The sequence below is a fragment of the Candidatus Krumholzibacteriota bacterium genome (assembly GCA_034520215.1).
Taxonomy (GTDB): Bacteria; Krumholzibacteriota; Krumholzibacteriia; order Krumholzibacteriales; family WJIX01; genus JAGHBT01.
In genome coordinates, this window is the sequence record JAXHNR010000001.1 from 173,015 (window position 1) to 634,387 (window position 461,373).

Annotated in this window: 372 protein-coding genes, 5 tRNA genes and 3 pseudogenes (2 of these 380 only partly in view); 234 read left to right on the forward strand and 146 right to left on the reverse strand. The window is 43.2% G+C overall.

The genetic code is table 11. The features are described 5' to 3' along the window. The 3 genes in view from U5O15_00770 to U5O15_00780 are tightly spaced (at most 12 nt apart) and all read right to left on the reverse strand, a layout consistent with a single transcriptional unit that may run on beyond the window. On the reverse strand, window positions 1-818 hold the 5' portion of the coding sequence (locus U5O15_00770; protein MDZ7859196.1) for an oligosaccharide flippase family protein. The gene continues 682 nt to the left of window position 1, outside the view; only the first 818 of its 1,500 coding nucleotides appear in the window; its start codon is at window positions 816-818; its stop codon lies off the left edge, out of view. Next, a complete protein-coding gene (locus tag U5O15_00775; GenBank protein ID MDZ7859197.1) occupies window positions 815-1,693 on the reverse strand; it encodes a glycosyltransferase in 879 nt (292 codons plus the stop codon). Before U5O15_00775 ends, U5O15_00770 begins: the two co-directional genes overlap by 4 nt. Window positions 1,694-1,705: 12 nt before the next feature. Continuing rightward, entirely contained in the window at window positions 1,706-2,692 is a 987-nt protein-coding gene (locus tag U5O15_00780; protein ID MDZ7859198.1) for a glycosyltransferase, read from the reverse strand. Window positions 2,693-2,954: 262 nt separating this feature from the next. Between U5O15_00780 and U5O15_00785 the strand changes: the two genes are divergently transcribed. Continuing rightward, window positions 2,955-3,668: a class I SAM-dependent methyltransferase gene (locus U5O15_00785; GenBank protein MDZ7859199.1), complete on the forward strand. Its 714-nt coding sequence runs from the start codon at window positions 2,955-2,957 to the stop codon at window positions 3,666-3,668. A 32-nt stretch (window positions 3,669-3,700) separates the two neighbouring features. On the opposite strand, the gene U5O15_00790 is transcribed toward U5O15_00785, so the two are convergent. Together U5O15_00790 and U5O15_00795 are read right to left on the reverse strand one after the other, a co-directional pair. Then, the gene (locus tag U5O15_00790) at window positions 3,701-4,687 is read right to left on the reverse strand and encodes a sulfotransferase domain-containing protein (protein ID MDZ7859200.1); all 987 of its coding nucleotides are present in this window, start codon (window positions 4,685-4,687) and stop codon (window positions 3,701-3,703) included. After that, entirely contained in the window at window positions 4,684-5,946 is a 1,263-nt protein-coding gene (locus U5O15_00795) for an oligosaccharide flippase family protein (protein ID MDZ7859201.1), read from the reverse strand. The genes U5O15_00790 and U5O15_00795 overlap by 4 nt, the downstream gene beginning before the upstream one ends. A 485-nt stretch (window positions 5,947-6,431) precedes the next feature. Between U5O15_00795 and U5O15_00800 the strand changes: the two genes are divergently transcribed. The 5 genes from U5O15_00800 to U5O15_00820 all read left to right on the forward strand — a co-directional run bounded on the left by U5O15_00800 (window position 6,432) and on the right by U5O15_00820 (window position 15,723). Further along, window positions 6,432-8,300: a GNAT family N-acetyltransferase gene (locus U5O15_00800; GenBank protein MDZ7859202.1), complete on the forward strand. Its 1,869-nt coding sequence runs from the start codon at window positions 6,432-6,434 to the stop codon at window positions 8,298-8,300. 114 nt (window positions 8,301-8,414) lie between these two features. Beyond that, window positions 8,415-9,557, forward strand: coding sequence for an acetoin utilization protein AcuC (locus U5O15_00805; GenBank protein MDZ7859203.1), 1,143 nt, complete (start codon window positions 8,415-8,417; stop codon window positions 9,555-9,557). An 18-nt stretch (window positions 9,558-9,575) separates the two neighbouring features. Continuing rightward, window positions 9,576-12,014 (forward strand): butyrate kinase, encoded by a 2,439-nt coding sequence (locus U5O15_00810; GenBank protein MDZ7859204.1) that lies wholly within the window; start codon window positions 9,576-9,578, stop codon window positions 12,012-12,014. Window positions 12,015-12,354: 340 nt separating this feature from the next. Next, window positions 12,355-14,442 carry a hypothetical protein gene (locus U5O15_00815; protein ID MDZ7859205.1) on the forward strand — a complete coding sequence of 696 codons (2,088 nt, stop codon included), beginning with the start codon at window positions 12,355-12,357 and terminating at the stop codon, window positions 14,440-14,442. A gap of 6 nt (window positions 14,443-14,448) precedes the next feature. Further along, window positions 14,449-15,723: a DUF5723 family protein gene (locus tag U5O15_00820; protein ID MDZ7859206.1), complete on the forward strand. Its 1,275-nt coding sequence runs from the start codon at window positions 14,449-14,451 to the stop codon at window positions 15,721-15,723. A gap of 141 nt (window positions 15,724-15,864) precedes the next feature. On the opposite strand, the gene U5O15_00825 is transcribed toward U5O15_00820, so the two are convergent. Together U5O15_00825 and U5O15_00830 are read right to left on the reverse strand one after the other, a co-directional pair. Beyond that, a complete protein-coding gene (locus tag U5O15_00825; protein MDZ7859207.1) occupies window positions 15,865-16,317 on the reverse strand; it encodes a ferritin family protein in 453 nt (150 codons plus the stop codon). 59 nt (window positions 16,318-16,376) lie between these two features. Continuing rightward, window positions 16,377-16,883 carry a ferritin family protein gene (locus tag U5O15_00830; protein ID MDZ7859208.1) on the reverse strand — a complete coding sequence of 169 codons (507 nt, stop codon included), beginning with the start codon at window positions 16,881-16,883 and terminating at the stop codon, window positions 16,377-16,379. 288 nt (window positions 16,884-17,171) lie between these two features. Here U5O15_00830 and tpx point away from each other — a divergent pair, with 288 nt between their 5' ends. The 3 genes from tpx to prxU all read left to right on the forward strand — a co-directional run bounded on the left by tpx (window position 17,172) and on the right by prxU (window position 19,528). Beyond that, window positions 17,172-17,684 (forward strand): thiol peroxidase, encoded by a 513-nt coding sequence (gene tpx, locus U5O15_00835; GenBank protein ID MDZ7859209.1) that lies wholly within the window; start codon window positions 17,172-17,174, stop codon window positions 17,682-17,684. Between the two features lie 101 nt (window positions 17,685-17,785). Further along, entirely contained in the window at window positions 17,786-18,625 is an 840-nt protein-coding gene (locus U5O15_00840) for a DUF3078 domain-containing protein (protein MDZ7859210.1), read from the forward strand. Window positions 18,626-18,802: 177 nt separating this feature from the next. Next, the gene (gene prxU / locus U5O15_00845) at window positions 18,803-19,528 is read left to right on the forward strand and encodes a thioredoxin-dependent peroxiredoxin (GenBank protein MDZ7859211.1); all 726 of its coding nucleotides are present in this window, start codon (window positions 18,803-18,805) and stop codon (window positions 19,526-19,528) included. Between the two features lie 606 nt (window positions 19,529-20,134). Here the strand turns inward: prxU and U5O15_00850 are convergent. Then, window positions 20,135-20,962: a mechanosensitive ion channel gene (locus U5O15_00850; protein MDZ7859212.1), complete on the reverse strand. Its 828-nt coding sequence runs from the start codon at window positions 20,960-20,962 to the stop codon at window positions 20,135-20,137. Window positions 20,963-21,444: 482 nt separating this feature from the next. Between U5O15_00850 and U5O15_00855 the strand changes: the two genes are divergently transcribed. The 9 genes from U5O15_00855 to U5O15_00895 all read left to right on the forward strand — a co-directional run bounded on the left by U5O15_00855 (window position 21,445) and on the right by U5O15_00895 (window position 28,375). After that, complete coding sequence (locus U5O15_00855; GenBank protein ID MDZ7859213.1) at window positions 21,445-21,858, forward strand: Rrf2 family transcriptional regulator; 414 nt, start codon at window positions 21,445-21,447, stop codon at window positions 21,856-21,858. A 105-nt stretch (window positions 21,859-21,963) separates the two neighbouring features. Beyond that, complete coding sequence (gene hcp / locus U5O15_00860; GenBank protein MDZ7859214.1) at window positions 21,964-23,583, forward strand: hydroxylamine reductase; 1,620 nt, start codon at window positions 21,964-21,966, stop codon at window positions 23,581-23,583. 337 nt (window positions 23,584-23,920) lie between these two features. Then, window positions 23,921-24,346: a transcriptional repressor gene (locus tag U5O15_00865; protein MDZ7859215.1), complete on the forward strand. Its 426-nt coding sequence runs from the start codon at window positions 23,921-23,923 to the stop codon at window positions 24,344-24,346. 21 nt (window positions 24,347-24,367) lie between these two features. Next, the gene (locus tag U5O15_00870) at window positions 24,368-25,558 is read left to right on the forward strand and encodes an FprA family A-type flavoprotein (protein ID MDZ7859216.1); all 1,191 of its coding nucleotides are present in this window, start codon (window positions 24,368-24,370) and stop codon (window positions 25,556-25,558) included. A 39-nt stretch (window positions 25,559-25,597) separates the two neighbouring features. Continuing rightward, entirely contained in the window at window positions 25,598-25,987 is a 390-nt protein-coding gene (locus U5O15_00875; protein ID MDZ7859217.1) for a desulfoferrodoxin, read from the forward strand. 63 nt (window positions 25,988-26,050) lie between these two features. After that, window positions 26,051-26,626 (forward strand): rubrerythrin family protein, encoded by a 576-nt coding sequence (locus U5O15_00880; GenBank protein MDZ7859218.1) that lies wholly within the window; start codon window positions 26,051-26,053, stop codon window positions 26,624-26,626. 333 nt (window positions 26,627-26,959) lie between these two features. Next, entirely contained in the window at window positions 26,960-27,574 is a 615-nt protein-coding gene (locus U5O15_00885) for a flavin reductase (GenBank protein MDZ7859219.1), read from the forward strand. A gap of 89 nt (window positions 27,575-27,663) precedes the next feature. Then, window positions 27,664-27,822 (forward strand): rubredoxin, encoded by a 159-nt coding sequence (locus U5O15_00890; protein MDZ7859220.1) that lies wholly within the window; start codon window positions 27,664-27,666, stop codon window positions 27,820-27,822. A gap of 61 nt (window positions 27,823-27,883) precedes the next feature. After that, window positions 27,884-28,375, forward strand: a complete 492-nt coding sequence (locus tag U5O15_00895; protein MDZ7859221.1) for a ferritin family protein — start codon at window positions 27,884-27,886, stop codon at window positions 28,373-28,375. A gap of 238 nt (window positions 28,376-28,613) precedes the next feature. Here the strand turns inward: U5O15_00895 and clpB are convergent, their stop codons facing one another. Further along, entirely contained in the window at window positions 28,614-31,244 is a 2,631-nt protein-coding gene (clpB, locus tag U5O15_00900) for an ATP-dependent chaperone ClpB (GenBank protein ID MDZ7859222.1), read from the reverse strand. A gap of 357 nt (window positions 31,245-31,601) precedes the next feature. Here clpB and U5O15_00905 point away from each other — a divergent pair, with 357 nt between their 5' ends. The 15 genes from U5O15_00905 to U5O15_00975 all read left to right on the forward strand — a co-directional run bounded on the left by U5O15_00905 (window position 31,602) and on the right by U5O15_00975 (window position 54,403). Then, window positions 31,602-32,246 (forward strand): SagB/ThcOx family dehydrogenase, encoded by a 645-nt coding sequence (locus U5O15_00905; GenBank protein ID MDZ7859223.1) that lies wholly within the window; start codon window positions 31,602-31,604, stop codon window positions 32,244-32,246. Between the two features lie 27 nt (window positions 32,247-32,273). Further along, window positions 32,274-33,686, forward strand: a complete 1,413-nt coding sequence (locus U5O15_00910; GenBank protein ID MDZ7859224.1) for an NAD(P)/FAD-dependent oxidoreductase — start codon at window positions 32,274-32,276, stop codon at window positions 33,684-33,686. Between the two features lie 153 nt (window positions 33,687-33,839). Next, complete coding sequence (locus tag U5O15_00915; protein ID MDZ7859225.1) at window positions 33,840-37,142, forward strand: S41 family peptidase; 3,303 nt, start codon at window positions 33,840-33,842, stop codon at window positions 37,140-37,142. A 259-nt stretch (window positions 37,143-37,401) separates the two neighbouring features. Beyond that, window positions 37,402-38,052 carry a TetR/AcrR family transcriptional regulator gene (locus U5O15_00920; GenBank protein MDZ7859226.1) on the forward strand — a complete coding sequence of 217 codons (651 nt, stop codon included), beginning with the start codon at window positions 37,402-37,404 and terminating at the stop codon, window positions 38,050-38,052. A 1-nt stretch (window position 38,053) separates the two neighbouring features. After that, window positions 38,054-39,574, forward strand: a complete 1,521-nt coding sequence (locus U5O15_00925; GenBank protein MDZ7859227.1) for a TolC family protein — start codon at window positions 38,054-38,056, stop codon at window positions 39,572-39,574. Then, window positions 39,571-40,674 carry an efflux RND transporter periplasmic adaptor subunit gene (locus U5O15_00930; GenBank protein MDZ7859228.1) on the forward strand — a complete coding sequence of 368 codons (1,104 nt, stop codon included), beginning with the start codon at window positions 39,571-39,573 and terminating at the stop codon, window positions 40,672-40,674. Before U5O15_00925 ends, U5O15_00930 begins: the two co-directional genes overlap by 4 nt. Before the next feature lie 2 nt (window positions 40,675-40,676). After that, entirely contained in the window at window positions 40,677-43,736 is a 3,060-nt protein-coding gene (locus U5O15_00935) for an efflux RND transporter permease subunit (protein ID MDZ7859229.1), read from the forward strand. A gap of 316 nt (window positions 43,737-44,052) precedes the next feature. Then, window positions 44,053-44,604, forward strand: a complete 552-nt coding sequence (locus U5O15_00940; GenBank protein MDZ7859230.1) for a hypothetical protein — start codon at window positions 44,053-44,055, stop codon at window positions 44,602-44,604. Window positions 44,605-44,678: 74 nt separating this feature from the next. Further along, window positions 44,679-45,221: a hypothetical protein gene (locus U5O15_00945; GenBank protein MDZ7859231.1), complete on the forward strand. Its 543-nt coding sequence runs from the start codon at window positions 44,679-44,681 to the stop codon at window positions 45,219-45,221. Between the two features lie 130 nt (window positions 45,222-45,351). After that, complete coding sequence (locus U5O15_00950) at window positions 45,352-45,906, forward strand: hypothetical protein (protein MDZ7859232.1); 555 nt, start codon at window positions 45,352-45,354, stop codon at window positions 45,904-45,906. 316 nt (window positions 45,907-46,222) lie between these two features. Next, window positions 46,223-50,344: a C25 family cysteine peptidase gene (locus tag U5O15_00955; GenBank protein ID MDZ7859233.1), complete on the forward strand. Its 4,122-nt coding sequence runs from the start codon at window positions 46,223-46,225 to the stop codon at window positions 50,342-50,344. Window positions 50,345-50,437: 93 nt separating this feature from the next. Next, complete coding sequence (locus tag U5O15_00960; GenBank protein ID MDZ7859234.1) at window positions 50,438-51,142, forward strand: hypothetical protein; 705 nt, start codon at window positions 50,438-50,440, stop codon at window positions 51,140-51,142. 56 nt (window positions 51,143-51,198) lie between these two features. Next, the gene (locus U5O15_00965) at window positions 51,199-52,479 is read left to right on the forward strand and encodes a SpoIID/LytB domain-containing protein (GenBank protein MDZ7859235.1); all 1,281 of its coding nucleotides are present in this window, start codon (window positions 51,199-51,201) and stop codon (window positions 52,477-52,479) included. 31 nt (window positions 52,480-52,510) lie between these two features. Further along, the gene (locus U5O15_00970; protein MDZ7859236.1) at window positions 52,511-54,211 is read left to right on the forward strand and encodes a glycoside hydrolase family 3 N-terminal domain-containing protein; all 1,701 of its coding nucleotides are present in this window, start codon (window positions 52,511-52,513) and stop codon (window positions 54,209-54,211) included. Between the two features lie 117 nt (window positions 54,212-54,328). Beyond that, window positions 54,329-54,403: transfer RNA gene (locus tag U5O15_00975), tRNA-Asp, on the forward strand. Window positions 54,404-54,553: 150 nt separating this feature from the next. Here U5O15_00975 and U5O15_00980 read toward each other — a convergent pair. Further along, window positions 54,554-54,817, reverse strand: a complete 264-nt coding sequence (locus tag U5O15_00980; GenBank protein ID MDZ7859237.1) for an RNA-binding protein — start codon at window positions 54,815-54,817, stop codon at window positions 54,554-54,556. A 431-nt stretch (window positions 54,818-55,248) separates the two neighbouring features. Between U5O15_00980 and U5O15_00985 the strand changes: the two genes are divergently transcribed. Continuing rightward, complete coding sequence (locus tag U5O15_00985) at window positions 55,249-55,644, forward strand: secondary thiamine-phosphate synthase enzyme YjbQ (protein ID MDZ7859238.1); 396 nt, start codon at window positions 55,249-55,251, stop codon at window positions 55,642-55,644. A gap of 20 nt (window positions 55,645-55,664) precedes the next feature. On the opposite strand, the gene U5O15_00990 is transcribed toward U5O15_00985, so the two are convergent. After that, the gene (locus U5O15_00990) at window positions 55,665-57,185 is read right to left on the reverse strand and encodes a hypothetical protein (protein ID MDZ7859239.1); all 1,521 of its coding nucleotides are present in this window, start codon (window positions 57,183-57,185) and stop codon (window positions 55,665-55,667) included. 100 nt (window positions 57,186-57,285) lie between these two features. Between U5O15_00990 and U5O15_00995 the strand changes: the two genes are divergently transcribed. Beyond that, complete coding sequence (locus tag U5O15_00995) at window positions 57,286-57,474, forward strand: hypothetical protein (GenBank protein ID MDZ7859240.1); 189 nt, start codon at window positions 57,286-57,288, stop codon at window positions 57,472-57,474. Between the two features lie 583 nt (window positions 57,475-58,057). Here U5O15_00995 and U5O15_01000 read toward each other — a convergent pair. Further along, window positions 58,058-58,726, reverse strand: a complete 669-nt coding sequence (locus tag U5O15_01000; GenBank protein MDZ7859241.1) for a response regulator transcription factor — start codon at window positions 58,724-58,726, stop codon at window positions 58,058-58,060. A 239-nt stretch (window positions 58,727-58,965) separates the two neighbouring features. On the opposite strand from U5O15_01000, the gene U5O15_01005 reads away from it, so the two are divergent. Next, the gene (locus U5O15_01005) at window positions 58,966-60,240 is read left to right on the forward strand and encodes an MFS transporter (GenBank protein MDZ7859242.1); all 1,275 of its coding nucleotides are present in this window, start codon (window positions 58,966-58,968) and stop codon (window positions 60,238-60,240) included. 39 nt (window positions 60,241-60,279) lie between these two features. On the opposite strand, the gene U5O15_01010 is transcribed toward U5O15_01005, so the two are convergent. The 3 genes from U5O15_01010 to U5O15_01020 all read right to left on the reverse strand — a co-directional run bounded on the left by U5O15_01010 (window position 60,280) and on the right by U5O15_01020 (window position 63,460). Then, the gene (locus tag U5O15_01010) at window positions 60,280-61,203 is read right to left on the reverse strand and encodes a prolyl oligopeptidase family serine peptidase (protein MDZ7859243.1); all 924 of its coding nucleotides are present in this window, start codon (window positions 61,201-61,203) and stop codon (window positions 60,280-60,282) included. A gap of 92 nt (window positions 61,204-61,295) precedes the next feature. Then, entirely contained in the window at window positions 61,296-61,457 is a 162-nt protein-coding gene (locus tag U5O15_01015; GenBank protein MDZ7859244.1) for a hypothetical protein, read from the reverse strand. A 353-nt stretch (window positions 61,458-61,810) separates the two neighbouring features. Next, window positions 61,811-63,460: a hypothetical protein gene (locus tag U5O15_01020; protein MDZ7859245.1), complete on the reverse strand. Its 1,650-nt coding sequence runs from the start codon at window positions 63,458-63,460 to the stop codon at window positions 61,811-61,813. A gap of 200 nt (window positions 63,461-63,660) precedes the next feature. Between U5O15_01020 and U5O15_01025 the strand changes: the two genes are divergently transcribed. Then, on the forward strand, window positions 63,661-64,161 hold the full coding sequence (locus tag U5O15_01025; GenBank protein MDZ7859246.1) for a DUF255 domain-containing protein: 501 nt from the start codon (window positions 63,661-63,663) through the stop codon (window positions 64,159-64,161). A gap of 223 nt (window positions 64,162-64,384) precedes the next feature. Then, the gene (locus tag U5O15_01030; GenBank protein MDZ7859247.1) at window positions 64,385-65,479 is read left to right on the forward strand and encodes an ATP-dependent 6-phosphofructokinase; all 1,095 of its coding nucleotides are present in this window, start codon (window positions 64,385-64,387) and stop codon (window positions 65,477-65,479) included. Here the strand turns inward: U5O15_01030 and U5O15_01035 are convergent. Further along, window positions 65,476-66,627 (reverse strand): methyltransferase domain-containing protein, encoded by a 1,152-nt coding sequence (locus tag U5O15_01035; GenBank protein ID MDZ7859248.1) that lies wholly within the window; start codon window positions 66,625-66,627, stop codon window positions 65,476-65,478. The two genes, U5O15_01030 and U5O15_01035, sit on opposite strands and share 4 nt — an antisense overlap. A 299-nt stretch (window positions 66,628-66,926) precedes the next feature. Between U5O15_01035 and U5O15_01040 the strand changes: the two genes are divergently transcribed. Next, window positions 66,927-68,054: a DegT/DnrJ/EryC1/StrS family aminotransferase gene (locus U5O15_01040; GenBank protein ID MDZ7859249.1), complete on the forward strand. Its 1,128-nt coding sequence runs from the start codon at window positions 66,927-66,929 to the stop codon at window positions 68,052-68,054. Window positions 68,055-68,283: 229 nt separating this feature from the next. Here U5O15_01040 and nfi read toward each other — a convergent pair. The 5 genes and pseudogenes from nfi to U5O15_01065 form a co-directional block, all read right to left on the reverse strand. Beyond that, a pseudogene (gene nfi, locus U5O15_01045) lies at window positions 68,284-69,063 on the reverse strand (deoxyribonuclease V). Window positions 69,064-69,122: 59 nt separating this feature from the next. Beyond that, complete coding sequence (locus U5O15_01050; GenBank protein MDZ7859250.1) at window positions 69,123-70,526, reverse strand: MBL fold metallo-hydrolase; 1,404 nt, start codon at window positions 70,524-70,526, stop codon at window positions 69,123-69,125. A gap of 40 nt (window positions 70,527-70,566) precedes the next feature. After that, window positions 70,567-72,426 (reverse strand): aspartyl protease family protein, encoded by a 1,860-nt coding sequence (locus tag U5O15_01055; GenBank protein ID MDZ7859251.1) that lies wholly within the window; start codon window positions 72,424-72,426, stop codon window positions 70,567-70,569. An 82-nt stretch (window positions 72,427-72,508) separates the two neighbouring features. Then, a complete protein-coding gene (locus tag U5O15_01060) occupies window positions 72,509-73,843 on the reverse strand; it encodes a TldD/PmbA family protein (GenBank protein MDZ7859252.1) in 1,335 nt (444 codons plus the stop codon). 16 nt (window positions 73,844-73,859) lie between these two features. Further along, window positions 73,860-75,278, reverse strand: a complete 1,419-nt coding sequence (locus tag U5O15_01065; protein ID MDZ7859253.1) for a TldD/PmbA family protein — start codon at window positions 75,276-75,278, stop codon at window positions 73,860-73,862. Window positions 75,279-75,397: 119 nt separating this feature from the next. Here U5O15_01065 and U5O15_01070 point away from each other — a divergent pair, with 119 nt between their 5' ends. After that, window positions 75,398-77,554 carry a M20/M25/M40 family metallo-hydrolase gene (locus U5O15_01070; GenBank protein MDZ7859254.1) on the forward strand — a complete coding sequence of 719 codons (2,157 nt, stop codon included), beginning with the start codon at window positions 75,398-75,400 and terminating at the stop codon, window positions 77,552-77,554. 346 nt (window positions 77,555-77,900) lie between these two features. On the opposite strand, the gene U5O15_01075 is transcribed toward U5O15_01070, so the two are convergent. Together U5O15_01075 and U5O15_01080 are read right to left on the reverse strand one after the other, a co-directional pair. Further along, on the reverse strand, window positions 77,901-78,488 hold the full coding sequence (locus U5O15_01075) for a LiaF-related protein (GenBank protein ID MDZ7859255.1): 588 nt from the start codon (window positions 78,486-78,488) through the stop codon (window positions 77,901-77,903). Window positions 78,489-78,530: 42 nt separating this feature from the next. After that, window positions 78,531-79,028 carry a hypothetical protein gene (locus U5O15_01080; protein MDZ7859256.1) on the reverse strand — a complete coding sequence of 166 codons (498 nt, stop codon included), beginning with the start codon at window positions 79,026-79,028 and terminating at the stop codon, window positions 78,531-78,533. A gap of 613 nt (window positions 79,029-79,641) precedes the next feature. Between U5O15_01080 and U5O15_01085 the strand changes: the two genes are divergently transcribed. The 3 genes from U5O15_01085 to hemW all read left to right on the forward strand — a co-directional run bounded on the left by U5O15_01085 (window position 79,642) and on the right by hemW (window position 85,317). After that, entirely contained in the window at window positions 79,642-82,269 is a 2,628-nt protein-coding gene (locus U5O15_01085; protein MDZ7859257.1) for a M14 metallopeptidase family protein, read from the forward strand. Window positions 82,270-82,403: 134 nt separating this feature from the next. Beyond that, window positions 82,404-84,200: a translation elongation factor 4 gene (gene lepA / locus U5O15_01090; GenBank protein ID MDZ7859258.1), complete on the forward strand. Its 1,797-nt coding sequence runs from the start codon at window positions 82,404-82,406 to the stop codon at window positions 84,198-84,200. Continuing rightward, window positions 84,190-85,317, forward strand: a complete 1,128-nt coding sequence (gene hemW / locus U5O15_01095) for a radical SAM family heme chaperone HemW (GenBank protein MDZ7859259.1) — start codon at window positions 84,190-84,192, stop codon at window positions 85,315-85,317. Before lepA ends, hemW begins: the two co-directional genes overlap by 11 nt. Here hemW and U5O15_01100 read toward each other — a convergent pair. Both U5O15_01100 and U5O15_01105 read right to left on the reverse strand, forming a co-directional pair. Continuing rightward, the gene (locus U5O15_01100; protein ID MDZ7859260.1) at window positions 85,314-87,323 is read right to left on the reverse strand and encodes a M1 family aminopeptidase; all 2,010 of its coding nucleotides are present in this window, start codon (window positions 87,321-87,323) and stop codon (window positions 85,314-85,316) included. The genes hemW and U5O15_01100 overlap by 4 nt on opposite strands. 209 nt (window positions 87,324-87,532) lie before the next feature. Then, complete coding sequence (locus U5O15_01105; GenBank protein ID MDZ7859261.1) at window positions 87,533-90,583, reverse strand: T9SS type A sorting domain-containing protein; 3,051 nt, start codon at window positions 90,581-90,583, stop codon at window positions 87,533-87,535. 862 nt (window positions 90,584-91,445) lie between these two features. On the opposite strand from U5O15_01105, the gene U5O15_01110 reads away from it, so the two are divergent. Next, window positions 91,446-93,335 carry a tetratricopeptide repeat protein gene (locus U5O15_01110; protein MDZ7859262.1) on the forward strand — a complete coding sequence of 630 codons (1,890 nt, stop codon included), beginning with the start codon at window positions 91,446-91,448 and terminating at the stop codon, window positions 93,333-93,335. 35 nt (window positions 93,336-93,370) lie between these two features. Here U5O15_01110 and U5O15_01115 read toward each other — a convergent pair whose 3' ends face one another. Then, window positions 93,371-94,312 (reverse strand): hypothetical protein, encoded by a 942-nt coding sequence (locus U5O15_01115; protein ID MDZ7859263.1) that lies wholly within the window; start codon window positions 94,310-94,312, stop codon window positions 93,371-93,373. Between the two features lie 2 nt (window positions 94,313-94,314). Next, window positions 94,315-95,880 (reverse strand): FlgD immunoglobulin-like domain containing protein, encoded by a 1,566-nt coding sequence (locus tag U5O15_01120; protein ID MDZ7859264.1) that lies wholly within the window; start codon window positions 95,878-95,880, stop codon window positions 94,315-94,317. Window positions 95,881-96,234: 354 nt separating this feature from the next. Between U5O15_01120 and U5O15_01125 the strand changes: the two genes are divergently transcribed. Continuing rightward, the gene (locus U5O15_01125) at window positions 96,235-97,884 is read left to right on the forward strand and encodes a Na/Pi cotransporter family protein (GenBank protein MDZ7859265.1); all 1,650 of its coding nucleotides are present in this window, start codon (window positions 96,235-96,237) and stop codon (window positions 97,882-97,884) included. Window positions 97,885-97,906: 22 nt separating this feature from the next. On the opposite strand, the gene U5O15_01130 is transcribed toward U5O15_01125, so the two are convergent. Both U5O15_01130 and U5O15_01135 read right to left on the reverse strand, forming a co-directional pair. Beyond that, a complete protein-coding gene (locus U5O15_01130) occupies window positions 97,907-100,015 on the reverse strand; it encodes a tetratricopeptide repeat protein (GenBank protein MDZ7859266.1) in 2,109 nt (702 codons plus the stop codon). Between the two features lie 3 nt (window positions 100,016-100,018). Further along, a complete protein-coding gene (locus U5O15_01135; GenBank protein MDZ7859267.1) occupies window positions 100,019-101,290 on the reverse strand; it encodes a dicarboxylate/amino acid:cation symporter in 1,272 nt (423 codons plus the stop codon). A 422-nt stretch (window positions 101,291-101,712) separates the two neighbouring features. Between U5O15_01135 and U5O15_01140 the strand changes: the two genes are divergently transcribed. From U5O15_01140 to U5O15_01150, 3 genes are read left to right on the forward strand one after another with little or no spacing between them, the layout of a single operon-like run. Next, window positions 101,713-103,257 (forward strand): AMP-binding protein, encoded by a 1,545-nt coding sequence (locus tag U5O15_01140; GenBank protein ID MDZ7859268.1) that lies wholly within the window; start codon window positions 101,713-101,715, stop codon window positions 103,255-103,257. Beyond that, window positions 103,250-103,957 (forward strand): protein-L-isoaspartate(D-aspartate) O-methyltransferase, encoded by a 708-nt coding sequence (locus tag U5O15_01145; protein ID MDZ7859269.1) that lies wholly within the window; start codon window positions 103,250-103,252, stop codon window positions 103,955-103,957. Before U5O15_01140 ends, U5O15_01145 begins: the two co-directional genes overlap by 8 nt. 7 nt (window positions 103,958-103,964) lie before the next feature. Beyond that, window positions 103,965-104,762, forward strand: a complete 798-nt coding sequence (locus U5O15_01150; protein MDZ7859270.1) for an HD domain-containing protein — start codon at window positions 103,965-103,967, stop codon at window positions 104,760-104,762. Between the two features lie 91 nt (window positions 104,763-104,853). On the opposite strand, the gene U5O15_01155 is transcribed toward U5O15_01150, so the two are convergent. The 13 genes from U5O15_01155 to U5O15_01215 form a co-directional block, all read right to left on the reverse strand. Beyond that, window positions 104,854-105,798, reverse strand: coding sequence for a UbiA family prenyltransferase (locus U5O15_01155; GenBank protein ID MDZ7859271.1), 945 nt, complete (start codon window positions 105,796-105,798; stop codon window positions 104,854-104,856). Window positions 105,799-105,803: 5 nt separating this feature from the next. Beyond that, window positions 105,804-107,549, reverse strand: coding sequence for an AMP-binding protein (locus U5O15_01160; GenBank protein MDZ7859272.1), 1,746 nt, complete (start codon window positions 107,547-107,549; stop codon window positions 105,804-105,806). Window positions 107,550-107,880: 331 nt separating this feature from the next. After that, window positions 107,881-108,381 (reverse strand): nitroreductase family protein, encoded by a 501-nt coding sequence (locus U5O15_01165; protein MDZ7859273.1) that lies wholly within the window; start codon window positions 108,379-108,381, stop codon window positions 107,881-107,883. Between the two features lie 20 nt (window positions 108,382-108,401). Further along, complete coding sequence (locus U5O15_01170; GenBank protein ID MDZ7859274.1) at window positions 108,402-109,220, reverse strand: RNA methyltransferase; 819 nt, start codon at window positions 109,218-109,220, stop codon at window positions 108,402-108,404. A gap of 102 nt (window positions 109,221-109,322) precedes the next feature. Then, window positions 109,323-110,816, reverse strand: coding sequence for a polysaccharide biosynthesis C-terminal domain-containing protein (locus U5O15_01175; GenBank protein ID MDZ7859275.1), 1,494 nt, complete (start codon window positions 110,814-110,816; stop codon window positions 109,323-109,325). Between the two features lie 42 nt (window positions 110,817-110,858). Continuing rightward, window positions 110,859-111,881, reverse strand: a complete 1,023-nt coding sequence (locus U5O15_01180; protein MDZ7859276.1) for a hypothetical protein — start codon at window positions 111,879-111,881, stop codon at window positions 110,859-110,861. 83 nt (window positions 111,882-111,964) lie between these two features. Next, window positions 111,965-112,870 (reverse strand): NAD(+) synthase, encoded by a 906-nt coding sequence (gene nadE, locus U5O15_01185; protein ID MDZ7859277.1) that lies wholly within the window; start codon window positions 112,868-112,870, stop codon window positions 111,965-111,967. Window positions 112,871-112,899: 29 nt separating this feature from the next. Beyond that, a complete protein-coding gene (locus U5O15_01190) occupies window positions 112,900-113,181 on the reverse strand; it encodes an acyl carrier protein (protein ID MDZ7859278.1) in 282 nt (93 codons plus the stop codon). Between the two features lie 175 nt (window positions 113,182-113,356). Next, window positions 113,357-113,734, reverse strand: coding sequence for an acyltransferase (locus tag U5O15_01195; GenBank protein MDZ7859279.1), 378 nt, complete (start codon window positions 113,732-113,734; stop codon window positions 113,357-113,359). A gap of 216 nt (window positions 113,735-113,950) precedes the next feature. Next, on the reverse strand, window positions 113,951-114,616 hold the full coding sequence (locus U5O15_01200) for an acyltransferase (GenBank protein MDZ7859280.1): 666 nt from the start codon (window positions 114,614-114,616) through the stop codon (window positions 113,951-113,953). A 78-nt stretch (window positions 114,617-114,694) separates the two neighbouring features. Beyond that, complete coding sequence (locus U5O15_01205) at window positions 114,695-115,783, reverse strand: glycosyltransferase (protein ID MDZ7859281.1); 1,089 nt, start codon at window positions 115,781-115,783, stop codon at window positions 114,695-114,697. Window positions 115,784-115,846: 63 nt separating this feature from the next. Continuing rightward, complete coding sequence (locus tag U5O15_01210) at window positions 115,847-116,857, reverse strand: glycosyltransferase (GenBank protein ID MDZ7859282.1); 1,011 nt, start codon at window positions 116,855-116,857, stop codon at window positions 115,847-115,849. Further along, window positions 116,826-117,899 carry a glycosyltransferase gene (locus U5O15_01215; protein MDZ7859283.1) on the reverse strand — a complete coding sequence of 358 codons (1,074 nt, stop codon included), beginning with the start codon at window positions 117,897-117,899 and terminating at the stop codon, window positions 116,826-116,828. Before U5O15_01215 ends, U5O15_01210 begins: the two co-directional genes overlap by 32 nt. A 282-nt stretch (window positions 117,900-118,181) precedes the next feature. Between U5O15_01215 and U5O15_01220 the strand changes: the two genes are divergently transcribed. Both U5O15_01220 and U5O15_01225 read left to right on the forward strand, forming a co-directional pair. Further along, complete coding sequence (locus tag U5O15_01220; protein MDZ7859284.1) at window positions 118,182-119,717, forward strand: right-handed parallel beta-helix repeat-containing protein; 1,536 nt, start codon at window positions 118,182-118,184, stop codon at window positions 119,715-119,717. Between the two features lie 43 nt (window positions 119,718-119,760). Beyond that, window positions 119,761-121,443, forward strand: a complete 1,683-nt coding sequence (locus U5O15_01225) for an asparagine synthase-related protein (GenBank protein MDZ7859285.1) — start codon at window positions 119,761-119,763, stop codon at window positions 121,441-121,443. 18 nt (window positions 121,444-121,461) lie between these two features. Here the strand turns inward: U5O15_01225 and U5O15_01230 are convergent, their stop codons facing one another. The 7 genes from U5O15_01230 to U5O15_01260 form a co-directional block, all read right to left on the reverse strand. Further along, window positions 121,462-122,118 (reverse strand): acyltransferase, encoded by a 657-nt coding sequence (locus U5O15_01230; GenBank protein MDZ7859286.1) that lies wholly within the window; start codon window positions 122,116-122,118, stop codon window positions 121,462-121,464. 83 nt (window positions 122,119-122,201) lie between these two features. Then, complete coding sequence (locus U5O15_01235) at window positions 122,202-122,975, reverse strand: acyltransferase (GenBank protein MDZ7859287.1); 774 nt, start codon at window positions 122,973-122,975, stop codon at window positions 122,202-122,204. Between the two features lie 252 nt (window positions 122,976-123,227). Continuing rightward, window positions 123,228-124,430, reverse strand: coding sequence for a glycosyltransferase family 4 protein (locus U5O15_01240; protein MDZ7859288.1), 1,203 nt, complete (start codon window positions 124,428-124,430; stop codon window positions 123,228-123,230). 249 nt (window positions 124,431-124,679) lie between these two features. Next, window positions 124,680-125,351 (reverse strand): O-antigen ligase family protein, encoded by a 672-nt coding sequence (locus U5O15_01245; protein MDZ7859289.1) that lies wholly within the window; start codon window positions 125,349-125,351, stop codon window positions 124,680-124,682. A 796-nt stretch (window positions 125,352-126,147) separates the two neighbouring features. Continuing rightward, the gene (locus U5O15_01250; protein ID MDZ7859290.1) at window positions 126,148-127,272 is read right to left on the reverse strand and encodes a glycosyltransferase family 2 protein; all 1,125 of its coding nucleotides are present in this window, start codon (window positions 127,270-127,272) and stop codon (window positions 126,148-126,150) included. 51 nt (window positions 127,273-127,323) lie between these two features. After that, window positions 127,324-128,259, reverse strand: coding sequence for a PorV/PorQ family protein (locus U5O15_01255; protein ID MDZ7859291.1), 936 nt, complete (start codon window positions 128,257-128,259; stop codon window positions 127,324-127,326). Between the two features lie 19 nt (window positions 128,260-128,278). Then, the gene (locus U5O15_01260; protein ID MDZ7859292.1) at window positions 128,279-129,184 is read right to left on the reverse strand and encodes a FlgD immunoglobulin-like domain containing protein; all 906 of its coding nucleotides are present in this window, start codon (window positions 129,182-129,184) and stop codon (window positions 128,279-128,281) included. Between the two features lie 619 nt (window positions 129,185-129,803). On the opposite strand from U5O15_01260, the gene U5O15_01265 reads away from it, so the two are divergent. Together U5O15_01265 and U5O15_01270 are read left to right on the forward strand one after the other, a co-directional pair. Further along, entirely contained in the window at window positions 129,804-131,171 is a 1,368-nt protein-coding gene (locus U5O15_01265) for a glycosyltransferase (protein MDZ7859293.1), read from the forward strand. 70 nt (window positions 131,172-131,241) lie between these two features. Further along, window positions 131,242-132,426 (forward strand): hypothetical protein, encoded by a 1,185-nt coding sequence (locus U5O15_01270; protein ID MDZ7859294.1) that lies wholly within the window; start codon window positions 131,242-131,244, stop codon window positions 132,424-132,426. 142 nt (window positions 132,427-132,568) lie between these two features. Here the strand turns inward: U5O15_01270 and U5O15_01275 are convergent, their stop codons facing one another. The 3 genes from U5O15_01275 to U5O15_01285 form a co-directional block, all read right to left on the reverse strand. Next, window positions 132,569-133,213, reverse strand: coding sequence for an MBL fold metallo-hydrolase (locus U5O15_01275; protein MDZ7859295.1), 645 nt, complete (start codon window positions 133,211-133,213; stop codon window positions 132,569-132,571). An 18-nt stretch (window positions 133,214-133,231) separates the two neighbouring features. Next, window positions 133,232-133,987, reverse strand: coding sequence for a hypothetical protein (locus tag U5O15_01280; protein ID MDZ7859296.1), 756 nt, complete (start codon window positions 133,985-133,987; stop codon window positions 133,232-133,234). A gap of 98 nt (window positions 133,988-134,085) precedes the next feature. Beyond that, window positions 134,086-134,433 carry a cupin domain-containing protein gene (locus U5O15_01285; protein ID MDZ7859297.1) on the reverse strand — a complete coding sequence of 116 codons (348 nt, stop codon included), beginning with the start codon at window positions 134,431-134,433 and terminating at the stop codon, window positions 134,086-134,088. A gap of 212 nt (window positions 134,434-134,645) precedes the next feature. On the opposite strand from U5O15_01285, the gene U5O15_01290 reads away from it, so the two are divergent. The 20 genes from U5O15_01290 to U5O15_01385 all read left to right on the forward strand — a co-directional run bounded on the left by U5O15_01290 (window position 134,646) and on the right by U5O15_01385 (window position 154,596). After that, a complete protein-coding gene (locus U5O15_01290) occupies window positions 134,646-135,125 on the forward strand; it encodes a low molecular weight protein arginine phosphatase (GenBank protein MDZ7859298.1) in 480 nt (159 codons plus the stop codon). Between the two features lie 220 nt (window positions 135,126-135,345). After that, window positions 135,346-136,275 carry a branched-chain amino acid transaminase gene (locus U5O15_01295; protein ID MDZ7859299.1) on the forward strand — a complete coding sequence of 310 codons (930 nt, stop codon included), beginning with the start codon at window positions 135,346-135,348 and terminating at the stop codon, window positions 136,273-136,275. A 27-nt stretch (window positions 136,276-136,302) separates the two neighbouring features. Continuing rightward, window positions 136,303-136,743 (forward strand): ribose 5-phosphate isomerase B, encoded by a 441-nt coding sequence (rpiB, locus tag U5O15_01300; GenBank protein ID MDZ7859300.1) that lies wholly within the window; start codon window positions 136,303-136,305, stop codon window positions 136,741-136,743. Between the two features lie 31 nt (window positions 136,744-136,774). After that, window positions 136,775-138,028, forward strand: a complete 1,254-nt coding sequence (gene glyA / locus U5O15_01305) for a serine hydroxymethyltransferase (GenBank protein ID MDZ7859301.1) — start codon at window positions 136,775-136,777, stop codon at window positions 138,026-138,028. Window positions 138,029-138,144: 116 nt separating this feature from the next. Beyond that, entirely contained in the window at window positions 138,145-138,615 is a 471-nt protein-coding gene (locus U5O15_01310) for a cytidine/deoxycytidylate deaminase family protein (protein ID MDZ7859302.1), read from the forward strand. A gap of 12 nt (window positions 138,616-138,627) precedes the next feature. Further along, on the forward strand, window positions 138,628-139,086 hold the full coding sequence (gene nrdR, locus U5O15_01315; protein ID MDZ7859303.1) for a transcriptional regulator NrdR: 459 nt from the start codon (window positions 138,628-138,630) through the stop codon (window positions 139,084-139,086). A gap of 50 nt (window positions 139,087-139,136) precedes the next feature. Continuing rightward, entirely contained in the window at window positions 139,137-139,991 is an 855-nt protein-coding gene (locus U5O15_01320; GenBank protein ID MDZ7859304.1) for a hypothetical protein, read from the forward strand. Window positions 139,992-140,000: 9 nt separating this feature from the next. Beyond that, window positions 140,001-140,741 carry a twin-arginine translocase subunit TatC gene (tatC, locus tag U5O15_01325; GenBank protein MDZ7859305.1) on the forward strand — a complete coding sequence of 247 codons (741 nt, stop codon included), beginning with the start codon at window positions 140,001-140,003 and terminating at the stop codon, window positions 140,739-140,741. 136 nt (window positions 140,742-140,877) lie between these two features. Further along, window positions 140,878-141,885 (forward strand): polyprenyl synthetase family protein, encoded by a 1,008-nt coding sequence (locus U5O15_01330; GenBank protein MDZ7859306.1) that lies wholly within the window; start codon window positions 140,878-140,880, stop codon window positions 141,883-141,885. Window positions 141,886-141,931: 46 nt separating this feature from the next. Beyond that, window positions 141,932-142,924 carry an AmmeMemoRadiSam system radical SAM enzyme gene (gene amrS / locus U5O15_01335; protein ID MDZ7859307.1) on the forward strand — a complete coding sequence of 331 codons (993 nt, stop codon included), beginning with the start codon at window positions 141,932-141,934 and terminating at the stop codon, window positions 142,922-142,924. After that, window positions 142,925-143,278, forward strand: a complete 354-nt coding sequence (gene rsfS / locus U5O15_01340; protein MDZ7859308.1) for a ribosome silencing factor — start codon at window positions 142,925-142,927, stop codon at window positions 143,276-143,278. It begins immediately after the preceding gene. Then, complete coding sequence (gene argS, locus U5O15_01345) at window positions 143,271-144,953, forward strand: arginine--tRNA ligase (protein MDZ7859309.1); 1,683 nt, start codon at window positions 143,271-143,273, stop codon at window positions 144,951-144,953. The genes rsfS and argS overlap by 8 nt, the downstream gene beginning before the upstream one ends. Before the next feature lie 223 nt (window positions 144,954-145,176). Then, on the forward strand, window positions 145,177-146,094 hold the full coding sequence (locus U5O15_01350; GenBank protein MDZ7859310.1) for a PfkB family carbohydrate kinase: 918 nt from the start codon (window positions 145,177-145,179) through the stop codon (window positions 146,092-146,094). A gap of 147 nt (window positions 146,095-146,241) precedes the next feature. Beyond that, a complete protein-coding gene (locus U5O15_01355) occupies window positions 146,242-147,090 on the forward strand; it encodes a hypothetical protein (protein MDZ7859311.1) in 849 nt (282 codons plus the stop codon). Between the two features lie 91 nt (window positions 147,091-147,181). Continuing rightward, window positions 147,182-148,561 (forward strand): HD-GYP domain-containing protein, encoded by a 1,380-nt coding sequence (locus U5O15_01360; GenBank protein ID MDZ7859312.1) that lies wholly within the window; start codon window positions 147,182-147,184, stop codon window positions 148,559-148,561. A 260-nt stretch (window positions 148,562-148,821) separates the two neighbouring features. Beyond that, window positions 148,822-149,844, forward strand: coding sequence for a phosphoribosylformylglycinamidine cyclo-ligase (gene purM, locus U5O15_01365; protein MDZ7859313.1), 1,023 nt, complete (start codon window positions 148,822-148,824; stop codon window positions 149,842-149,844). A gap of 237 nt (window positions 149,845-150,081) precedes the next feature. Next, on the forward strand, window positions 150,082-150,429 hold the full coding sequence (locus tag U5O15_01370; GenBank protein MDZ7859314.1) for an STAS domain-containing protein: 348 nt from the start codon (window positions 150,082-150,084) through the stop codon (window positions 150,427-150,429). Window positions 150,430-150,451: 22 nt separating this feature from the next. Beyond that, window positions 150,452-150,793 carry an STAS domain-containing protein gene (locus tag U5O15_01375; protein MDZ7859315.1) on the forward strand — a complete coding sequence of 114 codons (342 nt, stop codon included), beginning with the start codon at window positions 150,452-150,454 and terminating at the stop codon, window positions 150,791-150,793. A 212-nt stretch (window positions 150,794-151,005) separates the two neighbouring features. After that, on the forward strand, window positions 151,006-152,553 hold the full coding sequence (locus U5O15_01380) for an NCS2 family permease (GenBank protein ID MDZ7859316.1): 1,548 nt from the start codon (window positions 151,006-151,008) through the stop codon (window positions 152,551-152,553). A gap of 129 nt (window positions 152,554-152,682) precedes the next feature. Next, on the forward strand, window positions 152,683-154,596 hold the full coding sequence (locus U5O15_01385) for a sigma 54-interacting transcriptional regulator (protein ID MDZ7859317.1): 1,914 nt from the start codon (window positions 152,683-152,685) through the stop codon (window positions 154,594-154,596). Between the two features lie 9 nt (window positions 154,597-154,605). On the opposite strand, the gene U5O15_01390 is transcribed toward U5O15_01385, so the two are convergent. Together U5O15_01390 and U5O15_01395 are read right to left on the reverse strand one after the other, a co-directional pair. Further along, window positions 154,606-155,088 carry an adenosine-specific kinase gene (locus U5O15_01390; GenBank protein MDZ7859318.1) on the reverse strand — a complete coding sequence of 161 codons (483 nt, stop codon included), beginning with the start codon at window positions 155,086-155,088 and terminating at the stop codon, window positions 154,606-154,608. Between the two features lie 35 nt (window positions 155,089-155,123). Next, a complete protein-coding gene (locus U5O15_01395; GenBank protein ID MDZ7859319.1) occupies window positions 155,124-156,767 on the reverse strand; it encodes a sigma 54-interacting transcriptional regulator in 1,644 nt (547 codons plus the stop codon). Window positions 156,768-157,895: 1,128 nt separating this feature from the next. On the opposite strand from U5O15_01395, the gene U5O15_01400 reads away from it, so the two are divergent. The 3 genes from U5O15_01400 (at window position 157,896) to lnt (ending at window position 162,866) form a co-directional block, all read left to right on the forward strand. Then, on the forward strand, window positions 157,896-158,231 hold the full coding sequence (locus U5O15_01400; protein ID MDZ7859320.1) for a hypothetical protein: 336 nt from the start codon (window positions 157,896-157,898) through the stop codon (window positions 158,229-158,231). A 16-nt stretch (window positions 158,232-158,247) separates the two neighbouring features. Next, the gene (locus tag U5O15_01405; GenBank protein ID MDZ7859321.1) at window positions 158,248-160,701 is read left to right on the forward strand and encodes a sigma 54-interacting transcriptional regulator; all 2,454 of its coding nucleotides are present in this window, start codon (window positions 158,248-158,250) and stop codon (window positions 160,699-160,701) included. Between the two features lie 575 nt (window positions 160,702-161,276). Then, window positions 161,277-162,866: an apolipoprotein N-acyltransferase gene (gene lnt, locus U5O15_01410; protein ID MDZ7859322.1), complete on the forward strand. Its 1,590-nt coding sequence runs from the start codon at window positions 161,277-161,279 to the stop codon at window positions 162,864-162,866. A 134-nt stretch (window positions 162,867-163,000) separates the two neighbouring features. On the opposite strand, the gene U5O15_01415 is transcribed toward lnt, so the two are convergent. Together U5O15_01415 and U5O15_01420 are read right to left on the reverse strand one after the other, a co-directional pair. Beyond that, on the reverse strand, window positions 163,001-163,267 hold the full coding sequence (locus U5O15_01415) for a hypothetical protein (GenBank protein MDZ7859323.1): 267 nt from the start codon (window positions 163,265-163,267) through the stop codon (window positions 163,001-163,003). 83 nt (window positions 163,268-163,350) lie between these two features. Continuing rightward, a complete protein-coding gene (locus tag U5O15_01420) occupies window positions 163,351-164,751 on the reverse strand; it encodes a BamA/TamA family outer membrane protein (GenBank protein ID MDZ7859324.1) in 1,401 nt (466 codons plus the stop codon). A gap of 477 nt (window positions 164,752-165,228) precedes the next feature. On the opposite strand from U5O15_01420, the gene U5O15_01425 reads away from it, so the two are divergent. From U5O15_01425 to U5O15_01450, 6 genes are all read left to right on the forward strand, one after another. After that, the gene (locus U5O15_01425) at window positions 165,229-166,467 is read left to right on the forward strand and encodes a DHHA1 domain-containing protein (protein MDZ7859325.1); all 1,239 of its coding nucleotides are present in this window, start codon (window positions 165,229-165,231) and stop codon (window positions 166,465-166,467) included. Next, the gene (locus tag U5O15_01430) at window positions 166,464-167,117 is read left to right on the forward strand and encodes a protein-L-isoaspartate(D-aspartate) O-methyltransferase (GenBank protein ID MDZ7859326.1); all 654 of its coding nucleotides are present in this window, start codon (window positions 166,464-166,466) and stop codon (window positions 167,115-167,117) included. The genes U5O15_01425 and U5O15_01430 overlap by 4 nt, the downstream gene beginning before the upstream one ends. A 19-nt stretch (window positions 167,118-167,136) precedes the next feature. Next, window positions 167,137-168,318 carry a PP2C family protein-serine/threonine phosphatase gene (locus tag U5O15_01435; GenBank protein ID MDZ7859327.1) on the forward strand — a complete coding sequence of 394 codons (1,182 nt, stop codon included), beginning with the start codon at window positions 167,137-167,139 and terminating at the stop codon, window positions 168,316-168,318. A gap of 124 nt (window positions 168,319-168,442) precedes the next feature. Beyond that, a complete protein-coding gene (locus tag U5O15_01440) occupies window positions 168,443-169,753 on the forward strand; it encodes a hypothetical protein (GenBank protein MDZ7859328.1) in 1,311 nt (436 codons plus the stop codon). Window positions 169,754-169,776: 23 nt separating this feature from the next. Beyond that, window positions 169,777-170,271, forward strand: coding sequence for an NUDIX domain-containing protein (locus U5O15_01445; protein ID MDZ7859329.1), 495 nt, complete (start codon window positions 169,777-169,779; stop codon window positions 170,269-170,271). A 70-nt stretch (window positions 170,272-170,341) separates the two neighbouring features. Next, the gene (locus U5O15_01450) at window positions 170,342-171,982 is read left to right on the forward strand and encodes a C69 family dipeptidase (protein MDZ7859330.1); all 1,641 of its coding nucleotides are present in this window, start codon (window positions 170,342-170,344) and stop codon (window positions 171,980-171,982) included. 225 nt (window positions 171,983-172,207) lie between these two features. Here the strand turns inward: U5O15_01450 and U5O15_01455 are convergent, their stop codons facing one another. Next, window positions 172,208-173,821, reverse strand: coding sequence for a transglutaminase domain-containing protein (locus U5O15_01455; protein ID MDZ7859331.1), 1,614 nt, complete (start codon window positions 173,819-173,821; stop codon window positions 172,208-172,210). 120 nt (window positions 173,822-173,941) lie between these two features. Then, window positions 173,942-174,346: a tRNA (N6-threonylcarbamoyladenosine(37)-N6)-methyltransferase TrmO gene (tsaA, locus tag U5O15_01460; GenBank protein ID MDZ7859332.1), complete on the reverse strand. Its 405-nt coding sequence runs from the start codon at window positions 174,344-174,346 to the stop codon at window positions 173,942-173,944. 348 nt (window positions 174,347-174,694) lie between these two features. On the opposite strand from tsaA, the gene U5O15_01465 reads away from it, so the two are divergent. Continuing rightward, window positions 174,695-175,699 carry a hypothetical protein gene (locus tag U5O15_01465; protein ID MDZ7859333.1) on the forward strand — a complete coding sequence of 335 codons (1,005 nt, stop codon included), beginning with the start codon at window positions 174,695-174,697 and terminating at the stop codon, window positions 175,697-175,699. Between the two features lie 49 nt (window positions 175,700-175,748). Here U5O15_01465 and U5O15_01470 read toward each other — a convergent pair whose 3' ends face one another. From U5O15_01470 to U5O15_01485, 4 genes are all read right to left on the reverse strand, one after another. Beyond that, window positions 175,749-176,492: a TerB family tellurite resistance protein gene (locus tag U5O15_01470; GenBank protein ID MDZ7859334.1), complete on the reverse strand. Its 744-nt coding sequence runs from the start codon at window positions 176,490-176,492 to the stop codon at window positions 175,749-175,751. Between the two features lie 204 nt (window positions 176,493-176,696). Then, window positions 176,697-180,338 carry a protein kinase gene (locus U5O15_01475; protein MDZ7859335.1) on the reverse strand — a complete coding sequence of 1,214 codons (3,642 nt, stop codon included), beginning with the start codon at window positions 180,336-180,338 and terminating at the stop codon, window positions 176,697-176,699. Between the two features lie 91 nt (window positions 180,339-180,429). Continuing rightward, complete coding sequence (locus U5O15_01480) at window positions 180,430-180,969, reverse strand: hypothetical protein (GenBank protein ID MDZ7859336.1); 540 nt, start codon at window positions 180,967-180,969, stop codon at window positions 180,430-180,432. A 352-nt stretch (window positions 180,970-181,321) separates the two neighbouring features. Next, window positions 181,322-182,770: a sigma-54 dependent transcriptional regulator gene (locus U5O15_01485; GenBank protein ID MDZ7859337.1), complete on the reverse strand. Its 1,449-nt coding sequence runs from the start codon at window positions 182,768-182,770 to the stop codon at window positions 181,322-181,324. Window positions 182,771-183,071: 301 nt separating this feature from the next. On the opposite strand from U5O15_01485, the gene U5O15_01490 reads away from it, so the two are divergent. Next, the gene (locus U5O15_01490; protein MDZ7859338.1) at window positions 183,072-184,949 is read left to right on the forward strand and encodes a hypothetical protein; all 1,878 of its coding nucleotides are present in this window, start codon (window positions 183,072-183,074) and stop codon (window positions 184,947-184,949) included. 104 nt (window positions 184,950-185,053) lie between these two features. Here the strand turns inward: U5O15_01490 and U5O15_01495 are convergent, their stop codons facing one another. Beyond that, entirely contained in the window at window positions 185,054-185,419 is a 366-nt protein-coding gene (locus U5O15_01495; GenBank protein MDZ7859339.1) for a PqqD family protein, read from the reverse strand. A 332-nt stretch (window positions 185,420-185,751) separates the two neighbouring features. On the opposite strand from U5O15_01495, the gene U5O15_01500 reads away from it, so the two are divergent. The 5 genes from U5O15_01500 to udk all read left to right on the forward strand — a co-directional run bounded on the left by U5O15_01500 (window position 185,752) and on the right by udk (window position 190,175). Next, a complete protein-coding gene (locus tag U5O15_01500; GenBank protein ID MDZ7859340.1) occupies window positions 185,752-187,257 on the forward strand; it encodes a sigma-54 dependent transcriptional regulator in 1,506 nt (501 codons plus the stop codon). A gap of 472 nt (window positions 187,258-187,729) precedes the next feature. Next, window positions 187,730-188,326: a hypothetical protein gene (locus U5O15_01505; GenBank protein ID MDZ7859341.1), complete on the forward strand. Its 597-nt coding sequence runs from the start codon at window positions 187,730-187,732 to the stop codon at window positions 188,324-188,326. 234 nt (window positions 188,327-188,560) lie between these two features. Beyond that, window positions 188,561-188,830 carry a hypothetical protein gene (locus U5O15_01510; protein ID MDZ7859342.1) on the forward strand — a complete coding sequence of 90 codons (270 nt, stop codon included), beginning with the start codon at window positions 188,561-188,563 and terminating at the stop codon, window positions 188,828-188,830. 102 nt (window positions 188,831-188,932) lie between these two features. Next, a complete protein-coding gene (locus tag U5O15_01515; GenBank protein MDZ7859343.1) occupies window positions 188,933-189,145 on the forward strand; it encodes a dodecin family protein in 213 nt (70 codons plus the stop codon). 379 nt (window positions 189,146-189,524) lie between these two features. Beyond that, window positions 189,525-190,175, forward strand: coding sequence for a uridine kinase (gene udk / locus U5O15_01520; GenBank protein MDZ7859344.1), 651 nt, complete (start codon window positions 189,525-189,527; stop codon window positions 190,173-190,175). Between the two features lie 38 nt (window positions 190,176-190,213). On the opposite strand, the gene U5O15_01525 is transcribed toward udk, so the two are convergent. Further along, entirely contained in the window at window positions 190,214-191,155 is a 942-nt protein-coding gene (locus tag U5O15_01525; GenBank protein ID MDZ7859345.1) for a radical SAM protein, read from the reverse strand. Between the two features lie 231 nt (window positions 191,156-191,386). Further along, complete coding sequence (locus tag U5O15_01530) at window positions 191,387-193,657, reverse strand: DUF5916 domain-containing protein (protein ID MDZ7859346.1); 2,271 nt, start codon at window positions 193,655-193,657, stop codon at window positions 191,387-191,389. A gap of 337 nt (window positions 193,658-193,994) precedes the next feature. Here U5O15_01530 and U5O15_01535 point away from each other — a divergent pair, with 337 nt between their 5' ends. Next, window positions 193,995-194,384 carry a hypothetical protein gene (locus U5O15_01535; protein MDZ7859347.1) on the forward strand — a complete coding sequence of 130 codons (390 nt, stop codon included), beginning with the start codon at window positions 193,995-193,997 and terminating at the stop codon, window positions 194,382-194,384. Between the two features lie 119 nt (window positions 194,385-194,503). On the opposite strand, the gene U5O15_01540 is transcribed toward U5O15_01535, so the two are convergent. Continuing rightward, window positions 194,504-196,396 carry a phosphoenolpyruvate carboxykinase (GTP) gene (locus U5O15_01540; protein MDZ7859348.1) on the reverse strand — a complete coding sequence of 631 codons (1,893 nt, stop codon included), beginning with the start codon at window positions 196,394-196,396 and terminating at the stop codon, window positions 194,504-194,506. 277 nt (window positions 196,397-196,673) lie between these two features. Between U5O15_01540 and U5O15_01545 the strand changes: the two genes are divergently transcribed. Next, window positions 196,674-197,852, forward strand: coding sequence for an MFS transporter (locus U5O15_01545; GenBank protein MDZ7859349.1), 1,179 nt, complete (start codon window positions 196,674-196,676; stop codon window positions 197,850-197,852). A gap of 118 nt (window positions 197,853-197,970) precedes the next feature. On the opposite strand, the gene U5O15_01550 is transcribed toward U5O15_01545, so the two are convergent. Further along, window positions 197,971-200,067 carry a M3 family metallopeptidase gene (locus tag U5O15_01550; GenBank protein MDZ7859350.1) on the reverse strand — a complete coding sequence of 699 codons (2,097 nt, stop codon included), beginning with the start codon at window positions 200,065-200,067 and terminating at the stop codon, window positions 197,971-197,973. A 386-nt stretch (window positions 200,068-200,453) separates the two neighbouring features. Here U5O15_01550 and U5O15_01555 point away from each other — a divergent pair, with 386 nt between their 5' ends. The 3 genes from U5O15_01555 (at window position 200,454) to U5O15_01565 (ending at window position 203,774) form a co-directional block, all read left to right on the forward strand. After that, window positions 200,454-200,660: an OadG family protein gene (locus U5O15_01555; GenBank protein ID MDZ7859351.1), complete on the forward strand. Its 207-nt coding sequence runs from the start codon at window positions 200,454-200,456 to the stop codon at window positions 200,658-200,660. Between the two features lie 112 nt (window positions 200,661-200,772). Next, entirely contained in the window at window positions 200,773-202,566 is a 1,794-nt protein-coding gene (locus tag U5O15_01560; GenBank protein MDZ7859352.1) for a biotin/lipoyl-containing protein, read from the forward strand. A 68-nt stretch (window positions 202,567-202,634) separates the two neighbouring features. After that, on the forward strand, window positions 202,635-203,774 hold the full coding sequence (locus U5O15_01565; GenBank protein ID MDZ7859353.1) for a sodium ion-translocating decarboxylase subunit beta: 1,140 nt from the start codon (window positions 202,635-202,637) through the stop codon (window positions 203,772-203,774). Between the two features lie 402 nt (window positions 203,775-204,176). Here U5O15_01565 and U5O15_01570 read toward each other — a convergent pair whose 3' ends face one another. Continuing rightward, window positions 204,177-205,409 (reverse strand): glycosyltransferase, encoded by a 1,233-nt coding sequence (locus U5O15_01570; protein ID MDZ7859354.1) that lies wholly within the window; start codon window positions 205,407-205,409, stop codon window positions 204,177-204,179. Then, window positions 205,406-207,331 (reverse strand): protein-disulfide reductase DsbD, encoded by a 1,926-nt coding sequence (gene dsbD / locus U5O15_01575; GenBank protein ID MDZ7859355.1) that lies wholly within the window; start codon window positions 207,329-207,331, stop codon window positions 205,406-205,408. The genes U5O15_01570 and dsbD overlap by 4 nt, the downstream gene beginning before the upstream one ends. 163 nt (window positions 207,332-207,494) lie before the next feature. On the opposite strand from dsbD, the gene U5O15_01580 reads away from it, so the two are divergent. Continuing rightward, window positions 207,495-208,154 (forward strand): histidine phosphatase family protein, encoded by a 660-nt coding sequence (locus U5O15_01580; protein ID MDZ7859356.1) that lies wholly within the window; start codon window positions 207,495-207,497, stop codon window positions 208,152-208,154. Between the two features lie 15 nt (window positions 208,155-208,169). On the opposite strand, the gene U5O15_01585 is transcribed toward U5O15_01580, so the two are convergent. Next, window positions 208,170-209,219 carry a radical SAM protein gene (locus U5O15_01585; GenBank protein MDZ7859357.1) on the reverse strand — a complete coding sequence of 350 codons (1,050 nt, stop codon included), beginning with the start codon at window positions 209,217-209,219 and terminating at the stop codon, window positions 208,170-208,172. A 69-nt stretch (window positions 209,220-209,288) separates the two neighbouring features. Next, window positions 209,289-210,017, reverse strand: a complete 729-nt coding sequence (locus U5O15_01590; GenBank protein ID MDZ7859358.1) for a rhomboid family intramembrane serine protease — start codon at window positions 210,015-210,017, stop codon at window positions 209,289-209,291. Window positions 210,018-210,469: 452 nt separating this feature from the next. On the opposite strand from U5O15_01590, the gene U5O15_01595 reads away from it, so the two are divergent. Beyond that, window positions 210,470-211,138, forward strand: a complete 669-nt coding sequence (locus tag U5O15_01595) for a TIGR00730 family Rossman fold protein (protein ID MDZ7859359.1) — start codon at window positions 210,470-210,472, stop codon at window positions 211,136-211,138. A gap of 3 nt (window positions 211,139-211,141) precedes the next feature. On the opposite strand, the gene menA is transcribed toward U5O15_01595, so the two are convergent. From menA to U5O15_01625, 6 genes are all read right to left on the reverse strand, one after another. Next, window positions 211,142-212,047 (reverse strand): 1,4-dihydroxy-2-naphthoate octaprenyltransferase, encoded by a 906-nt coding sequence (gene menA / locus U5O15_01600; protein MDZ7859360.1) that lies wholly within the window; start codon window positions 212,045-212,047, stop codon window positions 211,142-211,144. Between the two features lie 211 nt (window positions 212,048-212,258). After that, entirely contained in the window at window positions 212,259-213,245 is a 987-nt protein-coding gene (locus U5O15_01605; GenBank protein ID MDZ7859361.1) for a threonine/serine dehydratase, read from the reverse strand. 1,020 nt (window positions 213,246-214,265) lie between these two features. Continuing rightward, the gene (gatD, locus tag U5O15_01610; protein MDZ7859362.1) at window positions 214,266-215,603 is read right to left on the reverse strand and encodes a Glu-tRNA(Gln) amidotransferase subunit GatD; all 1,338 of its coding nucleotides are present in this window, start codon (window positions 215,601-215,603) and stop codon (window positions 214,266-214,268) included. 234 nt (window positions 215,604-215,837) lie between these two features. After that, on the reverse strand, window positions 215,838-217,763 hold the full coding sequence (gene gatE / locus U5O15_01615; protein ID MDZ7859363.1) for a Glu-tRNA(Gln) amidotransferase subunit GatE: 1,926 nt from the start codon (window positions 217,761-217,763) through the stop codon (window positions 215,838-215,840). Between the two features lie 22 nt (window positions 217,764-217,785). Further along, the gene (glnA, locus tag U5O15_01620; GenBank protein MDZ7859364.1) at window positions 217,786-219,231 is read right to left on the reverse strand and encodes a type I glutamate--ammonia ligase; all 1,446 of its coding nucleotides are present in this window, start codon (window positions 219,229-219,231) and stop codon (window positions 217,786-217,788) included. A 137-nt stretch (window positions 219,232-219,368) separates the two neighbouring features. Continuing rightward, window positions 219,369-219,935 (reverse strand): acetate uptake transporter, encoded by a 567-nt coding sequence (locus tag U5O15_01625; GenBank protein ID MDZ7859365.1) that lies wholly within the window; start codon window positions 219,933-219,935, stop codon window positions 219,369-219,371. A 210-nt stretch (window positions 219,936-220,145) separates the two neighbouring features. Here U5O15_01625 and folE point away from each other — a divergent pair, with 210 nt between their 5' ends. After that, window positions 220,146-220,706 (forward strand): GTP cyclohydrolase I FolE, encoded by a 561-nt coding sequence (folE, locus tag U5O15_01630; protein MDZ7859366.1) that lies wholly within the window; start codon window positions 220,146-220,148, stop codon window positions 220,704-220,706. Between the two features lie 47 nt (window positions 220,707-220,753). Further along, complete coding sequence (locus tag U5O15_01635) at window positions 220,754-221,830, forward strand: polysaccharide deacetylase family protein (GenBank protein ID MDZ7859367.1); 1,077 nt, start codon at window positions 220,754-220,756, stop codon at window positions 221,828-221,830. Window positions 221,831-221,909: 79 nt separating this feature from the next. Here U5O15_01635 and U5O15_01640 read toward each other — a convergent pair whose 3' ends face one another. Beyond that, complete coding sequence (locus U5O15_01640) at window positions 221,910-223,814, reverse strand: amino acid permease (protein MDZ7859368.1); 1,905 nt, start codon at window positions 223,812-223,814, stop codon at window positions 221,910-221,912. A gap of 149 nt (window positions 223,815-223,963) precedes the next feature. Between U5O15_01640 and U5O15_01645 the strand changes: the two genes are divergently transcribed. Beyond that, entirely contained in the window at window positions 223,964-224,245 is a 282-nt protein-coding gene (locus U5O15_01645; GenBank protein MDZ7859369.1) for a hypothetical protein, read from the forward strand. 45 nt (window positions 224,246-224,290) lie between these two features. Here the strand turns inward: U5O15_01645 and U5O15_01650 are convergent, their stop codons facing one another. The 8 genes from U5O15_01650 to U5O15_01685 form a co-directional block, all read right to left on the reverse strand. Next, window positions 224,291-224,998 carry a hypothetical protein gene (locus U5O15_01650; protein ID MDZ7859370.1) on the reverse strand — a complete coding sequence of 236 codons (708 nt, stop codon included), beginning with the start codon at window positions 224,996-224,998 and terminating at the stop codon, window positions 224,291-224,293. 1 nt (window position 224,999) lies between these two features. Next, complete coding sequence (locus U5O15_01655; protein ID MDZ7859371.1) at window positions 225,000-226,286, reverse strand: glycosyltransferase family 2 protein; 1,287 nt, start codon at window positions 226,284-226,286, stop codon at window positions 225,000-225,002. Further along, entirely contained in the window at window positions 226,286-231,280 is a 4,995-nt protein-coding gene (locus U5O15_01660) for a DUF2334 domain-containing protein (GenBank protein MDZ7859372.1), read from the reverse strand. The genes U5O15_01655 and U5O15_01660 overlap by 1 nt, the downstream gene beginning before the upstream one ends. A gap of 2 nt (window positions 231,281-231,282) precedes the next feature. Further along, on the reverse strand, window positions 231,283-232,416 hold the full coding sequence (wecB, locus tag U5O15_01665; GenBank protein ID MDZ7859373.1) for a UDP-N-acetylglucosamine 2-epimerase (non-hydrolyzing): 1,134 nt from the start codon (window positions 232,414-232,416) through the stop codon (window positions 231,283-231,285). Window positions 232,417-232,716: 300 nt separating this feature from the next. Beyond that, window positions 232,717-233,907 (reverse strand): hypothetical protein, encoded by a 1,191-nt coding sequence (locus U5O15_01670; GenBank protein MDZ7859374.1) that lies wholly within the window; start codon window positions 233,905-233,907, stop codon window positions 232,717-232,719. Between the two features lie 23 nt (window positions 233,908-233,930). Further along, window positions 233,931-235,268 carry a multiheme c-type cytochrome gene (locus U5O15_01675; protein ID MDZ7859375.1) on the reverse strand — a complete coding sequence of 446 codons (1,338 nt, stop codon included), beginning with the start codon at window positions 235,266-235,268 and terminating at the stop codon, window positions 233,931-233,933. Between the two features lie 905 nt (window positions 235,269-236,173). Next, a complete protein-coding gene (locus U5O15_01680; protein ID MDZ7859376.1) occupies window positions 236,174-236,629 on the reverse strand; it encodes a universal stress protein in 456 nt (151 codons plus the stop codon). 64 nt (window positions 236,630-236,693) lie between these two features. After that, the gene (locus tag U5O15_01685; GenBank protein MDZ7859377.1) at window positions 236,694-237,980 is read right to left on the reverse strand and encodes an MFS transporter; all 1,287 of its coding nucleotides are present in this window, start codon (window positions 237,978-237,980) and stop codon (window positions 236,694-236,696) included. A gap of 548 nt (window positions 237,981-238,528) precedes the next feature. Here U5O15_01685 and U5O15_01690 point away from each other — a divergent pair. Further along, a complete protein-coding gene (locus tag U5O15_01690) occupies window positions 238,529-239,041 on the forward strand; it encodes a ferritin (GenBank protein ID MDZ7859378.1) in 513 nt (170 codons plus the stop codon). Between the two features lie 68 nt (window positions 239,042-239,109). Beyond that, on the forward strand, window positions 239,110-239,913 hold the full coding sequence (locus U5O15_01695; GenBank protein ID MDZ7859379.1) for a TIGR02757 family protein: 804 nt from the start codon (window positions 239,110-239,112) through the stop codon (window positions 239,911-239,913). 40 nt (window positions 239,914-239,953) lie between these two features. Here U5O15_01695 and U5O15_01700 read toward each other — a convergent pair whose 3' ends face one another. Then, window positions 239,954-241,633, reverse strand: coding sequence for a UDP binding domain-containing protein (locus tag U5O15_01700; protein ID MDZ7859380.1), 1,680 nt, complete (start codon window positions 241,631-241,633; stop codon window positions 239,954-239,956). 441 nt (window positions 241,634-242,074) lie between these two features. Between U5O15_01700 and U5O15_01705 the strand changes: the two genes are divergently transcribed. The 8 genes from U5O15_01705 to gltA all read left to right on the forward strand — a co-directional run bounded on the left by U5O15_01705 (window position 242,075) and on the right by gltA (window position 255,104). Continuing rightward, window positions 242,075-243,061: a response regulator gene (locus U5O15_01705; protein MDZ7859381.1), complete on the forward strand. Its 987-nt coding sequence runs from the start codon at window positions 242,075-242,077 to the stop codon at window positions 243,059-243,061. Between the two features lie 64 nt (window positions 243,062-243,125). Next, window positions 243,126-243,617 carry an NADH-quinone oxidoreductase subunit NuoE gene (nuoE, locus tag U5O15_01710; protein ID MDZ7859382.1) on the forward strand — a complete coding sequence of 164 codons (492 nt, stop codon included), beginning with the start codon at window positions 243,126-243,128 and terminating at the stop codon, window positions 243,615-243,617. Between the two features lie 70 nt (window positions 243,618-243,687). Next, window positions 243,688-245,466, forward strand: coding sequence for an NADH-quinone oxidoreductase subunit NuoF (locus U5O15_01715; protein ID MDZ7859383.1), 1,779 nt, complete (start codon window positions 243,688-243,690; stop codon window positions 245,464-245,466). A gap of 11 nt (window positions 245,467-245,477) precedes the next feature. Further along, complete coding sequence (locus tag U5O15_01720; protein MDZ7859384.1) at window positions 245,478-249,164, forward strand: FAD-dependent oxidoreductase; 3,687 nt, start codon at window positions 245,478-245,480, stop codon at window positions 249,162-249,164. A 56-nt stretch (window positions 249,165-249,220) separates the two neighbouring features. After that, window positions 249,221-251,203 (forward strand): ATP-binding protein, encoded by a 1,983-nt coding sequence (locus U5O15_01725; protein ID MDZ7859385.1) that lies wholly within the window; start codon window positions 249,221-249,223, stop codon window positions 251,201-251,203. Continuing rightward, on the forward strand, window positions 251,203-252,564 hold the full coding sequence (locus U5O15_01730) for a sigma-54 dependent transcriptional regulator (protein ID MDZ7859386.1): 1,362 nt from the start codon (window positions 251,203-251,205) through the stop codon (window positions 252,562-252,564). The genes U5O15_01725 and U5O15_01730 overlap by 1 nt, the downstream gene beginning before the upstream one ends. Window positions 252,565-252,807: 243 nt before the next feature. Further along, entirely contained in the window at window positions 252,808-253,632 is an 825-nt protein-coding gene (locus tag U5O15_01735) for a sulfide/dihydroorotate dehydrogenase-like FAD/NAD-binding protein (GenBank protein ID MDZ7859387.1), read from the forward strand. A gap of 35 nt (window positions 253,633-253,667) precedes the next feature. Beyond that, the gene (gene gltA, locus U5O15_01740) at window positions 253,668-255,104 is read left to right on the forward strand and encodes an NADPH-dependent glutamate synthase (protein ID MDZ7859388.1); all 1,437 of its coding nucleotides are present in this window, start codon (window positions 253,668-253,670) and stop codon (window positions 255,102-255,104) included. A gap of 70 nt (window positions 255,105-255,174) precedes the next feature. On the opposite strand, the gene U5O15_01745 is transcribed toward gltA, so the two are convergent. After that, window positions 255,175-255,756 (reverse strand): LuxR C-terminal-related transcriptional regulator, encoded by a 582-nt coding sequence (locus U5O15_01745; GenBank protein MDZ7859389.1) that lies wholly within the window; start codon window positions 255,754-255,756, stop codon window positions 255,175-255,177. A 694-nt stretch (window positions 255,757-256,450) separates the two neighbouring features. Between U5O15_01745 and guaB the strand changes: the two genes are divergently transcribed. Genes guaB through U5O15_01760 form a run of 3 tightly spaced genes read left to right on the forward strand, consistent with a single transcriptional unit; the run spans window position 256,451 to window position 259,552 of the window. Beyond that, the gene (gene guaB / locus U5O15_01750) at window positions 256,451-257,917 is read left to right on the forward strand and encodes an IMP dehydrogenase (GenBank protein MDZ7859390.1); all 1,467 of its coding nucleotides are present in this window, start codon (window positions 256,451-256,453) and stop codon (window positions 257,915-257,917) included. Window positions 257,918-257,924: 7 nt separating this feature from the next. Further along, window positions 257,925-258,632, forward strand: a complete 708-nt coding sequence (locus U5O15_01755; GenBank protein ID MDZ7859391.1) for a hypothetical protein — start codon at window positions 257,925-257,927, stop codon at window positions 258,630-258,632. Window positions 258,633-258,658: 26 nt separating this feature from the next. Continuing rightward, entirely contained in the window at window positions 258,659-259,552 is an 894-nt protein-coding gene (locus U5O15_01760) for a hypothetical protein (GenBank protein ID MDZ7859392.1), read from the forward strand. Window positions 259,553-259,556: 4 nt separating this feature from the next. Here U5O15_01760 and U5O15_01765 read toward each other — a convergent pair whose 3' ends face one another. Continuing rightward, window positions 259,557-260,330, reverse strand: a complete 774-nt coding sequence (locus tag U5O15_01765; protein ID MDZ7859393.1) for a hypothetical protein — start codon at window positions 260,328-260,330, stop codon at window positions 259,557-259,559. A 244-nt stretch (window positions 260,331-260,574) separates the two neighbouring features. Continuing rightward, entirely contained in the window at window positions 260,575-260,736 is a 162-nt protein-coding gene (locus U5O15_01770; GenBank protein ID MDZ7859394.1) for a hypothetical protein, read from the reverse strand. 219 nt (window positions 260,737-260,955) lie between these two features. Here U5O15_01770 and U5O15_01775 point away from each other — a divergent pair, with 219 nt between their 5' ends. The 6 genes from U5O15_01775 (at window position 260,956) to U5O15_01800 (ending at window position 269,233) form a co-directional block, all read left to right on the forward strand. Continuing rightward, window positions 260,956-261,753: a nitrilase-related carbon-nitrogen hydrolase gene (locus U5O15_01775; GenBank protein MDZ7859395.1), complete on the forward strand. Its 798-nt coding sequence runs from the start codon at window positions 260,956-260,958 to the stop codon at window positions 261,751-261,753. Between the two features lie 317 nt (window positions 261,754-262,070). Continuing rightward, complete coding sequence (locus U5O15_01780; protein ID MDZ7859396.1) at window positions 262,071-264,041, forward strand: hypothetical protein; 1,971 nt, start codon at window positions 262,071-262,073, stop codon at window positions 264,039-264,041. Window positions 264,042-264,049: 8 nt separating this feature from the next. Continuing rightward, the gene (locus tag U5O15_01785; protein ID MDZ7859397.1) at window positions 264,050-265,624 is read left to right on the forward strand and encodes a hypothetical protein; all 1,575 of its coding nucleotides are present in this window, start codon (window positions 264,050-264,052) and stop codon (window positions 265,622-265,624) included. Between the two features lie 68 nt (window positions 265,625-265,692). After that, entirely contained in the window at window positions 265,693-265,929 is a 237-nt protein-coding gene (locus U5O15_01790) for a helix-turn-helix domain-containing protein (GenBank protein ID MDZ7859398.1), read from the forward strand. Between the two features lie 28 nt (window positions 265,930-265,957). Continuing rightward, a complete protein-coding gene (locus U5O15_01795; protein MDZ7859399.1) occupies window positions 265,958-267,697 on the forward strand; it encodes an HD domain-containing phosphohydrolase in 1,740 nt (579 codons plus the stop codon). 3 nt (window positions 267,698-267,700) lie between these two features. Beyond that, window positions 267,701-269,233 (forward strand): response regulator, encoded by a 1,533-nt coding sequence (locus U5O15_01800; GenBank protein MDZ7859400.1) that lies wholly within the window; start codon window positions 267,701-267,703, stop codon window positions 269,231-269,233. A gap of 383 nt (window positions 269,234-269,616) precedes the next feature. On the opposite strand, the gene cdaA is transcribed toward U5O15_01800, so the two are convergent. The 6 genes from cdaA to U5O15_01830 all read right to left on the reverse strand — a co-directional run bounded on the left by cdaA (window position 269,617) and on the right by U5O15_01830 (window position 276,148). Next, window positions 269,617-270,399, reverse strand: a complete 783-nt coding sequence (gene cdaA, locus U5O15_01805) for a diadenylate cyclase CdaA (protein ID MDZ7859401.1) — start codon at window positions 270,397-270,399, stop codon at window positions 269,617-269,619. Beyond that, on the reverse strand, window positions 270,396-271,616 hold the full coding sequence (gene folP, locus U5O15_01810) for a dihydropteroate synthase (protein ID MDZ7859402.1): 1,221 nt from the start codon (window positions 271,614-271,616) through the stop codon (window positions 270,396-270,398). Before folP ends, cdaA begins: the two co-directional genes overlap by 4 nt. A gap of 40 nt (window positions 271,617-271,656) precedes the next feature. Next, complete coding sequence (gene ftsH / locus U5O15_01815; GenBank protein ID MDZ7859403.1) at window positions 271,657-273,792, reverse strand: ATP-dependent zinc metalloprotease FtsH; 2,136 nt, start codon at window positions 273,790-273,792, stop codon at window positions 271,657-271,659. 126 nt (window positions 273,793-273,918) lie between these two features. Next, a complete protein-coding gene (gene hpt / locus U5O15_01820) occupies window positions 273,919-274,497 on the reverse strand; it encodes a hypoxanthine phosphoribosyltransferase (GenBank protein ID MDZ7859404.1) in 579 nt (192 codons plus the stop codon). Window positions 274,498-274,651: 154 nt separating this feature from the next. Then, window positions 274,652-276,031 (reverse strand): tRNA lysidine(34) synthetase TilS, encoded by a 1,380-nt coding sequence (gene tilS, locus U5O15_01825; protein MDZ7859405.1) that lies wholly within the window; start codon window positions 276,029-276,031, stop codon window positions 274,652-274,654. Window positions 276,032-276,071: 40 nt separating this feature from the next. After that, window positions 276,072-276,148 (reverse strand) — tRNA-Met (locus tag U5O15_01830). 190 nt (window positions 276,149-276,338) lie between these two features. On the opposite strand from U5O15_01830, the gene ilvC reads away from it, so the two are divergent. The 5 genes from ilvC (at window position 276,339) to U5O15_01855 (ending at window position 280,096) form a co-directional block, all read left to right on the forward strand. After that, window positions 276,339-277,322 (forward strand): ketol-acid reductoisomerase, encoded by a 984-nt coding sequence (ilvC, locus tag U5O15_01835; protein ID MDZ7859406.1) that lies wholly within the window; start codon window positions 276,339-276,341, stop codon window positions 277,320-277,322. A 75-nt stretch (window positions 277,323-277,397) separates the two neighbouring features. Then, a complete protein-coding gene (locus tag U5O15_01840; GenBank protein ID MDZ7859407.1) occupies window positions 277,398-278,309 on the forward strand; it encodes a hypothetical protein in 912 nt (303 codons plus the stop codon). Between the two features lie 4 nt (window positions 278,310-278,313). Continuing rightward, complete coding sequence (gene gltX, locus U5O15_01845) at window positions 278,314-279,879, forward strand: glutamate--tRNA ligase (protein ID MDZ7859408.1); 1,566 nt, start codon at window positions 278,314-278,316, stop codon at window positions 279,877-279,879. Window positions 279,880-279,933: 54 nt separating this feature from the next. After that, a tRNA-Gln gene (locus U5O15_01850) sits at window positions 279,934-280,007 on the forward strand. Between the two features lie 14 nt (window positions 280,008-280,021). Further along, window positions 280,022-280,096: transfer RNA gene (locus tag U5O15_01855), tRNA-Glu, on the forward strand. Window positions 280,097-280,199: 103 nt separating this feature from the next. Here U5O15_01855 and U5O15_01860 read toward each other — a convergent pair. From U5O15_01860 to U5O15_01870, 3 genes are all read right to left on the reverse strand, one after another. Then, window positions 280,200-280,385 (reverse strand): zinc ribbon domain-containing protein, encoded by a 186-nt coding sequence (locus tag U5O15_01860; protein MDZ7859409.1) that lies wholly within the window; start codon window positions 280,383-280,385, stop codon window positions 280,200-280,202. Further along, complete coding sequence (locus U5O15_01865; protein MDZ7859410.1) at window positions 280,385-280,741, reverse strand: metalloregulator ArsR/SmtB family transcription factor; 357 nt, start codon at window positions 280,739-280,741, stop codon at window positions 280,385-280,387. The genes U5O15_01860 and U5O15_01865 overlap by 1 nt, the downstream gene beginning before the upstream one ends. A 97-nt stretch (window positions 280,742-280,838) precedes the next feature. Next, complete coding sequence (locus U5O15_01870) at window positions 280,839-282,713, reverse strand: Na+/H+ antiporter NhaC family protein (GenBank protein ID MDZ7859411.1); 1,875 nt, start codon at window positions 282,711-282,713, stop codon at window positions 280,839-280,841. Between the two features lie 637 nt (window positions 282,714-283,350). Here U5O15_01870 and U5O15_01875 point away from each other — a divergent pair. Continuing rightward, a complete protein-coding gene (locus U5O15_01875; GenBank protein ID MDZ7859412.1) occupies window positions 283,351-283,539 on the forward strand; it encodes a hypothetical protein in 189 nt (62 codons plus the stop codon). After that, window positions 283,500-284,876 (forward strand): YifB family Mg chelatase-like AAA ATPase, encoded by a 1,377-nt coding sequence (locus U5O15_01880; protein MDZ7859413.1) that lies wholly within the window; start codon window positions 283,500-283,502, stop codon window positions 284,874-284,876. Before U5O15_01875 ends, U5O15_01880 begins: the two co-directional genes overlap by 40 nt. Window positions 284,877-284,891: 15 nt before the next feature. On the opposite strand, the gene U5O15_01885 is transcribed toward U5O15_01880, so the two are convergent. Further along, window positions 284,892-286,043: an acyl-CoA dehydrogenase family protein gene (locus U5O15_01885; GenBank protein MDZ7859414.1), complete on the reverse strand. Its 1,152-nt coding sequence runs from the start codon at window positions 286,041-286,043 to the stop codon at window positions 284,892-284,894. A 238-nt stretch (window positions 286,044-286,281) separates the two neighbouring features. Between U5O15_01885 and nth the strand changes: the two genes are divergently transcribed. Next, window positions 286,282-286,977 carry an endonuclease III gene (gene nth / locus U5O15_01890; protein MDZ7859415.1) on the forward strand — a complete coding sequence of 232 codons (696 nt, stop codon included), beginning with the start codon at window positions 286,282-286,284 and terminating at the stop codon, window positions 286,975-286,977. Window positions 286,978-287,121: 144 nt separating this feature from the next. Beyond that, complete coding sequence (locus tag U5O15_01895; protein ID MDZ7859416.1) at window positions 287,122-288,420, forward strand: M64 family metallopeptidase; 1,299 nt, start codon at window positions 287,122-287,124, stop codon at window positions 288,418-288,420. A gap of 16 nt (window positions 288,421-288,436) precedes the next feature. Here the strand turns inward: U5O15_01895 and U5O15_01900 are convergent, their stop codons facing one another. Genes U5O15_01900 through U5O15_01910 form a run of 3 tightly spaced genes read right to left on the reverse strand, consistent with a single transcriptional unit; the run spans window position 288,437 to window position 291,027 of the window. Further along, window positions 288,437-289,186: an SDR family oxidoreductase gene (locus U5O15_01900; GenBank protein MDZ7859417.1), complete on the reverse strand. Its 750-nt coding sequence runs from the start codon at window positions 289,184-289,186 to the stop codon at window positions 288,437-288,439. A 17-nt stretch (window positions 289,187-289,203) separates the two neighbouring features. Then, on the reverse strand, window positions 289,204-290,124 hold the full coding sequence (gene trxB / locus U5O15_01905) for a thioredoxin-disulfide reductase (GenBank protein ID MDZ7859418.1): 921 nt from the start codon (window positions 290,122-290,124) through the stop codon (window positions 289,204-289,206). Between the two features lie 57 nt (window positions 290,125-290,181). Beyond that, entirely contained in the window at window positions 290,182-291,027 is an 846-nt protein-coding gene (locus tag U5O15_01910; protein ID MDZ7859419.1) for a deoxyribonuclease IV, read from the reverse strand. Window positions 291,028-291,138: 111 nt separating this feature from the next. Here U5O15_01910 and U5O15_01915 point away from each other — a divergent pair, with 111 nt between their 5' ends. Both U5O15_01915 and U5O15_01920 read left to right on the forward strand, forming a co-directional pair. Next, a complete protein-coding gene (locus U5O15_01915; GenBank protein ID MDZ7859420.1) occupies window positions 291,139-291,375 on the forward strand; it encodes a DUF2007 domain-containing protein in 237 nt (78 codons plus the stop codon). Between the two features lie 149 nt (window positions 291,376-291,524). Beyond that, a tRNA-Val gene (locus U5O15_01920) sits at window positions 291,525-291,600 on the forward strand. Between the two features lie 249 nt (window positions 291,601-291,849). Here the strand turns inward: U5O15_01920 and U5O15_01925 are convergent. The 4 genes from U5O15_01925 to U5O15_01940 form a co-directional block, all read right to left on the reverse strand. Then, on the reverse strand, window positions 291,850-292,605 hold the full coding sequence (locus U5O15_01925; protein MDZ7859421.1) for a Nif3-like dinuclear metal center hexameric protein: 756 nt from the start codon (window positions 292,603-292,605) through the stop codon (window positions 291,850-291,852). A gap of 34 nt (window positions 292,606-292,639) precedes the next feature. Continuing rightward, window positions 292,640-293,566: a hypothetical protein gene (locus U5O15_01930; GenBank protein ID MDZ7859422.1), complete on the reverse strand. Its 927-nt coding sequence runs from the start codon at window positions 293,564-293,566 to the stop codon at window positions 292,640-292,642. Beyond that, window positions 293,550-298,190, reverse strand: coding sequence for a sigma 54-interacting transcriptional regulator (locus U5O15_01935; protein ID MDZ7859423.1), 4,641 nt, complete (start codon window positions 298,188-298,190; stop codon window positions 293,550-293,552). The genes U5O15_01930 and U5O15_01935 overlap by 17 nt, the downstream gene beginning before the upstream one ends. Before the next feature lie 319 nt (window positions 298,191-298,509). Beyond that, window positions 298,510-299,622, reverse strand: coding sequence for a putative porin (locus U5O15_01940; GenBank protein ID MDZ7859424.1), 1,113 nt, complete (start codon window positions 299,620-299,622; stop codon window positions 298,510-298,512). A 550-nt stretch (window positions 299,623-300,172) separates the two neighbouring features. Here U5O15_01940 and U5O15_01945 point away from each other — a divergent pair. The 4 genes from U5O15_01945 (at window position 300,173) to U5O15_01960 (ending at window position 305,621) form a co-directional block, all read left to right on the forward strand. Beyond that, complete coding sequence (locus tag U5O15_01945; protein MDZ7859425.1) at window positions 300,173-301,969, forward strand: alpha-amylase family glycosyl hydrolase; 1,797 nt, start codon at window positions 300,173-300,175, stop codon at window positions 301,967-301,969. Window positions 301,970-302,001: 32 nt separating this feature from the next. Then, window positions 302,002-303,066, forward strand: a complete 1,065-nt coding sequence (corA, locus tag U5O15_01950) for a magnesium/cobalt transporter CorA (protein ID MDZ7859426.1) — start codon at window positions 302,002-302,004, stop codon at window positions 303,064-303,066. Between the two features lie 79 nt (window positions 303,067-303,145). After that, window positions 303,146-304,600: a catalase gene (locus tag U5O15_01955; protein ID MDZ7859427.1), complete on the forward strand. Its 1,455-nt coding sequence runs from the start codon at window positions 303,146-303,148 to the stop codon at window positions 304,598-304,600. A 163-nt stretch (window positions 304,601-304,763) separates the two neighbouring features. After that, entirely contained in the window at window positions 304,764-305,621 is an 858-nt protein-coding gene (locus tag U5O15_01960; protein MDZ7859428.1) for a hypothetical protein, read from the forward strand. Between the two features lie 253 nt (window positions 305,622-305,874). Here U5O15_01960 and U5O15_01965 read toward each other — a convergent pair whose 3' ends face one another. Together U5O15_01965 and U5O15_01970 are read right to left on the reverse strand one after the other, a co-directional pair. After that, window positions 305,875-308,079, reverse strand: coding sequence for a PEP/pyruvate-binding domain-containing protein (locus tag U5O15_01965; protein MDZ7859429.1), 2,205 nt, complete (start codon window positions 308,077-308,079; stop codon window positions 305,875-305,877). A 23-nt stretch (window positions 308,080-308,102) separates the two neighbouring features. Next, window positions 308,103-308,555, reverse strand: coding sequence for a pyridoxamine 5'-phosphate oxidase family protein (locus tag U5O15_01970; protein MDZ7859430.1), 453 nt, complete (start codon window positions 308,553-308,555; stop codon window positions 308,103-308,105). Window positions 308,556-308,915: 360 nt separating this feature from the next. Between U5O15_01970 and U5O15_01975 the strand changes: the two genes are divergently transcribed. Next, a complete protein-coding gene (locus U5O15_01975; protein MDZ7859431.1) occupies window positions 308,916-309,365 on the forward strand; it encodes a TspO/MBR family protein in 450 nt (149 codons plus the stop codon). A 207-nt stretch (window positions 309,366-309,572) separates the two neighbouring features. Here U5O15_01975 and U5O15_01980 read toward each other — a convergent pair whose 3' ends face one another. The 3 genes from U5O15_01980 to U5O15_01990 all read right to left on the reverse strand — a co-directional run bounded on the left by U5O15_01980 (window position 309,573) and on the right by U5O15_01990 (window position 311,125). Then, window positions 309,573-309,932, reverse strand: coding sequence for a hypothetical protein (locus U5O15_01980; GenBank protein ID MDZ7859432.1), 360 nt, complete (start codon window positions 309,930-309,932; stop codon window positions 309,573-309,575). A 360-nt stretch (window positions 309,933-310,292) separates the two neighbouring features. Next, complete coding sequence (locus U5O15_01985; protein ID MDZ7859433.1) at window positions 310,293-310,637, reverse strand: C4-type zinc ribbon domain-containing protein; 345 nt, start codon at window positions 310,635-310,637, stop codon at window positions 310,293-310,295. Next, window positions 310,634-311,125 carry a PTS sugar transporter subunit IIA gene (locus U5O15_01990; protein MDZ7859434.1) on the reverse strand — a complete coding sequence of 164 codons (492 nt, stop codon included), beginning with the start codon at window positions 311,123-311,125 and terminating at the stop codon, window positions 310,634-310,636. The genes U5O15_01985 and U5O15_01990 overlap by 4 nt, the downstream gene beginning before the upstream one ends. Window positions 311,126-311,250: 125 nt before the next feature. On the opposite strand from U5O15_01990, the gene rsgA reads away from it, so the two are divergent. Then, complete coding sequence (rsgA, locus tag U5O15_01995) at window positions 311,251-312,195, forward strand: ribosome small subunit-dependent GTPase A (GenBank protein ID MDZ7859435.1); 945 nt, start codon at window positions 311,251-311,253, stop codon at window positions 312,193-312,195. Here rsgA and U5O15_02000 read toward each other — a convergent pair. Both U5O15_02000 and U5O15_02005 read right to left on the reverse strand, forming a co-directional pair. Beyond that, window positions 312,169-313,881, reverse strand: a complete 1,713-nt coding sequence (locus U5O15_02000) for a serine/threonine-protein kinase (GenBank protein ID MDZ7859436.1) — start codon at window positions 313,879-313,881, stop codon at window positions 312,169-312,171. The genes rsgA and U5O15_02000 overlap by 27 nt on opposite strands. Window positions 313,882-313,886: 5 nt before the next feature. Then, the gene (locus tag U5O15_02005; protein ID MDZ7859437.1) at window positions 313,887-314,615 is read right to left on the reverse strand and encodes a metallophosphoesterase family protein; all 729 of its coding nucleotides are present in this window, start codon (window positions 314,613-314,615) and stop codon (window positions 313,887-313,889) included. Window positions 314,616-315,017: 402 nt separating this feature from the next. On the opposite strand from U5O15_02005, the gene U5O15_02010 reads away from it, so the two are divergent. Then, window positions 315,018-315,230: a cold shock domain-containing protein gene (locus U5O15_02010; GenBank protein MDZ7859438.1), complete on the forward strand. Its 213-nt coding sequence runs from the start codon at window positions 315,018-315,020 to the stop codon at window positions 315,228-315,230. 81 nt (window positions 315,231-315,311) lie between these two features. Here U5O15_02010 and U5O15_02015 read toward each other — a convergent pair whose 3' ends face one another. After that, window positions 315,312-316,622 (reverse strand): tetratricopeptide repeat protein, encoded by a 1,311-nt coding sequence (locus tag U5O15_02015; GenBank protein ID MDZ7859439.1) that lies wholly within the window; start codon window positions 316,620-316,622, stop codon window positions 315,312-315,314. Beyond that, a complete protein-coding gene (locus U5O15_02020) occupies window positions 316,622-320,485 on the reverse strand; it encodes a hypothetical protein (GenBank protein ID MDZ7859440.1) in 3,864 nt (1,287 codons plus the stop codon). The genes U5O15_02015 and U5O15_02020 overlap by 1 nt, the downstream gene beginning before the upstream one ends. Window positions 320,486-320,699: 214 nt before the next feature. Here U5O15_02020 and U5O15_02025 point away from each other — a divergent pair, with 214 nt between their 5' ends. From U5O15_02025 to U5O15_02080, 12 genes are all read left to right on the forward strand, one after another. Further along, window positions 320,700-321,095, forward strand: a complete 396-nt coding sequence (locus tag U5O15_02025; protein ID MDZ7859441.1) for a 6-carboxytetrahydropterin synthase — start codon at window positions 320,700-320,702, stop codon at window positions 321,093-321,095. Then, on the forward strand, window positions 321,085-321,792 hold the full coding sequence (locus tag U5O15_02030; GenBank protein ID MDZ7859442.1) for a 7-cyano-7-deazaguanine synthase: 708 nt from the start codon (window positions 321,085-321,087) through the stop codon (window positions 321,790-321,792). Before U5O15_02025 ends, U5O15_02030 begins: the two co-directional genes overlap by 11 nt. Continuing rightward, window positions 321,792-322,373: a DUF366 family protein gene (locus U5O15_02035; GenBank protein MDZ7859443.1), complete on the forward strand. Its 582-nt coding sequence runs from the start codon at window positions 321,792-321,794 to the stop codon at window positions 322,371-322,373. Before U5O15_02030 ends, U5O15_02035 begins: the two co-directional genes overlap by 1 nt. 51 nt (window positions 322,374-322,424) lie before the next feature. After that, complete coding sequence (locus U5O15_02040; GenBank protein MDZ7859444.1) at window positions 322,425-323,189, forward strand: 7-carboxy-7-deazaguanine synthase QueE; 765 nt, start codon at window positions 322,425-322,427, stop codon at window positions 323,187-323,189. 436 nt (window positions 323,190-323,625) lie between these two features. Continuing rightward, window positions 323,626-323,904, forward strand: coding sequence for an HU family DNA-binding protein (locus tag U5O15_02045; GenBank protein MDZ7859445.1), 279 nt, complete (start codon window positions 323,626-323,628; stop codon window positions 323,902-323,904). A gap of 183 nt (window positions 323,905-324,087) precedes the next feature. Then, window positions 324,088-325,116 carry a GntG family PLP-dependent aldolase gene (locus U5O15_02050; GenBank protein ID MDZ7859446.1) on the forward strand — a complete coding sequence of 343 codons (1,029 nt, stop codon included), beginning with the start codon at window positions 324,088-324,090 and terminating at the stop codon, window positions 325,114-325,116. Window positions 325,117-325,124: 8 nt separating this feature from the next. Further along, a complete protein-coding gene (gene rsmI / locus U5O15_02055) occupies window positions 325,125-325,811 on the forward strand; it encodes a 16S rRNA (cytidine(1402)-2'-O)-methyltransferase (GenBank protein MDZ7859447.1) in 687 nt (228 codons plus the stop codon). 71 nt (window positions 325,812-325,882) lie between these two features. After that, complete coding sequence (locus U5O15_02060; GenBank protein MDZ7859448.1) at window positions 325,883-326,485, forward strand: CDP-alcohol phosphatidyltransferase family protein; 603 nt, start codon at window positions 325,883-325,885, stop codon at window positions 326,483-326,485. A gap of 119 nt (window positions 326,486-326,604) precedes the next feature. Next, window positions 326,605-327,981, forward strand: a complete 1,377-nt coding sequence (locus tag U5O15_02065; GenBank protein MDZ7859449.1) for an MATE family efflux transporter — start codon at window positions 326,605-326,607, stop codon at window positions 327,979-327,981. 10 nt (window positions 327,982-327,991) lie between these two features. Next, the gene (gene tmk, locus U5O15_02070; protein MDZ7859450.1) at window positions 327,992-328,639 is read left to right on the forward strand and encodes a dTMP kinase; all 648 of its coding nucleotides are present in this window, start codon (window positions 327,992-327,994) and stop codon (window positions 328,637-328,639) included. Between the two features lie 182 nt (window positions 328,640-328,821). Beyond that, the gene (locus tag U5O15_02075; GenBank protein MDZ7859451.1) at window positions 328,822-330,414 is read left to right on the forward strand and encodes a S41 family peptidase; all 1,593 of its coding nucleotides are present in this window, start codon (window positions 328,822-328,824) and stop codon (window positions 330,412-330,414) included. After that, the gene (locus tag U5O15_02080; GenBank protein MDZ7859452.1) at window positions 330,411-331,076 is read left to right on the forward strand and encodes an MtnX-like HAD-IB family phosphatase; all 666 of its coding nucleotides are present in this window, start codon (window positions 330,411-330,413) and stop codon (window positions 331,074-331,076) included. The genes U5O15_02075 and U5O15_02080 overlap by 4 nt, the downstream gene beginning before the upstream one ends. Window positions 331,077-331,109: 33 nt before the next feature. Here U5O15_02080 and U5O15_02085 read toward each other — a convergent pair whose 3' ends face one another. After that, complete coding sequence (locus U5O15_02085) at window positions 331,110-331,514, reverse strand: hypothetical protein (protein MDZ7859453.1); 405 nt, start codon at window positions 331,512-331,514, stop codon at window positions 331,110-331,112. Beyond that, a complete protein-coding gene (locus U5O15_02090; GenBank protein MDZ7859454.1) occupies window positions 331,511-332,386 on the reverse strand; it encodes an alpha/beta hydrolase in 876 nt (291 codons plus the stop codon). The genes U5O15_02085 and U5O15_02090 overlap by 4 nt, the downstream gene beginning before the upstream one ends. A 130-nt stretch (window positions 332,387-332,516) precedes the next feature. Here U5O15_02090 and U5O15_02095 point away from each other — a divergent pair, with 130 nt between their 5' ends. The 12 genes from U5O15_02095 to U5O15_02150 all read left to right on the forward strand — a co-directional run bounded on the left by U5O15_02095 (window position 332,517) and on the right by U5O15_02150 (window position 347,078). Beyond that, window positions 332,517-333,338, forward strand: a complete 822-nt coding sequence (locus U5O15_02095; GenBank protein ID MDZ7859455.1) for a hypothetical protein — start codon at window positions 332,517-332,519, stop codon at window positions 333,336-333,338. A gap of 44 nt (window positions 333,339-333,382) precedes the next feature. Then, a complete protein-coding gene (locus U5O15_02100; GenBank protein MDZ7859456.1) occupies window positions 333,383-334,468 on the forward strand; it encodes a tRNA-dihydrouridine synthase in 1,086 nt (361 codons plus the stop codon). After that, complete coding sequence (larB, locus tag U5O15_02105) at window positions 334,455-335,219, forward strand: nickel pincer cofactor biosynthesis protein LarB (GenBank protein ID MDZ7859457.1); 765 nt, start codon at window positions 334,455-334,457, stop codon at window positions 335,217-335,219. Before U5O15_02100 ends, larB begins: the two co-directional genes overlap by 14 nt. A gap of 101 nt (window positions 335,220-335,320) precedes the next feature. Further along, the gene (gene larC / locus U5O15_02110) at window positions 335,321-336,547 is read left to right on the forward strand and encodes a nickel pincer cofactor biosynthesis protein LarC (GenBank protein ID MDZ7859458.1); all 1,227 of its coding nucleotides are present in this window, start codon (window positions 335,321-335,323) and stop codon (window positions 336,545-336,547) included. Window positions 336,548-336,566: 19 nt separating this feature from the next. Beyond that, window positions 336,567-337,334 (forward strand): tetratricopeptide repeat protein, encoded by a 768-nt coding sequence (locus U5O15_02115; GenBank protein MDZ7859459.1) that lies wholly within the window; start codon window positions 336,567-336,569, stop codon window positions 337,332-337,334. Then, window positions 337,331-338,710: an ABC transporter ATP-binding protein gene (locus U5O15_02120; GenBank protein ID MDZ7859460.1), complete on the forward strand. Its 1,380-nt coding sequence runs from the start codon at window positions 337,331-337,333 to the stop codon at window positions 338,708-338,710. Before U5O15_02115 ends, U5O15_02120 begins: the two co-directional genes overlap by 4 nt. Before the next feature lie 149 nt (window positions 338,711-338,859). Further along, window positions 338,860-340,206, forward strand: a complete 1,347-nt coding sequence (locus U5O15_02125; protein ID MDZ7859461.1) for an FAD-dependent oxidoreductase — start codon at window positions 338,860-338,862, stop codon at window positions 340,204-340,206. A gap of 186 nt (window positions 340,207-340,392) precedes the next feature. Next, on the forward strand, window positions 340,393-342,003 hold the full coding sequence (locus U5O15_02130) for a M2 family metallopeptidase (protein MDZ7859462.1): 1,611 nt from the start codon (window positions 340,393-340,395) through the stop codon (window positions 342,001-342,003). After that, window positions 342,000-342,842, forward strand: a complete 843-nt coding sequence (locus U5O15_02135) for an EamA family transporter (GenBank protein MDZ7859463.1) — start codon at window positions 342,000-342,002, stop codon at window positions 342,840-342,842. Before U5O15_02130 ends, U5O15_02135 begins: the two co-directional genes overlap by 4 nt. A 404-nt stretch (window positions 342,843-343,246) precedes the next feature. Beyond that, the gene (locus tag U5O15_02140) at window positions 343,247-344,944 is read left to right on the forward strand and encodes a T9SS type A sorting domain-containing protein (protein MDZ7859464.1); all 1,698 of its coding nucleotides are present in this window, start codon (window positions 343,247-343,249) and stop codon (window positions 344,942-344,944) included. 40 nt (window positions 344,945-344,984) lie between these two features. Continuing rightward, window positions 344,985-346,124 (forward strand): saccharopine dehydrogenase C-terminal domain-containing protein, encoded by a 1,140-nt coding sequence (locus tag U5O15_02145; GenBank protein ID MDZ7859465.1) that lies wholly within the window; start codon window positions 344,985-344,987, stop codon window positions 346,122-346,124. Window positions 346,125-346,223: 99 nt separating this feature from the next. Next, on the forward strand, window positions 346,224-347,078 hold the full coding sequence (locus U5O15_02150; protein MDZ7859466.1) for an SMP-30/gluconolactonase/LRE family protein: 855 nt from the start codon (window positions 346,224-346,226) through the stop codon (window positions 347,076-347,078). A 26-nt stretch (window positions 347,079-347,104) separates the two neighbouring features. Here U5O15_02150 and U5O15_02155 read toward each other — a convergent pair whose 3' ends face one another. Genes U5O15_02155 through U5O15_02170 form a run of 4 tightly spaced genes read right to left on the reverse strand, consistent with a single transcriptional unit; the run spans window position 347,105 to window position 351,957 of the window. Continuing rightward, window positions 347,105-348,052, reverse strand: a complete 948-nt coding sequence (locus U5O15_02155) for a DUF4340 domain-containing protein (GenBank protein MDZ7859467.1) — start codon at window positions 348,050-348,052, stop codon at window positions 347,105-347,107. A 20-nt stretch (window positions 348,053-348,072) separates the two neighbouring features. Further along, window positions 348,073-350,259, reverse strand: coding sequence for a Gldg family protein (locus U5O15_02160; protein ID MDZ7859468.1), 2,187 nt, complete (start codon window positions 350,257-350,259; stop codon window positions 348,073-348,075). Window positions 350,260-350,271: 12 nt separating this feature from the next. Beyond that, a complete protein-coding gene (locus U5O15_02165) occupies window positions 350,272-350,985 on the reverse strand; it encodes an ABC transporter permease subunit (GenBank protein ID MDZ7859469.1) in 714 nt (237 codons plus the stop codon). A gap of 36 nt (window positions 350,986-351,021) precedes the next feature. Continuing rightward, window positions 351,022-351,957 carry an ATP-binding cassette domain-containing protein gene (locus U5O15_02170; protein ID MDZ7859470.1) on the reverse strand — a complete coding sequence of 312 codons (936 nt, stop codon included), beginning with the start codon at window positions 351,955-351,957 and terminating at the stop codon, window positions 351,022-351,024. Between the two features lie 499 nt (window positions 351,958-352,456). Between U5O15_02170 and U5O15_02175 the strand changes: the two genes are divergently transcribed. The 41 genes and pseudogenes from U5O15_02175 to selD all read left to right on the forward strand — a co-directional run bounded on the left by U5O15_02175 (window position 352,457) and on the right by selD (window position 400,325). Continuing rightward, window positions 352,457-353,449, forward strand: a complete 993-nt coding sequence (locus tag U5O15_02175; GenBank protein ID MDZ7859471.1) for a DUF2891 domain-containing protein — start codon at window positions 352,457-352,459, stop codon at window positions 353,447-353,449. An 83-nt stretch (window positions 353,450-353,532) separates the two neighbouring features. Then, window positions 353,533-354,396: a DMT family transporter gene (locus U5O15_02180; GenBank protein MDZ7859472.1), complete on the forward strand. Its 864-nt coding sequence runs from the start codon at window positions 353,533-353,535 to the stop codon at window positions 354,394-354,396. Window positions 354,397-354,751: 355 nt separating this feature from the next. After that, window positions 354,752-355,261: pseudogene (gene pyrR, locus U5O15_02185) on the forward strand (bifunctional pyr operon transcriptional regulator/uracil phosphoribosyltransferase PyrR). 243 nt (window positions 355,262-355,504) lie between these two features. Beyond that, window positions 355,505-356,461 carry an aspartate carbamoyltransferase catalytic subunit gene (locus U5O15_02190; GenBank protein MDZ7859473.1) on the forward strand — a complete coding sequence of 319 codons (957 nt, stop codon included), beginning with the start codon at window positions 355,505-355,507 and terminating at the stop codon, window positions 356,459-356,461. A 28-nt stretch (window positions 356,462-356,489) separates the two neighbouring features. Then, window positions 356,490-357,791: a dihydroorotase gene (locus tag U5O15_02195; GenBank protein ID MDZ7859474.1), complete on the forward strand. Its 1,302-nt coding sequence runs from the start codon at window positions 356,490-356,492 to the stop codon at window positions 357,789-357,791. 56 nt (window positions 357,792-357,847) lie between these two features. Next, window positions 357,848-359,431, forward strand: a complete 1,584-nt coding sequence (locus tag U5O15_02200) for a tetratricopeptide repeat protein (GenBank protein MDZ7859475.1) — start codon at window positions 357,848-357,850, stop codon at window positions 359,429-359,431. A 34-nt stretch (window positions 359,432-359,465) separates the two neighbouring features. Beyond that, window positions 359,466-360,293: an FAD-binding oxidoreductase gene (locus tag U5O15_02205; GenBank protein ID MDZ7859476.1), complete on the forward strand. Its 828-nt coding sequence runs from the start codon at window positions 359,466-359,468 to the stop codon at window positions 360,291-360,293. Between the two features lie 4 nt (window positions 360,294-360,297). Further along, window positions 360,298-361,149 carry a dihydroorotate dehydrogenase gene (locus U5O15_02210; GenBank protein MDZ7859477.1) on the forward strand — a complete coding sequence of 284 codons (852 nt, stop codon included), beginning with the start codon at window positions 360,298-360,300 and terminating at the stop codon, window positions 361,147-361,149. Window positions 361,150-361,157: 8 nt separating this feature from the next. After that, window positions 361,158-361,904, forward strand: a complete 747-nt coding sequence (gene pyrF, locus U5O15_02215; protein ID MDZ7859478.1) for an orotidine-5'-phosphate decarboxylase — start codon at window positions 361,158-361,160, stop codon at window positions 361,902-361,904. Window positions 361,905-361,913: 9 nt separating this feature from the next. Continuing rightward, a complete protein-coding gene (locus U5O15_02220) occupies window positions 361,914-363,197 on the forward strand; it encodes an SLC13 family permease (protein MDZ7859479.1) in 1,284 nt (427 codons plus the stop codon). A 251-nt stretch (window positions 363,198-363,448) separates the two neighbouring features. Continuing rightward, the gene (locus tag U5O15_02225; GenBank protein MDZ7859480.1) at window positions 363,449-364,666 is read left to right on the forward strand and encodes a formylglycine-generating enzyme family protein; all 1,218 of its coding nucleotides are present in this window, start codon (window positions 363,449-363,451) and stop codon (window positions 364,664-364,666) included. 81 nt (window positions 364,667-364,747) lie between these two features. Further along, window positions 364,748-365,824 (forward strand): glycosyltransferase family 1 protein, encoded by a 1,077-nt coding sequence (locus U5O15_02230; protein MDZ7859481.1) that lies wholly within the window; start codon window positions 364,748-364,750, stop codon window positions 365,822-365,824. 322 nt (window positions 365,825-366,146) lie between these two features. Beyond that, window positions 366,147-367,109, forward strand: a complete 963-nt coding sequence (locus U5O15_02235) for a GDP-mannose 4,6-dehydratase (GenBank protein ID MDZ7859482.1) — start codon at window positions 366,147-366,149, stop codon at window positions 367,107-367,109. A gap of 15 nt (window positions 367,110-367,124) precedes the next feature. Beyond that, window positions 367,125-368,096 (forward strand): GDP-mannose 4,6-dehydratase, encoded by a 972-nt coding sequence (locus U5O15_02240; GenBank protein ID MDZ7859483.1) that lies wholly within the window; start codon window positions 367,125-367,127, stop codon window positions 368,094-368,096. A gap of 63 nt (window positions 368,097-368,159) precedes the next feature. Next, window positions 368,160-369,470 carry a UDP-glucose/GDP-mannose dehydrogenase family protein gene (locus U5O15_02245; protein ID MDZ7859484.1) on the forward strand — a complete coding sequence of 437 codons (1,311 nt, stop codon included), beginning with the start codon at window positions 368,160-368,162 and terminating at the stop codon, window positions 369,468-369,470. Between the two features lie 190 nt (window positions 369,471-369,660). Next, a complete protein-coding gene (rfbB, locus tag U5O15_02250) occupies window positions 369,661-370,695 on the forward strand; it encodes a dTDP-glucose 4,6-dehydratase (GenBank protein ID MDZ7859485.1) in 1,035 nt (344 codons plus the stop codon). Further along, the gene (gene wecB, locus U5O15_02255; GenBank protein ID MDZ7859486.1) at window positions 370,692-371,774 is read left to right on the forward strand and encodes a UDP-N-acetylglucosamine 2-epimerase (non-hydrolyzing); all 1,083 of its coding nucleotides are present in this window, start codon (window positions 370,692-370,694) and stop codon (window positions 371,772-371,774) included. Before rfbB ends, wecB (U5O15_02255) begins: the two co-directional genes overlap by 4 nt. A 52-nt stretch (window positions 371,775-371,826) precedes the next feature. Next, entirely contained in the window at window positions 371,827-372,909 is a 1,083-nt protein-coding gene (locus U5O15_02260) for an MraY family glycosyltransferase (protein MDZ7859487.1), read from the forward strand. Window positions 372,910-373,061: 152 nt separating this feature from the next. Next, complete coding sequence (serS, locus tag U5O15_02265; protein ID MDZ7859488.1) at window positions 373,062-374,333, forward strand: serine--tRNA ligase; 1,272 nt, start codon at window positions 373,062-373,064, stop codon at window positions 374,331-374,333. Between the two features lies 1 nt (window position 374,334). Then, the gene (locus U5O15_02270; GenBank protein ID MDZ7859489.1) at window positions 374,335-375,579 is read left to right on the forward strand and encodes a HAMP domain-containing sensor histidine kinase; all 1,245 of its coding nucleotides are present in this window, start codon (window positions 374,335-374,337) and stop codon (window positions 375,577-375,579) included. Window positions 375,580-375,594: 15 nt separating this feature from the next. After that, a complete protein-coding gene (locus U5O15_02275) occupies window positions 375,595-377,160 on the forward strand; it encodes a bifunctional response regulator/alkaline phosphatase family protein (protein MDZ7859490.1) in 1,566 nt (521 codons plus the stop codon). A 232-nt stretch (window positions 377,161-377,392) separates the two neighbouring features. Further along, complete coding sequence (tsaE, locus tag U5O15_02280) at window positions 377,393-377,908, forward strand: tRNA (adenosine(37)-N6)-threonylcarbamoyltransferase complex ATPase subunit type 1 TsaE (protein MDZ7859491.1); 516 nt, start codon at window positions 377,393-377,395, stop codon at window positions 377,906-377,908. Further along, the gene (tsaB, locus tag U5O15_02285; GenBank protein MDZ7859492.1) at window positions 377,877-378,620 is read left to right on the forward strand and encodes a tRNA (adenosine(37)-N6)-threonylcarbamoyltransferase complex dimerization subunit type 1 TsaB; all 744 of its coding nucleotides are present in this window, start codon (window positions 377,877-377,879) and stop codon (window positions 378,618-378,620) included. Before tsaE ends, tsaB begins: the two co-directional genes overlap by 32 nt. Then, entirely contained in the window at window positions 378,605-379,054 is a 450-nt protein-coding gene (gene rimI, locus U5O15_02290; protein MDZ7859493.1) for a ribosomal protein S18-alanine N-acetyltransferase, read from the forward strand. The genes tsaB and rimI overlap by 16 nt, the downstream gene beginning before the upstream one ends. Continuing rightward, the gene (locus U5O15_02295; protein ID MDZ7859494.1) at window positions 379,047-379,829 is read left to right on the forward strand and encodes a hypothetical protein; all 783 of its coding nucleotides are present in this window, start codon (window positions 379,047-379,049) and stop codon (window positions 379,827-379,829) included. Before rimI ends, U5O15_02295 begins: the two co-directional genes overlap by 8 nt. Window positions 379,830-380,083: 254 nt before the next feature. Beyond that, window positions 380,084-380,986: an acetyl-CoA carboxylase, carboxyltransferase subunit beta gene (accD, locus tag U5O15_02300; GenBank protein MDZ7859495.1), complete on the forward strand. Its 903-nt coding sequence runs from the start codon at window positions 380,084-380,086 to the stop codon at window positions 380,984-380,986. Beyond that, on the forward strand, window positions 380,958-382,274 hold the full coding sequence (locus U5O15_02305; GenBank protein ID MDZ7859496.1) for a Mur ligase family protein: 1,317 nt from the start codon (window positions 380,958-380,960) through the stop codon (window positions 382,272-382,274). Before accD ends, U5O15_02305 begins: the two co-directional genes overlap by 29 nt. A 92-nt stretch (window positions 382,275-382,366) precedes the next feature. Then, on the forward strand, window positions 382,367-383,314 hold the full coding sequence (locus U5O15_02310) for an ROK family protein (protein MDZ7859497.1): 948 nt from the start codon (window positions 382,367-382,369) through the stop codon (window positions 383,312-383,314). 178 nt (window positions 383,315-383,492) lie between these two features. Further along, window positions 383,493-387,008: a putative LPS assembly protein LptD gene (locus U5O15_02315; GenBank protein MDZ7859498.1), complete on the forward strand. Its 3,516-nt coding sequence runs from the start codon at window positions 383,493-383,495 to the stop codon at window positions 387,006-387,008. Window positions 387,009-387,100: 92 nt separating this feature from the next. Beyond that, a complete protein-coding gene (locus U5O15_02320; protein ID MDZ7859499.1) occupies window positions 387,101-387,397 on the forward strand; it encodes an HU family DNA-binding protein in 297 nt (98 codons plus the stop codon). A gap of 337 nt (window positions 387,398-387,734) precedes the next feature. Then, the gene (locus tag U5O15_02325) at window positions 387,735-388,859 is read left to right on the forward strand and encodes a multiheme c-type cytochrome (GenBank protein MDZ7859500.1); all 1,125 of its coding nucleotides are present in this window, start codon (window positions 387,735-387,737) and stop codon (window positions 388,857-388,859) included. Next, the gene (locus U5O15_02330; GenBank protein ID MDZ7859501.1) at window positions 388,856-389,686 is read left to right on the forward strand and encodes a hypothetical protein; all 831 of its coding nucleotides are present in this window, start codon (window positions 388,856-388,858) and stop codon (window positions 389,684-389,686) included. Before U5O15_02325 ends, U5O15_02330 begins: the two co-directional genes overlap by 4 nt. 247 nt (window positions 389,687-389,933) lie before the next feature. Then, window positions 389,934-390,119, forward strand: coding sequence for a hypothetical protein (locus U5O15_02335; protein MDZ7859502.1), 186 nt, complete (start codon window positions 389,934-389,936; stop codon window positions 390,117-390,119). Window positions 390,120-390,171: 52 nt separating this feature from the next. After that, window positions 390,172-390,585, forward strand: coding sequence for a hypothetical protein (locus U5O15_02340; protein ID MDZ7859503.1), 414 nt, complete (start codon window positions 390,172-390,174; stop codon window positions 390,583-390,585). Between the two features lie 11 nt (window positions 390,586-390,596). Then, the gene (locus tag U5O15_02345) at window positions 390,597-391,397 is read left to right on the forward strand and encodes a hypothetical protein (GenBank protein MDZ7859504.1); all 801 of its coding nucleotides are present in this window, start codon (window positions 390,597-390,599) and stop codon (window positions 391,395-391,397) included. A 247-nt stretch (window positions 391,398-391,644) separates the two neighbouring features. Continuing rightward, the gene (locus U5O15_02350) at window positions 391,645-393,072 is read left to right on the forward strand and encodes a histidine kinase dimerization/phospho-acceptor domain-containing protein (protein MDZ7859505.1); all 1,428 of its coding nucleotides are present in this window, start codon (window positions 391,645-391,647) and stop codon (window positions 393,070-393,072) included. 477 nt (window positions 393,073-393,549) lie between these two features. Next, the gene (locus tag U5O15_02355) at window positions 393,550-394,701 is read left to right on the forward strand and encodes an acyl-CoA dehydrogenase family protein (GenBank protein ID MDZ7859506.1); all 1,152 of its coding nucleotides are present in this window, start codon (window positions 393,550-393,552) and stop codon (window positions 394,699-394,701) included. Between the two features lie 151 nt (window positions 394,702-394,852). After that, entirely contained in the window at window positions 394,853-396,223 is a 1,371-nt protein-coding gene (gene lpdA, locus U5O15_02360) for a dihydrolipoyl dehydrogenase (GenBank protein ID MDZ7859507.1), read from the forward strand. Window positions 396,224-396,273: 50 nt separating this feature from the next. Then, the gene (locus U5O15_02365) at window positions 396,274-399,000 is read left to right on the forward strand and encodes an insulinase family protein (GenBank protein ID MDZ7859508.1); all 2,727 of its coding nucleotides are present in this window, start codon (window positions 396,274-396,276) and stop codon (window positions 398,998-399,000) included. An 88-nt stretch (window positions 399,001-399,088) separates the two neighbouring features. Continuing rightward, a complete protein-coding gene (locus U5O15_02370) occupies window positions 399,089-399,265 on the forward strand; it encodes a 4Fe-4S binding protein (protein MDZ7859509.1) in 177 nt (58 codons plus the stop codon). Between the two features lie 13 nt (window positions 399,266-399,278). Further along, window positions 399,279-400,325 (forward strand): selenide, water dikinase SelD, encoded by a 1,047-nt coding sequence (selD, locus tag U5O15_02375; GenBank protein MDZ7859510.1) that lies wholly within the window; start codon window positions 399,279-399,281, stop codon window positions 400,323-400,325. Window positions 400,326-400,331: 6 nt separating this feature from the next. Here selD and U5O15_02380 read toward each other — a convergent pair whose 3' ends face one another. The 4 genes from U5O15_02380 to U5O15_02395 form a co-directional block, all read right to left on the reverse strand. Beyond that, a complete protein-coding gene (locus U5O15_02380) occupies window positions 400,332-400,919 on the reverse strand; it encodes an epoxyqueuosine reductase QueH (GenBank protein ID MDZ7859511.1) in 588 nt (195 codons plus the stop codon). A gap of 3 nt (window positions 400,920-400,922) precedes the next feature. Further along, window positions 400,923-402,311, reverse strand: coding sequence for a M23 family metallopeptidase (locus U5O15_02385; protein ID MDZ7859512.1), 1,389 nt, complete (start codon window positions 402,309-402,311; stop codon window positions 400,923-400,925). A 165-nt stretch (window positions 402,312-402,476) separates the two neighbouring features. Then, window positions 402,477-404,147: an electron-transfer flavoprotein:ubiquinone oxidoreductase gene (locus U5O15_02390; protein MDZ7859513.1), complete on the reverse strand. Its 1,671-nt coding sequence runs from the start codon at window positions 404,145-404,147 to the stop codon at window positions 402,477-402,479. Then, window positions 404,137-406,245 carry an FAD-binding protein gene (locus U5O15_02395; protein ID MDZ7859514.1) on the reverse strand — a complete coding sequence of 703 codons (2,109 nt, stop codon included), beginning with the start codon at window positions 406,243-406,245 and terminating at the stop codon, window positions 404,137-404,139. Before U5O15_02395 ends, U5O15_02390 begins: the two co-directional genes overlap by 11 nt. 411 nt (window positions 406,246-406,656) lie before the next feature. Between U5O15_02395 and U5O15_02400 the strand changes: the two genes are divergently transcribed. After that, the gene (locus U5O15_02400) at window positions 406,657-407,346 is read left to right on the forward strand and encodes a hypothetical protein (protein MDZ7859515.1); all 690 of its coding nucleotides are present in this window, start codon (window positions 406,657-406,659) and stop codon (window positions 407,344-407,346) included. Here the strand turns inward: U5O15_02400 and U5O15_02405 are convergent. Both U5O15_02405 and U5O15_02410 read right to left on the reverse strand, forming a co-directional pair. Further along, entirely contained in the window at window positions 407,343-407,876 is a 534-nt protein-coding gene (locus tag U5O15_02405) for a permease (protein ID MDZ7859516.1), read from the reverse strand. The genes U5O15_02400 and U5O15_02405 overlap by 4 nt on opposite strands. Continuing rightward, complete coding sequence (locus U5O15_02410) at window positions 407,873-408,355, reverse strand: hypothetical protein (protein ID MDZ7859517.1); 483 nt, start codon at window positions 408,353-408,355, stop codon at window positions 407,873-407,875. Before U5O15_02410 ends, U5O15_02405 begins: the two co-directional genes overlap by 4 nt. 581 nt (window positions 408,356-408,936) lie before the next feature. Here U5O15_02410 and U5O15_02415 point away from each other — a divergent pair. The 6 genes from U5O15_02415 (at window position 408,937) to U5O15_02440 (ending at window position 415,988) form a co-directional block, all read left to right on the forward strand. After that, a complete protein-coding gene (locus U5O15_02415) occupies window positions 408,937-409,857 on the forward strand; it encodes a methyltransferase domain-containing protein (protein MDZ7859518.1) in 921 nt (306 codons plus the stop codon). Between the two features lie 181 nt (window positions 409,858-410,038). Beyond that, entirely contained in the window at window positions 410,039-410,359 is a 321-nt protein-coding gene (locus tag U5O15_02420; protein ID MDZ7859519.1) for a cupin domain-containing protein, read from the forward strand. Between the two features lie 312 nt (window positions 410,360-410,671). Further along, on the forward strand, window positions 410,672-410,872 hold the full coding sequence (locus U5O15_02425) for a cold-shock protein (GenBank protein ID MDZ7859520.1): 201 nt from the start codon (window positions 410,672-410,674) through the stop codon (window positions 410,870-410,872). A gap of 735 nt (window positions 410,873-411,607) precedes the next feature. Next, on the forward strand, window positions 411,608-412,651 hold the full coding sequence (locus U5O15_02430; GenBank protein MDZ7859521.1) for a ribonuclease H-like domain-containing protein: 1,044 nt from the start codon (window positions 411,608-411,610) through the stop codon (window positions 412,649-412,651). Then, window positions 412,648-415,083, forward strand: a complete 2,436-nt coding sequence (locus U5O15_02435; protein MDZ7859522.1) for a DEAD/DEAH box helicase — start codon at window positions 412,648-412,650, stop codon at window positions 415,081-415,083. Before U5O15_02430 ends, U5O15_02435 begins: the two co-directional genes overlap by 4 nt. Window positions 415,084-415,217: 134 nt before the next feature. Next, the gene (locus U5O15_02440) at window positions 415,218-415,988 is read left to right on the forward strand and encodes a hypothetical protein (protein ID MDZ7859523.1); all 771 of its coding nucleotides are present in this window, start codon (window positions 415,218-415,220) and stop codon (window positions 415,986-415,988) included. A 30-nt stretch (window positions 415,989-416,018) separates the two neighbouring features. Here the strand turns inward: U5O15_02440 and pyrE are convergent, their stop codons facing one another. The 4 genes from pyrE to U5O15_02460 all read right to left on the reverse strand — a co-directional run bounded on the left by pyrE (window position 416,019) and on the right by U5O15_02460 (window position 420,474). Next, complete coding sequence (pyrE, locus tag U5O15_02445) at window positions 416,019-416,555, reverse strand: orotate phosphoribosyltransferase (GenBank protein MDZ7859524.1); 537 nt, start codon at window positions 416,553-416,555, stop codon at window positions 416,019-416,021. A gap of 50 nt (window positions 416,556-416,605) precedes the next feature. Beyond that, window positions 416,606-417,244, reverse strand: a complete 639-nt coding sequence (locus U5O15_02450; GenBank protein MDZ7859525.1) for a hypothetical protein — start codon at window positions 417,242-417,244, stop codon at window positions 416,606-416,608. A gap of 67 nt (window positions 417,245-417,311) precedes the next feature. Beyond that, a complete protein-coding gene (locus U5O15_02455) occupies window positions 417,312-419,225 on the reverse strand; it encodes a FlgD immunoglobulin-like domain containing protein (protein ID MDZ7859526.1) in 1,914 nt (637 codons plus the stop codon). Between the two features lie 4 nt (window positions 419,226-419,229). Continuing rightward, window positions 419,230-420,474, reverse strand: coding sequence for a T9SS type A sorting domain-containing protein (locus U5O15_02460; protein MDZ7859527.1), 1,245 nt, complete (start codon window positions 420,472-420,474; stop codon window positions 419,230-419,232). Between the two features lie 73 nt (window positions 420,475-420,547). On the opposite strand from U5O15_02460, the gene U5O15_02465 reads away from it, so the two are divergent. Next, window positions 420,548-420,691, forward strand: a complete 144-nt coding sequence (locus tag U5O15_02465) for a hypothetical protein (GenBank protein MDZ7859528.1) — start codon at window positions 420,548-420,550, stop codon at window positions 420,689-420,691. Window positions 420,692-420,729: 38 nt separating this feature from the next. Here U5O15_02465 and U5O15_02470 read toward each other — a convergent pair whose 3' ends face one another. The 4 genes from U5O15_02470 to U5O15_02485 all read right to left on the reverse strand — a co-directional run bounded on the left by U5O15_02470 (window position 420,730) and on the right by U5O15_02485 (window position 424,941). Further along, complete coding sequence (locus tag U5O15_02470; GenBank protein ID MDZ7859529.1) at window positions 420,730-420,861, reverse strand: hypothetical protein; 132 nt, start codon at window positions 420,859-420,861, stop codon at window positions 420,730-420,732. 175 nt (window positions 420,862-421,036) lie between these two features. Continuing rightward, the gene (locus U5O15_02475; protein ID MDZ7859530.1) at window positions 421,037-422,194 is read right to left on the reverse strand and encodes a pyridoxal phosphate-dependent aminotransferase; all 1,158 of its coding nucleotides are present in this window, start codon (window positions 422,192-422,194) and stop codon (window positions 421,037-421,039) included. Window positions 422,195-422,342: 148 nt separating this feature from the next. Next, a complete protein-coding gene (gene pgeF / locus U5O15_02480) occupies window positions 422,343-423,101 on the reverse strand; it encodes a peptidoglycan editing factor PgeF (GenBank protein MDZ7859531.1) in 759 nt (252 codons plus the stop codon). 109 nt (window positions 423,102-423,210) lie between these two features. Further along, window positions 423,211-424,941 (reverse strand): DUF4384 domain-containing protein, encoded by a 1,731-nt coding sequence (locus U5O15_02485; protein MDZ7859532.1) that lies wholly within the window; start codon window positions 424,939-424,941, stop codon window positions 423,211-423,213. Window positions 424,942-425,487: 546 nt separating this feature from the next. Here U5O15_02485 and U5O15_02490 point away from each other — a divergent pair. The 8 genes from U5O15_02490 to U5O15_02525 all read left to right on the forward strand — a co-directional run bounded on the left by U5O15_02490 (window position 425,488) and on the right by U5O15_02525 (window position 432,573). Continuing rightward, on the forward strand, window positions 425,488-426,183 hold the full coding sequence (locus tag U5O15_02490) for a MotA/TolQ/ExbB proton channel family protein (protein MDZ7859533.1): 696 nt from the start codon (window positions 425,488-425,490) through the stop codon (window positions 426,181-426,183). A 41-nt stretch (window positions 426,184-426,224) separates the two neighbouring features. Beyond that, on the forward strand, window positions 426,225-426,623 hold the full coding sequence (locus tag U5O15_02495) for a biopolymer transporter ExbD (GenBank protein ID MDZ7859534.1): 399 nt from the start codon (window positions 426,225-426,227) through the stop codon (window positions 426,621-426,623). Between the two features lie 79 nt (window positions 426,624-426,702). Beyond that, entirely contained in the window at window positions 426,703-427,359 is a 657-nt protein-coding gene (locus tag U5O15_02500) for an energy transducer TonB (protein ID MDZ7859535.1), read from the forward strand. A gap of 2 nt (window positions 427,360-427,361) precedes the next feature. Continuing rightward, a complete protein-coding gene (locus U5O15_02505) occupies window positions 427,362-428,600 on the forward strand; it encodes a hypothetical protein (protein ID MDZ7859536.1) in 1,239 nt (412 codons plus the stop codon). Window positions 428,601-428,743: 143 nt separating this feature from the next. Continuing rightward, window positions 428,744-429,262 carry a peptidoglycan-associated lipoprotein Pal gene (gene pal, locus U5O15_02510; GenBank protein ID MDZ7859537.1) on the forward strand — a complete coding sequence of 173 codons (519 nt, stop codon included), beginning with the start codon at window positions 428,744-428,746 and terminating at the stop codon, window positions 429,260-429,262. 2 nt (window positions 429,263-429,264) lie between these two features. Then, window positions 429,265-430,140, forward strand: a complete 876-nt coding sequence (locus tag U5O15_02515) for a tetratricopeptide repeat protein (protein MDZ7859538.1) — start codon at window positions 429,265-429,267, stop codon at window positions 430,138-430,140. A 136-nt stretch (window positions 430,141-430,276) separates the two neighbouring features. Further along, complete coding sequence (locus tag U5O15_02520) at window positions 430,277-431,578, forward strand: hemolysin family protein (protein MDZ7859539.1); 1,302 nt, start codon at window positions 430,277-430,279, stop codon at window positions 431,576-431,578. Between the two features lie 8 nt (window positions 431,579-431,586). Further along, a complete protein-coding gene (locus U5O15_02525; protein MDZ7859540.1) occupies window positions 431,587-432,573 on the forward strand; it encodes a hemolysin family protein in 987 nt (328 codons plus the stop codon). 18 nt (window positions 432,574-432,591) lie between these two features. Here U5O15_02525 and U5O15_02530 read toward each other — a convergent pair whose 3' ends face one another. From U5O15_02530 to acpS, 3 genes are read right to left on the reverse strand one after another with little or no spacing between them, the layout of a single operon-like run. Next, window positions 432,592-433,638: a PD-(D/E)XK nuclease family protein gene (locus U5O15_02530; GenBank protein MDZ7859541.1), complete on the reverse strand. Its 1,047-nt coding sequence runs from the start codon at window positions 433,636-433,638 to the stop codon at window positions 432,592-432,594. Beyond that, the gene (locus tag U5O15_02535; GenBank protein MDZ7859542.1) at window positions 433,571-434,032 is read right to left on the reverse strand and encodes a hypothetical protein; all 462 of its coding nucleotides are present in this window, start codon (window positions 434,030-434,032) and stop codon (window positions 433,571-433,573) included. The genes U5O15_02530 and U5O15_02535 overlap by 68 nt, the downstream gene beginning before the upstream one ends. Continuing rightward, window positions 434,029-434,415, reverse strand: a complete 387-nt coding sequence (acpS, locus tag U5O15_02540) for a holo-ACP synthase (GenBank protein MDZ7859543.1) — start codon at window positions 434,413-434,415, stop codon at window positions 434,029-434,031. The genes U5O15_02535 and acpS overlap by 4 nt, the downstream gene beginning before the upstream one ends. Window positions 434,416-434,635: 220 nt before the next feature. On the opposite strand from acpS, the gene U5O15_02545 reads away from it, so the two are divergent. After that, window positions 434,636-435,511, forward strand: a complete 876-nt coding sequence (locus U5O15_02545) for a radical SAM protein (GenBank protein MDZ7859544.1) — start codon at window positions 434,636-434,638, stop codon at window positions 435,509-435,511. A 78-nt stretch (window positions 435,512-435,589) separates the two neighbouring features. Here the strand turns inward: U5O15_02545 and U5O15_02550 are convergent, their stop codons facing one another. Next, a complete protein-coding gene (locus tag U5O15_02550) occupies window positions 435,590-436,549 on the reverse strand; it encodes a GNAT family N-acetyltransferase (GenBank protein MDZ7859545.1) in 960 nt (319 codons plus the stop codon). Between the two features lie 284 nt (window positions 436,550-436,833). Here U5O15_02550 and U5O15_02555 point away from each other — a divergent pair. From U5O15_02555 to U5O15_02565, 3 genes and pseudogenes are all read left to right on the forward strand, one after another. After that, window positions 436,834-437,083: pseudogene (locus tag U5O15_02555) on the forward strand (cation transporter). Between the two features lie 72 nt (window positions 437,084-437,155). After that, a complete protein-coding gene (locus U5O15_02560) occupies window positions 437,156-437,551 on the forward strand; it encodes a DUF302 domain-containing protein (GenBank protein MDZ7859546.1) in 396 nt (131 codons plus the stop codon). Window positions 437,552-437,560: 9 nt separating this feature from the next. Then, a complete protein-coding gene (locus tag U5O15_02565) occupies window positions 437,561-438,466 on the forward strand; it encodes a cation diffusion facilitator family transporter (protein ID MDZ7859547.1) in 906 nt (301 codons plus the stop codon). A 154-nt stretch (window positions 438,467-438,620) separates the two neighbouring features. Here U5O15_02565 and U5O15_02570 read toward each other — a convergent pair whose 3' ends face one another. The 3 genes from U5O15_02570 to U5O15_02580 all read right to left on the reverse strand — a co-directional run bounded on the left by U5O15_02570 (window position 438,621) and on the right by U5O15_02580 (window position 441,977). Then, a complete protein-coding gene (locus U5O15_02570; GenBank protein MDZ7859548.1) occupies window positions 438,621-439,508 on the reverse strand; it encodes a methyltransferase domain-containing protein in 888 nt (295 codons plus the stop codon). A 295-nt stretch (window positions 439,509-439,803) separates the two neighbouring features. Continuing rightward, window positions 439,804-440,265, reverse strand: coding sequence for a C-GCAxxG-C-C family protein (locus tag U5O15_02575; protein ID MDZ7859549.1), 462 nt, complete (start codon window positions 440,263-440,265; stop codon window positions 439,804-439,806). 101 nt (window positions 440,266-440,366) lie between these two features. After that, on the reverse strand, window positions 440,367-441,977 hold the full coding sequence (locus tag U5O15_02580) for an NADP-dependent glyceraldehyde-3-phosphate dehydrogenase (GenBank protein ID MDZ7859550.1): 1,611 nt from the start codon (window positions 441,975-441,977) through the stop codon (window positions 440,367-440,369). 580 nt (window positions 441,978-442,557) lie between these two features. Here U5O15_02580 and U5O15_02585 point away from each other — a divergent pair. Together U5O15_02585 and U5O15_02590 are read left to right on the forward strand one after the other, a co-directional pair. Beyond that, entirely contained in the window at window positions 442,558-443,016 is a 459-nt protein-coding gene (locus U5O15_02585) for a GNAT family N-acetyltransferase (GenBank protein MDZ7859551.1), read from the forward strand. Window positions 443,017-443,297: 281 nt separating this feature from the next. Beyond that, on the forward strand, window positions 443,298-444,272 hold the full coding sequence (locus U5O15_02590) for a hypothetical protein (GenBank protein MDZ7859552.1): 975 nt from the start codon (window positions 443,298-443,300) through the stop codon (window positions 444,270-444,272). A gap of 100 nt (window positions 444,273-444,372) precedes the next feature. Here U5O15_02590 and U5O15_02595 read toward each other — a convergent pair whose 3' ends face one another. Beyond that, window positions 444,373-445,065 (reverse strand): HAD family phosphatase, encoded by a 693-nt coding sequence (locus U5O15_02595; GenBank protein MDZ7859553.1) that lies wholly within the window; start codon window positions 445,063-445,065, stop codon window positions 444,373-444,375. Between the two features lie 263 nt (window positions 445,066-445,328). Here U5O15_02595 and U5O15_02600 point away from each other — a divergent pair, with 263 nt between their 5' ends. From U5O15_02600 to U5O15_02625, 6 genes are all read left to right on the forward strand, one after another. Beyond that, entirely contained in the window at window positions 445,329-446,090 is a 762-nt protein-coding gene (locus U5O15_02600; GenBank protein MDZ7859554.1) for a protein phosphatase 2C domain-containing protein, read from the forward strand. Between the two features lie 233 nt (window positions 446,091-446,323). Beyond that, complete coding sequence (locus U5O15_02605; GenBank protein MDZ7859555.1) at window positions 446,324-448,612, forward strand: vitamin B12-dependent ribonucleotide reductase; 2,289 nt, start codon at window positions 446,324-446,326, stop codon at window positions 448,610-448,612. Window positions 448,613-448,649: 37 nt separating this feature from the next. Continuing rightward, window positions 448,650-449,177: a flavin reductase family protein gene (locus U5O15_02610; protein MDZ7859556.1), complete on the forward strand. Its 528-nt coding sequence runs from the start codon at window positions 448,650-448,652 to the stop codon at window positions 449,175-449,177. A gap of 184 nt (window positions 449,178-449,361) precedes the next feature. Continuing rightward, window positions 449,362-450,048 (forward strand): hypothetical protein, encoded by a 687-nt coding sequence (locus U5O15_02615; GenBank protein ID MDZ7859557.1) that lies wholly within the window; start codon window positions 449,362-449,364, stop codon window positions 450,046-450,048. Window positions 450,049-450,051: 3 nt separating this feature from the next. Next, entirely contained in the window at window positions 450,052-451,008 is a 957-nt protein-coding gene (locus tag U5O15_02620; GenBank protein ID MDZ7859558.1) for a pyridoxal-phosphate dependent enzyme, read from the forward strand. Window positions 451,009-451,242: 234 nt separating this feature from the next. Then, on the forward strand, window positions 451,243-452,187 hold the full coding sequence (locus U5O15_02625) for an aminopeptidase (GenBank protein ID MDZ7859559.1): 945 nt from the start codon (window positions 451,243-451,245) through the stop codon (window positions 452,185-452,187). Between the two features lie 25 nt (window positions 452,188-452,212). Here U5O15_02625 and U5O15_02630 read toward each other — a convergent pair whose 3' ends face one another. Together U5O15_02630 and U5O15_02635 are read right to left on the reverse strand one after the other, a co-directional pair. Further along, window positions 452,213-453,670: an O-antigen ligase family protein gene (locus U5O15_02630; GenBank protein MDZ7859560.1), complete on the reverse strand. Its 1,458-nt coding sequence runs from the start codon at window positions 453,668-453,670 to the stop codon at window positions 452,213-452,215. Window positions 453,671-453,724: 54 nt separating this feature from the next. Further along, window positions 453,725-454,897 carry a Xaa-Pro peptidase family protein gene (locus tag U5O15_02635; protein ID MDZ7859561.1) on the reverse strand — a complete coding sequence of 391 codons (1,173 nt, stop codon included), beginning with the start codon at window positions 454,895-454,897 and terminating at the stop codon, window positions 453,725-453,727. A 204-nt stretch (window positions 454,898-455,101) separates the two neighbouring features. On the opposite strand from U5O15_02635, the gene U5O15_02640 reads away from it, so the two are divergent. The 6 genes from U5O15_02640 to murA all read left to right on the forward strand — a co-directional run. Continuing rightward, window positions 455,102-455,959, forward strand: a complete 858-nt coding sequence (locus tag U5O15_02640; protein ID MDZ7859562.1) for a glycosyltransferase family 2 protein — start codon at window positions 455,102-455,104, stop codon at window positions 455,957-455,959. Next, window positions 455,960-456,979 (forward strand): lysylphosphatidylglycerol synthase transmembrane domain-containing protein, encoded by a 1,020-nt coding sequence (locus tag U5O15_02645; protein ID MDZ7859563.1) that lies wholly within the window; start codon window positions 455,960-455,962, stop codon window positions 456,977-456,979. A gap of 95 nt (window positions 456,980-457,074) precedes the next feature. Beyond that, window positions 457,075-457,800, forward strand: coding sequence for a methyltransferase domain-containing protein (locus tag U5O15_02650; protein MDZ7859564.1), 726 nt, complete (start codon window positions 457,075-457,077; stop codon window positions 457,798-457,800). Then, window positions 457,778-459,076, forward strand: coding sequence for a Coenzyme F420 hydrogenase/dehydrogenase, beta subunit C-terminal domain (locus U5O15_02655; protein ID MDZ7859565.1), 1,299 nt, complete (start codon window positions 457,778-457,780; stop codon window positions 459,074-459,076). Before U5O15_02650 ends, U5O15_02655 begins: the two co-directional genes overlap by 23 nt. Window positions 459,077-459,457: 381 nt before the next feature. Beyond that, on the forward strand, window positions 459,458-461,173 hold the full coding sequence (locus tag U5O15_02660; protein ID MDZ7859566.1) for a hypothetical protein: 1,716 nt from the start codon (window positions 459,458-459,460) through the stop codon (window positions 461,171-461,173). Between the two features lie 102 nt (window positions 461,174-461,275). Beyond that, window positions 461,276-461,373 carry the start of a UDP-N-acetylglucosamine 1-carboxyvinyltransferase gene (gene murA / locus U5O15_02665; GenBank protein MDZ7859567.1) on the forward strand. Its footprint extends 1,156 nt past the window's final position, so only the first 98 of its 1,254 coding nucleotides appear in the window; it begins with the start codon at window positions 461,276-461,278; its stop codon lies beyond the right edge, outside the window.

The following is a 461,373-nucleotide window of genomic DNA, read 5'->3' on the forward strand; positions in this document are numbered from 1 at the left end:
AGCGCCTGTAATAACCCCGCTGTTCTTACCGCCGGGTGGTATAATCCCACAGTGACTGAATCGGTGAAGTATCCGAGCATCAAGATATCCATCCAGTGCATGAGAGTCTGAAGTATTACAACAAACATAAGAGGGTAGGAGAATCTGAGTAATTCTTTATCTATCGGGGCGGATAAGATCTTGCCTATTTCTATGCCGGTAAGTCTCTTCAGCATAATCAGCATCAAGATACACCCCGCCCCTCCAGTAACGGCGAAGGGAAGAATGATAGTCATTCTTTTTGACAGGAGAAAGTAGCTCATTGCCATCATCGCGAAAAGGATTGTGGGCTTAACGAATTGGGTGGTGAGTATCTTGTATTTCAGGAATTTTAAACCCTGAGTCGCGAATGCGCTCACATTTGTTACCGCGTTAAGGGGAAGCGCGACAGAAAAAACAATTATCGCGTATTGCAGCAGAGGTCTTTCTTTAAAGACATTTTTTACCAGCCACCCCGAACTCAGAATCAATAGAATCATTATGATTGAAGAGAATACTGCTGTTGCTTTCAATGCTGAGCTTATCAATCTTTTTATTTGATCTCTGTCGAGCTCGGGATTCAAGCGGCTCACGAAACGCATTACACCGACTTCCAGTCCCATTTTAGCCAGCACTTCCGCGATCAGGATAATTGAATTCGCGATGGAATATATCCCGAGGTATTCCGTTCCTACCCAGCGGGCAAGCAGAGCTGTGTAAAGAAAACGGTTTATGTTTCCGTAAACAAGACCGGAAAAGGTAATAGTGGATTCTTTAGCTATCTTCTGAGCTGTATTCATAGGGCAAGTTCTGTCGTTAAGCCTTTAAGAAATCCCGACCACGTGTAATAGAAGGCTTTGAATCCGTGCCGGCGGTTTAGTAAATCCTTTAACGCGACTCCGTTTAAGTACAGAAATACAACCGGAAGGAGAAGAGATCTGTTGAATTTACGGAAAAAATAGACGGTATTATGCGCCCGGTAGTACATTCCTTCGGCCGGAGCGCTTCGGCGGGTTCCTCCGGATGAAGCCCTGAGATGTTCTATTTCAGGTTTCGGAGAATAGAGAACCCTTCCGCCCTGTTTTCTAACGCTGAAGCCGAAATCACCGTCTTCCATGATAGCGTTACCGATATAGTTTGTATCAAATCCGCCTGCTTCGAAGAATTTATCCCTTCTGACGCCGAAATTTCCGCCCGCCGCCCACTGGCATTCTGAATAGCTGTCGGAATAGAAGTTTTTGAGAGTTTTGCCGTAAAATGTGATATAACCTCCGGATATGTTCTTCCTTTCATTCAGGATCTTTGAACCGGCTTCGTATATCTTTCCTCCGACAACCCAGATCTCTTCTCCGTGCCGTTTGAACTCATTGATATAATCGGCAATTAATTCCGGAGAGGGTATTACGTCATCATCAACAAAGAGCAGTATCTCGCCGCCGGCAGCTTCGGCTCCGACATTCCTGGCATTTGGAAGCCCCTTTCTTTTGATAGCTATATACCTGTAGTGATATTTTCGGGTGGAAAAGTCACTTAGCGGAGTACTGCCCCCTGAAGTTTGATCTATGACAATCAATTCAAAATCGTCTGATGTCTGATTTTCAAAACTTCGAAGTGTCTCGAGAGTAATACTGCTTCTATCTACTGTTGGTATAATAACACTTATTTCAAATTCCATAACAACCAGACTTTAAATTCTCAATTTACATTTTCTTTTAATTACCTGCCATAGAGGGTCGATTTTATCAATAAGAGACGCCGGGAGAAAGCTGGCGATTATAAAACCGGCCGCGAAAAGCTTGTAAGGCTTAAACCGGAAGGACTTGATAAAATGCTTTCTTGCAAGTTTCAGTTTCCTTTCAAAGAATAGTATTCGGCCGAGGTGGAAATTATAATAAAAGGCCTTTTCTCTATCCAGGTTTCTTTCTGAAACGCCCGCGGCGTTCTTCCTCTGTTGTAGTAATTGGAGAGGTTCTTTTTCCCCTTGATTTCTTGCTATAGAGCACTTACGGGCAATTTCGGCATAATAGTTCTGTTCCTGCCTCAAAGCTATAGAAATGCTGTTAATATCAATCCTGCGGATATAGAGAATTTCCTGAATATTAGTTATTTCATAACGGCCGGCAATTCGGAGCCAGAGATCGTAATCCTGAGCTTTGACAAACTCGGGGCGGTACCACCCAACATCATCGATACTCTTTCTTCTGAACATCACGGAACCGTGGCAGAATTGGTTCTGGTATAGAAGCGATTTTTTTAATTGTACGGGATCCGCCGGCAATATTGTCTCTGTGATCTTCCTGCCCGTACTTGTTATTTCGCTGTAAGAGGTCCCCGCCAATCCTATCTTTGAATTATCTTCCATCAGCTCTGCCTGCAATTCTATTCTGCGCGGCAGAGAATAATCTCCGGCGTCTATTCTTGCGATATACTCACCGCTCGAGTTTTCTATCGCTTCGTTAAGTGATCTTGTAAGACCTTTACGTGAGCGTGAAATGAGGGATATTCTCCGGTCACAGGTGGAATTAACGACACTGTCTACAGCCGGGCCGCCCCCGTCATTTACGATTATGAATTCAAAATTCCTGTATGTTTGCGCCAGTATGCTCTTTATCGAATCTTCGAGAAACGGCTCGTTCTCTTTAACTGACATTATTATTGAAACTTTCGGCGTCATAATTATTCCTATTCAGAATCAGCGCGGGAAGGCAAGAGACTCTGCTTTCTCTTTTGAACCCGCAAAATCAGAATAAGAATAGAAGAGGTGACAGAAAAGGTCAAAAGAAAAAGGTGTCAAGCGGCCCCTTTCTTTTGAGGCTGGATTGCTTTAGTAAAGCTGGCCTCCCGAATTCATTGACAAAATCTTGCCGAAACGATATTACGGATGTTATTATTATCAATCCGGCGAGGCAAAAGAGAATAAGAGGGATTTGGCGATTATGGATTCATTTAGAGAAAAACTGCTGAACAGGTTATATTTCATTTATATAAAGGGACATTATTTCTTCTACAGGAATCGATTCTCCGAGAAGATAGAGCATATCATGCGGTTTGACAGAAGGTCTCGCGGAATTAAACCGGATACGTGTGAGGAGCAGGGTATGCCGGGGTTTCATAAGACTTGCGCAAACGGATGGCACAGATATATGTTAGGACGGTATTTCTTTTCTCTGCGGAGTATAAAGAACAAAACAGTGTTAGACTCGGGCTGTGGACTGGGCTGGGGGAGCTATCTGATATGCGAGCTGCCGCGAGAACTTATCTCTATTGACATAAACGAGAAAGCTCTTAGTTTCGCGCGCGGAACATGGGACGATTCAAAATTAAATTTCCGCAAATTATCAATTCTCGAAATCGATCTGCTGAGAAGAAAATTCGATGTGATACTGAGTTATGAAATAATCGAACATCTGGCCTGGAAGGAAGGACTAAGATACCTGAGTCAGATAAGCGGCAATCTGGTCTCCGGGGGGAAGCTGATTATGTCCTCATATTTTCCTTCCAGCGCCGGGGACGCCGAAAAGGAAGAAGCAAAAAATCCATATCACCTTCATATCTACACAAAAAGGGAGATGCGAGAGGAACTCGCTAAACGCGGGTTTACTAAAGTAAAATTTTTAGGAAGTTTGATGCTTTCGGCCGAGAAAGAATAGATGTTTCTTCAACGTGTAATTTATTGACTGGCTTATCTTTTGAAATATCCGTATTTTTCAAGGTTCAGCGCGTATTCTTCAGCGAGAAGCCGGTTGTTTTCATCGAAGAACTTCATTAATTTCTCAAAATCCTCATCTCTGTATTTTATTGAATTTAGTGTTTTGCCAGGAATTTCTATATTGTTTAAAATTCCCAGATTATCAGCGAAGGGGATATTAATATCACCGAAGAATCTTTTCTTTAATCTGCCCAGATGGAACAACAGACTGCGCGAATCTGTTCTGTACTTGCCCATGCAGCTTTTTTTGTTTTCATTCTTAGAATTAATATAATTATAGGCCGTTTCTCGGCTCAGCCCCATGATACTTTCAAGTTTCTGAAAAAAATGAGCCGGGCTGTTTTTAAGTTCTTCGTAAACGAGAATATAAACATTATTAACGCCGAAGATTTTTTCATATTCCTTAATTACGTCATAATAGGAAAGCGCCGACAAGGTGAAACTGCGAGCTCCGTCTCGTATCAGATTATCCGTGTAAATCCTAAAATTACGCGTCTGTTTATAATTCTTGAAACAATAATTGTACATTTGCGCGTAGATAGATTTTATTAAATCCAACTGGTTTCTTATGACTATTATAATTTTCGGCTCCGGAGTAAGTTCGGAAAACAGCATGTGCGCTTTCCTGGCCGTACTCGAGGGGTCCAGGTATCTGACTAGAGGCCGCGGTTTTTCAGCGAAGAAGAGGCTGTTACTGAGTATCGATTCATTCGAATATATAATAGTATCTCTGTCGGTGCTGTCTATTTTATCCTTCAAACCTCTTTTGTGATAATCTATCTTCTTTCTGAATGAAATTTCATTTAAGTATAATAGATCATATATCCATTTTTCTTCATTTTCATAATCCCTTATGTCAAACATTTCCGGGTGTTTGGGAAAGAGGAATTTTTGCAGAGTTGTGGTGGCGGTTTTCGGATAGCCGATATGAATAAAAATTTTCCGTATCTTTGCTTTCATTTTCCTTCACCCCTGATCTTTATCAATCTATTATAGTACAAATACATATTTAAAGAAAAACTTAATATTCCCACAATTATAGTTGAATAAAACACTCCGACAAAACCGAATATATCTATAAATAAATAGTCCAGGATTACATTCGCGACTCCGAAAATAAAAGTGTTTATGGTAACTATTTTCGCCTGTCCGGATGGAACGACCAGCCCCTTCACCATAAATCTTCCGGCGAATTTAATTGGCAGGAGTATCAGCAGTAAATAGAAAATAGTTATGATTTCGTCTGTAGCGTAGTCTTTCAGAAAAGCTCTTATAAAATAGGGAAAAGCGAAATAAACCAGAAAGGCAATGAAAAAACCGGCAAGAAGGCTGAATATGAGGTATTTCTTAAATTTATTCAGGAGTTTGCCTATTTTGTTCCTGGAAAATATTACAGTTATATTCGGCGCTACTACTTGTCCTAAAATCAATGAAGAAATCAGTATAAGTGTGAAAACCTTATTGATGATTTCATAATAACCTATTTCCGCGACAAAACCGAACTGCTTCAGGATTAGGATATCCACTTTTGTGTATAGAAAAAAGGCCACATTTGCCAATCCTATTACCAGGGCGTACCCTACAATATTTTTTGTAACTTCCTTATCGATCTTAAATTCGATGTCGTCTCTAAAAATAAACAGCCCCGCCGTAAGTATAAAGAACAGGAGGTTCTGGGAAACTATAGAACCAACTAGGCCGTAGTTTCTAATCAGAAAGAAGGAAACGGGAAGGGCCAGACCTGCCGCGGAGAGGCTGATAATTGATAGTTTTTTGAAATCTTTCAGTCCTCTGTAAGCACCGTCTGCTACGGAGGATAACGGCAGGAAAAAGAAATACGGAATAAAGTAGAGGAGCAGAGAATACTCCTCGAAGATATATTTTCCGGCGAATATGATAAATAAAGAAACAAATGTCGCTATTCCCGTTATAACAACAGTTATGGAGAATAAGATCCTGTTTAGTGATTTTGATCCTTTTGCCTTATGCTGGGCGACAAACTTCGAAGTAGAAGGAGTGAAGCCGAAATCACAGACTATAATTAACAAACTGGATATGGCTATCAGATAGGTAAATAACCCGAGATTTTCAGGGTCCAGATAACGCGCGGAGATAAAAAATATCAGAAAAGTCGATCCCTGCTTGGCTCCTATCTGAAGAGACCGCCAGATAAAGTTGTGAATTGTCTCCCGGTGCTTGTTATATTTCTTAACTAACATTCAATTATCTCAGTCGGGTTTGATTTACCTGAAATTATAATTTTCAGTCCGTATCCCCAAGCGGACAGAATTCTTTTTGATTATACAGGGTAACAAAAGAATCAACGTTGGAAAAGACCCATTCTACGCCCACAACCGCGCGATTATAATATATTAACTTAAGTGATTCTTTTTTTCAATTGAAGTATACTATATCATATTTGGAAATTATACACATGATAACCCTGCGCCGCGCTGGAATTTTTAATATAGTTCTATTTATTGAATAAACCGGATATTTGTTTCCTTCTTTTCTAAATCTAAAGAAAAGATTCTGCAAATCTGATACAAACGCTTGCGATTCGCGCGATTTTTAATCATCATATACGGTGTCGCGGTGTTTTTACTTTGCTCGCGAATTGACTGATCCAAAAGCAGTTTTAATGCCGGTGTTTTCAGTTTGTTCTTTAATCTGAATCGTCAGTATTCTAGATGGAGGTTGTATTATGAGCTCCCGGTTTACGAAGATGTACGAGAACAAAAAACGTTCTACCGATGATATCCTTAAGATAGTAAATCCCGGCAGCAGAATATTTATAGGTTCCGGAGCCGCTGAGCCTCAAAAGCTTATTGGTATGCTGATTGAGAAGGGCGAATATATTCAGGATCACGAGACGATAAACTTAATCGAACTCGGAACCTCCATATACGCCGAATCTGTTATGAGTAAACCATTTAAAAAGAACGCTTTTTTCATCGGCCAGAATGTCAGGGACGCGGTAAACGAAGGAAGAGCTGAATATACTCCAATATTTCTCTCAGAACTCCCCGAACTTATCTCCTCCGGACAGATGAAAATAGATGTAGCCTTTATTCAGGTCGCCACCCCTGATAGTTACGGTTTTTGTTCACTCGGAGTTTCGGTGGATGTCGAGAAGGCGGGAGCTGAGAGCGCGGATATAGTCGTAGCGGAAGTGAACGCGAAAATGCCGAGAACGCTCGGAGACTGTTTTATCCATCTAAACGATATAGATTATGTAGTGGAGAGCGACCTGCCCCTTCCCACATTAAGAGCTCCGGAACCGGATGAGGTTGCAGTGAAGATAGGCCGTAATGTAGCGAGATTAATTGAAAACGGGGCTACTATCCAGGCGGGTATAGGCATGATCCCGAACGCTGTTCTCGGGTTTTTAGATGACAAAGAAGATCTCGGAGTCCACACGGAAATGTTTTCCGACGGTATTATTGATCTCGTCGAGAAAGGAATCATCAACAATAAAAAGAAATCTCTTCACAACGGAAAGATAATAGCCACATTCTGCATGGGCAGCCAGCGCCTGTACGATTTTGTGGATGATAATCCGCTTATTGAATTTCATCCGTGTGATTATACGAACGACCCTTTCGTAGTAGCTAAAAATAACAGGATGGTTTCGTTAAATGCCGCTATACAGATCGATATTACCGGCCAGGTCTGCGCTGATTCGATTGGAGATTATTTTTATTCGGGGATCGGCGGGCAGGTTGATTTTGTTAGAGGAGCGGCAAGGTCATCCGGCGGTAAACCTGTAATTGTGATGCCTTCAACTGCTAAGGGCGGCACTGTTTCGAGAATTGTCTCTACTCTGGACGAAGGCGCGGGGGTCGTAACTTCCCGCGGAGATGTACATTACGTGGCTACTGAATTTGGAGTTGTTAATCTACACGGGAAAAACCTCAGGGAACGGGCTCTGGCGCTTACGAGTATAGCGCATCCCGATTTCCGCGATGATCTGATCAATTACGCTAAGAAAAGAAGTATTGTTCACATGGATCAGATGCCTCTTTCAATCGCAGGCAAATATTATCCGGATAAATATGAACATACCGCGGTGTTCGGTGATACTGAAGTCTTCTTCAGACCCGTAAAACCTACTGATGAATCCCTGCAGAGAGAATTCTTTTATTCACTGAGCGATACATCCATATATTACAGGTTTTTCAATGTCGTAAAAGCGATGCCTCACGAGAGGCTTCAGCCCATGGTGAATATTGATTACCGCGAAGAAATGTCACTGGTGGCTCTGGTGGGCGAGACTGAACTTGAAGAGATGATCGGGATAGGAAGGTTTAAGGTCGATCCTTCGGATAATATGGCGGAGGTTGCCTTTGTCGTACGGGACGATTGGCAGAGAAGGGGAATAGGTTCTCATTTAATGAGTAAGCTGATAGAGATAGCCAGAGAGAAGAGAATAAAGGGATTTAAAGCGGATGTTATGGCGGAGAACAGGAAGATGCTTTCCCTGTTTCATAATTGCGGCTTTCCGGCCAAGACTAAATTAGAAGACGGAAGCTATTTTGTAGTAATAGATTTCTCGGAAGAAAAAGGAAAATAACAGAGGAAAGAGTTTTTAACGAGTGCTTTTCTTTTATAGCTAAATAGTCCGGTTGAAACAGGGCTCTGTTTATTCCCGGCTAATCGGCGGATTTAAAGCGCGGGGGTTGAAAAAGTGAATAATAAGACAAAAGGGAAAGCGGCTTTTATTTACGCCCCCGGACTTTCTGAATTTAAATTCAGCCCCGAGCACCCCTTTAAGCCCGCCAGGGTTGAAAAGGTATATGAAATGTGTAAAGGAAGAGGACTTCTTTCTGACCCTTCTGTGGCTGTTATAAAAATAGATGAGGGAAAAAGAGAGGATTTGGAAAGTTTCCATACTTCAGAGTATATCGATATTCTAGAGAGAGCGGGAAGGGGCGGGGAAGTTGACATAGATATGATTTATCATGGGGTGGGGACTATGGAAAACCCGATTTTCACCGGGTTATTCCAATTTTGTCTTCTGTCAGTCGCGGCTACTATTGAAGCGGTAGAAAAGGTGGCAGGTGGATTTGAGAGCGCGTTTAATCCCTGCGGCGGTTTTCATCACGCTCATTCGGACCGCGCCGGAGGTTTTTGTTATGTTAATGACGCTGTGATCGCGATCAAAAAATTGAAGACTCTCGGCAGGAGGGTCGCTTACGTGGACATCGACGCGCATCACGGAGACGGTGTGCAGGAAGCTTTTTACGACGATCCCGAGGTTCTTACTGTTTCCGCTCATGAATCGGGAAAAACTCTTTTCCCCTGGGGAGGCTTTGAGAAAGAGATTGGCAGGGGCAGGGGCAGGGGGTTCAATATTAATATTCCGTTGGAACTTGACACGGATGATGAAGTGTTTACCCTTCTTTTTGATAACATAGTGATGGATTCCGTAAAGAGGTTTAATCCGGATGTTATAGTTGGACAGTTTGGAACAGATGCTTCGGCGACCGATCCGCTGACTCATCTGAAAATGACCAACAACGGTTATATTGAATCGATTAAGCTTTTACATAAAAAATTTCCTAATATAGTTGCTCTGGGAGGCGGAGGGTATAATATGAAGGATGTTGTAAACGGATGGACTCTGTTATGGAGTGAACTCTCGGGGCTCAAGCAGAACAGCGGATATGGAGGAGCGATTGGAGGAGTTCTGATGGGTGACAGCTCAATACAGGGTTCTGATTTAAGAGATATGCGGTCCTATGTTTCAGGGCCCGCGAAGGAAGATCTTATTGAAGGTGCTGAAAAACTGATTTCTAATTATAATAAAAATATACAACCGTTTCTTTAACCCGGGAGTTGAGAGCAGTTGTTTGAAAAGAATATAAAGATAGTTGAAGCAAAGATCAGCGCGCTGTTGGGCGCTTTAAGAGAAGCCGGAAGTGCTGAAGATATTGAAATAGAGCTTGTCAGGGGGATTGATGCTGTTCATTACAGCAAGTTCGACACAGAAGATGAATACCTTGAATTCTTAGAGAATATCGTCCGGATCTCCAGACCCGTTAAGCTTGAAAGCAATTGGGAAGAAGCCTGGGGAAATCTTTTTTCGCAGTTTATACATTCCGTGAAAGTCTCAAAGCGCGGCACTGAGATTATCATCTCCAGATTGTTCGGAAAGGGTTCTCTGCCTGAAGAAGCCCGAAGTGAGAAGGTTTTGTGTATCAATCCGGGGTCTACCTCAACGAAAGTGGCTATTTACGACGGACTGAAATTAACACTGGAAGAGGAAGTTCACCTGCCGCCCGAGTACGATGACAGTGTTGAAACCCGGGCTGAGATGATTGAAAAATGGCTGGAAAAATACGGCGTCGGAAAAGGTGATCTTCAGGGAATTGCCTGCCGCGGGGGCTTTGTAAATGGAGTATCCACTGGTACTTATCATGTTTGCTCTGAAATGGTTAGAGATGTACAGAATCCTATTATTGATCACGCGTCTAATATGGGTATTCAAATCGGAATGAAGCTGAGAGAGGATTTTGGTGATCCGGAAAATCTGATTGTAACTATGACTGATCCAGTGGCTTCAGACGAGATGGATGTCGCGTCAAGACTTACGGGCATTCAGAAATTGCTCAGGGACGGCAGGGGGGCTCATTACCTCAATCAAAGAGCCGTACACAGATTGGCAACATCAATTCTGGGTATACCTGAAGATGAAGTTTCCACTATCGGCGCTCATGTCGGCGGCGGCATATCTATAGTGAGGCACGAAGAGGGGAAAATAGTTGATTTGGTCAACGCCTTCTCGGGAATACCAAGCGCCAACCGGTGCGGTAATATACCCCTGGATGTAATGCTCCGTTCGATCGATGAGGGGAAAATGAGCCTTCAGGAACTCAGGAAGTATCTCTTCGGAGCCGGAGGAATGCTTGATTTAACCGGAACAAATGATTTTCGGGCCCTTCTGCATTTCAAGGAATCGGGAGCCATAAGCGCTCAGCGTGAAAAGATAGAGATGGTAATTGATTTTATGGCCGGGAATGTCGCGGGAGCGGTGATGAAACTGGCGGCGGTCAAAAAGAGAATTGCGATGGTGATATTAACCGGAGGACTTTCTAAAAGCCATGAATTCACCGGGAAGATTAAAGACAGACTTTTTCCCTATTTCCCGGTTGGAATAATCCGCGGGTCCATAGAACACGAATCCCTTGTAGCGGGTCATCTGAGGGCGAGATTTAACCCTTCGGCTGTAAAGGATTATGTTGGAGAAAGGAAACGGCTTAAGGAAAAAAGGAAAAGGGAGAATATTCTCCTGACCACAGAGATATTCTCCGATCCGCAACTGCGCAAGAAAGAAGATGAACCTGTGACCAGCTTGGATGAAGTGATATATATGGCGAGGTCGATTGTTGCCAAGAAGAGAGCGCCGGTAATTGCGATCGTTGGGGCGGAGAACGAAGATGCCGTCGCCGCGGCTAAACAGGCGAATGAGGACGGCCGTTATCCGATAGCGAAATTCCTTCTTGTCGGTGATTATTACGAGATCAACAAACTCGCCTGGCAGTATGACATCAAAGTAGACGGCGACAATTACACGATTATAGATTCAGATGAGCCGGTGGAAAAGGCCGTATTACTACTCGATTCAGGTGAAGTTGATTTCCTCATGAAAGGCGGAATTAAGACAGCGGATATCATGAAAGGAACCCTAAAGTATCTCAAAGAAAGCGGCAGAATGAGAAAGAACAGCATATACAGTCATGTAGGTGTTTTTCAGATCCCGAACTATCCGAAGCTTCTCTTCGTATCAGACGCGGCTCTCATTCCTAATCCCAACCGAAAGATCAAGAAGAAAATACTAGAGAACGCAGTTTATGTGGCAAAACAGCTCAATGTGATAAATCCGCGTGTTGCCATTATATCCGCCGTCGAGACGATGAACCCGAGTGTTGAATCATCTATGCTTGCCGGAGAACTCGCGAAGGAGTATTCCGGCAGAGAGGACTGTATTGTAGAGGGGCCTCTTTCATTGGATATTGCCATGGATCCCCATAGCGCCCGGGAAAAAAACTACCGCGGCAGGATCATGGGCAACGCTGACATCCTTATTATGCCGGATATTGAAGCGGGAAATGTTGTCTATAAATCTCTCACAGTTTCATCAGGCGCCTATCTTGCCGGTGTTATAATAGGCGGCGGTATCCCGATAGTATTAACCTCCAGAGGTGATTCCGCGCGTTCAAAACTTGCCTCAATATGCCTTGCCTCAATCTTGGCTATGAAACAGGGGGATATTGCAAAGAAGTAACCGGAGATTGGTTAAGATAGGTAACGTATACAAATTTCTGTCGAAAACTAATTAGCCGTTCCGCTCTCTCTATAAGCACGATTTATTGAGTTCAAATTGAGAAAATAGGCTGAATCCGCGGCATTCTATCTCCCATATTTCGGCAAACAGCAAATAAACAGGTTATTGTCTGTAAAGAAATAATAAGTGAATGTACCTAAAAGACATTAGGGCTGTTATAGTTGCACGATTCTTGCGTAAAAATGATTCTAAATTGTCATGCGACGCAGCAGGTCTGCCGATAAATTGCTTTTCAAATAAGCACGCCTGATTTATAATTTCATCGCTTGGAGATTACTGAATGTTTAAGGAAAAAATCAAACCACTCTTTTTATTCGTATTGATCTGCGGGTTGACGCTGGGCTGCAGTCTGGAAGAGCCTGTTCTTCCGAGCTGGGTAGTTCCCGTTACAGTACCTCTTTCCAAAGACACACTGCTTTTTCAGGATGAAATCGCAGACGGCAGCACTATAGTTAATATCGGAGATACTCTCTTTATCAATATTGACAAAGAATTTAAATCCGAAAGCGTAACAGAAGATGATCTAACGCTAACGGGAAGAGATACCTCTATTTCAGTTATGATTGAAGCGATATCGCTTGATTCTATAGGAACTCAATCTGCTGATTTAATCGAGATGGCGGATATACTGCCCACTTTTTCTTCATATGTCGGACAGACTGTCACGGTTCCGGAAACCACTGTCACTTCCGATCCGATAATGGCAGGGTCGGATGACTTCAGTTCAGCTGTTATCAATCATTGCAATATAAGAATATGTGTTTATAACGATATGCCTTTTACAATAGGCCCTAACAGTTATTCTCCGGATGGTATGGGGATACAGGTTTCAGATTCCACGGGCACGTTTGTTTCTGCGGTAAATTTAGAAGATGACATCGAGCCGGGAGGCGTAGCTTGTGTTGAAGAGTTGATAACTCCGGGTGATTCCTGGATTCGCGCCCCGTTATGGCTTGAATATTCTATTCCCGTCTCCAGGGACACAACATTTTATCTAACACAGGATATCCTGGATAGTTCAAGTTGCCGGCTGGAAGTAACTCTTCTGGATTTGGATGTTAAAGAGATAATTGGAAAAGTACCTTCACAGATTGTAACAAGAGAATATAGTCTGGCCATAGGTGAGGGGGACCGGATTATTGAAGGGAATATATCCTCCGGGGCAATGAGTTTCGATTTTATCAATCAAGTTCCCCTTGGCGCCGATCTGGATATGACCCTGCCCGATCTGGAAACGCCGGAGAATACATCTTACAGCAAAAGCTTTGTTCTTGGTCCTGATGGAACAGATTCGTCAGCTGAGAACCTCAGCGGGTACAGGATATTAAATTCTGAATCCCCGGGAATTCCTCTCGATTCGCTGAAAATTGAATTTGAAATTGTAACCGAAGAAAGCAGCGGCTTTGTGCATTTAAGAGATACTGACAATGTGTCTGTCTCGGTCCACACCGATCAGTTTAAATTCTCCAGTCTGGAAGGGGATCTTTCGGAGGATTTATTTGAAATCGGGCCGTTTGAAGAGAATGACGTAGCCGACTACCAGGATATTTCCGGAAGTTTTAATTTCCAGCAGGCTTTGCTGCGGATAAGATTTTACAACGATTTGAATATAGAGAACCTCGACCTTAATCTCAGGATAACGGGGTATCATAATGAAATTGATGAGGGTATAACCGATTCAGCCAGTGTGGTAATAAACAGGCCCTTAGAGATTGGTGATAATACATTTTCCATTTCCGATCAGTCGGTTGTTGATCTTCTGAATATTTATCCGACAGATATTATCTACTCGGGTGAACTTGTCTATTCAGGATATTCATCGGTGAGCGTTGGAGACCAGATCAGCGGTGATTATTCATTTTCCACCCCCTTTGAAATTGAGATAGTCGATCCGGATCCCGTTGAATTTGATTCCGACACTCTCTCTATAGATGATATCGGAGAAACCTTTAGAGATGCCGCGGGGGATGAAATTCAGTCCGCTGTGTTAAAAGCGTGTATTGAGAACCGCAGTTTCTTAGGCGGCACGGTACGTTTCTTCGTAAGCCGTGATATATCTGCAACCGAAGAGGAATTTTATGATACGACAAATTATTCCGTCGATAGTCTCGGGTTTACCAAGCCGATTGTTTTTGACGCCGCTACGGCTAATCCTGTAAATGGCTTTGTGGAGAACCCCGTTGTTTCAGATGTTGTTTTCTCCTTAAACAGTAACGAACTTTCAGTTTTTAAAGATCCCCCGGTAAGGACGGGATTTCAACTTAGTCTGGAAAATACTCAGGGACGAGTGATTGTTCGCGGAAGTGATTTTATTAGATTATCAGGAGAAGTAGAGTTTGAATTCCTGATTCACGATGACGAGGAATAAACTAATATGAAAAATACAAACAGGTTGGTTATCATTTTTCTGGTTCTTGTTATGCTGGTTCTTCCGGTGTTTCAAGTTGAAGCGCAGGATATGATAGATGCCCGGACTCTGGCTCTGGGAGGCAGTAATATCGCAACGGCAGAAGGTCTCGAGTATCTCGGAGGCAATCCGGCGACACTTGCCGCGCCTAAGGATTTCGGCTTTGAATTCCTGCTGTTCTCATCGAGATTAAAGATGAGCAATAACAGTTTCTCGCTAAAGGAGTATGATGATTACTTCACTTCCGGAGACACACTCACAAACAAAGACATAGATAATCTACTCGAAGATCTGCCGGAGAGCGGTCTGAGACTTGATGGATTGGTCGGAGTAAGGGCTCTTTCATTCTGCTTCCATTCATTCGGCTTTGGAGTAACAGGAACGGGAAACGGTCATGTGATCATACCGAAGGAAGCCGTTGAATTTCCTTTTTACGGCAATAGCGGGATTAAGAATTTACGTTTTGACGATCTTGACGGAGAGGGATGGGGAGGCGTGGCCTTTGACTTTGGTTACGGGAGAAAAATTATAGAAGAAAAAGAAGGTGAGTCACGATTCTTATCTGCGGGAGTTAATCTGAAATATATTTTAGGATTGGCTTACGGAGGTTTGATTGACGCGGACGGGGGTCTTCAGACAACTGATGAGTATATATACGCCGATGGAGAAATGAGTTATAGAACCAGCATGGGAGGCAGGGGTTTCGCGGCAGACATGGGGTTTCTCGCGAAAATCAGAAAGAACTGGACGGTTTCACTCCATTTCAACAACCTTATAGGCGGCATTGGATGGGATAAAGATAATGAAATAAGCGTTTATGAATTTCAATCCGACACTTTGAGAATAGGCGACAGCGGCGATACCGAAATCACAGATACCGACACTACTTACTCCACGGGTAATTTTTCAACATCTCTGCCGCGCACTTTGAATATGGCCGCTTCTTTCAACGCGCGTGATAATCTGGTTCTGACAGCCGCTTGGCGGCAGGGGTTGGATCATTCAATGGGCAATACAATTAAGCCGCGTGTTTCCGTGGGCGCTGAATATTCACGCCTTTCTTATCTTCCTCTAAGAGCGGCTTTCGCGTTCGGCGGAAGGGAAACATTTGCCGTTGGTATGGGGTTGGGGATTAATATTAAATACTGGCGGCTTGATATTGGATATCTGAATCACACTTTTAACTGGTTCAGGAGCGCTAAAAGTGTTGACCTTGCCGTGACCAGCAATTTGAGATTTTAATCGAATCAGAGCTCTTAAAGAACGTCTTCTTATCCATCTTTTCACACCGGGCAAAAAGATAGAATAATGAAACTTTGGTAATTGTAAAATGTAATCTCCCGCTTATTAAACTGTAAGCCGGCCCCGGGAATGGGGTCCTCGCTAATTCTCACTAAGGACGTGCTCGTCATATTCGATTTCGAACCTGAGCTTGTGTTTTGCCTCTTCCTGCGCCAGGCCCATCAGAAGTTTCTTCAATTCGGGGTTGTCAGCCGCCTCTGCCAGTTCCCGGTACATTCTGTAGGACGCCTTCTCCGATTTCATGGCGATTATAAGAGCCTGCGAGTAATCGAGGTCCTTGTTTGGTTCTATATCCTCTGTATATTCAGCTATCTTAAGGTCCATCACTTTTTTGCTGACAGGGGCAAGCATTTCGCCCTTTTTGATCTTCAGCAGTTTTTCTTTGTGTCCCTTTTCCTCTTCTGCGAATTCCAGGAACGCTCTTTTCATGCTTTCCCTTTTCACCTTGCCAGCCAGATGGGTATAGAAATCACTGGCTCTTTCCTCGGATTTTATCGCGAAATCAAGAATCTCCTCAACGCTTCCAAACCCCATAATCTATCCTTTCTGTTATTTTGAAAAAACGAATAAGATTTTTTTCTCTGTTTATAGATTCAGGGCCCCATATTCATCAGACGTTCTCCCCTGAGAAAATCGTCCGAATCGATATCCGCGCCCCTCTCCAGTTGTTCGTACTCCACCTCGAGAAGCGCGAGATGACTGTGCTCCATTTTTGCCATATATAAGAGAAGAGATTTGCTGTTGGGGTTATTCGTCCTCTTCGCGAGGTCGTTATAATAACCTCCAGCCATTTTTTCGGCATCCATAGCTACTTTGAGGAGGTCTTTCAGAGAGGGCGATTCGGACATAATATCATCGACAAGGGGTACGGGAGAATTAGACGGGCTTTTCAGTTCTACATCCGGAAACATTTTTTCGTAGGCCTCTTTGAGGATCTCCTCGTGCTTGTTCTCCTGAGACATCAGAAAATCGAATTTATCTTTGAGGGTCGAGTTTTTGGTAATTTTCTTCATTTCATTATACAGTTTCGCCGCTTCTATCTCCGATTTAATGGCAATACTGAAAATCTCCAGTGTCGTATAATCCCTTTTTTCGTTCATACCGCCTACCTTTCATTAAAAAAACTTCACCTCACTGCCGGGAGAGCTTGAGCATCTTTTTTTTAATTTCTCTGATTCCTTAAACCATGGCAATTTTAACACAAAATACATTTCGCGCAAGTCTAAAAATATCAATCAGCCGCAAACTTTACGAATTAATTAATCTCCTGATGGGTAATAAAAATCGGGAAACCCCAGAAATATTATTGCTTGAGTAAAATATTATTTAAGGTGTAATATACTTAATATTAAGCGCAGCTCGGTTACCCCAATAAAAAGGAGATTGTTATGGAAAGGCAAATCACTAAAATGGGCGGGAATCCCGTAACACTTATTGGTCCGGAGCTTAAAGTTGCCTCGAGCGCCCCTGACTTTACCGTTCTTGATAATAGCCTAAAGCAGAAATCGCTGAAGGATTATGAGGGAAAAATAAAGTTGATCAGTGTTGTTCCTTCTCTTGATACAAAGGTCTGCGATACACAGACCAGACGGTTTAATGAATTGGCATCGGATTTATCCGACGAAGTTGTGGTTTTGACAATAAGTATGGATCTTCCTTTCGCGCAGGGAAGGTGGTGCGGAGCGGCAGGAGTTGACAGGGTCATAACCCTCTCAGACCATAGAGAAGCTTCTTTCGGAACTAATTACGGACTTCTTATCAAGGAGTTTAGGCTCCTCAACAGGGCGGTTATAATAATAGACTCGCTGAATGTTATTCGATACATTGAGATAGTCAAAGAAAACCACGAACTGCCGGATTATGAAAAGGCCTTAGGGGCGCTGAAGAAGATTCAAAGTTAAGAAACCGGTTAATTTAACTGTCGGCAAATACATATATTTAATTAAGGAAATTATTCGAGGGGTCTGATTTTCTAACTTTGTTATTAAGGAAAGGAGAAAATATGCCGAAATGGTTTGTTTTATTTGCCTCTTTCCTGCTTATCGCTGCCGCCGGCCAGTCCGCTGAACCCTGGAATCTCTCCGCAGATGCTAACCTTACCTTCACCGAGAACTCATACAGCGACAACTGGGTCGGCGGCGAAGCGGGAGCGCTAAGCTGGCTTTTTTCTTCTAACTCGCTTGCAGAGAAGCAGCTTCACCCGAAGGTTAACACGAGAAACACCCTCAAGCTATTTTTCGGACAGACACACAGCCAGGAAGTTGAAAATAACCAGTGGAGAAAACCTGTTGTTTCGAACGATATTATAGATTTTGAAACTCTCTTGCGCTTTACGCTTGAAAGCTGGGTTGAACCTTTCGTCAGCGGCAGGATAGAGACTCAGTTTCTGGATGCCAGAGATCCTCGGGAGAACCTTTATGTAAACCCCGTGACATTTACCGAGAGCGCCGGTGTTTCCAAAGTTTTGGTAAAAGATGAAAAAACTGAATGGATGGCGAGGGTTGGCGCCGGCGCGCGTCAGTATCTCGACAAGGGAAATACGACGGAGAAGGATGGCGGTCTCACTTTTGATTCTGAATTCAAAACAAAGATAGCCGACGATCAGATTTCGGTTGAAAGCAAGCTGACTGTTTTTAAAGCCCTTGTTTACTCAAATGAGGATGAAGCGCCAAACGACTACTGGAAATGTTCCGATGTTAAGTGGGAGACTATACTCACTGCGGGTATAACGAAGTATCTTATGGTTAATTTATACTTCCAGCTTCTCTATGACAAGCAGATCGATCTCGGCGGCAGGTTTAAGCAGTCACTGTCTCTGGGGCTGACATACAAACTTATATAAAAGATAACAGGGCCGAAGAGATTAGATAAGGGGGATAACTGCTTGGAGATTGTGTCATTCTTTTTGGATAGTTCGCGAATAAGTGTTGATGAAATAATCCGAGGAGGATTATAATCAATTTAGCAGGTTTTGACAGGTTGAACGGGTAATTATTATATGATTTGAAAGGGGGAATGTATGCCTGAAGAGTTTAAAGCGGGTTGTGCCAGGCCCACTGGCGGCCCTGTTGACGAGGGGGATGCTCCTCGCGAAGAAGTGAAAGATGAATTTAAAGAGTATTCGAAGGAGGCTGATATGATAAAGGTAGGACAAAAAGCGCCCGATTTTACTGCTCCCGCATATTATAAGGGAAAGTTTGTAAATGTGAAATTGTCGGAATATTTGGGTAAGTGGGTTCTTCTGTGCTTTTATCCCGGCGATTTTACTTTCGTTTGAGCGACCGAAGTCTCGGCAGTTGCCGACAGGTTTAAAGAATTACAGAAGCTTGGTGTTGAAGTGCTGTCTATGAGTGTTGACAGCGTTTTTGTTCACAAGATGTGGAATGACAACGAACTTTCCAAAATGGTAGATGGGGGCATTCCGTATCCGATGCTCTCCGACGCCGGAGGTAAAGTGGGAAGTATTTACGGAATATATGATGAAGGAGGAGGGGTTGAGACGAGGGGAAGATTTATAATTGATCCCGACGGAATTATTCAGGGGTATGAAGTACTGACGCCTCCCGTGGGAAGGAATGTTAATGAAACTTTAAGACAGATCCAGGCGTTTCAGCTCGTAAGGGAAAGCAAAGGCGGAAAGGCGACCCCTTCAGGATGGATGCCCGGTAAGAAGATTCTTGAGCCGGGGCCCGATCTTGTGGGTAATGTGTGGAAGGTGTGGAAGACAGATATGGCCAGGGACTAATCAGTAAGATCCAATACTCCGGTGCCGCCTTTTAAGGCGGCACCGATTCCTTATATTAAAATTTTTAAATAGTGCTTACTAGAGGAGTATTGCTATGTCTGAGTTGTCAAGCGGTGAAGAGAACCGGAGTTTCCCCAATTTTTATAACCTATAAGGCAGTCGATGATTTGTAACAGTATGCGGCTGATTGATATTTTCAAAATCGTGGTCAATTCCCCCGGCGAGGGAATTGTACGCTCTGCGCCTCGGTCTCGCTCTTTCTGCCCCTTCGGGCCAGAAATCCTTGCCCGCTCGCCACTCGGCGAGGGTTTTGAAAATATCAATCAGCCGCACTCATCAGCAATGAAAGCCCTATTCCACTTACCAATCCTGATAACTGATTGTATCTCGCAATGTTATTACAATACTTGCCGAATTTTCAGAGGGAACTCCAAGTGAAGAGAACCGGATTCCGGAATATCTGCGAGAGGGTGTAATAATTTCCTTTATAATGAGCGCGTACGCTCCCCTCTGCCGCTAGAGGATTTCTCCGGTCGAGCAGAGTGGAGAAGAGCGGAAGTAAATTTTTGTCTATAAAACGATTCAGCTTATCTCGATGTTCAGGTTTCAGCCCTGCTGCTTTTCATTGTAAATATGAACGTCCTGCTGGGGATATGGTATGCTGATTCCAGATTCATCGAAAGCGAGTTTTACTTTTTCATGCATGTCGAAATAGATATTCCAGTAGTTCTCCGTATTACACCAGGGGCGCACAAAGAAGTTAACCGAGCTGTCTCCGTGTTCGGAAACAACGATCATCGGAGCGGGGTCGGTTAGAATTCTATCATCCTCGTCAACGATTTTCTTCAGAATATTCTTAGCTTTACCGATATCATCATCGTATCCTATTGAAAATGTCATGTCTATCCTGCGTGTAGGCTCTTTTGTATAATTGGTAATACTTGCGCTGGAGACCTCGCCGTTCGGAATAATGATGGTTTTGTTGTCGAAAGTTTTTAAAATCGTGTGGAAAATACTTATCTCTGCCGCCTTTCCGGTATATCCCTGAGTCTCGATTACATCTCCCACTTTGAAGGGTTTGAAGAGAAGAATCATGACACCGCCGGCGATGTTTGAAAGACTCCCCTGAAGGGCGAACCCTACCGCGAGTCCGGCTGCTCCCAGAATTGCGATAAATGACGTAGTCTTTACTCCCACCATCGATATTACGCTTATAAAGAGCATCGTTTTAAGCGCTATCGACACGAAGCGTACCAGAAATATCTGAAGGGACTTATCGTACTCGTGTTTTCCCATGACCTTGCCCATCAGCTTGGTCAATACTCTGATAATCCATAATCCGATTATCAACACAATGATGGCAAGGATAAGCTTAGGCCCGTAGGACATCAACAATTCAGCGCCCTTTTCCAGATATACGGACGAAGATTCCATTACCGCCTCCTTATTTTTTAAATTGCTTAAGCCCCACTTTTTTCTTATAACTGTAAAGCATTTTACCTAAATTGATCAATTATAGTCAAGGGTGGAGTTTCCCCAATTTTTATAACCTATAAGGTAGTCGATGATTTGTAACAGTATGCGGCTGATTGATATTTTCAAAATCGTGGTCGATTTCCCCGGCGAGGTAATCGCACGCTCTGCGCCTCGGGTTCGCTCTTTCTGCCCCTTCGGGCCAGAAATCCTTGCCCGCTCGCCACTCGGCGAGGGTTTTGAAAATATCAATCAGCCGCCTTAAATAACGTTGATGGACTTATTACAGTTGTTTTTCCCTGTAACTGATTCTCAATCCATAATTTAGTAGATTCATTGTTAAATTTTTGGGAAAAGTCCTATTATAATATTTTGGGCTTGACACCAAAGAGGTAAACAGGTATCATAATACCTAAATATAGTTTCTCCTTAGAAGGGATAAAATGAATAGTCTGATAGATATATCTGGAGGCGCTTTTCTGGCGTTACACAGTCTGGCTTTAATGGCGGCGCGAGAACCCGAAAAAATAAATTTAAAAACGATCTCGGACCGTCTTGATGTTTCAGAAGCTCATCTTGCCAAGGTAATGCAGAGATTAAGCAAAGCGGGATTTGTAAGTTCTTACAGGGGGCCTGCCGGGGGTTTCACACTTAATAAGCCAACAGACGAAATCAGTCTGCTTGATATTTATGAGTGTATAGAAGGAAAAGTAGAACTCGGTGATTGTCCTCTGGGGAGGGGAAAATGTATTTTTAAGAGGTGCATTTTCAGTGATTCCTTAAGCAGAATTTCAAAAGAAATCTATAATACTTTACGCAGGTTGAAACTTGCGAATTTCTCGGACAAATTGGAGTGATAAAAGGTGGAATTAAGATCGAATAAAAGGCCGGTCGAAAAGGATATAAATTATTTATAAAATTGTGCAGGGGAACTAATCAGAAAAAGGAGGCGGATTATGAGTATGTTTTGTTTTCAATGTCAGGAAACAGCTAAAATGGAGGGCTGCGCCGTCAGGGGGGTCTGCGGAAAGAAAGAGGATACCGCAAATCTTCAGGATCTGTTAATTTACGTTTTAAAAGGTATTTCCGTAGTGGCTGAATCTGCCGGTAATGTTGACAGGGAAACCGGGCGTTTTGTTTCCAGGAGTCTTTTTGCGACAATTACCAACGCTAATTTTAATAACGACGATTTCGTAAGGCTTATCACCGAAGGGTTGAAACTGAGGGATGAGCTTAAGAAAAAATATGAGATAAAGGGAGACCTTCATGATTCAGCTGTCTGGTATGCCGACGATATAGAAGGATTTGAGAAAAAAGCCAAGGAAGTAGGAGTCCTTTCTACAAGCGGCGAAGATGCAAGATCTCTGAGGGAATTGCTTGTGTATGGAGTAAAAGGGATAGCGGCATACGCGGATCACGCGGCGATTCTTAACATGGAAGATGATACTATATATGAGTTTATGATAGAAGCACTGGCATCTACGACAAAGAACCTTGATACGGGCGAAATGGTTGCCGAAGTATTGAAGGCCGGAGATGTCGCGGTCAAAACGATGGCTCTGCTAGATAGTGCCAATACCAGCGAATACGGCAATCCCGAAATTACAGAAGTAAATATCGGCGTCAGTGATAAGCCGGGTATTCTTATATCCGGACATGATCTTAAGGATATGGAAGAATTGTTGAAACAAACTGAAGGCACAGGAGTTGATGTATATACTCACGGTGAAATGCTGCCCGCGAACTACTATCCGAAGTTCAAGAAATACGATCATTTCATTGGAAATTACGGGGGATCCTGGTGGAAGCAGAAAGATGAATTTGAAAAATTCAACGGCCCCGTTTTAATGACCACAAATTGTCTGGTACCGCCCGGAGAATCTTATAAAGATAGGGTTTTTACTACGGGCCAGGCGGGATTTCCCGGGTTGAAACATATACTTGACAGAAAACCCGGAAGTGAAAAGGATTTTTCAGAAATCATCGAAATGGCTAAGGATTGTGAGGCGCCTGTTGAGATTGAGACAGGAACGATTACAGGCGGTTTTGCTCATAATCAGGTTCTAAAGCTTGCCGACAAGATCGTAGGCGCCGTCAAGTCGGGGGCTATTAAAAGATTTGTTGTAATGGGTGGATGTGACGGAAGACACGCGAGCCGCAATTATTTTACGGATGTAGCCAGAGAACTTCCCGGTGATACTGTTATTCTCACCGCGGGGTGCGCCAAATACAGATATAACAAGCTCGACCTCGGCGATATCGGCGGAATCCCCAGAGTCCTCGATGCCGGTCAGTGCAATGACAGTTACTCTCTGGCTGTCATAGCTTTGAAATTAAAGGAGGTATTTGGGCTCGACGACATAAATGAACTGCCGATATCATTTGATATCGCGTGGTATGAGCAGAAAGCTGTGACTGTACTTCTGGCTCTGCTGTCTCTGGGAGTAAAAGGTATACGCTTAGGTCCTACTCTCCCCGCCTTTTTATCACAAAATGTATTACAGGTACTGGTGGATAAATTTGATATTAAGCCCGTCGGGGAAGTAAAAGAGGATATTGAGGCTATGATGGCCGGCAAGTAGCAGTAATCTGATTTATGGTAATTCCTGCTCTGTACGGGAAAGTTGAGTTATCATCTTATATTTTTCTATTTATCAGGTGATGTTCCGCTAATAACACGAAGGGAAGATCTTACTCGGAAACCTGAAGGTGAACTGATTTTAGATGGATCCAATGTATCGGGAATTTGATCTTCCCTGAATTGCCGCCGGCTATGCTAAAGCGTAATTATTTACTATCAAAATAGTTTACGAGTTTAATAAATATTATTTTAAGTAATTCCGGAGAATAACCTTGACATTGAATTAATATATAATTATAATCATTACAAATTTAGAATGGTTTAAAAGCAGGTGTTCAATGGGTAAGATAAAGAGTTTTCTTGAAAAAGAGTGTGTCTCTCTCACACCGCAGAGACTGGCTATTATAGAATTTCTTGAGGGGAATGAATCCCACCCGACCGTGGATGAAATATACACTAACGTAAAATCACTGTACCCGACAATATCAAAAGCTACAGTATATTCCGTGCTTGAACTTCTAAGCGACCTGGGAGTCATAAAAGAACTGTCCATAAGAAAGCGGGGCGAGGCCTGTTTCGACCCATCAACTGTTTTGCATCATCATTTCCACTGCAGAAAATGCGACACTGTAATAGATATTGACGTTGACTCATACGATGAATCTACTATACTCGATACAGTGGACTCTCTAGGGCATAAAGTTGAAGATATCCAGCTGTATATTTACGGGATCTGCAGGGACTGCATTGACAAGAATACTTAACAGATATTTCGGAGGCGGAAATTGAAGAGAACAGAACTCAAAAAAGGTATTTACTGGGTAGGCGGGATAGACTGGAAATTGAAGAATTTTCACGGTTACCTGACTCAGCGGGGTTCCACATATAACGCCTATCTTATAGTCGACAGGAAAATAGTGCTCGTTGACACCGTGAAACATTATCTCTTTGATGAAATGCTAACGCGGGTAGGGGAGATAGTTGATCCGGCAGATATCGATTATATTGTTTCGAATCATGTTGAGATGGATCACAGCGGCTCTATCCCCGCTGTCCTTAATATCGCTCCCGAGGCAAAGGTGATAACTTCGACGAGGGGTGAGAAGGGTCTGCGTAAACATTACGGCAGCGATATTGACCTTACGGTTGTAGAGTCCGGTGAAAGCCTTGATATCGGAGAGAGAACCCTAAGCTTTACTCATACACCTATGGTTCACTGGCCCGATAACATGGTTACATATATACCTGAAGATAAGATTCTGTTATCAAACGACGCGTTCGGACAGCACATAGCTTCCTCTGAGAGATTCGATGATGAAATAGAGTTGGGTATAGCGATGGAGGAAGCGGCGAAGTACTACGCTAACATTGTGATGCCTTACTCGGCGCAGGTTAAAAAAGCTCTGGAAGCCCTTTCCGGCTTAGATATAGAGATGATAGCGCCGAGCCACGGGATTATCTGGCGTAAGGGAGTTGACCGTATTCTCGATGAATACAAAAAATGGTCGAACTCCGAATCATCATCTAAAAAGGGGTTGATCGTTTACGATACGATGTGGGGTTCGACTGAAAAAATCGCTTACGCTCTCTCGGAAGGTATGGAAGAGGAGGGTGTTGATGCGACTTTAAGGAGTTTGAAGCACCACAATATCTCTGATATTATGACGGAAGTTCTCCGGTCCCGTTTCATTATGATAGGTTCACCTACTCTGAATAACGGAATGCTCCCCTCTGTAGGTGAGTTTCTTACGTATCTCAAGGGACTGAGACCGGCGGAGAAGACCGGCCTCGCGTTTGGTTCTTACGGCTGGGGAGGTCAGGCTGCCGGAGAAATAGAAGAGGTCTTAAAGAAGCTCAAATGGGAATTACCCTTAGATAAAATAAATATAAATTATATTCCGGATGCTGAAAAGCTGGAGGAAGTTAAAAAAGCCGGAAGCGAATTTGTAACTCTCAGTAAGCAGGGGAGCCGATGATCTTCCCTATAAATTATACAGGAAAGAAGGAGGTATTAAATGGCGGCGAGAATGGAAGTATACGAATGCAACATATGCGGAAATATCGTTGAAGTTCTTCACGGAGGAAAAGGAGAGCTGGTTTGCTGCGGCGAGCCTATGGAGCTTCTTGAGGAGCAGACAGCTGACTGGAAAAACGAGAAGCATGTACCGGTGATTGAAAAAGACGGAGATAGTATAAAGGTGACAGTAGGAAGCACTCCTCACCCCATGACAGAAGAACATCACATAGAATGGATAGAAATTTCCAGTGACGCGGGCAGGGTATATCGTAAATATCTTAAACCCGGTTCAGAACCCGGAACACATTTTATAGTCTGTGAGGAATGCTCCGAAGGCCTTAAGGCTCGTGAATTCTGTAATATTCACAAACTGTGGGCTACTGAGTAGAAACAGAAAAATTATTATATGAAGTTAGAAAACAGGAAGAGAGTAAACTGGGGAGGTTAACCGATGGCATCCCTTAAGGGAACTGAAACTGAAAAGAATCTTTTAACGGCATTCGCAGGAGAATCACAGGCGAGGAACCGTTACGATTATTTTGCCTCAAAAGCCAAAAAGGAAGGGTACGTGCAAATTTCCAATATATTTATGGAAACGGCGCGCAATGAAAAAGAACATGCCAAAAGGCTTTTTAAATTTTTAGAAGGGGGCGAAGTTACTATAGAAGCCGGATATCCCGCCGGAATTATCGGATGCACCACTGAGAATCTTAAGGCGGCCGCTGAAGGCGAGAATTACGAACATACTGAGATGTACCCCGAATTCGCCAAGACTGCAGAAGAGGAAGGGTTCGGTAAAATAGCAGAAGTCTTCCGCAGGATAGCGGTAGCAGAGAAACAGCACGAAAAACGCTATCTGGATCTGCTTGAAAACATAGAAAAGAAAAGGGTGTTTAAGAGAGAAGAACCTCAAAGATGGAAATGTGATAACTGCGGATATATTCATGAGGGAACTGAAGCGCCGGATGTATGTCCCGCTTGCGATCATCCCAGGGCACATTTTGAGATACTCGGAGAAAATTACTGATTTCACTCTTAATACCTTTTAAGTGAAAGGCTCTTTTAAAGATATGTGAAACAGGAAAACAAAACAGAAGTGGAGCGATCGTATAAGGAGCAACAGAATGACATCAATCATCTATAGATATACACCCTTGGAGACTGCATGAATCCCTTTAACGATCGCTCCCTTAACACAAAACAAGCTGTAAGGATATTCTAATAGAGGAAGGAACGGGAAGTCAACAGTTTTAAGGACAAAAAGTACAGGCTGTGTTAAATGCTTTATTCAGAAGAGTAAAATCATTTATTTCTTGTTTTTGTTAGTGAAGGACCCGGAATCCCCTGATGGTGATAGACAATGATAGCACAAAAATGGTTATGTGAAAAATGCGGTTATTCTGAAGTCGGGGTTTTTCCGCCGAAGAACTGTCCTGAATGCGGGGCCGGCAGAAAGTCCTTCAAACGGGAGAATGAATACGGATTCCCCGGAGAAGAAATTGACAATGTTGTGGCGGCATGCTGGAAGGTCAGTTATGGATTGTATATGGTCAGTTCCATAGACGGTGAGAAAATAAACGGACAGATATGCAACGCTTTCATGCAGATAACATCTGATCCGCCCCGTTTCGCTATAGGTATAAACCATCAAAATCTCACACATGAATATATTGAAAAAAGCGGAGTGTTCGCCGCCTCGATACTCGGAAAAGAAGATCAGAGAATAGTAAGAAGATTCGGGTACAGATCCGGAAGAGAGTTTGATAAATTCAAGGGCATATCCGTTGTCAAGGGAAGAACGGGATGTCCGGTTTTAAAAGATTCTCTGGGGTATATAGAATGCGAGCTTATCAAAGATTCTCAGATCGACGCGGGCACTCACAGCATATTTGTAGGTGATGTGGTGGGAGGTAAGGTTTTAAAGGATGAAGCGCCCATGACATACGAGTACTATCATAAGAACAAACAGCGTTAAGAGCATTCGCCAGACGGAATAGGCCTTCAGGTATTTTATGGGTATGATCTTTAAAAAGGGAAGTTGTTCAAGTTAAGAAAGGAGAAAAAATGGATAAGTGGGAATGCACGGTTTGTGGTTACATATATGATCCCGAAAAGGGAGATCCTGATAACGGAGTAGACCCTGGAACTCCCTTCGGAAAATTGCCCGAGGACTGGGTATGTCCGGATTGCGGCGCGGGCAAGGATGAGTTTGAAAAGATCTAGCGTCCAGCCGGAACTTTTATCTTGAGATTGTCAATTTATTTGATCGGAAGGAAGAATAAAGATGGGCTCATTTTTTAATGCCGATGAAGTATTCGAAATGGCTATGGATATCGAAAAGAGCGGCGAATCGTACTATAGGAAAGCAGCCGGGAGAATGGAAAACCCGAAAGTAAAAGAGTTAATGGACTATCTCGCCGATGAAGAACAAAAACACCACCAGGTTTTTGCCGGACTCCGCGGATCTCTGCCGCAAAAATTAACTACCCGCTCAATGCCTGATCCTGAAGACCAGGAGAGACTGTATCTAGACGCTCTGGTTAAATCAAGGCTTTTTACAGGTGATCAGGAAGCCGAGAGGGTCGCTGCGAGTATGGATGGAGAGTTAGAAGCTCTGAAAACGGCGTTGAATTTTGAAAAAGACACAATACTCTTTTTTATAGCCATGAAGGATATGACCCCTGAAAAGCTTGGCAGGGAGAAGATCGACTTATTGATAAACGAAGAGCATACTCACGTAGTAAAAATATCAAAAGAGATAAAAAACCTGACGTGAAATAAGCGAAAATGCTTCCGTTTATCATTCGAAGGGAAAGAATTATTACGCTTTAGGGCTGACGGGTTTATTCATACCTGTCTTAAACTCTGTTTTTATCAGCACAACAGCTACTTAAAGATATGTAAGTAGAGAGGGTTTGAAGCGATTAAGCTGCAAAGGTTTGATAAATTTGGCTTATAATTTCTAATCCCGCGGAAAGCAGTCCGCGGGCGGCAGCGCTGTAAAAAGGATGCTGCTACCGCGCGGATACTTTCGCGTCATTCCCTTCGGACGGGGATAATTCTTCGAACGTTACCTCTCCGTTATTCCAGTCGGCCAGAACGGTAGCGCCTTCCTTTATGTCCCCTTCCAGAAGTTTCTTTGCCATTGGGTTAAGTATCGTTCGCTGTATGATTCTTTTAAGAGGTCTCGCTCCGAACTGAGGGTCATAACCCGATTCAGCCAGAGCTTCCATGAGTTTTTCTGAGACTTTAAGATCGAGGTTCTTTTCTTTGAGTCTTTCGTTCAACATCTCTATCTGTATTTTAACAATATCAGATATATTATCCTTGGACAGGAAATCAAAAGTGATTATTTCATCTATCCTGTTAAGGAATTCCGGTTTGAAAGAATCCCTGAGAGCTCCCTTCATCTTCTTTCTGATTTCTTCAGGGTCTGTCTTCCCCTTTTCGTCCAGATAGATGCTTCCCAGATTTGACGTCATAATCACGATAGTGTTTCTGAAGTCCACAGTGTGTCCTTTGGAATCTGTAAGCCGTCCATCGTCCAGGAGTTGCAGAAGGACATTGAACACATCGTTATGGGCTTTCTCGATCTCATCGAACAGGATCACGGAATACGGATTTATTCTTACGGCTTCAGTAAGATACCCGCCTTCTTCATATCCGATATAACCGGGCGGAGCTCCGAGAAGTCTGGAAACGGAGTGTTTTTCCATAAATTCCGACATATCTATTCTGATTATTGCCTTCTCGTCGTCAAACAGCTGTTCGGCAAGAGCTTTGGCGAGTTCCGTTTTTCCGACACCGGTCGGGCCGAGGAAAATAAAGGATCCGAGGGGTTGGTCGGGATTATGAAAACCGACCCGCGAGCGCCTTACCGTGTTGCTTACCGCCTCGATAGCCTTTTTTTGACCCACGACACGTTTTGAAAGTCTCTTCTCGAGATTTATTATTTTATCCCTTTCCTTTTCCACCATTTTACTAACAGGTATTCCGGTCCAATTGCTTACGACCCGGGCGATATCATCTTCTGTTACTTCCTCCCTGATAAGTTGATTGCCGGATTCCTCCAGTTTCTTGAATTCTTCCCTCGAGTCTTCAAGCTCTTTCTCAAGCTGTACGATCACGCTGTATCTCAGTTCTGCCACTCTTTCGAGGTCTCCGTCTCTCTGAGACAGCTTTTCTTCCGTTCTGGCGCGGTCGAGTTTCTCCTGGATTTCACGTATTGAACCGACAATCTTCTTCTCGTGTTCCCATCTTGTTCGTATTGCCGAGGCGCGTTCCTCAAGATCTGAAAGTCTCTTCTTGACTTCATCGAGACGCTGTTTAACCTCTTTCTTTTTCTTTTCTTTCTCAAGTGCTCTTCTCTCTATTTCAAGCTGGGTTATCTTATCCTGGATTTGTGCCAGTTGGGCGGGAACGCTGTCCATCTCCATCCTCAACGCGGAGGTAGCCTCATCGACAAGGTCTATCGCTTTATCCGGCAGGAAGCGGGAAGTGATGTATCTGTTTGATAGCTTCGCGGCGGCTATGAGCGCGGAATCAACTATTCTGACTCCGTGATGTACTTCGTATTTTTCCTTCAAACCCCTTAGAATACCGATTGTCTCTTCGACTGACGGCTCACCGATAAGGATAGTCTGAAATCTCCTCTCGAGAGCGGCGTCCTTTTCTATGTGCTTTCTGTACTCGTCCAGTGTTGTAGCGCCGACGCATTTGAGTTCCCCTCTGGCCAGAGCCGGTTTTATCATGTTGGACGCGTCTACGGCCCCCTCGGCCGCACCCGCTCCGACGAGTGTGTGCAGTTCGTCTATAAAAAGTATTATTTGGCCTTCAGCTCCCGTTACCTCCTTTAAAACGGCTTTGAATCTCTCTTCAAATTCACCCCGGAACTTAGCGCCCGCGATCAGAGATCCCATATCCAGCCCCAGCAACCTCTTGTCCTTTATATTTTCAGGCACTTCGCCCGCGGCGATTCTTTGGGCGAGCCCCTCTACTATGGCTGTTTTACCGACGCCCGGTTCTCCGATAAGCACGGGGTTGTTTTTAGTGCGCCTGGAGAGAACCTGGCTGACCCGTCTTATCTCTTCATCTCTCCCTATAACAGGATCGAGTTTTCCCTGGCGGGCGAGACGGACAAAATCGGTTGTAAAACGTTCCAGAGCTCTGTATGTGCTTTCAGCGTTCTGGCTCGTCACACTCTGTGAGCCCCTGACCATCTCAAGAGCTTTTATAAGTCCATTGCGGTCAATTCCGGCCGTGCGGAGTATTTTTCCAGTTGAAGTCTCATCGCCCGCCAGGGCAAGAAGAAGATGCTCACTGCTTATATAATCATCCTTCATCCTGTCGGTCTCAGTCATAGCTTCTCTCAATATCTCCTGCAGTTCAACAGAGGGACGGACATCTCCTATGCCTTTCTCTATTTTCGGGCAGGCGGACAGGGCGTTATTCAAAGATTGAGCGAGCGCCGCTGTGTTTACGCCCATCTTCTCTATTACTGGAAGAACTATTCCATCCTCTTGTTTAAGTAGCGCTTCGAGGAGGTGTACCGGCTCCATCTCCGTGTTCCGGCCCTTAAGGGCGGATTCTCTCGCCGATACTAGAGCTTCCTGTGCTTTTACTGTAAATCTATCCTGGTTTAACATAATCTCTCCTTTGACGTTTGATTAACGCAGTTAGCGTGCCATATTTTATAATATTCTGTATGTGTATAAATGGCAATGAGTTGGATTGGCCGCACCTAACGGAAGGGAGTAATTCTGCCTTGTAACTGACTAATATACTGCCGCGATGACAGCTGTCATTAATAAAAAATGTCATTGTGGCAGTATTATTTTAGGTTTTTCCCAAAGACATTCTTTCCGGTCTGTAGCAATTCTATATCCTGCAGATGAAGAATTGGGGTTACTCCATCATGAGTTTATATTGCGTCAGCGGATATTAAGATGGTAGTATGTGAAGAGTAGAGTTGGAAGTTATTATTAAACCAAAGGAGGATTATTATGCGTACGAAATTTATTTTAATACCGTTTCTGATTTTTGCTTGCCTGACAGAAGTTTCCGCGCGGGAAGGCAAAACTATTAAGCTCTTAAAACCTGAAATTGACGGCGGCAGGCCGCTCATGAGGGTGCTCCAGGAGAGAAGGTCAATGAGGGCGTTCAGCGATAAAGAGCTTCCCGTGCAGGAGCTTTCAAATCTGCTATGGGCCGCTTTCGGAGTAAATCGCCCTGAGTCGGGAAAGCGTACCGCTCCGTCTGCCGTGAACTGGCAGGAGATTGATGTTTATGTATCGAGGGCTGACGGTCTTTACCTCTACAACGCGAAGAAGCATACACTAGAGCTTGTTATGGATAAAGATATAAGGGCTGAGACCGGCGGGCAGGATTTTGTAAAAGATGCGCCCGTGAATCTTATATTTGTAGCTGACTATTCAAGGATGAGCGATATGAGCGAGGAGAGGAAAGATTTTTATTCAGCCGCGGACACCGGGTTTATCAGTCAGAATGTTTATCTTTACTGCGCTTCTGAAGGGTTGGCTACAGTTGTCCGGGGTATGGTTGACAGAAAGGCGCTGGGCGAGAAGATGCGGCTTGAGCGGGATCAGAGAGTTGTCTTCGCGCAATCCGTGGGTTACCCTGAAAAGTAGCTGTTCTTCAATCCGGGAGGAATATTGATGAAGTATGATTTTGATTTAATTTGTATTGGTCTGGGGCCGGCGGGGATGGCGGTTTCCGTGATGGCCGCGGAAATGGGACTGAAGGTATGCGCTGTGGAAAAAGAGAAGATAGGGGGGGAGTGCATGAATGTGGGATGTATTCCCAGCAAATCTCTGCTTATAATTTCGAAGATGAAACACGCGGCGGCTAAGCTCAAAGAGATGGGACTGACAGAAGATGGGGCAACCGAAATCAGCCAGCCCTTTACCAAGATCGATGAATATTTGAAATTTATTTCTGATAAAAAGACAATAAAGATGTTCAAGAAGGTAGAGCTTATATTAGGTGAAGGGAGCGCGAGTTTCGTTGACAGACATACTCTAAGGGTCGGAGATAGAACTGTCACGGCAAAAAAAATATTCATCGCCACAGGCACAGAGCCTATGGTGCCGCCTATTGAAGGTGTCGCCGACATAGAAATTCTGACAAACAGGAATATATTTCAACTGACCGAAATACCCGAGAGTATGACAATAATCGGCGGAGGAGCTATAGGTTGTGAGATGGCCCAGGCATTTTCGCGTCTCGGTACCAGGTGCAGTATTATTCATATGGACGATTTTCTTATTCCGCTTGGAGATCCGGAAGCGGGCGGGCTTCTCGAGGATCTCTTTAAAAGGGAAGATATCGAAGTCTATAATTCAAGAAAGATAAAAAAAGTTGAAAGGACCGGAGATAAAATTTCCCTGTATTCAGAAGACGGGCTTACTCTTACATCAGAAAAACTGCTGATTGCGGCTGGAAGAAGGGTCGTCATGGATAAACTGAACCTAGATGGGGCGGGGGTTAAATACAGTAAGCGCGCAATCGAGGTCGACTCCAGATACAGAACGTCAGCTAAAAATATATATGCTGTGGGAGATTGCAATGGCGGTATTATGTTTTCCCACGCGGCGATGCATCAGGGGATGTTCGCGATAATGAACGCTGTAAGCCCATTCTCCACTTTCAATTATAGAAAATATGTTATTCCGTGGACTGTTTTTACGGAGCCTCAGGTTTCATACGCGGGGATGAGAGAAGAAGAAATAAAGGAGAGGGGCATCAAGTACAGAACATATGTATCAAAGTATGAAGATTACGGTGCCGCAATCGCCGAAAATGTGGGAGTGGGGTTTGTTAAAATCTTCGCGAATTCGTCGGGCAGGGTTTTTGGAGCAAGTATCGTGGGTGACGGATCGGGCGAAATGATAAATGAATGGGCCCTTGTAATCCAGAAAAAAATCAGACTGCATGACGTTATGTTCCTGGCCCATTCATTCCCCACGATGGGCTTCTTGAGTAAAAGGGTTTCGGAAATGTGGATGATGGAAAAGATGGAAAGCTCTTTTATCAAGAAATTATGCCGTTTTTTCTTCAGGAAAATGTAAACTTCAGCGTTACTTCATATACCATAAAGGATTGCATGAGAGGCGGAAATGTTTGACCTTTATGTAAATTGTCTGATAGAATGTTTCGCCGAGGATAGTTCAAATTCATTTTAGCTGTTTTATTAACTTAAATTTGAAAAAGGAGCGGCAAATATGGATTCGCGAAGGTTCAAGCGTGGATTAATAAGGGGCAAAACAGCGGGAATTGCCTTCTTTGTAGTCTTCTCTGTTGTTCTGCTTGCGGGTATGAGCAGAGCGTCGGTTGACAGGCCGATAATGAGATTTCCCGATATTTACAAAGATACCGTTGTTTTTGTCTACGGTGAAGATATCTGGACGGTGCCGGCAGAGGGAGGCGTCGCGACAAGGATTACTATCAGCGACGGAATTGAACGGTTCCCGAAGTTCTCGCCCGACGGTTCGATGATAGCTTTTACAGGTCAGTATGACGGAAATACGGATGTATACGTGATGAACAGGCACGGGGGAGATATAACCCGCGTAACATATCATCCCGGTTATGACGAAGTTGTCGGCTGGCATTCCGTAAAGAACAAGATCATCTTTCGATCAGCAAGAAAAAGTTTCAGCAGGTTTTACCGCCTGTTTCTCATTTCCCCGGACGGGAGCAGCCTCGAAGAGATGATAATGCATGAAGCAGTTCAGGGGAGCTTTTCGCCGGACGGCGGCAAGATAGTCTATAACCGGGTTCCCAGGGAGTTCAGGACATGGAAACGGTATCAAGGCGGAACAGCTCAGGAGCTGTATATTTTTGATTTCGATAAGATGGAGGACAGGAAACTTACTGATTTTAAAGGGACCGACCGTATCCCGATGTGGATTGGAAACAGAATATATTTCAGTTCCGACCGTGACGGTGTGCTAAATATTTATTCGTGTGACCCGGCCGCGGGAGAGGAAAAGGTCAGGCAGATAACACACCATAAAGAGTACGACGTCCGCCGTCCCAGCAGCGGAAACGCGAATATCGTATATGAATTGGGCGGTACACTCAGAATACTCGATACCGCGACTGGTAAGTCGGAGGAAATCCCTGTTCAGATAAAAACGGATGTTCCCGAGGTCCGGCCTGCCGTGATTGAAGTTAAAGATAATATAACGAGTGTGGATTGTTCGCCCCGAGCCCGAAGAGCGCTTGTTACCGCCAGGGGCGAAGTCTTTACGGTACCCGCCAAGCACGGCCCCACGAGAAATCTGACATCAGATTCAGGCGCGCGGGACAGGGGAGCAGTCTGGTCTCCGGACGGAGAGAATATAGCTTATATTTCCGATAAGAGCGGAGAGTATGAAATTTATATTATCGACTCGCGGGGGAAAGAAGAGGCGGTTAAGCTCACTGAAAATAAGGATGGATACCGGCATTCACTGCTCTGGTCCCCCGACGGAGAGAAGATTGCCTTCGCCGATCAGACCCTCGCGTTCTACTATATTGACATCGAAAAGGGCGGAGTGACTTTAGTCGACAGAGCGGAATATGAAAACGTGGATGTGGCTCTGAACAATAAGCCGATTCATGACTTCTGCTGGTCGCCTGACAGCAAGTATATCGCGTACTCAAAGATGACCAAAGACCAGATCTACCAGGTTTATATCTATTCTCTGGAAAATGACAGGATTCACACCGCGAGCAGCGGGATATTCAACGATTTCGGTCCGGTATTCTCAGAAGACGGAGAGCGTCTCTTCTTTGTGTCCAACAGAAGGTTCGATCCAACGTTCTGTGATTTTGAATGGGAGATGGTATATAAAAAGGCGGCGGCCATCTGCTGTCTTACTCTGGAAAAGGGCGATGATCCGCTCTTAAATTTCAGAAGTGACGAAGTAGGGAAAGAGGAAGAAGAAGAGGACGAAGATGGCGAAGAATCTGAAGTTGAAATAGATTTTGAAGGCCTTCCCGAGAGGATCGAAATGCTTCCCCTCGAGCGCGGCAACTACCGCGAGCTTTCATGCGGTAAATCTTCGATTTTTTATCTTAACAAAGAAGAAGGGGATTTTAACCACTTCGAATTCAGAGCGATAGGTCCGCGCGATCTTGTCAGGTTCTCTTTCGAGGACCGTAAAGAGACAACGGTGATCGAGAATATTGACAGCTACAGGCTTTCCGCCGACGGCAGTAATATTGTTTATAAGAAGGGAAAAAGTGTAGGTATAATAAGTTCCGGCGCGGAAAATTCAAAGGGAGAGGAGCTTGATCTTTCCGGTCTCAAAATGCGGCTCGACCCTATCGCGGAATGGAAACAGATATTCTATGAAGCGTGGAGAATGGAACGCGATTTCTACTATGAACCGGGAATGCACGGTGTTGACTGGGACGCGATGAAGATAAAGTACGGGAAACTCCTGCCGCGTCTCTCCTGCAGACAGGATATCGGTTATCTTGTTGGTGAATTGATAGGTGAACTGAATACATCTCATACTTATGAGTTTGGAGGCGATCACAGAAGAAGTGCGGAGAAGATGAATGTCGGCATGCTCGGTGTTGACTGGGAAGTTGACAAAGGGGAAGGCCGCTACCGTTTTTCGAAGATTTACCGGGTTTCCGACTGGACGAGGAATATTCTGCCTCCGCTGGCGAGGCCCCGAGTCAATGTTAATGAAGGTGATTACCTTATCAGAGTAAACGGCATTAATGTCACCGCGGAAAATAATATATACAGTTATTTCCAGGGCCTCGCCTCAGAGCAGGTGACTATCGAGGTTTCTAAGCGTCCTGACGGTAGAGGTTCGCGCGAGTATACGGTTAAACCCGTCCGGGGAGAACAAACGCTGCGCTATCTCGACTGGGTGGAACACAATAGAATGATTGCCTGGGAAGAGTCCGGCGGAGAAATAGGGTATATCCATCTTCCAGACACATACCTCGGATCAGCCAGGGAATTTCCAAAGTATTTCTATTCTCAGACGAGGAAGAAAGGGCTGATCGTTGACGGCAGATTTAACGCGGGCGGTCTCAATCCCGCCATCTTCTTGAGGCGGCTAAGGAGAAGTCCTTTGACATACTGGACCAGAAGATATTCTCATGACCAGACCTCTCCCTCCGTGGCGACAAGAGCTCACATGGTCTGCCTTACGAACAAGCAGGCCGGCTCGGGCGGCGACGAGCTTCCTATGGAATTTCAAATGACCGGTATGGGGCCGGTTATAGGCACCCGCACGTGGGGCGGTCTTGTGGGAGTTTCAATGTGGATAAGTATGATCGACGGAGGCGGTATTTCCGCTCCTGATTACAGGATCTACGACAGAGACGGCAGATGGATTGTAGAAAATGAAGGGATAACCCCCGATATAACTGTTGACCTCGATCCGGTGGAAGTATCCGAGGGATATGACGCTCAGCTGATGAAGGCTATTGAGGTTCTTAAAGCGAAAATCGAGAACGAACCGAGGCCCTGGCCTAAACACGAGGCTTATCCTGTAGATAAGTTTATGAAGTAAAACGGCCACTTCTTTATCGGTTGATAAATAAAATTGTGATTAGCCCAACAGGCCCCGGGAAATTTAAATTCCGGGGCCTGTACTTAATTAATGCTTTTTATAAACAGAACCTTTCTTAAAATCCCGAAAATGGTTGCGGAGAGCCCCCGAGGATATTATATGAATATTAGTTCATAAAATGAATATATGTTCATTTCTAGAATGACCCTTGCTGATGATTTGTAAGATAAGCATGGGTTTTGCTTAAGAGGCAGCTTGGATGAAAAGAGATAATATTAAAGAAAAACGCTTGATACGGAAGAAAGAACGCCACCGTATGAACCGCGGAATGATTATAACAAGCGCGGTAAAGATGTTCGCGAAATACGGCTATGGCGGAACAACTATGAAGGTAATAGCGGACAACGCGGGCGTTTCTGTTGGAATGATCTACAATTACTACAGGAGCAAAAGGGATCTCTTTAAGAATATAATGAGGTATCAGCTGCAGCAGCTTGAACTTAAAAGTGAAAAATGCTCCAATAAGACCGATCCTCCACTTAAGCGTATCCGCTGCAAGATAAGAGCGACATTCGAGCATTTTGATGAAAACCGTGATTTCATGCTGATTTACCAGAATGAAAATCCCGTTAATATGGACGGGGAAATTAATGAAAAGATAAAAAAATACCGTGAAGAACTTTCAGCTCTTCTTTCTGAAGCTGTCCGGATTGGAGATATTGTTATTGATAAAAGTGATAATATCGGACTTGTAGCGGCCATGATAATTGGAGCTGTAGATCATATGATAGATGAATATGTTTCACGCGGCGAATCAATTTCAGTTGATGAAATGCTGGAGCTTCTCGACAGAATAATACTAAGACCGCTGGAGGGAAGAGAACCAGATCTTTTAAGAGGTGGTAGATAAGATGAAGATAAGATTCAGTCAATATACTATGAAGATTCTTCTTGTATTAATCGCCGGCCTGCAGTTTTCAGTATCGGAAGGAGTCTCAGCCCGTAAGCCGACTTCTTCGGCAGACACAATGTTAACAGAGGATCTTTTAACCGGAAAGAACGCTGAGGCTAATAAGAATTCTGATTACGGCCCTGTTGAGGGAGAAAACGATCTGAATGGAAAGTCAATTAATCTCACTCTCGAGGATGCCCTGCGCCTTGCTTTGACCAATGACGAAACCCTTAAAGAGGCCCGTCAGGAGATAAAAGCAGCGAGAGCGGATCTTCTTTCCGCCAAGGCGCAGCGGCTGCCCCATCTGGATATAGCGGGGCAATACGGCAGAAATATCCAAAAGCCCGCGTTTTTCCTTCCGGAGGCCTTTCAGACTGCTATGAACGCTCCTGCCAGGGTTGAAATGGGCAGCGACAACGATTTTACCTGCGCCGCCACTCTTACTCTGAATCTCTGGACAGCAGGGAGGGTTTCTTCGGCAATTGAGGCTTCGAGCCAGGCCGCGGAAGCGATGCGGTACCAGCAGGAGGCAGTCGAGAAGTTGACCTCCTATAGAGTGAAGGAGGCCTATTATAACGTTCTCCTTGCCGAAAAAAGGGTTCGTATTGCCGAAAAGGCTCTTTCGATGACTCTGGAAGCGGCGAGAATTGCGAGGGTCGGGTATGAGAGGGGTTCTGTCAGCAGATTCGACAAAATGAGGGCTGAAACAGAACTTGCCAACAGAAAGGCTCCACTGGCAATCCGGCAAAATAATCTCAGACAGAAAATGATAATATTAAAGAAACGATGCGGACTTGATTATTCAACAGGGATAACCCTGGCGGATACCCTGGCGGCAACGGGAAGTATTCCGGGGATTAATTATCTGCTCAGAGTTACGCTTGAAAGCAGTCCGGAGATAAAGGCTCTAAGACACAGGATGAACGCCGGTAAATATAACCTGAGTATGAGAAAGGCCCAGAGATGGCCGATGCTGCAGGTTTCAGCCAACTACGCCTTTCAGAGCCAGTGGTCGGAAGATTATTTTCCCGGGAAGGATCATATCGCGCGAAGCTCAGCGGTAACGCTTGGATTCAGTATTCCGATATTCGACGGGTTCAGAACAGAAGGGGAGATAAAGAAAGCTCGGGCGAAGCTTCGTGTATCGGAGCTTGAACTTGAAAAGACTGTGAGAGATAAGGAAACGGCCGTCCGTAATGCCCGGCTGGGACTCGAGAGCGCGCGAAGTTCTCTCGAGGGATGCAGAGAAGCGGTGAAACTCTCAGAGGAAGCCCACCGCATAGCTCTTCTGCGACTTGAGAATGGAATGGCAACTCTGCTGGAAAGACTGGATTCTGAATTGGCTATGACAAGAGCGAGGGCTCAGCTCGCCGAAGCGCTTTATTCTTGTAACATCGCGGAAGCATTACTGGAACTTTCTGTAGGCAGGAAAGTTACTCCAGAGTTCTTACAAAATAGACAAAAAGGAGATAGCAGATGACTGATTCAAAGGGAAAGAAGAAGATCTTTATTATCGTTCTCGCAGGTGTGGTGGTGATAGCGCTTTTTGCCTATAGATTCTGGACTCTGGATGCTGATGAAGAACCTTCCGGGATTGCTTATATACAGGAAAAAGAAGGGATGCCCGTAGAGGTTATAACCGCGGGGAGGGGGGCTGTTGAAGTTTGGAGCACGCTGACAGGAACGGTTGAAGGCAAGCTTCAATATCCGATTGTTTCTACAAACACACTTGAGGTTGTAGAAGTGTTAAAAAGGGAGAATGAAAGGGTAAAGGCGGGAGAGCTTGTAATTCGACTGGACAGGGACGCTCCCAACCCGATGCTGCACTCCTACAGGAGGTCAAAAGCCGTTTACGAAAATGCCTTGAATGAAGCTGAAAGGATGGAAGCACTATATAATGAAGGGGCTGTTTCGAAACGGGATCTGGAAAAAGTTCAAACGGCATTGGAAGTAGCAAGGTCCGACCTTGAGAACGCGGCCTCCAGTGTGGGACTCGTTGCCTCTTATTCAGGAATAATAACGAGTATTAACGTGAGAAAAGGCGAGATGGCTGTATCCGGGGAAGTTCTGGCCCGGGTCGCCAGAACCGACAGCGTCATAGTTACGCTGAAAGCGGGAAGCCGGCAGGCCGCTTCACTTGAAAGAGGACAGAAGGCGGTATGGAAATCAAGGTATAATAAAGATCGTATCGAAGGGGAATTGACAAAACTCGATCTCTCCGCTGATCCGCGAACCCATCTCGTCGGTGGGGAGGCCGTATTCGCCAATCCTGAGGGAAGGCTTATTCCCGGGTTGCTTGTCTCTATTGAAGTTCAGACAGTTGATAAGAGAGATATACTGAATATACCCGCTGATTGCCTCATAGAGGGTGATGATGGATATTCCGTTTTTGTAGTTGAAGAAAACCCGAATGATGCTGCAAGAGCGCGGCTAAGGAGAGTTAAAGTCGGTGTTATAACTCCCGAAGCGGCGGAGATCACTTCCGGTATAACAGAGGGAGAAACTGTAGTTATTTTCGGGCAAAGCGATCTGGATGACAAAGATAGCGTGAAAATAGTTGGCGGCTGGGAGGATAGATAAGGATGAATATTATAAGAGTTTTCGTACGCAGGCCTGTGCTTACAACTATGGTGCTTCTCCTTCTCACTGTACTGGGGTTCTATTCCTATCAGCGTCTCGCTGTTGAGCTTATGCCGAGAATTGATGTTCCGGTTGTAGTTGTTACCACCGTATATCCGGGAGCTTCTCCCGCTGATGTTGAAAGCGAAATAACAAAGAAGATCGAAGATGAGGTTTCCACAATAGCCAACGTTGATAACCTGACTTCAACTTCAATGGAAAATCTCTCGCAGGTCATAATTGAATTCGACCTTGAGACCGACGTTGATATGAACGCTATTGATGTTAAGGACAAGGTCGATGCGATACAGCCTCAGCTGCCCGAAGATGCCGAGGAATCGGTTATCAGTAAATTTGATATTGCTTCAACGCCCGTAATGGAACTTGCCGTCTCGGGTCCCCGTGATCTGGCCGAACTTTATCGTATCGCGGATAATGTCGTAAAAGAACGCCTGAGCCGTATCGGCGGAGTAGCGGATGTCGGGATAACGGGAAAGCGGCAGCGTGAAATCCGTGTGGTCGCAGATCCGGAAAGACTTAAGGCTTATGATCTCAGTCTGTTGGATATTCTGGGTGTCGTTGCCTCATATAATCTCAACGCTCCTCTGGGACGTATCACAAGGGGCGCCAGCGAAACAAGTATCAGATTGACGGGAGAGGTGGCAAGCCCGGCGGAGCTGGCTGAATTCAGAATCCCTCTTCCCTCGGGCGGGTCGCTACCGCTCTCGGAAGTAGCCGTTATCAAAGATACGACAGAGGAAGCGAGGGAATTTTCCTCATACAACGGTCAGCCCGTAATAGGAGTTTCGATAAATAAGAGGTCTGACGGTAATACAGTAAAGATCGGCGGTGAAGTGCGGGAAGCTGTTGAAGGTCTGAAAGCTGAATTACCGCCGGATGTCAAGGTGCATATAACAAACGATCTTTCTCTTTTTGTCTCCGACGCAGTACAGGATGTGCTTAAAAATATAATGCTCGGGATTCTTCTTACTTCCATCCTGCTTTTTATATTCCTTCATAACTGGAGACAGACACTTATCGCGGTGGTATCGATGCCCGTTTCCGTTATAGCGACATTTCTTTTAATTGAATCCTCGGGGTTCACGGTAAATGTAATGTCGCTTCTCGCTCTCGGGGTGTCAGTGGGTGTTCTCGTAACTAATTCGATTGTAGTTATAGAGAATATAACCCGCTTTGTTCATGACGGAATGGATCCTCATGAAGCGGCTGAGAGGGGGACGGCTGAGGTGGCTATAGCGGTTCTGGCCTCCACTCTGACAAATATAGTAGTGTTCACTCCGATAGCCTTTATGAGCGGGATTATAGGACGTGTTTTTCTTCAGTTCGGAATGACGGTTGTATATGCCACGGTATTTTCACTTGTGATCTGTTTTACGATGGTCCCCATGCTGGCTGCAAGGCTTCTCAGGCCCAAGAAAACGGTTATGAAAAAGGAGAATTTAACATTTGCCCTGCGTATCGGGCGGAAATGGGATCACTTCTACGAAAGGCTGTCCGCCGGATACCGCGGAATTCTTTCAGGTGTTCTGGCTCACCGGGGCTGGCTCTCGCTCGCGACCGCCGCGCTTCTGGCCTTTGCCATTTATCTTTTCACATTTATAGGAGGCGAATTTATGCCCCCGATAGATCAGAACATGGTAACGGTCAGAATGAAGCTTCCGGCTGGAACCAGCCTGGAAAGAACAACAGAACTGACCGGAAGAATTGAGAAGAGAATGCTTGAGTTTCCTGAAGTTCAAGGGGTTATGATCAAGGCGGGGGGCGGGCAGAGGGGTGTGGAAGACGCGTATATAGTAGTCCGGCTGGTAAAGGGAGAAGAGAGGGAAAGGTCGGCCCAAGAGCTTATGGGTGTTATGAGATCAAGGCTCGCCGATATCCCGGACGCCGACATCAGTCTCTCGTCGAGCGGTGAAGGCGGTGGTCCCGGTGGGGCGGACCTGGTTATGCAGGTGCTTTCCTCCGACAGTGAAAAGCTCAACAGGGCGGGATCTAAGGTTTTTGATATATTGAATTCCATCGAGGGTCTTGTTGAGGTACAGACCAGCAGGGAGGAGGGTAAACCGGAGATTGCCATTTCACCCATGAGAGCTCAGCTGGCGGAACGCGGCATAACATCCGCTGCTCTGGCGAGAACTCTAAGAACTGCCTACGAAGGTTCTGAGGCCGGAGTGTACAGAGAAAAGGGGGAGGAATTTGATATTGTTGTACGTATGGGAAAAGAAGAGAGAACGCTCCTGGCTAATCTCGAGAACTTTCCCGTTCTTTCCACCCGCGGCTCGGCAGTTCCTCTCTCCGAGCTGGGAAATTTTCAGAAAAAGAGCGGAGACGCGGCGATCCTTCACAGAGATAAAAGACGTATGATAGAGATAACGGCGAATATAGCTTCCGGCTCTCTCAGTGAAGCGCGCGGGAAGATAGATTCAAGGCTGGCCGATGCGGAATTACCCGGGGGTGTTACCGTTCAGTACGGAGGTAACGCTGAAATTCAGGATGAATCTTTCGAGGCTATTTTCGAAGCCCTGATTCTGGCGATTATTCTCGTCTATATTGTGATGGCGGCGATTCTCGAAAGTTTTGTTCATCCCTTCACGGTGATGATAACGCTGCCTCTAGGTCTAATCGGTGTCGCGTCGGCCCTTTTCTTTTCAGGGCAGACTATAAATATTATGTCTCTTATGGCTGTTGTGATGCTTGTGGGTATAGTTGTAAACAATGCCATCCTGATTCTGGACTACACATCCAGGTTGCGTAAGAAAGGGATTCAAAGAGATGAGGCGCTTCTGGCTGGAAGCACCACAAGACTGAGGCCGATTATTATAGCTAATCTTGCTATCGCCGTGGGGATGATTCCGCAGGCGGCGGGAGGCGCGGGAGCCGAATACCGGACGCCCATGGCCGTTGTTCTGATAGGGGGAGTCCTCGTTGCCGCTCTGTTTACACTTTTTGTTATACCGGCCGCGTATACTCTGATAGACAAACTGTCGATAGAGAGTGGGAATTGACCTTTGATGCCTACCCCCGTTTTCATGCTCGGCAAATATATTAATTTTACCGCTATATTTAGGGTTGACATAAAAGGCGGTTTTGTGCTATTATTCTAATTGTCGAGTAAGTAAATTCGAAGGAACTTCAACGAGCCGCGGAAACAAAGAAGATGGTGTAAGGAGGCGCCTTGTTCCGTGAAAGTAAAAGAGGTCCCAAACCTTTTTGGTTTAGGAGGTTAGAAAGATGATCAAAGGAAAAGTATTACTTTTCGCTTTGTTACTGGTATTCGCGACATCCTTATCTGCTGGCGTGGTTGATGACTGTGAGAGTGTAGTGTCGCTTAGCATTGGCACTACAGGTTATTATCGGATTTGTCCCGCTGGCGATTTTGAGGATATGGGTGATGATTCCGGTTTTCATATCAATGTGGTTGCTAATGATGCCAGTGGAAACGGTGTCCCTAACATCCCGGTGACAGATTACTGGCTTGACGCCTGTGACGGCGCTCAGGCTCTTTATCTCTGTGCTGGTGCTGTAACTGCCGATTCGATGACAAATGAAAATGGTGAAACCACAATTTCCGACGCTGTATCGGGAGGCGGTTGTATTACGTCAGGTGGAGTCTATGTCGCAATTCAGAATAACCAAGTTCTGGAAGCGCCCGGCTGCACAGATCCGATTTGTCTCGACATGGAAATCAAGAGTCCGGATTTGGATACAAATGGATCAGTTACCTTATCTGACTATGGAGTTTTCGGAGCGGCTTATGGTTCATCGGACGGAGACGCAAACTGGAACGAATGCTGTGACTTCAATTGGGATGGAAGCATAAGTTTAACTGATTTTGGATACTTTGGTGGTCATTACCAGCATGTATGCCAGTAGTAGGAGAATTAATTCAAAACCTTCAATTAAGAACATCTTATGAATTGCTGGAAACTTGAAGGAGTTAGATGAAAATGAAAAAACTATTATTTATGGTGTTAGCACTTTTCCTTGTAGTTGGTTCAGCTTCGGCCGACAGCTACATAGGGATGTTCAATAACACCACGAGTCATGACGGCCCTGAGGACAGTAGAGTAACTGTCGCCCAGAATGAGCCCTATACCGTCTATCTGATGGTAGATGCTGATTGGGAGGGATTTACATCCTGGGAACTGAAGATGGACAAACATTCAGGAGACTTTTTAGCAGGTGTAACCTATGAAGATCCTGACGCTCTTGTACTTGGCAGTCCTTTTGATTATGAGGGTTGGGCTGTAACTAACCCGAACTCCTGCTGGTACGGCTGGAATCTTGTATGCACCATAGATATGGTCTATGCTGGAGAAGGCGCTCACATAATAGAGATGCTGCCTTGGAACCTGCAGCCGTATCCAAAATATTTAAACTGCGCGGGCGAAGAGTTGCCTTTGAAGGTAATCGGTCCGTTTGGTGTAAACATGGATGTAGTCCCAGCCGGCGAATCCAGTTGGGGAGCTGTAAAGTCTATGTACAAGTAATGTAGACTGTTGAAGTTGGTTTGTGGCTGGATGTTAGAGAAAATCGTCCAGCCACCGAGCCGGCGCCCGGGGGATTAACCCCCGATAAATTGTTTGATTGTTTTTTGCGTTTTTTAAGGAGAAGCGAAAAATGAAGAAAGTATTAATGATTACCTTAGCGCTCATGCTTGTTGCCGGAACTGTTTCCGCAGCTTGTGATTTTGGATTGTTCGTTTCGGATAGTCCGCCCTATACCGAAGCAGATTGTTCAGTTACAGTAGGTGACTATCAACCTTACACTTTCTACGTAATGATAAATGCAACAGCGGATACACCCTTTGCCGGTTTTGAGTGTAAAGTGAACAACCACGGCTCAAGTGATTTTGTTGGTACGTCTACTCAACCTAATGGCGGACTTTTCATGAACACGATCTTTGATGCCACAGGTTGGGCTGCATCTGGTTTTGCCTGCCTGACAGGCTGGAATGCTGTTTATATTCAGGAAATGACTTATAATCCAGCTACCGGTCCTCATATGATTACTGTTGAGGCTTGGACTGGACAACCAACCCCGTTATACATCTATTGTGAGGGTCCAGATTTCATTGAGGATCCTTTGGGTATCGTCACAGAGTTTGGTGTCAACATGGATGGTGTTCCTGCTGATGAATCAAGCTGGGGCGCTGTAAAGTCGATGTATAAGTAAGCAAGTTTTACAAAAGCAGGTATATCGCTGACGGAAAGTGATATAATCTGATTTAAAGGGGATTCGCAGATAGCGGATCCCCTTTTTTTGTTCACCTTCACTCTTTAACTTATTCGGCGTGAAAAGATACCCTACTGTTTTAATAGTGATTTTATTAATTATTTTTCTAAAAAAATATAGAAAGAACCAAAAAGAGAGAACGGTTATTTATCTTGATTTGTAATAATATTTAAGTTACAATTATTATAACCGTTTATTTAGATTAACCGTCCCCCTGTTTATAATTTATTTAAACCGCTAAGTAGAGGAAGTTCTCTTGAAACCTGAAAAATCTATACGCAGACTTCTGAATTCCTCAGGTTTATTTGTTGCTTCGATTTTACTCTTTTTATCAGCCGCGAGCCGGCTTCAGGGCAATGTGGAGAATGTTAAAAGAGCTGAAAAAACAATTTCATTTGAAATTGTGATTGATAAACCGGATATAATACCTGACGGCGATGGAAGGGTAAGGATAAGACTGGATGGGTACGGAACATTTTCCCCGCCGGGGGCGGCTGAAGTTCCGGGGAGGATATTCAATATAGCTGTACCGGAAAGCGGCGATGTCTCTTTCAGCGCCGCTGTATTAGAAAGGGATGATCTCGGTGATATAAGACTGGCTAGGAAGATGGGCAGCCGTCTTGTAAAGGGGAAAGAGAACACGGATTTAACAGAGACCTATCTACCCAAACGCGATCCCTGGGAGAAGAAGGGGCTTCTTCCAGTAGTATCAGCCTGCCGAGAAGAGTTTTTCGGGCGTGTGAGAGTCCTGCCGGTGAGAGTAAGTCCCGTGGAGAAAAGAGCGGGTGGATACTCGATAGCGAGAAAAATTCTGATAAAAGTTAATTTCAGAAGCGAAAGCACATTATTAGGTTTTAACGGGCCTCAAAAGACAAGCTTGTCTAAGGCATGGCGAGATATATATGAAAGGGTATTGATAAATCCCGCTGACGCGGTACTCTTCGCAAAAGAGCCGGACAGGATAAAGATACAAAATCTGCCGAACGGCGACTCGAGAGCCGTTAAGCTTTCTATACCCGAAACGGGGTTGTACATTCTGGAAGCTGACAGGCTCGCCTCTTCAGCGGGCGGAGGGCCCTTTGCTTCCAATCAGTTCGCTCTGAAAAGATATTACTATGATGAGTCTGAGCCGGATCTGACACGCGAAGTTGATATACCGATGAGAATTATCAAGGGGGATGAGTCTTCTGAAAATTACTTCGAGGCGGACGATAAACTTATTTTTCACGCGGCGGGGATTCGGGATGATCCCGCCGCAGGAGACATTAATGCCGCGTTTACCGATACGCATATTGTATGGCTCAGAGAAGGTGAAGCCGGCGTGACTATGACAGGCGGAGGTGGCCTGTCGCCCGCTTCCGGCCCCCCGGAACCGTACTTTAATTCAGAAATAAATGTAAGGAAGGATACATATTATCATAAGCATATAAAAGCGGGAGCTGTGGATTTCTATTTTGTATCTTCTCCCGGACTAAACGATATTTCAGTTCCGTTTTACTGCAGTCATCCGCATGATAACGGAACTTTCAGTCTAACCGCGAGAATGCGGGGGTATGAAACTAACGGGATCAAATTATTGGATTTCAAAATAAGTAATTCATCTCATACCGCTCTGATTGGAAGCGGAGACCTCATTGATAACAACCAGGAGACCTTTATCTTTGAGTCTATACCTTCGAGTCTGCTGGTAGATGGAGATAATCAGCTGATTGTAGAATACAATAAGGAATACGGGTGTATGGTTAATGATTTCTCCGTTGAATATCCGGCCGGATTTATAGCCGGGGAAGATGTGCTTCAGTTTAATCTGTCGGGAACGGGCGGGACTAAATCTGTTGAAATAGAGGGGTTCGATTCTTCCAGCGGTTACCTGATCGATATAACTGATGAATCAAATATTAGTTTCGACACACTGGGAGCTGAGCTTTTCAGCGGTCCCGGCGGCGACGGTAAATACACGCTCTCTCTTGAACTTCCATCGGATATTGACAGAAGATATATCGCCCTCGGGGAAAACGGCGGCAACCTCATTCCGGAAGAGTCGATAGAACTTGACAGCCCCTCATCTCTCAGGGGTGAGGTGGGTCCTTTTAATACACTTGTAATATCTCACAGTGATTTTCTGCCTCCTTCTAGTTCGGCCCTTACCAGTCATGTCCGGTGGAGGGAAGATCAGGGATACAGGATACTGACTGCCGATGTTCAGGACATATATGATGAATTTAATGGAGGGCTCCCCTCGTGCGTAGCTGTTAAGAGATTCATAAAGTACGGATTTATCCATTGGGGAGTAGAGTTCGTTATGCTGGTCGGAGACGCGAGCGAGGATCATAAACGCCTCTATCTTGGAGATTCTCCTGATACCCAGGGAAGTCCCCCGGACTATGTTCCGTCTTATACATTCTCTATGCGTATGGATTCCCCCGGTTATCAGGATGAAGTTATTGCGACTGATAAGTATTATTCTTTTCTCGATGATGGAGCCTCGCCCGTTGGAGGCATGCAAGGAGAACAAGAGACGGTAATAGACGCTCTGTCAGGAGAGGTGAGTGACATAAGAATGCCCGCCGTAGCGTATCCCGATGTTTTTATAGGACGGCTCCCCGTGGGGAGTGACATAGAAGCGGCCGGGGTATTTTCAAAACTAAAGAGGTATGAAGATCCTACGCTGGAGAATTCATGGAGAAAGAATGTTATCTTATTCGCCGATGACGCCTGGTCCGGGCCCGCAAGTTCTTATGTGTACAGATCCAGCGAGGAGGCGTTTGCTTCGAGTATGGATTCTGTATCAGCCGGAATAGAAAGGACCTTTCCGGGAGGCGTAAATGTCGAAAAACTCTATCTTTCCAAATGGACGGAGGATATTACGAATTTCGATGAGGCAAGAGACTCGACAAGAAAATATTTTACTCCATATCTTATAGACCGCCTGAACGCAGGGAGTTTGTTTTTCGGTTTCCAGGGACACGCGGGAAGAGATAACTTAACTCATGAATTTGGTTTTTCGATGAGAGTGATGTACAGGGACGTGAATGATCTTTTCAGTTATAAGAACAGCATATTTTTAGGGATGGGCTGCCATATAAGTGAATTTGCTCGCCTCAAAGAGTATAGTCAATCGGGAGTAAGCGGTCCCGGAGGCGACTGCATAAGTGAACAGATGATCCTCAAAGTCACGTCGGGAGCGGCCGCGGCCTATGCCAGCACAGCCTATGAGGATCTGAGGAAGAATAACGAGTTGTGCGAGAATATTTTTGATGTTGTTTTTTCTGATCCGCCCACAGACACAGTCCCGCCTTTAAATGAAGAGACGCGCGCCAGATGGATACTCGGTGAGCTGGTGACCGCGGCGGAAATAGCCCATATAAACAGAACATCCTACGGCCTGGAACAGACAAACAGACACGTTCTATTCGGTGACCCAATGATGAACATTGATTCCGGCCCGCCTCTTATGAATCTGGAAATCGATTACGGGAAAGGGTGGAAAGAGGTGGGGGGGGATACGCTTAATCCGGTAAATCCCGGCAACAGGTGGGATTTTCGTTTTACCGCGAGGGACCTTACGGCTCTGGGGGGGGTCAAACTGACTGTTGAAGGCTCTGACTGGACAGACAGTCTTGTTGTTACTCCGCTTGAAGACATTTCTCTGACATACGCCAGATCCTACGATGCCAGACTTGACAGCTTTTCTGTCGGTCTGGAAGATGAATCGGTCGTTTTCAGAGTTCTCTCGCCCGGGGGGAATGAAGCCGGCCGCAGAGACTTTTTTATAGGGACAGTTTTAAAGCTTTACTATATTCGAAACGGGGTTGAAGTAGAAGTGCTTCCAGCCGCTGAAGCTCCGAGCGAGGGCGATTTCAGACTGAAAGCTGATTTCCCTGTTTCAGTGGTAACTTCTCCCGAAGTGCGCCTGGATGATTCTGAATATAATGATATTGTCTGGGACGAGACAGGTGAGGATTCAACTGTATGGACCGGGGATTTTAATGTGTCGTTTGCAGGAGGGAATCATTCTATTACGGTAGTATCCGGAGAATTTTCCAAAGATTATCTGTTTACTGTTTCCGGAGGCGAATTGGCGGTAGAGACATTCAATTTCCCCAACCCGTTTACTTCCGGCACCAATATCACTTTTCTTATAAACGGTTCCGCCGACAGCGGTAAGATAGAGATATATAATGTAAGCGGAATATTGATGGAAAGACTGGAGATTCCCTCTGATAGGCTTTCCAGCCCCTCTAATTCTTCTGTTTACTGGGATGGAACCGATAGGGCGGGCAGCAGGGTTGCCAACGGGACTTATGTATATGTTGTTACGATTAAAAAATCGGGTAAATCGGTATCCAGAAAAGGTAAAATTGTGAAGATGGAATAAATCTATCCGACCTCCAAAAATTCTTTCTTGAACAATATATAAAATAATTGGATAATGTAATTAGTAGTTACTATTTCTTTGGAGGTCCGGCTAATGGATAATATCAATAAAATAAGAGAATTTAGTTCCAAGCTCATTGTAGGGATTGAGACGGGAAGTATCCCGGAGCGTCTTGCCGCCGTCGCGGCTGAAGTAAAGGGTCACGGGGACAGCACAGTATTGAACCTTATATATTACACAAAGCGTTCTTTCCCCGAGGACCTTCAGAAAATGCTTTTGAATGTCGTAAATGGTCATGAAATTGGGGCTGAAGAGAAAGCCGGTATCAATTTTCTAGTTTTACATCATCTTGCCTCTTTATACAGGGAGCTTCTCGATGAAGCCGGCCTGGAAAGAAAAGACGTCAATCTTGTCGGTTTGAAATGTATGGAAATAGCCGATGATCTGTTCCCAAAAGATCCGGCAGCTTTCAGCGGTATAATAGATAGAATTGTTGCGAGCCATTTCACAATAGATATTGAAGGAAAGAGTGAATCCCTGACTGTTGGAGAGACGATTCTAAAAGAACTTGTTACTGAAATGATAGATAAACTGGAGTTGGATACAGACGCTCGTGAAGCGGTAGGAGTAGCTCTTCTGGCGAATGAGGCCCTCTACTATGAAAAAGTTGGAGCATCTGTGAGAAGCGGAGGTGATTCGGGAGAAGTTTCACCGGGGGTTAATATTTCCAGAGGAGTGGGAACGGACCGGGGAGAAGGGAAAACTGTCCTTAACGGTAAGTTCTTCTTTCCTTATTAATACAGAGATTTGTAATTTCTAAGTAATCCTTAATGAAATTCAAGAGGAAGTTATAGATGAACAGATTCTTAAAGGGTAGTTGCCTGTTTGTCATTATTTCGGCTTTACTTTTTGAGTCATGCGCCAGAGATCAGATCAGATACAGACCCCAAGAGGGAGTTGAACCGGTTGTTTCCGGCGCTCCGCTTGTGAGAGTTCTCATAATCAGTAACACGGATAAGGCCAGGATTAACTCGAAAGGATTGTTCTTCTCGGCGGTCAGTGGGGCTGGTGGAGTAATAAAAAAATTCGAAGGAGGAGGGGAATACGCCTTTAGAGGCGGCAGGGGGTATATCCGGTTGATAAGGAATGGCGCTGTTGTATTTTCCGCGGAAAAATTCATTGTCAGTTCCCGGGGAGGGAAAATCCTTGTTAACGGAAATCCTTACAGGGGAAGTTTGCGGATAGACAGCCGGGGAGACAAAGAATTTTCAGTAATAAATATTATAGGAGTTGATAATTATCTGAAAGGTGTCTTGCCGGCAGAAATAGGTTATCTCGGCGAAGAAGCTTATGAGGCCTATAGAGCGCAAGCTGTAGTATCGCGGTCTTACGCTCTAAGTAAGCTGAATAAAACGAAAGAGAAAGATCACGATCTGAAAGCAACTATTATGGATCAGGTTTACAGGGGTATGGCGGGTGAAACCTCCAGGGCAAATAGAGCCGTCGAGGAGACTACCGGTTTAGCGGCTGTATGGAATGGTAAACCGATCAAGGCCTATTATTCTTCCTGTTGCGGAGGACACACGGCGGATATCAGATTCGCGTGGCCGTGGAAAGAAGATTTTCCATACCTTTACGGAGTGAGAGACGGGCGTTCGAATGAAAGTGAAATATCTTTCTGCCGGCAATCTTCCCATTTCCGCTGGAGGGTAAGCTGGCGGGAAGATAAATTAGAGAGGATACTCAGCCGTACCCTTGAGAAAGAGGTGGACAGGAGAATAATTCCCTTCAGAAAAATAGTTGATCTTAAGGCTGGAGGTTTTGCTCCCGACGGCAGATTAAAATATCTTGATATTATAACTGACAAGGACAGATACCGTATTTACGGTGACCGTATCCGCTGGGTTCTAAGGCCTGCATCCCCAGAAGGCGCCATCTTAAAAAGCACGTTGTTTAAATTAAGTGTCAGGAAGGAAAGGGGAAGGGTTGTTCTGGTAGAGATACTCGGCGGTGGAAATGGGCACGGAGTAGGGATGTGTCAAACGGGCGCGATAAAAATGGCGAAACTCGGTTACAACGCCGGGGAGATCATTTCACATTATTATCCACGCGTTGAAGTAGAAAAGATTTATTAAATAATTATGATACAATTCCCGAAGGAAACAGATGTTTCGTTGTGAGGATGATTACAGGGATTTTTTCCAGCTATTATCAGTGGGAATTGAGGGGCCGCGGATTTCCGGCGCGGAAAAAAAGGCGCTCAGGCAATATCCCCCTTCGGGAATAATCCTTTTTGAGAGGAATGTGGAGAATGCCGGGCAACTCCGCGAGCTTGTTCTGGAATTGAGGGATATAATTATTGAATCTTCAGGTTTTGCTCCTTTGATAATGGCAGACCATGAAGGAGGACGGATATCGGTACTTGCCTCCGCCCTTGGAGTTCCACCCTCACAGATGGCTGTTGCAGAGGCAAAAAGCGTAAAAAAGAGAAGAGATGTTTACAGGGAAACATCCCGGTTGGTGAAATCATGCGGGGTTAACGTTATTCTTTCTCCGCTGGCTGATATCAATTCAAATCATCTAAACCCGGTTATAGGTACAAGAGCTTTCGGGAGCGATTGCGGGGAAGTCTCAGAACTTGTCTCTCTAGCCGTAGAAACCTACAGAAAAGAAGGTCTTCTGACATGTCTTAAACATTTCCCGGGACACGGCTCAACCTCTGAAGATTCTCATCTTACGCTTCCTGTTGCCCCTATTACGCTGGATGAATTTAAGGAGAGAGAAGTCCTGCCGTTTATATCCGGTATTAAAGCCGGCGCGGATATGATTATGACGGCTCATATTAAACCGCGGGACCGCGTTCTGCCCGCTTCGATGGATCCGGCAGCCGTAAGATATCTGCTCAGGGAGGAGCTTTCCTTCGAAGGGGTGATCATTACAGACGCTCTCGAGATGAGCGGGGCTTCGCTGTTGCCGGCCGGCGAGGATAACCGCGGAGATTTAAGGAGTTTGGCTGGGCGGGCTTTGACTGCCGGAAATGATATCCTCCTTTTTTCAAGGCCAGTTTGTGAAATTGTTGATGAGATGGAGAATGCGTTTGCCGGATATTCTCTTGAAGATACCTTTGCGGGCGGTTGTTTTAGAAAAATACATTCTGAGGCCGCGCCAAGGATCATAAAACTGAGAAAAAGATTTATTGATTTTGCTCCGAAGATGCGGCCGTCTCTCTCTGAAACAGATCCTTTAGATACTGCTGTTGAAATGGAAAAGAGCCACGCGCCGGATTACAGGTCTTCAGCGTACCTTGCTATTGCTGAAGATTCTGTGCGTGTAATGCGTGATCCGGACTCTCTTCTGCCCCTAAGACCGGATTATTTTAACGCCTGCACTTTCTTCGGCGGAAGAAGTGATTTTTCAGGGTCAGCCGTAAAATTATTTATTTTAAATCTTGTGGAAGGCGCCCTGGAGTCATCTTCCAAGAGTAATCCCCCGCGGGATAACGCGCTTCGCGGAGTTAGAAAAGCTGTTGAGCGGTTAAACAGGCTGCCTTTAGAAGATGACCTCTTACAAGTTGATATTCCACCTTTACCTGAGGGTGAAAAGGGGTCTTTCTTCGAGCTTAGCTATAACGCCGCGGGGAAGAGAAATAGTAAAGTTCTCTTCTTACTTTGCAGGAAACCAGTTTCTGAAGATACCATCAGGGCGATTAGTTCAGAATCAGATGTTGTGGTTGTTTCCGACTGGCCATACGCGGCTGACCTTTTATCCGGTGATAAAACCGTTATTGTCACACGCGGCATTTTCCCCGCCGCTTCAACAATTGTTAACAGAATCTTATACGAAGGCGGGGATTCTGAATCTCATTAGATAGCTTTTTTCAATTGACTTTAAAGATTTGCTGTATTATAAATAGGAAGAAGGATCGGCCTAAACCGGTTCTTCTTTGGAATATACTGAATATCTATCAAAGCGGATTATTTAAATGGGGTCGTAGTTCAGTTTGGTTAGAACGCCGGCCTGTCACGCCGGAGGTCGCGAGTTCGAGTCTCGTCGGCCCCGTTTTTATAAACCTGCAGGAGGTCTGAATTGTCATACCCCCCGCGATAGATAAAAAAATTGATAGAATATAGTAATAGAGAAGCGGGGAATATATTCCCCGCTTCTCTATTTATGTTCCGAAATGTAATTTGGTTTAATTTCTTTGTTTTATTATCTACCGCTGTTTCTGCGGGGTTTTGCTTCATCTACTTTTAGTGCTCTTCCATCAATTTCTTTGCCGTTCAATTCAGCTATTGCCTTCTCTGCTTCTTCATCATTTTCCATTTCTACGAATCCGAATCCCCTAGAACGGTCGGTAAACTTATCCCTGATAACTTTGGCCGAAGTTACTTCTCCAAATTCAGCGAAAAGTTCGTTAAGGTCTTCATTACCAGTTGAAAACGGAAGGTTGCCCACATAAATATTCTTTGACATTATTTTGTTTCCTTTCTTTATCGTCAATTAGCGGCTTAGTGAATTAATTAATATAGTATGATTAAATATACTACGGTCGAATGTTATCGATTCACCTCGCTTCGTTTTTACCAGTGCAGTGAAATACAAGGCAACATGATCTATGAAGCCGCTACGGGCAAAAGCTCGAGCTTGGGCCTATGTCGTTCTGAAATTCCCAGAAGAGAAAAGGCTAAAAACGAACTTTAACTACATTTCATCAGCAATGGTATTTATCCCTTAAGAAATTCTCCTTGAACCCTCTTTTTAAGAGAAACAATTAATCAAATTAAAGTATACATTAAATTTATTATGAATACCAGCCTTTTTTAGTGTTTTGATTGTTTGTATTATCACTTACAATGAGCGTCAAGGGGGTTAGTAAATGCCATTCTTAGAAAAGGACAGGCCGTATGATCAAAGAAATTAGAGTAAGAACTAACAGGCGGAACGAGCTGAGGGATATTACGGCTCAGATCAGCGCCGTAATAAATGAAAGTGAAATAGACGAGGGACTATGCCACATCTTCGTTCCTCACACAACTGCCGCTGTTACTATAAATGAAAAAGCGGATCCTGATGTGGCGGTGGATATTTCAGGCTCGCTCTCCAGGATTGTTCCAGCCGGATGGGATTACAAGCACGCGGAGGGAAATTCCGATTCACACATAAAATCTTCCTGCGTCGGGGCCTCTGAATTTATAATTATCAAGGATTCCAAGCCGTTATTGGGTACGTGGCAGGCAGTATTTTTCTGTGAATTTGACGGACCCAGGGCCAGAAGATGCGTAATACGTGTTTCAAAATAAATTGGCCCCGGCAGATTCAGCTACCATGGGAAGAGATCGAATGTAAAGCCGAGTGAGGCTTTTTCCTCCTGTATGAATAATGGAGATCTTTTACCTGTGTCAAAAACCAGTTCAAGGTCCGGATGATATGACTTTCGTTTTTGAGCTGGAAGGAGTTCCCGCAGAAGAAGCCTTATTCTAATCTTATGAAATTCTTCGAAGTTATCATTCATAAATGAAGGAAAAGAAGATTCCAGTGAATAAGAAAACTGTAAGGCGTAAAGCAATGTCCATGTAAAACGTGTTTTCAAAAAAGGTGTAATACTGCCGGAATTTGACTTACCCCCGATTTCACCGCCGGTTTCGTACCACGAATACCCGAAGCTCAGGTCCACGCCTTTGAAAACGCTGTAACAGAATTTATTATAATTATCAAAAAAATAATCAAGCCGGACTGTGCCCAAGGCCGAAAAACTCTGAGAAAATGATGGTATTTTGCCGCTTTCCTTCTCGGAGGTTATACGTTTGTGGTTATAGGATATTAGTAGAGAATACCTTAATTCCTTTACCCATACAGAACGCGATAATCTAATATCGAAGGTTCGCCGCCCCGACACATGAGGGTCACCGGCAGGGTGATATGTCACTTTGTCCCACTGTAGAGACGGGCATAGTTCCCATTTCTTTATTTTAAACCGCGGCTGTATATCTAGTTCCGAGGTTTCTCTGTTTTCAGAAAGTTCATATCCGTAACTAAAACGGTTAAGATTGTAGAGATTTCCGCTCTTCGAGAATGCGGGAGCTACATGGAGAGCGAAGAAAGATTTGCAAGGGCATTTTCCCTCTGCCGCATTAAAGTAGAACGGGTCGCATATAAGGTCAAAGACTATGTGATCACTTTTATTTATTCTGTAAGTTACTCTGTAGCATTTTTTCCCTTTGAGTTTTCCGGATGAAAGAATCACTGTATTCTTGTCATAATCGATCCTTACTTTTGATGGAGTAAAACCGGAGGATTTTTTGTCACTCAGATCCAGTATTGTAAAATCTGAAGGATCGGGATTTTCCGGAGTATTTATTTGTCCGTCGGAACCAGAAAATGTAAGCTCAATCCAGTAATGACCCCGGGCGAAAAAGAGTACTCCTCTAGCGGGTTTGACAGCCGCGGTTGAATTTGAAAAAGCGGCAGCTACAGATACCAGCGTATTCAGGAATGCTCTTCGCGTGGTTCTCCATAAATCAATCTTCCGCCCTTTATCATAAGCGCCGGACCGCAGAAGATGTTCACCGAATTGGACGAAGGTTTCCACCCTGTCATAATGAGAATTAATTTTTTTACTGTTAAGTCCCGTCCTGGCGGCAAGATCCTCGAATATTTCATCAAGCTGTTTTTCTCCCGCGAGGTATTGACTGTTGAAATCGCCTATTGAAAAGGGGGCAGTTATGTGGAAAAATAATTTCAGAAAATCATTTTTATCTATACCTGTTCTCTTTGTAAAACAATCGGTCAGGTCTGATCTTATTTGTATTCTTTTTTCCCGCCAGCTGAGGTCATCAATCAATCAGTTTTACCTCTCCTTAAGTAAAAAAAGATGAATGCTTATGTAATAAAAGAGAATCTCTTGCCTGAGATTACTTTAGGATAATGTAAAGAGGATGTCAATGACGATTGAGGGTTGGAGTTCCCCCAATTTTTACATGTTCTTTGTATATCCGGCTATTGGTATTGTCAAAAACGCCGTCTATTTCCCCTGCGAGGAAATAGCGTCTCCCGCTCTCAGATTCGCTCTTTCCCATTTCCTTAAAGGAAATGGGAAAACCATGCCCGCTCGTCTTCCGAGAGGGTTTTGAAATACCAATAGCCGGATAGAAACTAAATATCAATTCCACTTATCATTATGGGTAATTACGTGATAGTTATGTCATTAGTAAATATTGCCCTGATTTTTGGGGAATGTCCTGCGATTGAGTGAAGGATAAAAGTCAGCCAATTTTTTCGTTTTCAATAGAATAGAGGGTTATATAGATTTTAAATGCCGGAAAGCTTAAAATTATTTAATTTCAATATGAAGATAAAAAAATGCCGTTTGGATTTGACCTCAAACTCCTGTAAGAAATGAAAAGCGATCCTAAGGGACTCTCAACGGAGTGTAGAAGGTTACCTGAAATCAGGTGGAGGCCTTTTCCAAATAAGCGGCTCATCTCCTAGGGGAAGAGATGGGGTTTATGGTAGGAAGGAAAAGACCTCCCAATGAATCCAAACGGCAAACTCTGTTTCAAATTTATTCTAGAGGCTTTTTTTATTCAACCTCCGATATTTTTACCGATAATTTCTATTAATCCAATTTAACTTTACTAATTTTATAATGGTCCCGTCTGCTTATTCATTAAAATGATACATTATTTACACTGGAAGGTCTATAGGGGAAATACACTATTTTTTTTGAATATCGGATTCTATCAGACCTATTTTTATCGCGTATCTGACAAGTCCCGCAGTATCATGAATATCTATTCTGGTTTTTATATTTGCCCTGTGATTTTCGACTGTTTTGACACTTATATATAGATTTTCTGCGATTTCTTTGCTTGTATATCCTTCAGCTATCAATTGAAGTATTTCCATCTCCCTGTTTGTCAGCCTTCTGAATTCATCTATTTTCTTACCGGACTTGACCATTTTATTATAATTATCCAGCAGATCCCCGGGAAGCGACGGGGATAGAAATATATTGCCGTGCATAACCTTTTCTATCGCTTCAATCAGGACATCCGACGCGGTTTCTTTCAGAATATATCCTTTTGCTCCAGCCTCGAGGGCTTTATAGACATAACTTTCATCAGAATGGATAGTCAGCATCAAAACTTTAATGTCAGGATGATATTTTGTGATTTGCCGAGTAGCTTCTATTCCTCCGAGTTTGGGCAAACTTATATCCATTACAACCAGATCTGGATTTAATTCATCGGTTAGCTCAATTCCGGTTCTTCCATCCTCGGCTTCTCCGACTACATCAATTTCTTCGTCCTCGAGCAGTCTTTTTAAACCCTGCCTTAGAATCGTATGATTCTCAACCAGCAGAACCTTTAGGTTGTTGAGCATTTTTACCTCCGCGGGTATTATTACTCTAACTCTGATTGTTGTTCTATGAAGATAGTCCTGATCCCCTTAGTAATCCTATTTCACCCTTATATTAACATAATATCAAATAGAATTTCTATTCTTTTTTTTAATTATTTTGTATTTCCTCTCTTGTCCGCGGGTTTGGGTTACGCGTATAATCTTCTTTATATTCATGGTTGATTCAATGTCGTAATGTTGAAATAAAAGAGGTGCCCTGAATGATCGCTATGGAGATAGAAGAAAGAACTTGGCTGCGGTGGGTAATACTTGGCGTAATAAGTATTATTCTTTTTGGTTCATACTACGTTTATGATGTTTTCAGTCCCATAAACGACTTCATTCAGAATTCGATGGGAATAGATAATTCGACTTACGGGTTACTGGCGACATTTTATTCCCTTCCAAACCTGCTTTTTCTCGTTGTTCTGGCAGGTGTTATACTTGATAGAGCCGGAATCAGGAAAGCCGGAATTATCTTTGGACTCCTCTGTGTTATTGGTTCTTTAATTACAACCCTTGCTGCCGGAAGGTCTTTTACATGGATGCTGATAGGAAGAATGGTGTTCGGGTTTGGTTCCGAAGCTGTGATTCTGGTTGTAAACAAGGTAATAGCTAAATGGTTTAAGGGCAAGGAACTCGGATTTGCTTTCGGTATGAATATAGTCATCTGCCGTCTCGGTACGGTAGCCGCCCTGAACAGTTCGGCTCAAATCATGAACCGTTTCGGCTCTTGGCGATGGTCTGTCTGGGCCGGGACAATAGTGATGTTTCTCTCTTTTCTCGCCTTTCTTGTCTATATATATCTCGAGCGGATAAATGAAGAAAGATTGGCAAAAGTGGTTGAAGAGGAAGAGAAGTTCAAAGTCAGTGAAGTATTGAAGTTCGGGCCCTCTTTCTGGTATATATCCATTCTTTGCGTGACATTTTATTCGGCCATGTTTCCATTTCTTATTCACGCGCCAAGGCTGCTTCAGCTCCAATTTGGAATGAGCGCGGCAAAAAGCGGATTCTACACTTCACTGGCGACATGGGCTACCATTTTCTGTACGCCGCTTTTTGGACTGCTTGTGGATAAAAAGGGGTGGAGGGTCTTGATCATGATTATTGGTTCTCTGCTTCTTTTTCCCGCTCACCTGATGCTGGGGTTGACGCGTGTACATCCTGCTGTTCCGTTCCTTCTTATGGGTGTGTCTTTCTCTCTGGTTCCGGCGGCTTTATGGCCGGCAGTTCCGATTATTATACGTGAAAGGTATCTGGGTACGGCATACGGTCTTATAGGATGGGTGCAGAATATCGGACTTACTGTATTTCCATGGGTTGGGGGTTTATTAGTTGATAAAGCCGGTGGAAGTGATTATACGTATATGCAGATAATGTTTGCTTCTCTCGGGTTTGTGGGACTTTTGTTTTCGTTCCTTCTCAAGGCGTCGGACAGAAAGAATAATCTCGGGCTTGAACTACCGAGCAGAGAAGCTCAGACTGAGAAAAATTGAAATATTATTAAATTTATTGAGGGTTCGCGCCGCAATATTTCAATCCTTTAGAATACCTAACAAATCTCTTTCAATGGATTCTTGAACCGTTTCGACGATTCTGCCGATTTCTTTATCTTTTTCCATAAGGATTACGGTGGCTACAGCTTTGATGCTGTAGGATTTTCTCACCGAGTCTGACCAGCTCAGCATTTCTTCAGTAATGTTATTGGTTTTTTCAGCCCCGAAGCTTGTAACGGCCAGCATCTTGATCTTTGACAGGGGATAGCCGGCTAATTCCAGCACTTTCCAGAGTCTGGGAACCAATTGCCTTGAATCAGGGCACCAGGTACCCAGAATACATGTGATATTGATATCCTCCTTGAGGGCTTCCGCGAGTTCAGATACCAGATGCATGTCGGGTTCATATTCGTAATATTCAATATCCCATTCGGGAATATTCTTGCGAATATCCTCTATGGTAATTTCTCCAGTCAGAAATGTGCCCCACTCTCTGTCTTTCACTACTTTCAGTCCGAGTTTTGCGGGTTCTGTTTCACACTTTGCTGGCTTCTTGTCCTTTCCCCCGATAGGAGGGTACATATTGTTCCACCACTGAGGCTCCTCTTTAAGCCATTTGTCAAACCAGGCCAGGATCGCGTCCGACCACTTGATTCTCTTCTGATAATCCAGGATAAAGTGGTTTTGTCCCGCGAAGCGTATATATTCCACTTCTTTGCCTAAAAGTTTCAGGGCAGTGTACATCTGTTCACTTTCCCCGGTTGGGACATTCGTGTCGCTTTCTCCGTGAAGGAGCAACAGCGGAGTAGTTACCTTATCAGCGGAAAAGAGAGGACTCTGGTCGATATAGATCTCCGGATTGTTCCAGGGAAAACTCTCAGCGGCGGATACCGCGTTATAGGCGTATCCCCAGTATCCTTCACCCCAATAGCTGGATATCGAACTGATACCGGCGTGTGATATCGCCGCGGCGGAGGAGTGTTTTCTCCGTTCTTGTTATCGAAGCTCGGTCATAAAGCCGCCGTATCGAAGCCCCGATACATCCAAGCCTCTGGCTAGGGTCTTCCGAAACGAATGCAGCTTTTAAGGATCCGTTTCGTGCCTTCTATTATCTGACCGGATACCACCCTGCCCCAGTCATTGACGTGTGCGGTTGAGAATTCCTGTCCGAACCCGGTCGCTCCGGCGGGTTGAAGCACATAAACAATATATCCCATCGACGCCCACAGGTTCTTCGGGTATCTTCCGCCGAAGCCGCGGCTGACAGGCGATGTTCCTCCATAATAATAGACAATGCATGGATATGTTCTGTCAGAGTCAAAATCAGGAGGGTGAGTGCGACGCGGCCAGTGATCTTCTGTTCCGGTGGTTGATGTAAAATTCCATTCTTCAACACTTGTCTTTCCTGATTATGCTATACGCAGTATTGATTTTTCAGGCGGGATCGTATATCTCTTTCGACCTGTTTCTTTCAAGGTCTATCCTGTAGAGTGTCTGGTGTTTATCCGCTGACATGCCCGCGAATACCGCGACCGGTTTCTCGCTGGCTAGATCGCCCGATGAGACTACATCACCGCAGCGGGTATTGCAGCATTTGTAAACGTTCCGCTGACTGCGAGAGAATATCTGAACAGCCCGACAAGCGATTTGTCCTCGGCAACAATATATATCGATAGCGTTGTCCGATTCCGACCAGACGGTGGGCTCTCCTCACGGCGGGCTTGAATTGCTTCGTTACCGCTTTGATATCTCCTGTTTTATGGTTGAAGATATACAGCTGGCCGTCGTAATCATTCGGAATAGTATTTTCCGGAACATTCTTCCCTGTCTTTCCGAAAGACGAAGGACCTGCCGATATAAGTATTTTGTTTCCGTCAGGCGACCACATGGCGCTATTGAACCAGCGTCCTTCCCAGAGAAGATCCCTTTTTTCTTCCTTCAGGTTCACTAGAACAAGTTCTGTTTTATTATAAGGCCTTTCTGAGAGCTCTTCGTAATTACGCGTGATGAGTATTTTTTCGCCGCCGGGATGTATGCCGGCGAGACGAGAGGTGTGTTTCCCCGTTGTGATCTTCCTTCTTGTACCGTTATTGACAGACAGTAGATAGAGGAATGACCTGTGACGGCCAAAACTAGTCCGGTCATAGATGCCAAGGAGTCTCTTTACTCCGTCATCGTTCTTTTCAGCTTTCTCAGATGCTGAATAGATTATGAAATCACCTTTTGGACTCCATTTATAATTCTCGAATCTTATGATTTTTTCAGCGATTATTTTATCATCTCCGGATTCGATATCTATTAATCTTATTGATGTTTTCTTTTTGTCGGATACAGTGTAGGAAAGCGATTTTCCGTCCGGAGTCCATTGAAATCCGTTCGTACCTTCACCGCAGATTATTGTTCTTACAAGCTCTCCGTTTTCCGTCTTTCTGATTTCCAGGCTTGTTTCTCTGTCTCCATCCCGGGAAATAACCCTGCTGATCTTCAAAGCGGCAAGGTCTCCTTCAGGGGAAAGCCCGACATTGGTTATATGAGGCGAATCAAGAATGTCCGAGATAGTTATATTTCTAACGGGAGTAAGGGATAAAATCAGATTATCCGCTTGCGGCTGAGGCGTTTCTACGAAGGCGGAAAAATTCCACGGGGAAATTGTATCTCCCGGAGCGCGAACCGTTTTTACAATTATAGTGTGTTTCCCTCTCTTAAGATTTACCGTTCCTTTTTTGTAATCTTCTGTTTCACCATCCTTGCTTTCTATTATCTCTTTTCCGTCTATCATTACTTTATAGGGTGATGTCCCTTTTGTTTTGAATTGCAATTTTGTCCATCTCGGCAATTCAATGTATGAAGCCAGGTATGCGGTTTCAGGTTTGTCCGAACCGGTCAAGAGATCAATGCCCTCATTGCCGGCTTCCTCGGTCTTCCAGGAGAATTCCTCTCGGACAGGAAAAATGATCTTCTTCCCGGCTTCGGGTTTAAGCTGTCCTGCCGGGATGAAATCGTAAGACAGAAGAAATATTTCTTCTGTTTCCTCTTTACTTTCTTCATTAAATGTCGGGAAGGGGGTAGATACGGGGCCGAGAACCAGCCATTCTTTGATTTCAATACTGCTGTCTTCTTCGGCGGGAGATGACAACTCTTCAGCCCCGGCTTCGGGGATAATATATATAAAGGAAAGGACGCAGATAAACGTCAATAGGGCTATTTTAAAAGATCTCATGATTTCCTTTCGGCTGAATAATTTATTCAACAATTCAGACAATGTTATTATTTTTCCGGTAATTTTTCAAGAAGCACTTAACGTTATACTCAATAATATTTGAATAATGAATATAAAATGGCTATTTTAGAAAATATAATATATTTAGAGTGCGATAGGTTATCGAAGATAAGAGTTGTGTATAAAGATGGAGAGTTTCTATGAGAAAAATCAGTAGAGTCGTACTTACCGGTATTATTCTTTTTGCCTTCTCCGGATGCGGTGGAAGCGGGGATGACGGGCCCTCCGCCAAGTGGCATTCGGTTGAAGAAGGGTTAAGTCTCGCGGAAAATGAAGATAAGACTGTTGTAATAGATTTCTATACTTCCTGGTGCAAATGGTGTGATGTAATGGAAGAGCGCACATTTTCTGAGCAGAAAGTCGTGAAATACTTAGAAAAAAACTTTATCTGTGTCAGAGTTAACGCTGAGGACAAAGAAAATACATTTATTTACAGGGGAGATGAGTATTCCCCCCGCTCACTTGCTGGAAAATTCGGTGTCAAGGGCTACCCTTCTCTGGCATATTTAGAGAGTGACGGGGAACTGATTCAGGTTGTACCGGGGTTTATTCCTCCGGCGACTTATATTAAAGTATTAAAGTATTTCAGAGAAGGACATTATAAAAAGGACGTTTCGCTCAAGGACTTTTTAGAGGCCTGATACCCATTAAAAAATGCGGTTCTGCCCTTAGAGGAGGACATCCTGTATACAGCTGTTTAGAGCTTTCTTTTTCTTGGGCCGGTCAAAGAGTATTTTGTTTTAACTGGACAAATTAATCTTATAAAGTAAATTTGAATAGACGGCACGATTATGAAACGCTTTTCGATTCATCTTCGTAATGCTTTATTTAATATTGGTTTTTAAGTTGTAAGGGAGGTCATTGATGAGAATTGGAGTATTGACAGGTGGGGGAGATGCCCCCGGATTAAATCCAGCTATAGCCGGTGTTGTAGAGAGGGGATCAAAATATGGCTATGAAATAGTCGGGTTGAAGAGAGGTTGGGAAGCCCTTGTGGTTGAGGATACGAGCAAGTACGTGGTGAAACTGGGACCTGAAATCGTCCGTTCATACAGCCGGATTGGGGGAAGTAAACTTCAGTGCAGTAGAACAAATCCAGTGTCTGAAAAGAGAGACAGGACGCAGCAGGTAAAGAAAAACATAAAGAAACTGGGTCTCGATGTGATCATAGCAATGGGCGGAGATGACACTCTCGGAGCCGGCTCTGTTTTGAATGACAGAGGGGTTCCGGTAGTCGGAATCCCGAAGACAATAGACCGCGACCTTGCCGGAACCGAGTATTCTCTCGGTTATGACACAGCCCTTAATGTTATTTGTAATTCCGCTGAACAGATATCTCATTCCGCCAGATCTCACCAGACGATCTTCTTTCTTGAAGTTATGGGACGGCACGCGGGATGGCTGGCACTCAGAGGGGGAGAAGCGGCGTTTGCCGATGCTATTCTGATACCGGAATATTCTTTCGAAGTATCTAAGCTTATTTCAGTTATTGGAGAGAAACTTGAAAAAAGCAGAAAGATGGGCCCCGATCATATGTACAAACTGATAGTTGTGGCTGAGGGAACCCATATTGAGGGTGAAGAGGAGGTCAGGAAAGACGCCAAAGTGGATGAATTTGGTCATTACAGCCTCGGAGGAGTGGGGAATTATCTTAAAGGTCTTCTGGAACACAACTTTGATCATACGAGATATATGGCTCTCGCGTACTTGCAGCGCGGCGCTTCACCTTCCCAGAAAGACAGGCAGATTGGAAGGCGGTTCGGCAATAACGCGGTAGAGATGGTTAAAAACGGCGATATGGGGTACATGGTAGCTCTCCAGAAATCCCGTCTTGTAAAGGTTCCTATAGAAGAGATTAAAAAATCTCCCAGACTTATCGATGTCGATAAATATTATGATAAGGACAATCTTAATGTAAAGATCGAGTGGACTAGTCCGGGCAAGAAAGAAACTCTTTAACTACTCTTTCTGAAACAGGCGACTGTTTCGATGTGAGATGTTCCGGGGAACAGGTCAATGAGGTGTATTTCGGCGGCAGCATAGCCCGCTTGAATCAGCCGTGAGGTATCTCTGGCCAGAGTAGGGGGGTCGCAGGATACTATTATCAGTTCCTTCGGTTTCTGCCTTATTATTTCCTTGATGACTTTTGTTGTCATCCCTGACCTTGGAGGGTCCGAGAGGATCAGATCCGCGCCGGCGGTTTTTCTGAGTTTGTCTTCCACTCTTCCATTCTTGAAAGTAACATTCTGAATGCCGTTCAATTTTACCGCGGAAAGGGCGTTTTTATGGGCCTCTTTATCTCCCTCTATTCCAACTACTTTAGTTGATTTCTCCGCGAGAGGGAAAGTAAAAAAGCCCGCCCCGCAATACAGGTCGGTAACCCTGCGAGTTTCCTCTCCCGGCAGAGATAGAACTAACTCAATGAGTTTATCGTTCAGGAAGGTGTTTACCTGGAAAAAAGCTCCCGGTGAGACCGGGAATAAATAGCCTCCCGCTTCCATTACTATGTCAGGCGGGCTGAAAGCGCCCTCAAGGCCCCAGAAGTGTATTGCTCCGAATTTATCCATACGAACCCGCGCTTCACTCTCTGGTTTCAGTAAATCAGGACTGAGCCGGGCTATGGCTTCTCTCATTACTTCAGGTAAAAGGAGGCATCCCTTTTCCGGAAAAGGGATAACATTGTCCGTTTCCGCCATGGTGAAACCCGGTCTTCCTGATTCGTCAGTGCGGAAGATACAATGATTTCTGTATCCGAAACGTGACGGGGAAGGAGTTATGGTGCTGATATCCGCTTTGACCTTTCCTATTCTTTCGAACGTTTCGAGGACCATCTCTTTCTTGATTTCGATCTCATTCTCGTAATCGAGGTGCAGAAAATCGCATCCGCCGCATTCTCCAAAGTTAGGGCATTCGGAATCCCTTCTCAGCTTAGAAGGGGAGATTATTCTTTCAATATGTCCAAAAAGGACGCTCCCCTTTTTCTTAGACACTGAAAACTCTAGCTTGTCTCCGGGAGCCGTGTACGGGAGGAATACTGTTTTCCCTTTGTGGAAAGCTAGCCCTAGACCACCCTGTATTATTTTCTTAACTGTTGTAACGCCTTCCACAAAATCACTCCTTTTTAAGCTTTCTTCAGTTGTTTCTGAACAAATACAAGAAATATGCCGGCAGTAATGGCGGTTTTCCCTTAAATGATACATTCTGAAATTGTAAATGGAAAGATTAAAAATTATTTATTGACCCCCTTTTTAAAGAAATATTAATCAGCCGCGTACTATTACAATCAATCGAATACCTTATAGGTTATAAAAATTGGTAAAACTCCAGCTTTACCTCATCTTTTATCTTTACTATTATAATGTAATAATATTTGTTTTGAGCTTGAGGATTATTAATTGGAGAAAAAATGGAAGTAAAATTACTGGACCTTACTTTGCAGTATGAAAAGATCAGGGGCGAGATCCTCGAGGCAGTTGAGGCGGTTTTCAGCAGCCAGCAGTTTATACTCGGATCTACAGTGGAGAGGTTCGAAAAGAAGACGGCAGAGTATTGCGGCGCTGATTTCGCCGTGGGAACAGCTTCGGGGACTGATTCGATACTTCTCGCTCTTATGGCGCTTGGTATTGGCCCCGGCGATGAGGTTATTGCTACTCCATACAGTTTTTTTTCCACCGTAAGTTCCATAGTAAGAGTTGGGGCGACTCCCGTATTCGCTGATATCGATCCCCGGACATATAACATCGATCCGCAAGAAGTTGCCGGGGCTTTTACGGAAAGAACCAAAGCTGTTATCGCAGTTCACCTGTTCGGTCAGGCCGCGGAGATGAACAAGCTGAAGGAAATTGCTTCAGGGGGGAAAGCCTCCGTGATCGAGGACGCGTGTCAATCGATCGGAGCGCTTTATCACGGGAAGAGATGCGGCACGATTGGTGATATAGGTTGTTTTTCCTTCTTTCCCTCTAAGAATCTGGGTGGAGCAGGTGACGGCGGTATGGTTATAACAGATAACGGGGATATCGCCGAGAAAATAAGGGCGCTGAGGGTTCATGGAGAAGAAAAGAAGTACAGTCACAAATATGTCGGGATAAACAGCAGGCTGGACGCTATTCAAGCCGCGGTGCTGGAAGTTAAACTGAAATACCTTGAAGGGTGGAACGCGGCCAGAAGGAGTAACGCCTCTAAATACGACAAAGAGTTTTCCGGTTTAAGGGGGATAAGGCCCCCATTTGTCGAAGAGTATAACGAAAGCACATTTAATCAGTATGTCATCCGAACGCCAAAAAGGGATCAAATGCGCAGGTTCCTCAAGAAAAAGGGTATAGGTACTGCTGTTTACTATCCTATTCCCCTTAATCTGCAGGAATGTTTTCATTTTCCGGGGTGGGGTGAGGGAGTATTGCCTGAATCTGAAAGAGCTGCCGAGGAAACATTAGCCCTTCCAATTTATCCCGAGCTGAGTGATAAGAAGCAGGACTACGTTATCGAAGCGGTCAAAGAGTTTCTTGAAGAAAACTCTGTGGATGAATTCGTTTAAGCTGATTATGGGAATCGTCGCGTCCGGACAGGAAATTCAGCCGGAAGTTCATATAGATTCGAATTCAAGGCGCTTTATTTGCGCTTCTGTGTTTTAAGCAGTATTCGAATGTGATTGATCATTTTATCCAGGCCAAAACAATATAGAAATAAGAGAACAAACGATAAAAATAGTGCCGGCAGAAGGGTGCGGGATCAAGGATGGGAATAGCAGTCTCTGCCGGCTTTTATTATGTCGAATCCAGTCTTTTATTCTTAATAGAAATAACACTGACTTCGATTATTTGCTTTTTATTAGATGCAATAAGAGTACCATGTAAGTCGGGAATAAGTACATACCCCTATTAGTTTCCGCCCGCCATCCTGTGCGCGGCTCTTAGAGGTTCCGAGATTTTATATTTTGTAGTGCAGGAGAGGACAATATCTACTGAAGTTTCGATATCTATCAGGTGTCCCGGAGAAATATACAGTGGTTTTACATTGTCTCTTGTCCTTAATACATATCCGATCTTGTTCCCCCCGTTATCTAAGATCGGAGATTTATCCCCTTTTAGAGCTGGAGGGGGATTGTACTTTCCGAAGAGAGGAGATTTAGCGCAGCCGATTGTCGGAAGGTCAAGCTCAATTCCAAGATGGCTGGCGAGGCCCAGCCCGCGGGGGTGAGCTATCCCCTGTCCGTCGCATAAGATCAGATCGGGTTTCTTTCGAAGTTGGCTCCAGGCCTTTAGAATAGGCGGTATTTCCCTGAAGGAGAGAAGGCCGGGGATATATGGTATGGCGCAGTGACGGGCGCCGCCGCGGGAATCAACTAATTCTAATTCCGGATAGCTGAAAAGGGCGACCGCGGCGAACGCGGTGTTTTTCTCCGGGAAGTGAACGTCAATTCCGGCAACGAGATTGATTTTACGTCCATCCCATTTTAATATAACTCTGCTTCTTAATTTCTTCTGCAGCTTTATTCCCTCAGCGGGAACAAACTCGTCAGTGTATGAAATTATATTCTTTTTCATGTTGTCCCTCTAAGTTTTTCCCCGTAGGAGGGCAAGAGGTTTATTACTTTCCCTTTTTGCTAATTCCTGTTTAATACTATTTCATCGCCGGGAGAGGGAAAATGTACGGGAAATTTCTTCTCTTTAAGCAGATTATAGAGTTTTTCAGATTGTTCTTCCTCTCCGTGGACTATGAAAATACCCTTGATCGAGCTTTTCAGAGGTTTTACGTATTCAAGAATCTCGTCTCTATCGGCGTGGGCGCTGAATGAATTCATTATCTTTACTTCAGCTTTCAAATTATAGGGCTGGCCGAATATCTTTACCTTTTCCTCTTTTTCGGCTATGCGCCTTCCGAGAGTGTTTTTCGCCATATACCCTACGATCAGGATTGTATTCGCCGGGTTTTCAATATTGTTTTTCAGATGATGGAGTATCCTGCCTGCTTCACACATTCCCGCAGCCGATATTATGATCATGGGATTTGGATTCTCGTGGAGCGCCTTTGATTCCTGCACTTCCTTTATATATCTGATTCGGTTTGCTCCAAGAGGATCCCGTCCGGATTTGAAAGCCTCGTACATTTCTTCGTCATAACATTCGGGGTGTTTGAAGAAAACCTCTGTTAGATTAACAGCGAGAGGACTGTCCACAAAAACGGGTATCTCGGGAACGAGTTTTTCCTCGAACAGTTCGTTTAAGTAATATACTATTTCCTGTGTTCTCTCCAGAGCGAAGGAGGGGATAATTATTTTGCCTCCCCGTTTGACGGTATTCCTGATGATCTCCGCCAATATTTCTTTTGTTTTCAGGGGTGGAGAATGCAGTCTTCCCCCGTATGTGCTTTCAAGAAACATGTAGTCTATGTCCGGAGGAGTCACGGGATCATTCAGTATCGGGATATTCTTTCTTCCCAGATCCACGGCATAAGCAATACGGATGGGGCCGTTTTCATCAAAGATCTCCAGAAGCGGGGTCGATGAGCCGAGTACGTGTCCGGCGTCATAGAAAGTAACTGAGGTCTTATCCTTGATAATTATTTTCTGTTCGTAGGGATGTCCGTCGAAGTATTGAAGCGATTCTTCAGCGTCTTCCCGCGTGTAAAGCGGTTTTTTAATCGGAAGCCCTTTTCTTTTGTGAATCTTGTTCAAATATTTTATGTCTTCTTCCTGTATATGACCGCTGTCCGGGAGCATCGAGTAGCAAAGGTCGCGCGTCGCGCTTGTTGTAAGAATCCTTGACCTGAAACCGTTCTTAACGAGATTCGGAATATTTCCGCTGTGGTCTATATGAGCGTGAGAAAGTATGCAGGTATCGATTTCCGCGGGATCGAAGGGAAAATGAGAGTTTCTCTTATAATATTCCTCCCTGTGGCCCTGAAACAGCCCGCAGTCGATTAGTATTTTTGAATCCCCGCCTCTGACCATATGCATCGAACCGGTTACTGTTCTAACAGCACCCATAAATTTAATTTTGACGCTCATCTATCCTCCTTTCAGAACCTTTGTGTCGAAATAAGAAAGATTAAAAATATTCTCTCAGCCGGATTGTTACAGTAATTCTCTTTTTTTCCCTTCCTATAAGGAGTTTCAATCTCGTTCCTTCTTTCTGCCTAAACAGACGTGTAATCTCAGAGCGGTCCCCGAACAGCGATATCTTCTTTCCGTTTATACTAATAAGTCTGTCGCCTTTCTTGATCCCTTTCGCGCTCGCGGGTGAATCTGGAATAACATTGTGTATGTAAAGCGAGCCCGATGAATCCCACGCCGTTTGAAGCCCGCTTTTATCACTCGGAAAGGGTTTTGAAAAATCGGCATTTTTCTCGATGATTATTTGCTGAGATGAATAGTCCAGTGTCAATTTGAACCTTTCGAGTATATCGTTTCCAATAATACCGCTTATTTCACCGAAGGCGGCAAATCCGCTTTTCCCTCCGGCGATAAATAGCAGGGGGGAAAGGAGCTTGATCCCGGATATCTCGAGAGATTTAAACCTGGACAGATCTGCTTTTTTCTCTCCTCCCGCCCCCACTGCCGATACAGAAACAAGTTTTCTTCCTGAAAAGAGATCGTTTCTTTCAGCGAAACCGCGAAGCAGAAGGGATCTGTTAGCGCCGGTGTCGATTACAAAATTGCCTTTGAATTCTCCGTCTAGAACACCTTCCACGGAAAACACCTTGCGCGACAGCGGAGCGTCTATTATTTGTCCTTTCCCCGAGTGTTTGTACGAATCGGGTTCGAAAAAGGATATAGTCTGATCTTCGTAATTGATTTGAGTGACGAAACGGCTTAAGAAGTCGTAACCGAGAATACCGCCGGTTTCTACGTTAGAAAAACGGGTTGTAATATTCCCGAGAGGGAGGGCAATGAGGGTTTGCGCGTTGAAACTTATACCTTTGATTTTAAAGCCCGGGACGCGGGTCATATAACAGAAAGTGCTTCCGCCTATACCAGCTCCGGTTATTCTGTCTCCTATAGGAAATCCCGAGTCAGCAGCGAGAGTCGAATCGATTACTGTAATTCCCGCGCCTGAGTCCAGAAGAAAAATATGCTCTTCCTTTTTAGCGCCAAGCCGCACCGGAAGATAGATGTGCCTGCCTATGTAAGAGAAAGGAATGTTTTCGGAAGAATGCCCCTCTAAAAAACCATAGTCATTCGTTGTGCCGCTGGGAGGGATAAAAATGGATGGATTTACAGCTGGGTTGATATTGATCGAAGTTATAGTTGTTTCTATTGTCTGATTCATAACGGGGCTGTGTATGCTTGTCTTAAAGGGAAACATCATTTTGCCTGCTTGGCGATAATCATCGTATCTCTCTACGAAATATCCATTTACGGCCTCTATTATTATCTCGTCCGTAAGGTGTGTTTTTTTGTCGATATAGATCCTGCACGGATAACCTCCGTCCGGTTCAAGGGTGAGGACGTGGCATGGGCTACCGCCGGAGGATGTATCTGAGCCGCTGAATTCAATATTTTCTTCGGCGAAGAGGTATCTGTGCTGATCGATAAAACAGGAAGTAATCTGCTTTTTCATTGATGATTTATCCCTGTTATAAGTGACTTTGTCGTTTTGGTCGATCATCCAGGGTGTTTCTCCGTCGAATCCCTGAGTTATCGTAAAAAGCCCAAGGGACAACTCTGAACGGTAAAGGCAGGGTTTAACCGACCATTGTTTAATGGTCCCTTTCATGCCGGTCGGTATTATAGAAACATCTGAAGTGGAAATCGAGGATTTAACAGAACGCACAGCATCTGCACCGCCGAGCGCTTTTATGTGTTTTCTGAGTATTTTTTTAGCTGTGTCGTTATGGCGTAGCGCGGAGGAATGCGCGGTCATTGGAATAAATAGAAGAAATATTATTAACTGCAAACGGGTTATCATTTGTATCCTCGGCGGGGACTTTGCCGGAATAGAACAATTCCCTTTAAGGTTTAGCGATATTGAACCTGTGACCATTTTAATTTTAATCACCACTGATAACGATGTTGCTTATTTTAAAGGACGGAGCGGCAACGTGACTTTTCCATTCAATATTGTCCGCGACCATTTCAATATTTTTCAGCATATCGGCAAATGTGCCGGTTATAGTAAATCCGTTTACGGGATAGGTAATCTTTCCGTTCTCGATCCACAATCCTTCAGCCCCTTGAGAAAAATCGCCCGTTGACCAGTTTGCTCCCTGACCGGATAAAGAAGTTATGTAAATTCCGCTGTCTATACTGGATATTAATTCTTTTTCCGAATAATCGCCCGGAACCATATAGAAATTAGATATACCGCCGGAGTTTCCCGTTGTCGAAGAATTAAGTTTGTTTGCCTCGTAAGTATCCATAAGATAGGTCTTAAGGATACCTTTTTCCACCACGTTATTTTTTCGCGATATCACTCCTTCTCCATCGAAGGGGCGGCTTCCGATCTTTCCTCTGATAAGAGGATCGTCTATTAGAGTTATATAAGAAGGGGCTATTGTCTCGCCGACCAGGCCGGCGAGGAATGACGCTTTTTTATATATGTTATTGCCCCTGACCGCGTTTGCCAGGTACGCGATAAACCTCGATGAAGTAAAAGGGTCAAACACTATTGGAACTTTGCAGGTCTTTGGTTTTCTGCTTCCCAGCTTCCTTAAAGTACGTTTTACCGCCTCTGCCGCTGTAATCTCCACTGGATCAAGCCGCCTGAAGGAAGCAGCCGCGCTATACCAGAAAGAAGACTGTTTTCTCCCGGGAGTTTTGCCGTTTCCGTTATCTTCGGCCGCGCAGGAAAGAGATGTAACATTATAGCTCTGGTTGTAGGATTCGCAAAAGCCCAGAGAATTTGCCAAAACTCTTTTCCCGGTCACATTGGAATATGAAGATGTATCGGTTACTATCCTGGCATCCATCTTGTGGGCTGTTTCTTCCAGTTCTTTTGCTATCTTTATTTTTCTTTTAGGGGGTAATCTTAAGATTTCAGAGTCGAATATTTCCAGTTCAGATTTAGTGCTTCCCAGTTCTTTCCTGTCGGGAAGGCTGTAATACTTATCTTTTTCCGTGAATCTGCAGAGTTCAACTCCTTCTTTTATAAGTTTGCGTATACTTTCGCCGGATAAGTCATTTGAAGTCACTGAGGCCCTTTTCTTATCGACCGAAAGCAGGATCTGAATTTCACTCGAGACAGATTCTTTAAGTGTTTCAATCCGGTTGTTCCTGATGTCAACTTTGAACTCGCTTATTTCCGACAGTGCTACCTCGGCAGTTTCAGCTCCGTGTGAAAGAGCGGTCTCAACGGTAGATTCAGCGATATTTTCCATCCTTTTCATAACGATTCTCCAGCTGCTACGATATTTCGCTTCCGCCGACAGTAATTTCAGAGACCTTTATTGTTGGAAGGCCTACATTTACGGGGACGGTTTGCGCTTTTCCGCATGTCCAGCGGCCGTCGCTGAAAGCGAAATCATTCCCGGTCATGGTTACCCTTGATAATACGTCGGGACCGTTACCTATAAGAGTAAAGTTTTTTATAGGAGCCGTTATCTTCCCATCCTCAACAAGATAGGCTTCCACAGGGACGAAGACAAAATCACCGCTTGCCGTATCCACCTGTCCTCCGCGGAAAGATTTACAGTATATACCTTTCTTTGTGGATTCAAGGATTTCTTCAGGACTATGTTTACCTTCCGCGAGATAGGTCGTAGTCATTCTTGGAATAGGCTGATTTTTGTAAGATTGTCTTCTTCCATTTCCGGTTGTTTCAGCCCCTAGAAGTTTAGCGCTCAGACGGTCGTGCATATATCCTTTTAGTATCCCCTTTTCTATCAGAACTGTCTTCGACGATATAGTTCCTTCATCGTCGAAGTTGATGCTTCCGCGGTCATTTTTGATTGTTCCGCTGTCAATTACGGTTACAAGTTCGCTTGCTACTTTGTCCCCCGTTCTGCCCGTATAAGCTGATGTTCCTTTCTTTATGAAGTCAGCTTCGAGAGGATGTCCTATTGATTCGTGAAGTAATATCCCCGATTCAGCGGGGGCTAATATAAGTTCCATTCTGCCGGCGGGAGCCTGGGCGGCGTTAAGGAGAAGAACGGCCTGCCTGGCCGCTTCGCGCCCGTGTTCAGAGGGACTCATTACCGTTTTAAAGTAGCTGTCGCCAGTCCGACCGCCCCCGCTCGAAACGCCTATCTGGCGGTTGCCATCTTTCTCGGCCACCACTTGAACGGTAAATCTGAGCATTGGCCTTACGTCCCGCAGTAACCGCCCCTCGCTTGTCGCGATCTGTATTGTACTAATTCTGTCGACGAGGCTCACAGAGGTTTTTAAAATACGCGGATCGTACTTTCCAGCCGCTTCTTCGGCTTCTTTTATCAGAGTGATCTTATCTGTAAGGGGGACATCAGTTACGGTTTTTGATACAGGATAGTGATTTTCGCAGTTGACTTCCGAAACATCAAGAGGCTTGATATCTTTCCCTGAGTCAGCTATCGCGGCGGCTGTCAGTGCGGCGTGCTTTAATTTGTCGAAAGAGAGGTTTTCAGTATAGGCGTAGCCTGTCCCTTCCCCCTTTACAGTCCGGATACCGACGCCTAATGAAATCCATTTGTTGCTTTCGCTGATTATCCCCTCTTCCATTACGATTCTATTCTGGATTGTATGTTCGCAGTAAATATCGCTGTATTCGCCTCCTTTAGAGAGCGCGAGGGATAATATTTCCCCGAGTGTCGATTTATCTATACCGAAGCGGTCTTTATACGAGAGCAATTGCGGACCCCGATTATCTTGTTTTTTAAGCTCAAGTCTCTATTTCATCAAGCTCTGTTGTAAAAAAAAATAACTCCTGATATAATACGTTGAAATTAAATTTATTAAAAGGACTTATTGTGAATATTAAAGGGAAGAAGATTATTTTACTGGCGTCTGTTATAATGACATCCCTTTCTGCCGCGGCCGCTGAATCTGATATAACTCAGCCCGCCGGCTGTGACTGCTTTTTGTGTGAACTCGCGGGAAAAGTGAAAATATTTGAACTCGAAACAACAATAAATGAACTCAGCGGAGCTGAAACAATTAATCTGAGCGGAAGTTCAGCAAGGATTATGACCAGGTATACATATTCAGATCAGAAATATCTTGCTCTGGAATATTTAAAGGGTAAAGCGGCCGGTTATGGTTATGAGACCGAAGTACAGTCTTTTGTTGAGAAAATATTCAGTGAGGATCTTCTCGGGCTTGCCGCTTCCGACACAAAAGATACTATATGGGCTGGAACAGTTGACGGCCGTTTTTACAGGTCCGTGTATCAGGGGGGATGGACGGGATTTAGAAGGTGCGCTTTTATTGACAGTATCGAGATTTATTCCCTGGAAAAGGGTCCTGGCGGAGGGTTGTGGGCTGGATGCGGTTTTCAGCGGAAACCGCAGGGCGGACTGTATTATTCGGATGACGGCGGATTGAACTGGGAAAAAAGAAAGAGCGGTATTAATGTCTATTCTGTTAAATCAATTTCTTTCGCCGATGACAGATCTGGAATAGCCGTGGGGCAGACGGGGACATTACTCCTTACCGGTGACGGGGGCAGTAGTTGGTCTGTTGAAAATCCTTCCGTTTTTGTCTGGAAAGACCTCAATGATTCCGCCTGGGACGGAAGTGAATACTGGATAGCGGCAGAGGGGGGCAGGTTATACAGGAGCGGAGATTGGGGAACAAGCTGGGAGGAGTCGGTCTTTACGAATCCTTCTCTTAACAGCATAAGCTTTTCGGATTCACTTCATGGGGTTATAGCCGCCGACGGTTCCGTCTTTTACACCTCTAACGGCGGCGCTAACTGGGATGAAACAGTGCTTGGAGTCAACCTGACGGCTGTAGATATGGCAGATTCCTCGGTGGCGGCAGCCTGCGCTGAAGAAGGAGATATTTACTTAACCGGTGACGGCGGTGTAAGCTGGAGAAAAGTGCCCGTTGAGTATTCCGGGATAGAAGAAAAGAGCAATCTTCTTTTTCTGAGGGAAGATCTCTTTTTGTCCGTTGGTGAAGATACGGCGAGAAGTATATCAATAGAGGATGGCAGTTCATATAGCTCTAGTGCTGAAGTGGCCGCGGATTCAGCGATCGGTAAAAATCTCATCTTCAGAAAAGAAGGTTTTGATTTATCTGAAGAGAGAGTTGTTCTGTGCGCTCATTATGACTCGTACAACTGGAAAGATCCTTATAATATCGCTCCGGGAGCCGACGATAACGCTTCAGGCGTGGCGGGAGTACTCGAGTGCGCGCGCGTTCTCGCAAATGCTATGACAGACCGGACGATTGAATTTGTTCTATTTGACGGAGAAGAGGAAGGGCTTTTAGGAAGCGGTTATTTTGTTGAGAATATCGACCCTCAGGCTGTCTACCGGGCAGTTTTCAATCTGGATATGCTGGGGAAAGATTATAGCTCAGACGGACAGGCTGTGTGTGTCGCGGGAAGAGAGGAGAAACAGGATTCTCTTCTTTTCAGCAGATATTCTGATTTAGCGGGATTTCTCGGTTTGAATATTATACCGGAATATATTTCCCCTTCACCGGCAAGTGATCATCAGAGTTTCTGGAAGCTTGAAGATTTGCCGGCAGTGCTGCTGGTAGAGGGCGGATACAGGGATAATCCGTATATGCATCTTGAAGAGGACAGGGCGGAGCATATTGATTTTGAATATCTTAGAGAGTGCGTGCAGCTGTCTCTGACGGTTCTGGCCCTTGAGTCCGGCTATATAGGAGAAAGGCCGGAAGAAACGTTTCTATGCCAGAATTTCCCCAATCCGTTCTTCGGTAAAACGAAGATTATTTTTGAGCTTCCCCGCCTGCTGCCGGTAACGCTTACCGTCTATGATGTTTCCGGAAGAAGAGTGGTGGATTTGATCGATAAAGATCTGGGGCCGGGAAAGATAGACAGCTACTGGGATGGGAAAAACAACAGGGGTGTTGAGGTCGCGAGCGGAGTATATTTCTTGAGAATGCGCGCTGGAAGTTACAAACATACGAGAAAGATGATATATCTCAAATAATATAATTGGAGTTCCCCCGAAAATTCGGCAAGTATTGTAATAACATTGCGAGATACAATCAGTTATCAGGATTGGTAAGTGGAATAGGGCTTTCATTGCTGATGAGTGCGGCTGAATGATATTTTCAAAACCCTCCGGAGGGCGAGCGGGCAAGGATTTCTGGCCCGAAGGGGCAGAAAGAGCGAGCCCGAGGCGGGAGTGGCAATTCCCTCGCCGGGGGAATTGACCACGATTTTGAAAATATCAATCAGCCGCATACTGTTACAAATCATCGACTACCTTATAGGTTATAAAAATTGGGGAAAGTCCAAAATAATATAAACCTTGACAGTCAAAGCGCTCCGGATCAATGAATCAGTTCGATGTCGCCGAATATCTGTGATATTTTAATCACCAGTTTATCGCCGGCCTCTTCGCTGCCGGCGGATCGATACTCAACGCTGCGTGATTTTTCACCGCCGGGCACGTAAAGTGAACCGAAAACGGCGTTACCTTTCAGTTCGTATGGCATATCTTCACGAAGACGGATAACGATATCGCCGAAAACCGAATGAATATCCAGCTGGCCGTAACCTGTGACCTCGTATACTTCACGAAGGTCTATTGATATTTTGCCGAAGATGCTGCTCATGCCTCCCCCGGCGAAATCACGGTTTTCTACTTTGATCCTTATATTTCCAAAGGCACTCGATCTTCTGATATACGGAGAATGGGAAGAAATAGTCGCGTCGCCGAAGACCTGAAAATTTATGTCCTCTTCGGTTCTTTTCCCTCTGTTTCTTAATTTTGTAAAACCCCACCAGATAAGAAGCAGAGGCCATAGATTCCAGATGTTCCTTCCAATATCCGCGATTCCGAAGTTGTTAAGCAGAAAAAGTACTCCGATTATAATCAGAATGATTCCTGCTTTCGTATTTTTCGAAGATAGTTCCATAGTTTCCGCCTTTATTTAAATAAGTTATTCGGGAAAAGAGATTTATTCTTTTAATTCTTCCTCATTATCCTTTTGTTTCATAAGTAAGAGAATACCTATAAATATCACTACGACAGGCCATATCATTTTGATCCAGTGATAGCTTTGGAGGAGAAAAACAAGCCCTATGGCGGTCAGTATTCCGGCCGGAACAAGCAATCCGCGGTCGTGCTTATCGAAGATGTACATGGCGTACAAACCTGCCGCCGGCGCCAGAATAAAGAAAGGCCATAGATTATTCATTGCGTACCAGCCGTATCTGGAGCAGTAGATAAAAATCAGCCCTATAACTATCAGGATAGTACCGGGCATTATGAATCCGCTTTTTTTTCTGTCCGCGATAAAACCGATCCAGAAAATAATACCCATGATGGTTACCAGATACGCCCAGAAAGACTGCCAGTTGAGGTCAATGACCCTGAAGTTATGAAGAAGGAAGAGAATTCCAAGGGTGATAAATACGAGTCCCGACACTACCGAAGAATGCCTCTTTTTGCTCATATCAAAACCTCCGTTTCATCCCGTTAATTAACACGCGTTGTAAATCAGTATTTGCAGCCAGGCTGCCGTTTTTCTGTAACATCCGTGATAGCAAGGTATTCATTGTTTCCTTCGAGGTAATTACGAAATACAATCTTTAAAGTTTCTTTGATTCTCTATCCAGTATAGCAAAAAAATTATTTATGTCATCAATATTGTTATAAAAATGTATACCTGTTCTAATGACTTTATCCCGCACTCTTGTCGAGAGAGGACTTACCGCCGCGTTGTTAAAGTATATGTGTGTTTTAGTCACGAGGAATTCCAGGCGGTATCATCCTTTTTTATAAACATTTATTTTCTCCCTCAGATACTCGAACTTAATGGATTCTCTCAGAATTGCGTTTGAAAGTACAAGGAGAAAATTAGCGGCCCCTCTCTTCATTGAGCAAAAATCCAAATATATATTCCCGTTCTTTTTAAGATTATTCTTAAATTAATGTGGATAATTGACCGGCTTATGATAATATTTGTTTAATGAGTTTGTATAAGTGTGGAAAGTTCGGCTTGCGGCCGGTTGCTGTGAGCTATGTTGCTTTAAAGATATAGATTTTGAGGGAAAGGACAGGTTCTTATGAAACGTCTCTTACTTATTGCTTTTACTTTTATTGTGGTTTTTACGAGCGTGGGCCGTGCTGCCGAAATAACATCTCCGGAGGAGTATTTCGGGTTTTCTCCCGGCGCCGACAGAGAGTTAATAGATTATGAAGATCTTATAGGGTACCTGCAGAAACTCGGTTCTGAATCACCCGGGCTGAAGCTGATTAATATAGGCCTGTCTCCTGAAGGCAGAGATATTTACGTAGCTTTTATTTCATCTCCAGAGAATATCGATAATTTAAAAGAGCTCGAGGAGATAAACAGAAAACTCGCTCTCGATCCTGATATTCCGGAAGATAAGCTGGAGGGTATGATAGACAGGGGAAAGGTCTTTTTCGCGGCAACACTTTCGATGCATTCGAATGAAGTCGGACCTTCACAGTCGGCCCCCCTTATCGCGCACAAACTTCTCGGCAAAGAGGATGAACGGATTGATAAATGGTTGAAGGATGTTGTTTATATGATGGTTCCATGCCATAACCCCGACGGTATGGATATGGTGGTTAATCATTACAGAAAGTATAAGGGTACGAAGTACGAAGGTTCGTCAATGCCGGGGATCTATCATAAATACGCTGGGCACGATAATAATCGTGATTTTGTTAATCTCACTCAGAGTGATACCAGAGCAATCTCGCGTATTTTCAGCCGGAAGTGGTTTCCTCAGGTTATGGTGGAAAAACATCAGATGGGTTCCGGAGGCGTCAGATATTTCATACCTCCGAACCACGATCCTATCGCCGAAAATATCGACGCTGAAATATGGAACTGGTGCGGCCTGTTCGGGGCGAATATGATGAAGGATATGACAAACAGCGGACTCGCGGGAGTTTCACAGCATTATCTCTTTGATGATTATTGGCCGGGGTCCACAGAGACATGCCTGTGGAAGAATGTAATCGCTTTTCTAACCGAATGCGCGAGCGCCAGGCACGCCACACCTGTATATGTCGAACCTGATGAGCTTAAGGTGCATGGTAAGGGTCTCGCGGAGTATAAGAAGAGTATCAATATGCCCCTTCCCTGGAAGGGCGGGTGGTGGCGGTTGTCCGATATCATTCAGTATGAAATCGTCTCCACCATGTCTGTGATAAAAACCTGTTCTTACCACCGCGGTGATATTCTCCGGTTCAGAAATGACATTTGCAGGAAAGAGGTGGAGAGGGGGCTGTCGCAACCGCCTTATTATTATATTCTGCCTGAGAACCAGCACGACAGCAGTTCTTTTGTTGATCTTGTGAATTTGATGATGCGGCACGGAGTTGAAGTTCACCGTCTTGTTTCCGATGTTATAATTAATAAACGAATCTATGATTCGAGGAGCATAGTAATTAAACTTTCTCAGCCGTTCAGGCCGTTTATAAAAGAGGTTATGGAGCGTCAGCATTTTCCGGTACGTCACTACACTCCCGGAGGTAAAATGATAAAGCCTTACGATGTAACAAGCTGGTCTCTTCCGCTTCTTAAGGGAGTGGAGGTTTTTGAGATAGAAAAGCGGTCTGTAGAGTTGGAGGAACAGCTTGTAAGTGTCGAGGAACCCTTCACTCTGCTGAAGAAAAGACCATCCGAATTCGAAGCTGTAATCCTTCCCGCTTCCAATAATGAAAGTTACAGGGCGGCCTTCGAGGCGTGTCAATCCGGACTTGAGGTCTGGCGAACAGAAGAGAAATATGAGAATGATAAAGCGGAAGCTTGTAAGGGGAGTTACTTGATTTATCATAGTACTAAAGAGAACGAGAAACTTGACGGGCTTTTAAGTTCTTTAAAAGCTGAGCCTGTTTTCGCTGGTAATATTGCCGATCTTAAAAAGAGAAAATTGAAATTACCAAGAATCGCGCTTGTGGAAACCTGGTTTCATGATATGGATGCCGGGTGGACACGCTTTGTGTTTGATTCCTATAATATTCACTACAAGGTTATTCGTCCGGACGATTTTAAGAATATTGATCTTAAGGATGAATTTGATGTTGTTGTCTTTCCGGACAGGAGCAGCTCTATTCTTGTAGACGGCAGAAGAAAGGCCGGCGAGAGGGAATATCTTTCCGGTTATCCTCCTGAATACACAAAGGGTATGGGTAAAGAAGGCAAGGAGAATCTCATGTTGTTTCTCGAAGGAGGCGGAACTGTAATTTCCTGGGGAAGGTCGGCTTCTCTTTTCTCCGGTATTTTAAAAATCAATAAGGATGATGATAACATAGAGGAATTTCAGCTTCCAGTCACTGATATTTCCGATAGATTGAAGAAAGATGATCTCTACTGTCCGAGATCAACGGTGAGAATTATCTTAACTGACGATCACCCATTAACTTACGGAATGCAGAAAGAGATAGGTGTTATATTCAGCGGAGGGCCGGTTTTTTCCACTTCAATTCCCCGGTTTGATATGGATAGAGCCGTGATTGCCAGATTTGGAGAGAAAGATATACTTATGAGCGGGTTTTGCGAGAACGAAAAACTTCTCGCGGGTAAAACGGCAATGGTATGGGTTAGGAAGGGGAAAGGACAGATTGTTCTATTCGCTTTCAGACCGCAGTTTAGAGCTTCAACAGAAGTTTCGTTTAAGCTCTTGTTTAATTCCCTGCTTCTGCCGGATGTAGAATAGAGCTTCGGAAAAGCTGCCCCGGGAATTTAATCTTTTATCCTTTGAATGTAAGCAAAGGCTTTACACAGCTCGGAGTAATGCATAAATTTCATTATAAGGAGTGTTTTTTTTAATCAGTGGGATTACCTGTTATTATGCCGTATATCCGTAATTTTAGTATAGTCGCTCATATTGATCACGGAAAGTCAACCCTTGCTGACCGTCTGATTCAGCACGCGGGATTAGTATCAGACCGTGTGTTTAAGGATCAGATACTCGACAACATGGACCTCGAGCGTGAAAGAGGCATTACAATAAAAAGTCAAACTATCTGCCTTCCCTATAAAAGCAGGGAAGGGGAAGAATATATTCTGAATCTTATAGATACTCCCGGACACGTCGATTTCTCTTATGAAGTTTCCCGCGCTCTGGCCTCGTGTGAAGGTATACTTCTTCTTGTGGACGCGGCTCAGGGTGTGGAAGCCCAGACAATGGCGAATCTCTACGCCGCCATGGAACATGATCTTACGATTATTCCCGTGATTAACAAAATCGATCTTGAAGCGGCAAACATAGAACTCGCGCGTGAAGAGATCGAAGTGGAATTGGGCCTGGATTCAAGCGGCGCGGTTCTCTGTTCCGCCAAAGAGGGGACGGGAATTGAGGATATCCTGGAGGCAATTGTAGAGAGAATTCCAGCTCATAAGGGAGATGCCGGCAAGCCCCTTAAAGCTCTGATATTCGACGCTCATTATGATTCTTTCAGAGGAGCCGTCATCAGCTGCCGTGTTTTTGACGGGACTGTCAAAGCCGGTGACCAGATCAAGCTTTTATCTCTGGATTCTGTTCATACTGTCGAAGAGGTAGGTGTATTCCTCTTGGAAAGAGAGGAGAGAGACAGGTTGAGCGCCGGGGAAGTGGGATATATAATCGCGGGGGTGAAAACTGTAAGTGACACGAGAATCGGCGATACAATTGTGCATGCATCGGATCCTTCCCCGGAACCTCTTCCCGGTTTCAAAGAGGTAAAACCTATGGTGTTTTCTTCGATCTACCCCGTGGAGAGAAGTAATGTTGGAGCGCTCACCGAGGCTATTGAAAAGTACAAGCTGAATGACGCAGCTCTTATCTACCAGAAGGATTCCTCCGCCGCGCTTGGGCAGGGATTCAGGTGTGGTTTCCTCGGACTTCTTCACCTTGAGATATTTCAGCAGCGGCTCGACCGCGAATTTAATCTTCCCGTGATTATGACAGCCCCGAGTGTGAAGTATAAATTTGTACTTACTTCCGGTGAAACCGTCACTGTTGAAAACCCTCAATATTACCCTGATCCGTCCGTAATAGAAAAGTCACTGGAACCGATTGTAAGGGTTAGTCTCCTGCTTCCCGATGAATATATGGGGGTTGTTATGAAACTCTGTCTTAAGAGGAGGGGAGAAAATCCGCGGATTGGTTATCCCGTTACCGGTAGAATGGAGATTACAATCGATATGCCCCTTGCTGAGATCATATACGATTTCTATGACAAGCTGAAGAGTGTAACGCGCGGCTACGGGACATTTGATTATGATTTTCTTGAATACCGGCAGGAGGACCTTGTAAAGGTTGATTTTCTGGTTAACGGTGAAAAGGTTGACGCCTTATCGATAGTTGTGCACAAGGAGAGAGCCCGTTCGAGGGCTGTACAGATATGTGAAAGTTTGAAAGAAGAGATACCCAGACATATGTTTAAAATCGCGGTGCAGGGAGCTATTGGGGGAGAGGTGATTTCGCGGTCAACCGTTTCCGCTCTCAGAAAAGACGTAACGGCAAAGTGTTACGGCGGAGACATTACCAGAAAGAGAAAACTTCTGAGTAAACAGGCGGAAGGGAAGAAGAAGATGAAAATGGTTGGCAAGGTTATGATTCCTCAAAGCGCGTTTGTATCCGTGCTCAAAACCAATGAAGACTGAACCGGAAGCCGGACTTTATCTGCACGTTCCGTTTTGCGAAAAAAAATGCCCCTATTGTGATTTCTATTCCGTGGCATCTGTGGATGAAACCGCGTTTTCAAAATGGGTCAACGCTGTTTCCGCGGAAGCCCTTAGATACAAAGATTTCCCGGCTTTATTTAAAACACTGTATCTGGGAGGCGGCACTCCCTCTCTTCTGACGGATGCGGCGCTCGAAGAAGTAATGATCAATCTAAGAGGGACCTTCAATCTGGAGAATCTCGATGAAATAACTATAGAGTTGAATCCTGAGGATATAACAGAAGGGAAGTTAAGAACGTATAAGAGACTGGGATTCAACAGGGTAAGTCTGGGCGTTCAATCTTTCATCGATGAAGAGCTTGAGATGCTCGGGAGGCGCCATGACTCTGAAACCTCTATTCGGGCCATTGAGATGATCCGCGGGGCCGGCTTTAGAAACCTGAGTATCGATCTTATAAGTTCTCTTCCGGGGCAGAGTGTCTGCGCGTGCCGGGCCAGTCTCGAAAGAGCAGTCGCGCTTAAGCCCGAACATATTTCCTGTTATCAACTTACGATTAAGCCGGACACGGTGTTCGGCAAATTGCTTTCTTCAGGAAGACTGAAGGAGGCTCCCGAGGATATCGGAGAGGAGATATTTATCCGAACGACCGAGTTTCTCAGTGACAACGGATACAGTCAATATGAAGTTTCAAGTTTCTCCGGCGGCAACGGCAGGATATCAAGACATAATTCTATGTACTGGGAGCACCTGCCGTATCTGGGGCTGGGTCCCTCCGCTCACTCATTTGACGGAGAGAAAAGGTGGTCGAATGTAAATTCGGTTGAGAGTTACTGCAAAGAAGTCTTAAATAATAGAACTCCCGTCTCTGATTTAGAAGTGTTAAGCGAAAAAGATCTCTCTCTTGAAGCGCTGTTTTTAGGACTCAGAACGATAAAGGGAGTAAGCCTCGATGTTTTAAAGAGATACGATGGGTGGGAAGATGCCTCGTCAAGGCTTTCGTCTCTTTCGCTTGTTAAAGTCATTGGTGGGCGTATGATACCCACACTTAAGGGATTGCTTTTCGCCGACAGGCTGCCGTTATTCTTTATAGGTTAACGGAGAAGTATCATCTTTTTTGTAGTTTTCTTGCCTGCCGCGGTCATACTGTAGAAATAAAGGCCCGAGGAAACCTCTCTGCCTGATGAATTTGTCCCATCCCATGTAATTTCAGATTTCCCCGCTGAGTAATTACGGTCTGTGAGAGTTGATATGAGTCTTCCTCTGACATCGTATACAGAGATCGATACTCTCGACGCTTTTTCGAGTCCGAAGCGGATAGTCGTACTTGGATTGAAGGGATTTGGATAATTCTGCTTAAGAAAGGTGACTGCCGGAACTTCCGCGTCAGTTATAATGGTTGATTTGTCGCAGAGAATCCAGTGATCCGGGTCGAGCTCAACATCTATCGCTTTGTTTTCCATTGATAACAGGAATGATTCTTCATGTTCATCTATCCAGAGCACCGTGTCGATCCGGCTGCCCGCCGTTGTAATCCTGAAGTCAACCGGCATCGTATAGGGAATGTCTTGAGTTTGTGTTACGCCGATTGAAAGCAGTGTGTCCGCCCCGCGCGGATAAGAGTTCCAGGACCAGCTGTAGACCGGCCTGTCTTCCCGTGTCAGCCATGGATCGAAAAACCAGCCCAGAGAAGAACCGTAATAATCTTCGCATACTCCGATAAAATCATCCGTATCGGCGTGGGAATGGCTGAAGCGCGGGTCTGAAGTATACCCTTTAATCATATTGAAAAAGGTGCTGTCTCCCGAGATGTGCCGGAACATGTGAATGATCCAGGCAGCCTTGTCGTAAACGACCGAATCGAAGTAGTACCATGGATCGGTATTGTCTGGATCACGCAGAACCGGGCCGTTCCATGAAGCGGGGTTATCCTTTTCCTCCATACATGATTTCAGTTCATTTGATCCGCCGATATGTTCCATCCAGAGTGCTTCGGTATAGCTGGCCCATCCTTCATTGAGCCATATATGCGTCCAGTTCTCGCAGGTGATAAAGTCGCCGAACCACTGATGTCCCAGCTCATGTATGTAGACCCAATCGTAGAGGTGGTCACCGCGAACCAACCATAAACCATAACTCGTCAGTGTCTGGTGTTCCATCCCTCCGCCGATATTGCAAAGCGCCACGCCGTATTTTTCCTCCGCGAAGGGGTATAATCCGTATACGGATGAAAAGAATTCCAGGGCGGGTACGCCGATACTTAGATCTTCCTCGGCGGCTTCTACCATTGAAGGAGGAACGTAGTTTGTAACCGGCATTGTTTCCCCGGGAGCGTATACAAATGTATCTTCAAGACAGACATACTCTGTGGCTGAAATAGAAGCAAGGTATGTTGTCATAGGATAGTTTTCCCGCCAGTGGTACCGTTTGTACTCTTTCCCCCAGCGTGTTTCACTTGTAAATCCCATGTAATTTCCGTTTGAAGCCGCGAAGAGATCTGAATCAACCGAAAGATATATATCAAATACGGCTTTGTCGTCCGGATAATCTTTAGAAGGCCACCATGTCCTCGCTGACCAGGGTTCACTGAGGCTGTATATTACCGGCCTGTCGTTATAGGACCGGAAGAAGAGGCCGGGGTTATTGGCGGCGGTTGGGTTTCCGTTGTAGTCGATTTCTATAGCGGTTTCTTCTCCGGAAGTAAGATTTGAAAGAAGAGAAATACTAATTACATCGCCGTTTCTGGACCAGGAAAGCGGTCCATAACCTGTTTGTTCAATAGAAATAATTGAAAGCGCTATATCCGCGTTTATGTCAATTGAACTGAGATTGTCGGTGAGGCTTTCGAGCGTAATTATTACCGTTCCCTCAACAGATTCTGTTGAATCGTTAAAAGCGATATCAAGCATATAGTGCTTCACGTCAAACTGTTCTTGAACCGGCGTTGGTTCCGGAGCTTTCAGCGAATCCCCTTTAAACAGGGGAAGGGCGCGCTTAAGATCGATCTTTCTTATTATGTCGCTGTGGATTTTTTCATATTGTGTTTGTGCTGCGGATGTAGATGGAATAAGAAAAAGGAATAGTAAAAGAAGCGTTTTTTTCATTTTAATATCTTTCTTTGCTTATAACTTAAGAAATAATTTATTTCCTGCTTTATTATATCATATATTCTCTTTTTTTTCCATCTATGCGGGGTGCCCCCGCGCTTTTGCCGCCTGTCCGGGCCCTTCAGACTTTTTAATTAAACTAAAATAAAAGCGGCCGGGAGAAGCCCCGGCCGCTTAAGGCTAACCATAACATCCGGGCGACCGGCCTATCTAAGCAGGATCATCTTTCTTGTCCGGGAGTAGTCTTTGGTGTCCATACGGTAGAAATATACACCGCTCGCGACGCTCGCGCCTCTGTTGTTAATTCCGTTCCAGGTCTCTGTGTTAAGACCCTTGTCGCGCACCTCGTTTACAAGTGTGTTTACAAGTCTTCCTGCAACATCATATATCCGAATCGATACATGACCCTCAGCCTTCATATTAAACTCGATAGTAGTACTCGGGTTGAAGGGGTTGGGATAGTTACCATGAAGCTTTGTAAATGCAGGTGTATCCTCTACGTCTGTAATATCTCCGTTTACTCCATTGTCGAAGAAATCGAATACGGATTTCAGGAATTCGTTTCTTACCATGGGACCGTCATCATTATCGTCTCGGATGTGCATAAAGCTGAAGCCGGTTGTTAAAGCCTTTCTGGCATAGCCTCCGGAAGTTGTATCGTCCAGGCTGACGGCTGCATAGTAAGAACTTCCGCCGTAATCGGGGTAGCGCAGAGCGTAATCGGCGTTTGGATTATCAGTCTCTAAAACATCAAAACGGTTGATGAAAGGGCATCCTCCGAAGGCGTAGAAATCTTCCAGTCCGGTTAGAACCGAGCCTGAGGCGGTTGTGATAAGAGGATTAATAATCCCGCCTCCGGCGTTACCTCCGGTAAGAGCGTAATAATTGCCGTCTGTAGGTGTCGCGCCGAGTATTTCTGCCAGGAAGCTCGTGGAGCCTGAATAATTAATATCGCTTACAACATTGTTACCCATAACAAACAGGTTCGTTTTGTGATTATGAGGTGTTCCTGATTCATCCTTTGCCCAGGATTCGAGCAGGGTAGTGTCGTCGTTATCGATAGTTCCCATGCTTAGCCAGCCGGAATCCCATATAATGGTATGGTAAAAGTTACCAAGATTTGCGGCGTCAGTCCGGCTATTCAGTCCGTTTCCCACCGTCGACGAAGGACTCTTGACATCATAGCGGTCCGGATATCCGGTGGAGACAACATCATTTAGGGCCGGATCGAGGTAGTCCTGAACAGTTCCGTTCCAGCTCCCTCTGCCGTCAAAATCATCGACATAAAGGATATCTGTGTTGCCGGTAGGAAGACATGTGAATTCGAATCTCCCGCCGTCCAGAGCGTTTAGCGGCAGGTAGCCTGTCTCGCCATCCAGATCCAGGGCGGAGAAATAGTATTCAACCATGTAGCCCTTTGTAAGGAGTGAGTCATTTAGGTCGAACATATATTTGCCCTGCACCGGCGTCCCGTCATTTGTTCGCGCGGTGTCGCCCTTAAGTTTCGTCCACTCTCCGTCATCTGAGATATAGGTCATCCATGGGTCGGATATCATCTGCGGGCCGTAAAGATCTGGCTTCCCGCCGGTTCCGATATCACTTGCTTTGACATGGAGATAAACGGCTGCGCCTCCTGCTGGATCTTCGTCTAGTCCGCCCGCTATGGGTGAAGTAACAGAAACGACGATTGAATCGCCGGGGTCGATTACGGTGCTGGAAGTGTTAATATTCAGTGCCATATCGGTTCTTACGAAACCGTCCGTGTTATTTGTGGGCGGGAAGTTGTCCTGAAACAGATCCAGATTTCTGTATGACCACTGAGGACCGGAAATATCATAGCGCTGAACAGTGACATTGTCGAACCAGGGTGACGGTGTATGATTTTCACAAGATCCATAGGTTCCACCCCATACATCGCACATATCTACAACCGATAGTGAAATCTGAAGTGTGTCGTTGGGTGATAAAACCAGGCTGCTAATATCATAATATTCATTTCTATATCCTCTTCCCCAGTAATAATAAACGACACCATCGTCCTGCCATTGTATCGGGCAGCCGTTATTTATGTTACGAATACCCCAGGTATGGAAGACCAGGTTATCTAGAGGAAGGTCGAGGTAAGTGTCAAATTTTAAGAGTATACCGCCAAAATCATCCAGCTGATCGGCTGGGATTGTCATATTCTGAACTTCATCGTTGTTTGATGAGTATTTTGTCATTACAATCTCCGGCGAGTAGACCGATTCATTCTGGCACGGCGCTTCAGTGCCTCCGCCGTTAAGACAGAACGGGGTTACATAAAGACCGGGATATTTATTCTGGTCGGCAGGAACCGTTGAACCTTCAAAAAATACGATCTGTGTGTTTAAGTTTTCGTTACATGGATCTCCGTCTAATATCCGCATTCCTTTACGCAGGCCGCTGTACTTGCCGAACGCGGGTCTTGTCTCGGCCTGCCAGATGCCAATGCTGTGATCGCCTACGGAGGCGGATTCAAAATCTTCATAATTGAAGTATCCGGCGCCATCGTAGACTGTAATGCTGTCAATAACAGCCGCGCCGTCGGTTAACCAGAGACCGTCCTCGTCACTCCAGGCTCCGTCTGATGAGAAATGGAAACGAAATCTTGTGTTTCCTCCTACCGACGCTGAGTCTACCGAACATGAATCGATAACGTCACCTATGCCGCCGTACGTTGCAAGGTTTGTCCAGCTTCCGTCGTCATTTTCATATTCGATATATAAATTATCGTAGCCGCCTCCTTCGCAGTCATAGACAAGATGAAATCCCATTGAGAGCGTTCCTTCGAATACTACCTCTTCGGAAACAAGGTACTGCTCCCAGTTGTTTCCGTAACCCGGCGCCGCAGCCCAGGAGCACATATAATAGTCATCGGCGGGGCGGGCGCCGCACCAGATCGACTGGGAACCTTCTATTGCCTCAAGGCGGCCGAAATCTCCGCTTCCCAGGCCGGAGAAATCATCTACGTGGAAAAATGTGTCTGGATCTGCGGTATTATCAACTCTTTCCCAGCCCTGCCAGTCTAGAGTTTCAAAATCGTACCTTACTATATTGTACGTGTCAACAGAGGCGGCCTTATAGAAACCTGGAGCTGTGTCGTCTATTTTCAAGTCTGTTTTTCCGGGAATTTTTATAACAGGTCTGTCGTTTTTCTCTGTATCACGCGCTCTTGACGGGCAGGTAAAGGATGCGACCAAAAACGCGGCCAGAATTAATACTGTGGCTTTTTTCATCTCTCCCCCCTAAGTTTTGAAAAAATAAAATCTCTTTAGTGCCGGGCTGATGGGCGACCGCGTGATGGCAATTTATGCGGGCGTATTCAAGTTCAATGCTTTAATTTTTATAATTAAACATTAAACGGCCGCGCGGAATGCAAAATCTTTTGACCCTTTGATTTATCACCCCCTTCTCCGTGTTTAAATTAATCGTTCCGATCAATGACTGTTTAATGGTTCAGCCAGACTTATAATCGGACTTATTAATCAATTCGAAGCCAATCGCGGGTAATGATAATCTTATAAAAACCCCTTCATTGACCATTTTATCACGGTTTTTGGAATATGTAAAGGACATTTTATGGTGAAGTTTCCCCAATTTTTATAACCCATAAGGTAGTCGATGATTTGTAACAGTATGCGGCTGATTGATATTTTCAAAATCGTTGTCGGTTTCTCGCCGGCCGAGGAAACCGCTGGCTCTGCGCCTCGGGCTCGCTCTTTCTGCCCCTTTGGGCCAGAAATCCTTGCCCGCTCGCCCTCCGGAGGGTTTTGAAAATATCAATCAGCCGCACTCATCAGCAATGAAAGCCCTATTCCACTTACCAATCCTGATAACTGATTGTATCTCGCAATGTTATTACAATACTTGCCGAATTTTCAGAGGGAACTCCAACATTTTATGAAGTAAAGCGTGGCTGAAAGGAGGGTAAGTATATGATTTTATTCAGTTAAGCAGATCAGCGATTTTTCTCAAGATTGCGTATTGACCTTTGTAATTTATAAGCTTAAACTCGCCGGCAGACGGTCAATATGATATTTTTTAAGTAATTGAATATAAGTTTCGGAATAGAAGCAATAACTGTGGGAATTAAATAATATGTCTGAAAGAAACAGGTCCAATGGAGGCAGAGGTTATAAGTTTGCCCTCTGGGGTATTATATCCGCGGCTGTGCTCGTCAGGGCAGTTTATCTCATACAGCTCGGCAAATCCGATCTGCAATGGCTGCTTCCGCTTGATATGCGTTTCTATAGGGAACTGGCCGAAGGATTGTCCGCCGGCGCTTCAATGCCCGGGGGAGCCTTATCTTTCAATCCCCTTTACCCGCTTATCCTTTCTGCTATTTTCCGTGTAGCGGGAAATGGACTACTTGTTCCCAGAATTATTCAGGCTCTGCTGGGTGTTATTACGATCTATCTTCATTATGTTGCCGGGAAGGATATAATGAAGAATTCTAAAGGGACGGGGACTCGCGCCGGAGAACAAGCGGGTATCTTCGCAGCCGCGACCGCTCTTTTATATCCGCATTTCCTGCTGTACGAAGCAAGTCTGCTTGCCACATCTTTTGTAACACTTATTTTTATCTCTTCTTTTATTATAGCTTTAAGAATTGATCTTCATATATCCGGAATTACAGAATTCAAGATTAAAACGGGAAACGGAAGGAAATATTCCGCGGGGTTCTTACTTGGTGTTCTTATGGGGATCGGCGCGCTTGGAAGGCCGAACCTCTTTTTTATACTGATCCCAGCCGTCATAGTATGGCTGTTTTTCAGAAGAACAAGAACTGATAACGGCAGGAAAGCGGCGGTATTCTGCTTTGTGGGAACGGCTATTATCCTTAGTTTGCCGATAGCATTCAATGCTGTAAGGACCGGCCGGCTTATTCCGGTAACCTCTCACGGAGGTATTAATTTTTATATCGGAAACAGACCTGAAGCGGATGGTGTATATAAACCACCCGATGGCATGAGAGCTGATATGAGGGGGCTTTTGGAGGACGCGAAGAAAAGGGCCCGGGAGTTGTCAAATGAAGAACTTACCGGAGAGGAAGTATCTGAATACTGGTTCGGAAGAACGGTAGATGGAATCAGAGAGGATCCCTCCCGCTGGTTAAAACTGCTTGGAAGGAAACTGCTTCTCTTCTGGAATAAGGCGGAGATTCCCGATGTGATTGATATTTCGTTTTATAAAGAGTCCTGCCCGGTAATGAGGCTGTTGTTTATACCTTTCTCTTTCATATCCGTATTGGCGGTAATGGGGTTGGCAGTTATTTTTATAATCAGGAGAAATAGAGCGCTGTTTACAGTCTTTACAGGTTCGTCTGTCTTTTCAGTTATTATTTTCTATATTAATTCAAGATATAGAGTTGTTTCGGTTCCGGTACTTATTCTTTCGGCTTCCGTTTTTTTCTCATGGGCCACGCATCAGGTTAGAAGAAGAAGGTGGAAGAATCTGACTCTTGCAGCGTTTATCGCTCCCGCGCTGTTTTTCGCTGTTGTAAACAGAGATATGGTACAGATAAACAGGAGCGCTATGTACGGGTTTCTAGGAAATCAATATATCTTAAGAGGAAATGAAGAAAAGGCTGAAAAGGCGTATCATAGAGCGTATCAGCTTGATCCGGAGAGGGTTGAGGCCAGAATAAATTACGCCAGAATCTTAAGCAGGCGAGGCAAGTTTGGTAGAGCAATAACACTTTATGAATCAGCATTTAAAGAGTTTCCCGATTTCCCTCACCTGGCTCTTGAATATGCAGTTGTGCTCGAACGGCTGGGCAGGCAGGAAAAGGCGGTTAAATTATTCAGGTACGCCTACAGGGTTGAAAGGGGGAAGGATAGGGTTTTAGCGTGTAAATATCTTTCCAGAGCTGCTTTATCAGAGGGGAATACTGATATGGCTGTATACTGGATAAGAAAAGCACTTGAGATAACGCCCGGTGATCTAAAACTGGTCAAATTACTTAACAGGCTTGAGGGCGGAAGATAATTCTTCTTTTAGTAAGGTATTTAAAGAGAATTGTTTTAGATAGTATATCCTATCGACAGGTAGGTTTGTTTATCAAAGGCGTCTTCGGGATCGAGTTTGAAAGAGATTGAAATATCGGCGGATTTGTAATGTGTTAAAAATCCGAAATGGATGATTGTTCTTTTGCCGTTTGCTAGGCGTCTGTCTATTCCGCCGAGCACGCTCATAAGGTCCTTAAATAAAATAATCCTCGTGCCGGTAAGGACGCGGTTAATCTCCCCTTCCTTAAGGACAAGATCGAATTCAGCTGACACTCTTCCGTAAATATCATTCCTGCTGAGCGCTATATTCCAGCTTGGGCCGATATTCTCACTCCGGGCCGGATAAGAAATCTTACTGTAGATATTTCTTCCAACGATACCAAACCATAATTTTTCTCTCAATCTTGCGGTCCATCCGATATTCAGAGCCATCCCGGAGCAGTCCGCGTTGTCCAGATCGTTCCATCCTCTCAGAATACGGAATGTTACGCCAAGGCTGTTGTAATGATTTATGCTGTAAGCTCCGGAAAACCCCGCGGTACTTTCATTCCATGCTGAGCCTTCAGCGAGATCCAGATCGAGGTGGGAAACGCTCAGGGCGGCTCCCGCTCTGCTGATATTTGTTTTATCGCCGCGGAATATCCTGCTTCCCAGCATTGAAGTTCCGATAGAAAAGGTACTGTAGCTGGCCGGCATCCCGGGTACGGGCTTTGTCGTATTAACCATAGCTCGTCTGGCTGTCATGAAACAGAGATTCGCAGGATTCCAGTAGCTGCTCGCGTCGTTTCTGATAAGAAGTGTGGCAGCTCCCGCCATTCCTTCTCCCTCAGCGTCCCATCCGAGAGGAAGAAATGTCCCGCCCCTCGAACCCTCGCCCGCCCAGACTGAAGTAATAAGCCCGCAAGGGGCAAGCAGTGATAATACCAGAAATATGATTACAGCTTTTTTTTGCTTCATTATTACCTGACTACCGCTATAAAGTTTTTGTCAACGGTTTTACTGTTACTATAATACACTGTAATTACAGCAAGATATGCTCCGTTCCGAACTTCTTCACCATCGTTGTTTAGAAGATCCCATTCCAACTGAAAATAGTTTTGAGGACCAGTTTCTGAGATCGTTCTGACTTCCTCTCCGCTTAGGTCGAATATCTGTATCTTTACCTTTCCCGCCTCACTGGAAGTTGAAATAATAAAGTCGTCCGGTTCGCGGAATGCTTCCGGGAAAAGATTTTTAGAAGAAATCTCATAGGTTACTGATATATGGTTCGATTCATAACTTTCATTTCCCGCTTTGTCAGTGACTTTCGCCCAGATTTCATTTTCACCTTCGGAAAGATAGATATCAGGGCTCGAATTTGAAGAATTTACGGTAGTTGTAAATGTGTCCCCGTCGAACAGGCGGAAGATACTGACGCTGTCAGCGCCGGCATCCAGACCGTTATCGTAGGACAATTCGATTTCTCCTTTGAGAACTGGTGATTGGGGTTGCGCGAGAACAGGGGAGGCCGGCCTGGTTGTGTCTATTTCGAAAGAAATTGAGTTATTCGAACTCTGACCGAAGATGTCTCTTGCGTAAACCTCGAGCGAATAATCACCCTCGATGTAACTGCCCCCGGAATATACTAAATCATATATAACAATATGCCAGACAGTTGTATCGTTTAAGATATAAACCGAGTCGGGAGATATTACCAGACTGTCGTTCCATGTAAAGCCGAGACTGTCAATATCGCTTCTATCGTATATGGTTCCTGTTATCGAGTCCGGGGGATGCTTTGTGTACTTAGGAACCGTCGTTATAAATGATATTTCAGGACTGTCCGCGTCCACGATTATGTGTCCCTGGTCTGTCCCGGTGTTTCCTGCCAGATCTTCTATCGTCACGGATATACTGTAGGTTCCGCTTACCGGGTTTTCAGGTCTCCATTTAAAGCAGTATGAGCTGTCTGAATGGATATCGAGCGTTATCTCCTTGATATTATTTTCAGGGTCTGTTATCAGCGCGGAAGTTTTGCTCCCCTCATTAAATTCCGCTACTGTATAATATATAAGAGCTTTGTCGGTAGTGTCTGTGTCGTCCGGGCTGAAGACTCCCGGTTCAATCCGGTCTATGTGTATATAGGGAGGGGAGGTGTCGACTATTACGGTTCTTCTGATATTGATAACCGTATCCGGACGGGAGGCGTAAAGTTTGAGTAAATATTCAGAATCGGCAAGGATAGCTCCCGACGAGTCTCTTCCTTCCCATTTGTATATATAGTTGCCGGAGTCCGGGTTTGATTCTGAAAGCAGAGTGTCTAAGATTTCTGTTTCCGGTATATTCTCTATTGTTACTACAAGAGTGTCGAAACTACTTGAAAGCGCTATATGCAGGGGGGATTCATCCTTTATTCCATCGCCGTTCGGTGAAATGGAAGGGTAGTCTATTACCATGGCTATTTCGGATGTATGGCCCGCGGCATAGCTGAAGAAAGAAGTAATAAAAAGCGTTAGTACGAATAAGAGTGATCTTTTTATATTCAATGTCGGCTCCCGTTTTGCAATTCTCGTGAATTATAAGAAGATACCAGAGCTGTAGTCAAGATGAAAGAGGATGATCTCGAAATCTTAATTACGTTAAGTCTGGTATTATCTTATCTAACGTAAGTAAATAATGCTGTATTTGTATATGCCGCGCGGTAAATATGCCCAAATCTGAATATCAATCAGCCGCATACTGTTACAAATCATCGACTACCTTAATAGGTTGTAAAAATTGGGAAAACTCCACATAATTTGAGTCTTGAACTCTGGAGATATTTATATTATGGTTGAGTTCCTTTGACCGGTATTTCATGCTTCTTGTTAATTTATGAAAAAGGATTCCGGAGGTAAGATTTGGCAGCTGAGGTAATATTCCAACTCATAGGGGGATTGGGCTTTTTCCTTTTTGGAATTAGATTCATGTCTGAGGCTCTAGGCAGAGTTTCGAGCAACAAATTTAAGAATATTGTTTCATACCTTACCGCCAATAGATTTATCGCGTTTTCCGTCGGCGCGGGGCTGACCGCTCTTATTCAGAGCAGCAGCGCCATGACGGTTATGGTGATCGGTTTTATCAACGCGGGGCTTCTTACACTCAGACAGGCTATACCGGTTGTGATAGGGTCGAATATAGGAACTACATTCACAGCCTGGCTTGTCAGTTTCTTCGCTGTCTTCAAAATTACTCATTACGCCCTGCCCGCGGTAGGCGTTGGTTTCTTCCTCATGCTGACCTGCAAAACCGGAAGAAGCAGAAGATGGGGTGAAGTACTCTTTGGATTCGGTGTTCTTTTTGTAGGGATCGGGTTTATGAAAGAGGCTTTCGCGCCTCTGCAGTCCTCCGTACAGATCAAAAATATTATGGTAAAGTTCAGTGAATATCCAATCCTGGGCGTAGCTGTCGGAACTGCTATAACAATGCTGTTTCAGAGCAGCAGCGCGACTATTGCCCTTGTTCAGGTACTGGCGCTTAAAGGTCTTATCGGATTTCCCGCTACGTTACCGCTGATTCTCGGCGATAATATTGGGACTACCCTTACAGCCCAAATCGCGAGAATAGGCGGAAACACAGACAGCAAGCGGATAGCCTGGGTTCATACTCTTTTCAATGTTATAGGCACGGCTTATATGCTTGTGTTGATATATCTTGGGGTATACCAGAACTTTATCGAATGGATTATACCGGGACAGGTAACAACTGGTAATATCATGTTTCATATAGCGCTTTCTCATTCCGTATTTAACGTATTTAATTCAGTTATATTCCTGCCGATTGTAATATGGCTCGAGAGACTGGTTGTCGCAATTGTCAAGGAGCACCCGGATGAAATTCATATGGAGCCGCAATACCTCGAGAGGCATCTTATTGAAACCCCAGCGCTCGCCCTTGAACAGAGCAGAAAAGAGATTATGAGAATGCTCCATCTTGCCGCATCGGGATTCAATGATGCCGTTGATATGGTAATGGAAAACAATTACAAGTTGGCCGGGAAAGTGGCACAGAAAGAAGACGCCGTTGATAATCTGCAGGCGGAAATTACGAAATATCTAATAGAAATTTCTGTCAAGGATTTAGATAAGGACCAAGCGCGGATGATCCCGGTCTTTATACATTCGGTCAATGATATAGAAAGAATTGCCGATCAGGCTGAGAATATTGCGGAGCTTATTGAAAGGAGACCGAATAAAGGCCTGCTGTTTTCCGAGTTTGCCCGTGAAGAGCTTAGAAAGATGATTAAGGTTGTTAAGGGAATGATCGAAGATATTTCCGGCGGTCTTGAGGACAGCGAATTGTATCACGCGTATGACGCGCTGGAAAAAGAAGAAAAACTGAATGAAATGCAGATAGATTTCCGTGAGAAACACATAAAGAGATTAAAAAAGAAATCATGCGATATTCTAGCCGGACTTGTCTTTACAGATTTTGTTGATTCACTAGAGAAGATCGGCGATCATCTTTCTAATATTGCGAAGGGCCTCCAACGCGGCTTTAAGTGGAAGTAGACCGGAGGGGCTGGGGAAGAGTTTACAGGTTCGATTCTTTTTCTTTTTTTGCCTTGATTTTTTTTATGTGATAACTGGCCGGAGACATTGGGTTTATATTCTTACACTTTTCCAGATAGTAAACGGCTTCCTCATATTTTCCGAGTTTTTCCATTACAATACCCATTATGAAATAGGTTCTGGCGGTAATTGTTGGATTCCTGAGAGCCCTTGAAAGTAATTTTCTCGCTTCCCTGTAGTTTCCTTCATCCAATTCGATTGTTGCCAGGTTTGTGTATCCCTCACATCTGTAGGGCGAGAGTTTAATCGCTTCGCGGTAGTTCTCCATTGCCGCTTCAATATTGCCGTTTTTCTGAAGCTCGGATCCTCTGTTGAGTGTTGCCGAGGCAAGATTGTCCTTGTATATTCTATTGTCTGGATCAAGCGAGAGAGCCCGGTTGTACGCAGTTACCGCTCTTGAAAACTTCTTTGAGTGGTTGTAGGCGTAACCGAGCTTGGTCCAATAGGAAGCGCTGTCAGGGAAACGGGATGTCAATTTTTCGAGAATTGGAACGGCTTCATTATACCATCTTATTTCTATATATGTTTCCGCGAGTCTGAAGCGGTAGTGATGGTTCTGGGGGTTCAGCTCCGCCGCTTTAGTAAAAAAGCTTACAGCCTCATAATATTCTTCCTGATCGAATCTTATTTCAGCAAGTTTGTAATACGCTCTGTCGTTTTCCGGATCTTTTTCAGCCGCCCGGCTGTAGTATTCAGCCGCTTTTTCGATATTGTAATTATCCCGCGCTGATTCCGCTATGATATATTCACCTCTGCCTTCAGAAAGAGGGAGAGACAAAAGACGCTGCTCGGCAGTTTTCAAGGATGAGCCTGTAAGTACTATTGGCAGCAGGTGAATTAAACCGGATATCGTTATGAGCAGAGTCATCTTAAAGACAAGGGATATATCTCTTGTCTTTTTGATTTCTGCGGCAAAGTATAGAGTAAACACAGGTGCCGTGGCAAAAAGGGCAGACCACTTTAATCCGTTGTCCACAGAACCGCTTGCTATGATAATAACAAGGATGGCCGAAATAATGTTCGTTGTAACTAATTTGTGCTGCCTGTCAGTGTTTCTATTTCCTTTTTCTTTTATCAATGATCGGATGAGTAGAAAAAGAGCCGCGAGGAAGATCGGGCCCGCTAAAACCAAGCCATTAGTTATATTGAGGAGTGACTTTGTAAGTGTCCATGTTTGAAAGGGCGGGGTTAAGAATGCGGATATGTATTTAGCGGGGCCGGCGTATTCTGATATCACGGGAAGAATTATTTCACCCGCAATCCACAGAATTATAAATATCCCGGACGCTATCACCGCGTGCCCTTTTTTATCTTTTGAAATAAAGGCGGATATTAAAATGTATATAAACCCGGGCAAAAGGTAGATTGCTGAAGGATGGGAAAAGATGGAAAGCAACAAGAGTAGCGCAGGCGTTATTAGAGACACCTTTTTTTTAATATATTTAAGAGCGGCTATTACGTATAGAAATGAAAAGAGGACTGTCGGGGGAATATTGCCGCCGCCGAAGAAGACCGCGAAACAGCCGTTTGATACAAACAAAAGAGTTAATAAAATTCTTCCCCGATAAGATTTCTCAAATATTATGCCGGTAACTGAGTAGGCGCCCGCGATAAATATAAGTCCCGAGATTATACTTGTAAGATTAAGCGAAGCCGCGCTGCCGGCAAGGAAGATGGTATTTGTAACGCGGTAGAAGAGCTGATTTATCGCGGTGGGAACAAAAGAACCCGGAAGGTTGACCGCGCCCCGGGCAATTGCTTTTGCTGTTGAGTTTATATCTCCGTGCAGGGGTGCTTTAACTCTGAAGAGCCACATAAGAACCGCTGAAACCGACAAGATAAGTGTAAAATACAGAGATTTATTAAGAGTGCGGCCGGCAGATTTTTTTTTGATAAATTCTGAAGGTTTGGAAGTGATAAATATCACAGATATAAGTGATAATATCACGAGGCCGGCAAGGGAAACAGAAGACCACCAGCTTGCCGCCCACAGGGTGTCCGGACAAATAAACGACGCGAGCAGCATCAGTAAAATAAAGATAAAATGAGCAGAAGTTGTAGAAATAGACATCAGCTATTCTCTAATCTCCGGTCTTGTTTTTAATTCATTCTCGGATTTTCCTACAATTAGGGCGCACGAACTGTCGCCTGTAATATTTACCACTGTACGGCACATGTCAAGCAGCCGGTCGACTCCCAGGATAAGGGCAATTCCCTCAAGGGGAACTCCGATAGTTTCAAGAACCATCGCGAGAGTTATTATGCCAATTCCAGGCACGCCGGCCGCTCCTATTGACGCGAGTGTCGCCATAAGAACGATTGTGAGTTGATCTGTAAACCCCAGCCCGATTCCATATACCTGAGCGATGAATATCGCCGCCACACCCTGGTAGAGCGCTGTGCCGTCCATATTTATTGTAGCGCCCAGGGGGAGCACGAAGCTTGAAATATTTTCCGAGATACCGAGATTCTCTTCGCAGCATTCCATTGTAACCGGCAGAGTGGCGCTGCTGGAAGAGGTGGAAAAAGCTATCAGTTGAGCCGGTCTTATCCCCTTCATGAATTCGATTGGGCTTACGCGGGAAAAGATTCGGATTGCCGTAAAGTAGGTTATGACAACATGAAGTCCCAGGCCGACGATGACTATAATCGAATATTTGAGAAGGGAAAGCAGAATGTCAGCTCCGAATTTTCCCACTACGACCGCGATAAGGGCAAAAACTCCAATGGGAGCTATTTTCATAACTATATGCACGGTTTTCATCATGGTTTCACTCATCGAAGTAAAGAAATCGATGAGAGGTTTACCCTTGGTTGAGGGTATCATTGTAGAGGCGATCCCAAGAAGTATGGCGAAAAAGATTATCTGGAGCATATTGGCTTCAGCTAAGCTTTCAATGGGATTACCCGGAACAATTTGAACAATAGTGTCAAAGATATCCGGTTTTTTAGAAGCGATATCTATTTTTTCAGTCGCGGCTGATTTCTGTGAAACCATAAGTTTCTCTTTTGTAGTTTCATCGATGTTGCTCCCCGGGGTGAATATATTTCCGAGCAGTAGCCCGATGGTTATGGCGATTGCCGTGGTACAGAGGTAATAACCTATTGTCTTTGCTCCAATTCGGCTTAGTTTCCTTATATCTCCAAGACTGGCAGTGCCGACGAAGAGAGAAGAAAAAACCAGAGGAACCACGATCATTCGTATAAGACGGAGAAAGATATCTCCCGCGGGTTTGATCATTTCCGAGTTCGGGCCGAGAATCAGCCCCGCGGGAATACCTGCCAGTAATCCAATAAGTATCTTAGTGTGAAGAGGGGAATCTATTAATCTTTTCAATATTTTCATGGGGCAACCTCAATGCCAAATACCTGCAATATTGTATGCCTACTCATTTCAAGTAGCAAGTATAAAAAAATTGGAGTTTCCCCAATTTTTATAACCTATAAGGTAGTCGATGATATGTAATAGTATGCGTGAAAACGTAAAACCATTATATTTTCATCGATTCTGGCCCAAACTCTGCTTATGGATAATCTTCGGACAATTGATTCAAGGATTATTTTTACGCGGGATATGTTAATTAAGTTTTTTATAAAAGAAATCTTGAAATTCTCGCAGAAAGGTTTCAATCTTCTGGTATAAAGAAATTCAAGGGCTATAGCTTTTTTATAAAGCGGAAGTTTTTATTTACGTGATTGCGGCTCGGAATTCCATAAAGGGCCTTAGGGAGTAGAATAGAAAAATTATAAACAGGAATGTGAGGTAAAATGCTTGTTAACGATTTGCTTGAAAAAAGCGCCGAGCGTTTTCCCGATAAAAACGCCGTATGGTTTAAGGGTGAAACAAGAACTTATTCTGAAATTCTTAATATGTCCAGGAAAGTAAGTGGTTATCTGGCGGATCATAATATAGAGCGCGCAGACAGAGTCGCCGTACTTATTGAGAATTCCCATGACCATATCATAGCGTATTTCGGGGTTCTCTTCGCGGGATGCGTGTCGGTAAGTCTCAATACTCAGACTACCACGGAGGCTTTGATCTATCTCCTCAATAACAGTGACGCCAAGGCAATTATTACAACAGGCAAATATTCAAAGCAGTTACTGCCGGCTCTTAAGAAATGTCCGAAAATAAAAGAAATTATAATAGATCAAGAGGACCTTTCAGGGTATAAAAAAATAGGTCATTGTAACACAGTTTCACTGGCTGATGTTTATAAAGGTGAAGCCGCGAAAAATGATGTGCGTTCTATTGATATTGATCTCGCCGAGATAGTATACACGTCGGGAAGCACGGGAAATCCTAAGGGTGTAATGCTTACTCACTTAAACCTGGTGAGTAATATGAGATCGATTGTCAGTTACGCCCATCTGTCAGAAGATGACAGCATTCTTGTTGTTCTGCCTTTTTATTATATTTACGGGAAATCGCTCCTTCTGACTCATTTTCTCGTGGGAGGAACAGTTATTATCGATAATAACTTCCTTTATCCTAATCAGGTGCTCGCTACCATGAAAAAGCAGAAAGCGACGGGATTTGCGGGGGTTCCCTCAACTTTCATGATCCTTCTCGACCGCTCTTCAGTTAGGAAGTATTCATTCGATTCACTTCGTTATCTTATGCAGGCAGGGGGGGCGATGGCTCCTTCTGTCCAGAGGGAAGTGAAAGAGGTTTTTTCTCCCGCTAAGCTCTACATTATGTACGGAGCTACCGAGGCCGCCCCCAGACTCTCTTATCTTGAACCTGATCGGCTTGATGACAAGCTCGGCTCTATTGGAAAAGCGGTTGATAATGTTGATTTACTGCTGGTTGACGATAATGGAAATCCCGTTCCCCCGGGGGAGGTGGGAGAAATTGCCGCCAGGGGATCGAATATCATGCGGGGTTACTGGAAAGACCCGGAAGGAACGGCGGAAGTATTGCGCAATGGTTTGTACTATACCGGCGATCTCGCTAAGATTGACGATGAAGGTTTCTTTTTTGTAGTGGGAAGAAGCAAAGATATTATAAAGGTAAAGGGATTTAGAGTAAGCGCCAAGGAGATTGAAGAAAAGATCCTCGAACTGAATGAAGTTCACGAAACCGCTGTTATAGGCGTTGATGATGATATATTGGGGGAGGCGGTAAAAGCCTTTATTGTACCCCGTTCAGAAGGTGACTGTGATAGTGATATGATCGAAAAATACCTCAGAGAAAATTTACCGCAGTATAAACTGCCTAAATTTATAGAGTTTCGCAGGAAACTGCCGAAGAATAAATCAGGCAAAATCTTGAAACAGAAATTGAAGGAAGAAATAAGCGGCGATGAATAAGCAAAAAGCAGCTATTATATATTTTATGTTTATAACACTGGCCGCTTCCGGATGCTCTTCAGGCGAACCGGCCTATGAGAAATTAAGAGAGAGGATGGTAAGCAAACAGATAACAGCCAGGGGACTTACAGATTCTCTTGTAATTTCTTCCATGCTTGAAGTTCAAAGACATCTCTTCGTGCCTGCCAGATTTAAGATGAACGCCTATGTTGACAGCCCTCTTCCGATAGGACTGAATCAGACTATTTCTCAGCCGTATATTGTGGCGCTTATGACATCTTCACTTAATTTGAAGGGAAGTGAGAGGGTGCTGGAAATTGGAACGGGGTCCGGATACCAGGCAGCTGTTCTGGCTAATATTGCTGATTCTGTTTACAGTATTGAAATCATTCCCGAGCTCGCGGCAAGAGCTGAAGCGCTTCTTGATACTCTGGAATATGATAATGTACAAGTCAGAGCCGGTGACGGGTATGACGGGTGGCCCGGCAAAGCTCCATTTGACGCGATTATAGTAACCGCCGCCGCGCCCAGAATTCCAGAGAAGCTTGCTGGGCAGCTGCGCGAAGGAGGAAGATTAGTTATTCCGGTCGGAGATTTTATGCAGCACCTGAATGTGTATAATAAGGTGGACGGAGAACTGAAATTGATCCAGTCCTCTCCGGTAAGGTTTGTGCCCATGACAGGCAAGATAAGGGATTGATTATCGTATGAAAAAGAAAGAGCTTGAGGAGCTGAAAGATTGGTTCGCGATGTATGTTCAAACCTTCAAAGCCTCCGGGTATGGAGAACTGGAAAATATTGTTCTTAAAGAGAAGCACTCGAGGAGGGTAAGTAAAGAGGCGCTGGAAATGGGAGCTCAGATGGGAGCAGATGCTGAGAAGCTTCATCTTATTGAGGCTATCGGGCTTCTTCACGATGTTGGAAGATTTGAGCAGTTTGTAAGATATGGAACATTCGTTGACGCCGAGTCGGTTGACCACGCGGAGTTTGGCGTTGAGATTCTTAAAAGAAGAGCTATTCTTGATCGTCTTGACCGAAAGGAACAGGAGATTGTTTTTTGCGCGATATTACATCATAACAAGTTTTCTCTGCCGAAAGGTGAACCGGAAGAATGCCTGTTCTATCTTAAGTTACTGAGAGACGCGGACAAACTGGATATATGGAATGTTATGATCGATTATTATTCAAATGGGGACAGCTATTCTAACGAAGCTGTTGGCCTCGGCCTTCCTGATACCGAAGGTATCTCTCTGGAAATCCTGGATGATCTTCATGAAGGGAGGACGGTAAGGTCCTCGGAATTAAAGAACCAGAATGATTTTAAACTCCTTCAGATCAGCTGGATATACGGAATTAATTTTAGCTGCGCGCTCAAACGGGTATTAAAAAGAGGATATATCGAAAGTGTGCGTTCCTTCCTGCCCGAAAGCGACCAAATCGATGATGCTGTTTCAGAAGCAATAGCCAGGGCTGAAAAGAGAGTTCAGTCAATAGAGCATAAGTAGAAATTTCCCCTTAAAATCAGGGCAACATTCTAGAAACTCCAAGACATAAAAGTTTTTAGAACTAAATCCCTCAGGTCTGTTAATTTTTATTCTATTTCAGAGCCGGATATGATATCTGGAATCTGAGTTTATAGTAGACGCGGGTTATCAGGAGTACTGCAGCCAGATAAGGTATATATAGTTTGAATATAACGCCGGCCGCGATTGAGAATATCAATGTCGATATCTTGGCCGGCAGAAGAATTCTTTTTTCAGACAGGGCTTTTATTTTTGAAAAGAGGGGAAATAAAAAGAAAGGCAGGGAAAAGAGAGACGCGTACATGGCTGTTTTATTTTCAACTATAATGGCGGCGGCAACGGAAAGGGCCATAAGTATTAGAGATATGATCACTCCTGCCCGCTGTTCGAGAATTACCCCGCTTGTTTTAAGTTTACTTTTCCTGTCGCCTTCCGTGTCGGCGATTGTTGTTATAAGGTGGACAGAGGCTACGGCTAGAGGATACGGAAGGAGAATTTCCCATCCTTCAATTCGGCCGGAGACCACCATCCATCCGGCAAGTGTGTTAAGAATACCGCTGCCGAGGGCGTTTGAAGCTATATCGAGAACGGGCCTTCTTTTAAATCTGAGCGGTTCAATCGAATAAGCAAGCCCCAGCATTAAGCTGAGGATGAGAATAATTATAAATCTTCCGGGAAGAAGAAGGGCGGCTGTGATAAATGAAACGAGTATAAGGATAAAAGTTTCTGTCCAGGCGGCTTTTACTTTTATAATACCTCGCGGAATCAGGAAGAGTTTGTTGTTGGCAAGATCCGTTTCTTTGTCTGTTATCTGGTTAATTATATAAACGGCTCCAAGCAGAGCGGTGAATGACAAAATTCCGTAGAGAAGAAGATGATTTCCCGTTGATTTTCCGGCTATATCTGCTCCGTGATAAGCGCCCAGAAGAAAAAATGTCCACACGGGGATTAGAATTATCGGACGAAGAAGAAATATATAGTCGGGCGGTAAGCTTTTTTTCTCTGTTGTTAAGCTCAACTTTCCTATTCCCTGACCCATGATATCATGTGACGTTTGAGCTTGTTTGTGGTTGTTCTTGGAAGTTCCTCATCCCTTATCTGAAAATCGGATATCCTCTTATAATCGGGCAGATTATCAGATATTTTATTTATCTGATTCGAAATAACCGATTTTATCCCTTCTTCCGTGAGGGGTTTTTCTACATCCCCGGATGAACCGAAGGTGTCGTAATCCGGAACTATGATAGCGGCGATACGTACGTTCCCGCGTTTGTCCTCATTCTTTACTATAGCGCTTTCCAGGATAAACTTATCTCGGTTGAGCAGTAGCTCGAGTTCATCAGGGTAGATGTTCTTGCCGCCGGGGGTTATTATTACCGATTTTTGTCTGCCCATGATAGTTATGTAACCGTCCGGGTCCATCCTGCCTAGGTCTCCCGTGAAGAGACGCCCGTTCTTTAAAACGTTATTTGTGGCATCGGGGTTTTTGTAGTATTCCTTCATTACATTTTCTCCAGTTACCACAATTTCCCCCACACCTTCTTCATTCGGATTGTTTATTTCAACATCGATACCGTCAAGGGCTGTTCCCACCGTTCCGAAAACCGGATTCTCGGGAGGATTAAAGCTGACAACCGGCGACGCTTCAGTAAGACCGTATCCTTGAACAAGGGGTATTCCCGCTGAAATCAGATCCTTTTCTATATCCGGGCGGAGAGGAGCGGCGCCGCTTATACAAAGCTTAAGGTCCTTCAGGCCTGACATGTCTGCCGCACCGCGGGGTGTTTCAGTTTTGCCCAGCAGGCGGGAGAATCCAGATTTGATCTTCCCTAAAAAGCGGGAGAAAAAGCCGCTTTCCGAGGTGTCTTTTCTCTCTTCCGGCTGTAGGAATTCCATCAGGTGTTCCAGAAGAAGCGGAACGGCGACAATTACAGAAATATCCTCTTCTTTTACATCCTGCAGTATGATGTTTGGTTTTAGAGACCGGCTGAAAACTACAGTTGAACCGGAGGTGAATGCGGTGAGAAAAACGCATGTGGTCGCGAATGTGTGATAAAGCGGAAGGATACAGAGAAAGTTGTCATCGCTGAGCAGGAGCGCTCTTTTTCTGATGGAATCGAGATCTGAAATGATATTCCTGTGAAGTAAGACGGCGCCTTTTGGCTTTCCCGTAGTTCCCGACGTATAGCAGATTGCTGCAGTATCATCAGCTGATATTTCGCTTTTACGCTGGAAAAAACTCGATTCCCCGTCGTTTATTGACTTTTTCCCGTTTGCCATGATTTTACCCAGGCTGATTGGCAATTCACCTGAATCATCTTCGCCTATTAATATTACTTTTACCCCTTCGATATGCATATTCTCTATATGGGCTTTGTAAATTTTAAGGGATGTGACAAGAAATTTTGCTTCGGAATGCATAAGGAGATGACGTATTTCATTTTCTTTAAGCATCGGGTCCAGAGGTACGATTATACTGTTGCTGGAAGTTACAGAGGCGTAAACCAGAGCCCATTCGGGAGAGTTCTCACCGATAAGAATTACTTTGTCATTTTTCTCGAGTCCCTCGAGTATAAATCCCGTGCCGAGAAAAGAGATCAACCGGTTGAATTCTTTGTATGAGATTTCCTGGTAGCCCCATTCGTGACGTTTTCTCAGAGCGTTCCTTCCGACCCATCTTTTAGCGCTGTCTTCGAAAAGATCCGAAAGTGTTTTAATCCCTTGATCTTTGAGGGATTGTATTTTTTGTTCTTCCTGTAACTTTTTCATTTGATTACTCTCCTCGAATTATATCCTGACTGCGAATCATCTTTTATAGCTTTATCTTATTTAAGGCCTTTTTATTATAACGGTCTTTCGGTTTTGATATAGTCAGCATTTCTTGCGGTAGAGCTGATAATAATCCTTTACAAGGCATCCGCCGCGTCTTTCAGAATAGCACGATAGAAATAATACAGGCAAATGGTTTTTAGGGTTAGTTGTTTATTTCGTTTTGACAAATTTGGAGTAGAAAAATTCTCAATTACGGATACCGGTGCCTGATATACCCCTTTTTACAGGCTGCAGGAGCGAAAAACGCCATTTCAGATGTAAGAAGATATTACCAACTCTGCCTGTGATCTCTGGATTTGTCGTATTGGGTTCTAGCTTCTTTCTCTTCAGCCGGATATCCTATCGCTATCAGACTTAAGACGCCGATATTCTCGGGAATGGACAGGATCTTTTTTATCGCGGACACCCTCTCTTCACGAGGGTGGCATCCGAGCCAGCAAGAACCAAGGTCAAGGGATGCGGCGGCTATAAGTATGTTTTCGGTCACGGCGCTGCAGTCCTGCACCCAGTAGTCCGGAGAGATCCCGGTATCACCGCACACAGCTATAGCGGCTGTAGCTTCAAAGAGCATTTTCCCGTAAGGATGCCCTTCAGCCAGTCTGTTCAGTGTTTCTCTTTCTGTTACGGTTACAAGATGCCACGGCTTTCTATTTCTGCTGGACGGCGCCGCCATTCCGGCCTCAACTATTTTAGTTAGTTTTTCTTCTTCAATCTCCCGTTCTTTGAATTTCCTGATACTTCGTCTCGCTAAAATTATATCAATAGACATAGCTTTATCCTCCCTATTCTTTATGATTTGATCGATCTCTGTCTTAATATTTCATATAGAAGCACGGCCCCGGCCGTAGATACGTTGAGTGAATCCACATCTCCTTTCATAGGTATATTAACGATATTATCTGACGCGATAAACCATTTTTTTCTTAATCCTCTCTTTTCACTGCCCAGGATAATCGCGCAGGGAAGAGTAAGGTCGATGTCGGTATAATTCAGCTTCGAGTCAGGGGAAGAACTGATTATATTTATCTTTTTTTTCTTAAGCCACTCTATTATTTCGTCAGAGCCGGCATTTGCTGTGGGAACTGTAAATACGGCTCCAAGGCTGGAACGTATGATATTAGGATTAAAGAGATCTGTCTTTAAATCGCTGGCTATAAGCGCGGAAACTCCCGCGCCGTCTGCAGTTCTAAGAAGAGCGCCGATATTGCCGGGTTTTTCCACATTGTCAGCTACAAGATAGGATGGATTTTGATCTTCGGGAAGGTCTTCAAGTCCTGTTTCGCGCGCGGCCGCTACCGCGACAAAGCCGCCTGTTGTGCCTCGATAGGCTATTTTGCCGAAGACATGCCTTGAGACTGTGATTATACTGCAGTTCTTTTTCTTAAGAGTATTGAGAAGTGAAATTGCTTCATCGCTTTTTATGATTTCCATGCAGCAGTATACATCTTTAAGAGATGTTCCGGCGCGGATCGCGGCACTCAGCTCACGCACCCCTTCTATCGAGGTAAGCCCCGTTTTATCACGCTCATTTTTTTTCCTCAGTCTGATCAGTGATTTTATGCCGGGGTTCTTCGCGCTGGTTATATTTGTTGAGTTGTCGATGTTCATTCTGGATCAGCGTATTTCCCCCTGCCGGCTGGTTGGAATCAAGGGTTTTATCAAATTCGGCCTATATTTCTCTATTCGCAAATAAACAGGTTTAGAGTTTATCTAAAAGCCTATCTTAAAATATTTTCTTTCTTCCCTGCTGAGCACTATGAATGCATTTAAAATGAGAAATACTATTGATGTTGCTGTCGAGAGTATAAATAATCTGCTGTAACTGTTCAAGATAAAATCGTTTACAAGCAACCAGCTTCCGAAGTGAATTGCGCCGCCTAATAATACTATTGCGGCAACTATCTTAGTATACCTTGCCAATTTAATATTGATAACTCTGCTTGTATATGCGGGTATAATAAACAGATTATTAATCAGTGCCGGAATGGTTGTTCCCATCGCGACCCCCAGAATACCAAATTTCCGCACCAGGATAATACTTAGCAGTACGTTTGCAGCTCCTTCGATTATTATTGCTATTGAATATATTTTATGTTTTGAAATAGCAAACAGAATACTCTTTGATGATATTTGGATTGTGTTGAATAACAAACCGATTAGAAGAATCGCGAGCACCTTGAACGAATCGGTGTATTCCGGGCCCATCCAGCGTATAATAAAGGCTTTGCCGTAAATCAGCAGCGAACCCGCTATAAAAACAGACAGGATGGTGTTGAGTTTTGTCATAAAGATGTAGTATTTTCTTATTTGTGAATAATTGTTTTGGCCTTCAAGTTTGCTGAAGATAGGCACCATAAGGGCGATCATGCTTGTTATAATAAGGATATAGTACCCGGCGATACGTGTTCCGATATTATAATGAGTAACAAGGCTAAGCCCCGCGAAGGCTGTTATAACGAATGCGTCGAGATGAAATTGAAGGCGGTTGCCTATTGTGGATATAAAACTGTAAATACTGTATCCAAGCAAGGTTTTAATTTGATCCCGCTTGAAATAGGATATACCGATTTTAAGTTCGGGATGTTTCTTTATAACATAGGATACTTTTACAATGGATTGAGATGTTTCAACGAGAAAAGATATCAGCGCCAGGGTTATTATTCCCTTCCCATGGCTGAGAAAATATACGATCAGAGCTGTTCTTACAATTAACTTTACCAATTCTATGATATTTACTACGTCATATCGGATATGCGAATATAAAAATCCGTCGAATGCTCTCACTGGAAATGATATTGCCATCGAAAAGCCTATAATTATTGTAATTATTCTGAAAATATGGATATCATTTGCATTCTCTACAAAGTGAGGTGTAAAAACAATTACAATTAATGAGCCGAGTATTGCAAGCAACGCGCCAGCCGAGAGCAGGCCGAGGCTTGTGTTGAATACAATATTTACTTCTTTATTTTCTCCTCTTCCGATAGCCCTCGAAATAAATCTCTGGTTGGCCGTGGATAATCCGAGATCCAAAAGGCCGTAATATCCCACAAATGCCGCGGCGAGAACCCATAATCCATACCATCTGTCCCCAATCGAACCTATTACAAATGGGAGCATAAAGAAGGATACGATGATATTAGAGACAGGGTTGAGTACTCTTAGAAAAGACCCCTTTATTAGTTTCCCAGACAGACTAGCCATTGATTTTTTCTAAGTTGATTGAAGTTCAATTAAGAATAGAATTTAGTCTATTTCAAGGCGTTTTCGCGCTTCTTTGATGATTTGGGAGTTTCCCTTTTCTTCAAGCCGTTCAATGGCTTCACCGCGGTCCATGTATCCTTCACGGACCAGATTTGCCAATTCAAAGGCGTATGGGTGGAAATTGAATTTTTCCAGGTGAACTTTATTCCCAAGGGCGTTGAGGAGGCAGTTTGTGGAATTTGAATCGGTGTCATTGGGTTTTTCCCAGCCCAGCTCGCCTATTTTTTGCATCATTTTGGTTTCATCATATTCTAAGAAAGCGAGCGGGCTGATGTTGTAGGGAAAACGCTTTTTCATTGAAAAGTGCTTTTCCGTCAGAAAATAATTATCGATTTCCGGGCCCGCCGCTTCCAGCATCGGTTTGTACAGGGATTTCTGCATCATTCGGATCATTGCAGGGTTGTTTTTTAATATTGAAGCCTCTATCGGCGCCTGTCCCGGCGACCAGCCGAATGTGATAAAGGGAATATTACTTTCTATCGCCTTGCGGAGCACCATGTATTTAATAATGCCTATACAGCTTGTACATATCGTGCTGGCCCTCTCCAGTGTTTTCTTTGAATACATCGGGGATTTTGCAGCTTTGACGAATATCTTTTTCAGAAGATCGAACCGGGGTTTGTATATTATGCTGTCAACTTTGAGTTTCTCCGAGACCTTCCGAATATTGTCAATGGCGGCTGGAGAGATAAATCCATTGTCCATAGTTAGCGCCAGTATCGAAAGGTCATATTTTTCTTTAAGCACAAGCATGGTATAGGTTGAATCTTTACCCCCGCTGTAAGCCATAAGGCAGTCATGGGTTCCTTTCTTCCGGTACTTTTCAAGGAGCTGTTCAAATTTTTCTCTGTATTCACTAATGGAATCACGAAGATCATCCATACCTTTGAAAGATCTGCAGAAATTACAAACCCCTTCGTCATCGAAACTAATGCCGGGGAATGTCTCCGGGAGAACGCATCTGGAACATCGTTTCAATTTTATCTCTTTCCATATACTAAACACAAATTCGTCATTATCATCTCATTGTTACTCTTCGATGCTTGGCGGCATTATCCTTGAATGCCTGGCCGATTTTTGTTTGCGGGCTAGACTCTCGCTCGTTCAACCTGATCCGTTGTGAGGTTGAGCTCATCGGCTACTTCTTCGCTGGGGATATTGTGCTCGATGGCGTAGAGTATGGTATCCGCAACGTCATAAGAAAGACAGAAGAAAAAATCCTTATCGCTGACTTCGTAACTGTATGTGTCGGGGCTCGGTGTGCGCGACAGAATTTCTTCGGGGATCCCGAGATATTCTCCGAGCTTAAAGACTTGAACCTTATAGAGGTGAGCTAACGGTTCGATATCCACGCCGCCGTCGCCGTACTTGACAAAGAATCCCTGCAGTGTTTCAGATTTGTTGGTTGTACCGCATACAATGTAATGGCGTCTTTCGGCTTCATAGTAGAGTTGAACCATTCTTACTCTCTGTTTAATATCGTTAGCCGCCATAAATTCCAGATAGTCATCGTGAGAAAGACGTTCCTTTCTTGTAGTTCCATCGTCTAAAAGGACTTCCAGGGAATAAACATTTAAGCGCTTTTTCTCTAGAAGGTTCTGCGGAAGAATGAGACGGAATTTGTAGGGTTTTTGAATATCGGGGAATACTTTTTCCACTACGGCGTTTTGTTTTCTGTAAACACCGAATTTCTCTAATATTCCGGCAATATCAACTTCCAGACAATCAATATCAAGAGAGTCTGCCAGCTTCAGGCCGTATTCCCTGCTCTTGGGGCTGGAGTCATTTTCGGGCAGCAGTATTCCGGTTACCCTCTTTGGACCTATAGCCCTGACGGCGAGAGCTGCCGATACGGCTGAATCCAGACCTCCGCTCAGTCCAATAACTGCCCCTTTTTTCCCATAGAGATCCCTTAGGGTATCACGGATTAATTTTTCTATTTTTTCTGAAGCTTCCCGCGGATCTATCTCCAAAGCGTCTTTGATGAAACCCATATTGAATATCCTTCATTGTCAGAATTAAATTAATTGACAATTTTCTTTTCAATGTAACTTGCCAGGTTGTTTACAGAGTCGAAGTTATCAGGAACCAAATCTTCGTCATCTACTTTGAAATCGAATTTTCCCTCTATGAATGAGACAAGTTCTAAGATTCCGGTTGAATCTATAATCCCCTTTTCCATGAAGGAATCATCATCAGAGATGGAATTGTCGTCTGAATTAAAAAGCACATTCTCCTCTATGTAACTATGAATTTCTTTTTTTATTTCCATGCCGGCTCCTTGAACAGTTTTTTCCTTTCCCACAGGTGTTATAGTATAGTATCGAAAAGCAAAGATGGGTAGTGTTATTTATATTAGTAACGAATCAGCAAGATTCTTTCCAGAAACAAGTATGATATTATAATAACTGGAACACAAACAATTAACTTTAAACATGATTTTATCTGCCAATTAAGCTAATAATCAGAGGTATTTCAAGTTACTTCCTTTGTTTTATTACTTTAGCAGGAACCCCCACGGCAACACTATACGGAGGGATAGTTTTGGTAACCACACTGCCCGCGCCTACAACGCAGCCGGTGCCTATAGAAACCCCATCGAGCACTTTAACATTCGAGCCGATAAATACATCGTTTTCAATTGTAATTCCCTCGTGAGTTTCACCCTGCAATCTAATAAGTATGTCAGGGTCTTTATAAATGTGTTTATTGGGATAAAAAGCGCTTCCTGTTCCAATACGCGTGTCATCACCTATTGTCAAGTCTCCGCGGCCGCGAAGTTCACAAAATGGATTGATAGAACAATTTTTCCCTATAGTAATTTTACCTGTCTGCGGATTTAGTATGGTATTGGGCATTATAATGGTGTTTTCTCCTATCGATATTGTGATTTCAAGTTCTGAATTTTTTAGAAAATTAATTAGAGTGTTACTATAAATATATACTCCTTTTGAAAGTTTTATAGTTTTCGGGTGGAAAATACTTGCTCTGGGGGATATATAGCAATCGTACGTATACCGCAAAGTAAACATCTCAAGATTAATGACGATTCTTTTTCCCTGTATTTATTATAGTTAATTTGATGGTATATTCTCTTCAGAATCTTTATCATTGACACAAAATTTCTCCCGTACAAGCCTATGTCTCTTTTTTAAATCCCAAAAATTGACTTTTATCGCATTCTTACTATAACTGATCATTTTTTTATACAAACTGGATTTCATAATTACCTTTGCGGGGTTTCCTGTTACGACAGAGTCAGCTGGTATTTTCCCCCTTACCACGGAGCCTGCGCCAATAATACAGTTATCACCAATAACGGTACCAGGTAATATTATGCAATTGATTCCGATAAAACAATTTGATCCGATTGTAATCTTGCCGAAAATATTTATATCATTTGAATGATCATCCCAATTATAAAATATCCAGGCTCCGCCGTCATGTGTTATAAACTGTGTTCCGCTAGCGATAACAACGTCATTGCCAATTTTTATCAGATAGGGTTCATTAGAAAATTCAAGTGTGTACAACCGGCAGTTTTCCCCTATTTTTACTCCCATATCCCTTGCCATTTCAACTCTCCATTGGTATATGTCTGTGCTGGCTAATATTTTGAAGCGGATTTTCTTCTCGAAAATTTTCAATTTGTTGGATTTTGTTAAACGGTTTAGTCTTTTAACAATAGGAAAGAGTAATTTGGCAATTAGAAATTTTAAGTTACTAATTAATAATTTCATACTAATTCCTCCATATTTCTTAGAACTCAAATTTATCGTATCTGTTTTTATCAGTCAATCCATTCCTAATTGGTATCATTAAGTGTTTTTTAAGATTTTGCTATATACCGAACAATATTTCTTGATCATAATATCGGTAGAGAAATATTTCTTTATCCTGGATCTGGCGGCTTCTCCCATGCTGTCTCTGAGATGTTGGCTCTCCACGAGTTTGGTTATCCCGTCAGCAAGAGCAATCGAATTTCTTGGTTTAACCAGGATGCCGGTTTCGCCATTAATAATCAGTTCCGGGATTCCCCCTACTTCGGTTGCCACGACCGGTTTGGAAGCAGCCATCGATTCAAGGATTACCATGGGAAGTCCTTCAGAGTTTGATGACAACACTGAGATGTCCATTTGGGTGAGGATAGAGGGAATATCTTCTCGGGATCCTGTAAAAACCACACGCTCGGATAAGCCTTTGTCTCTCGCGTATTTTTTGAGTTTGGAGAAAAGCGGGCCGTCACCAATAATCAGGAATTGCACATTGGTGTATTTTGGGCTAATGATCGCGGCAGCATCAAGGAAGTTTTTGTGATTCTTTACCACAGAGAGTCTTCCGATGATTCCAACGAGAATTTGTTCTGAAGAGTCTCTCAGTCCGGGATATATTTTGTTAGTTGCTGATCCGGGAGAAGAAATATGAACTCCGTTGTAAATGAGATCGTTGCAACGGTAAAGGGATTTTAATTCTTTGGAAACGGCGACTTTGTAATTCTTTTTGAAAAGGCCGCAAAGTTTAATAATAGCTCTCTGTTTGAAACTGTATGGGAATACACCGTGTAATGTAGTAATCACCGAGGCCCTGGTTGCAACGGCAGCGACATGTCCGTAGAATTCACCCCCGACGTGGCAATGAACTATATCGATTGATTCTTTTCTTATAATATTATGAATATTGCGAAGGAGTTCTGGGTCAAATGCCTTTTTTCTGCCGGGGAAATGTATTGTGAACCCTTTATTTTCGAGCTTTTTTACGATAAAAGTGTCCCTAACATCTTCCATGCTGCATACCGAAACGCGATATTTCTCGCTGTCCATGTTTACGGTAAGGTTGTAGAGGATCTTTTCTGCGCCGCCTGTTTCTAGAGAATCTATTACATGGAGTACATTTATTCTATTGTCCATTAATGCTTTCTGTTTATTCCCGGTGGTGATAGTCCTATGTTAATTATTTGTAGGGAAGTGTTTTTAATTTTCTACTTCCAGATTGCCGATCATTTTCTGAATTAGTTCAAATTTTATGTGCCAATCCCCGGCGAGACGTGATTTTAGTTCAGGAAGTTCACTCTTGAGATTCTCCTTTTGCTTAATTGCCGTCCTGATACCTGTAACTATTGATTCCGGATCATGCTCTGTGTAGATAGCACCTGCTGAAAAATAATCGCGGAGTGCCATTGTGTTTGAAAGAATCAAAGGTTTTGAAAGGGAAACACCTTCATAACCACCGCACACAATACAGTTGCTCTGTTCTGTCAGTACCATCACAATATCGACTGAGTTCATCAGTTCAAGGTAGTCCTTGTCAGGAAGATATCCGGTTAAGTGAATATTATGTGGCATCCTGCTTTTGTCAATCCCCGCTTTTTTATAATTTCCCGTTATATATATGTTGATATTTTTATCGAGTAAACTCGAGGCTTTTATAATATTATTATAAGGTTCATCTTCCGCGAATGTGCATACATAAAGAATATTCGAACCATCACTGAGTTTTTTGCTGCCGGGTGTCTCAAATTCGGGAATTATATCGGGAAGTACCATTATCCCTTTTTCTTTCAGGTCGCGGCTGAATTCTTCATTGGTTACGATTGTTATATCGGAATGTTTAATGGCGAAATACTGAAGTTTCCAGAATATAAAATTCTTTACAGAGGGAAGTTTAATAAACGGGGTATGAAGATCATTTACAAGTATATATTTAAAAAAAGGTTTAATTATCACCGTCATAGTTGTTAATACAAGTGAGGGATTTTGCACAAAGAGTATCTTTGGTCGTTTTTTAATAAGTATTTTTAGTGTGTTGATGGTCCCGATTAAATAGCGAGTGATCCTGTTCCTCGCGGAAGTTCCGAAATGATAATAAGAGCAGCCGAATTCACGGGATAGGTAGTCGCTTCTCCTGTGGTAGTGCCAGCTTATCCATATCCTGCCGTGCTGTGGATCTTTTTCAGCTGACGAGGTTTGAATATAATTGTTCATAATCCTTGACTACTTTCGCTGCTGAATGATTCTTTTCTATCGTTTTTCTTGCTTTCCTCGCTATAGTTTCGGCATCATGCATATTGTTTAATATGTGATCTATCATGCCTGCTATAGCGTTTGGACTTTTTGTTTCAACAAGAAAACCATTTTCTCCATGCATGACAAGTTCGTTTATACCAGGTATATTTGTACTGATAACGATTTTCTTTAATGCCATTGCTTCCATAACAGACCGCGATATTCCTTCTGTGAGGGATGGCAGGATGAATATCCTCGACTTGTTTAGTAATTCCAAGCTGTTTTGCCTATGGCCGAGGAAATTAATTTTTCCGCCCAAGTTAAGTTTTTTTGTTATAAATTCAAGTTTTTCTCGCATTGGCCCGTCGCCGATGATCTGCAGATTCACCTTTTTGTTATTGACTATTTTGATAGCGTGAATTGCGTCTTGCACTCTTTTAAGTTCCACAAGCCTTCCCATGAATGTGATCAGATACGGGTCTCCTTCTTCCGGTTCGGGTATTCTATCAAGGTCGATAAAGTTGTTTATTATGGATACCCTTCTTTTTTGAATTATACGCAGGGATGATGCCATTTTGTTTGATAGTGGAATCACTTTGTCAAATAGATTGAGAAATGTTTTGTCCAGCAATTCATAGAATGCTAATTTTAAATCACCTTTACCGCACCAGCCATGCGGAGTGCTCACTTTTCTGATTTGTGTTCCAACTGACGCGAAATAGCCGAATATATCGGATTTATAGTCATGCGAATGTAATATTTCTGTCCTGTTGGAAATTAAATAGTTGCGAATCTTCTGGACATCAGATATATTAATTTTGCCCGATCCTGTAAGGGTTTTGTACTTAATTCCCAAGGTTTCAAAGCTCTTAGCTAACAAAGAATTCTCTGATTTGGAAAGTATCAGCACTTCCGTTTCATACTTTGTTCTGTCGAGATATTTAAGGAACGCAAGAAGCCATCTCTCTTTTCCATAGTTATCTATCGGTGCGATAATATGTGTAATTTTTATTTTATCCATTATATCCCCTGGAGTCCTTTTGATTTTCTGCTATTTATTATAGCATTCAAGGAAACCTATTGCATAGCAAAAAGCATGCACGCCTGGAAGTGCAATAAAAATATATTAGCAATTTGACAGGTTTTATGCTATCACTGTTGACACTGGTAGCGGAATGGGGAATTTTTATACTATTGATGTGAAACGGAGTTACAGGTTTCTTAAAAAGTCGGTATTGTGGGAATGAAAATTGCGTAAGATAATAAAGATTCAACAGCTTAGATTCTACTTGGAGGGTAAATAATGATTGTTTCAAAAACGAATAAATATTCAATCCTGTTTATGGTATTTGTGATATTGATAACACATTTCACAAGTTTGGGGGCTCGGATCGTCCATGTGACGACCTATGGAAGTGATGAAGGTGACGGTAGTATCTATGAACCTTATGCTTCAATACCAAAAGCTATTGATGAACTTTGCGCATATGATAATCCCAGCCCGGGGGATACGATATATGTTCATGAGGGAACTTATCCAAATGAACCGGTCTCTGGTAATTGGGATCCTTATGGGCAGTATGGGACTTATATTTGGATTATGGGTGTCCCCGGGGAGAATAAACCCAGGCTTACAAGAGGAGAGACGGCATATATTACCTCTTATAAAAGCGCGGAGACACCTCCGCATAATTTTGCTCTTAAACGATTGATTTTTGACAAAGATGATGTTGGGTATCATAATATTAATATGTGTTCTTGGAATCCCTTGAGCATTGCCCCCCCTATTGAACAGGGTTATATCCATAATGTTATCATTGATAGTTGTGAGTTTTACAATAGACGCAAATCTGCTGCAGGGATTAAAATGTCAGGAGTAGATAGTTTTGTTATAAAAAACTGCACATTCAATGGATTTGATGGTGGTGGTATTGGTCTTAATATGGATGGTTGTCACTATGGGGAAGTTTATAATAATACATTTTATCGTGAGAGAATGTCAGGCATATTAACTAAAGGGGGATCTCACCATATAGTGATAAGGAACAATTTTATTAAAGATTGTTCTCCCATAGGAATCGCTGTTGGAGGAGATACATGGTATGAATATTGTAGGCCTGACACAGCGCAAATGGAAGACCCATTATGTGAAGCAAGGGATATTGATGCCTATAGTAATGTGATTATTGATTGTTGGATTCCAATTGTGTTTAATTGTAGCAGAGATTCCAGAGTTTATAATAACCAGATAATTATTACTGATTCTTTAAAGAACATGAGTGATTCTGAAGGTCTGATTTTTTCCACAACTCCCGGTATGATACAGTTCAGGGAAACAAGCGGCTGGTGTAATGTTCCTCCACGGGATAATAAGATTTATAATAACATATTTTATTTTAATAAAATACGGGACTACTATTACAATATATATTTTTTCTTACCTAATGAAACACATTCTGATAGATATGCATCTACAATAAAAATTTGGAATAACTTGTGGTATGAATATGAAGATCCAAGTAGTTCGTGGAAATCCTGGAACAGTAATGGAGTATGGAATTGCGTTGATACTACTGGTGTGAACATATATGCACAAGATCCTAGATTTGTTAAAAATTCTGATGGAATTCCCATTCCTACAAATGGATATAGTTTGGGTTTGCGGGGAATTAGAATAACTCCTCCAAGCGGTTACGAGTTTAAGGATTTTTATGGAGAGACGTACATGGATCCCCCGCCAATTGGTGCTATTAATATCAGTTATGAACCTGAGGGTCCTCCGATCGCCCCTTTAATGAATAGATTGATACCGGCAAATCTTGGGGAGAAAAAGGATTGACAGGGTAAATTGTACATAATACTATTTTCTAGAAGGAGCAAAGTTGAACTACATAGTTGGAATATTCAACCGGAAAGAATTATCAAAGAAAGGTGTCTCGATCTCTCGGGAACATTTCGATGATGATACGCTTAATTTTTCTTGCAGTAGATCAAGTAACTTCAGTTTTGATTATCAACCTTTTTCATACAACCCTGAGACTGGGATTTTATGTGGTGCTCTTGGATATTTTACAAATCTTGATGAATTGAAAAAGCGTTATTTGCTGGATAAAGTGTCAGATACGGAAATAATAGGCGAATTATATAAATTGACGGATCTAAAATTTTTAGAAGAAATTGAGGGACATTTCTTAATTTTTATATATGATCAAAATCTTGGAAAAATGTACATTCTTCAACCTGAACATGGGTCGTTTCTTCCTGTTTATTATATTCAAAATTCGGGAGAACTCATTTTTAGTACCAGTCTTAAGATGTTGTTAAAACATTCAAATATTAAAAGGGAAATGGATATCTTAAGTGCCCGTAAATTCCTTTATCACGAACATATAATTCCGGATGATGCAACACTTATAAAAGGTGTAAAAAAGCTTGTGCCTCAGAAATATTTAGTCATGGATAAGCATAGTAATACACTAATGACACCTTCAGTTATAACGAGAAGATTAAAAATATCACGGATAGAGGCGGAAGAGAATTTTGTAAAATATATAAACAATAATATAGCTAAAATTAATTCCAAGCTGATTGATTCACCGCCTGCTATTACTCTTACCGCCGGGTATGATTCGAACCTTATTTTGTTTTTACTCAGAAGTATGACAGACGCGCAAATCAATGCCATAACGGTAAACGGGGGAGATGAGCACAATGAAGTGCCGGTGGTAGAAAATATTCTTAAAAATTACAAAGACATTAATCTTTTAACCAAAGATTTTAACAGGGAAGTAATATCCTCAATTCCCGATTTGGTGTGGAGGTATGAGGGCTATTTATTTGAAGGAGGAATGTTCCTACGTTACTATATTTGCAATTTGCTTAGGGAACACGGTATAAAAACAGCGGTTTTTGGAGCCGGATCAAACGAAATATTATCACGTGAGAAACAGTGTTTATTCCACTCAAAAATAGATAATTTAACCACCCTTACAAAAAATTTAATTAAAAGAACATTTATTGGCAGTCTATATTACAAGACCCTTGGAAGCAAATTGCCGGATCATATATTGAGAAGAGAATTTATGAGCGGCAGCCTTAGAGTTAAATACAATATTTCATTCGACTATATTCTTAAAATGCATGATATCTTACTCAACAGTTTTAATATTCAGGGACTTCACCCCTTTATAAGTAAAGAAATAATTAGCGCGGCTCTTTTGCTGAGAAGTGAGAATAAAGAAAAGAGGCTTTTTAAGGAAAAAGCCAGACATGTAATTGGAGAAGAGATTGGCAAACAGCTTGAGCAAAGCGATATTGTTTCAGATACTGAATATATTTTTAAATCTTCGGAAGACATATTATTGAAAGTGTTGCATAAGGAAACGACGCGTAGGTTGTTAACTTCTAAACAGATAAAATTACTTAAGAATAACTCATTGACATTCCACACCTTTATCATCCAATTGGTTTATCTGCATTTATTCAATACCCTTTTTATCAGCGGAGAATACGATACAAATTTTAAAAATGATGGGATTGATTTTAAGCTGGATGAATTAATTTAAAGTGTTGATCCGGCCGGTTTATTTTCTAAGATCCCTTAATTTATCGAACAATATTTTGGTATTTTCGATTTCCTGCTCTGTAAATTTTTTTACAATCCTTGCAGGATTGCCGGCTACAACGCAATTTGGAGGAACATCTTGCGTGACAACCGCTCCTCCGCCAACTACTGAATTTTTCCCCACAGTTACTCCTTTAAAGATGAGTGCTGATAGGCACACCCATACATTATCTTCTATTATTACAGGTTTAACTGCAACGGGAGTTTCAGGATCCCGCCTTGTGGGCTCAACAGAGTGAAAATCAGAATCGGAAACATGAGAGTAAGCAAAAATACAAAAGTCTCCGATCTCAACTCTTTCGCAGCAGCTTATTCTTACTCCATTAAGATAATTGTAAGAACCGATTGTTATCCGGGCGTTAGGGCTATAAGTGCACATGCTGTTAATCCCAAAAGTACCTCCCTCGAATAATAAATTATCGCCGATAGATACAACCCCAGGCCCTTTAACTTCAAGTTTTCCCCCGGTGCGGAGACTTTTACCGCAATTAAAATTTATCCCTGCCAATTTAAATTTTAATTTATGTAATTCTCCCATTAAACGTGAGAAAACATATTGTCTTCCCTGTGCTGGATTTTTTATTCCTTTGATAATTTTTGTTTTATAACTAATCATATTTTTCCTAATAAAACCACGGTTGCCATTTAAACTGTTCTACCGTTTTTATATTAATTTAGATCATTCTATATAAATAAATATCAGCCCTCAACATTGGCATTTAAATAATTTTCATATTGATCTTTGCCGATATCATTTATCAATTCTTCAGGGAAAGGCAGTTTCTTAACTATTCTCGCGGGATTTCCGGTAACCACACAAAATGGGGGAACATCTTTAGTGACTACGGCTCTAGCTCCGATAACAGCCCCGAACCCAATAGTTACATTGCCAATAATAATGGATTGAAGCGCAGCCCAGACATAATCACCTATTTCGACTCTTCCAATTTTTGCCTTATCCAATTTCTCGAATCTTTCCTGGTATTTAATATTGTGGCCTTGATTATCAGTGATTAATGTGCAGCCTATCAGGCAATGAGATCCTATTATGACTTCATTGCCCACAGTTATAGTAATAGGCTGGCTGATATCGGTATTATCGCCAATAGTCAATCTGGGATTTTCTCCAATAGTCAAACTGGCAATTGTTATCTGATCATAAATACTTACATTATTACCAATTGTTATTTCCAAGTCACCTTGAATGTATGGAAGTCCCTGCCCGGAATGATAAATGTGCAGGTTATCACCGCATTTAAAACAGCGGCTACGGAACAGGGGCTGGTGATATAATAATCTCCAGAATGTTCTCCAAGCGATGAGTCTGAACCTTCTCTCATGGTACAGTAAATCGTGTAAAAACTTTATATAGGGCAAATCCCGCCCGCGTAAATTTTTTGCTATTCTGTAAAGTTTTTCATAGAAAGGAGTTTCCCGTTTCCTGATCTTATTTTTGAATTCAGTAAATCCCATTATTTAATCCCTGTTCCATAAAGCAGAATGCAGATAAATGCTCTCTAAATTCTCCAGTCTCAACTTCGGCAAGCAAACAAAACGGGTAAGTCAAAAAGTAATTAAGTTCATTTAACCGTATATGAACTTTCTTGTTAGGTCAAGTCAAAAAGTAGTCGTAACAAGCGTATATAAGGCGTTATCAAACCTTGAATTGCGCTTTTTACATTTTTATCGGGGCAGGGTTACTTGAAAATCAATAAAGAAGATGCTTTAATATACGAATCTATTTTCCGTAAGGGAATTATATATTTTTATGTATTGATCGGATACATAATCTAATGAGAATTTTTCAACGATTCCTTTTCTGGCTTGCAGGGAATAATATTTTCTTGTCTTTTTATCCTGTAAAAGTTCGATGACAGCTTTTTGGAAGGCCAATTTATCTCCAATTTCAATTATACGTCCATTCTCCCCGTTTGTAATAATATCATCTGTTCCGCTGACATGGTAGGCTACGGCAGGTACTCCACAAGCCATCGTTTCCAGTATGGCATTCGGCATTCCCTCCATTGTTGAAGGAAAGACGAAAAGATCCGATATTTGAAGATATTTTGTTACATTGTTCACCCTTCCCGTAAAATGTATGATATTTCCCATTCCATGTTTATTGATATCCTTCTGTATTTCTTTATAACAGAAGTTTTCTCCAGCAACTCCTTCTTCCTCGGATCTGGGGCCGACAAGGATCAGGTAAGTCTCTGGGAATCTTTCGGCAATTGTGGCCCATATAGATATCAGTTGATCAACTCCCTTTCTGTAAATAATTCCTCCGACGTAAGTGATTACGGTTTTTTCCACTATGCCCATTTGGGTTTTTAGTACTTCTTTTTGATCCGGGGGCAGGGGGGTGAATTTTTGGATATCGACGCCATTAGGAATGAATATTATTTTTGATTTATCGAAACCGTCGTTAATAAGTCTTTCCTGGATCATACTACTTATTGTGACAATTTTATTTAATCTTATCGCGCTGTATTTGCTTATCATTCCGAATATTCTGCCGCAGTTTCTGAAGTTTGTTTCCTGCAACATAGTAACCTTGACGATTGTTTTTTTTCTTAATAGTTTTGCCAATAGACTTAATAACGTGAATGGGTAGGACATTCCCTGAATGTGGATTACTGAATACCTTTTTCTGAATCTTATAAATGTTGCGAAAATCTTAATGATAAGAGAAAATTTGTCAAACTTTGGAGTGTGTCCTTCAATGTACGTTGTTAGATTTTTGATGTATATATAGAAAACTTCAAACCCTTCGAAAATGCCGGTACCCTTTTTTGATGACTCGTTGGTCAGAGCCACAAAAAAGATGTCAATCCCTTTTTTCCTAAGTTCTTTGGCAAGTTTTATTGCTTGGATTGCTCCGCCGCCGTAGATTGGAGGAAAGATTGGAAGGAAAAAGCATATTCTCATTTCATAAATCCTTTAAAGAAAAGCAGTTTGCTTAAATTGCATTTTAAAAGCCATTTTACTATAAGGCAAGTGGTATTATTTTTTTAATATCATACTTTTTCAGTATAATATATAAAAGTCCCTTGAATTGATTCTTCCTTATATTTTCTTCACGTTAGCCGTTGTGATAATCAAGAAACATTTTCTGATGTCGGCTGGATAAATAGATATTAACGTATTTTCTTTTGTTACTGTTATTATGATTATAAGTTAAAAGAGCATCATGTAAATTTTATAAATAATTATTGTCACTACTTCAAGAAATAAAATGATAATAAGATCTCTATTTGTTATGAAGGGAAGTGTTATTTCATATTTCGTGTGTAATTGCAAGGAAAGCAACGCGGTTATTCCAAACAATATGTATAGGATTGGGCTGTAGGTCTGTGAAAGAAAGAAAGCAGATGTAAGAAACCCAATTAAAGATACTTGTGTGATCCTGGAATATAATATCAGATTTGTATCGGTTGATGTTTTCTCGATTCTGATAAGATCTTTGAAGCTTGTGTAGATCAATGCTATCCAGACAAAGAAACCAACAAGTCCAAGTTCTGCGAGGCATTTAATGAAAGCGCTGTGAGCTGCTCTGGAAGAGTATTGTGTGAATTTATTCATACCTATGCCAAGAACAGGATGAGATTTTAGGATTACAAGCCCCTCCATCCACGCGTAGATCCGTCCGCTCGCGGATTGTCCGTAGGGGGACATTTCAGCCATTCGGCTCGGTGCCAGAGCAAAAGCTATAATAATAAGAACAGCACCGGTAATTAATCCCTTCTTCATACCCCATCTCTTGAGAGCAAAGCTGCCCAATACTGCCAAAACTGCCAGGTATCCTCCCCGTGACTCCGTATAGAAAACAGCTATAAATAATATGCTCAACATAGCAATTAGCCCAATTTTGATTATTCCATTTAATTTTTTGTTAAAAAGGTTGAAAAGGAGAATTGGTATTGAAGAAATAAGCGCGAGAGCAAAATCATTTGGGTCACCGAAAACACTAATCCATTTAATGCGGCCATTTATTGGTGGGTTCCCAATAAGATCGACTCCATTGAAGTGCTGGAGCAGTCCGTTTATTGCCAATAAAAAGCAAGCAAAGGTAATGCTCCAATATAAGATTTTGTATCTTTTGCCCGTAATCAAGACGATGAGGAGAAAGGGAAGAAATAAAGTCAGAAATTCGTTTAAGGATTCCCAGGCACCGAGCAGATTGAAATTTGAAAGGTCGCTAAGTGGTACAATAAGTAAGAGGATAAACATCAGAATGTTTTGTCGTGTAGCGAATATTTCAATTTTATCTCTGTTGATGATCTTGTGAATAAGAAAAAAAATTATAATAATAATAGCCAGAACTAACATTATTCGAAGTGGTTCCAGAGATGGAATAAAATCCTGAGGCCTAATGTAAATCAACATCAGGTACAGAATTAATCCGAAGAAAGGACGAAAGAAGATAGTTATTAATAGAATTATACCACCCAAACTCGCCGTTGCAAGAGGGACTGATTTTAAGGCGAGCAGTGAGATAACTATTGTGACCAACAAGAGAAAAACAATTATCAGAATATTGCGTTTTTCCATAATATTATAATTCTGCCTTTTATTTATCTTCAGGGCGTCACTGGAGTTAAGAAGTTGAATGGTATTATACGATAATCATTGATTCCATATCAAATTATCTCTTCCACCTCACATCTATTCGCCCTGACGCGAATTTATACAACCCTACCACAGCCGCCCAGTTCAGAGAAGTGAATACGAATATAATATTAATAAATCTGTTTTGCCTCAGAGCGCTAAAATAACAGGCAGCTACTGCTGAAGTATAGAATATTAATTGGATAATAAACAGAGAGCTATAAAATATTCCGCCTGAAACCGCTGAGGTGATCAGAACGGCAAGCATAGCATAGGGGACAAGGAGGCGGAAGAACTTGTGCGAGATAGTCTGAATGAAGATCCTGTTTTTAAAGGGGTTAAACAACCATTTATTACGACTGAAAAGCTGGAAGTTGCCCGCGAGGGTGCGGACTTTTCTCCGCCATTCTTCTTTCATCTTTGAAGAAGAAATATCCTGGGCTACGGCTTCAGATTCGAAAATAACGCGGTAGCCCTTTTTGAAAATCTGAAGGGGTATTTCGATATCGTCGAGAATAGTATCTTCGCTGACCGGCTCGAAGAGATCCCGTCTTATAGCGTATATGGCGCCTGTAACGCCCAGGGTGGAGTCTATAACGGCTTCCGCTCTTCTGATCATCTTTTCATATTCCCAGTAGAGCCCGATGTTTTTACCTGTACTGATAGCGGTATCGCTTAAATGCAGCTCGCCGCTTACAGCGCCTATATCCTCTGAGGCGAAATTCCGGGCGAGTTTACGAAGTGCGTCAGTGCTGTATTTCTGCCGGACATCCGAGAAGACCACTAATTCCCCGTTTACAGCGCTTACAGCTTTGTTTAATTGTCTTGGTTTGCCTCTTTGATCCTTTTCCTCGATGAAGAGTATATCCTTTCGCCCGCGCAGTATTTCGTTCGTCCGGTCTGTAGAACCGTCCGATAAGACGCATATTTCAAGAAGTTCGGAAGGATAATCAAGCTCAAAACAGTTATTCAGTTTCCGGGTTATTTTTTCCTCTTCATTGTAGACAACTATGATCATACTAATAGAAGGCAAATCGGATGTGTTTGTATTTTCGAGGGCAGAAACCCGTCTGAATTTGCTGAAAAGGATTATCAGGGCCGGATATATAAGATAGGTATAAACAATAAAAACTGCCGCTGACCAGAAAAGAAACAGAGCCATAATTATTACATCTTTTTCTTATTTACGAGTTTACGAGGCCATAATATTTATTTACCTGCTGAAGTGCATTGAAATTCTGTGAAAAGAGCCCAGATTTCCGTAAGGACTGAAAGCATAATTAAGCGTAATATAATCTCTTACGTTAAATCCTCCCCCCATCGAAAAACCGTTTCCCGGCCTGGATTCCTGGCCGCAGTATCCGGCTCTGATTTTTAACATGCTGTAAAGATCGATTTCAGTTCCCGTGCTTATGTAAATGTCTTCGTATCTGGGAATTACTGCGTCGGCGGCGAATGTAATAATAACATTGTCTTTATCCATTTTGAATGACTGGCTCCCGCCCGCGCGAATCGTTAATGGTATAGGTTCATTAATTGAATCGAACTTTATATCCGGGCCAATATTCTGAACAGCAAAACCGGCGGAAAATCCGTGTTCTTCCATTCTGTATAATAATCCAATGTCAACAGCCATCCCCGCCGCGCTCCAGTCCCCAAGTTTTTCTCTGAAATATTTAAAATTTAATCCGGTGGATATCGATGGCGCCGGAGAATACTGGAACCCTGCTACCGCCTGGTAATTGTTGCTTGTAAATCCCTCTGTGGAGACGCCTGACCCATCAAATCCCTGTATTTCGGGGCGGTACAGGAATGTTAATCCAGCCCCCAGAACAAATTTGTCATTGACGCGCGTGTATCCGGACAGGTTTTCGTAGCGGTCGTCGAATATCCATTCGGAATGTGATATTGCTATTCCCTCCCCATCATAAGCGCTTAGAAGAGCGGGATTGTAAAATAAGGCGAATGGGTTGACTACTGCTACTCCCGCCTCTCCCATAGCTATCGATTTGGGGCTGACCGGCAAAGTGAGATATGACGCTCCGGTTGTTCCGGCACCGTCGGCGCTTAAGCTGGGAGCGGAAAGGAAACTTATCATAACGATTATTAATGCCGTAATATACATGATGTTTTTTCTTGCAAGTCTCATAGCTGTATTACCCTTGTCTTTAGTTTACGATCATTACCGGTCTTTTTTCCGTTACTTCTCCTCCGGAATCTTCGACTATTACGTAGTAGACTCCGCTCATTACCTTACTGCCATTATGATTTGTGCCATCCCAGTTAATTTCTCCTCCAGCGGGGATAGTTTCTTTGTGAATCTCCATGCCGTTGGAGTTGAATATCCGGACGGCTCCGTTTGACGGAAGGCCATTCATAGTCATGCTGACTCCTTTAAAAGGACTATAGGGAACCGGATAGATATTCAGCTGGGGGGATGATACTGGAGCGGGGACTTCTTCAGCCACGGTAAGGGTGTCCCGAGCTGAGATTGTGAGGTTGTCGTATTGATCATATGCCGCGGCTCTGGCGTAATAAGTTTTCCGGACTACAAGATTTTCCAGCTGATTAGAGTGGGAAGTGGTCCAATCGGTTTCATCGAAGCTGCTCATAGAGTCAAGGACGGCATCCGAATCATACTGAATGAACCCGGTTGTAGCTACCGGCGTTTCCCAGTTGATTCTAAAACTACTCAAGCTTGTTTGTGATTTGCCGGTTATTTTGCAGCTGTCGCTGAGTGACGGGGCCGCGTCTGCCGGAATAGTCATTCCAGAGACAGGATTAGAAAAACCGCTTCTTTCTCCGCTCGTGTTCTTGGCGATTAACCTGTAATAGTACCTCGTTCCTTTCTCAAGCCCTTCATCTAAATATTCGAAGGTATTGTTGTCCACACTGTCTATAGCAGTAAAACCGGCTCCCCGGTCCAGAGATCGGTATATTACATAACCTGTGATATCCGGCTCGGGATTTGGCTCCCAGTTAACCAGATAATCAGCTGTTTCCTGCGATGAAACATTAATCGATAGAACTATGAGAAGTAGAAAGGTGCATATACCAGCTGTTGTTTTTTCCATTTTTCTGCTCCTAAAAATTTTCTTTAAATGCTCTGCCTTACAATTTGGATATTAGACTAAGGGATATGATTATGAATTTCGAGAGAAAAAACGGGAAAAAGCCAATTTTTCGCATTTTAGTAAATTCCACGTTGTTCCTAATGATTGCTTCTCGTTTCAAACTGTTCCTAATCCCTCTTAAGTCTTTCTTCTCTTTTAGATAATTTAGCTGCGGTCAGGGGAAATCGCAATTAATATGCCATCTATCCGCAGTTGAATATTAATGGGATTAAATCGGCATGTCTTCTAAAAAAAGAATTACAAGACAATTATGAGTGAAACTATTTACGGAAAGCAAAGATCTGGAAAGAATTTGATTTGGGATTCATTTGAGGTCGGAGTCTGTAGCCGGGGAAATCGACCGCGGTTTTGACAATGTCAATCTACTGGAATCTGCCTGAAACGTCCTGACGGTAGAATCGATTTAAAAAATGGGGAAAGCCCAAAAAGTATAATTGCTTGACATCTAACGGGGCAATGTACTATGGATTTTTTAAAACCCATTGTTTTGTGTTGGATTGGTTGCATTGCAATTGGATGGTGTTTTTGAAAGGGGAAAAAGTGATAGGAGTTTTATACAATGGAATCCTTCTCCGAGAACCAAAAAAGCATCCTTTTTATAACATATCATTTTCCTCCTGATTCTGAGATAGGGGGAAAGAGAACCGCGCGCCTTGCAAAATTCTTTAGGGAAAAGGGATGGAATGTTGGGGTTTTAACTGTCAAAGAACGTTATTACGAAATAAGGGATGATTCCTTTACTGTCGATGATATTGTTGTATACAGAACTTATATGTTCAAAAATGTCAGGTTTCTGTATCTTAATATTAAGAAATGGTTTAAAAAAAAGTTAAAGAATCAAAGCTACACTAATCGTGATATTCATTACAGGGAGGTAGACGGAAAAAATGACATTGGTGCTGAAAAAACCTTTTCCCTGAGATTGTTTTCCAGACTGAAGCGATATATTTTATCGCTGGTTTGGTTGCCCGATGATCATCAGGGATGGGTGCCATTTGCGCTGTTCAAATGCCTGAGTATTATTGACAGGTACGATATTGTGTATTCCAGTAGTCCTCCCAAATCGGTTCCATTAATTCCTCTCTTTGCAACCTATTTTCCGATGAAGTTTATTTGGGTCAGTGAATTCAGAGATCCATGGGATGTAAGTCAAAAGCCAAAGCAGTTTCGAAGCAAATTTACTAATTACCTTGAGAATAAATGGGAATATGAGTTTTTCAAAAGAAGTTCAATGGTTATCGCAGTTACAGAGGCTATGGAAAAGAACTTTTCAGAAAAATTTCCTTATTATTCTGAAAAGATCAAGACCTTTTATAATGGGTTTGATGAAGATGAGTTTAAGCATATTGACAGCGGGGATAAGCGGGAAGATGACGGCAAACTGGTTTTAACTTATGCTGGACATTTTTCCTATGGCAGGAATCCGAGATCTTTGATGGAAGCACTATCTGAATTGATCCGTGAAAATGCTCTACAGCGCAATAAAGTTGAGATTAGATTAATAGGTGATTTGTATGTAGAAGGAGAATCGATCAAAAATATGGCGGATGAGTTTCATCTCAGTGATGTCGTAAAGTGCATGGGTTATGTAGCTTTCAATGAATGTTTGAAACAGATGAGTAAGTCGGATATATTTCTTTTATTTAATATCGAACAGCCGCTACAGGTACCAGCTAAATTCTTCGAATATATTGCATTGGGGAAGAGCATACTGTCAATTTCGACCGGTGGAATAACCGATCGGCTGATTGAAAGAACTGGAACGGGTATTAGTGTCAAGCCGGAGGATATTCCGGGAATAAAGGATGCGATTATGAAATTGGCTTCAATGACTACTAAAGTTGTTAAAGAAGAAGTAAGGAAATTTGATATTAAAGTGATATTTGAAGAACTAGAAAATGAATTGAGTTCTATTATCGAAATGTAATGATGAAGTTAATGAGATCATAAAGAATTAAATATCTTTACAAATACAGCAATCAGTATGGAGAAATACAATGAAAATATATAAAATCTTTAATAGTGGAATGAGATTTCTTAAGGCAAAATCTGATTTAGAAATAAAAAAATATAGGTTTAGAAATTTTTATTGTAAAGATAATAGTAATACTAATCATTTGATTCATTTAGATGAAGCTGCTGCCTGGTTGTGCCGGGCGCAGGATTTCGGCGATGATGATGGTGTGTCCTACGGTGTGCCTTTCGGGGGAAATTTTATGCCTAGTTACCCCGAAACAACAGGCTATATTATACCAACCTTCTTAAAGTTGTCAGAACACTATAATGATGAAGAATACCTTGCTCGTGCTGTTAGAATGGGTGATTGGGAGATAACTATTCAAATGGATTCAGGGGCTGTTGTGGGAGGTATGGTCAATTCAGATCCTACTCCGGCGGTGTTTAATACTGGTCAAGTTCTTCTAGGTTGGAACGCTCTTTATATGAAGACATCAGAAAAAAGGTTTTATAATGCAGCCCGAAAAGCGGCTGAATGGTTATTGAAGACACAGGAAGATAATGGAAATTGGGTTAAGGATAACTCTGTTTACTCCAATGCTGATAACACAATCTATAATGTTAGAGTAGCTTGGGCATTATGTCAATTTGCCATTTTGTCGGGAGAAGACAAGTATATGAAAGCAGGGATTAATAATGCTAATTATACATTGAATCACCAAACAATGAACGGATGGTTTCACAATTGCTGTTTAACGGATCCTGATCATCCTTTGTTACATACAATGGCGTACACTGTGAGAGGATTATTGGAAATAGGTATTTTGTGCAAAATGGATAATTTTATTGATAGTGCAACAACAACGGCAAAATCATTGATATCGTTGATGGGAGAAGATGGATTTATTCCAGGCAGGATAAACAGTAAATTTCAACCGGCCGCAAATTATGCCTGTTTGACGGGGATGGCTCAAACTTCTATTGTCTGGTCAAAATTATTCAGAATAACGGGAGCAAAGGAATTTAAACAATCTGCTTTAACAGTGAACGAATATTTAGTGCGTCACCATGATATATTGTCTTTTAAGGATACAGTACGCGGAGGGGTGGTTGGGTCTTGGCCTGTACATGGTGAATATGGGAGATTTATGATTCTAAATTGGGCAACAAAATTTTTTATTGATGCGTTATTAGAGGAGATAGAACTCGAAAACGGCGCAAGTTAAATTGGTTTTGTTACCTGGAGTGAGGTGACGTGATTACGAGGCATAAGAAAGTGATAAATGAGTAATACTATTTGTGGAAGCACAGATATATGCAAATTCCGGCTCGCGGATCACGCAGGTGTAAAATCCGCCTCAGAATGTATTAAAGCATACCGTTAATAAACGGGTTGCGTCTTTTTTCATCACCTATAGTTGTCGAAGGGCCGTGTCCGCAATACACGACGGTATCATCTGGCAGTTCCAGAAGTTTTAATCGGATGGAGTTTAGCAGGGTTTCCCTGTCTCCGCCGAAAAAATCAGTTCTTCCGATAGAGCCCGCGAAGAGTGTGTCTCCTGCCAGTACAAATCCGTCGAACTTAAGGGAGATACCTCCTTTTGTGTGCCCGGGTGTACTGAGAACGCTTCCAGTTATGCTGCCTACCTTTATTTTGTCCCCTTCTTTGAGCAGGCGTTCAACAGCCGGTTCTTCGATTTCTCCCAATCCCCAAAGAGGGGCTTCCTCTATCGATTTCTTCATTGTATCTATATCATCGGAGTGGATAGCGAGGCCGATATTGTAATTTTTCAAAATATCCGCGGCCGAAGCCATGTGATCACTATGGCCGTGGGTTAGAATAACCCCTGTGGGATTAAGGGAGTTTTCGTCAATAGATTCTTTGATTTTTTGCGCCTCGCCGCCGGGATCTATTATTACAGCCTCTTTGGTTACAGGGCAATATAGGACGTAACTGTTTGTAGCCAGTATACCTACAACATTTGTGATTATTTTTGGAGTCTCTTTACTCATAATCTGCTTTAAGTTCAGTTAGAAGTGATGTGAAATGGTTAAAGCCATTGAAACCGCGGCGTATTTTAAATCAAAATTAGCGTTGTGAATTTCGAAATCACTCTGAGCCAGCTGGAATCTGGTTTCCCCTCCCACGGAGAACCTGTTTGTAATAAAATAGTTGAACCCTAATTCCGCGTGGGCTCCCACCGAGAAACTGTTTTTAGAAACCGTTTCTTCCGGATTGCCGTAGTAGGGCTTATCAGTCTCTGCAAGATATGAATCGGTATTCAATCTTACCATAGAGTGAACAGCTGAAAATCCGCCCGCTACGTAGGGGCAGAGTTTTCGCGGCATAGGCATGGAGAAATAATGTTTCAGCCCCAGATCCAGATTGAAGAGATATATTTTTAATTCACGGGTGATATCCAGATCAGTAGGATCATCGTTTGTGACATAATCGCCTTCGCTTGCAGCATCCAGATATGAGAAGTTCAGCTTTGTTGTTATATAGAATTGAGGAGCAATTATTTGTTCATATCCAAGTTGGATGTAGGGTGAAGTGGATATTTTATCGAAGTAATCGGAGCCGTTTCTAAGTTCCGCCCAATGCTGAAGGTGATCTGTAAGGTTTGTAGCATCATGACCGTCTGTGAAACCAAAATTGAAGTTGATGCTCTTTCCCGGCACGGGGCCGTACATTTTCCTGTCTCTGAAGACTACCTGCGCTGAAACGGGGACCGAAGCAGTCAGGATGAGTATTGAAACAAAACTTAGTAATATAGACTTTTTCATGATTTCTCCGATCCTTCGAGTGTTTCACTGCTTGTGGGGCTATTCTAAAAATATAATCAGCCTGCCTTTTTGTCAAACTCTTAAATCAGAAAGAGTTGCTACTTGTTTGGAACAACGCATAGAAATCGCAGTTTGCTTTCTCCCGTATTTAAGAATGAATGTTTTTTACCTTCCGGCACGAAGATAAAATAACCCTTTGAGAAATCCCTTTCCTGACTTTCAAATTTAAGTCTGCCCTCTCCTTCAAGGATATAGACTTCATGTTCCCAGGAGTGCTTATGAAACGGGGTTCTTCCTCCCTTGCCGATCTCGAATAAGCGCATCGCAAAATTTAAAGCTCCGTCATTCTCAGAAATCAGCCATCTGATATTTACATTTTTCGCTCCCTCAGCATCTACTTCCGCCGCTTTGACATCTGCCGCTTTATTGATTTTAAGATCCGCCATATCCGTCTCCTTTTAGATAAATACTCATAACTGTTTAAGGCGTTTATTCTAACGCGGACTACCAGACGATTCTAAAACAGAACCGGTGTCCGGACAAGTTAAAACGGTTTTTTAGGTTATTGTCCCGCTTGACAGTTGTATGGTAAAGAGGTTATTTTGGGGCTGGATAGATTAAACAGCGCTCTTTATAATTCAGTTCAGGCGGAAAAATATTGGAAGAAATTCTTTTTGTATGTACAGGAAATACATGCAGGAGCCCTATGGCGGAAGTATTGGCGAAGAGGAAGATGGCTGATTTTGAAAATTTGTCTTTTTCGTCCGCCGGCATATCCGCGCGCGAAGGGCAATCCGCTTCACCTCTCGCGATAAGTGTTCTTTCTGAAATGGGCATCGACCTTTCTTCTCATAGAGCTTCCAGCCTGACACGGGAACAGATAGCAAATTCCAGTCTTATTGCGGCTATGACGCCGCTTCATAAATCAGCGGTACTGGATATTGATCCGGAAGCTGAATCAAAGGTGATTGTTCTCGGGGAATTGGACGGGCGGAGAAAAAGCGCCGATATCATAGATCCAATCGGCCGAGGGAGGGAAGCTTATATCGGTGTAAGAGATGAGATAGATCATCTTACTGATATCTTGAAAGATTACATCACCGAAAGGTTTAACTTGAGAGGTGATATGCCGGGATAATAGAATTGGGATGACCGGCTTTTCCCAATCCGATGATTCCCATTTCGGTTTTGGATTTTCCCGGGCGGTTTTTTGGGCATCGCGGAATTATTGGTAAAAACTGAAATTGTTGTTGTAACTGCCAGTTATTATTTCTATAATTAGCGCGAGCTGAGGCGGTTTGTCCCGCCGGGTTCTCTTTTGGAAATTGAAAAACCATTTGTTTAGAGGGAGTGTGAAAATGGGTTTGAAAAAATCAGACAAGATATGGATGGACGGGAAGTTTGTCGACTGGGATGACGCTAAGATCCATGTCTGCGCGCATGTTATTCACTACGGTTCGGCAGTGTTCGAGGGAATAAGATGTTATGACACTAAAAAAGGGCCGGCGATCTTCAGGCTCGAACCTCATATAAAACGGCTCTATAATTCGGCTAAGATGTACAGGATGAAGCCTGAAATACCTATGCGGGAGTTTATGGAGGCCTGCTATGAAATTATTAGAAAGAATGATATGAAGGCTTGTTATATAAGGCCTTTGGTGTACAGAGGTTATAATGAACTGGGAGTTAATCCATTCAATAATCCTGTGAATTCTTTCATTGTAGTCTGGGAATGGGGGAAATACCTCGGCCCCGAAGCTCTCGAGCAGGGCGTTGATGTCTGTGTGTCTTCATGGGATAGAATTGCTCCAAACACATTTCCGGCTCTGGCTAAAGCCGGCGCGAATTATATGAACTCTCAACTGATCAAGATGGAAGCTATCAAGAACGGATACGTCGAGGGCATAGCTCTTGATGCAAATGGTTACGTCAGCGAGGGGAGCGGCGAAAATATCTTTCTTGTACAGGACGGCAAACTCTTTACACCTCCTCTGGGGGCGAGTGTTCTTCCGGGAATCACACGAAATACCGTTATTGAACTGGCCGAGGATCTAGGGTATGAAGTGGTTGAAAAACTGATCCCCAGAGAGATGCTTTATATAGCGGACGAGGTTTTCTTTACCGGAACAGCGGCTGAGATAACCCCAATCCGAAGTGTTGATAAGATTAAGATAGGAGAAGGCAAGAGAGGTCCGATAACCGCTGAATTACAGGAACTTTTCTTCAAGGTTCTAAACGCCGAAGTTGAAGAAAAATTCCATTGGCTGGATTTTGTTTATAAGGATTAATTTTATCAGAAAGAAAGGTCTTATTCTATGAAGGTCGCGGTTGGTTCAGATCATCGCGGTTTTGCGCTCAAGGTGAGGATCGCGGAATTTCTTAATAAGGATGGGCACGGCATTCTTGATCTGGGTACAAACGGAACCGATTCCGTCGATTATCCCGATTTTGCGATTCCCGTAGCCGAGAAGGTCGCGAGCGGGGAAGTTGACCGCGGAATCCTGATCTGCGGCAGCGGTATAGGAATGTCAATTGCGGCAAACAAGGTTTCGGGCGTAAGGGCTTCATTATGTAAAACTGCCAAAGACGCTGAGATAACGAGATTGCATAATGATTCAAATGTTCTCGCGCTTTCTGAAAAAAGCGCGGATGACCCCGCGATTGAAGAGCTCGTAAGGACGTGGCTTGAAACACCCTTCGAGGGAGGCCGCCATCTGAGACGAATAAATAAGATACATGAATATGAAAGCCGTTAACAGTACTTTTGTTAAAGAGGGGCGATAGGAAATGTTTGAAGAAAATCTATTTGGATATCTTGAAAAAACAGATCCTGAAATAATGGAAGCCGTGAGGGGAGAGCTCGGCCGGCAGCAGAATCAGTTGGAGATGATAGCCAGTGAGAATTTCGCGAGCAAGGCTGTTCTTGCCGCCTTAAGCAATCCGATGCAGAATAAATACGCGGAAGGGTATGTAGGAAAACGTTATTACGGCGGATGTGAATTTGTCGATCAGGCTGAAAGGCTGGCCCGCAGAAGAGTAAGAAAGCTCTTCGGCGCAGAGGGCGCGAATGTTCAACCTCACTCGGGCACTCAGGCTAATATTACAGCTTATCTTTCATTTATAAAACCCGGGGACAAGATAATGGGTTTGAGTCTGTCGCACGGAGGGCATTTGTCGCACGGTCATCCCGTAAACTTTTCGGGTATGTTTTTCGATGTTGTTCATTACGAGGTTGACCGCGAGACCAGGACATTCAATTATGATGCTCTGGAGAAACAGGTAAAAAAAGAAAGACCCAAACTTTTTGTGGCTGGAGCAAGCGCCTATCCCAGGTTCTGGGACTGGAAGAGAATCCGCCGGATGTGCGACAGCGTCGGGGCTGTAATGATGGTTGATATAGCTCACATAGCGGGTCTTATTGCCGCCGGTGTTCATCCGAGCCCCGTTCCCTATGCTGACGTTGTTACATCTACCACGCATAAGACTCTTCGAGGACCGAGGGGAGGTTTTATCCTCTGTCCTAAAAAATATAAAAAGAGTGTCAATAAAATGAATTTTCCCGGCACTCAGGGTGGTCCGTTCATGCACGTTATAGCGGCTAAAGCTGTTTGCTTCAAGGAAGCTATGACGGATGAGTTTAAAGAATATCAGAAACAGGTTGTCTCTAACGCCTCCAGGCTCGCCTCGTATATAATGGATCACGGGTTCGAGCTCGTAAGCGGCGGCACCGACAACCATCTCTTCCTTATTGATTTGTCAAACAAAGGTTTAACGGGCAAAGCGGCTGAGAAAGCTCTTGAAAAAGCCGGAATAACGGTAAACAAGAACACTGTACCTTTCGACGAGCAGAGCCCCTTTGTGACTTCGGGGATCAGAGTCGGCACTCCGGCGCTTACGACCCGCGGGATGAAGGAAACTGAAATGGATAGTGTAGGTGAGATGATCGTCAGAGTTCTTGAAAACTTGGAAGATGAGAATATATTAGCGGAGATTAGAAAAAAGACTTTTGAACTCGCGAGGAGTTTCCCGCTCTATGAATAATTATAAGTTTTCCCACAGAGCGCCCTGCCCGCGGGTTTTGAGAGGATGGAAGTTATAGTTTCTGAACGCTATCCGGCTATAAAAACGAATGTTTTCCTTTGCTTCCCGGAGTAATTATGAGCAGACCAGCCTGGGATGAATATTTTATGAAGATAACCCGTCTTGTCGCTGAACGTTCGACATGTTTAAGGCGTCAGGTGGGAGCTATTATAGTAATAAGGAAAAGGATAATTTCAACAGGTTATAACGGAGCTCCCAAAGGAATAGAGCATTGCCTGGATATAGGGTGTCTGCGGGTAAAAATGGGAATTCCGTCGGGTGAAAGACAGGAATTGTGTAGAGGTGTCCACGCTGAACAGAACGCTATAATTCAAGCGGCCGGCGGAGGCATAGATATGGAAGGGGCTACGATGTACTGCACAGATTCTCCGTGTTCGACCTGTTCTAAGATGATTATTAATGCGGGTATCAAGAAATTGGTTCTCGGAAGGAAATATCCCGATAAACTGGGGGAACAGCTAATTAATGCGGCGGGGATTGAAACAGTGTATTTAACGCCTGTTACGGAGGAAGAGAATAAACCGTAGAAGGAGGATGATTTGCGTTGTCCCGCGTGCGGTAATGAAGAAGACAAGGTCGTTGACAGCAGATCCACCCGCGATAATTCGGCTATCAGAAGGCGCCGGGAATGTCTAGCCTGCGGTTATAGATTCACCACCTACGAAAGCGTTGAGCAGAGACCTGTTATGGTCGTTAAGAAAGACGGCAGCAGGGAGCGTTATTCAAGAGACAAAATGCTGGACGGCATTCTAAGAGCGTGTGAAAAACGGCCGATCTCAATCGAAACACTCGAAAAATTGGTAGATGAAGTTGAGCGTTCAGTCTCAAGCAGCATAAGGGATGAAATTCCAACCGAAGAACTGGGCAACGAGATTATGAAGAGACTTGTATCTGTCGATCAGGTTGCTTATGTGCGCTTTGCGTCAGTCTACCGGGATTTTAAGGATATTTCCCAGTTTCTAATGGAATTGAAGGTGCTCCTGGGAAAGAGTAAATAGTAATTCAGTTGTAACCTGGGTTACCCGAAAACCTGTGAAAGGAGAGAATTATGATTCTAAGTGAACGTATCAGAGCAATTTTTACAATGGCCGCGATTTTTACTCTCGCGATCTCCGCAATTCATTGTTCTTCATCTCCCCCTCCTGGAGAATTAGAGGGCGGAAGCGGAAAAAAAATAGAATTGCGTTTCAATCCCCAAGTAGGAGATATATCAAAGTACAAGGGCAGCCATACCAGAGAAATGAACTTTTACGGGATGAATTTTAGAATAGTTACAACATACAGAGTGGTTAATTCTGTTAGAGAGAAGACAGAAGAGGGGAATAACACGGTCAGGATCAAGTGCCTCGAACAGGAGAGCAAGATGGTTAAAAAGGGAGAAACAAAGAGTTTTAATAATCCTGTTAAGGCCGAAGGGAGAACAATCGAAGTCGTAGTGTCACCTATGGGCAAAGTTAATAATGTTAAGGGTTTTATCACGGGGATGAAGGATGACGAGCTGAAGGATTTTGCCGAAAAATGGTTTTTTGAATTGCCGGAAGAACCGAAGAGTGTCGGGGACAGCTGGCAGAAAGAGATCGATGACAGTACAGAAACAAAGGTTGTAAGCGGTATTTCTGAGTATACACTGGAGGGTATTGAATCGGTAGATGGTATTGAGGTTGCCTGTATAAGCGGTATTTCCGAGACGGATGTTTACGGCAAATCGAAGCAGGGTAGCGTGGAAGGGACCGCGAAAGCTACTTTTGACGCGAAAATCGCGATTGAAGGAGGATATATAGTTACAGTCAGTATTAATTCCGAAATGAAGGGAAAGATAACAGGAATCAATCCGGAAACCGCCAAGGAGGAAACACAGGATATAACAAGTTTTTCATACGACAAAGTTCAATTTTTAGAGTGATCGGGATAAATGTTGTCTGATGGAGATAAGAGTGAAAAACTTATAGAGATGGGGCTCCTCGATCACCTTGAGGAACTGAGATCCGGGTTAATATCTGTCATAGCTGTGTGGCTCGGAGTTTCTATAATTCTGTGGTTTTTTTCAGACCATTTAATCGATTTTCTCCTGGCAGGTATCCCCTTAGAAAGCCTCTATTTCAACGCACCCGCGGAAGCTTTTATGACACGCATGAAGCTCAGTTTTATCGTGGGGTTCCTAGTGTCTTTTCCCTATATTTTGTTCCGAATATGGGCTTTTGTATCGCCGGGATTGTTTTCAAGTGAAAAAAGAGTAGTATTTCCCTTTATTTTTCCTTCAACCTTGCTTTTCTATCTTGGTGTTTGTTTCGCGTACTGGATTATGATTCCCGTAGTGCTGGATTTCCTCATTAAATTCGGAACTGATATGCTGTCGCCCCTTATTTCTGTTGGAAAATATTTTAATTTCGTCGGGAGATTATGTTTTACTTTCGGTATTGTGTTTCAGCTGCCTCTGGCGATTATATATCTTGTAATTTCCGGAGCTGTCTCTCCGGGGAAATTACTAAGGCAGTGGCGGTGGGTGGTACTGGTTATTTTTATAGTAGGGGCTTTTCTAACACCTCCTGATCCCGTATCTCAGCTACTTATGGCCCTGCCGCTTATTGTACTTTTTTTTGCGAGTGTTGCTCTATCGATCTTTATCAGAAAGTCCGGCGGAAAAGATGGGTAAAGGCCGAAAATAGCTTGAATCCTGCCTTTGAGAGTGATAGATTTCAGAGTTCGGTATCGATGTTGCCGGATGGATATATTATTCCCTTTTTTATAGGTTGTTTTTTTGATTTTTCAGAAAGGAATTAGTCATAGGTTTGCCGGAGCACACCGATCGGATTAAAATTGATTCCATAAAATCAGCTGTTAAATCTGAGCTTGATTCCCTCGAAAAAAGACTTAAATCCTTTGTCAGTACTGATGTTCCCCTGTTGGATGAAATATGTGCCTCGTTAAACAGAAATCCCGGCAAGAGATTGCGTCCCAATATCCTCTTTCTCGCGGCCAGAAATGCCGGAGCCGATCCGGAAAAATCTGTCACAGCGGGCTTTGCGGTTGAGCTAATCCACACTGCCACTTTAATTCACGATGATATCATAGATTCTCATGATTTCCGCCGCGGCCATCCTACTGTCAGTTCGAAGTGGGGTAGGGATATAGCTACTATAACGGGGGATTATCTGTATTCGAGAGCTTTTTCATGTTTGAGTAACGAGAATCTCTGGGGGGTTATCTCTATCCTGTCCCACGCGGCAAATGAGATGAGCCTGGGAGAAATGCTGCAGTTTCAGCATAAAAAAAATGTAGATATAAGCGAGAAGATCTATTTGAATATGATAGGCAAAAAAACGGCTTCTCTGTTTGCGGCTTCATGTGAAGCCGGAGCCCTTCTGGGAGAAAACGGAAACGGAAATAGAAACAGCTTCTCCTCGTTCGGAGAGAATATAGGGCTGGCTTATCAGATAACAGATGACCTTTTTGATTATCTGGCCGCCGAAGAATCTCTCGGCAAACCTGTGGCTGTGGATCTTGTAGATGGCAAGATTACACTACCGTTTATTACTTCATATAAGAACGCTCCCAACCATGTCAGGCGAAGGATAGGCGATATGTTACGCGAGGGGTTTGACAGAGATCGCGGTTGGAATGAAATGCTTTCGTTTATAGAAAATTACGGGGGAGTGGAATATTCGGTAGAAAAGGCCAAAGCTCTCAGCAGAAAGGCTAAAACCTTTTTAAGTCCTTTAGCAGCATCTCCTGAAATAGATCTCTTATGTTATGCTGCTGATTACATTGTGGAAAGAGTTGTCCCTTATTCGGGGTAGCTTGGTAAAAGCTGCTCCGCTTATTTTTTAAAGGGGGGAGGAAACCATGGATAAAAAAGAAGCTCTATATTACTCAAAATCCGAAGGAAATATTGTAAAATGCCATCTATGTCCCCATGAATGTGTCATCCGGGAAGGAAATAGGGGCAGGTGCAGAGTCAGAGAAAATACAGGGGGCGAGCTTTTTACACTTTCCTACGGCAGAACAGTGACTGTAAATCTGGATCCTATTGAAAAGAAGCCTCTTTTCCATTTTATGCCTTCATCCCGAATACTGTCTATAGGGCCCAATGGATGTACTTTTACATGTAAAAACTGCCAGAACTGGAATATCTCTCAAGAGGAGATGCCGACCCGGTATATTTCCCCGCGAGAGCTAATTGAATTAGCGGAAAAGGAAAATTCAGTCGGAGTTGCTTTTACCTACACTGAGCCTCTTGTCTGGTATGAATATCTGTTGGATGTTTTGCCTTTATTGAAAGAGGAAGGTCTAAAATCAGTGGTTATTACAAACGGATTTATCAATGAAAAACCAGCGTTAGAGCTGGCCGGCATGGTTGACGGATTTAATATAGATCTTAAGAGTTTCAATAATGATTTCTACAGGAAATATTGCGGAGGGGAAGTGGAATATGTAAAAAACTTTATTGAGATAGCTTCATCTGTATCGCATGTTGAAGTTACAAATCTGTTAATCCCCGGATTGAATGACAGTCCTCAAGAGATAGAGGATATGTGCGAATGGCTTTCGCGGGTTTCGAGAGAAATACCTGTTCACTTTTCACGTTTTTTTCCTCACTACAGGATGAATGACAGACCTCCTACTTCCGCTGAAACCCTTCAGAAAGCCTATGAAATTGGAAGAAGATATCTTGATTATGTCTATATTGGTAATATATTCATTAATGGTACTGAAAATACTTATTGCCCGGAGTGCGGAAGTGTTGTGATCGAGCGTTCAGGTTTTTCAGCCGATAATTTTATCGATTCCGGGTGCTGCCCGTCTTGTGGGAGAGAAATAAAGGGGGTCTGGAGTTAATTGACAAAGATTGCGCCGAAGAAACTTGCCAAAAGAGTCATAAAGCTTATATGGAATAAGAAAGCTGATGATATAGTTCTTCTTAATCTGAAAAAGGTTTCGAACATAGCGGATTATTTTGTGATTTGTTCCGTTTCAAGCGGCACTCAGGCTCGTGTCGTCGCAGATGTCGTTACCGAGGAGTTGAAGAAAAAAGGCATTTCATTCAATGTTGAAGGATATCAGTCTCCCCACTGGATATTAATAGATAGTTTTAATGTTGTGCTTCATGTTTTTCAGCCGGAGACGAGGGGTTTCTACGGACTTGAAAAGTTTTGGGGAGACGCGCCCAGGGAGGAATATCCGGATGGTTAAGAAGGCGGGTTTTGAGGATGTAAGGGTCAGAGAGAGAATAACCGAAATGCTCTTTGAATCGGTAAAGCAACTTGACCTTGACATTGAAAGAGATGAAATTCAGCTCGAACGGCCGAAGGAACTCGGCAATGGTGATTTAAGCAGTAATATTGCCCTGGTTACAGCCGGAAAGATAAAGAGTAATCCAAGAAAACTTGCTGAAATCATTATTGATAAAATTTCATCAGATCCTGATTTTATAAGTGGAATTGAAGTAGCAGGGCCGGGGTTTATAAATTTTTTCTTTTCCGTTAATTACCTTAAATACCAGGTGTTAAAAATAAACAGAGAACAAGAGTCGTACGGCAATCTGGATATTGGAAAGGGAAAAAAGGTACAGATAGAATTCGTTTCCGCGAATCCAACGGGACCGCTTGTACTTGTTTCAGCCAGAGCCGCCGCCGTTGGAAGTACTCTTGTCCGTTTGTACAGTAAAGCGGGATTTGAAGTTGATGCTGAATACTATCTTAACGATTCCGGAAATCAGGTCCACAAACTGGGGCTTTCTCTTATGGCCAGATTCAGACAGAACTTCGGAGAGGATGCCAAGATACCTGAGGATGGATATCCCGGTGAGTATTTGATAGAGATCGCGAGGCAGGTTCCTAAGCGTGAAGGAATGGAGTGGCTGGGCTTAGAGGATGACAGGGGGGCCGCAAAATTCGCCGATTTCGCGCTTGAAAGAATGGTGGAACTGATAAAAAAAGACTTGGAAGTTTTCGGGGTTTCCTTCGATCAATTCTTCGCCGAATCAACTCTTCATCGGGCAGAGGGGGAAGTTGATCAAGCCCTTGAAATCATGAAAGATAATGGTTTTGTCTATGAAAATGATGACGCTCTCTGGTTTCGTTCAACTGATTTCGGGGATGAGAAGGACAGAGTTGTAATTCGAAGTGATAAAAGCCCGACTTATTTTCTGGCCGACGCGGCATACCATCTCAATAAGTTTCGGCGGGGCTATGATCGAGTAATTGACATATTCGGACCTGATCATCACGGACACATACAGAGATTGAAGGCCGCTTCTTCCGTCTTCGGAGCTAAAGAAGATTGGCTTGAGATTCTCACCGTTCAGTGGGTCCGTCTCATAGAAGAAGGTAAAGAAATCAGTATGTCCAAGCGCAGGGGCGAATATATCACTCTCAATGATCTTATCTCAGATGTCGGAAGGGACGCGGCTAAATTCTTTTTTCTTATGAGAAAGAATAACGCTCATATGGATTTTGATCTATCCCTGGCCAGAAAGAGATCTGATGAAAATCCTGTTTATTATGTTCAATACGCCCACGCGAGGATATCAAGCGTTATATCTTTCGCGAAAGAGAATGATGTCGAATTCCCCGAAGATTTTGATTGTGTAGAATTGCTTGATGAACCGGAAGAGTTGGATTTGATCCGTAAGCTTATTGTGTTCCCCCAGCTTGTCGAGGGGGCTGTTCTAATGAACGATCCAAATCGCCTGACAACCTACACGAGGGAGATTGCCTCCTCCTTTCACCATTTCTATCATATCTGCAGGATTATTTCAGATAACAACAGATTGAGTCAGGCCCGGTTATTGCTCTCGGAGGCAACGAGAATAGTTCTGGCTGAATCGTTGAGGTTAATTGGAGTTGCCGCTCCCCGGAAAATGTAAATTTTACTGATCGGGCGGAACTAAGATATCCGTTGTCTGAATTTGTAAACCGGCTGAATTGAGCCCCCTGTTTATGGTTCGATATCCAGACTTTTACTTTGACGGTGAATACAGACGGAAAGCGGGATGCCGGGAGTGCGGGCTGAAGAGTGGAGAGTGTTTTTAAGATTTATGGTATGAATTATCTTTTTTATCAATAGTAACTGCCAGCAAGGGAGATTTTGTGAATTTGGTTATTGTAGGTTCGGTCGCTTTTGATTCAATAGAGACGCCCCAGAGGCGGGTGGAAAAAGTTCTCGGCGGGTCTGCCGTATATGCTTCTATGGCAGCGTGTTACCAGTTGCCGGTTAGGCTTGTCGGGGTTGCGGGAGAAGATTTTACCCCTGAATATATCGATATCATTAGCATGAAGAATATTGATATTACCGGTTTGGAGATTGTCGAAGGGGGGAAAACATTTTTCTGGAAGGGAAAGTACGGGGATAATCCTAATGAGCGTGAAACACTTGTGACTGAGCTGAATGTTTTTGAGAATTTCAGGCCGGCACTTCCCGGGGGATGGGAAAAAAGCGAGTGGGTTTTTCTGGCTAACATCGATCCCGAACTTCAGCTTAATCTTTTGAATCAATTTAAAGGCGATCCCTTCGTCGGGTGTGACACGATGAATTTCTGGATTGAAGGAAAGCCCGGGGTTCTTTCCAAAGTGCTTCAGAGGGTGAATTTGCTTTTTATAAATGACAGCGAGGCGCGTCAGTTGAGTCGTGAAACAGATTTGATCAGAGCAGCGCGGAGAATTCTTAAGCTGGGTCCCGAGATTGTGGTTGTAAAAAAAGGGGAACATGGAGCCTTTATGCTGACAGAGGATTTCCTTTTTATTTCTCCCGCTTACCCTATTGATAATTTGCTTGATCCGACAGGAGCCGGGGACAGCTTCGCCGGCGGTTTTTTTGGGTTTTTAGCCGCAAATGGAGATATAAATGAGAAAAATCTACGTCGGTCGATGATTTATGGCACGGTTTTAGCGAGTTTTACGTGTGAAGACTTTTCTGTGAACAGTATCCGGGATATTAATCTGGATATGATAAAGGAGCGTTTCAATAGAATAGTTGATTTTGTCAAAATTGATAAGGAGGAAATATAGAAAAGCGCCGGTATTTTCTATTTTATTTGATTTTATAACGGTTTGTGATATAATGAATTAAACGCTATTTTGGTCCACCTTTATTTGCTGTTGAAAACTGCAAATCAGCCTTGCAGATTTAATTGCCACATGTAAGAAGGAGTATTTGTGTTTTCTGATTTTTCAAAAGGGGAAATCGCCAAGCGCGCGAAAGAACTCATAATGCATGTTCGCGGAGTTAAATCGTGCCGTATTTCCACTGACGAAAATGATGAAATATCAGAAATACATATTGTCGCGGCAACGGATAGGCCTCCCAAGCTCCTCGCGCAAGATGCGGCAGAATCCTTAAGTGCTGAGTTAAATTTTGATATTGATCCAGAGAAAATAGGTGTAGTTATAATAGATTCTTTTACAGAAGAAAATGACAAATATGATGAATGGAGTGACGGGCGAGAAGACGAGCCCATCGATGAAGATGAAGAATTTCGAATGGATGATATAGGTGAGGGGGAAATATCTGAGGGGATCGAAGGAACAGGCGTTGATTCTGCTGATTCTTCTTCAACGCAGAAGAGTGCAGAGCTTGAATTGCTGGAGGAAGATGTAAGGATACGTTTTCAAGGAATTAATCTGCGACTCAATGAAAGTAAGGTAAAGATAGAAGTCCTGCTTGAGAAAAGCGGACTTAGTGTTTCCGGGTATTTCGAGGGAGTCAGAGAGGATGGGCCTTTCTACAGAGTTGCCGCGGAAGCAGCGCTTGACGGTGTGATTAAACTGGTTGACGAGGATTTTAATTTGTGTTTGTCTGATGTAGAACAGATTAAGATATCGGGCAGAGAGGCAATAGTTGCCTCTGTTAAAGTAATAGAGGATCGTCGCGTGACCTATCTGTCCGGGACTGCATTTGTTGAGGGTGACGGCAACGAAGCTTCAGCCCACGCTGTACTTGACGCGGTAAATAGGCCTTTCGGCAGATGGAAATCGCGAAAGCAGATTCATTACCGTATACGATAGACATTACTCGCGAATCGATTGCTTTTGGAATTATTAATCGTGTAAGACAAAATAGAATAGATAAACTCAAGTTTTCTTTCGATAAGTGTTAATGACTTCCACAAGGTTTAACGGGGGGGGAGTAAGAAAAGGAAAGGATTTTCCCGGTACTATCTTGAGTATAGGAATTGAAAAAAACAGCTGGGGATTCAAATTATACTACACGGCTTTTATTTTAGCCGGAGCGGCCGCGTTATTGTATTTTATTCAAGGATTACCAGCTAATCCCTGGGGAAATATATTTTTCTTTGTATTTTTAATCATTGTGACCGATTTTGCCCAGGTCACATTGCCAAGCGGCGGATCGTCTATTTCAACATCTTCTGCTATTGATTTCGCGGGTATTGTCCTGTTCGGGCCTGCCGTAATTGTCGTAGCAGAAGCAATTGCCATTCTGGTTACCGAAGGCATTCTGGAGCGCAAACCGCTTAAAAAATTGGCATTCAATATCCCGCTTCTTGTAATTACCGTGGGAACTGCCGGTTATGTCTACAGGCTTTTTGGAAGTATGGGGACCCCTGATTCTCCGTTCTTTCTGGTGCCCCTCCTGGCGGCCGGTGTAGTATATTACCTGGTAAACACATGGTCTATATCACTGATAATTGCCTTTGATGACAGGAAGAATCCTTTTTATGTATGGAAGCAGAATTATATGTGGTACTTCTTCCATATTTTTGCCTTTCTTCCAATCGCGGCCGTGATAGCGCTCCTTTATTCTAATATTGGAGAGTGGACTATCGCGCTGTTTATAATCCCCCTCTTTCTCGCACGCTATTCTTTCCAGTTGTATTTGGATATGAAGGAGACAAACATTGAAACAGTCGCCGCGCTTACTTCCGCTATTGACGCCTCTGACGCGTTTACTCACGGGCATTCCTCAAGGGTGTCCAAGTACGCGCTGAGAGTAGCTGAACATATGGGATGGTCATCTAAGAATATAGAAACACTTCAATATGCCGCTCTATTGCATGATGTAGGCAAGATAGCGGTTAGTAACGACGTTCTTCACAAGATCGGTCCGCTGACCGATGATGACTGGCACGCACTTCGTTCTCATCCCGATATAGGGGCTGATATCGTTAAAAGGCTGAAATTCCTAAAGGATGCGGCCGGAATTATACGCTGCCATCACGAGCGCCCCGATGGCATGGGGTATCCCCGCGGCCTGAAGGAGGATGAGATTCCTATGGGGGCGCATATTCTGAATGTTGTAGACGCCTTCGACGCGATGACTTCCGATCGTCCTTACAGAAAGGCACTTCCGCTGGAGAAGGTGATTGAAGAGCTGGAGACCCACAGAGGGACACAGTTTCAGAAAGATATTGCTGATCTGATTCTTTATCTCTACCGCGACGGAAAGTTTTCTATACTTTCTGAATCCAACAAGAGAGCAGAAGAGAGCAAAGTGATTAGGGATAGAGTAAAGGTCTAAAGCAGAAGCCGCGCCTATCCCGGGATTGTTTATCCTTAACTTACCATGCCGCGCCCTTATTAATGTGATTCAATCTTAAGCGGGTCTTTTGGGGGAATTTATTATTCCGGAGATATCAAATTTGTCTCTGGTATCCTATATTCATTTGAGTATAATATGATATAAATGCGGCGGTTGAAGCTTTAGGGGTTGTATAGTATAGTTGTTCTATTGTTATTTAGATATCGTACTTATAGTACACAATACAGGAGGTTTGGCGGGTGAATTCGAAGTACGGAGAATCCGGTGTTGATATTGATGCCGCCGGCAGAGCTCTGAAAGATGTCAGCGGTATGATTAAAAATACCTGGAGCGGGAATGTTCTTTCAGAGACCGGTAATTTCGGCGGATTGTTTAGAATGCCGGATGAATATTCTGAACCTGTTCTTGTTTCAAGTGTGGATGGCGTGGGTACAAAGCTTAAAGTAGCTTATATGTCAGGCAGACATGGTACGGTGGGAGAAGATTTGGTAAATCATTGTGTAAACGACATACTTGTCCAGGGAGCTGTTCCCCTGTTCTTCCTTGATTATATTGGATGCGGTAAGCTGAACCGGGAAATTATGACCAGTGTTATCTCGGGGTTTGCCAGAGGGTGTAAAAATAACGGCTGTTCTTTAATTGGCGGAGAGACAGCCGAAATGCCTGGGATTTATACCGATGAGGAATATGACCTGGCCGGATCTATCGTCGGTGTTGTTGAAAAATCAGATATTATTGACGGAAGCGGGATTAAATCCGGAGATTCCGTTTGGGCTTTCCCGTCGAGCGGTCTTCATACTAACGGTTATTCACTGGCGAGAAAGATTATCTTTGAGGATGAGAATATGGGTCTGGACGATATTTTGCCGGGTACCGGAAAGAAGGTGGCGGATGAACTTCTCGAAGTCCACCGCAGCTACCTAAGTGAGTTCAGGGCTTTGTCAGAGAGTGTGAGTATCAACGGCTTGGTTCACATAACCGGCGGTGGTATAATTGACAATATTCCAAGGGTTTTACCGGAAGGTGTCTCAGTTGAAATTGATACTTCAACCTGGGATGTTCCAAACCTTTTTCAGTTTTTAGCGGAGCGCGGTGAAGTCTCGGACGATGAAATGTTCAGAGTCTTTAATATGGGCCTCGGAATGCTTGTGATTATTCCTTCCCGCGATAACGGGGAAATACTGCGTACCGAAGGACTTCGTTGGCCCCCTTTCCATGTTGGCGAGGTTATTAAGGGTGACGGCGGGGTTTATTTAAAATAACAGCAAATTAATAAATAAATTAGCTTGATGGACAAGTAAAAGCTGTCCAAATTGTGTTACTACTCGATTTGAATTAAAAATTGGGGAAAGTCCTGTTTGATTAGGTTCTGGACAATAAAAAAAGATAATGATAATATTTTTAAGATAGATTTTGTGTTGGTTTAAATGAGGTTTATATTGTATTATAGAGTAACCTGAAGGTGAAATTATGAAGTGATCTCAAGTGAGGAGAGTAATATGTTGACCATCAATACAAGACTGGAAGATGATGTGATGATTGTTGGATTAAAGGGCCAGATTGATGGCGGCCCAGAATCCCAGGGTATACAGGATATTGTTAAAAAATCTATCTCTGAAGGAAATGTAAATATCATCTTTGATATATCCGAAATTAAATGGATTAATTCTCTGGGTGCCGGTGTGTTAATAGCTTCATATGCTTCCGCCAGAAGGAATGATGGGTATATAAATCTTGTTGGAATTTCTGACAGGGTGAAAGTAGTGCTTAGAACTTGCGGGTTGATTCCCGCCCTTTTTCAAGAGTTTGAAAATATTGAAAACGCTGTTGAAGATTTTAAATCATGATTATTTCTGAAAGGATTCTGGTATGAAAATCAAAAAAAATGAAAAAGACGGAGTTGTTGTTCTTAACCTTTCAGGTGAAATGCATGGGGGGCAGAAGAATTTAGAGCTTGTTGATATTGTTAAAGATCTTGCCGCCCAGAAGAAACTCGATATTGTGGCAAACCTTTCGAAGGTTAAATGGATTTCGAGTACAGGGCTTGGGATTCTCGTCTCGGCTCGATCTCACCTTGCTAAAGAAGGCGGAATGATCAAACTCTGCAAACCGAATGATAGAATCCTGGGTATTCTGCAGGTAACCCGGCTTAACATGATATTTGATGTTTACGACTCTGAAGAAGAGGCAATAGAGAGTTTCAAGGACTAGCCGTGATTATGTAAGCCTTCATCCAATTATCATTGTAATAACTTTAAGAAAAAGTGTAGAATCAGTCCGCTGGGGGTGGTATGCGATTTAAACGCGCGTACGCTGCCTGCGGATTTATGCCCCCGTGATAACGGGCTTAAAAAAGATTATTTATTTGCTTCCGCTTCTTGGGTTTATTCCTGAGTGGGTTTTATCTGGAATTGGAGGGGGAAATGAATAAGAATAATATTTATCCATGGGTTGTAAAACGCGATATCGACGGTTTTTTTGGTCTCGCGATAGATAATCTGATTCAATTTCTTCTCATTGCGTCTCTTTGTCCTGTAATAGCCGGAATCCCGGCTGAATTTGTTTTTACCAGGATATTGCCCGGCGCCGCGCTTTCTATAGTTTTCGGGAATGTCTTTTATTCCTGGCAGGCGAGAAAACTGGCGAGTAAGGAAAGACGAAGCGATGTTACGGCTCTTCCTTATGGAATAAACACAGTAAGTTTTTTCGCTTATCTTATTTTTATAATGGGTCCTGTCTACAGGGAAACCGGAAGCTGGCAAGCAGCTTGGAAAGTTGGGCTTCTCGCCTGCCTCTTAAGCGGTGTAATAGAATTCACCTCGGCATTCTTTATGGATAAATTAAGACGGATTACCCCCCGGGCCGCTCTTCTTTCCACTCTGGCCGGAATCGCGATTACATTTATTTCTATGGATTTTGCTCTCCGGACATTTCAGTATCCGCTTATAGCGATGCTGCCCCTCGCTGTGATTTTGATCCAGTATTTTTCCAGGGTGAGGTTTCCTTTCGGAATCCCGGGCGGCATGGTGGCTCTTATAGCAGGCACTATACTGGCGTGGGTTTTCGGGATGATGGATTTTGGTAATGTTGAAGCTGCCATTTCAGGAATCGGGTTTAACGGACCTAAACTTTCATCGGCGGGTCTATTAGAAGTTATAAAGAGTCAGTACCTCTACAAATATCTTTCGATTATTATTCCAATGGCTTTGTTTAATGTTTTTGGTTCAATCCAGAATCTCGAAAGCGCTGAAGCGGCAGGAGACAGATACGAGACAAAGCCGGCGCTTGCCGTAAACGGGATAGGATCTCTTATAGCATCCCTTTTCGGTTCATGTTTTCCGACTACGATATATATTGGACATCCGGGGTGGAAGGGCCTGGGCGCCAGGACAGGATATTCACTTCTAAACGGATTCTTCTTTTTGATCATTGCTCTTGGCGGGTGTGTTAAACTTATTAACACATTAGTTCCGATGGAAGCGGGAATAGCCATTGTTCTATGGATTGGGATCACTATAGCTGCTCAGGCTTTCCAGTCTACTCCCCGCAGTCACGCGCCGGCGGTTGTTATCGGTCTTTTTCCCGCATTCGCGGCTTGGGGACTGAATATTCTTAAACAGGCATATACGGGAGCAGGTACAACGCTGGCCAAGGAAGCAGCAGCCGGCATACCGATAAATGGTATTATGGGACTTATGGCCCTTGAAAAAGGGTTTATATTTTCATCTATGATTCTTGCCGCTATAAGCGTCTTTTTGATCGAAAAAGATTTTCTTAAGGCCTCGCTGTGGTCTTTTGGGGGAATGTTTTTAGCTTTTTTCGGCGTCATTCATACCTTTGAGATTGTCGGAAATGGGACGGTAAGTGTGCTTGGCTGGAACGCCGGAGGAAGATTCGCATTCGGTTATCTTTGTTTCGCCGTAGTTTTCTTATCATTCTATATATACCAAAAGGGGCGCGTGCGAGTTTGAAAAGCCGCAGGTGCTGGAATCCGCCGGCTGAATGACGATAGAGCCGATTTGCGTTATAAAGCCCATATATGGTATAATTATTAAAACTAAATAAACCGGAATATCTATTTCCACAGAGGAGTACATGAAATGATTATTCCTCCAGATATGGAAACGTGGTATAGCCGGTTCTTAAGTGGCAGGGGGGACGTTGTCGATTCCCTTAATTCTTTTTTAGGGGAAGACAGCGGCGCGCGTACCAGAGACGGAGCCTGGGCCGCGTTTATATTATCACGGATATATTTTGTACAGGGAAAACTTGATCTAGCTCAATCTTACCTTCGAAGATCCTTTAGAATATTCTATTCTCTTAAGGAAAATGAATATCCTCTGGGTTTATGGGTCAACAGGGCATTGATATTAAAACACAGGGGTGAATATTCAAGAGCTTCGAAACTCCTTAGAGCAGTTTGCAGGCTTTCATTAAGAAGGAGACATGTGCTAAGCGCGGCTAAGGCCTCCTCTAATCTCGCTTCAATTCTGGCAAGGAGGGGTTCACTGGAAGAATCCCGTGCGTATCTGAATCTTGCCGAAAATATTTATAATGCCTTGGGAAGAGAGAAAGAAAATCTATCCCTCACGCTCACGCGGTCGGTTCTTGATATAAGAAGAGAACTATTGTCAAAGGCGAAAGATAATATTTGCGAGGTTCTCTTTCAATCAGAAGGGCCGGAATTTAATCGCGAACGGCTCACAGCCGGGTTTCTTCTCGCGGAAATTTTTATCAGGCGTGACGAGACGGCCGCGGCGCTTAATATTCTCGAGAATATAGCTGAAGATATAGAGGGTCTTGAGAAATTTCCATCCAAGAAGATGATATATTACTATCTATATTCTCTTTTAGCCTGCCGCAGGGGAAATGATGATAAGAAGAATAAATACTATGAAAAAGGAGAGAGATTAAGGAAAGAACTTGGTATAGCACGGCCAGGCAAATGGTTGCCCGGCTCGGAGAAAGATCTCCTTCCTCCTGCGCGTGAGAAAAAGAGGGCTGTAGAAGAAGAGACAATCGCTGAAAGAGAATCACTTTATATATGCGGAAATACTATGAGTAGAAACGGAACCGCGGAGAATGAATTTATTACGGTCAATAATAGGATGAAAAATCTCCTTGAAAGGATAAAGGGTGTTTCCGGCACACCTCTTCCGATTCTTCTCTGCGGGAATACGGGAACGGGGAAAGATCTTATAGCAGGTATGATACATAAATGGAGCGGAAGGAGTGACAAGCCGTTTATTCCAGTTAATGTTACGGCGCTGGCGCCCTCACTATTTGAAAGCAGTCTTTTCGGACACGTGAAGGGAGCTTTTACGGGTGCTGTAAAGCTGAATAAAGGTTTTGTGGAAGCTTCCGGCGACGGGACCATATTCTTAGATGAAATCGGTGAATTAAGGGCGGATTTACAGGCTAAACTCCTGCGTTACCTTGACAGCGGGGAATATCTTGTTGTGGGGGGTTCAGAGGTTAAAAGGGGAACTGCCAGAATTATTGCCGCGACGAATAAAGATCTTGAATCCGCGATTGAGAAAGGAACCTTCCGTATAGATCTCTATCATAGATTAAACGTGTTCAATTTCATGATTCCTTCGCTCAAAGAGAGGAAGAATGATATTAAAATTATGGCTGAATATTTTATTAGAAAAGCTTGCGGTGAATTTAATATTTCCAGGGCCGGGTTAACCAAAAACGCATGTGATGTACTTAAGCGGTATTCCTGGCCGGGAAATGTAAGGGAATTACAAAATGAGGTATTAAAAGCATTATTTAATTCGCGGTCAGGTGTTATCAGGGCTTCGGATTTTTCGGCTCGTATCCTGACAGAGTTGGTAATGCCGAATAAATCTGAAGAATCTTCCCTGGATAACCGTATCGCGGCAATGGAAAGAAGGGAAATTCTCAAGGCTCTGCGCGAAGCGGGGGGTAACCGTTCCATGGCAGCCAGAATTCTGGGGCTTGAGAGAACTACTCTTATATACAGGATAAAGAGGTATGGTCTGAATTAGAAAAAGTAACTATAACTTATATCCTATCTTGCGCAGCAGATCCATTCTCGATTTCTTATCTTCTTCGTTTTCTATCCCGAGCGGGCTTTCTCCGTCGATTATCCCGAGTATTCCCCGGCCCTGCTTTGTTTCGCTGACTATAACTTCGACATCGTTAGCGGTGGCGCAGAATATTCTGCAGACTTCGGGAACATTTTTTACGGCGTTGAGCAGGTTTATCGGAAAAGTGTCCTTCATGAAAATAATAAACGAATGACCGGCTCCGATAGCCAGAGCGTTTGATTTTGCCAGATCTATCATTTTGTCGTCATTACCTGAATAGCGAATCAGCCTTTTAGCAGAAGCTTCGCAGAAAGCGATACCGAATTTTATTCCCGCTACCGAGGTTACGGCTGCTTCATGAATGTCTTCCACCGTTTTTATAAAGTGAGATTGCCCGAGGATGAAATTTACTTCCTCAGGTTTATTTATTTTAACGATCTCTGTTTTCATGGGATACCCCCTTAGAAGTAATGACGGTTAATAAGTTAACGATTAATATTATACTCGTTTATCTTGTTATGCAGGTGCTGCCGTGAGACCTTCAAAAGTTCCGCGGCCTTTGTAACTTTGCCTCCTGTTTTGGATAAAGTATCTTCTATTATTTTTTTCTCGGCGGATTTAATGCCCTGTTTAAGTGAATATATTTCTCTGTTCCCCGTTTTCATTCCCATCTCTCCTGTAAAAAACTGGGGAAAATGTTCTTTATTCAGTGTTTTGGAATCTCCGCTCAGCGCCAGCGCTCTCTCAATGCTGTTCTCAAGCTCACGAACATTCCCGGGCCACTGATAGGAAAGGAAAAGCTTTGTTACTTCAGGGGAAATACTTACTTCACCTTTTTTCATTTTCTTTGAGTATTTGTCAAGAAAATGAACAACCAATGGGAGGATATCTTCCTGCCTGTCACGAAGAGGAGGTATTGTAATGGGGACTACATTCAATCTGTAAAAGAGGTCGCGTCTAAAACCCCCCTTTTCGGCGTGCGCTTCAAGATTTCTGTTCGTAGCGGCTATTATCCTGACATTTACTTTACGTGTCAGATTTTCACCCACTCTCCTTATTTCTCCTTCCTGAAGAGTTCTCAATAGTTTGACCTGGAGTGTTTCGGGCATGTCGCCTATCTCGTCAAGGAATATCGTTCCCCCGCTGGCTGTTTCAAAGAGTCCGGGTTTGTCGTTTGAGGCTCCCGTGAAAGAACCTTTTTTATGTCCGAAGAGTTCACTTTCGAGCAATTCCGCCGGCATGGCGCTGCAGTTGATAGTAACCAGTTCATTGTCTTTTCTCTTACTGTTATAATGGATTGCTTTTGCTATGAGTTCTTTTCCGGTTCCTGTTGAACCTGTGATCAGAACTGTTGTGTCAAATAAAGCTATCTTTTTGATTGTGCTGAATATGTCGAGCATGGATTTGCTTTTGCCGATAATTCCCGAAAATTCATATTTATCTGAGAGTTCCTGTTTTAATTTTCTGTTTTCCCTGGCAAGATCTTCCTTCGATAGGATCAGCGCCCCGTGTAGACGCGCGTTCTCTATCGCTATCGCGGCCTGCGAGGAAAAGGCTGATACTATCGATATATCATCTTCAGTTATATCTCCTGATAGCCTGCTGGCATCTGTATAGATAACACCTATAATTCTGTTATCAAGTTTCAGAGGTACACAGATTGCCGTTCTTAGCTGCAGATCGATAACGCTTTCTTTTTTGGCGAACTGCTCGTTTTCCATAAGATCAGAGATAAAAAGTGGTGTGCCCTTCTGCGTAACTTCATTGATAATACTGTAGCTTACTTCAAAATCTCTTTCTTCGAGGGATTGCTCATTTTTATCCCTGGCGATCCTGAATTTCATTTCCCCCTTGTTGTCCGCGAGCATAAGAAAACCTCTATCGGTATCCGCGAGATTTATTATTGAATCTATAATCTTGGCGAGCAGTTCATTCAGATTCAGGGTGGAATTCAATGCCTTTGTAACGTTGATAAGTATTTCAAGTTTGTTGATCCTGTGCCGGCTTTTTTCCAGTTCCTCCGAATCACGTGCTTGAGTTTTAGCTTTTTCGGATTTCTTTAGGCTATCGATACTCTTCTGGGCCTCAGAGAAGAAATCGCCCGATTTCTTGTTTTCTCCGTTTTTCATATTCTTCTTGGTTGAACTGCTAAAAAGGAAAACTATCTTAATAACTTTATATTTACTATTTACTTTACATCCCTGAAGCTGGACGGTCAATTTAAAATCTTCTCCAGATAGGTGAATTGGTATGTTTTACTTTACAATTGTATTTGCACAGAGACCGTACAGCTGGACACTTCATTGCGGCGCGATGATAGTAAGATCCTTTTACAGCGCGGGGCTAATTATATAATAGATTATAACTTATAATATTTTTCAGTAAGAATCATTCTTATAGGCATATATTTTGTTGTGTAATTTATATGAGGTGATGATATGAATTATTTTCCCATTGATCCCGACGATCCCTTTATCCTTTGATAAGAGTTGTAATGTAAGCGTAAATATTCCGGGCAATTTTGCAAAGGTGCTTTTTTCTCTCTATAGTATACGCAGACTTTATTAATTGTTAACAGGACTTTCCCCAAAAATAAGGGCAATATTTTAGTAACGGCATAACTATCAAGTAATTACCCATAATGATAAGTGGAATTGACATTTAGTTTCTATCCGGCTATTGGTATTGTCAAAAACGCCGTCTATTTCCCCTGCGAGGAAATAGCGTCTCCCGCTCTTAGGGCCCGCTCTTTCCCATTTCCCTAAAGGAAATGGGAAAACCATGCCCGCTCGTCTTCCGAGAGGGTTTTTTAGGTACCAATAGCCGGATATACAAAGGAATGTTAAAAATTGGAAAAACTCCAATAATTGTTAATACTTTACATAATCACCCGCTTAAATTACTGTGATGTGAATAAGATTCTTGATTGCCATATTATATAAAAAGGCATTCAATGAAAACAAAGAGTGAGAATAAGGCGCTGAAATTCAAAAACCTTTCTTAGTGCATATGTCCCCAGTGTTCTGACTATCCCGGGCGGACTTTGAAAGCTTCTCTTCGGCTCCATATAATTTTATTTTTTCTTCAATCCCTTGACATTAAGTCTTTTGCGCGAATTAATCCAGCAGGCGGGGTTGACATACTCAAGCCGCTTTTGATACAATATAGATTAAGCAATTCTGACCGGCGGCTCTGAATTGCGGGACCCGAAACAGGGATTAAACAACAGCGGTTAACAACAATTGTGAGGGTTTGTAATGAAAAAGGTTATAAGAATCAGTTCAATTCTATTTATTCTTTTAATCATATCTTTTTCCTTTTCGGGAGTTTTCGCGAGAGATCCCGGAGCCGCCATAGCTTATTCCACGAATGATCCTGTTTTCGCCGATCCCGGCGAGGACCCTCACCTTGATATAAGGATTCAGTCCGGGAGCGATCTTCTGAATTCTACCGGCAGTAACAGTTTTGATGATACTGATATTACATCGGTCTCAATTAAAGATGAAAAGATTAAAAGCGTATCGAGAGGTCCAGTCCTAAGACATAAATTCAAGTTTATTTTTTATTCGATATTTGGAATATATTTCCAATAATGTCTGATCTAAACCAATGTTGAATATAAAGGATACTATAAATAGATTGCTCGATTCAGTTGCGGAAAACTCCGGGCGGGGATATTATAAACAGGCCTATCTGTATGCCAGAGAAGCTCTCGGGCTTGTAAATCTAGTTTCCGAAGACAGAGAAACAGTCTGCCGGGTGTATATTTCATCCGCTAAGAGTGCGTATTATATGTCCCGTTTTGAGGAAAGTGAGAACAATCTTGTAAAACTCGAGGCTTTACTGAAAGAAGAAAGAGCATGCGATAAAGATTATAGAAGTCAAATATCAATTATCAGGGCTGATATACTTAGAAGAAAGGGTAATTATAGTGAAGCAATAGGGTATATTGATCGATTTACTGCAGTTGACGGCGAAACCGTAGATCCGCGGTTTGCTGTCAGCAGGTTCATGATCAGAGGAGCCTGCCTGATGAGGTTGGGACATATTGATAAGGCCAGAAATCAGCTGGAGACGGCCCTTGGCCTCGCAAATCGTGCTTCCGATGATAAAGCTCGTTCTTCCGTACTCGCTACTCTGGGATTGCTTTCGGTGAGAATGGGGTTTCTTGACAATGCTGATAATTATTTAAAGCGCGCGACAAATATATACAGGGAAAAAGAAGATATCTACGGACAGTCGGCGGCTATGCTGAACAGAGGAATAGTTAAGTATCACCTTGGAAAGTTTGATGATGCCGAAAGTAATATCAAACAGGCTGTTTCCGGATTTAAAGAATGCGATTGGAAGATCGGAATATGCCGCGCTCTCATTGCTCTGGGCAATAATGAAATAAGCCGCGAGAAATATAATTCAGCCTTTAAATTCTTTGAAAGGTCACAATCGATCGCTGAAGCGAAAGGTTTTCTGAGAGAAAAAGCGCTGGTGTTTGGAGGTTTCGGACGGATATTCATGGAAGCGGAGGATTACACGAAAGCTCAGAACTTCTTCAGAAAAGCTCTCGCGATATCTTCAAAAAATTTCCCCGGAGGAGATGTTGAACTGGAACAGTTTATATCTATGGGTGAATTGTATTTGTCAAAGGGTGATGAAAGAGGAGCTCTTGAGTTCTTTGAGAGAGCTCTGAAACTGTCAAGAACGATGAAGGCGAGAATGGAAGAAGGGATTATATGCAGAGGAATGGGGTTAGCGTTCTGCAATTTTGGAGATATAGAAAAAGCTGAAAAGTATTTCGAGAAGGCTGTTGAGATACTAAGAGCGGCGGGATACAATTTCGCGCTCGCGCGAACGCAGATAAAATATTGCCGGGTCCTTTTCAAATATATAGCCGGCTTAGGAGACGGAAGTGGGAAAAGGGAGAGGATAGATAAGATATGGCGTCTTTTGATAGAGGTTGAGCATCTTTCCTGCGGTATTCAGACCGATTTGTTAAAAGATAAAACAGATACGCTTCTTGAAGAGATTATCAAAATTAAGAACAGATTGCCGCTCAGGAAAGCTGAAATCAACAAAAGCGGCACTTTAGTCGAATTGCAGTTTGATCCCAAATACCTTGCTTACGGTGAATTGGTTTCTGTCTCAAAAACTATGTTTGATGTTTATGACAGAGCGAGGTTTGCCGCCTCTTTTTCTACACCTGTACTTATTACCGGAGAGACCGGAACCGGCAAGGAGCTTATAGCAAAGCTGATTCATAGGCTGAGCGGCAGGGGTGATAAGAAAATTGTGACCGTTAACTGTTCAGCTGTTCCCGACCGTCTTTTTGAAAGTGAATTCTTCGGTCATAAAAAGGGATGCTTCACCGGAGCTCTTTCCGACCGCCGCGGGCTTTTTGAAGAAGCATCCGGCGGTTCAATCTTTCTTGATGAAATAGGTGAACTTACTGAAAATCAGCAGGCTAAGCTGCTGAGGGTTCTTCAGGAAAAAAAGATCAGGCGCGTGGGGGATAATGTCGAGAGAGAAATAGACGTAAGGTTTATATCAGCCACAAATCAGATAATAGGAGATGATATTAAAGAAAGCTCTATGCGGGAGGATTTCTATTACCGTATCAATGAGGAAAGAATTTACCTTGCTCCTCTTAGAGATAGAAAAGAAGATATAATTCCTCTGCTGACCTTCTGTCTGTCGGAAAACGGATATAGTAAAAATGGTAAAATCAGAATAGAGAAAGAAGCGCTGAGATGTATTCAGCGATACCGGTGGCCCGGAAACGTCAGAGAATTTCTCGCTGTTGTCAAACGAGCCGGATATATATCGGGCGGCGGGATTATAACGGCGGATATGCTTCCTGACAGGGTGAAAGGGAGGGGGATCTTACAAAAATCAGCTTCTCAGAATATAAACTCCGGTAGTAATGATTCTGTAAAGAGAAGAAAACTGCTGAATCTATTAAAGATATGTGACGGCAATAAAAGCGCTGTAGCAAGATGGCTCGGTATTTCCAGAAGCACACTTTACAAGCAGCTCAAACGGGCGGATCTTGAAAATCTAATCAGGTAGTATCTTATTCCAATTTGAAAACCGTAAATATGAGAAAAGAGGATCGCTCTATTGGAGCAATCTTTATTGAGCTAATATAATTGTTGTTTGCCGCCATAGAGTGTTTACACCTGTCCAATCTGTTTGCATGCCGGATGAATACCGTAACCCTTTTTTACCTATTTAGTTGCTGAATTATCTTTTTTCAAAGTGTAAAACCCGGCTACACTGCTGTATTCGCGGAGGGATGTTTGATAGATCAAACAAATTGATTTGGTAATGATAAATAACACCATATCTTATTGTTATATATAGGTTTAGCTTGTAGGTAACGATATTTTGGAAAGACTTTTTTCTTTTACTCCGAGTGGCATGCTTTGTGTATTGTATATACGGTAGAATTAGATTAATGAATTCTTTAGCTAAGGTCTCTTTAAGAAATATACAATATTTGAACCATCCTCTACTGCGGCCAGCTTTGTCCCCCCTTGATCGCGCAGCAGGGTCGCATCAGGGTGGTTCTTTTATTAAATTACTTTTTATCTTGTTAGATTGATTACATTCCCCTTATAATCCACCGAAAATGAGAGGGTCTTATGAGTATTGCTGCTTTTGCCTATAGATGGAGAAGAGAAATATCAGCCGGGGTTTTGTCCGGTGTTTTACTGGCAGTTTCCTTCCCGCCATACCCTTTGAGGTTTTTTTCTTTATTCGCCCTTGTACCTCTTATCTGGTTTTTCATCAGGTCTGAGAAATCTCCCGGCAGATACGGCAATTATCTAAAAAGAGGATTTGTTCTGGGTTTCGTTTCCGGCCTGGTATTCTTTGGAATACTGCTGTATTGGGTAGCCAATGTGATCCCCGCTTCAAGCGTTACAAATAGATGGGTTCTGGCACCGGGGGTTTTGCTCCTGGTAATATATCTTTCCTGTTTTACGGGATTATTCGGAATGTTTACGGCTTTTCTAGTGAGAAGATACCGCCTTAGAGCTTTGATCGCTGTTCCCGCCCTCTGGTCAATAATGGAAGTAGCGCGTTCAAACGGGGAACTTGCTTTTTCATGGGGACTTCTTGCGAACTCTCTGGCAGAGTATCCCGCGGCTATTCAAGCGCTTTCGATATACGGACCCTACGGTTTTTCCTTTCTTATTATAACGGTAAATCTGCTTACAGCTCTCGTCCTCTTTATACGTCCAATTGGCAAAAAAGCGGTCATGTTTGTCCTTCTTGCTGTAATTATTTCAGTTCACACAGGTTACGGTATGCACAGGATTGAAAGATTCGATAAAAAGAGAAAAGAGTTGCCGGAAAAGAATGATATTGCCGTGATTCAGCCGAATGTTTCTCTCGATATTAAATGGAAACCGGAGTATAAGGATTCGATATTCAGTCAGATAGAGACATTAGTCCGGAAAGCTTCAGAGGACGGCGCGGATCTTGTGATATTTCCCGAAACTTCAGCGCCGGTTGCTCTCAGCCGTTCCAGAAAGTACAGGGACTGGCTTGAAAGGATTGCCCGTGATTCTGAAGTGGAGCTTCTTATAGGTTATATCGATCATTCATTTAAGAATGGCCGCTGGGTCTCTTATAATACGGCGGGGCTTTTTGACGCTGAGGACGGGCTGGTTGAAGAATATCATAAGGTTAATCTGCTGCCCTTTGGTGAGAAGATACCTTTCAGCCAATATTTTGCGTCACTTGAGGAAATCGATTTTGGTCAGGCAAATTTTAAAAGGGGTAGAGAAAAAACTCTATTTGATTCTGGAAAGGGGAAATTCGGAGTACTGATATGCTTTGAATCCACATTTCCAGGTTATGTGAGGGATTATGTCCGCGGCGGGGCGGAGTTTCTTGTTAATATTACGAATGACGGCTGGTTTGGAAGCAGCCGCGGGCCGCTGCAGCATTCTGAAACCGCCATTCTGCGAGCCGTCGAAAACGGAGTGTCGGTTCTAAGAGCGGCTAATACTGGTGTTTCAATGTATATAGATCCGACAGGACGGGTTCGAAAGAGATTGGATTTGAATGTTGGGGGAAAGATAGAATGCTCAGCCCGGTCTTTTGCCTCTCCGACTATCTATGTTAGATACGGCAACACAATATTTTTAGTACTGGTTATTTTGAGCTTCGCCGCGGTTGTGATTAGTGATCCGGCCGGATTGATCAAGAAATCAAAATCTAAATGACAAAGGAATAGTGTCGCCGCCTGTCATCTTCGGGTGGATTTATTGTTCTTACAGCTCTTTGAAGTGGGAAAGCACTTTTTACGATTTCTTCTTTAACATCGACTTCTTTTATCTTCCGGCATTGCTAGAATTGATCAGCTGCGTATGAATTCTATAATAAAAGAGATGATAAGCAAACCTATTGCCATTCTGTTCAAGATAGAAAAAGTTCTCATAATTAAAGGAAGTTTCTCGTCAGGTATATTTATTTTACTCCTCACATAGGGGTCGCTTAAGAAATTGGACGCTGCTATTATAAAAAAACAAAGAGCCCATATTGGTATTCCATAAACGATTTCATATTTTTTTACGAGTTCAGTCATACCAAGAACAGTAAAAGCGATGCCCCAGAATATGTGCATTGAGAAGTGTTTAGTTTCTTGATTATTTCTGTCCATCTGTCTTATTTTCTCCTGAAAGACTGCTCAGTGACTATTTGATTCTCTTAAAAATTCATTCCGACATCAAGGTATAATTTGCCCGCGGATTCAATTTTCCACATGCAGCCGATTCTCATAATACCTCTTCCGGGAGCTATAAGATTCACGCCGCAGCCAAAACCGCTGTGCAGGATATCCTTGGTTATAGAGTCGTCGTTATACCAGCACATGCCGGTGTCGGCAAATATGTTAAAATCCACGGGAAGAATTACATTTTTCGCCTCTGAAAGGTTTGCAAAATTTAAGGGGAATCTTATTTCATATCTTGTAAGAAAGCTGTTTTCACCTCTAAAAGCCCCAAATTCATATCCTCTTATCGATGTTTCACCGCCGAGATGTTCCAGTAAGATAAGCGGCAGTCTGCTGCTGGAGATAACACTCCGGGTATGTAGAAAGAAAACAGGTCTTTTTATTCTGAAGAAAAGACTGCCCCTGAAAAAATACTTATGACTCTTGATTCCGCTGTTTTTATTGAATAAACCCCATTCTTTTCGTGAGAGGCGCAGTCTTAACCCCGATGTCGGGTAAATCGCGTTGTTAAGTTCGCCTGCCCGCAAGGAAATCTCTAAGGTTGAAAAGAGTCCTTCGTGTGATTGAGTGTATAGCTTCTCAGCGCTGTTTTGTTTCAGCACGGGGCCTTCTCCAAACATCCTGTCTATACCCGGCGATATATTAATGGAAAACAGATCGCTGAAGTGAAAACAGACTGTGACAGCTGATTCAAGGCGTTTTATTCTGTCGTTAAGCATATCTTGCTCAAATTCCGGGTAGGGATATTTGTAATCTTTGAATTTGACATTGAAGCTAAGCCCAAGGGGGGATATATCTTTTTGCCTGGGTTTACGCCATTCGGCGTCAAGTATCGCGGCCCCCCTGACAAGAAATGAAATATTAAGTTTTTCATTCCTATTCCGGAAATTTCTCTCTGAAAACATAAGGCCTACCGACAGTTTGTCGGAATATTTCCTGCTGCCGGCAGGATAAATACTGAATGTCCTGTCCTTTTCCAAGCTTAATGTCAGAGAGAGACTGCTTTCTTTATGATTATATCTCCTTTTCAGATAGGCATTTTTTACGCTTGAGAGATTTATCAGTTTTTCAATGCCTTCTTCGCATCTTTTCTCAGTGAAAAAATCACCTTTTCCCATACCGAACAAAGTTAGTACGAGTTTGTTGTCCAGGCCGGCGTTACCTTTGATTCGAATATCTGAAATTCTATAATTCTTCTTTGATTGTTCTTCTTCGCCGGCGCTTGAGCTGCCGCGTAATTCTCTTTCAGCGCTTCCTGGTTTATCTGAATTTGACGTTGGATTCAGGTCAGCGTCCGCGACGGCTGATTTGTCTGAGGCGGCAATCAGCAGCAGCGCGCAAAATAACTTTAATGATCTGATTTGAATTTTTTTCATCTATGGTCTTCCTTCTTGATTCATCAATTCTTTAGAGCTTAGGTATCTATTCTTGTAAGGTCAAATAGTAATTAAACTGAAGCTCCCCAAATTTTATTACCTATAAGGTAGTCGATGATTTGTAATAATATGCGGCCGATTGATATTTTCAAAATCGTTGTCGGTTTCCCCGCCGGCCGAGAAAATCGCCGTTCCTACCCATTTGTGATAATATCTAACTGAATATCTTAGAGTCAGTCAGCGGGTTCTATGAATGAGCCTCTAGTAAGCCTCTGTCTGTTTAAAGGTTAAGAAAACTTCAAATATAAATTTGTTGTAACGGCGAGGGTAGTTAGTTAATATTCTCCAGGATAAAAGATAGTAGAATTTCATGTTTATAATAGTTTATATTTCTGTTCTTTAACCGGGTTTAATGAAGGTTCCGGGCCCGAAAGCAGAATCTGCCGTAATTAGTCAGGTGTAGAAGGTGGTAAACAGATGGATTCATGGGAGAGGGCGTATCTTAGCGATCAGTATAGAATGAATTTTACGTCGCGTGTTCGTCTTGTCGAAGAGGCCGATAAATCAAATAGCAGGGTATATCTTGAGAAAACTTATTTTTATCCTGTCTCGGGCGGTCAGCCTGATGACAGGGGCTCTCTCGGCGGCAATTCTGTGCTGGCTGTAAATGAGGATTCAAAGGGAGTGTCACACCTGATCGAGGGCAGGTTGAAAGAGGGTGAGGATGTTGAAGGTGTAATAGAAAAGGAACGAAGGTATGATCATATGAGACAGCATTCGGGGCAGCACCTTCTTTCAAGGGTATTTTTAGACATTCTCGATCTTGAAACTGTCGGATTTCATATTGGAGAGTCGGCGTCTACTATAGACCTTGACGGCAAAATGCCGTCCGCGGAAAACTTTAAGACCATCGAGCTTGAAGTAAATAAACTGATAATGAAAAATATAGCGATTTCTGTAAATACTGTCTCACCCGGGGAATATAACAGATTGCGCGCTGATAGTAATTCCAAGTGTCCTTCGTGCTCGAAGATTTCCGAGAAAACTGAGGATATCAGGTTGGTAGAAATCGAGGGAGTCGATGTGAACCCCTGCTGCGGAACTCATGTTGCTAATACCGGTGAAATCGGTATTATAAAGATAACAGGCATTAAGAGGGTCAATAAGAACAGCAGAATTGAGTTTCTCTGCGGTATGAGAGGTATGCGGGATTATATTGAAAAAGATTTACTGCTGAACTCAATAGCGCTCTCTTTTAGTACCGGGTGGAAAGAAGTGGGTAATATTGCGTGTAAACTTTCAGATGAAAATGCTAAGTTACGGGTCGAGAATAAGACGTTAAATGATAAATTGAATGATTACAGAGCCAGGCAGCTTGCCGTTCCAGATAGTTCGGTTGGCGGATTCTCCATTGTGAAGAAGATAGTCGAGGATGCTGAGGTTTCGGATTTGAGGAATCTAGCCGGAGAAATAAGGAAAAACAATGATATTATAATTCTTCTCGGCAGCCTGAAACCAAAGCCGGCGATTGTGTTTGCCTGCTCTGAGGGTGTTCCTCTTTCTATGGGAAGTGTTTTAAAAGAATCCGCTTCTGTTATGGGAGCTGGCGGAGGCGGGGGTGAAGATTTTGCTCAGGGGGGAGGAGGAAACGGTGATTTGCTGCGCGGCGCGCTCGATAAAGCTGAGGAATTAGTAAGAAAGGGATTGGGGCAATGACAGGGACAAATGACAGCAACAGAGCTAAAAGAGAAGAAATGGTTGATTCGCAAATTGCCGCTCGAGGTATTGAAGACCCCGGAGTATTAGACGCTATGAGAACTGTGCCGAGGGAGCTTTTTGTGAAGGGAGAACATTCTGATAATGCTTATTTTGATACTCCCCTTCCGATAGGTCGCGGACAAACTATTTCGCAACCCTATATTGTTGCCTACATGACGGAAAGACTCGAGATCAAAAGCGATGACAGGGTGTTGGAGATAGGAACTGGAAGCGGCTATCAAACGGCGATACTCGCTCATCTTGCCGAGCATGTTTATACTGTTGAAATAGTCTCTGACCTGGCGCGAAGAGCGAGAGAAAACCTCGAAAAGGGCGGATATACAAATATAAGTTACAGGATCGGTGACGGTTCTTTAGGATGGGAAGAGGAAGCGCCGTTCGATGCCGTTATAATAACAGCGGCTCCTGTGAAGATACCGGAGAAGATAATAGAACAGATAGGTCCGGGAGGACGGATTGTCGCGCCGGTTGGAGCATTCTCACAGAAATTATACAGAATAACCAGAAAGCACGAAGACCTGGTTGAAGAGGAACTTATAGGTGTAAGGTTTGTACCTATGACTGGTGGAAGGGATTCTGACTCTTAAAAGGGAGAGGTGAAGTTATATGCCTGACGGGCAGTTGAAACCAAAAGAATTTTATAGGAAACTGGATTCTCTTATTGTCAGAATAAAGAAAAGGGTTGGAACAGAAGACGCTCTTGCCCTTGTACTGGAGGAATTAGTTGAAGAAGTAGGCTCTGAACTTAAGATTAAAAGTGGGTGTATTTATAAGCTCAGAATGGGTTATTTCCGCAGAATTGGCGGCGCTCTCGGTGACGAGACAGATTCATGGCCTGAACCTATCAGCAGATATGAACCCTTTTTACAGTTTGTCAGCAGGCATAAAAGCTATATCTTTTTTGATTCGGAAATCCCTCCGTGGGGTAACAACAGTGTCGCCGCGTTCATAGGCGAGGACGATCAATATCTCATCATATTCCGTTTGAACGAGGGTTGGGAACGTGAGACTCTTCAGTTTTCCATAAATGTTATTCAGAATATTCTTAACTTCAGCCGATCAACGAGTCGTTTTACGGCAGACTTGCAGGAGGCGTATGAAATTCAAAGAAGTCTCCTGCCCCGTTTTAAGGTCGATTTCGCCGGGTATGACGCGGCTGCCCGTTCAATACCCGCTGAGCGTGTGGGGGGTGATTATTACGATTACGGAAAACTCGACGAAGATGTGTTGTCATTTTCAATTGGCGACGCCAGCGGACACGGTTTGCCGGCGGCCCTGCTGGTAAGGGATATAGTAACGGGCTTAAGGATGGGGATTGAAAAGGATATGAAAATATCGGAAGTTGTAAGGAAACTGAACCGGGTAATAGGACAAAGTCGTCTATCAACCCGATTTGTCTCCATATTTTTATCTGAATTGGAGGAAAACGGGACTCTGGTCTATGTGAATGCCGGGCACCCGCCACCTGTATTGATTAAGGAATCAGCTGAAGAAAGACTTACCAGAGGCGGGAGTATTTTAGGTCCCATGGAAAATGCCACTTTCGAAAGGGGTTTTGCCTTTATGGATTCCGGTGATATTCTTGTAATGTTCTCTGACGGCATATTGGAGAGTATGAATTCGAAGGGCGAGATGTTCGGCGAAGAACGGGTAATAAAGTATGTCCGTGAAAATGAAAACAAACCGTCCGAAGTCATTGTCGACGGTATGTTCAATTATATTTATGAATTCAGGAATGAAGATAAACTTCTCGATGACGCGACGCTGTTTATAATAAAAAAACGCTGATACTTGTGGTTTTTAATTACAGAACAATTCGTTTAAATTGCCGGGAAATCTAAAATGGATTCCTGCTTTAATAATATGTATATTAGTTAAGATCGTTCTATTGGATTTTAGGGAGAGGATTTTTATGTTTCTATCGAAAAAGGTTATAATCTGCGTTCTCTTTGTTATTCTGGCGATTTCCCTCGGGTGCGGCGGAAGTGATTCAACAAAGGAGAGAGATGTTTCATTTGGTGTAAATTTAATTAAGAATCCTTCTTTCGAAGAATGGACTGATTCTGTTCCCGATGGATGGAAAGCAAGAATGATTGGAGAAATAAGTTCAAAAGATGGAACTGCTAATCGCGTCAAGAAATCCTCTGTTAGTAAGAGTGGTAATTATTCTTGCTATATTTGGGGGCATGATACTACCAATAAATGGATCGGGTTAGTTCAGCTTATCCCGGTGATCGAGGGACATGATTTAATACTGTCATCTGATATTAAAACCGAGAGCCTTAGAAAAAAGACAGGCCATAACGCTTATTCTAATGTTTTCGCCCGTTTTCTAGACCAAGACGGAAACAGGGTTACCGAGCGTAAAAGATTTACCGACGCTGTTCTCAGTAGATTCGCGGGGACAAAAGATTGGTTTCGTGATAAGAAGAAAGTTACTGTCCCGCCTGGTTCACACTTTGCTGAAGTAGGGGTTTTATCAACTATGTCGGGAGTTATTTACTTCGATAATGTAGAAGCGGTTCTGAGGGAAGAAATCCCATGGAAGACAAAAGATACAAAGTATATTACATTTTATCATCTTCCGGGACACCCTTTTCCGGAAGGTGCTGTCGAGAAAGAAACTGACGCGATTGAAGACTATGCGAAGAGGATAGATCTGGGAGAGATTGATGGTAAAATCCATTATTATTATTATCCCAATGAGGAAGAATTTAAGCGTATAAATGTAGTTGATAATTATTTTCAAGGGGTAAAATGGGAAAGAAAAGAAATACATACAATGAAAGAGAATGAAGATCTTGTTGTAACTCATATGCTTCTTTACGATTTAGGATTTCCTCCGCTTGGGCTGGCGAAAGGTCTTGTTTTTTATCTTCGTTCGTTCAAACACGGCTGGAATCCCCACAAAGAAGCCAAAGAAGATTTAATCAAGAAAAAGATAGAGCCTTTGCATAAAACAATCCCGGAAACGAAGCTTAAAAATTCTGATTTATCTACAACAATTCCAGCCTGGACCTCATTCTGTACTTATCTGATGAACCAATACGGAACCGAAAAGTTTGTGGAATTTTACAGGGAAGCTGATGGAATAAATGACGAGGCATCTTTTAGCGAGCTGTTTAAGAAAACCTACAAAAGAGATTTTAAAAAAGTTGATATGGATTGGCGGCTCTGGATAATGCGGTATAAGCCCAAAGGTGAAAGTGTTCCGATGCCATGAATTATATTTATAAGTATTGCCCGGTGTGTAAAGAGAAATTGGTTGAGAAAATAGAGGGCGGTTATCCGAGACTCAAATGCTCATCTTGCGGGTTTGTTCATTATCGCAATCCCGCGCCCACCGCGGGTGTTCTTGTAATAGAAAATGGTTCCGTGTTATTGGTAAAAAGACGTTATGAACCGTATCGCGGACTCTGGGTAATGCCCTCGGGGTACATAGAATATGAAGAAAGCGCCGCTGAAACAGCGGTCAGAGAGGTTGAGGAAGAAGCCGGAGTTTGCGTCGATCTTACTTCAATTCATGCTGTTGAATCCTGTTTTGACGATCCCAGAGGGAACACCCTGATGATTTTGTACAGGGGCCGGATTACCGGCGGCAGTCTTGAGGCGGGGGATGACGCCGATGATGTTGCATTTTTCCCCATCAACGACCTTCCCGGCATTGCGTTTGACGTTCAAAAGCGCATTCTTGGAAACTTGAAAGAAGAGTATATATCAGACGCTGACCGAGATGATTGATCACCGCGGCAATAACCGGTTGTACTTATTATTCGGATTTATCTCCGATGAAATATGGAAAGGTAAAGAAATGAGAAGAATATCCTGTTCAGTCTTTGTTGTTTCTTTGGCTATTATTATATTTTCAGCTCCTGCCCCGGCATGTACTAATTTGATAGTAACTCCCTCCGCCTCGGATGACGGCTCGGTCATGATTACATACACGTGTGACGGAGAATTTATTCCACATTTGAGGCACATTCCGGCCGCGGATCACAAAAGTGATGAATATATAGAAATCAAGGATTGGCACGGTAATATAGAAGGCAGGATTAAACAGGTTCCTCACACCTTCGCGGTTACGAATCTTATAAATGAACGTCAGGTTGTTATAGGCGAAACTACCTTTACCGGTCGAAAGGAACTTAGAAATGAAGACGCTCTGCTTCATTACTGGCAGCTTATGAGACTGGCCCTTCAGAGAGCCGCGACGGCCCGTGAAGCGGTTGAGGTTATTGCCGACCTTGTCAGTGAATATGGATATTCAAGTACGGGTGAATCTTTCTCGATAGGTGATAAGAATGAAGCGTGGCTTATGGAGATAATAGGCACGGGGCCCGGCGGCGAGGGAGCGGTATGGGTGGCCAGGCGAGTGCCTGACGGCTATATATGCGCTCACGCCAATAAATCGAGAATCGGAGAGTTTCCCCTCGATGACCCACAGAACTGTCTTTATTCAGATAATGTTATAGACTTCGCGGTCAATAAAGGTTACTACAACCCCGAGTCCGGAAAACCCTTTAACTTCAGCAAAGCGTATTGCCCGGCCACGCCTCAGAAACTACGATATACGGCGACCCGCGTCTGGAGTATTTTCCGCAGATGCGCCCCTTCTAAGAAATGGCCGGCAGATTATCACAGAGGAGAGAGGGGAGTAAAGCCGTATCCGTTGTGGATAAAGCCGGATAAGAAGCTCAGCCTGGAAGATGTTATTGATATTATGAGAGATCATTATGAAGGAACAGAGTATGATATGACAAAGGGAGTTGACGCCGGGCCGTTTGGGACACCAAACAGATGGAGGCCCATTACCTGGAAAATAGACGGGACCGACTACACGTGGGAGAGGCCGATTTCAACTCAGCAGACAGGATTTTCCTTTGTTTCTCAGTCACGCTCATTCCTTCCCGATCCTATCGGGGGACTCCTCTGGTATGGAGTAGATGATACTTATTTTACATGTTATATTCCTCTCTACTGCGGCGTTAATGATGTTCCGAAGAGTTACTCAAGGGGCAGAATCAGTGAGTTCTCCGAAGATTCTGCCTGGTGGGTTTTTAACTTTGTGGCAAACATTTCCAATCTCAGATATTCTCAGATGAGAAAGGATATCCAGGCTGTACAGAAAGAACTGGAAGGAAAACTCATTTCTCTTCAGCCGGCGGTTGAAATGACGGCGGAGAAGATTCTCGAAGAGGACATGGAACTTTTAACTGCTTACCTTACCGATTACTCTAATACTCACGCGGAGATGGTGGTTGAACGCTACAGGGAGCTTGGGAAATACCTGATACGTAAATATAATGACGGATATACGCAAACCAGAAAGGGAAGACCCAAAGAGACAGGATATCCCGAAAGCTGGCTGAGAGATGTTTTAAAGCAGCGGCCGGATCAATTTAAACTGAAAACCCGGGGTGAAGATTCTGTAGAGACCCAGATGCCGTATTGACCGCCCCCGGGTGTTTTAACTCTTCCCGATAAGAAAACAGAGGATTCTCCCTTTAAAACACTGGTAAGGGGAGCCGATACTTTCAGGGAGATGCCCCCCCATGAGGCTCGATACTCAGATAAACCGGCTGGATAATAAAGAACAAAAAGCCCTTTACAGGAAACGATATAAAAATAACAAACATCCCCTTATTCTATAAAAGCGGTTACTTCCCGGATTTGCTTATTACTCAGCCGTATCCCATTCCGCTATCTTCTCCATCCGGAGCTGAACCGGTCCGTCGGCGCTGTAAGTTTCGTATGAGTTGTAATCCCAGTTTAAGTATTTCGACGCGCCGCCGCCTTCGGTAGTAATAAGGAAACGGTTGGACAGATGACCGAAGTAGAGAGCCTGATCGCGCGGCCAGGGTTGATCCCCGCCGCTTGGGTCTACGGGAATCCATCCGTACCCCGGAAGGAATACTTCGCACCATCTGTGATAGACGTAGTCGTAGCACGCGTCTTCTCCGCGCACTACTACAGCTCCGGAATATCTGGCCGGAATTCCCGCGGCTCTGCACATCGCAATATAGAGAAAGGCGTATTCAGAGCATGACCCGGATCCCCGCTTGATTATCGTAGGGGCGATATCCCATCCTCCTACCCTTTTATAGAAGAGGTTATCACGCAGGTAATCGAATATCTTCCTAGCGATCCAGTAGGGATTCTCTTCCCCGTCCAGAGCCTCTTTCACGGCTTTCTGTATCGCTGGATCTTCCAGTCTGTACTTATCATTGTTTTCCAGGAAACTCTTGCTTATTTCCTCAGGTATATCCTCGAGAGATCCAACCTTTTCGGGGAAAAGGTAATAACTTACATCGTATATTTTCGCCTTGACTTTCATCACACAGGTAAAACGCTCCTGAGGATCAAGAGTTGGGCGATTGAAAAGCGCCACCTTCTGACCCCAGCGGTCGGTGTGAAAATCATCCTGCTTTTGACCGTAGGAAATATCAATGATCTCCTGTGTAGCCCGGTCTCTTGGAACGGCGAGGTAAACGTTAAGGTCTTCAACTCTTCCCGGACCGAAATTTATAATATCCTGAGTAAATTCGATATTCGAGTATCTTTCCTCAGAGCGTCTGAACTTAGAATCTCCAAATACAGTCATTGTCGAGATAAGATCTGTCTGGTAGTCAGAAACAAGAAGTTTTGAATCCGCCCAGGAAAGCCCCCATGGGTATGGTCCGGGAGCAGGGAGTATCATTATGACCGAACCTGTATTAGTATCCACCCTGTAAACTTCATCCTTCGATCTATCCGCTATCCAGAGGTATTCGCCGTCCCAGGCAAGTCCGCGCGGGTCTTGAGACGGGGATTTGAATGATATAATGGTCGTTCCATCCTCGGGACTTATGCAAGTTATGCTGTTCTTGCTGTTGTCGGAAAACCACAGGTATTCACCATCGTGGGCCAGGCCCCTCGGATCCGGCGTCGGAGTGTTTATTACACCGAGGCTTTTTCCGGTTTCAGGGTCTATTTTGTATATTTTACCTGAATAAGCTTCTGTCGATGTGTTGGTAAAGTCCATATCGGCAACCCAGAGAAATTCTCCGTCCCAGGCGAGGCCCGTCATAAAATAACCGGGGCCGTCGAAAGATTTTGTCACTTCACCGCTCTCATAATTGATGCAGTAGATTCTGTCTGTCTTACGGTCGGCGGTCCAGATATTATCGCCGTCGAAAGCGATACCCGTCACACATGACGAGGGAAGTGCCATTTCACTTTCTACATCCCCGATTCCGGCGATCGCGCCCGCCGGAATGAACATCAGAATAAGAAGAAAATGCAGGGCTTTCATAATCGTATCCTCCCTTAATAAAGGTAATAGTATACACTTTTAAACAGGATAAGAGTAAGGTATCACTCAGAGATAATGCAAGAGGTAAATATTGAAGCTCCCTTGAGAGAGTCTAACGGCTTAAGGGGCAATATAGGGTTTTATATCCAGTATGGGAGTACCGTCCAGCATATCGATCCCCGAAACACGGAGTACATTCTTTTCTCTGCTGATAACTTCTAAGACAGAAAGGCCTAAAGGGTTAGGCCTCTTGGGAGAGCATATACTGAACACCCCTTTTTTTTTATCTCTGTGCGGAGGTTTCTGCTTCAGTTTTTCGCTCTTAAACGGTGGACTTTTGTGGAAGTTGAAAATAACCGCTATTTTATCTCCCGGTTCGATGCTTGACAATCCTTCCGTGTATTCGGGGGCGATCACCAGTTCGCCCTCCAGATCTGAAATACTGCAGTGGTTTGGAACTTCTTTGTGCTTGCTCCTTAGATATCCTATAGGTTCGAGGTTGATCAATAGATTACCTTCCTTCATAGAGATTCAAAATAGGGCCTGACCTTCTGTTTTTAGTGCCGGTTTCATCATTTGATAATAATAAATATAGTAAACATTTCAGCGGGGGGCAAGATTATGCACCGAAACGAGTAATTGCAAGCCTAAAATAATAAGAAAATCATTTTATATCCTATTTTTTCTTTACAAAAAAGATCTAAAGCTTATACTGCGTTACTAATCTCGCAGAGGGTCTTAAGCTCCTGTGTTATTTGATTTCGCTAAGATTAAACATAAAAATATAACTTGTTTAATTTAAGAAATAAGAAAAAGTGAGAATATTCACTCTAACCGGACGGATAGTTAGAATAAAAAGAGCAGGTATTCGATATGAAACTATTAAAACAGGAATCTATAGTTTACGTTCTCGCGATAATGATCGTTGTCGGAATTAACGGTCCGAAGGCGGCAGCTCGACAGAATGATGTGTCTTCAATAGCTGTCAGCCGGGGTGATATAGAGTTTTTTGGGATGACCCACCAGCAGTATTTGTACGGTCTCGGCGATATTGAAGAGTCGAAATTTATCTCAAAAAGAGTACGCCTGGGCGCTAAGGGTGAAATAAACAGTTATTCTGGCATCAAGATAATGGCGGAATTCGCGGGGACGCCCAAACTTCTTGACGGTGTTATTAATTTGACTCCGTCTGAAAAGATCACTTTTTCAATCGGTCAGTACAAACCTCCCTTTGGAACAGACTTTCTGATCTCTGCTACCGCGTTTCCTTTCGTTAATCCGACAAAGGTAAAAAAACTTGGTACCGGCAGGGATATAGGTATGAGCATTAATGTTAAAAACAGATTCAGCGATAGTTTCAGCTTGAATTTCGATGCCGGGCTTTTCAACGGTTCTGGTAAAAACTCAGAGGATAAGAATGAGAGCAAAAATTTTATATCCCGCCTTGAAATTGGATTGATGGAGATGTTTACAATAGCCCCTAATGTGATTATAGGGAAGACTAATGACGCGGCTGACCCTGAGGATTTATCCACCTACGGCGGTTCAATCAGATGGGAATGGAAAAATGAAGTTGTAGTCGGCGAGTATATTCATTCCAGTGATGCTCTCGATAAGGAGGGATGGTACATCTGGGGCGGACATACTTTCGTTACAGACTTTAAATTTCTTCCCGAGATACAGGTGCTTGCGAGATATGAAGAGTTAGATGAAGATCTTAACATCACAGGCGATAAAACAGACCGGATTACTCTGGGTACGAATCTCTTTGTCGACAAAAAGTACACCAAGGTCAGTCTTAATTATCAGATAAACGGCGAGGAAGGGGCTTCGAAAGATAATAATGAAATAGCTGTTAATTTTCAGCTGGTTTTCTAAGGCGGAGGATTTTATACAGCTGAAAAGGAACCGAATTTATTGCCAGAAGCTAGAAGCCGCGTTCCTTCTTTATCTTTTCATACGCTGTCTGGATTTCTTCAAAACGCCTTGTGGCAAAATCGATGAATTCTTCCGGAAGGCCTTTGGAAACTATTGTATCCGGATGGAAATCTTTCACGAGTTTTCTATAGCTTGTTTTTATCTCTTTATCAGAGCTGGACCTGTTGCAGCCTAGAATTTTGTAGTACTTATCTACATCCTCAAAATAACGGGCTTTCAGATTTTTATACTCTTCATTGCTTATATTGAATATCTTTCTTATTCTGCCGAGGGCGTTCTCCTCTGCGGGGTGAAGTTTGCCGTCCGCTGCGGCAACCTGAAAAAGAACGTCCATAAAAGATAAGAGAACTGCGGGATTCCGCCGGTTAATCCGGTAAAGCTGGTTGGCGAAATCGTCAATTGAATACCTCGAGTTTTTAGCTTCGTTGAAGACCTTTCTGGCAAAGTTTTCCTCTCTCGCGGATATATTCATGCTGCTTATAAAATTATCTACAACACCAAGCTCATCTCTTGTTACAATTCCGTCTGTTTTAGCAAGTTTGCCAAGTATGGAGAAAACGCTGACGAAAAAAGCGGCTTTTGCCTGTTCAGATTGCCTGTAAGCCGGAGAGCGGCCTGCGGTCATCTTTTTGTCTACAAAGTGATGGCCCAGGGCTGCTCCGGCAATAGCTCCCAGGGGACCACCTATGAAGAGGCCGAGTGAACCGAATGTGAGTTTTCCGTACCAGGTCATTTGAATTCTCCAGTTGCTAGATACAAGTAGGATAATAAATTATATATCAAATAACCGCTCTGATGTCCAGGGGTTCTCAAGTATTTGGGCAGCTTTTGCAAATACGGTGCAGTAACGGTTTGAGAGATTCTCTTAACTAAGATGATATTTTATTAATTTACTCCGAGGAAGATATCTTCCGATGGATCTATGAGGTATCTTATCTTATTGATTTTTAAGTTCTCTTATCTCATCAAATACCCTTTTCCTAAATGGCACAGACAGGTAGCTTGTTTTAAGTTTATCCCCTTCGATAGATTCTGTTATCTGTCTTATTGTTTCAATGGAATTACGATAGTTTGAGATGGTCTCGTTAATTTGGCCGTTTGCTCTGTAGTAGAGAGCTAGCTGGCGGTATAACTGCCAGGTGGTTTCTCTTGTTCCCATTTTCTTGCTCAATTTGAGTCCCGCTTTGAGTATCTTTTCGGCTTTTTGTGTTTGATTTTTCCGGGCAAGCCCGCCCTCGGCGAGAAGGAGGGACGGTTCTAAATATCTGCAGTGGATTTCGTTAAAGATAGCACGGGCTTCTTTCAGGTTCCCGGCTGCTTCTGTGTGTTTACCTTCTTCAAGGTTAATCATGCTGAGTGTTATTAACGCGTCTACGATATCGTCTCTGTCGTTTGTTTTGCGGAAAGATTTGAGGGCTTTTTGTATGTATTTGACAGTTTTGCCGCATTGAAGCCGCTGGGAGTAAAAGCGTGTTTTGTATAGTTGTGAAATCCCGAATTGTATTGTATTATTAAATCTTAAAGCATTTTCTTTTGTTTTTTTGTAATACTTCTGGAAATCATTTTCTTTTTCATTTCCGAGAGTGTGATAAATCAAACAGAACTTTCCTGTAAATCGGTGGTAAACTTGTTTAATTCTGTATTCTTTTATTATCCTTATTCCTTCATTGAGCGATAACATGGCCTTGTTATATTCTGCCAATGAGTAATACATAAGGGCTAGATTGGATATATTAGTCAGAAATGGTAATAATGCCTTATACTTACCGGCAACTTCGGTAATTTCTTTAAGAATATTTATTGCCTCATGGAATTCCCCGTTTATATAATTGATTCCTCCGAGCATCCTTAAACTAAGAATTTTATTTAAGCCGTCATTAGTTTGGTTATCCATTTTAAGTTTAATATCAAGATATTTTTTTATTTTATCATAATCTCCGCTGAAAAAATAGAATGAAGATAGACGGGATAGTATCTTTTTTCTTGTATATGTATCAACCGAGTTTATTAATGGTTCTAATTCTTTTATAATGTCAATAGTTTTCTCTTCGTTACCTCCGATTTTCTCATGATAGAGATATTTAGAAAGAGCAATGGCGTATGTATTAATATCAGTACCCTTAGCTATTCTTGCAGCTTTATTTGTAATTGCCAGTCTTCTATCTTCAGTTAATTCCGAAAGATTAAGCAGTATTTCACTCTGTAGTTTTTTATTCTTAGCGCGGACTGCTAATTCTAGAGCTTTATCAAACAGCTTTTTAGGTTTTCTTTCTTTACCCAGATAGTCGGAATAAATTATACCAAGTTCCTTATAATATTCAGCTTTCTGTGTGTCGGAGGAGCCAAGTTCGATAAGTCTTTCAAAATCATCTATAGCATGCTGCGTTAACCCGGCCTGAAGTTCAATCGGGGCGATAAGCTCCAGCACTGAATACAGTTGTCTGCTGTTCCCCTTATTTTTTATCAGTTTCTTCAGTTTTGCAAGAAGGTCGAGACAATCATAGATTTCATATCTTTCTTTTAATTCACCCGCGGCCAGAAGACCGTATTTTAGAGCTTTATCCGGCACCCTCCCGTATATAAAGTGTTTCGCGAGTTGGACTGAATTTGTCGATTTATCTCCCTCAAGCATTCGTCCTATCTCGCTATTCAGGCTGACTCTTTTCTTCCAGGATGTCTTTGCCCGTATAAATTCTTTGAATATCGATTGATTAAACTCAATATAGCCTTTTTCCAGATGTAGAATCTTTTTCCCGGTCAGGATTTGTATTGACTGGGTTATATCTTCTTTCGTTTTCGATAACAGTTCAGACAGTTTTTCTACTGAAATTCTCTTTTCAAAGAAAGCTGCTGCCTGAAGAATATTCTTCTCTTTTCTTGTCAGTCTTCTGTAAGATGCGGCGGCTGTCTCTTTAAGGGTTTCAGGCAGCCGGTATTCTTTATAGGCAATTCTGTTTAGCCGCGTGGCGCCTCCGAAATGTTCTATAATCCCTTCCGAGGCTAGCTGTTTTAATACTTCTATTAGAAACAGTGGAATACCATCTGTTCGTTCATGGAGTTCCCTGATTTCTTTGTCATTAAATGTATTATCACCAAGGAGTTCATGCGCAAGCTGCTTAATATGGGTTTTGCCAAGAGGATTTATATTCAAAGATGAAGTTGGCTCCAAAGCTGTAATTTCTTGATATGTTTCCCTGTATATCCTGGATATGGAAATGTCTGTACTTTTTGAAATGATAACTCTTGTTCTTGAGCCAAGAAAATCAGTTTCATATACGAGATGATTAGTGAAACGAAGAAAATCAGCGCTGAAACGGTTGATATCCGGAATGCAGATCAGAACAGGTTGTTTTATAGACAGTTTATGAATAAACTGTATAATATTATCATAGATAATAACGGAGCTGTCTTCCTTAACTGTTTTGCCGCTTTTATTCCTTTCAGCTATTGAACTTAGTATTTTCTTATGGCTAGATATGAGTTTTCTCTTATCTATAGAAGAAAGATTTTCCGAGAGGGTTTCTATGAATCTATCGAATGAATTATCGGAATATAGATCGCCTGATAGATCAAAGACAAACTGCCCTGCCAGTTGCTCTTTCTTAACGCATTCTGCTAATAATTTCTTTTTACCAACCCCTCTCTTTCCTTCAAGGATAAGCGTTTTCCCATTAAACTTATCGTCACTTAAGAAGGTATCAATTTCTTCAAGTTCCTTGTCTCTTCCAACAAGAATATTTTCGTTAAGTTTGATCTTGCTATGTTCCTTTTTACTTGCAAGGAGCCATGTTTCCTGGAGGGCTTCCTTTGAATCAGAAATTCGTTCATCCCGGTCTATTCTGCATAGGTCAAGAATGAATAAAGAGAGAGAGAAGGCGTTCTTGACACCGGCGGCGGAAAGATGTCCGGAGAGCAGTTTATAATTTTCTTCGTAGAAATTATTTCTGATATTTGAAGCGATTGGAGCTTTTATTCCCGTTATAGATTCAATCAGAGTCATGCCGAGAGCATATAGATCTGAGCTTTCAGAGTATTTAGCATTTTTTAGAATTTTCGGAGCTAAAAATCGCGGTGTACCGCTTATACTCTTTCTTATTGTGGAAGAAGCTGAGGCGAGTCCGAAGTCGAGTAGTTTAACAGTTATTTGTCCTGTTTTATTATTTATTAACATAATATTTTCAGGTTTTATATCACCGTGGAGTATATTTTTTTTGTGAAGGTATGACAGGGCGTTGATTATCTGTTCTAGAATATCAGGTAAGAGATACAAATTTTTATTTTGAGAAATGAAACTTCTAAGATCTCTTCCATTTATGAGTTCCATCGTAAAGTACGGGATGTTGTTTTGAAGGATTCCGAAATCACACACTTTTATAAGCCCCGTGTGATCAAGTGAAGAGAGTGTCTTAAATTCGTTGGCAAGTGTCTTTGCAGAGTTTGTTTTCAGATTGTTTAATATTTTCAGAGCAATAATATTGCCGCTGATAGTATCCTTTACCTTAAATACTTTCCCTGCGGCGCCTTTCCCGAGCGTGGCCAATTTTATGTATCTTGCCGGCAGTTTATATTCTCTCTCCATAATGGAGTATCTTAAGGGGAAGAACTTGAAAATACCAATAAAAAACCCTCCGGGTAAACCGGAGGGTTTGATAAAAGGCTACAAATATTCATTAATATTTATCTTCTATACCATAATCACTAAAATGCTCCAGCTCTGCTTTAACTTGGCCATCTTCAGTATATTCACCGATATATTCCCAGATCCCGGTTTCTTCATTGAACCAGACTACTTTGATCTCCCTATTTTCTGAGTCTATAAGATCGGTCGATAGTGACATTATCACATCTTTGTTGAACTCTATTCCATGGGGTCCCAGCTCTACAACCGCGCTTGGGAACCTGGGCATTTCAATCGTTATCTCCGTGTCCTTATCGAGCGCTCCCGGCGGGAAATAAAGACTGAAGTAACCGTTATCGATTGTTCCGCCTTCCCCGGCGGAAATAACTTTTGAAGCTGTTCCCACAATAGGTCTGGAGGAACCCTCAGAGGTGGAGAGAAGCTGAACGAAAAGGGGGTTCTCGACACCGGACAAATCATTATTTTCCTGCGAGGGGGAAACAGGAGAGTAATCTCCACAGCCGATAGCAGCCAGTACACTGAGGAAGGTAATTAAAGTGAGGAATTTTCGTGCTATGGATTGTCCTGACATTCTTCCCACCTCCTGAGGGTTAAGGCAAAACTTTTAAAATCATTCATTACTTTCGTTTTCCAGTTACTTCAATAAGGCAATGCCGATGCCATAGAGTGTTTAAGCACTGCGGAAATGATTAATTCGAACCGGAACAGGAATATTTTTCTTTAATTTAAGATAGCGTAACTCAAAGTTATTTAATCAGATATGACTATCGTAATCTTATGTTTAAAGGCCTTTTAACCCTTCCGTATAAATAAATTTATTCAGGCATGGGTACTTTCTGACTCAAAGCAATTGCGGATTTTTCAGGGGAAAATCGGGTTTGTTTTAAGGGTAAAGCAGCGGTAAGCTTGTAAATTATTGTATGTCAACCAGATACAGAAACAGGCGCATATTGACCGTTTCTGGAGTTTTCCTTTATTTCTGACGGGTCTATTCCGTGTTTTTTCATCTTATACCTTATAGTTCCCCGTTCTAACTCAAGAAGCCTGGCTGCAGCGGTTACATTGCCGCGGGTTTGCCTCAGAGCGGCAATAATAGTCGCTTTCTCTATCTCTCTCATAGGTGTTCCTCCAGGCGGAAGATCGATCTTTATAGTTCCCTTCTCTTGAGTGATGTCTATAGTTCTTTCTTTCTTTTCTGTCTTTAAGGGAAGGTCTTCCGCTCTGATCTGTCCGCCTGTATTCAGCAGTACGGCTCTTTCGATAATATTTATTAATTCACGGATATTACCCGGCCAGCTGTATCGTTTGAGGATTTCAACAGCTTCATCTGTTAAAGCAATTTCCCCTTTTTTAAGGCGGGTTGAGAACTGCCCTGCGTAATATCTGGCTATCGGTTCGATGTCCTCTATTCTGTCCCTCAGAGGAGGAAGAGATATTTCTACCACATTCAGCCTGTAGAACAGGTCCGCTCTGAATCGTTTATTCTGTACATCCTTTTTCAGGTTTCTATTCGTAGCCGATATAATCCGAAGGTCAACGGGAAGAAACTGAGTGCCGCTGACTCTTCTTATTGTCCTGGAGTCGAGGAATTTAAGGAGTTTTGCCTGGAGTCTGTAATCGATTTCTCCTATCTCATCGAGGAATACCGTCCCTCCGTTAGCGCATTCGAACAGACCGATCTTTCTTTCTTTCGCGTCTGTAAAAGCCCCCATTTCATGCCCGAAGAATTCAGTTTCGAGAAGATTGCGGGGGATCGCCGCGCAGTTTATTTCTATGAAGGGGCCGTCCTTCCTGAGGCTCGACGTGTGTATCGCTTTGGCGATGGCGCCTTTGCCCGTCCCGTTTTCACCGGTTATCATAATTGAAGTGCTTTCACTTGAAGCGACTTTCTTAGCGGTATCTATTACATCCAGGATCGGCCTGCTGACGCCTATGATATTCTGAAAACCTTCAGGTTTTCTGTTGATTTTATCAATAGTCTGTTTTTTCTCCCGTTTTCCGACACCCTGGGCTATCTGCACAAGAAGTTGGTGGAGGTCTTTCCTGCTGTACGGTTTGAACAGAATATGGCGGGCGCTGAATTCAATGGCAGCTATGTCGCTTTTCCTGTAGTTGTCGGGTAAAAGAAGAAGGATCTGACTTTTTGAATATTGATCATGCCAGTCTGTAATGGCTGCGGCTGCTTCAGTCCGCTGCTCCTTTTGCCATGATTCAGGGACAGATAGGATCAACAACGGCGCGAAGGTCTTTCTTTTAGAGGCGGTAAAATCTTCTATAGAGGGAAATTCCTTAACTTTCCATCCGGCCTCGGCGCAGTCCGTAGCAATAGGACTATCCTTACCGGGGTTTATAATATCAACAACAAGATCCATCTTTAGACCGGCCTATTTTAGGGTTATAATCAGTGTATTCGTTCCATGAGTTAGAAAAAGCAAGATATATGCCTTATATCGGTAACATCCTCTATTTCCGGGGAAATCTTACAGGTGTGCGTTCAGCCGATTCTTTCCTATGGGTTTTTACCTTCAAGCATTCTGTTGCGGCGGGGGGTCTTCTTTGGTATTTTTCAGGTACAGATTATTCTGTCGGAGTATAAAATATGAAAACTGTAGTTTTTTCAAGGAATCATGAATTTACCTGTTTGGGATCCGAATAAAAAAAGGAGATCATATCTTGACAAGTTTTTTTAAATCAGCATTTATTATTTTTCTGCTATTTTTACCAATTCTTTATTCAGGCTGCGGCGGGGATAAGGAGGCAGGTCTGCCCCCTGTGATAGATTCGGTCTTACCTGACTCGGCGGGGATGGGAGATACGGTTATTGTTGAAGGCGATCGGTTTAATCCCACACCCCTAAAGAACAGGATAGCCTTCTTTCCCGGTGAAGTGGCAGGAGAAGCGATTGCCATGTACGCAGTCCCATTCGAAGGAGACAGGGGGGTTCTAAAAGCGGTTGTCCCGGACGGTGTTTTTACGGGCAGTTTGAGAGCGGAGCAGATAAGTCCGATCGCGGGATTTATACCTTTTTCAGGAGGCGACATCTTCATTTCAACGGCTTTGCTGCCCTTCTATGTGGAGTTTAAAAAGGGCGATGTGGGTAAGGGGTTTTTCTGCTCTGAGAATTTTAATTTTCCTCTAACAAGCGGGGGGGAAACTCGGCATATGATGATTCTATTCAGCAATTCTCCTTCCCCGTCTGATTTGTCTGTTAATTACAGTTATTCGATTGAATTTGAAGCAGCAACAGGGGATGCCGCAGCGGCGGCAAGCAAAAAAAAGAAGGTTTACGGTGATAAAAGATCTGAAGGTGTGTCCAATGGTTACAGGGATATTGAAGTTTCCGGGTTTGATAAAAAGAAAAGAGAAGAAACGGCGGAGCTTCTAAAGAGCGGGGGAGCTGAGTTATCATACGGGCCTGAAAAGGGGAGGTCATTTTCACCCGTAAGGGGAGTGCCTGCTACAGCGGAGTTTGATGTTTACAGTGAATATGAAGGGTCAACCTTTGATACAAACAGCTATACAACCGTGGTCGCTGATTTAAAATATGAAGGAAATCACACACTCCTTTATCTTGACATATCTACAGATCCGGGATGTGTGACAGATTTAGAAATCGTGAGTTTAGGGCAGGAATTTGAGCAGAGTGTTTACCAGATAGACCGTGAGTCTTATGGCGAGGAGTCTGATATCAATGGAGACGGCAAGGTGGCGATACTTATGTCCCCTGTTATCAACGAACTTACGCCCGGAGGCCAAGACTGGTATATAACGGGGTTTTTCCTTCCGGTTGATCTTTTGCCCTCCCTTGTGAATCCGCGCTGTACAAACGGTATGGAGATATTCTATACAGTCGTACCTGATCCGGGTGGCATCTACGGCTATGTGCTTCCGAAGGAAGAGGCTCTGGAGGCGGTAGCTGGTGTCTTGGGACATGAATTTCTTCATATGATAATGTTCAATTACAGAATTTTAAAATACGGCGGGGGTGCCTCAGCTCTTTATATGGAAGAATTGTGGCTGGAGGAAGGTCTCGCGCATATTGCTGAATATCTTAATGAGCATTACGCGAATAATATTGGAAGGGTTAATGAATACTTTGCTGATCCGGGGAATGCCTCGCTTGTTTACGGTGATGATACTATAGCGAGACGCGGGGCCGCTTTTCTCTTTCTGAGATATCTCGGAGACAGATATGGTGATATTATATTCCGGGAACTTGTTCAGTCAAAAAAATCGGGAGTAGAAAATATTGAAAATGTAACAGGCGAGAGGTTTATAGACCTTTTTGCCGACTGGACGGCCGCGCTGTATTTAAATATACGGGGTATTGAATGTGATGAACGCTTTAAATACTCTTCACTTGATTTGGCGGCTGATTTTGAGCCGCTTAACATTAGCGGCATCACCTCAGCAGTTTTTCCGGCAGAGGGTGATTTAAGAGCGTTGGCTCCTGAGTTTATAGAATTAAATTTTACCAATGAAACTTCGCTTGATGTTTTTATTGAAAGTGATGACCACGCGAGTATGAACACGGTGATCATTCGCAGGTAAGATTTATGCTTTTAGGATGCGGAGAGAAAACTTCAGAAAAAATGTATTCTGTGTGAAATTGAAAAACCGACCTGCCGGCCGGACATATTCAGAGCTTATGCCTCTTATTTTTCAACATTTGTAAAAGATATATAACCGGACTTTTCAAGGTGGCTGAGGAACAGCCCCAGTCTGTCGAGGAGGGGTTCTGCTTCCTCTCCGAATTCTTCTTTCATCAGGTCCCCTATTTCTTCGACCCTTTTCTCCCCGTCACACATCAACCATACAAAACTCCCTATCTTATCGAGTTTATATTTGAAGAAGCGATTTTTAAATCTCGGCAACAGATATTTAACAAGAAACCTGTTCTTAAATTTTAACGCGAGCAGAGTTACAATCCCGTCCTCTCCCGTGCTGTATTCTATTTGTCTTTCCGGAATGAGTTTGAGAAGATTGACTTCTTTTTTATTTATCTCTTTTTCTGGTTTCATATTTTTATTGCCAATTGCTGAAGGTGTCGGAAATTTGACTGTTAAGTAAGAATCTCGAGTACCGAATGTTACTTGGCAGAGAGGCTCAAAGTCAAGGAGATGCTGAAGGGGGCTGTCGGAAAACTGACAGTAAAATAATACTTTGTAGCAGGACATTCAATATAACTCAAAGTATATATTGCAGTTACACAGATAATTCAATTGTGGAATACCGGTTGCTTTATATTTAGAAAAGATATTAACGGTATGTTTATAGATAAATATGAATATCGGGCGTAATGATCCGTGCCGCCCTTGAATATTATTTTTACATTTAGTTGAAGCGGTGTTCTATGGACGCGAACAGGGTTATGGGGGAAATTGTACGGAGGCTCTGTGTTGTTTGCGGAGCCTCAGCAGCGCTTTTTACAATTTCACGTTCTGTTGAAGAGAGAAAGGTGATTCTCTTCAGGGAAAGATATGAGTCAAAAGATGAGTGTTACGGAGGTATTCTATTAGACCGGGGGTTAGAACGAAACGCAGTACAGAGTCTTCTTTTTTCTGCCTCTCAAATAGGACGGAACATAGAAGGAAAGATGGTCTCGCCTCAGAAACGCCCATTTTCCTTTTCGTATAACCCTGGGCGGTTCAGCGCTGTTCCTGGTTTGCCGCCCCGCTGGCGCGTATCTGTACGGGGAGGCGCCCCTCTTGTTTTTAGAGGAATAGCAGATGATCTTGATGTCGAAATATCTCTTGAGATCGGCAGAGAGCGCAGGACCGCCGATAAGGGTTGGGAAAATTCTGACCACCGATTCTGTTTCAACCTTATCGAAAAGGTTCTGCCCCTTCTTCATGTAAAGGATACCGAAGCGAATATACCTTTTGTAAGGACTGACAAAAAAAAATTATTCGATCCGCCTATTATTGGAAATTCAGAAATCATCAGATCTCTCAAGCAGCAGATTCAAAAAATAGCCCCGAGTGAACTGTCTGTGCTTATCGAAGGTGAAAGCGGTACTGGAAAGGAGGTAATAGCCCGCAATATTCATAGATTAAGCGGAAGAGCCTCCGGCCCTCTTGTTACGGTAAACTGTATGGAAGTGCAGCCTTCTCTGCTTCGCTCGGAACTCTTTGGACACGCGAGGGGAGCCTTTACGGGGGCGGTAGGGGAAAGAGCCGGGCTAGTTGAAAGCGCTGGGGGAGGTACGTTCTTCCTCGATGAGATAGGAGAGATGCCCGCTAATCTGCAGGCGGCTCTTCTGAGGGTAATTCAGGAAAGAGAGATAAGGAGGGTCGGTGAAAGCGGCAGAAGAAAAATAGATGTGAGGTTTATATTCGCCACGAACAGGAATCTTTCAAAGCTCGTAGAGGAGGGCGGCTTCAGGGCCGATCTGTTCTATCGCGTTTGCGGAACGAGGATAGTGGTCCCGCCGTTACGGGAAAGGAAGGAAGATATTTTACCGCTCGCTTCCTATTTTCTTAGTATACAGGCGGAAAAGGAGAATGCTAGGCTATCCAGGCTTTCAGCATCCGCGGCGAATAGAATGTTGTCCTATAACTGGCCGGGGAATGTAAGAGAACTGGCGAATGAAATGGAAAGAGCTTCTGTATTTAACGGAGAAAGCAGGATTATTCCCGAGGAAACACTTTCAGAAAAATTAAGTGTAAAGACCGCAGATAAAATGTCAGATACCTGTAAATACGCAAAGACACTTCCCGCCGCGATTATTAATCTGGAAAGAGAGATGATTTCGAATATACTGGAGAAGTTCGATGGTAACAGGTCAAAAAGCGCTGAGGTTCTGGGTATTTCCAGACAGGGCCTCTTGAACAAGATAAAGAAATACCGGCTAATGTGACCTTAGATGAAGAAACAGCTGAATATAGAAGTTTTTAACCGTTTGTTCGGCCAGTAATTTATAAGGCAAGTAGGAAAACATAAGATATTGAGTCAAATTTCATCAGATATAACAAAATTTAATATAAAACTGCAAAATTATCTTTATAGTTGAAATATATTACACTCTGTGATATAATAAGCGGCATAAAAGTGAGCAGTATTCGTTATGATATTTATTAGAAGAAGGTGGTTTCAGAGAAAAAAGCTAAGGATCACAAACAAATAATCAAAACAATATAACTATGATTTTTGCTTTGCGAACCTTGTCTAAGGTAGAGAAAGGGTAGTATGTCATTTCGTAATTTTGATTATAAAGGAGGTGAACAATAGGTTTTAGGGAAGTTTTTCTTCCCGGTTTTCTTTTTCAGCTTGTTTAAAAGGTATTAACAAGCTTGGTTTGTGTCAGATAGTCTTTTTTAGGGGGTATGAACATGAAAAAAATTGGTATTGTTATCTGTTTTAGTTTATTGCTTTTTTTCGCTTCCAATGTTGCCGCTGAAGTACACAACGACTCCTTCTTTATTACAATAGGTACAAGTTGTGAAATAATAGAGGGTGGAGGAAGCGGATATGAAGGCGGAATGTGGTATGAGTATGATTCGGGCTGGATAAATGAATGGTTCTATGACGATCCTTTGGATTTCAACAGGGGGAAAATAATACACATCGAATTCGATCTGGTCGTTTTAGACCCGGCCAATTCCAGCAACATCTGTTTCGCTGTAAACTGGTCAACACCTGAATGGTCATATCTGGGATATGGAACACAGTATCCTCCTATACCCAGTATACCGGAGTTTATCGAAGAAGAACACATAATGAGAGAAACACTCTTAACAGAGTGCCCCGTTCCTGATGTAGTAACTCATTACGTTTTTGACTATATCGTATATGATTACAATCCTGAATGGGTGTCGATAGATGTTATGGGTGTAAACTTTGAAGTTACAAATGGTGTTATCACTCATGAGTGCGTAGTTGAATCGGAGGAAGAAAGCTGGGGCGCTATAAAGTCGATGTATCGCTGATCACTTTGCGTTTAAGGGTTTATTATTATTCTTAAAACAAATTGGAAGGTAATAAGCCTCTCAGCATAGCTTTTAACCTCATCCGGTGTTTTCCGGGTGAGGTTTTTATATATAGCAGAAGAGCTGATTATTTTATAATATAGTCTCGGGGATCCGGCAAGTATTTTACTAACATTGCGAGATACTATCATTTATCAGGATTGGTAAGTGGAATAGGGCTTTCATTGCTGATGAGTGCGGCTGATTGATATTTTCAAAACCCTCCGGAGGGCGAGCGGGCAAGGATTTCTGGCCCGAAGGGGCAGAAAGAGCGAGCCCGAGGTGGGAGTGGCAATTCCCTCGCCGGGGGAATTGACCACGATTTTGAAAATATCAATCAGCCGCATACTGTTACAAATCATCGACTACCTTATAGGTTATAAAAATTGGGGAAGCTTCAATAACAGGGAATACTTGACAGATATCCTCTCAAAGGATATGATTTTTTCAAAGGGTGATCATTGATATAAAACGGTTTAGGTTAAAGATGCCCGGTTGTGTTATATTTAGATTTGAGTAACCGTATCCGGTTGATCTTTTTCCATTTCGATGTAGAAGGAGGCTGTTATGTCCGATAGTGTCTACAAAGTAATAGAATTAGTCGGTACCAGCACAGAATCATGGGAGAAAGCGGCAGAGGCGGCTGTAATGAAGGCTTCAAAATCGCTGAGGGATCTTCGTATTGCTGAAGTTGAAAAGCTGGATATGCATATCGAGGATGGCAAAGTCTCCGCTTACCGCGCGAGAGTAAAAGTGTCTTTCAAATATAAAGGGGACTAAGAGGTCCTTATTATTATTTCCTCGGGGCGTAAGCATTTAAATACAGCTTCTGCCTGTTAATGGAGTTTAATTGATACTGCTTCCGTGAAGCGGACTATATAATTTGGTTCTTAAGCGTTTATCCGCGGAAGCAGATTAGATAATAATTGCAATAAGCATTTGTTTATCCAGGTATCTGTCTTAGAGCGGCGGCGTCAGGAGATTATGCTGTAAAACCTGCTTAAAAAAGATCCTTAAATGACAGGTTCTTTCCGAAGCGTAAGTATGCCCAAACGAAAAAGAGAATGCTGGGGGAATATCCCTCAAAGCGCTCCTTTAAGTATGATTACACTCTTTTTTCTTAACATTTGATTTATTTTTATGGTGTTTGGGGTTATAAATGAGACCGTTTGTTATTGGAATATCGGGAGCCTCCTGCTCAGGCAAAACATCAATCGCGAATAAACTCTCAGATATGCTGGCCGGCGGAGAAAACGTCCTGCTGCGGATGGATAACTATTATTATGATCTTTCCGATCTGGAGTCTGAAGAGAGAGCCTCGGTCAATTTTGATAAACCGGATGCTGTTGATTTTGAACTGCTGGAGAATCATATAAAAGAGCTGCTTGAAGGACGGGAAATAGTTATACCCGCGTATAACTTCAGAACTCATACAAGAGAAGGACTAAGCAGGGGAGCGCGCTGCCGTCTGTCCACTGAAGGCACCGCCCGTTCTGTACTAATTATTGAGGGGCTCTACGCTTTACTTAGAGAATCAATGAGGAGGGTTATGGATATCCGCGTTTTTATCGAAGCCGATATGGATGTTTGCCTTTCCCGCCGGGTAAAGCGTGATACAAGAGAGCGGGGAAGAACCAGAGAAGGTGTTTACAGACAGTTTTATGATACCGTTGTTCCCATGTATAATAAATATGTTCTTCCCACACGGGAGTACGCAGACCTGATAGTTGACGCTAAAGAACCTGCTGAACTGACAGCAGGGAAGATAATATCTGAATTTAATAAGATGATACAGGATGCGGGATCGTAATCAAGACGGTGGAAATTGGTACCCCTTAATGATGGTTGCTATCGCTTTCCCTTCAATTTATAGAAAGCGCCTCTCTGCTGCTCAACCGTTTCGATCCTCCCCTCTCCCTCGAGTACGTCGAGATATTTGTTAACTTCATTTATATGAAGCCCCAGTATTTCAGATAGGTCTTTCAGCGTGCAGGGTCTTCTTCTTATAGTTTCCAGAATGGCCGATTCAGTATCCGGTCTGTAGGATTTCTTTTCCTTTCGTTCTATCGGTTTTGCGATTATCTCTACATTATCCAGTTTCCAGAAATCAGATATCAACTCCAGTTGTTCTCTCGGGGCCGGCTTAAGTCCGGTAACAGCTCCGGGTCTGTCTAAGGTGTTTAGCTGCACCCTGTCGGGTTTTATCTTCTCGAAAGCCTTCCGCAGCAGCTTCAATTCATCTTCGCTGTCGTTATAGCCGGGTATTATAAGAACTTCCAGCCAGATCTCTCCGCGGTATTCTTTTCTGAAATCAATCAGTCCCTCTATACAGTCGTGAATACTAAGTGATTTTAAAGGACGGTTGATTCTTCGGAATACCTCTTCAGACGCCGCGTCCAGAGAGGGAAGAACAAGGTCAGCCGGAAGAAGTTCTTCCCTTACATTTTTCTGATAGAAGAGAGTGCCGTTTGTAAGCACGGCTACAGGTATATTATTCCAGTTCGATTTTATAAACCGAAGAATATCTCCTATCCGGCAGTTAAGCGCCGGTTCTCCCGAACCTGAGAATGTTATGTAGTCAGGCAAGGGGTTGTTTTTTAGAAAATCCCTAAGCTCAACGGTTACTTTATCGTAAAGAACGTATTCTTTTCTTTCAGCCGTAAGTTTTGTTGTGCGGCCGCATTCGCAGTACACACAGTTGAGTGAACATACCTTGTGAGGAACAAGGTCAACACCCAGCGACATGCCGAGTCTTCTTGAAGGGACCGGCCCGAATAGATAACTGTACATAACACAAACCTGACTTTGAAAGAACTACGCTGTTATGTAAGAACGAGTTTACCGGCCGCGGAATCACATTATCCGTATCGAACGCCGCCGCCAGCTGTTTATCATCCTATTAACTATTAATAATACTTATATAAAGCTTTGTAAATATTCACTTATGACAATTTTTACTTCTTTCTATCCGGAACTTAAAGGTCAAACTGCTTCCCGCAAGTAGCTTTTAAAAAGTTTATTCTATATCTGGAAGAGATACTGCAGTTTCAGAAAATACTGGCGGTCTGTTACTGCCCAGCCCCGCCTGCCGTAATCTTCCGGAAATGTGTTTATGTAATCGATAGTTGAACCTATATAAAAGAGCGTGAATGAATTTATCCTGTATTTCAGGAGAGGATCAAAATCCCACTTATCGTCTCTGTCGTTGTACTGGGTTACCATACGCAGAGAAAGTTCCCGCGACAGCTGGAGCGAAAAGCGGGTCCAGAAAAGAGACTGGGAGAACAGTTTATCTCCAGTATCGAGATTATCGCTGGTCAGATAATTAAATTGTGTGTTGATAATAAACCTGTCGATCGGTTTTATGTTCGCCCACAGTCCGTAGCTTTTCTCTTTTCCCATCACCAGATCATGCCTGGCGATTCTATGACCGTAGTTTATATAAGCGCCGAACCGCAGCGCGGCGGACGGTTCAGTGCTAAAGCATGTGTGATACTGCCAGATATCGTTAAACTGAATATCGTTGAACAGTTCGTTGCTGTACATATATTCGCTGTGAATTTTTGTCTGGGCCCTGCGGAAAGATATCACCATTTCCGGGCTTACCCACTCGTCTTTCTTAATACCGGAGAGATTCCATTTTCTTCCCGTGTGTCCCGATAATTCAATTGTTTCTATTAAATCATTATCCTCAAAGCGGAATATTCTGTGCATATAAAGTGAACCCGAACGTTGATTATTGGAAGGCTGCATTCCGTTATCGGCGCGGAAAGTGGGACTCAGTTCCCTGTATTCCGCTGAAATTCTGTAATCACCGGAACTGCGCGTAAGCTGGGTTAAAAACGCGTGCCCCCGGAAATATTCACCGTCCAGCGCCCCGGTGTGCTTTCCGTCATCGAAGAGAATGGCGTTTAGAGAACTGTCAGAGAGTTCCGGTTTGTTCACTTCACGCGTATGTGTTGATAAAAACTGAAACTTGGTATAGTTGCTTGGAGTAAAACGGATCTGGCCGTCGATTCCGAAAAGTGTTCCGTAGCCGTCACTGCCTGCAAAGCGCCTATCTGTAGCAATCAGACCTATATGTGACTGCTTTCCCAAATCCCGCCTGTATCGAAGGATATTTGAATAACTTTCTCCGTTCTCCACAAATCCGCTCTCTTCCTCGAAGGGAAGGATAATAGGTGAATGTTCGTCTTTTGCCGTGAGGTAAGCTAGACTGTTTGCCCCCTCGCGCCAGGTCATCTTACCTGCCAGGATAGGGTCGTTTATCGAACGCGTATAAACGGTGTTGAAATAAGTGTCGAACAGGTCGCTCCCCTCCTGAAAAAATGGTCTCTTTTCAGGATATTTAAGCGCGAAAGTTGTGTTGACATCTATCTGGTTGACATCGGCCTCCACCTGACTGAAATCGGGGTTTACAGTAACTTCGGCTTTCATCTCGGAAGAAATATTATAAGAAATCCCCAGCGCGCCGTCCCCTATAATATCTCCGTTGTCCATACGGCCCCCGTCGTTCATGGAAGATGACTGATGGGCCACAACCGCGGGCAGAAATTTAAATCCTGTTCCCTGTTTGACTCCCGAGATTCCCTTTACCGTACCCCACTGGCATATCCAGCAGTCCACGTCACGGTCGTAAGCCGACCACGAATACTGGAATTTCGATTCGCGCGGCCGGTTGCGCCAGAAATCCATTTTCCAAACTTGATTGTCCCGTTGGGGGAAACGGAGATTTTCGAAGGGGACCGCTATTTCAGCGACCCAGCCGAATTCGGTTATTCTCCCGGCGCTTTCGAAAACAAGATCGTAAGAGATGTCTTCGCCTCCATCGGGGGACATAAGGATATCTCCGGGGATACCGTAAGGGTTGACGGCTATCTCATACGCCATTGCCGCTTCGCCGAATGTGTCGATCATTAAAACGACTGTATCGTCCTGGAATATCTGATCCCGTTCACAGAAAGAGGCGCGCACGTCTTCAGGGTCGTCGTAACATATCCAGGCTGCATAGAGATATTCATCGTCGTAGGTGATTAAAACCTCTGTTTTGACATCCGGTTCGGTCTGATCCCCCGGATTATGTTCAGCGAAGTTGTCCGCTTTGGCGGCCCCCTTCCAGCCGGGATCATCTAATTTTCCGTCTATTTGGATATCACCGCTGGTGCGGCGAACGGTAAGAACTGGATTATAAACCGGAACAAAGTTTTTCCCCCGCTCATCCGCGCTGCCGAAAAGGGTGCCGGGCAAAAGAAGTAAGTATAAGATGCCGATCATTTTAGCTGCACTATTCATATAAACTCCTGTTTATTGTATTGAAATCTATCTAATGTCACTGAAATGCTTCTTTAATATTAATACGCTAATATCTTGAAAAGGTTTCTCTTCATCAAGTATAAAAAAAGAAAGTGTGATGTCAAAATGTGCGGGCTGGGTTGTTATGTTATCAGCAGTATGACGTGTTAACCCACTTTTCTCAAGTAGTTTCATAAAGCCGCCCTGCCTTTCCCGATTAAAAAACTGTTTTTTGCAGTGCAACAAAAAGATGGTATAATCCGTAATTAAGATAAAGCGAGTAATTGAATTCGAGGTGATGTGTCAATGATAAAATCACTTTAACGAAGGAGCTGAATTGAAAGAGCATATAACTATACTTGCGAGTCTTCATATAGCACACAGTATTATAGGAATTATCTTCGGTACCGCTGTTCTGTTTATTCTGGGCGGAGCGGGTGTTATCTCTTGTGATCCCAACGCTATAGCGATAACAAGCAGTATTGCCATATTTGTTTACTTGATTATACTGCTGTTTGCGATTCCGGGACTTATAGGGGGGATCGGGCTTCTGAAGAGAAAGTCATGGTCGAGGATTTTCCTGCTCATTGTCGGCTGCGTGAAATTATTTGATATACCGATAGGCACAGCCCTGGGGGTTTATTCTATCTGGGTTCTTACAAATGAAGAGACTGTTTCAATGCTTTCGGCTAAGAATGCAAATAATGAGACAAGCCGCGGCGCCTGATAATAAGGGTGGAGCAAACTACCTCGGAATAACAAAAAGATCAATACACAAACTTGATATACTAGCGGGGGCTGTATTTTGTTGAATATGAAATTGCTTCCCGCCGGCGTTTCTCCGGGTTATTTGAAATTATCCGGCTTTATATAATCTCCGAATTTTCCTCGAGCGTCTTCTAAACGTTTCTTCTGTTCTTCTATGTGGCTGAAGACAGAGTCTGGAGTATCAGTTACTCTCTCTCTGAATATCTTGTTCATTCTTTCCAGTTTGGCAAGGTTTTCAGGAATACGGATCGTAAATTGTTCTATGTAATCTTCCATCGAATATTCTTTATTGAATATTTCTAAGAACAATCTCTTCAGATCGCCGTATTCGGGTATTGACCCCGTGGGTGTTTCAATAGAGTTGGCTTCGTTGTGAGCTCTAAGCTCCATCCATTTAAGCCATACCTTTTTATCATTCTTATCATTCAGCCATTTACCTTCTTTATCTCTCAGGAAATAGTTAACAGCGAAAATGCTTGGGGGTTCTTCGGACTGTTTGCCGAAATCGAGATTGTTCTGAATATATTCTCCTATGGGAAGGGAAAGAAAGTCGAGGTTTGACATAGGTGTAAACACTCTTACCCCTTCTTTGCCCAGCGTAGCTGCTGTTGTCTCAGACTCAAGGCAGGCGCCGTATAGGATTATTCCGTGATCCCAGCCGAAGGCTTCTTTCAGAGGAACTGAAGTGTCAGAATCTCTGCCTCCATAGATGATTCCGCTTACCGGAACACCTTCCGGCGAGTGAACTTCTTTGCTGACATTATCCAGTGTGTCGATTTTGAATGTAAATCTCGCGTTCTTGTGAGAGGGAGTTATTTCATTACCTTCATCGTCCTTCTTGCCCGGATACCATTCGCCAGAATGATTTACTCCCTTTTCGGGAATTTTGCCCGGTTTGCCGTTCCAGTAGACATCTCCGTCTTCAGTTACAAGCTGGTTTGTGAATATTACATCTCCGGGTGTAGTTATAGTATTCCACTGGATAGTGTCCTCATCCGGATTAATTCCCTCTATTATGCCGAATACGCCTGATTCCACATTTACAGCGCGGGTTTTCCCGTCGATATTTTTAAGATATGCTATATCATCGCCTACAATTGATTCACCTTCGATCATGGCTGTAGAGGTTTTGCCGCACATAGACGGGAAAGCTCCCGTAAAATATGTCATTCTGTTATCAGGTCCGTGTATTCCCATCACAAGCATATGTTCTGTGAGCCAGTCTTCATTTGAAGCCCGGTTTATAGCGAGCCGCATGGCGAGTTTTTTAAGACCGATCGTATTACCTCCGTACTGCGTGTTCGCGCTGTAAACCAATTCTTCTTCCAGGTCGATAAATATCCTTCTCTTCTCGATATTTTTGCTTACCTTCAGTCCAAGACCCGCTTCGGTAAGTTCTCCCTGGGAATGAATAAACTTGAAGAATTTCGCTTCAGCCCCCTTCCTTACAAACTCCTTATAGCCCTGTCTGTAGAGAAGGTCGTCACTATGCGCGACATAGGCTGAGTCTGTCAATTGAAGTGCCGGAATCGAGAAAGGAGAATTCGCGGGTCCCAGCGAGAAGAATTTGATATGCAGTTGATGTCCTTTCATGATACCTGACATAATCCCGCGAATCTCCTCGAGCCCCCTCTCCCTGTCGATTGAATTGAGTTCAGGACCGAGGTCCTTTCCGGTGGGCACCAAAAATTTGGTGTTCTTTTTGTCTCGTGCCTGATCATAGTAACCGTCAAAATGTATTGTGTGTCCGTCGATGGCGAGGCGGGCTTCTTCATGATTATCAATAGCCGCACTGCGAGTTCTTTCAATATCTTCATTAGAATCGTCATAAACAGAAACCTTTTCAGGTTTACAAAGATCGATCATTTCAAGTATGAAACTGTGGAGCCGGGGGTTGTCGATACGGGCCAATTTATTGAAATCATCATTGCTTAGAAAATCGCTTAATTTATCGATCGGCTTGGGATTCATTTCTCTCATCTCCCGTGAAAATTAAAGGAAAAACTTATCGTCCTTTTAAGTAGAGGCGACGGATAAACCGCCTTTAAACTATAATAAATAGTTCTTCATGGCAAAGAAAAGTTTACATTCCGTTAAGATTCATAAAATATTCAAAGTTAGATTGATGTTACTTGAAAATCCGGTTCAACGCGTTGATAAATCAATTTATTCTTTGCGGAATTGCTCAACGCCGTGTATTTTCGAAATCAGCATGGATTTTTAAAGTTCGAACGGTTTTATAATTATTATGACTATAAAACACAAAAAAGGCGCGGCTCTTCTTTTTACTTCAATCGGATGGTTTCTGGTTCTTTCCGGAAGATTGACGGTGTCAACGCTTCTTATCAGAATCGAAGAAAGTCTTGGCATAGATCACGCGATGGCCGGCTATGCTATTACGGGGATGTGGTTTTCTTATGGAATTATGCAGTTTCCCTCTGGAGTACTGTCTGATATAAAGGGGAGGAAGATCACAATTCTGTGTGCTTTTATCTCCTTCGGAACAGCTTTTCTGTTTCTTGCTTTATCATTTTACTATTTTCTGTTTTTCTTCTTTCTTGTGCTTCTGGGGATCGGAAGCGGATGTTTTCAGACAGCCAGTATATCGATGCTTTCAGATCTCTACAGAGAGGACAGGGGAAGAGCCCTGGGCATACAGGCGAGCAGCGGGTCTATAGCGGGGCTAATGCCGATCGCCCTTCCTTTGTTGGCGTCGCGGTTGCACTGGAGAGGAATCTTTCTCGTGTGGGCTGTTTTAAGTTTCGCTGTAGCCTGGATGTTTTATAGATACTCTAGGGAGACAACGAAGCTGCCTGGAAAAGTTTCGTTGAGAGAACGTTTTGCTGACGGGCTTAGCGTACTTAATCAGAAAACTACAAGACTATTTTTTATTGTAAATTTAGTTCTGGTTTTCACCTGGATGGGATTTAATTCTTTTTTCCCCGCCTATATGATAGAGAGCAAAGGGCTGAGTTCTCTTAGGGCCGGGATCGCATTTTCCCTTCTTTCTTTCAGCGGGATTCTTTTAAAACCCCTTATAGGAATTCTTTCCGACAAGTACAACAAAAAGATTATTATAATGATCCTCTTATTTGTTACAGCCGCCGCGGCCGGTTTTCTGGTGCGGACAGATTCATTCCCGGTTATATGCCTCGTCTCTTTTCTTCTTTCCTTCGCGACCAGTATATTTCTGGTAATCAATTCATATCTTATGCATTACTGGGAGGAAAAGGGGAGAGGGGGTAAACTTGGTTTTTACCGTTCTCTCACAATTCTTATAGGGAGCCCCACTTCAGCGCTTATCGGTTATACCGCGACTGAATACGGATTCGATTTACCATTCTCAGCTCTTGCCGTTCTTCTTTCGGCAGCGGCAGTTATGCTATTAATCGTCAATTTCGTAAAACGCGGATCTATTAATACTTAACTTGTCAGAGGGATGCTTCTAAGAAAAATCCGACGGAAAAACCGTAAAAGGTCTCCCGTCGGATTATAATTGAAGCCGGCAGCGTCTGGTGTTTACCGCTGCTCACCGGATATCATCTTTATTCCAGACCCCGTTTCTTCAGCAGAGGTTCTATACTGGGTTCTTTCCCTCTGAAGCGTTTATAGAGGGTCATAGGTTTTACTGAACCCCCTTTGGCTAGAACGTTCTTCCTGAATGCTCCGGCAGTTTCCTGATCGAAGAGACCTTTCTCTTTAAAGGCCTGGAAGCCGTCGGCATCGAGTACTTCAGCCCAAATGTAGCTGTAATACCCGGATGAGTATCCGCCTGAAAATATATGCCTGAAATAAGTGCTTCTGTACCTGGGAGCAATCTGAGGAATCAGGTTTATTCTATCGAGTGATTTTTTTTCAAATTCCAATACGTCGAAATCCTTTTCCTTTGTAACTGTGTGCCAGTCCATATCCAGCAGAGACGCCGCGAGATATTCTGTAAGCGCGAATCCCTGGTTGAATTTACTGGTTTTCTGGATTTTGGCAATCAGCTCATCTGGTATCGCCTCGCCGGTCTTATAGTGCCTGGCGTACATTTTGAGTACTTCCGGTTCTTTCGCCCAGTTCTCCATAATCTGTGACGGCAGCTCTACGAAGTCTCTGGCCACGGAAGTGCCTGAAAGCTTTTCGTAGTGACAGTCTGCGAGAAGCCCGTGAAGTCCGTGTCCGAATTCGTGGAAAAGTGTTAGAACGTTATCCCAGCTTAGAAGCGAGGGCTTACCCGCTGTCGGTTTTGAGAAATTGCCTACATTTACAATAACCGGGGTTACCTTCTCACCGTTTCTGTAAGATTGTGATCTGTAGGCGCCCATCCAGGCGCCGCCCCTTTTGCTTTCTCTGGGGAAGTAGTCGACGTACAATATGCCTATATGGGAACCGTCTTGTTCCTTAACTTCAAAAACCTTGACATCTTTGTGATATTTCGGAATATCGTATCTTTCTTCGAAAGTTATCCCGTAGAGTCTGCCGGCTACTTCGAAAGCCCCGTCCCGGACATTTTCCAGTTTGAAATAGGGTTTAAGCATCTCTTCATCCAGATCGTACCTTTGTTTTCTGATTTTTTCAGCGTAGTACCACCAGTCCCAGCTTTTCAGTTTGAAATCCTCGCCTTCATCATCGATCATCTTCTGCATAGCGGCAGCTTCCTCTTTAGCTAAATCCAGGGAAGGTCTCCACAGTTGATCGAGGAGTCTGTAGACCGCGCCCGGTGCTTCAGCCATGTTTTTTTCGAGCACTAAGTCCGCGTGAGTTTCGTAACCGAGCAGATTGGCCTTTTGAAGCCGGAGATTACACAATTTGTTCACAATATTCTTGTTGTCGAGTTTACCGCCGTGGTTTCCTTTATTTAAATACGCCTTGTATATTTTTTCTCTAAGCTCTCTCTTTTTAGAGTGTTTCAAGAAGGGAAGCATACTTGGTTTATTAAGAGTAAATAACCATTTCCCTTCATATCCCTTTTCGGAGGCATCTTCGGAGGCTGTACTTATGACTCCTTCGGGAAGACCCTCAAGATCGTCCTTTTCTTCGATTAAAAGCTCGAATTTGTTGACTTCCTTTAATAGATTTTCCCCGAAACGGAGGGATTGAATGGATATTTCCTTATTGATTTTACGAAGCTTTTGTTTTTTCTCCTCGGGTAAGTCCGCACCTCCGCGAACAAACTCTTTATAATACTTTTTAAGAAGCATATGTTGTTCATCTGTCAGGTCGAGCTTTTCTCTCTGTTCGTAAACGCTTTTTATTCTCTTGAACAGTTTCCCGTTCATAATAATATTATCTCTATGCTCTGATAGCATCGGTGTCACTTCTTTTGCTATCTCCTGCATTTCCTCGTTTGTGTTCGATGAATTCAGGCCGAAGAACACATTGCTGACCTTACCGAGCAATATTCCGCTGTTTTCCATTTCCTCGAGAGTGTTATTGAATGTCGCGTTTTCGCTGTTTTCAGCTATTGTCTCTATCTCGTCTTCATGTTGTTCTATTCCCTTTTTAAAGGCGGGCATGTAGTGTTTTTCCTGTATTTTGTCAAATGGCGGTACACCAAAAGGTGTTTCAAATTCTGAAAAGAACGGATTTTGTGTTCCCAGAGAACAGGAAAAGACAACAATCGCAATAATAAAAAGCAAAAGCGCTCGTTTTTTCATTTTGCGCACTCCTTTTGTCTGTTATGGCTCTTACTCTTTCTTCCTTGAGTAAGCTAAGAAACCGATTCAAGTTCTAATATTCTACTCATTTGTTTTAACATTATCAAGTAATATCGGCAGCAGTTTTCATGGTTGCTGATAAACATTGCGTAAAAGGCAATGCTTAGAAGCGGAGGATAGGATTTTGACGGGGTTTACAAATGGATAAAAATATGATTAATAAGACAGTTTTAAACTTCCTCTAACTATTTTAAAAAAGCTGTTGATTGTATGATGATTAAAGCATATCTATTAAAGTGTTTTTGGTTCTGTTTAAGCATCGCCGATAGCAATTCTGTTTTGTTGACATCGAGCGGCGCGAGCTAAACCAATCGGGAGAAAACAGCATGTTTCTTAGAGGTTTAGAGCTGACTTTAGCTGGAATGACAGTAGTATTTATTTTTTTGATTATTATGGTAACTGCTATCCAGCTAATGAGTTATATAGCTTATAAGTATTTTCCGGAAAAGAGCGAGGAAACTGAACAAGGATTAGCCGTTGAGGATAATGCATTGATCGCGGCGATTGCGGCGGCGGTCAAGAGTAGAAGATAAAGTAAAACCACTGTAGCGTGATGACTTTCGCCGACCCTTTAGCTATTCGTTTCTGTTTTTCGTTTTCGCGGAAAATATATAGAGTGATCGCGTAGCGGTTAGGAGAATGATTATGGCGATGAAAAAAATAAATGTAATGTGTACGGCATTCAGGGACGGATTTCAGTCGGTCTTTGGCGCGCGGGTTCATATGGAAGATTTTGTGCCGGCGTTGGAAGCCGCCGTGAACGCGGGGATAACTCACTTTGAATCAGGCGGCGGGGCGATGTTTCAAAGCCCTTTTTTTTATGTCAATGAAAATTCATTTGAAAATATGGACAGATTCAGGGAGATTGCGGGACCCGACGCGAATCTTCAGACACTGGCTCGCGGCGTCAATGTCGTGGGCCTGGATTCTCAAAGCAGTGATATCATCGAGCTGCACGCGAAGCTGTTTAAAAAACATGGAGTAACCACAATAAGGAATTTTGACGCTCTAAATGACGTAAACAACCTTGAATACAGCGGCAAGTGTATTGTTGAAAATGGACTAAAGCATGAAGTTGCCGTGACGATGATGGAGTTGCCCCCCGGGTGCACCGGCGCCCACGATGTGGCTTTTTATGAAAAGACTTTGAAAAATATCATAGATTCGGATTTGCCTTATAGCTCGGTATGTTTCAATGATGCATCAGGGACGGCAATACCGAAAAAGGTTTACGAAACTATTAAAATGGCAAAGAAGATATTACCCGCCGATATCCCGGTAAGATTTCACACACATGAAACAGCCGGGATATCAGTACATTGCTATATGGCGGCAATTGAAGCCGGCGTGGATGGTATTAGCCTTTCGATGTCTCCTGTTTCCGGAGGCACAGCCCAGCCTGATATACTGACTATGATGCACGCGCTGAAGGGTTCACAGTACGACCTTGGTTTGGATATTAATAAGATCCGGGAGGTTGAGACGATATTCAAGGATTGTATGAAAGACTATTTTGTACCGCCTGAAGCCAGATCAGTTTCGCCGGAAATTCCTTTCTCGCCTATGCCGGGAGGCGCTTTGACCGCGAATACTCAAATGCTTCGTGATAACGACATGCTCGATAAATATACTGAAATAATAACCGCGATGGGTGAAGTTGTATGCCGCGGGGGGTATGGCACATCTGTTACCCCCGTGTCGCAGTTTTATTTTCAGCAGTCCTTTAATAATGTAATATTTGGTCCCTGGGAGAAATTCGCGGAGGGTTACGGTAAGATGATTCTGGGCTATTTTGGCAGGACTCCCGTTGAACCGGACCCCGAGCTGGTTAAGATTGCTTCGGAAAAGCTCGATCTAATGCCGACAGATAAGAAGGTGTTGGAGATCAATGACGCCGATCCTGAAAAAGGGATAGAATCAGCCAGAAAATTATTAAGAGAAAATGCTCTTGAAGAGAATGATGAAAACATATTTATTTCCGCCGCGTGTAAGGAAAAAGGTATAACTTTCCTGAAAGGAGAGGGCAAGGTTCGTGTGCGTAAAGTTGTAAGGAGCAAAGAAGGAGCAAAGAAAATAAGTGATACTTTTATGGTAACTGTTGATGGAACAAAGTACCCCGTGATTTTAAAAGACGATGTTGTAACCGTCGAAGGACGGAAGTATAAAATAAAGGTTGAAGAGGGTATTCCGGATATTACAAGACCTCTTCCGGGACCCAGCGAAGATACACTTGAGATAAAAACACCCTTTCCCGGAACAGTTATCAGGGTTTTACGTGAAGCGAATAAGCGTGTTGTAAAAAATGAAGTTATTATGATTATTGAGGCGATGAAAATGGAAACGGAGATAAAGGCTCCGAGAAACGGCGTTGTGGTTTCAATGGATGTAAAAGCCGGAGATTCTGTAAGCGCTAATCAGGTGGTAGCGAGGTTAGGATAAATTAAACATAGTAAAAAATGTTCTGGCAGCGTGACCGTCTCAGAGAAAAATCAAATCAGGAGATATAGATGGAAGCACTGGAACTTGGTAAAGTATTTTCAAATGTAATTCAGAGTACCGGTCTGGCTAATTTTACTTTTCCTAACATTATAATGATCGTTGTTTGCTCTTTTCTGATTTTCCTCGGCATTGTCAAAGGGTTTGAGCCGCTTCTGCTGATTCCTATAGGTTTTGGCGGAATTCTGGCGAATATCCCCGTAGCGGGAATTGCCCAGCCGGGCGGCTTTTTGTGGTATATTTATGAGGTTGGCATAAGAACCGGGGTTTTTCCGCTTCTGATATTCATGGGAATTGGGGCGATGACCGATTTTGGCCCCTTGATCGCGAATCCTCAGCTTGCCTTTCTCGGAGCGGCCGCTCAGTTTGGTATTTTTACGACCCTTATTGGCGCTATTACGCTTCCCGGAATGGATTTTTCACTTAAGCAAGCCGCGGCAATAGGTATAATCGGCGGTGCAGACGGTCCCACAGCTATCTTTATCACATCGAAATTAGCTCCGGAACTTATGGGGGCTATTGCCGTGGCCGCTTATTCATATATGGCGATAGTGCCGATTATTCAGCCGCCTATTATGAAACTTCTTACAACACGGAGAGAACGCAGAATTAAGATGACCCAGCTTCGTCATGTTACAAAGACTGAAAAGATCCTTTTCTCGCTGGTTGTGTTAATAATCTGCGCGATTCTTTTGCCTGCTGCTACTCCTCTTATTGGCGCTTTGATGTTTGGAAATCTGATAAACGAGTGCGGGAGGACGGCAAGGCTGGCAGATACAGCAAAGAATAGTATGATAAATATTGTAACGATCTGCTTGGGGCTTGCCGTTGGTTCAAAGCTGCAGGCGTCACAATTCCTAAGTTTCCAGACTATCGGCATTCTGATTTTAGGGCTTGTCGCTTTTACCATAGGTACTGTCGCGGGGCTTTTTATGGCCAAGCTGATGAACAGGTTTTCCAGCAGAAAGATAAATCCTCTCATTGGCGCCGCGGGTGTATCGGCTGTTCCAATGGCGGCCCGGGTGGCGGGCAAGGTCGGGTTGGAAGAAGATCCCCATAATTTCTTGATGATGCACGCTATGGGTCCCAATGTTTCCGGCGTGATTGGTTCAGCCGTTGCCGCTGGGGTTTTATTGGCTTATTTCGCGTAGATAAATATAATTTTATTCCGGCTTTTCCTTAGAATTATTTTTCTTAAAGTGGATACCAAAAAAATATCAATCTTTTGATTATTGATATTTTTTACGCCCCCGGGTTGACAATTGATATTATCAGGATAAAATTAGTATAGAAAGGTTAGGCGGGTTCACGGGAGAGAATGAAAAAGAGAGTCTAAAAATTTGAAGACAAAGCATAGTCCCGATAACCTGACCTGAATCCTTTAGTGGCAGCGCCACGGATTTTCAATTGTTTGGAAACCCGTGGCGTTCTTTATATGGCAGCCTGGCGGCTGGTTTCATAAGGTCTGAAGTATAAATAAACGAAATGGGGCCCCGGCCATAGACTCTATCAATTTATAGGGTTAGTTAAAATACGGGGATTTTCTTGCAAGGTTAACTTCTGTAATCAACCACAACTTCTTTAAGAGCGGCTATTTCATCTTTGACTCTCCGGTTCCAGTCAACGAAATATTTTTTAGCAAAAGCGGCGGCGCCTTCAGCGATACGTTTTCTGAGGAGATTATCATTTATGAGAAGAGACAGTTTACGGGTAAGAGCGTCGATATTTGAATTCTCAACCAGAAGGCCGGTTTCACCGTCACGTACTACTTCGGATGTGCCCGCGGTATCGTAAGCTATAACGGGTAGCCCGCAGAGCATCGCCTCACACGTAGGCATAGCCATATTTGTCAGTTTGCTCGTTCCGATGAATATATCACAGGCCTTTAGTAACTCCGGCACTCTGTTGTATGATATTGAGCCGGTAAAATGAACCTTTTGCTCGAGACCGAGCGACTTTGTCACGCGGGCAAGATGTTTCATTCTTGAGCCGTCTCCAGCTAACACAAAGGAGACATTTTTTAAGGTTTCCCCGCTTAGTCTCGCGGCTGCTTTGAGAATGTGGTCGGTTCTTTTCAGTTTTATGAATCTTGAAAGAGTTACAACCAATATATCATTTTCGGGCAAACCCATCGATCTACGAGTCTCTTTTCTGTCAATTTTAATCTCCGGCCAATTCATATTCATGCCGTTCTGGAAAAATGATATTTTATCTTCGGGTATCCCCCTGTCAATGAGAGCGTTCTTTCCCAGCGTTCCGTCGTTTAATACGATGTAATGATCAACGGGATGTCGGAGTGAATAAATTTGATCGAAATTGGAATAAAAATGTTTTAACGGGGAAAATTCACCTCTTCCCAGCCACATTACGCCAAAGAGCTTGACGACAGCGGGTATGCCCAGTTCTCTTCCAACCTCACTGACCGGTTTGATTGAATGGTGAGAAAGGCCCAGAATAAGATCGGGTTTTATCATAGCGGCCAGGGATTTGAGTCTGCAGGTAACTTTATAGGGGAAATAGAAAGAGATGATAAATCTTCCTATTGGGCCCGGAAGTTTTTCGAGTGGACTTATAATATTGGAATAATAGTATTTAGTAATATCTATCTTGTCGTGGTCATCAGTTTGCCGGGGGGGCTTGGGTTTTAAAAGGAATGTTTCTATTGCATCCGAGGAGAGCCCGCTGTTGAAATGTAATTCATCGGGGACACCGCAACCCTTGCCGAGTGACCAGAGATTTTCCCAAACGGACAAAATTAAAATCTTTTTCAGCGCTTTGTTATTCATTCTTGTATCCGTGGTGTTTTCCGGCTGAGCAGCCGTAATCTTTCGGCAAGTTCTTCAGGTTCGATAAAACCAGTTACTCTCAGTTTGTTGATTTGCTCTCCCTTACTGTTGAAAAAGACGATAGTCGGAACCCCCTTGATATTAAACTCTTTTTTTATTTTCTCGGAACGGGAATCAGATTTAGTAAGGTCCACCTTTATAGTAACCATGTTTTTAGATAGATTCGAAACTAAAGGATCTGAGAAGGTTTTATCGTCAAGTTCATGACAGGGAATACACCAGTCAGCCGAGAAATCCAACATAACGGGATTCCCGCTCCGCTTTGCTTTCTCAAACTCGGCACTTGTATATTCGATCCATTTTATCTTTGAGTCTTGATCAGCTTTGAATATTACCCCCCCGGGCTTTATTATCATAAAAACGGCGAGGACCAACCAGACCAGAGCCACAGTTTTCTTTATGATATTGAAAGCTTTCCCGCCGCCCTCAGTTTTTATTATCCAGCCCAGAAATATACCTGCCGAGAGCGCCGTTAGAGAGTACCCGGTGTATGTGACCGTTCTACCGAGAATATGCCTCGCGAAATAAAATGCCATCATAATGAGTATAAAACCGAAAATCTGTTTTACCCAGTCGAGCCATTCGCCGGAGCGGGGCAGGCGGGAGATACTTCCCGAGGCGGTTCCCAGGATTATAAATGGAACGCCCATCCCCCAGGCAAGAGTGAAAAACATAATAAATCCGAGAAACGGATTTCCGATTTTACCAACATATGTCAAAAGACCCAGCACAAACGGGCCGATACACGGGGCGGCTACAATTCCGACTGTCAGACCCATAAGGAGAGCGCCTAAGCTTCCCTTCTTTGCTTCGCCGGTTCTTTTCATCAGAAACATCGGCAATCTGATTTCCCAGAGGCCGAACATAGATAAAGCGAGACTCACGAGAACAAGAGATATAAAAGATATAACCCAGGGGTTTTGCAGAGCGGATCCGAGTAAACTTCCCGTAGTTGCCGCGAGCATTCCGAGGATACTGTATGTAATGGATATGCCCAATACATACAGGAGGGATAACCCCAGTTTTTTAGATACTTTTCCTTCGGCCTGGCCTCCGAAGAAACTGATAGTTATGGGGATAAGCGGATATATACAGGGAGTGAGATTAAGAGCGAGGCCGCCGAGGAAAATAATCAGAAGTGTGAGCAGGATTCCGCGGGATTCTATTATTTTTCCGAAGGACTCTTTGTTTACCTCACCCCTATAGGCAGTTTCGTCTTTCCCTTCCTGGTTTCTGCCGCTGCCGCCATGGTCAGAATTATAGTCTGTGGTTATATTTTTTTGCCCGATATCTCTTCCGGCAAAGAGCGGAGCTTTGAATATGGCCTTGTTTATTTCCTCAGTTTGTTCGCCACGGGGCGACACATTCAATTTTATTTCCACTCTTGATTCGGCCGGCTGGATACATGTCATATTGTTGCATCCCTGGTATTCAATTGTGGCCAAAGCTTTGTATTCATCCGGTTTGATATCTTTGTCAATTTTAAATATAATTCCGAATGTTACTTCTCCCTCGTAAAGAGGGAGAGGAGTATCGCTTATTTCAAGAGACTTTTTCTCCGCTTCCGGATAGAGAGTTTTGACTGCCGTTATTCCGCCGGGCAATTCAACTTTAACTGCCGTCGGGATAAGGTATTTGTCAGGAGGGGAATAGGAGTTTATGTGCCAGCCGTCCTTTATTGTCGCTTTTATCGCCAGATAGCCGGTTGATCCGGGATGAAAAGCGTTCCGGGAAAGGTATCCCTCCGCTTTGACAAGAGATTTGGGAGTCGTGAAGAGACCCTGCGCTGCCGCGCTGACAGAGGTGAGAATTAGAAGAATGATTATTGATGCCAGGATATTTCTTTTCAAGCTATTGCTCATTACGTTTCCTTGATTGATATGGTTATAATTATTATTAATGTATTTTTATGAAGTGATAAAATTTATATAATATTTTAAAGCATATATTAATGGAAAGTTCCAATTAATACAAGGTATCTTGATTGTTATTGTGTATATTGCGTGATAGTTACGGGAGGATTAAATGAATAAAGATATCAGAAAGTTGTATCTTGTAAGACACGGAGAATCTGTATGCAATGTGGAGAGACGGGTTCAGGGCAATTCCATGCGAAACTCTCTCAGCGAAAGGGGAAAAAGACAGTCTGAGTTGCTAGGGAAAAGGCTGGCATCCTTCGAATTCGGAAGAGTTTATTGCAGTAATGTTGAACGGGCAATCGACACTGCAAGAATTGCTCTCGGCGGGAAGGCAGATTTGATTTACCTTGATGAACTCCGTGAGGTTTCTTTCGGCAGTTGGGAGGGAAGACTTATAAGTGAGATAAAGGAAAGTGAACCGGGGAGAGTTGAAGAATGGTTTTACAAACCGGCATCTGTCTCAATTGAAGGAGCGGAAGATCTATACTCCTTCAGGGAAAGAGTTGTCGGAATATTCGATAAAATAATCAAAGATGATGACGGGAAGGATATTCTTGTAATATCACACGGCGGTGTTATTTGTGTTTACTTAACCTACCTTCTGGGAATGGATTTGAATAACATGTGGTCTTTTTCCCTTCCCAACGCTTCGATAACTTCCATAGTGCTTGATTTCAGGCCTAGATTAAGACTTTTTGGAGATACGTCATATCTTGACTCTGATGCTCTTGGTTTTGACGGGATGCCGACAGCTTATGATACATGAAAAGGGGCGCTCTTTTTAAGCGGGAAGTTCGATGCCGGCGTCTTTCCATACACTTTCGTGTTCCATGCTTAGTTCAACGGGAACATCGGGGAAGTAATCTGATAATATAAGGTGTAGCTTTCTGTAGATTTTTACGCGTTCAGGCCGGTATAATCTCATCTTTCCCTCAATATCCCTATGATATTCACCACGCATAATAGCGCTTTCAGGATATTTTAATCTTACATTTTTCCAGAGTCCGGGCGGGAACCTCAAAACGCCTATTTCAAAACGGTGTATACCGTTTTCCGCGGCCTCCTTTAGTTTTTCAGCTATTTTTTCATATCTGCCGAAAGTAAAGTAGGATGGAATAAGCGGATCAAACCTTACGGCTACTTTGACTCCAGCCCTGGAAATTCTGTTAATTGCATCCAATCTTTTTTCAAGGGTTTCGGCGCCTTTCTCTTCTTTTCTTATCGCCTCCGGCGGCGTGAGTGTCCATGTGACTAAGAGTCTGTCCGCTCCTTTGGCTGCTGAGGCAACCGGCAAATTCCCTTCAGAGGCGCAGAACAGGTGATCTATATTAGCGCTCTTTGTTCTTACCTCGAGCAGAGTCCGGCTTTCCTTAAAGAGGGGCAGAAGATCCGCCGTAGTTTCTGTAAGATGATCGATCGCGAGGCTGTCTCCCATCTCGCCCGTGGTTATTCTGGGTGGAGGGTCAGCGGCCAGCACAGATTTTAATTCCTCTTTCATATCTTCCGTGTTGGAAAAAACAACAATTTGACTATGTTCCAAATAGGATTGAAGGTAGCAATAGGAACATGAAAAGGGGCAATTCAGCAAAGTGGTTATGTATTTTTCGCCGCAGGGAGGAGTGCCTGAAGCTTCGGGAAAATCCTTTATAAATTTACCCTTATGGCGGGTAATCACGAGTAACCCGGCCCGTGACCTCTTTTTGCCGACAAATGGTTTAATATCAGAGACAACCTCAACATCAGCCTCAGGAAGCTTCTTCCTTAGTTTGTGTGTAAGGGGGTCGTTATCCGCCGCTTTATCAATTATCAGTTTGTTGAATTCAATCTTCATAACTTGTTATTAATGTTAAAGACGCTGTTTTTCCGCTTTGAAACGGATAAAAACAGAAGGTAAGTTTTTTTAGAAGTACCTGTTTCTTTTAACCCAGTATATTTTGTCGCCGGCCATGGCAAAGATAAGCCCAGCACCGGCAAGAAAACCTCCTATATGAGCAAACCAGGCAACACCGCCTGTTTGAGCCCCGCCGAGTGAACCTATACCGCTGAAGAGTTGAATCACAAACCAGAATCCGATAATAACATAGGCCGGTATTACGGTTAGTCTTATAAATATAAAGAGAAACATAAGTGTTATTATTCTAGCTCTTGGAAATAGAATTAGATATGCCGCCATTATCCCGGCGATAGCCCCGCTGGCTCCCACGGTTGGTATAACTGAAGATGGGTCTGAAGCAATGTGCAGGGCGTGAGCGCAGAGACCGGAAATAAAATAAAACAGCAGGAATTTTAAGGGGCCCAGGATATCCTCAACATTATTTCCGAAAATCCACAGGTAGAGCATGTTTGAACCGACATGAATCAGGCTGCCGTGCATGAACATCGAGGTGAATAGTGTAAGAAAAATCGGGTTGGGGCCGGGGTAATGCCTTATGTTATAACCTACGGGGCCAACAATATCTTTCATATTCGAAATTTCAGCCGGAGTAGCGCCGAGAGCCGCTATGAGGGAGGCATTGTCAAGTCCCAGCGACATCTGGTATAAATAGACCAGGACATTAATTAGAATCAAAGATATGGTGATCAGAGGTTTTTTCTCTGTGGGATTGTCATCTTTGAGCGGCAGGAACATATATTACCCTTCAGTTATGTGTTGAATTTTAATATATATGATTTTTTGTCTCTGTGAAACAGTTAGTCTGTTTTTTCCCGACTCTCTCTTTATAAATTCCGGTGGTTTTCCCCGCTGATGAGTGCGGCTGATTGATATTTTCAAAACCCTTCGGAGGGCGAGCGGGCAAGGATTTCTGGCCCGAAGGGGCAGAAAGAGCGAGCCCGAGGTGCAGAGCGTACAATTCCCTCGCCGGGGGAATTGACCACGATTTTGAAAATATCAATCAGCCGCATACTGTTACAAATCATCGACTACCTTATAGGTAATAAAAATTTAAAAAACCCCACTTATTAATAACTCTTGATGTATTGCGGAATATTAGCTTAAATTCCAATGTGGATTAAGCAGATTTGAATTGTCAGAAAAAGTAATTTACCTGTATGTAAAATCGGAATGGATGGAGGGTCTAATTGAACGTTGAAAAAAGGTATCTTATAGACAAAATTGATATACGCGAATCCTGGCGGCTTTTCAGAATACTGGCTGAATTTGTTGACGGCTTTGAGTCTATGATGGATGTAAAACCCGGCGTTACATTTTTTGGTTCAGCGAGAGTTGATGAAAAAGATCCCGTTTACATCGATGCCAGGGATATAGCCAGGGAGCTTTCCTCTCACGATTGCCCGATAATTACAGGCGGGGGGCCTGGTGTTATGGAAGCCGCGAACCGCGGAGCTCATGAAGGCGGAGGTCTTTCTATCGGGCTTAATATTGAACTCCCGTTTGAGCAGGAACCGAACCCTTATATTGACAGGCTGATTTCCTTCAGATACTTTTTCGTCCGCAAGGTCGTCTTCATTAAATATTCAATGGCTTTTGTGATACTCCCTGGAGGGTTCGGCACTATGGATGAGTTGTTCGAGGCGCTAACGCTGATTCAAACTCATAAGATCGAGCCATTCCCGGTCTTTATGCTCGGAAGGGAATATTGGGAAGGTTTGATCGATTGGGTAAAAACCACAATGTTGGCCCAAAACAGAATTTCACCTGAAGACTTAGAGCTTCTTCATATCGCTGAATCGAAGGAAGAGATAGTGGAGAGGGTATTAGAGACTCGCAAAGATCTCGGGCTTGCGTAGTCTTTATGAAGATGAAAAGTAAACGATAGCCAGTATTATTCCCGTAAGAATGTGGTTGATTATAGCTGATCTGTTGGCCGGCGAAAGATCCTCGGACCTGTTATAGTGCTTCGCGGCTGTCCGGATCGCTTTTAAACCAATCGGCAGAGTTAACAAAGAGATAAGTGTCAGTGGAGGCATAATTCCCAAGGTTGTTCCGATAATTAAAGGAAGGTATGAACCTATCGTGAGAGCGGAGAAAAGGTAGACGGCTCTCTTTTTACCCATTCTGACAACTATAGTTTTTTTACCTGCTCTTAAGTCCGCCCTCGAGTCCTGGAATTCATTAATGACAATTATTGATGTTATAAGGAAAGCCAGGGGAAGAGACAGAAGAATACAATGAGTTGTTACTGTGCCTGTCTGTACATAGTAAGTCCCTATCCCTATGATTCCGAAGGCAAACCCTATGACGAATTCTCCAAAACCTCTGTGGGAAAATTTAAAAGGTGGAGCCGTGTAGAAATAGCCGCTAATAATTCCCGCAATACCAAATATAATTATTGCTGTTCCAGTCATGGCGATAAGAAATATACCGACTGTTACCGCCGCCGCCATAAATGAAAGAGATGTCACAAGTACCGCTTTTGGTGAGATGAGCTTGTTTTGGATAAGGCGGCTTCCACCCGTAAAAGGCCTTACGTATTCCCTGTTTACGATATCATTTCCCGAAAGATGATCAAAGTAATCGTTTGCCGTGTTGGCTCCGAGATGAAGGAATATGACCCCCAGAAGTGTTAGTATAAACAACAGGGAGCTAAAAGTTCCTGTTTCAAACCTGACAAGCGCCGTTGAGAGAATTACGGGAGTTACACTGCCGGTTATAAACTCAGCTCTCAGTTCTTTTAGCCAGTATTGAAATGAAGACATGATTGTTTTCCCGCGCCAGTTATTCAATATTCTTTGATTTTCTTGTAAAACTATAGTTAAAACCACACCTGGAGTACAGAGCAAATCGGGCTTAAAGGTTTAGAGGAAACAGAAGGTGTCACTTAGCTCAGGCTGCCCGGATCTTTTTTAGAGAATAAACAATCTGTCTGTCCGCGGCGTCTCAGCCTGAAAGGGCTGCGGCGGGTTAATCCTACTCGTTCGCGAGGCAAAATATATCTTTTAATTGGTCGAGGCCGAGTTTTGCTCCGCTGATTATGAGAACTGTGTTTTTCCCGCGATACTTTTCAATTTCCTTCAGAAAGGAGGCGACTGTCAGGGCGGCAGCTCCTTCAATCAACATAAACTCTCTTCTTAGAATTAAACCTATCGCTTCTTTGATTTCTTTCTCAGAGACAAGAATAAAATTGTCAACATATTCAGCGCATAAATCAAATGTTATTGATCCTTCCTCGATACCTCCGGCGGTAGCGTCGGATATGGTTGGTTTTGATTCTATTTCGAGTATTTCCCCCGCGAGTATGGATTCCGCCATAACGGCTGAATGGACTGGCTGGCATCCCGTAATTTCAATTTTCCCCATCGATTCTTTCAGGTATCCGGCGATTCCGCTTATAAGCCCTCCTCCGCCGACTGGAACCAGAACAGAATCTATTTTTATTCCCCGGGCCTGTTTTTCTATTTCCAGCGCTAATGTTCCATGCCCTCCTATAATTTTCGGGTCATTGTAGGGTGAAATGAAAATACGTCCGCTTTCTCCGGATATCTTCCTCGCGTACGTCTCCGCCCGCGCGCAGTCATTTCCGTAAAATTCAATGTCCGCTTCATAGAGTTTTAGTGTTTCAAGCTTCGCGGGGGCTATGTTCTCGGGAACATATACTGTTCCTTTAAGGCCGAGCGTGTTTAACGCCCAGGTGAAAGCCGCGCCGTGGTTTCCCGTTGAGGATGTAACAAAGTTTTTTGTTTTACTTTCCCGGTCGAGAGAGAGGATTTTATTAAGAGCTCCCCTTGCTTTAAAAGATCCGGTAACCTGGAAATTTTCAAGCTTTAAATAAACGTTGCCGCCGCACTCTTTGCTCAGATACGCTGAATGTTGAAGAGGAGTTTCCCTGATCAGACTTCTGATCCTGTTTTCAGCTTCAAGTGTTTCTCTCTTTACGTCTATGCTCAGTTTTGACATTGAATTTCCGTCCCGCGCGTAAATTCCTCTGGAGCTGGGGGCGGCCCCTGAGGGGTCTTACTATCAGCTCATATTTCTTGTTAACATAAATCCAGAAAAAATGTAAGCAATAAAATAATTGGAGTTTCCCCAATTTTTATAATCTATAAGGTAGTCGATGATTTGTAACAGTATGCGGCTGATTGATATTTTCAAAATCGTGGTCGATTTCCCCGGCGAGTAAACCGCACGCTCTGCGCCTCGGGCTCGCTCTTTCTGCCCCTTCGGGTCAGAAATCCTTGCCCGCTCGCCCTCCGGAGGGTTTTGAAAAAATCAATCAGCCGCCTTAAATAACGTTGATGGACTTATTCCAGTTGTGTTTCCCTGTAACTAATACTCAATCCATCCGGTTAATTTTTGAAAAAATAGATTCTGAGCTTTAGCTTCGACGCGTAAAAACAGCTTAAGATAGCAGAAGCGGGAGCATTTTAACGCTCCCGCCTATTTTGGAGAATTACACTACTTTAAAAAGATTTCTTAGGAACCCCAGACTGCTTTTCCCCAGACTGCTTTTCCGGCTGAGAGAAGTGCTGCTATGAGCGCGATATTCGTGAAGTAAAACATTTCCGACCTCCTTTTTCTTCCTCAAAGTTCCTTATTACTTCTTGTGGTTGCTTTAGAATGCATGAGCTGTGCCAAACTTCCTTATAGTTTCCTGTAATTCCTTTGATGCTGTATCTATTTGTTATTAAATAAGTTAAAGGAATAATAATCTTTGATTATTCAAAGTCAAAGATTCGACCGATTAGTAGAATGTAAACATATATTTACTAATAAGTATAGAGTAGCATAACTTATTGAATAATAATATTATACACTGTAAATAATAAAGTGTCGTTTTGTAAATAAAAGTTTACATTTTACAAACTGTATTGAAAGGCTGTTTATTCATTCAGAGCCCGGTGTTTGCCGGACGTAATAGATGAATTAATTAAGAGAGCAGCCGGGTGCGGCTGCTGAAGAAGGGTGTATTCAACTTGATTATTTTCTGTATTTACTGATGAATTCCTCTACTTCCGGGATTCCGCCCTGGTAAATGAGATACCCGTTATGCGGTTCCCGTTCGGTTATCTCGCCAGCGACCGGAGTGAGCATTATATCTTTAACCTCTTGCCTGTCTTTAGATTGGCCCAGGGCCCAGGCGAGTTTAACGTATGCCACTTCAGGCAGCATATTAGCCGCGGGTATTACTCCAAGGTCCATGATATCGCGCCCCGTATCATAAACATACATCTGGACATATCCCCATAGAGTTTGTACGGACATATATATGTGTATACCCATATCGCACGCCTTTTTAAGAGAGGGATAGAGAGGCTTGTTAACGTGCCCGAGTCCCGTACCGGCAATTACAATTCCCTTGTAGCCGTTATCGATCAATGATTCTATAATATCAGGTTTCATGTTGGGATAATAATAGACGATAGAAACTCTGCCATCGAAAGAGGGTATGATCTTTACCTTATTATCCTTTCTTCTCTTCTTGTAGTCGTTTCGAAGGGGGACGAAACGGTCTTTTTCTACCATGGCCAGCGGAATATCTCCTATGGTTCTGAAAGTCGAACGGTATGAAGAGTGCATTTTCCTGACTCTCGTGCCTCTGTGTAGAAGTCCGTACTGATCACTCGTCGGCCCGAACATACAGACCATCACCTCCGCGAAATCACTCCTCGCGGCTGTTTTTGTGGCGTTTATCAGATTTATAGCCGCGTCGCTCGAGGGCCGGTCACTTGATCTTTGAGAGCCCACCATCACTATCGGAACGGGTGAATCCTGGACCATGAAAGAGAGTATGGCTGATGTATGGTGCATCGTATCCGTGCCGTGGCCGATCACAATACCGTCGATACCTTTTTCGATCTCTTCTCCTATTTTTTTTGCTGTTCCTATCCATTGCTCGGGACCCATGTTTTCACTGAAAACCCCATAGAGTTTTTCCGTCTGGAGATTGCATATATCGGCAAGCTCAGGCACAGACCCGTACAATTCACCCGGAGAGAAGGCGGGAATAACTGCTCCAGTCCGGTAGTCAAGGCGTGAAGCAATTGTTCCCCCGGTGCCCAGCAGTTTAACGTTAGGTTTATCAGGATCGAAGGGAAATTCCTTTTCGGGAATTTTGTAGTGCGCTTCTTTTTTTCCGAGAACATTTATCGATGTAATTGTCTCTACGTTGAGACCCACATTGTAGCCGTTGTGTAATTTAAGAACTATATGATTGTCGTCCGCGGTTTCAGAGCGGGGCAGAATTATTCCTCTAAAATCACCCCTGGATGATTCTACGTCAACGTCACTCCAGACCGCGGCTGAGTAGTCTTTCAAACATCCCAGGGCTTCTCCTCTGTACCCCTTGTAAGTATTAGAATTCAGAACAGAACACCTCACTTCGCGTATTAAAGTCTTTTAAAGTTTAAATATTTCCTTTTCCCCCAACCGGTAATATAAATTAAAAGTGGAGGAAGTGGAAGTGAAAACAGGCATAATATTATGAAGTTTTGACCGTTTGCTGTCATGCCTTTGAAGTTATAAGGCAAAAATGTGTGTTTTGCCTTTCAGCTATTCTTTTAAAGTGGATATAAAGTTATCCACGATTTCAGAAGCTTTTTTCCCAGTTACCCTGCAGTTAAAATCCTCCATAACCTTCCCCATGAGGTAATTTCTCAGTTTCTCTTTTCCGATATTCGGTATTTTAACAGATTTTAATGATTTCTTGATTTCACTTTCAGTGCTCTTGCCCTCAAGGAATGAAATTGATCGAATAGCTTCATCGGGTGAGACAGGATTTGAGGCGCATGTTTTTTCCAGCAGTATTGTCAGGAATTCAAAAGGAACTTTATTTTGCTCCATCTTTTTTAGTGTGGACAGAAAGATATCCCCGCCTATATTCGGGATCTTTTTACTTTTAAGAAGGGATCCGAGTCTTTCAAGAATAAAGAAAGCGAGCGCTTTATTGTCGAACGATGTTTCTCCTAAGGCTGAATTGAATAAATCCTTTCGGGGTGAAATACTCATTCTTTCCGCTGTTTCTGAAGTCAGCCCGGCCTTTTTATAATTCTCTTGAAGTTCGGAGGGAGTCACGGGGAGAGTGCTTTTTATCCTTTTGATTCTTTCTTCAGTGATAGCTAGCGGGGGAAGATCTGTGTCAGGATACATCCTGTTAGGCCCGGGCAGGATTCTCTCGAATCCAGTTGTTCCATCAGGAAGGGCCTGTCTTGTTTCGTTTGGAACGCCGGTTATCGCTTCTATGGCCCGTATTTTAATTTCTTCCGCGGCGGTCTCGACGTCGGTTTTATTTCCCCATACAACAACTACAGCGTCGTTTTCCCCGCTCCCGAGTTTCTTTTTTGTCTTAGTCCATTCCAGGCTTGAAAATGTTTCGCCTTCCATATCAGAATGAGCAATGTTAGGCAGTATATCCAGGCATGCTATTACGCGAACACGATCCGAGATCTCTTTGCTAAAGGATGTTTCGGGCTGTGTTTTTCTTGACAGTATCCCCCGGTATCCTTTCAGCAGAACGGCCCGTACTTCACCGTTTTTTCTCAGTGATTCGGCAGCGGGGTAGTATCGCGTGTTCTTTACTATGTCGGTTATCCTTTTGTTCTCGGAACGAAAGCTCTCTCTGGTTATATTTCTTCTTTTGAGTTCATCTGCGATATCGAGAAGAGACCGCTGACGAAAGGCCTCGTTGTGCACAAGGAGCGGAATCGCGGGTATCTTAGGCACCCCTTTTATTTCTACTCTTTTCCCGCCCTTTATTGAAACATTCACGTCCTGTCTGGCAGAGCCGATTCCCCTTCTTACTTTTCCCGTGGAACGAACCAGCCATCTTAGAATCTGAGCGATATCAGCCACTTCCCCGGGTGTTTTCATATCCGGCATTGTCACGCTTTCAACGAGAGGAATACCAAGCCTGTCAGCTCTGTAAATCCTCTTGTGCCCGCTGTCGCTTATTTCTCTGCAGGCGTCTTCCTCCAGCCCCAATTGGATGATTCCTATCTTTCTGCCTTTATAGGGGATCGACCCATCCACGCCGAGAATTGTCGTTCTCTGAAAACCGGTGGGGATTGAACCGTCGAGGTATTGTTTTCTGGCTATATGTATCTCGCTTACAAGCTTGCAATTTAGAAGCATTGTGATCTCGAGAGCTATATCCAGGGCCTGCTCGTTGAGTTCAAAGGGGGGGGTGTCATCCATTTCGTATGTGCAAACGGTCTTATCGTCGATCTGGTAGATAATTTCTTTCTTAGTCTTGAATTCCATAAGCGCCGTACCGTCGTATTCTCCAAGTTCGGATAGTGTTGGTCTCATGTGACGGAGTATTTCAGCGTTATATTCATCCGTGTAGGAATCAACAACGGGGCAGCGGCAGAATAGTTTTTTTTCGGTTGAAAGCTGCTGGTGGATTTCGAGTCCGCTCTTAAGACCGAGTTTGCTGTAATCCTCATCTGTAGTCTCGTCAAGGGTTTTTATTTCTGTCAAAGCGGTTCCTTTTCGTAAAATCCTAGCAGTCGAAATAGAGCTGATGTTCGTACGGATGGGGCCGGTTATTTATTTCTTCTATGTCCTGCTGGTTTTTAATACGGATCCAGTCTTCGATCATAGATTCTGTAAAGACGTCTCCTTCCAGCAGAAAATTGTGGTCTTTCTCGAGAGCGCTCAGAGCTTCCCCGAGAGATGCCGGAAGCGGTTTGATCTTCTCTCTTTCTGAGGGTTCTAGCTCGAATACATCTACGTCGAAGGGTCCGAATCCGAGTTCTTCCGGATCAAGATTTTTCTTGATTCCGTCAATTCCGGCCATAAGCTGAGCCGCCATAGATAGATAGATGTTGCATGTAGCGTCCGGCGGGCGGAATTCAATTCTTTTCTGATTCGGGCCTGTGGCGTATTTCGGGATTCTTATTGCCGCTGACCTGTTAGCAAGAGAAAAGAAACTGTGAACCGGTGCTTCATATCCGGGAACAAGACGCTTGAATGAATTTGTGCTGGGGTTTGTTATGGCGAGAAGTGCCGGCGCGTGAATAAGGAGTCCTGCGATATACTGGTGTGCCAGTTTGCTCAGCCCCGCGTAACCCTCTTTGTTGAAAAAAACGGCTTCTTGGTCATTGAAGAGATGCTGATGAAAATGCATTCCGTTCCCGGGCTCAGCGAATATAGGTTTTGGCATAAAGGTAGTCTTTTTACCAAATTCATTTGCCGTCATCCTCGAGAAGTACTTTACCATCATGGAGACATCGCCCATTCTGGTAATAGGACCTGATTCTATCTCTATTTCTACCTGCCCGTGGCCGCCAACCTCATGGTGGTGGTATTTGACGTCGATACCGCTTTCTTCAAGAAGAGTGACTATTCTGTCTCGAATATCCGAAAGTCGGTCTTCGGGGGGAAGGGCGTGGTAGCCTCCCGATTCGGTCAAGCCGAAATTGTCTTCGAACATCCCTTCAGATGGTATTAATTCGAACCCGCAGCTTGTTTTTGAATTGTCGACATATATGTCATCGAAGATGTGAAACTCGAATTCCGGTCCCCACACAGACCGGTTGGCTTTACCTGTTGTGCCGAGATATTCTTCGGCTTTCCTCGAAATCAGCCGGGGATCTCTCGGAAACGGCTTTTTTGTGTCAGGTTCGACTATTCTGCAAATAAATGAAATTGTAGGATCCAAAGGGAAGGGATCTATAAAAATTGTTTCCGGATCAGGCAGCAGGGAAAGATCTCCCGACTCAATTGTCTTAAGGCCCGGGAAATTTGATCCATCGAATCCGACACCTTCCGAAAAGAGTCTTTCTCCGCATCTTGAGGCGGGAACAGTTATATGGTGCCACCTGCCGAGAAAATCGGTAAATTTAAGGTCAATATGTTTTATTGCATTTTTCTTAATCGTTTTTCTTATTTCATCAATTGCGGAAATGATATCGTTACCTCCATTCGATTGAAGCCTCGGCTTCATAGGATACAGCCTTTTTTATATGGACTTTCAATATATTTGATAGAATGCCGCCTTTCAAGCAATAAAAATACGAGCAGAAAAAAAGCCGGAGGCGGTATTTCGCCTCCGGCCGCACATAACGGTTCCTATGTTAATAATTATTCTACAACACCCATTGGCCACACGGTTTTACCGTAGACTTCGTTAAGGACTTGAGCAAGAGCCGCGTAGATCGCGGATAGACCGCAGATGACTCCTTCGATTCCTGTAATCAAAGCCCACGCGCCTGTAAGCCCGAACCATTCTTTGATAGCGAGCATCCAGAAGAGAATAGTCAGGGTTAGAAATACAACCTGAAGGGCTTTGTTTATCTTTAAAGTCCCTATCCACATTACACCGGTAAACAATCCCCAGAAGAACAAGTACCATCCAAATGCCGCCGGACTCCAGGGACCGACACCGAATCTTCCTTTAAAGTAGACTATAAAGACAAGGGTAAGCCAGAAAAAACCGTAAGATGAAAAGGCCGTTACACCGAAAGTATTTCCCTTCTTGAATTCCATGATTCCGGCAATTATCTGCGCGCAGCCGCCGTAAAAGATTCCCATGGCAAGTATTACCGCGCTCATCTCAATCCATCCTGCATTGTGGATGTTGAGCAGAACTGTGGTCATTCCGAATGCCATAAGACCGAGGGGAGCCGGATTTGCCAGTTTGTTCTCCATAATGCGCTCCTTGAAAAAGAAAAAGTTAAACTTTGAAGCAGCAGGATATTAAATATTCTGAATAGTTGCAAGGATTTTCTGACATTTCATACATTTTTTTTTAAAGGCAGCTTGATATTTTAATTTTCCTGTACAATACTTGGGAAAACTGCCGCATGATAGGTGCCGTAGATGCTCCAGCTGCCGGCCTTAGGAACATGGAGGATTATAATGGAAAAGAATATCCGGGAAATATTAAAAAAGATCGGTGAAAATCCTAACAGAGAAGGATTAATAAGAACGCCAGAGCGCGTGGCAGAATCACTGAACTTTTTAACCAGCGGTTACAGGGTTAATATCGATGAAGTGATGTCAAATTTTATTCTTGAGGAAGAATATGATGAGATGATAGTCGCGAGAGATATAAGCTTATATAGTTTATGTGAACATCATCTGCTTCCCTTCTTCGGAAAGTGCCATGTCGCCTACATTCCGGACGGAAAGATTATCGGGCTTTCAAAAATACCCAGAGTTGTTGAGTTCTTTTCCCGAAGACTTCAGATTCAGGAGAGACTTACAAACAGAATAGCAGAGACGCTGATGCATTATCTCAGTCCGCAGGGAGTCGCGGTGATTATTGAAGCTGTGCACTTATGTATGGCAATGCGCGGTGTTCAGGAGCGTGATACAGTTATTACTACAAGTTCGATGCTCGGAGCTTTCAGGGATGACAGTAAAACAAGGATGGAATTTCTTGAGCTGATTGGCCGCAGAGGCAATCATAAATGGTAAGCCGCGCGTTTCTGATACAGCATATAACCTTAAACTAAGGAAAAAAAATGAACAGAATCTTAAAGAGATATTTTATCGCGATAATGGCTGTTATTTTTACTCCGGTCTTTATCCATGCCGCCGATCACGCCGTTATTCTTCAATACCATAATTTTGGAAGCGGGCTCGCGCCTGAGACGAGCGTTACTCTCGAACGGTTCAAAGCTCAGCTGGAAGAACTTAAGAAGAATGATTCCGCCGTATGGCCACTCTCAAAGATTATCTCTAATCTCAGGGAAGGGAAAAGTCTTCCGGATATGTGTGTTGCCATAACGATTGACGACGCTTACAGATCGGTTTATGAAAAGGCCTATCCTCTTCTGCTGGAATACCAATTTCCGGCAACGGTTTTTGTAGCTACTGAAGGTGTGGATATGAATCTGGAGACCTATTTGAGCTGGGATCAGATGCGTGAAATGAGTGGATCAGGAATAACCTTTGCCAGCCACAGCAGCAGCCACGCGTATTTGATACGAAGGAAAAAAGATGAATCACCGGCAGATTGGGAAAGAAGGGTCAGAGAAGATATAACTTCTTCGATTGAAAGATTAGAGTCGATGCTGGAAGAAGAGGTTGATTTTTTCGCGTATCCGTACGGCGAATATAATCTGCGTCTTAAGAAGATTATAACCGAGCTTGATCTCGTAGCTTTCGGGCAGCATTCAGGGGCTGTATGGAGGGGGAGTGATTTTGCCGCTCTGCCTAGATTCCCCGTTTCCGGAAAGTATTCTGAAATTAAATCATTTAGAGTCAAGATCCGCAGTTTCCCGCTGCCGGTGATATCGGAACAGCCCGAGAGCCCCATTATTAAGTCAGGCAGCAAGCCGCCCGCGCTGAGACTGAAGCTAAAGCCGGGGGATTATATTTCCAGCTCTATCGCGTGTTACGTCAGCGGACAGGGGAAAGCGGATATTAACTGGATCGACAGGGAGAATAATATTATTGAAGTTTCGGCAAAAGATTATCTTCCGAAAGGCAGAAGCCGCTATAATATCACAGCTATTGACAAGGATGGAAGCCGTTATTACTGGTACAGTCATCTCTGGATAACGATCCCTTCAGAAAAAAGCTCAGAGAAGGAGTAGCTTCTGAAGTCCCTTAGCGGTAAAGAGTACTCTCAGCAAAAATCTTAGAAATCAGTCCGGAAGGGGATAGGAAGAGGTTTTACTTGCGTTTTCTCTTTGTCAGCAGGATAACAGAACGAAGTTCTTTTTCGTTCTTCGCGTTTGACCATTCTTCGTAAAAATCGGGGTCCTGAAGGATCTGAGCTATGAACATCAGAGCCCGAAGGTGGAAGTTTCTTTCATCCTTGGATCCTACCAGAGCGAAAACGGTTTTAACTATGTCATCTTTATCGTTCCACTTGATCCCCGCGCTGTTCCTTACAAGCACAATATCAAAACGTTTTTCCCCCTCAACTATTACATGGGGTATTGCGTGCGGGACTGCTACGCCCGGATAAACGAGAGTCGATGCCTCTTCTTCACGGATCTGGAATTTCTTCTCAACTTCTTCCCGGCTAAGGCCCCAGCGCTGAGCTACAACCTCTGATATTTTTCTGAATACTTCCTCTCTGGTCATAGGTTCCTTAAGGTCTAATATTTCCGCGCTCTGAATAATCTTATCGAAACGGTCCAGGACGATTTCGTTTCTTTCTATTAGAATGTCGAGAAGTTCAGTTTCCAGTTCCTTAACATCATCTATAAGTTCCGGGGCGGTGAGGTTTTCGACCATGGAAATAAACGCTGACTTGCGTTTTACTCTTCCTCGAGCGTATAGAAAATACCACATGAGAGCTAAAATAATAAAGACCGCTGCTGCTGATATAGTAAAGGCGCCCATGCTGAAAATCAGCACAAGGTAGCAGATAATTCCGAATATCTGAATAAACGGAAAGAGAGGGGATTTAAAAGTTGGTTTATAATTGGATATTTTCGAATACCTTACGACTATTAAAGAGGTGTTGAGCATCACAAATAGCATCAACATGAAAAGAGAGGCAACTTTCGCGAGTTTATCGAGGTTGAAAACAAATATGGCGGTCACCATGAAGGCAGAGGTCAGAAGAATTGAGATTACCGGAGTTTTTCTCTTTGTGCTGAGTCTGGCCATAAAAGATGGTAAAAGATTATCCCGCGCCATTGAAAGCGGTATCCTGGAGGCAGACATAATACCCGCGTTAGCCGTTGTTACAAAAGCCAGTACAGCGGCTATAGCTGTAACGATTACGAAAATGCTGGCCGCGAGGGGGTTGGCCGAAAAGTGGAAAGCGGAATCTGTCAGCGGCATACGGGAATCTAACAGTTCGCTATGGGGCAGCACCCCGACCACAACAAAAATAGCCAGAAGGTATAGCGTTTGAACAGTAATGAACGCTAAAAAGGCGCTTTTGGGTAGAATTTTGTGAGGGTTTTTTACCTCTTCGGCCATATTGGCAATTTTTGTCAGCCCTCCGTATGAAATAAATACCATCCCGGCCGCAAGAAGTATCTTGTCCCACTTTATAGGTGTGATCCGCCGGTAGGAATTAAAATCCAGAGCCCTATACCCTACCAGAACAAACCCGGTCAATATGATAAGCAGAAATAATACCATTACAACTTGTGTTTTGCTGGAGGATTTAAGACTGAGGGAATTAAGCACGGTGAATATAACGCAGGCGGAAGCGGCGAAAAGCTTTATCTGAATATCGGTAATATCGGGCAAAAGAAGAGAAGCAAATACCCCTACTCCAATTAGAGCAAAAGCGCTTTTAAGGGTGATGGAAAACCAGTTGGCAATTCCGTCTATCACGCCGGCTGGAGTGCCGAGGATTCTTTCGGAAAAGAAGTATGTGCCGCCGGCCTTGGGCATAGCAGTGGCGAGCTCCATTTTAGAGAACAGGGCCGGCAGTACGAGAAAACCCGCTATAAAATATGAAATAATAACGCCGGGTCCGGCGACAGCGTATGCTACAGCCGGAAGTACGAACAGCCCGGAACTGATCATCGACCCGGACGCTATAGCGAAAACTTCAATGGAGTTGAGCTTCTTTTTCATTCTCATATAATGCAGTATATATAAAAACATAAGTTGAGGAAACAATTTCTTGCTTCGGCTGTTCCGGCCAGCCTGCGTCCCAAAGATGTTAATTGACTAAGCTGAGCAAGTCTGACTGCAAATGTATCTTCGGCCCCATAAAGTGGAGAATCTAGTTTTTCTCCGGGCCATGATGGAGAATGCGCGCAGGGAGCCAATCGCTATGCACGATCTGCAGGTGCCGGGACAGTTATCGGCTTGCCCATGCGCCGGAGAAGGAGGGCAACATCGGAGAGAAGTATATGATCGTTTCCGAGAATATGACCTTCGGCGATATCAACAGAACGCTTTCAGATATCTCCGGTGTAAAATTGCCGAAACTCGCGCTGCCGGATTTCCTCACCGGGGAAATCGACCACGATTTTGAAAATATCAATCAGCCGCATACTGTTACAAATCATCGACTACCTTATAGGTTATAAAAATTGGGGAAACTCCACTTTCTTCAGGTCATTGAAAGTAGAATCTCAATAATATAGATTCAGACCCGCGGAAAAGAAATTACCCGAAAATTTATACTGTGCTGACTCACTGTAGTAGTAATAGGAAAAATTAACATACACAGGCTCAACTGGAATAAACTGCACCATTGCTCCAACCGAGTAGGCAGTAACCTCCTGTGAATTCCTGTAGAACTCGAGAGTCGGGCCCAGCGACAGTCCATCCAGCAAAGAATACCTGAACCCTCCCTTTACCGAATACACATCTATCTTCCCGGACCCTTCTTCCGGATACCAGAGAACCAGATCCTCATTGAGATAATATATTCCGGCAGTTATTGCCAGACGGTCAGCCGGGTGCAGCTCAGTTCCGAGATCCAGCGAAAACGCGGAATAGTCATCGGTTCCACTGAAGATGGAAGCGGCGGCATAAAAATCGTGCCCCCAGTTTCTTGTGTAAAGAGCCGTGGTAAAGTTATTCAATTCAGCTTTTCTCAGATAACTTTCCCCCATCTTATTTGTGTAATCAAACTGAAGGCTGTAAAAACGGTAATTCAACAGGAGAGAGGAATTACTGGTTACATTAACCCTTATCCCGCCCCATGGATTCACTGAAAAGTAATTATTGGCTCCAAAATAACTGGCAATCCCTCCCTGGGGCCGCAACTCAGCTTCCGCGGAGTTTATAAAGACAGAAATAAATATTAAAGCCAGTAAGTATTTTCCTGTTTTCATGTTATCTCTTTTCATCCTTTCTTTCGCTGGAAGATGCAAATCTGGGAGTCTTTTCCCATATTACATTCCCGCCCATGACTATTTCCTGATAAGCGGCTCTGAATATGAGTATTATCCATCCCTGACAGTAGGTGAAATACATCAGGGCTACCACTGCCAGGTTTTCAGCGGATGCCTCCTTCTCCAGGGCTGCGGTTACCATAATTTCCACAGTAAAAAGCAGAAACGCGCAGACCCATACAATAAAGTAAGGTCCTGGTGAATGCACTGCAATGAGTCCCAGGCCGGAGGTTATAAAGAAAAAGTGGGATAGCAGTATTGCGCCGATAAAAGAGTAGTAAAGCAGAAAGATGTATCCCAGTTCGGCTATCACTCTCAAATTTCTCCGGCGCAAAGACGGTATCAGAAACTTCTTTAATATATAAAAGTTACCTCTTACCCACCTTGTCCGCTGCCGGACCCAAACCCGCCACTGTTCGGGCTCTTCTTCCCAGGTGACCGCATACGGCACGAATTTAATCCTGTGGCCGCTTCTGAACAGCCTTATGCTCAGCTCTGTGTCCTCCGTGAGGGCGTTCTCATCCCAACCGCCGTACTTCTCAATTATGCTCTTCTTAATCACTAAATTGGTGCCCGGAAGGATTGATATCCCCAGGGCCTGGGATCGTCCCGCCTGGATGATAAGCTGGAAGGAGAGGGTTTCCATATTTATGAAACGGGTCAGCAGATTTCTGCGGCGGTTCCTGGTCCGGAATTTTCCGAATGCCGCTGCCATTTCCGGATATTTAATTAAATTTGTAATAAGATAACGGAGCGAGGAAGCCTCAGGAGTATTGTCAGCATCGTATATGGCCACGTATTCATGCCTGGCTTCCCTGAAACCTAGATTCAGGGCATGAGGCTTGCCCCTGGCGGATTCATCACTGGGTACATTGAAAAGCCTTACCCGAGGTTCCCCTCTGGAAACCTCCTCAACCAGCTCAGCGGTGCCGTCTGTGGAGCCGTCGTTTATTACTATTATCTCCATACTGCCGGCGGGATAATCAAGGGAAAGGAGCGAGTCAAGGGTTTCCCGGATGACAAGCTCCTCATTATGGGCGGGGATGAGAATTGAGACCGGAGGCAGGTCATCAATGTTATCAATGTCCAGTTTCTCCTTTTCCTTCAGAGATTTCCTGTAAAAAATCAGGCCCATGAACATGAAAAAGAGCTGGTAAAAAATCATAGCCCATATGATGAGGACCGCAGCCAGGAACAGAACTTCCAGATACCCGCTTGTAAATGCCATTATCCTTTATGCCTCCCTATCAGCCTCCTGAATTGAACAGAGAGTAAGATAATGACAAGGATCAATATTGCCGCAGCACTGATAATAACAATCAGGTTCGACAGCCCCATGCTCATCGAGTCGATAAGGAATTCCGAATATCCACGGGTGATAATCGACACTTCTGACCTGCCGGGGGGGAGATAGATTTCCCAGCCGCGTTGTGCCTCAGCCAGTTTGAACTCATACTCCTCTCCATCCAGAGATACTTCCAGCGGCTTTTCAGACAATACCATGTACACGCCCCGGCCGGCTTCGTAATCAGCGGAAATTCCTCTCCATCCCACATTCACATCTACCAGCTTTCCTGAAAAATCAACAACCCTTGCTTTCGACCGGAGTGGAGCCAGCAGTCCTTCTCGGCCGGGTTCAATATCAAGGATATGTTTCCGGCAGGGCATGAGCAGGCGATTCCTGTAGAAGGACCCCGGGATCTTACCATCTATTCTCAACCCTTTAATTTGATCCCCGGCGAAAAGTATCTCCCCGCCATTATCGGATTCGAAATAAAGGCTTCTATTTTTCCATATCTGTACCCCCTCCGAACCCAGGACAAAAGGCAGGATCTGGGTGTCCACTTCATAAAGGGAATTCTCGGAGAAAATGGTACAGCGGTGTTTGTTATCCGCCAGTTTTTCTATTACCTGATACAGGGCTGATCCTGTAGGGTATGCGGTGGGAGCATCCGGTAGAAATCCACCGCCACCATCAGAACCAGTTATTTCCAGCTGGATGATATCAAATGGGGAGGGAGAGTCTGTCCACCTTTCCGGGGATTCCGGAATATATTGCCACAGAATGTCATGTTTCTTTTGTATTTCCCTGACGGTACTGAGGGAAACCCCCGGCTCTGTCCGGGTGGCATCATATGTAAGAATAATCTCAAAGAATCTTTCTCTTCTCCTTCGAAGATCTTCCAGCATCTGCAGAAGATCCTCCAGGTACTCCTCCGACAGGTTGCGGCGGAATTCAAGATACAGGTTATAGGCGTGTTTGTTACTCTTCCAGTAGTACCGGGAGGTTCTGTTAAAAAGCTCAATGGGATCGAACCCCTCTATTTCCTCGAATCGGCTTCTTACTGCTGAATTGAATGGAGTTATAGTGTGGGGTTCGGGAGGGAAGGTTCCCTCAAACCCCAGCCTGTTTACGGTTACACCATCCCAGGAGTAGGAATCCAGCATATCTCTCCACTCTGCCAGGGCAGCTTCTCTGGTTTCCGGGGCCGAAAGAGCTACAGGGTGCCGCCAGTTATTAACGGCATCATTCCCCGCGGCGTCTATTTCATGGTATTCGGGATGATCCTGCCAGAATTTCTCGTTTACCATGGGAGGTTCCAGCCAGGCGTTAACCAGCATGGAATTCTGGTGGGCAAGTTCTATCAGCCGGGTGTAATCATATGTCCATTCAGAAAAGACCTGCCAAGCCGCTGCATGAATGACTTTCACCCCGCTCCGTTTCCAGAATTTTACCAGCTCTTCCACTGATATTTCCTCGCGTTCGAAAGGATTGAAGTACATTTCCAGCCCCCTTCCGCGGAGCAAAGGCAATTTATCCAGGGTTCTGAAAAGATGCTTCAGGAAATGAGGATACCTTGATACCCCCCCTTTGTTTTCCGTATTGAACAGAGGGCCTGAGAATATGTATTTTCCTTTGCCTCTGGAAGCTGAAACAACGAGGGGCATTCCGCTTTCCTCTTCCCTGTATATGAACTCCGCGTTTACGGGAGCCTCGAACATATTAATGCTGACCGGCTCAGGCCATACTATTTCAACACCCGGATAAACCGGGTCCTCGATCTTCTTCACCTGGATTTCCCGCTGGAGTTTTTCAATTCCCAGAAAATCTGATAGAGGGCTGAATCCACTGGTGATAAGGGATATTCTTCCTTCTTCCAGTAATTCTATTACATGTCTCATCCCGTTATAGGTTAGCCGCTGAGCGGAAGCATGTGGTATTATAAGAAGATCGTATTCCTCCGGTACTTCCTCGAATTCTTCCACACCCAGACGTTCAACAGATATCCCTGCCATCTTAAAAACCGCCTCGTAGCTGAGTTTTTCGTTCTTCTGCTCCTGATCCGCCGTTGCGGCAGTAAGCAGCAGCACTTCGGGTACCACTGACTCCTCTCCCTGAAAATTCACAACTCTGCGCAGAGTACTGAGAGTGCTATCTTCACTGTGATCCGATTCCGCGGCATCAGACCTCACCTTTACTTCAACAGGATCAAAGAAATATAGAGCGTACATTTCTTCAGGGGTCAGAGAAATCTCTTTCAGTATCTTTTCTCCGGGCACTGCATTGATCTCCCTCCGGGATTTCAGAATACCGGGGAAATACAGTGAGGTTTCCCTTCCCAGGGCATATTCCGGCCTTAAGACGACTGAATCACCTTTGCTTACAAGCACTCCGGAAGATGTTCTTACTGAGATGGGCAGAGATGAAATCCCGGCAAAAACCGAACCTCTCTTCTGTAACTCTTTTACTATTTTTTTCAGAACATCCGGTTCCACAAAGGAATGGAAAAAGAAGGATGCCACGCCGTCACGGACCACTTCCATCTTGCCGGCTCTTTCAAGTATCTGGGCCGCGTCCTGTTTTTCCAGGGGAACATAACCGAGGTTTTCAGGGATCAGAATCTGACCGTACCTGTCCGGCATAATTGCGTATGGCAGGTATTGGTCTGTACCACTTTTATCGATGGCCTGCCTTCTTTCCATCGCGAGGGAAAAAACTTCACTGACAACTGAGTAAAATTTCTGTGAAGCCGCGTAATGGGGAGTCTCCCAGGCAAGTGGATACAGGTCATTGAGCCAGCATTCCTTCAGGCCTTTCTCAAGACGGTTGTACATTATACCGGATGTCTGTCCCTGCACCGGGGAATCATTAACCGGATCCCAGAATTCGTAGTCAGTAGTGGTTTCACGGAACCTCTGATGGGTTACTCCGTGCATTATCAGCGCTCCTCCCCTGCGGACCATATATTTGAGAGCGGAGACAAATTCCGGCCTCTCGCTGAGTGATACATGGAGATTTTCATCAGGATTTATATAATAGGGGGTAAAAGCGACCTGGAAGGGGACTCCCCTCCCGTGGAGAAAATCAGCAATTTCCTTAAGCCGGCCGGGGTCTGACAGGGGGTGAGTATCTTCGATTCTGACCATGGCCAGGCTTGACGGCTGATGGTCCTCATTGAGAATATCGTGGAGGAGGTCAGCGAAAACCAGGAATCTTCCTCCTTCCACCGCATACGCGGAGGGCACATCCGCGAAGAACCAGAACCGCCGACCGCTGCGCACCGCGTAGGGGACCCGGCGGCTTTGGTCTCTGTTGACTGCCGTTGCCAGAACCATGCATTTCAGGGAGTCGGTGATTTCAATAACATTGGTCCAGGGGTCCTTCTTTTCCAGAGACAGTCCTTTATAATCAACACTTACAAAACTGTCCTGTACTGATTCGATAAATTCAAACCCGGTCCTTTCCGAAATACCCGGTTCGGAAAATATTTGATCCGTATTGAATCCCAGCCAGCAGAAGGTGGACTGGCGGTTCATAATATCCCTGATCAGTGAATGCGGAATGACGGAGCTGCCATCGGTGCCTGTATAAAATACATTATCATAATTTTCCGCCATACCCTTCCGGTAGCTGTCCAGGGGCTTCAACTCCACCCGTGTTTTAAAATGACGCAGAAGTTCTCCTGTCTGTATTGCATCGTTCATATTTGAACCGGGATCGTAAAGTACCAGGCACGACCTGGTTCTGAACCAGCTGCTGACCCTGTTCAGAACATCCCATCCATTTTTTCTGTCCAGCAGGCTGGAGCTGTAAATATCAAAGCCGGGAGCGCCTGCAAGAAGGAGCTCCCTGAGCGAAGCTGAAAGCTGAGCCGGGCTCACTGAAACCTCCGGGAAATCAGTAGTTTCAATATGAGGTATCACCTTCACCGGAGAACTGAGCTTTTCCGTAAACTCGAGGTAGGAGGCCGCAGACCATTCCGGAGTGAAAATAGATTCCCCAGTCTTGTAACGGCTCTGCCACTCCTGCCAGATAAACTCCGGACAGATAAAATCCGGCCGGCTGGACACGGGAACCTCCAGTATGGATTGCAGGTCCAGGCCGGTCTGACGCCTTATCTCAGTCAGAGATAATAGGCCGCCGTTGCGAGAAGCAGTAGCGACAAATGTCAGGGAAACATCCCTTTCCAGCGAGTGTACTTCTTCAATGCTCTGACTGATCAGTTCCGTCAATGGTTCGGATCTCAGGACAGCAGGGTCTTTATCAGTTTCGGCGGCAGCTTCAAGGCAGAATCGGCAATAACAGGCATCTCCCTTTTTCCAGCTGACCACCGGCTCAGAAAGATCCACCCCGGAGAGCCCGGGATAATTCTCCAGCAGGTCCCTGATGAAACCCCGCCACCACTTTTGCGCTTCCTCATTACGGGCGCAGAGTGGATACTCCAGTCCTGTGGCCGAAAAGAACTCACCCTGTGAGTTTATCTCTCTCCATTCCGGATTGGCCTTCCAGGCCCCTCCGTGGTTCATTACCGGAAGCCAGGCAAAAACCTGTATGCCTTTTTCGCCACATTTTTCGAGTATGTGCTTCAGCAGGTCATACCGGCCGTATTCGCCCTCTTTGTTGAACATGTAATCGGTCTGGTAGAAAGCTCCATAGGCCGGATCATAGGCCCGGAAGAATACCAGATTGATTCCCGCTCCGTGCCACCGCTCGGCCAGATCCCGAGCTAAGTCCGAAGGCCTTCTGCCGGTGTAATAGAAAGATGGATCGAATCTGACTGCCATGGTCCTGCGCAGCTTCGGTTCGATAGACGGAGACTCCACGTAGCTCCTGACATCCCTGCTCAGTTTCCAGTCTTCGAAGGATGTAAAAGCGATAATCACTCCGGATACGGCTATAATAACAAAAAGTGCAATAAATATTCTTCTTCTGATCCTCATTTTTACAGTTTCTTTTCCAGGATTTTTACAATCTTCTGAGATGCCTTTCCGTCTCCATAAGGGTTAATCCGGCGGGCCATCTCGAGATAAGCTGACTCATTCTGAAGAAGCAAAAGAGCGTCTTTTACTATTTTATCCTTATTTACTCCTGTCAGGCGGGCTGTTCCAATTTCTATTCCCTCCGGCCTTTCCGTCTTTTCCCGCAACACCATTACCGGCTTACCTATGGAAGGAGCTTCTTCCTGTATTCCTCCGGAATCGGTCATGATAAGATAGGATCGTTTCATCAGCCACACGAAAGAGGAGTAATCAAGCGGCGGGATCAGGTGCACATTCGGCACAGAGCCCAGCCGGGATTGGACCGGCTTGTTTACCCTGGGGTTGGGATGAAGCGGCCAGATAAATCTCGTATGCGGGGTAATCCCTGCCAATTCCTCAATCCCTTCACAGATGCCGATTAAGTCTCTTCCGAAACTTTCTCTCCGGTGAATGGTAACCAGAACAGTTCGGTCTCCATTCCAGTCAAGCCCAAATTCTCCGGCGAATTTCTCCTCCAGCTTCCGGTCCATCGAATCCGATTCAATCTTTGCTACCGTCATCAGGAGGGCGTCAATGCCGGTATTTCCGGTGATAAAGATATTTTCTTCAGCTATATTTTCTTTCCTCAGGTTTTCAGCAGCTGATTCGGTAGGAGCAAAACACCAGTCTGCCATGGTATCTGCCATTCTTCGGAATTGTTCCTCCGGAAATGGATTGTATTTATCTCCAGACCTGAGACCAGCCTCGACATGCACCACCCTGGTCTTCTTGTAATAGGCGGCCAGTGAACCCACAAAGGTGGATGTGGTGTCTCCCTGGACTATTACAGCATCCGGCTTCTCCTGGTCTAAAACAGGCTCCAGGCCTTTCAGTGCCAGGAAGGTGACTTCAAAGAGGCTCTGGCCTCCTTTCATGATATTAAGGTCATAATCTGGAACAATGTCAAAGAAACCAAGTGCCTGGTCCAGCATCTCTCTATGTTGAGAAGTGACACAGACCCGAGCATGAAACTTATTCTTCTTTTTCATCTCTATTATCAAGGGTGCAAGCTTGATAGCTTCAGGCCTGGTCCCGAAAATAAAAATAAATTTCTTCATACCGTATCCTTCTGAATCGAATAATTAACCCGAATAATTCATAAACCTTCTTTTTTCAGCTGGGATTGTACGATGCCGGAATGTAATCTGTCCATATAAAACTGGTTGAGCCCTTAAAGCAAAATTGGTTTAAGATGCCCTGGAACAGATAAATTATCTGTTCAGGAAGCGTACATATTCAGCAGCTGCCGACAGGAGCGCCGCACCCAAGTGCCCACAATATAATAATACATTACATTACCCGTCAAACTCACTGTGCATGAGCACACCTGTCTGAACAGGCCGGTCCGGGTCCGGCGGCTAAAACGCGGAGACCGCACCCAGTACTACCCGGTTCTCTTCTTCCTCCACAAATCTGGTGTACTCACAGAGAAGACGGAGGTTTCTCGCCAGCAGGTAAGTACCGCTCAGGGTGACCGATTCGTAATCGACCGATTCGTAATCGTATGTATTCAGGTCGCTGTTGACCAGATTGTAGAGAACGGTTAAGTAAGTCCTGGACCGATCGTAATAGGGGGCGAATATCAGCTCTGCGATTACACCTTCGGTGGTGATCCTATCTCCAGCAATTTCGAGAAAACCCGGATTGGTGTCTTCGCGGATGAGGTACTGGCCGGTCAGGGAAAACCTGTCGACCGTAACACCTATATCAGGCCCATAATATGTAATTTCATTCGTAACGGGAGATTCGTTCTTTTCGCTGCCCAGATAATAGAATCCTCCCAAGCTAAGATAATCTCCGATACTCTGGGTAAGACGGAATCCGGCATTCTTGAACCTGTCCCGGTCGAAGGACCTGTTTTCACCCGCCTCCGGTATACCGTTACCGTTAACCAGCATAGCCACCAGGTTGGTACCGGTTTTCTCGATACTGTAGGTCATCATCAATCCCCGGTCATAGGTAAGGTTGGTATTCGAATCCCCTATTCTTTTCCCGTATATCTGGTAATCTTCAAATGTAAGTCTCAGCTCGCGCTTCATCAGCGGATCCGATGTCTGAAACTGCCCGGCCAGAATATCCACGCCGCTTCCCAGTATGTTATCGAAGTGCAGAAAAGCGTCCTCCACACCCGCAACCTCTCCTCTTTCCGACAGATACATATATATATAGTAACTGACATTTTTAAACAGAGGACCTCCGGAAAGCAACTTTACACCCCAGGGGGTCTGTAGGTCATTGGTTATATCCTTGTCCGGGGTTATCAGTGAAAACACTTCGAATCTCATCGCCAGGGGGAAATCCCGATTCAGCCACAGGTGTTCGTCTCCGGCCGATACGTAATCCCTGGCTTTCTCCTGCTCGGGGATCATAAAACCGTTACCCGCGAATTCATCTCCATATTCCTTCAGACGCGGGAAGGGGTTATGACAGGTATTACAGGATATCTTGTATCTTCTGGCGAAGGCAGGTATCGGAGCAGCTTTCTCGGTCCAGACCATACTGATAATAACCGCGCAAATAATTAGGTAAAACAGCATCTGTTTCTTCATGACCGGCCCTCCTCTTTCAGTTCTCACTGGTAAACAACAATTTCTGTGCTTGTCTGATTGATCATATCTATCTCACTCTCTTCGGCCGGAACGTGCAGGTACTCGGCAACCGGCTTGACCAGTTTCCGGTAATTCAGAGTGGCGGTTAACTTCACCTTCCCGAACGCTATATCATCTGGCATAGGCCAGGAGTACGTTTCTATCTTTGTCTCCCGCGGGCCGATCCGGTAGTCCACTCCCAGCTTCCTGGTATTCCACTGCATAATGGTCATCACCCCGTTCTCATCCAGGTAGGGCATCCGGAATATACGCGCCCCTGCAGGAACCTCCTCGCGGGGAACTCCCTTGAAGCCCGGCTTGTTCAGTGGTATACCCAAGTCTTTATAAGCCAGCTCATCAGTAGCGACCGTAAAATTTTCCCCTTCGAATCCTTTCAAATCCACCGGCAGACTGTATTTTTTTCCGTCCTCGTCCACGGCGGTCAGCTCCAGCCAGAGTATGCGGTCTTCCACCGAGCCGGTAGGTATCTTGTGACCCGCCTTGGCATTGAAGAGTTCCACTTTTATTTCCGCGATGCCGTCATATGGAATCTCCGTCTCGAGCGCGTGCATCGATATTTCGATCGCGCCCCTCAATTTGGCCGGTTTGTGTGCCCCGAGGAATACATGCTGAGCAATCATACCCTGTTCAGCCATCTTGGCGCTTCTTCCCTTGGCTTTTGGCATATGGCAATCGAAACACTTTACCCCTTCATCTGAATAGGGGCCCTCTTTCCACTCAATCTGAGTGGACTTGACCCAGATTCCGAATGGGTTCTTTTCATTATGGCAGCTTCCGCAAACCTCGGTCGTTGTAAACAGTTCGTTGTATTCTGTGGTATGGTGAGGTGATTTCAGACCCGGTTTGCTTCCGTATTTGATCCTTCCGGGCTCGGATACCCAGCTGAAATTAAACGGGGGATCTTTCTCCACCGAGGTTATGGTATGGCAAAGATCACAGCTTACTCCCTCGTTCGCCCTTGAGCCCTTGGACGGCCTGGGAGGGGGGATATCACCGGCGAGGTAAGAAATCGGGGTGTGACAGCCGTTACAACCGTCCACCGCGTCCTTTATCGAAGGATCCACCTTTGCGTGCTCCACCGCCAGATCGAAATATTCGATTTCATCCCAGTGATGAGTAAATGACTGCGACATCATGGCATTGCGCCACTGCCGGTAAATACTGGTATGGCAGCTCGCGCAGGTTTTCGGCTTTTCGTAATCATCGTAACTGCGGCTGCCCTTTGCTTCTTCCCCTCCCATAAGCTGACAGTAGACCAATACCGCACAGAGCAGAATTGACGGGAAAATTATCTTTTTCATTAATGACCCCCTAGTAAAGCCAGTGACTGTATTTTCCTTTTAGCATAAAAGCAACCTAAATACAAACAAATATTCTAGGATCATCGCTGACATCCACCACTTCGGAAATCAAAAGATGCTCTGTTAATTAATATCCGTTCCGTCCCTTTTCCTCTTGGTAGGCAGAATGACCGAGCGGAGCTCCTTCTCATCCCGAGCGTTACTCCACTCTCTGCGGAAACCCAATTGTAAGAAATTCGATATTTTCTGTCAACAAGGAAAGTGCGTGGAGTTTCCCCAATTTTTATAACCTATAAGGCAGTCGATGATTTGTAACAGTATGCGGCTGATTGATATTTTCAAAATCGTGGTCAATTCCCCCGGCGAGGGAATTGTACGCTCTGCGCCTCGGGCTCGCTCTTTCTGCCCCTTCGGGCCAGAAATCCTTGCCCGCTCGCCCTCCGGAGGGTTTTGAAAATATCATTCAGCCGCACTCATCAGCAATGAAAGCCCTATTCCACTTACCAATCCTGATAACTGATTGTATCTCGCAATGTTATTACAATACTTGCCGGATTTTCGGGGAAACTCCTGGGAAAGTGCGGGTGGAGTGAGGTCAAATCAGAGTATACCTCGCCTACCTTCTCTCAAGAGGCGACACAATTTACATTGAATCCGCCCCGCTTCAGATAAGCGGAGAGGTGCAGAGAGCCGGGGAGGAGGGTGATAGCGGGGAGGAGGTGGATCGCAGTAATTCCATAGAATCGGGGATCTGCACTGACAGCCTGGTTATAAACTTAAGCACATCCAGGACGATCTCATCACCGCCGGCGGTATTATCCAACCCTGACCTTTAGCAGCGTTGAATATCCTGATTGGAGCCGATCAATTTTACGGCATCTAAAACAGTATGATATTTATTGTCTTTATTCCTCTCCCCGTACTGTCAGGACGGGGTTTTTGGAATGTTTGATTACCTTCTCGGCGGTGGAACCGAACAGCAGTTCCCTGACCATGGAATGCCCCTTGGCCGCAATGACGGTAAGATCGGCTTCCTCCTCGCCGGCAATCTTTAGTATCTCATCCGCGGGGTCTCCCCTTACCACCATGGGTTTAACATTGATGTCGTCGGGAGTCCTCTCATCCACCACCTTCTTGATATGTTCCTCGTTAATCTCCATGAGATGTTTTTCATAGGAGCTTATATCGAACGCCATGGCCGGTTCCGGCCCTCCGGCTACTGCGGCAGGGATGGGTTCGACCACGTGCGCCAGAATCAGATCAGCGCCAAAATGATCGGCATAGCTGCAGGCTAGCTCCAGCGCCTTGTAGGAAGCCTCGCTGAAATCGGTGGGACACAGTATCTTGTTGACTTTTATCATATCACCTCTCCTTTCCTTAATCTATTCTATTACTTATCCGGGGCAACAAATTTTTCTTTCTGATCTACTCTTCGAGTTCTTTAAATTCGCCCAGTATTTTCGTAAAGAGATGGATAGCGAGCAGTCCCAGAATCATGTGTACCGCAAGAGAGTACCAGACGAAATCAGGGTGGCCGATTGAGTAAAAGTAACCGTAGAGCGATGTATATGTAATTCCGCTTAAAGCTCCTCCCAGTCCGGTGGATAGGAAATTAGTTCCCATATAGAGTCCGGCTTTCTCCTTTGGCGCTATCCACGTGATATATTCCTGAATTCTCGGGCTGGAGAGCATTTCGCCGAGGGCGAAGAGAGCGATTCCGAGAAACACAATTGCAGGAGCAGAAATATTGGCAAACCCGATAACGCAGAATCCCGCGAACATTACAACAAGACCGAAAAGGAATGTGGGGATGGCTCTGAATTTTTCAGCGATACGGGAGACGAAGATCTGCAGTATCATAATTATATAACCTGTGTGGGCTATTGTCTCTCCCAGGAGCCTCCATGAGCCGTCTTCTGATTTGTGGGAGAGAAAATTAGCGAATGAGGTGCCGAACAACGATTTTATGCTCATATATAACTGGGCGGTGTCTAGGCTTTTGTCGATATATATTGCTGTCAGGTTAAAAAAGGCCCAGAAGGGAAGCCAGAAGAAAACTCCAAGAAGTATCAGGAAGAGGAGATATTTACCGTCTGAAAGGGCGGTCCATATATCGACGAATTTTCCCTTCAGTGATGCGCCTTCTATTTCCCTCTCCGGTTCCTTGTAAAAGAATATTGTAATAAGGAGCATAAAACCTATTGATACGGCCGCGGCGATAAAGGCGTGATTCCATGATATCGCGCGCAGTTTGCCGGCGATAAGCGGGCCGAAAGAAGCGCCGATGTTAACCATCGCGTAAAATATTCCGAATCCCACTGTTTTATTTGATCTGTCTGTGACCGCCCGGACAGTGCCAGAGACGAGAGGTTTGAATATTCCCGCTGCCAGAGCGATACTCAGCATCGTGAGGGCGATTCCGGAGAATGATTCCGTGAGTATCAGGAGAAGGATTGAAGGGAGGTATGCGAGATAGGATATGATAAGTACTTTTTTGAACCCGAATCTGTCGGCGAAGGTTCCGGAGATAACGGGAATAGTGTAGGATATAAGAAGAAAGAGGCTCTGAATTATGCCGAGCTGAGCTTTTGAATAGCCGAGGTACTCCATATAAATACCGAACCCCATGTATATTCCGTAATAGGAGAATCTCTCGAGAACCTCGACTAGATTTGCGACCCAGAATACCGGTGGAAAAGCTGTCCGTTTCATCTCTCCTCCCTGATCTATAGAATAAATAAGCTTAATTAAACTGACATTATTATAATACGTTTGCCCCGGAAGGTCACATAATTTTACCCTTTAAGAGAATTTAGATATATATCTCAGCTAAATGTAATTTTGGAGTTCCCCCGAAAATTCGGCAAGTATTGGAATAACATTGCGAGATACAATCAGTTATCAGGATTGGTAAGTGGAATAGGGCTTTCATTGCTGATGAGTGCGGCTGATTGATATTTTCAAAACCCTCGCCGAGTGGCGAGCGGGCAAGGATTTCTGGCCCGAAGGGGCAGAAAGAGCGAGCCCGAGGCGGGAGTGGCGATTACCTCGCTGGGGAAATCGACCACGATTTTGAAAATATCAATCAGCCGCATACTGTTACAAATCATCGACTACCTTATAGGTTATAAAAATTGGGGGAACTGCACAATGTAATTTATTTGACTCGGATTGGGGAGTACTTTATACTCCTTTCCGGTTAGCAGAACCTGCTGAATAAACTTTGTTTCAAAGTATAATAAAAAAGGAGGGTTGAAAGAATGTTAAGCGAAAAAATGCGCGAAGCTCTGAGCGAACAGATAAATAAAGAGATGTATTCGGCTTATCTTTATCTTTCCATGTCATCCTATTTGGATTCAGAAGGATTGAAAGGGTTTTCCAACTGGTATTTTATACAGTATCGAGAAGAGACAGATCACGCGATGCGAATCTACGATTATATTCAGGAGCAGGGGCTTAGAGTAAAGCTCAAGGCTATAGAAGAGCCGCCTTCAGACTTCGGAACACCTCTTGAGGTAGTTGAAAAGACTCTCGAGCATGAGAAGTTTGTAACCGGTCTTATAAATAACCTGATGGATCTGGCAATACAGGAGAAGGATCACGCTACAAGGATCTTTCTGCAGTGGTTTGTTTCAGAACAGATCGAGGAAGAGTCAAGCGTCAGTGATATTCTTGACAAACTTAAACTTGCCGGAGAAAAAGGCAATGGGCTCTTTATGATTGACAAGGAACTGATGGCGAGGGTTTATATCGCTCCTCAGCGGGAAGAATAGAAGGGCATACACTTTTAAAATAATGGGCCGGTTTCCCTGTAATTCGCGAAGGGGTTTCTCTGTAATTAATGCGGAATATAGAATTAAAAAAGAAACTCGAGCAGATCTATTACAGGTATAACAGACCTGAATATGTAGATCCCGATCCCCTTATTTTTCTGTACGACTACGATGATATAGCTGACCGTGAATTGACCGGGCTTATTGCCTCTTCGCTCGCTTTCGGCCAGGTAGGGCAGATCTTAAAGAGTGTACGAAGTGTGCTTTCTGTTATGGAAGGTTCTCCTCGGCTCTTTCTTAAGAGATCGACTTCACTTAGTATCATGAATTCATTCAGCGGGTTTAAGCACAGGTGGATTAAAGGGGCGGATCTCTCTTCGATGCTTATAGGGATGAAAGAAGTGATAAACAAATACGGGTCGCTTGAAAATGCTTTTGCCTCGGGGTACGATAAATCAGATAAAAATATCTTAACCGCCGCTGAGCACTTTGTTGATGAAATCACAGGAGCAGTCGATTCTGCCTGTAACCGCCTTCTTCCGTCTCCCCGAAAAAAGAGCGCTTGCAAACGCCTTAATTTATTTCTAAGATGGATGATCCGCCGTGACAGAGTAGACCCGGGGGGATGGGACCGGGTTCCCGCCTCAAAATTACTCGTCCCCCTCGATGTACATATGTACCGTATTGCCGTAGCCCTGGGATTGACAGAGCGGAAGCAGAAGGGGCTGAAGACCGTTCTTGAAGTAACAGGGAAATTCAGAGAAATATCTCCGGAAGATCCCGTAAAGTATGATTTTGCTCTGACCCGGCCGGGGATAAAGTGGGGCCGGAAAGGGCTGGAAGATAGTGGAGGGATTTCAGGCTCGGCTTGAATATCAGACCCGGCCCGATAACGACAAAGTTTCAGACGCGCTATTTACTCTTCTCCACGTCTTTCTTTATCCTCTGTATATGACCGCGGCCCAAGGCCTTAACTTCGCATCCGAGCTCAAAGTATCTGCGTATTTTCTCATCTGTAAGAATCCCGAAACAGTCAATTACAGCTAGACTGCCTCCCGCTTTTTTTACGACCCAGTCGGGGTCAAGGTCCAGATAAGGTTTGTGAGGCACGGCAAAAATAACAGCTTCACTTCCTTCTAGATTTTTACCGAGATTTTTCCCTACTCTGGTTTTCTTGAGTCCTTCTTGATTGCGGAAGAAACGTTTCCATGATTGTCCCGGAGCCGGGTAGGTATCCTGTTTTTCGAGTTCATACCAGTGTTTTACGTATGGATCGTGAGCACGCACTTCAGCGCCCATCTGGGCAAGCTTGCGAACGACCATTTCGCTGCCGCTGTACCTGGTATCCCCGACATCCTTTCTATAGCTGACTCCGCAGATAAGGACATCGGCGCTTGCGATATAGCGTCCCATATTCCGCAGGGCGTCCCGTACGAGTTCGGCAACATGGAGTCCCCTCGTGTCGTTTATGTTTATAGCGGTCGGGGTTATTTTGAATATTCTGTCTCCATCTTCGAAACCCAGTATGTTCTGGTAAGCCCAGTAGCCGAGCCCTCCATCCTTAGGCAGACAGTAGCCACCTATCCCGGGACCCGGAAAGATAATATTACTGTGTGTAGGGCGTGTTTTGATCGCGTTTACTACCTTTATTAGATCGACTCCGTTTTTTTCGGCGAAGAGGCTCCATTCGTTGAGAAAAGCGAGAATAGTAGCTCTATAAGAATTCTCTACAATCTTGGTGGTTTCCGATTCTATAGGTCTGTCCATGACTGTAAGAGGATAATCGTCGGTGTTTAGAACCTGAGTGAGGAATTTTTTCACGCGGCTGCGGGCGGTGGCGGTGCATCCTGAACACACACGCCAGAAATCACGGATGCTGGCCACATAATCCTTGCCCGGCATTACCCGTTCGAAGCTGTGCGCGAGAAGCGGCGTTTTCTTTATCTTTCTGGCGGCGAAGGTCTTCTTTAGAATAGGCCAGGCTACGAATTCTGTTGTGCCCGGAGCAACTGTAGTTTCGATAAGGACCAGGCACTCAGGCGGAATTTTTTCGCCGATTGTGCGTATCGTTGCTTCAAGGGCCGCCATATCGGTTTCGCCCGTACTCATATCCCCGAGGTCGTTTTTCTTGTAATCGCACTGCACATCCACTACTACGCAATCGGCAAGTTTCAGTACATCTTTGTTATATGTCGCGGTCAGAGTTTTTTCCTCAAGGACGCAGCGCTTGATAATTATATCTACTTCCGGATCTTCCGCTTCCACCGGAGCCCGTCCCTGATTGAGAAGGGGTATCTTCCAGTAACTTCTTGTACTTGGGCGCTGACAACCTATTACAAATTTTCTTCTGCGCCCCTTTCTGTCTGTTGAATCCGCTATTATACCGGCCATAACGGAACCGACGAATCCTACACCCATTACTACGACTATTTCCATGCCGTTTTCGCGGGCCTTCTTTACGCGCTTTTTCACACGCCTGTATTCGGCGGAGTATTCTTTCTTGCCAGGAATGGGAAACTTTTCGCCCAGAGGACTGATTGAATATTCGGTTTTATTTTTAGTCCCTTTCGATTTTGTTTTATTTTTAGCCATTTATGCTCCCTTTCGTTTTTATATATGGCTGGGAAAAATCTGTCATTTTCCATTCAGCTTAAACTAATTATCATGCGATAATCGTAAATATATATATACCGGTCAACAGGCAATTATCATACCTGCTAATTGCAGCAATTTCAAAGGGAAAAATGATATTCTCAAAAATTATCGAAAACAGGTTTTTCTTAAAGAACCGTGGGCTAAAAGATTTGAATATCTTCTTGCCGTTAATAAGTTCTTTTGTTTGACAAATTATTATGAAAATTATAGTTTATGGTTGATATCTTAATATAAATTGGAGTATATGATACTGATAAATCTTACAGTTGTTTCAACCGGGGTGGTTTAGAGTCAGATCACACTATCGAACTTGTCCGCAGTGCTTTTTAATGTTATGTAATTTGCTCTCTTTAATGAACTTAGCGAGGGAGGACTGCTGTGAAAGGCAACGTCTTAATAATCGATGATGAAGCAGAGATAAGAAGAAATCTTACCGTTGGTCTTACTCAGGAGGGGTTTAGCGCGGTTTCTTGCCCGGATGGGATTTCGGCAATCCACGAGCTTGAGAACTCCCGCGAGAAGGGGGTTAACTACGATTATCTGATAACAGACATATTTATGCCGGATATTGACGGATTGAAGATACTGAAAGTAATCAAGAAACAGTATCCCGACCTGCCAGTACTTGTCATCACCGGATATGGGGACGTAAGCTTGGAACTTGAGGCAATTTCAGAGCATAATACGGGGTATCTTGATAAGCCGTTTGAAATATCAGAACTCGTTGAAGCTCTCAAAGAGCTGACGCCGGGATCCACCGTGTCAGACGGTAAAACGGCGGAATACGAACCTGTGATCAGGGAATCTGTAAGCGCGTATCTTACAATAAGAATAACCGATAAAGATAATAGTATGGACATTTATAAAAAACTGTATTACCTCGACGGTGTTCATCGCTGTGAAGCTGTGCGAGGAGATTTTGATATTATTATTCTGGCTCAGGCCGATTCGCAGGATGAAATCGACAAACTTTTTGACAGGATCGCAGATATGGATGGGCTTGAAGTTGTGTCAGTGGACAGGGTGGAAAGACCAAAGCTTGATCGGGATGTTAATGAATTTATAAGTATATATTCCGATCTTGTCAAAGAATCGGAAAATGTGACCTCGAGCAAGAATCCGGGGACGACAAGTTATGTGGTAGTTGATATTGAAAAGAGTTCTATACAGGAGATATTTACTACAGTCTTTTTCATAGATGAAGTTGTTTTCTGTGATGTAATTGAAGATGGCTCAAGGCTTGTCGGGATGATCACGGGGCAGAGTTCTGTAGGCAAGACGCCTCGTATCGTTGAAAAACTCAATCAGATTGAGGGTGTCTTAAGGGTTCGTGAAGCTAAAGTAATCAAGATAATGGAGGAATAAACAGGATATTCACTGGTAGTATCACCTTTGCTCTTTTAAGTTAAGAAGCTGAGAGGTTTGCAAGATGAACGATGATTTCAGTTTTAACCTGTGGCGTTACGACGGCACTCCGGGTGAGCTTATTCCCCTTCTGCAATCCGCGCAGAATCACTTTGGTTATATACCGCGCCGCGCGATTAATTATATTTCAGCGGTAACAGGGATCCCCGAATCAGAAGTTTACGGTGTGATAACTTTTTACAGTCAGTTTCGTCTCAGGCCCATGGGTAAATATGTAATAAGGGCTTGCGACGGCACCGCCTGCCATGTTTCGGGCGCGGAAATGATTATTGAAACGATTCAGGATGAGTTGGGTGTGGAAGTCGGCGAAACCACAGAGGACGGGCTTTTCACTCTGAACACTGTTGCCTGTATAGGATGCTGTTCGCTCGCCCCGGTAATTATGATAAATGAAGATACCCACGGCAGTCTTACGCCGGCTTCAGTGCGTAAGATAATCCGCCGCTACCGGAGAAACGAAAAAGCTTCCAACGAGGATTTTGCCGCCCAGAAGTAGAATTTTAAAATGTTAGTCTAATTGAATTGGGCGGATGACAATTTATTCATGAGATTCCGGGAGTTCTTAAATGAAGAAAATTATAGTAGGAATGGCCACATGCGGTCTTTCAGCCGGTGCAAAGGAAATCTATGACAAATTCGCTGAAATCCTTTCGGGGAATAAGAAGAGTTTCAATCTGTCCCGGACGGGATGCATCGGGATGTGTTATCTCGAGCCCCTGGTTGAAGTTCGTGAATCTGAAAGCAGGGTCTTATACAGCAGGGTAACTCCCGAGATTGCCGAGCGAATATTCAGAGAGCATATCTTAGAAGGCCGTATTGTAGAGGAAAATGCCGCCTGCATAATAAATATCGACGGTGAGATAAGCGGCCCGGAAGCGGAGTTTCTCAAGCTTCAGAAGAGAATCGTGCTTAGAAACTGCGGTTACATTGATCCTGAGAGTATTGATGAATATGAGAGTGCTGACGGCTATAAGGGAGTCCGCAAAGCCCTTCTTGAAATGAACCCTGAAGATATTATAGGGGAGATAAAAGATTCGGGATTGAGAGGGCGCGGGGGAGCGGGATTTCCCACCGGTCTCAAATGGTCGTTCGCCGCCGGTAGTGAAGGGGACGTCAAGTACGTTGTCTGTAACGCGGATGAAGGCGACCCGGGCGCGTTTATGGACAGGTCGGTTCTTGAGGGAGATCCGCATTCTGTGATTGAAGGAATGATAATATGCGCCAGGGCAATTGGAGCTTCCTCCGGGTTCATCTATTGCAGAGCTGAATATCCTCTCGCGATTCGCAGATTAAAGATAGCCATTGAAGCTGCCGGGGAAAAAGGATACCTGGGGAAAGATATCCTGGGTTCAGGATTTGACTTCGATATAGAAATAAAGCAGGGCGCGGGGGCGTTTGTCTGTGGAGAAGAAACTGCCCTGTTCGCCTCGATCGAGGGTAAGAGGGGAATGCCCAGGATAAGACCGCCGTTTCCGGCGCAGAAAGGTCTGTGGCGGAAACCTACCAACAATAATAATGTGGAGACGTATGCTAATGTTCCGTGGATAATTTTGAACGGATCTTCCGAATATGTCGGTTACGGGACTGAAAAAAGCAGGGGAACAAAGGTTTTTGCCCTGGCTGGAAGAGTAAAACGGGGAGGACTGGCAGAGGTTGAGATGGGTACTACAATTGAAGATCTGGTTTTTAATATAGGAGGGGGGATAAAAGACGGCGGCAAGTTCAAAGCTGTTCAGATGGGCGGTCCCTCCGGCGGATGTATACCGTCTGATCTTTCGGATACTCCCGTTGATTTTGAATCAATTCCCGCGACCGGCGCTATTATGGGTTCCGGCGGCATGGTAATTCTTGACGATTCCACGTGTATGGTGGAAATGGCAAGGTTCTTTTTGAATTTCACACAGGACGAATCATGCGGTAAATGCACTTTCTGCAGAATTGGAACTCTCAGGTTGCTCGAGACACTCAAGAGGATTACTAACGGTGAAGGGGAAACGGATGACGTGGAAAAACTTCAACTATGGGGCGAAAGGATAAAACAGTCCAGTTTGTGCGGGCTCGGACAGACGGCGCCTAACCCTGTGCTTACGACAATAAGGTACTACCGTGATGAATATGATGCTCATATAAACGATAAGAAGTGTCCCGCGGGCAGCTGTAATCCTCTCGTTGATTTTAAGATTGATCCTGAAAAATGTACCGGGTGCACGCTTTGCGCTAAAAACTGTCCCGTAGACGCCATCAGCGGTAATCCGAAGGAAAATCATGTTATAGATAATTCGATCTGCGTAAAATGCGGCAAGTGTATTACAAGCTGTCAATTTGGTGCTGTTTACAAGAGTTGAGGAACGGATAAATGAAAAAAATCAAACTGAAGATCAACGGAAAAGAAGTAGAGGCTGATTCAGGCGAAACTATACTGGAAGTAATAAGGAAAAACGACCTTGATGATATTCCGACCATTTGTCATTCACCTGAACTTGAACCTGATCCTTCCTGTTTTGTGTGTGTCGTAGAAGTTAAGGGGAAGAATAATCTCGTGCCTTCCTGTTCTACAGTTGTGGCAGCCGGGATGGAAATTGAAACCCGCAATGAACGCGTAATGGCTGCGAGGAAAATGGCTCTGGAACTCCTTCTTTCAAACCATTACGCGGATTGTGTCTCTCCCTGCAGTGAGAATTGCCCCGCGGAAGTCGATGTGCAGGGTTACATTGCTCTCTCCGCTATGGGCGAGTATAAACGGGCTGTTGATCTAATCAGGGAAACCAACCCTTTGCCTGCTGTCTGCGGAAGGGTTTGTGTGCGCAAGTGTGAATTGGCGTGCCGCCGCGGTGATGTCGATGAGGAGGTCGCGATAAATAATATCAAGCGGTTTCTGACTGATATACCGGGGATATACGACAAGGACCCCGAGAGAGAACCTTCCACCGGCAAATCCGTGGGGATAGTGGGTTCAGGCCCTGCGGGATTAACAGCAGCCTGGTTTTTAGGTAGAAAGGGACACAAACCCGTGATTTATGAGTCACAACCTCGTTCCGGCGGTATGGTCCGGTACGGAATCCCCGAATACCGCCTGCCTGATTCGGTTCTTGATGCTGAAGTGGATTACATTTGCAGAGCCGGCGCGGAGATCAAATATAACACAAAAATAGGAGAGGATATTACCCTGGATGAATTAATCCAGGCGCATGATTCAGTCTTTATCGGAGCCGGAGCCCAGGTTGGCAAACCTATGAGAGTTGAAGGTGAGGATGATACTGAAGGAGTAATAAGAGGAGCTGAATTTTTAAGAGATAAAGCCGATAACCCTGATCCCATAGAGGGTACTGTAGTTGTGGTCGGCGGAGGTAATACGGCAATGGACGTTGCCAGAACCTCGTGGAGGCTCGGCGCTGAGAAAGTGATTATTCTCTATCGCAGGACGAGAGCTGAAATGCCGGCGGACGATTTGGAGATCCACGATTGTCTTGAAGAGGGGATTGAATTGATGGAGCTTGCCTCACCCGTAGGTATTGTAAAAGAGGACGGGAAAATAAGTGCCCTGCGGTGTATTAGGATGAAGCTGGGTGAACCTGATGATTCAGGACGAAGGCGCCCGATACCGCTCGAGGGATCACAGTTTGATCTTCCGTGCCAGCTTGCCGTTCCGGCTATTGGTCAGTCCTCAGAACTTGACGGGCTCGATGCAGTTGGAGGAGAAGAGGTCGAAACTACGAAGTGGAGTACATTCGTCATTGATAACAAGACGATGGAAACAAATATAGAAGGGCTTTTTGCCGGCGGAGACGCGGCAGATGACGGAGCTACTGTGGTAATAGACGCAATTGGCGACGGCAGGAAAGCTGCCGCCGCTATTCAAGCGTATCTGACGGGCGGAGACATCCCTTCCGAGGATTTTCGAGTGAGAAAGGAATTCTGGAGAAAGCCCGGCAAAACCGAATTGGGTGATATCTCTGAAAGTCCCAGACACGGACTACATACTATTGATGTGGATCAGCGAAGTGGTAATTTCAATGAAGTTGCCACCGGGTTTGATTATGAAGACAATACGCATGAATGTGATAGATGCCTTTCCTGCGGATGTTTAAGATATGATGATTGCGCGTTGAGACTCCACGCGCAGGAATATAATGCCGACCTCGAGGAATTCAAGGGATATGCCAGGAAACACAAGATTGATGACAGGCATCCTTACATAGAATACGATCCTAATAAATGTGTGCTTTGCGCGAGGTGTATCAGGACGTGCGAAAGGATTATTCCAACTGCCGCTCTTGGATTAACCGGCAGGGGATTTAAGACTGAAGTCAGACCCGCTATGAATGATCCTCTTTTAGAAACGAGCTGTGTCAGTTGCGGCAACTGTGTTGAATCATGCCCGACGGGGGCTTTGACAATCAAATATCCTTTTCCGGGGCGCGCCTCTTTATACACGGAAGATGTGGAATCCCACTGCGCCTTCTGCTCACTTGCCTGCCCTATTAGTGTAAACAAGATAAGCCAAGAGCGCTATTACATAACTTCACCGGGGGTTCCGGGAGATTATCTTTGCAGGTATGGAAGGTTTGGTTATGAGATTTTTGTTAAAAAGGAAAGGATAAAAAGCCCGAAACTAAGAAGAATGGACGCGGGGAATAAAGTTGGAATGGACGAAGCCAGGCGAGTGCTTGTTTCAGGCATGAAAGAAGCGGCCGGCAGGTTCGGGCCTGAAAGTGTAGGCGTATTTGTTTCGCCGGATCTTACGAATGAAGAATTGTTTCTTGCGGCTAAAATAGCCAGGGAAGGACTTGGAACTAACAACATTGGATCTCTCTCCCTTATGGGAGAAGAACAGAGGGCGGGTGAACTTGATGAAATATTCGGGTTTACCGGGTCAACCTCGGATAGTAAATGTATTGAAAAAGCAGACCTCGTTGTTTGCAATAATACATCACTTGAGTCCGATCATTTGATTTTAAGTTCAAAGATCATAAAAGCTGTTGGGGACGGAGCTAAATTGATTGTGAATAATTCAAGTCTTAATCCCACAGATCAGATGATTTCCGCTCTTGCTATGGATCCGATGAGAGGAAGGGCTACGATATTATGGATGGGGGTAATAAAGGCCCTTCAGGATAAAGGGTTATTTAAGCCTGATATGATTGAGGGCGTATTGGATTCAGATATTGTAATGAAAGGGGATGATTTTGATTTCGAGAAGGTTTCGAAGCTTACCGGTGTTGATCTGAGTGATATTATAGGTGCCGCCGATCTCATAGCTTCCGCCGGGCGAATAGTAATAATCCATTGCCCTGAAAGACCTCAGGATAGAGCCCCCGGCGATATGACGGCTCTTGCCGATTTGGTTCTTCTGCTTAGAAAAGCAGGAATCAGGTCCGATTTGCTGCTGCCCCGTTCAAGCGCCAACGGCGCGGGGATTGATATTATGGGCGCGGATCCTTCGTATGAGCCGGGCCGTAAACCCGTTCGCCGCGAGGTGGCCGGTGCTTCTAACAGAGAACAGTTTCGCGCTATGCTGGATGAAGGTAGAATAAAGGCCGCGTTTATTATAGGTGAAGATCCTCTGGCATGGAAGAAAACTGAACATTGGTTTAGAAATATTGAATTTATGGCCGCTATGGATTGGTCCCCCACAGAAACTACGAGATTGTCGGATGTAGTACTTCCCGGTTCAACATTTCTTGAGACCGCGGGATACAGATGTAACTTCGAAGGAAACTTAGTCGAGTATAAGGAAGCGGTTAAACCGCCCGCGGGCGCGTCGGGCAGAGAAATCCTGTATGATCTGGCTCGGGATTTCGGTTTGGATACGCAGGAGAATACAAGCGTGGAGATCAACAGTATAATCGAAAAGAACCTTGATGATGCGCTTGCTGCGTTTTGCTGGAATACCGGGCAGCCGCGGGATCTTCCGCCGCTAAGCAAGGTTGTAAAGATACAGACGGATCTAAGGCCCGCCCATATCCCGCAGCCGCTTACTCAATACGGAAAATATAAACAGGAAATTGTAAATGTAGGTACAGAGCACTATAAAGTCAGGTAACTCCCTTTTTGTTATTTGAGAGCCTGTTTTCATCGATCTGAATCAGAGGTGCATGAATGTTGAGGCTTGAGAGTTTTTATTCCTTCCTGGAAAATATTTTTGACTATCTTATCGTAACGAATGAAGATGGACTGATCCTTTACGCCGGGAGAAAAATCCTTGATGATTACGCGGGTGATGACAGGCATTTAAAGGACCGCAGACTGGATGAACTGCTTATCCCTTCTTCTCTGGAAAGTTTTCAAAAAGCAATAGAGCAGACCCGGGACGGCGGCAGGGGAATTGCTGTATTCTCGCCGCGCGGCAGGGAAGAATCCGCGATATCTTTGAAAACGGGATGTATGGAAAGTGAAGACGGGGCGGTGTTTTTTTTCTTTGGTAATAAATTGAGTTCTTTAAGCGAGGATCTGGATTGGCAAAAAGATGAAAGAATAAAAGAGCTTACATGTTTATACAATATTGCCAGGTTAATAGAAGTTACAAAGAGTATAGATGAATTCTTTGATAAATTGCCCGCTATACTGAGTGCCGGAATGATGTATCCGGAAGAAGTTGTTGTCTACGCTGTTTATGATAACCATGAATACGGAACCAAACCCCCTTCACGGAATTACTTCCACGTGGATCTTATGGTATGGAATGAACGAAAGGGAGAAATACGCGTAGGTTATGATGAAGACATAAAGATACTTACAGAAGAACAGAAGATGCTTGATGAAATAGCGAGGATGCTTAATGGAGCGCTGGAACGAAAAGAGCTGACTCATAGACTCGACAGAATGGAGAATGAGGAGGCCCAATACCGCGCCAGACTGAGAGAACTTAAAGATCAGGTAGCGAACAGGACCGATGAACTCGATGATCAGAAAAAGAAACTGTCAATCGTAAATTCATATCTGGAAAGGGTCAATAAGGGTTGGGATAAAGCCAAAACCCAGCTTGAGACTATTTTCAAAGCAATTCCGGACGAAGTTGTGCTCTTAGATACAAACCGTAAAGTGATAATGTCAAACAGAGATGATATAGAGCCCGGCGATTATTGTTACTCAAGTTTTTTCGGAAAGGATAAGCCGTGTGAAAATTGCCGTCTTGCCATGATTCTGAAGGAGAAAACACCCGTTACACTGACTATAAAGGATGATGACAGATATCTTCAGGTACACGCCCTGCCGGTTTATAACGATGACCATGAAGTGGACGGTATCCTGGAATTCTATAGAGATGTTACTCTTGAAAAGACCTATGATCAGCAGTTACAACAAGCTGACAAGTTAGCTTCTATCGGGGAATTAGTAAGCGGTATCGGACATGAAATAAATAATCCTAATCAATTCATTCGCGGTAATATAAAGATTGTTAAACAGTCTTTCGAAGATATGCTTCCTTTAATAGACGAATATTACAAGAAAAATCCTGATCTTAAAATCGCGAGGTTAAACTATGATTTCTTCAGAGAGCATATCATGGTTCTCGTAAATGATATGGCTCATGGTTCGGAACGGATTAAGAGTATTGTTGAGGGGCTTAGAGCTTTTACAAAAAAAGATGAGGGTCTGCTTGTGGATACAGTCGAGATAAACGCGCTAATCGAAGCAACAACGAGGCTTGTCCGCAAGGAAGTACATAAAAAAGCTGAAATAAAACTCGAGCTTGGAAACGATCTTCCTACATTCAAAGGGAACGCCCAAAAGATAGAACAGGTATTGGTCAACCTGATTGTCAACGCCAGTCAGTCCATACCTGATGATACAAAAGGGAGGATTTTAGTCAGGACTACGAAAACTGATTCAAATCTTGTTGTCCAGATAATTGATAATGGATGTGGTATGAATGAAAAAACGATGAAACAGATTTTCGATCCGTTCTTCACAACAAAACGTGCTAAAGGGGGAACCGGCTTGGGATTAGCCATTGTTTACCGAATAATTGAAGAGCATGGGGGCAAGATTACCGTAAACAGCAAGCCGGGTGTCGGCACAACATTCACTATCAAGATTCCTGCCGGTTCTCCCGGGGATACCATTAAGGAGAAAGATTAATGAAACAGATTTTTATTGTGGATGATGATGTTGCCGTAACAAACTATTTCAAGGTGATGCTGGCTCAAACCGGAATCTACGAAACTACGGTTGAAAATGATTCAAGAAATGTAATTGACCTCTTAACTAAGGAATCTTTTGACTTGATTCTTCTCGATATGGATATGCCGAATGTAAGCGGTATGGACATTTTAAAGGAAATGAAGGAAATGTGTATCAATGTCCCCGTGATAGTTCTCACTGGAGTGAATGATGTTGACCTCGCTGTAAAATCAATGAAGGTAGGGGTTTTTGATTATTTAATCAAACCGGTTGATGATGATAAGCTGCTGGAAATAATAAATGACGCGCTTGAGCATAGTGACTTGGATATGAGTATTAAACAACTCCCGCGCGAGTTAAGCCGCCAGGGACTTGTTAACCGGGACGCTTTTGACTATTTAGTAACAAGCGATCCGGAGATGATTAGGTTGTTTCACCAGGCTGAAAAACTCGCGGACAGTGATCTGACACTTTTTATCTGGGGTGAAAGCGGAACCGGCAAGGAAACTCTTGCTAGAGCTATTCACAAAGCGTCTCCGCGTAGAAACAAACCCTTTGTCGCTGTTGAAGCGAATAGTTTCACGCAGGAGCAATTCCCCGCTTTTTTCTTTGGGCAAGCGCGAAGCTGGAGTAAGACAAGAGAGGAAAAGACAGGTTTTCTCGAAGAAGCTGACGGGGGTACGCTCTTTCTCAACCACATCGAATATCTTGATTTTCCGATGCAGGCGAGGCTGAAGCGGGTTATTCAGAGGAATGAATATTACCTCGAGAGTTCAGCGAGGATTCGGCGTTCGGATGTTAGAATAATTGTATCCTCCACGAAAGATCTTCTTGCTCCGGAGAAAGAAAGCTCTTTCAGCAGAGATCTTATATATCATTTGATGGTTACATCTATTCGAATCCCTCCCCTTCGGGAAAGGGTAGATGATATAATGCTTCTGGCATCGCATTTTCTGAGTGAAGAAACAAGTGAGACGGGAAAGGATATCAAGGGGTTTTCGGATGAAAGTGTTGAGCTTCTGAAAAATTACAGTTATCCGAACAATGTTCAGGAGTTAATTACTATTGTCGCGAGCGCTGTCGCTAAAGAGGGAAAAGATATAATAACTGCCGAATCACTTCCGTCTATTTTAAGTGAAGAAAAGAAGATTGCTGAATTAAAAGGGAAAGATGAATTTAAAATCAGAAAGCTCGATGATGTGATCGTCGAAGAGGTTAAAAAAACCCTTGATTATTTCGGCGGAGATAAGAAAAAATCAGCTGAAAAGCTGGGGATAACAGTGAAAAAAATAAACCAGATAATCAAGAAAATTTATTAATGCTTATTTATTTACGATTATAAAATGATTTTTTCTTCGGCTCAGTTAGTATATCAACAAATAAATTAACCGGTTGTATTAGTAATCCGGCAGTTTCAAATTTACAAATAGCTTGAATATATATCTTTTTCTATGGTATAAGTATTTATTGCTTTTTTATTTATAACCATCGTTGTTTTTATAATTCATTGTGAGCGTCATTTCCATTTTGTTCAGACTATTGAAAGGACTGATAAAGAAATTATGAATGAGATAATAGAAAAGGAATTTATTACTTCGGATCTTTTCAGGATGAAAGTTAAAGCTCCTGAGATTGCCCGCAAACGCGAAGCGGGGCAGTTCATTATACTGATTGTGGATGAAAATGGCGAGAGGATTCCTCTTACTATAGCTGACGCTGATCCTGAGGCGGGATGGATAGCTTTAGTCGCTCAGATTGTGGGAAAGACTACCAAAGCCCTATCTCAACTTGAAGCGGGGGATTCTATAAAGGATTTAGCCGGTCCTCTTGGAAACCCTACCGAAGTAGAAAAGTATGGGACAGTAGTTGTAATCGGCGGCGGAGTTGGAATAGCCCCCGCTCATCCCATAGCACAAGCTATGAAGAAAGCCGGCAATACAGTTATATCAATCCTCGGCGGTAGGACTAAAGACCTGGTTATTATGGAAGAAGAGATGAAAGCCGCCAGTGACAAGGTTATCGTAACAACCGATGATGGTTCTTACGGGAAGAAGGGTTTTGTCACAGACGCGCTGCAGAAGTTAATCGACGACGGGGTTTCTATTGATCTCGTTGTCGCGGTAGGTCCTCCGATTATGATGAAATTCGTCAGTAAAATGACAAAGGAATATGAAATAAAAACTATAGTAAGTTTGAATACTATCATGGTTGATGGAACAGGAATGTGCGGGTGTTGCCGTGTTTCCGTGGGTGGCGAGACAAAGTTTGTTTGTGTCGACGGCCCAGAGTTTGACGGTCACAAGGTTGATTTTGAGGAAATGATGCATCGCATACAAATGTACAGTCACCAGGAAAAAGAGGCGATGGACAAGTTCCTTTCTAAATAATAAGGAGGTTATGGCCAAGAAGGCCCAAGTAAATTATGACTGACAAGAATTTAAGTCCGAAAGAAAGGTTAAAGATCCCTCCGCAGGAAATGCCGGAGCAGGAGCCTGCCGATCGCATAAATAATGTTGATGAAGTTCCGTTTGGTTATACTAAAGAGCTTGCCGTGAAGGAAGCTTCCAGATGTCTTCAGTGCAAGAATAAGCCCTGCATCAAGGGGTGTCCCGTCGAGATTGATATTCCCGAGTTTATTAATGCCATAGCTGAGGGAAATTTCAACGAATCTGTACGAATTATTAAAGAGACTAATATCCTTCCGGCTATATGCGGACGTGTCTGCCCGCAGGAAGAACAGTGTCAGCGGTTTTGTGTTGTGGGAAAGAGTCACAAATCGGTTGAGAAGGCGGTTCAGATTGGCAAACTCGAGAGGTTTGCTGCTGATTGGGAAATGGAAAACGGGGAATCTGAAAAACCGGAGGTTAAAGGGTCTACAGGCAAGAGAGTGGCCGTGATCGGTTCAGGTCCCGCCGGGCTTACCGTTGCCGCTGATGTAAGAAGAGAGGGGCATGATGTTACAGTGTTTGAGGCTCTTCATAAACCGGGAGGTGTTCTGATATATGGCATTCCCGAGTTCCGGCTGCCGAAAAGCATTGTAATGAAGGAAGTTGATAATCTCAAAAAGATGGGAGTTGAAATACTCTACAACAGCGTTATAGGGAAAATATACAGTATCGATGAACTTCTTGATAAGGGATATGACGCTGTTTTTGTCGGGACGGGAGCGGGATTGCCCAATTTTCTTAATCTTCCCGGAGAGAATCTCAATGGTGTCTATTCCGCCAATGAGTATCTTACGCGCGCCAATCTGATGAAGGCCTACTCATTTCCGGAAACAGACACCCCGATTGCCCGATCTAAGAATGTTGCTGTCTTTGGTGGAGGAAATGTGGCAATGGATTCTGCCAGAACTGCTCTCAGGCTTGGCGCCGAAAATGTGTATCTTGTATATAGAAGATCGCGTAAAGAAATGCCGGCCAGAGTCGAAGAGGTCGAACACGCGGACGCGGAGGGAGTACAGTTTCTTCTACTTCAGAATCCAGTAGGATTGCTTGGCGATGAGGACGGCTGGGTAAAGCAGGCCGAATGCATAAAAATGGAGCTTGGTGAGCCGGATGATTCGGGGAGGAGACGACCTATTCCAATCAAAGGAAGCGAGTTCAGGATAGATATCGATACCTGCATTATTGCCATAGGAAATTCATCTAATCCCCTGATTCCCGATACATCCCCGGATATTGAGACTAACAGATGGGGGAATATTATCGCGGATGAGGAAACAATGAAAACGAGCAAAAAGAGTGTTTTTGCCGGTGGGGACATTGTGCTCGGAGCGGCCACAGTGATTCTGGCTATGGGGCAGGGACGAAAGGCCGCTGAATCAATAAACAAATACCTTGAAAGCGGTCAGTGGTAACGCGCCTGTATCTTTGAAATCAGAGAAATAACCATCGAGAAGGGTTTTGGCTGTTTTCTGACGAGTGTCCTCAGGTGGTTAATACGGGTTTTTCCCCGTCCTGCTCTGTTTTGATCTTTTTCTTGCCGGTTTTAAGTTTTTCAAGTATGTCTATGCAGGGGCATCTAGAAAGTAATTTATGGAAGAGCTGTGTCCTGCTGACCACATCGTATTTCTTGTAAACATTGAACAGGTGGTTTTTTACGGTTTTCTCTGTTATCTTGAGTATTCGAGCGATCTCCCTGTTCTTGTGGCCCATAAGCAGTTCATACAGAACCTCTCTCTCCCTTCCTGAAAGTTCTATATGAAGTTCGTTCTTCTTTTTATTATTTATATCATCCTGATTAGTATTTCTTTTTTTTGCTGCTTCGCCGGACATGCTCTTGATTTGATCCGGCAATTTGCTCATCTCAGAGACGGTTTCTATAGAGTATGAGCAATTTGATTTTAAGATTCTCAGGATATCTTCTCTGGTTCTGTTTTCTTTGATTACAATAAGTTCAGTGTGTGGAGAAAGTTTATTTAAGAGTTGAAAGAAATTCTCAATATTTTCTATTTCTGTAATTGTGAGAATTGTAGTTGTTTTAACAGATTCCTTCGAATTATCATTCATGCTTCGCGGACCCCGCAATCGTTTGACTCATAAAACAGCACCAACCTCACATAAAAATATTAACTCTTCCCCGAAATGAGCCAAACCTACCCCTCTTACAAGGGATTAATCAGCAATATTTATACCGTATATACTGATAAAAGCGCAACTTATTTTATTGCTTGTTGTTACGGTTATATGATGGGCATAATAGCTTCCAGCTGATTTGGTTTTAAAATGGTAAGAGGTAAATAAGTCTTTACGCAATCTTACAAAATATATTCTATCATGATGTGGTATAATCAAATAGCCGATTGTCATTATATGTTTACAGGTGTAATCGGACCTTTATACTCCGCTATCTCTTCGGCAGTCTTTCCTTTCTTTAGATTCTCAGATGTTATCTTGGATATTATTTCAGTGATTTCCGGTTTTTTTTTAGGAATAAATTTGTGTGGAGTCTTAAATAAATGAAGAATCTCCCTCTTAGATAATGAATCGGCACGCTCAAATCTTGACAGTATACAAAATAGGGAGTATGTTGTTTAAAAAATATAGTAGTGTTAAGTTTAATCAGGCAATATACGATTAATGCCGCTGATATTTAAATAACTTGTATAGGATGCAGCACGGAAATATATATAAATTATTCAACAGAGCTCTATTATTTTGAATGTGAGAGGAGGAAGAAGGGGCGTCATTTCCTTCGTAGTTTATGGCAAATCAAAAAGTTATTAAAACCGGACTTACATTTGATGATGTTCTTCTTGTTCCAGCGAAATCAAAGGTGCACCCGAGAAATGTCAAAATCAACACCAGACTTACAAAAAAAATAAAGATGAACCTTCCGATTATTTCAGCTGCTATGGATACCGTCACAGAAGCTGAGTTGGCTATAGCCCTTGCCAGAGAAGGCGGTATTGGTATCATACATAAGAATTTTTCTATATTCGAGCAGGCCGAAGAAGTTGACAGAGTTAAGAGAAGTGAAAGCGGTATGATTACTAATCCTGTTACTTTTTATCCGGACCAGCTTGTAAAGGAAGCAATAGAAGTAATGAAGAAATACGACATTTCAGGCTTGCCTATAACCAAAGATGATTTACTGGTAGGTATCTTGACTAACCGCGACTTGAGATTTATTCAAAGAGAAGATATCAAGGTAAGTGAAGTAATGACATCTGAAAATCTGATTACCGCCTCTGAGGGGATTGGTATCAAGAAGGCTATGAGGATACTCCATGAGAATAGAATTGAAAAGCTTCCGGTGGTTGACGGGAAGGGCAGGTTAAAAGGACTTATTACGGTAAAGGATATTCAGAAGAAGATCGATTATCCCAACGCGTGCAAGGATAAAAACGGAAGATTGCGTGTCGGCGCTGCTGTGGGGGTAGGAAGGGATAGCTTAAAAAGGGTGGAGGCGTTGGTAGATGTAAATGTTGATTTAATTGTCGTTGATACCGCCCACGCTCATTCCAAAGGTGTACTGGACAAGCTGAATAAGATTAGAAGAAAATTCCCGAAGCTCGAGATAATCGCGGGGAATATTGCCACGGCTTCAGCGGCAAGAGCCCTGGTGAAACTGGGTGTTGACGCTATAAAGGTTGGTATCGGTCCCGGAGCAATTTGTACCACGCGTGTTGTCGCTGGGATAGGGGTTCCTCAGGTTACAGCTATAATGGATTGCGCTCCTGTTGCTCGTAAAGCCGGAATACCTCTAATAGCCGATGGCGGGATAAAATATTCAGGGGATATAGTCAAGGCGATTGCCGCTGGAGCTGATTGTGTTATGGTTGGCAGTATTTTTGCGGGAACTGAAGAGAGCCCGGGCGAGCTGGTCTATCAGCATGGAAAGAGTTTTAAAACTTACCGCGGAATGGGATCAATTGGCGCTATGAAAGATGGAAGCCGTGATAGATATTTTCAGGATGATGTAATGGATGAAACCAAACTCGTGGCGGAAGGTGTTGAGGGTAGAGTTTCCTACAAGGGCAGTCTTTCGGCTAATGTCGTACAGATTATAGGAGGGCTTAGAAGCGGTATGGGGTATTGCGGGGCAAATACAATCAACGCGTTGAAAAAGAAAGCGCGTTTTATTCAGATTACCCAGGCAGGATTGCTTGAGAGTCATCCTCACAATGTTTTTATCACCAAGGAAGCTCCAAATTACAGAAGAAGTTGATCCTAAAATGGATGAAAATTTAACCAACTTGGAAGGAAGCAGTAAAAATCTTGAAAATCTACAGTCTTCCGCCGGGCATTTGGGTATTGACATCTTCTCATCTACTATCGTGGATGAAAAAATAAGAAGTGGGTTTCATAAGTCGATAAAGGAAGTATCTCTTCAACTCGACTATGCTGTCGTAATTGGGATCTGCCTGTCAGCATCTATTCTTGAAACGGTTAAGGTTGCCCCAACATGGACCTATTACTATCACTATAGAATTGTTAACTTTGCTCTAGACCAGGCGGCATTATTTATATCGGGAGAATGCGGAAGGATGGGATACAGCGCGCTTCCGATACCTGCTTCACAAATAATGGATTGGAACAGGTTATCCGGGCATCTTTCACACAGGGAATTGGGAGCTTCAGCTGGATTGGGATGGTGGGGGAGGAATAATTTGCTTGTCAATCCCGAGCATGGAGCCCATATTCGTTTAGCGACTGTTTTGACAAACATGCCGCTTCCGGATTCGGGAGAGGATGGAGAAATGCCGGGTTGCGGTGATTGCTGCAAATGTATAGATGTATGCCCGGTCGGAGCTATACATAAAAAGCCGGAGGACTTTAATCTGGATAAATGTACGGCTCAGCTTAGAAGATTTTCAAAAAGCGAGAAATTAAATACAATGATTTGTGGTTTATGCGTTAAAGTATGTGATGGTACTTTTTAAATATAGTAAGGGAAAAGACTAATAATATGAAGGTTATTGAGAAAGTAACTTATTCAATTTGGGAACTGAAAGAAGAACTCAGGAGAAATCCTGATAATCATGACGCTGGAGCAGAACTGCTGAAGTATTTTCTCAAAAGCAGGGTATATATAGAAAGAAAAAACAATGTTCCGGAGGAAAAGAGAAGTTTCCTGCTTTTTCAGGATAGCAAAGCACCTGCCTGTATGCTTATACACGGCGCGGGGGGCACTCCGGCCGAAATGAGGGGGTTGGGAGACTATCTTTATGGTTTAGGTTTTACTGTTTATGCAATAAGATTACCTCTCGAGATAGATGAAAGTAATAGAGGGTTCAGAGATTATATGGCAAGGATATTCAACCGTCAAAGCGATCATAAAGCTACTAAAAGGAGAGCCACAAACAGAAACACATGGAGCGCGTGTCTTTCCGAATCTGAAATTGTCCTCGATACTCTGCTCGACTATTCGGCTGACACCTCTGTTATAGGATTCAGCTTCGGAGGATTGATTGCTCTGAACCTGATGGTAAATTTCGATATCCAGAAAACTGTTTTAATTTCTCCCGCTCTCTTTCCAAGAGATCACGGGAATTTCTTTTTTCCTTTACTGCTGAAGTGTGCGCCCGGATTAGCCAGAAGGATTGATCCAGTCAAGTACACTATGGCTGAATTTATTCAACGCACCAGAGCACGGATTAAAAAAATAGATCAGTCTTTTCTTACGATACAATCAATAGACGATCCTGTAGTTTCTTTGAAGGGGTATGCTTTCTTGAAACGCCGTTCAAAGAACAGAAAATCAGAGTTTGTTCTGATGGATAAAGGCGGACATGTTGTCGTCAATGGAGATAAGGCGGGTGAAGTATTTAAGCTGGCTGGCAAATTCCTAAAAAGAACTTAACCTGTTATGATATTTTGAAACTGAAAGAAGGGTCAATGGCGGCTATTTTACCGACCAGCCTGATCAGGGTTTTTTTTTGATCAGTTGTTTTCTTCTTTAGATATTCAGAATACGCATCCAGGAATTTATTGTGAAGTTCTGCGAGTTCTTCTTTCCTGTTTATTGTTAATACAGATTGTTCAAAATGATACATTTCGCCCGGCGTTATCTTTTTGAAAAGGTTAAAATATTTCGTTTTCATCAGAGAAAGAACCGTAATATAATTCTCGAGTCCCCTTGATAATTTTCCAAGAATATCTACCATCGCGGACTTTCTCGAGGAAGTTTTGTTCAGATAGGATTGAGCCAGTTCATAGTACACTTTGCATCTACTGATATAACCTTCTGAGGAAAGATTCATATGAGGATTTGAATTAGGTCTCATCCTTTTTGGATTATCAAAGATCCCGATGGAAATAAGAAGAAAATCGGCGTTAGTTCTGTAAGCCAGATATTTTTCACGATGGTTGGGCAGCCTCTCAACAAACTCCTTCAGCGCGAAATCGTATGGGATAATATATTTCCCGGCCCTTTTGTGGTGTTGCGGATTTGAGATGGATGTGAGCAAATTTGCAATATAGATATTTACATCTTCATCCGGAAAGTACTTATTTGTGTGGAAATTGTTCTCAACCCTGCTGTAAAGAAAATTGTTCATCATGAAGAAATCCGCCCGCTGCTGTTTCGTTGATCTTCTATTATGTTCTATCTTCGTGTAATTTGTGGCTGTGGTAATCATGCTTGCTCCATACTCCAGCTTTAGGTTTATTTCTGTCTAAGAATAAAATTCGCAAGCATTATGCCATTTTTAATAATCTATTGAGAAAGAAAGCGGGAACCCGGCCCGGATTCGATTGAGATTCTGCTAACTTTAAGCGTATAAGATGTTTAAATATATTTCGAATCGGCATGAGTGGTTATGGTTATATTTTTCTCTTTTCATTAATTTTTTACATTCCTTTGTATATCCGGCTATTGGTATTTCAAAACCCTCTCGGAAGACGAGCGGGCATGGTTTTCCCATTTCCTCCAAGGAAATGGGAAAGAGCGAGTCTGAGAGCGGGAGACGCTATTTCCTCGCAGGGGAAATAGACGGCGTTTTTGACAATACCAATAGCCGGATAGAAACTAAATGTCAATTCCACTTATCATTATGAATAATTACTTGATAGTTATGCCGTCACTAAAATATTGCCCTGATTTTTGGGGAATGTCATGAAAAGAAATACTTGAACTAACAATTGAGGTCTGTTACTATCTCTGGTTACTACTAACTTGCAGGGTCATTGTAAATTTAACATAATTGTCAGTTTAAGTAACATTTATAACGAGTAGATATCCGGAATTTGAAAAGGAGTATATTGATGAGAGTTGGATTCTTGCAGATGCGCTGTAAGTTCGGCGATGTTAAAAAGAATGTAGGGAGGGCTGTTAATCTGCTTGGTAAAGTTGATAACGCTACCATAGTGCTCCCGGAGTTGTTCAATACAGGTTATTTATTTAAGAATAAGAAAGAACTCATCTCGCTTGCCGAAACTGTACCGGGTGGATATACGACTAGCCAGATCAAAAAAATAACTAAAAAGAACAATCTTAATGTAGTCTTTGGTATCGCGCAAAAAGTCAAGAAAAAGGTGTATAATTCAGCGGTATTTGTTAATTCCGAGGGAAAGGTTGATTCATATCGTAAAGTTCATCTGTTTGACCGTGAAAAATTTCTTTTTGATCACGGAACATCACTGAAAGTCAAGTCAACAGATGAAGCTAAACTCGGCTTTATGATCTGTTTCGACTGGCTCTTTCCGGAAGCGGCGCGCACACTTACTTTAAAAGGAGCTCAAGTACTATGTCATCCCAGCAATCTGGTTTTACCTTACGGTCAGGATGCGATGATAACCAGATGTATAGAAAACAGGGTATTTGCCATAACGGCTAACAGGATAGGGGTTGAGCGCAGAGGACCGGTTCGTCTTGAGTTCACCGGAAAGAGCCAGATTGTCAGCCCTGACGGGGAAGTGCTTGTATCAGTAGGCAGCCGCAGTGAATCATTGAAGGTTATTGATATAGATATCAGTGAGGCCGATGATAAGAATATAAACGCGAATAATAATGTTATAGAAGATAGATTTTCTTCTTATTATTCCGTAATTACTGATAAATAGAATAACCTGGTTGTACTTTTAGGCTTTCTTCAGTTTTTTCTATAATTTTTTTCAGCTGCGGAATTGCGGCCGGGAACATTTCTCACATCTTAACTCAATTTCGCAAAACGCACTGCGCGTCAATGCAATACTTCCCTTCAATCCCTTCTTTTTCCTTAAAATCTCTTATCATGTCCTTATAATCCCACATTTTCAGGGACCTGTAACCTTGGCATAATCTTTGCGGAAATATTCGGTAAAATTGAAGTGAGAATAGTATTTTTCTTCGGAAAATTAGTTACAGGCAAGTTTTTATTGTATATCCAAAGGAGATAAGAGTGAGGAATAAAGGAAATAGTCCGGTTTTGACTTCACCGTGGAAGATAGGTGTACTGGTTGCTCTATTACTTATGATCACAAATGTGGGCGTTGGATATTATATTGTAAATCAATATGGTATTGATCTCAAATGGCTTAGTAATAATAGCAATGTATGGGGAATTGAAACATTTACCTTTTTTAAGGAAGTTTTCCCGCTTGCTGCTGGAATCATTCTATGTTCTCTCTTTTCCTATTTTGTCATTGCCTCAGCAGTAAGAAGGTATAGATATTATGTGGATTCCGGCCAGGATTACCGGAAGTTAGTTTCTATTGCAGATAGTATAGATGATCTTACTAATCCGACTCAGATAGCGCGTCTTTCAAATTATCCGGAACTCCAGAATATTCTAAGAAATTACGGAGACAAAATCAGAGAAATATCAGAGGGGATTAACTCTAAAGAAGAGCAGTTTGATACCGCGAAACTTGAGAAGGAAATTGATTCTGTATTAAATGGGAAACCCATTCTCCAGTCGTCCAGTGAAGAAAAGCCTTGGGCGGATCTTATAAGGAAACTCGATGAAGGCTTCAGGATAAAAGATAAAATTATAGAAGAAGCAAAAGAAGCAAATGAGACGTTGGAAGATGAAAGAAAAAAGATGAATCAAATGGGTCTCTCATTAGGCAAAGTTATTGAATCCGCCGATGCCGCAATCAAAGATATGTCTTCTATAACATCCCCCGCTTCACAGGCGAGGGAGTTCCTTAATGACAACAGAAATATATCTCCCGCGGAAAACAGCGGGCAAGAGGCAGCTGAAGTTAAATCCGCGATATCGAATATGAAAAAATCGCTCAATAAACTTGAAGAGGGCAGTATCGCGATGAGAGATTTTTCCGAGAAGAATAACGGCCTCGCGCTTAACATCGCGTTAATGGCCGCCCGGGGAAATATTGGTGAAGGTGATCTGGCCGGATTTGCCGAGAAAGCCAGAGAAACGGCTGAAAAATTTAATAAACTTGGCGGCGCGGTAATAAGTTTGCACAAGGATTTGGATAGTAATTATAAGGTATTCAAGTCGTCTCTGTTAAATGGTGACACCAGAGAGAGTTCTGTAAGTCAAAGTGCTGAAGAAATCGTTTCACGGATCACAGCCGATTTAGAGGAAAGAAAGGGCAAACTCGAAAATAATCTTTTGAGACTTAAAAATGATCTTGAGCGTATCGATGCGATCTTCAGGGGAAATTCTGATCAGATATTAGCAGATTCTGAGAACGAGCTGAAGCGTGAGTCTGAATACTCCGAGAAGAACGAAGGCACTGTTGAGATAGACCAAAGCGCCGGAGATATAAAGAGTGATTCCGAGGAAGAATTTGTAATCAGCAACGGGTCAAACTGGGACAGTAATAAACTGGATGAAGAAGAAAGCCAGCCAATGGCTGATAATCCTTCTACTTCCGAAACTGCTAGTGAAGTGAATGTGGAAAGACCGGAAGATGCTTTTTCGTCAGATTTTGCATCTAAAGAAGTATTAAAGTCTGATAATGAAAACATAAAAGATGATTCTGACAGTTCTGATGTTACAAGAGAAGAATCTCAGGATGATTCATTTGCTTCCTTGGATGTTATTCAAAATGATAAATCTGCCGAGTCAAAAGATATTAATGTTGAGTTTGTAGAAAATGCGGCCGATGAGGTTACGGGTGAATTTGGAGAAGAAAAAACGGAAGAGAACCCGTTAGCCGAAGACAAGTTAGTTGACAGTGAAACTTCCAAAATGGAAATAAAGGAAAGCAAAGAATCCAGGCCTGATAGCCTTGGTCTGGAAGTTGCCTACAGGAAACACCTGGATAAGTCTGTCAGGAGTCAATCGAAAGCGTCAAAGCCGGATGAGAATTCAGGTGAAAAAGAAAGTGATGAGGGGCCAATTGTTGATCTGTTTGATCTTGGAGCTGTTGAGATAGAATCCGCCGAAGTACGTCAGTGAGGTGAATCTTGCCGGAATTAGGAAATGAAAATATAGAACTTTTCAAGAAGCAGATAGGTGACCACACAGAAAAACTCGCCCTTCTTATGGATAATTCATCAGGTGAGTTGATAAATGAAACAATCCTTGGAAGAGTATGTTTTGCTAACAAACTTCTTGAAGGAAGTTCGAGGATGCTGGGGCTGAGTGACTGGAGTGAAACACTCGTTATACTTCGCGAGTTCTTGGAAAAAATTAATAACGGGGGATGGACATGGGATGAAAATAAGTCTCAAGTGATATCTGAAATTATTGAAATTGAAGAACGGATCACCGATTCTATTTCCTCGCCGGATTTTGAAGATAATTGGAACCGCACCGTGTTTGAGGGAGTAAAGAAGGAAATTGAATTGCTCCGAGTAGAATACGAACAAGATGTTCAGTCTACATCTATTTCTAATAACGGCAGTTCTGACAAGGAATCTGTTTATATAGATCCGCCGCATCAGATGCAGTCCAATAAAGATGATTTTAATGTGTTTGAAGAGTTGACCGGCTTGTTCGAATATCTGCGAAATGAATTTAAATCCTGTATTGATAATAATGATCTTTTAGATCAGATGACGAATGAATTCGAACTCAAATTTGAAGAAAGCAAGTTTTACATGAATCTTGTAGGCAGCATTATAAATAAAATTACAGGTAGAAGGGGACATCCTTCCGCTGAAATTTCAAGCAAGCATCTTATTGACGGTATAAGAGATGTTGTAAAAATATACAGTCAAATGAAGAACCGGAAAATAGTTTTTAACACGAATTCGGATGAATTTTTAATAAGCGGAGAAGCGGCATCCGCATTCGCGGAAATAATTTCGAACTGTATTTCTGATATAATATCGCTGCAAATAGACGGCGAAGATGATCTAACGATAAAAGTTGACGTTACATGTGAGGGATCATACTTGGAAGTAATTGTGAGTGATGATTGTAAGCGCTATCTTAAGGGTTCTGAGATAGATCAAGATGATCCGGCGGCTTTTTACAAGGGATTGCTTTTTGTTAGAGATATTCTAAGAGCTTGGGGAGGATTACTCTGGGTTGAACCCGGGAGAAGTAAAGACTTCAGGTTTAAGTTTACTTTTCCAACCGACGGCGACAAGACAGATTATCATGTATTCAAAGCAATGGGGAAAGAAATATGTATTCCTTTACGATGTATGGAAGAGGCAGGTGAATTCGATCCGGATAAAAATGAGATAGTCTTCGAAGACGGCAGATATTATATAGATTTCAACAGCAAAAAAATACAGGTATTTGGAATGCGGGAATTAGTGTCTGAAGAAAATAATTCCTTAGACGAAAGCAGCAATATAATTATAGTCGGATCTGCGGAAGAGAGAATCGGGATCTTCTCGAACGGTCCCGGTTATAGATTTGAAGGTTTAAAAGCTCAACACGTGGAAGAAAGCTGGGGATCTATTTCAAGATATTCGCTGCAAATCGGTGATCTCAGCTGTTTTGTGCTCGATGTCCCGATGCTTTTCAAGAGGATTGAAAATTTAAGGAGTCTTGAAACTGAATTTGTGGGATCCGTCTCCGGCTAATATAGAGGAGATATGAAATAAATTGTAATGGTAATCGCGTGCGTGGTTTAAACAATAGAGAGGTTGTCATGGGAAAAGAACAACAGCATGACTATGGTAAAATCATCATCGGAGGACATGACGACATTCATGATGTAATGACTTCTGTTGAAGCTGCTGATTATCTTAAAATGCATGTTAAAACAGTATGTCGTTTAGCTAAGGAAAGAAAGATTCCGGCTAAAAAGGTGGGAAGCGAGTGGAGATTTCTCAGAAGCGTACTCGATAGATGGCTTGCCCAGGAAGAAGTTATAAGTTCTTCTTGAAAAGGCCGATTGCCGCTGGAGATAAGATATGGCAAAAACTTTGTTTAAAAGGGTAGAAGTAGATCAGCCCCATGTTGCTGTATTCAAAATTTCGGGTAACCTTGGCTTCCATCAGAATAACAAGATAAAAAAGCTTGTTGATGAATGTCTGAGAAGGAAATTCAAGAAAGTAGTTTTTGATTTTTTGGATCTGTCATCTCTCGGTGGCGGTGTTGCAAGGATATTCCGGGATTTCTTAATAGAATACCGAAGGATGGGATATACGGTTAATTTTGTCGTAAAAAATGATGTTGTCCTTGATTTTCTAAGGAGTGGAGATATTGATGTTCCGATATACTCCACTCTAGAGGCGGCTTTGAATACTTCAGAAGATATATCCCGTCATGAAACGGGAGAAGGTCAGACAGATAAAGAGGATAATAAGGAAACGGAAAAAGTTAAGACGGGGAGCGGTGGTAATAATGGAGAAGACAGCAGAAAGCCGGACGCGTTAAAGGAAAAAACAGGCTCGAGTGCTGAAAGTGCCCGGAAGAATAGTAACGGGGATGCTGTTTCAGAAATATTCAGTGAAGGATACCAGGATATATCTATATTCCCGGAAAGAATCAAAACTAAAGATTCAAACAATGAAGAAAAGGGTATGGGGAAGAGCAAACACGAGGTAAACGCCGATATTAATATAAAATTAAGGCGTAGAATACTGGAATTAAAGACCCTATTCTCAATAAGTACCGATTTTAACAAAATACATAACAAGGAAAAACTCCTGGACATATTCCTCTTAACGGCAATAGCCCAGGGGGGTGTTGAGTCGGCTGTCTTCTTGGAAAAGAAAGGCGAACATTTAGTTCCCGTTGTTTCCAAAGGTGTTGATAAGAAGAGAATGGAAGATTTTAATATCAATATACAAAATTTAAGGAGAGTTGGGGGAAGGAGAACCCTGACTCATATTGATGATATTGTTGATGAAGATCAGAGAAGAATATTTAAAACAAATGAATTTGAGTATATATGTCCATTTATCGTAGATAAGGGTATAGCCGGTGTTTTTGTGATCGGGAAAAGACTTTCCGGACATGAAATGAACGAAGAGAATTTTGAATTCCTCAACATTCTAGCCAGTGTTGCCGAAAGTGCCTACAGGAATTCTATCATGTTTGAAAGAGAGAATGAGAGAACTCTGGGAATCGTTAAAACTCTTATTTCTATGATAGAAGAAAACACCCTTTTAAAAGGCACTTCCGAATTTGTTTCTCGTTATGTTGGAGTCCTCGCGAAAAAGCTGAATTATCCGGACGAGCATTTTAAAGATCTGATTTATGGAACAGTTCTTCGGGATATGGGTATGATAAAAATAAGTGATCTCATAATAAAAACCCCCCGGGAATTATCCAAGAACGAATGGTCAATAATTAAAAAACATCCCGATGACGGCGCTGAGATGCTGCGGAGGATGGGATTTAATAACCATGTTGTAGATATAGTAAAGAGTCATCACGAAAGATTCAACGGAGAAGGTTATCCTCGGGGATTAAGAGGCAAGGAAATTCCTTTGGGGGGCAGGATAATATCGGTAGTAGAAAGTTATTCCGCTATGATTCATGACAGGCCCACAAGAGCGGCCCTTTCGGAGAAGGAAGCACTAAACACACTGAAAGAAAATTACGGCCTCAGGTATGACAGGGAAATCACCCGCACCTTCGCCAGAGTTATGGAAAGAGAGTTTGCCAGGTCTATTACCAACAAAGAAGTTATGGCGAAAGGCTAGATATTGAACGGAAATATTCTTATAGTCGATGATGATCCGAATGTAGTAGAGATAATTACTGAATCTCTTGGCAGAGAGGGGTATGTAATCGAATCGGCGTATGACGGTAAAGACGCCCTTGACAAGTTTGAACGATTTGATCCTGATCTTGTGATTCTCGATACTGTTCTTCCGGAACTGGATGGCTTCGAAGTCTGCAGTCGTATGCTCACGGATAAAAAGAAGCCTGATATTCCTGTAGTTATGATGTCCGATAATATTATGTCCGATTCAATCAGGGAAAGCGCTAAATATGGCGCTAAGGAAATAATCAAGAAACCATTCACCGTAGCTGAGATTGTAACTAAGATTAACAAATATTTTATAGACGCTTATGAGAAGAGAGATATCATATCAAGAAACGAATCTCTGGAAATGGAAGTTAAAAAGAATCAGATTGATTATGATAATATGCACAAGAAGCTAAAGCTTAAGGTCCTGAATCTTAGGGCTCTTTCTGATTTAAGCCAGGATTTGAACAAACTCAGGGAACCTCAGGAGATCATACATATACTGTGCCTTACTTTAATGGGACAGATGGGCATAAGTTCAGTGGCTATATTCAACAGTGAGAATTTAGATGCGGGGGAATTGTCATTTGCCGGCGGCATAGGGGTTCAGGAATACGACCTTAAAGATCTGACTTTTTCAAGGGACAGTAAGTTGATCGAATATCTTGTGTCAAAAGAAGGGGTTCTCGACCTTAAAAATCACAATACCAGCAGTGAAGTTGCTGAAGAAGTAAAAACAATTATTAATCTTGATTTTAGATACTGTATTCTGATGGTTGTTAAATCAAACTTTATTGGAATTATTCTACTCGGTAACAAAATTAATAATCAGGATTATTCAGAGAATGATTTAGAAATGTTCAATTTCCTGAGCCACTCAGCAGCCAACGGGCTGGCAAACTCCAGGCTGTATTCTAAATTACAGAATACATATTTATCGACAATCAAGGTTCTTGTATCGACAATAGAAGCTAAGGATCCCTATACAAATGGTCACACCAAAAGAGTTGTTAAATTTGCCAACCTTCTTGCGGAAAGACTTCATCTCAGCAAGAAGGAACAAGAGATAGTCAGTTTCGGCGCTGCTCTTCACGATATTGGCAAGCTGGGCGTTTATGAAAATATATTAAATAAATCCGGTGAATTGACGGAAAAGGAATGGAAAGTAATAAAAAGCCATCCTGAAATCGGGGCCAATATAATAAAAGACATGGATTTTCTTAGGCTGGCGAGTGATCTAGTCAGGCATCATCATGAAAGGCTCGACGGGAACGGGTATCCCGACGGACTCAAGGCTGATGAAATATCAATTGGAGCGAGGATAGTTGCCGTAGCGGACAGCTTTGATGCCATGACAAGCAACCGCCCCTATAGAGAACCGCTTTCATACGAAGAAGCTATTAGCCAATTGATTGAACAGACCGATAAATTTGATGAGAAAATTATCCGCCATCTTTCCGATTTGGTAGAATCTAAAATAATTTAAAGGCAGATTTATTATTGCCTGACCGGGCTGCTACTTATATTCCATTGTAAATTTACTTGACACCTTTCTCTCGGAAACGGGAAACCCCTCCGCGAATTCAATTTAGGTACGTGAACAGAGGCTAACTTACCTTAAGTGTAAATTAGGGTTACTATATATTTAATTATGTATCATAAGTTTGGTTCCTCTAAAGCCATTATATGGCAAGCTTTTACGTTTAAACCAAGTATCTATTCGCAGTCTGGAATCTTTTTTGCGGAGTAATTATAAATGACAGGAAGATAGATTAACAATTTGAGGGAGTGTTGATCCGGTGAGAGGATGATGTGAGGTGGTGGGATTATCACTCCCTTAAAAATTAAATATCCCTTTAAGTAACATTATTAACCGGAGGGTGCTGGATTGACACCTTCCGATTTTATTCCCATCATGTTAACAAGGCTGTTTCTCAGGGTGTTTACATCCAGCTTACGTTTCAGCTTACCGTCGACAGCGATTGAGACCATGCCGTTTTCTTCGCTAACAATAATATTTATCGAGTCCGTTTCTTCAGAGAGACCAATCGCGGCCCTGTGTCTGGTACCTATTGATTGAGGAAGGCGGGGATTCTGAGAAAGGGGCAGGATGCATCCGGCGGCAATGATTGTACTTCCTTCAATAATTACTGCTCCGTCGTGAAGTGGAGTGTTAGAAGTAAATAGTGTAACTAAAAGATCTTCTGTTACTTTAGCGTCTAACGGAGTACCCGTCTCTATAAAATTTTTCAATCCAATATTTCTCTCGATTGAAATAAGAGCTCCATAACCTCTTTCGCTGATCTGAAAACATGCTTTTACAATTTCATTGATTGTTGTTGATTCTTCGACTTTGAGAAATGGTCTCAATATAGGGTTTTGCCCTAATTTTGTAAGTGCCTTGCGTAATTCAGGTTGAAAAAGAATCACAAAGGCAATAAGCCACACTGTTTTAAGGCTGCCGAGCATCCAGTTGAGGGCGTTGAGATTAAACCAACGCGCTATAAAACTGACGAGGATAAGCATGAAGAGACCGCCGAACATCTGTATCGCTTTAGTTCCCTTCATCGAAAGGTAGAGCCTGTAGAAGATAAAAGCGACTATGGCAATGTCGATTATGTCGATAAATATGTTAAATTGGTAGCTACTCATTTTTTACTTACTTCTCCCGTCACTGCGTTCCATACATTTATAAAATCGTTTGTTTCCTTAACGTCATGTGCCCTGATAATATCCGCTCCTCCATGTTGAAGAGATTTCGCCAGTACGGCTAATCCGCCGTAAGCGCGTTCGTCAGGTATGTTTTGCTTTGTTAACAGCCCGACAAAGGATTTCCTGGAATATCCCAGAAGTACTGGAAACCCGAGCCCTTTAAAACTTGATAATTCCCGTATAATATCCAGGTTGTCTTCTAATCTTTTACCAAAACCTATTCCCGGGTCAATAATTATTTTATCTTTTGGAATCCCGTGCTCTATAACCGCGTCTGTTCTCTTTGCAAGCCATCTGATAATATCAGTAACCGGATCTTTATAATATGGGCTATTTTGCATTGTCTCGGGTGTTCCCAGCATATGCATAATTATAACAGCGGTACTTTTCTCCAGGGCCACTTCAAGCATTGCCGGGTCATGTGAAAGTCCGCTTATATCGTTTATTATCTCCGCTCCATAGTCCGTTGCCAGCCGTGCCACTCTGGAATTCCTTGTATCGATAGATATTGGAACTTTCAGTTTGCCCGACAGTCTTTTTAGTACCGGCTCTACGCGTTTGATTTCTTCCTCCAGTCCGGGACTCTTCGCGCCCGGTCTGCTTGATTCACCGCCAATGTCGATAATTGAGGCGCCCTCCTCTACCATTTGCAAAGCCCTCTCACAAGCCATGTCCGGATCCACGTAAAGCCCTCCGTCACTGAAACTGTCCGAGGTAACATTGAGAACCCCGGCTATAACCGGTCCACTTGTGAAATCTATAATATGATCGGTGAGTTCTATTTTTCGCGGAACATTCAAATAGGAGTGAGCGAGATTTGAAATTTCTTTCCCGAGTTTTTTAAGATTAAACGGCTGGGATTTCAGCTTGTGTTCCAGTAAAAATATTTTTCTCTTATTAGATATAATATAAACCGTGGATAATTCGGGTTTACCGGTAATTACGTCTCTATGCACCGCGGCTTCCTGGCCGAGTGAAAGCATTTGTTGTTTTATTATATTAGCGGCGGGTGGAGATACATTTTCAATCTGGATTATCCATTTTTGAGTTTTCTGGCATATAATATTAATACCTTCAGCATCCACTCCTGATGCTTTGAGATGTTTCTTGAGGGTTGTCATGTCTCCTGAAGGAAGAAGCCGTAACGTGTATTTCATAATCCCTTTACTGGATATAAAATATGGAAAACCAATTTTGTCAGTTATCTTCTTCAGATTCTTTATCCTGACCGGTTTTATTCTCGCTGGAAGAAAAATCGGTTCCGGGTGCCGCCTCTTCTCCTGAAGTTCGGGGGTCTTCTTTCATCTCTGTTTTTGTTCGATTCTTTTCTTTGTCCCCTTTTTCCTTGGATTCATGTTTAGATGGAGATTTGTCCCCGGAACCGGACTTTTTATCGTCAGGTATAGGTTCGTCCAGAGTTCCGCCGCTTAGTAATATCTTGATTTCCTCTCCGTCTAAAGATTCTCTCTTCAGAAGTGTTTGGGCTACTTTGTGCAGTTCTTCATTATGTTCAGTCAGGATATCTTCCGCTCTTTTATGACATTTTTTAATAATTTTGCTGATCTCATTATCAATTTCTCTTGCTGTCTCTTCACTGAATTCGTTTCTGGAAGCTAATTGTTTCCCGAGAAAAATGTGTTCATCATCTTGATGATCAAAGGATATCGGGCCAAGGGTATCGCTCATGCCCCACTTTGCCACCATCCTGCGGGCAAGGGATGAGGCGCGGCTTATATCATTCTGCGCTCCGGTTCCAATACTTCCTATAAATAGTTCTTCAGAAACTCTTCCTCCCAGTGTTGTTGCTATAATATCCATCAGATATTCCTTAGAGTGAAAATACATATCATCTTTTGGAAGGAAAAATGTCAGGCCGCCCGCTCTTCCGCGCGGAATTATTGTCACCTTATGAAGTGGATCGGAATTTTCCACATAGGAACCTACTATAACATGTCCGCTTTCGTGATAGGCGGATACTTTTCGAGCATCTTCCTTCATAACATGACTTTTGCGTTCCGGACCTAATCTGACTTTATCTTTAGCGTTTTCTAAATCTTCCATTTCGACTTGATTTTTGTCTAATTTCGCGGCAAGCAGGGCTGCTTCATTAACGGTGTTTGCCAGGTCAGCTCCCGACATACCCGGAGTCCCGCGGGCTATTATTTTAAGGTCAACGTCATCAGCAAGGGGAATATTTTTAGAATGTACTTTAAGAATTCCCAGTCTTCCTTCTAGGTCAGGCATATCAACGACAACTCTTCTGTCGAATCTGCCGGGTCTAAGCAGAGCCGGGTCGAGAACATCGGGCCTGTTAGTAGCGGCGAGAAGAATTACCCCTTCGTTGGTGTTGAATCCATCCATTTCGACAAGAAGTTGATTCAGCGTTTGTTCTCTTTCGTCATGTCCTCCGCCGAGGCCCGATCCCCTCTGTCTGCCCACGGCGTCGAGTTCATCGATAAAGAGGATGCACGGCGCGTGTTTTTGTCCTTTTTCGAAGAGGTCACGGACACGGCTTGCTCCAACACCGACAAACATTTCAACAAAGTCGGAGCCGCTCATACTGAAAAAGGCGGCTTTAGCTTCTCCGGCCGCGGCTCGGGCAAGAAGGGTTTTTCCCGTTCCGGGCGGGCCGAGAAGAATTACCCCTTTCGGTATACGTCCGCCCAGCTTTTGAAATTTACGCGGATCTCTAAGGAATTCAATAATCTCCTGCAATTCTTCTTTTGCTTCCTCCGCTCCGGCGACATCATCAAATGTAACATCGGGTCTGTTTTCGCCAACTAATTTCGCTTTACTTTTACCAAATGAGAAAGCTTTGTTGCCTCCGGTTTGCATTTGCCGCATAAATATAAACCAGAGTGCAAAAAGGGCTATAAGGGGAAGGGCGGTAGCCAGGGCTTTTACCCAGAGGCTGCTTCCTGGGAATTCAGCTTCAATAATCGCGTTTGGGTTATTTTCCCAGATCTTCTCGGGCAGATCTTTGTCTTCAGCGGGGAGTATGACTTTGAATTTGCTTATGCTGGTTTCATTGGGACCTCGGGGTAAGATAATTTCATTAATTAATTTACCTGTAACTTCAAGCCCTTTGATATTTATTCTGTCAATATTTCCGCTTTTTATCTCACGCATGAAAGTTGTATAGTTGATAGTGTGCTGATTTTGTACTCCGGAATTGAATAGAAGATAAGCGAGGAAACCCATAATAAGGATCATAACCCAGAGTGCCATTGAACGGGATGGCTTTTGTTTCCCGGGACCAGTTCCGGGAGGTATCCATTTATTGTCAGGTTCTTTCTTGTTTCCGCCGTTTTTGTTATTGTTTATTTTATTCATGTTAAATACCTGTTTTAATAATTAATCAGTACAGTAATTTGTATCACAAAGTTAAGATAAACAATAATAATCCTATTGTCTATCAGTTTGTATATAACTGAAATAGCAATAGGTATTTCAGTTTTTCTAAATCCTCTGCTCCTTGATTTCTTTTTCTATTTTTGAGAATTGTTCGTTTATCCCGTCCATCTCTCTAAGATCAGACGTCAATTCTCTTATAAATGACAGATGCCTGAAATGTTCCTTAAAATCCAGTCCATATCCGATCACAAACACATCCGGTATACTAAACCCTTTATAGTCAATCGGTATTTCTACCTCCCTTTTTGTCTGTTTATCAAGAAGAGTGCAGATCTTTATACTTTTTGCTCCGGCATCGAGTAAATTATTCATCAGTTTTGAGAGTGTGTTGCCGGTGTCGATTATTTCATCAACTATTATTATATCTCTCTCCTCTATATTGTTTCGTATAAGGTTATTGATTTCAATGGTTTTACTTCTCTGAAGGCCGTTTCTGTAGCTCGACAGAGTGATAAAATCAATTTCATGGGGGATTGTAAGTTCTCTGACCAGATCTGCCAGGAAGATAAAAGCGCCTTTAAGAAGGGTTATGAAGACAGGTGTTGAATTTTTATAATCCTCTGATATTTCAAGCCCAAGCTCCCTGACCCTCATCTGTATTTTATCTGAAGATATAGTATACATCTATGCTTTTGCCCCCTGATTTATAGTCGCTGCAAGCAATTTTCAGTGTATTATTTCTAACGGATTAAGTCTATCACTGAACTTAAATGATATCCAGAGTTTTTAGGGGGAATCATTAAGTTCATTGTCGAACAGGATATTAAGTGAGCGTATATCAATTATGCTTTGTTAGTTTTATTCGAATTATCTGCTCTGTTTTCTTTGATATCCTGGTTCTCTCATCTGTTGTGACACCGGGTATCCATATTATCCCTTTTTTATCCTCGAAAACTGGAATACGGTTTCTGACAGACAGAGAAATCTTATTATCAATCATAATATCGCTTAATTTTTTACTGCCCCTCATACCAAACGGCCTTATCCTGTCACCTTGCTTCCTTTCCCTGATTCTAATCGGGAAGAAGACTGAGCCGAGGTATGCTTCATTATCAGAAGAGATGGGAGATAGGTTTTCAGTTCCGGACAGCTTTTCTATATTGACGGTTAAATTCCAGGAGGGAAGATCGTATTCGCCTGACTCGGGAATGGTTGTTTCAGTCCGCCTTGAGAGATTATCAGCTGTATCCTTTGAAATACGCAGGTGAATTTGCTCAAGAGTTATCGTTATACCATGAGGTAAATTGATTTTCCTGCCCGATTGACACGAACGCAGAAGTGATTTTGCGGCGTCGAAGTGACACTTTTCGATATCCTGGTGGATATCGAAATAATTCTTTAAAACAGTATCTATCAGAAGGTAAATTTCAAAATCGCTTATTCCTTTGAGTTCTTCTAAAGGAATTTTGACCCTGTTTTCTTCTCCGTATTCTTCGGCGATGCGCTCTACCCTCGAACTAAACATATTAAATCCTTCGGAGATGTTTTCAGCCAGTTTGATCAGCGATTTATCTATCGAGGGATTGAATTCATCACGAAGCATGGGAAGCAGATGCTTTCGAATTCTATTGCGCGTGTAGCTGATATCAAGATTGCTCTTGTCGGTTGCAAATCTGATATTTCGAGTTTTGAGAAATTGTTCAAGATCCTTTCCACTGCAGCAAAGAACCGGCCGTATAAATATACCTCTTTTTTCGGGAATTCCCATTAAACCTCTTAATCCTGATCCCCTGATGATGTGATGTAAAATTGTTTCGGTCTGATCATCCTGATTATGCCCTAAAGCCACAACGGAGGCTCTGAACTCTTCCGCGCTTTGCTTAAGGAATTCATAACGGAGAATTCTGGCGGTTTCTTCAATTCCTTTCCCCTTTCTAACCGCAGCCGCCGGTGTATCTCTTAAAGCCGATATCAGGGGAATATTTATTTTTTTACAGTAGTCAGCGACCAGTTTTTTCTCATCCTTTGATACTTTGCGAATTCCGTGATCAAGATGCGCGGCTCCAAGAGTGATGTTCAGTTTGTCTTTCAGTCCGCGGAGAATTGTCAGCATGGCCATTGAATCTGCCCCGCCGGATACTGCCGCGATCACGCGGCTTCCGGGGTTGATTAAAGATTTCTCCTTAATCCATTTCTCGACTTCAAGGATACAATTCATAGCTTCTTAGAGGGAAAAAAATAAAGTAAATTAAAATAACTGGTGGCGGTGCAGGGACTTGAACCCCGGGCACGAGGATTATGATTCCTCTGCTCTAACCAACTGAGCTACACCGCCAGGCACTCGAAAATAGTAAGATAAAATATACTAATGTCAAGTGAAAAGAAAACAGTGAATAGATTTTTCTTTTCTCGGCGGTAATGGTTTGTTATAGATAGATTGTATACTTGCAGCAGCGAGATTCCCCGCGCGTTAATTTTTTAGATGCCGGGGCGGGGGGATTTAACTTTTTATGGGGGGGTGGGAAATGAATTATTACTCATCAAATGACGCTGACAGTTCTGTCCTAGATGGAAGAAATATCGTTGTTCTGGGATATGGTAATCAGGGACGTCCCCAGGCTTTGAACTTAAGAGACAGCGGATTGAAAGTGTCTGTCGCGGCCAGAAGGGGGGGAGAGAGCTGGCAAAGAGCGATTGATGACGGGTTCAGAGTGGTAACACTGGAAGAAGGAGCAAAAGAAGCTCAAGTACTTATTTTGCTCATACCTGATGAAATACAGCGAGACGTGTTCTTAGATCAGATAGCCGGCAATCTGGAGTACGGCTCCGTGCTGTGTTTCGCCCATGGATTTTCCGTTGCTTTCAGAGAAATTCAAACCTCAGATTATGTCCAGGTTCTTGTTGCTCCAAAGGGACAGGGTAAGAGAGTCAGGGAAGCATATCTGGAAGGAAGCGGCCTTCCGTGTCTGATAGGTGTGGAAAATGACCTCTACGGAGACGGGATGAAAGTTGGTCTGGCAATAGCTGAAGGGCTCGGATGTCTCAGGGTAGGAGCATTTGAAACAACATTCAAGGAAGAAGCCGTAAGCGATATTTTCGGTGAGCAGGCCGTGCTGTGCGGGGGAGTCACGGGGCTTGTCAAATGTGCTTTTGACACACTGGTGAGCAAAGGATTCAGCCCCGAAGTAGCGTATTTTGAGTGTATGCATGAGTTAAAGATCTTAGTCGACATATTTTCACGGATTGGTTTTTCGGAAATGAGAAAAGTAATAAGCACTACAGCGGCATACGGAGGATTACGTTACGGTGAGGCGCTTATTGACGAGGAAACCGGCAGTAAGATGGAGAAACTCTTTGAATTTATAGACAGTGGTGAGTTTGCCCGGGACTGGCTGGATAAATCCGCCGCCAATAGGGATTTTCTTGTTGAGCTTCGCGAGAAAGAAAGTGAGTTGCTGATCGAAAAAATCGGCAGGGAAATAAGGAGCCTGTTCCCGGAGAATAAATGAGGTTTGTATATTTGTATAATAGATGTGTGCTGAAGCCGCGTGAGGGGTTGTTGGCGCAAAATAGAGGAGGAAGAAATGAGACATTTTGTTAAAATGGCTGTCCTGGTATCTGCTGTAATTCTTGTTGCCGCAGCGGGATGTAATAATGGAACGGATAAAGATAAGAATAAGGGTGATGAAGCGTTTCGCATCCCCGATTCTCTTCTCAGTCCAAAGGATCGCTTTCACCTTGTCCGTGATGACTATCATCCTGTAAAAGGAGGGGTGATGGCTAACAAGGATATTTCACTGCATTATCCCGCCAGCCAAATATATGATTTTATATCCAGAAAAATGTTTGGTATTGCCTTTGACAGCTATAAGCTTGTTGAGGAAAAGATAGGAAGGCCGGCCCGGGGAAAGGTCGTCTGTATCGGAGCGAAAGATATGGATGAATATAAATTTCTCACAAGGAAGGAATGGTGGTATTACGGTTTTATCAAAGGGGATACGATATATTTTGAACCTTACGACATAATGCTTAAGAGACTTGACAGGAAATCAGGACAGACGATTGCTCAAATAGCTTTTATTCAGAAATTTGCGCAAATGGCCCTCAGGGAAAAGTCCAACGGCAGAATTCCTCTCTGGTTAAGAGAATCAATCGCTTCCTATCTGGCAGGGGAAGGTTATGTGCTCAAAACTCAAACACCACAGTTCAGGGAAGAATTCACCGGTTTCAAGCCAACGGTCGGTGAATTGAATGATTATCTGAAATCTGCTCAGGATATGGGGCTTACCAGAGTTTCATTCTATATAGCTTATCAGATGTTAGAAAATCTCATTGATATTTCTTCCATGGAAGAAATAATGACCTTCATAGAAAAATTGGAAGAAGGCAGTTCACTTGATGACGCGTCAACCGAGGTTTTCGGTATGGATTATAATACGCTCATATCAAAAATTGACGATTTTAAGGCCGTACCCGAAAAGGGATGGAATAAGTAGTAATATGAATAAGGATAAGAGTCATATCAGAGTTAGATTCGCTCCCAGTCCAACGGGGCACCTGCATGTTGGAGGCGCGAGGACCGCGCTCTATAACTATCTTTACGCCAGGAAGACAGGGGGCAAATTTATACTTAGAATTGAAGATACAGACGTAAAGAGGTCAACCGAGGAATCCTACGAAGGGATAATCGACGCGATGGAATGGTTGGGGCTCGAATCTGATGAGGGGCCTTTAGCGGGGGGTGATTACGGGCCATATACACAATCAGGAAGAAATGTGCTGTATCATAATGAAGTACGGAAACTTTTAGATGCCGGCAAAGCTTATTATTGTTTCTGTACTCCTGAAAGGCTAAAAGAGATGAGATTTGAAATGGAAGAAAAGAAACTTCCAGCTAAATATGACGGCAGGTGCCGGAAGTTGTCTGAGTCAGAGGTGGAGGAAAGGCTTTCAAAAGGGGTTCCTCATGTCATTCGTTTTAAAATGCCGAGTGAAGGAAATGTCTTTTTCAGAGATATTGTAAGGGGAAAATTCACTTTTGATAACGCGAATCTGGACGATTTTGTTCTCATAAAGTCAGACGGCAAACCTACTTATAATTTTGCCGTTGTTGTTGACGATGCCCACATGAAGATTTCCCATGTTATAAGAGGCGATGATCACATTTCAAACACACCCAGACAGGTTAGTCTTTATCACGCGCTGGGATATAAAGTCCCGAAGTTTGCTCACCTTCCGATGATTCTCGGAAGGGACAGGGCCAGGCTCAGCAAGAGGCACGGCGCGACTTCAATAGCTTACTACAGAAAACGTCATTATCTCGCTGAAGGACTGCTGAATTACCTGGCTCTTCTGGGATGGTCGCTTGACGGTAAAAGGGAACTCTTTACGCGTAAAGCCCTTATCGATAAATTTTCACTTAAAAAAGTTTCAAAGAACCCCGCTGTATTTGATAATGACAAGATGGAATGGATTAATTCAGAACATTTAAAAAAGATCTCTCTTGTGGGTAAAATTTCCCTGGTACAGGATGTGTTGGATGAAGAAGGATTGATCCCGCCCGAATTTGATGTGGATATTACTAAACCGGTTGATCTTAAAATTGTGCCGGAAGAAGAAGATATAAAAGAAGAGAAGATACGCAATTATAAAATGGCAGATAAAGAAATCAAACGGCTTGGTACAATTATCAATGTTCTCGGCAACCGCCTTAAACTACTGAAAGATGTGCCGGATATAATGGGCTATTTCTATACTGATAATTACAGTGTGGATGAAGAAGCCGTAAGGACACATCTCTTGAGAAGTGAAGTCCCGGATCGTATGAATAAACTGGCCGATGAATTTGAGAAACTTAAATATTTTGATAGAGAATCAGTTGAAAAAGCCCTGAGAGATCTTGCATTTGCTCTTGAAATTACCGCGGGAGAGCTTATTCATCCCTGCAGGGTGGCTCTTACGGGCAAGATAGTTTCTCCTGACATATTCTGGGTTGTTATTCTGTTGGGTAAGAATAAAACTGTAGAGAGACTCAGAAATGCTGCTGAACTGTATTCAAGTATATAATTTTATAAATGGTATTGCTTTTCTATCCGGAATCTTTTAATTTCCCTTTAATAATGGAGAGTCGTCTAATGGCAGGACAGCTGACTCTGGCTCAGCCGATGGAGGTTCGAATCCTCCCTCTCCAGCCACTTTTTTTTAATGAGGCCCCTTAGTCTAGTGGTCAGGACGCATGGTTCTCAGCCATGAATCAGGGGTTCAACTCCCCTAGGGGCTACCAGATAGAAGCCCGGAAGGATTTCAGGTTTTCCTTTCGGGCTGTTGATTTTAAAGTTGATTTATTGTTACTTCAACGGCAAACTGCCGTTTTATCATAGAGGCGCTCATCCGCCTCCAAAGGGATTACTGGAATTAGAAGAACAGCTTCCTCCGGATGAACTGAAAGCGGAAAAGCATTTGTCAATTTTAGTTGAATTACAACGCGGACATCTTACCTTTGATTCACTCGATTTTACCAGTTCTTCAAATTCATTTCCGCATTTATTACATATAAATTCGTAAATCGGCATTAGTTACCTCGTTCTTTTGATTGCCAGCTGTAATTATCAATAATATCGCCGTCGCTTCTATTGCTGTTCTTGAGCGATTCGAGTACAAGTTTGCAGATTTTTGGCGGAAGGTTGTCAGAAAGGCTGTAGAATATCTTTCTGTGTTCCCTTCTTGATACCACGAGGTTCTCCTCGCGGAGGATCCGCAGGTGTTTTGAAATACTTGCCTGGTTTAGTCCTATCTCATTGGTGAGGGATGTGACATTTTTCTCACCGTCACAAATGGAGTGAATTATTCTAAGACGGTTGCTGTCGGCAAGCGCCTTGAGGCGTTTAGCCATAATATCGTAAGCGGATCTGTTTTCAACGTCTTTCATGTCCTCTCCTTTGTCATATGAATATATAACAATATAAGAATATGTCAAGTAATATTCTACCAAATAATTTTAAAGGAAACCTTTTATTTTTTTATGATCAATCGGTTTGTTTCCCGAATATTCTTATAATAAAGAAAAGAAGGCAGGCAGAAATAATAAGAGAAACTGTAATTGGTACTCCAAGGGCTACCAGCAGATAGCCGGTTACGAGTGATGTCGCGCCTACTGTAAGGGCGTAAGGAAGCTGGGTTTTTACGTGATCTACGTGATCAGCGCCCGAAGCCATAGATGACATGATCGTCGTGTCGGAGATCGGTGAGCAGTGATCTCCGAAGATTGCTCCGGAAAGGATAGCTGCGATTGATGAGAAAAGGATAGGGTTGAATTCCGGTCCTTCCAATCCGGCTATTTTTGCGGTTCCGAAAACCATGGGAATTACTATGGGTGTCAGTATAGAAAGAGTTCCCCATGATGTGCCCGTTGAAAAGGAAATCCCCATGGCAAGAACAAATACAATCATTGGAAGATAGCGTACAGAAATAACCTCTGAAAGCGAGTTGACAAGAAAGTCGGCCGTGTGAAGCTCTGAGCATATTTCCCCTATGGACCAGGCCAGAACAAGTATAAGAATTGCCGGCATCATCGATTTTATTCCGTTTACAAGAGCTTCAATCGTTTCGTTTAGTGTCAATAGTTTCTGTGACAGGGCCAGGACCGCGGCTGTGATGCAGCCGGAAAAAGACCCCCATAATAGAGCCGTAAATGAGTTTGATTCCTTGATAGCCTCGAAGATACTGCTTGAATCTACGCCCGCTTCAGCAAGAGACGCTTTCCCCGTTAAAACAAGACCGGCAAATGAAACTGCTATAACGGTTGCTATAGGGATTATTCCGTTGGCGAAAACGGGACTGGCATTTTCCGCCATAGACACACTTTCAGAATCCAGCGTTGAAGCCGGTTGAGCTGTCTCACTGCTTAGCTTTCCTGTTTTTCTCGCTCTCATTTCCGCCTTGTACATAAGAGAGTAATCCCTTTTTGTATATATTATAAAGAGTACAAAGAGGAGGGCGAGAATCGGATAGAAACTGTAGGGAAGAGATGATATGAACGCAGTTAGAGGATTCCTGTCTATGCCTATTGAGTTGAAGGCCTGGCCGAGAAGCGATATCTGAAAACCTATCCAGCTGGTGATAACAGCAAGACATGTTATAGGGGCCGCTGTTGAGTCGACAATATAAGAGAGCTTTTCTCTTGAAATTCTTAATTTGTCTGTTAGAGGACGCATTGAATTTCCAACCACAAGAGTATTTGTGTAATCATCGAAGAAGATCATAATTCCCATGAGCCAGACTGTAAATTGACCGCGCCTGGCAGTTGTGGCGAGTTTTGAAACGGTGTTTACTATTCCGCGCATTCCGCCCATCCTGGAGGTAATGCCGACAACACCTCCGAGGAGAAGAGTAAAAATAATTATTGAAATATGATCTATACCTTCCGATGGACCGGCAAGTGTTTGTGGTATGTAATGGCTGATAATATCAAATAGTGAAGATATAGGACGGTATCCGGTCAGGATAAAGGATCCGATCCATACGCCGGCAAAGAGAGCAATTACCACCTGCCTGAAGGCAAGCGCGAAGATAATGGCGATTATCGGAGGGATAATAGAAAGAAGACCGTTGATTGAAAAGATTTTCAGGGTTACAGATTTTCCACTACCTGTAATTTCGAGTTTGTGACTGCCCGCTTCATCCACCTTTAGATTAATCCCGCGCTGAGCTAATACGGGAGCGGAAGTTCTTGATAGCAGAGAATCATCAAGAAAGATTCGAAGGGTATCCCGTGCGGAAAAATTTCCTTCAGCAATAGTTGATGAGAGGTCAAAGTGAAGGGAGATATTTTCGAGGGTAACTATCCTTCCTGCATCCTTTGCTCGAGCCGCTGTACATAATAGAAGTGTCAGGGAAAACACGAAAACGGCAGCTGATATTTTTGTTATTTTACTCGTTCTGTAAATTGTGACACCTCTTCAGTAATAATTTAAAAGACTTGATTGAATACGGCTATGCCCAATTGACTGAATATGATAATCGCTTGGAGGGCAATAGCACTTGAACCGTAAGGCCGGCAAGCCTTTAATCCTTTTTGAGATATGACTATATCAGGGTTGGAATGTGTTGTCAATTCGTAGATGAAGTGGAGTTCCCCCAATTTTTAAATCGATTCTACCGTCAGGACGTTTCAGGCAGCTTCCAGTAGATTGACTTTGTCAAAACCGCGGTCGATTTCCCCGGCGAGCAAATCGCCGCTCTGCGCCTCGGACTCGCTCTTTCTGCCCCTGAAAGGGGCAGAAATCCATGCCCGCTCGTCCTCCGGAGGGTTTTGCCAAAGTCAATCTACTGTCGCCCGATTTGCCAAATAACCGATTCCACTTTTCCATAGAGTTAACTTGTTGAATGATATAACATTACTAAAATTCGAACCAATTTTTTTGGGAAACTCCAAGGAGAAAGATCTTGACTCTAAGGCCGTGGGGAGAATAATATTAAACCGCAGGAACTGATTTAGAACAAGGACAACTATAGTGTTGAGGTGTAAGGGAGGTTGGGATGGTTTCCAGAATTCTTTCAGGCGCTGTTGTAGGGATAGACGGGTATGAGGTGATGGTAGAAATTGATCTTGCCAGAGGACTTCCCTCCTTTACGATAGTAGGTCTTCCGAACGCGGCAGTAAGAGCCGGGAACGGGTTACTTCAGCTATCAAGAATAGCGGATATGAATTTCCAACGAAGAAAGTAACGGTGAATCTGGCTCCGGCTGATATAAAAAAGGAGGGGGCGGCTTTTGACCTTCCGATCGCGGTTGGTATTATTCTGGCTAGCGACCAGGCTCCCGCCCGTCTTGAGAAAAAGACAATATTCCTCGGCGAACTGGCTTTAGACGGCCGCCTGAAACCTGTAAGGGGTGTTCTGCCGGTTGTCTGGAGCGCGAAAAAGATGGGCTATCGGAATGTTATCCTTCCCAAAGCGAGTTTTAAAGAGGCGGCGGCGGTAAGGGGAGTAAGTTTTGCTCCCTGTGGTAATCTTGAAGAGGCGATTGCCGCCTTGCGCGGAGATTTTAAGATGATTGATTCTCCGGGGCCTGAGAAAACAGAAAGAAGAAAGTATGAACTCGATTATTCACAGGTTATCGGGCAGGAAGCGGCCAAAAGGGCGCTGGAAGTTTCCGCTGCGGGCGGCCATAATCTTATGATGGTAGGGCCGCCCGGATCCGGCAAAACGATGCTTGCCCACAGGTTCCCAACTGTAATAACACAATTTGACGAAGAGGAAGCTCTGGAAAACGCCCGTGTGCTTAGTGTAACGGGCAAACTTAATGGAGGTCCACTTAATTTTGAGAGGCCTTTCAGAGCTCCTCATCATTCTGCGAGTTATGCGGGTCTTATTGGCGGCGGAAGACATATTACACCCGGGGAAATCTCCCTGGCGCATAACGGTGTGCTTTTTCTAGATGAGCTTAGTGAATTCAGAAGAAATGTCCTTGAAACTTTAAGGCAGCCTATAGAAGAGGGGAAAATTGAAATATCGAGGGCGAATTCCACGGTTACGTTCCCCGCAAAATTTCAGCTCATTGCCGCTATGAATCCCTGCCCCTGCGGTTATTACGGCAGCGGTACCGGCAAATGCGATTGCGCGCCGGCACAGATAAGAAGATACCGTTCGAGGATTTCCGGTCCCATACTGGATCGTATTGCTATTCATATCATGGTTAGAGCTGTTGATCCGGAAAGGTTTGAAAATAAAGCCGGCGGTAAGATTAGAACTTCTTCTGAAATAAGAAAGAAGATTTTTGCTTCATACATCTTACAGAGGGAAAGATACAGGAAATTTAAGAATATCCGCAGAAACGCCGACGTTCCTCTCTCGGTGCTCGAAGAATTCTGCCCCTTAGATAGAGGAGCTCTGGATCTTCTATCATCTGCCCAGAAGAAACTACTTTTCAGTGCCAGGAGCAGAAAGAATATACTTCAAGTCGCCAGAACTATTGCCGATCTCGAAGGAGCTGAAGTAATCGGAGCCGCTCATATTGGAGAGGCGATTCAGTACAGGCCTTCACACTTTATTGAATCGTTATGATAAAGAACGCCCTCATTACAGATTGGGGTCGTGCAGAATGTCTCTGGCGATGATCATCCGCTGAATTTCGCTTGTTCCCTCGAATATTCTATTAATTCTCGAATCACGGTACATTCTCTCAATGGGAAATTCATTTATAAACCCGTATCCTCCATATATTTGCATAGCATTATCTACAATTCTGTCGAGAGCTTCAGAACAGTATAGTTTTACCATCGAGGATTCTCTTGTAACCTTTTTGCCCTGGTCATACATCCACGCTGTTCTGTAAAGTATAGATTCCATATTGAATATTTCTGTCGCCATATCCGCCAACATCCACTGAACCCCCTGGAATTTGGATATTGATTTTCCAAACTGCACTCTTTCTTTAGCGTATGCGGTAGAAAGAGCAAGCGCCTCTTTCGCGGAGCCGAGGGCCGCCGCTCCAAGTCCCAGTCTTCCCGTGTTTAATACTTTCATGCCTACTAAAAATCCTCGTCCCACTCTGCCCAGGACATTTTCCTTTGGCACTTTTACATCTTCTAAGATAAGTTCAGCTGTTTTTGATCCCCTGATCCCCATTTTCTCTTCTATTTTTCCCACGCTGAAACCGGGAAAATCCTTTTCAACGATGAAAACTGTTACTTTTCCCCTGTTGCTGTCGTCTACTACCTTGGCAAAGAGGGTAAAAATGTCGGCGAAACTGCCGTTAGTAGTAAAGAGTTTACGCCCGTTAAGCAGATAATAGTCACCTTTGTCTTCAGCTGTTGTTTCAGGATTGTAGGCGTCAGAGCCGGCGTTTGCTTCAGTAAGTGAATAGGCTCCTATCTTACTTCCCTCGCATAACGGCACCAGATATTTTTGCTTCTGTTCTTCCGTTCCGAACATGTATATTCCGGAAGCTCCTATACTCTGGTGGGCGCCGATAAATGTGGCTGTAGAGGCACATCCGCGGCCGATTTCCTCCTGCATTATGCAATAACCCATTTCTCCCATGCCGGAGCCGCCGTATTCGGGTGGAAAAGAAACGCCGAGGAGCCCCAATTCCGCTATTTTATCAATAATTTCCTGAGGTATCTCTTCTTCCCTGTCAATTTTGTCCGCGGCTGGTTTCAATTCTTTATCGACAAATTTCTTGACCATCTCTTTAAGCATTTTCTGTTCATCAGTGAATGTCCACTCCATTTGTTCCTCCTATTTATATAAGAACGAAAAGCTCTATTAAATAAATGACCTATGGGTTTATAGTAATTATTCCAAGAGCTGTTATATTACTTAACAGGAAATGCAAGAATAAGAACAACTCCCGTTTGTGTCAAGAGAAATGAAAAAAGTTGCCGACGCGCCATGTAACGTGATATTCTGCCGATATTAAATCAAACCTTTTTTTGTAAGTTCCAGGCACGAAGGGAAAAACTTTTACATGAATCTGAATAGAAGGAATTTCCCGATAGGCAAAAAGAAAGCCGGAGCTCTTTTAGCAATACTTATACCCGAAGTCAGGGAAATAGTAAACGGCGGGGAAACTCCTTCTGTTTCCTCTATTGCTCAAAAGACGAATTCGCCCTTTAAGGTTTTAATATCCACGGTAATAAGCGCGAGGACAAAGGATGAAGTAACAGCTGAATCAAGCCGGCGTCTGTTCGCTTTGGCGGATTCCGCCGAAGCAATAGCTTCTCTTTCCGAGAAGGCGATAGCAAAAGCAATTTATCCGGCGGGATTTTATAATACAAAGGCGAAATCAATAAAGAAACTCTCGAGGCAGCTTTTAAGGGAATTTAATTCAAGAGTTCCCGATACTTTAGAAGAACTTATCAGGCTGCCGGGGGTCGGCAGGAAAACTGCCAATCTTGTTATAGCCAGAGGATTTGGTAAACCGGCAATCTGTGTTGACACACACGTTCATAGAATTGCAAACAGGCTGGGTCTGATAAAAACAGATAATCCGACTCAGAGTGAATACGCGCTCCGCGAGATTTTGGACAAGAAATACTGGATAGAAATTAACGATCTTTTTGTGATATTCGGAAGGACGGTATGCAGACCTGTCTCGCCGTTCTGCAGTATGTGCGGTATTATCAACCTATGCAAGCGGAAGGGAGTAGAAAGGTCAAGGTAAGTTGTAACAAAATTTTTACTTATAGTGATAATTTATGGAATACAGAATTGTTATTCACTATTATTATATTGAGGATTAAATCCTGAACTCTATTTCATATTTACCTGATTATCGCAAAGAAATTTATATGATTCGGAGGATGATATGAGAAGATTATTTATTTCATTTGTATTGATATTTTTTCTGATACGACCCGCAATAGCCGGACAACCCGATTTTAAGAGATATTTTACCTCTTCCTCCCTGAGAGTCGATCTGTATCATACGGGGTATAAGAGCAAGGAACTTTTCAGTATCGATGAAGTTATTGAGGAGCCCTGCTGGGGCGGAAATCACAATGCCCTTATAGATACGATGAATCTCGGGACTTATATTTATCGTGTTTTCGATCTTGAGACGAACGATTTAGTTTTCTCCAGGGGTTATTGTTCTATATTTGGTGAGTGGGTGACTACCGATGAAGCGCGTGAAGGCAAGGTCGGCACCTTTCATGAGTCGGTGATTATGCCTTTTCCGAGAAGACCGGTTCAGATAAGGATTGATCGGAGAAACAGAGAAAATATTTTCACCAATGTCTTCAGCTTCGTTGTCGATCCTGACGATTACAATATAGCGACAGAAAGCAGGTACGATTATTTCAGAGCGAGAACTCTGATTAAAAACGGGCCGCCGGCGAGGAAAGTTGATATTGTGATTATCGGGGACGGCTATCGCAAAAATGAAAATCATAAACTGCGGAATGACGCGGAGAGATTTATTGAAGTACTCTTCAGTGTTGAGCCGTTTAAAAGCAGGAGGGATGATTTCAACGTGCGTCTCGTTGAATCTGTCTCGGGTCAGTCGGGAGTTGATAATCCAAGAGAGAGTGATTACAGGAATAACCTTCTTGGCCTTTCGTTTGACACTTTTAGTATTGACAGATATATGCTTTCAACAGACAACAGGCGTATCAGGGATATTGCCGCCAAAGTACCCTACGATCAGGTGATCCTGTTGGCAAATGAAGAGAAGTACGGAGGCGGAGGAATATTTAATCTCTATTCCGCCTCGGTCTCAGATAATGAATATTCAGAGTATATTTTTGTCCATGAGTTCGGTCACGCTTTCGCGGGGCTCGCTGATGAATATTATTCATCAGAGGTTACTTATAATGATATGTATCCCAGAGGTGTTGAACCCTGGGAACCTAATGTTACAGCTCTCCTTAACGGGGACTGTGTCAAATGGGGAGACCTTATCGGCCCGAATGTGCCAATTCCAACACCTGATGACTCTACATACGCGGGAATTACCGGTTGTTTTGAGGGAGCAGCTTATTCTGCTGAAGGACTATATCGTTCAAGCCGCGACTGTATTATGTTCTCGAAGTCGATTGAGAAAGGGTTTTGTCCGGCATGCGGGAGAGCCATAGAGAGGATGATAGATTTCAGGACGAATCAGTGAATGTGGTTCGTTACGATTAGAGCGTAAGCCCTCCGTCGATTATTATAGTTTGTCCCTGAATCCAGCCCGCTTCTCTTGAGAGAAGGAATGAAACGACGGGAGCTATATCTTCAGGTTTACCGATTCTGCCTGAAGGGGTGCGTTTTTTCCATTCCTCTAATGTACGTTCTTTCTCCGGGAAATAGTCCAGAGAGGCGGTATCTACAGGTCCTCCGGAGACGGCGTTTACATTTATTCCCCTTGAGGCGAGTTCGCGTCCAAAATAACGAACCAGCGATTCAAGAGCCGCTTTGCTGGCTCCGACAGCCGTATAGCCGGGAAGAACTGTTTGCCCTCCTATAGACGATATCGCGACTATTGACTTTATTGAATCGCCAAACTGCTTGATTGTTTCCTGACAGCAGAGCATGAATGCTCTGGCGTTTGTATCTATCGCCTTTTTCCATCCCAACCGCCCGATCCTCTCAGCCGGACCCAAAACGCCTGAGACCGCGTTGGAAACAAAATAATCAAGGCTTCTGAATTGTTCGCTTAGTTCCCGGAACATATACCTGATCTCTTTATGGTCCGAAATGTCAGCTTTAAGAAGAATAGCTTTTCGTCCAAGTTTTTCAATCTCCTTAGCCGCTTTAGAAGCAGCCTTCCGGTCCCTTCTGAAATTAATAGCGATATCTGCTCCTTCAGAAGCCAGCCGGAGTGCTATCGCGAGCCCTATTCCTCTTGATCCTCCCGTTATAAGAGCCTTTTTACCTTTATGTTTCTTCATAGTTCAGCACCTCCAGGTTATTTGGTGCCTCCGAGCCATCTGTAGGCGTCAATCGCGGCCATACATCCGTCTCCCGCCGCCGTAACAGCCTGTCTGTACTTAAAATCTCTTACATCTCCCGCGGCGAAGACGCCCGGCACTGATGTTTGAGTGTTTTCCTTTGTTACAATATAATTCTTCTTGTCCATCTCGATTTTACCTTTGAATATATCAGTCGCGGGATCGTAACCGATGGCGAGGAATACTCCTTCTACAGGTAAAATTCTCTTTTCATCTGTCTTTACGTTTTTGAGTTTAATACCAGTTACTTTGTCTTTTGAAACGTCGAGGATTTCTTCAACAGTACTGTTCCACGCGATATCTATTTTTTCGTTATCAAAGGCCTTTTTCTGCATGGCTTCTGATGCTCTCAGCTCGTCTCGTCTGTGTATGATGGTAACTTTACTCGCGAAACGCGTAAGAAAATCAGCTTCCTCTATAGCTGAATCACCGCCTCCAACTACCGCTATATCTCTGTCCTTGAAGAAAAAGCCGTCGCACGTCGCGCAGGCGGAGACCCCTTTTCCCCTGAGTTTTGATTCCGAATCGATTCCAAGCCAGCGGGCTGTTGAGCCGGTTGCTATTATCACTGTTTTGGCAGTAACTTCATCTGAACCGCTTTTGATTACAAAGGGAGATTCGTTAAATTCTACTTCTGTAATATAGCCGGGATTTATTTCCGCTTTGAATTTAGATGCCTGCTCCTTCATTTTTTCCATAAGCTCAGGCCCCTGAACCCCTTCCGGAAAGCCGGGGAAATTTTCGACTTCAGTTGTGATCATAAGCTGTCCGCCCGGGCTCATACCCTCGAAAACAACGGTCTTCATTTCAGAACGGCTCGTGTATATTGCCGCTGTAAGGCCCGCGGGCCCCGAACCTATTATTGCTACGTCGTACATTCTTTCCTCCTTAAGTGATGTAGGTTAGCTTATTCTACAAAGGAAAATTCTAAAAGTTCAGTTTCTCATACTCCTTAGAAGAGCGAGGTTTTCCCTGTCCTCTTTAAAATCCTTTCCCTTAGGCGTTTCAAGTACCATTGGTATATTTTTGAATCTACTGTCGTTTACCAGCAGCGAAAATGCCTTTTTGCCTATTTTACCTTTGCCGATATGTTCGTGACGGTCTTTTCTGCTGTTAAAATCGTTCTTTGAGTCGTTGATGTGGAACGCCTTGAGATTCTCAAATCCAATTACCTTATTGAGCTGGGAAAAGGTCTTTTCGTATACTTTTTTATTTCTGATATCATATCCCGCGGCAAAAGAATGACAGGTATCATAGCATACTCCCACCCGTGACTTATCCTTCAGCCTACTTGTTATTTCTGCCAGATGTTCGAATCTGTGACCAATAGTATTACCCTGTCCCGCGGTAGTTTCAAGCAGTATCATTGTATTGAACCCGCTTGTTTCAGAGAAGACCTGATCAAGATTTCCGGCTATAGCTTTAATACCTTCATCTTCACCGCTTCCTTTGTGGCTTCCAGGATGAAGCACGAGATAAGGAATCCCAAGAATTTCGCAACGTTTTGTTTCTATTACAAGAGCTTCAATCGACTTTTCAGCCTGCTTAGGTTCCGGTGAAGCCAGATTTATAAGATAGCTTGTATGAGCCATGATAAAATTTTCCCTGTAGTTATTTCTATTTTTATGAAATGCCGCGATTTCTTCTTCTTTAAGAGGTCTTGCCTTCCATCTGTTAGAACTTTTTACAAATAGCTGCACGGCGTTACAGCCGGCTTCCTTGCCTCTTTCGAGGGCGAGGTGAACACCCCCAGCGATTGACATGTGTGAGCCTAGATTCATAGCTTTCTTTCGTCTGTCTTTAGTAATATATTATTGTATTAACTGTTCACTGTTGATGATAAAATTTACTCAGTAAAATTGCAAAATAATTATTAGTTCAAGGGGTGATGAATGATTGATGAGAATGATACGAAGCTTGTTGAGCTCACTTCTGTGCAGGGCGAAATGGAAGAAAATCTTGTTATTGGAATACTAAAAGGAGAGGGGATAGATGTTCTCGTGAAATCGAACAGAGCCGGCGGCGCTCTCCCCTTTACAATGGACGGGATGGGTAAAGTCAGAATATATGTTCGCGAGGATCAGCTGGAAGAGGCAATAAGGCTGCTTGAAGAGTATAGGGAGGATTAGCCGCCGTATTTACAAAACGCTTATGAAACCGGGAGAAACTCCAAGCTTTGGAATTACTTGCATGTCTTTTTAAAAGGGTTTATAGTGGTTTTGTGATTGTTCTCGCTTGGGCAACCTGAATATCGGTGGTGTAAGAATAAAGATTGTGTGGGAGCTTAACTCAGTGGTTAGAGTGCTATCTTCACACGGTAGAAGTCACTGGTTCAAATCCAGTAGTTCCCACCATTATTATATGTTTGAAATAATGACGGGTGAGACTTAATTTAATTCCTTAAAAAATATCGGGATATCTAAGTCGCGGCGTTCAAATGAGCAGTATTTCCTACTTTTATCTTTAAATTCCGCAGGATATTTGATATACTGACTCCCGCGTCTAAAAGGGACAGTTTCAGATTAAATAGATTGAAATTAGACAATAGCCATTGACGGAAATGTAAAGCGCGGCACCTTCAGAAAACTTTTTCTCTGCTTATCTTAAAGCCCGGTTGGGATATCTACAAATGTGGTTTTAAGGTTAAACTCTTTCTCCAGTAATTTCCCGAGAGCTTTTACTCCCGGTGTTTCAGTGGCATAATGTCCAGCATAGAGGAGTGTTATTCCTTCTTCGCGCGATGGATGATATACCGCGTGAGATGACTCGCCGGTCAGAAGCGCGTCACATCCGGTTTTTGCCGCTTCAGAGGCGAGAGAGGCGCCGCTTCCCGATACTATCGCCAGTTTTTCTATTTTAGACGGTCCGAAGGGGTTTGATTTTACTTGAGTTTTAAGCAATCTATTTATTTTTCTTGAAAGACCTCTTGTTGAAACAGGACGGGGCAGTTTTCCGCAGACGCCTATTTCCTTGCCCATATAGTTTCCGAAAGAAGATATATCCTTCATTTTCAACATGGACGCTATCTGAGCGTTGTTTCCGATCTCCCTATGGAAATCAAGGGGGAGGTGCGCCGCGTAAAGGGATATACCATTTTTCAGGAGACGGGCTATTCGCCGTTTTAAGATTCCGGTTATTGGTTCCCGGCCGCCCCAGAAAAGCCCGTGATGAACAATTAACATATTTGATCTGTTTCCGGCGGCCTTTTTTATAGACAGATCACAGGCGTCAACGGCGAGCGTGATCTTTGACACCTTTCCAGAACCTTCTACCTGGAGGCCGTTAAGTGAAGCGTCATCGGTAAAATCATCGATAGCCAATTCGTCGTCGAGAAAGTTCTTAAGAGTCGCGAGAAGCAAAAGTTCACTCCTTGTCTATCTGTTAAATACTGATTTATCTCATTTCCCTTTGCCGGGATAGTAAAACATCAAAGGAACTTTGATCAAGCTTAATATTTAACTTTTGAAGAGAGGAGCTCCCTTCCGGTATATCAAAAATGTAAGAATTACCGGCGGAACGTAAACGCGTTGGAGTGTCCGGCTCGGAAAGATTTATAACAAGATCAATGCCGGGTACCGATCTTGCCAGGTCCATACTCTTTTCAGAGCTTACATGCGACAGGGCTATTATCAGATCGCACATTTCATTTTTCATTTTGGTCGCGGCTTCTAAAGACGCTATCTTGGGATTGATGGTTTTGTATGTTCTCACGGTTGTGTAATCAGAATCTTCTTCATCGAATGCAACGCTGAAGATTCCGGTTTTAACTTCTGCTATTTCACCTGTTTCGGGATTTTCCCCTTTTATTTCCTTAATTATCCATCTTCTGAAGATTGCCCCTCCGTTACTATCGATAATATTCGCAGAGGTAAATGGAATGTGAGAGTAACCTGATTCAATCAATTTAAGGAAGTAATCCATATTCCGGGATAAATCAACCGCTACGGCGTCATATCTTAGATTTTTGGCCGCTCTTGTAAAATCAATAAAATCTGAATATTTATTTTCAGCTCTATAGCATCCAATTCCGCATAATTCAACAAGTAGCCCATATCCTTTTCTTCTGCTTGGATATTTGTCGTAATTGTAACCGTCTTTTTTGGTTTCTGCAGGGTCTCTTTCTCCCTGGGAAAGTTTAATGGGGTAGGAGACATTGTGTGTTACAAATATTGTAAAATCAATTTTTTCCCGTTTTAACCTGTTGTGTTCGGAGCGTGAAATATAAATCCTCAAGGAAATATATACGGCAAGCAGAACAATAAAAACGATCATTGATATTCTTAATAATATGGGAGTTTCTCTTTTAGTTCTTCTTTTCATATTTTTTCAGACGTGAATAAAGGGTAGGTTTTGAAATTCCCAGAATTGAAGCGGCTTTTGTTTTATCTTTTGTGATTTGCACTATTTTTTTAATAATTGAGCCTTCTATCTTAGCAAGAATGGGATCCTCGGATGACAGGTTCATATTGTCGAGAAGAACCTTTATCGCGTCATCTATAGTGGATGATATTCCGGCATCCAACCCATCGGAATATTTGATTATATTATCAGGCAGATCACCGGCAGTAATAGTTTCACTGCCGGATATGATAATCAGCCTTATAATCACGCTCTCGAGCTGCCGTACATTTCCCGGCCATGGGTATTTCTCAAGATACATAATAGCTTCCGGCGATAATTTTTTGACAGGTATGTTGTACAGCTTACAATACATTCTTAGAAAATGATTGCACAGAGGTTTAATGTCTTCTCTCCTGTCCTTAAGTGACGGTATCTTAATTGGAAATATATTTATCCGGTAGAAGAGGTCTTCTCTGAACTTGCCCTGTTTAACCAGTTCAAGAAGGTTTCTGTTTGTCGCGGTTATTATTCTTGCTTTTGTCTCTATCTTTTTTGTGCCTCCTACCCTGAAGAATGTTCTCTCTTCGATAACGTGGAGCAATTTAGGCTGGAGAGCGAGGGGCAGATCTCCTATTTCATTGAGAAAGATAGTTCCTTCTCCCGCAGATTCAAAATGTCCGATCTTCTTTTTATGAGCTCCGGTAAATGCTCCTTTTTCATGCCCAAAAAGTTCGCTCTCGAGCAGTTCACTGGGCAGAGCTGAACAATTTATTGTTTGAAGAGGAAAGTCGCCGTGCAAGCCGGAATAATGAATGGTTTTTGCTATCAGATCCTTCCCCGTGCCACTTTCACCTGTTAAAAGAATGGTTGTGTCCATTTCTTTTATTCCGTCTATCATCTCACAGACCAGACGCATAGAAGCTGATTTTCTGATGATATTTTCATAGCCAGAGCTTGCTCCGATGCTTTTTACACTCTTTCTGATTTTTGTTTTTTCGGGTGAAGAGGCATTATCGGCAAGAAGAGCCCTTTCCAGTCCAGTGGCAAACTGTTGAGTTAGAGCCAGCAGCAGATTTCTGTCAGCTCCGCTTGGAGATGTAACTGATTTCGTGGAGTCAAGATAGAAGCAGCCTTTTATTTCATTGTCCAGTTTGAGAGGAATACATATAATCCTGGGATGTTTTTCAATAAATTCGTCGCTGACTTTGTCAAGGGGAACACTTATTTGCAATGTATCGAGGGGATATCCAAGATGTCCGACAATATCTATTATCGAGGCTATATTGACGTCTCCAAGTTGTTTTCCCGGAATAAAATCGCCTGTTGAAGCAACAATTCTGTATGATTCTGCGATGTTGTCTCTCAAAGCGATAAAACCTCTCTCGGAATCTGTTATTTTTAGAGCTGATTTTATAGTCGTGCTGTATAATTTCTCCGGGTCGCGTATTGTCCGGAACATGGATGCAATTCTGCAGAGTGTTCTGTAATTTTTTGAATCTCTTTCGGTTTTAGCATTTTCAGAATCATAAATGGCGTCAAGTTTTTCCTGCAGTTTGCTGATTCGGCCGGAGAAAGCCTCGTTGTTATCAGCAAGAGATGATGAACGCAGGAGATGTTCACGCGCCAGAGCTTCGTTTTTGTCTTCGAGATAAAGTTCGCCGAGTTCAGCGGATATTCTGGCGGCGGTGTTTTTCCTGCCCAAAAGAGATAGTTCTATGCTTACACCTTCAAGTTTAGCGATCCCTTCATCCCTTTCGCCGGTTTTGATCTTCAACCTTCCCTCCAGGGTGTTCAGGAGTGCTGTTTCAAGATGGGATCCAATCTTTAAATTGAGTTTCCTTGCTTTATTTAGAAGTTCTTTTGCTTTTTCAATCTCATCTGTCGCGAGGAACAGTTGACCCAGACGGCGCAGTACTACCGCTTCTTCACGAACAGATTTCGTTTTTTGACAGATCCGTAAATCACGAAAGTAGCAATTAGCGGCCTTTTCATAATCACCCTTGAGATAGCTTATATCTCCCATAGTGCCGTAGGTTTCCGCCAGTATTTGCTGGTTGTCCGTGTCTTCGGCAAGTTTGCAGGATACTTCACAATTTTTGTCAGCTTCTTCAAAATCCCCAATATCGAGATATGTCAACGCTATGTTCAAGTGAGTAGCCGCCAGTCCGGGCAGGTTGTTGTTTCTTTGTTTTGTTTTCATGCTTTTGGTAAAACATTCAATTGCTTCATTTATCCTGCCGGTAGAACGGTATACAAGCCCGAGATTGTTAAAGCTGGAAGCTATTCCCGATGCGTCGTTGTTTTCTTCTCTAAGGTTGAGGCATTTGGTGTGACACAGAATTGCCTCTTCGTATTTGCTTCTGTTCCAGTTTATTGTTCCCATAAGGTTGTATGATTGAGCGAGTTCACTCGGGTATTGTTTCTTATCGATTATTTTCTGAACATCGAGGCAATTCTGCCAGGATTCATCGAATTGTCCCAGTCTGTAATATATCCACGCGAGATCATTTATGAGCTTTGAGTGTTCTTTTACAGTGATATGTTCAGAGTGAACAGCGATAGCTTCTTTAAGCAGGTTCAAAGCTTTTATAAATTCCCCTCTTTTTTCGTATATTTCACTTTCTTTTCTAATTGCCTCAACAACTATAGTTCTTAACTTGTGTGATTGACCGGCTTTGCTGATTCTGTTTCTGCACGATTTGAAGAAATCTTTTGCTTTGGTCAATTGACCCGATAAAGAGTAGAAGCTTCCTATTTCTATAAGAAATTTTGAGTACATTTCAAGAGGAAGATAAGCCTCGAATCCTCTCTGGATAAAATTATTGTAAAGGCAGGTTAAGGCGGCAGTCTGTCTTTCTCCCAGAAAGCGTTTGAAAGTGCTGTAGTATCTCGCCGCGGTTTCATTCTTCTCGCCGCTGCAGGCAAGATGGTAGAGGATATAAACTGAAGGAACATTCTTCTTTTCTTTCAGTATTGAAGCTATATTAGAATGAAGTTGCTTCTTTCTGTGAGAGGGTATTGACTCGAGAACTCGGTATAACAGGCTTCGGCTTCTTAAACTGAAAAGCTGGCAGAAATCACTGTTGGAAAGGCTTGATTTCGCGGCGGTAATCCTGATCATTCCCATGTTAACAAGACGTTGAAGGGAATCGTAGAATTCATCTTGTGTTGTAGAATAGACCTTCTGCAGAATAATAAGCGGAATTTCAAATCTGAAAACAGAGATAAAATTCAGCACGGATCTGTCAAGTGGGGAAAGAGACTCGAGAATATCAGAGATATCAGCTTTTTTGTCTTTCCTGCTCCCGCGCGGTGAAGATAGAAGCATAAGCTCCGCCGATACCGGCGGTTCTTCAGAATCGATCTGATCTGCCAGTTTCACTCTGTCTGTTGAAACAACTCTTTCGGAAAAGAAAGCGGATTTTTTTGATTTGTCCGGAGAAGGAAGTTTGATTTCGCTTACAAGGAACCCTTTTCTGTCGAACTCTTCTTTTGTCGATTGCGTCAAAATCCACGGGTTTTCTCCCGAAACGCAGATGACAGTTATCCTCTTTTCAATAATATCGAGTATCCTGCTTACGATATGGCCGTAAAGGATAGGTTCATGCGGGTGGTTGTCGATAAAAACACAATCAATATTATCATTCTGTAATTTCGTGATATCATTTTTATCTGAAAAAATCTCTTCATGAGACAAAACTCTGCCTTTAAGATCAGCTTCGGAAAGAAATAGTTTTCGTGTGATTTCCATCAAACAGCTTTTGCCGATACCGTTATCTCCCTTCAAGATAACAAGCTGTTTTTTATTTGAAGAACACCTGAGTGCAGCCTCTTTAAGTTCGTTTAGTATATTTTCGGGAGGAAGATTCAGAAAGTCTCCGCATACGGGCAGGATCCTTAGTTCTTCTTTTATTTTCAGGTATGACTTTATTGAGCGAATAATATTAAAGATCCCATCCGGGGTTGGATTTTGTGACATTAGCCGGAGTTTCTTCGAGGTTTCCGCGCAGAAATTCGAATCCCCGGATTCAAGATGGTTGGAAAAGAATTCAAACAACAGGCCAAGGTCGCCTAAGTCTTTGAATAGAGGATGTTCCCCGCTTTCATATTCTTTATCTTCTGACAGGTTCGTTATCATTTTGGGAAGAAGGTATGCCGGCGGAAGAATAATCGGGGAGTCATCGATTAATACAATTGATTCAGGATGGATGTTGTTAAAGTAGAACCCCTCATCCCAGCTTAGGATGATTGTGCTTGTTATTGTCCTTAGAAGTTCTAAGGCTTTCGCGTTGGAACATTCTGAAAGATATTCGCCCAGCCGCTTAAATTCGTGATCCGGCAGTAGAAATATAATCTCTTTTTTATCTTTTTCCAAAGATAGTATCGGAAGGACCAGACGGTTGATATTCGAAAATATAACACCGCGCATATTCAGGTCAGCCAGAGAAATTGAAATATTTTCCGGAAGCTGTAAGGAAAACAATAGATAATCGTTACCGTTTAGAAGGTCGGTAGCTTTATAACCCTTCCACGGGTGGAAATCACCTATACTCTTATGTATAAGGAATCGGGATTTCTTCTGTTCTTTTAATTTATCAGCCATTATTATATCCAGTAAAGAATTCTTACCCGGCAAATAACTTTACACGAATACAGCTGAATGTGCAAGGATTATTACTCATCGAGGATGTAATGATTTTATTTACTTATCCGTCCATAAGACGGTGCGGTATTTCATTGAGCCTGGTGGGCATTTAACGGGCCGGGCACCCTGACCGCTCAGCGCTAAAGGGATATGCCTCGCGAAGTGGAAGATGGGACCCTGGTGATCTTCTCCGGACCTGATACGACGGAAAATTCTAAAAAAAAGGGAACGGGCGACTACTCCGTTCCCTTTATATTATGATGATATATTAAAGCGGTTAGAAGGAGACTTTGGCGTCTAGCTGATAGCGGTTGTAATCTATCTCCTTTTCCAGGTCTTTTTTGTCCAGGTAATAGGTGAACGCGAGTGACGCGTTGTCGGCAATGCCTACTCCGAGGCCAAGCTGAAGTCCTTTGCCGTCTGTTCCTCCGCCCCAGGTGTCGCTGTCTGTAAACAGCCCTAGGACAGCGTCCTTCTCGAGATTGCGGTAGTTGGCGTGAAGTTTAATCGAGCCGGGCCCCTTACCTTTTTCGATTGTGGTGCCGGCAAGCCAGCCCTGGTTGTCTTCGTCGGCATCGCCGTTCTGAACGAAATTGCCAAAGATTTTGCATGAGACCTTTTCAACCTTGAAAGACAGCTCTCCGAACAGCTCAAAGAGGTTGAAGTCATTGGCGTATCCGGTGATAGTATCCCCGGGAGCAACTTCAAATTGGGACGTGCTGTTTCCTCCGAAATCATCAGCTTCGTAGAACCCCTCGTATCCCATAACGTTGTCATAGCTGTAGTATCCGCCACCAAATGTGACTTTTACATCCTCGGCCGCGGCGATGGCGAGGCCGGTTTGCCCGGCGAAGAGCCTGGTTTCATCGTCAGTCTTTCTTTCCTTGACGCAGAAACCTCCGCCTCTGAGGTGAAAATCTACCTTTTCGCTGACGCCTTTCTTGAATTTGATGGACGCGCCCTCGAAACTGAGGTCGCCGTCCCAGATAAGCTCCGTCTTGCTCATCAGTATAAAAGGGTTCCCCATCTTTCCGCCAATAACCGACAATCCCGGAATATAAGACGGCTGGTACTTGAAGTATCCCCTGTCAAGATGAAAACCCTTGGTCGAAAAACCGTCTCCGATAGTCTGGTTTCCGGATACCGGATCGGAGCTTCCGGTAATCAGTCTAAAGTGCGCCGACCACTCATCGTTTACCATGGCGTCAAGGCCCATTCTCGCCCTGATTCTCTGCCTGAAACGGTCGGTATCTTTGGATGCGTCATCGATCCCCTCGAAACGATGTCGAAAATCACCGTCGAGGCTGATTCTGTCCTGCCAGCTTCCCGCTGTAACGGAACCGGCAGCGGTCACCGCTATCAGAGCGGTGATCAGCAACAATCTCTTCATATCCTCTCCTCCGTTGAAACAAATAAGGCTCTACTACTAGCTTATACAGAAGATATAATACGAAGGTAATGTTAGGGAGATATTAAGGGATAATTAATAAACAATTAAAATATTACGCAATGATAATACCAGGGTTGGCGTAATGGCCCAGTTATAGTTCTCTGGTCAGAATTGGATACTTATTTTTTTAATCAAATTCTTATTCATTTTATGCAGTCTATGATATCTGACTTCCATAACAACGCTTCAATCTTAAATTCTTTGTTGAAGCTTCATCTCTTTTTCACCCGCAACCTCCAGTTGCGTTTAATTTAACATAAGGCAAATTTGCTCTTATCACAGCTGACGCTCTTTGACACTTAAAAAAACGGGGGGAACATCAATAGATCAAATATCTTTACAAATAAGATAGTTGTTTATAGAGTCAGATAAGGGATGATAATAATTTTTATTGAAAAACGGAATGGAAGCAGATGGCGGTTATACCAGGCGGTGAAGACTTATACCTCTGCGATAAGCAAGTAGCTCTGTGGAAGGAGATCTGTTTAAAATGTCGGATCAAGTACTTGAAATGGGAGCTCTGCCCCTGGAAGAGGGATATCTGTTCAGAGTCTGGGCTCCGAATGCCGATTCGGTATCTGTAGTCGGTTCGTTCAATGATTGGAATGAAAATAGGAATCAGATGGAAAGAGGAGAAGGAGGAATCTGGTCCGCCCCTGTGAAAGAAGCAGAGACGGGTGATGAATATCTCTACCGGATAGTTAACGGGGAGAATATAATGGATCGGATAGATCCCTATGCCCGGAGGGTCAGCAATTCGGCAGGAAGAACTATCGTACCCCGATTTGATTTCAAATGGAAGGAGAAGGATTTTAAATCTGCTCCGCTGAACCGTATGGTAATCTATGAAATGCACCTGGGAAGTTTTGCCGTTGAGCCGGGGGGAAAACCCGGCAGTCTGCAAAACGCGATAAAAAAATTACCTCACCTTAAAGAACTTGGTATAAACGCCGTGGAAATAATGCCTCTGATGGAATTTCCGGGAGGATTTTCCTGGGGGTATAATCCATCCCAGATATTCGCTCTGGAGAGCGATTATGGAGATCCAGCGGATTTCAGCCAGTTCGTCAAGGCCGCTCACGAAAAAGGAATAGCGGTTATACTTGACGTAGTCTATAATCACCTGGGTCCAGGCGACCTGGACTTGTGGCAGTTTGACGGCTGGGAGGAGAAGGGTATGGGCGGAATTTATTTCTATAATGACTGGCGTTCCGGAACTCCCTGGGGTGATACCAGGCCTGATTACGGCAGGGGGGAAGTTAGAAAATATCTTTGCGACAACGCTATTATGTGGTTAAGAGATTATCACGTGGACGGCCTTCGTTTTGACGCGACTTCATTTATAAGGAACGTCCGCGGGCGCGGGGACGATCAGGGGAGCGACCTTCCTGAGGGATGGAGTTTGATGCAGTGGATCAACTCTGAAATAAAAAAGTTCAGGCCGGAAGCTTTTACCATAGCCGAAGACCTGGGCAATAATCCGTCTGTCACCAAGGATGTCAGGGAGGGGGGCTGTGGTTTCGATTCCCAGTGGGATCTCAACTTCGTTCATACTCTCAGAGGTGTACTGAAGGCCGGGGGGGATTCACTGAGAGATATTGATAAGATCAGGGATATTATTATCCGCCGTTACTACCTCGATTCTTTCGAAAGGATAATCTATACCGAATCACATGATGAAGTTGCAAACGGTAAGGCGAGAATGCCGGAGGAGGTGGACCCGGGAAATGCGGCGAACCTTTATGCCAAAAAGATTTCAACACTCGGGGCAGCTCTTGTTCTTACATCTCCGGGGATCCCCATGATTTTCCAGGGACAGGAATTTCTCGAGGATGACTGGTTTCATGACAGGGACCCGGTAGACTGGTCCAGGAAGAAAAAATTCTCAGGGATATTCAGATTGTATTGTGACCTCGTATCTCTGAGATTAAACCGGGACGGGAAAACATCCGGCCTGACCGGTCACGAGACGGAGGTTTTTCATGTCAATAACGAGAGCAAGTTCCTGGCCTATCATCGCTGGGACAGGGGCGGTCCGGAAGACAGCACGGTCGTGGCAGTGAATATGTCGGGCAGTGAATTTCGGAATTACCGGATAGGCCTACCGGCAGATGGTCTCTGGAAGGTTCGTTTTAACAGCGATGCCAAAGACTACGACGATGAATTCTCTGGACTTGATTGTCCGGATGTAACCGCGGACCGGAACTCAAAGGATGGTCAGCCATACGGCGGGGTGGTGAATGTTGCTCCGTACAGTGCAGTAATTCTTTCACAGGATAGAGGATAGGAATATTATTAAAATCCTGGAGGTGGATATCAATGAAGAAGATATTCAAAAAGAGGAAAAAGAGGTTGGGGCTTCCGCCGGGTACTCTTATCTATGACGGGGAAGAGCAGACCGGGAAGACCAGTGTTACGGTGATCGATTACGACCAGGAACGATTGGAAGAGAAGGTCGTTGAAGATATAGAAGAATCTTTTCCTTTTAGGGACAGTTCTTCTGTTACCTGGATAAATGTAGACGGGCTCCGGGACGTGAAACTGATCGAGAACCTGGGAGATTACTTTGGGTTCCACAACCTGGTGCTGGAGGATATCCTCAGTACCGGCCAGAGGCCTAAATTTGAGGAGTTCGAGGATTACCTGTTTATCGTACTCAAGATGCTTGATTACAGCGATGAAGATAATGAAATCACCAACGAGCAGGTCAGCCTGCTGGTGGGAAAGAACTACGTAATATCTTTTCAGGAGCATGAGGGGGATCTTTTCGAGCCGATCCGTGAGCGGATCCGGAACAGGAAGGGACGGATAATTAAACAGGGGGCCGACTACCTGGCCTATAGTCTGATCGATATAATTGTGGATAACTACTTCAGTATACTGGAAAAAACGGGTGACCGGCTGGAAACGATGGAGGACCTGGTGATCGAAAAACCTGAACCGGAAACGCTTCAGCAGATCAGGGCGATAAAGAGGGAGATGATACTTCTCAGAAGATCGGCTTGGCCCCTTCGGGAGGTGATAAGTAACCTGGAAAGGGTCGAGCCGGGGATTATTCACAAATCTACGAAGATATACCTTAGAGACGTATACGATCATGTAATACAGGTGGTGGATACTATCGAAACCATGAGGGATATGATCTCCGGTCTGCAGGACGTGTATATGTCCAGTGTGAGCAACAGCATGAACGAAGTGATGAAGGTCCTTACCATAATCGCTACCATATTTATCCCCCTTACCTTCATAGCTGGTATATACGGGATGAACTTCGAGCATATGCCCGAGTTGAAATATGCCTGGGGCTACCCGGCTGTTTGGGGTGTCATGGCGATTGCGGCTGCACTGATGGTTACCTTTTTCAGAAAGAAGAAGTGGATGTGAGATAGATCCGAACCTGTTTATTATACCCCTGGGGAAGAATTATAATCCATAGGTCGTAAGAATTAAAGGAGGTGTTATCATGAAAAAGAAGGAACGGAAACCCACAACCAACGATGCGGGTATTCCTATGTCCAGCGATGAATATTCGCTCACTGTCGGGCAAGACGGTCCCATTCTGCTTCACGATCACTATCTGGTCGAGCAGATGGCCAATTTCAACAGGGAGATGATTCCTGACCGCCAGCCACACGCTAAGGGATCTGGTGCCTTCGGGCACTTTGAGGTTACCAGCGACGTCAGTGCCTATACCAAGGCTGCAGTGTTTCAACCGGGCGCGAAAACAGAGGTTCTGGCCCGATTTTCAACGGTAGCCGGAGAAAGCGGAAGCCCTGACACTTGGAGAGATGTACGCGGGTTTGCTCTCAAGTTCTACACCACCGAGGGCAATTACGACATGGTGGGCAACAACACGCCAGTGTTCTTCATACGGGATCCAATGAAGTTCCAGGACTTCATTCATTCGCAGAAACGCCGTGCGGATAACGGACTGCGGGACCACGATATGCAGTGGGATTTCTGGACCCTGTCTCCTGAATCTGCTCATCAGGTCACCATTCTGATGAGCGATCGCGGCATTCCCAGGAGCTATCGGCACATGAACGGCTACACGAGCCATGCCTACATGTGGATCAACGCCGAAGGGGAGCGCTTCTGGGTTAAATACCACTTCAAGACCGACCAGGGCATCGACTTCCTTACGCAGGAGGAGGGCGACCGTATTGCCGGTGAGGACGCAGATTACCACCGCCGAGACCTGTTTGAAGCGATCAAGCGGGGGGACCATCCCAGCTGGACTCTGAAAGTCCAGATCATGCCGTTCGAAGAAGCTGAGACTTACAGATTCAATCCGTTCGACCTGACCAAGGTCTGGCCCCACAGCGACTATCCGGTGCATGAAGTGGGTCGGCTTATACTGGACCGCAATCCATCCGACTTTCATACCGAGATCGAACAGGCGGCTTTCGAGCCGAATAACCTTGTGCCGGGTATTGGCCCCAGCCCTGATAAAATGCTGCTTGCCCGCTTGGTTTCTTACTCTGACGCCCACCGCGCGCGCCTGGGTGTCAACTACAAGCAGATCCCGGTGAACCGTCCGAAATGCCCTGTACACAGCTACAGCAAGGGCGGTGCGATGCGAATGGATAATGTCTCCGATCCCGTTTACAAACCGAATTCCAAGGGTGGACCCAAGGCCGATCCCGAGCGCTATCCGGAGCAGGCAATCTGGAGTGCCAATGGTGAGTTTATCAGAGCCGCCTACACCAAACGCAAGGATGATGGAGACTTTGTCCAGCCGGGAATCTTAGTACGCGAAGTGATGGATGACGAGCAGCGCGACCGGCTTGTATCCAACGTGATCGGTCACCTTAAGAACGGTGTGACCGAGCCGGTCCTTGAGAGAGCTTTCGAATACTGGCGCAATATCGACGAGGAGATTGGCGGCCGTATTGCGAAGGGCGTACAGGAAGGCTGATCTTACCTTGCTATTGTGAGAGGTCGATAAATAAGACTTCCCGGGGCGCTATCGAGATTTAATTTTTTGCCGGGAATGGCGAACTAACAATGCGCATAGAGATATTAGGAACAGAATCGCTCGGAGTGAGGGGCTTTCCTGCAGGATAGAAGTGGGCGAGCGGGTGATCATGATAGACCCCGGAATAGCCCTGGGATATCAGAGGCACGGACTACTGCCTCATCCGTTTCAGGTAGCTGTGGGCAGATCGATTCGAGAGAGAATATTGCGGTTTCTCACCGAAGCCACTGATGTGGTTATCAGTCATTATCACGGAGACCATATCCCCCTTGTAAACGCCAATCCATATCAGCTTGGCGCGGAAGCCGTTACCGGTCTAAAGCCGGAGGTGCGGTTTTGGAACAGGAGTACAATCGGTCTGTCGAAAAAGATGGCGCAAAGGGCCGAGGCGCTGGCCTTTGCTCTCGACCGGGAATTTATCGGTTCCGAGGAAAAGAGCGACGGAGTTATCAGTTGTTCCGAGCCGGTACCTCACGGCGTTAATAAGGGTCGTATGGGAAATGTGATGATGACAAGAATAGAAGATAAAGGAGAAGTTTTTGTCCACGCTTCCGATATTCAGCTGCTCAACGCGGAATCAATAGAGATAATAATTGAGTGGAAGCCCGACACAGTGCTGCTTTCGGGCCCTCCTCTATATCTAAACAGGTTATCACACCAACAACGAGAGAGTGCCCGTTCCAATTCAATATTATTATCCATGTCGGTTGATAATCTGATTATAGACCATCACGTCGCGAGAAGCGAAGCAGGAATAAAGTGGCTGGATCAAATTTCTTCTGAAACTGGAAAAAGGGTGTGTTGCGCCGCTGACTTCATGAAAAAACCCCGTCTTTTACTGGAGGCCTGGCGAAGAAGGCTATACCGTGATTTGCCTGTCCTACAAAACTGGCATGAGGATTACGCCCGTGGAAAGGCCAGTGTGGAAGGGTATAGAAGGTGGCGTGAGCACAAAGCCTGAAAAGCGGTGATAATGCAAATTTCTATAAACTTCCGAGAGGCAGAAAATTACATTGCGGGGATATTATTGAAAAATATAAAGTTTACCGGGCCGGGAAATAAACATCTTCACCTTTCATACTCTAGAGTTTCCTCCACTGCTGAGATTATGCGGTGAAACATCCCTGGAAATTTTTCCGCCTCTATGGATGAAATTTTCTCCAGCCTTTCCAGTTTTTAGATTATCTGCCGTTCTCTTTCCATAAAACCATAACTTAATCGCGGTGGATTATTACAAGGCCGTCATATCCGTCCACGGTCAATCGGTCCCCGGTCCGCACAGCTCCGGTAGCGTTGGTAACTCCTGTCACACAGGGGAGCCCGTACTCCCGCGCAATTATCGCTCCGTGTACGAGCATTCCTCCCCTTCTCTCGACTATGCCGGAGACCAGTGGTATTACGAAGGTCATATTCGGATCTATTGAATCGCAGACCAGTATTTCCCCATCCCTGACATTGAAAAGATCTTCAGCCGATTCGATAACTCTCGCAGTTCCCCGCGCGATCCCTTCCCCGGCGGGCTGTCCCCGGAGCTGCCTTGCGGTAACATCCTTATCTCTCTCATCTTCAACCGCGGCTGAATCTACATTGGGCACGTAATCCGGATCTCGAAGAGCCCGTTCAATCTCCTTCGCGTCTCTACAGGCCGCAAAATCTCTACAGCGGTCTCCCATGCGTCTCCGAGCTTCATCAACAGCAAGGTTTAATGCTCTCTCGAACCTTCCCAGGTATATATTATCATCGTCTCTAAGCCGGTAGCTGTGCCGGGCGATATCAAGGAGCTCTGAGGCGAATCCCTTCTCCTCTTCGGGGAAGCTCTCGAGGAACTTATCCTCCAACAGTTCCCTTTCCTCCTTATCTTTCAACCTTTTTCGAGTCTTCCTATCCGGACGGCCGCTAATTGCCAGCTCCCTGATCAAACCAAGGAGAGACTTTTTCTCATCGTCACATTTTCCGCCCTCACAGGAGAGCTTGCCAAATTTACCGATAAACTCTTCCAGCCGTTCATTTATCCCTCCGCCGAGATCTTCCAGTTCTTTATCCCGAAGCCCGGGTATCTCTTTCAGCTCTCCTGCCAGTTCTTCAAGCATTCTGTTCCGCTTTACGCTCAGCGTCTCCGATGCTGAGAGAAGGTCCACGAATTCATACGGATCATCCGGTTTAAGCCGGTCGTTGTAGACTCTTCCGAACAGGCGTACACCGTGGGCGAAGGGGATGAATTCGTCCCAGTAGATCTTTTCCCATTTACTGTAAAGAGTATTCCTGCTCGAAATCTCGTCGGCAAGTTCACTGTCTCCCGGATTGGAAAGGTCTGTATCAAAGAGTTCATCAGCTTCGGATATCATCTCCGGCACAATATCGTTCTCTATTCGATCAGACATCTTCCTCAGAGTTTCGAAGCTTTTCCTCAGGCTCAGGTCAAAAGCCCGGCGATCATCCCCCTCCAGGATATCTCCAGTGGTTATCGGCCTGGATTGAAGAAGAAAAAGGGAATCACCCCGGATGGTCCACTCGACATCCTGAGCAGAACCGAATATCTCCTCAACCTGCAGGACAGTTCTGAATATCTCCTGCACCTCCTCTTCCGAGAGTGGGAGCATGGCTGCTTCTTCAACATCGACCTGTTCGAATCTTACCCCACTTCTTGCCGCCACCACCCGGCGGTCGTGCTCGGCACGTTCCAGAGTGATCAGATCCCCGGTTTTCCTGTCCAGCACCCACCGGTCGGGCTGTACTTCTCCGTCAACCATACCCTTGTTCAGGCCGAAAACAGCTTCTATCACACTCTGATTGCGATTATTGGGATTTCTTCCGAATGCCACACCGGACCGTTCCCCCTCGATCATCTCCTGAACCACAACCGCCATTGAACTATCCTTCTCCTCTATCCCCAGCTCTTTTGCGTATGCGAATACCGCATCCGACCAGAGAGAAGCCCATACGCTGACAAGCGCCTCCACAAAATCTTCAAAACCGCGGACATTAATCACTGATTCATGAAGTCCAGCGAAAGAACCCCCGGCTGTGTCCTCGAGAAGGGAAGATGATCTGACTGCCAACCCCTTATCCCCGAGCCAGTCTCCCATCTTATTCTCCAGAGCGGCCAGAATATCGTCCGGCACTTCAGACTTGAGGAAGGCGCTGCGTATACGAAGTGAAGCGTCCCACATCTCTTCCCAGCGCATCTCCTCCAGCGGCTTTCGGGCAGTCTCCATAACAATAACCCCTTCGAGCCCGTTATCCCGGATGAACTTCCGGTAGGCTTCCGAGGTTACACAGAACCCGGGCGGGACGGATATCCCGCTGTTAATAAGAACTGAGAGTGCGGCTGTCTTGTTGCCGCAAAGAGCGCTGATTCCAGCTTCCCTTGAATCAAGGGAGAGCACGTATCGATCCATCATATTTTTTTTAGTTTCCATATCGGCAAATAGGAAAAAACAATCTATTCCATGGTAAGTTCCACAACTTCCTGGAACCTTCTTACCAGAATATATTTTCTTACATTTACCCTTATCAGCGATGTATAGGGAGAGTTTACGAACTGGCGCAGGTGAGGATTCCTTTTCAGGTAAAGATCTTTGAACTTCTCCAGATCACTGCCTTCGATTTCTTCCGCCTCTCCGAAAACACTCACCGCCGCCGCTTTTCTGAAATCCTCCACACTGTTCTTACGGTTGTCCAGAAGAAGGGAAACCCTGCTGTTGGCCTTGATATTCCTGTATTTCCGGCTGTCCCGCCCGGTGATAAAGACAAAATTTCGCAGGTCCTCAGTGAAAGTGAATCCCACCAGGTTGCAGTATGGATACTCGGGACCCTCCGAGGCCAGGACCATCAGCTTCTGACTTCTCAGAAGTTTCCTTATATACTCTCGTATCTCTGAACTTTCGTCTGTCAACTGAATACCCCCTTTGCCCTGATATAATACAATAAAGCAGCCTATTGCAACATAATAAATATAATTCATAAGCTGTAGAATATCCGTTGTTTCTTTGCTCTGCAGTAATAAGAAATTCAAATTTTCCCGGTAATGAGAGATCTGTCTACGGGATCCCTTCATCACGGCGATGTCGACTTTCGTTTCCTTTCGATCCCCTCCTGAGAGCTGTTGGGTGGAAATAATATAACACTTATTATAAATAAATCTGGTTTATTTATTTTATCTATTCGGGCATACTTTACTTTTCTCTGATTATGAAGGTCTGTATGCTGTATTTCAGACGGTGGGAAGGGAGATGATACTATCAAATCCAAGTTATTGGGGTTTGTACTGTGGGTGCTTGCGTCTCTGTCGGCGGGCTGGGTTGGATCCCGGTTCATGCCCGGTGAGTGGTACGCCTCTCTGGTGAAACCTTCCTGGAATCCGCCGGGTGCTGTATTCGCTCCAGTTTGGACGGTTCTTTACATTTTGATGGGTGTCGCCGCATGGTTGGTCTGGAAGAAGGAGGGGTTCTCCCGAGCTAAAGCCGCGCTGGTGCTTTTTATCAGCCAGCTGGTACTGAATGCGATTTGGTCTTATCTGTTCTTCGGGGCTCAACAACCCATGTGGGCATTCTTCGAAATCGTTCTTCTGTGGATCTTCATTGTGATGACCATGGTTAGTTTCTGGAGGGTGAGACCAGCCGCGGGGGCCCTGTTTATTCCGTATGTATGCTGGGTTGGATTCGCTCTGATTCTCAACCTGCAGCTGTGGCGGCTGAACAGCTGAAACGGAGAAGGATGAGAAAAGCAGGATTACTGATTTCCCTGCTCATGATCTGCGCAGTTGGAGCACAGCCGACAAACAGCAAAAATCCAACTATTAATAAAATAACAAGCCGCTTCTGTAAAAATATTAGTTCCTCTTCAAAAAACACATCTAAACAGAATTATATAAATCTAGAAATATAGAATTATAGATTGCTACCTTTTTGAATTATAAGAAATTCGTTTTTTTTCGTCTTTTGCTCTCTTTATCTTCGCGGGGGAGATCTGAAAAGGTGTTCCATGCTGATGAAAAATCTGTCTTTCTACTACCGGCGCCGGTGGTAAATATCTTGCCACTTTCTCTCTTTCCCATCTCCGGACTTTTCCCCTCTGAAATAGCTGTTCTAAGGAATATCGGTTTGATTGTATCGAAATAGTTTTCCCTGGGGGAGTGCCTGGCCACAATTCTTTCCACACTTCTTGTGGACATATTTTTTACTTCTTTTAAGAGTTCTTTATAATTCTCACTGGTTATAATCCCGGCTATCCTGGAGATGTTCGTCAGATTGATCTCTCCCCTGAGAAGCATATCCGCCGTTTCGGGAAAATCTTAAAAAATCTTTAAAAAATACCGGCAAATCGCTGATTCGAATCTGATCCTCTGTATCGTCACATTATTTGGAATTTAAAGTGCAGAATAGGTGACGGGTTGAAGTTTTGTTGAGCGGTTACCTTACAATTAAATGCGGTATGAATAAAATATTAATTTTTATATATGGGCAAAATAGCTAAAGGGTAGTTTATGTGGAAGCGGGAGATATATAGATGGGGCGGACGCTTCGCGAGTTAAAGTATTAGATGAATTGTATGAATAAAGAATGTCTGAATAAGGTTTTAAGGGGTGGAGGCGCTGTAAGTTCCTTGCCATCAAGCGGCTTAGCTCATCCGGTCAGGGGATATACAGCAGTCTTCCGCAGTTCTCGCACGTTAGAAGCATATCTGCCGAAGAGGAGGAAAAAAAGGATGTAGGTAGTTTAACAAAACAACCAAGGCATTTGTCACCCGTAATAGGCAGTATTGCTACTTTATAACGTTTGGCAAGTTTTTCATACCGGTTAAGTATTGATGGAGAAACCTGTTCAGCCAGCTCGGAACGAGCCTTTTCCAATTCTTCGAGACCTGATATTTCAAATCCCATATCTTCAAGTTCCCTGGCATTTGATTTATCTTTCATTTCCCTGATCATTATCTCAAGGTCCTGGAGCGCGATCAGGAGTCTGGAGTTATTTCTCAAGTTTCATTACCTCCAAGGAGATTTATCAAGCTTTCAAAATCTTCAACTTCATGGAGTTTTTTCAATTTATCCGGTTGTTTGATTAGGTTTAAAAGGTCGCTCAGCAATTCAAGGTATGTTTCAGCGTCTCTGTTAGAAGGGGCAAGTATTAGAAAGAATATTCGTGTAGGTTTACCGTCCAGGGAATCGAAATCCACACCGGCGTTGGATTTGCCGAAAAGAATAGTAAGTTCCTTGATTGCCAGAGATTTACCGTGTGGAAAAGCAACTCCTTTGCCAAGGCCCGTGCTGCCGAGGCTTTCGCGGTTTTTTAGCATTTTCATTATAAGTTCTTTGTCTGAAACTTTTCCCGTTTTCTCGAGGTGCTCGGTCATTTCTTCGAGTATGGAATTCTTTTTTCTGGAACGCAGGTGGAAAAGACAAAGGTCATCTTCGAATAATGATATAAGTTTCTCAGATCTCATGTTTTCCTTAACTTTAGAACTCATTTCTTCTAATTGTATAACAGGAAATAATATTTTTCACAAATGTTTTTTGTAATTTTTATGAATATTATAATATAATTGAGTGGAGAAATGATAATATTTCAAAATATAACAGGTCAGGTATAGATATGAATGAAATAAAAGAGGGGTTTGTAATAAGAAAAAAAGGAGCTAATTATTATGTTGTAAGCGGGGGCAGGGAGGTGAAGTGTTTCCTTCGGGGGAAGTTCAGGATCAGCGGGGATCGTGATAGCGTAATTCCGGTTGTGGGTGATAATGTTAAATTCAGAAAGATTGGCAATTCAGGTTCTGATGATGCCGCGGGCCTTATATTATCGGTTGGCGCGCGTAAGTCTGTTTTCGAGAGAAGCAGTTCTTTCGGTACGGGAAGAAGAAAAATCCTCGGTTCCAATCTCGATTATATTTTTCTAGTACATTCCGTGACTGAACCTGATTTAAATCTAAGGCTTATTGACAGAATGATTGTTTCCGCTGAGCACGGTGGAATTGAGCCGGTGTTATGTATTAATAAGATTGATCTGTCAGATAATCCGGAAGCGCTAAAAAAAGAAATGAGCCCCTATATGAATATGGGATACGAGGTTTTATTCTGCAGTGTGCTGGATGGCAGTGGAATAGAGGAGTTTCGTGAAATTCTTGGGGGCAAGAGATCTTTGATGGCCGGCCCTTCGGGTGCCGGCAAAACCTCCATTATAGCCAAGCTTCAGCCTGAGCTGGAATTGAAGGTCGGCACTATAAGTTCAAAAACCGGTAAGGGGAAGCACACTACGAGCCATTTCGAGCTGCATCCGTTGAATTCCGGAGGTTATCTTGGTGACACGCCGGGAATAAGGGAATTTGGTATTAATCATATTGAGAAAAATCAGTTGCAGCTTTATTTCAGGGATTTTAGTGATTTTCGGACAAGCTGCCGCTTCTCGACCTGTATTCATGACCATGAACCGGGCTGCGGCGTGAAGAAAGCCTTAAAAGATGGGCTGATTTCGGAAAGAAGGTATGACAGTTATATTAGAATGCTGAAGAGCCTATCTGGGAATCAGCGTGATTTTTAACCGCAGAGTTTCTTCGGCTTGCACTTCTACCTCGTTTTCCCATCTCATATACCCTTTTTTAACGAGTTTGACTCTATGCTCTCCGGATTCGACGACCAGAGGAGAACTAAGCGGTGTTGTTCCTGTATATTTGCCGGCAATGAATATTTTAACGCCCGCTTGAGTGGAAAATTCAATTTTACCAGTTAATTTTCTCAGAGTAATTCTCCTTTTAGAGAGTTCGTCGGCTTTTACGGTTATAACCTCAGAGTAGTCCCGGTAATCTGCTCTCCTGATCAAAATCGTGTGTCTTTCGGCGCTGATTGATTTAGGGCCGAGTTGACTTCCGAAGATTTCCTGCTTTCCGTCTATGAAAATAGCGGCCTCAGGTCTTGTGTGAATATCAATAAATCCTGTGGGATTTGCCGGAGCCGCGGGGGGCGCTTCATTCGTTTCGGTTATCTTTTCCGGAGTTTTGTTCCGTTCCATTTTTACAGCGTTTGTGTTACCGGGAGAATCAGAGTTAACCGCGGTTTTTTCAACTGCTGTTGAAAGCGGTTCTTCTTTTGTGCTGTTCGTGTTGTCCGTTTTCGCTTTGTTATTATCCCTGATAGCGTCAAATATCTTGATCTGCGTACCGGCTGCTATATTAGAGGCGCCCGAGAGTTTCTCTTTTGAGGGCGGAGCCGGATTTTGAAAGATTGCTCTTTTTACGGTTGTGTTGATTTTTGTTGCTATTCCGGGATAAAATCCGATAAGTACGAATCCGGCAATAACAGCCGCGATGGTAAGCGGCAGGGCTTTCTTCTTCTTAGATTTGTATTTAGTGCTTTCGTGCACGGCGGCACCTCTTTCTTTGAAGGCGTATTCCTTTAAGATAGCTTCGCTGGAGAGAATGGTCTTATTACTCAGAAGGGATTCTATTTTTTCAGCCATTTCTCCGGCGGATTTGAATCTGTTATCCGGATTACGGCTTATGGCTTTCATTACTATTGAATCCGTGTTCCTGCTGATATCTGAAGAATTCTTTGACGGTATAGGCGGTGTGGAAGCGGGAATATTCTCAGCGGCGGAGGTGTAATTATTTCCGGGAAACGGCGTTTTTCCAGTGAGCATTTCATAACAAACTGCTCCCAGGGAAAAGATATCATTTCTATTATCAGGCTTTTCATCTATTGGGGGCTCTAAAGATAAACAGGAAGTTTCAAGCTTTGTTTCTGAGCTGGCCCGATCTATCCTGACGTTTCTAAATTCAGCCAGGCCGAAATCTGTTATTTTGATGCTGCCGTCTCTTTTAATCATTATGTTTGATGGTTTTATATCTCTGTGAATGATTCCCCGCCGGTGGGCGAAGTCGAGCCCCCTGCATACTCGATGGGTGATGAGAAGAGATATTTTTTCATCGATACGGCCGTTCCTCCGCATGAGATCTCTGAGGCTCAAGCCGTCTATATATTCGGTTATTATAAAATATGTTTCTTTCACAGTTCCGGAATCTATGATTCTCACTATATTTTCGTGTTCGAGACTCGCGGCCGCTTTCACACACAGATCAACCCTGCGGGCAACCTCCGGACTGGACGTCAGTTCGGGATGCAGTTTTTTTACCGCGACCTTTCTGTCGAGGGAGGTTTGAACAGCTTTATACAACACTGAGGTGCCGCCTTTAGCTATTGTGTTCAGTATCCTGTAATTGTGCTGGTCCATTATATTTATTCTCCCGTTTCCAGCCTGCTCGCGAGAATGCCGGGGAGTCCGGCGGCCAGTATCTTCCCCTGAGTCGGAGTAAAATCGTATTTCACTCGTCTCTGATTTATTATTCCTCTGACAGTATCAAGTACGGTAAAACTGCCGGCGTTCATTCCGTCACGGGATTGTCCGACACTTCCCGTGTTTATTAAATAACGTTTCTTCGGATTGATATGGGTCAGTGTATTTCTGATGATTCTCGCTCCCTCATTTTCTCCATAACTTATAATTCCCGGAATGTGGGTGTGTCCGATGAAGATAAATTTCTCATTGAAATGTTTGAATATTTTTGTCGCCTGAGAGATGTCAAGTATATATTCCCATTTGAGGGGAGAGAGGGGTGAGGCGTGCGAGAATATGCAATCTCCATAATGGTATGCAGGTTCGTATTTTTTTAAAGCCTTCAGCTGTCTTTCGTTCAGAATATCAGATGTCCACCTGATAGATTCTCTGGCAACGGAATTAAAATCGGCGGTGGATATCAAACCCGCGGCCGCCATGTCGTGATTCCCGCAGATTTTGATCTGAGCGTATTCTTCAACAAGTTCTATACATTTTCCGGGATCCGCGCCGTAACCGACAACATCTCCAAGTGAGATTATCATATCGGGATGTATTGTTTCTGCCTCTTCGAGAATCTCTTCAAAGGATTCAAGATTCCCGTGTATATCTGAGAAAACAAGATATTTCATACAACCTCCCGTCTCACAGTAAAACAAATTCTTATCTGTCGATACAGGTTGAATCCTCTCTTATCAGCATTTACGCATAAATTCATCTTTATTTACCGTAACACCTAATTATTCGGTATCAAAATGCTATTTTCCCTATGATGAAAAACGCAAGAAAAGTGCCAATACAACAGGCCCTCGGGTTAAAGAAGGATTTACAGACTGTTTATTAATCCGGGGGCAAGTTGTTTGTCGTTTAGGCAGTTTCAGCTCTTTGATATAAAGGGCTTATAAGAATGAGGGTAAATACCTATTCTTATTTTAATCTTGATAAATAGAGGTGTGTTTTGATACAATAATTATTGTTAAATGATTATATTTAACGGGATATTATTGAGTTATATCTTAAGGAGGTTTTCAACAGTGATGCAGGGGAAGGTCAAGTGGTTTAATGAAAACAGAGGATACGGATTTATAAGACAGGAAGATGGAAAAAATATTTATGTACATTATTCTGACATTGTTGGAGAAGGGTTCAGAACTTTGAGCGAGAATGAAAATGTCGAGTATGAACTCGAAGAAAAGTTCAAAGGAATTCAGGCAGTCAGGGTAAAGAAGATAAATCAGGTTAAGTAGAATAGAAGGTGCCAGCGGATATTCCCCTGAAGAATTCTTCCTTACACAACACAAAAATTACTAAATTACAGCCTGAGCGCGTTACCCTAAAGAAAGTTCATTTTCTTCTTCAGTATAGAAACGTTTCAGGTTCCGGCGCGCTTTTTCATTAGCCGGATCGATTTCAACAGCCTTTTCCCACGCTTCGATGGCCTCCTCGATTCTGTCCAGTTTGTAATAGGCGTTTCCAAGGTTTGTGTATGCGGAGCTGTTGTTTTTGCTTTTGTTTATTGCTTCGTTGTACATTTCAATAGCCTCGGAATAGGATTCAAGTCTGTAGAAGGCGTATCCAAGATTGTTATACGTTGTCGCTAGTTCGGGGTTTAGTTCTATCGCTTTCTTAAATGCTTCTGTAGCTTTTGTCTCTTCACCGGTCTCAGTATGTGTCAGACCAAGATTATTATACGCTTCCGTAAATTCGCTGTTGAGTTCTATGGCCCGGTTAAATAGCTCTTCAGCTTTTTTGTACTGACCGTTATGATAAGCCATAACCCCTGCGTTATTGATACGTTTCGCTTCTGAAATATTGTTTTTCGTTTTCTGTTCAGCCAGAGTCTGTTCCTGATTCTCGACCATTTTCACAATTCCAGAGTAATTGGCAGAGAGTTCTTCAGTTAGTTCCTTATTCTTCCCGAGGCTCGATTCAAGCGTTTCGATATTCTTGTGAAGTGTTTCTTTCCACTCGGATACATCATTTCTGAATGATTCAATGTTGTTGTCTCTTTCTTTAATGCTTTCTTCAAGGTCCTCTGTTTTTTCGGCAACTATATCGGAGATTGATTCAATAATTACCTTATTTTCCTCAATCGCTGAGGAGAATAATTCTTTTATCTCCTCGACCTCTTCTTTGAAAGATTCAATCAAACCGGTTTTTATTTCTGAATTACTCTCTTGCATTTTCTCGAGCGATTCGGAAATGCTTTTCTTGTTTTCCTGCTGGATTTCCCTGTATTCATCGAGAGCTTCAACTATTTTACCCGTTTCCTTCATCTCTTCATTTCTTAAGGAGATACCGCGAATTAATTCCTCGAAGCGGCAGACCTCTTTTTCATCGTCATAAAATCTGCAGCTTTCTCTAAGACAATTAACTTGTCCTTTAAAGGATTTCGCTATGTAATGGACCTTCTGTTCCTGTGTGCCGGTCTCATCTGCCTTTTGTTCCATTTTCCTTTCTTCGGGCACTTCCGGATTAATAAAGGGATTGTTGTCAGTAGATTCTTCATCATTCTTTCCATTTTCATCTTTCGTAATTTCGTTTTCTTCAGCTTCCAGGACCAGTGATTCTTTTCCATAATCTTCAATTATGCTGGTTTGCGTTATAAGGGGACAGATCTTCATGATTCTTCCTTTCATTAGAGTGTATTTAATAAACTTCCCGTTTTTTCAATAACCATTGTATTACGACAAATTTCTGAATCTATAAACCTTATGTAGTTTTCTTCAGCCCTTTTCCCGGCGTCCAGATATTCACCGTGAATTTCAATTATTTTCATAAACGATGATGACGCTCGTCCGTGGTCGTGTAATATTTCGCTGGCTTTGCCCAGAAGGTACAGGGTTTGAGCTTTTTTAACGGAAGGAAGTGAGTTCTCCTTTGTGAGAGACGATAGAAGCGCCACGGCCATAACCGGTCTTTCAGCGGCAAGATAAGTTTTTCCAGTTAGATACAGCCTTACATCCCGTGACATATTGCTCTTTTTCAATACTTTTAGAGCGTCCGCGGGTCTTTCTCTGTCGAGAGCGGTGTTAACCACTCTTACAGCTTCTTCTTCTCCTATTGTTCCGTTTTCCGCTTTAGAGATTCCTTTTGAAAGCTCTTCGTCCGTAATCGATATAATTGTTTTTTCAATTTGCTTTAATATATCTTTTCTGTCGTCACATTCTTTTACTACTTCCGAAAAAAGTTTTAAAGAAAGTTTCTTGAAATTTCCTATAGCGGCAAGCCCGGCGAGTTCTATCTTGAGTTTTATTATTTCTTCGCCGCTAAGTGCTTCAGCTTTGCTTTTGATAAGATCACAAGCTTCGTCAAAGCTTTGTTTTTCAGCGTATAATTTCAGTGCCAGGGAGAAGTACTCCGGCTTCTGCTGTTTCTCGATCAGAGTGTTAATTCTTGAGATTATTTCATCAGATTTGAAGTCCTTTATACCTGTCAGATTCTGTAAGGATTCAAATGCTTTTTCATAATCACCGTCTGATAAAAGGCAGTCAGTCCTTAATCTTTCCATTTTTGCGGCCAGGGTCTCGGGCCATCTATGGTTGCTAAGCTCGGCAAGAATCCGCTTACAGCTCTTTTCGTCAATTCCGAGTGCGTCGCGGTATAAATCAAGGGCTGAATTTTCTTTGTCTGCCAGAGCCTTGATGCGGGCGCAGCCGATAAGAAATTCCCCGTTTTCCTTATGGGTTTCAAAGAACCTTTCAGCGCTTTCTTCTATCCGTACCGGGTCAGCTTCATCTGAGGAAAGCATATTGACGGCAGAAGTTAATGATTTACCTGTTTCTCCGTTATTTAAGAAAAGTTCAGTCAGAAGCCTGTTCGCGTCGAATTGCAGGGGCTCTTCTTCGGTGATCAGGGTAAGGAAAGAGATCGCCTCGGAAGCAGAGCTGTTGTTTTCTGAAAGCAGTATTTCAATTTCCTTCGCGGATTCAGGAAACTTGTTTTCTAAGCGCAGGTTTTCAGCGTAGAGTTTTCTTAGCTTTGAATTGCCGCCAGCCTCGGAGAGCAGCTTTTCAAGCTCTTCTCCCAGTTCTTTTACAGATTCTTCAGTGCCTTTCTGCGCTTTTGACAGTAACGCGAGAGCTTCTTCCCGTCTATCTTGTTTCCAGGCGATCAAACCGAGCAGTTTATTCAGCAGCCATGGTTTCGCGCTGACAGAGATGGCGTTATCAAGTTTCTTAGAGATTATGCCGCGGTGTTCCGGAGAAAGTTCGACGCATCTCTTGAAATTAGCTGCAGCTTTATCCTCATCTCCGAGCTGCAAGTACGTTTCACCCTTCAGATAAATCGCCTCGGGGTTATCGGGGTTGATTTTTATTATCTCGTTCAGTTCTTTCTCGATTGATATCAAATCGGGTTTCTCTGAAGTCAGAGCCATGGACAGACATCGTAATGATTCATCCAAATCGTTGTTTTTACGGGATATAATCGCTCCATAAGTATAAAGCTGAGAGGCTTCATTCCTGTCAAGCGCCGATAACGCTCTTGTGAGTATTTCCTGCGCGAGACCTGTGTGATTTATAGCCAGAGAGCTGCGAAGGAGTTCTTCCCACACTGCTGTGTTGTCGTGTTCATTTTCCAATATTTTATCGAAGCTGGACATCACGTCTCTGATTTGGGATGGATCGGATTCAAGCGCTTTACCGAGGAAATGAGCAGCTTGGACAAGCCGTCCTTCATCCGAATGCAGTTGATAAAGAGCCAGAAGAAGAGTTGTGTTGTCAATATTATCGTTTAATACTTTTTCGTATTCACCTATGACATCAAGCTTTATATCCTCGTCGGATATCATAAGTTGATCGTAAGAAAATACAGCCTTTTCTATTTTTCCCGAATGAAGCTGTGAGTGAGCTTGTAAAAGCTGAAATGGTTTTGAAAGATCGTTTTCTTCCTTTACGGCATCGATTAATTCCGAAACAAAAGACCAATTCTCTTTTCTGTCCCCGGCAAGATCCTTTAGCCTTGAAGCGAATTCGGAATGCTTATCAGGATTTGCCTCGCAGAATTCAATAAGGTACGGGATGGAACCTGAGATATCATTATCAGCCATGCATATTTCGATTGATGAAAGGAGATTGCCGATTGTAGCACCGCAGTTTTTTATCACTTTTGCAGTAATTTCAAAGACTTCTGCCTCATCAACAGAATCTAATTCCTTTAATTTTTGCAGGAATTCATTAGCTTTTTCAGAATTTTTGCTCATCGCGTAAAGTTCAGTGAGAATCATAAGGGGCAGTTTGGTTCCCCCTTTTTGTTCAATATGAGTTTGCACGTAATCGATAAGTTCAGGAATCAGTGTCGGGTCCATCTCACAGGCCATGTTATAGGCGCTTTGTGCTTTTCTATAATTTTCAGTGTCTGTATAGAGAATTGCCAGCAGTCTTTGAGCAGGCGCGGTTTTAAAAAGGTCCTCATTTTTTTCAATCCGCGAAGTAATTTCAGAATTATTATTTCCTGTTGTCTCAGCCAGTTTTTCCAGCCTGGCTACAGCTTCTTTGTAATTTTTAATATCGGAAAGCACGTCACAAAGCAGAAATGTTGTTCCGGGCAAATCATTATCTATCAGCAGGTTTGTCAATCTGTCGATAACGAATTCCTCTTTGTTTATACGCCCCGGGAGGGACTGATCTATTCTATCCTTTTCATCTCTTTTTTGCCGGCGTTCTTCTTCATACGCTAAGTATTTCTTGATTGAGCCTGTGCCCTCATTTTCCTTCCCCAGCCTTATAAGAACTTCACCCTTTAGTAACAGATGGTTTTCCGACTTTTTCTCAGAGTCACAAATTATATCAAGGATCTTTTCCAGAGGAGGATTCGCTAGAGCCGCTGATTTAAAGAATCTCTTCTCAGCCTTATCGGGGTGGTCGAGAAGCATTGACGCGAATCCGAGTATATATTCCAAGAGTGAGGACTCATGCAGTTCACTCTTGATAGAGAGAATTATCTTGCCGATTGTCTCTACGTGTTCAGGCGAGTTTTCAAGGGCGTTTAGCATGTAGGAGAGGGCGGGTTCGAACTCGCGTTTTTGAATGTGCAAGAGGCCCAGAAGGATTTCATTATCAGTAAATTTCGCAGAATTTGTCATTCCTCTCTTGATAAATCCACTGGATTTTGTTTTTGAACGGGCAGTTAAATCTGCCAAATATTCTTCAGACGCGGTGCCGAGAAAATCGTTCGCGCGTTCAAGGTTTTTACCTCTTATAAGCGATTCTAATACAAAGCTTCCAATAAAGGGGTTTGCAGTCTGATAGAATATCTCCTGAGAAAACTGTAAGATTTCCTTCTTTTTGCCCGGGTTGTTCCGCGAAGTTGATTTCAGCAGTTTTGCCGCTTTTTGAAAGTCAGCGAGGTCGACGCGCAGCTGAATCAGTTCCATCGATATATCAAAATTACCGGGCCACTTCTCGTGTCCTTTCAGGGCGTTTCTCAGCGCCCTTTCGAGGTCGCCTCTGCTTATGTCCTGATATACCCTCTTTAAAACCTTTTCTTCGGTTAAAAACAATTTATGTCCTTTAGTTTACTGGATATTAGCCTCTCGGTTGTATTTAAGCGAAATATGTTCCATCTTTCAGTAATTCGGCTAATTTTATTAATCGTTGATAAGTTTAAGTTTTAGAATTAAGATGTTGAATGAAAGGCATGCATTAAATATATTCTTTTTGCACTTTGCACAACGGACTTGCAATAATTAGACTGAATTGGGAATAGAAGATATTATGGAAAATAAAAAAAATGTGTATTACACAGTTTCAACAGAGGTTCAGTTTTCCGCTTCCCATTTGTTGAGGGATTATCCCGGTGACTGCGCGAGACTCCATGGGCATAATTGGGTTGTCCGCGCCTATTATCGTTTTACTGCCTTGGGAGATGACGGGATATCAGCTGATTATATTAAGCTCAAGTCGGACCTTTCACGTGAATTATTACCTCGTTTTGATCATCGTAATTTGAATGAAGTTAAACCTTTTGACAGGAAAAACCCTACGTCTGAAAATATAGCGGCGGAAATCTTCAGGATTTGCCGTGAAAATATCCATTATGAAGGCGGAAAACTTGTAGAGATAGAGCTCTGGGAAACTCCAACAGATATGGTGCGTTACGGTGAACGATAGAGACAATTCTATTGAAAACGCTCTGGTGCTGCTTTCCGGCGGGCTGGATTCAACCGTGGCTCTCGCTGTCGCGCAGAGGCGGTATAAACTTAAAACAGTTCTGTTCTTTGAATATAACCAGCATGCTCTTGAAAGAGAAAGGTCAGCTGTCAGAAGAATTGCCGGCTTTTATCAGCTTCCCATAGAGTATGTAAAACTGCCATGGCTTGGGGAAGGTTCCTCCTCTTCTTTGACAAGAGAAGTTTTGCAAAAGGAAGACGATTTTAGAAATGTAGAAGTTGGACAGGAAAATAAGAGGGACCCCTCTTCAGCCTGGGTAGAAAACAGAAACGGTATTTTTCTTAATATTGCCGCGGCATTTGCGTCATGGAAGCAGTGTTCGGTGATTATAACTGGATTCAACAGAGAAGAATCGCGCCTATTTCCTGATAACAGCAGCATTTATGTCGACGCGGTTAACCGCGCGCTGGATATTGGAGTTAGAAAGGATATCCGTGTTGAAAGTCCTACTCTGGATTTTGACAAGAAGAGGATAGCTAAAGAAGGGATGAAGCTTTCAATACCCTGGAAATACTTGTGGAGTTGCTACGGCGGCGGCAAATTGATGTGCGGAAAATGTTATTCATGCATGAAATTAAAGTCTGCCATTGAGGGGATGGGCGCCGCGGAAGTGATCTCTTTCGCTGAGGAGGAATAGTGAATAGTGGTAAATATTCAGTTCTCGAAACGAAATGGTTAGGGAGGCCAATTGATTATTCAGGCGATGAACTCAGGGGACATTTTGTCAGAGAACTCTCAGGCATAAAAAACGACGGGGTTGTCGCTTTTGCCGGTTCATGCAGTGTGAGAGGCGATAGCCTTGTTGATCTTGAAGACGCGGAAGCGGGAAGCACTATTGAGTCCGCGAATATGCTTCACTTTATCGGGGAGCATTTTGGCTGCCCTCTCCGTGAAGCTAATTTCAGGTTGAGAGTATTCGCATCGGTAGTGAAGGATCTTTTTCAAAAGTGTGTTCGTGATATCGAATTAGACAGATCTGGAGATGATCTCTTCATTGAAAATAGAAAGCTGACCGTGGCGATTTCAACACTTACCCCTGTTTCTGCTGTTTTTCATTTTGGAATTAACATCGATCCTGAAGGTGCCCCGGTACCCGCCGCGGGCCTTGAAGAGTTCGGCGTTGAAGTGAAATGGATGGCTGAAGAAACCCTTGAAAAGTACCGCCGGGAATGTAATTCAGTTGAGATGGCGCTCAGAAAAGTAAGGGGAAGATATTAGGCGGAGATTTTTTAAGTATTACTAAACCGCGCTATGTTATAGTCTAATACAATGGGAAAAATCACAGGATATATTTCAGAAATCTTTCGTTCTATTCAGGGTGAAGGCGAGTATGTGGGAGTTATGCAGGTTTTCCTGAGAATGGCCGGCTGCTCCAGGCATTGTGTGTATTGCGACACTCAGAATGACGTGGAGGAAAACAAGGTGTGTTGTTTTCATGAAGCTGGAGGAACGAGCAGAGTCTCCAACCCCATTCTCCCCGAAACCGCGTTTTCGCTTGTAAGCAGACTGCTCGCAGACTCCGCGAATGTACATTCCCTTAGTATTACCGGTGGAGAGCCGCTTGAGCAGCCCGCGTTTCTGACAGAATTTCTGAAGATTTTCAGGAAAAGATCCCTGCCGGTATATCTTGAAACCAACGGTCTTGAGCTTTCGTCAATCAGAACGGTCAAAAGGTTTATCGATATAATCGCTCTTGATATCAAGCTTCCCTCTCTTTGCGGTGGAGGAGATTTCTTTCCTATATACAGTGAGGTTCTCAGAGAGATTTCAGCAAAGAAATTTTTCTGCAAAGTAGTTGTCTCATCTTCTGTGGACTTGAATGAATTTAGAGAGAGCGTGTCATTAGTCTCAGGATTTGACAGCTCTATTCCGTTTGTAATCCAGCCCGCGACTCTATTGACAAATAACGGCGGGGGTGATTTGAGACTGGCTGTCGATTCTGACTTGATGATCAAGTTTTATGATGACGCGTCAAAGTACCTCGAGAATGTAAAACTTATTCCTCAGTGTCATAGGCTGCTTGGAGTTTTATGAATAATGCCGCGAGATGATTCGATGCAGGGTCGGGTTCGTGAAGGCGGCGACCACCTCGCAGCGACTATTTGTTTGAGCAAGCTGCATACCAGATTTATATTCAAATTGTCATTAAACCCTGTAAGTCCTTGCCAAACAAGTGTTATCAAAGAACCGGCTTTTAATGAAATGTTTCTCAGAGTTTCCTGTTATTCCTTGTAATTTTTTTAACACTGCTTAAGAAAGAATACATTTTCTTCGAAATCGCAATATATGAATGTCGAAATTGCAACAGTGAGGAACTTATTTTAAACTTGTTTGCCGGCAGGTTATAAAATAAACTGATAAAATTACTTGACACCTGTCCGTATTTTGCTTTAAGAAATTGTAATACTAGGACTTAGTGTTTAAGTCAGTTCATGGGACTTGTTTTCATACCTTAATAAAGGAGGGGTAGATGACAAAGGCTGACATAGTTGAGGACATAGCCAATAAGACCGGTTTGACAAAAAAGGAAGTAGCTGAATCGGTCGAGGGATTCCTTAGTTGTATTTCAAATGGATTGGCAAACGGCGAACATTTTGAAATCAGGGGATTCGGAACCTTCAAGGTGAAGCGTCGTAAGGCGAGGATGGCCAGAAACCCGAGGACCGGGGAACCTGTTCCGGTGCCCGAAAGGCTTGTGCCCGTATTCAAGGTCTCCCGTGAATTAAAAGAGCTTGTTGCTCAAGCTTAATTCACACTGATTGAGATCTTTTTGAGGCGAGCATGATATTTCCCTCTCTCCGCCTATAATGGTGAAGCTGGATGATTACTTTTTTATATTCAGTGCCGCGGCTGAATATATTAATCGGTTAAAGTATTTGCCGCGGAGGTGTATTATTACCGTCTTTCATGGAATTGACTAAGTGGTGATTGATTGGATAAAAGAGTAATAGATTTGAGAAGCGATACAGTTACAAGATGCTCTCCCGGAATGAAAGAGGCGATGTGTGAAGCTGAGGTTGGTGACGATGTGCTGGGGGATGACCCTACCGTAGAGCTTTTTGAAGAAAGGATTGCGAAGCTTCTCGGTAAGGAAAAGGCGCTGTTTGTGATCAGCGGCACTATGGCTAACCTGCTTGCCTTGATTTCCCAGACAAGACCCGGAGACGAGGTTCTTCTTGATAGAAACAGCCATATATTTAATTACGAAGCCGCCGGTTCGGCGGTAATTGGCGGGCTGCAGCTTCATCCTTTTGACGGTTCCGGCGGTTTTCTTCCTGTTGATGAATTGCCTCTTGCTGTCAGACCCGATAATTTCCATTATCCTCGCACTTCACTCGTTTGTGTTGAAAACACTCATAATCGAGGCGGCGGGACAATTTACCCATTCGATGAATTAAAGGATATTTCCAGTTTCGCGGCGGAATTCAATCTGAGGACTCATATGGATGGAGCTCGCCTGGCGAATGCCGTTATCGCTTCGGGGATTCCGTTTGACAGATGGGCCCGGCTTGCCGATTCTGTGAATGTATGTTTTTCTAAAGGCCTTGGAGCACCGGTGGGATCGGTTATTGCCTCCGATGCTGAAACGATTAAAAGAGCCAGAGACTGGCGTAAGAGGTTGGGAGGAGGATGGAGGCAGGCGGGTCATTTGGCGGCGGCATGCCTATACGCGATCGATCATAACATAGAACGTCTGACCGAAGATCATGAAAAGGCTTCAAGAATAGCAGAAGTGATAAAGGCCGACCCGCGATTTAAACTTGTTTATCGTGTAGAGACGAATATCGTGATTTTCGAGATTACCGATAATTCTATAGATGCAGATTCCGTTGTAAGTAAACTGGCTAAATCCGGTATTCTCTGTTTACCTTTCGGGGGCAGAAAAATTCGTATGGTCACTCATCTGGATATTTCCTTTGAAGATATCGAATATTTTGAGAAGGTATTTCCTGGAATCTAAAAAATGCAATGAGACTTTTCCAATTTTATTTTGTAAGCACTCCTATAGGTAATCTCGGCGATTTTTCGGAAAGGGCGGCAGTAACATTAAGAGATGTTGATTTAATACTGGCAGAAGATAAGAGGAAAACCGGAATTCTTCTTTCACGGTATAAAATCAACACTAAGCTGAGAGCGTATCATGATCATAACAAGAAGAGAGTTACGCCGGATGTTATAAAAGGGCTGAACGAAGGTCTAAGAATGGCCCTTGTTACAGACGGAGGCACTCCGTTGATATCCGATCCGGGATTCTACCTTATAAGGGAACTTATAAAGAATGACATTGAATTTACCGTGGTGCCGGGTCCAACCGCTCCAATTAGCGCGCTTGTTCTTTCAGGCTTTCCTCCCGACAGATTTACTTTCTTTGGATATATGCCCAGGAAAAAGGGAAAAAAGGAAAAGCTTATAGAAAAGGCGGGTAAGAGAAAAGAAACTTCAATCTTCTTCGAAAGTCCATACCGTTTATTGAAGACACTTGAATATATAGAGAGAGTTCTTGGAGATAGAGATGTTGTTGTAGCAAGGGAACTGACAAAGAGATATGAAGATATTCGCAGAGGCCGAGTGAGTGAACTAATTGAGTATTTTTCTTCTAAAAAGGTCAAAGGGGAAATTACACTGCTTATCAAGGGAAACGCCGGCAATAAATAAATGGAAGCTCTTGACATAAACGGGGCTTAAGTTTAATAATACCTCATCAGGAGAAAGTGAGAGGATTTATTTTGTCTGTAAAAACTGAAATCAAAAATTTTTTTAGAAGACTTCTAACGCCTCTTGTTTCTTTGATTTCCTTAATGGGTATTTCACCATTAACTATTACTTCAGCGGGCATCTTAATTAGTTTAGTCGGAGCTTTTCTGGTTGCCGGCGGCAAGCTGTTTGCCGGGGGTGTAGCGCTCGCGATTTCCGGTCTATGCGATATAATAGATGGTTCACTCGCGAGAAAAGGTGAAAAAGTAACTGTTTTTGGGGCTTTCTTTGATTCCACGGGGGACCGGGTAGCGGAACTCGCTTATTTCGGCGCGTTGGTTTTATACTATGCGGGTAAGGTTCCCGTGAGCAGTTTTTATATAATTCTCGTTCTTATTGCCATGTCGGGGTCTCTCCTTACGAGCTATGCCAGAGCGAGAGCTGAAGGACTTGGCGTCAGGTGTGAAATAGGATTTCTTGAAAGACCGGAGAGGATTATTCTGCTTATCGTGGGGTTGATATTTGGCGGGGTTACACTTGTTACTGTTATTGCTGTACTTGCCTTTTTAACTGTCTTTACATTTATTCAGCGGGTTGTTCATGTGGGAAAATTGACAATGGGTAAAGATCTGTAGCATCTTTTTTCGGTTTTTTTTGTTGATTAAGAATTAGGTTTTTGTTTTTCCATAACCGAAATGTGAAACTTTATCAATTTCAGCAGTCAAGTTGTTAGTTAATCAGCATTGGATATATAGTGACGAATCTTAAAAGTGTCCTTAAAACATCTGTTCCAATCGTAGTGGACCTAGGCGCTCAGATAGTTATGTGGACAATTGAAACCACATTAGTCGGGCACATCGCCGTTGACTCTATGAAAAGGTTTTACCCCGGTCTGAACGCGAGTGGTGTAGACGCCCTAACTGCTGTGGGGAATGTAGTGCAGATAATCCTCTATACCTGCACGATACTTCTTATATTCGTTTTCGGCGCCACAATTATTGTAAACAAACTCCTTGGGGAGAAAAAGATTAAAGAAGCAAATCATTTTCTCGGGCAGGCTCTCTCTACCGCCCTTATCCCCTCTTTCCTTATAGCGATAATCTGGTATTTCGGCACACCATTTATTTTCAGCACGGTACTGGGAGCTACGGAAGCTGTAACTGCTATCGGAATAGATTATTTCAGGTTGATTTCCTTTTTCGCTCCTTTAATAGTTATGAATTTTGTGGCGATAGGTATAGTCCGCGGCGCGGGCGATACTCATCTTTCGATGATTACCGGGCTTCTTGTAAACGGAATTCATCTTGCCCTGGCGATAGTGCTGATTTTTGGACATTACTTTTTTCCTGAATTAGGTGTCCGGGGCGCCGCGCTTGCCGCGGGGATAGGACATACAGTCGGATGTATTCTGACATTCAGCGTAATCTTACGGGGACAAAGTGTCCTCACCTTCAAGTGGAGTGATTTTACAAGCTTTAACGGAAAGAGCATATCAGCAATCATAAAAACCGGCATTCCAATCACACTTGAACAATTGGCGTGGATGACGGGAATGACTATAGTTATAGGGTTCAGTAACAGGCTGGGAACTGTTGCCGCCGCCGCCCAAATCGTGATCATTACGTACCAGAGGTTGTTTTCGATTCTTTATCAGGCCTTTGGAATTGGAACCCTTACACTCGTAGGTCAGCTTTACGGGGCGGATAAGCATAAAAGCGCGAGAGATACAAGCAGAACATTTTTCTGGTTTGCCGCGGTAGTCGTTCTAATTATTTCAACTATAATATTCTTCCGTTCCCGTCACCTTGCCATGATATTCACAAGGAATGAGAAGGTTCTCGATTTGTGCTCGAAGGTGTTTAAGATTGTGGCTGTTGTACAATTGCCCAAAGTTCTCTCCTTTGTTTATTCTTTCAGCCTGCGCGGGGTTGGTGAAAATAAATACCCCATGTATCTCGCCTTCATTGGTGTGTTATTCTTTGAAGTTATACTGGGGTACACGCTGGCATTTGTTTTCTCTATGTCACTCGTGGGATTGTGGATAGCGGCTTTTGGAGATGAAACCTTTAAGGTTTTTATGGCGAAAAGACGTTTTCACAAAAGGATAGCGGATCTACAAAACGGAAAGTAAGTGATTAGAATTGAAACCTTTCTTTATTACATTTGAAGGTATCGAAGGCTCGGGTAAATCAACTGTGGCTTCATTGATAGCGGGCCGATTTAAAAAAGCGGGATATAATTTACTTCTGACTCGTGAGCCGGGCGGCACCGATTTGTCCGAGGATATAAGAAAAATTCTCCTGGATCCGCGGGAAACTGATATGTCCGAGAAAACTGAATTGATGCTTTATCTGGCAAGCAGAGCTCAACTTGTAGATGAAGTTTTAAAACCGGCTCTCGCTGACGGGAAAATTGTTTTATGTGATCGATATTTCGATGCCACAACGGCATATCAGGGTTGGGCGCGCGGAATTGGGGAAGAATTTATAAATCAGCTTAACATATTTACCGTCGGAGCTGTAATACCTGATCTTACGTTTCTTCTCGATCTTTCAGTAGAGGAAGGTTTTAGAAGGGGCCCAAAGCGGAGGGAAAAAACAGGGGCTCGCCACAGAGACCGTCTGGAACTTGAAGATATTGAGTTTCATAAAAGGGTCAGAGAGGGATATCTGAGGATTGCGGAAGGAGAAAAGCAGCGTGTAACAGTAATTGATGCTTCTAAAGATATCAATTCTGTTGTTTTTGAAATATCAGGGGTTATAAACTACCGTTTTGCCGTGAATATTTAATAAATTCGAATTCCTGATTTATTCACATAATTTGATTTCACGGTTTATATATTGCTATATTTCAACATGTAAATGATTATATTTTGTTTAACTTATAAAAAGTGTGAATTTGATATCTTATTTTATTTAATATTTCCTGAGTTTCAAGTCGATTTACATATATTGTACCTTGGAGGTTTATTTTGAACTGGAAAAAAGCGGCATTCTCAGTTTCTATACTTGTCTTAGTTATTGCCGGAGCGTTCATAGTTTGGGGCGGTGAATGGACTCAGAAGGAAAAGGATGAAGCTTTCAAGGACCTTGAACGCTTTCAGGAAGTTCTTGTAAAAATACAGGATTATTACATTGATGAGAAAGACTTCGGTGAGCTTATAGATGCGGCCATAGGCGGTATGCTCGATGAGCTTGATCCGCATTCTGTATACCTCGATGAACTTGCCTATCAGAATTTGATGATTCACACAAAAGGCAAGTTCGGCGGATTGGGGATAACAATCTCAGTCAGGGATAAGTTCCCGACTGTTATATCTCCCATAGAAGGCACACCCGCTTTCCGATTGGGTATTCAGGGAGGTGACAGGATCGTTCAAATAGAAGGTGAATCTACGAGGGGATGGTCTTCCAACGATGCCGTATCCAAGTTACGCGGCGATCCGGGTACAAAGGTAGGTATTACTGTCGCGCGGGAAGGCCTGCCCGATTCGCTTCAATTTACAATAACCAGGGAAATAATAAAGGTGCCGAGTATTAACTATTCGACTATTGTTGACAGTGTCGGATATATAAGAATATCAAGATTCGCGCGGAAAACCGCCGGTACTCTAAGTGACATACTGAAAGATTTTGAAGATAAGAATATTAAAGGCGTCATTCTGGATCTTCGCTCAAATCCGGGCGGGCTGTTGAAATCGGCATACTCGGTTTCTGATCTTTTCCTCGAGAAGGATAGAATGATAGTTTCAACAAAGAGCAGGTTTGAAGAAAATAATATGGAATACAAATCACATAGAAGGAATCTGCATGGTTCTTATCCCGTAGTAGTTATGGTAAACGGCTCAAGTGCCTCTGCCTCGGAAATTGTTGCCGGAGCCCTTCAGGATTGGGACAGAGCTGTTGTCGTCGGTCAGACGACCTTTGGAAAGGGTTCGGTGCAGAGCGTTTTCCCAATAGGTGATTCCACGGCTCTTAAACTTACGACTCAGCACTATTTTACTCCGAGCGGAAGGTGTATACATAAAAAGAGGAACAGGGATGGAGAGGTAGTTGGAGAAATAAAAGAAGGGGAGGTAAAGGAGGAATTCTTCACAAACGCAGGGAGAATTGTATACGGCGGTGGAGGAATAACTCCTGACTGGAAGTTTGAATTACCGGACGTTACTGATCTGCAGCGTGAACTCCTTATCAGAGGGGTGTTCTTTTCCTTCGCCGTACACTATGCGGCTTACAATGATGTAAATAATGACTTCGTTGTTGACCGGAATGTTATATCCGATTTCAAGGAATTTATAAAATCAAAGGATATTGAGGTTACCGACGAAGATTGGACTGAAGAGAATATAGAGTTTGTAAAGACCGGTATAAAGCGGGAGGTATTTAGAAAAGTAATGGGAACTGAGGGGGCTTATATAGCGGCACTTCCAGAAGATGAAGATTTTCAGAAAGTGATGAAAATGTTTAAATCCAATGATTCTCTCAGCGAGATGTTCAAATATGTTAAAGAGAAATCTAATGTTGCTGGAAGGGATGAGGATAGTGATGGGGGTAATGATAAGTGATTGATAGAATTGCGGTTGTTTGCGATTTTGACGGAACAATAGCGAAGAGAGATATAGGGCACGAGTTCTTCGGTAAATATGTTTCTGATAAAGATAGACGGGAAAAGCTTCTTGAAGAGTGGAAGATTGGCCTGATAAGTTCCAGGGAATGTTTAGCCGAAGAAATAGAAATGATTTTACCGGCGAATACGAGAGAACTTAAAGCCTTTGCCGGCGGGGAGGCATTGGATCCCTACTTTAAGGATTTTGTCGATTACTGTAATACATGCGGATATGAGATTGAAATTTTAAGCGATGGACTCGATTATTATATAGATTACCTGCTTATGAAATCCGGTCTGGGATTTTTAGATTTTAAAGCCAATCACCTCGTTCATGATAATGGAGAAATAAAAACTGTCACTTTCCCCTACTATAATTCCATGAATTGCCAGATGTGCGGAAATTGCAAGAGAAAACATGTTGAAGACCTGCGTGAAAAAGGGTTTTTTATTGTTTATGTGGGTAACGGGTACAGTGACCGTTGCCCCGCTGAATATTCCGATATTGTATTCGCGAAGACCGAACTTCTCGGCTACTGTGAGGATAAAAAGATCGAACATATACCGTTTACGAATTTCAGAGATGTAGAGCAGGAGTTTTCAAGGAGAATCAGAATCTGATTGCTTAAATAAGAGTTTAATAGCGGTCCGGATTCAATCTGAGAATATTACAGTTTCCTCCGAGCGGGATGATTCGTTGTTCTTTTTGATTATCGCCGTTGTATATATGTCACTTACATAATCGATAAAGTCAAAAATTTCATTTCTTGTAACAGTTTCTTTCCGGTTGAGAGCTTTAAGACGGTCCAACACCTCGTTAAGATCATTTTGTGTGGTAAGATTCTCCTGGCGGGAAGACCATAATTTATTCATCGTGTAACGCAGGTCCTCCTTGTAGTTTGTCCTCTCGCCGGCAGGGACTTTTTCGGCTAATTCGTTCACCTGCCTCATGTATATCTGTTTAGAAATAAATCCTTTCAATAGAAATAGTACGAGTACAACAGACAAAGCGGCCGTTATCATGATAATCAGTTTCTTGTTCATAATAAAACCCTTCATTCAGGGACAGTTTCAACTAACCATTCCTCTGTTTTATCCAGACTTAACAGAAGCTCTTTAGTAGGTCTGATCATGGGATGTTTCACTCCGAATGTGTGGCCGCATCCCTCAATCCTATAAAATCTAATTCTATCAACTCTATTTAATTTAGTAAATCTTTCAGCTTCTTTCAAGCTAACTGCGGCATCCTGTTCTCCGTGTATTATAAGGTGAGGTATTCGCAATTTTGATGCTTTTGCCGGAAGGTCGTATTTTTCGCGGTTTGAGGCGACATCTTCGTAGAAGGAATAATTCATATAGAGCGGCCAATCCGCTCTTGAATTTTGAAAAGCAAGTCTGCCCGATTCCGCCCATTTCTTTTTGCGTCTGTCAGTGTAGCGGTCCAAAGATGGGGGAGTTGACCATGTGACAAGGGATTTAACCTCTTTGAAACGACCGGCGGTTATTATGCAGACAGCCCCGCCGCGGCTGTGCCCGAAAAGTCCCCATCTTTTGAGATTAGCAGGTATCGGGAGTTTTCCCTTCCTGATAAAGGAAAGTGTATTCTCCAGATCATGAACTTCTCTTGTAAATGTATTGCGGGCGAATTCGTCCGGTTTTGTTATCCTGCCGGTTTTTTCGTCTGTCCCATTCATCGAAAAGCTTATGGTGAGAGTATGGAATCCTCTCTCGGAAATACGGCGGGAAATAAAAGGTAACCAACCCCACCTTTTATATCCCAGAAAACCGTGGCAAAGGATAATAACGGGAAGTTCTCTCTCCGGATCCGCTGTTCTTATGTCAGCATAAACTGGAGGGCAGTCGCAGTTATCAATTTGAATCTCCTTTTCCAGCCGGCATATTTTAGACATATCGGTCTCTTCTGAATTCATATTAATAAATATTCTATTAGCTTATTAGAAAATATGTAAAGAGATTCACGCAATCAACTATAATGCCATACTTGCTTTTGATTCGATTTTGGAATATCATGTTATTCGGGTTGAAGAAATGGAGGCAAGTATGGCCAGACGCGTTATCATAGCTTTTTTGTTGACTATTGTTATCTTCTTTATCGCGAGGAAGATCTCTAAAAACAATTCCGTTCACGTGGAACTGGAAAAAAAGGGAGTCAGGGTAGAACATTCTACGGTGTTTGAGCATGTAGGGATGGGAAATCCTGCCGTTAAGATAAAAGCGCTGTCTTCTGAAAGTCTATCCGTGAATCTTGCATACGTACATGGAGATAACGAGGAGAAGATCCTGCGTATGCGGAAGGAGGATTCGGGGATATGGAAAGCCGATTTGCCTTCGCTCGGCAAGGGAGAAAAACTAAAATACTTTTTTAAACTGAACCGTAGAGGGGAAGAAATTCTGCGTGTTCCCGATGATGAATCCTTCTATACTGTAAAATATAAAGGTGAATATTCAAAAACCGTTGTTCTGCTGCATATAGTATTTATGTTCCTCTCTTTTTTCTTTATAATTACATCTTTCCTGGGATCTTTGGCGATATTGTTTTCCGGAGAGGGGATCAGTTATACTATCAGGATGATGAGAGCCGGAATAATATGCCTCTTTATAGGAGGTTGGCCTCTCGGTTTTATATTAAATTATCAAAGGTTCGGTCCCGTCTGGGAAGGGTTCCCGTTCGGGTTTGATATTACGGACAATAAAACACAGATCATTTTTGTTTGCTGGCTGATTGCGGCTCTTCTTGTGCGCGGCTCTTTCTTCGGTCTCGGGCGCGACCGAGATATTATAGGAAAGAATAACTATGCTTATGCCGTCATTATTTGTTCTATTATTACTGTGGGATTATACCTGATCCCGCACAGCTTATAATTTTTTAGAATTGTATTTTATCGGGACGATAACTCGTTGTTTTAATGGAGGTCGAGAATTACGATTGCCGGCCGTGTTCTAATCAAGATATTATGAGAGAACTTTTCACAGGACCAGCTCTTTGTCTAGCGCCTCTGGCCGGATACTCTGACGCGGCATTCAGGCTGCTCTGTTTTGAATTCGGGGCGGACTTTGCCGTGACTGAAATGGTAAGCGCGGAAGGGCTGATGAGGAGAGCTTCAAAAACGGAAAAGCTGACTTCGAGAAAGGACCGGGAAGGCCCCGTGGGAGTCCAGCTTTTTGGATCCGACCCTTTATCTATGGCTGAAGCGGCTGAAATAGCAGCAGCTGACAACCCGGCTTTTATAGATATGAACTTTGGGTGCCCCGTAAAGAAAGTCGTGCGGAAAAACGGAGGGGCCGGCATTATGCGTGATTTGAGTTTGATGGGAAAGATCGCCCGTGAGGTTGTAACTAGAGTAGATCCGCTTGCTGTAACGGCAAAAATAAGAAGCGGCTGGGATCGGGCTGATGAAAATTATATAGAAGCGGGTAATGTGCTTCAGGAATCGGGAATTTCCGCTGTAACGCTTCACCCCCGCTATAGATCGCAGGGTTTTTCCGGAGAAGCTAATTGGTTTCATATTGCCAGACTGAGAGAAGAATTGGATATTCCGGTTATTGCTAACGGAGATGTTTGTGATTTCGAGGGATATAAGAATATTGTCGATAAGACGGGATGCGATATTGTGATGATTGGCAGAGGAGCTGTGGGGAGACCTTGGATTTTCGCGCAGATCAAAGAGAAAGCGAAATATTCTTTCGGCATGGACAATAAGAATGATGGGATCAAATCATCCGGAGAGAACTGGTCGATGCCCCGGCGGAAAGCACCGTCGGATTTTCTGGACAAAATTGATATTCTGCAGCGTTTTATAAGAATGGAAGTTGACCTTAAGGGTGAGCGTACGGCAATTCTTCAGATGCGAAAGTGTTATAGATCGTATATCCGGGATTATAGGGGAATGAAAGATTATAGAGAAAGGCTTTCTCATTCGGAAAGCTTAAGCGATGTTCTTGCTATTCTTGACGAGCTCAGGGAGGAGATAAGAGTAAATGAAGGAGAATGATCTGAAAGGGCTTCTTGAAAGAGTAGCCAAAGGAAAAATTTCCGTTTCGGACGCCTTGGAACGGTTGAAAGTGTTGCCTTTTGAAGATATTAATTTCGCCAGGATAGATCATCACAGAGAGCTGAGAAGAGGTTTCCCCGAAGTAATTTTTTGTCAGGGTAAAAGAGCGGATCAGATTGTAAGAATAGCGAGGGGAATTCTAGAGAGCGGAGCTAACCTGCTTGCGACAAGATGCAGTGACAAGCAGTTTGAAAATATTTCCCCTTCATTGCCGGACGCTGAATACCATCACGACGCGAAGCTGTTCACTGTCCGGAGGGTCCCTGTCGAGAAAAATGGAAAAGTCGCGATAGTATCCGGCGGAACGTCTGACATGCCCGTCTGTGAAGAAGCGGCTCTCTCTGCGCTCTTTTTCGGCTGTGCTGTAGATAGATTCTACGATGTCGGTGTTGCCGGCATACACCGGTTCATTTCATCTCTCGAAGAGATACGTAAAGCTGATGTAATTATAGTTGTGGCGGGTATGGAGGGAGCTCTTGCCAGTGTTGTGGCCGGGATGATCAGTGCGCCGGTTATAGCCGTGCCGACCAGTATAGGTTATGGAGCCAGTTTCGATGGACTGTCCGCGCTTCTTACGATGCTCAACAGCTGCGCGGGAGGAGTGTCGGTTGTAAACATCGACAATGGATATGGAGCTGCTTTTTCAGCCGCTCTAATATGCCGCGGAATATACAACAAAGACAAGAGATAGATTGAGTTAAAAGAAAAATAGTAGTAAATATATCAATAAGAAGGAAATTGTTCATTTTGACGGTTACTCCTTCCGGAATTTAGTAGAGTTGAGGAAAAAAGATGAATGCGAATTTAGAAAAGACAGAGATTGATACACTTCTGGTTGATCCCTCAGAGGGTATGAGCGGTGATATGTTTCTCGGATGTATCTTCGAGCTTGGAGCGGATCCGGAGAAAGTCAGGCGAATTGTAGCTAAACTGCCCGGCCTTGAACCTTTCAGAATAATAACAGAAAGTGTTATTTCAAGAGGGATAACTACCAGAAGAACAAGTGTTGTAAGTGATTCTGAGCCTTCTGCTCGAAACTTCAGTGATATTTTATCAATGATAAATGATTCGAATATTGACCCTTCAATTAAATCTCCGGCAGTAGATATCTTTAAGATTATTGCCGAGGCGGAGGGAAAGGTTCACGGCAAAAAAGCTGAGGAAGTTCATTTTCACGAAGTCGGAGCGGTAGATTCTATCGTCGATATAGTGGGTTCTGTCGCCGGGCTCTATCTTCTCGGCTTTCCAAAAATATATCGTAGAAGATTCAGGCTCGGAAGCGGTTCTATATCGATCGCTCACGGAGTTCTTCCCGTTCCGGCTCCGGCAACCCTTGAGATTCTAAGAGGTGAAGAAGTTGAGATGACAGAGAGAGACGCGGAAATAATCACCCCTTCAGGCGCAGCGATATTGAAGGTATTGGCTGAGCCCCTTTCTCCTTCTCTTCCTGTAATACTCAAAAGAGTTGTGTATTCTTCCGGTACGAGAGAGTACAACGGGGGGCCGGGCCTGCTCAGGGTAATTGAAGTCGGGGAAGCGGGCAGTAGTAGTAGTGAAATAGCGGTTATAAGAACAACAATTGACGACATGAACCCTGAGATTCTGCAGTACCTCAGGGAAAAGTTATTTGAGCTTGGCGCACTTGAGGTATATTTCACGGGAGTTATGATGAAGAAGGGCCGCCCTGGGATTAAAGTAACAGTATTGTGCCTTCAAGACGCGGCAGAAGATATTTATCAAGCTGTTTTTAAGGAAACCACTACTTTCGGGATAAGGATAACGAGTGAAAAACGTATAGAGCTTGACAGATGGGTTGAATCGGTCAAGACAGCATTTGGCGGTATTGAGATAAAATTCAGGAAATTCCCGGACGGTTCGGTTGATTTTACACCGGAATATGAATCGTGTAAAGAGGCGGCCCTTGCCCGGAAGGTTCCCCTTGAAAAGGTTTACAGGGAAGCCCGTCAGAGTGCTTCAGAAAGGTTGAAACGTGTGGAGCAAGAGAGAGAAGACAGATAGGAAGGCCAAGGGAAGAATAATGAAAAGAAAGATAACCGCAGGTTTGTTTTTCTCTTTGATTCTGCTTGTTTGCTGCGCCGAAAAAAAGGGGCATATTATTCCGGAAGAATCTGTCAGAAAAGTTGTAACTCACAGAGTAACGGAGGGAGAAACGTGGAAATCCATTGCTGATGATTTTTATAAGGAGCCTGAAAGGGCAGAGGCGCTCGCGCTTTATAACGGGTCGGAAAAAGGTGATAATCCCAGACCCGGCTCAGGTGTAAGAGTGCCTCTTTCGGAAGATGACATTGACGCTATAGAGGATGATCTGGAAGCTTCCAGAAGGTATAATACGGGCCTAAAGCTTGTCTCTGAAGGAAATTACGCGGAAGCTATCAATAATTTTCAGAAGGTTTTGAAACTGGACAGATCTCTCTATGATGCTTCTTTTAATCTCGGAGTTACCTATCAGAGGTTGGGGCTTCATAAGAATGCAATTGTGGTGCTTCGCGATCTGTCCGTTCGAGTAAAGGATAACCCTGAATATCTTTTTGCTCTCGGCAATTCCCTCTTTCATACCGGCGAAATTGAAGATGCTAAGCGGACCTTCCGAAGAGTTCTTGATATTGATTCATCGCATTTGAAATCAATTTATTCTCTTGCGGTAATCTACGAAAAAGAAGGCGACAAGAACAAAGCTGAAGAAATGTGGCAGAGGTATCTTGAACTTGACTCCTCAAGTGACTGGGCGGATAATGCTCGTTCTCACCTTGACGCCATAAGGCAGTCCGGAGGGGAAGGCAATTGATCCGTCTGGAGAATCTCTCTCTTACAATAAATGGCAGGAAAGTTATTGGTCCCTTGGACTTAAGGATTGAAGACGGCAACTGGGTCGTTCTGGCAGGGGGTAACGGTTCGGGCAAGAGTACCCTGTGCCGTCTGGCGGCGGGATTGCGGGAACCGACTGAAGGAAACCTGTTTGTTGATTCTAAGACGGCAGTTACAACCGGAATAGCTATGCAGAATCCCGACAGTCAGTTTATTACAACTACTGTCGAGAGGGAGATCCTCTTCGGCATGGAAAATCTCAAATTAAGCGCTATTGAGAAGAAAAGACGTTTCAATGAAGCAGCGGCGGCGTTTGCTCTTAAAGGCCTTGTGACAAGGAATCCCCATACACTTTCCGGCGGAGAAAAACAGAGGCTTCTTCTTGCCTCTGTGTGGGTGTTAAACCCGGGTCACCTTATTCTTGATGAACCCCTTTCCTTTCTCGACAGCGCGGAGAAGGATAATTTTATAAAACTGGTTGAAGACTTATTTTATAAAAGGAAAATAACCGTATTATGGGCAACCCTGAGTCCTGATGAAACACCCCGGGCGAACAGAGTGGTTTATCTAAGAGAGGGAAGGGTTTTCTTTGATGGCACACCGGAGGATTTTAAGGATATCGGGAGTGAGGATTTGATCGCGGGAGTTTCTTCCGGACCGGCAGAAAAAAAGCTTTACCGAAGGGATAAGTCTCCGGAGCTTGAAGCCGGCACAGGTATTGAGGATGTTGTTAATATCAAGGAAGCTGTTATTTCACCCGGAGAAGGAGATTTTCTGCTTCGGATTGAGGATCTTTGTATAAAAAAGGGCGAGGCCGTTGGAATAACAGGGCCGAACGGGTCCGGGAAAACAACGCTTCTTATGGCGTGTGCCGGATTGCTCTCCGCCCGGAAAGGTCGGGTAGAAGTGTTGGGAAAAGATGTCTCTTCTGCGGGTGATTTTCAGCCCGGAAGGGTGGCCGTTCTTTTTCAGTCACCTGAAGAGGCCTTTTTCTCGCCAAGCGTTCAAGAAGAGGTATCGTTAGGATACAGGTCTTTCAAAGGAAATAATGGTTCGACCGAAGCTGTAAAGCGCGCTCTTGAGACAGTGGGTCTTGAATACGACAGTTTCAGAGAGAGGAATCCGTTTCATTTATCTCAGGGTGAAAAGAGGCTCTGCGCGATAGCCTCGGTTCTTGTTTTCAGGGCACAGTTATATCTTTTCGATGAGCCCGCTCTCTTTCTTGACGGCAATTCGAGAAGGAGGCTTATATCAGCCCTAGGCAGCTTTAAGGATTCGAAAGAGACGACATCGGTAATTGTTTCTCACGAATGGGAGTTTTTAGACGCTGTTACTGAAAGGGTTATTCAGCTTTAAGTAATATAGAGAAGCAGCTTTCATATCTGCAGATACAAAGAGTCTAATCGAAAGTATTTGATTATAAACTGAAAATTTGTATTATGTTATTATAAACTAACTTTTCAGAGTATTAAATTATTGCATATATCCTGCTCAAAGGAGTTTTTATGAAGTACGATATAGTCGTTATAGGCGGCTCCGCGGCCGGCATTATTTCAGCTAAAACCGCGAAGCTTGATTATCCTGAAAAGAGCGTTCTTGTAATAAGGAAAGAGGAAATTTCTCTGATTCCCTGCAGCATTCCGTACACATTTTCCACATTAAAAAGTGTTGACGATGGTGTTATGGGTATAGAGGGCCCCAAGAAGCTGGGTATCGAATTTCTTATTGATGAAGTTGTAAGCGTCGATACTGAAGACAAAAGGGTTAAAACAAAGCGCGGAAAAGAAATTAAGTATAACAAACTTGTTTTTGCTACGGGATCAACTCCTGTAATACCTCCGATTGAAGGGGCAAAATCAGATGGTGTATATTCAATTCCCAAGGATTATGAGTATATTAAAAAAGCTCAGCCGGAATTAAAGGGGTCAAAGAATCTTGTCGTAATTGGCGCTGGTTTTATCGGTATGGAGATGAGTGATGAGCTCAGAAAAGAGGTCGAAAAGGTAACATTGGTTGAGGCTCTTGATGGTGTGTTGCCGTTGGCCTTTGATAAGGATGTCTCTGACTACGCAGCTAAGGCTATGTCTGATAACGGGATAGATATTATGACTTCCAGCAGGGTTAAAAGGATTTCAAATGAAAACGGAAAGGTATCAGGGGTTGAACTTGAAGATTCAACTGTCATAGAGGCCGACGCTGTGATTCTCTCTATTGGATATAAAGCGAACGCCCAGCTAGCTCTGGAGGCCGGTCTTCACATGGGGATTACCGGAGGGATATGGGTTGATGAATATATGAGAACATCGGTAAAAGATGTATTCGCGGCAGGAGATTGCGTCGAGCATAAATGTTTTTTCACTAGAAAGCCTTCAAAATTAATGCTGGCTTCAACCGCTACTTTTGAAGCGAGGATAGCGGGAGGAAACCTCTTTGGTTTAAAGATGGTAAGGGAGAAGAAGGGTAATATAGCTATATTCTCTACATCTATAGAGGGTGTGTCGTTAGGATCCGCCGGCATGATAGAAAAATCTTCAATAGCTGAAGGTTTTGAAATAGTTGTTGGAGAAGCCAAATCACGCGACCGCCATCCCGGCTGTTTCAGCGACAGCTCTCTTCAATACGTAAAACTCGTCTTCGCGGGACCGAGCGGAATCCTGCTGGGCGCACAAGTGGTATCAGGCAAATCAGCGGGTGAGATGGTTAATATATTCGGAGTAGCGATTCAGAATAAGATGACAGCGACAGATCTTGCGACATTGCAATTTGGAACACATCCTCTGTTGACATCGTCGCCCACAACGTACCCTATCGTTGACGCGGCCAAGAACGCCTTAAGAAAGATGGGTAAATAATAGATCGTTTTATACAAAAAAAAAGGACAGTATTACAGATTGAGTCACAAGTCTGCTTGCGGCTCAATCTATTTTTAAACGGGTTGAAGTCGTAAGGTTTAAGGAAAATTCCGGCGCCGTTGATATTCAATCCAGGGGTATATTCTTAAATAAGTATTAAGAGAAAATAGTTTCTAAAGAGGGATAATGAATTTCAGAGAATTTGTCGTAGAACATGAGAATGTCATCAAACCCCTTGAAAAGAAAATAGCGCTTGCCCACTGGAAGGGGTCTGTTACGGGCGCTAAAAAATACTTTGATGATTTATCCCGTTTGCGCTTTAAGCTTGAGGAGGTTTACGCAAACAGAGAGGATTTTGCGTTTGTAGAGAGAGTAAAAGAGAGCGGAGATTTCGAGAATAGCCTTTTTTCCAGAATCGGAGATATTCTTTATCTGCGGTATCTCGGCGGGCAGACCGATTTATCATTCCTTGCCGGTATTACAAAGCTCTCCTCCGAGCTGGAACGGAAGTTCAATCTCTTCAGAGCCGAGCTTGACGGAAAGAAATTCTCCCATAATGATGTGACTGATATGCTTTTAACAGAAAGAAACAGCAAGAAAAGACAGCTCGCCTGGGAAAGCCATAAAAGGGTTGGAAAACTGATTGAAGAGGATCTTATCAAACTTGTTGAGCTTCGAAATGAGGCCGCAGCTAAGGCGGGATTTGATAATTTCTACTCCATGTCCCTCTATCTTAACGAGCAGGATGAAGGTAATCTTATAGAACTCTTCGACAGGCTTGAAAGGATTACGCGTGAACCGTTCAGGAGAGTTAAGGATGAATTAGATTGCAGAACAGCCGAGCTTTACAGAATTACAGAGGATCAGATTATGCCCTGGCATTATGAGGATCTCTATTTTCAGGAGCTTCCGAGTTTGTTTAGTATGGATTTTGATAAATATTACTCAGGTAAGATGCCCGCTGAGATAGCCAGAGAATTTTATGACAGCATTGGAATGAATGTCCGTTATATTTTAGATAGAAGTGATCTTTACGAACGGGAGGGGAAGTCGCCGCACGCTTTCTGTACTGACATCGATCGCGCCGGTGATATCCGTGTTCTCTGCAATATTAAAGATAACGCGAAATGGACCGATACGATTCTTCATGAACTCGGTCACGCGGTTTATGATAAGTATGTCGGCAGTTCTCTCCCCTATCTACTTAGAATATATCCTCATATCTGCATGACAGAAGCTTCGGCTATGTTTTTCGGAGGATTAGCAAGAGACCCGTTGTGGATGAAGAGCGCCCTGGTTTTGAGTGGTAAAGAAGCAGAAAAGATAAGTTCTCAGGCAGGCAGAGCAAACAGCGCCAGACTGCTTGTGTTTGCCCGCTGGTGTCAGGTCATGTTCAGGTTTGAGAGGGAAATGTACATAAATCCTCGAAGCGACTTGAACTCAATATGGCGGGATATAGTCGGTGAATATCAGTTTATAACTCCTCCTCCCGGAAGAGATATGCCTGATTGGGCGACTAAGATTCATATCGTTACAAGTCCCGTCTATTACCATAATTATATGTTGGGTGAACTTATCGCGGCGCAGTTCCGTCATTACGTAGAAAATAATATCATCGGTCAAACTTCCGGGAAAAAGGGTTCTATTTACGGGAATAAGGATGTGAGCGAATTTTTTATTGATTCAGTTTACAGGACGGGCAATCTTGTAAGCTGGAATGAACTTATAGAAAATGCCGTGGGAGAACCTTTGAAGGCTGATTATCTCATGTCATATTTTAGAGAGGAGAAGAGTTGATCTGGTTATTGTCCGCGGCCGGCTGCTCGATTGCCATAGCCCTGATTCTTAAAGTAAATGAAGTAAGAGGCGGAAACAGACTTCTGCTTATAGGGGCAAATTATGTGGTTGCCTCCATTCTTTCAGTGATTCTTCTAAAGGGGGAGATACGCTGGCCGGGGATGAAGACATTAAGTCTGGGGGTAGGCGCCGGAGTTGATTTTGTGTTGGGTTTTCTTCTGCTGCTTTCCGGGATTTCCAGAGGGCCTTTGGCAGTCCCCGTGACAGTAATGCGGCTTTCTGTAGCCGTTCCCATAACAGCTTCGATTCTGCTGTGGGGAGAACAGCCCGGTCTATATCAGTGGAGCGGGATCGGACTGGGGATGATAGCGATCATTCTATTCGGCATAGGGCTTTCCGGAGAAAATTCAAAGAACCAGGCGGGTGAAAGGTACTGGTTTGTTATTGTTTCTCTTTTCTTTGTGATGGGAGCGGGAGATCTGCTGCTCAAGGCTTTTAGAGAGCTCTCGCCCGATATTGAAAGACTTCTCTTTACATGGATTCTCTTTACCGTAGCCGCGATCATAGTATGGATCATTATCTGGGTAAAACGCATACACTTCGACTACGGCACTCTCGCGCTGGGTCTCTTCCTCGGAGCCCCGAATCTTTTCAGTACGGTATTTATTCTCAAGGCTCTTCAGACGATTCCGGCGTCACAGGCTTTTCCATTTGTGAATCTTACAGTTATTCTTGTTTCTAGTCTGTTCGGGTTTGCGGTCTGGAAAGAGCGTCTAGGGTTTATTGCTGTAGCCGGGCTGGCGCTCGCCGCGATTGCCATTGTTCTTCTTCCAATGTAGGCGGGATCTTTTACCAGCATCTTCCCCAAAGATTGAACAATAAATTGGATAACAGTATATCAATAAATAAATTAGCGCGGTGGACAAGTGGAATGAGTATTATGGATACCATGTGACAGTTGATTGAATTTGTCAAAACCCTCCGGAGGGTGAGCGGGCAAGGATTTCTGGCCCCGCAGGGGCAGAAAGAGCGAACCCGAGGTGGGAGCTGCGATTACCTCGCCGGGGGAATCGACAGCGGTTTTGACATATTCAATCAACTGGAAACTCCAGGATCTTTTACGTCTTGAGCCTCTGGTGTCTTTCTGATATAGTGCTCTTAAGTTGCATATTTTAAAATTTAATGATTTATAAGACAGTTTGTTTCCTGAATAGTTGTACGGTAAGCCCGGGAGGCGAATGTTATGAGCAAAATTGAAATAAGGACGATATGTCTTATTATTCCACTCTTTTTTGCCTTCTTTTTATATTCAGCTGACATTCAAGCGCAAGATTTATCGACCGGGGATATGAAAATAGCCCCCGCAAACGCGAAAGAAATATCGCGACAGTATTTGGATGAAAAGGGTAAAATGGTTTCTTCTACGCGGCTTTTTCTCTCGCAAAACGGGATTGAAAATGAAAAGCCTCAAGCTGACGGAGAAAGTGAAAACGTGGATCTGCGGGGAATATGGGATACAGTCGGCGGGTGTGAATCAGCCGCGGCGAGGGGAGACACCGTTTACTTCGGGGATGATTCAACTCTTGTAAAAGTAGATTTCACAAATCCCCCTCTTCCCGTTAAAATCGAGGAAATTACCGTTGGAGGGCTGATAAAGGATATAGCATTAAACGGTAATTATGCCTATGTCGTTGTTGATAATAACGGGCTTCATGTGATTGATATCAGTGATCCGGACACCCTTTTTGAAACAGATTTCTTAAGCACTGACGGAGCGAGTGGTGTGGCGGTAAACGATGATTTCGCCTATGTGGCAGATGTGAATTCCGGCTTAAGGGTGATAGATGTCAGCGATCCCTACAGATTAGTGGAGGTTGGTTTATTTGGTACTAACGGTTATGCCATAGAGGTTGTTGTAAGAGGTGATTACGCTTACGTAGCTGATGGCTTGGAAGGTCTGAGGGTGATCGATATAAGCAACCCGGACAGCCTCTACGAAGCGGGGTTTTTTGATACAGGCGACTATCCCTGTTATGCCTGTGGCGTGGCTCTTGACGGGAACTTCGCCTATGTCGCTTATTTTGAGTGCGGTCTTCGTGTAATTGATATCAGCGTTCCCGATAGCCTGAAAGAGGTCGGATTTATTATGACCGCGGACAGGGCTTGGGATGTGGCCTTAGACGGCAATTTCGCGTATGTAGCTGACAGATCTGGCGGACTTCGCGTGATAGAAATAACCGATCCTGAAAACCCGTTCGAAGCGGGGTATTACGACACAAGCGATGAAGCTATGGCAATTTCCCTATCTGATGATAATATATTCGCGGCAATGGCCGGCAGCGGAATATATCTTTTCTATACCCATCTTGTCCCTACTCTAGTTCAGGAATATTCTGCGGTTTTCTCTAATGAAACGATCAAAGTAGAATGGAAACTGTCTGAAGCTGTTGATATTTCAGAATTCGCAGTTTACAGGGGGCAATTTCCGGAAGGAAATTTAGAGAGAATTCAGCCCCTAAAGATAAAGGTCTATGATTTGATATACACATTCGAGGATGCCGATTGCAGAGCGGGGGAAACATATTTTTACCGTGTGGGAATCGAAGACGGAAACTGTTATAAAATTCTCTTTGAGACAGAGAGAATATCTATTCCACAGGTGCCGTTTGCTCTTCATCAGAGTTATCCGAATCCATTTAATCCCTCAACTACTATTGTTTATGATTTACCTGAGAGAGGAAAGGTTACGCTGGATATCTATGATGCGGCTGGAAGGTTCGTCAAATGTCTTGTAGATCGCGCACAGAATGGAGGAAGTAATAAATCTGTTGTGTGGAATGGTAAGGATATGGCCGGTAACCCGGTATGCTCGGGAGTTTACTTCTGCAGGTTAAGATTCGGCCGGAAGGAGCTTTCTCGAAAGATGATATTGTTAAAATAATCGTTTTGGTTTTACAGGCATATTACACATGGAGGAAAAAATGCAGATTATTGTCCTGGGAGCGGGACTAGTGGGAGGACCAATGGCCGAGGACCTTGCCGCTGAATCAGGTTTTGAGATCACAGTTGCTGATATCAATGAATCAGCATTGGATAGCATTGACAGATCTCTCTTTATTTCCAGGATTAAGAGGGACCTTTCCGATCCGGCTGAGGTTAAAAGTCTTGTTTCAGATTATGATATGGTGGTGAACGCGGTTCCCGGATTTATGGGATATCGTACATTTGAAGCGGTACTGCTGGCAGGAAAGAATGTTATAGATATCGCGTTTTTCCCTGAAGACCCTTTTCAGCTTGATGAGCTCGCGAAGAGAAGAAACTCTGTGGCCATAATGGACTGCGGCGTGGCTCCCGGGATGAGTAATATATTAATAGGTTACGTGGATCATTTATTGGATGAAACAGAAAATTGCGAAATATACGTGGGCGGGCTGCCGGAGTTGAGGAAGTGGCCTTATGAGTACAAAGCGGTTTTTTCACCTGTTGACGTAATAGAAGAATATACCCGGCCCGCCAGGTATGTTGAAAATGATGTCCTTGTTACTAAACCCGCTCTTTCTGATCCGGAATATATCGATTTTCCGGAGATTGGAACCCTTGAGGCCTTTAACAGTGACGGACTTAGAACTCTGGCGAGGACTATTGACGCCCCTTATATGAAAGAGAAAACACTTCGATACCCCGGTCACATAGATAAGATGAAGGTATTGAGAGAAACCGGATTTTTCAGCAAGGAACCGCTGAAAATCAAAGGGGTGAATATCAGACCTATAGATTTCACGTCTAAACTGCTTTTTCCAATGTGGGAACTTAAAAGCGGCCAGGTCGATATTACAGTCATGAAGGTTATCGTTGAAGGGAAAAAAGATGACCGGAACGTGAGGTATGTTTACAACTTGTATGACAGATATGACGAAGAGTCTGATGTTCATTCTATGGCGCGTGTGACTGGATACACGGCTACAGTAGCGGCAAGGATGGTTGCCGAGGGGCTTTATGACAGAGAAGGTGTTTCCCCTCCTGAGTATATCGGCAAGAGCCAGCGGTGTGTTGATTTCATGCTTAAAGGGCTTAAAGAACGGGGTGTCGTATATAAGGAGAATATCGAGATACTGAAATAAGATTCTTTCTTGATGAACCAAGGGGGCAAAGCATTTATCAGCAGTATCTTGAGAAACTGTTTAAAATAATATAAGACAGGATTTAGAGAAAGGGCAGATATGAAAAAAGTTACACTATTTCTGGTGTTTCTTCTGATTTCATCATGCGGCGGCGAAGTGGGGAGTGTCAATAAACGGTGGGCTACATCGAGAGAGTTTAAGACTCCCGAATCTGTAAAATACGATCAAGTGAGAAATGCAATCTATGTTTCTAACATAAACGGCAGGCCGACAGCACGTGACGGGAACGGTTTTGTTTCGAAATTAAATACCGACGGTGAGGTGAAAGTTTCAAGATGGATTACATCTTTAAACGCGCCCAAGGGTATGGCGATTTATGAAGGTAAGTTGTACCTTGCCGATATCGATGAAGTTGTGGAAATAGATATCGGAAGCGGGAAGATAATGAACAGGTATAAAGCCCCCGCGGCGGAATTCTTAAATGATGTCGCAGTTGATACCGCTGGCAACATATATGTTTCCGATTCCTCTTCGAAAGTGAGCGCGATATACCGGCTGCGCGGGAAGGATATAAAGGTCTGGATTAAGGATGATAAAATAAAGAATCCCAATGGTCTTTTTATCAACAAGGGCACCCTTTTTGTAGGGAGCAGTGGTGACGGGACACTGAAAGCGGTAGATCTTGAGACTTCAGAGATCAGCACTGTCGCTCAGCCGGGGTTTGGTATTGACGGTTTGGTGGTTGACGGAAAGGGAGGGTTTATTCTTTCCGACTGGAGAGGGAAGACAAGCAGAATTGACAGAAAGGGAGAACTTAAGGTACTGATAGATACATCCGAAGCGGGAATCAATTCAGCAGACATTGACTATATTGCCGAGAAGAACCTTCTCCTTGTTCCAACATTTTCAGATAACAGGATCATGGCATATAGTCTGGATGAAGCCGGTAAGTGATATGAATCATAGAAATCAGGATCAAGTTAGTCGACTATAAACTCTTCCGGTTCTTTCATTATCTGTTTGGCTTTCCATTCGGTTAGAAGGAACGGATAATCGCTTCCGGATGAAATCGCGGGATATTTACCGTCATCCCTCTTCTTGAATATGGAAAGTGTGTGTGTTTCGTTCCCGTTTACAGTGATTGTATAAACGGGATCTGTGAAATTGGACTTTATTTTCCCATCTATATAGCTGTTGCACTGGAGAGTTGAGAGGGTTCTGAATATCTGTTTAATAACTTCCGGCTTTCCTGTTTTGCCCTCTGTTGTTCTCCATGTTACTTCCGGTTCATGTGGAGGGGACTCTTTCTGTTCACCGGGAGTTACAGGTTGAGGCACAGCGCTTTTCTCAAATTCGATTGATTTATCCCCGGTCTTTATAGTTAAACCTCTAACCGAGGTAGCTTCAAAACTCAGGACATTTTTGTCTCGAAGTTCGTCGATAGTTTTGTCAAATATATTCCTGATGTTGTTTCTGGCTTCGTAAATCTTTGTGTTGTCCTTAAGCATAACGTAAGTATGACGTTTAGTTGAAGCGGCCTTGCCGATATAAAAATCTCTTTTTATATTTTCACCGGTGAAGGCCTGAAGATGGATTTTGTTGTCTTCCTCGAAACCGTAGCGCGAGTATAATTCCGCCTCCGATACCATCTCTGTCAGCCTGAAATCGGAAAATTCTTTTAATAAACGGTCTACCTCTTGCTTGTCCGCGGCATAATTCTGCGGTTTGATTAACCAGCTGCCGTCATTTTCTGCTAGAGTGATTTTAGTATCCTTCTTATTTATGATGATCTTCGATATCTCTGATTTCTCCAAAGGTTCTACTGCCGGAAGAGTGTAATTTATTTTATCAGTATCCCTGAGGGATAGATATAGAACCAGGGCGGCTATAATTACTACGAGACCAACATATTCCTTTTTAAATTTCATTTCCGGTTTCCCTCCATTTTTTATTTCTCAAAAATCCTTTGAATATTACGTTTCTTCGATTCACGCCGCATCCATATTATAATGCCGAACAATATTACAAGCACAGGTAGTCCCGCTATGTTGAAAGTCTTTACAAATGCTCTTGAACCGGAAGATGTTTCGTCAAGCGGGTTGAACCTCTGCTGTTTGCTTCTCATCGACGCGTATGCCTCTCTGCCGTTGAGTTTGTCTATGAGATTCATTACAAATGTGGAGCTGGGAGCTTTGCCTGTTTCATCGATTATGCTGTTAGCCAGCAGTTCTGAGCTCCCCGTAAGAAAGATTTTGCCCGGTTTTCCGTCGGCAATAAAAGTTTTCTCATTGCTTAGTTCGGTTGGGTTGATTCCGGTTGTTTCTTCCCCGGATTCTTCTTCACCTTCCTCTTTTTCTTCCGCCGGTTTCTCTGGAATTTCTCTGTTTTTAAAATAACTCGGAAATTCTCCTTCCAGAAGCAGGCTTAGAGGATAGCTTCTGAATTTTGAAGGGTCTTGCGGGGGGCGTGTCATCATGGGGTTGAGAGTAATTCCCTCGCTCATCTCCCAGGATCTTTCCGAGGAAGAAAAGAGTATATTCTCCGTGACTCCAATTTCTTCTATCCGTTCTTTAAGGGGGTTCACCGGCGATGCTTTAAGTGTGATTAACGCCTTGATATTTTTCATGAATTCCACGTTGCTGTTGATATTTTTGTTTTTTATAAGAGGAGCGAAATACACTTTCTGTTTTCCGCCGCCGTATCTGCGGGGCATGTTCTGCTCGTAGCATTCCTCGTCGAGAATATAAGAATTGCTTGTTTGTGCCCCATAGTTTGATAAGAGCTTTCCCAGCCCGGTCTTTATGGGCATATAGGTGGGGCGGTTGTTGTATCTTCTCTGCATCTGGTTACCGGATGGCTCAATTTGTTCAAAGGGGTCGAGGAAAAAAGCCACAGATTTTCCACTCATAAGGAACTGATCTATTTCGAAGAGTTCGTACTCGGAAAAATTTTCTTTAGGACCGGCGATAATAAGACAATCTATCCCCTTAGGTATATCATTCTGCTTTAGATCCACTTCAGAGACAGAATAACTTTCTGAAAGAAGAGAGTTGAAATTATCAAGTGAATTTGTTCTGCTCGTTCCATTTCCCTTAAGCGGGGTTGACCCGTGGCTCGTCAGATAACCGATCTTCTTGTTGATATCTATAACGTTATCAATAGCTTCACTTATTGTTTCCTCAATAGTGCTTAGGTCGGCGAGTTGGTATTGAGTTCCGAAAATGGGCATGTTCATAACATTAATCAATTCTATTGTTTCGTATTTCCCTTCGTTAATAACGACGATACCGATTGAACCGTGGCCTTTTTCGATTGTTGTATTTCCCGATTTATCTTCAATCGCCGGCCATCTCAGGGTCATCACATTGTATTTTGACACCTCTTCTTCGAGAGAAGAGTCCTCGGTTGGATTCCGTTTTTCAAAATCCAGCCTTGAGTAATACTTGTCGTTCAGGTTCTCCAGGGCAGACTCAATCTTTTCCGGTATTTGCGGCAGTTCCTCCATATTGATCTCTGGAGCTATCTTTTCCAGAGATGTGGAATAGTACAGTCTGACCGTTATCTGTTCTTCGAGATTGAGAAGAGCGCTTATCTTGTCGTTCATTTTCTCTATTTTCGAAGTAATTTTGTATTCCAGTCCGTCAGTGGATGTAATTGAAGGTATTTTGTCTATGATATCTCCATGAACCATTGCTATCCCCATATATGCTTTTTTGAACTGTACTTCGTCCTGTTCTATGTTCTTGATCTGTACGGGGTATATGCCGTAGCTGTGGGCTAGCTGTTGATTCTTCCTGCTTTCTTCGTTAAGATCACCTTCTTTTACGCTGACATCGTAGAAGCGATAGTTGAAATACTTGTTTGAATTAACAGAATACTCCTCCAGCATGTCACGAAGGTAACGTCTTGTGTTGTTGTGAGGAGCTGGAAGGTCCCTTGTAAAGAAAACATTTACGGTTAGTGGTTCGGAAAGTGTTTTTACGGCTTCTTTGCTGGCCTCAGAAAGTGAATATATCTTTCCCGATGTAAGATCAACTCTGGAAAAGATTGTAATCCCCGCTAAATTAATCAGAATTACTATTACTACGTAAACTAAAAATTTGAAGTATTTGCCCGTTTTTATATTTCTACTCATTACTTCCCCCTTCTACTTTTTCTCCTGCATTACCAGATAGGCTGCGTATAAAGCGATAAAGATAAAGCTTAGAAAATATATTATATCTCTTGAATCTATTATTCCCTTGGTGATGTTGCTAAAATGATATCCCGCTCCGAGCTGCTGGAAAAAACCCAGCATTGACTCAGGAAGGAAAAAGAGCAGGTTATCAATCATTGTCAAAGCGAAACAAATTCCTATGGCTGTAAGCAGCGCGATTATCTGGTTTTTTGTGAGGCCTGACGTGAAGAGTCCTATTGATGTAAACATTGCTCCAAGCAAGATTGCTCCAAGATAGCCGCCCGCTACAGGTCCCCAATCAATGTCTCCCAGCAGAGATACTGAAATCGCGTAGCTCACCGTGGGCAACAGCATAATTACGACGAAGGCCAGGGCGGCGAGGAATTTGCCCGCGATAATATCTTTGATCGAGACAGGAAGAGTGAGCAGTACCTCGTATGAACCGGAGCTCAATTCTTCCGAAAAGAGGTGCATTGTAACAGCTGGTATGATAAATGAAAATGTTATCGGTAAAAGGGAAAAGAAGCTTCTCAATTCCGCCTGGTTATAGAGAAAGAATGTTGAGAAGAAAAACCATCCCGTTACAATCAGAAATATTGATATGACTATGTATGCAATTGGAGATATGAAATATACAGTAAATTCCTTTTTGAATATTTGAGCTATGTTACGCGATTTCAGCATATTTTTTCTCCTTTATTTAATCAAATAGTTCAAGAGTTAATTTTCTTTTGTCAATTCACCGAATATTTTCTCGAGACTCTTAACATCCCTCGTCATTTCAACAAGAACCCAGTCCTGCTCTTTTATTTTTCCGTATATCGATTCTCTGATATCCTTTTCAGTATGACATGAAAGTTTAACTGACAGAATTTCGTTATTTTTTCCAACACTTTCTATGTCCTTGATTTCTTCTATCATGTTAAGCCCGTTGCTTACATCCTCAAATTCCGCGTTTTTGAGTGAAATATTGACTGTATATTCGGTTTTTGTGGATTGTTTGAGTTCATCAGTACTTCCGTCGGCGACGATACTGCCGCGGTTAATAATAACAATTCTGTCACAAGTTGCTTCGACCTCGCTCAGTATGTGAGTGGATAGTATTACTGTTTTTTCTCTTCCGATCTTTTTTATGATATCACGGATCTCAACTATCTGGTTGGGATCGAGGCCAGTTGTCGGTTCGTCAAGCACCAGGATTTCAGGGTCGGCCATTATCGCGTGAGCAAGTCCCACTCGCTGTTTATACCCTTTGGATAGTTCGTGTATGGGACGGTGCATATTTTTTCGCAGGCCGCATATATCAGCCAGTTCAGATAAACGTCTACGTTTCTTCTGTTCCTCTAATCCTCGCACATTCGCAATATAGTCGAGGTATTCATAGACTATCATATTTTCGTAGAGAGGGGCCGATTCGGGAAGGTATCCGATCATTTCTTTTATTTTAAGAATATCTTTTTCAATGGAAAGTCCCCTTGCTTCAATTGTGCCTGTGGTAGGAACAAGATATCCGGTCAGAATCCGCATTGCCGTTGTTTTGCCGGCGCCGTTTGGTCCCAGGAGTCCGAGTATCTGTCCCCTTTCTATTGTAAGGTCAACTTTATTCAGAGCGCAAAGATCCCCATAATACTTCGTCAACTGTTTGAATTCTATCATACCAGAGCTCCTTTTTATTAATATTTATTTTATACTTGTTACAATAATTTTTGATAGATAGTTCCAAAAATTCCAGCTCATATTCATTTAAGTACGTTAAGAAAAAAACCCGATAATTTCAAGATTGCTTATTTTTTCAAGATAATAAAAATAACTTGTCATTTTGTCAAAAAAAATCTAACAATCAGTAAATAGGGATTTTAAGCAAAATTTGCTGACCCCTCAAGTTTTCAAGATCTGAGAAAAGATTTAATAATTTGTTATATAAGTCAAGATTATGGTTAAATTAATCGTTATCAAAAAAGGAGAACGCGCCTTGCGGAAAAATGTGTGCGGTTTAAAGTCTGTTCGAACATTTATTATCACGGTTATATTTTCTTTTTTATGTGCTCAGCAGGTTAGCGGCGCGGGGTCTGGCAGCGTCACGACCGCTGTTACTCGGTCCGGGCGGAGTCGCGGAACTGCTCTTACAAGTGAGACCGCTTCGGCGTTTGCGCGTATAGCCCTCAGGTGCGTGAGGAAGGAGTATCCCGCTAAGCTTTCTCATGTGATGAATGATCGGAGTGAAGTTAAAAGCCCCGCACAGCTGCATCCCGCTTTCAACGGGTGTTTCGATTGGCATTCCTGCGTGCACGCGCACTGGATGATGACGCGCCTGCTTAGGATTTTCCCTGAACTGCCGGAGGCGGACAGTTTACGTTCTGTTCTCGGAAGCACCCTTACAGAGAGAAATATCGAAGCTGAAGTCAGATACCTAAGCCAGCCGGGACGCAAATCATTTGAGCGAATGTACGGCTGGGCGTGGCTCCTTAAGCTTTCCCAGGAGCTTCTTGAGTGTGATGACCCCGCGGCTGAGAGCTGGAGCAGAAATCTTCAGCCTCTGACTGATAATATAGTTGAACGATATCTTTCATTTATCCCTAAGCAGACATATCCGATTAGAAGAGGTGTGCATGCCAATACCGCTTTCGGATTAACATTCGCGCTTGATTATGCCCGGGCGGCGGGTGTTTCTGAATTGGAAGAGTTGATTGTTTCGAGAAGCATAGATTATTTTGCCGATGACCGGAGATGCCCCGGTTCATGGGAACCAGGCGGAGATGATTTCCTTTCACCGTGTCTTATTGAAGCTGATCTTATGAGAAGGGTTTTTAAGCGGGATGAATTCAGAGAATGGTTTCACAACTTTTTGCCGGAACTTAATAAGGGTTATCCTGAAAATCTCCTTAAACCCGCAGTTGTATCTGACAGAAGTGATCCGAAAATAGTTCACCTCGATGGTCTCAACTTGAGCCGCGCCTGGTGCCTCTATGGAATTGCCAAATTCCTTAAAGAAGGAGATCCCGCCCGTAGAATAATATTTGAAGCCGCGGAATTGCACTCTAATGACGCACTCAGCCGCGTTGCGACCGGCAATTATGAGGGAGAACACTGGTTGGCTTCATTCGCGGTTTATATGTACTCTTGTGCCGGCGGCGTGAATAAACGTTAAATTGTCAATAAAAATCATCAGCTATGCTGGACGGTATTAAACCGGTTTTAGATATTTTATTCTTTGTGATGAAATGAGGTTAATTGAAAAGCAAGATAATACGCTATGATTGTTTGCTGTTTTTTACAGCTGCTATCTGGGGATTTGCTTTTGTTGCTCAGCGCGTAGGGATGAAGTACGTCGGGCCGTTTATTTTTAACGGTGTCCGTTTTGCTCTTGCCGCTCTTGTTCTGTTTCCGTTTGTTCTTGTTAGAAGATATAAGTTTGGTTACGGCTGGACGGGAAAAAGAAGACATGTTCTAGTTAGCGGTTTTTTGGCCGGGCTGTTCCTGTTTATCGCGTCATCTCTTCAGCAAGTCGGTGTTGTTTATACAACCGCGGGTAAGGCCGGCTTTTTCTGGAAGAGGCAGGTTGGGGGAAGAACATGGCTCGGAGCTGTGCTGGCTGTTATAGGGCTTTATCTGCTCTCGATTGCGGGGGGGCTTAGGTTGGTCAAGGGGGATATTCTGGTATTTGCGGGAGCCTTCTTCTGGGCCGGACACGTTCTTCTGATCGGTTCCTTCTCAAAAAGTATTGATCCGCTGGTTCTCGCCTTCATTCAGTGCGCGGTATGTTCTCTTTTAAGCCTCGCTGTTTCTATCTTTACAGAAGTGATAAGTTTAACCGCGCTGTACTCAGCGGCAGTGCCGATAATTTACGGAGGAGTTTTCTCCGTCGGAGTTGCTTATACATTTCAGATTCTAGCCCAACGGTACACTCCCGCGGCCCACGCTTCGGTTATTATGAGTTTCGAAGCGGTTTTTGCTGTTTTGGGCGGATGGTTGATATTGGGAGAAGTTCTTTCCCTTCGAGGAATTGCCGGATGTACTCTCATGTTCGCCGGGATGATCATCTCTCAACTGGGCGTGATCGCGGACAGGAGAAGGGGAAAAGCCGGGGATATATGAGAGGTGCTGAAAACACGCCGGCGTTGAATTTTATTCAGCCGCGCGGGACCCGGTTTGCAAGTAGATATAAAAGCAGTTAGTTATTGGTTTCTAAAACATTTGTTTTTAAAAAATAAAAAAAAGGGTTGTATTACCTTTTTGTTGGGGTTAATATGCTGAGGATATCCTTTTAATCCGGTCCGGGAGGCCGGCAAGGGAAGAGAGAGCCAAATACCTCCCGGTGCGGGAGGATTTTTTTTGCCCGGATGCCGGGCTGATTGATTGTTTGAAAATATATTATGGATACAACGTTTTAGTATATGTTGCCCGCTATAAGGAGGTTTTGCATTTGGATATTTTAAGGAAAGCGGTTGTTATGGATGGCACCCAGATTCGCCGCACCATAATGAGAATCGCTCATGAAATTGTTGAGAACAACAGAGGTGTTGGAGATCTTGTTCTGGTTGGGATAAGAAAACGGGGTGTACCTCTGGCTGAACGTATAGCGAGCCTCATCCAGGGATTTGAGGGAGTAGATGTGCCGGTAGGAGCCCTTGATATCACTTTGTACAGAGATGACGTACAGATGATTGCTTCAAATCCTGTAGTCGGCAAAACAGATATCAGTGTGGACATAAATGAGAAGGTGGTTGTTCTTGTTGATGATGTATTATCCACTGGGCGTACTGTTAGAGCGGCTTTAGATGAACTTATCGATTTTGGCAGGCCAAAGGTTATCAGACTTGCCGTTCTTATTGACAGGGGGCACAGAGAATTTCCGATACGAGCGGATTTTGTTGGAAAAAACGTACCTACTTCAAGTCATGAAACTGTCAGGGTGTTTTTAAAGGAAACAGACGGAGAAGAAAGCGTTATCTTGGGAGAAGTTGTTTCCGGAGTAAAAGACGATGAAGGAGAAAAGAGTATAGCTGGAAAGTCAAAGAAGTCCAATGGGACTTCTTCAAATAAGAAGCGAAAGACTTCATCAAAACCCCGGCGCGGTAAATCCGACGGGCGGAAGAAAAAAAGAAAACCCGCCGGAAATAAGGATAAGAAAGGATCAAAAAGAAAACCGGGGTCGAAAAAGAGATAGATATTGTTACTGACGAGAATCAAGTAAGGGGGTAAGGTGCGGTACAATCAAAAGAATCTTCTGGGGCTTGAAGAGCTGTCTTCCGGGGAGATAGAGCTGATTCTGGATACGGCTGATAATTTCAAGGAAGTTTCCGAGAGGGCAATTAAGAAAGTTCCGGCTCTAAGGGGGATAACGATCGCGAACCTCTTTTATGAGCCAAGCACGAGAACTAAAATGAGCTTTGAACTCGCGGAGAAGAGACTCAGCGCGGACATTGTTAATTTCTCGAAAGCTACTTCATCGGTTAAAAAGGGAGAGAGCCTCCGTGATACAGCTGAGAATATCGAAGCTATGAAGGTTGATATTGTTGTCATGCGGCACGGCAGTTCAGGAGCTCACAGATTTCTATCTGAATTTCTCGATGCTTCGATTGTTAACGCGGGTGACGGTCAGCATGAACATCCTACGCAGGCTTTACTTGATATGTTGACTCTCAGGCAGAGATGGGGAACATTAAAAGGGAAAAAAGTAACTATTATAGGGGACATTATGCACAGCAGAGTAGCACGTTCTAATATTTGGGGTTTGACCAGAATGGGGGCGGAGGTTACGGTTTGCGGCCCGCCCACTATGATGCCGCCTGAAGTCGAGAATATGGGCGACGGAGGAGTGAAGATCGAGTACGATCTTAGAAAAGCCGTGGCCGATGCTGACGCGATTAATATTTTGCGTATACAGCTTGAACGTCAGAAAAACAAACTATTCCCCAGTCTAAGAGAGTACTTTGCTGTTTTCGGAGTTTCATCTGAAATTCTTAAAGATGCCAAGAATGATTGTATTGTTATGCATCCGGGGCCTATGAACAGAGGGGTTGAAATAAGTCAGCGTGTTGCCGACGGTGAGCAGGCGGTGATATTGCCCCAGGTAACGAATGGAGTCGCTGTTAGGATGGCGGTTTTATTTCTGATCGCTGGCGGCAGGAGCGGAGAAGCAAAGATAGAAAAGAAATAGTTTCCAAGAAAAAAACTGAGGAGTTTTAATGATCAACAAGTGGAAAAATAAAAGTGAATTCTGGATAGCGGGGGCTAAGCTCGCCGACACTGTAACTCGAACTCTAAAGGCCGGTTCTATTCACATCAAGAGGGGCAGAATTGAAGAAATCGTCTGGAAGAAGAGTGTAGATACAGATCTACCGGTTTTTGATGCTGAAGGATATTTGGTAACGCCTGGCTTTATAGATATTCACAGTCATCTCAGGGAGCCGGGATATGAAGAAAGTGAAACTGTTGCCACCGGTACCGCGGCCGCGGCGGCAGGCGGATATACTTCGGTCGTCTGCATGGCAAATACTGATCCCGCCGTGGATGATCCGAGTGTCGTTCGATATCTTATGGATAAGAATAAAGCCGCGGGTCAGTGCAGGTTATATGTGACAGGAGCGGTCACTAAAGGGCTCGAGGGAAGAGATATAAGCGAGTTTCATCTGTTGAAAGAAGCGGGGATAGTAGCACTGAGTGACGACGGTAAATTTGTCGAGAACGCCAAGGTTATGCGAAGTGCTCTTGAATACGCCCGTATGCTTGAATTACCCATTGTTTCCCACTGTGAAGACCCGAGTCTCGCGAGGGGTGGATTGATGAATGAAGGATATTATTCCACCAAACTGGGACTTTCGGGGATACCGGCAGAGTCGGAGGAAATTGCCGTGGCCAGGGATATATCGCTTGCTGAATTAACCGGCTGCAGGCTTCATATTGCCCACGTGAGTACTTCCGGGTCAGTTCAGCTGATCAAAGACGCTAAAAAGAAGGGTGTTCCTGTTACCGCTGAAGTGACACCACACCATTTGACTATGGATGATTCCATGCTGGAAGATTACGACAGGAACCTGAAGGTTAATCCTCCCCTTAGAACTCAGCAAGACATAAAGGCATTAAAAAAGGCGCTTAAGAATGGAACGATTGATTGTATCGCAACTGACCACGCTCCTCATAATGAGATTTCCAAACAGGTTGAATTCAATTTCGCGCCGCCTGGTATGATCGGACTTCAAACGGCTTTTTCTCATCTCTATACTGAGCTGGTTATGTCCGGCGATCTGGAACTGATAGATCTCGTACGTTTGATGACATCCGCCCCCGCGGAGGTACTGGGTCTTGCCGGAGGAACATTAAACAGCACAGAGCCCGCGGATCTGACAGTTATAGATATTGATGAAGAATGGACATTTAACGGAGAAGTTAACAAATCAAAATCGATGAACACTCCCCTCGCGGACAGAAAATTTAAAGGACGCGTAAAGGGGATATTTTTGGCCGGAAAGTGGAAAAGAACGGGTTGATGGGGGTCGGTTGATCTGCGAAGTGAAGTGACTTGTATTTGTTGGGAGAGTCGGCGGTGAGAGAAGATAAGAAACGTCTAGTTTTGATAATATGTATGCTTATTATTTTTCTGTCCTCCTGCGTTTATTTCAATACTTTGTATAATGCCCGCCGCATTTACAGCGACACGGAGGAAAAACGCCTGCAAAGCAAGTCAAGCACCGGTATGGAGAAGGAATATCAAAGGGTTGTTGTTAAATGCTCGAAGATCCTACAGAATAATCCTGACAGCGGATGGGCCGATGACGCGGCCTTCCTTCTTGGCAAGGCATTGTTCAGGCAGGGTAAGTATAACGAGTCAGCGAAAAAGTTTGAGGAAATATTAGATAATTGGCCCGAAGAAAAATACGCTCCCCTTTCACTCTTCTGGCTGGGGAAAATATATCTAAGCAAGGAAGAATTTAATAAAGCTCTTGAATATACTGCTCGTTTCATTAAAAAATATCCGGAACATGAAATACGTTTTCAGGTAATGCTGCTTGCCGGAGAAATTAGCCTGAAATTAGATAGAAGAAAAGAAGCTCTGGAGTTCTATTCGAAGGTTATCAGGGAAGCTGACAGCGAGGAAGTTGTAGAAAAAGCAACAGCAGAATGCGCCGATTTATACTTTTTGTTCGAAGAATGGAAAGATGCCGCTCGTTTTTATGAAAAAATGCTGCATAAAGGCATTTCATGGGAGAAAAGATACAATTTCTCATTGTCGCTGGGTGAGTGTTACACGAAACTCGAAAGGTGTCGCGAGGCCATTGACTTATATGATAAGCTCTTTGACGAGGTGATCGGGAAGAAGGAAAAAGCTCCGGTATTACTTGGTAAAGCGGCCGGTTACGTGTGCATAGATTCAGTGAGTCTGGCAAAGCGCTTTTATGAAGATATTATTGGAAAATATCCAAAGACACTATTTTCAGCGGAAGCCTGTTATCATCTGGGAATGCTGTTTCACGCGCAGGCAGATTCACTCGAAAAGGCAAAAGAGTATTTCAGTAAAGTGGGAAAAGAAGCTCCGGAATCGCAGTACGCCACCGAAGCTCTAAAGAAATCGAACAGCATAGGACGGTTACTTGAACTGGAAAATGAAGGGGAGAAAGGTCAAACAGATAAGCAGAAAGCTAAGAAGAAATTTTATTCAGCTGAATTACAATTATCACAGTTCGGTAACGTGGAGAAAGCTCTCAGAAATTATCGAGTAGTTCTGGACAGTTTCCCGGAGATTGAGATTAGTCCCAGAGCCGCGTACGCTATTGGTTGGATTTATCAAGAAAAACTGAAACAAAATGATAAAGCTGTAAAGGCCTACAGAGAAGTTATCCTGAGTTTTCCAAGATCTGTACAGGCCTTGGGAGCGATTGAACAGATCGAGTTTTTAGGGGATCTTAAGTTAATGGAAAGACTTCAAGGATATGTTGATTCTGTAAGAGCGTTAAAACCTGACACTTCCCTGAAACAGTCTGATTTTGAGTCTTCTGAAATAACAGACAGCAGTGGTATGCTTAATAACACGGGTGTTAAGGCTGATTCCACAGGAGTGTCTCCTGACACAAGCGGGACGGTAATTCCAGAATCTGCTGATAAAGAACAGAATGGATCAGGGGGAGAATAAAGGGAATAAAGTCTTAATATAGAGGGAGCAGGGATTGAAAAAATCGCCAAAAGGAAGGTACGAAACAGAAGTTATTACCTGCAAAAAGGTTTCACCTTCAAGTTTTATTATTGAATTGTCAAAGCCGGAGAGATTCCCCGGTGCTATGCCTGGACAGTTTATATCCATTAGGGTTAGCGGCGTGAATTTTCCTCTTTTAAGACGCCCTTACAGTATATTGGACATGACAGACGATCATATCGCTCTTCTTGTAAAGATCGTGGGGCGGGGGTCAGAGGCCCTTGCTTCCCTGAAAACGGGGGATCTGGTCGACTTTATAGGTCCGCTCGGAAGCACATATTTTGAGCTGGATAAAGGGACTGACGCGGTTTTTGTGGCTGGAGGCACAGGTCTCGCTCCACTTGTCTTTGCCGCAAGGATGTGGTCGCTGGAGGGAAGAGCGCAAAGAATGGATCTTTTATATGGAACAGATGACAGTTCTGAGGTTCTTGCCGATATCTTCAAAGATGATTTCTCGCAAGTTTACATAGCAACAATAGATGGTTCAAGAGGTTTCGAAGGTAATGTGGTGGAGATGTTTAAGGATCTGACAGAAAGAGGAATCCTGCCGGAAGGGAAATTGTATTCCTGCGGCCCGTCTGGTATGGTAAAGGCACTTGTAAACAGCGGTACACATTCTTTTATTGATCATTATACGTCGCTTGAATCTGTTATGGCTTGCGGTGTTGGCGCCTGCAGAGGTTGTGTTGTTCCTGTAACCTTTCCAAAAGGCGCGAAGTATAAGTCGGTTTGCGGTGACGGAACAGTTTTTAGAGCCGAGGATATAGACTGGGATAATTGGAGAGGGCCAGGTAAAGATTAGCAACATGAGCGGGGGAAAATTACATATCGGCAGCACAATTTTTAAGAATCCTGTTTTTCTGGCTTCCGGCCCCGCGGGCTACGGGATTGAATATGGGGATCTTATAAATCTCGAGAAACTGGGGGCGGTCGTCACAAAGACCATTTCCTTAATGCCGAAGGAAGGGAATCCGGGGGCGAGATTGAAGGAAACTGAATCGGGCCTCCTGAACAGTGTGGGGCTTGAAAATGTCGGAGCGCGAACTTTCTTTAGTGAGAAACTGCCGGAGTTGTTAGACCTTGGTGTGAAACCTGTTGTGAGTCTGGCTTGTGAGGGTAGAGAGAAATATCTCAATCTTTTAGAATTCGCAGCTGAAGAGGATGGAGTTGACGCGGTGGAGTTGAATCTTTCATGCCCCAATGTGGATGAGGGCGGGATGGCCGTCGGAACCGATCCGGAGTCAGTGAGATGGTATGTCTCGAAGGCGAAAGATATTCTTGAAAGTAGTACGGTTCTTGCTAAATTAACACCTAACGTTGGAAATATAGCTGAACTCGCTGTTATTTCCCAGGAGGCCGGCGCCGACGGGGTAACCGCTATAAACACAATTTTAGGTATGGATATCGATCCTGTGACCGGGGAACCTGTTTTTGATAGAATTACCGCTGGTCTTTCAGGTCCGGCAATTATGCCCGTAGCTCTCAGAGCTGTCTGGCAGATTGTTCAGGCGGTGGATATCCCTGTAGTGGGTGTTGGCGGAATATCTTCCGTTAAAGGATCCAGAAAATTTTTCGCCGCCGGCGCTTCAGCTGTCCAGATAGGAACGGCGCTCTTTTATGATCCGGGACTGCCGGAGAGGATTATTGATTCACTTTAGTAACCATTTTGGAATCATGGAAGGATTCGTTTGTGGGCCCAGAAAAGAATATTCCGGAAGTTATAGTGGCTCTGGATGTCGAAAGTGGAACAAAAGCGCTCAAGCTGGTTAATGACCTCAAGGAAAAAATAAGGTACTTTAAACTTGGAAGCAGGATCTTTACTTCTGAAGGGCCGGCTCTAGTTAAGAAAATTAATAGATTGGGGTGCTTGGTTTTCCTTGATCTTAAATTTCATGATATTCCGGCTACTGTAGCCGGGTCGGTAAGAGCGGCTTGCGGCCTGGGAGTAAAGATGCTTACCATCCATACAACAGGCGGGATGGAAATGATGAAAGCCGCAGTGCGGGAGGCCGATAGATTTCAAGAGTCAGGCGGGAGGCGGCCGCTTCTTATCGGTGTAACAATTTTGACCAGTATGTCTGTTGAGGATTTCGAAGTATTTTCTCCCGTCCGGAAAGAAATGTCAAAACTTGTGCTCGAGCTGGCTTTAAAAGCGAATGAGGCCGGTTTGGATGGAATTGTTTCATCAGCCGGGGAAGCGGACAGGGTTAGAAAAGAGTTTGGAGAGGATTTTATTATAGTAACCCCGGGTATAAGACCCTCCGGTCACAGCGAAGATGATCAGAAACGTGTGGCAACACCTAAATCGGCAGCTGAAGCCGGTTCAAGTTTCCTGGTTGTCGGGCGCCCCGTATATGAGGCTTCTTCTCCGCCTCAGGCAGTTGAATCAATCTTGCGTGAACTGGAGGAATAACTCAGAATAATGTGGAAAGCCTCGATTATATTTATACTGGTTTATACAGCGCTTGTTCTTACAAAGCATTACCGATGGCTTATTGCCTGGATAGGTATCGCCGCGGCGCTTTTATTTGGAGCTCTTGAAGTCACGGAGATAGCAAGAGGTATTAACTGGAATGTCATAGGGATCTTTGTAGGTTCGCTTCTTTTGGCTGAGGCTTTTGTCTGTTCCAGGCTTCCGGAGACAATATCAGATCATATTATCAACCGGTCACCGAATCTGGGTGTCTCGCTTATGCTGATAATTGTTTTTGCCTCTATTTTCTCTATATTCATGGACAATGTAGTAACTGTTTTGATGGTAGCGCCAATAGCCCTGGAAGTGACAAAAAAGGCAGATGTTTCGCCCGTTCCGGTTATAATAGGTATCGCCATATCTTCAAATCTGCAGGGTATGGCAATACTTATAGGTGATACTCCCAGTATGATTCTCGCTGCCAGAGCCCACATGGATTTTCTTGATTTCTTTTTCTACAATAGTTCAATGTCGTCATATATGACTGTGAAGATTGGGATATTCTGGTTGGTTCAGCTGGGAGCTTTAGCAGGTTTCGTCGTCCTCTATTATTATTTCAGAGGGGAAAAAAGGAAGGTGGAGTCAATAGCGGTAACATCGGTTAAAAGCTGGGTCCCCGTCATTCTTCTGGCGCTCGCGATTGTTATGCTTTCACTCGCCAACTTTATAGATCCCGACTTTGTCTGGTTCAGCGGTGTTTCCTGTGTCTTAACTGGGGGAATGTCATTTCTGTATGTTAGAATAAGAAAGCTTCACAGGGAAATCAATGCTTCTCTGAAATTTGATTGGGAAACTGTACTCTTTCTTTCCGCGGTTTTCGTCCTCGTGTATATGCTCGAAAAAAGAGGTGTAGTGGCCGCTCTAGTGAATCAGCTTGATATTCTTGAAAGTGCAAGCCCCTTCGTCGTTCTTACGGCTATTGTCTGGGTATCTGTCCTTGTTTCCGCTTTTATAGACAATGTACCATATATTACAGCTGCTTTGCCCGTTGTCCAGGGATTGGCAAAAACTCTCGGAGTTCACCCGGAGCTGCTAGTTCTCGGCGTTCTTATTGGTTCGTGTATGGGGGGGAATATCACACCGATAGGTGCCGCGGCTAATCTTACAGCTATAGGTATTCTTAGAAGAGAGGGGAGGCCTGTTTCATTTGCCGCCTTCGTAAAGATAGGGCTGCCGTTTACACTTGCGGCTACTCTCGCCGCTTATATTGCCCTTTACTTTGTTTATCGTTAAATCGGGAAAATCCCACGGTTTAATGGATTTTAGATAAACAGAATAAGAAAGAGAGCCTTTGGGGAAACGAACGATTTGTTTATAAGTAAAAATAATAATGACTCTAGAAGAAAATACCGATACAGGGAAAATCAATAAAACCAAAGGAAACTCCAAGCTTGAAATTTCGAAAATACTTAATATATTATAATTACCTGTATTCTGTAGCAATGAGAGTTTTTGTAATAACCGGAAAGTCTGGAGGAAGTGCCATGAAAAGGTTTTTTGCGGTATCTGTATGGATTTCTGTTCTTTTTTTAGCGATCGGTTGCAGTGAGGATAGTGAAACACAAGGACCAGTAATTAATGATGATTATATAGTTGCTGAAATAGTATCACCTAGTGATGGAGCGAGATTTTCTCAGGACATGGGAATAACGTTTTACGGTGAAGCAAGATATTTCCAGAGCAGCAGCAGAGTTCCAGATAGTCAGCTCGTTTGGATTTCAGATATAGATGGAGAGCTCTCTAGCGGCAGAGCCTTAACCGACAATCTTCTTTCTGTTGGTACTCATGAAATAAAGTTTGAAGCTTTTGACAATGACGGAAATATCTCAGGCGACAGTATATCTGTCGTTGTGTATTTAGATTCTGTTTTGGTTTCGATACCATCCGCAGCGGATTTTGATATGGGCTGGAGTGACGGAGTCGGTACTACCCAGCTTGATTATGAGCCCATACACAGTGTGGCTCTGGATGCCTTTGAGTTAGGCAGATATGAAGTAACCTATTCTCTCTGGTCAAAAGTGAAAAGCTGGGGTGAATTAAATGGATATACTTTCGAGAACGAAGGCATACGGGGATCAAATTCTACGCTTTCAACTACTATTCAACACCCTGTAACTAATATTTCCTGGAGGGACTGCATTGCCTGGTGTAACGCTTATTCAGAGAAAGAGGGGCTTGATCCCGTCTATTATACGAGTTCCGGAAAAACAGAATATTATAAAGATTCATCATCAGACGGAGATATAAACAATGACTGCGTGGACTGGGCGGGAAATGGGTTCAGACTTCCCACAGAAGCGGAGTGGGAATATGTTGCCAGGTATATAGACGGCAGCAGCTATGTGGATGGGGATATGCACAGCGGGTATAATATTAATGCTAATTTGAGTGACTGCGCCTGGTTTCAAGATAATTCAGAGTATTTAACACATGGTGTCGGCGAGCTGGCAGCCAATAGTCTGGGGATAAATGACATGAGCGGCAATATCTTTGAATGGTGCTGGGATTACTATGATAGTGATTATTATCCCATAGACCCCATAGATCCTATAGATAATCCACGTGGTCCGGATAGCGGGGTTTACCGAGTGCTCCGCGGGGGCAGCTGGATTGATAGTTCTGAAAAATGCGCTACTTCTGTAAGAAGCAATTTTAGCCCCGGCATCGACAGTAATAACATCGGTTTTAGAGTTTGTCGTTGAGGGTTTTTGAGCCGGGATTACTTGTTGCTATATAGAATAACCTGACAGGGCAGCGGTTTTATAAGCTGTTATCGCGCGGATATGAAAATAGGGTTTGAAGTAACCAGTGTTATTACGGATAAACCAACGGGGATCGCGCGTTATATTGCCGGATTGATTTCCGCCTTCTCAGATGAAATAGAAGATTATAACGAACTCATATTGTATTATAAGCTGTCGAGATTATGCAAAAGATCAAGCTGGTCGAGACCTGAAAATTTAAAAATCAGGGAATATTACAAATCTTATTGGCCAATCAGTAAAAATGTTGATATTATACACGGATTGGACGGCCGGACCCCTTTCTGGAGTAATGTCAAAAAAGTTGTTACCATCCATGACCTCTTAACTTTGAAACAAATCGGCAATAAAACAGCCTCTGAAAAATTTCATCAAAAAAAAGAGAGGGCATACAGGAAAATGTCGAAACACGCCGATTGCTTTATCACAGTCAGCGAATCGACAAAGCGCGATGTTGTTAATTTACTGAATGTTTCTCCGGATCAAGTAAATGTGATTTATCATGGAGTTGATGAATCTTTCTTTCCTCAGGAGAAAGCGGTTGTCGGCAGGATCAGAAATAAATATGGATTGAGGAAAGATTATTTATTATTTGTGGGCAGTATTTCAGAAAGAAAGAATACAGCGCGTCTAGTTGAAGCGTTTTCCCGCTCTAAAGCAAGCAGGGATGTGGATTTGGTACTTGCCGGAACGGTATCTTATAAGGGTGATAAAACTCTAAGGGCAGTCAAAAGATATCATCTGGACAGCAAGGTGAAAATTCTCGGGTTTGTAGAAGAGGGCGATCTCCCCGCGCTTTATAGCGGCGCGATTGGTTTTGTCTTTCCAACTTTATACGAAGGATTCGGACTTCCGGTGCTTGAAGCTATGGCTTGCGCGACACCTGTTTTAGCCGGGAACAAGGGCGCCGTTCCTGAAATAAGCGGAAATTTAGCTGTTTACGTAAATCCTTTAGATACCTGTGAGATTGCTGGAGCTATCGACAGGCTGCCGGAAACTCCACAGGATGAGATCAAGAAGTGTGTTGACCACGCGAATGGTTTCACGTGGAAGCGCTGCGTGGGAAAAACACTGGATGTATACAAGAAATTACTGTAATAGTTTTTCTATATGTATATGAAAACGGCTCTGTTCCTATGCGGACCGTTTGATCAATCAGCCGCATACTATACAAATCAATCGACCGCCTGATAGGATATAAAAATTGGGGAAACAACTCAGAGTCTTTTTGAAAGTTATCTTTCCGAAATCATCTATTTTTGCTATACTTCTAAAGTTATGCCGTTGTTATATTAAGTATTGGAAAAACAAGAAATCGGTCAATAAAATTTTCCCCAGTGGTTGTGAGATTTTTTATAAAAGCTCACGTAATTAAAAGTATTATTGGAATCTATATTTAATGTATTACGAAGGGAAGAAAATGCGTGTTCTTATCACGGGAATAACAGGTTTTGCGGGGAGCCATCTCGCCGATTTATGTCTTGAAAAGAAAAATGTGGAACTGTACGGGATTATTCGCTGGAGAAGCAGAACAGAGAATATTGAACATATCTGGGATAGAATAAAGTTGTTGGAGTGTGATCTTAGAGACGCTATTTCCACGAGAGATGTGATAGAACAGATTAAACCTGATTATATTTTCCATCTCGCGGCTCAAAGTTTTGTTCCCACATCTTGGCAAGCTCCAAGTGAATCGCTAAGCACCAATATTCTCGGTGAACTCAATATTTTTGAGGCTGTCCGTAAATCAGGCCATTCATGCAGGATTCAGATCGCCTGTTCAAGCGAGGAATATGGAATGGTTCTAGAGAATGAAATTCCGATAAAGGAGACAAATCCTTTGAGACCGCTGAGCCCTTATGGAGTAAGCAAAGTGGGACAGGACTTGCTTGGTTATCAGTACTACAAGAGTTACGGTATGGAAATAGTCAGAACCCGGGGGTTTAATCACACAGGCCCACGCCGCGGCCCTGTTTTTGTTTGTTCAGATTTCGCGAAGCAGATCGTTGATATAGAGAACGGGAAGAGATCCTCGGTTATGGAAGTTGGAAATCTCGACGCCAGACGTGATTTTACAGATGTGAGAGATATGGTCAGAGGGTACTGGCTTTCTCTTGAGAAAGGCATCGCCGGCGAAGTCTATAATGTATGTACTTCAAAGAGTTACAGCATACGTGAAATTCTCGATATGCTCATTAAGATAAGCGGGGTTGAAGTAGACGTAAGGATGGACAGAGGAAGGTTGAGACCGAGTGATGTCCCCAGACTGGAAGGTGACTACAGTAAGTTCAAGAATGACACGGGTTGGGAACCCGAGATACCTATAGAGAAGACTCTGTCGGATCTTCTTGAGTTTTGGCGGGAAAATCAGGGAAGGAGATGAGTGGTTTAACTTTTTATGAAAGCTATTGTAACCGGAGCATATGGTTTTGTTGGAAGACATCTGACCCGAGAACTTCTGGGCGCGGGTTACGAAGTGCTTGCTGAAGATATTATAGATGTCAATTCCTTCCATAGATCTTCCGCCTTGATTGATGAATTGCCGGAAGGAGTTGTATATAAGAAATGCGATCTTATGAATGCTCCCGCTGTGGATAAACTCATTAAATACTGGAATCCGGATACAGTATTCCATCTTGCCGCACAGAGCTCAGGAGCACTTTCCTTTAAGTATCCGGCGGAAACTGTCAGAACGAATTTTATTGGGTTTCTGAACCTTGCCGAAGCCGTTAGAAAGAACAAGAAAAACGCGCGGATTCTGGCGGTTGGTTCCTGTGAGGAATACGGCAAGAGATCTCGAAGGGATATGCCCCTTTCCGAAAACACTCCTATTGAACCTGTAAACCCATACGCGGCGAGCAAAGCGGCACAGTCCGTTTTAGCCCTGCAGTATGTGAGATCTTTTGATATGAATGTTATTGTCACGAGAAGTTTCAGCCACACAGGACCTGGTCAGAGTGTTACTTTTGTCTTTCCGTCATTTGCCAGACAGTGCGCGAGAATAAAAGCCGGCAACGCTGAACCTGTTATCAGAACGGGAAACCTTGATATTCTCCGTGATTTTCTTGACGTCAGAGATGTAGTAAGAGCCTATAGACTTATAGTGGAGAGGGGTGAAGTCGGAAATGTATACAATGTTTGTTCTGGTGAGGGGCTGAATCTTGGAAATGCTCTGAGTATGATGGTTGAAGAAGCCGGAATAAAAGTGAATATTGAAAAGGACCCCGATCTAATAAGACCCGTGGATGTGGCTGTTTTTACTGGGAATAATAAGAAGCTGTGTGATACTACCGGTTGGGAAAGAAAAATATCAGTTGAGCAAATGATCTCAGATCTGTTGGAGTACTGGTATTCGCGGTCTGATGATTGAAGAAGGTATTTTGTGTTTTGCTCAGGTGTTCGAAATAAAGTTTAAATAAAAGGAGCCAAAAAAATGCCTGATTTATGTATGGTGGGAACCGGTTATGTCGGTCTGGTCAGTGGAGCCTGTCTTGCTGATTTTGGAAATAACGTGATATGTGTTGATATTGACTGTGACCGGATCGAAAGGATCAAGAATGGCGAAATGCCTATATATGAGCCGGGGCTGAAAGAACTTGTGCAGAGGAACGTGGAGGCGGGGAGGCTTTTTTTTACGACAGACCTCGCTGAAGCGGTAAGAAAATCAGGGGTGATATTTTCAGCGGTAGGGACTCCTATGGGGGAAGACGGCTCTGCTGATTTGAGCGCGGTATATCAAGTAGCTGAAGATATTGTTCCCCATATAGATGAGTATAAAGTTTTTGTACAGAAAAGCACAGTCCCTGTAGGAACATCGGAAAATGTGGAAAATATTATTCGCGAAAACCTTTCAGAGAAATTTTCCTTTGACAGCGTTTCAAATCCCGAGTTTCTAAGAGAAGGCTCCGCGATTGAAGATTTTATGAGGCCCGACAGGGTTGTGATTGGAGTGGAAAGCAGGCGTGCTCGTGAAATTATGCGTGAGATATACAGTCCGCTATATCTTTTGAAAACACCTATGGTGTTTACTTCCGTGCGGACAGCTGAACTTATTAAATATGCCAGCAATTCATTTTTAGCCGTAAAGATATCTTTCATAAACGAGATAGCTGATCTTTGCGAAGAGCTTGGAACAGATGTAAAAGACGTCGCGGAGGCGATGGGGTTTGATAAGAGGATAGGCCCTAAATTTCTGCACGCCGGGGTTGGCTATGGAGGATCGTGTCTTCCAAAAGATGTTTCGGCTATATTGCATGCCGCAAGCCGGGCCGGTGTGCCCCTTAAGATTATCCATAGCGCGAGTGATGTTAATGATTCCCGGGTTGACAGGCTCATAGAGAAGATGCGATCTGAAATTCCCGATTTCTCCGGAAAGGCTGTAGCTCTCCTGGGGCTTTCATTTAAACCAAATACCGATGATCTTCGTCACGCCCCATCTTTGAGATTTCTCGACAGGATGCTTGCTGAAGGTGCCAATGTTAATGTTTATGACCCGATAGCCATGAATAATACTAAGAAGATATACCGGGATAAGATTAAATATTACGATGATTCATATAAAGCCATGAAGGGTGCTGACGCCCTGGTGATTATGACTGAATGGAATGAATTCAGGGTTCTTGAGCTGGAAAAGGTAAAAGAGTTGATGAAGGGAGACCTTATTTTTGACTGCCGGAATATATATGAGAAGGGAAAGGTGGAAGCTCATGGTTTCTTTTATTATTCTTTCGGAACAAAATCCTGATTCTGCCGGCGTATTCCAGGAAGACAGATATTAAAAATCAAATGTGTGTTTAATGAGATTTTATAGATAGAAAACACCCCCCCCCCTTATTAGGACGGATAATTCTAATCGAACGGGCGGAGATTTATGATGGATTTATTAAATTATCATAGTTAGTTATTTAGTTAAGATTAAATGGGAAGAGGCGAATATGAGGAAAATACTCGTTACCGGCGGAGCCGGTTTTATTGGTTCTAATTTTATAAAGATGCTTCTAAAAAGAAAGAGCAAAAAACATATCGTTGTTCTTGACAAATTAACTTACGCGGGAAATATGAAGAACCTTGAAGGGTATATCGACAGGGAGGATGTCGAGTTTGTTAAGGGCGACATCTGTAATTCCAGCCTTCTTGATAAAATCATTCCCGGTGTGGATATTATATATAACTTCGCGGCGGAAACCCATGTAGACCGTTCAATCATCAAAGGAGGGAGTTTTGTAAAAACAGATGTAATGGGTACATATAGTTTGCTTCAAAAGGCTTTGGAGCATAAAGTTCCCCGATTCGTGCAGGTTTCCACAGATGAAGTTTATGGAAGTGTGGAAAAGGGTAAGTTCAGTGAAAAGGACCCGATAGAACCTAACAGCCCCTATTCAGCGAGCAAGTCAGGCGGAGATCTTCTCGCGGGGGCATTCTATAAGACCTATGGGTTGCCTGTCGTTATAACCAGAAGTTCAAATAATTACGGCCCGTTTCAACACCCCGAAAAATTTATTCCTCTCTTTATAACTAACGCGCTGGAGGGCAGGCCGTTACCTATATACGGGGACGGCAAAAATGTGCGGGACTGGATTTATGTTGAAGATAATTGCAGGGCGATTGATCTTGTCGGAAGAAGGGGCGGAATCGGCCAAGTCTATAATATTGCAGCGTCTGAAGAGAAAGAAAATATATATATTGCTGAAAAGATTATCAAGTTAACCGGCGCTGATAAAGATCTTCTGACATTCATAACAGATAGGCCGGGGCATGACCGCAGGTACGCCCTCAACACGAGGAGGATAAAATCTCTCGGATGGAAGAAGAAATATACGTTCAATCAGGGATTGGAAAAGACTGTAAAATGGTACCGAGACAACAGAGAATGGTGGCGTGAGATTAAAAGCGGTTCTTTTAGAAAGTATTATAACAAGATGTATAAAAAACGCATTGCGGAGTCTAGAGGAAGGAAGGCCAATAAATGAAAGCGGCAATTGTCGTTGGAGCGCGGCCTAATTTTATGAAAGCAGCTCCTCTTATTAAGGAGTTCAGGAGAAGAGGCAAGGTGGATATTCTTTTTGTTCATACTGGTCAGCACTATGACAGTAATATGTCGAAGATTTTTTTCGACGATCTGGGACTTCCCCGTCCCGATATCTATCTGGGAGTAGGTTCGGGAACTCACGCTGAACAAACAGCCAGAGTTATGGTTGAATTTGAAAAGGTTATAACAACCGAGGGTGTTGACCTGATTATTGTAGTTGGTGACGTAAACTCGACGTTAGCCTGTTCTCTCGTTGGAGCCAAACAGCATATTCCGGTTGCTCATGTCGAAGCGGGACTTAGGAGTTTTGATAAAAATATGCCCGAGGAGATAAACAGGATGGTCACTGATATCCTTTCCGATTATTGTTTTACAACTTCGCCGGAAGCTGAAGTGAATTTAAGGCGTGAGGGTATTGAGAAAGAAAGAATATTTTTTGTGGGTAATATTATGATTGACTCTCTGAAAAGTTATATAGAAAAAGCGGAAGAGTCGAAGATTCTCGACGCACTCAAAGTTGAAAAAGAGAATTACATTCTTGTAACGCTTCATAGACCTTCAAATGTTGATGAGCCGGAGCAATTTCGTTCACTGTATAATGTTCTTGTTGAATTATCCGAAGCTCACACAATTGTCTTTCCAGCTCATCCGCGCACGAGAAAGATTATAGATTCACGGGTTCAGTCTTTTCCCCGGCCTTCCAGTCTGAAATTAATCGAACCCGTTGGATACCTTGATTTCCTGAAGTTAATGAAATATGCCGGATTGCTTGTCACAGATTCCGGAGGAATTCAGGAGGAGACTACGGTTCTGGGCGTTCCCTGTTTAACTGTCCGAAATAATACTGAGCGTCCTGTGACAATCGAGATGGGGACGAATTCCCTGGTCGGGACTGATCCTGATAAGCTTCTGGGTGCCGCACTCAAGGTTATGGCGGAGGGCGGGAAGGAATTCAGTATTCCGCCGCTATGGGATGGTAAAACCGCGGGGCGTATTGTAGATGTAATTGAAAAATATTGACACCGGATAATTATTGATATAATCTTTTATTTTGAATATGGAAGGGGGGGATTTGCCGACAATACAGCTAGTTATTTCATTTACCATACCGTTTGTTATAGTTCTTGCCATGATCCCTCTTGTGAGAAGTATGGCTGTCAAATGGAAGATCAGTGAAAAACCCAACGGTAGGAATAATGGAGATATCGCGCATTTAGGGGGGGTAGTAATAGTAATTTCCGTTATAGCGGGGCTAGTGCCGGTTTTTCTATTCTTTCTTGTTACACATTCTGTTACTGCGGTTTTTCTTTCCGTTCTGATACTTAGCGGATTTACAATTTTTCTCCTTGGTATTATCGATGATCTCCGCAGTTTACATTACAAATATAAGTTGATTCTTCAGGTTATAGCTTCAATCTTCGTTTCCGTGGGCGGGATTATCCTACTCAGCTATTTTTCTGTATTTGAATTTTCAACCCTGATTCGTGTTATTCTGTTTGTCATTGTAACATTATGGATTCTGGCTATTACTACCTCTTTCAATCTCATTGACGGGATTGACGGGTTGGCGGGCGGGATTGCTGTTGTATCTTCTATTTCTTTTACAGTAGCCGGGTTGATTCTCGGACAGCAGATAGTTGTGTTCCTTTCAGTTATTATTTTAGGTTCTTCACTCGCTTTTCTCTGTTACAATTTTCCACCCGCGAGGATATTTATGGGGGATTCCGGCAGTTTGTTTCTGGGACTTATATTCGGGCTGATTTCACTCCTCTTTTTGCTTCCCGGGAAGGATCTTTTGTTCAGGATTGCGGGATCTATCTTTATTTTGACTGTACCCTTGCTCGATACGACTCTCGCTTTTCTTCGCAGGGTAATAAAGAAAAAGTCGCTTTTTCAGGCTGATTTGAGCCATTTGCATCATCTGCTGCTTACAAGATACAAGTCAATGCGGAAAGTTGATTTCATCCTCTGGGGCCTGGCAGTGATATTAGGCTGCCTGGGAGTATTGACGATGATGGGTAATGTAGCGGCCTTTATCGCGGCAGTTATCCTTGAAATAGCGATCTTCGCCTTCTCTCTGTATGTTATGAACAGCAGAAAAGCTCCCGAAGAGAGTATTGAAAGTATAATAAAAAAGCATAGATCAACGATTTGAACCTTTTGACAGATTAATATTTGTTTTATCCATTTAAATTTGCCTTTTCCCGTATCCTGTGATAGTTTATGATTTGGGATTGTATTATCCTGAATTCGGGCAGGTTTGTTTTCTCATTTGATTGGTGTACAGAGGTTTGGAGTAGAACGTTTATGCTTGACAGGAAATTTATAAGAAATGAACCTGAGGCCTTGCGCAGGGGTATCGAGAATAAGGGAGTGGATTTTGATCTGGATCTTCTCTATCAGTTGGATAAGGATAGGAGGAGGATTATACAGGAATCTGAAGATCTCAAGCACAGTAAAAATGTTGTTTCTAAAGAGATTGCCCAACTGAAAAAGAACAAGAAAGATGCCTCGGAATTTATAGACAGAATGAAGGTGACATCTAAACGTATAAAGGAAATAGACAATGAATTAAAAGCAGTCTCAGATAAATTACATGAGATGGAATTAGCAATTCCCAATCTGCCGCATAAATCTGTTCCAATTGGAAATACTGAGCAGGACAACGTTTTGATAAGAAGTTGGGGAGATCCTTACAGAAATGATCTCGAAATAGCACCTCATTGGGAGATTGGTGAAGAATTGGGACTGCTCGACCTCAAGGCTGGATCGGCGGTGAGTGGAAGCGGTTTTGTGGTTCTAAGAGGTGACGGGGCTTTGCTTTCGAGAGCTCTAATTAATTTTATGCTTGATACTCACAGATCTCATGGATATGAAGAAGTATCGGTCCCCTATCTAGTCAGCAGGGATTCAATGATTGGAACAGGGCAGCTGCCAAAGATGGCTGAAGACATGTATCACTGCGAAGCAGACGATCTCTACTGTATCCCAACTGCCGAAGTGCCAATTACAAATCTTCTAAGGGAGACTGTACTTCCGGCAGATCAGCTGACCGTTAAATTGACAGCGTACAGTCCGTGTTTCAGGAGAGAAGCCGGCAGTTACGGAAAAGATACAAGAGGTCTGATTCGTGTTCATCAATTTGACAAAGTGGAAATGGTAAAGGCTACTCTGCCTGAGAGATCATATGAAGAGCTTGAGTTATTACTTGATGACGCCTGCAGAGTTCTTGAATCTTTAGATATTCCTTACCGTGTGGTTGAATTGTGTTCAGGAGATCTGAGTTTTTCCGCGGCAAAATGTTATGATATTGAAACCTACGCTCCGGCCATTTCGAAATGGCTGGAAGTTTCTTCATGCAGTAATTTTGAAGATTTTCAAGCCCGCCGTGCCGGTATCAAATTCAGAAGGGGAAAAGGGGAAAAATCTCGATTTGTTCATACTCTGAATGGTTCGGGATTAGCCCTTCCAAGGATAATTGCCACAATATTTGAACTCTACCAAACTCCGACCGGCAGGATACGCGTTCCTGACGCCCTCGTGAAATATATGGGGGGAAGGGAATATTTAGAGGGTTAACGTGAAGATAAATATTTCAAGAAATCTTCCCTTTTTAATCAAAATTTATTTTATAGTGGGAAGTATTATAATTGTCACTTCACTTCTTTTGTATAACAACAATCTGATTATGCGTATGCAGAAGCAGGCCGAAAATACAACTAGGCTTTTTTCCCGTTTTACTGGGCTGGCTCTCGGAAGTGTGGAGAATTCAAATAATCAGAAGTTCATACGTGAGATTAGAGAGGCAATGGATCTCCCCTTTGTTATAACTGATAATGAGGGGCGGCCTATGATATGGAACGAAATCGGAGTTCCTCAGGTAAAGGACGATGAGTATGACAGACTTCTCGATTTTGATCCCCGGAAACCTGATGATCTATTGCTCGAAAGGGTATTAGAAAAGGCGAATGAGTTTGACAGGGTAAACAAACCGGTGATTGTTGACACAGAGGAGATGGAACTTTTTATTCACTACGGGCTTTCCGGATTGGCCCGGGAACTTAGAATTGCGCCATACGTTCAATTAGGTGTGTTCGTTCTGTTCGCTTTATTTGGTTTTATTGGGTTCAGAGCTTTAAAGCTCGGGGAACAAAGATCGGTATGGGTTGGCATGGCTAAGGAAACAGCTCATCAGCTCGGCACCCCGCTGTCCTCACTGATGGGTTGGCTGGAAATCATGAGAGGACAGATAGAATCCGGGCGTGTTTCCGAAAAGTTGTCCTTGGCTGTTGACGAGGCCGGGCTTGATGTTGAAAGGTTAAGCCGGATATCATCCCGGTTCAGTAAGATAGGGTCTGCTCCTGAACTTGAATATCAGGACATATCGTCGCTGATTATGGAAACAGTGAGTTATTTTGAACGGAGGCGGCCGGCTCTGAAAATAAAGTCGATAATAGATGTTGAATTTGAAAAATTGCCTATGGTTCGCTGCAGCAGGGACCTTGTCGGCTGGGTATTCGAGAATCTGATAAAGAATTCTCTCGATGCTATATCCGGCAAAGAGGGGAAGATATCTATAAAAGGCAGTTTAAATAGAAAAAGTAACAATATAGAGATTCTATTCAGTGATACCGGCAAGGGTATAACAGCGGCCCTCAGAAAGAGAATTTTCGATCCGGGTATTACAACAAAAGAAAGGGGTTGGGGGTTGGGTCTTGCTCTTGTAAAGCGTATCGTTGAAGAGATACATGATGGGTCTATAAAGTTAATTCAATCCCGTTCCAACGAGGGGACTACCTTTCTAGTTACATTTCCAGTAGATTAAAAGGGAAAAATTAAAATGTCTGCTTTAAGAAAAAGAAAACGCATATTATGGGTAGATGATGAGATTGATCTTCTTCGTGCGCATTTGATTTTTCTCGAAGAAAAGGGCTACTACGTAAAGGGTGTCCCCAGTGGTCAGGAGTGTTTAGAGCTTATAGCGGCTGAGAACTTTGATCTTGTTCTTCTCGATGAGACTATGCCCGGTAAAAGTGGATTGCAAACACTTCATGAAATAAAAGAGGTTAATGCCAACCTGCCCGTTATTATGATAACCAAGAATGAAGAAGAAGGGTTGATGGATCAGGCAATTGGGATGAAAATAGACGGTTATCTTTTAAAACCCGTCAATCCGCTCCAGATTTATTCCGCGTCTAAGCGTATTCTGGAATCTCATAAAATCCAGGAAGGGATTATCAACAAGGAGTATTTACAGTTTTTTCATTCCGCGGATAATCTTATCGGCGGTAACATTTTTTATGAAGACTGGATAAAAATCCACAAGGATCTAACTTACTGGGATCTTGAATTTGACCGTTTCAGCAATACCGGCCTTAACCAGACTCATATGGAGTTGAGAGACAAGAGTAATATGAGATTTGGCCGTTTTATTGAAAAGGAATATGTTGAGTGGGTTAATTCGGTAAATGGACCTAAATTGAGCGTGGACCTTTTTGACCAATTTGTATTTCCTCATCTCGACAGTAATAAAGCCGTTTATCTTATTGTCATAGATTGTATGCGGTACGACCAATGGCTTATGATGGAAGATCTTTTAGCTGATTTTTATACTATAAACAGGGACTTCTTCTACGCGACCCTGCCAACGGCCACACCCTATTCGAGAAATTCAATATTTTCAGGTTTACACCCGATTGATATTAAGAAGAAGTACCCCTCGTACTGGATGGAGAAAGCAAAGAATGAAGAAACGGGAAAGAATCTATTTGAAGATGAACTTATGCGGGAACAACTTAACAAGAAAGGGTTTGGTAAGATAAAATCAAAATATATAAAAATTTATGACTCTGACGGAGCTGATAATATTCAAAATCAGGTTGCTACTTATAAGTCCCTTGATTTGGTTGCAATAGTTATTAATTTTATCGACATACTTTCTCATGGAAGAAGCCACAGCAGGATACTTTCAGAAATATCTCCCGATGAGAGTGCTTTTCGTTCTTTGACGCGGTCGTGGTTTATACATTCCGTTCTTTTCGAGATACTGAAGAAGATAGTGCGGCAAGACGCCACTGTCTTAATTACTACCGATCACGGGTCTATTTTAAGCAAAAAAGCTGCCCTTATCAGAGCTAACAAGAAAACTTCCACTAATCTCAGATATAAATTCGGTGAAAATATAAGCTCTGATAAAAAATACTGTTATCATGTAAGTAATCCGGTTGATTTAAGACTTCCGGCGGAAAGTCCATCAAAGAATTATGTGTTTGCCAAAGAGAATTACTATTTTGTTTATCCTACTGATTTTCATAAATATGAGAAACAGTTCCGGGGAAGTTTTCAACATGGTGGAATTTCTCTCGAAGAGATGATCGTTCCGTGTGTTACACTTGAATCGAAATAAATAGAATATCTTCATGATTCCACGTTAGCCAATATGGTGTTAATCAGTGATTTATAAACCATGACTGCAGGGCGGGAGTTACCTTCCGGCAGAAAGCGCAAATACATAACCCTATAGGGGTATGAACAAAGGTTGTAAATTAGAAGTGCTATGGAGGGTGATTTTGTAAATTTCTTTAAATTGATGAGTTGATCATTTCAAATTACGCGCGTTAAGTAAGTGGAGCGGATATATGAATCGCCTGAATGATTTAAGCGGTCCCCCGAGAGTGTTATCTCTCCGGAGCGAATCAAGTACAAAGACAATGAATATCGGGAGATTATTTGGAAGCATCCTTCCCGCCGGATCGGCAGTTTCTCTCGAAGGGGGGCTCGGAGCGGGTAAAACTCTTTTCGCCGGCGGTATATGCGAGGGTCTGGGAATTAAGGAAGAAGTCCTAAGCCCGACATTTATCCTGCTGGAAGAGTATAAAGGTTTATTTCCCGTACTCCATTTTGATCTTTATAGACTGGAAAAAATCGAAGATGTCAGAGAATTAGGATTATTCGATGCCGCCGATGGACGTAATGTAATTTTAGTTGAATGGGGGGATCGCCTGCCGGACTGTGTTATGGAGTTTGATATTCACGTGGATATTAAAATAATAAACGACGATGAAAGAAGAATTAGTTTTAAAGGTCCGGATAATTTGATACGAACGCTTATGGAGGATGATATTGAGCTCGACACGTTTTATAATGGCAATTGACAGTTCACACCTTAAGGGCAGTGTGGCTGTATCTCGTGGAGATGAATTATTGTGTGAAATTCTCTTTGACGCCAGCGATACTCATTCCGCCACATTGCTTCCCGCGGTAGACGTGTGTCTGCGCTCTGCTCACCTTGGAGTTAAAGATATTGACTTATTCGGCATTGTAAGAGGCCCCGGCAGTTTTACAGGACTTAGAATAGGACTGGCCACGATTAAGGCTTTAGCCGCTGTCAAAAAAAGGCCGGTTGTTTCAGCCACAAGTCTGGAGGTTCTCGCGGCTGCTTTTCCGTATCTTTCCCGCGAGGTGGTCCCGATAATTGACGCGAGGAGGGGTGAAGTCTATTTGGCGATATACAGCACGAAAGGGGGGTTGCCTTCCGCCATTCTCGAACCGGTTGCTGTAAGACCTGAAGAAATACCTTCGCTGATTGAGGAAAATTGCCAAGGCCCAGTTATTTTCTGCGGAACGGGGATAAAAAAATACAGGGAAGCAATAGAGCCGAAGATGCCCCCGGGCAGCAGTTATTCAGTTTTATATGGTTCTGTTCCGCGTGCATCGCTTCTTATAGCCGTAACAAGGGGCAGAGTGGAAGTTGAATACGAGGAGCTTTCTGAATTGGCGCCATTATATATCAGACCTCCCGACGCTAAATTGCCTGACTCAACTGATCTTAATCCCGGAGGGAGCAGCCGTTGGCCGATTTTGTGATAAGGGAAATGCAAGAGGGTGATATACCGGAAGTTCTTGAAATAGAACAATCCAGCTTTGATTGTCCTTGGCCCGAAAGTATGTTTGCAGGTCAACTCAAATTGAAGGATACAGCTTTGATATTAGTGGCTGTGTTGGATGATACTGTTATTGGATATGTTATTGTATGGTTTGAAATGGATTATTCTCATATTCTCAATATAGCTGTCGGTGAGAGATGGAGGGGGAAAAAGATAGCCGACAAAATTCTTGAAGTAGTCAAAAAGAAGTCGGCTGATAAGGGATGCAAAAGTATTTATCTCGAGGTCAGAGAGAGCAATAAATTTGCCCTGGATTTTTATAATCGGCACGGGTTCCGTTTAATTGGAGAACAGAAAGAATATTACGGAAGAACAGGCGAAAGTGCGTTGATTATGGAGCTTATAATTGATTGATATTAACAAAGAAATATCAGCTATTGAGGGAAAATCCAAGCTCGCGGTTATACTTGGATCCGGATTGTCGCCGAGTGGCGATGAAAAATCGGTACATAAACTAATTTCATACTCAGATATTGGTATTCTTCCTGTCCCAACGGCAAAAGGTCACCCCGGAATAATATTTCTCTTTGAACGTCTTGATGGCAGCTGTGTCTATCTGTTCGCCGGAAGATCTCATCTTTATGAAGGAGTCAGTAGGGAGCAGGCTGCCGCGGGTGTTGATCTGGCGTCAAAGCTCGGATGCCGGAAGGTTCTTTTTGTGAACACCGCGGGGAGTCTTACTTCCAGAGTTCCTTTGGAAAGCTGGTTTATCCCTTCTGACCTTATGGCGTTTCCATTTAATTACGGAGGGCATAAAGGAATTAACGGATACAGGAGGGATTATTGCCCGGCGCCCTTAATCTCAGATAGTTTCAGAAAGGAAGTTATAACAGCTGCCATGGAAGCTTCAATTCATACATATGAAGGTACTCTTATGTGGAATGTCGGCCCATGTTACGAAACTTGTACTGAGGCTTCAGCGGTCGCAGAACTTGGTGCTGATGCGGTTACCATGTCAATTTTGCCCGAACTTATAGAATCTTCCGACAAGAATATAGAAACCGCAATATTGAGCCGTGTGACAAACTATACACCGAATGTGAACCGGAGATCAGTTTCTCACGATGAAGTAATCAGAAGTGGGAAAAAAGCAAAGAAGATGCTCTTTAGAATTCTTAGTGGATTATAAGTATTATACCTTGAATGATCATCATTTGATTTTACATTCTGCTTTTTCATTATCACAAAAAAAGCTGGTTGACGGTTGATGCAGGTGTTACATTTATGTAGGGTGTAAATATGCAGTATTATCTGATAATGTGATTTATCCGGGAGTAGTATTAAGTAAGCGCCGGTTAACAATGAAGTTATTTAATAAAATTATTTTTACTTATAACAGTTCGACATAAAGAATAAAATCAGGAAGAGGGATATTTAGCTATGATGAATTGGCTGAAAAGAGCGAGAAAAGGGATTAGAACCTTGAGCAAGAAGAGCTTGCCCGCGGGTTTATGGAAAAAATGCCCTTCCTGCGGGGAGATTCTCTATGTGGAGAATCTTGAAAGAGAGATGTCGATTTGTCCGAATTGTCAAAGCCATTTTCGTGTTACGGGAGATAAATATATTCAAATATTGTTTGATGAAGGGACATTCGCGGAGTTAGATGCAGGGTTTTATTCAAGTGATCCGCTCAATTTCAAGGATAGGAAAAAATACAAGAAGCGAATTAAATCAGCCCGTAAGAGCACCGGGCGTAATTCCGCGGTTATAACCGGAACAGGAGATTTGAACGGCTGTAGAGTGGCCGCGGCTGCAATGGATTTTTCTTTTCTTGGCGGCAGTATGGGTTCGGTTGTTGGAGAAAAGATTACCAGATTAATATCGATAGCCTTAAAGGATGAAATACCACTCGTTATAGTTTCGGCGTCCGGTGGAGCGAGAATGCAGGAATCAATACTTTCACTTATGCAGATGGCGAAGGTTTCAGCTGCTATTGCCGAACTGTCAAAAGCCAGACTGCCTTTTATATCTATATTAACAAATCCGACTACGGGAGGTGTTGCCGCTTCTTTTGCTTTCCAGGGAGATTTGATTATTGCCGAACCGAAAGCACTTATTGGTTTTGCTGGACCGAGAGTAATCAAGGAAACAGTAGGTGAACAACTACCCGACGGGTTTCAGCGTTCTGAGTTTCTGCTTGAGCATGGTATGATTGATATGATATGCATCCGTAAAGAACTAAAAAAAGTTGTTGGTTATTTTGCCGATAGTTTCATGCGAAACAGGAAACTTAGATACAAGGAAGAGAGCCCGAGCAATGATGAAAAAAAGCTCTCGCTTATCTGATAGAAGATATCCATTTTCAAATATTGAGTTTCTTTATTCCCTGAGACCGACTAAAATGAGGCTCGGGCTTGAGAATATAACATCTCTTTTAGATTCTCTGGGCAATCCGCAGATGAAATATCCGGCGGTGTTGGTAGGCGGCACTAACGGCAAAGGGTCGGTTACCGCTTACATTTCTTCAATTCTCCGTTGTGCGGGACTTAAAGTAGGCACTTTCTATTCTCCGCATTTGTTCAGGATTAATGAAAGAATCAGGATTAATAATCGGGAAATACCCTCAGCTGCACTGGATAGAATTGTGGACCGGCTGAGGCGCGGGTATGAAAGAAATCCTTTTACTTTCTTTGAAGGAATTACGGCTTCTGCGGCTTTGTATTTCTTGCAAAACAAGGTTGATATCGCGATATTTGAAGTAGGGCTTGGGGGGAGGCTTGATGCTACGCGTCCCGTTAATGCTGTTGCCACAGTGATTACGGGGATTTCAATTGATCACAGCAGCCATCTGGGTAGAAGCAGAAAAGCAATTCTTGGTGAAAAATTGGGTATTGCCAGAGGGGGGGTCCCTTTGATAGTGAATCTGGACACCGATTCACTCATTGAAAAGGCATCTTTCTATTGCCGCCGGGAAGACTCCTCGGTGATAAATGTAAAAGAAAGTACATCTTCAAGGTTAAAGAAGATCACATTCGAAAGGATGACCTTCAGTTTAAAAACTGATAAATATGATTATGGAGATATCGAAACACGGATGATCGGCAAAGCTCAGAAAATCAACGTGTCAACCGCGGTAAAGACAATTGAAGTACTGGGTGATAAGACGGGTAAGTCATACGTCAAATATGTTAAAGAGGGTTTGGAAAAGACCTCTCTTCCCGGGCGTTTTCAGGTGCTGCGGGGAGTTCCAAGGGTGATTCTGGACACTTCCCATAATCAGCAGGCCCTTATCAATTCGCTCAATACTCTTCTTGCTGTATCTCAACCTCATAGAAATATCCTTCTTTTTGGATGTATGGCAAGGAAAGAACCGGGAAGATTCCCATCTATAGCGTTAAGATCGGCAAGGAAGATTATTCTGGTTCCTTTGAAACAGAAAGGGGCTGAAACAGGGGAGAATCTACTAAATTATTTTACCGAAGCGGGCAGCAAAGAAACTAAAGATGCGCGGGTGATTCTATCGAGAGGAATGGGAGACGCTCTAAGGAAAGCAAAGACAGGTTTGAAAGGGAATGATACCATATTGATTTGCGGGTCTCATCATATGGTTGATGAAGCTGTTTCATATTCATAAATATATTGAAATATATCTTTGGCTGTCTTCAGGTTTTAGAGACGGGCATTTTTATGGTTGACGGATAGAAAATTAAAGGAGAGGGATAATATATGGGAATGATATACGGGATAGATATAGGTGGAACAAATATTAAACTAGGAATCGTGGATAAAGATGGAGTGATTCTAAAAGAAGGTAAGATCAGAACCCGGGCGGAAGAAGGCCCTTCTGCCGTTATTTCAAGAGTATTGGAATGGTTTAACTCTAAACGCGCCGGTTTCCCCGGTTCTGATATTATTGGAGCGGGTATCGGCTGTGCGGGATTAGTAGATAGAGAAAGGGGCTTTCTATATTCATCACCGAATCTTCCCCGATGGGATAACGTTGAATTAGGAAAATTTTTTTCTGAGCAGCTCGATGTCCCCGTGGTTGTTGACAATGATGCTAATTGCGCCGCGTACGGGGAATTTCTGCTGGGAGCCGGAAGAGGAGCAAATAACTTCATATGTATTACTCTGGGAACCGGTGTTGGGGGGGGGATGGTAATAAATGGACGACTTTACAGAGGGGAGACGGGACAGGCGGGTGAGATTGGGCATATTGTAATAAAATTTGATGAAAAGTTGCGTGGGTATCAAAACAGAGGGAGTCTCGAAGCTTATATAGGTTCCGCCGCGATTGTCGAAAGAACAAAAGAAATGCTTAAACAGGAAAGCTCGAACCCTCTTCTTGATATTGACAGGTTGACTGTAAAAGATATAGCCGCGGCGGCAGGAAAGGGTAATGAACTTGCCGTAAGATCCCTGAGAAAAACAGGCATCTATTTTGGAATAGGTTTATCTAATATTGTTCATATTGTAAATCCTGAAGTGATTGCGGTTGGCGGGGGCGTTTCAGCTGCGGGCGAATTGATATTCAAACCAGCCAGAGAAACGCTCGCCGAGTATGTTATTGATGACAAGTTTCTTGATGTGAAGATTGTTCCCGCCGAGCTCGGTAACAAGGCGTCTTTTCTTGGTGCCGCGATGATGGTGTTTAATAACAAGCAAGATGAGTGATTTCAGGAATATATTAATATTCAGATGTTTTTGATATTGTCTTTCTTGGAGTATAATTTGAATTTACTCCTGAGTCCCGCGGGCAGGCACTAAAAAAGGCTATAGATAGAATAGTTTGGATTAATCAGAATAGTTGCAACTGAATCGATAACAGAAGAGAAATGGCGGAGATTTGAATTTGAACAGATTTTTTCTGAATATGTTGTTCTTACCGGGATACCTGGTAATTGCTATTCTTGTTTCCCCTTCATCTTATTCATATCCGGTTTTAAGCAGTGAGCGCGGCACAAAAACTGATTCAATTGAAGTTAAGCAAAGCAAAGGAATTGCTGATTCGACTCTCTATAGATGGAAAGCCGGTCACTTCAGATTCAGGGAAGAAGAGAATAAGCAGGTAATTTTCTTAAGGGACAGTGTTCGAATTGATCATCAGACGGCCGTAATAACATCTCTGAGGGGCAAGTACTATGTCGATGATGAGCGCTTTATTCTTATAAATAATGTGCATGCCGTCGACAGTACTATGGAGATATTTGGAGATGTGGGAGAATATTTTGGTGTTTCAGAGGTTCTTATCGTCAAGGAAAATGTACGGTGTCTCGATGTTGGGATGGAAATTCTATGCGAGAGGGGCAGGTATGACCGGAAGAAGAAAGAAGCACTTTTAACGGGTAATGTTATTCTGTCGGACAGTACAAGAGTTCTGTACGCGGATACTGTTTATTACGACAGGATAACTGAAATTGCCGACGCTTATGAAAATGTTGTTCTGGTAAACTTGGCAGAAGACTACGCGATAGCTGGAGATCACGCTCGTTACAAGAGGAAAGAAGATGAAGTCATAATGGACACCCTTCCCGTCCTAACCTTTGATCAGAGTCAAGAGACCCCGGGAAGAGTAAAAGCGAACCGAATGCAGTTTGATGTTGAACGTAATGTTGGAATGGCTCAGGGTAATGTAGAGTTGATAAAGGGAGACACTAAGGCTACTTGCGATTCCACCGTTATGTTTAACGATCGGAAATATGTTGAATTACGCGGAGATCCGGTAGCTACCAGCGGGCCGTCGAGCATGAAGGGAACTATAATCGGGCTCTGGTATGATGAAATGGAAGTTAACCGTATTGTTCTTCCCCGGAAAGGACGTCTCGCGCAGGCGCCTCCTAAAGGATCCCACTGGTGGAAAGATTCCTGGATAGAGGGCGATTCAGTAGTAATTTACCTGTCTGAAGAGAATGTCGATTCAGTTAAGATATTTGGAAACGCCAAGGCTATGTACTATCCGTTGGAGAGCGAAAAGAACAAAGTGTCTAATAACTATTCAACCGGAGACAGTATGTTTTTTGAGTTTGAAGAAGGTGATCTTACCTATGTCAGGGTTTCAGGTAATGCCGAGGGTTTGTATAAATATCTCCATTTGAAGAACAATGAGACGATCGACAGTTTAGCCGCGAAAACGGACACGGTTCTCGAGTATCGTAATTTTGATACCGAAAGCAACAGGGTCAAGTACAGCGGGGTTGATATAGAGTATTTCGCCGATAAAGAAGATATGATTCTTAAGGAGAAAGCCAGTCTGCATTATGAAAACAAAACATTAACGGCTGATCATATCGATTTTAATTCTAAAATGAACATTCTCAAGGCTGAGGGGGGACCTGTACTGGAAGAGGACGAACAGAAGATGTACGGATATGAAATGGGATATGATATGGGGGAAAGCGGCGGTATCGTTACAAATGGTTCAACTCAGTATGATCAAGGATATTATAGGGGTAAGCATATATTCAAGGAAGGCGAGGGTGTTTTAAAGGTTTATGATTCGATTTATACTACCTGTGATTTGAAAGATCCACATTTTTCACTTCGTGCCAATAAGATGAAAGTATATATTGGCGATAAAGTGATTTCAGGTCCTATAAAACTCTATATTGGTGAAATTCCTATTTTCTATCTTCCCTTCATGGCCAATTCTATAAGGCATGACAGGCATTCAGGAATCTTAAGACCTAATTTTGATATTGGGATTAACAGTAGAGACGGTAGATTTATAAGAGGACTGGGTTATTATTGGGCCACGAATGATTATACAGATTTTGCTTTGAGGACGGATTTCAATGAATTTAAGAATGTTAGAATCCAGCTGGAGAACAGATATAAAGTCAGATATATGCTGGGTGGTAATGTCAAGTTGAATTTCATGAGAGATTTCACGAATAAGGCGAATCAATGGACGGTAAATTCTTCTCATAGCCAGAATTTCGGAAAGTCTGCTTCCTTTCGCTCCAATCTCAGGTTTGTAAGCAGCGATCAAGCTCAAAGCGCTCTTCATAGAGCTGAGGATGTAAAGAAGATTGTTGATAGAAGAATATATTCAAGTGCCAATTTCAACAAAAGCTGGGGAGGAACAAGGCTCGGTTTGTCGGCAAGCCGCAACCAGAAGTTGAATGTTGAAGATCCTTATGCCACCAGAGTTTCTGGAACGATGCCGTCGGTTTCCCTTAATTTTCCCCGCACATCTCTCTGGTTTGGAGAGAATCACAAAAGCGGTAAGAGAAGTATCATAGAAAGAATGCTTAGAAGTGTATCCTTTTCCCCAAACCTCAATGCAAAGCGAGCTACTGAAGAGAGCGACGCAAAAAGAATTACAAGAATATCGGCTAGCTCAGGTTTGTCTCTCAGCCAGCAGCATAAGCTGCTGTTTCTGAATCTTTCCCCGTCATTGAGTACGAGATGGAATTATTCCCGTGTTAGTTATGATAAGATCGATACATCTCTTGTTGCCAATCCAAATTCGCTTGTGAATGAGAGCGATAACAGGTTTTCGCTGAGTCTTAATTCGGGAATTGGAACCACTCTGTACGGGACTTTCTATCCGAAGCTGGGCGTGATACGCGGGATAAGGCATACTTTCAACCCTTCCGCCAATTATTCATATAGCCCCAAACTGGGAGAAGAGCAAGCCGAAAGCAGGAATGTAAGGTATTCAGTAAGGAACATACTTGATTTAAAAGTACTTGAAAATGACCAGCTGGTTAAAAAGAATAATGTGATAACCTGGAACCTCGGCGGGAGCTATAATCCCGATGCCGCTAAAGGCAATCGTTTTTCAAATATAGGCAGTAGTGTCCGCACTACCATAGCAAATTTTATGTCGTTTAGTCTTAATCACTCAATAGATCCGAAGGAAAAGGAGATAGTATCGACTAGTTTCAGTGTTGACCTGTCACTTGGCGGGGAATTTTCATATCCCGCCAAATGGAGAATACGTAAAGCCGAAAAGATCGCTGCTGCAGCAGGTTCAGATTCATTGGAGTCAAAGGGTGACGGGAAAGGGTCAGAGAAGAAGGCGGAAGGTAAGCAAAGATGGTCATTTAATATAGGATACAGTTATTCAAGCAGGGGGACAGGTGTATACAAATCGATCTCAAGCAAAGTGGACCTGAGAGGTAATCTCAAATTAACAGAGAAATGGCAGATATCATATTCGGGATATTATGATTTGGAAAGGCAGGGATTTACGAGTCAGCAGTATTCTATAAAACGTGATTTACATTGCTGGCAGGCTAGTTTCATTCATCGTGAATTTGGAGGAGAATGGAGTTATTATTTCCAGATATCGATAAAGGAACTTCCCGATATAATGTATGAAAGAGGAAAGAGGGGTTTGATAAGTTCTGTACCTTTCAGATAGCAGATTTATTGATAAAAAGTGTTGACAGATATAGAAGTTGAGACATAGAGTATTTCTATATGGGTTTTTACTATGAATGAAGGAGGTGAAGAATGAATAAAACAGAAATGGTAGAAAAGGTTGCGAAGAAAACTGGCTTGACCCTTAAGGATGCCAAGGCGGCTATTGACGCTATTTTCAGCACAGCTCCTAGAGAGGGTATTATCGCTTCTGAAATAGCGATAGGTAGAAGAGTTCAGATTACCGGATTTGGCACTTTCTCGCGCCGTAGCCGTAAAAAGCGCAAAGGCCGTAATCCTCAGACAAATCAAACTATTACTATTCCAGCCACAAAAGTACCAGCCTTTAAAGCCGGCAAGGCTTTGAAAGCTCGTGTGGCGAAGAAGTAATCAAAACGTTATTATTAAGGGAGCAAAGGAAAAAATTCGTTTGCTCCTTTTTCTATATTCTTTTTTGTGTTTCAGGGGAATAAAATTAATGCGATCTGTCTCTTGTTTTTTCTTTATATTTGTATTGCTTATCTCTTTGTCTGGATGCCGCGGCGGGAAGGAACCGGTTACAATCCTTTTCACCAGTGATGTTAACGGCAGAATCAGAGCATTTGGCTGAGGGGAATCCGCTGAAGGCGGGGTAGCCCGGAGGGCTGCCGCTATTAAGAGAGAGTATGAAAAGGACAATTCTATTCTGGTGTTATCCGCTGGTGATTTCTATGGTGAGAGCAGCATTATGGCCATGTATAGAGGACGCTTTCTCGCGGATATGATGATAAAGATGGGATATTGCGCTGTTGGAGTCGGGGAGCATGAACTTAATTATCAACTGAAAGCTATACGAGAGGGTATAGAAAAAGGATTACCGGTTATCTGCTCTAATCTTTATGATGACCGAATGTGCGTTTTTCCACCATATTTGATTAAGGAAGTTCACGGTAATAGAGTCGGTGTTTTCGCTTTGCTTGATGAACCTATTCCTCAACAACTGAATATGGAATTAAAATCTCCTGCTGAAAGGGGTAAAGAAGTTATAAGTGAGCTGCGAGAAAAAGGTTGTGAGCTTATTATTCTGATTGCTCATATGGGAACGGAGAAACTAAAGGATATTTTGCCATCGCTTAAAGGTGTCGATTTGATTATACGCGGTCACGCTGAGGGAGGGTTGGAAGTACCCCTGGATTGTTTAAACGGAGCGATAGAGGGTTCGGATAATTATGACATTCCCGTGCTATTCGCCGGTGACGGCGGGAGAAAGATAGGAAAGATCGTTATTGTGCCCAAAGGTGATGAAGAATATGATTTTAAAAACAGAACGGTTATTTCTTTGAAAAAATCTTCAGCGAGGGATCAGCGGTTTGTTGAGTATTTGAGAGATTATCGGGAAAAGGAAGGGGAGAGGCTCCGTGAGTTGAGGATGAAGAAATTCATATCTCATGATAAACGTGGAAAGTTAAGAGAAAGGTATTTGGGAGTGGATATATGCGCCAGATGCCATGGCGATATAGTTTCAGCGTTTAAATCTTCGGCCCATTCGAAAGCTTATAACAGGTTGAAAGCTGCCTATGATAAAACCAAATGTCTTGAGTGTCACACGACTGGGTATGGGATGTATTCGGGATATGGTTCAGATGAAGCCGGAGTGAACAGGATTAATCTTGAAGGTGTAACGTGCGAGGCGTGTCACGGCTACGGTACAAATCATTCGCGTGATACTAATTATGTAAGAGCTGCTATAAATTCATGCGGTATGTGCCATACTTCAGATAGAAGCCCGGATTTCGAATATGAAGAGTACTTGAGGCGCATTCTATGTTATATGAAACCGGATTCTTCAACCTACAAGAAGGATTTCAAGTGAAGAGATATTCCAGACTGACATGCAAGAAACCCAACTCAATCCGTGGTAAAAAGGCCGGATTATCTGTTTTAATAAAAGTATTACTTATTTTTAGCTCTTTTTTTCCTTTCGAATATATTCAGGCGGTGGAGTCTGATTTTCTTATCCCGGGTATATCTTTTGGAGATATTGATTTTAGAGCGGGAACAAAAATTGAATATATCGTTATTTCAGAAGTATATGAGGTTAGAGATACTTCTTTGGTTGGTTTGTCTGTCATCGATTCTCCAGAGGACAAAACGGTTCTTGAAATAACTTCTTCTCCATGGCCTGCGGCACCGTCAGAAATGATTACTGTCAGAGTTACTATGACGGAGAATTGCGACAGTATTGAAACACTTGGAAACCTGGATTCAATTTTAGAGAAAGTTATGATAAAAGAAGGTGATAAACCTTTCAGGGAAGCCACTGAAAAGGAAATAGAAGATTTCGAATTGGACAGAATGTTCATCCATCCTGAAGAATTTAAAGAGACGAAACTATCTTCTGTTAAGCTGAAGACTCCGGCAGGTCAGTTCAACTGTGAGCTAAAAGAATTCCACAATAAACGTGAAAGAAAGATGAACCTCGGCGGCAATGAAGCAGTCAGATTTGAAGAAGAAAGTAATCTCCTATGGATCTCCGGTGAAGTTCCTTTCTGGGGTCTTGTAAAAAGTGAGGTCACAAAGAAAACTTATACTAGAATGAACTTGCCTCATACTTCTGAGAGAACGCTTAATGTTAAGGAGACATTTCTTAGATCCGAGTTAATTTCCTTCACAGAGAATAAAAACGGCAATATTAAATAGCCTCTTTTCCTAAAATGTCTTAGAGATTGATACTTTTCAATATTTTTCGTTAAATTTCAATAATCCAGCATCATAAACTTGCCAAAATCGTCTTTTCGTGATATATTTAATCCTGTAGGCATCAGGTTATTACATAATTATTGGTTGACGTCAGTTTGCCGCTGTGGTATACACAATATGTTGTACAATGATTATTGAAGTACCACAAAATAATGTGTAATTTCTCGTACCAGGGGTGGAGGAGAAGATGAGCACCAACCATAGGGATGAAGAAGTTCTTAAGAAAACAAAAAATTATGTTAAATTTCACAGATTGCTTACAAGGGCGGAGAATAACGGAAGGCTCGATGGAAAATTTCGCTGCCCTGTTTGTGGAATGAGGTATCTTTCAGCGGAAAAAGCGAATAATTGTTGCCGTATAGATTTTGATTAAATTTTGAACTTTTAAGTTAAAATCACAGGATATATTAATGCCGGATGAGGATGTGAGAAATAAATCAATAAAGCAGTATTGTTCTGTATGCAAAAAGACATTTAAGATGGAAATCGTCGATGACTCTGATAGTCAAGAGGTTCTATGGCTGAAGTGCCCGGGTTGTGAAGGCTTTCTACCATATATGACGGGAATGGATGGGGAAAAAGAGGATGACCAGAAGCAAGACGCGGAGCTGGAAGATTCGTCCAGTCTTGAACCGGAGGATTTGACCAGCGATGAAAGAAAGAACGCGCTGGTTTACAATCAGTCATCTAAATATAAAATAGACGATATAATCTATCATAGATCCTGGGATGATTACGGTAAAGTAATTGAAAAAGAGACACTGCCGGGAAACAGGAAGACTATCATTGTCCAATTTATCGATCAGGGAAGGACAAGGTTGCTTGAAGGTGTGAAGTAGAGGGATATCAATTGAATTCATATCAGCGATTCTGTCTTCCCGTAGTGTTTTTTATTCTCGTATTGTTGTTTAAACCTCTAAACGCTTCCGAAGTATATACAGATATTTCAAATTTTTTTTATTCCACGGGTACATCCCGCGTTTCAACAGAATTTGGGTTCAGCACTATCAATTCTCCGCTGAAGGAGGCGAATCTTTTCGCGGCTGCCTATAAAGGAAATATTAATTCGAAGATGACTGTAAAATTAGTTATTCCCTATTTTGCTGTCAGAGCGAATGATAATCTCTCTTTTGGTTTTGGAGATTTTATACTTAATTCAACAACAAGAGTAAAAAGTGACAGCCTCGCGGAAAACGGTCTTTTCTTTAGGGCAGATTTTCGTTTCCCAACCGGTTCAAAGTCGCTTTATCCGTATTCACTTCAAAGTTTTGACGGTGGCGCTGGAATTGAAGTAAGAAAGCGTTTATCAAATCTTTACCTGAAAGGAGCAGCAACTTACACCTTTGTTGGAGAGAGAGAACATGAAGGTGATTATTTGTACAGCAACCATCTGATATTGGGGGTTTCTGCTGGAATTAAAATAGGGAAGCAATACACATTAGAGGTTTCCGGGTACAATATTAATTATAGAAATAATAGTGAACACTGGATATTTATTATGAAAACTGAGAGGTGTATGACTGAAAATATAAGTATTTCAATGCGCGGAGGGTTTGAAGCTGTGGAAAATGATGAAAAGATTTTTGATTCAATACTTTCGTTATATCTGACATTCCTGTTTCCAACCGGCAACTCAAATACAGAAAAATAAGAATCTTTGTAATTTCTATCTGAAGGAATAGCTAAAGGTCATTCAACTATGACGGTTTACCTTTTCTCATTTCTTATGTCCGTGTTTCATTTCTAATGCAAAGTGCGAATGAGCAGTGTTTTTAATGTTCCTTATGATGGAACAAAGGGTTTTGAAACAGAAGAGAATTCCCTGCCTGTTAGAGGCATATCTTTTGCAATGTTCTTTCATGAAAAAAAAATCTTTCTACGAATGAGAGCTGCCAGAAATGACTAAAAACAACAACATCAAAATTCCTGTTGGAGTATTAGAAACGCTGTTCAATAAAGTTAATCAGGGTGTTCTCTTTTTTGATTATAACTTGAATATTTTGTACGCCAATAAGAGAGCTGTATCTCTTTTAGGTGTGGATTCGCAAGAGAAAGCGGGTAATTTAATTAAGAGAAGTTGTCCGGAAGAGGCGATTCTAAAAAGCAGAGAGGGCAGAACTAAAACAACGTTTTTGGAAACAAGAGACTCTCAGAGTAAAGAAAGTAATCTACTTGGAGTGGAATTCTCCTTTCGCGATCCTGAAGGTTTTCATCCTATCTACATTGTTATGCTTCACGATTTTTCAGACTGGGAAAAACTCGACAGGATGCGGACTGATTTTATCAGTTCCGTCTCTCACCGGTTACGAACGCCTATGACATCAGTTCGTAATTCTTTTCAATTACTCTGTATGGACGGTACATCTCTGTGTGTGAAAGAAAGAGAAAAACTGCTTGAGATTGGAATGAGAAATATCAAGAGATTATCCTCTTCTCTAGATGAACTGCAGAAAATATTTATGGTTCAATCTGAGGAAATGAATTTATTCAGAAGCTTGATCAGCATTGGCGGACAGGTAAACGAAATTTTTGAAAGACTTTATGATGACGGAAAAATATATGGCTTTGAGTTGACAAGTTGCGACATCGGTGTATTTACAGATAGAAGTAAGTTAGAGAATTATATGGTAACAGTTGCTGATCTTTTTAGAAAATGGATTGACGGTAATCCTTACATTTCAGTCAAAATCGAATGTCGTCCGGACGAAGTTGCTGAGGCAAAAAGCGGAAGATTTGAGATATCTTTGAAACCGAGCCAGGAAGCTGTATCTTCAAAGAAAGTCACTCTGAAAGATTTTCTCTATTATCAGGAATCTCACAGATCTTTATTATTAGAAAGGTTGGCGGGAGCCATCGACGGTATAATGACAGTTAGTTCGGATGGTGTAACTATATCAATTCCTGCTGATCCGCCTTTTGACAGAGAAAAAGATCTGGTTCATCCATTACACGTGATAGTTGACAAGACCTTAATTGAAAAAAGGCAATACTGTCTCGTAAATCTCCGGATCAGCGCTGATATTAGAAACACGGGTAAGAAAAATGAATATTTAAGGAAGATACTGTTAGGTGTAACAGAAACTGAAGTTGACAGTCTCGTGGTAATGGATGAACATCCTTCCAGCTATCTGATATTCTTTATTGACCGTACAAGTGATGAAATTGATGAAATTATGAAGTTTGTCACAGATCAGTTCGCGGAATCCTGCAAAATCACTGCCGAAGAGGAACGCTCCTCTTTGAAGTGGGAAATAAAATTTAAAAGCAGACGCCAAATAGATAGCCACATCGACTCCAATCTTCTTAAAGCCGCGGAATTAGTTTGATAACGCAGCTGACCTTCCCCGGAAGAGTTTATGATTTATCTAAACATCTAGTTTGAATAGTACGCTAATTTAACTTCGCGGAGTTTGTCTGGTTCCTTCTCTCTATTCATTGAAAGTAGAAGAACGCTCAGCGGGTATCCTATGATGGGATGGCTTATTTGAGGTAGGCGGTTATTAAGAACATATCCCCCCAATACTAAAGACATTATTTATTGAAAGGGGTTTATTTGAAAGTTAATATCCAATAAATAAAAAAGGTAAGTAGTTATTGATGTAGATACAATATATCTGTTAGAATCCACTGTATATAATTTAAGTTAAGTAAATTATGGCTTTTTTTAATGAGAAGAAAACTTATATTAGCTATATAAAAGAGAGGGTTGTAGGGCTGACTAGGACCGAGTGAAGCAGGTATGTGTGTAATAAGGTGAATGTAAACAAAGACTTTCTAACGGTTTAATTCAAAGGGAGGAAATAGTGGATTTTGAACTGACCACAGAACAAAGGGATATTAAAGAAGCTGCCAGGAAATTCGCAAAGGGTGAGTTTACAAAGGAATTAGCCCAGAAACATGAAATGGAACATTCCTTTCCGCGTTCAGTATGGAAAAAGGCATGTGAACTTGGATTTATAGGTCTCCATTTTCCCGCTGAATGCGGGGGGGCTGGATTGAATGTGATGGAAAATGTTCTTGTAGTAGAAGAATTCTGCAGAATGGATTCCGGAATTGGTACCGCGGTGGCGCTTTCTGATTTTGCCTCTGAAATAATCATGCGGTTTGGCTCTGATAAACAGAAGAAGAAATATTTGCCTGCCGTCGCTTCCGGCAGGATGATATCTGCCGGAGCATTTACCGAGCCCAACCACGGGAGCGATATTACCCGTATGGACACAAGAGCTGAGAAGAAGGGTGATAAATGGGTTATTAACGGGACAAAAACATTTATTACAAATGGAGAGATCGCGGATTTTTATATTGTCCTTTGTCAGATTGATTCTGAAGTCAAACCCTCCTACAGGGGTATGGCCAACATAATTGTAGACAGTGACACTCAAGGGGTTACTACAGAGGATGTCGGTCAGAAAATGGGAATAAAGATGACTTCAACCGCGGAAATTTCATTTGATGAAGTCGAGGTGCCTCTGGAAAATATTATTGGTGAAGAGGGGAAGGGCTTTTATCAGGTTCTTGAATTCTTTGACGAAAGCAGAATTGAGATTGCGGCAACAGCACTTGGTATAGCTGAGGGAGCATATGACAGAGCTGTGAATTATATGATGGAGAGAGAACAGTTCGGCAGGCCTATTGCAAAATTTCAGGTTACTCAACACAAGATTGCCAAGATGGCAAGTATGATCGAAGCCGCGAAATTATTAACTTATAAAGCCGCTTGGAACTTTGACCAGGGCAGAATTGACCCTAAATTAACTTCCATCGCCAAATACATTGCCGCTAAGACCGCGGTTCTTGTTGCTGATGAAGCTATTCAGATACACGGCGGTTACGGTTATATTATGGAATACGAAGTTGAGCGCTTTTATCGGGACGCTAAAATAGCTGAGATTTATGAAGGCACAAAGGAAATACAGAAGAATACGATAGCAAGCGAGATTATGAAAAAATTATAGATCCATTGATCTATAACCCCTTTTAACTTTAAGTTATACTGTAGCTATTTTATTACAGTTTAATGAGTTTCATTCTGCTTTGATAGTCCTGTTGGAGTAATTCCGTTTATTAGGCGGGATTATACAACATCTATATGGTTTGGAGGAAGAATTGGCCGCCGAATATGATCTGGTTGTAATTGGGGGTGGTCCTGCCGGTTATCCAGCCGCGATAAGGGCTTCTCAAATGGGCGCGAATGTTTGCCTTGTAGAAAGGGAAAAATTGGGAGGTGTATGTTTGAACTGGGGATGTATTCCCACTAAGACTTTGCACGCCGCGGCTCATCTGATTGAGCAAGCCGGGGAAGGCAGCAAAACTGGCCTGAAGGGTTCCTTAAAAGTTGATCTGGAGGGTCTTTTATCACACAAAAAAGCGGTTATAGATAATCTTGTCTCCGGTGTTGAAAAGCTGCTGAAGAAAAGAGGGATTAATGTTGTCAAAGGTAGAGCGGAAATAGTTGGTGCCGGAGAGGTTTATATCGAAGAAACAGGGTCAATCAGGGGAAAGAAGCTCATTATTGCCACGGGCTCTTCAGAGATAGCACTGCCCGGTATGGAGTTTGACGGCCAACGAGTTATAAGCAGCAAAGATATTTTGAATTTGAATAAGTTGCCCGAATCTCTCCTCATAATAGGCGGTGGTGTTATAGGCTGTGAATTTGCCTCAATTCTAAACGCTTTTGGATGCGGGATTACTATTGTTGAGATGCTGCCTTCGCTCATCTCGGGAGAAGACCGAAAGGTAAGCAGGTTTCTGAAAGCCTTTTTGAGGAGGAAGGGTGTAGTGACACATCTTGGCAGAAAGGTTGAGAGTCTTCATAGAGGAAACAAGAGTGTTACAGCTCATCTTGATAACGGTACTGAAATTGAATCTGAGTCGGTTCTTGTTTCAGTTGGCAGGACTCCCAACATAGATAATATTGGTCTTGAGAATTTAGGCGTTGGAATGGATAAATCAGGTATCGAAGTAAACCGCCGGATGGAAACGAGTGTTAATGGAGTATTTGCCGCCGGGGATGTCGCGGGCGGTATGCTCCTGGCTCACGTCGCCACGCGAGAAGGAATTGTTGCAGCCGAAAATGCTCTCGGACGAAATACAGAGATAGATTATTCTCTCGTTCCTTCAACTATTTATACTCTTCCCGAGATTGCTCATGTCGGTCTCACGGAGGAAGAAGCCGCGGATAGAAATATAGAAATAATAACAGGTAATTTCCCCTTTTCAGCGAACGGTAAAGCTCAAGGGCTCCGCGAGAAAGACGGCTTTGTCAAATGGATAGCTGAAAAATCAAGTGGAAAACTTAGGGGGCTCCATATAATCGGACCACAGGCAACGGAGCTTATCTCAGTGGGAATAATCGCGCTCGAGCGCGGAATGAAATCCGATGATTTCGAGCGTGTAGTTATTCCTCATCCGACCCTTTCTGAAAGCATTTCTGAGGCAGCGGATGATATAAATGACCGCGCCATTAATATATACTGATTGTTGCCCCTTTTATTAAAACTCGCCTGTTCAGGAGGTTGAACCTTATTATGAATGGTAATAATTTTCTTAAAAATTCCATGATACTATTAATTACGGGCGCTGTTTTTTGTGTGCTTTTTCCCTCCCGAGCCGCGGCCGGCAAACTGGGTGTTTCTGAGAATGAAAGAAGTTCCCTCGGCCCGGATATTATTTTCGATTCTCATCCGGCCTCTAAAGTGGTTTGTATCGCGGTATCAGTAGGATCCGGGTCAGTTTATGAGAAGCCTCATATAAGAGGAATATCCCATTTCATTGAGCATATGGTTTTTAATGGATCAGAACGTTTTACAAGAGAAGAAATCAGTGACTGGGTTGATGATACAGGTGCTTTTCTTAATGCTTTCACAAGGAAAGAAAGAACGATTTATTTTATGTTGGTGAGGAGAGATCTTGCGGAAGAAGGGGTTGAAATTCTCTCACAGATGCTTCTGCGCTCAGTCTTTCCGCGGGAAGAGCTTGAAAAAGAACGAAAAATCGTTCTTGAAGAGATCACCAAAACACTGGATAACCCGGGTCAGGCAAGAAGAAGATACATAGATAACTATCTGTTCAGAGGAAGCCGGTTTACTGATCCTGTTCTAGGCTATCCGTCTACGGTGAAGGAAATTACAAGGGATCAGCTAATCTCTTATTACAGGAGATTTTATAAGCCTTCTAATATGAAGATTTTTGTTATGGGCGGGTTTGACAGAGTGTCTCTTCAGAATATAATAAAAGATTATTTCCGGTTTTCACTTTCCGGATGCGAAAATGAGTATGAAGATAAATGCCTCAGAGGGGGAAATTCCAGATCCCATTCCCGCCCCTTTGTCTCATCTTCGCCGGATATTCCAAGGTGGAGCAATGAGATAACAACCAGATATTGTAACAGTGTGACCCCGGGATTTGATATGTTAGTCAGAATACCGGGAGATGTCGAGGCACAGGATCTCGCGCTATCTACAATCATGGAGGATATTCTTGCCTCAGAAAATTCGCCTCTGAGGGAAAAGTTTGAAGCCGCGGGGATCAAGTTTCCCAGAGTGAGCTTGGAAATATACAGCGGATTTTCCGCTTTGAGATTTCATTTTCCTTCGATAAAAGGAGGGAGTGATGATTGCCTTAAAATTCCGGAAATACTCGGGGAGCTGGCTCACTGGGAGCCGGGCCGAAGAGAGGTTGATTCATCATGTATTTCCTATCTGTCGTCAAATGCTTTCGATCGTGAAAAATTCCATTACTATATTATGCTTCACGGTGAAACAATGAGTCTTCTGGGGGAGAGTTATCTTAATAGTTTTATAGAAGAAATAAAAGAAATAGACAGAGAAGATATAGAGAAGCTGCTGGGAAAAACCTTTGATGATATTGAATATAATGCCTGTCTTGTGCGAAAAGGAGAACGCAGATTTAAAGAACTGACAACGCCGGAAAAAACTATCGTAAAAAAACTTCCAAACGGCTGTGTAGTTTCTGCTAGTCAAAGGGAAGATTCAGAGATAGCGGCTTTAAATATACTGATTAAACACCGAAATTGTCTGGATGCTCTTTTAATTCCCGGTTCTTCAACGGTTCTTCACGGTATATTGGAGATGTCCGAATATGCCTCTGAGCTTTCACAAAAATTGGAGTCCCTGGGAGCCCGGGTTGAATGGGGAGACAATCCTTATATACCAATGGATGATTACAGACTCAATCCGTCATTTTCGTTTATTCGACTGGAGGCGCCGGGGGCTAACTTCAGGGAAGCGGCCGGGCTTTTGGTAGATTACATTCGGGAACCGGGTTTTAAGTTGGCTGATATCAGCCGGTCTCAAAGGCGTTTGATGAGAGATATCTCAGTAAGAAGACAAGGTGCCCTCTTTAAACTAGAAAGAAGATTCTATAAAAAGCTTTTCGGCGAGCATCCTTTCGGCAATTCAATTTTCCCCGGCCCTCAATATTGGGAAAAAATTACAGTGGAAAGTCTTGACAGCTACAGCAAGAAATATTTTACAGGACGAAACATTATAGCATCGGTTGTGTCGGGGGATCTTCCATCTAAATCGGGCGAGTTTCTCTCTAAGCTCTTTTCGTTGTTTTCTGCCGGAAAAATAAAACCGGAGAAAGACGGGGCTAAAGACCCGCTCCGGATTTTATCATCGGACAGTATTTGTGAAAGCTTTCCCGGAAAATGGCCTAAAGGAAGATTTGAGTTTCCCTCTCCCGGTTCGGGAGCTTATCTGATGGCGGGATTTGCCTCTCCGGCTGGAGATTCTGATAAAATGGCCGCTATTCTTGTTACTTCCGAGATTCTAAGTTCCCGTATGCAGGATGAAATAAGGGAAGGTCTCGGCCTGGCGTATTCAACGGGGTGTAGAACTAAATTCATGAAGGGAGGAGCGGTAACTTCGGCGTATCTGGGCACAAGAGCTAAAAATATGGAAAAATCCCGAGAAGCCCTAAAGGGACAGATCGAAAAACTTGGTCAAGAGAAACCTGACAAAGATGAAGTCACAGAAGCGATTAACAGAATTATTTCCAGAATGGAAAGAAGAAGACTTTCCAGTATTAATCAGGCTTTTTATTCCGGCAAGAATCTATTCTTATCAGGAAATATCAGGCTTGAAGAAGAGATTATCAGGGTTGATTTAGAAAGCGTTAACATGATTATAGATAAGTATCTGGGTGTTGACAATATGCTATATATTGATTTTGTTCCCCGTCCCGCGAAGGAGGGTGAAAGACAAATATATGAAAATGCCCCGAATCATTAAATTAATTAATTAAATTTGTTGACGAACCTTTTATTTTTGTTTACTTATAATGAAAGTTGGAAATTAAATTGAACACTTGGAGGTCAAAATGGCTCATGTAATATCTGATGAGTGTATTGTTTGTGGCGCTTGTTTGCCTGAGTGTCCTGTTGATGCGATTTCAGAGGGTGAAGAGAAGTATTCTATCGACCCGGATCTCTGCACTGATTGTGGCGCTTGCGCCGAGGTTTGTCCCGTTGACGCTATCTCGCCTGAAGATGAATAATTGAAGGGTAATTATGTCGTCAAAGAAATACCGTTTGACAACTATGGCTTCCTGTGCGGGCTGAGCTTCTAAGCTCAGCCCGACGGAGTTGTGGCAGGCCTTAAAAGAACTACCTGTATATAATCATCCGGATCTTATCCTGGGTTGTGATGATGTGGATGACAGTGGTGTAATGCGTATCAATGATGAGAAAGCAATTATCGTTTCAGTCGATTTCTTTCCCGCGATTGTCGACGATCCATATATCTTCGGGCAGGTTGCGGCGGCGAATGCCATGAGCGATATTTACGCGATGGGTGGAAGCCCATTATGCGCTCTTAATATCGTTTCTTTTCCCGATGGTGAACTGCCGATATCTGTAATGAGGGATATGTTAAAAGGCGGCGCGGAAAAGGTTTCCGAAGCCGGGGCGATTGTTGTCGGAGGGCACACAATGAAAGATTCGGAGCTCAAATACGGCCTTTCCGTTACAGGTTTGGCCCATCCCGCCGAGATTGTCAGAACCGGCGGAGCATTACCCGGAGACAGTATTGTTCTGACAAAGCCGCTTGGATCGGGTATCTATTCGACTGCTCTTAAAGCTGATGAACTTCCACCGGAGCTTGAGAGTGATTTCTACGGGATGATGACTACACTTAACCGTGACGCTTCTGAAGTTATGAAAGAGTTCGGAGTGCATGCCTGCACGGATGTAACGGGATTTGGACTTCTGGGGCACACTCTTGAAATGGCTGAATCTTCCTCCGTTGCCATTGAGCTCGAGCTGGATGCTCTTCCTCTTCTTGAAAACTTGAGGGATTATGCTGACAGGGGATTTCTTACCGGAGGTGGACTGGCAAATTACAACTCTGTTAAAGAGAAATTAGTTCTGAAACGTAAAGTTTCGTCGGTGGAACAAATGATAATGTGCGACCCTCAGACCTCGGGAGGTCTTCTGGTTGCTATCCCCGCGGAAAAGGCAGAAAAATATGTTGAAACCCTCAGGGGCAAAGGGCATAAAGATGTTTCCCTGGTTGGTAAAGTAATTTCCGCGGAAGAGCCGGAAATAGTTATCAGATAAACCCGGCTATTTCTTATCTTTCTGTGACCTTTCTTTTCTTATTTTTTCCCTTGATTCTTCAAGACTTAATACGCATCCGCAGTAGTTTTGCCTGCTCAGCTTCAGCTTCCCGCTTTGTTCTACACTGATCTTAAATCCATCTTTTTTCTTGAAATCCTCGTTGTAGAAAGTTACACCGTGTTTTTTTGCCGCTTTATCTGCTGCTTCCCTGATACGTTTATATATTTTGTGAGGACTCACAGAAAGTGTGGTAGTGAATAATTCTATACCGATGCCGGCGGCCATTTTTGCGGTTTCATCCAGTCTTATTCCATAGCATTCCCAGCAGCGCTTACTTTTTTCGGGCAAATCTCTGTAAGGCATAACAGCTTTTTCCCAGTCCGCGGTGTTATATGAGCCTGTTATAAGGTTTACACCTAAATGACCGCTTAAAAACTTCATATCTTCCAGCCGAAGAATATATTCTTTTTCCGGATATATATTCGGATTATAGAAAAAGGCTGACACTTCGAAATTTTCCTGAAGATGGGGTATAACATAGCTTGAGCAGGAAGCACAGCATGTGTGTAAAAGTATTTGTGTCTTAGGATTCATTAATCAACGTGTAACTGAAGAATGGTGTTGTGAAACATTCCTCCCCGATTCTGCTTTCTTTTCCAACTCCGCTTGACTACTGATATTTTCGGTTTGCTCTTTAGAAACAGTTGTACCGACAGCTATTTTGTTCAGCTCGGAGAGATAGCTGTTCTTTACAAATTCGAATCTGTCCATTATAGAACGGTCGACAGGTTCGGCGGGGGGAAGTTCTAATTTTCTGGGGTTTATAAAACGGCCATTTTTCTTTATTCTGTAATCAAGGTGAGGACCTGTCGCGTAACCTGTAGCTCCAACGTATCCTATAACGTCTCCCTGTTTTACCTTTGCCCCATATTTTATCCCCTTGGCGAATTTGCTGAGATGGAGATAATATGAAGTATAATCCCGGTTGTGTCTTATTTTTATGTAATTGCCGTTGGCGCGCGTTCTGGATGCTTTAATTACCGTTCCATTCCCCGAAGCTTGTACCGGAGTTCCGGTTGGAGCGGCATAGTCGATTCCGTAGTGCGGCATGTAGTGATGAAGGATCGGGTGAAAACGGCTTTTACTGTAGCTTGAGCTTATTCTTGTAAAGTTCAGGGGTGCCTTGATTAATTGTTTGCGGAGTGAATTACCTTCTTCATTGAAATAGTCGGGATACTTATCCCCTTTATTGTTAAAGAGAAAAGCGTAGTGTTTTTCGCCGCTGCAGTTAAATTCTGCCGCCAGTATCCTGTTGATCTTCCTTGTGGTTTTATTCTGAAAGTGGTTTTTTATTTCCTTTTCTTCGTATACCAGTCTATAGTAGTCATCGGGGCGGATATCGTGGAAGAAATCTATATCCCAGCGGAAGATATTATTTATGTTCGATGCCAGTTCAAAGGGCATTTGGTTTCTGGAGATTGATTCGTATAGCGAATTTCTGATAATACCGGAAACCGATCTCTTGTGGATTTTAAATGGACAATAAATTCTCCGAGCCTTAACAGTATCATTGACCGCTGTAACCTCAAGAAATTCTTCATCATTTATGGAGAACTCGAAACGTTTAGTGTATCGGCCGTTGCCGGAAAAAATTCTGTAGCTCTGACCGGGGTATATTCTTCTGAGGTTATAGACATCACTGGACGCTTTTACAATCTTGTTGATCATCTGCGGGGAGATATCACATTTTCTCATAAGATCAAAGAAATTCATGTTTTTGCCGACAACACCCTGAAAAGAAGGGGTGGAGGCTTTGGGAGCGGCAGGTTGGAGGGTTTCCCGTAAAGGCAATTCTTCCGTGCTCGAAGAAGGTGTTTTTTTATCGGGGTTTTCCCTGTCGAATGATACGGCAAGGAAAAATAGAAGAACTGTTGCAAGACCAACCAAAACGCTCGCTAAAAGTTTATTTATACTAAATTTCTTCATTACATCCGTCCTGTTGTTTATTACAGACAAGATACCTGTTTTTTGGCAGCGGGGTCAAGATAAAATAATGAACTGAAATAATAAAACCCCGGGTTCTTGAATTATATAACTATATGTAGTGATAGGCTGTTACTGGAGTGCTTCCCTGCCGTTTCAGGTATATCACTACATTTTCTTATATCTTGGACCTCCGTTACCCTCTGGTACTGTCCAGTTGATATTGTCGAATGGGCACTTTCTCTGGCAGGTTTTGCAATGCAGGCAATTCGAGGGGTTTGCCGCTTTAGCTTTCCCGGCCACAACTTCATAAACTCCAGCTGGACAAAAAGTTATACAGGGTCTGCTGAATGCCGACTCGCATTTCTGCTGGCATATATCAGGATCGGTTATCTCAAGATGGCATGGTTGATCTTCCCTGTGTTCTGTAGCCGCTGCCGCGGTAAAGGCGTCTTTGTCGAAATCCCGTTGAGGTTTGAGTTTGTATTTAGTTTTCTTCATCGCTCTGTAGTCTTCTTCGACAGTAAATTCAGGTAAAATGTTGCTGATTACTGAAAGTGGAATGCCCAGTGTCGGCCCGAACTTAGCTATGGTTTGTCTGTAGTTCTCCGCTGATCTCATCTCTTTCCCCACCCTTCCGTTGTCAATAAGTTCGGTGTATTTTGCCGCAGTCTCTAACGGTTTTTCGGCTTTATCGAGAATAGCTGCCGCGGCCTGTATTCCTGAATCTAGAGCAAGATGTATGCCCCTGATTTTCAACATGTTAACAAAACCGGCGCTGTCACCAATGATAACGCAGTTTCCCTTTCCTATGCTGCCCGTTTCCGCTTCCCGCGGTATAGCGCGCAACCCCCCTTCAGGGATAAGCTTAGCTCCCGCTTCTACAACAGTTCCGCCTTCAGTGAATTTTTTTACATATTTATGTTCTTTGAACCTTGCAAGAGCGTCCTGTGGATTAAAATCATAATATTTCCAGTCAGCGCCTACTATCATGCCTATCGCTATGTGATCTTCCGTGCCGGGATAGATTATACCGCCGCCGAACATATTGGGTCCGAGGAAGGGTTTCCAGATAGGAAAGCCCAGCGCATGAACAACCCTGTTGGCTGTAAACTTCTTGTATTGCTCCGGGGTTACTCTGATCAATTCTTTGACTCCTAAGGAGAAAAGCTGCGGTTGCTCTCTTTCAAGGTTTGCTTTTCCGATGAATTTTTCAGTCAACAAACCGTCACAACCCTCAGCGAGGATTATAAAATCGGCATCTATTATATCGCCTGGAATGTAATTGGGTTGTCTGTCGCCTTCTCTGTCAAGCCCCTGATCGATCAGTTTGACTCCTCGGGTAAGACCGGTTTCCTCGTCGAATAAAATATCCCGGGCGGCGAAACCGTAGAAAACTTCGACTCCAATATCTCGAGCGGTCATAGCCATGAATTTACTTAGTTTGCTGATTGAGATCGTGTAATCACCCTTATGAAGCATCGTTCCAAGGCCGAGTCCAAGCCATTTAGCAATCTTGAGGGCGAATAAAAGATCAAAGGAAGTTTTACGGGAAGGCATAAAGGGTATACTCTCGGTTTTGATCTTCTGGCTTAATAGATCTTTTCCATTTTTGCTGTCCCGCCAACCGTCGGCCGCGTAATCCATAAGACTAAGGAACGGCTCATGTTCTAAGACAGCGCCCGACAGATTATGGTTTCCCGGTCCAAAGGCCTTGTCGATGACACAAACATCAAATTCAGGTTTGCTTTTTTTAATCTGGATTGCCGCGGAAAGTCCGGCTGGTCCGGCACCGACAACTAATACGTCAACCTTATTGTAATCGTTATTATTCAGCATTCTGTTTTACTCTCAAACTTTTGATTAATTCCGGGACTACATCTTCCGCGTTGCCAATAATATAATAATCGCACTGTTTAAATATCGGGGCGTTGTGGTCGTTGTTTACAGCAATAATAGTGTCACTGTTGGCAATTCCTATCATGTGTTGAATAGCGCCCGAAATCCCTATCGCCATATATATTTTCGGCCCCACGGCCGTCCCGGTCTGGCCAACCTGATGTACTCTGTCGATAAATCCCTGTTCAACGGCTGAACGACTGGCGCCCGTTTCAGTATCTATATTTATTGTTTCACTTATACAATTACTAAGCGGTTTGATCAAAGCGTTATAACCTTCTTTATTCTGAACCCCTTTTCCGCCTGATACAATTATATCCGCGTCAAAGTTAACTTTGCCGGTACTTTTCTCTGTGCTTATTATTTCCAGAGAAAGGTCGTCAGGTGATATTTGGACTTCATGCCTTATTATTTTGCCTTTCCTGGATTTATCTTCGGGGAGTCTTTTCATAACTCCCGGCCTGGCGGTTGCCATCTGTGACCTTGAATTGATTGTGCTGATGGTGGCCATTACATTTCCTCCGAGAGCCGGCCTTGTCTGCAGCAGCACGGCGACCTGTTCTTTTTTCGAAACATCTTTGATATCCAGTGATGTGCAATCCGCGGTAAGACCGCAGCTTAAGTTATAGGAAACCAGAGGAGCCAGCACTCTTCCCTGGGGGGTGGCGGCGAATAGAACGATCTGAGGCCAGTGTTTTTCGATTAAGCCGCACAACGCCTTTTTAAAAGTGGAAGGATCGAACTCTTCGAGGAGCGGATGTTGGGCGATATAGATATTGTCGGCTCCGGCCGCGATAAGTTCCTCCGAGAATCTTTCGATATTACTGCCTGTAATTGTAACCCCGACCTCAGTTCCCAGAGTGTCGGCCAAATCGCGGGCTTTACCTATAAGCTCAAAAGTGGCTGGGTGTATCTTGTTGTCTTCATATTCAGCACTTACCCAGACCTGACCGTTATAAGAGGGTTTTCTCTTCTTCAGGCCATTGAGCATATTATCGAGAGCCTTGCCGGTAAAAGCCTTATTAGCCTTTGCCATGATTTCTTCTTTGACCGAATCATCGATTTCATCTATGTCCTCGACATTAATCTCCTTAAGTATTTCAGCAAGAGCGGAGAACTGCTTGTTTTCCTTTTCAGTACCCTCGTATGTTCTGTCGAAGAAATCTTTTCTTTCTTCGGGCATGATATATTCTCTTGTTTTTTCCGTGATTTCTTGCTCTTCCCCTTCTTGATCCCCGCTGAATTTGTTTAGAATTACATCTGCGAGTGTACCTACATCTTTTATCTCCCGGCATTTTCTTGTTGTCTCCGGAGGAGGGAAAACTCTAGTCACAGTTGTTCTTGATCCATCAACACCTATATGATCGGCGTTGATATCTTCCGCTTTCCACTTGAGAATCTCTGTGTCATGGGCTTTGCGTGTTTTCGCGAAGGTGGCAAAGAGGGGGAATTCGTATTCAGCTACAGTTATGACAGCGGGTTTCTTCAGAGACGCTACAATCTGGTCTCCTCCCGTTATAATTCTGGTGAATTCGAAACGTTTATTTTTATACTCCGCATCTGTAACATATGTAATGCAGGGAAGTTTTAGTTCTTCAGCAATTTGAGGCGGCACTTGCGCTGTATCACCGTCTACCGACTGCATGCCGCTTATTATAAAGTAATCATCCGGATCCTTTACAATATCCCTTTCTATTTTTCTGATCGCGTATGCGAGAGGGTTCGCGGTAGCCGCCGTATCAGCTCCGGCTAACAGTCTGTCTGTGAGAAGCACTGCCAGATCCGCGCATCTGCTAAGCGAATAGCGTAATATATCATCCGCCATAGGAGGTCCCATACTCAGGCAGATTACCTTACTATCCGGGTCTCCGCTATCCAAACGCATCTTGTTCGCGAAAGCCAACGCCTGAGCGTCAAGATCATTTATTACGTTAGTAAGGCGGCTCCTGATAAGTGTTCCTTTAACAGGGTCAAAGGCGTTATCAGTTATCTGCGATATGTCAGGTACCTGTTTTACTAATACTATATAATCACTCATAACTTCAATAAAGTACTAAGTTTCAAAGGGAATGTCAACTTACAATATAAGTGGAGTTTCCCCGAAAATCCGGTAAGTATTGTAATAACATTGCGAGATACAATCAGTTATCAGGATTGGTAAGTGGAATAGGGTTTTCATTGCTCTGTAAGGCAAAAATTGGGGAAACTCCACCCACGGAATATTGTTGACGGCATTCTATTATTATGGTACAGGGTTACCCGGCGGTGAGAAGATATGGGTCATCTTTTTACGGATATTAATGGAAACAGAAGATCATCCTTTGTAAGCACTGACTTTATAATGTAAAGGGATACAGCTGAAATACAAGTGATCATATGTTGACGAAATATTTAAATGTTGGTTTATCTGTAAAGCGTAGATACAATGTTAGGCCTCAGGAGAAAAGAAATGAACATGAAACAGATCATAAAGAGCATTCCAGTCGTCGGTCCAGTCGCTCGTCGCATTTACCGCACGTGGATCAGCCCTCCAAAGACCTTTCCAGGTTCAGAAAGTTACTGGAAAAACAGGTACGAAGCTGGTGGCAACTCAGGGGATGGGTCTTACAACCAACTTGCCGAGTTCAAAGCCGACATATTGAACACATTCGTTTTTGAGAATGAGATTACATCAGTAATCGAATATGGATGTGGGGACGGCAATCAACTTAGTTTGGCGCAGTATACGAAATACATCGGTTTTGATGTAAGTCCTAATGCAATATCCAGGTGCTTGAAACGTTTTTCCAACAATGATGGAACAAAAACCTTTAAACTTATGAAAGAGTATGACGGCGAAACTGCCGAGTTAACTCTATCATTAGACGTGATTTATCACCTTGTTGAAGATGACGTCTTTGTAGACTACATGAACAGGTTGTTCGATTCTTCCGAAAGATTTGTCGTTATCTACTCCTTAGACACGGATGAAAATCCAGTGGATACGGCAGCGCACGTAAGGAATCGTAATTTTTCTAAATGGATAAAAGACAATAAGACAGAGTGGAACCTTATAAAATATATTCCCAACAAGTACCCATTCAATGGTGATACCAAAAGCGGATCATTTTCCGATTTTTACATTTATTCAAAGGCCTAACCCCTATGAGGCCTTTCCCTGACAGGTATGTTATGCCTTTTCATATACCTGCCCAGCAGTACGGATACTAGAATTGTCAGGGGCAGTGATATGGCAAGGCGTACCAATGTAAATTTCAATCCGAGAAATGATGCCTCAAATATTGTCATGGGTAATCGGAAAATGCCTGAAGCCCCTACATATGTGAGTATCATTGAGGGTTCCGCTCCCTTCTTGTACAGTGAATATGCAATAGGAAATGCCATATACAGCCCACCCACACTGGTCCATGCAAGCATTATTGCCCATATATAACGCTTAACACCTGAATCATGCCCCAGATGCCTCTCAACAGTGCTTCTCTTTACCCATATTTCAAACAGGCCAATTAAGATGAATGCGCATGGCACAATCTTCAGCATATCAAAAGCAAAAGCCGTGAAATTGACATACATAGCCTTGCCGATATTGATATGGAATATGTATGAAAATCCTATAAACGATATGAACAATGAAACTATTGCAGAATAAATGATGTTTTCCCTCTTCATAATAATTCCCCGAATACAATACCTGTAATTATTGCAACAGTGATTGCGATAAAAAATGAAAGTACATTCCTTATGACAGTTATTTTGACACCAAAGTACCGTTTTTCAATCGGATATGTCAATATACCCACCATCATGAGTGTTGTGGAGAATGCTGAAATAACCATATATGTTACACCCTCCTTCAGGAGAATGCCGCATAGGGGGAATGTGATAAAACCCGGCATCATTGTGATTGAACCGAGCATTGAGGCAATAATCACAGATACAAATATATTGTATCGGCCCAGCGAACAAGCGATGAAATCATCAGGCATTATTGACAATATACATGCAACTGCCACAAGCATAACCCCGAATGCCGGCAAAATGCTTGTAAACCGTTTATATGCTACCTTGAGTGATGCTAAGGTCTTTGCCCTGCTCTTTATCAGAGAAACAAGCAGAAAAGCACCTGTTGCAATGTACAGAATTATCACTACTCATCCAATTTTTTTATGTTGATTGATTTCATTTATCAATATTATATTGTTTTTCACTGTGTTTTCAAGTTAATATTTTTTTGGAGTTCCCCCAATTTTTAACATTCCTTTGTATATCCGGCTATTGGTATTTCAAAACCCTCTCGGAAGACGAGCGGGCATGGTTTTCCCATTTCCTTTAGGGAAATGGGAAAGAGCGAGTCTGAGAGCGGGAGACGCTATTTCCTCGCAGGGGAAATAGACGGCGTTTTTGACAATACCAATAGCCGGATACTGTTACAAATCATCGACTACCTTATAGGTTATAAAAATTGGGGAAACTCCTGCACGGAATATTGTTGACGTCATTCTATTATTATGGTAGAGGGTTACCCGGCGGTGAGAAGATACGGGTCATGTTTGTACGGATATTAACGGAAGCAGAAGGTTATCCTTTGTCAGCACTGACTTTATAATGTAAAGGGATACAGCTGAAATACAAGTGATCATATGTTGACGAAGTATTTAAATGTTGGTTTATCTGTAAAGCGTAGATACAATGTTATACGATCGAATACTGAATCAATGGAGAACATGTTATGAGTGAATTACTGAATCCTCAATTAATTAACTTGTTGGCTTGCCCTGATTGCAATAGTGATTTAGAAATTATTGCAAGCCAGCTTCAGTGTAGTAATTGTAGAAAGAAATATGAGATCCGGAATGGTATTCCCTGTTTATATCCTTCCTCTATTGATGAAGAGCATTTGCAAGAGGAAGAATCTTTGGCAGATATAATGAAAAGAACTCATCATAACAAAAAAGATCAATTTATTTCTACCCAGTGGGATGAATCAAAGAAAGAATTTTGGGGAATGGTAAAAAACAATGTTGTAGGAAACAACAAAGTACTTATTAACATTGGTTGTGGATATGATTCCAATTACATTGATCATGAAAAAGAAAGAAACATTTTTGTAAACTTTGACCTTGTATTCAAAATGCTTAACTTTTTACAAAATGAGTATGGAGCAAAATCCTGTGTAGCTGGTGATATTAATAAACTGCCTTTCAAGAAAGCTTCTTTTGATTATGTTATCTCCATCGATGTGATACATCATGAAAGCGACAACCTCAAATCTATGATAAAATCCTTCGCTGACTTGTTAAAACCAGGTGGAACTTTATTCTTGGAGGACCCGAATGCTTGGGGTATGTTCCAAATTCCAAAGTCAATCTTGTTGCCCAGGTCGATATATCGACTAATGAGGAGTATGTATCATAAGCTCAGGCAGAGTAAACACAGACCAGCAGATTATGAATTTCCTACAAATGTTAGGAAGATAAAAGACATACTTAGAAATTTGACTTTTACCGATATCGTTGTTTATCCTAATAACTCCTATCCTTGCATAGGTCCTAAAGCATTTCAACTATACAACCTTTTTTCTGGTTTAGACTATATAAGGAAATATCACAATTATCATTATATGATAAGTGCAATAAAAACATATGATTAATACGTATAACAATGGGATGAACACGGATAAACCATTTAAAATCGGAGAAGATATAATTAGAATAACGCCTTACTATCGCTATGCAGCTGACGGATCTTCGGCGACACGGCCCTTGCATGGGCAAGGTCCGCAGCTGACCCGCAGCCCGTTATGCTCTATACACACTAAAAGGAGGAATGAAATGAATAATGACCTGAAAGCAATTTCCTTAGTTGATATGGTGGATTATCAAAAGGAGGCGGTTGTTAGCAAAACTATCATCGAGAAGAAGGCAGGGACAGTTACTTTATTTGCATTTGACCAGGGGCAGGGTTTAAGTGAACATACCGCCCCGTTTGATGCATTGGTTCAAGTCCTCGATGGTGAAGTAGAAATTAGAATTTCCGGTAAATCTTATAATTTGAAACAAGGCGAGATAATTATTATGCCGGCTAATGAACCACACTCGCTGTCAGCTGTTAAAAGCTTTAGAATGTTGCTGACGATGATTAGATCCAAATAAACAGGTAACGCAAGACGCATCGTAACACCCCGGCGGTAGAAATTTAAGTTTTTTTATTCATAAGGCACATATTTTTGAAAAATTCTACAAATTTGTTTGCTTTTTTCGATAATATGCTGTATATTAAGTTTGAATTGTCGTACACGTTTTTCGCCTTTTTGTTTTGGTGACAAAGCTTTTGAAAGAAGATTAGTCAAGCAATAAGAACCCGTTTAGAATAGTTGTACAGCTATTCGAAAGGGTTTTTTTTACCCGGAACAGGCAGAGAACACAGATGTACGTAACTTTTAGTTTTAGAGAAGGATTAGGTTAATGGAAACAGGAACTGTCAAATGGTTCAACGGGTCCAAAGGCTTTGGCTTTATTTCCAGAGAAGAAGGCGATGATGTCTTTGTTCATTATAAAGCCATCGAAGCCGAAGGGTTTAAAACTCTTGATGAGGGCGACAAAGTTGAATTTGAGATTGAAGAAGGTCCTAAAGGTCTACAGGCTAATAACGTAAGAAAGATATAGTTCTTAGGATACTTTAATAACCCCGGCCACCTCGGCCGGGGTTGTTATTTTAGATTTCTTCCTTTACAATTTACAGCCATCGGCAGGTGGAGCAGGGTTTCCATCCCGGGTATTCCTCGCTGTGTTCCCGAATTTTAACTCCATTTAATTTACTACAAAAAAAGGTGTTCCGCGGACTTCTAGTTGATAAACTAATCCTTAACAGGATATTTGGTTATATATTATTCTAATTCAAAGATTGCCTTTAAGCATTATTCAATAATGCTTAATCAATAAAATACCGGGTCAATGAAGAAATCGGGGAAGCTATAGAAGACTTGGACTTTGGAGTTCCCTCTGAAAATTCGGCAAGTATTGTAATAACATTGCGAGATACAATCAGTTATCAGGATTGGTAAGTGGAATAGGGCTTTCATTGCTGATGAGTGCGGCTGATTGATATTTTCAAAACCCTCGCCGAGTGGCGAGCGGGCAAGGATTTCTGGCCCGAAGGGGCAGAAAGAGCGAGCCCGAGGTGGGAGAGCCAGCGGTTTCCTCGGCCGGCGAGAAATCGACCACGATTTTGAAAATATCAATCAGCCGCATACTGTTACAAATCATCGACTCCCTTATAGGTTATAAAAATTGGGGAAACTCCACCTTGGACTTTATTGATAAAAAGATTCAAATAATGTAGAATGAGCCCATATTGTATGTCCGATCAATTCGTAATGTACTTATTAAAGAGATGGTAATATGCGTAATATTAAAAAGGAGCTTCAGGAACTGAGGAAAAGGGCGGATAAGGAATTTGGGGTAAAAGATAATAAGGCGCAGATAAATTCTTTTATCGCCCGTGCCGAGAAATTCTTATCCGGGCAGGATTCGGCAAAAGAACCTGAATGTTTTTTAGACGAGAGATCGCGTAAAGACGCAAAATCGATAAACAATCCTTATTCATCCGGTGAAATCAGCCGAAGGAAGTTGATAAAAAAATTGATGGAAGGAGGAAAAACTGGCGGGATCAATAAAACCCGGAGAAAAGATATTTTCTCACACGTCAGACTTGAAGAGGCGGTTTTAGGAAGGCAGGAGGATTATGGCGGCGCTTCTTTCTACCGAATTGCTGATTCAGTTTTGTGTGTAGATCCCGAAGCTGACAAGGTTTATAAGAAGTATTGCAATATTATTTCTTGTCCCGCTGCAGGCGGGTCCGGGAAAGATCGGTCTATTGATACCCTGAGAAATTCACCGATAGATGATGTATGTTATCTTGACCTTGAAACCACGGGGCTTAGAAATTCTCCTCTTTTCCTCGTCGGGTTGATGTACAGCCTGGGCGGAAGGTTGGTTCTGGATCAGTTTTTCGCCAGGGACTATACGGAAGAGTTTCCTCTCCTTGAATTTACGCGCGATTTTCTGAAAAATTTCAGTACAATCATTACTTTCAACGGCAGAGGGTTTGATATACCTTTCATGCTGGATAGAATGAAGTTGTTTGGTATTGAATCTTCATTACCGGAGTATCATGTGGATTTACTACCCATTTCAAGAAGAATTGTGGGGAAGAGGACATCAAATCATAAGCTGAGCACACTTGAGAAAGAAATACTGGGAAGGGAAAGAATAGCTGATCTTCCCGGCTGGAAGATACCCGAAGTGTATCATGATTATGTAAGAACAGGCAATGCCGTTGATATAAAAGGAGTTATCAAACACAACCGCATAGATCTGATTTCTATGTTACGTCTAATTGTTTTCTTTCTTTCTGATGAGCTCTATCCGGAGGAAAAAGATTGAACACTGAACGCTTCCTGAAGAAATTGAAAGCGGATGATTTTTACAGAGAGCAAATTGTGTTTACTCATAAAATCCCGGCGCGCAGGGCAAAATGGGGAAAACTCGATTATCCTCTTCCGGGTAGGGTCACAGAACTTTTAGATAATTCCGGTATAAAAAGGCTTTATTCACATCAGGTTGAAGCGGTAAAGGCCGTAAGAGAGGGAAAATCGATAGTTATAGTCACATCGACTGCCAGCGGAAAAACGTTGTGCTACAATATTCCTGTTATTGAAAGATTTCTCGAGGATCGCGAATGCAAGGCGTTGTATCTTTATCCTACAAAGGCTCTTGCTCAGGATCAACTCAGGGTTTTGGAAAGTTACGGGCGAAGTATAGATTTTAAGGCGGGTACTTACGACGGAGATACGCCCGGTTCTCTCAGGAAGAAGCTGAGAGGGGAAGCTGATATTCTCCTGACGAATCCCGACATGCTTCATTCCGGTATTTTGCCTAATCATTCGAAGTGGGCGCGTTTCTTCGCGAATCTGCAGTTTGTTGTTATCGATGAAATACACACTTACCGGGGAATTTTCGGGTCTCACGTTGCGAATGTTATCGGAAGGCTTGAGAGGATCTGCGGTTATTATGGAGCAAAGCCGGTTTATGTTACCTCTTCGGCTACTATTGCTAATCCCGGCGAGCACGCCGAGAGATTAACCGGAAGAAGGATAAAAGTTATTAAAAATGACGGATCACCGAGAGGCGAAAAAAAGTTCGTGATGTGGAACCCACCCGTCATTGATGAAATTGGAGTTGACCGGCGCAGCACAAACGTTGAGGCCGCCGATATTATAGCAAAACTGGTTATGGGTAATGTTCAGACGATTGCGTTTGTGAAATCGCGTGTTGTCAGTGAAGTAATTACACGTTACGTTCGGGGTATTTTAAAGAGCCATAGTTCTTCTCTGGATGATTCTGTTCATCCCTACAGAGGAGGTTACCTTCCGGAAGAAAGAAGGGAGATCGAAAGGCTTCTGTTCGAGAATGAACTTAAAGCGGTCATAAGTACAAACGCTCTTGAACTCGGGATTGATGTCGGCGCTCTCTACGCGTCGGTTATTGTCGGTTATCCCGGCAGCATAGCCTCTACATGGCAGCAGGCCGGAAGGGCGGGAAGGGGGGAAGAAGAATCTGTTGTTTTCTTTCTGGTTCATAATACTCCCCTGGAACAATACCTTGTAAAACATCCTGAATATTTTCTGGGAAGAACCCCTGAGAACGCGATAATCGACCCGGAAAATCCCTATGTGCTTCTAGGTCAATTAAGAGCCGCGGCATTCGAACTTCCGCTTTCAGGAAGTGAAGTGTCGGAAATGGGCCAGTACGCTCCAGCTATAGCTGAGCTTCTTGAGGAAGAACGTGAATTTAATTTTCTAAGGGGTAAGTGGTACTGGAGAGGGAAGGGATACCCGAGTGCTTCAGTAAACCTTCGTAATATTTCTCCGGACAGTTATACAATAATCGATGAATCGGATGGAAACCGGGTTATTGGAACGGTAGACGAAGCCAGCGCTTTTCAGCAGGTTCATCCGGATGCCGTGTATTTGCACCAGGCATTTACTTACTTTGTAAATAATCTGGATATTGATAAGAAAGTGGCATTCGTCAGCAAGTGTGATCTTGATTATTACACTCAATCTATCACGGAAACCAGGGTTAAGATTGACAAGGAAGAAAAGAAAGACAAATGGAAAATAAGTGAGATTGGTTTCGGCGATGTTTCTGTTACTGATCTGACTTTTATGTTTAGGAAAATAAAATTTGGCAGCCGTGATTCAATAGGATATGGGAAATGTGATCTTCCTCCGCAGATTCTCGAGACTGCCGGATTGTGGATCATGCCGCCTCGTGAGGTTTTTGCCGCAGTCAGGAAATGGGGCAGAGTTCCTTCAGAGGGTTTGCTCGGCCTTTCCAATGTTCTTCGTGAAGTAGTTCCCCTTTTTGTTATGTGTGATCCGCTTGATATAGGCACGACGGTAAATTCCGGATCTACAGCGGGCCAGGCGCTTTATCTGTATGATAAATACCCGGGAGGAATCGGGTTTTCACTTAAGAGTTACGATCTGGTTGAAGAGATAATGAGCGCCGCTCTTGAGCTGATCAAGGCGTGTTCATGTGAGAATGGCTGTCCCTCCTGTGTAGGGTCTCCAATACCGCCTTTCACACAGCTTGACCCGGATAGCGGAGGAAGGGGGATGATCCCGGATAAAGAAGCGGCCCTTGTGATCCTTCATTCAATGCTGCAGCTTCAGCCCTACAGACCGGCTGCTGTTAAGAAGGAAAGAAATGTAAAGGAGGAAAAAAGGCCTAAGGTAAAACCACTTCCCGTGGAACTTGAGGGGAAACTGCGGGAAGGACTATATGGGAGGAAGAAGAGGAATGACAGGTAGAATGATTGTGAAATTGACTATCAACAACAGCTGTGATATATTCTATGGCAGATAGCTCTCCGGCGTTTAATAAATGAATAGACCTGTGGTATTTATATATTCTTGTTAACTGGAACGGAAAGGGGTTTCAAATATTGAAATCAAAGTACGGTTTTGAAAAAGCAATTATCTCCTTTTTGATGATATCGCTTTCGGGGCTTTTGCTGTTTTCATGTTCTGGAAAACCTCGGAATGCTGAAAAGTTAGTAAAGAAAGTCGTAGGAGCCTATGGCGGGGCTAAAGAAACCCGTAATCTCGAGAAATACACCGGAAGCGGATTCTTAAAGAAACTCCCCGTCGGGGAAATAGTTAAAAATTACCCGCTGACTGTTTTTCAGGACAAGCACAGATATAAAGAGTGTATAGCCCGCGTAAAAAGAGGTGACCCGGTAGATAAATGGGTGTGGATAAATGACGGTAAGAGAACATTTGGCTGGTCAAGCTCTGATAATCCTGTCAATAAGCCGGTGCTGGAAACCAGTCTGATGAAATACAGGTTTCCGCTGATTCTTTCCTGGATTCGAAGCCACTCAGAGGAAGGCAATTTGATAGGAGAATCAAAAAAGGGAACCTTTAAGATGAGGTTTGAGGATGGAGAAAGGATTATTACAGTTACTGTCGAAGGAAAAAGCTGGTTAATTAACCGGATTGAAATAAACAGCCCCGCCGATTCTTTGATTTATTCTGAAGAATACAGTACGTACAGCAAAGCCGAAGGGATACCTCTTCCGAGCAGGGCCAGAAGGAGTGTGAATGGCAAACCTTACTGCGAGGCTTTTATCCCGGCCATCAAATATGGAATAAATTTACCTGATTCTGTATTTACGATAACCGGAGAGGATACGCTGATCACTGAAGCAAAGTAGAAAGTTGATCGCTGATCCCTTACACTTGATTTAAAGGAGCTCGCTTACTTTAAAAACCGACATGAGATCATATCCTTCGGATGCTATATTCTGTTCCGCGCCTTCCTCCCGGTCTACGAGTACGATTATACCCGCGATTATTCCCCCTGCTTCTGAAATTGCCTTAGCGGCTCTCAGCAGAGATCCTCCCGTTGTTACAACATCTTCCACAATAATAGTTTTCGAGCCTTCTTTGAATCTACCTTCGATAATTTTCTTTGTGCCGTGGGCTTTACTTTCTTTTCTTATCAGGAATCCTTCCCTGTTTTCTTTTCTTGAAGCAGAGAGTGTCAGCATCGCGCCTATTATTGGATCGGCACCTATTACGGGGCCCGCAATGGCGTCATATTCGATTGAATCAAGCCGGTCCAGCAGAAGCCTCGCTGTAAGGTAGAGCCCCCTTGAATAAAGAGTTGTCATCTTGCCGTTTATGTAGTAGTTGCTTTTTTTCCCCGAGGCCAGAGTGAATTCTCCCTTGAGTATTGAGCGGGTAATCAGGATCTGTTTTAATTCATCTCTTTTGTTCAACTTTACTCCAATCTCTGTTAAATTCAGTATTTAACTTTTTATTTCCGCTATCAACCTGTATCAAGTGTAATACCGGCGCAGATTTGAAAAAAACCGCAACTTTTTTCTCCCGTGTAGAAAAGGAGAGGATGGTCTCTCGTATTATCACTGCCGGTGGAAATATAGTGGTATTTAGCGTTTAAATTAATAGAGAAAGTACTTTCGCTGATCCGGTATAATAATCCTATACCTCCGTATATACCCGGTTGATAATCGGTTATACTCTGCTGGAAAATCCCAAGAGGTCTTATAAGGGTTATGGCATAAAGACCCGCTCCGGAATCAAATGTTGCCGTTATTTTTTCGGAAAGTCTATAGCAGGTAAAGATTGCCGCGGTAAGTGAATATATTTGTAATTCCAATGTTTCGTCATAACCCACGTACTCGAAGTCCTTTTCCGGGAGTTTTGAATCGCCAAAGTTATGTGACGATAAAGAGATGTCTACTCCATACCAGGTTCCAAGTCCCTCTATGAAATGCAGTTCCAATTCACTTCCTTTACCGAAGGCGTTATCGAGCTTGTTGGAATTGAAAATGGAACCGATCCTGAATCCAATAATTTCTCTGCCTTTAATACCTTCAGCACAAGGAGCGGAGTTTGAAATAGAAACCACTATAATAAAAACAGTTATCACGCTAAAGAATTTCATAAAAAAAAGAATATCACAGGTATGATAATTTAAGAAGAGATATTTTATCCCACGATTGAAGCGGTGGCTATCTAAGCAGAATCAATTTGGTAGAAGCGGAAAGTTCTTTGCCATTTCTTAAAACGGCAGTGTATACACCCGCAGAGAGGGGGTTTCCCGTTTTATCACACCCGTCCCATATGACCTGGGCTTTTCCCGTGGAATTGGTTTTCGACTCGATATCTCTTACTTTTCTTCCGTTCACGGAATAAATTGTTATAGTTGATTTACTGAAAGGTTTTCCAAATATGACAATCGTTGTAGTTGGATTGAATGGGTTAGGATAATTGTTGATTGACTGTGGGTAAGTTGGATGCGCCGGGGCATTGTACAGGTTGTTATCGTCATCTTTGTTAGGGTCTATCCCTCTGGGGGCGGGTCCGTTTGTTTCCGGGTTGGGCTGAGTGGGCAATGGACTTCCCAGTTCTTTTATTCCGTCGACATTGATATGCCCGAATGAGATGGAAGAATTATCAACGATCTTCAGATAGACGTTTCTGCCCAGCCAAGGATCCAGATCCCATAATCTTTCATCCATTGTTTCAGTATTCTTCCCCGTTTCATTGTAGATTATTGTGTCATTTTCAGCGTCACAGAGCGCTATATAGCAGGAATCTGGATAGTTTCCACCGCCGACAAGAAGTCTCATCGATCTCCCTTTGACAATGAAGTTGTCAGACTTTATGGCTCCCCTTGGCGAGTTGCCCTGGATTGATCCGGGATAATCACCGTAGATAGGACCGTTGAAATTTTCGTATGTACCTATCCACCAGTTGCCTTCAAAATTAATGCTGGTTGTATCATCACCGCGGTACTCGTATGAGTTGCCGTATACGGGTTGTTTATCAAATGCCGTTCCCCAAAGAATGGTCCACCTCTGGGCTAATATTTTATCCTGTTTTATTTCGGGGTAGTTCCCGTTCCAACTCAGTGTGTCGAATCTAATTGTACTTACTTTGTCGCCATAGGAAGTGAGATAACCAGTATGCCTGGAAAATATGTATTTGTCCGAAAGTGCTTCGGTAAGTTCGCACGCATGGCCGGCGTCAATAATTGTGCGGGTGCTTATATCCCATTCTCCTTTGAGAGAATCAGAAGATAAATGAGATATACCCCCGATCTCTTCTTCTGTAAAGAAAAGGTGATATTTGTCGTTATGTTTAATGACTGTTGAGCTTTCAATCATATGCCAGTTGTCGTGCAGATAAAGGGGCCCATTATCTGCCCAGTGGTAGTAGTTATCGCTGCTGGAAAGGGCGATAGTTCCATGATTCTGATTAGTTTCCGCTGAATTTATAATATAGTTTGTCCCGTTATCCTCGAAGAAGAAAGGGTCTCGGTAATTTGCCCATTCACCGTCTGTCCATTCTAGCCATGTTGTATCACCGTGGAATGGTTCGAATAGTTCATTGGAAAATTTATTCCAGGAAAAAAGATCACTTGAGTATGCGAGATGTGTTTTTTGAGTAATGTTTCTTGTCACTCCGGTGGAGTACATTAAGTATTTGCTGGGATATTCAGAAATTCTAATAACATGCGGAGCCCACACGAAATAACTATTCCAGGTTTCCTGATCTGTATCAATTACCTGGTTTTGAATGGTCCAGTGCCTGAGGTCGGGTGATGTCGCGTGTCCAAAGCTTTTTGTGTCTCCTCTGATATAAAAAAGATGGAATAATCCTTCGGCGTCTTTGATGAGTGAATGATCCTTTATAACATAACCGTGGTCTTCAAATACAGGGCCTTCGAAATCTATTTCCATAAGTTTCAAATTGGAATCCTCAAGGAGTATTTTTTCGGCTGAGTTTGACTGTGAAATTAAAGCGGTTGAAAAGAACAGGAAGGTTACTATGATCAATCCGCTGTTGGCCAAAGGAGAAACTTTCTTTATTTCTCTTCTTGCTTTCTTTAAAACCGCGCTTTTGATTTGAGTTATGGACATATTTTTACCTGAGAAGAATCATCTTTCTCGTGAATGTATTCTTCCCTATTGCCAGTCTGCAGTAGTATACGCCTGACGGAATTCTGCCTTTCACAGATGCGGAGGGGTTCCAGAGAAATGTGTAGTCTCCGGGAGATTTAGTTCCCAGATCACTACTGCTTATCAATTTACCCGAAACATCGAAAAAGGATATAGTTACTTTCTGCATGTCGCCGGTTGTGCCGACAGTATAAGGAATAGTGGTAGAGGGATTAAAGGGGTTTGGATAGTTTTGTTGCAGAGAACAGCCCGCGTATGGCGTCTGTCTTTCTACTTTAATAGGACCGTATCTAACGCCGTTAATTTCGTTTGTTTCCACGATGTAATAGTAATGATCTATGTAACGGTCTTCAACGGTATCAGAAAAACCATATTCCGGACTGCTGTAAATAGGATTCAAGTTTCTTTTTTCCATCATTGATAATTCCGGGTTTACTCCTCTGTAGATATCAAAGCCGATGTTCTCGCAGTCATTGCCCGTCGACCATAAGAGAATTATTTCATTATCACTTCGCTGGTAAGTCGCGTATGAAATTGTAACGGCCGTGTTAAGATAGAGGGTTATGTCTATTTGCGCGGAGTCTCCCCGGGCGAGGTTCGTGTATATTGTAGTATCACTGTATCCCTCAGCTGACGCGTAAATTGAATATTCAGCGGGAGGCAGATGTTGAAAAATATATAGAGAATCGCTGAATTCATCAAAAGTTCCTATTGTCCCTGCTTCGGAATTGGTCAGGGTGACTGTAGTATTTGCTGGAAGTTGACCGCTGTCTCCGGATGTAATTGCTCCGAATATTTTGCCGGCGGGACGTTCTATAGAATAGGAATAAGTGGAATCATTGAAATGGAAATAGTGATATCCGCTGTCCTGTAATGCAGTTACTATGCTCGGCGGGTTCCAGGACAATTCAGCAATTCCCCAGCCGTGTTCGAAACTCCATCCCCAATGTTCGTCACCCCAGGTACCGTCCTTTGTGAATTTAAAATCTATTGTATCGGGGGGAGAGCTGCCCTCGTCTATAAATTTGAGTTTGCTCCATTCATGATTACCAAGGGAAATCATATCATTTTCGGGATCGTCAGGTTCACATGTTATTCCATTGAAATTACCGACAAGCTGGATGGAAGATACACCTTGCCCGTATATACTATAAGGAAAATGTAATAGAATACATACCAGGAGGAGTTTTTTTAGTATTTTTGCTAACACGATACGGTTCCTTTTGTTGTTTATCACAGATGTTCAAACGCATAAGGAATATACAATACACCTATAATTATACATGAAAAAAGGGCTTATGTCAATATTTCAGAACTATGAATTCGGGAATAGAAAGAGACATCATGACCCTTTCGTCATCGGAATCTACCAGAACGAAAAATCTATTTATTCTGATGTCAGTATGAAACTGCAACTTGCTTCCTGAATGATCTTATGAACCAAAATATTAATTATGTTTAGTTATTATTCATTACCATGTCTATGTTTCCACCCTGGCGGCATAAAAGAAGAATAAAGCGTGATATCTTTAAGATTTTCATGCTTTTTTACTTCAGGTTTTGAATAATTCCTGTCTTTTTTCTCTTTATTCTTCATCAAGTTTCCTCCCTTAGGAATTTTGTTACTACCTACACAGATTTTATTTACACTTCACATCTTCTATTATATCAAAAACTGCCGCAAATTGTCAACTGGTATTATTTTTTGGAGTTTCCCCAATTTTTATATCCTATCAGGTAGACGATGATTTGTAACAGTATGCGGCTGAGGGTTATTGTCCCCGATATCCGTTATTATTGAGGTATTGTTTAAGCCTTGAGGCTCCTTCTGCGAGATTTTCCATGGAATTAGCGTATGACAGCCGAAGATACCCTTCCCCCTGATCGCCGAAATCTATTCCGGGCGTCAAGGCAACTCCCGCTTTATCAAGAATATCAAAGGCAAGCTTATAGGAATCTTTTTCGATGTGGCGGGCGTCTGCGAAAATGTAAAAAGCCCCCTTTGGTTCGACGGCGCACTTAAGCCCCATCGCGGAGAGTTTCCCGAGAAGGAATTTGCGTCTTAAGTTGTACTTTTTTTTCATTTCCTCAATTTCCGGGTGGTTTAATTCAAGAGCTGCAATTCCGCCTCTCTGAACAAAAGAATTGGGTGAAATAAAGAAGTTCTGCAGGATAATCTCAATTTTTCTGACCGCTTTAGCAGGGGCAATTACGTATCCCAGCCGCCATCCCGTCATGGCAAAGATCTTGGAAAACCCGTTTAAGATGTAAGTATTCTCTGTAAATTCAAGTGAGGAATGTGCCTCTTCGCCGTATACCAGACCGTGGTAAATTTCATCGCTTATAACGGGTATTCCCATACCGCATATTTCTTTCAGGGCATCTGTGGAGATAATTGTTCCAACTGGATTAGATGGTGAATTTACAAGAATAGCTTTTGTGTCTGGACCTATGGCTTCTTTTACCATGGCTGGATTAAGATGAAATCCATCTTCAGCTTTTGTACGTATGAAGCGCGGCGTTCCCCCGAGGTGTTTTATGAAATTCGGATAACAGGGATAATACGGGTTGGAGAGAATGATTTCATCGCCGTTATTATTTATGAGCGAAGAAAGAACCGTAAGAAGAGCGGGGGATACTCCCATAGTAATAAGGACCTGTGTTTCCGATATATCTAAGCCGTAATTTATGTTGTAGTATTTTGCCACAGCCCTGCGGAGTTTCAGTATACCGCGACTGTCGGTGTAGTGGGTTTCTCCCCTTCTCAGTGAATCTATCCCAGCCGCGACTATCGCGGAAGGAGTGTCAAAGTCAGGTTCTCCTATTTCCATATGTATTATATGCTTGCCCTTTTCTTCCAGCTCAAGCGCCCGTTGGAGAACATCCATTACAATAAATGGTTTCATCTCTTTGCTTGTTTTTGATTTCATCGCTGCCTTTCAATATGTGTAATATTTGAAAAATAGGTCTATTCTGTATGAAAAGTCAATCGTTTCGTTATCTCTTCAAGTGATCTATACAGGAATTTATTAAAAAAGGGAATGTGCTTATTCCAGCGGTGAATAGGATCCTTTATGACTATCTGATTGTAGCCAGAGTCCAGTGTCTTCCGGTTATATTTTCACGTCGGTATGAAAAGCATAAATCGGGCGAGCAGCATGTACATATTCCGGATGAAAAGATATTACGCTGTTTGATTCCGCATCGCTTCAGCTCATTTTTAATAAATAACGGAAGATCGAGATAGTATTTGTTCTTCCGTTTTTTTATCACTTTACCTTCGAACTTAGACGCGATATTTCTATTTATCTGGTAGCATTTCCAGCAAATACCAGGCCCCAGGATTGAAATTGAGTTTTCCGGATTAATCAGGAATTGATCGACCATCTTGCGGAGTGTTTTGGAGATTATTCCCCCGGCGGCTCCCTTTCTTCCAACATGGATAGCTGCCATAGCGTTTTCAGGAGGGGAATAGATGACGACGGGATAGCAATCGGCTGTGCTTATAGCAATCGACAGCCCGGTACGTTCAGTTATAAAACCATCTGATTTCTTATATCTTCCTCCCTTATTTGTGATTCTGATATTAGAACTGTGGGTTTGTTCTCCCAGAGCGAGATTGTCACTTGAGATATTGAGCGCGTTTAGGAGTATGTTTCTGTTTTGATTTACGTTTTCGCGGGTATCGCCGAGATCAGTTCCAAGATTAAGGGAATTGAACGGCGCGGGGCTGATGCCGCCGGTTCTTGATGAAAAATAGAATTCAAGACGGGGTGCTATTACATCCAGAACGGGGAATATGCCAATATTCAGATTCGATTTTGTGATCCATTTCATTCACTGTCATCCCGGCTATTCATCGGCATTCGTCCTAAACCGCTTTATGATATTTTACATTTGGCCGCTGTATTTAATCTACTTTGCGGTATTTCCTTTCCGCAAGATATCAGTCGCGGTCGCGGGAACTGGATCGCCTGGATCTTCTTGAGGAACTTCTCGAAGATGAAGATCCTCTCGAAGAAGATCTCTTCGTTGATCCTCTTGAAGAGTTTCTTCTGGAAGAGCTCCTACTATCCCTTTTAACTCGGCTACTTGAATCTTCCCTTCTTGAATCCGATCGGGATTTGTTTACGCTTCTGGTTGACCTGTTCCTGTCATTATTGTCTCTTTTCAAAGAGCGTGTTCGTGAGGAGCTTCTGTTGTTTCTTGACGACGATCGCTTACTATCGTTTGTTCTGTTTGGGTTATATACCCTTCGGGTATTGTTATTTCTGTCAATATTATTGTAGTTACGCGCTGACCTTGTACTTTCTGTATTTTTTCTACGCGGCGAGCCGTATACTGTTCTTCTTTTCACACTTTCTCTGGATGTAATATTTCCTCTTCGCAAGTTGCTTCTCTCCGATATTGTTCGGCGCGATGTAAGTGCTTTCGTAAGTTCTGACTGTTGACGGCTTTTCCCCTTCAGTCTGGTCATTCTACTACTGACCAATTTGCTGTTTTTTAGCGACTTTTCACGTTTAAGCTCGTTCGATACGGCCGGATAATTTAGAGAGCGCTTTGTAAATTTTCTGCCGGCATAGATAGACCTTCGGCCGTCATAATAGTTGTTCCAGCCGGAGTCGTAGTAACTGTAGTATGGGAAATACCAGCTATTGGGGTAGTAATAGGGGGAGTAGTAACCGTAATTATACCAGGGATTAAATCCCCAGTTGGAGCTGAACCCAAAACCCCAATAGAAGGAGGAATAAGACGGATACTGGTAGAAATAGTTATTATACGGATAATAACCGGAATAGTAATAAGGATAATCATACCCCGTATTAATTGTGAGGTAGATATCGTTTTCATTTGTGGATAGAAGCTCATCATCCCAGTTATTAGATAGATTGTCTTCATAATATGTCTTTGATGAGTAGTTTTCTTCTTCCGGTTCATCATAATGTGAAATATTAAAGAGAGGGGGATAAGGATAACTTAGTTTTTCTTCATAGAAATTCTTCTCTATTGCTATTTCAGTACACTGCTTACCGTAAAGATCGCTTAATTTGTCTGCTCCGTGACATTGTCCGCACAGGTACGAAGGGTAATCTTGTCTCTTGTTTACGAAGAAATAAGTATGATCAGTGGCGGGAGGATTATTATCGATATTTTTTACGATAGTTTTATCAATCATATTGAATGAAAGATACGGGTCTTTGTCAGTGCGGAATCTTTTATTCCTTGGAAGCTCCGAGTCCTGACTAAGAAAATAGAGTTCCCTTTCGTCAATATAATTCCTGTCTTCAACCGCGAGAGCGTGAATATACTCGATACCGGTTTTACTGCCGGCTTTTAAACTCAGGCTGCTTCCGCGTTCCGGTATGATATAAACTCTGTCTTTTTCAATTTTGTTCAATTTGCCGTCGGGCGGATAGATGAGATTTATAAAACCTTCGCTGTCAATATTGTATATGATAACATACCCCGGCTGGTTTAGCCTGAAACTAAAATTCAACTCTTTGCCGGAATTTACAACAGCTCCCCTTCCGCCCACGAGCCGCATAACTATGTTTAATCGGCTCACGTCATATGAGGCATTTGATGAGCTCTTTTTATATTCAATAGCCCTGGTTGTTGAAAAGAAGAACGACGCGGTTAGAAGGACGAGAAAAACGATAAAGAATCTTTTCCTCATTTTGATCACTCCCTTTACATGGAGGAAACCGTCCAGATGATAACTCAATCAACCGGTACATTAAAATTATAACGGTTTTTTACCAGATTTACAAGTCTTTATATAAACTAAACGGGTAGGATGCCGCGGGCTGAATCACACAATGTTTCCTCTTTTGCTGAAAATAACAATAGAGCAATAATTATGTAATTTGTTTATTAACAAACACATAAACGAATATATAGTTATAATAATTTGTCAGTTTAAATTATCTAACTTATTTCTCACTTGCGTTTGGGGGTTTTTAACCATCAATTTGTAACAGGTGAATGAAGATATAATAAAGATTCTGTGCGATTAAATGGCCAAAGGGTATAAGCTAAAAGGTTTATCGCTGCAACAAGTTTTAATAAATGTTATGAAGACAAGGAATTGTGCGTTATAGTTATAATAGATAAGATTGTAATTTGCATAACATTGATTTAGAGTGAAACAATTAGAGGCTATTTTAACCTCCGGAGAGTAAGATAGGCAGGTTTCCGGAGATAGTTCAAAGGGAGGATTTGCATGGGATTTGAAGGAATGCCGATATTTTTACAGATCGCTGAAAATTTTGTTGAGTTGATTTCCAGAGCGGGAGTTCTCGCTAAATTAGTTCTGGCTCTTCTGCTTATTCTTTCAGTAGTTTCATGGACGATAATTGTTGAAAAGATTAGGTATTTCAGGCGTTCTTCAAAGGAAGGGGGCGAATTCATAAAACTTTTCAAAGATGAATTGTCTCTGCGGGCTTTAATCGAAAAAGCAAAAAAGTACCCTGCCAGCTGTGAAGCCCAGCTTGTCTTATCCATTGGCAATGAAATAACCAGCGGAGAACTAGAGAGTTTAAAATCCTTAGACAGCTTTCTCGAGGCGAGAATAGACTCGATTATAGCGGGCTGGGAATCGTATTTGATATTTCTCTCGACTACGGCTACGATTTCTCCCTTTCTCGGCCTACTCGGCACGGTTTGGGGGATAATGCGCTCTTTTATTAGTATGGGAGCCAGAGGCTCCGCGGATTTATATGTCGTCGGTCCCGGTATTGCCGAAGCGCTTATAACAACTATATTTGGGCTTGGTGCAGCTATACCGGCTGTTATAGGTTATAATTACATGGTCAGACTAATCAGGAGAAAGGAAGATGACCTGACCTCCTTTATGGTTCTTTTCAGGAGCCGTCTTACTGAAGGGAAATATGGTGAATTAAGGAAAGATACGGGTTGATTTTTGGAGTTTTTTTGTAAGGATTCTTTTAGGAGCAAATTATGAGACGTAAGAGATATTCCTCGATGGCGGCGATAAACATAACCAACCTTGTCGATGTAATGATGGTGCTTTTAATTGTCTTTATGCTGACAGCTCCGTTCCTGCAGGCGGGAGTGAAGCTTAATCTTCCCAAGGCTGAAGCAAAAGTAATAGAGGAGCGCAAGGGTATTACTGTTTCTGTAAGCAGGGAGGGGGATCTTTTTATTGAGAAACGCGAAGTTGAGTGGGAAGACTTCGCGGGAGCTCTTAGAAAGGAACTCGAAACAAATGCTCAGCGGATTTTCTTAAGGGCCGATACAAAAACGCACTATGGGAAAGTGATGAGAGTTCTGGCAAGAATAAAGATGATGGGGATTGAAGATGTGGGTCTTATAGCCAAACAGGAGAAAGAAGAATAACGTATTTGATGGAAATAGGGCGGAGTTAGAAGCCGCCAAGCGGAATTGATAAATACCGGCATCAGGTTTTCAGTCAGGCATGGAAAAGATGAAGTTTTCGGCTGTTATATCATTATGTATACACGCGCTTATCTTTTACGTGCTTCTTACTTTTTTCGAGATTGTTCCTAGAGTGGATTTACCGGACAAGGTATATTCCGTGCGTATTTTTTCTCCTACTAAAGCGAAGAAAAAGGAAAAACCCGAGAAGAAACAGGAAGTTGAAGTTGAGAAGCCGGAACCGGAGCCGGAACCTGTTAAAAAGAAGAAACCCGCTGTGGAGGTGAAGGATGAGAAGCCCCAAGAACCCCCTGAAAAGAAACAGGCGGAAGAAAAGGAAAAAAAATCTCTCGATGTTACGGTAAAGGAAGACAAGAAGGTTGAAGAGACCTCTATAGCCGTTGACGCCCCGCGTTTTCCGTTTTCCTACTACCTGGGGGCTATTCAGCGCAAGGTCTCCGCCAATTGGTTCTCGGCCTCTGCTCAGCACGGAAAGAGCATTTCATGCACTGTCTTTTTCCGGCTTGATAGAAGCGGAAGGATATCCGGATTACTGTTGGAAAAAGGGTCCGGCGATTCCTATTTTGACAGAGCGGCCCTCAGAGCTATAAAGAGTTCCGCCCCGTTTCCGCCTCTTCCCGGCGCTTTTGACGAGCCCGCTTTGGGAGTACACTTTAGATTTGTTCAGAAGGATTGATGATGAACAGGACTTTGGCTTTATTATTTTTATCAGTTTTATTTTCCGCGCACGCTTATTCTCAGACTGATGTTCACCTTCAGGTTGACAGGGAGAGAGGGGGAAGGATTCCTATTGTTTTAAATAGAATAGAGTATGAATTGCCTGAATCTGAAACCTCCGCTGAATGTATTTCCGAGGTTCTGGAAAACGATTTGAAGCTCACGGGTATATTTAAACCGGTACATTTTATAGAAGGAACCGACACACTGAAGGCCGGGCTGACCGCGGTAGCGATATTTGAAGGTAAATTGACGAGCAGCAGCGAAGGATATCTGCTGGACGTGAAGTTGTTAGATTACTCAAGCCGGGGAGTCATCTTCAGAAAGAATTATAGATTTCAGGCCGGCGGATGCAGAGGAGTGAGCCATAATTTAAGTGATGAGATTACCTACTTTCTTGTCGGTGAAACCGGAATAGCCACAACAAGTATTCTTTTTGTCAGGGAGAGGCAGGGCAGTAAGTCTGTCTACATTGTCGATTATGACGGACATGGATTAAGGAAACTGACCGACGACAAGCTTGCGGTATCTCCGGTTTGGTTGGATAAGAATAGATTCTGTTACACTTCATATAAAAGGGATAATCCCGATTGTTATATAGTAGATTTAAAGAAAGGACTAAAACGGCTTCTTTCTTATCGGAAGGGATTGAATATTCCCGGAGGGTATTATAGCGGCAAAGATGAGATCCTTATGACGATCAGTGTAATGGGCAACAGCGAGTTATTTATTCTTGATTCATCGGGGAAGATGAAGAGGAGGTTAACCAGGAACAGAGCTATAGATTGTTCGGCTACATGGGCTCCCAATGGGAGAGAAATAGTTTTTGTCTCGGACAGGACGTCGGTTCCGCAAATATACATAATGGACAGGTATGGAGGGAACCTCAGAAGGCTGACGATGAGCGGGGGGTATAACACTTCACCGGTTTGGTCTCCTCAGGGCGACCTTATCTCGTATGTTTCACGCGAGGATGGGTTATACAGGCTTAAGCTTGCTTCACCCGACGGGTTATGGGTGGATACAGTTTATAGGGATTATTTAAGCTATGAGGATCCTTCTTGGGCTCCAGACGGAAGCCACCTGGCAGTGGCGGTAGAATATAGCGGAGAATCCTGGATAGTTGTTGTTAATATAGATTCGGGTTTGAAACGCAGGCTTGTAAGAGGTAAATCACCGGCATGGTCCCCTGTAAGATAGAGAATCAAAATTGTAAAAAGTAGATAAAAATAAAAAAATAAGTCTTTGCAAAAATCAACATTGAAGTTATAGTTTATTTGATTTGGCAATATTAAATGTGAGTAAAGGCCATAAAATAAGTTTTTTAAACTGGAGGTGATCGGATGGCTCGCATCAGTTATACGGGATTAATTGTTATCCTGGTTTTTGCATTGGTTCTTCCTGCGTGTTCTAAAAAAGAGGCTCCGCCTATAGAAGAGGTGAAACCGGCTGAAGAGGAAATTGTTCCGCCGCCGCCTCCTCTTGAAGAAGAAAAGGAAGAACCTGAAATTAAGGAAGTTAAAGTGGAACCTGTAGTACTCGTTGACGTGTTCTTCGATTTTGACAGTTTCGAGATCAAAGACAATTACAGGAGTATACTAACCGGTAACGCTGAACAGATTCTGGACAAAGAAGATATCAAGGTCGTAATTGAGGGGCATTGTGATGAACGGGGAACGGCTGAATATAATCTTTCTCTTGGTGAAAAAAGAGCGAAAGCGGTCAAGGATTTTTACACGGCGTACGGTGTTGCCGCTGACAAGATATCTATAATCAGTTATGGTGAAGAAAAACCGTTTGCCAAGGGGCATAATGAAAAGGCCTGGGCCAAAAACCGCCGCGCCCATATGGTAGTTAAATAATAATGTTCAGGATTGGGTATAAAAAGAATCTTGCTTTAGGATTTATTTTACTCTTTACGGCGGTAAATGCCGGGTGTTGGGGAGCGAAGTTCATCGAGATGCCGCAGAGGGCAATTAATACATCGGTGGCTGTTGATACTCTTCTTGCGAGAGAGAAAAATCTGGAAGAACGGCTGGATAAAATGCAGAAAGAGCTGAAAAACCAGCAGAAATATTCCAGAAGAGAGGCAGCAAGAAGCAAGATGGATATGGAGGGATTAAAGGATCAGTTAAACGCCATGCGGCAGGCGCTGCTGGAATCTTCAAGGCTTGATTCCTTTAAAAAAGAGGCAACTGTTTCTTCAGGCCGGAGAGGTCCTTTGCCCCGGGCTGCAAATAGAAATAAAGAAGAAGCAGAAGATACTTTAGGGGCAGCCGCAGAATATGATTCTCTTTCATCGGATTCTGAGACCGGAGCTGCTCCGGATTCAGGGGTAGTATCCGGGCCGGACGATACTCCCTCCGCGGGAGTGATGTACAGGCAGATATACCTCGATTTCAGCAGAATGGAATATCAAATCGCTCTTGAGGATTCTAAACTCTTTCTTGATGAATATCCTGATAATCCGTTAGCCGAAGAGGTTATCTTTATAAGGGGAGAGTGTTTTATTGAGCAGGAAAAATACTTTGACGCTCTGAAGGAATTTTCAAGAATACTTAAGAAATATCCGGAAGGAAAGAAAGTGCCGGCTTCTCTTTTAAGAATGGCAGTCGCGTATGAGGAAATTGGAGACAGTGATCTGGCCGCCGGTATAGTAAGGAGGCTTTTAAGAGATTACCCCAACAGTGAAGAAGCCGCGGCGGCTGAAGAAGAGTTTGGCTCGATTCTAGAGGATTAACATTTAACTAAACGTCGTTTTTTAAAACACTTTTCTCTTTATTATCCAATTGTTTGTTACGTCCGCGTCGGGACATTAAGGTTGGCGGCGGTTTTCTGATTACTGTCTTGGAATTAAATTCCGGTAAAGAGAATTTATGCCGGTGTTGTTTGAAAGGTGTATTCAAAAGACTTTGGAAATCTTCAGCAATATTTCATTAATCATATCAGTAATTGTGCTATTGGGTTTTTCAGCTTTCTTTTCGGGGTCGGAGACCGCGTATTTTTCCATTCAGCATTCTGTTCTTGAGAAGATGAAGCTTGGAAACAGACGAAAGAGAATGGTGTTTTCTCTTTTGTCAAAACCCAGAAAACTTCTCGTAACTATACTTTTCGCTAATTTACTTGTTAATATTACCGCTACAAGTTTGGTTACCGCATTTGCGATAGAATCTTTCGGGAAAACCGGGGTGGGTATTACAACAGTCGTCATGACCGCCCTCATACTTGTTTTTGGCGAAATAACTCCGAAGGAATTTGCTTTTCATCATTCAACCTCTTTTGCGGCAATTTCAGCTCCGGTATACAGGACTTTAATATTTATTCTGTCTCCGGCCGTGTGGCTGTTGGGACGAATAGCCGATTTAGCGGTAAGGGGGAGCCGCGGTTTGCTGGGAGAACCCCACAGGGGGTATGTTACAAGAGAACTTGTCACGGCGGTTGAAATTGGATACAGAAACGGTCTTTTTAAAGATTTTGAGAGGGAGATTCTCGGCAATTTTTTCCTCTTTGCGGAGACCACAGTGGGAGAAGTTTTTACACCCCGAGGCGAGGTCTTTGCTTTAGAGGCAGATATGAATCTTAATGAGGCCGTTCCTCTTGTAAAAGAATACGGCTTCAGCCGTATTCCTCTCTACGCGGAAACAAGTGACAATATTGTTGGAGTTCTCCTGGCCAAGGAACTGCTTAAGTATTCGAGTAAGAAGAAGATGAAACTGAGAAAAATAATGCAGCCCGTCTGGTTTGTTCCCGAAAGTAAGAGAGTCCGCTATTTACTGAATGAATTTCTAAACGCCCACCAGCATGTTGCGGTAATAGTAGATGAACACGGAGCGTATCTGGGGATTATAACTCTGGAGGATATTCTCGAAGAAATATTCGGCGAAATCCGTGACAGGAGAGAGCCGAGAGTAAAAGAGTATCAAGTTACAGAGGGCGGCGAAATTGTTGTCGACGGCACATTCAGACTGGAAGCGTTGAATAAGATTCTGGGGACTGAAATTTTCTCTAAAGAAGTGGAAACAACCGCGGGCTATCTGATAGAAAAGACGGGCAAAATTCCCCGGGAGGGAGAAACATTTAACATCAACAATGTGCGTTTTCTTGTTATATCAGCCGGAAAAACAAGGGTTAACAAGATCAAAGTCGGTAAATCCGACGAGGGAAAGGATAAGGACTGAAGGTGCTTTTGTCTGTATCAATTATAGTTGTAACTATTTTTATGTCAGCTTTTTTTTCCGGTTCTGAGACAGCTGTCGTTTCCTGCAACAGACTTAAAGTACGAAACAAAGTGAGAGAAGGATCATTCAGGGCCCGTATCCTGGAAGATCTTATCGCTTCTCCGCACTTTCTCCTGTCTATTGTTCTTGTGGGTAATAATTTGGCTATTATTGCCTGTACGGCTGAAGCAACAGCTTTGGCAATAAGACTCTTCGGGAATAAGGGGCCCTTAGTTTCAACTATTGTGATTACACCTGTCTTACTGATCATGGGAGAAGTTGTTCCCAAGGCATCTTTTTTATACCATTCGGATAGAATTTCTATTTTCGTTGCCCCGATTCTCAAAGGCTTTTCATATATTCTCTGGCCTTTTGTTAAATCTGCCGCTTTGCTGACAGCAATCCCCTCGAAGATAACCCGCAAAAGCGGAAAGAAAGAGAATTTCATGTCTACACGTGAAGAGCTGATATATTTATACAGCGGAATTAAAGATAAAGGTGTTATCAAGGAAAGGGAAAAGAAGATTATTGACAGCGTTTTTCATTTCGGCGTTGTAAAGGCTGCTGATTTGATGCTGCCTGTAAGTGAAGTTATATCGTTTCCATATACAAGTTCGATATCGGAGGTTATAGAAACCGCCAATAAATATCCATATTCCCGTTATCCTCTTGTTTCTCCGAAGTCGGGGAATGTTGTAGGTGTTATCTCTCTATTTGATTTACTTGGAATAGAGAGCGGGGAGAAGCTTACTTCCCTTATGCATAAACCATTTTTTGCCGCCGAGGATGAACTAGCCGAGGATCTCCTTGTAAGGATGAAGAGTGAACCGCTTCATTTCGCTATCGTCATAAACAATAGGGGCCGATTTAAGGGGATATTGACATTAGAGAATATAATTGAGAGTATCGTTGGAGATATAGCCAGTGAACATGAATTATTGGGAATCCAAGGATAAGCAGGTAGTCATAAAAGGTTATTTATCACATATTCTAAGGAAATTACAGCGTGCGCATTTATTGCTTCTGTTCGAAGGAAAGTATCGATATTCGATAGGAATATTTTCTTCAATATCGCTATCTTTAAGTACGGAGGATAATTTTCTTATCCCTTTTTTAAGGCGCCCGCGCGCGGCGGCAATACTTTCGTTACTTATTGTGTAGGTTTGCTCTGCTGCTTCATCAAGTAGATTTACCTCATGCATACTTATATTTTCGGCCGGCTCACCTAGTATAGCGGCGGCGTAATATCCGTATATATTCAGCTGATCACGGGCTTTACCTGTTTTTATATTAACGGAAGATGATTTACCGCTGTATGTTTTCCAGTCGACGATGTTGAATCTGTTGTCACAACCCCGAAAGATAAAATCGGTTTTCAGAAATATTTTAGCTTTTTCGAATTGGAAAGACTGGGCGAACTCGGAAAAGTCGATATCCTCGATTACCCATTCGGACGGGTCGGTTCTTGAAATTCTCTCAAGAATGGAGCTTGAAAGGAGCGCTCTTACGGCTTCAATACATTCATCGTGAGTTTTTTTCAGCTTCTCAGCCGGTATGTCAATTCCGTACTCATGGTCGCGGAGTGCCAACCAGTTAGTATTTAATTTACCCCGCTTTTTTTTAGGTTCACGCAGGTATTTTTTATCTTTAGAAAAGTTGAACTGTTTTTCAAAGGATTCAACAGTATAATTAATAACGTCATCTTCAGCCGGGATCCTCTTTTTAGCCCGTGTGGACTGAAGGATTTTTGAAGCTATATAGTGAATCAGCTGACCGCGCCAGAGGGGGAGAGATACGAGACGTTTTAGTTTGTACGCTTCGCGGGAAATTACAGGCGCGTCCGGGTTCCATCCGCCCCAGCTTAGATAGTAATGAAAATAATAAGCTCTTCTGCATGAATCGAAAAGGGCTTCACGCGAAATCGACCACCCGAAATTATTCTTAAATACCATTCTATTTCTTAGCGAACACTCTTCTGTGAATTCTGTTCTGTAGTCTGTAACTTCCAAATTCGTAGTCAAATTTCATTTCCTGTTTTCCTCTCAGAGCAACTTTTCTTGAAGTGTACATGTAGAGATGATACTTATTTGAGGTTCGCTGCTGGGCCAGCCCGGGAATCTCATAGATCTTGAAAAGCCAGGCTCTGAGGGTGCTCAAATCAGCACAGGCGACAAAATCCGCTTTACATTCTGTCGAAATCCACCAGTCGAGGGCGTATTTGCCCTTGCCGCCGGCTTTCTTCGGTTTCAAATTTGTCGTGGTTGAAATAAGATATTCCCGTTTTGGTCTTGAAAAGTTTATAACAAGATCGGTTGCTTCATCGCCCTCTCGGCAATTCAGACCTTCACGGAGAAGAATCGATTCTATGAGAAGTTTGCCGCTTTTTCCAATAGTGTATTTTGAAATCTTTTTCAATATTGACCCCCTTCCATTACTACTACTGCCTGGGCAATGTCAGCGTCGTGAGAGATACTAAGGTGTATAGTGGAAATATTTTTTTTCTTTAGAATCATTTCAATCTCCGGCGATAGATCAAAGTACGGTTTTCCATTCTCGTTGTTAGAAATTGAGATTCCCTTTATTGTAATTCCCCGCATAAGCCCTGAACCCATGGCTTTGAGAAAGGCTTCACGCGCCGCGAACCTGCCGGCAAAGAATGACGAGTTATCTTTGCGCTTCATCCCTTTTTCAATTTCTCCCTCAGTGTATATTCTTGTAAGAAAACGTCTGCCGTACCTTCTGATTATTCTCTTAATTCTTGAAATAGATGTAATGTCAGTGCCTATTCCGTAAATCATTAAATCTCCGTTGGCTAAACCCCTTAAGCCGGTAATATGGCATTATTCCCCGTTTTTAAGGGAAAAAACTTTTATTCAATATTGTAGTGGACTATCATCACGAGTATCCTTGAGTTTAGCAGATTTTATAATATTATTAAACAATTAACTGTCAATTGATTAACATTTTAACAGAAAGAGTCGGGCCGCCCGACGAAAACCTTCAAAAAGGAAAATTTACATGGTCTTTTATGATAAACCGCTCTGGCGCCCTCCGAGCGAAGCAAATTCTTTGATACTGCAGGCAACAATTGGATGTTCTCACAACCGGTGCCTTTTTTGCTATATGTACAGAGGTAAGAGATTCAGAGTCAGGAAATGGGAGGATTTAAAAAGGGATATTGACCAGTCCTCGCGTTTACTACCGGATACGCGAAGGGTTTTCTTAGCCGATGGAGACGCTTTTGTTTTGAGCCGGGAGCGTTTAGAACAGATATTGGACTATCTGAACGAATCGTTCCCCCGGCTTAACCGTGTCAGCTGCTACGCCAGTCCAGATAATCTCATAAAGAAGTCTGTCAAAGGGATGAAAAGATTAAGAGATAGAAAACTTACAATAATATATTATGGGATTGAAACTGGAGACGCAGACCTTTTGCGCAAGATAGACAAGGGAGCCGGTCCGGAAGAGATCGAGGAGGGCTGCGGAAAAGCCGCTTCAGCGGGGATAAAACTTTCTGCTACAGTTATCCTCGGTCTCGCGGGGAAGAAAGGAAGCCTAAGGCACGCGGAAGAAACATCAACCCTCGTCTCAAGGATAAACCCCCGTTATTTATCGGTTCTTACTTTGATGCTCGGACAACACAGCAGTCAGTACGAAAGACAGATGGGAGACGGCTTTGAATTTAATTCTCCCGTGGATGATATTCGAGAACTCAGAACTTTGATAGGCGGGCTGGATGTTGACAGGTGTATATTCAGGAGCAATCACGTTTCAAACTATCTTTCTCTTAAAGGTGTTCTAAAGAAAAACAAGAAAGAATTGATAGAGACCATTGATTGCGCACTGGAAAACCCTCAGATCTATTTAAGAAATGAACCGATGAGGGGTTTATAGAATGTCTGTTACATGTCAAATTGATAATAGTTGTTTAGTTTAGCGAACGTATTGTCAGTGAAAATCGCTGCTGGCGTGTTATCCTCTGAATAATTTTCTGATCCATGAATCCGAGACGTAGATGTCGTAGTTTACTCGAATCCCCCCCCAGCGTTCCTTGTAGTCGATTAGACTGTGCGCGTATGCTGGAGAGGCGCCGAGATTAATCTTACTGATCCCCTTGTTTATCGCGAGATTAATTGCGCTGGTCAGCAGAACATGGTTTGGTTTTAAATGCCTTTTGGAATAATCGGATACGGTTTGCCAGTTGAAAAGGGTGTCATTATGAATAAAGTTTACGCACGATCCAATCATCGTATGGTTTTGTGTAAGAGCGTTCCAGTAAATCATGTCCGATTCATCCAGAACGTCAAGAATGGCTCGAAAGAACCGTTTGCTGTAAAGGGGCTTTCTCTGTTCATGCCGTTTTCCCGTCATAAGATAAAGTTTGTAGAAGTCATCAAGATGCCCCTTGTGACTTATGGTAATTTCGGTCGTATCGGCTTTAAGTCCCGCTCTAACGTGACCGTTGATTTTTTTGTCGGGAGGGTTATGTTTTCCGTTTCCGGGTATCTTTATTATATGTGTAAAAACCTGGCGAGAACTCAGGAACGGCTCGCTGATTTTCGCGAGTTTACCCTCGAAGTCTGTAATTGCTATCCGTGAAAATCGCTTGTTTTTCAAGTATTCTATAAGATACGCGTTAAATAAATCCCGCTGGGTTTCGTCTGTTCCTTTCCTTAGAATTACTTCTCCGTACGTGCCGTAGGGCATTGAATAGAATGATTTAAACCCTAACTTTCTTGTAATTACAGCCGGCATTCCTATTATAAATTTACCATCCTCGATTCCAGTCAGAAAAACAGAGTGAGCTTTTCTTCCCAGGCCAAAAGAACATATGTCGGCCCATTGCCTGGTGTGGAAGAAGCTTCCGTTTAAGGCAAGTTTGTCCCACATTTTTACGTCAAGAGATTTACGGTCGAATACTTTGAATTCCATTTATTTTCTCAATCCCAAGAGGGGGTGTAATGTCCGATTTGGCCAATCTATCCTGTTCACAAATGTTTATATAAGTCCACGGTTCTGTAATTTAATAACTGTCATGTAAATAGTCAATAAGTCAAAAGGCAGTTTATAACGAACTTATCTATCAATATTAAAGGATTTTCCCACAAAGTTTAAAAAGAAGCTGTTGACATGTGTCATTATAAACGAGAAAATTTCTCTTTCTTGTATTTTAGGATCAATCACTATTTCATAATTCTTTAAAAAAACTATGATGCAGATTCCTTGGATTCGAAAACGTGTCTGATTTCAAGACAATGATTATCGTTTCCGTATTCGCCTTAGTCGCTAATCTTGTTTGTCTTTATTTGCCGCAAAAGGCAAACAGTGAAGAGGCGCATAAAAAAGCCGGCATGATATTTACTTCCAACGATATCATTGTAAACGCCGGTGTTATTCTGGCTGGAATTCTTGTCAGCGCGCTTCACTTGAAAAGTTCCTGACTTGATCATCGGCGAAATTGTTTTTACCTTTTTAATCAGGGCCCCCTTTTCGTATAATAAAATTAGCGAGATAAAATTAAAAGAGGAGGAATTTGTCATGAAGCAAACAGATTATAGCTTCACTAAAATTGTTGACCTGTCTTATGAAGAGGCAATTGAAAAAGTAACTGAAGAATTAAAAAAGGAAGGCTTTGGTATTGTATCTGAAGTCGATTTCAAAGCAAAGCTGAAGGAAAAGCTGGATGTGGATTTTAAGCCCTATAAGATTCTGGGCGCCTGCAATCCGCGTTTGGCTTATAAGGCGCTTCAGGCAGAAGAACAGATCGGCTTGATGCTGCCGTGCAATGTGATTGTGTATGAGAACGAGAGTGGACAGGCGGTTGTGGCGGCCGTGGATCCGGTGGCAAGCATGCAGGCTGTCGATAACCCTGCAATGGGCGAAGTTGCCCAAACTATTCAAGACAGACTGAAGAGAGTAATCGAAAAAGTATAAAGGTAACCCATGGCGCACGATCACACAAATAATCACTCTCAACCCGGAGCAAAGGATTTCGGCAGAGCCTTTGTTTTCGGGATTCTTTTAAACGTCGTTTATATTGGTTTAGAAGTCTTTTACGGCATCATGATCGATTCGCTCGCTCTTATTGCGGATGCCGGTCATAATTTAAGCGATGTTCTAGGACTCGTAATAGCATGGGCGGCAAGTTGCCTGGTCAAAAAATCAGCTACGGAAAAATATACATACGGATATAAAAAGTCATCCGTATTGGCTGCTTTCTTGAATGCGCTTATATTGCTTGTTGCTATTGGCGTTATCATCCGTGAGGCGATTGGGCGCTTTTCCCAGCCGGCTGCCATTGACGGCGAAATTATGATGATCGTGGCCGGCATCGGCGTTCTGATCAATGCGGCCACGGCCTTTCTGTTCTTTTCGGGCCGAAAAAAAGACCTGAATATAAAAGGCGCCTTTCTGCACATGGCCGCGGACGCCGGAATTTCATTGGGCGTCGTAATTGTCGGACTTGTTCTTACTTTTACCAACTTGTATTGGTTAGACCCGGTTGTCAGTATCGTTATCGCGCTGGTTATTTTTTGGGGAACCTGGGGTTTGCTCAAGGACTCGGTAAGTCTTTCGCTGGACGCGGTACCGCAGCATATCGACAAAAGCGCTGTTGAGCAATATCTGACAGAACTGCCGGAGATAAAAAGATATCATGATTTGCACATCTGGGCCATGAGCACCACCGAAACGGCGCTAACGGTGCATGCCGTCATTGTTGATCAATGCGCAAGAAATAAACTTATTGAAAAAATCAGCCACGATTTGCAGCACAAGTACAAAATCAGCCATACTACAATTCAGATTGAAGACGATGGGGATGCAGATTGCCGCCAGAATCAAATTTGAAAAAAGAATTTGGGATTGGTTGAATAATAGTGTTTATATTGTAGAGGGCTAACGTGTGATGCTTCAGCCGGGCGCCCGCGCCATCGTTCAAGCTCACCGGCGGTAATAGAGCGCAGCGGAACTACCATCCGGTGCAGCACCTTGTTGGGCTCTATTATTCTTTTCGAGTGTACACCCCAATATGACTGGTGCGTAAATCAGCTTCATCAGAATAGGAAATGGATGGATCGATTGAGTCGGGAAGAGGTTCGTCTATCCGAGAATATCTGTAGATGAAGTCAGATTTCCAGCCTGTTAGATTACCAAAAAGATTTTGCCATTCACTGAGCCTAATTCTATTGCCTCGATCAGATTGGAGTTTTCGTGTGTATTCAATCCTTGGAATGGTTAGAAATTCGAAGGGATATCCGTTTATATCTTTGTGATCCTCCAGATGAATACAGTGAATCATCCTGCCGTCTGGATTGAGGCTGTTCACAAGATTGTTTAGTAATGCCGAAACGTCGTCACTAGGGACATGTTCTAATACTGCATTGGAGTAGATAAAATCAACGGATGTATTCAGCTTTTCTACAGCTAAATCTACTGGGCTTTTGTACTCAATTCCAAAATCTTTGAGTTTGTCGAGGTCAAAGCGTGTAACCGATAGCAGCCTATTATAACGTTCTCTGATGAGAGAATGGTCAGAGAATGGTGCTAGAATATCGCGGGGGATAGAGCTGATGGCTCCTTTTAGTGATAATGATAAACTCTCGGGATATGCATTAGGTTTTATATCCGTCGCAATTATTCTTTTTGCCCCCAGCAAGTAACATACAAGCGTATGACTCAGAACCCAGCCTGCTCCGATTTCCGCGCATACCTTACCTTCAAGAGAAGGATACTTCGACAAATGAAGAATGTGTGCAAACTGAGCAGCACATATATCTATTCGTTTTGAAGATGATGCTAACTGGTTGGCTTGTCTATGTTTTGAGAAAGATGATTGTCTAATCTTATGCTTGAGTGAAGCCGGTAGTATTCGTGATATTAGTCGTTTCATCTTGTCCTCCAATTATGGGCCTAACGGACTGCGGATCAGCGCCGGAAGGCAGCGAGCTCTGCCGACCGCTGCATCCACATGATGGCTGGCAGAGCGGCTGACAGAATCCGTATGGAAACCCGCGAGCTCTGTTGGCGCGGCGCTCCATGGCCAACAACTTTAATAATACTATTATCTAGATATTCTTCAATCATAAATATCTTCAACACTTCTGATCGCGAAACGGCCGCGCAATCGTTGCCTTCACCAGCGGAAACGCGGCGTAGCGGAGTTCCCGTCCGGGTGAAAGCCGGGGTTAGCCATTATTTCCGGCTATAACACTAGCTGCAATTTCAGCCGCCTTGCCGGTTATCTGCAAACATCGCCGGCCAAGCTTCTGTTCTTTGAACATGGTTTGTCCTTCAGGCGTGCTCAGATCACAGCCACCCAACAACACCTTACAATCGCGGCTGCCAAATTCTTTTTCAAAGCCAGCAATGAGTTGCTGAGCCGCGGTGTATGAAGGCTGAGCTGAATCCTTTTCGCTCGAGCGGCCAAATGATAAGCTTACCCCCATGACCGCGCCGGTGAGAGCACCGCAAATCCCGCATGTGCGTGACATACCGCTACAGAAAGCAGTCGCTGCTCTGGGAAGAAACTCGGAATCGACTCCTTGGGCCTTTGCGATGGCGAGGACGACACTCTCTGCGCAGAATAAGCCGGACGCAAATAAATCTTCGGCTGACTTTCGAACTTCAGGTATTTCTGATTCTTTCATTACATACTCCTTTTAATAAGATGGCAATGCCATTGATCGGCGCGGATCAGGCGCGCTGTCAAGCGTCGCCTGCATCCCGCTTGTTGGACGAACTTTCCAATTTACAAGATAAAATCTGTTGAAAGAAACCGTGAGCTTCTTTCTTTGACAATCGATGTTATGATTTGTTGGTTTGTATGCGTCTCTTTGGCTGCAACAAGGGTCCGGATCGTAAATACCTTCAAAGCATCCGATACAGAGAGTGTGCCTTCAGCAGAATCTTTTCGACCAGTGAATGGAAATGTATCTGGCCCACGCTGACACTGGCTGTTGATATTGACCCGGCAAACTTGATTAACAAGAGGATCAATCAGGTTAGCAATTGTCACCGGATTGCTCCCGAACAAACTGACCTGCTGTCCGTAATTCGATTGTATGATGTAGTTCATGGGTTCCGAAATGTCATCAAAAACCGCAATTGGGACAACCGGACCAAACTGTTCCTCTGAATAGAGTCTCATTCCAGGTTTGACAGGATACACGATTGCGGGCGACATGAAGGTATGGTCGATGCGCCTTTCGCTCTCATTTATCACACTCGCTCCTTTGGCACAGGCGTCTTCGATTAGTTCTGTCATATAACCTGTCTTGTCTGGCTCCGGCAACGGAGTTATGGAGACCCCTGTCTCCCACGGCATCCCTCCCTTGAGTTTTCTGACAGCATCTGCGACCCGCGCGAGGAAGTCATTCACGATATCTCGATGAACAAACAGTATCTTGAGAGCTGTACATCTTTGGCCGTTGTACGAGAGCGCTCCGAGAACGCATTCTTTTACGGTGTATTCCAAATCTGCATCCTTGAGGACAATGCCCGCATTCTTGGCTTCCAACCCAAGAACGCACCTCAGACGATGGGGTTTTGGGTGCTGTTGCTTCAGGATATCAGCAACCCGGCTACTGCCAATGAATGCCAGTACATCTATTTTTCCGGACTTCATCAGTGGACCGATGACTTTCTGCCCTTCTCCGTAAACCGTGTTGACAACTCCTTTCGGGAAGGAATCTCGAAACGCCTCAAGAAGTGGTTGATGTAATAACACGCCTAGTTTTGGCGGCTTGAAGATCACCGTGTTGCCCATGATTAGCGCGGGAATTAAAGTGGTAAAAGTTTCGTTGAGCGGATAGTTAAACGGCCCCATGCAGAGAACCACCCCCAGCGGAGCTCGGCGAATCTGCCCAATCACTCCCTGTTCAATGGTAAAACGCGATGATATCCGATCCAGATCTTTCAACGCATAAATGGTGTCTCGAATGTAATCGACAGTTCTGTCAAATTCCTTCTCTGCGTCTGGAAGCGTTTTAGCAATTTCCCACATCAGAAGTCTCACGACTTCATCACGTTTTTCTTTCATGCGGTAGATGAATGACTCCACGTGCCCGATACGTTCCTCAACAGACATTGTTGGCCATGTTCCGCGTCCTTGACCATACGCTGTACAAGCAGCATCTAAAGTCTCTAGAGAACTCTGCTCGTCCAGGAGTGGGTAACTACCTATGGTTTTCTGTACGGTTTCATTCGGACCTGATAAACAGATCGGAGATAAGACCTCCTGTCTGGGACCGGTCCATTCTCTAATTTCTCCATCACAGAGATAGTGACACTGGTCGATCCGCGCAAGAATCTTGTATTTAGCCGGAATACCGTTTTCCTCAGGGAAGATTGATTTAGTCATTTTGTGTCCTCCTTTGTGTGCGTCCAACATTGTATATACCGTTTCCGCCTAAACCGATACTTGATTGTTTCGCCAACATATGCTCTTAAGATATCTTTGCGATATCTCCTTTTAACCAATGTGCTTAATCAACTTTAACAATACAAATAGGTTCTTATACGGTTTCCGTATAAAATCCTTTCAATATTTACAATTCATCCGCGGGGCTTTTTACATCACTAAGTTTTCTATTTAAAATATAAGAAATATCTTATGGCCGCTTTGTAAGTTTCTACCATAATAATAAGAAGGTCGTCAACAATATTCCCTGGGATGCAGCGTGCTGAAGTGTTAACTTCATTGACAGTTTCAGTTCTCTTTTGTCACAATTGGGAGTAGAACTATTTTCAGTTAGCAAATATGTGTTCAGCCTGATTTCCCGATTATGAAGGGGAGCATTGCTCCTCCGCTTATAGGGTAAAACAGGATAGAATGGATTTGAAGCTTAGATGATTAAATCATCTGCTTAAGGGAATTAAATAAAAGGGTATTGTTTACGATAATTGGAGTGATAAGGAAGATTATCAAACTGGTATGAGAAATGAAAGATCGATCCTCTAATTCATCAAGTATAATCATAAGAGAGTTTTCAATAGAAGACTATGATTCGCTCCTTAAGCTGTGGAATGACTCGAATCTACCCTATAAACCGGTGGGCCGGGACAGGCGTGACAGAATAGAGCGTGAGCTTGAGGCGGCAAATGCTGTTTTTCTTGTTGCTCTCGTCGGAGATAAAATGGCAGGTTCTGTTTTTGGAACCCATGATGGAAGAAAGGGATGGATAAACAGGCTTGCAGTTGCGCCTGAATATCAACAGCAGGGTGTCGCGAGAATGCTTGTCGAGAGAGTAGAAGAAATTCTTTTAACTCTTGGCATCGAAATAACAGCCTGTTTAATCGAAAACTGGAATGGGGATTCCATGAAGGTATTTGAAAAATTGGGTTACACAAGACATTCTGACATAGTCTATTTTTCGAAAAGGAAAAATCCGGATGTATAAATTGCCCCTGGAATCTTAAAAAAGATCCATTGGGGGATGTTGATTTAATGGGATTATGAAAATCAACTCCGTTGTTTTACAACTAATGTTGTTATAAATGCTTACAATTCTTTCCAAACGGTGTTTTTTTGCGGGTTCAAGAATAAAAAGGCCCTAATACACCACCAATCCGATTGACTTTTCTCTCTATCTGTGTCATAATTAACACCAGACGAAGTCTATAATATTGCTTTCGTTATTATGGTAACTTGCATCAAAGGAGCATCAACATGCGGAAGCGGATGAAAACTGTATTTCTTATCTCAATATTTATTATCTTTTCGATAATTTTTGCGGGGCGCATTTATGCCCAGTGTTATGGTTCGCTGAATCTGCCTGACGATTATTTTAAGTACGATTATCTCGTAAGACTTTGCGTTCACTTTGGTGATGTGTCTGACCTGCCGGGGGACGTGATTTGCAGTAGAACTTTACCTGAAGGTGAATCACTGGTTGAAGTCCCGGTGTATTTCTACAACGCGCGCGATGGAATTATAGGGATTCAATTTGCCGTCGAGTCGTTTGACTCTATAGCTTCTTTTTCACCTCAGAACGGATTCAGTATAATTCAAAGCTCTAAGGAAAGGGATCAAGCTGGATACTACCGAATGAATATAAAGGCCGAAAAAGGGGATCCCCTTTGCGGTCCCGCATTGATCGGGTATGTTTATATAACGCGGTCCGGTGATAGTGATCCAGTATGGGTAAATATTGAAGAGAATACAACCAGCGGCGGAATCTTTGCCACTGACAAATACGGCAATATTCACTATGCTTTTTCACCGCAACACGGCGGTTATGTGGGAAGCAGTTTTTTATATACATGCCAGGAAACAATATGTGAAGAGCCTAATTTACCAGTCCAGGATCTTGTTGCCGATCCGGGATACGCTAACAGCGTGACGTTAACCTGGACTGCCGGCGGCGGCGATCACACAATAATACGCTACTCTACAGACCAATTCCCGGAAGGCTACGCGGATGGATTGTCTCTGGTCAATATCGAAAGCAGCCCTGGAGAGGTGAAACAGGTTTCCCATATTGATCCTCCAAGCGACATAGTTATTTATTATACCGCTTTCTCTGTCTCTTCTGTTTCAGGTGAAGTTATTAGAAATTCTTTTGTTGACTGCGGGGCCACCGATACTACTCTCTTTAGTAGGCCGATTGAGGCGGAGACTACTACCTGGGGAGCCCTCAAGAGTAAAATGAAATGATCTTAAAATCATTCCGCGCAGCAGCATGGTTTTTTCGTCAGCGGAAGCATAGGTGCGTTTTTATGCGGTGCTTGGTTTTCTCTTATAAGGAGTTAAATCTTCATTTTGACGAGAATAGATTTTCCAATAATCTTTGAAGTTCCTCCAGTTCAGATACAACAAGATCGCCTTCTTCGAGATTAAACCCTTTTGTAACTTTTGTCTCTACAGCTATTACTTTCATCCCGGCTTCGTGAGCGCTTGTTATCCCTTTCTGAGCGTCTTCGATAGCAAGACACTCGTACGGCCGCGCTCCAAGTTCTGAAGAAGCCTTCAAATATGTTGCTGGATGGGGCTTTGTCTCAGAGACCATATCTTTTCCTATAACAGCCTCGAAATTATGGCCTATTCCCTTTGCTTCTATAATAGAAAGGATGTCGTGCTGGTAAGATCCGGAGGCTATCGCGAGGGAAAAATCATTCTCCTTTAAAATCTCTATTATTCTTAACGCGGCCGGTAATATTCTAATGCTTCCATTTTTGCAGAAGCCGGAATAAACAGGATCCTTTTTGCTTCTTATATAATCCGGATCGAACTTGAGATTGTGTCTCGAGATTTCTCCTTCAGCTCCGCCTCCCTTGAAAGTCCATTCTAACCAGTATTCCTCCGGGTCTATTTTGTGTCCTTCAGAGGCGAAGGCTTTTTCATAAGCTTTCATGTGATATGGTTCGGAATCGACTATTATATTATCAAAATCGAAAACCACGGCGGATTTATTGTCAAGCAGACTTTCGAGAATTTGTAATTTTTCCAATGTTCGTTCCTGTCATTAGATTGAATGAGTGACGCCGTGTATTCAGATATACTATATACGCCGCGCGGTCTTTTCACCCGTTAATTTGTCAGTGATCTTGCCATATTGTATTGACCTGAATGAACTATAATGTATATCCTGTTGTTGAGAATAACAGTTTTGAGCTTAAGACGCAAGGGATCCCGTTTAACAGCGGATGAAGAGGATAGAACAATTGTGCCTACAATAGCCCTGGCGGAGATAAAAACGGGAGTTTAGTCGTAATGAAGACCTTCGTTAAAAGAGGAAGAAGTTATATTCTGGCGGCGGCGACCGATAAAGGTAAAGTCAAAGAGGAAAATGAAGACTACTTCGGAATATTTCAGCCGGAAACTGAAAAATTAATAACCCAAAGGGGAATTCTCGTCGTTTTAGCGGACGGAATGGGAGGTTTGTTCAGGGGGGGCAGAGCAAGCCGCGCGATGGTCGATACTATGGGGGAAGTCTATTTTTCAAATAAAGAAAGAGATGAAATAGAGACCCTCAAAGCGGCTTTTAAGGCGGGAAACAGAAGAGTGTTCGAGCAGGTCGGAGATGGAATAGAAATAAAAGCGGGGACAACTTGTACCTCCGCCGTTCTCATGGAGGATTCTATAAATATCGCGCATGTTGGAGACTCCAGAGCTTACCTGATAGATAAGGATAGAATCAGACAGCTGACAGAGGATCACAGTTATGTTTCTGCCGTGGGTAATTCAGTCGGTTCAAGATATAAAGGTTCTAATTCTTCAAGAAGAAGGGTTATGACCAGATCAGTGGGTGTAAAGAAAGAAGTGGAGATAGATCTTCTTAAAGGCATCTCCTGCGGGAGCGGCGATACTCTTCTTCTTTGTTCTGATGGATTGTTTTCAGAGATTACTGAAGGAGAAATAGCGTCGGTTGTCCGTTCTAATAAACCGCAGAAGGCTTGTCCTAAATTGATAAAGCTCGCGCTCAAGGCAGGCGGCAATGATAATATTACCATTGTAATTGCTGAAAAACTCTGAATAAATGATTTTTCTTCTTAAGAACAGGGCGCTGTTTTTATCTTATCATCTGTAATCTTGTATCTTTTTATAGCCTAACTTGAGTTATTTTAGCAAGTTGTGATTTTTTTTATTTTCTTTGTTGACTCCACAATATCTGGGGTGTAATGTATCTATTGCCACAATATGTTGCGCAGCTGAGACTAATTAAATAGATATAATTTGGACGAGCTACTGTATTTTTGGAGGTTATAATGTCGAAAAACCGTAAAGAACCCCGTATTGGTGAAAACGCGCTGCGTGTTTTAAAAAAGCGTTATTTTCAAAAAGATGTTGACGGCGGGTTGAAAGAAGACCCTCGAGGGATGTTTGAGCGCGTAGCGTCTAATATTGCCTCAGCTGAAGATAAGTATAAAGGTGGCGACGGCCCGGCCAAGTGGAAAGAAGAATTCTATGATATTATGGCATCGCTGGATTTTCTGCCCAATTCACCGACACTGATGAACGCCGGCGCTAAGCTGCAGCAGCTTTCAGCGTGCTTTGTTTTACCAATAGATGATTCCATGCAGAGTATATTTGAAACAATAAAACAAACGGCGCTTATTCACAAGAGCGGCGGAGGCACCGGATTTTCTTTTTCTAGAATAAGGCCTAAGAATGACGTGGTAAATACGACAAAGGGCGTTTCGAGCGGCCCGATATCCTTTATGAATGTTTTTGACGCTGCTACGGAAACTGTAAAACAGGGCGGGACGAGGCGCGGCGCGAATATGGCTATTCTTAGAGTTGATCATCCCGATATAGTTGATTTTATAACGGCGAAAAAGAACAACAAGAAATTAAACAACTTTAATATTTCCGTGGGCGCAACGGAGCGTTTTATGGAAGCGGTTGAAGAAGATCTTAATTATGACCTTATCAATCCTCATACGGGAAATGTTGTAGACAGCATACCCGCGCGAAGTGTATTTAAGCTGATAGTGGAGCTTGCATGGAAAAACGGCGAACCCGGGATAGTCTTTCTCGACAGGATAAACGCGGACAATCCTACACCTCATGTGGGTAATATTGAAAGCACCAATCCCTGCGGGGAACAGCCCCTTTTACCACATGAATCATGTAACCTGGGGTCAATAAATCTATCTAATATGGTAAAGGTAATGGAAGGAAAGACGCGAATAGATTTTGACAAGCTTGGAGAGGTGACCGCGAAAGCTGTTCGTTTTCTTGATAACGTTATTGACGTAAACCGTTATCCTCTGAAGGTCATAGGTGATATGACCTTGAGTAACAGAAAGATCGGCCTTGGAGTAATGGGATTCGCCGATATGCTTATTGCTCTCGGCATACCGTACAACTCTGAAGAAGCCCTGGAGGTTGCCGAGGAAGTTATGGGATTCATTCAGCGTGAGGGGCGTAAGGAGAGCATGAACCTTGCCGAAGAACGGGGCGCATTTCCTAATTTCAAGGGAAGTGTCTATGACATGCCCGATTCGGGGAGCGGGAAAGACAATAAAAGTAAGCGAAGACCGGTCCGTAACGCTACGGTTACTACGATAGCTCCGACTGGCACATTGAGTATTATAGCCGGTTGTTCAAGCGGTGTTGAACCTGTCTTCGCCATAGCCTATATCCGGAATGTAATGGATGACGATGAACTGATCGAAGTAAACCCGATGTTTGAAGAGATAGCCAAGAGAGAGGGTTTCTACAGTGAAGATCTTATGAGAAAGATCGCGAGGCAGGGTTCTATTCAGAATATTGACGGTATCCCGCAGGAATGGAAGAGGATATTTGTTACAGCTCATGATATCAGTCCTGAATGGCATATCAGGATTCAATCGGCATTTCAGAAATACACCGATAACGCGGTATCAAAGACTGTTAATTTTTCGAAAACAGCCGAAATTCAAGATGTTGAAAAGGTATACCGCAAGGCATATGAACTGGGTTGTAAAGGAGTTACCATATACCGAGACGGCAGCCGTGAAGAACAGGTTCTCAATATCGGTTCTGTTAACAGGGCTAAAGAAGAGCAGGAAAATGAGCATAATGCCGATATAAGCGATCTTCTCACACCAAGGCCCAGACCCGCGGTTACTACAGGCAGCACATGGAAGATGACAACCGGCTGCGGTAATCTTTATGTGACGATTAACCACGATGAGCATGGACCTTTCGAACTGTTCTCCCAGATGGGAAAAGCGGGCGGATGCTCGGCTTCACAGTCAGAGGCTATAAGCCGTCTTATTTCTCTGTCACTTAGAGCCGGCATCGACCCTAAGGAGATTGCCAAGCAGCTTCGGGGGATTCGTTGTCCCAATCCGGGTTGGGAAGAGGGCGGTATGAATCTATCCTGCAGTGACGCTATAGCTAAGGCTCTTGAGCGGTATATTCAGGAGAATGAAACACCAGTGGAAAAAGAGGCGAAGAGGGGCTCATCGATGTTATTTGCCGGATCCTGCCCCGAGTGCGGAGGTGTGATGGAGCATGAAAGCGGCTGCGCGGTTTGCCGCGAGTGCGGATATTCAAAATGCGGCTGACACATAGAAATCAAAATATAAGCGAGGTGGATTTGTAGTGATAAAAGGAAAGAAACAGTTTGATAATTCGTTTATTCTAGCTCCTGTGCCTGTAGTGCTGGTTGCCTCCAGACATAATAAGCTCGGAGATAATCTTATTACTATCGCGTGGTGCGGCGTCGGTTGTTCCGACCCCGAGGTCATAAATATCGCGATAAGACCCGGCAGATATTCCCACAGGATTATAAAAGAGAGTGGCAGCTTTACGGTTAATATGCCGGATTATTCTCTGCTTGATAAAGTTAAGATATGCGGCGCGGTTTCAGGCAGAGACTGTAATAAATTTGAAAGGTCCGGGCTTACAGCCGTTTCCTCCGATAAGATACAGGCGCCTCTTGTGGCAGAGTGTCCCGTAAATATCGAGTGTGAACTTTTAGATATAAAACCGCTTGGTGTTCATGACCTCTTTATCGGCAAAGTAGTATGTAAACACGCCGGCAGCGGACTTATAATGGGAGATGGAAGCCTTAATCTCGATGGGATTGAGTTTATAAGCTATGTTAACGGCAAGTACAGATCTGTATGAGTGTAAAAACATATTTATTAAATACCTACCCGTAAAGGTAATGTAATATAAAAATTTAAATTATAAGTTTAAATTATAGTTGTTGATATTTTTAATTTTCTATGGTAAAATGTAGTTGGTTAAGAACATTTTATAAATTTATAAAATGTTTGCGGATTTTTTAACATAAATTCAGGAGGGGAAAATGAAAGTAGCTTTGAGAGGCTTATTAACATTATTTATCATTTTCGTTGTAACAACAGCTCCAGGCGCTTTGAGGGCTGATCCTTGCCTTGTGGTATATCCGGATATCAGTTGTATATACTATTACGATTCGAGTGAATACTATACGGTCGGTCCGGGTGATTCACTCTACGATTCCGAGTATGACCGCGGCGGGGAAGTTCTGCTGGAGGTTGGAAGTGGCGAGATCGATCTGAGCATTTACCAGGCGCCGGGTCTGTCCGGGTTTGAACCGTCGAGCGGAGAGAACGAGGGATTCGTTTTTTCGAACACGGCTTTTACGCTCTATCTTGACGGTTTTTCCAATGAGCCTACAACCTATCAGAATATCCTCGTTAAGTTCGACGATATTCTGCCGGAAGGGTGTTCTCCGCTGATTACGGTTGACGGACAGGTCTTAGCTGGAAATGAATATAATGCGGGTGATCTGGTTGTTTCCACGCCGACAGAAGAAGGCAATAATTATTCTGATACAATAGCCCTTGATATAAACTGGTCTGGATGCGAAGGGATTCACATCTGGGCGTTTTCAGATGAGGATTACAACGGTATACGAGATGGCGGGGAGTGCTTCACTGCCTATTCTCACGATGTGCAGATACCGTCTGAAAAATCAACTTGGGGCGCTTTGAAGTCGGACTACAAATAGGGAATGCACAGACCTGCAATTAATGAAATAAGAGAAGCGTCTAAAAGGATAGCTCCCTATATACATAATACTCCTGTTTTAAGATGCCAGGCGGTAGATAATCTCTTCGGCCGCGAGGTTTTCTTCAAGTGCGAAAATTTTCAAAAATCCGGAGCTTTTAAGATAAGGGGAGCGGCAAACGCCGTTTTCTCCCTTGAAGAAGATGAGGCTGAAAAGGGAGTTGCTACACATTCATCAGGAAATCATGGAGCCGCTCTGGCTCTCGCGGCACGGGCGAGGGGTGTGGGATGTTATGTCGTTATGCCTGAAAATGCTCCCGGAGTAAAAGTCAAAGCGGTATCCGGCTATGGAGCTGATATCTCTTTCTGCAAGCCCACACTGAAAGACCGTGAAAGAGTGTTGAAGGAAGTCGCCGATGAAACAGGAGCTGTTTTTATCCATCCATCCAATAACTCAGAGGTTATAGCCGGACAGGGGACAGCGGCGCTGGAGTTTCTTGAAGAGGTCCCGGATATTGACGCACTGATAACCCCTGTGGGGGGCGGTGGTCTTCTAAGTGGTTCCGCGATATCGACTACCGCTGTTTCGCCTGAAACAGCGGTGATTGCCGCAGAACCGAAGGGAGCGGATGACGCGTTCCGTTCTTTTAAATCTGGGAAATTAATTCCATCTGAAAATCCAGAGACAATAGCCGACGGCCTTTTAACATCCCTCAGCGATCTTACGTTCTCGATTATAAGGAAATATGTAAGCGATATCGTTACAGTCAGTGAAGAGAATATAGTGGGGGCAATGAGGCTTATCTGGGAGAGGATGAAGATCGTCGTAGAACCTTCAGCAGCTGTCGCGCTTGCGGCTATGCTGGAAAGTAATAACAGTATTCCGGGCAAACGGGTTGGGATTATCTTATCGGGCGGGAATGTTGATCTAAACGCCCTGCCTTTTTCGGGGAAAGATTAGGGAAAGCAGGTAGGCGCATCTTGCTCTCGTTAGGAATGAGGCGAATTTCCGTCGATCTTCCGAGAGATTAAAATGTTTCTTTCTTTACTTTACCCAGGTGAATTATAAATACTTCAGCCCTTGCAATAGTATTTCATTCTAGGTACAATCCCCCCGATGTTATTTAGCGTTAGGGAATAACCTGAACGCGGAGAATTATGGTTTTTCTTAACACTGTAAAATAAGGAGGAAAGAATGAACAAGCTCTACCAGGCCGCTAAGAAAACAATATACGATGGCCTTAAGTTAAAAAGGGGAGAGAGTTTGCTGCTCGTAACTGACAGAAAGAAGTTGAGAATAGCGGAAGCTATTGCCTATTGGGGCAATAAAAAGAACGCGGAAGTAACGACATATCTTATGACAGAGACTCTAAGGCCCATAACCCAGCCCACAGCAATCTTTAAATCAATGATGCGTAAGGCGGATGCTACTATCTATATGCTTGACGCGAGGATTGAAGAGAAACCATTCCGGGCGTATATGGTCGAGAATGGCGGGAAAAAGGGGCGTATAATTATGATGCCCGGCATCACCAGAAATATGATGGAGCGTCTTGTAAATATAGATTATCAAAAGATGAACACCTTAACAAAAAAGGTAATAAGAAAGCTCAAAGATTCTACCGAAGTTCATGTAACAAACCATCTGGGAACAGATATCACATTCAGCGTGAAGGGGCGCTGTTGGGAAAATGATAACGGGGAAATAAGAAAGATGGGAGAGCACGGCAACCTTCCCGCCGGGGAGTGCTATACTTGCCCGGTAGAAAATACATTTACCGGCAAACTGGTGATAAGTCTCATAGATGACAAGAAGGGCAGAGGTACGATGATCTTTGAAAAGGGCAAGCTTGTCGATTACAAGGGTAGAGGCGTGAGAGAGATTGTGAAAACGATCGGCAGGGATCCTTCCGGCTATATAATCGGTGAATTCGGGATAGGAACGAATAAGGGAGCCAAAATATGCAGGAATATGCTTGAAGCTGAGAAGGCGTTTGGCACGGTACATTTTGCCATCGGCGACAGCTATGGTCTTGGAAAGAACAAGAGCAAATGGCACTTTGACGGACTTGTTGAAAAGGCAACCCTGAACGCGGGCAGAAAGAAGATTATCAGGAAGGGTAAGTTTCTTGTGAAGTAGTTTCAGGTTATGAAGTTATGAAATATCAGGAAGGAGCGGTATTTTCCCGTTCCTTCCTGTTTTTTTGAATAATATTGTATGTTGCGACAATTATTCCGAATAAAGACCAGATGAAAAATGTGTAAGTACTGTTTCTGAGGTATTCAATCTTTATCTGATCGAAAAGGAAGATAACAATAACTACATGAAGTATCTTCATAAAGGCCTCTGGGAAAGGAGAACGCGTAATGGAAGCCTTTATACCTGAAAAGGTTGATTTTACGAGTCTATATATTAAGAATAAGAAGGCCAACAGCCCAAATATTCCCAAGCTGTTGAAGTAAAAGAGATAGAGATTGTGGGGCCAGAAGCCGACGTTAAATCCCGTTGAAAAATCCCATCCGGGACCTTGCCCGAACCACGGGTGTTTCATCCCTCTTTCTATCGCGGGAGCCCAGGTACCGAGTCTGTTTGTCGGAATAATTCCTCTTTGAAAAGTGGTTTTAACGACTCTGTCGAAGAGAGAACCCGACGTTGTGTAATTGGCCACAAATCCTTCAAGTACCACAATTACAACAGCTAATCCCCCTACGATATAGACGAATTTTGTTATATTTAAGTCCTTTCTAGAGAGGAACATAAGATAGACTATTCCCAAAACGAGAGAGAAAAACGCGCCTCTTGTTATAGTGGCAAACATCATAAGAAGATCAGTCAGCAGCAGGATTCCAAGGAGAGCGCGTGTTGCAGTTCTTCTCGCTCGTATCAGTACAAAGAAAATGATAAATGAATTCAAAGCAAGGAATTCAGCATTTAGTTCAAAATCATGAAAGGGTCCCGTCATTCTTATCCCCTTCATGATAAGTCTTGTTTTATGAGTAGTATACAGCCAGTTGGGAACTAGAACTTTACCGGGGAATATCATTTCAAAGATAGAAAATACGATCGCGAGAGATGCCGTTATCAGCATTATATTTACTGTTTTTCTGAGTTTTTCTTCGTCATCGATAAAATTTATAATTAAAAGCATGAATATCGCCGCGGCCAGAAAATTGCCCGTGTTAACAAGTGCAATATGCATAATTCTCGTTCCGGCAGGGACATTTATGAATGATAAAATATATGATAGAATCAGCAAAAGAAGGGGTAAGAAAACTGTTTTATCAAGATGGAATTTATAATATCCTGTTGAGACCCTGATAAGATAGATAAGCAGAATTATCAGTATAAAAATGGAGGTTGAATTTCCCCACGACATGGCAAACGGGAAGGGGTAGATTATAAGAATAAGCCAGACAGAAGCAAGAATGGAAAAATTCCACAGCATTAATACAAGAATAGAACCAGCTATGGCCTCTATAACTCTTTTGTTGGGATTATATATCTGGCTTCCAACTAGCAAACCTACGCCGGCGGTGATCATAAGGGTTTTTAGTTTCGATAAATTTCCCTTTAATAACCCTTTTTTATCTGTGTCAGCATATTTATTATCTGATTCTTTCATATAATTCAGGTGTTCATGCAAAAAGAATACCCGGAGAGGCAAATAACGGCCCTGTCAGATTAATATTATCTCTTTCTGGGGATCGGAAAGGAACTTGCCCCCGTCCTTTTCGACCACTATTATTTCTTCTATTGTAGCGACTCCGTAGTCGGGCATTATTATCCTCGGTTCAAGTGTGTAAATCTGGTTTTCTTCGATCTTAAGATAGGGCAGGTTTCCGTATCTTTCCCATTCCGGGCAGAGAAGCCCCGCTCCGTCATGAGTTTTTCTGCCTACCTGGTGCCCCAGGGCGTGAGGGAATTCCTCATAACCCCTCTCTGTGATGTATTCTCTTACAATCGAATCTATCTCTCTTCCCTCCATTCCTGGCCTTATTTTCTGTGCTCCAAGCGCTATAGAATCACGGATTGTATTGAATGCTCTTATTACTTCTTCGGGGGCTTCCTTTTCGTCTTTACGAAGGAAATACCAGGTCCGCTGAAGGTCAGAGCAGTATCCTTTCATTCTGGTGCCGAAATCTATATTAAGCACGTGTCCCGGTTTGATCTCTCTGTCTGTGGGCTGCGCGTGGGCTCCCGCTGATTCCGGCCCTGTAAAAACGGCCGGGCACTGAGAGCTTTCCCAGGAGGTTTCAACGCCTTCCTTTTCGACTTCGCCCAGGATAAATTCGGCTACTTCTCTTTCTGTCATACCGGGCTTTATTATTCCGGTTACACGTGAGAATATATCGAGAGTAAGATCAATATTTTCCTGAATCCTGTTTATTTCCTCTGGAGTTTTTCTTCCCCTTAATTTGGAAATTATCTCTTCTGAGCTTACCAGCAGGTTCTCATATTTAGTTCCCTTCAAATATTTACTAAGTGTTAAAAACATTCCATGGCTTAAACCGTCAGCCATAATATCGTTTTCAGAAAAGTTGATCGCTATTTTTTCAGGGGATAACCGGTCCAGTTCACCGAGCAGCGTTTTTCCTATTCCTTCTTTATAGCCGGTTACATTATAACCGCCGATTCCTCTGATCCTTGCCTCATCAAGGCTGCCCACGATCGCTGTTGGTTCTCCTTCGGCGGGAATAAGAAAAGCCGAATGCCATGTGCAGTTTTCGCCTAAGATAAGATCGAGTACCGGATCGCCGTTTGATTCAGTCTCTCTTACAAATGTAAGCCAGAGGTCTATATCTGTTTCTTTCAGTATCTCCCCGGCCTGTTTTATCTTTTCTTTGATCATTTGGGTTTACTCCTTGAAGTTTGATTAAGATAAACATCTTTTTGAATAGTAACAATAAAAAGAGAAAAAAGTTAAGAGTAATATTGTAGAAAGAGGTCTTTCTTGATATTAAAAGGAGAGTTTGGTATTTTTGTGCTGTCAATTATATACGGAATAAAAATTGCGTAAGCGCAGTTTGTACTTTAAAAATTACAGGAATAGTTTATGAACTCAAAGAAAATTTCAATAGTAATACCTGCTTATAATGAGGAAGATGGGTTAGTGCGTGCTCTCGGAGGACTTATGCCCATGGCAACAGATAAAGGCTGGGAAGTAATTGTAGTTAATGATGGGTCCTCTGACAGAACGGCGGATGTCGTTCTTCAGCATGAAGCAAAATTAGTCTCACATCCGTATAATAAAGGGTATGGAGCTTCTTTAAAAACGGGAATAAGAAACGCCGCAGGGCAGATTATTGTTATTATGGATTCAGATGGGCAGCATGATGCTGCTGATATTGAAAAATTACTTATACATATGGAGAACTACGAAATGGTAGTTGGCGCGAGAAGCAAGGATGTTCTAATTAGAGCGCCGGGCAAGAAACTTCTTTCTATTGTCGCGAACTTCCTTACCGGTATAAAGATCCCGGATCTGAATTCCGGGTTTAGAGCTTTCTATAAAGATACAGTTAAAAGTTTCATGCATTTTTGCCCCAATGGTTTTTCTTTTTCAACAACTATTACGTTGGCATTTCTTCGTGAAGGATTCGGTGTGAAATACATACCTATAGAGGCTGAAGCGCGTGTTGGAAGAACGAGTTCGGTAAAATTCTTTAGAGACGGATACAAAGCCTTCCTGCTTATAATAAGGGTTATTGTTTTATTCAATCCACTTAAGGTTTTTGTTCCGGCTTCGCTGGGGTTGTTCTTCCTTGGAGTCTTATTTACTCTATACGGTATAATTGCTTTCGGGAGAGCTCCTAACACTGGTATTTTGATTATCCTCTCTAGTGTCATCCTTTTCTTTATGGGAATTCTCGCTGATCAGGTTTCATCTATCAGGCGTGAGAGGAGATTCTGATTGATATTCCATGGAATAGCAGAATCTCTTCGTAGCAAAAAGACCAGAATTATTTTTCAAGTTCTGGGCATTATTCTATTTATTTACATATTAATACGCGTTGATCTATCGGCTGTCTTGAAATCTTTCACTAAAATAAAGCCACTTGAGGTAGGTATTATTTTGATAATACTTGTTACTTTTACATTTATAAAAGGGCTTAGGTGGAAAATTTTATTAGCAGGACAGGGTAAAAGTGTTTCAATGCTACGCTCATTTTCCGTTTATTCCGCTGGTTTATATCTTGGGGTTATAACTCCTGGAAGGGTGGGAGATTTTATAAAGAGTTTGTACCTTATAAACAGAGGGTTTTCGTTCGGGAAGGCTCTATTTAGTTCACTTGTTGACAGGATATTTGATCTGATCTTTCTTGTTCTAATTGGTTACATCAGTTTTATGTTTTTCCCGGGAATTTTTAAGAATCAGATTTTAGTGAGTACTCTGATTTTGATTTTCACCATTATTGCAGTTTTGGTTTTTTTCTGGAGGAGGGATATTCTCTTCCGAATAGCCAAAAATTTTACATCACTTATACTTCCATCCACATTGGGTTCAAAGATGGATCAAATAATATCAGAGGTTCTTGACGAATTTGAAACTTTGAGTTTATCATCAATCATTGGAATAATATTACTGACATTTGGAGCATGGGCACTTCATTATCTTACGTTTATAGTATTCGCGAATATTCTGTCGATAGAAATGTCGGTCTCTGTTTTAATTGTAACTGTATCAGCGGCGATATTTACCGCTCTAATCCCAGTATCGATTTCAGGATTGGGAACTCGTGAACTTGTTTTAATTTTTATATTCAATAGGATTGGCCTAACACGTGAAGCCGCCGTAGCATTTTCATTTTCTTTTATAATTGTATATATTATTCAGAGTACGATTGGAATGATTTGTTGGCTTACAGGTCCATTTCATTCTAGAGATCTACTATCAATTACACATGCAAAAGACAATTTGCCAAAATATTAGTTAAAACTAAAAGGGATTGTTGGGTGTAATTCAAATGTGGTGATTAAATATATATTACAAGAAAATGATTGTAGAAAGAGAGAAGGTTTATCAGAATGAGCCGCTATGTAAATGATTTTAGAATGAAAGAGGTGGAACTGTTCTGGGATGCTATAGCCGAACATGAGTATGAGCACGCAAATGATAAACTTGATCGAGTTCATACTCAACGTTTCAGGGGGGCTATAGAGAGACTTTCGATTACTAATGAATCAAGAGTGCTAAATGTTTGGTCAAGGATTGGTGATGGTGTTCCATTTCTGCGGAAGGCATTTGGCGATTTTAGATTGGTAAATGCTGAACTTTCCCTCGAAATGTTAAAAGCAAGCAAAAAACTCAACCCGGATGAATGTCACACCCAAACTTCGCTTCATGAGTTGCCATTTATCGATTCTTGTTTTGATGTCGTTATGTCACTCGAAACTCTTGAACATGTTCCTGACCCCCTCCTTTTCCTAAAGGAGATAAAACGTGTACTTACTGATGACGGTATGTTAGTTATGAGTTTACCGCCATCGGCTGCCGAATGGACGAGTATAGTCAACAATGTTCTAAAATTCCACCATGGTGAGGGTCCGCACCGTTTTCTCGCCCCTTCTGAAGTTAAGGAAATGTTGGTAGATGCCGGATTCAATCTTGTAAATTACGAGGGCACTTTATTCCTTCCTTTCGGAGGAATGTTAATTGAGAAAATTGACATGTTTATTGGTAGAATAATTGGCAAAGGCCCGCTTGGTCAGTTAGGAATAAGGCAATTCTATGTCTGCAAAGCTTCCAGTTGATATTCTGTTTGATAATGTTATAAACAAGGGATTGTGTACGAGGTGTGGCACATGTGCGGGAGTATGCCCAACTGACAATATTCATATTGGAGATCCTGTTGGTTCATCACTTCCAGTTCATGATGACAATTGTTCTTCCTGTGGGTTATGTCTCTCATCATGTCCGGGTGAGCGTGTAAAATTTAAACCTCTAGAACGATCGCTTTTTCAAGATCAAATATCTCACCCTTTATTGGGTGTTACTAAAAATATTTATCTTTCGCACGCTGTTGATCCTGAAATAAGAAGAGCAGGGGCAAGTGGTGGTTTAGCGACGGCACTGCAATTATATTTGTTTAGACGGAAATTAATTGTTGGTTCAGTCCTTTACACCCGGCACAGATCGGAACCATGGCGGGGAGAGGGTCGAGTAATAGAAGATGAAGTTGGCATTAAAGAGGCATCCCAGAGCCGCTACCACTTAAGCCCAATGAACACAATATTGGGTGATCTAAAAAACAGAGAGGGCAAATATGCTTATGTGGGGCTTCCTTGTCATGTTCATGGACTGAGAAAACTAGAAAAAACCGGATGGAAGGCTAATGCTGAAATTAACCCGGTAATCGGTATATACTGCGGTAATAATCTTTACTTTGAAGCCACACGGGTTATTCTTCGGAAGCTTGGAGTCAAATCGCTTGGGGATGTTGCCTCACTTTCCTACCGTGAGGGTAGTTGGCCAGGATGTTTTTCTGTAACCGACAGGAGTGGTCAGACAAAAGAGATATCCAAGCTGGATTTCAACCAGACTATTCCTTTCTACATCAATCACAGGTGTTTGACTTGCATTGATCTTACGAATGAACTTAGTGATATTTCAGTTGGAGACGGATGGGCAAAAGAAGAAGCTGCAAAAGAAGGGTGGTCTGTAGTTCTTACAAGATCCGAAACAGGCGACAGGATAGTAAAAGATGCTGCCGCAGCCGGCATTATTCATATAGAAGAGATATCAGCCGGTGATGCTGTTGCTATGCATTCACACGCCTTTGATCTTAAAAAGAAGGGCGCATTTATCAGATTGAAACTCTGGAAGAAATGGGGAATAGCCGTACCACGTTATGACAGGGCTTTTTCATCCCAAAAACTTTCAAGAAAAATAGTTGAAGTATTAGTTTCCTTACAATTTTTGTTATGTTCTTCAAGGGGTGGCAGAGCAGTGTTTAACATATTACCTCTTGCAGCTATGGGAAAAATATTCCGTTCTCTGAGAAAGCTATGGATGAAAATATCGAAGTAGAATTTTAATATACATTAATCTATGGAAAGGGATAAATTAATGAGAACAACTAAAGCAAAAAGAATTTGTTACCTGTTTGTTTTTTTAACAGCGCTGTCCCTATTTTTTCCTTTATGCGGACCCTTGATATTCCTTTCCGGACTGATTCAGACTTTTTTCCTCCCCGGTCTAGTGTTTTTCTTCCTTTTCGGGGATAATAAACGTCCCTGGACGGATAATGTGTTTTTTACACCCCTTATCTCACCAATTATACTAACACTTACTGTGTTGATTATGTCCCGGATAACAGGGGATTTTAATCTGTCCTTTAAACTCTCCGCGGGCTTGTATTATTTTCTTTTTGCTCTTGTGATCATTTTGAAGAAGGACCAATTTGGAGAATTGAAATCTGCCATACCTGTAAGTGTCATTACACTATCTATCTGTTACGGGATTCTTTTAGTTGTTACCTATTTTGTTAACGATTTTTTGCTGATTAGATCTGACGCCTGGTATCATGCCTCCGTAGTTAATGAAATAACAGCAAGAGGGATACCACCGATGGAGCCCTTTTTGCCCAACCAGCCTATTAGATACATGTGGATTTTTCACCTGTTTATTGCCACATGGAAAAATCTTTCAAATCTTCCCCTTTTTCGGGCTATGAGTTTTCTTAACATTATAAGCGCTTTTGCTTTGCCATACCTTGTAGCAAGAATCATTTCTTCATTCATTTCCAGCAGTCGGAAGGTGTTTGTCTCTACTCTTATAACGATTGCCGGACTGGAATCTGTTTCATGGATAGTATGGCCTGTTTTCCTTTTAAGGGCTCTTTTTGGTGAGGTCAGAGGAATGGAAGAGGTTTTAAGAAATATCAATGCAATCCAGCTTAGTGGACAGGGCCCCCTTAAGTTTTTAAGTCCATTTGGTACCTGGATGGTTAATCTGAGCGATAAATTTATTACTATAACTTCGTTCAGTTTTTCACTGAATCTCTTTCTTCTCGGCTTCGTGATTTTTCTATCGCGCGGGTTCCTTAGGAATTCTAAGATCAAAGCTGTTATTACATTCTTTGTTATTGCTCTTGGTGCGTTTCTCTTTCATATAATTACAGGTACGGTTCTTATATGTACCCTTGTTGGAGCGGGAGTACTGGTTCCATTCATAAGAAGATATATTTCGGAAGAGACGGCTTTATTCTTGCCCGAATCCCTTCCAGCCATCGCCGCGATCCTTGCTGCTGTTGCCGGGTTGCCTTACCTCGTATCACTCGGTGGAACAGAAACCGGGAGTGGTAATTTATTCTCTGAATATATCCATTTTGGTTTTAAGAATGTTGCTACAATTGTCCTGCCCCTGTTAATATTGTTCTACCCAGCTCGACGCGCTTTTAAAAAGGTATTTTTCGCAGAGAGTCATGAATATGCTGTTATAGCCTCGTGGATTATCCCTCTTATTATCCTGAATCTATTTGTTGATCTGCCAACCCGCAGCGAATCGAAACTAATTTTTCCACTATTCCTTCTTCTCGGATCCGTAATATCTATTGAAATTACCAGTATGATAATGGATTCTCGTGGAGTAAAAAGAAAACTCATTATAACAGCTACTTTTCTACTTTTCTTTATCCCGCCCTTTCTTACATTTCGCGGGTTTATAGTTGCACGCCCTGGTGAGGAAGAGGTGCTGGTTGTCAGACGCGATGCTTATAGTGGAGAAAAAGACTTTTTCGAGTGGATAAGGAAAAATACTGATAAAAATGCTGTATTTGCTGAAAAGGGGTTCAATCACTTGGTGCCCGTTTTCGCTTCGAGAAGAAGTTTTGCGGGAGGATTGAAATTCTGGAGAGTTTATGGCTATAATAAAGATTATGTTGCGCGGCACTACAATCTTAACGAGCAATTGTTTGCCTGCGGTTCATTAAGTGACGAAACTGTGGAAGCCATTAAGAATATTGGATTTGATTTGTATATAGCCGTTTTTGATAGAGACATAAAAAAATGTCCTGTTCTAGGTTCCAAATTTCAAAAGCGGAACGATTTATTTGAATTGGTATATTCCCAAAGAAACGCGAGGCTCTATCATTTAAAACAGTTCCAAAAGAATAAAAAGGATTGAGAATTACAGATCGTATAATGTTATATTTTTGCCTTTTTTGAACAATTCTTGCATACTATTTTATAACAGCACTTACAGCTATTAATCTTCAGGGGAGACGTGATGGAAGTATTTCGAATTAGAGGTGGAAACAGTCTTGAGGGAGAGGTGAATTTAAGCGGCGCTAAAAATGCCTCGCTGCCTATTTTGTTCGGCTCTCT

Coding starts and splice junctions, on each gene's coding strand:
- U5O15_00775 (MDZ7859197.1), bottom strand. CDS start 1,693: ATGGAATTTGAAATAAGTGTTATTATACCAACAGTAGATAGAAGCAGT.
- U5O15_00780 (MDZ7859198.1), bottom strand. CDS start 2,692: ATGACGCCGAAAGTTTCAATAATAATGTCAGTTAAAGAGAACGAGCCG.
- U5O15_00785 (MDZ7859199.1), top strand. CDS start 2,955: ATGGATTCATTTAGAGAAAAACTGCTGAACAGGTTATATTTCATTTAT.
- U5O15_00790 (MDZ7859200.1), bottom strand. CDS start 4,687: ATGAAAGCAAAGATACGGAAAATTTTTATTCATATCGGCTATCCGAAA.
- U5O15_00795 (MDZ7859201.1), bottom strand. CDS start 5,946: ATGTTAGTTAAGAAATATAACAAGCACCGGGAGACAATTCACAACTTT.
- U5O15_00800 (MDZ7859202.1), top strand. CDS start 6,432: ATGAGCTCCCGGTTTACGAAGATGTACGAGAACAAAAAACGTTCTACC.
- U5O15_00815 (MDZ7859205.1), top strand. CDS start 12,355: ATGTTTAAGGAAAAAATCAAACCACTCTTTTTATTCGTATTGATCTGC.
- U5O15_00820 (MDZ7859206.1), top strand. CDS start 14,449: ATGAAAAATACAAACAGGTTGGTTATCATTTTTCTGGTTCTTGTTATG.
- U5O15_00825 (MDZ7859207.1), bottom strand. CDS start 16,317: ATGGGGTTTGGAAGCGTTGAGGAGATTCTTGATTTCGCGATAAAATCC.
- U5O15_00830 (MDZ7859208.1), bottom strand. CDS start 16,883: ATGAACGAAAAAAGGGATTATACGACACTGGAGATTTTCAGTATTGCC.
- tpx (MDZ7859209.1), top strand. CDS start 17,172: ATGGAAAGGCAAATCACTAAAATGGGCGGGAATCCCGTAACACTTATT.
- U5O15_00840 (MDZ7859210.1), top strand. CDS start 17,786: ATGCCGAAATGGTTTGTTTTATTTGCCTCTTTCCTGCTTATCGCTGCC.
- U5O15_00850 (MDZ7859212.1), bottom strand. CDS start 20,962: ATGGAATCTTCGTCCGTATATCTGGAAAAGGGCGCTGAATTGTTGATG.
- U5O15_00855 (MDZ7859213.1), top strand. CDS start 21,445: ATGAATAGTCTGATAGATATATCTGGAGGCGCTTTTCTGGCGTTACAC.
- hcp (MDZ7859214.1), top strand. CDS start 21,964: ATGTTTTGTTTTCAATGTCAGGAAACAGCTAAAATGGAGGGCTGCGCC.
- U5O15_00865 (MDZ7859215.1), top strand. CDS start 23,921: ATGGGTAAGATAAAGAGTTTTCTTGAAAAAGAGTGTGTCTCTCTCACA.
- U5O15_00875 (MDZ7859217.1), top strand. CDS start 25,598: ATGGCGGCGAGAATGGAAGTATACGAATGCAACATATGCGGAAATATC.
- U5O15_00880 (MDZ7859218.1), top strand. CDS start 26,051: ATGGCATCCCTTAAGGGAACTGAAACTGAAAAGAATCTTTTAACGGCA.
- U5O15_00885 (MDZ7859219.1), top strand. CDS start 26,960: ATGATAGCACAAAAATGGTTATGTGAAAAATGCGGTTATTCTGAAGTC.
- U5O15_00890 (MDZ7859220.1), top strand. CDS start 27,664: ATGGATAAGTGGGAATGCACGGTTTGTGGTTACATATATGATCCCGAA.
- U5O15_00895 (MDZ7859221.1), top strand. CDS start 27,884: ATGGGCTCATTTTTTAATGCCGATGAAGTATTCGAAATGGCTATGGAT.
- clpB (MDZ7859222.1), bottom strand. CDS start 31,244: ATGTTAAACCAGGATAGATTTACAGTAAAAGCACAGGAAGCTCTAGTA.
- U5O15_00905 (MDZ7859223.1), top strand. CDS start 31,602: ATGCGTACGAAATTTATTTTAATACCGTTTCTGATTTTTGCTTGCCTG.
- U5O15_00910 (MDZ7859224.1), top strand. CDS start 32,274: ATGAAGTATGATTTTGATTTAATTTGTATTGGTCTGGGGCCGGCGGGG.
- U5O15_00915 (MDZ7859225.1), top strand. CDS start 33,840: ATGGATTCGCGAAGGTTCAAGCGTGGATTAATAAGGGGCAAAACAGCG.
- U5O15_00920 (MDZ7859226.1), top strand. CDS start 37,402: ATGAAAAGAGATAATATTAAAGAAAAACGCTTGATACGGAAGAAAGAA.
- U5O15_00925 (MDZ7859227.1), top strand. CDS start 38,054: ATGAAGATAAGATTCAGTCAATATACTATGAAGATTCTTCTTGTATTA.
- U5O15_00930 (MDZ7859228.1), top strand. CDS start 39,571: ATGACTGATTCAAAGGGAAAGAAGAAGATCTTTATTATCGTTCTCGCA.
- U5O15_00935 (MDZ7859229.1), top strand. CDS start 40,677: ATGAATATTATAAGAGTTTTCGTACGCAGGCCTGTGCTTACAACTATG.
- U5O15_00945 (MDZ7859231.1), top strand. CDS start 44,679: ATGAAAAAACTATTATTTATGGTGTTAGCACTTTTCCTTGTAGTTGGT.
- U5O15_00950 (MDZ7859232.1), top strand. CDS start 45,352: ATGAAGAAAGTATTAATGATTACCTTAGCGCTCATGCTTGTTGCCGGA.
- U5O15_00960 (MDZ7859234.1), top strand. CDS start 50,438: ATGGATAATATCAATAAAATAAGAGAATTTAGTTCCAAGCTCATTGTA.
- U5O15_00965 (MDZ7859235.1), top strand. CDS start 51,199: ATGAACAGATTCTTAAAGGGTAGTTGCCTGTTTGTCATTATTTCGGCT.
- U5O15_00970 (MDZ7859236.1), top strand. CDS start 52,511: ATGTTTCGTTGTGAGGATGATTACAGGGATTTTTTCCAGCTATTATCA.
- U5O15_00980 (MDZ7859237.1), bottom strand. CDS start 54,817: ATGTCAAAGAATATTTATGTGGGCAACCTTCCGTTTTCAACTGGTAAT.
- U5O15_00985 (MDZ7859238.1), top strand. CDS start 55,249: ATGATCAAAGAAATTAGAGTAAGAACTAACAGGCGGAACGAGCTGAGG.
- U5O15_00995 (MDZ7859240.1), top strand. CDS start 57,286: ATGACGATTGAGGGTTGGAGTTCCCCCAATTTTTACATGTTCTTTGTA.
- U5O15_01000 (MDZ7859241.1), bottom strand. CDS start 58,726: ATGCTCAACAACCTAAAGGTTCTGCTGGTTGAGAATCATACGATTCTA.
- U5O15_01005 (MDZ7859242.1), top strand. CDS start 58,966: ATGATCGCTATGGAGATAGAAGAAAGAACTTGGCTGCGGTGGGTAATA.
- U5O15_01015 (MDZ7859244.1), bottom strand. CDS start 61,457: ATGGGATATATTGTTTATGTGCTTCAACCCGCCGGAGCGACCGGGTTC.
- U5O15_01020 (MDZ7859245.1), bottom strand. CDS start 63,460: ATGAGATCTTTTAAAATAGCCCTATTGACGTTTATCTGCGTCCTTTCC.
- U5O15_01025 (MDZ7859246.1), top strand. CDS start 63,661: ATGAGAAAAATCAGTAGAGTCGTACTTACCGGTATTATTCTTTTTGCC.
- U5O15_01030 (MDZ7859247.1), top strand. CDS start 64,385: ATGAGAATTGGAGTATTGACAGGTGGGGGAGATGCCCCCGGATTAAAT.
- U5O15_01040 (MDZ7859249.1), top strand. CDS start 66,927: ATGGAAGTAAAATTACTGGACCTTACTTTGCAGTATGAAAAGATCAGG.
- U5O15_01050 (MDZ7859250.1), bottom strand. CDS start 70,526: ATGAGCGTCAAAATTAAATTTATGGGTGCTGTTAGAACAGTAACCGGT.
- U5O15_01055 (MDZ7859251.1), bottom strand. CDS start 72,426: ATGATAACCCGTTTGCAGTTAATAATATTTCTTCTATTTATTCCAATG.
- U5O15_01060 (MDZ7859252.1), bottom strand. CDS start 73,843: ATGAAAAGGATGGAAAATATCGCTGAATCTACCGTTGAGACCGCTCTT.
- U5O15_01075 (MDZ7859255.1), bottom strand. CDS start 78,488: ATGGAACTATCTTCGAAAAATACGAAAGCAGGAATCATTCTGATTATA.
- U5O15_01080 (MDZ7859256.1), bottom strand. CDS start 79,028: ATGAGCAAAAAGAGGCATTCTTCGGTAGTGTCGGGACTCGTATTTATC.
- U5O15_01085 (MDZ7859257.1), top strand. CDS start 79,642: ATGAAACGTCTCTTACTTATTGCTTTTACTTTTATTGTGGTTTTTACG.
- lepA (MDZ7859258.1), top strand. CDS start 82,404: ATGCCGTATATCCGTAATTTTAGTATAGTCGCTCATATTGATCACGGA.
- hemW (MDZ7859259.1), top strand. CDS start 84,190: ATGAAGACTGAACCGGAAGCCGGACTTTATCTGCACGTTCCGTTTTGC.
- U5O15_01100 (MDZ7859260.1), bottom strand. CDS start 87,323: ATGAAAAAAACGCTTCTTTTACTATTCCTTTTTCTTATTCCATCTACA.
- U5O15_01105 (MDZ7859261.1), bottom strand. CDS start 90,583: ATGAAAAAAGCCACAGTATTAATTCTGGCCGCGTTTTTGGTCGCATCC.
- U5O15_01110 (MDZ7859262.1), top strand. CDS start 91,446: ATGTCTGAAAGAAACAGGTCCAATGGAGGCAGAGGTTATAAGTTTGCC.
- U5O15_01115 (MDZ7859263.1), bottom strand. CDS start 94,312: ATGAAGCAAAAAAAAGCTGTAATCATATTTCTGGTATTATCACTGCTT.
- U5O15_01130 (MDZ7859266.1), bottom strand. CDS start 100,015: ATGTCTATTTCTACAACTTCTGCTCATTTTATCTTTATTTTACTGATG.
- U5O15_01135 (MDZ7859267.1), bottom strand. CDS start 101,290: ATGAAAATATTGAAAAGATTAATAGATTCCCCTCTTCACACTAAGATA.
- U5O15_01140 (MDZ7859268.1), top strand. CDS start 101,713: ATGCTTGTTAACGATTTGCTTGAAAAAAGCGCCGAGCGTTTTCCCGAT.
- U5O15_01145 (MDZ7859269.1), top strand. CDS start 103,250: ATGAATAAGCAAAAAGCAGCTATTATATATTTTATGTTTATAACACTG.
- U5O15_01150 (MDZ7859270.1), top strand. CDS start 103,965: ATGAAAAAGAAAGAGCTTGAGGAGCTGAAAGATTGGTTCGCGATGTAT.
- U5O15_01160 (MDZ7859272.1), bottom strand. CDS start 107,549: ATGAAAAAGTTACAGGAAGAACAAAAAATACAATCCCTCAAAGATCAA.
- U5O15_01165 (MDZ7859273.1), bottom strand. CDS start 108,381: ATGTCTATTGATATAATTTTAGCGAGACGAAGTATCAGGAAATTCAAA.
- U5O15_01170 (MDZ7859274.1), bottom strand. CDS start 109,220: ATGAACATCGACAACTCAACAAATATAACCAGCGCGAAGAACCCCGGC.
- U5O15_01175 (MDZ7859275.1), bottom strand. CDS start 110,816: ATGGCTAGTCTGTCTGGGAAACTAATAAAGGGGTCTTTTCTAAGAGTA.
- nadE (MDZ7859277.1), bottom strand. CDS start 112,870: ATGGGTTTCATCAAAGACGCTTTGGAGATAGATCCGCGGGAAGCTTCA.
- U5O15_01195 (MDZ7859279.1), bottom strand. CDS start 113,734: ATGCCCAATACCATACTAAATCCGCAGACAGGTAAAATTACTATAGGG.
- U5O15_01200 (MDZ7859280.1), bottom strand. CDS start 114,616: ATGAAATTATTAATTAGTAACTTAAAATTTCTAATTGCCAAATTACTC.
- U5O15_01205 (MDZ7859281.1), bottom strand. CDS start 115,783: ATGGACAATAGAATAAATGTACTCCATGTAATAGATTCTCTAGAAACA.
- U5O15_01210 (MDZ7859282.1), bottom strand. CDS start 116,857: ATGAACAATTATATTCAAACCTCGTCAGCTGAAAAAGATCCACAGCAC.
- U5O15_01215 (MDZ7859283.1), bottom strand. CDS start 117,899: ATGGATAAAATAAAAATTACACATATTATCGCACCGATAGATAACTAT.
- U5O15_01220 (MDZ7859284.1), top strand. CDS start 118,182: ATGATTGTTTCAAAAACGAATAAATATTCAATCCTGTTTATGGTATTT.
- U5O15_01230 (MDZ7859286.1), bottom strand. CDS start 122,118: ATGATTAGTTATAAAACAAAAATTATCAAAGGAATAAAAAATCCAGCA.
- U5O15_01235 (MDZ7859287.1), bottom strand. CDS start 122,975: ATGGGATTTACTGAATTCAAAAATAAGATCAGGAAACGGGAAACTCCT.
- U5O15_01240 (MDZ7859288.1), bottom strand. CDS start 124,430: ATGAGAATATGCTTTTTCCTTCCAATCTTTCCTCCAATCTACGGCGGC.
- U5O15_01250 (MDZ7859290.1), bottom strand. CDS start 127,272: ATGGCTCTGTTTCTTTTCTGGTCAGCGGCAGTTTTTATTGTTTATACC.
- U5O15_01255 (MDZ7859291.1), bottom strand. CDS start 128,259: ATGAGACTTGCAAGAAAAAACATCATGTATATTACGGCATTAATAATC.
- U5O15_01260 (MDZ7859292.1), bottom strand. CDS start 129,184: ATGGAAAAAACAACAGCTGGTATATGCACCTTTCTACTTCTCATAGTT.
- U5O15_01265 (MDZ7859293.1), top strand. CDS start 129,804: ATGGAATCCTTCTCCGAGAACCAAAAAAGCATCCTTTTTATAACATAT.
- U5O15_01270 (MDZ7859294.1), top strand. CDS start 131,242: ATGAAAATATATAAAATCTTTAATAGTGGAATGAGATTTCTTAAGGCA.
- U5O15_01275 (MDZ7859295.1), bottom strand. CDS start 133,213: ATGAGTAAAGAGACTCCAAAAATAATCACAAATGTTGTAGGTATACTG.
- U5O15_01280 (MDZ7859296.1), bottom strand. CDS start 133,987: ATGAAAAAGTCTATATTACTAAGTTTTGTTTCAATACTCATCCTGACT.
- U5O15_01285 (MDZ7859297.1), bottom strand. CDS start 134,433: ATGGCGGATCTTAAAATCAATAAAGCGGCAGATGTCAAAGCGGCGGAA.
- U5O15_01295 (MDZ7859299.1), top strand. CDS start 135,346: ATGGGTTTGAAAAAATCAGACAAGATATGGATGGACGGGAAGTTTGTC.
- rpiB (MDZ7859300.1), top strand. CDS start 136,303: ATGAAGGTCGCGGTTGGTTCAGATCATCGCGGTTTTGCGCTCAAGGTG.
- glyA (MDZ7859301.1), top strand. CDS start 136,775: ATGTTTGAAGAAAATCTATTTGGATATCTTGAAAAAACAGATCCTGAA.
- U5O15_01310 (MDZ7859302.1), top strand. CDS start 138,145: ATGAGCAGACCAGCCTGGGATGAATATTTTATGAAGATAACCCGTCTT.
- U5O15_01320 (MDZ7859304.1), top strand. CDS start 139,137: ATGATTCTAAGTGAACGTATCAGAGCAATTTTTACAATGGCCGCGATT.
- tatC (MDZ7859305.1), top strand. CDS start 140,001: ATGTTGTCTGATGGAGATAAGAGTGAAAAACTTATAGAGATGGGGCTC.
- amrS (MDZ7859307.1), top strand. CDS start 141,932: ATGGATAAAAAAGAAGCTCTATATTACTCAAAATCCGAAGGAAATATT.
- argS (MDZ7859309.1), top strand. CDS start 143,271: ATGGTTAAGAAGGCGGGTTTTGAGGATGTAAGGGTCAGAGAGAGAATA.
- U5O15_01360 (MDZ7859312.1), top strand. CDS start 147,182: ATGACTTCCACAAGGTTTAACGGGGGGGGAGTAAGAAAAGGAAAGGAT.
- U5O15_01370 (MDZ7859314.1), top strand. CDS start 150,082: ATGTTGACCATCAATACAAGACTGGAAGATGATGTGATGATTGTTGGA.
- U5O15_01375 (MDZ7859315.1), top strand. CDS start 150,452: ATGAAAATCAAAAAAAATGAAAAAGACGGAGTTGTTGTTCTTAACCTT.
- U5O15_01380 (MDZ7859316.1), top strand. CDS start 151,006: ATGAATAAGAATAATATTTATCCATGGGTTGTAAAACGCGATATCGAC.
- U5O15_01385 (MDZ7859317.1), top strand. CDS start 152,683: ATGATTATTCCTCCAGATATGGAAACGTGGTATAGCCGGTTCTTAAGT.
- U5O15_01390 (MDZ7859318.1), bottom strand. CDS start 155,088: ATGAAAACAGAGATCGTTAAAATAAATAAACCTGAGGAAGTAAATTTC.
- U5O15_01395 (MDZ7859319.1), bottom strand. CDS start 156,767: ATGAAAAACGGAGAAAACAAGAAATCGGGCGATTTCTTCTCTGAGGCC.
- U5O15_01400 (MDZ7859320.1), top strand. CDS start 157,896: ATGAAAAAGGTTATAAGAATCAGTTCAATTCTATTTATTCTTTTAATC.
- U5O15_01405 (MDZ7859321.1), top strand. CDS start 158,248: ATGTTGAATATAAAGGATACTATAAATAGATTGCTCGATTCAGTTGCG.
- lnt (MDZ7859322.1), top strand. CDS start 161,277: ATGAGTATTGCTGCTTTTGCCTATAGATGGAGAAGAGAAATATCAGCC.
- U5O15_01415 (MDZ7859323.1), bottom strand. CDS start 163,267: ATGCACATATTCTGGGGCATCGCTTTTACTGTTCTTGGTATGACTGAA.
- U5O15_01420 (MDZ7859324.1), bottom strand. CDS start 164,751: ATGAAAAAAATTCAAATCAGATCATTAAAGTTATTTTGCGCGCTGCTG.
- U5O15_01425 (MDZ7859325.1), top strand. CDS start 165,229: ATGGATTCATGGGAGAGGGCGTATCTTAGCGATCAGTATAGAATGAAT.
- U5O15_01430 (MDZ7859326.1), top strand. CDS start 166,464: ATGACAGGGACAAATGACAGCAACAGAGCTAAAAGAGAAGAAATGGTT.
- U5O15_01435 (MDZ7859327.1), top strand. CDS start 167,137: ATGCCTGACGGGCAGTTGAAACCAAAAGAATTTTATAGGAAACTGGAT.
- U5O15_01440 (MDZ7859328.1), top strand. CDS start 168,443: ATGTTTCTATCGAAAAAGGTTATAATCTGCGTTCTCTTTGTTATTCTG.
- U5O15_01450 (MDZ7859330.1), top strand. CDS start 170,342: ATGAGAAGAATATCCTGTTCAGTCTTTGTTGTTTCTTTGGCTATTATT.
- U5O15_01455 (MDZ7859331.1), bottom strand. CDS start 173,821: ATGAAAGCCCTGCATTTTCTTCTTATTCTGATGTTCATTCCGGCGGGC.
- tsaA (MDZ7859332.1), bottom strand. CDS start 174,346: ATGAAGGAAGGTAATCTATTGATCAACCTCGAACCTATAGGATATCTA.
- U5O15_01465 (MDZ7859333.1), top strand. CDS start 174,695: ATGAAACTATTAAAACAGGAATCTATAGTTTACGTTCTCGCGATAATG.
- U5O15_01470 (MDZ7859334.1), bottom strand. CDS start 176,492: ATGACCTGGTACGGAAAACTCACATTCGGTTCACTCGGCCTCTTCATA.
- U5O15_01475 (MDZ7859335.1), bottom strand. CDS start 180,338: ATGGAGAGAGAATATAAACTGCCGGCAAGATACATAAAATTGGCCACG.
- U5O15_01480 (MDZ7859336.1), bottom strand. CDS start 180,969: ATGTCAGGACAATCCATAGCACGAAAATTCCTCACTTTAATTACCTTC.
- U5O15_01485 (MDZ7859337.1), bottom strand. CDS start 182,770: ATGGATCTTGTTGTTGATATTATAAACCCCGGTAAGGATAGTCCTATT.
- U5O15_01495 (MDZ7859339.1), bottom strand. CDS start 185,419: ATGAAACCAGAAAAAGAGATAAATAAAAAAGAAGTCAATCTTCTCAAA.
- U5O15_01500 (MDZ7859340.1), top strand. CDS start 185,752: ATGGACGCGAACAGGGTTATGGGGGAAATTGTACGGAGGCTCTGTGTT.
- U5O15_01505 (MDZ7859341.1), top strand. CDS start 187,730: ATGAAAAAAATTGGTATTGTTATCTGTTTTAGTTTATTGCTTTTTTTC.
- U5O15_01515 (MDZ7859343.1), top strand. CDS start 188,933: ATGTCCGATAGTGTCTACAAAGTAATAGAATTAGTCGGTACCAGCACA.
- udk (MDZ7859344.1), top strand. CDS start 189,525: ATGAGACCGTTTGTTATTGGAATATCGGGAGCCTCCTGCTCAGGCAAA.
- U5O15_01525 (MDZ7859345.1), bottom strand. CDS start 191,155: ATGTACAGTTATCTATTCGGGCCGGTCCCTTCAAGAAGACTCGGCATG.
- U5O15_01530 (MDZ7859346.1), bottom strand. CDS start 193,657: ATGAATAGTGCAGCTAAAATGATCGGCATCTTATACTTACTTCTTTTG.
- U5O15_01540 (MDZ7859348.1), bottom strand. CDS start 196,396: ATGAATCCCAAGCCGATCGATAAATTAAGCGATTTTCTAAGCAATGAT.
- U5O15_01545 (MDZ7859349.1), top strand. CDS start 196,674: ATGACTATAAAACACAAAAAAGGCGCGGCTCTTCTTTTTACTTCAATC.
- U5O15_01550 (MDZ7859350.1), bottom strand. CDS start 200,067: ATGAAAAAACGAGCGCTTTTGCTTTTTATTATTGCGATTGTTGTCTTT.
- U5O15_01555 (MDZ7859351.1), top strand. CDS start 200,454: ATGTTTCTTAGAGGTTTAGAGCTGACTTTAGCTGGAATGACAGTAGTA.
- U5O15_01560 (MDZ7859352.1), top strand. CDS start 200,773: ATGGCGATGAAAAAAATAAATGTAATGTGTACGGCATTCAGGGACGGA.
- U5O15_01565 (MDZ7859353.1), top strand. CDS start 202,635: ATGGAAGCACTGGAACTTGGTAAAGTATTTTCAAATGTAATTCAGAGT.
- U5O15_01570 (MDZ7859354.1), bottom strand. CDS start 205,409: ATGAATAACAAAGCGCTGAAAAAGATTTTAATTTTGTCCGTTTGGGAA.
- dsbD (MDZ7859355.1), bottom strand. CDS start 207,331: ATGAGCAATAGCTTGAAAAGAAATATCCTGGCATCAATAATCATTCTT.
- U5O15_01580 (MDZ7859356.1), top strand. CDS start 207,495: ATGAATAAAGATATCAGAAAGTTGTATCTTGTAAGACACGGAGAATCT.
- U5O15_01585 (MDZ7859357.1), bottom strand. CDS start 209,219: ATGAAGATTGAATTCAACAAACTGATAATTGATAAAGCGGCGGATAAC.
- U5O15_01590 (MDZ7859358.1), bottom strand. CDS start 210,017: ATGTTCCTGCCGCTCAAAGATGACAATCCCACAGAGAAAAAACCTCTG.
- menA (MDZ7859360.1), bottom strand. CDS start 212,047: ATGTCTTCATTTCAATACTGGCTAAAAGAACTGAGAGCTGAGTTTATA.
- U5O15_01605 (MDZ7859361.1), bottom strand. CDS start 213,245: ATGTCAAAACTGAGCATAGACGTAAAGAGAGAAACACTTGAAGCTGAA.
- glnA (MDZ7859364.1), bottom strand. CDS start 219,231: ATGAAGCCGAGGCTTCAATCGAATGGAGGTAACGATATCATTTCCGCA.
- U5O15_01625 (MDZ7859365.1), bottom strand. CDS start 219,935: ATGGAGAACAAACTGGCAAATCCGGCTCCCCTCGGTCTTATGGCATTC.
- folE (MDZ7859366.1), top strand. CDS start 220,146: ATGGAAAAGAATATCCGGGAAATATTAAAAAAGATCGGTGAAAATCCT.
- U5O15_01635 (MDZ7859367.1), top strand. CDS start 220,754: ATGAACAGAATCTTAAAGAGATATTTTATCGCGATAATGGCTGTTATT.
- U5O15_01640 (MDZ7859368.1), bottom strand. CDS start 223,814: ATGTTTTTATATATACTGCATTATATGAGAATGAAAAAGAAGCTCAAC.
- U5O15_01645 (MDZ7859369.1), top strand. CDS start 223,964: ATGCGCGCAGGGAGCCAATCGCTATGCACGATCTGCAGGTGCCGGGAC.
- U5O15_01650 (MDZ7859370.1), bottom strand. CDS start 224,998: ATGAAAACAGGAAAATACTTACTGGCTTTAATATTTATTTCTGTCTTT.
- U5O15_01655 (MDZ7859371.1), bottom strand. CDS start 226,286: ATGGCATTTACAAGCGGGTATCTGGAAGTTCTGTTCCTGGCTGCGGTC.
- U5O15_01660 (MDZ7859372.1), bottom strand. CDS start 231,280: ATGAGGATCAGAAGAAGAATATTTATTGCACTTTTTGTTATTATAGCC.
- wecB (MDZ7859373.1), bottom strand. CDS start 232,416: ATGAAGAAATTTATTTTTATTTTCGGGACCAGGCCTGAAGCTATCAAG.
- U5O15_01670 (MDZ7859374.1), bottom strand. CDS start 233,907: ATGAAGAAACAGATGCTGTTTTACCTAATTATTTGCGCGGTTATTATC.
- U5O15_01675 (MDZ7859375.1), bottom strand. CDS start 235,268: ATGAAAAAGATAATTTTCCCGTCAATTCTGCTCTGTGCGGTATTGGTC.
- U5O15_01680 (MDZ7859376.1), bottom strand. CDS start 236,629: ATGATAAAAGTCAACAAGATACTGTGTCCCACCGATTTCAGCGAGGCT.
- U5O15_01685 (MDZ7859377.1), bottom strand. CDS start 237,980: ATGAAACGGACAGCTTTTCCACCGGTATTCTGGGTCGCAAATCTAGTC.
- U5O15_01690 (MDZ7859378.1), top strand. CDS start 238,529: ATGTTAAGCGAAAAAATGCGCGAAGCTCTGAGCGAACAGATAAATAAA.
- U5O15_01695 (MDZ7859379.1), top strand. CDS start 239,110: ATGCGGAATATAGAATTAAAAAAGAAACTCGAGCAGATCTATTACAGG.
- U5O15_01700 (MDZ7859380.1), bottom strand. CDS start 241,633: ATGGCTAAAAATAAAACAAAATCGAAAGGGACTAAAAATAAAACCGAA.
- nuoE (MDZ7859382.1), top strand. CDS start 243,126: ATGAACGATGATTTCAGTTTTAACCTGTGGCGTTACGACGGCACTCCG.
- U5O15_01715 (MDZ7859383.1), top strand. CDS start 243,688: ATGAAGAAAATTATAGTAGGAATGGCCACATGCGGTCTTTCAGCCGGT.
- U5O15_01720 (MDZ7859384.1), top strand. CDS start 245,478: ATGAAAAAAATCAAACTGAAGATCAACGGAAAAGAAGTAGAGGCTGAT.
- U5O15_01725 (MDZ7859385.1), top strand. CDS start 249,221: ATGTTGAGGCTTGAGAGTTTTTATTCCTTCCTGGAAAATATTTTTGAC.
- U5O15_01730 (MDZ7859386.1), top strand. CDS start 251,203: ATGAAACAGATTTTTATTGTGGATGATGATGTTGCCGTAACAAACTAT.
- U5O15_01735 (MDZ7859387.1), top strand. CDS start 252,808: ATGAATGAGATAATAGAAAAGGAATTTATTACTTCGGATCTTTTCAGG.
- gltA (MDZ7859388.1), top strand. CDS start 253,668: ATGACTGACAAGAATTTAAGTCCGAAAGAAAGGTTAAAGATCCCTCCG.
- U5O15_01745 (MDZ7859389.1), bottom strand. CDS start 255,756: ATGAATGATAATTCGAAGGAATCTGTTAAAACAACTACAATTCTCACA.
- guaB (MDZ7859390.1), top strand. CDS start 256,451: ATGGCAAATCAAAAAGTTATTAAAACCGGACTTACATTTGATGATGTT.
- U5O15_01755 (MDZ7859391.1), top strand. CDS start 257,925: ATGGATGAAAATTTAACCAACTTGGAAGGAAGCAGTAAAAATCTTGAA.
- U5O15_01760 (MDZ7859392.1), top strand. CDS start 258,659: ATGAAGGTTATTGAGAAAGTAACTTATTCAATTTGGGAACTGAAAGAA.
- U5O15_01765 (MDZ7859393.1), bottom strand. CDS start 260,330: ATGATTACCACAGCCACAAATTACACGAAGATAGAACATAATAGAAGA.
- U5O15_01775 (MDZ7859395.1), top strand. CDS start 260,956: ATGAGAGTTGGATTCTTGCAGATGCGCTGTAAGTTCGGCGATGTTAAA.
- U5O15_01790 (MDZ7859398.1), top strand. CDS start 265,693: ATGGGAAAAGAACAACAGCATGACTATGGTAAAATCATCATCGGAGGA.
- U5O15_01795 (MDZ7859399.1), top strand. CDS start 265,958: ATGGCAAAAACTTTGTTTAAAAGGGTAGAAGTAGATCAGCCCCATGTT.
- cdaA (MDZ7859401.1), bottom strand. CDS start 270,399: ATGAGTAGCTACCAATTTAACATATTTATCGACATAATCGACATTGCC.
- folP (MDZ7859402.1), bottom strand. CDS start 271,616: ATGAAATACACGTTACGGCTTCTTCCTTCAGGAGACATGACAACCCTC.
- ftsH (MDZ7859403.1), bottom strand. CDS start 273,792: ATGAATAAAATAAACAATAACAAAAACGGCGGAAACAAGAAAGAACCT.
- hpt (MDZ7859404.1), bottom strand. CDS start 274,497: ATGTATACTATATCTTCAGATAAAATACAGATGAGGGTCAGGGAGCTT.
- tilS (MDZ7859405.1), bottom strand. CDS start 276,031: ATGAATTGTATCCTTGAAGTCGAGAAATGGATTAAGGAGAAATCTTTA.
- ilvC (MDZ7859406.1), top strand. CDS start 276,339: ATGAATTATTACTCATCAAATGACGCTGACAGTTCTGTCCTAGATGGA.
- U5O15_01840 (MDZ7859407.1), top strand. CDS start 277,398: ATGAGACATTTTGTTAAAATGGCTGTCCTGGTATCTGCTGTAATTCTT.
- gltX (MDZ7859408.1), top strand. CDS start 278,314: ATGAATAAGGATAAGAGTCATATCAGAGTTAGATTCGCTCCCAGTCCA.
- U5O15_01860 (MDZ7859409.1), bottom strand. CDS start 280,385: ATGCCGATTTACGAATTTATATGTAATAAATGCGGAAATGAATTTGAA.
- U5O15_01865 (MDZ7859410.1), bottom strand. CDS start 280,741: ATGAAAGACGTTGAAAACAGATCCGCTTACGATATTATGGCTAAACGC.
- U5O15_01875 (MDZ7859412.1), top strand. CDS start 283,351: ATGGTTTCCAGAATTCTTTCAGGCGCTGTTGTAGGGATAGACGGGTAT.
- U5O15_01885 (MDZ7859414.1), bottom strand. CDS start 286,043: ATGGAGTGGACATTCACTGATGAACAGAAAATGCTTAAAGAGATGGTC.
- nth (MDZ7859415.1), top strand. CDS start 286,282: ATGAATCTGAATAGAAGGAATTTCCCGATAGGCAAAAAGAAAGCCGGA.
- U5O15_01895 (MDZ7859416.1), top strand. CDS start 287,122: ATGAGAAGATTATTTATTTCATTTGTATTGATATTTTTTCTGATACGA.
- U5O15_01900 (MDZ7859417.1), bottom strand. CDS start 289,186: ATGAAGAAACATAAAGGTAAAAAGGCTCTTATAACGGGAGGATCAAGA.
- trxB (MDZ7859418.1), bottom strand. CDS start 290,124: ATGTACGACGTAGCAATAATAGGTTCGGGGCCCGCGGGCCTTACAGCG.
- U5O15_01910 (MDZ7859419.1), bottom strand. CDS start 291,027: ATGAATCTAGGCTCACACATGTCAATCGCTGGGGGTGTTCACCTCGCC.
- U5O15_01915 (MDZ7859420.1), top strand. CDS start 291,139: ATGATTGATGAGAATGATACGAAGCTTGTTGAGCTCACTTCTGTGCAG.
- U5O15_01930 (MDZ7859422.1), bottom strand. CDS start 293,566: ATGAAAAGAAGAACTAAAAGAGAAACTCCCATATTATTAAGAATATCA.
- U5O15_01935 (MDZ7859423.1), bottom strand. CDS start 298,190: ATGGCTGATAAATTAAAAGAACAGAAGAAATCCCGATTCCTTATACAT.
- U5O15_01940 (MDZ7859424.1), bottom strand. CDS start 299,622: ATGAAGAGATTGTTGCTGATCACCGCTCTGATAGCGGTGACCGCTGCC.
- U5O15_01945 (MDZ7859425.1), top strand. CDS start 300,173: ATGTCGGATCAAGTACTTGAAATGGGAGCTCTGCCCCTGGAAGAGGGA.
- corA (MDZ7859426.1), top strand. CDS start 302,002: ATGAAGAAGATATTCAAAAAGAGGAAAAAGAGGTTGGGGCTTCCGCCG.
- U5O15_01955 (MDZ7859427.1), top strand. CDS start 303,146: ATGAAAAAGAAGGAACGGAAACCCACAACCAACGATGCGGGTATTCCT.
- U5O15_01965 (MDZ7859429.1), bottom strand. CDS start 308,079: ATGGAAACTAAAAAAAATATGATGGATCGATACGTGCTCTCCCTTGAT.
- U5O15_01980 (MDZ7859432.1), bottom strand. CDS start 309,932: ATGCTTCTCAGGGGAGAGATCAATCTGACGAACATCTCCAGGATAGCC.
- U5O15_01990 (MDZ7859434.1), bottom strand. CDS start 311,125: ATGAGTTCTAAAGTTAAGGAAAACATGAGATCTGAGAAACTTATATCA.
- rsgA (MDZ7859435.1), top strand. CDS start 311,251: ATGAATGAAATAAAAGAGGGGTTTGTAATAAGAAAAAAAGGAGCTAAT.
- U5O15_02000 (MDZ7859436.1), bottom strand. CDS start 313,881: ATGGACCAGCACAATTACAGGATACTGAACACAATAGCTAAAGGCGGC.
- U5O15_02005 (MDZ7859437.1), bottom strand. CDS start 314,615: ATGAAATATCTTGTTTTCTCAGATATACACGGGAATCTTGAATCCTTT.
- U5O15_02015 (MDZ7859439.1), bottom strand. CDS start 316,622: ATGAAAGGAAGAATCATGAAGATCTGTCCCCTTATAACGCAAACCAGC.
- U5O15_02025 (MDZ7859441.1), top strand. CDS start 320,700: ATGGAAAATAAAAAAAATGTGTATTACACAGTTTCAACAGAGGTTCAG.
- U5O15_02040 (MDZ7859444.1), top strand. CDS start 322,425: ATGGGAAAAATCACAGGATATATTTCAGAAATCTTTCGTTCTATTCAG.
- U5O15_02045 (MDZ7859445.1), top strand. CDS start 323,626: ATGACAAAGGCTGACATAGTTGAGGACATAGCCAATAAGACCGGTTTG.
- rsmI (MDZ7859447.1), top strand. CDS start 325,125: ATGAGACTTTTCCAATTTTATTTTGTAAGCACTCCTATAGGTAATCTC.
- U5O15_02085 (MDZ7859453.1), bottom strand. CDS start 331,514: ATGAAGGGTTTTATTATGAACAAGAAACTGATTATCATGATAACGGCC.
- U5O15_02090 (MDZ7859454.1), bottom strand. CDS start 332,386: ATGAATTCAGAAGAGACCGATATGTCTAAAATATGCCGGCTGGAAAAG.
- U5O15_02095 (MDZ7859455.1), top strand. CDS start 332,517: ATGGCCAGACGCGTTATCATAGCTTTTTTGTTGACTATTGTTATCTTC.
- U5O15_02100 (MDZ7859456.1), top strand. CDS start 333,383: ATGGAGGTCGAGAATTACGATTGCCGGCCGTGTTCTAATCAAGATATT.
- larB (MDZ7859457.1), top strand. CDS start 334,455: ATGAAGGAGAATGATCTGAAAGGGCTTCTTGAAAGAGTAGCCAAAGGA.
- larC (MDZ7859458.1), top strand. CDS start 335,321: ATGAATGCGAATTTAGAAAAGACAGAGATTGATACACTTCTGGTTGAT.
- U5O15_02115 (MDZ7859459.1), top strand. CDS start 336,567: ATGAAAAGAAAGATAACCGCAGGTTTGTTTTTCTCTTTGATTCTGCTT.
- U5O15_02125 (MDZ7859461.1), top strand. CDS start 338,860: ATGAAGTACGATATAGTCGTTATAGGCGGCTCCGCGGCCGGCATTATT.
- U5O15_02130 (MDZ7859462.1), top strand. CDS start 340,393: ATGAATTTCAGAGAATTTGTCGTAGAACATGAGAATGTCATCAAACCC.
- U5O15_02140 (MDZ7859464.1), top strand. CDS start 343,247: ATGAGCAAAATTGAAATAAGGACGATATGTCTTATTATTCCACTCTTT.
- U5O15_02145 (MDZ7859465.1), top strand. CDS start 344,985: ATGCAGATTATTGTCCTGGGAGCGGGACTAGTGGGAGGACCAATGGCC.
- U5O15_02150 (MDZ7859466.1), top strand. CDS start 346,224: ATGAAAAAAGTTACACTATTTCTGGTGTTTCTTCTGATTTCATCATGC.
- U5O15_02155 (MDZ7859467.1), bottom strand. CDS start 348,052: ATGAAATTTAAAAAGGAATATGTTGGTCTCGTAGTAATTATAGCCGCC.
- U5O15_02160 (MDZ7859468.1), bottom strand. CDS start 350,259: ATGAGTAGAAATATAAAAACGGGCAAATACTTCAAATTTTTAGTTTAC.
- U5O15_02165 (MDZ7859469.1), bottom strand. CDS start 350,985: ATGCTGAAATCGCGTAACATAGCTCAAATATTCAAAAAGGAATTTACT.
- U5O15_02170 (MDZ7859470.1), bottom strand. CDS start 351,957: ATGATAGAATTCAAACAGTTGACGAAGTATTATGGGGATCTTTGCGCT.
- U5O15_02195 (MDZ7859474.1), top strand. CDS start 356,490: ATGATCAACAAGTGGAAAAATAAAAGTGAATTCTGGATAGCGGGGGCT.
- U5O15_02210 (MDZ7859477.1), top strand. CDS start 360,298: ATGAGCGGGGGAAAATTACATATCGGCAGCACAATTTTTAAGAATCCT.
- U5O15_02220 (MDZ7859479.1), top strand. CDS start 361,914: ATGTGGAAAGCCTCGATTATATTTATACTGGTTTATACAGCGCTTGTT.
- U5O15_02225 (MDZ7859480.1), top strand. CDS start 363,449: ATGAAAAGGTTTTTTGCGGTATCTGTATGGATTTCTGTTCTTTTTTTA.
- U5O15_02230 (MDZ7859481.1), top strand. CDS start 364,748: ATGAAAATAGGGTTTGAAGTAACCAGTGTTATTACGGATAAACCAACG.
- U5O15_02235 (MDZ7859482.1), top strand. CDS start 366,147: ATGCGTGTTCTTATCACGGGAATAACAGGTTTTGCGGGGAGCCATCTC.
- U5O15_02240 (MDZ7859483.1), top strand. CDS start 367,125: ATGAAAGCTATTGTAACCGGAGCATATGGTTTTGTTGGAAGACATCTG.
- U5O15_02245 (MDZ7859484.1), top strand. CDS start 368,160: ATGCCTGATTTATGTATGGTGGGAACCGGTTATGTCGGTCTGGTCAGT.
- rfbB (MDZ7859485.1), top strand. CDS start 369,661: ATGAGGAAAATACTCGTTACCGGCGGAGCCGGTTTTATTGGTTCTAAT.
- wecB (MDZ7859486.1), top strand. CDS start 370,692: ATGAAAGCGGCAATTGTCGTTGGAGCGCGGCCTAATTTTATGAAAGCA.
- serS (MDZ7859488.1), top strand. CDS start 373,062: ATGCTTGACAGGAAATTTATAAGAAATGAACCTGAGGCCTTGCGCAGG.
- U5O15_02275 (MDZ7859490.1), top strand. CDS start 375,595: ATGTCTGCTTTAAGAAAAAGAAAACGCATATTATGGGTAGATGATGAG.
- tsaE (MDZ7859491.1), top strand. CDS start 377,393: ATGAATCGCCTGAATGATTTAAGCGGTCCCCCGAGAGTGTTATCTCTC.
- accD (MDZ7859495.1), top strand. CDS start 380,084: ATGAATTGGCTGAAAAGAGCGAGAAAAGGGATTAGAACCTTGAGCAAG.
- U5O15_02305 (MDZ7859496.1), top strand. CDS start 380,958: ATGATGAAAAAAAGCTCTCGCTTATCTGATAGAAGATATCCATTTTCA.
- U5O15_02310 (MDZ7859497.1), top strand. CDS start 382,367: ATGGGAATGATATACGGGATAGATATAGGTGGAACAAATATTAAACTA.
- U5O15_02320 (MDZ7859499.1), top strand. CDS start 387,101: ATGAATAAAACAGAAATGGTAGAAAAGGTTGCGAAGAAAACTGGCTTG.
- U5O15_02325 (MDZ7859500.1), top strand. CDS start 387,735: ATGGCCATGTATAGAGGACGCTTTCTCGCGGATATGATGATAAAGATG.
- U5O15_02335 (MDZ7859502.1), top strand. CDS start 389,934: ATGAGCACCAACCATAGGGATGAAGAAGTTCTTAAGAAAACAAAAAAT.
- U5O15_02350 (MDZ7859505.1), top strand. CDS start 391,645: ATGACTAAAAACAACAACATCAAAATTCCTGTTGGAGTATTAGAAACG.
- U5O15_02365 (MDZ7859508.1), top strand. CDS start 396,274: ATGAATGGTAATAATTTTCTTAAAAATTCCATGATACTATTAATTACG.
- U5O15_02370 (MDZ7859509.1), top strand. CDS start 399,089: ATGGCTCATGTAATATCTGATGAGTGTATTGTTTGTGGCGCTTGTTTG.
- U5O15_02380 (MDZ7859511.1), bottom strand. CDS start 400,919: ATGAATCCTAAGACACAAATACTTTTACACACATGCTGTGCTTCCTGC.
- U5O15_02385 (MDZ7859512.1), bottom strand. CDS start 402,311: ATGAAGAAATTTAGTATAAATAAACTTTTAGCGAGCGTTTTGGTTGGT.
- U5O15_02390 (MDZ7859513.1), bottom strand. CDS start 404,147: ATGCTGAATAATAACGATTACAATAAGGTTGACGTATTAGTTGTCGGT.
- U5O15_02395 (MDZ7859514.1), bottom strand. CDS start 406,245: ATGAGTGATTATATAGTATTAGTAAAACAGGTACCTGACATATCGCAG.
- U5O15_02400 (MDZ7859515.1), top strand. CDS start 406,657: ATGAACATGAAACAGATCATAAAGAGCATTCCAGTCGTCGGTCCAGTC.
- U5O15_02405 (MDZ7859516.1), bottom strand. CDS start 407,876: ATGAAGAGGGAAAACATCATTTATTCTGCAATAGTTTCATTGTTCATA.
- U5O15_02415 (MDZ7859518.1), top strand. CDS start 408,937: ATGAGTGAATTACTGAATCCTCAATTAATTAACTTGTTGGCTTGCCCT.
- U5O15_02420 (MDZ7859519.1), top strand. CDS start 410,039: ATGAATAATGACCTGAAAGCAATTTCCTTAGTTGATATGGTGGATTAT.
- U5O15_02425 (MDZ7859520.1), top strand. CDS start 410,672: ATGGAAACAGGAACTGTCAAATGGTTCAACGGGTCCAAAGGCTTTGGC.
- U5O15_02430 (MDZ7859521.1), top strand. CDS start 411,608: ATGCGTAATATTAAAAAGGAGCTTCAGGAACTGAGGAAAAGGGCGGAT.
- U5O15_02450 (MDZ7859525.1), bottom strand. CDS start 417,244: ATGAAATTCTTTAGCGTGATAACTGTTTTTATTATAGTGGTTTCTATT.
- U5O15_02455 (MDZ7859526.1), bottom strand. CDS start 419,225: ATGTCCATAACTCAAATCAAAAGCGCGGTTTTAAAGAAAGCAAGAAGA.
- U5O15_02465 (MDZ7859528.1), top strand. CDS start 420,548: ATGAAAAAAGGGCTTATGTCAATATTTCAGAACTATGAATTCGGGAAT.
- U5O15_02470 (MDZ7859529.1), bottom strand. CDS start 420,861: ATGAAGAATAAAGAGAAAAAAGACAGGAATTATTCAAAACCTGAAGTA.
- U5O15_02475 (MDZ7859530.1), bottom strand. CDS start 422,194: ATGAAATCAAAAACAAGCAAAGAGATGAAACCATTTATTGTAATGGAT.
- pgeF (MDZ7859531.1), bottom strand. CDS start 423,101: ATGAAATGGATCACAAAATCGAATCTGAATATTGGCATATTCCCCGTT.
- U5O15_02485 (MDZ7859532.1), bottom strand. CDS start 424,941: ATGAGGAAAAGATTCTTTATCGTTTTTCTCGTCCTTCTAACCGCGTCG.
- U5O15_02490 (MDZ7859533.1), top strand. CDS start 425,488: ATGGGATTTGAAGGAATGCCGATATTTTTACAGATCGCTGAAAATTTT.
- U5O15_02495 (MDZ7859534.1), top strand. CDS start 426,225: ATGAGACGTAAGAGATATTCCTCGATGGCGGCGATAAACATAACCAAC.
- U5O15_02500 (MDZ7859535.1), top strand. CDS start 426,703: ATGGAAAAGATGAAGTTTTCGGCTGTTATATCATTATGTATACACGCG.
- U5O15_02505 (MDZ7859536.1), top strand. CDS start 427,362: ATGAACAGGACTTTGGCTTTATTATTTTTATCAGTTTTATTTTCCGCG.
- pal (MDZ7859537.1), top strand. CDS start 428,744: ATGGCTCGCATCAGTTATACGGGATTAATTGTTATCCTGGTTTTTGCA.
- U5O15_02515 (MDZ7859538.1), top strand. CDS start 429,265: ATGTTCAGGATTGGGTATAAAAAGAATCTTGCTTTAGGATTTATTTTA.
- U5O15_02520 (MDZ7859539.1), top strand. CDS start 430,277: ATGCCGGTGTTGTTTGAAAGGTGTATTCAAAAGACTTTGGAAATCTTC.
- acpS (MDZ7859543.1), bottom strand. CDS start 434,415: ATGATTTACGGAATAGGCACTGACATTACATCTATTTCAAGAATTAAG.
- U5O15_02545 (MDZ7859544.1), top strand. CDS start 434,636: ATGGTCTTTTATGATAAACCGCTCTGGCGCCCTCCGAGCGAAGCAAAT.
- U5O15_02550 (MDZ7859545.1), bottom strand. CDS start 436,549: ATGGAATTCAAAGTATTCGACCGTAAATCTCTTGACGTAAAAATGTGG.
- U5O15_02560 (MDZ7859546.1), top strand. CDS start 437,156: ATGAAGCAAACAGATTATAGCTTCACTAAAATTGTTGACCTGTCTTAT.
- U5O15_02565 (MDZ7859547.1), top strand. CDS start 437,561: ATGGCGCACGATCACACAAATAATCACTCTCAACCCGGAGCAAAGGAT.
- U5O15_02570 (MDZ7859548.1), bottom strand. CDS start 439,508: ATGAAACGACTAATATCACGAATACTACCGGCTTCACTCAAGCATAAG.
- U5O15_02575 (MDZ7859549.1), bottom strand. CDS start 440,265: ATGAAAGAATCAGAAATACCTGAAGTTCGAAAGTCAGCCGAAGATTTA.
- U5O15_02580 (MDZ7859550.1), bottom strand. CDS start 441,977: ATGACTAAATCAATCTTCCCTGAGGAAAACGGTATTCCGGCTAAATAC.
- U5O15_02585 (MDZ7859551.1), top strand. CDS start 442,558: ATGAAAGATCGATCCTCTAATTCATCAAGTATAATCATAAGAGAGTTT.
- U5O15_02590 (MDZ7859552.1), top strand. CDS start 443,298: ATGAAAACTGTATTTCTTATCTCAATATTTATTATCTTTTCGATAATT.
- U5O15_02600 (MDZ7859554.1), top strand. CDS start 445,329: ATGAAGACCTTCGTTAAAAGAGGAAGAAGTTATATTCTGGCGGCGGCG.
- U5O15_02605 (MDZ7859555.1), top strand. CDS start 446,324: ATGTCGAAAAACCGTAAAGAACCCCGTATTGGTGAAAACGCGCTGCGT.
- U5O15_02615 (MDZ7859557.1), top strand. CDS start 449,362: ATGAAAGTAGCTTTGAGAGGCTTATTAACATTATTTATCATTTTCGTT.
- U5O15_02620 (MDZ7859558.1), top strand. CDS start 450,052: ATGCACAGACCTGCAATTAATGAAATAAGAGAAGCGTCTAAAAGGATA.
- U5O15_02625 (MDZ7859559.1), top strand. CDS start 451,243: ATGAACAAGCTCTACCAGGCCGCTAAGAAAACAATATACGATGGCCTT.
- U5O15_02630 (MDZ7859560.1), bottom strand. CDS start 453,670: ATGAAAGAATCAGATAATAAATATGCTGACACAGATAAAAAAGGGTTA.
- U5O15_02635 (MDZ7859561.1), bottom strand. CDS start 454,897: ATGATCAAAGAAAAGATAAAACAGGCCGGGGAGATACTGAAAGAAACA.
- U5O15_02640 (MDZ7859562.1), top strand. CDS start 455,102: ATGAACTCAAAGAAAATTTCAATAGTAATACCTGCTTATAATGAGGAA.
- U5O15_02650 (MDZ7859564.1), top strand. CDS start 457,075: ATGAGCCGCTATGTAAATGATTTTAGAATGAAAGAGGTGGAACTGTTC.
- U5O15_02655 (MDZ7859565.1), top strand. CDS start 457,778: ATGTCTGCAAAGCTTCCAGTTGATATTCTGTTTGATAATGTTATAAAC.